This window comes from Tenacibaculum sp. SM2510, from assembly GCF_057002845.1.
Genome location: NZ_CP192703.1, coordinates 1163874 through 1625246 on the forward strand (window position 1 = coordinate 1163874; position 461373 = coordinate 1625246).

Annotated in this window: 431 protein-coding genes, 9 tRNA genes and 3 pseudogenes (2 of these 443 running past the window's edge); 232 read left to right on the forward strand and 211 right to left on the reverse strand. The window is 31.3% G+C overall.

Going from position 1 to position 461373, the window contains the following annotated elements:
* The 9 genes from ACQ629_RS05145 to ACQ629_RS05185 form a co-directional block, all read right to left on the reverse strand.
* Positions 1-2914, reverse strand: partial view of a Calx-beta domain-containing protein gene (locus tag ACQ629_RS05145; RefSeq protein ID WP_483706876.1) — the 5' end (the start) only. The gene continues 27038 nt to the left of window position 1, outside the view; 2914 of the gene's 29952 nt are visible here — the first part of the coding sequence; the start codon lies at positions 2912-2914; its stop codon lies off the left edge, out of view.
* Between the two features lie 585 nt (positions 2915-3499).
* Positions 3500-3772, reverse strand: a complete 273-nt coding sequence (locus tag ACQ629_RS05150; RefSeq protein WP_483706877.1) for a hypothetical protein — start codon at positions 3770-3772, stop codon at positions 3500-3502.
* 1 nt (position 3773) lies between these two features.
* Positions 3774-4049 (reverse strand): ATP-dependent Clp protease adaptor ClpS, encoded by a 276-nt coding sequence (locus ACQ629_RS05155; RefSeq protein ID WP_483706878.1) that lies wholly within the window; start codon positions 4047-4049, stop codon positions 3774-3776.
* A 5-nt stretch (positions 4050-4054) separates the two neighbouring features.
* Positions 4055-4888 (reverse strand): 50S ribosomal protein L11 methyltransferase, encoded by an 834-nt coding sequence (gene prmA / locus ACQ629_RS05160; protein ID WP_483706879.1) that lies wholly within the window; start codon positions 4886-4888, stop codon positions 4055-4057.
* On the reverse strand, positions 4888-5646 hold the full coding sequence (gene tpiA, locus ACQ629_RS05165; RefSeq protein WP_483706880.1) for a triose-phosphate isomerase: 759 nt from the start codon (positions 5644-5646) through the stop codon (positions 4888-4890). Before tpiA ends, prmA begins: the two co-directional genes overlap by 1 nt.
* 25 nt (positions 5647-5671) lie before the next feature.
* On the reverse strand, positions 5672-6163 hold the full coding sequence (locus tag ACQ629_RS05170) for a TlpA family protein disulfide reductase (RefSeq protein WP_483706881.1): 492 nt from the start codon (positions 6161-6163) through the stop codon (positions 5672-5674).
* A 40-nt stretch (positions 6164-6203) separates the two neighbouring features.
* Positions 6204-6695 (reverse strand): TlpA family protein disulfide reductase, encoded by a 492-nt coding sequence (locus ACQ629_RS05175; protein ID WP_483706882.1) that lies wholly within the window; start codon positions 6693-6695, stop codon positions 6204-6206.
* A gap of 2 nt (positions 6696-6697) precedes the next feature.
* The gene (locus ACQ629_RS05180; protein ID WP_483706883.1) at positions 6698-7180 is read right to left on the reverse strand and encodes a TlpA family protein disulfide reductase; all 483 of its coding nucleotides are present in this window, start codon (positions 7178-7180) and stop codon (positions 6698-6700) included.
* 6 nt (positions 7181-7186) lie between these two features.
* Positions 7187-8263, reverse strand: a complete 1077-nt coding sequence (locus ACQ629_RS05185) for an ABC transporter permease (protein WP_483706884.1) — start codon at positions 8261-8263, stop codon at positions 7187-7189.
* A 63-nt stretch (positions 8264-8326) separates the two neighbouring features.
* Here ACQ629_RS05185 and pyrF point away from each other — a divergent pair, with 63 nt between their 5' ends.
* Together pyrF and ACQ629_RS05195 are read left to right on the forward strand one after the other, a co-directional pair.
* Positions 8327-9139, forward strand: a complete 813-nt coding sequence (pyrF, locus tag ACQ629_RS05190) for an orotidine-5'-phosphate decarboxylase (protein ID WP_483706885.1) — start codon at positions 8327-8329, stop codon at positions 9137-9139.
* Positions 9140-9143: 4 nt separating this feature from the next.
* A complete protein-coding gene (locus ACQ629_RS05195) occupies positions 9144-9935 on the forward strand; it encodes an ABC transporter substrate-binding protein (protein WP_483706886.1) in 792 nt (263 codons plus the stop codon).
* On the opposite strand, the gene ACQ629_RS05200 is transcribed toward ACQ629_RS05195, so the two are convergent.
* From ACQ629_RS05200 to hutH, 6 genes are all read right to left on the reverse strand, one after another.
* Positions 9918-10115, reverse strand: a complete 198-nt coding sequence (locus ACQ629_RS05200; RefSeq protein WP_483706887.1) for a Lacal_2735 family protein — start codon at positions 10113-10115, stop codon at positions 9918-9920. The two genes, ACQ629_RS05195 and ACQ629_RS05200, sit on opposite strands and share 18 nt — an antisense overlap.
* 161 nt (positions 10116-10276) lie before the next feature.
* Positions 10277-10978, reverse strand: a complete 702-nt coding sequence (locus ACQ629_RS05205) for a DUF4197 domain-containing protein (RefSeq protein ID WP_483706888.1) — start codon at positions 10976-10978, stop codon at positions 10277-10279.
* 41 nt (positions 10979-11019) lie between these two features.
* Entirely contained in the window at positions 11020-11184 is a 165-nt protein-coding gene (locus ACQ629_RS05210) for a DUF5522 domain-containing protein (RefSeq protein WP_483706889.1), read from the reverse strand.
* A gap of 87 nt (positions 11185-11271) precedes the next feature.
* Positions 11272-11802: a DUF4136 domain-containing protein gene (locus ACQ629_RS05215; protein WP_483706890.1), complete on the reverse strand. Its 531-nt coding sequence runs from the start codon at positions 11800-11802 to the stop codon at positions 11272-11274.
* 11 nt (positions 11803-11813) lie between these two features.
* Positions 11814-13808, reverse strand: a complete 1995-nt coding sequence (locus tag ACQ629_RS05220) for a urocanate hydratase (RefSeq protein ID WP_483707166.1) — start codon at positions 13806-13808, stop codon at positions 11814-11816.
* Between the two features lie 13 nt (positions 13809-13821).
* Positions 13822-15309, reverse strand: coding sequence for a histidine ammonia-lyase (gene hutH, locus ACQ629_RS05225; RefSeq protein WP_483706891.1), 1488 nt, complete (start codon positions 15307-15309; stop codon positions 13822-13824).
* A 79-nt stretch (positions 15310-15388) separates the two neighbouring features.
* Between hutH and ACQ629_RS05230 the strand changes: the two genes are divergently transcribed.
* The 3 genes from ACQ629_RS05230 (at position 15389) to ACQ629_RS05240 (ending at position 20985) form a co-directional block, all read left to right on the forward strand.
* On the forward strand, positions 15389-16273 hold the full coding sequence (locus ACQ629_RS05230; RefSeq protein ID WP_483706892.1) for a LysR family transcriptional regulator: 885 nt from the start codon (positions 15389-15391) through the stop codon (positions 16271-16273).
* A gap of 446 nt (positions 16274-16719) precedes the next feature.
* Positions 16720-20151 (forward strand): methylmalonyl-CoA mutase family protein, encoded by a 3432-nt coding sequence (locus ACQ629_RS05235; RefSeq protein WP_483706893.1) that lies wholly within the window; start codon positions 16720-16722, stop codon positions 20149-20151.
* Between the two features lie 198 nt (positions 20152-20349).
* Positions 20350-20985, forward strand: a complete 636-nt coding sequence (locus ACQ629_RS05240) for a peroxiredoxin-like family protein (RefSeq protein WP_483706894.1) — start codon at positions 20350-20352, stop codon at positions 20983-20985.
* A 79-nt stretch (positions 20986-21064) separates the two neighbouring features.
* Here ACQ629_RS05240 and ACQ629_RS05245 read toward each other — a convergent pair whose 3' ends face one another.
* The 4 genes from ACQ629_RS05245 to ACQ629_RS05260 form a co-directional block, all read right to left on the reverse strand.
* The gene (locus tag ACQ629_RS05245) at positions 21065-21436 is read right to left on the reverse strand and encodes a hypothetical protein (RefSeq protein WP_483706895.1); all 372 of its coding nucleotides are present in this window, start codon (positions 21434-21436) and stop codon (positions 21065-21067) included.
* A gap of 2 nt (positions 21437-21438) precedes the next feature.
* The gene (locus ACQ629_RS05250; RefSeq protein ID WP_483706896.1) at positions 21439-21783 is read right to left on the reverse strand and encodes a hypothetical protein; all 345 of its coding nucleotides are present in this window, start codon (positions 21781-21783) and stop codon (positions 21439-21441) included.
* A complete protein-coding gene (locus ACQ629_RS05255; protein WP_483706897.1) occupies positions 21780-22106 on the reverse strand; it encodes a hypothetical protein in 327 nt (108 codons plus the stop codon). Before ACQ629_RS05255 ends, ACQ629_RS05250 begins: the two co-directional genes overlap by 4 nt.
* Positions 22107-22189: 83 nt before the next feature.
* Positions 22190-22696 carry a GbsR/MarR family transcriptional regulator gene (locus tag ACQ629_RS05260; protein WP_483706898.1) on the reverse strand — a complete coding sequence of 169 codons (507 nt, stop codon included), beginning with the start codon at positions 22694-22696 and terminating at the stop codon, positions 22190-22192.
* 120 nt (positions 22697-22816) lie between these two features.
* Between ACQ629_RS05260 and ACQ629_RS05265 the strand changes: the two genes are divergently transcribed.
* The gene (locus tag ACQ629_RS05265; protein WP_483706899.1) at positions 22817-23299 is read left to right on the forward strand and encodes an RNA polymerase sigma factor; all 483 of its coding nucleotides are present in this window, start codon (positions 22817-22819) and stop codon (positions 23297-23299) included.
* Positions 23283-23906 (forward strand): hypothetical protein, encoded by a 624-nt coding sequence (locus ACQ629_RS05270; RefSeq protein WP_483706900.1) that lies wholly within the window; start codon positions 23283-23285, stop codon positions 23904-23906. Before ACQ629_RS05265 ends, ACQ629_RS05270 begins: the two co-directional genes overlap by 17 nt.
* A 180-nt stretch (positions 23907-24086) precedes the next feature.
* Here the strand turns inward: ACQ629_RS05270 and recQ are convergent, their stop codons facing one another.
* The 3 genes from recQ to ACQ629_RS05285 form a co-directional block, all read right to left on the reverse strand.
* Positions 24087-26198: a DNA helicase RecQ gene (gene recQ, locus ACQ629_RS05275; protein ID WP_483707168.1), complete on the reverse strand. Its 2112-nt coding sequence runs from the start codon at positions 26196-26198 to the stop codon at positions 24087-24089.
* 81 nt (positions 26199-26279) lie between these two features.
* Positions 26280-26513 carry a CDGSH iron-sulfur domain-containing protein gene (locus ACQ629_RS05280; RefSeq protein WP_483706901.1) on the reverse strand — a complete coding sequence of 78 codons (234 nt, stop codon included), beginning with the start codon at positions 26511-26513 and terminating at the stop codon, positions 26280-26282.
* Positions 26514-26621: 108 nt separating this feature from the next.
* Positions 26622-29792, reverse strand: a complete 3171-nt coding sequence (locus ACQ629_RS05285) for a S41 family peptidase (RefSeq protein ID WP_483706902.1) — start codon at positions 29790-29792, stop codon at positions 26622-26624.
* A gap of 118 nt (positions 29793-29910) precedes the next feature.
* Here ACQ629_RS05285 and ACQ629_RS05290 point away from each other — a divergent pair, with 118 nt between their 5' ends.
* The gene (locus ACQ629_RS05290) at positions 29911-30531 is read left to right on the forward strand and encodes a TonB-dependent receptor plug domain-containing protein (RefSeq protein ID WP_483706903.1); all 621 of its coding nucleotides are present in this window, start codon (positions 29911-29913) and stop codon (positions 30529-30531) included.
* Between the two features lie 212 nt (positions 30532-30743).
* Positions 30744-31172, forward strand: a complete 429-nt coding sequence (locus tag ACQ629_RS05295) for an FKBP-type peptidyl-prolyl cis-trans isomerase (protein WP_483706904.1) — start codon at positions 30744-30746, stop codon at positions 31170-31172.
* 83 nt (positions 31173-31255) lie between these two features.
* On the opposite strand, the gene trpA is transcribed toward ACQ629_RS05295, so the two are convergent.
* The 7 genes from trpA to ACQ629_RS05330 all read right to left on the reverse strand — a co-directional run bounded on the left by trpA (position 31256) and on the right by ACQ629_RS05330 (position 38011).
* Positions 31256-32020 carry a tryptophan synthase subunit alpha gene (trpA, locus tag ACQ629_RS05300; RefSeq protein ID WP_483706905.1) on the reverse strand — a complete coding sequence of 255 codons (765 nt, stop codon included), beginning with the start codon at positions 32018-32020 and terminating at the stop codon, positions 31256-31258.
* A gap of 92 nt (positions 32021-32112) precedes the next feature.
* On the reverse strand, positions 32113-33297 hold the full coding sequence (gene trpB / locus ACQ629_RS05305) for a tryptophan synthase subunit beta (RefSeq protein WP_483706906.1): 1185 nt from the start codon (positions 33295-33297) through the stop codon (positions 32113-32115).
* Between the two features lie 54 nt (positions 33298-33351).
* The gene (locus tag ACQ629_RS05310) at positions 33352-33990 is read right to left on the reverse strand and encodes a phosphoribosylanthranilate isomerase (protein ID WP_483706907.1); all 639 of its coding nucleotides are present in this window, start codon (positions 33988-33990) and stop codon (positions 33352-33354) included.
* A 23-nt stretch (positions 33991-34013) separates the two neighbouring features.
* Positions 34014-34802 (reverse strand): indole-3-glycerol phosphate synthase TrpC, encoded by a 789-nt coding sequence (trpC, locus tag ACQ629_RS05315; protein WP_275689007.1) that lies wholly within the window; start codon positions 34800-34802, stop codon positions 34014-34016.
* Positions 34803-34871: 69 nt separating this feature from the next.
* The gene (trpD, locus tag ACQ629_RS05320) at positions 34872-35861 is read right to left on the reverse strand and encodes an anthranilate phosphoribosyltransferase (protein WP_483706908.1); all 990 of its coding nucleotides are present in this window, start codon (positions 35859-35861) and stop codon (positions 34872-34874) included.
* Positions 35862-35952: 91 nt separating this feature from the next.
* A complete protein-coding gene (locus tag ACQ629_RS05325) occupies positions 35953-36531 on the reverse strand; it encodes an anthranilate synthase component II (RefSeq protein WP_483706909.1) in 579 nt (192 codons plus the stop codon).
* Between the two features lie 88 nt (positions 36532-36619).
* Positions 36620-38011 (reverse strand): anthranilate synthase component I family protein, encoded by a 1392-nt coding sequence (locus ACQ629_RS05330; RefSeq protein WP_483706910.1) that lies wholly within the window; start codon positions 38009-38011, stop codon positions 36620-36622.
* Positions 38012-38483: 472 nt separating this feature from the next.
* Here ACQ629_RS05330 and asnB point away from each other — a divergent pair, with 472 nt between their 5' ends.
* The 6 genes from asnB to mdh all read left to right on the forward strand — a co-directional run bounded on the left by asnB (position 38484) and on the right by mdh (position 49056).
* Positions 38484-40148 carry an asparagine synthase B gene (gene asnB, locus ACQ629_RS05335; RefSeq protein ID WP_483706911.1) on the forward strand — a complete coding sequence of 555 codons (1665 nt, stop codon included), beginning with the start codon at positions 38484-38486 and terminating at the stop codon, positions 40146-40148.
* 130 nt (positions 40149-40278) lie between these two features.
* Positions 40279-43731: a pyruvate carboxylase gene (locus tag ACQ629_RS05340; RefSeq protein WP_483706912.1), complete on the forward strand. Its 3453-nt coding sequence runs from the start codon at positions 40279-40281 to the stop codon at positions 43729-43731.
* Positions 43732-43920: 189 nt separating this feature from the next.
* Entirely contained in the window at positions 43921-44682 is a 762-nt protein-coding gene (locus ACQ629_RS05345) for a hypothetical protein (RefSeq protein WP_483706913.1), read from the forward strand.
* A 276-nt stretch (positions 44683-44958) separates the two neighbouring features.
* On the forward strand, positions 44959-46896 hold the full coding sequence (gene gyrB / locus ACQ629_RS05350; protein ID WP_483706914.1) for a DNA topoisomerase (ATP-hydrolyzing) subunit B: 1938 nt from the start codon (positions 44959-44961) through the stop codon (positions 46894-46896).
* An 82-nt stretch (positions 46897-46978) separates the two neighbouring features.
* Entirely contained in the window at positions 46979-48004 is a 1026-nt protein-coding gene (locus ACQ629_RS05355; protein WP_483706915.1) for a DUF6588 family protein, read from the forward strand.
* A 125-nt stretch (positions 48005-48129) separates the two neighbouring features.
* Positions 48130-49056 carry a malate dehydrogenase gene (gene mdh, locus ACQ629_RS05360; RefSeq protein ID WP_483706916.1) on the forward strand — a complete coding sequence of 309 codons (927 nt, stop codon included), beginning with the start codon at positions 48130-48132 and terminating at the stop codon, positions 49054-49056.
* Positions 49057-49261: 205 nt separating this feature from the next.
* Here mdh and ACQ629_RS05365 read toward each other — a convergent pair whose 3' ends face one another.
* On the reverse strand, positions 49262-49951 hold the full coding sequence (locus ACQ629_RS05365; RefSeq protein WP_483706917.1) for a cell division ATP-binding protein FtsE: 690 nt from the start codon (positions 49949-49951) through the stop codon (positions 49262-49264).
* Positions 49952-50076: 125 nt separating this feature from the next.
* Here ACQ629_RS05365 and ACQ629_RS05370 point away from each other — a divergent pair, with 125 nt between their 5' ends.
* The 8 genes from ACQ629_RS05370 (at position 50077) to ACQ629_RS05405 (ending at position 60148) form a co-directional block, all read left to right on the forward strand.
* Entirely contained in the window at positions 50077-53097 is a 3021-nt protein-coding gene (locus tag ACQ629_RS05370; protein WP_483706918.1) for a tetratricopeptide repeat protein, read from the forward strand.
* Between the two features lie 38 nt (positions 53098-53135).
* A complete protein-coding gene (locus ACQ629_RS05375; RefSeq protein WP_483706919.1) occupies positions 53136-54917 on the forward strand; it encodes a hypothetical protein in 1782 nt (593 codons plus the stop codon).
* A 152-nt stretch (positions 54918-55069) separates the two neighbouring features.
* Positions 55070-56506 (forward strand): M20/M25/M40 family metallo-hydrolase, encoded by a 1437-nt coding sequence (locus ACQ629_RS05380; RefSeq protein ID WP_483706920.1) that lies wholly within the window; start codon positions 55070-55072, stop codon positions 56504-56506.
* 3 nt (positions 56507-56509) lie between these two features.
* Positions 56510-56872 (forward strand): DoxX family membrane protein, encoded by a 363-nt coding sequence (locus tag ACQ629_RS05385; protein WP_483706921.1) that lies wholly within the window; start codon positions 56510-56512, stop codon positions 56870-56872.
* Positions 56869-58482 (forward strand): amidohydrolase, encoded by a 1614-nt coding sequence (locus ACQ629_RS05390; protein ID WP_483706922.1) that lies wholly within the window; start codon positions 56869-56871, stop codon positions 58480-58482. Before ACQ629_RS05385 ends, ACQ629_RS05390 begins: the two co-directional genes overlap by 4 nt.
* A 27-nt stretch (positions 58483-58509) precedes the next feature.
* Positions 58510-58959: an FKBP-type peptidyl-prolyl cis-trans isomerase gene (locus tag ACQ629_RS05395; protein WP_483706923.1), complete on the forward strand. Its 450-nt coding sequence runs from the start codon at positions 58510-58512 to the stop codon at positions 58957-58959.
* A gap of 44 nt (positions 58960-59003) precedes the next feature.
* The gene (locus tag ACQ629_RS05400) at positions 59004-59345 is read left to right on the forward strand and encodes a DUF3703 domain-containing protein (protein ID WP_483706924.1); all 342 of its coding nucleotides are present in this window, start codon (positions 59004-59006) and stop codon (positions 59343-59345) included.
* A 254-nt stretch (positions 59346-59599) separates the two neighbouring features.
* Positions 59600-60148, forward strand: a complete 549-nt coding sequence (locus tag ACQ629_RS05405; RefSeq protein ID WP_483706925.1) for a sigma-70 family RNA polymerase sigma factor — start codon at positions 59600-59602, stop codon at positions 60146-60148.
* A gap of 37 nt (positions 60149-60185) precedes the next feature.
* Here ACQ629_RS05405 and ACQ629_RS05410 read toward each other — a convergent pair whose 3' ends face one another.
* Positions 60186-60866, reverse strand: coding sequence for a hypothetical protein (locus ACQ629_RS05410; protein ID WP_483706926.1), 681 nt, complete (start codon positions 60864-60866; stop codon positions 60186-60188).
* A 136-nt stretch (positions 60867-61002) separates the two neighbouring features.
* Between ACQ629_RS05410 and ACQ629_RS05415 the strand changes: the two genes are divergently transcribed.
* From ACQ629_RS05415 to ACQ629_RS05435, 5 genes are all read left to right on the forward strand, one after another.
* Positions 61003-62223: a sulfite oxidase gene (locus ACQ629_RS05415; RefSeq protein ID WP_483706927.1), complete on the forward strand. Its 1221-nt coding sequence runs from the start codon at positions 61003-61005 to the stop codon at positions 62221-62223.
* Positions 62223-62696, forward strand: coding sequence for a monoheme cytochrome C (locus ACQ629_RS05420; RefSeq protein ID WP_483706928.1), 474 nt, complete (start codon positions 62223-62225; stop codon positions 62694-62696). The genes ACQ629_RS05415 and ACQ629_RS05420 overlap by 1 nt, the downstream gene beginning before the upstream one ends.
* A 23-nt stretch (positions 62697-62719) precedes the next feature.
* Complete coding sequence (locus ACQ629_RS05425; protein ID WP_483706929.1) at positions 62720-63595, forward strand: sterol desaturase family protein; 876 nt, start codon at positions 62720-62722, stop codon at positions 63593-63595.
* A gap of 256 nt (positions 63596-63851) precedes the next feature.
* Complete coding sequence (locus ACQ629_RS05430; RefSeq protein ID WP_483706930.1) at positions 63852-64286, forward strand: GNAT family N-acetyltransferase; 435 nt, start codon at positions 63852-63854, stop codon at positions 64284-64286.
* Between the two features lie 160 nt (positions 64287-64446).
* On the forward strand, positions 64447-64902 hold the full coding sequence (locus ACQ629_RS05435) for a DUF4231 domain-containing protein (protein ID WP_483706931.1): 456 nt from the start codon (positions 64447-64449) through the stop codon (positions 64900-64902).
* Positions 64903-64927: 25 nt separating this feature from the next.
* On the opposite strand, the gene ACQ629_RS05440 is transcribed toward ACQ629_RS05435, so the two are convergent.
* Complete coding sequence (locus ACQ629_RS05440; RefSeq protein WP_483706932.1) at positions 64928-66895, reverse strand: YgiQ family radical SAM protein; 1968 nt, start codon at positions 66893-66895, stop codon at positions 64928-64930.
* A 119-nt stretch (positions 66896-67014) separates the two neighbouring features.
* Here ACQ629_RS05440 and ACQ629_RS05445 point away from each other — a divergent pair, with 119 nt between their 5' ends.
* The 7 genes from ACQ629_RS05445 to ACQ629_RS05475 all read left to right on the forward strand — a co-directional run bounded on the left by ACQ629_RS05445 (position 67015) and on the right by ACQ629_RS05475 (position 77626).
* Positions 67015-68874, forward strand: coding sequence for a M61 family metallopeptidase (locus ACQ629_RS05445; protein ID WP_483706933.1), 1860 nt, complete (start codon positions 67015-67017; stop codon positions 68872-68874).
* A 142-nt stretch (positions 68875-69016) separates the two neighbouring features.
* On the forward strand, positions 69017-71521 hold the full coding sequence (locus ACQ629_RS05450) for a zinc-dependent metalloprotease (RefSeq protein WP_483706934.1): 2505 nt from the start codon (positions 69017-69019) through the stop codon (positions 71519-71521).
* A 117-nt stretch (positions 71522-71638) separates the two neighbouring features.
* Positions 71639-73564 (forward strand): CocE/NonD family hydrolase, encoded by a 1926-nt coding sequence (locus tag ACQ629_RS05455; RefSeq protein ID WP_483706935.1) that lies wholly within the window; start codon positions 71639-71641, stop codon positions 73562-73564.
* A gap of 2 nt (positions 73565-73566) precedes the next feature.
* Positions 73567-75015 carry a flavin-containing monooxygenase gene (locus ACQ629_RS05460; protein WP_483706936.1) on the forward strand — a complete coding sequence of 483 codons (1449 nt, stop codon included), beginning with the start codon at positions 73567-73569 and terminating at the stop codon, positions 75013-75015.
* Positions 75016-75770: 755 nt separating this feature from the next.
* Positions 75771-76178: a DoxX family protein gene (locus ACQ629_RS05465; RefSeq protein WP_483706937.1), complete on the forward strand. Its 408-nt coding sequence runs from the start codon at positions 75771-75773 to the stop codon at positions 76176-76178.
* Positions 76178-76600 (forward strand): DsrE family protein, encoded by a 423-nt coding sequence (locus ACQ629_RS05470; protein ID WP_483706938.1) that lies wholly within the window; start codon positions 76178-76180, stop codon positions 76598-76600. The genes ACQ629_RS05465 and ACQ629_RS05470 overlap by 1 nt, the downstream gene beginning before the upstream one ends.
* A gap of 9 nt (positions 76601-76609) precedes the next feature.
* The gene (locus ACQ629_RS05475) at positions 76610-77626 is read left to right on the forward strand and encodes a TQO small subunit DoxD (protein WP_483706939.1); all 1017 of its coding nucleotides are present in this window, start codon (positions 76610-76612) and stop codon (positions 77624-77626) included.
* A gap of 142 nt (positions 77627-77768) precedes the next feature.
* Here ACQ629_RS05475 and aat read toward each other — a convergent pair whose 3' ends face one another.
* A complete protein-coding gene (gene aat / locus ACQ629_RS05480; RefSeq protein WP_483706940.1) occupies positions 77769-78392 on the reverse strand; it encodes a leucyl/phenylalanyl-tRNA--protein transferase in 624 nt (207 codons plus the stop codon).
* 136 nt (positions 78393-78528) lie between these two features.
* Between aat and ACQ629_RS05485 the strand changes: the two genes are divergently transcribed.
* From ACQ629_RS05485 to ACQ629_RS05495, 3 genes are all read left to right on the forward strand, one after another.
* The gene (locus ACQ629_RS05485; protein ID WP_483706941.1) at positions 78529-80085 is read left to right on the forward strand and encodes an NAD(P)/FAD-dependent oxidoreductase; all 1557 of its coding nucleotides are present in this window, start codon (positions 78529-78531) and stop codon (positions 80083-80085) included.
* A 78-nt stretch (positions 80086-80163) separates the two neighbouring features.
* Positions 80164-80793: a YqaA family protein gene (locus ACQ629_RS05490; protein ID WP_483706942.1), complete on the forward strand. Its 630-nt coding sequence runs from the start codon at positions 80164-80166 to the stop codon at positions 80791-80793.
* A 22-nt stretch (positions 80794-80815) separates the two neighbouring features.
* Positions 80816-81055 (forward strand): DUF1456 family protein, encoded by a 240-nt coding sequence (locus tag ACQ629_RS05495; RefSeq protein ID WP_483706943.1) that lies wholly within the window; start codon positions 80816-80818, stop codon positions 81053-81055.
* A 226-nt stretch (positions 81056-81281) separates the two neighbouring features.
* Here ACQ629_RS05495 and ACQ629_RS05500 read toward each other — a convergent pair whose 3' ends face one another.
* On the reverse strand, positions 81282-81647 hold the full coding sequence (locus ACQ629_RS05500) for a DUF3127 domain-containing protein (RefSeq protein ID WP_275688448.1): 366 nt from the start codon (positions 81645-81647) through the stop codon (positions 81282-81284).
* 8 nt (positions 81648-81655) lie between these two features.
* Positions 81656-82516, reverse strand: coding sequence for a flavin reductase family protein (locus ACQ629_RS05505; protein ID WP_483706944.1), 861 nt, complete (start codon positions 82514-82516; stop codon positions 81656-81658).
* Positions 82517-82590: 74 nt separating this feature from the next.
* On the opposite strand from ACQ629_RS05505, the gene ACQ629_RS05510 reads away from it, so the two are divergent.
* Positions 82591-83739, forward strand: a complete 1149-nt coding sequence (locus ACQ629_RS05510; protein ID WP_483706945.1) for a sensor histidine kinase — start codon at positions 82591-82593, stop codon at positions 83737-83739.
* Between the two features lie 86 nt (positions 83740-83825).
* Here the strand turns inward: ACQ629_RS05510 and ACQ629_RS05515 are convergent, their stop codons facing one another.
* The 3 genes from ACQ629_RS05515 to greA form a co-directional block, all read right to left on the reverse strand.
* The gene (locus ACQ629_RS05515) at positions 83826-84023 is read right to left on the reverse strand and encodes a hypothetical protein (RefSeq protein ID WP_483706946.1); all 198 of its coding nucleotides are present in this window, start codon (positions 84021-84023) and stop codon (positions 83826-83828) included.
* A 1-nt stretch (position 84024) separates the two neighbouring features.
* Entirely contained in the window at positions 84025-84417 is a 393-nt protein-coding gene (locus ACQ629_RS05520; protein WP_483706947.1) for an HIT family protein, read from the reverse strand.
* A gap of 140 nt (positions 84418-84557) precedes the next feature.
* Positions 84558-85031 carry a transcription elongation factor GreA gene (greA, locus tag ACQ629_RS05525; RefSeq protein ID WP_483706948.1) on the reverse strand — a complete coding sequence of 158 codons (474 nt, stop codon included), beginning with the start codon at positions 85029-85031 and terminating at the stop codon, positions 84558-84560.
* A 109-nt stretch (positions 85032-85140) separates the two neighbouring features.
* Between greA and ACQ629_RS05530 the strand changes: the two genes are divergently transcribed.
* From ACQ629_RS05530 to ACQ629_RS05555, 6 genes are all read left to right on the forward strand, one after another.
* Complete coding sequence (locus tag ACQ629_RS05530; RefSeq protein WP_483706949.1) at positions 85141-85551, forward strand: Rieske 2Fe-2S domain-containing protein; 411 nt, start codon at positions 85141-85143, stop codon at positions 85549-85551.
* Positions 85552-85616: 65 nt separating this feature from the next.
* Entirely contained in the window at positions 85617-86774 is a 1158-nt protein-coding gene (locus tag ACQ629_RS05535; protein ID WP_483706950.1) for a 5-(carboxyamino)imidazole ribonucleotide synthase, read from the forward strand.
* A gap of 170 nt (positions 86775-86944) precedes the next feature.
* Positions 86945-87424 carry a 5-(carboxyamino)imidazole ribonucleotide mutase gene (gene purE / locus ACQ629_RS05540; RefSeq protein WP_483706951.1) on the forward strand — a complete coding sequence of 160 codons (480 nt, stop codon included), beginning with the start codon at positions 86945-86947 and terminating at the stop codon, positions 87422-87424.
* 77 nt (positions 87425-87501) lie between these two features.
* On the forward strand, positions 87502-89529 hold the full coding sequence (locus ACQ629_RS05545) for a M3 family metallopeptidase (RefSeq protein WP_483706952.1): 2028 nt from the start codon (positions 87502-87504) through the stop codon (positions 89527-89529).
* 56 nt (positions 89530-89585) lie between these two features.
* Positions 89586-90800, forward strand: coding sequence for a carboxypeptidase-like regulatory domain-containing protein (locus ACQ629_RS05550; RefSeq protein ID WP_483706953.1), 1215 nt, complete (start codon positions 89586-89588; stop codon positions 90798-90800).
* Between the two features lie 338 nt (positions 90801-91138).
* Positions 91139-92158 carry a M12 family metallopeptidase gene (locus ACQ629_RS05555; protein WP_483706954.1) on the forward strand — a complete coding sequence of 340 codons (1020 nt, stop codon included), beginning with the start codon at positions 91139-91141 and terminating at the stop codon, positions 92156-92158.
* Positions 92159-92317: 159 nt separating this feature from the next.
* Here the strand turns inward: ACQ629_RS05555 and ACQ629_RS05560 are convergent, their stop codons facing one another.
* A complete protein-coding gene (locus tag ACQ629_RS05560) occupies positions 92318-93553 on the reverse strand; it encodes a glycosyltransferase (RefSeq protein ID WP_483706955.1) in 1236 nt (411 codons plus the stop codon).
* A 175-nt stretch (positions 93554-93728) separates the two neighbouring features.
* Between ACQ629_RS05560 and lpdA the strand changes: the two genes are divergently transcribed.
* Positions 93729-95129, forward strand: a complete 1401-nt coding sequence (lpdA, locus tag ACQ629_RS05565) for a dihydrolipoyl dehydrogenase (RefSeq protein WP_483706956.1) — start codon at positions 93729-93731, stop codon at positions 95127-95129.
* Between the two features lie 347 nt (positions 95130-95476).
* On the opposite strand, the gene ACQ629_RS05570 is transcribed toward lpdA, so the two are convergent.
* The 7 genes from ACQ629_RS05570 to ACQ629_RS05600 all read right to left on the reverse strand — a co-directional run bounded on the left by ACQ629_RS05570 (position 95477) and on the right by ACQ629_RS05600 (position 103087).
* Positions 95477-97597 carry a peptidylprolyl isomerase gene (locus ACQ629_RS05570; protein ID WP_483706957.1) on the reverse strand — a complete coding sequence of 707 codons (2121 nt, stop codon included), beginning with the start codon at positions 97595-97597 and terminating at the stop codon, positions 95477-95479.
* A 111-nt stretch (positions 97598-97708) separates the two neighbouring features.
* Positions 97709-99001, reverse strand: a complete 1293-nt coding sequence (locus tag ACQ629_RS05575) for a hemolysin family protein (protein WP_483706958.1) — start codon at positions 98999-99001, stop codon at positions 97709-97711.
* Positions 99001-99198, reverse strand: a complete 198-nt coding sequence (locus tag ACQ629_RS05580) for a hypothetical protein (RefSeq protein WP_483706959.1) — start codon at positions 99196-99198, stop codon at positions 99001-99003. Before ACQ629_RS05580 ends, ACQ629_RS05575 begins: the two co-directional genes overlap by 1 nt.
* Entirely contained in the window at positions 99198-99770 is a 573-nt protein-coding gene (gene lptC / locus ACQ629_RS05585; RefSeq protein ID WP_483706960.1) for an LPS export ABC transporter periplasmic protein LptC, read from the reverse strand. The genes ACQ629_RS05580 and lptC overlap by 1 nt, the downstream gene beginning before the upstream one ends.
* A 9-nt stretch (positions 99771-99779) precedes the next feature.
* On the reverse strand, positions 99780-101090 hold the full coding sequence (locus ACQ629_RS05590; protein WP_483706961.1) for a hypothetical protein: 1311 nt from the start codon (positions 101088-101090) through the stop codon (positions 99780-99782).
* A gap of 16 nt (positions 101091-101106) precedes the next feature.
* Entirely contained in the window at positions 101107-102363 is a 1257-nt protein-coding gene (gene bamG / locus ACQ629_RS05595; protein ID WP_483706962.1) for a BamG family beta-barrel-assembly machinery protein, read from the reverse strand.
* Complete coding sequence (locus ACQ629_RS05600; RefSeq protein ID WP_483706963.1) at positions 102356-103087, reverse strand: type III pantothenate kinase; 732 nt, start codon at positions 103085-103087, stop codon at positions 102356-102358. The genes bamG and ACQ629_RS05600 overlap by 8 nt, the downstream gene beginning before the upstream one ends.
* 108 nt (positions 103088-103195) lie before the next feature.
* On the opposite strand from ACQ629_RS05600, the gene ACQ629_RS05605 reads away from it, so the two are divergent.
* Positions 103196-103268 (forward strand) — tRNA-Phe (locus ACQ629_RS05605).
* A 58-nt stretch (positions 103269-103326) separates the two neighbouring features.
* Positions 103327-103399 (forward strand) — tRNA-Phe (locus ACQ629_RS05610).
* Positions 103400-103481: 82 nt separating this feature from the next.
* Here the strand turns inward: ACQ629_RS05610 and ACQ629_RS05615 are convergent.
* Entirely contained in the window at positions 103482-104459 is a 978-nt protein-coding gene (locus tag ACQ629_RS05615) for an endonuclease/exonuclease/phosphatase family protein (RefSeq protein WP_483706964.1), read from the reverse strand.
* A gap of 98 nt (positions 104460-104557) precedes the next feature.
* Between ACQ629_RS05615 and ACQ629_RS05620 the strand changes: the two genes are divergently transcribed.
* Complete coding sequence (locus tag ACQ629_RS05620) at positions 104558-105001, forward strand: hypothetical protein (RefSeq protein WP_483706965.1); 444 nt, start codon at positions 104558-104560, stop codon at positions 104999-105001.
* Between the two features lie 89 nt (positions 105002-105090).
* Here the strand turns inward: ACQ629_RS05620 and ACQ629_RS05625 are convergent, their stop codons facing one another.
* The 3 genes from ACQ629_RS05625 to ACQ629_RS05635 are packed head-to-tail and all read right to left on the reverse strand — an operon-like array spanning position 105091 to position 108533.
* Positions 105091-105606, reverse strand: coding sequence for a gamma carbonic anhydrase family protein (locus ACQ629_RS05625; RefSeq protein ID WP_483706966.1), 516 nt, complete (start codon positions 105604-105606; stop codon positions 105091-105093).
* Positions 105607-105612: 6 nt separating this feature from the next.
* Positions 105613-106344, reverse strand: a complete 732-nt coding sequence (locus tag ACQ629_RS05630) for a LytR/AlgR family response regulator transcription factor (protein WP_483706967.1) — start codon at positions 106342-106344, stop codon at positions 105613-105615.
* A 2-nt stretch (positions 106345-106346) separates the two neighbouring features.
* Positions 106347-108533, reverse strand: coding sequence for a tetratricopeptide repeat-containing sensor histidine kinase (locus tag ACQ629_RS05635; RefSeq protein WP_483706968.1), 2187 nt, complete (start codon positions 108531-108533; stop codon positions 106347-106349).
* 259 nt (positions 108534-108792) lie between these two features.
* On the opposite strand from ACQ629_RS05635, the gene ACQ629_RS05640 reads away from it, so the two are divergent.
* Positions 108793-109917, forward strand: coding sequence for a vWA domain-containing protein (locus ACQ629_RS05640; protein WP_483706969.1), 1125 nt, complete (start codon positions 108793-108795; stop codon positions 109915-109917).
* 78 nt (positions 109918-109995) lie between these two features.
* Here ACQ629_RS05640 and ACQ629_RS05645 read toward each other — a convergent pair whose 3' ends face one another.
* The 3 genes from ACQ629_RS05645 to ACQ629_RS05655 all read right to left on the reverse strand — a co-directional run bounded on the left by ACQ629_RS05645 (position 109996) and on the right by ACQ629_RS05655 (position 113920).
* Positions 109996-110790, reverse strand: coding sequence for a glucosaminidase domain-containing protein (locus ACQ629_RS05645; protein ID WP_483706970.1), 795 nt, complete (start codon positions 110788-110790; stop codon positions 109996-109998).
* Complete coding sequence (locus tag ACQ629_RS05650) at positions 110790-111746, reverse strand: 1-aminocyclopropane-1-carboxylate deaminase/D-cysteine desulfhydrase (protein ID WP_483706971.1); 957 nt, start codon at positions 111744-111746, stop codon at positions 110790-110792. Before ACQ629_RS05650 ends, ACQ629_RS05645 begins: the two co-directional genes overlap by 1 nt.
* A gap of 257 nt (positions 111747-112003) precedes the next feature.
* The gene (locus tag ACQ629_RS05655) at positions 112004-113920 is read right to left on the reverse strand and encodes an ABC-F family ATP-binding cassette domain-containing protein (protein WP_483706972.1); all 1917 of its coding nucleotides are present in this window, start codon (positions 113918-113920) and stop codon (positions 112004-112006) included.
* Positions 113921-113961: 41 nt separating this feature from the next.
* Between ACQ629_RS05655 and ACQ629_RS05660 the strand changes: the two genes are divergently transcribed.
* On the forward strand, positions 113962-114357 hold the full coding sequence (locus ACQ629_RS05660) for a DUF983 domain-containing protein (protein WP_483706973.1): 396 nt from the start codon (positions 113962-113964) through the stop codon (positions 114355-114357).
* Here the strand turns inward: ACQ629_RS05660 and ACQ629_RS05665 are convergent, their stop codons facing one another.
* The 7 genes from ACQ629_RS05665 to topA form a co-directional block, all read right to left on the reverse strand.
* Positions 114358-115407, reverse strand: a complete 1050-nt coding sequence (locus ACQ629_RS05665) for an NAD(P)/FAD-dependent oxidoreductase (protein WP_483706974.1) — start codon at positions 115405-115407, stop codon at positions 114358-114360.
* Between the two features lie 75 nt (positions 115408-115482).
* Positions 115483-116346, reverse strand: coding sequence for a type IX secretion system ring subunit PorN/GldN (porN, locus tag ACQ629_RS05670; RefSeq protein WP_483706975.1), 864 nt, complete (start codon positions 116344-116346; stop codon positions 115483-115485).
* A gap of 18 nt (positions 116347-116364) precedes the next feature.
* Positions 116365-117897 (reverse strand): type IX secretion system motor protein PorM/GldM, encoded by a 1533-nt coding sequence (gene porM, locus ACQ629_RS05675; RefSeq protein ID WP_483706976.1) that lies wholly within the window; start codon positions 117895-117897, stop codon positions 116365-116367.
* Positions 117898-117942: 45 nt separating this feature from the next.
* Positions 117943-118593: a type IX secretion system motor protein PorL/GldL gene (gene porL / locus ACQ629_RS05680; RefSeq protein ID WP_483706977.1), complete on the reverse strand. Its 651-nt coding sequence runs from the start codon at positions 118591-118593 to the stop codon at positions 117943-117945.
* A gap of 50 nt (positions 118594-118643) precedes the next feature.
* A complete protein-coding gene (gene porK, locus ACQ629_RS05685; RefSeq protein WP_483706978.1) occupies positions 118644-120023 on the reverse strand; it encodes a T9SS ring complex lipoprotein PorK/GldK in 1380 nt (459 codons plus the stop codon).
* A gap of 98 nt (positions 120024-120121) precedes the next feature.
* Positions 120122-121282 carry a formimidoylglutamase gene (locus tag ACQ629_RS05690; RefSeq protein ID WP_483706979.1) on the reverse strand — a complete coding sequence of 387 codons (1161 nt, stop codon included), beginning with the start codon at positions 121280-121282 and terminating at the stop codon, positions 120122-120124.
* A 57-nt stretch (positions 121283-121339) separates the two neighbouring features.
* Positions 121340-123838: a type I DNA topoisomerase gene (gene topA, locus ACQ629_RS05695; RefSeq protein ID WP_483706980.1), complete on the reverse strand. Its 2499-nt coding sequence runs from the start codon at positions 123836-123838 to the stop codon at positions 121340-121342.
* Between the two features lie 198 nt (positions 123839-124036).
* Between topA and miaB the strand changes: the two genes are divergently transcribed.
* From miaB to ACQ629_RS05740, 9 genes are all read left to right on the forward strand, one after another.
* On the forward strand, positions 124037-125491 hold the full coding sequence (gene miaB / locus ACQ629_RS05700) for a tRNA (N6-isopentenyl adenosine(37)-C2)-methylthiotransferase MiaB (protein WP_483707170.1): 1455 nt from the start codon (positions 124037-124039) through the stop codon (positions 125489-125491).
* 75 nt (positions 125492-125566) lie between these two features.
* Entirely contained in the window at positions 125567-126796 is a 1230-nt protein-coding gene (locus tag ACQ629_RS05705) for a sigma 54-interacting transcriptional regulator (protein WP_483706981.1), read from the forward strand.
* A 46-nt stretch (positions 126797-126842) separates the two neighbouring features.
* Positions 126843-127349 (forward strand): LptE family protein, encoded by a 507-nt coding sequence (locus ACQ629_RS05710; RefSeq protein ID WP_483706982.1) that lies wholly within the window; start codon positions 126843-126845, stop codon positions 127347-127349.
* The gene (locus tag ACQ629_RS05715; RefSeq protein ID WP_483706983.1) at positions 127350-128084 is read left to right on the forward strand and encodes a hypothetical protein; all 735 of its coding nucleotides are present in this window, start codon (positions 127350-127352) and stop codon (positions 128082-128084) included.
* Positions 128084-128428: a preprotein translocase subunit SecG gene (gene secG, locus ACQ629_RS05720; RefSeq protein WP_483706984.1), complete on the forward strand. Its 345-nt coding sequence runs from the start codon at positions 128084-128086 to the stop codon at positions 128426-128428. Before ACQ629_RS05715 ends, secG begins: the two co-directional genes overlap by 1 nt.
* Before the next feature lie 164 nt (positions 128429-128592).
* Positions 128593-128868, forward strand: coding sequence for a co-chaperone GroES (locus ACQ629_RS05725; RefSeq protein WP_483706985.1), 276 nt, complete (start codon positions 128593-128595; stop codon positions 128866-128868).
* 44 nt (positions 128869-128912) lie between these two features.
* Positions 128913-130541 carry a chaperonin GroEL gene (groL, locus tag ACQ629_RS05730; RefSeq protein WP_483706986.1) on the forward strand — a complete coding sequence of 543 codons (1629 nt, stop codon included), beginning with the start codon at positions 128913-128915 and terminating at the stop codon, positions 130539-130541.
* 196 nt (positions 130542-130737) lie between these two features.
* Positions 130738-131160 carry a hypothetical protein gene (locus ACQ629_RS05735; protein WP_483706987.1) on the forward strand — a complete coding sequence of 141 codons (423 nt, stop codon included), beginning with the start codon at positions 130738-130740 and terminating at the stop codon, positions 131158-131160.
* Between the two features lie 123 nt (positions 131161-131283).
* Complete coding sequence (locus tag ACQ629_RS05740) at positions 131284-133665, forward strand: hypothetical protein (protein ID WP_483706988.1); 2382 nt, start codon at positions 131284-131286, stop codon at positions 133663-133665.
* A 26-nt stretch (positions 133666-133691) separates the two neighbouring features.
* Here the strand turns inward: ACQ629_RS05740 and ACQ629_RS05745 are convergent, their stop codons facing one another.
* The 12 genes from ACQ629_RS05745 to ruvC form a co-directional block, all read right to left on the reverse strand.
* Positions 133692-134669 carry a polyprenyl synthetase family protein gene (locus ACQ629_RS05745; protein WP_483706989.1) on the reverse strand — a complete coding sequence of 326 codons (978 nt, stop codon included), beginning with the start codon at positions 134667-134669 and terminating at the stop codon, positions 133692-133694.
* 2 nt (positions 134670-134671) lie between these two features.
* On the reverse strand, positions 134672-135883 hold the full coding sequence (locus ACQ629_RS05750; protein WP_483706990.1) for an NAD(P)/FAD-dependent oxidoreductase: 1212 nt from the start codon (positions 135881-135883) through the stop codon (positions 134672-134674).
* A gap of 6 nt (positions 135884-135889) precedes the next feature.
* Positions 135890-136930, reverse strand: coding sequence for a dual-specificity RNA methyltransferase RlmN (rlmN, locus tag ACQ629_RS05755; RefSeq protein WP_483706991.1), 1041 nt, complete (start codon positions 136928-136930; stop codon positions 135890-135892).
* A gap of 70 nt (positions 136931-137000) precedes the next feature.
* Positions 137001-138050 (reverse strand): tRNA preQ1(34) S-adenosylmethionine ribosyltransferase-isomerase QueA, encoded by a 1050-nt coding sequence (gene queA, locus ACQ629_RS05760; RefSeq protein WP_483706992.1) that lies wholly within the window; start codon positions 138048-138050, stop codon positions 137001-137003.
* A gap of 66 nt (positions 138051-138116) precedes the next feature.
* Positions 138117-139349, reverse strand: a complete 1233-nt coding sequence (locus tag ACQ629_RS05765; protein WP_483706993.1) for a 3-phosphoshikimate 1-carboxyvinyltransferase — start codon at positions 139347-139349, stop codon at positions 138117-138119.
* Between the two features lie 5 nt (positions 139350-139354).
* On the reverse strand, positions 139355-139603 hold the full coding sequence (locus ACQ629_RS05770; protein WP_483706994.1) for a hypothetical protein: 249 nt from the start codon (positions 139601-139603) through the stop codon (positions 139355-139357).
* Positions 139604-139930, reverse strand: a complete 327-nt coding sequence (locus ACQ629_RS05775) for a nucleotide pyrophosphohydrolase (RefSeq protein WP_218771382.1) — start codon at positions 139928-139930, stop codon at positions 139604-139606.
* A 45-nt stretch (positions 139931-139975) separates the two neighbouring features.
* Positions 139976-140353 carry a VOC family protein gene (locus tag ACQ629_RS05780; RefSeq protein WP_483706995.1) on the reverse strand — a complete coding sequence of 126 codons (378 nt, stop codon included), beginning with the start codon at positions 140351-140353 and terminating at the stop codon, positions 139976-139978.
* Entirely contained in the window at positions 140350-141561 is a 1212-nt protein-coding gene (locus ACQ629_RS05785; protein ID WP_483706996.1) for an MDR family MFS transporter, read from the reverse strand. The genes ACQ629_RS05780 and ACQ629_RS05785 overlap by 4 nt, the downstream gene beginning before the upstream one ends.
* Before the next feature lie 513 nt (positions 141562-142074).
* Positions 142075-142836, reverse strand: coding sequence for a cyclase family protein (locus ACQ629_RS05790; RefSeq protein WP_483706997.1), 762 nt, complete (start codon positions 142834-142836; stop codon positions 142075-142077).
* Between the two features lie 7 nt (positions 142837-142843).
* Positions 142844-144022, reverse strand: a complete 1179-nt coding sequence (hemW, locus tag ACQ629_RS05795; RefSeq protein WP_483706998.1) for a radical SAM family heme chaperone HemW — start codon at positions 144020-144022, stop codon at positions 142844-142846.
* Between the two features lie 6 nt (positions 144023-144028).
* On the reverse strand, positions 144029-144583 hold the full coding sequence (gene ruvC, locus ACQ629_RS05800; RefSeq protein ID WP_483706999.1) for a crossover junction endodeoxyribonuclease RuvC: 555 nt from the start codon (positions 144581-144583) through the stop codon (positions 144029-144031).
* Positions 144584-144846: 263 nt separating this feature from the next.
* Between ruvC and ACQ629_RS05805 the strand changes: the two genes are divergently transcribed.
* From ACQ629_RS05805 to ACQ629_RS05830, 6 genes are all read left to right on the forward strand, one after another.
* The gene (locus ACQ629_RS05805) at positions 144847-145317 is read left to right on the forward strand and encodes a hypothetical protein (RefSeq protein WP_483707000.1); all 471 of its coding nucleotides are present in this window, start codon (positions 144847-144849) and stop codon (positions 145315-145317) included.
* A gap of 533 nt (positions 145318-145850) precedes the next feature.
* The gene (locus ACQ629_RS05810; protein ID WP_483707001.1) at positions 145851-147170 is read left to right on the forward strand and encodes an ATP-binding protein; all 1320 of its coding nucleotides are present in this window, start codon (positions 145851-145853) and stop codon (positions 147168-147170) included.
* Positions 147163-147909 (forward strand): LytR/AlgR family response regulator transcription factor, encoded by a 747-nt coding sequence (locus tag ACQ629_RS05815; protein ID WP_483707002.1) that lies wholly within the window; start codon positions 147163-147165, stop codon positions 147907-147909. The genes ACQ629_RS05810 and ACQ629_RS05815 overlap by 8 nt, the downstream gene beginning before the upstream one ends.
* A gap of 704 nt (positions 147910-148613) precedes the next feature.
* Entirely contained in the window at positions 148614-148904 is a 291-nt protein-coding gene (locus tag ACQ629_RS05820) for a hypothetical protein (protein WP_483707003.1), read from the forward strand.
* A gap of 257 nt (positions 148905-149161) precedes the next feature.
* On the forward strand, positions 149162-149506 hold the full coding sequence (locus ACQ629_RS05825; RefSeq protein WP_483707004.1) for a DUF1842 domain-containing protein: 345 nt from the start codon (positions 149162-149164) through the stop codon (positions 149504-149506).
* Positions 149507-149588: 82 nt separating this feature from the next.
* The gene (locus ACQ629_RS05830) at positions 149589-150917 is read left to right on the forward strand and encodes a beta-1,3-glucanase family protein (protein ID WP_483707005.1); all 1329 of its coding nucleotides are present in this window, start codon (positions 149589-149591) and stop codon (positions 150915-150917) included.
* 96 nt (positions 150918-151013) lie between these two features.
* On the opposite strand, the gene ade is transcribed toward ACQ629_RS05830, so the two are convergent.
* The 3 genes from ade to ACQ629_RS05845 all read right to left on the reverse strand — a co-directional run bounded on the left by ade (position 151014) and on the right by ACQ629_RS05845 (position 154791).
* Positions 151014-152636, reverse strand: a complete 1623-nt coding sequence (ade, locus tag ACQ629_RS05835; protein WP_483707006.1) for an adenine deaminase — start codon at positions 152634-152636, stop codon at positions 151014-151016.
* A 76-nt stretch (positions 152637-152712) separates the two neighbouring features.
* Complete coding sequence (gene pckA, locus ACQ629_RS05840) at positions 152713-154323, reverse strand: phosphoenolpyruvate carboxykinase (ATP) (protein WP_483707007.1); 1611 nt, start codon at positions 154321-154323, stop codon at positions 152713-152715.
* 90 nt (positions 154324-154413) lie between these two features.
* The gene (locus ACQ629_RS05845) at positions 154414-154791 is read right to left on the reverse strand and encodes a DUF423 domain-containing protein (RefSeq protein ID WP_483707008.1); all 378 of its coding nucleotides are present in this window, start codon (positions 154789-154791) and stop codon (positions 154414-154416) included.
* A gap of 80 nt (positions 154792-154871) precedes the next feature.
* On the opposite strand from ACQ629_RS05845, the gene ACQ629_RS05850 reads away from it, so the two are divergent.
* The 3 genes from ACQ629_RS05850 (at position 154872) to ACQ629_RS05860 (ending at position 158308) form a co-directional block, all read left to right on the forward strand.
* Complete coding sequence (locus ACQ629_RS05850) at positions 154872-156242, forward strand: saccharopine dehydrogenase family protein (RefSeq protein WP_483707009.1); 1371 nt, start codon at positions 154872-154874, stop codon at positions 156240-156242.
* 254 nt (positions 156243-156496) lie between these two features.
* Positions 156497-157348: an alpha/beta fold hydrolase gene (locus ACQ629_RS05855; RefSeq protein WP_483707010.1), complete on the forward strand. Its 852-nt coding sequence runs from the start codon at positions 156497-156499 to the stop codon at positions 157346-157348.
* Positions 157349-157546: 198 nt separating this feature from the next.
* Positions 157547-158308, forward strand: coding sequence for an SH3 domain-containing protein (locus ACQ629_RS05860; protein WP_483707011.1), 762 nt, complete (start codon positions 157547-157549; stop codon positions 158306-158308).
* Between the two features lie 459 nt (positions 158309-158767).
* Here ACQ629_RS05860 and ACQ629_RS05865 read toward each other — a convergent pair whose 3' ends face one another.
* The 4 genes from ACQ629_RS05865 to ACQ629_RS05880 all read right to left on the reverse strand — a co-directional run bounded on the left by ACQ629_RS05865 (position 158768) and on the right by ACQ629_RS05880 (position 160948).
* A complete protein-coding gene (locus ACQ629_RS05865; protein ID WP_483707012.1) occupies positions 158768-159487 on the reverse strand; it encodes a tRNA1(Val) (adenine(37)-N6)-methyltransferase in 720 nt (239 codons plus the stop codon).
* The gene (locus ACQ629_RS05870) at positions 159488-159619 is read right to left on the reverse strand and encodes a hypothetical protein (protein ID WP_483707013.1); all 132 of its coding nucleotides are present in this window, start codon (positions 159617-159619) and stop codon (positions 159488-159490) included.
* Positions 159620-159780: 161 nt separating this feature from the next.
* Positions 159781-160440: a tRNA (5-methylaminomethyl-2-thiouridine)(34)-methyltransferase MnmC2 gene (gene mnmC2, locus ACQ629_RS05875; RefSeq protein WP_483707172.1), complete on the reverse strand. Its 660-nt coding sequence runs from the start codon at positions 160438-160440 to the stop codon at positions 159781-159783.
* A 10-nt stretch (positions 160441-160450) separates the two neighbouring features.
* Positions 160451-160948, reverse strand: a complete 498-nt coding sequence (locus ACQ629_RS05880) for a DUF4920 domain-containing protein (protein ID WP_483707014.1) — start codon at positions 160946-160948, stop codon at positions 160451-160453.
* A gap of 119 nt (positions 160949-161067) precedes the next feature.
* On the opposite strand from ACQ629_RS05880, the gene ACQ629_RS05885 reads away from it, so the two are divergent.
* Together ACQ629_RS05885 and ACQ629_RS05890 are read left to right on the forward strand one after the other, a co-directional pair.
* Entirely contained in the window at positions 161068-162117 is a 1050-nt protein-coding gene (locus ACQ629_RS05885; RefSeq protein WP_483707015.1) for a branched-chain amino acid aminotransferase, read from the forward strand.
* 47 nt (positions 162118-162164) lie between these two features.
* A complete protein-coding gene (locus ACQ629_RS05890; RefSeq protein ID WP_483707016.1) occupies positions 162165-163208 on the forward strand; it encodes a TlpA family protein disulfide reductase in 1044 nt (347 codons plus the stop codon).
* Between the two features lie 58 nt (positions 163209-163266).
* On the opposite strand, the gene ACQ629_RS05895 is transcribed toward ACQ629_RS05890, so the two are convergent.
* Positions 163267-163650, reverse strand: coding sequence for a pyrophosphohydrolase domain-containing protein (locus ACQ629_RS05895; protein WP_483707017.1), 384 nt, complete (start codon positions 163648-163650; stop codon positions 163267-163269).
* 103 nt (positions 163651-163753) lie between these two features.
* Here ACQ629_RS05895 and ACQ629_RS05900 point away from each other — a divergent pair, with 103 nt between their 5' ends.
* Positions 163754-163969, forward strand: coding sequence for a hypothetical protein (locus tag ACQ629_RS05900; RefSeq protein ID WP_255554355.1), 216 nt, complete (start codon positions 163754-163756; stop codon positions 163967-163969).
* On the opposite strand, the gene ACQ629_RS05905 is transcribed toward ACQ629_RS05900, so the two are convergent.
* The 3 genes from ACQ629_RS05905 to ACQ629_RS05915 form a co-directional block, all read right to left on the reverse strand.
* Positions 163966-164886, reverse strand: coding sequence for an ion channel (locus ACQ629_RS05905; RefSeq protein WP_483707018.1), 921 nt, complete (start codon positions 164884-164886; stop codon positions 163966-163968). The genes ACQ629_RS05900 and ACQ629_RS05905 overlap by 4 nt on opposite strands.
* 81 nt (positions 164887-164967) lie before the next feature.
* Positions 164968-167013 (reverse strand): dipeptidyl-peptidase 3 family protein, encoded by a 2046-nt coding sequence (locus ACQ629_RS05910; RefSeq protein WP_483707019.1) that lies wholly within the window; start codon positions 167011-167013, stop codon positions 164968-164970.
* A 46-nt stretch (positions 167014-167059) separates the two neighbouring features.
* Positions 167060-167620 (reverse strand): DNA-3-methyladenine glycosylase I, encoded by a 561-nt coding sequence (locus ACQ629_RS05915; protein WP_483707020.1) that lies wholly within the window; start codon positions 167618-167620, stop codon positions 167060-167062.
* A 99-nt stretch (positions 167621-167719) separates the two neighbouring features.
* On the opposite strand from ACQ629_RS05915, the gene ACQ629_RS05920 reads away from it, so the two are divergent.
* Both ACQ629_RS05920 and sppA read left to right on the forward strand, forming a co-directional pair.
* The gene (locus ACQ629_RS05920; protein WP_483707021.1) at positions 167720-168127 is read left to right on the forward strand and encodes a DUF6146 family protein; all 408 of its coding nucleotides are present in this window, start codon (positions 167720-167722) and stop codon (positions 168125-168127) included.
* 53 nt (positions 168128-168180) lie between these two features.
* Complete coding sequence (sppA, locus tag ACQ629_RS05925; protein WP_483707022.1) at positions 168181-169926, forward strand: signal peptide peptidase SppA; 1746 nt, start codon at positions 168181-168183, stop codon at positions 169924-169926.
* A 60-nt stretch (positions 169927-169986) separates the two neighbouring features.
* Here the strand turns inward: sppA and metK are convergent, their stop codons facing one another.
* Positions 169987-171243 carry a methionine adenosyltransferase gene (metK, locus tag ACQ629_RS05930; RefSeq protein WP_483707023.1) on the reverse strand — a complete coding sequence of 419 codons (1257 nt, stop codon included), beginning with the start codon at positions 171241-171243 and terminating at the stop codon, positions 169987-169989.
* Between the two features lie 312 nt (positions 171244-171555).
* Here metK and trxA point away from each other — a divergent pair, with 312 nt between their 5' ends.
* From trxA to ACQ629_RS05975, 9 genes are all read left to right on the forward strand, one after another.
* Positions 171556-171873, forward strand: coding sequence for a thioredoxin (trxA, locus tag ACQ629_RS05935; RefSeq protein WP_218771404.1), 318 nt, complete (start codon positions 171556-171558; stop codon positions 171871-171873).
* A gap of 70 nt (positions 171874-171943) precedes the next feature.
* Positions 171944-172867: a DUF58 domain-containing protein gene (locus ACQ629_RS05940; RefSeq protein WP_483707024.1), complete on the forward strand. Its 924-nt coding sequence runs from the start codon at positions 171944-171946 to the stop codon at positions 172865-172867.
* Positions 172868-172925: 58 nt separating this feature from the next.
* Positions 172926-172999 (forward strand) — tRNA-Asp (locus ACQ629_RS05945).
* Positions 173000-173043: 44 nt separating this feature from the next.
* Positions 173044-173117: transfer RNA gene (locus ACQ629_RS05950), tRNA-Asp, on the forward strand.
* Between the two features lie 194 nt (positions 173118-173311).
* Positions 173312-176116 (forward strand): M16 family metallopeptidase, encoded by a 2805-nt coding sequence (locus tag ACQ629_RS05955; protein WP_483707025.1) that lies wholly within the window; start codon positions 173312-173314, stop codon positions 176114-176116.
* A 344-nt stretch (positions 176117-176460) separates the two neighbouring features.
* On the forward strand, positions 176461-177288 hold the full coding sequence (locus tag ACQ629_RS05960; RefSeq protein ID WP_483707026.1) for a prephenate dehydratase: 828 nt from the start codon (positions 176461-176463) through the stop codon (positions 177286-177288).
* Positions 177285-178427, forward strand: coding sequence for a pyridoxal phosphate-dependent aminotransferase (locus ACQ629_RS05965; RefSeq protein WP_483707027.1), 1143 nt, complete (start codon positions 177285-177287; stop codon positions 178425-178427). The genes ACQ629_RS05960 and ACQ629_RS05965 overlap by 4 nt, the downstream gene beginning before the upstream one ends.
* A gap of 68 nt (positions 178428-178495) precedes the next feature.
* Positions 178496-179344, forward strand: coding sequence for a prephenate dehydrogenase (locus ACQ629_RS05970; RefSeq protein WP_483707028.1), 849 nt, complete (start codon positions 178496-178498; stop codon positions 179342-179344).
* A 102-nt stretch (positions 179345-179446) separates the two neighbouring features.
* Positions 179447-180529 carry a chorismate mutase gene (locus ACQ629_RS05975; RefSeq protein WP_483707029.1) on the forward strand — a complete coding sequence of 361 codons (1083 nt, stop codon included), beginning with the start codon at positions 179447-179449 and terminating at the stop codon, positions 180527-180529.
* Between the two features lie 38 nt (positions 180530-180567).
* Here the strand turns inward: ACQ629_RS05975 and ACQ629_RS05980 are convergent, their stop codons facing one another.
* Complete coding sequence (locus tag ACQ629_RS05980; protein WP_483707030.1) at positions 180568-181218, reverse strand: hypothetical protein; 651 nt, start codon at positions 181216-181218, stop codon at positions 180568-180570.
* 70 nt (positions 181219-181288) lie between these two features.
* Here ACQ629_RS05980 and rsgA point away from each other — a divergent pair, with 70 nt between their 5' ends.
* From rsgA to ACQ629_RS06005, 5 genes are all read left to right on the forward strand, one after another.
* Positions 181289-182254 carry a ribosome small subunit-dependent GTPase A gene (gene rsgA, locus ACQ629_RS05985; protein ID WP_483707031.1) on the forward strand — a complete coding sequence of 322 codons (966 nt, stop codon included), beginning with the start codon at positions 181289-181291 and terminating at the stop codon, positions 182252-182254.
* Complete coding sequence (gene dtd / locus ACQ629_RS05990) at positions 182255-182707, forward strand: D-aminoacyl-tRNA deacylase (RefSeq protein ID WP_483707032.1); 453 nt, start codon at positions 182255-182257, stop codon at positions 182705-182707.
* An 11-nt stretch (positions 182708-182718) separates the two neighbouring features.
* On the forward strand, positions 182719-183363 hold the full coding sequence (locus tag ACQ629_RS05995) for a TatD family hydrolase (protein ID WP_483707033.1): 645 nt from the start codon (positions 182719-182721) through the stop codon (positions 183361-183363).
* Positions 183360-184076 (forward strand): tRNA threonylcarbamoyladenosine dehydratase, encoded by a 717-nt coding sequence (locus tag ACQ629_RS06000; RefSeq protein ID WP_483707034.1) that lies wholly within the window; start codon positions 183360-183362, stop codon positions 184074-184076. Before ACQ629_RS05995 ends, ACQ629_RS06000 begins: the two co-directional genes overlap by 4 nt.
* Positions 184077-184143: 67 nt before the next feature.
* A complete protein-coding gene (locus tag ACQ629_RS06005; RefSeq protein WP_483707035.1) occupies positions 184144-184788 on the forward strand; it encodes a YceI family protein in 645 nt (214 codons plus the stop codon).
* A gap of 48 nt (positions 184789-184836) precedes the next feature.
* Here the strand turns inward: ACQ629_RS06005 and lipB are convergent, their stop codons facing one another.
* A complete protein-coding gene (gene lipB / locus ACQ629_RS06010; RefSeq protein ID WP_483707036.1) occupies positions 184837-185541 on the reverse strand; it encodes a lipoyl(octanoyl) transferase LipB in 705 nt (234 codons plus the stop codon).
* Between the two features lie 84 nt (positions 185542-185625).
* Between lipB and ACQ629_RS06015 the strand changes: the two genes are divergently transcribed.
* Positions 185626-190374 (forward strand): GEVED domain-containing protein, encoded by a 4749-nt coding sequence (locus ACQ629_RS06015; protein WP_483707037.1) that lies wholly within the window; start codon positions 185626-185628, stop codon positions 190372-190374.
* Positions 190375-190434: 60 nt separating this feature from the next.
* On the opposite strand, the gene ACQ629_RS06020 is transcribed toward ACQ629_RS06015, so the two are convergent.
* The 4 genes from ACQ629_RS06020 to ACQ629_RS06035 all read right to left on the reverse strand — a co-directional run bounded on the left by ACQ629_RS06020 (position 190435) and on the right by ACQ629_RS06035 (position 195314).
* On the reverse strand, positions 190435-193203 hold the full coding sequence (locus tag ACQ629_RS06020) for a TonB-dependent receptor (RefSeq protein ID WP_483707038.1): 2769 nt from the start codon (positions 193201-193203) through the stop codon (positions 190435-190437).
* A 20-nt stretch (positions 193204-193223) separates the two neighbouring features.
* Positions 193224-194063: a GLPGLI family protein gene (locus tag ACQ629_RS06025; RefSeq protein WP_483707039.1), complete on the reverse strand. Its 840-nt coding sequence runs from the start codon at positions 194061-194063 to the stop codon at positions 193224-193226.
* Between the two features lie 72 nt (positions 194064-194135).
* Complete coding sequence (locus tag ACQ629_RS06030; RefSeq protein ID WP_483707040.1) at positions 194136-194966, reverse strand: GLPGLI family protein; 831 nt, start codon at positions 194964-194966, stop codon at positions 194136-194138.
* 3 nt (positions 194967-194969) lie between these two features.
* Positions 194970-195314, reverse strand: coding sequence for a hypothetical protein (locus ACQ629_RS06035; protein ID WP_483707041.1), 345 nt, complete (start codon positions 195312-195314; stop codon positions 194970-194972).
* 122 nt (positions 195315-195436) lie between these two features.
* On the opposite strand from ACQ629_RS06035, the gene ACQ629_RS06040 reads away from it, so the two are divergent.
* Genes ACQ629_RS06040 through ACQ629_RS06050 form a run of 3 tightly spaced genes read left to right on the forward strand, consistent with a single transcriptional unit; the run spans position 195437 to position 198388 of the window.
* Complete coding sequence (locus ACQ629_RS06040) at positions 195437-197044, forward strand: sensor histidine kinase (RefSeq protein WP_483707042.1); 1608 nt, start codon at positions 195437-195439, stop codon at positions 197042-197044.
* Positions 197037-197717, forward strand: coding sequence for a response regulator transcription factor (locus tag ACQ629_RS06045; protein WP_483707043.1), 681 nt, complete (start codon positions 197037-197039; stop codon positions 197715-197717). The genes ACQ629_RS06040 and ACQ629_RS06045 overlap by 8 nt, the downstream gene beginning before the upstream one ends.
* Before the next feature lie 56 nt (positions 197718-197773).
* On the forward strand, positions 197774-198388 hold the full coding sequence (locus ACQ629_RS06050) for a deoxynucleoside kinase (protein ID WP_483707044.1): 615 nt from the start codon (positions 197774-197776) through the stop codon (positions 198386-198388).
* Here ACQ629_RS06050 and ACQ629_RS06055 read toward each other — a convergent pair.
* A complete protein-coding gene (locus tag ACQ629_RS06055) occupies positions 198380-199114 on the reverse strand; it encodes a TrmH family RNA methyltransferase (RefSeq protein ID WP_483707045.1) in 735 nt (244 codons plus the stop codon). The genes ACQ629_RS06050 and ACQ629_RS06055 overlap by 9 nt on opposite strands.
* Before the next feature lie 73 nt (positions 199115-199187).
* On the opposite strand from ACQ629_RS06055, the gene tamL reads away from it, so the two are divergent.
* From tamL to accD, 3 genes are all read left to right on the forward strand, one after another.
* Positions 199188-201638 (forward strand): translocation and assembly module lipoprotein TamL, encoded by a 2451-nt coding sequence (gene tamL / locus ACQ629_RS06060; RefSeq protein WP_483707046.1) that lies wholly within the window; start codon positions 199188-199190, stop codon positions 201636-201638.
* Positions 201639-201730: 92 nt separating this feature from the next.
* Positions 201731-202798 carry a class II fructose-bisphosphate aldolase gene (gene fbaA, locus ACQ629_RS06065; protein ID WP_483707047.1) on the forward strand — a complete coding sequence of 356 codons (1068 nt, stop codon included), beginning with the start codon at positions 201731-201733 and terminating at the stop codon, positions 202796-202798.
* Between the two features lie 160 nt (positions 202799-202958).
* Complete coding sequence (accD, locus tag ACQ629_RS06070; RefSeq protein WP_483707048.1) at positions 202959-203816, forward strand: acetyl-CoA carboxylase, carboxyltransferase subunit beta; 858 nt, start codon at positions 202959-202961, stop codon at positions 203814-203816.
* A gap of 48 nt (positions 203817-203864) precedes the next feature.
* On the opposite strand, the gene ACQ629_RS06075 is transcribed toward accD, so the two are convergent.
* Entirely contained in the window at positions 203865-204698 is an 834-nt protein-coding gene (locus ACQ629_RS06075; RefSeq protein WP_483707049.1) for a hypothetical protein, read from the reverse strand.
* Positions 204699-204890: 192 nt separating this feature from the next.
* Here ACQ629_RS06075 and rpsO point away from each other — a divergent pair, with 192 nt between their 5' ends.
* The 3 genes from rpsO (at position 204891) to folK (ending at position 209004) form a co-directional block, all read left to right on the forward strand.
* Positions 204891-205160, forward strand: a complete 270-nt coding sequence (gene rpsO / locus ACQ629_RS06080) for a 30S ribosomal protein S15 (RefSeq protein ID WP_058884321.1) — start codon at positions 204891-204893, stop codon at positions 205158-205160.
* Between the two features lie 185 nt (positions 205161-205345).
* Positions 205346-207586 carry a polyribonucleotide nucleotidyltransferase gene (locus ACQ629_RS06085; RefSeq protein WP_483707050.1) on the forward strand — a complete coding sequence of 747 codons (2241 nt, stop codon included), beginning with the start codon at positions 205346-205348 and terminating at the stop codon, positions 207584-207586.
* Positions 207587-207873: 287 nt separating this feature from the next.
* On the forward strand, positions 207874-209004 hold the full coding sequence (gene folK / locus ACQ629_RS06090; protein WP_483707051.1) for a 2-amino-4-hydroxy-6-hydroxymethyldihydropteridine diphosphokinase: 1131 nt from the start codon (positions 207874-207876) through the stop codon (positions 209002-209004).
* Positions 209005-209033: 29 nt separating this feature from the next.
* On the opposite strand, the gene gldC is transcribed toward folK, so the two are convergent.
* Both gldC and gldB read right to left on the reverse strand, forming a co-directional pair.
* On the reverse strand, positions 209034-209369 hold the full coding sequence (gene gldC, locus ACQ629_RS06095) for a gliding motility protein GldC (protein ID WP_483707052.1): 336 nt from the start codon (positions 209367-209369) through the stop codon (positions 209034-209036).
* Positions 209369-210331 (reverse strand): gliding motility lipoprotein GldB, encoded by a 963-nt coding sequence (gene gldB / locus ACQ629_RS06100; protein WP_483707053.1) that lies wholly within the window; start codon positions 210329-210331, stop codon positions 209369-209371. The genes gldC and gldB overlap by 1 nt, the downstream gene beginning before the upstream one ends.
* A gap of 95 nt (positions 210332-210426) precedes the next feature.
* Between gldB and nadE the strand changes: the two genes are divergently transcribed.
* Positions 210427-211215 carry an NAD(+) synthase gene (gene nadE / locus ACQ629_RS06105; RefSeq protein WP_483707054.1) on the forward strand — a complete coding sequence of 263 codons (789 nt, stop codon included), beginning with the start codon at positions 210427-210429 and terminating at the stop codon, positions 211213-211215.
* A 266-nt stretch (positions 211216-211481) separates the two neighbouring features.
* On the opposite strand, the gene dnaG is transcribed toward nadE, so the two are convergent.
* On the reverse strand, positions 211482-213476 hold the full coding sequence (dnaG, locus tag ACQ629_RS06110; protein WP_483707055.1) for a DNA primase: 1995 nt from the start codon (positions 213474-213476) through the stop codon (positions 211482-211484).
* Between the two features lie 121 nt (positions 213477-213597).
* Here dnaG and ACQ629_RS06115 point away from each other — a divergent pair, with 121 nt between their 5' ends.
* Positions 213598-214935 carry a leucine-rich repeat domain-containing protein gene (locus tag ACQ629_RS06115; RefSeq protein ID WP_483707056.1) on the forward strand — a complete coding sequence of 446 codons (1338 nt, stop codon included), beginning with the start codon at positions 213598-213600 and terminating at the stop codon, positions 214933-214935.
* A gap of 133 nt (positions 214936-215068) precedes the next feature.
* Here ACQ629_RS06115 and clpX read toward each other — a convergent pair whose 3' ends face one another.
* The 4 genes from clpX to ACQ629_RS06135 form a co-directional block, all read right to left on the reverse strand.
* Positions 215069-216307 carry an ATP-dependent Clp protease ATP-binding subunit ClpX gene (clpX, locus tag ACQ629_RS06120; RefSeq protein WP_483707057.1) on the reverse strand — a complete coding sequence of 413 codons (1239 nt, stop codon included), beginning with the start codon at positions 216305-216307 and terminating at the stop codon, positions 215069-215071.
* A gap of 91 nt (positions 216308-216398) precedes the next feature.
* Positions 216399-217058 carry an ATP-dependent Clp endopeptidase proteolytic subunit ClpP gene (gene clpP / locus ACQ629_RS06125; protein WP_483707058.1) on the reverse strand — a complete coding sequence of 220 codons (660 nt, stop codon included), beginning with the start codon at positions 217056-217058 and terminating at the stop codon, positions 216399-216401.
* 190 nt (positions 217059-217248) lie between these two features.
* Entirely contained in the window at positions 217249-218571 is a 1323-nt protein-coding gene (tig, locus tag ACQ629_RS06130; RefSeq protein WP_483707059.1) for a trigger factor, read from the reverse strand.
* Positions 218572-218655: 84 nt separating this feature from the next.
* Positions 218656-219003 (reverse strand): phage holin family protein, encoded by a 348-nt coding sequence (locus tag ACQ629_RS06135; protein WP_483707060.1) that lies wholly within the window; start codon positions 219001-219003, stop codon positions 218656-218658.
* A gap of 219 nt (positions 219004-219222) precedes the next feature.
* On the opposite strand from ACQ629_RS06135, the gene ACQ629_RS06140 reads away from it, so the two are divergent.
* Positions 219223-220011 carry a PhzF family phenazine biosynthesis protein gene (locus ACQ629_RS06140; RefSeq protein WP_483707061.1) on the forward strand — a complete coding sequence of 263 codons (789 nt, stop codon included), beginning with the start codon at positions 219223-219225 and terminating at the stop codon, positions 220009-220011.
* Positions 220012-220122: 111 nt separating this feature from the next.
* Here the strand turns inward: ACQ629_RS06140 and ACQ629_RS06145 are convergent, their stop codons facing one another.
* Both ACQ629_RS06145 and ACQ629_RS06150 read right to left on the reverse strand, forming a co-directional pair.
* Positions 220123-220899 (reverse strand): alpha/beta fold hydrolase, encoded by a 777-nt coding sequence (locus ACQ629_RS06145; protein WP_483707062.1) that lies wholly within the window; start codon positions 220897-220899, stop codon positions 220123-220125.
* Positions 220900-221025: 126 nt separating this feature from the next.
* Entirely contained in the window at positions 221026-221739 is a 714-nt protein-coding gene (locus ACQ629_RS06150; RefSeq protein WP_483707063.1) for a pyridoxine 5'-phosphate synthase, read from the reverse strand.
* A gap of 58 nt (positions 221740-221797) precedes the next feature.
* Between ACQ629_RS06150 and ACQ629_RS06155 the strand changes: the two genes are divergently transcribed.
* The 8 genes from ACQ629_RS06155 to murI all read left to right on the forward strand — a co-directional run bounded on the left by ACQ629_RS06155 (position 221798) and on the right by murI (position 229738).
* Positions 221798-222457, forward strand: a complete 660-nt coding sequence (locus ACQ629_RS06155; protein WP_483707064.1) for a CBS domain-containing protein — start codon at positions 221798-221800, stop codon at positions 222455-222457.
* A gap of 33 nt (positions 222458-222490) precedes the next feature.
* Positions 222491-223387: an NAD kinase gene (locus ACQ629_RS06160; RefSeq protein ID WP_483707065.1), complete on the forward strand. Its 897-nt coding sequence runs from the start codon at positions 222491-222493 to the stop codon at positions 223385-223387.
* 106 nt (positions 223388-223493) lie between these two features.
* On the forward strand, positions 223494-224174 hold the full coding sequence (gene porG, locus ACQ629_RS06165) for a type IX secretion system protein PorG (protein ID WP_483707066.1): 681 nt from the start codon (positions 223494-223496) through the stop codon (positions 224172-224174).
* A gap of 2 nt (positions 224175-224176) precedes the next feature.
* Positions 224177-224929, forward strand: a complete 753-nt coding sequence (locus tag ACQ629_RS06170) for an isoprenyl transferase (RefSeq protein ID WP_483707067.1) — start codon at positions 224177-224179, stop codon at positions 224927-224929.
* On the forward strand, positions 224922-227474 hold the full coding sequence (bamA, locus tag ACQ629_RS06175; protein WP_483707068.1) for an outer membrane protein assembly factor BamA: 2553 nt from the start codon (positions 224922-224924) through the stop codon (positions 227472-227474). The genes ACQ629_RS06170 and bamA overlap by 8 nt, the downstream gene beginning before the upstream one ends.
* A gap of 60 nt (positions 227475-227534) precedes the next feature.
* Complete coding sequence (locus tag ACQ629_RS06180) at positions 227535-228329, forward strand: OmpH/Skp family outer membrane protein (RefSeq protein WP_483707069.1); 795 nt, start codon at positions 227535-227537, stop codon at positions 228327-228329.
* A 38-nt stretch (positions 228330-228367) separates the two neighbouring features.
* Positions 228368-228877 (forward strand): OmpH/Skp family outer membrane protein, encoded by a 510-nt coding sequence (locus tag ACQ629_RS06185; protein WP_483707070.1) that lies wholly within the window; start codon positions 228368-228370, stop codon positions 228875-228877.
* Between the two features lie 66 nt (positions 228878-228943).
* Positions 228944-229738, forward strand: a complete 795-nt coding sequence (gene murI / locus ACQ629_RS06190; RefSeq protein WP_483707071.1) for a glutamate racemase — start codon at positions 228944-228946, stop codon at positions 229736-229738.
* Here murI and ACQ629_RS06195 read toward each other — a convergent pair.
* Positions 229735-230700: a PorP/SprF family type IX secretion system membrane protein gene (locus ACQ629_RS06195; protein ID WP_483707072.1), complete on the reverse strand. Its 966-nt coding sequence runs from the start codon at positions 230698-230700 to the stop codon at positions 229735-229737. The genes murI and ACQ629_RS06195 overlap by 4 nt on opposite strands.
* Before the next feature lie 409 nt (positions 230701-231109).
* Between ACQ629_RS06195 and ACQ629_RS06200 the strand changes: the two genes are divergently transcribed.
* Positions 231110-231379: a DUF3781 domain-containing protein gene (locus ACQ629_RS06200; RefSeq protein ID WP_483707073.1), complete on the forward strand. Its 270-nt coding sequence runs from the start codon at positions 231110-231112 to the stop codon at positions 231377-231379.
* A 65-nt stretch (positions 231380-231444) separates the two neighbouring features.
* On the opposite strand, the gene ACQ629_RS06205 is transcribed toward ACQ629_RS06200, so the two are convergent.
* From ACQ629_RS06205 to ACQ629_RS06215, 3 genes are all read right to left on the reverse strand, one after another.
* A complete protein-coding gene (locus ACQ629_RS06205; RefSeq protein WP_483707074.1) occupies positions 231445-233415 on the reverse strand; it encodes a protein-disulfide reductase DsbD family protein in 1971 nt (656 codons plus the stop codon).
* 22 nt (positions 233416-233437) lie between these two features.
* A complete protein-coding gene (locus ACQ629_RS06210) occupies positions 233438-233884 on the reverse strand; it encodes a protein-disulfide reductase DsbD domain-containing protein (RefSeq protein WP_483707075.1) in 447 nt (148 codons plus the stop codon).
* 140 nt (positions 233885-234024) lie between these two features.
* Positions 234025-234097: transfer RNA gene (locus tag ACQ629_RS06215), tRNA-Met, on the reverse strand.
* A gap of 169 nt (positions 234098-234266) precedes the next feature.
* Here ACQ629_RS06215 and ACQ629_RS06220 point away from each other — a divergent pair.
* The 8 genes and pseudogenes from ACQ629_RS06220 (at position 234267) to ACQ629_RS06255 (ending at position 238229) form a co-directional block, all read left to right on the forward strand.
* On the forward strand, positions 234267-234431 hold the full coding sequence (locus ACQ629_RS06220) for a Lacal_2735 family protein (protein WP_275315752.1): 165 nt from the start codon (positions 234267-234269) through the stop codon (positions 234429-234431).
* 9 nt (positions 234432-234440) lie between these two features.
* Positions 234441-234842 (forward strand): DUF2452 domain-containing protein, encoded by a 402-nt coding sequence (locus ACQ629_RS06225; protein WP_483707076.1) that lies wholly within the window; start codon positions 234441-234443, stop codon positions 234840-234842.
* A 7-nt stretch (positions 234843-234849) separates the two neighbouring features.
* On the forward strand, positions 234850-235140 hold the full coding sequence (locus ACQ629_RS06230; RefSeq protein WP_275315753.1) for a TIGR03643 family protein: 291 nt from the start codon (positions 234850-234852) through the stop codon (positions 235138-235140).
* A 4-nt stretch (positions 235141-235144) separates the two neighbouring features.
* Complete coding sequence (locus tag ACQ629_RS06235) at positions 235145-236605, forward strand: cryptochrome/deoxyribodipyrimidine photo-lyase family protein (protein WP_483707077.1); 1461 nt, start codon at positions 235145-235147, stop codon at positions 236603-236605.
* 16 nt (positions 236606-236621) lie between these two features.
* The gene (locus ACQ629_RS06240; protein WP_483707078.1) at positions 236622-236750 is read left to right on the forward strand and encodes a DUF2256 domain-containing protein; all 129 of its coding nucleotides are present in this window, start codon (positions 236622-236624) and stop codon (positions 236748-236750) included.
* Positions 236747-236914 carry a cryptochrome/photolyase family protein gene (locus ACQ629_RS06245; protein ID WP_483707079.1) on the forward strand — a complete coding sequence of 56 codons (168 nt, stop codon included), beginning with the start codon at positions 236747-236749 and terminating at the stop codon, positions 236912-236914. The genes ACQ629_RS06240 and ACQ629_RS06245 overlap by 4 nt, the downstream gene beginning before the upstream one ends.
* 37 nt (positions 236915-236951) lie before the next feature.
* A pseudogene (locus ACQ629_RS06250) lies at positions 236952-237347 on the forward strand (cryptochrome/photolyase family protein); the annotation flags it as partial.
* 129 nt (positions 237348-237476) lie between these two features.
* Entirely contained in the window at positions 237477-238229 is a 753-nt protein-coding gene (locus ACQ629_RS06255; protein ID WP_483707080.1) for an FAD-binding domain-containing protein, read from the forward strand.
* 37 nt (positions 238230-238266) lie between these two features.
* Here the strand turns inward: ACQ629_RS06255 and ACQ629_RS06260 are convergent.
* Positions 238267-238339 (reverse strand) — tRNA-Met (locus ACQ629_RS06260).
* Between the two features lie 138 nt (positions 238340-238477).
* On the opposite strand from ACQ629_RS06260, the gene era reads away from it, so the two are divergent.
* The 4 genes from era (at position 238478) to ACQ629_RS06280 (ending at position 246217) form a co-directional block, all read left to right on the forward strand.
* Positions 238478-239359, forward strand: a complete 882-nt coding sequence (gene era / locus ACQ629_RS06265) for a GTPase Era (protein WP_483707081.1) — start codon at positions 238478-238480, stop codon at positions 239357-239359.
* Positions 239360-239521: 162 nt separating this feature from the next.
* On the forward strand, positions 239522-240826 hold the full coding sequence (gene der, locus ACQ629_RS06270) for a ribosome biogenesis GTPase Der (protein ID WP_483707082.1): 1305 nt from the start codon (positions 239522-239524) through the stop codon (positions 240824-240826).
* 84 nt (positions 240827-240910) lie between these two features.
* Positions 240911-243682 (forward strand): outer membrane beta-barrel protein, encoded by a 2772-nt coding sequence (locus ACQ629_RS06275; protein WP_483707083.1) that lies wholly within the window; start codon positions 240911-240913, stop codon positions 243680-243682.
* A gap of 141 nt (positions 243683-243823) precedes the next feature.
* A complete protein-coding gene (locus ACQ629_RS06280; RefSeq protein WP_483707084.1) occupies positions 243824-246217 on the forward strand; it encodes a GAF domain-containing protein in 2394 nt (797 codons plus the stop codon).
* Between the two features lie 21 nt (positions 246218-246238).
* Here the strand turns inward: ACQ629_RS06280 and ACQ629_RS06285 are convergent, their stop codons facing one another.
* Positions 246239-247447 carry a Pycsar system effector family protein gene (locus ACQ629_RS06285; protein WP_483707085.1) on the reverse strand — a complete coding sequence of 403 codons (1209 nt, stop codon included), beginning with the start codon at positions 247445-247447 and terminating at the stop codon, positions 246239-246241.
* A gap of 172 nt (positions 247448-247619) precedes the next feature.
* Between ACQ629_RS06285 and msrB the strand changes: the two genes are divergently transcribed.
* The 10 genes from msrB to ACQ629_RS06335 all read left to right on the forward strand — a co-directional run bounded on the left by msrB (position 247620) and on the right by ACQ629_RS06335 (position 258265).
* A complete protein-coding gene (gene msrB / locus ACQ629_RS06290; RefSeq protein ID WP_483707086.1) occupies positions 247620-248066 on the forward strand; it encodes a peptide-methionine (R)-S-oxide reductase MsrB in 447 nt (148 codons plus the stop codon).
* A gap of 29 nt (positions 248067-248095) precedes the next feature.
* A complete protein-coding gene (msrA, locus tag ACQ629_RS06295; RefSeq protein WP_483707087.1) occupies positions 248096-248635 on the forward strand; it encodes a peptide-methionine (S)-S-oxide reductase MsrA in 540 nt (179 codons plus the stop codon).
* Position 248636: 1 nt separating this feature from the next.
* Positions 248637-248879, forward strand: coding sequence for a glutaredoxin family protein (locus ACQ629_RS06300; RefSeq protein WP_483707088.1), 243 nt, complete (start codon positions 248637-248639; stop codon positions 248877-248879).
* Positions 248858-249373, forward strand: a complete 516-nt coding sequence (locus ACQ629_RS06305) for a peptide-methionine (S)-S-oxide reductase (protein ID WP_483707089.1) — start codon at positions 248858-248860, stop codon at positions 249371-249373. The genes ACQ629_RS06300 and ACQ629_RS06305 overlap by 22 nt, the downstream gene beginning before the upstream one ends.
* A 2-nt stretch (positions 249374-249375) precedes the next feature.
* Positions 249376-250599: a bifunctional alpha/beta hydrolase/OsmC family protein gene (locus ACQ629_RS06310; RefSeq protein WP_483707090.1), complete on the forward strand. Its 1224-nt coding sequence runs from the start codon at positions 249376-249378 to the stop codon at positions 250597-250599.
* A 295-nt stretch (positions 250600-250894) separates the two neighbouring features.
* Positions 250895-252460: a protein adenylyltransferase SelO gene (locus ACQ629_RS06315; protein ID WP_483707091.1), complete on the forward strand. Its 1566-nt coding sequence runs from the start codon at positions 250895-250897 to the stop codon at positions 252458-252460.
* 38 nt (positions 252461-252498) lie between these two features.
* Positions 252499-253518 carry an XdhC family protein gene (locus ACQ629_RS06320; protein ID WP_483707092.1) on the forward strand — a complete coding sequence of 340 codons (1020 nt, stop codon included), beginning with the start codon at positions 252499-252501 and terminating at the stop codon, positions 253516-253518.
* 99 nt (positions 253519-253617) lie between these two features.
* A complete protein-coding gene (locus ACQ629_RS06325; protein ID WP_483707093.1) occupies positions 253618-254199 on the forward strand; it encodes a nucleotidyltransferase family protein in 582 nt (193 codons plus the stop codon).
* 27 nt (positions 254200-254226) lie between these two features.
* A complete protein-coding gene (locus ACQ629_RS06330) occupies positions 254227-257883 on the forward strand; it encodes a metallophosphoesterase (protein ID WP_483707094.1) in 3657 nt (1218 codons plus the stop codon).
* Positions 257884-257896: 13 nt separating this feature from the next.
* Positions 257897-258265: a DUF423 domain-containing protein gene (locus ACQ629_RS06335; RefSeq protein ID WP_483707095.1), complete on the forward strand. Its 369-nt coding sequence runs from the start codon at positions 257897-257899 to the stop codon at positions 258263-258265.
* Here the strand turns inward: ACQ629_RS06335 and ACQ629_RS06340 are convergent.
* From ACQ629_RS06340 to ACQ629_RS06365, 6 genes are read right to left on the reverse strand one after another with little or no spacing between them, the layout of a single operon-like run.
* Entirely contained in the window at positions 258258-259109 is an 852-nt protein-coding gene (locus ACQ629_RS06340; protein WP_483707096.1) for a hypothetical protein, read from the reverse strand. The genes ACQ629_RS06335 and ACQ629_RS06340 overlap by 8 nt on opposite strands.
* A 10-nt stretch (positions 259110-259119) precedes the next feature.
* A complete protein-coding gene (locus ACQ629_RS06345; RefSeq protein ID WP_483707097.1) occupies positions 259120-259920 on the reverse strand; it encodes a TPM domain-containing protein in 801 nt (266 codons plus the stop codon).
* A 6-nt stretch (positions 259921-259926) separates the two neighbouring features.
* On the reverse strand, positions 259927-260367 hold the full coding sequence (locus ACQ629_RS06350) for a TPM domain-containing protein (RefSeq protein ID WP_483707098.1): 441 nt from the start codon (positions 260365-260367) through the stop codon (positions 259927-259929).
* Between the two features lie 2 nt (positions 260368-260369).
* Positions 260370-260978 (reverse strand): LemA family protein, encoded by a 609-nt coding sequence (locus ACQ629_RS06355; protein ID WP_483707099.1) that lies wholly within the window; start codon positions 260976-260978, stop codon positions 260370-260372.
* 14 nt (positions 260979-260992) lie between these two features.
* Positions 260993-261322, reverse strand: a complete 330-nt coding sequence (locus tag ACQ629_RS06360) for a MerR family transcriptional regulator (RefSeq protein ID WP_483707100.1) — start codon at positions 261320-261322, stop codon at positions 260993-260995.
* An 18-nt stretch (positions 261323-261340) separates the two neighbouring features.
* Positions 261341-262309: a M23 family metallopeptidase gene (locus ACQ629_RS06365; RefSeq protein WP_483707101.1), complete on the reverse strand. Its 969-nt coding sequence runs from the start codon at positions 262307-262309 to the stop codon at positions 261341-261343.
* A 152-nt stretch (positions 262310-262461) separates the two neighbouring features.
* On the opposite strand from ACQ629_RS06365, the gene alaS reads away from it, so the two are divergent.
* On the forward strand, positions 262462-265089 hold the full coding sequence (alaS, locus tag ACQ629_RS06370; RefSeq protein WP_483707102.1) for an alanine--tRNA ligase: 2628 nt from the start codon (positions 262462-262464) through the stop codon (positions 265087-265089).
* 55 nt (positions 265090-265144) lie between these two features.
* Here alaS and ACQ629_RS06375 read toward each other — a convergent pair whose 3' ends face one another.
* From ACQ629_RS06375 to ACQ629_RS06445, 15 genes are all read right to left on the reverse strand, one after another.
* Entirely contained in the window at positions 265145-266431 is a 1287-nt protein-coding gene (locus tag ACQ629_RS06375; RefSeq protein ID WP_483707103.1) for a cryptochrome/photolyase family protein, read from the reverse strand.
* Positions 266421-266906, reverse strand: coding sequence for an SRPBCC family protein (locus ACQ629_RS06380; protein ID WP_483707104.1), 486 nt, complete (start codon positions 266904-266906; stop codon positions 266421-266423). Before ACQ629_RS06380 ends, ACQ629_RS06375 begins: the two co-directional genes overlap by 11 nt.
* Entirely contained in the window at positions 266907-267422 is a 516-nt protein-coding gene (locus ACQ629_RS06385; protein ID WP_483707105.1) for a glutathione peroxidase, read from the reverse strand.
* Positions 267423-267449: 27 nt separating this feature from the next.
* On the reverse strand, positions 267450-267980 hold the full coding sequence (locus ACQ629_RS06390; RefSeq protein WP_483707106.1) for a CIA30 family protein: 531 nt from the start codon (positions 267978-267980) through the stop codon (positions 267450-267452).
* A gap of 2 nt (positions 267981-267982) precedes the next feature.
* Positions 267983-268660, reverse strand: coding sequence for an SDR family NAD(P)-dependent oxidoreductase (locus tag ACQ629_RS06395; protein ID WP_483707107.1), 678 nt, complete (start codon positions 268658-268660; stop codon positions 267983-267985).
* 48 nt (positions 268661-268708) lie between these two features.
* A complete protein-coding gene (locus ACQ629_RS06400) occupies positions 268709-270127 on the reverse strand; it encodes an SDR family oxidoreductase (protein WP_483707108.1) in 1419 nt (472 codons plus the stop codon).
* Entirely contained in the window at positions 270128-270739 is a 612-nt protein-coding gene (locus ACQ629_RS06405) for a flavin reductase family protein (protein ID WP_483707109.1), read from the reverse strand. It abuts the gene before it with no gap.
* Positions 270739-272049: an ABC1 kinase family protein gene (locus ACQ629_RS06410; RefSeq protein ID WP_483707110.1), complete on the reverse strand. Its 1311-nt coding sequence runs from the start codon at positions 272047-272049 to the stop codon at positions 270739-270741. Before ACQ629_RS06410 ends, ACQ629_RS06405 begins: the two co-directional genes overlap by 1 nt.
* Positions 272046-272699, reverse strand: coding sequence for a TetR family transcriptional regulator C-terminal domain-containing protein (locus ACQ629_RS06415; RefSeq protein ID WP_483707111.1), 654 nt, complete (start codon positions 272697-272699; stop codon positions 272046-272048). The genes ACQ629_RS06410 and ACQ629_RS06415 overlap by 4 nt, the downstream gene beginning before the upstream one ends.
* Positions 272700-272703: 4 nt before the next feature.
* Complete coding sequence (locus ACQ629_RS06420) at positions 272704-273177, reverse strand: TspO/MBR family protein (protein WP_483707112.1); 474 nt, start codon at positions 273175-273177, stop codon at positions 272704-272706.
* On the reverse strand, positions 273164-273865 hold the full coding sequence (locus ACQ629_RS06425) for a lycopene cyclase domain-containing protein (protein ID WP_483707113.1): 702 nt from the start codon (positions 273863-273865) through the stop codon (positions 273164-273166). Before ACQ629_RS06425 ends, ACQ629_RS06420 begins: the two co-directional genes overlap by 14 nt.
* The gene (locus ACQ629_RS06430; protein ID WP_483707114.1) at positions 273862-274308 is read right to left on the reverse strand and encodes a sterol desaturase family protein; all 447 of its coding nucleotides are present in this window, start codon (positions 274306-274308) and stop codon (positions 273862-273864) included. The genes ACQ629_RS06425 and ACQ629_RS06430 overlap by 4 nt, the downstream gene beginning before the upstream one ends.
* The gene (locus ACQ629_RS06435) at positions 274308-275150 is read right to left on the reverse strand and encodes a phytoene/squalene synthase family protein (protein ID WP_483707115.1); all 843 of its coding nucleotides are present in this window, start codon (positions 275148-275150) and stop codon (positions 274308-274310) included. Before ACQ629_RS06435 ends, ACQ629_RS06430 begins: the two co-directional genes overlap by 1 nt.
* Position 275151: 1 nt before the next feature.
* A complete protein-coding gene (locus tag ACQ629_RS06440; protein ID WP_483707116.1) occupies positions 275152-276615 on the reverse strand; it encodes a phytoene desaturase family protein in 1464 nt (487 codons plus the stop codon).
* A gap of 132 nt (positions 276616-276747) precedes the next feature.
* A complete protein-coding gene (locus tag ACQ629_RS06445) occupies positions 276748-277641 on the reverse strand; it encodes a MerR family transcriptional regulator (protein WP_483707117.1) in 894 nt (297 codons plus the stop codon).
* Positions 277642-277753: 112 nt separating this feature from the next.
* Here ACQ629_RS06445 and ACQ629_RS06450 point away from each other — a divergent pair, with 112 nt between their 5' ends.
* Positions 277754-278710, forward strand: coding sequence for a GSCFA domain-containing protein (locus ACQ629_RS06450; RefSeq protein ID WP_483707118.1), 957 nt, complete (start codon positions 277754-277756; stop codon positions 278708-278710).
* 9 nt (positions 278711-278719) lie between these two features.
* On the opposite strand, the gene ACQ629_RS06455 is transcribed toward ACQ629_RS06450, so the two are convergent.
* Together ACQ629_RS06455 and ACQ629_RS06460 are read right to left on the reverse strand one after the other, a co-directional pair.
* Entirely contained in the window at positions 278720-279001 is a 282-nt protein-coding gene (locus ACQ629_RS06455; RefSeq protein WP_483707119.1) for a rhodanese-like domain-containing protein, read from the reverse strand.
* A 47-nt stretch (positions 279002-279048) separates the two neighbouring features.
* Positions 279049-280791 (reverse strand): aromatic amino acid hydroxylase, encoded by a 1743-nt coding sequence (locus ACQ629_RS06460; RefSeq protein ID WP_483707120.1) that lies wholly within the window; start codon positions 280789-280791, stop codon positions 279049-279051.
* Positions 280792-280901: 110 nt separating this feature from the next.
* Between ACQ629_RS06460 and ACQ629_RS06465 the strand changes: the two genes are divergently transcribed.
* Entirely contained in the window at positions 280902-281675 is a 774-nt protein-coding gene (locus ACQ629_RS06465; protein WP_483707121.1) for a M48 family metalloprotease, read from the forward strand.
* A gap of 156 nt (positions 281676-281831) precedes the next feature.
* Positions 281832-282086 (forward strand): hypothetical protein, encoded by a 255-nt coding sequence (locus tag ACQ629_RS06470; RefSeq protein ID WP_483707123.1) that lies wholly within the window; start codon positions 281832-281834, stop codon positions 282084-282086.
* 68 nt (positions 282087-282154) lie between these two features.
* Here ACQ629_RS06470 and ACQ629_RS06475 read toward each other — a convergent pair whose 3' ends face one another.
* Entirely contained in the window at positions 282155-282661 is a 507-nt protein-coding gene (locus tag ACQ629_RS06475; RefSeq protein WP_483707125.1) for a hypothetical protein, read from the reverse strand.
* Positions 282662-282801: 140 nt separating this feature from the next.
* Between ACQ629_RS06475 and gpmI the strand changes: the two genes are divergently transcribed.
* The 5 genes from gpmI to ACQ629_RS06500 are packed head-to-tail and all read left to right on the forward strand — an operon-like array spanning position 282802 to position 286676.
* Positions 282802-284319 carry a 2,3-bisphosphoglycerate-independent phosphoglycerate mutase gene (gpmI, locus tag ACQ629_RS06480; RefSeq protein ID WP_483707127.1) on the forward strand — a complete coding sequence of 506 codons (1518 nt, stop codon included), beginning with the start codon at positions 282802-282804 and terminating at the stop codon, positions 284317-284319.
* 10 nt (positions 284320-284329) lie between these two features.
* The gene (locus tag ACQ629_RS06485; protein ID WP_483707129.1) at positions 284330-284860 is read left to right on the forward strand and encodes a thioredoxin family protein; all 531 of its coding nucleotides are present in this window, start codon (positions 284330-284332) and stop codon (positions 284858-284860) included.
* 30 nt (positions 284861-284890) lie between these two features.
* On the forward strand, positions 284891-285694 hold the full coding sequence (map, locus tag ACQ629_RS06490; protein ID WP_483707131.1) for a type I methionyl aminopeptidase: 804 nt from the start codon (positions 284891-284893) through the stop codon (positions 285692-285694).
* A 13-nt stretch (positions 285695-285707) separates the two neighbouring features.
* Entirely contained in the window at positions 285708-285905 is a 198-nt protein-coding gene (locus ACQ629_RS06495; RefSeq protein ID WP_483707133.1) for a gliding motility protein GldL, read from the forward strand.
* Positions 285906-286676 carry a class I SAM-dependent methyltransferase gene (locus ACQ629_RS06500; protein ID WP_483707135.1) on the forward strand — a complete coding sequence of 257 codons (771 nt, stop codon included), beginning with the start codon at positions 285906-285908 and terminating at the stop codon, positions 286674-286676. It abuts the gene before it with no gap.
* Here the strand turns inward: ACQ629_RS06500 and ACQ629_RS06505 are convergent.
* On the reverse strand, positions 286673-287650 hold the full coding sequence (locus ACQ629_RS06505) for an FAD:protein FMN transferase (RefSeq protein ID WP_483707137.1): 978 nt from the start codon (positions 287648-287650) through the stop codon (positions 286673-286675). The two genes, ACQ629_RS06500 and ACQ629_RS06505, sit on opposite strands and share 4 nt — an antisense overlap.
* Positions 287651-287782: 132 nt before the next feature.
* Between ACQ629_RS06505 and ACQ629_RS06510 the strand changes: the two genes are divergently transcribed.
* The 12 genes from ACQ629_RS06510 to ACQ629_RS06565 all read left to right on the forward strand — a co-directional run bounded on the left by ACQ629_RS06510 (position 287783) and on the right by ACQ629_RS06565 (position 301187).
* Positions 287783-288631: an OmpA/MotB family protein gene (locus ACQ629_RS06510; RefSeq protein WP_483707139.1), complete on the forward strand. Its 849-nt coding sequence runs from the start codon at positions 287783-287785 to the stop codon at positions 288629-288631.
* A gap of 196 nt (positions 288632-288827) precedes the next feature.
* Positions 288828-290690, forward strand: a complete 1863-nt coding sequence (locus ACQ629_RS06515) for an LTA synthase family protein (protein ID WP_483703332.1) — start codon at positions 288828-288830, stop codon at positions 290688-290690.
* A gap of 100 nt (positions 290691-290790) precedes the next feature.
* Positions 290791-291246, forward strand: coding sequence for a 50S ribosomal protein L13 (gene rplM / locus ACQ629_RS06520; RefSeq protein WP_028888421.1), 456 nt, complete (start codon positions 290791-290793; stop codon positions 291244-291246).
* On the forward strand, positions 291246-291632 hold the full coding sequence (rpsI, locus tag ACQ629_RS06525) for a 30S ribosomal protein S9 (RefSeq protein WP_028888420.1): 387 nt from the start codon (positions 291246-291248) through the stop codon (positions 291630-291632). Before rplM ends, rpsI begins: the two co-directional genes overlap by 1 nt.
* A 154-nt stretch (positions 291633-291786) precedes the next feature.
* Positions 291787-292596: a 30S ribosomal protein S2 gene (gene rpsB / locus ACQ629_RS06530; protein WP_483703335.1), complete on the forward strand. Its 810-nt coding sequence runs from the start codon at positions 291787-291789 to the stop codon at positions 292594-292596.
* Positions 292597-292676: 80 nt separating this feature from the next.
* Positions 292677-293645, forward strand: coding sequence for a translation elongation factor Ts (tsf, locus tag ACQ629_RS06535; RefSeq protein ID WP_483703337.1), 969 nt, complete (start codon positions 292677-292679; stop codon positions 293643-293645).
* A 114-nt stretch (positions 293646-293759) separates the two neighbouring features.
* Positions 293760-294470: a UMP kinase gene (gene pyrH / locus ACQ629_RS06540; protein WP_483703339.1), complete on the forward strand. Its 711-nt coding sequence runs from the start codon at positions 293760-293762 to the stop codon at positions 294468-294470.
* A 47-nt stretch (positions 294471-294517) separates the two neighbouring features.
* On the forward strand, positions 294518-295072 hold the full coding sequence (gene frr, locus ACQ629_RS06545) for a ribosome recycling factor (RefSeq protein ID WP_483703341.1): 555 nt from the start codon (positions 294518-294520) through the stop codon (positions 295070-295072).
* A 96-nt stretch (positions 295073-295168) separates the two neighbouring features.
* Positions 295169-297532 (forward strand): efflux RND transporter permease subunit, encoded by a 2364-nt coding sequence (locus ACQ629_RS06550; protein ID WP_483703343.1) that lies wholly within the window; start codon positions 295169-295171, stop codon positions 297530-297532.
* A gap of 78 nt (positions 297533-297610) precedes the next feature.
* Positions 297611-299044: an asparagine--tRNA ligase gene (asnS, locus tag ACQ629_RS06555; RefSeq protein ID WP_483703345.1), complete on the forward strand. Its 1434-nt coding sequence runs from the start codon at positions 297611-297613 to the stop codon at positions 299042-299044.
* Positions 299045-299127: 83 nt separating this feature from the next.
* Positions 299128-300588 (forward strand): RNA polymerase factor sigma-54, encoded by a 1461-nt coding sequence (gene rpoN / locus ACQ629_RS06560; RefSeq protein WP_483703347.1) that lies wholly within the window; start codon positions 299128-299130, stop codon positions 300586-300588.
* Positions 300588-301187 carry a hypothetical protein gene (locus ACQ629_RS06565; RefSeq protein WP_483703349.1) on the forward strand — a complete coding sequence of 200 codons (600 nt, stop codon included), beginning with the start codon at positions 300588-300590 and terminating at the stop codon, positions 301185-301187. Before rpoN ends, ACQ629_RS06565 begins: the two co-directional genes overlap by 1 nt.
* Here ACQ629_RS06565 and ACQ629_RS06570 read toward each other — a convergent pair.
* From ACQ629_RS06570 to ACQ629_RS06595, 6 genes are all read right to left on the reverse strand, one after another.
* On the reverse strand, positions 301182-301850 hold the full coding sequence (locus tag ACQ629_RS06570; RefSeq protein WP_483703351.1) for a porin family protein: 669 nt from the start codon (positions 301848-301850) through the stop codon (positions 301182-301184). The genes ACQ629_RS06565 and ACQ629_RS06570 overlap by 6 nt on opposite strands.
* A 90-nt stretch (positions 301851-301940) precedes the next feature.
* Positions 301941-302411: an ExbD/TolR family protein gene (locus tag ACQ629_RS06575; protein WP_218771526.1), complete on the reverse strand. Its 471-nt coding sequence runs from the start codon at positions 302409-302411 to the stop codon at positions 301941-301943.
* Between the two features lie 18 nt (positions 302412-302429).
* Positions 302430-303056 carry an ExbD/TolR family protein gene (locus tag ACQ629_RS06580; RefSeq protein ID WP_483703353.1) on the reverse strand — a complete coding sequence of 209 codons (627 nt, stop codon included), beginning with the start codon at positions 303054-303056 and terminating at the stop codon, positions 302430-302432.
* Between the two features lie 6 nt (positions 303057-303062).
* Positions 303063-303500 (reverse strand): hypothetical protein, encoded by a 438-nt coding sequence (locus tag ACQ629_RS06585; protein WP_483703355.1) that lies wholly within the window; start codon positions 303498-303500, stop codon positions 303063-303065.
* A gap of 8 nt (positions 303501-303508) precedes the next feature.
* Entirely contained in the window at positions 303509-304222 is a 714-nt protein-coding gene (locus tag ACQ629_RS06590; RefSeq protein WP_218771529.1) for a MotA/TolQ/ExbB proton channel family protein, read from the reverse strand.
* A gap of 251 nt (positions 304223-304473) precedes the next feature.
* Positions 304474-305505 (reverse strand): asparaginase, encoded by a 1032-nt coding sequence (locus ACQ629_RS06595; RefSeq protein WP_483703357.1) that lies wholly within the window; start codon positions 305503-305505, stop codon positions 304474-304476.
* Between the two features lie 96 nt (positions 305506-305601).
* Between ACQ629_RS06595 and ACQ629_RS06600 the strand changes: the two genes are divergently transcribed.
* Complete coding sequence (locus ACQ629_RS06600) at positions 305602-306300, forward strand: zinc metallopeptidase (protein ID WP_483703359.1); 699 nt, start codon at positions 305602-305604, stop codon at positions 306298-306300.
* Positions 306301-306394: 94 nt separating this feature from the next.
* Here ACQ629_RS06600 and lepA read toward each other — a convergent pair whose 3' ends face one another.
* Positions 306395-308191, reverse strand: a complete 1797-nt coding sequence (lepA, locus tag ACQ629_RS06605) for a translation elongation factor 4 (RefSeq protein WP_483703361.1) — start codon at positions 308189-308191, stop codon at positions 306395-306397.
* 102 nt (positions 308192-308293) lie between these two features.
* Here lepA and dusB point away from each other — a divergent pair, with 102 nt between their 5' ends.
* Positions 308294-309295, forward strand: coding sequence for a tRNA dihydrouridine synthase DusB (gene dusB, locus ACQ629_RS06610; protein WP_483703363.1), 1002 nt, complete (start codon positions 308294-308296; stop codon positions 309293-309295).
* A gap of 2 nt (positions 309296-309297) precedes the next feature.
* On the opposite strand, the gene ACQ629_RS06615 is transcribed toward dusB, so the two are convergent.
* From ACQ629_RS06615 to ACQ629_RS06635, 5 genes are all read right to left on the reverse strand, one after another.
* The gene (locus ACQ629_RS06615) at positions 309298-310500 is read right to left on the reverse strand and encodes an ABC transporter permease (RefSeq protein WP_483703365.1); all 1203 of its coding nucleotides are present in this window, start codon (positions 310498-310500) and stop codon (positions 309298-309300) included.
* 38 nt (positions 310501-310538) lie between these two features.
* Positions 310539-310934 carry a 30S ribosome-binding factor RbfA gene (gene rbfA / locus ACQ629_RS06620; RefSeq protein WP_483703367.1) on the reverse strand — a complete coding sequence of 132 codons (396 nt, stop codon included), beginning with the start codon at positions 310932-310934 and terminating at the stop codon, positions 310539-310541.
* Between the two features lie 21 nt (positions 310935-310955).
* Entirely contained in the window at positions 310956-311600 is a 645-nt protein-coding gene (locus ACQ629_RS06625) for a response regulator transcription factor (RefSeq protein ID WP_483703369.1), read from the reverse strand.
* A gap of 49 nt (positions 311601-311649) precedes the next feature.
* Entirely contained in the window at positions 311650-312399 is a 750-nt protein-coding gene (locus ACQ629_RS06630) for a sensor histidine kinase (protein WP_483703371.1), read from the reverse strand.
* A 605-nt stretch (positions 312400-313004) separates the two neighbouring features.
* Complete coding sequence (locus tag ACQ629_RS06635) at positions 313005-313676, reverse strand: hypothetical protein (protein WP_483703373.1); 672 nt, start codon at positions 313674-313676, stop codon at positions 313005-313007.
* A 525-nt stretch (positions 313677-314201) separates the two neighbouring features.
* On the opposite strand from ACQ629_RS06635, the gene ACQ629_RS06640 reads away from it, so the two are divergent.
* From ACQ629_RS06640 to ACQ629_RS06680, 9 genes are all read left to right on the forward strand, one after another.
* Positions 314202-314822: a DUF2589 domain-containing protein gene (locus ACQ629_RS06640; RefSeq protein ID WP_483703375.1), complete on the forward strand. Its 621-nt coding sequence runs from the start codon at positions 314202-314204 to the stop codon at positions 314820-314822.
* A gap of 114 nt (positions 314823-314936) precedes the next feature.
* Positions 314937-315608, forward strand: a complete 672-nt coding sequence (locus ACQ629_RS06645) for a hypothetical protein (protein WP_483703377.1) — start codon at positions 314937-314939, stop codon at positions 315606-315608.
* Positions 315609-315610: 2 nt separating this feature from the next.
* Positions 315611-316156 (forward strand): hypothetical protein, encoded by a 546-nt coding sequence (locus tag ACQ629_RS06650; protein WP_483703379.1) that lies wholly within the window; start codon positions 315611-315613, stop codon positions 316154-316156.
* Positions 316157-316185: 29 nt separating this feature from the next.
* Positions 316186-316587, forward strand: coding sequence for a methylmalonyl-CoA epimerase (gene mce, locus ACQ629_RS06655; protein WP_483703381.1), 402 nt, complete (start codon positions 316186-316188; stop codon positions 316585-316587).
* Positions 316588-316649: 62 nt separating this feature from the next.
* Entirely contained in the window at positions 316650-317528 is an 879-nt protein-coding gene (locus tag ACQ629_RS06660; protein ID WP_483703383.1) for a cell division protein FtsX, read from the forward strand.
* Positions 317529-317534: 6 nt separating this feature from the next.
* Positions 317535-317777 carry a DUF3098 domain-containing protein gene (locus ACQ629_RS06665; RefSeq protein WP_275315846.1) on the forward strand — a complete coding sequence of 81 codons (243 nt, stop codon included), beginning with the start codon at positions 317535-317537 and terminating at the stop codon, positions 317775-317777.
* Positions 317778-317779: 2 nt separating this feature from the next.
* Positions 317780-318574, forward strand: a complete 795-nt coding sequence (locus tag ACQ629_RS06670) for an undecaprenyl-diphosphate phosphatase (protein WP_483703385.1) — start codon at positions 317780-317782, stop codon at positions 318572-318574.
* A 1-nt stretch (position 318575) separates the two neighbouring features.
* Positions 318576-319271 (forward strand): tRNA pseudouridine(55) synthase TruB, encoded by a 696-nt coding sequence (truB, locus tag ACQ629_RS06675; RefSeq protein ID WP_483703387.1) that lies wholly within the window; start codon positions 318576-318578, stop codon positions 319269-319271.
* A 32-nt stretch (positions 319272-319303) separates the two neighbouring features.
* Positions 319304-319837, forward strand: coding sequence for a hypothetical protein (locus tag ACQ629_RS06680; RefSeq protein ID WP_483703389.1), 534 nt, complete (start codon positions 319304-319306; stop codon positions 319835-319837).
* On the opposite strand, the gene ACQ629_RS06685 is transcribed toward ACQ629_RS06680, so the two are convergent.
* From ACQ629_RS06685 to ACQ629_RS06695, 3 genes are all read right to left on the reverse strand, one after another.
* Complete coding sequence (locus tag ACQ629_RS06685; RefSeq protein WP_483703391.1) at positions 319808-320311, reverse strand: ABC transporter ATPase; 504 nt, start codon at positions 320309-320311, stop codon at positions 319808-319810. The two genes, ACQ629_RS06680 and ACQ629_RS06685, sit on opposite strands and share 30 nt — an antisense overlap.
* 90 nt (positions 320312-320401) lie before the next feature.
* Positions 320402-320992: a thioredoxin family protein gene (locus tag ACQ629_RS06690; protein WP_483703393.1), complete on the reverse strand. Its 591-nt coding sequence runs from the start codon at positions 320990-320992 to the stop codon at positions 320402-320404.
* Positions 320993-321093: 101 nt separating this feature from the next.
* Complete coding sequence (locus ACQ629_RS06695; protein ID WP_483703395.1) at positions 321094-322062, reverse strand: NAD-dependent epimerase/dehydratase family protein; 969 nt, start codon at positions 322060-322062, stop codon at positions 321094-321096.
* A 181-nt stretch (positions 322063-322243) separates the two neighbouring features.
* Between ACQ629_RS06695 and ACQ629_RS06700 the strand changes: the two genes are divergently transcribed.
* Entirely contained in the window at positions 322244-322768 is a 525-nt protein-coding gene (locus tag ACQ629_RS06700; protein ID WP_483703397.1) for a hypothetical protein, read from the forward strand.
* Here the strand turns inward: ACQ629_RS06700 and ACQ629_RS06705 are convergent.
* The 5 genes from ACQ629_RS06705 to ACQ629_RS06725 all read right to left on the reverse strand — a co-directional run bounded on the left by ACQ629_RS06705 (position 322761) and on the right by ACQ629_RS06725 (position 329896).
* Positions 322761-323225 (reverse strand): regulatory protein RecX, encoded by a 465-nt coding sequence (locus tag ACQ629_RS06705; protein ID WP_483703399.1) that lies wholly within the window; start codon positions 323223-323225, stop codon positions 322761-322763. The two genes, ACQ629_RS06700 and ACQ629_RS06705, sit on opposite strands and share 8 nt — an antisense overlap.
* 76 nt (positions 323226-323301) lie before the next feature.
* Positions 323302-326763 carry an efflux RND transporter permease subunit gene (locus ACQ629_RS06710; RefSeq protein WP_483703401.1) on the reverse strand — a complete coding sequence of 1154 codons (3462 nt, stop codon included), beginning with the start codon at positions 326761-326763 and terminating at the stop codon, positions 323302-323304.
* 21 nt (positions 326764-326784) lie between these two features.
* Positions 326785-327951: an efflux RND transporter periplasmic adaptor subunit gene (locus ACQ629_RS06715; protein ID WP_483703403.1), complete on the reverse strand. Its 1167-nt coding sequence runs from the start codon at positions 327949-327951 to the stop codon at positions 326785-326787.
* Between the two features lie 11 nt (positions 327952-327962).
* Positions 327963-329282: a TolC family protein gene (locus tag ACQ629_RS06720; protein WP_483703405.1), complete on the reverse strand. Its 1320-nt coding sequence runs from the start codon at positions 329280-329282 to the stop codon at positions 327963-327965.
* Positions 329283-329287: 5 nt separating this feature from the next.
* Positions 329288-329896, reverse strand: a complete 609-nt coding sequence (locus ACQ629_RS06725) for a TetR/AcrR family transcriptional regulator (protein ID WP_483703407.1) — start codon at positions 329894-329896, stop codon at positions 329288-329290.
* A 126-nt stretch (positions 329897-330022) separates the two neighbouring features.
* On the opposite strand from ACQ629_RS06725, the gene ACQ629_RS06730 reads away from it, so the two are divergent.
* The 3 genes and pseudogenes from ACQ629_RS06730 (at position 330023) to ACQ629_RS06740 (ending at position 331704) form a co-directional block, all read left to right on the forward strand.
* On the forward strand, positions 330023-330994 hold the full coding sequence (locus ACQ629_RS06730) for a polyprenyl synthetase family protein (RefSeq protein WP_483703409.1): 972 nt from the start codon (positions 330023-330025) through the stop codon (positions 330992-330994).
* Positions 330995-331046: 52 nt separating this feature from the next.
* Positions 331047-331120: transfer RNA gene (locus ACQ629_RS06735), tRNA-Ile, on the forward strand.
* A gap of 305 nt (positions 331121-331425) precedes the next feature.
* Positions 331426-331704, forward strand: a pseudogene (locus ACQ629_RS06740) (DUF3871 family protein).
* Between the two features lie 36 nt (positions 331705-331740).
* On the opposite strand, the gene ACQ629_RS06745 reads toward ACQ629_RS06740, so the two are convergent.
* The 7 genes from ACQ629_RS06745 to ACQ629_RS06775 all read right to left on the reverse strand — a co-directional run bounded on the left by ACQ629_RS06745 (position 331741) and on the right by ACQ629_RS06775 (position 341936).
* Positions 331741-333393: a S8 family serine peptidase gene (locus ACQ629_RS06745; RefSeq protein WP_483703411.1), complete on the reverse strand. Its 1653-nt coding sequence runs from the start codon at positions 333391-333393 to the stop codon at positions 331741-331743.
* Positions 333394-333486: 93 nt separating this feature from the next.
* Positions 333487-335139 (reverse strand): S8 family serine peptidase, encoded by a 1653-nt coding sequence (locus ACQ629_RS06750; RefSeq protein WP_483703413.1) that lies wholly within the window; start codon positions 335137-335139, stop codon positions 333487-333489.
* 93 nt (positions 335140-335232) lie between these two features.
* The gene (locus ACQ629_RS06755; RefSeq protein ID WP_483703415.1) at positions 335233-336828 is read right to left on the reverse strand and encodes a S8 family serine peptidase; all 1596 of its coding nucleotides are present in this window, start codon (positions 336826-336828) and stop codon (positions 335233-335235) included.
* Between the two features lie 133 nt (positions 336829-336961).
* Positions 336962-337126: a hypothetical protein gene (locus ACQ629_RS06760; protein ID WP_483703417.1), complete on the reverse strand. Its 165-nt coding sequence runs from the start codon at positions 337124-337126 to the stop codon at positions 336962-336964.
* Positions 337127-337218: 92 nt separating this feature from the next.
* A complete protein-coding gene (locus tag ACQ629_RS06765) occupies positions 337219-338895 on the reverse strand; it encodes a helix-turn-helix domain-containing protein (RefSeq protein ID WP_483703419.1) in 1677 nt (558 codons plus the stop codon).
* Positions 338882-339718, reverse strand: coding sequence for a thiopeptide-type bacteriocin biosynthesis protein (locus tag ACQ629_RS06770; protein ID WP_483703421.1), 837 nt, complete (start codon positions 339716-339718; stop codon positions 338882-338884). The genes ACQ629_RS06765 and ACQ629_RS06770 overlap by 14 nt, the downstream gene beginning before the upstream one ends.
* Positions 339708-341936, reverse strand: coding sequence for a lantibiotic dehydratase family protein (locus ACQ629_RS06775; RefSeq protein ID WP_483703423.1), 2229 nt, complete (start codon positions 341934-341936; stop codon positions 339708-339710). Before ACQ629_RS06775 ends, ACQ629_RS06770 begins: the two co-directional genes overlap by 11 nt.
* Before the next feature lie 335 nt (positions 341937-342271).
* Here ACQ629_RS06775 and ACQ629_RS06780 point away from each other — a divergent pair, with 335 nt between their 5' ends.
* The 8 genes from ACQ629_RS06780 to ACQ629_RS06815 all read left to right on the forward strand — a co-directional run bounded on the left by ACQ629_RS06780 (position 342272) and on the right by ACQ629_RS06815 (position 348503).
* Complete coding sequence (locus tag ACQ629_RS06780; protein WP_483703425.1) at positions 342272-343432, forward strand: HlyD family secretion protein; 1161 nt, start codon at positions 342272-342274, stop codon at positions 343430-343432.
* A gap of 182 nt (positions 343433-343614) precedes the next feature.
* Positions 343615-343923 carry an HTH domain-containing protein gene (locus tag ACQ629_RS06785; protein WP_483703427.1) on the forward strand — a complete coding sequence of 103 codons (309 nt, stop codon included), beginning with the start codon at positions 343615-343617 and terminating at the stop codon, positions 343921-343923.
* Between the two features lie 45 nt (positions 343924-343968).
* Positions 343969-344106 (forward strand): hypothetical protein, encoded by a 138-nt coding sequence (locus tag ACQ629_RS06790; RefSeq protein ID WP_483703429.1) that lies wholly within the window; start codon positions 343969-343971, stop codon positions 344104-344106.
* Between the two features lie 170 nt (positions 344107-344276).
* Positions 344277-344477 carry a hypothetical protein gene (locus tag ACQ629_RS06795; protein ID WP_483703431.1) on the forward strand — a complete coding sequence of 67 codons (201 nt, stop codon included), beginning with the start codon at positions 344277-344279 and terminating at the stop codon, positions 344475-344477.
* A 16-nt stretch (positions 344478-344493) separates the two neighbouring features.
* The gene (locus tag ACQ629_RS06800) at positions 344494-344682 is read left to right on the forward strand and encodes a hypothetical protein (protein WP_483703433.1); all 189 of its coding nucleotides are present in this window, start codon (positions 344494-344496) and stop codon (positions 344680-344682) included.
* Positions 344683-345426: 744 nt separating this feature from the next.
* On the forward strand, positions 345427-345624 hold the full coding sequence (locus ACQ629_RS06805) for a hypothetical protein (RefSeq protein WP_483703435.1): 198 nt from the start codon (positions 345427-345429) through the stop codon (positions 345622-345624).
* A gap of 361 nt (positions 345625-345985) precedes the next feature.
* Complete coding sequence (locus ACQ629_RS06810; protein WP_483703438.1) at positions 345986-348148, forward strand: peptidase domain-containing ABC transporter; 2163 nt, start codon at positions 345986-345988, stop codon at positions 348146-348148.
* 190 nt (positions 348149-348338) lie between these two features.
* The gene (locus ACQ629_RS06815; protein WP_483707174.1) at positions 348339-348503 is read left to right on the forward strand and encodes a cysteine peptidase family C39 domain-containing protein; all 165 of its coding nucleotides are present in this window, start codon (positions 348339-348341) and stop codon (positions 348501-348503) included.
* 568 nt (positions 348504-349071) lie between these two features.
* On the opposite strand, the gene ACQ629_RS06820 is transcribed toward ACQ629_RS06815, so the two are convergent.
* A complete protein-coding gene (locus ACQ629_RS06820; protein ID WP_483703440.1) occupies positions 349072-350736 on the reverse strand; it encodes a S8 family serine peptidase in 1665 nt (554 codons plus the stop codon).
* Positions 350737-350882: 146 nt separating this feature from the next.
* Positions 350883-351470: a riboflavin synthase gene (locus ACQ629_RS06825; RefSeq protein WP_483703442.1), complete on the reverse strand. Its 588-nt coding sequence runs from the start codon at positions 351468-351470 to the stop codon at positions 350883-350885.
* A gap of 63 nt (positions 351471-351533) precedes the next feature.
* Between ACQ629_RS06825 and pdxA the strand changes: the two genes are divergently transcribed.
* From pdxA to accC, 6 genes are all read left to right on the forward strand, one after another.
* Complete coding sequence (pdxA, locus tag ACQ629_RS06830; RefSeq protein ID WP_483703444.1) at positions 351534-352568, forward strand: 4-hydroxythreonine-4-phosphate dehydrogenase PdxA; 1035 nt, start codon at positions 351534-351536, stop codon at positions 352566-352568.
* A 72-nt stretch (positions 352569-352640) separates the two neighbouring features.
* Positions 352641-353177 (forward strand): YceD family protein, encoded by a 537-nt coding sequence (locus ACQ629_RS06835; protein ID WP_483703446.1) that lies wholly within the window; start codon positions 352641-352643, stop codon positions 353175-353177.
* 8 nt (positions 353178-353185) lie between these two features.
* A complete protein-coding gene (rpmF, locus tag ACQ629_RS06840) occupies positions 353186-353380 on the forward strand; it encodes a 50S ribosomal protein L32 (RefSeq protein WP_218771557.1) in 195 nt (64 codons plus the stop codon).
* Between the two features lie 151 nt (positions 353381-353531).
* On the forward strand, positions 353532-354527 hold the full coding sequence (locus tag ACQ629_RS06845; RefSeq protein ID WP_483703448.1) for a beta-ketoacyl-ACP synthase III: 996 nt from the start codon (positions 353532-353534) through the stop codon (positions 354525-354527).
* Between the two features lie 26 nt (positions 354528-354553).
* The gene (gene accB, locus ACQ629_RS06850) at positions 354554-355036 is read left to right on the forward strand and encodes an acetyl-CoA carboxylase biotin carboxyl carrier protein (protein ID WP_483703450.1); all 483 of its coding nucleotides are present in this window, start codon (positions 354554-354556) and stop codon (positions 355034-355036) included.
* Positions 355037-355101: 65 nt separating this feature from the next.
* A complete protein-coding gene (gene accC, locus ACQ629_RS06855; protein WP_483703452.1) occupies positions 355102-356439 on the forward strand; it encodes an acetyl-CoA carboxylase biotin carboxylase subunit in 1338 nt (445 codons plus the stop codon).
* Positions 356440-356521: 82 nt separating this feature from the next.
* Here accC and ACQ629_RS06860 read toward each other — a convergent pair whose 3' ends face one another.
* On the reverse strand, positions 356522-357514 hold the full coding sequence (locus ACQ629_RS06860) for a stealth family protein (RefSeq protein ID WP_483703454.1): 993 nt from the start codon (positions 357512-357514) through the stop codon (positions 356522-356524).
* Positions 357515-357792: 278 nt separating this feature from the next.
* On the opposite strand from ACQ629_RS06860, the gene ACQ629_RS06865 reads away from it, so the two are divergent.
* Entirely contained in the window at positions 357793-358353 is a 561-nt protein-coding gene (locus ACQ629_RS06865) for a YeeE/YedE family protein (RefSeq protein WP_483703456.1), read from the forward strand.
* Position 358354: 1 nt separating this feature from the next.
* Complete coding sequence (locus ACQ629_RS06870; RefSeq protein ID WP_483703458.1) at positions 358355-358768, forward strand: DUF6691 family protein; 414 nt, start codon at positions 358355-358357, stop codon at positions 358766-358768.
* On the opposite strand, the gene ACQ629_RS06875 is transcribed toward ACQ629_RS06870, so the two are convergent.
* The 4 genes from ACQ629_RS06875 to ACQ629_RS06890 all read right to left on the reverse strand — a co-directional run bounded on the left by ACQ629_RS06875 (position 358765) and on the right by ACQ629_RS06890 (position 361437).
* Positions 358765-359367 carry a DUF4230 domain-containing protein gene (locus tag ACQ629_RS06875; RefSeq protein WP_483703460.1) on the reverse strand — a complete coding sequence of 201 codons (603 nt, stop codon included), beginning with the start codon at positions 359365-359367 and terminating at the stop codon, positions 358765-358767. The genes ACQ629_RS06870 and ACQ629_RS06875 overlap by 4 nt on opposite strands.
* A 64-nt stretch (positions 359368-359431) precedes the next feature.
* The gene (locus ACQ629_RS06880; protein WP_483703462.1) at positions 359432-360013 is read right to left on the reverse strand and encodes a lipoprotein signal peptidase; all 582 of its coding nucleotides are present in this window, start codon (positions 360011-360013) and stop codon (positions 359432-359434) included.
* A 51-nt stretch (positions 360014-360064) separates the two neighbouring features.
* Positions 360065-360778, reverse strand: a complete 714-nt coding sequence (locus ACQ629_RS06885; RefSeq protein WP_483703464.1) for a LytR/AlgR family response regulator transcription factor — start codon at positions 360776-360778, stop codon at positions 360065-360067.
* A complete protein-coding gene (locus tag ACQ629_RS06890) occupies positions 360778-361437 on the reverse strand; it encodes a sensor histidine kinase (protein WP_483703466.1) in 660 nt (219 codons plus the stop codon). Before ACQ629_RS06890 ends, ACQ629_RS06885 begins: the two co-directional genes overlap by 1 nt.
* Positions 361438-361971: 534 nt before the next feature.
* On the opposite strand from ACQ629_RS06890, the gene ACQ629_RS06895 reads away from it, so the two are divergent.
* Genes ACQ629_RS06895 through ACQ629_RS06905 form a run of 3 tightly spaced genes read left to right on the forward strand, consistent with a single transcriptional unit; the run spans position 361972 to position 365749 of the window.
* Positions 361972-363294 carry a serine hydrolase domain-containing protein gene (locus ACQ629_RS06895; protein ID WP_483703468.1) on the forward strand — a complete coding sequence of 441 codons (1323 nt, stop codon included), beginning with the start codon at positions 361972-361974 and terminating at the stop codon, positions 363292-363294.
* Between the two features lie 4 nt (positions 363295-363298).
* The gene (locus tag ACQ629_RS06900; RefSeq protein ID WP_483703470.1) at positions 363299-364162 is read left to right on the forward strand and encodes an ABC transporter ATP-binding protein; all 864 of its coding nucleotides are present in this window, start codon (positions 363299-363301) and stop codon (positions 364160-364162) included.
* A 36-nt stretch (positions 364163-364198) separates the two neighbouring features.
* On the forward strand, positions 364199-365749 hold the full coding sequence (locus ACQ629_RS06905) for a hypothetical protein (protein ID WP_483703472.1): 1551 nt from the start codon (positions 364199-364201) through the stop codon (positions 365747-365749).
* Here the strand turns inward: ACQ629_RS06905 and ACQ629_RS06910 are convergent.
* The 4 genes from ACQ629_RS06910 to ACQ629_RS06925 form a co-directional block, all read right to left on the reverse strand.
* Positions 365744-366328 (reverse strand): hypothetical protein, encoded by a 585-nt coding sequence (locus ACQ629_RS06910; protein WP_483703474.1) that lies wholly within the window; start codon positions 366326-366328, stop codon positions 365744-365746. The two genes, ACQ629_RS06905 and ACQ629_RS06910, sit on opposite strands and share 6 nt — an antisense overlap.
* Before the next feature lie 118 nt (positions 366329-366446).
* Entirely contained in the window at positions 366447-366824 is a 378-nt protein-coding gene (locus ACQ629_RS06915) for a TraR/DksA family transcriptional regulator (protein WP_483703476.1), read from the reverse strand.
* 4 nt (positions 366825-366828) lie between these two features.
* Positions 366829-370227 (reverse strand): isoleucine--tRNA ligase, encoded by a 3399-nt coding sequence (gene ileS, locus ACQ629_RS06920; protein WP_483703478.1) that lies wholly within the window; start codon positions 370225-370227, stop codon positions 366829-366831.
* Between the two features lie 111 nt (positions 370228-370338).
* Positions 370339-371097: a TerB family tellurite resistance protein gene (locus ACQ629_RS06925; protein ID WP_483703480.1), complete on the reverse strand. Its 759-nt coding sequence runs from the start codon at positions 371095-371097 to the stop codon at positions 370339-370341.
* A 117-nt stretch (positions 371098-371214) separates the two neighbouring features.
* On the opposite strand from ACQ629_RS06925, the gene ACQ629_RS06930 reads away from it, so the two are divergent.
* The gene (locus ACQ629_RS06930; protein ID WP_483703482.1) at positions 371215-371628 is read left to right on the forward strand and encodes a BrxA/BrxB family bacilliredoxin; all 414 of its coding nucleotides are present in this window, start codon (positions 371215-371217) and stop codon (positions 371626-371628) included.
* A gap of 53 nt (positions 371629-371681) precedes the next feature.
* Here the strand turns inward: ACQ629_RS06930 and ACQ629_RS06935 are convergent, their stop codons facing one another.
* Positions 371682-372119: a LexA family protein gene (locus ACQ629_RS06935; RefSeq protein WP_483703484.1), complete on the reverse strand. Its 438-nt coding sequence runs from the start codon at positions 372117-372119 to the stop codon at positions 371682-371684.
* Between the two features lie 4 nt (positions 372120-372123).
* Positions 372124-373380 carry a Y-family DNA polymerase gene (locus ACQ629_RS06940; protein ID WP_483703486.1) on the reverse strand — a complete coding sequence of 419 codons (1257 nt, stop codon included), beginning with the start codon at positions 373378-373380 and terminating at the stop codon, positions 372124-372126.
* A gap of 60 nt (positions 373381-373440) precedes the next feature.
* On the opposite strand from ACQ629_RS06940, the gene ACQ629_RS06945 reads away from it, so the two are divergent.
* Genes ACQ629_RS06945 through ACQ629_RS06960 form a run of 4 tightly spaced genes read left to right on the forward strand, consistent with a single transcriptional unit; the run spans position 373441 to position 376533 of the window.
* The gene (locus ACQ629_RS06945; protein ID WP_483703488.1) at positions 373441-373902 is read left to right on the forward strand and encodes an Lrp/AsnC ligand binding domain-containing protein; all 462 of its coding nucleotides are present in this window, start codon (positions 373441-373443) and stop codon (positions 373900-373902) included.
* A gap of 9 nt (positions 373903-373911) precedes the next feature.
* A complete protein-coding gene (locus ACQ629_RS06950) occupies positions 373912-374493 on the forward strand; it encodes a HupE/UreJ family protein (protein WP_218771578.1) in 582 nt (193 codons plus the stop codon).
* A 59-nt stretch (positions 374494-374552) separates the two neighbouring features.
* Positions 374553-374981: a deoxycytidylate deaminase gene (locus tag ACQ629_RS06955; RefSeq protein ID WP_483703490.1), complete on the forward strand. Its 429-nt coding sequence runs from the start codon at positions 374553-374555 to the stop codon at positions 374979-374981.
* Positions 374968-376533, forward strand: a complete 1566-nt coding sequence (locus ACQ629_RS06960; protein ID WP_483703492.1) for a S41 family peptidase — start codon at positions 374968-374970, stop codon at positions 376531-376533. Before ACQ629_RS06955 ends, ACQ629_RS06960 begins: the two co-directional genes overlap by 14 nt.
* On the opposite strand, the gene ACQ629_RS06965 is transcribed toward ACQ629_RS06960, so the two are convergent.
* The 12 genes from ACQ629_RS06965 to thiL form a co-directional block, all read right to left on the reverse strand.
* On the reverse strand, positions 376530-377087 hold the full coding sequence (locus ACQ629_RS06965) for an MOSC domain-containing protein (protein WP_483703494.1): 558 nt from the start codon (positions 377085-377087) through the stop codon (positions 376530-376532). The two genes, ACQ629_RS06960 and ACQ629_RS06965, sit on opposite strands and share 4 nt — an antisense overlap.
* 457 nt (positions 377088-377544) lie before the next feature.
* Positions 377545-378288, reverse strand: coding sequence for a LytR/AlgR family response regulator transcription factor (locus ACQ629_RS06970; RefSeq protein WP_483703496.1), 744 nt, complete (start codon positions 378286-378288; stop codon positions 377545-377547).
* Between the two features lie 721 nt (positions 378289-379009).
* On the reverse strand, positions 379010-380413 hold the full coding sequence (locus tag ACQ629_RS06975; protein WP_483703498.1) for a tetratricopeptide repeat-containing sensor histidine kinase: 1404 nt from the start codon (positions 380411-380413) through the stop codon (positions 379010-379012).
* A 310-nt stretch (positions 380414-380723) separates the two neighbouring features.
* Positions 380724-381212 (reverse strand): hypothetical protein, encoded by a 489-nt coding sequence (locus ACQ629_RS06980; protein WP_483703500.1) that lies wholly within the window; start codon positions 381210-381212, stop codon positions 380724-380726.
* A gap of 656 nt (positions 381213-381868) precedes the next feature.
* Positions 381869-383362 carry a GH3 auxin-responsive promoter family protein gene (locus tag ACQ629_RS06985; protein WP_483703502.1) on the reverse strand — a complete coding sequence of 498 codons (1494 nt, stop codon included), beginning with the start codon at positions 383360-383362 and terminating at the stop codon, positions 381869-381871.
* A 79-nt stretch (positions 383363-383441) separates the two neighbouring features.
* A complete protein-coding gene (locus ACQ629_RS06990) occupies positions 383442-384305 on the reverse strand; it encodes a M23 family metallopeptidase (protein ID WP_483703504.1) in 864 nt (287 codons plus the stop codon).
* 98 nt (positions 384306-384403) lie between these two features.
* Positions 384404-384988, reverse strand: coding sequence for a nicotinate (nicotinamide) nucleotide adenylyltransferase (gene nadD / locus ACQ629_RS06995; protein WP_483703506.1), 585 nt, complete (start codon positions 384986-384988; stop codon positions 384404-384406).
* A gap of 36 nt (positions 384989-385024) precedes the next feature.
* Positions 385025-385609 carry a guanylate kinase gene (gmk, locus tag ACQ629_RS07000; RefSeq protein ID WP_483703508.1) on the reverse strand — a complete coding sequence of 195 codons (585 nt, stop codon included), beginning with the start codon at positions 385607-385609 and terminating at the stop codon, positions 385025-385027.
* Between the two features lies 1 nt (position 385610).
* Positions 385611-386477, reverse strand: coding sequence for a YicC/YloC family endoribonuclease (locus tag ACQ629_RS07005; RefSeq protein WP_483703510.1), 867 nt, complete (start codon positions 386475-386477; stop codon positions 385611-385613).
* A 33-nt stretch (positions 386478-386510) separates the two neighbouring features.
* Complete coding sequence (locus tag ACQ629_RS07010) at positions 386511-387407, reverse strand: DMT family transporter (RefSeq protein ID WP_483703512.1); 897 nt, start codon at positions 387405-387407, stop codon at positions 386511-386513.
* Between the two features lie 163 nt (positions 387408-387570).
* The gene (lysM, locus tag ACQ629_RS07015; protein ID WP_483703514.1) at positions 387571-388041 is read right to left on the reverse strand and encodes a peptidoglycan-binding protein LysM; all 471 of its coding nucleotides are present in this window, start codon (positions 388039-388041) and stop codon (positions 387571-387573) included.
* A 183-nt stretch (positions 388042-388224) separates the two neighbouring features.
* Positions 388225-389271, reverse strand: coding sequence for a thiamine-phosphate kinase (gene thiL, locus ACQ629_RS07020; protein WP_483703516.1), 1047 nt, complete (start codon positions 389269-389271; stop codon positions 388225-388227).
* A 128-nt stretch (positions 389272-389399) separates the two neighbouring features.
* Between thiL and ACQ629_RS07025 the strand changes: the two are divergent.
* The 11 genes and pseudogenes from ACQ629_RS07025 to ACQ629_RS07075 form a co-directional block, all read left to right on the forward strand.
* A pseudogene (locus tag ACQ629_RS07025) lies at positions 389400-389639 on the forward strand (thrombospondin type 3 repeat-containing protein); the annotation flags it as partial.
* Positions 389616-391040: a choice-of-anchor B family protein gene (locus ACQ629_RS07030; protein WP_483707176.1), complete on the forward strand. Its 1425-nt coding sequence runs from the start codon at positions 389616-389618 to the stop codon at positions 391038-391040. The pseudogene ACQ629_RS07025 and the gene ACQ629_RS07030, both read left to right, overlap by 24 nt.
* Positions 391041-392357, forward strand: coding sequence for a hypothetical protein (locus ACQ629_RS07035; RefSeq protein ID WP_483703518.1), 1317 nt, complete (start codon positions 391041-391043; stop codon positions 392355-392357).
* A gap of 2 nt (positions 392358-392359) precedes the next feature.
* Positions 392360-393118 carry an MbnP family protein gene (locus ACQ629_RS07040; RefSeq protein ID WP_483703520.1) on the forward strand — a complete coding sequence of 253 codons (759 nt, stop codon included), beginning with the start codon at positions 392360-392362 and terminating at the stop codon, positions 393116-393118.
* A 6-nt stretch (positions 393119-393124) separates the two neighbouring features.
* Positions 393125-394186: a cytochrome-c peroxidase gene (locus ACQ629_RS07045; protein WP_483703522.1), complete on the forward strand. Its 1062-nt coding sequence runs from the start codon at positions 393125-393127 to the stop codon at positions 394184-394186.
* A 106-nt stretch (positions 394187-394292) separates the two neighbouring features.
* Positions 394293-394622 carry a HesB/IscA family protein gene (locus ACQ629_RS07050; RefSeq protein WP_483703524.1) on the forward strand — a complete coding sequence of 110 codons (330 nt, stop codon included), beginning with the start codon at positions 394293-394295 and terminating at the stop codon, positions 394620-394622.
* Between the two features lie 15 nt (positions 394623-394637).
* Positions 394638-396086: a Fe-S cluster assembly protein SufB gene (gene sufB / locus ACQ629_RS07055; protein WP_483703526.1), complete on the forward strand. Its 1449-nt coding sequence runs from the start codon at positions 394638-394640 to the stop codon at positions 396084-396086.
* Between the two features lie 16 nt (positions 396087-396102).
* The gene (locus ACQ629_RS07060) at positions 396103-396954 is read left to right on the forward strand and encodes an N-acyl homoserine lactonase family protein (RefSeq protein WP_483703528.1); all 852 of its coding nucleotides are present in this window, start codon (positions 396103-396105) and stop codon (positions 396952-396954) included.
* A gap of 6 nt (positions 396955-396960) precedes the next feature.
* Entirely contained in the window at positions 396961-397713 is a 753-nt protein-coding gene (gene sufC / locus ACQ629_RS07065) for a Fe-S cluster assembly ATPase SufC (RefSeq protein WP_483703530.1), read from the forward strand.
* A gap of 5 nt (positions 397714-397718) precedes the next feature.
* Positions 397719-399032, forward strand: a complete 1314-nt coding sequence (sufD, locus tag ACQ629_RS07070; protein WP_483703532.1) for a Fe-S cluster assembly protein SufD — start codon at positions 397719-397721, stop codon at positions 399030-399032.
* Between the two features lie 133 nt (positions 399033-399165).
* Entirely contained in the window at positions 399166-399876 is a 711-nt protein-coding gene (locus ACQ629_RS07075; RefSeq protein WP_483703534.1) for a DUF547 domain-containing protein, read from the forward strand.
* A gap of 416 nt (positions 399877-400292) precedes the next feature.
* Here the strand turns inward: ACQ629_RS07075 and odhB are convergent, their stop codons facing one another.
* Positions 400293-401507, reverse strand: a complete 1215-nt coding sequence (odhB, locus tag ACQ629_RS07080; protein WP_483703536.1) for a 2-oxoglutarate dehydrogenase complex dihydrolipoyllysine-residue succinyltransferase — start codon at positions 401505-401507, stop codon at positions 400293-400295.
* 157 nt (positions 401508-401664) lie between these two features.
* Positions 401665-404391, reverse strand: a complete 2727-nt coding sequence (locus ACQ629_RS07085) for a 2-oxoglutarate dehydrogenase E1 component (RefSeq protein ID WP_483703538.1) — start codon at positions 404389-404391, stop codon at positions 401665-401667.
* A gap of 271 nt (positions 404392-404662) precedes the next feature.
* Between ACQ629_RS07085 and ACQ629_RS07090 the strand changes: the two genes are divergently transcribed.
* The 6 genes from ACQ629_RS07090 (at position 404663) to bioA (ending at position 408551) form a co-directional block, all read left to right on the forward strand.
* Positions 404663-404736, forward strand: a tRNA-Asn gene (locus ACQ629_RS07090).
* Between the two features lie 68 nt (positions 404737-404804).
* A tRNA-Asn gene (locus ACQ629_RS07095) sits at positions 404805-404878 on the forward strand.
* A gap of 45 nt (positions 404879-404923) precedes the next feature.
* A complete protein-coding gene (locus ACQ629_RS07100) occupies positions 404924-406066 on the forward strand; it encodes an aminotransferase class I/II-fold pyridoxal phosphate-dependent enzyme (protein ID WP_483703540.1) in 1143 nt (380 codons plus the stop codon).
* Positions 406067-406074: 8 nt separating this feature from the next.
* Complete coding sequence (locus ACQ629_RS07105) at positions 406075-406452, forward strand: putative signal transducing protein (RefSeq protein ID WP_483703542.1); 378 nt, start codon at positions 406075-406077, stop codon at positions 406450-406452.
* Positions 406453-407070, forward strand: coding sequence for a dethiobiotin synthase (gene bioD / locus ACQ629_RS07110; protein ID WP_483703544.1), 618 nt, complete (start codon positions 406453-406455; stop codon positions 407068-407070).
* 215 nt (positions 407071-407285) lie between these two features.
* Entirely contained in the window at positions 407286-408551 is a 1266-nt protein-coding gene (bioA, locus tag ACQ629_RS07115; protein WP_483703546.1) for an adenosylmethionine--8-amino-7-oxononanoate transaminase, read from the forward strand.
* Here bioA and ACQ629_RS07120 read toward each other — a convergent pair.
* Positions 408537-409004: a cytochrome c oxidase assembly factor Coa1 family protein gene (locus ACQ629_RS07120; protein ID WP_483703548.1), complete on the reverse strand. Its 468-nt coding sequence runs from the start codon at positions 409002-409004 to the stop codon at positions 408537-408539. The genes bioA and ACQ629_RS07120 overlap by 15 nt on opposite strands.
* Positions 409005-409070: 66 nt before the next feature.
* Here ACQ629_RS07120 and ACQ629_RS07125 point away from each other — a divergent pair, with 66 nt between their 5' ends.
* From ACQ629_RS07125 to bioB, 4 genes are all read left to right on the forward strand, one after another.
* Positions 409071-410213 carry a beta-ketoacyl synthase N-terminal-like domain-containing protein gene (locus ACQ629_RS07125; RefSeq protein WP_483703550.1) on the forward strand — a complete coding sequence of 381 codons (1143 nt, stop codon included), beginning with the start codon at positions 409071-409073 and terminating at the stop codon, positions 410211-410213.
* A 57-nt stretch (positions 410214-410270) separates the two neighbouring features.
* Positions 410271-410843, forward strand: coding sequence for a hypothetical protein (locus tag ACQ629_RS07130; RefSeq protein ID WP_483703552.1), 573 nt, complete (start codon positions 410271-410273; stop codon positions 410841-410843).
* A 9-nt stretch (positions 410844-410852) separates the two neighbouring features.
* On the forward strand, positions 410853-412271 hold the full coding sequence (locus ACQ629_RS07135) for a flotillin family protein (RefSeq protein ID WP_483703554.1): 1419 nt from the start codon (positions 410853-410855) through the stop codon (positions 412269-412271).
* A 557-nt stretch (positions 412272-412828) separates the two neighbouring features.
* Entirely contained in the window at positions 412829-413929 is a 1101-nt protein-coding gene (gene bioB / locus ACQ629_RS07140; RefSeq protein ID WP_483703556.1) for a biotin synthase BioB, read from the forward strand.
* A 55-nt stretch (positions 413930-413984) separates the two neighbouring features.
* On the opposite strand, the gene ACQ629_RS07145 is transcribed toward bioB, so the two are convergent.
* Genes ACQ629_RS07145 through panB form a run of 6 tightly spaced genes read right to left on the reverse strand, consistent with a single transcriptional unit; the run spans position 413985 to position 417305 of the window.
* Complete coding sequence (locus ACQ629_RS07145) at positions 413985-414296, reverse strand: hypothetical protein (protein ID WP_483703558.1); 312 nt, start codon at positions 414294-414296, stop codon at positions 413985-413987.
* Positions 414297-414313: 17 nt separating this feature from the next.
* Complete coding sequence (locus ACQ629_RS07150) at positions 414314-414595, reverse strand: TM2 domain-containing protein (protein WP_483703560.1); 282 nt, start codon at positions 414593-414595, stop codon at positions 414314-414316.
* 34 nt (positions 414596-414629) lie between these two features.
* The gene (locus ACQ629_RS07155) at positions 414630-415019 is read right to left on the reverse strand and encodes a VOC family protein (protein WP_483703562.1); all 390 of its coding nucleotides are present in this window, start codon (positions 415017-415019) and stop codon (positions 414630-414632) included.
* The gene (locus ACQ629_RS07160; protein ID WP_483703564.1) at positions 415019-415477 is read right to left on the reverse strand and encodes a DUF1801 domain-containing protein; all 459 of its coding nucleotides are present in this window, start codon (positions 415475-415477) and stop codon (positions 415019-415021) included. The genes ACQ629_RS07155 and ACQ629_RS07160 overlap by 1 nt, the downstream gene beginning before the upstream one ends.
* Positions 415478-415502: 25 nt before the next feature.
* The gene (locus ACQ629_RS07165) at positions 415503-416441 is read right to left on the reverse strand and encodes a 2-hydroxyacid dehydrogenase (protein ID WP_483703566.1); all 939 of its coding nucleotides are present in this window, start codon (positions 416439-416441) and stop codon (positions 415503-415505) included.
* Between the two features lie 45 nt (positions 416442-416486).
* Positions 416487-417305: a 3-methyl-2-oxobutanoate hydroxymethyltransferase gene (gene panB / locus ACQ629_RS07170; RefSeq protein WP_483703568.1), complete on the reverse strand. Its 819-nt coding sequence runs from the start codon at positions 417303-417305 to the stop codon at positions 416487-416489.
* A 171-nt stretch (positions 417306-417476) separates the two neighbouring features.
* Here panB and ACQ629_RS07175 point away from each other — a divergent pair, with 171 nt between their 5' ends.
* The 5 genes from ACQ629_RS07175 (at position 417477) to ACQ629_RS07195 (ending at position 420454) form a co-directional block, all read left to right on the forward strand.
* The gene (locus ACQ629_RS07175) at positions 417477-417950 is read left to right on the forward strand and encodes a nuclear transport factor 2 family protein (protein ID WP_483703570.1); all 474 of its coding nucleotides are present in this window, start codon (positions 417477-417479) and stop codon (positions 417948-417950) included.
* Position 417951: 1 nt separating this feature from the next.
* Complete coding sequence (locus ACQ629_RS07180; RefSeq protein ID WP_483703572.1) at positions 417952-418875, forward strand: TolB family protein; 924 nt, start codon at positions 417952-417954, stop codon at positions 418873-418875.
* A gap of 15 nt (positions 418876-418890) precedes the next feature.
* A complete protein-coding gene (locus ACQ629_RS07185; RefSeq protein WP_483703574.1) occupies positions 418891-419463 on the forward strand; it encodes a sigma-70 family RNA polymerase sigma factor in 573 nt (190 codons plus the stop codon).
* Between the two features lie 6 nt (positions 419464-419469).
* On the forward strand, positions 419470-419730 hold the full coding sequence (locus ACQ629_RS07190; RefSeq protein WP_483703576.1) for a hypothetical protein: 261 nt from the start codon (positions 419470-419472) through the stop codon (positions 419728-419730).
* Between the two features lie 82 nt (positions 419731-419812).
* Positions 419813-420454: an O-methyltransferase gene (locus ACQ629_RS07195; protein WP_483703578.1), complete on the forward strand. Its 642-nt coding sequence runs from the start codon at positions 419813-419815 to the stop codon at positions 420452-420454.
* Between the two features lie 6 nt (positions 420455-420460).
* On the opposite strand, the gene ACQ629_RS07200 is transcribed toward ACQ629_RS07195, so the two are convergent.
* The 11 genes from ACQ629_RS07200 to ACQ629_RS07250 form a co-directional block, all read right to left on the reverse strand.
* Positions 420461-420739 carry a Sec-independent protein translocase subunit TatA/TatB gene (locus ACQ629_RS07200; protein ID WP_483703580.1) on the reverse strand — a complete coding sequence of 93 codons (279 nt, stop codon included), beginning with the start codon at positions 420737-420739 and terminating at the stop codon, positions 420461-420463.
* 94 nt (positions 420740-420833) lie between these two features.
* Positions 420834-421127 (reverse strand): FoF1 ATP synthase subunit delta/epsilon, encoded by a 294-nt coding sequence (locus ACQ629_RS07205; RefSeq protein WP_483703582.1) that lies wholly within the window; start codon positions 421125-421127, stop codon positions 420834-420836.
* 39 nt (positions 421128-421166) lie between these two features.
* Entirely contained in the window at positions 421167-422678 is a 1512-nt protein-coding gene (atpD, locus tag ACQ629_RS07210) for a F0F1 ATP synthase subunit beta (RefSeq protein WP_483703584.1), read from the reverse strand.
* Between the two features lie 180 nt (positions 422679-422858).
* The gene (locus tag ACQ629_RS07215; RefSeq protein ID WP_483703586.1) at positions 422859-424217 is read right to left on the reverse strand and encodes an OmpA family protein; all 1359 of its coding nucleotides are present in this window, start codon (positions 424215-424217) and stop codon (positions 422859-422861) included.
* 119 nt (positions 424218-424336) lie between these two features.
* On the reverse strand, positions 424337-425530 hold the full coding sequence (gene kbl / locus ACQ629_RS07220; RefSeq protein ID WP_483703588.1) for a glycine C-acetyltransferase: 1194 nt from the start codon (positions 425528-425530) through the stop codon (positions 424337-424339).
* 65 nt (positions 425531-425595) lie between these two features.
* On the reverse strand, positions 425596-428721 hold the full coding sequence (locus ACQ629_RS07225; RefSeq protein ID WP_483703590.1) for a UvrD-helicase domain-containing protein: 3126 nt from the start codon (positions 428719-428721) through the stop codon (positions 425596-425598).
* 69 nt (positions 428722-428790) lie between these two features.
* Entirely contained in the window at positions 428791-429951 is a 1161-nt protein-coding gene (locus tag ACQ629_RS07230; protein WP_483703592.1) for a metal ABC transporter permease, read from the reverse strand.
* Positions 429944-431068, reverse strand: a complete 1125-nt coding sequence (locus tag ACQ629_RS07235; RefSeq protein WP_483703594.1) for a metal ABC transporter permease — start codon at positions 431066-431068, stop codon at positions 429944-429946. Before ACQ629_RS07235 ends, ACQ629_RS07230 begins: the two co-directional genes overlap by 8 nt.
* Positions 431068-431805 (reverse strand): metal ABC transporter ATP-binding protein, encoded by a 738-nt coding sequence (locus tag ACQ629_RS07240; RefSeq protein ID WP_483703596.1) that lies wholly within the window; start codon positions 431803-431805, stop codon positions 431068-431070. The genes ACQ629_RS07235 and ACQ629_RS07240 overlap by 1 nt, the downstream gene beginning before the upstream one ends.
* A gap of 1 nt (position 431806) precedes the next feature.
* Positions 431807-432718: a metal ABC transporter solute-binding protein, Zn/Mn family gene (locus ACQ629_RS07245; RefSeq protein ID WP_483703598.1), complete on the reverse strand. Its 912-nt coding sequence runs from the start codon at positions 432716-432718 to the stop codon at positions 431807-431809.
* Between the two features lies 1 nt (position 432719).
* Positions 432720-433376, reverse strand: a complete 657-nt coding sequence (locus ACQ629_RS07250) for a metal-dependent transcriptional regulator (protein WP_483703600.1) — start codon at positions 433374-433376, stop codon at positions 432720-432722.
* Positions 433377-433485: 109 nt separating this feature from the next.
* Between ACQ629_RS07250 and ACQ629_RS07255 the strand changes: the two genes are divergently transcribed.
* The 3 genes from ACQ629_RS07255 (at position 433486) to ACQ629_RS07265 (ending at position 440076) form a co-directional block, all read left to right on the forward strand.
* Positions 433486-435813, forward strand: coding sequence for a TonB-dependent receptor (locus ACQ629_RS07255; protein ID WP_483703602.1), 2328 nt, complete (start codon positions 433486-433488; stop codon positions 435811-435813).
* 208 nt (positions 435814-436021) lie between these two features.
* On the forward strand, positions 436022-438838 hold the full coding sequence (locus ACQ629_RS07260; RefSeq protein ID WP_483703604.1) for a TonB-dependent receptor: 2817 nt from the start codon (positions 436022-436024) through the stop codon (positions 438836-438838).
* Positions 438839-438873: 35 nt separating this feature from the next.
* On the forward strand, positions 438874-440076 hold the full coding sequence (locus tag ACQ629_RS07265; protein WP_483703606.1) for a multidrug transporter: 1203 nt from the start codon (positions 438874-438876) through the stop codon (positions 440074-440076).
* A gap of 53 nt (positions 440077-440129) precedes the next feature.
* On the opposite strand, the gene ACQ629_RS07270 is transcribed toward ACQ629_RS07265, so the two are convergent.
* From ACQ629_RS07270 to ACQ629_RS07290, 5 genes are all read right to left on the reverse strand, one after another.
* Positions 440130-440477: a hypothetical protein gene (locus tag ACQ629_RS07270; RefSeq protein ID WP_483703608.1), complete on the reverse strand. Its 348-nt coding sequence runs from the start codon at positions 440475-440477 to the stop codon at positions 440130-440132.
* Between the two features lie 153 nt (positions 440478-440630).
* The gene (infB, locus tag ACQ629_RS07275; RefSeq protein ID WP_483703610.1) at positions 440631-443486 is read right to left on the reverse strand and encodes a translation initiation factor IF-2; all 2856 of its coding nucleotides are present in this window, start codon (positions 443484-443486) and stop codon (positions 440631-440633) included.
* A 128-nt stretch (positions 443487-443614) separates the two neighbouring features.
* Positions 443615-444871, reverse strand: coding sequence for a transcription termination factor NusA (gene nusA / locus ACQ629_RS07280; protein ID WP_483703612.1), 1257 nt, complete (start codon positions 444869-444871; stop codon positions 443615-443617).
* Between the two features lie 12 nt (positions 444872-444883).
* Positions 444884-445345, reverse strand: a complete 462-nt coding sequence (gene rimP / locus ACQ629_RS07285) for a ribosome assembly cofactor RimP (RefSeq protein WP_483703614.1) — start codon at positions 445343-445345, stop codon at positions 444884-444886.
* Positions 445346-445689: 344 nt separating this feature from the next.
* Complete coding sequence (locus tag ACQ629_RS07290; RefSeq protein WP_483703616.1) at positions 445690-446538, reverse strand: hypothetical protein; 849 nt, start codon at positions 446536-446538, stop codon at positions 445690-445692.
* A gap of 100 nt (positions 446539-446638) precedes the next feature.
* Between ACQ629_RS07290 and ACQ629_RS07295 the strand changes: the two genes are divergently transcribed.
* From ACQ629_RS07295 to mscL, 3 genes are read left to right on the forward strand one after another with little or no spacing between them, the layout of a single operon-like run.
* Entirely contained in the window at positions 446639-447250 is a 612-nt protein-coding gene (locus tag ACQ629_RS07295) for a thymidine kinase (protein ID WP_483703618.1), read from the forward strand.
* The gene (alr, locus tag ACQ629_RS07300) at positions 447243-448343 is read left to right on the forward strand and encodes an alanine racemase (protein WP_483703620.1); all 1101 of its coding nucleotides are present in this window, start codon (positions 447243-447245) and stop codon (positions 448341-448343) included. The genes ACQ629_RS07295 and alr overlap by 8 nt, the downstream gene beginning before the upstream one ends.
* Before the next feature lie 51 nt (positions 448344-448394).
* The gene (mscL, locus tag ACQ629_RS07305) at positions 448395-448799 is read left to right on the forward strand and encodes a large-conductance mechanosensitive channel protein MscL (protein WP_483703622.1); all 405 of its coding nucleotides are present in this window, start codon (positions 448395-448397) and stop codon (positions 448797-448799) included.
* Positions 448800-448863: 64 nt separating this feature from the next.
* Here the strand turns inward: mscL and ACQ629_RS07310 are convergent, their stop codons facing one another.
* Positions 448864-449454 carry a carboxymuconolactone decarboxylase family protein gene (locus ACQ629_RS07310; protein WP_483703624.1) on the reverse strand — a complete coding sequence of 197 codons (591 nt, stop codon included), beginning with the start codon at positions 449452-449454 and terminating at the stop codon, positions 448864-448866.
* Between the two features lie 108 nt (positions 449455-449562).
* Between ACQ629_RS07310 and ACQ629_RS07315 the strand changes: the two genes are divergently transcribed.
* The 3 genes from ACQ629_RS07315 to ACQ629_RS07325 all read left to right on the forward strand — a co-directional run bounded on the left by ACQ629_RS07315 (position 449563) and on the right by ACQ629_RS07325 (position 452159).
* Positions 449563-449988, forward strand: coding sequence for an OsmC family protein (locus ACQ629_RS07315; protein WP_483703626.1), 426 nt, complete (start codon positions 449563-449565; stop codon positions 449986-449988).
* A gap of 84 nt (positions 449989-450072) precedes the next feature.
* On the forward strand, positions 450073-451758 hold the full coding sequence (gene recJ, locus ACQ629_RS07320) for a single-stranded-DNA-specific exonuclease RecJ (RefSeq protein ID WP_483703628.1): 1686 nt from the start codon (positions 450073-450075) through the stop codon (positions 451756-451758).
* Between the two features lie 56 nt (positions 451759-451814).
* Positions 451815-452159 (forward strand): hypothetical protein, encoded by a 345-nt coding sequence (locus ACQ629_RS07325; RefSeq protein WP_483703630.1) that lies wholly within the window; start codon positions 451815-451817, stop codon positions 452157-452159.
* A 9-nt stretch (positions 452160-452168) separates the two neighbouring features.
* On the opposite strand, the gene ACQ629_RS07330 is transcribed toward ACQ629_RS07325, so the two are convergent.
* Entirely contained in the window at positions 452169-453215 is a 1047-nt protein-coding gene (locus tag ACQ629_RS07330; protein ID WP_483703632.1) for an endonuclease/exonuclease/phosphatase family protein, read from the reverse strand.
* A 153-nt stretch (positions 453216-453368) separates the two neighbouring features.
* Between ACQ629_RS07330 and ACQ629_RS07335 the strand changes: the two genes are divergently transcribed.
* The 5 genes from ACQ629_RS07335 to ACQ629_RS07355 form a co-directional block, all read left to right on the forward strand.
* A complete protein-coding gene (locus ACQ629_RS07335; RefSeq protein WP_483703634.1) occupies positions 453369-456152 on the forward strand; it encodes a carboxypeptidase-like regulatory domain-containing protein in 2784 nt (927 codons plus the stop codon).
* A gap of 19 nt (positions 456153-456171) precedes the next feature.
* Positions 456172-458127, forward strand: a complete 1956-nt coding sequence (locus ACQ629_RS07340) for a DUF5689 domain-containing protein (protein WP_483703636.1) — start codon at positions 456172-456174, stop codon at positions 458125-458127.
* A 73-nt stretch (positions 458128-458200) separates the two neighbouring features.
* Positions 458201-459085, forward strand: a complete 885-nt coding sequence (locus ACQ629_RS07345; RefSeq protein WP_483703638.1) for a metallophosphoesterase — start codon at positions 458201-458203, stop codon at positions 459083-459085.
* Between the two features lie 234 nt (positions 459086-459319).
* Positions 459320-460528, forward strand: a complete 1209-nt coding sequence (locus tag ACQ629_RS07350; protein WP_483703640.1) for a porin — start codon at positions 459320-459322, stop codon at positions 460526-460528.
* A gap of 73 nt (positions 460529-460601) precedes the next feature.
* Positions 460602-461373, forward strand: the start of a protein-coding gene (locus tag ACQ629_RS07355; protein ID WP_483703642.1) for an anion permease. 1478 nt of this gene lie beyond the right edge of the window; the window shows 772 of its 2250 coding nt (coding positions 1-772); it begins with the start codon at positions 460602-460604; the stop codon falls past the right edge of the window.

The window sequence follows — 461373 nt, forward strand, 5'->3', positions numbered from 1 at the left end:
CTGCATCTCCATCAGAGGTTAAGTTAAGCGTTTGTGTAGTACAAACTTCTGTACCTCCACTTATGGTTCCTGCATTTACTGTGGGGTTAACAGTGGTTACGTTCGCTGTATTCCCCTGCCCTTGATCTGCACCAATATCGGCTGTACCTCCAGAGTTCACTAAATTAGGAACACCATTAGCATCAACTCCTCCGCTGATTGCTCCTGCTGACAAATCTGATACATTTACATCTTCATCTCCTTCTACAGCATCAAAACAACCATCGTTGTCTGAATCGGTATCTAAATAATCTGGTATGCTGTCTCCATCTGTATCAACACAAGTGGAATAAATTGTAGCTAAACCACTAATACTATCTGGCCCTGAAGCATCAGGGTTTATAACATTAAAGCTATTTGTACCTGCTAAAAATGAAATGGTATTAAAAGCCCCACCTCCTCTTATTTGCATTAACTCTAAAGATGTTGAAGTTGTTGATCTGGTACCCCTAACGATTACGGCTCCTGCAGAATTAATTTCTACCTGTAATCTTGGCAAACTATTTGAATTTGCCGTCCAAGGTGTTCCCATCAAAGAATTGTCTGAGGCAAATTCCATAATTACCTCTCCAGCATTTATAAAATTTTCTAATTGTAGTATATTATTGGCATTTAAGCCTCCTCCATTTACTTCTATCGCTACAGAGTTGTCTATGTAATCAAAATCAAAAATAGCAAAAGAAACATCTGTTTCACTAAAACTAGTAGTGCTTCCTCCGTCTCCACCAGATATAAGATACCTGTTTGTTGTACAAGCTCCTTCTGAGGTATCTAAAATACCATCGTTATCATCATCTAAATCTTGGCTATCTACCACACCGTCTCCATCAGAATCTACGGCAGTACCGTTTATCGTGATTATTAAATTAGCATCATCGGTGCTTGTACCATCAGATAAAATGTAGTAAAAATTTTCGGTAAGGGTACTTCCTAATGGTAAATTGTAAACTGTTGAGTTACCAGTATCTACCGCATAAGAATAACTTCCGTCTGAGTTTACGGTTATTGTACCGTATAACCCTGCATAAGAAACACCAACGTTAGCTGGTGATGAGCTAACTACATCTAAACCTAACTCGGTTATAGAAATAGTTGAAGCGCCCTCCCAAAAAATATCTGAGATTCCACCGATTTGAGCCTCTGGATCAAGGTTAGTAACATCAGGCCCGTAATTGTAACTTATTCTCAATTGGTTTATTGCCCCCGTAAACACCACATTTATATTTCCTGTAGCTTCAGTTGTTGGCGCAGAACCTGTACCGTAAAAGGTTGGAGCTCCTGTATCTACTACTCCTGCAGTTGTTACATAACTAAAATCTACAGGTGTACCTGCTAAACTTCCTTCTACCGTAAATTGATCTTGCCACGTATCTCCTTGAGAATAATCGGTATCAACCAGTAAAAATCCTAAATTAAAAACAGCTTGGTCAAAATCAATAACCACCTCTGATTTTGCTCCAGCTACAGGAGTCGAAGGAGCATCAATTTGATATAGTAAATATCCTGTGTGCCCTCCGTTGGTATTAGCTGTTAATACTGCTTGGTTAATTGCTGAAGGACCTAAGCTAGCATCTGTATTATTCGTGAAATTTAATGTAACCCCATCAACAACTCTTGTTGTTCCTGCTATTAACGCTTGATTAGCATACTCATTTTCCCAAACTAGTGTAGACAACCCTCTATCAATAGCATCTGCTCCTAATGGTCCTGCATCGGTTATAATATTACCTATTGCTGTGTTGCTAACATTTACTGTTACACTATCTTCATTATCTAATGCATTTGGTGCATCTGTAACCCCTACAATATTAATAGTTAAAATACCTGTATCTTGAATAGCAGCGTTATCTGTTATTGTGTATGAAAAAATATCTTGTAATATTTCAAGGTCATTAAGCCCTGTTACTGTTGGATCTGTTTCATCTACATCGTAGGTATAGGTACCATCTGCTTGCATTGTAATAGAACCAAATAGCGTTTTATAAGGCACACCTATAGCTGATGTATATAAGTTTACATCTAAAACCTGGTGAGGAAAGTTACCTGGGTCTATTTCATCATCATTTGTTGTAATGTCACCCGAAATTGTACCTGTACTACCTGCTGAGATGGTATTGGCATCATCTGCTACATAGTTTGCTTCAGTATCTAAACGAGAACCAATATACGTACGTGCTACCGCTGATTGAATATCTGCCTCATCAGTTACAGTAACATTATAAATGGTATATCCTTTTGTAAATGGATCATCGAAAGTACCAAAGCTAAAATCGTTTAAAACCAATTGCATCACACCTACTGGCATGATTACAGGGGTATTCGTAGCAACTCCATCTACCGCAATAATATCAAACGTTGTGAGCCCTGTTTGCGTAATTCTAATAAGAGTTACTCCGTATAAAAAATAATGTGTTTGATTTGTTCCTGCACTACCATAGGTAAAAGTTACAGGCGTTCCACCATTAGTGTTACCATCTGCACTATTTATATAAGTAAATTCAGTAGGATCGATTACCCCAGTAACCGTTATTTGCGCCGACTTAATAAAACCTGTATCGGATGTAACCGAAGCCGTGTGGACATTATATTCAGTTGCTGTTGCTGGCTGACCTACTGAAACCGAATTAATACCTGCTGTACCTGTATTTAAATCTACCACCGGCGCAGCAAACATTGCTGAAGAAATGCTTACCGAGGTTGTGCTTATTGTATTTTTTTCTAAGTAACCTTTCCACCAACTAGGACTAATAAACTCAGTAGAGTTAATAGTTTTAATAGGGTTAGTAGGGTTACCATAAGAAAAGATGGTAACGAATAAAAAAATAAGTAATATAGATGCTACATTCCGAGGACTTAAATGGTATTTTTTTTTCATAAAAAGCACTTTAAAATTATTCCCAGCATTTTATTGCTGTATTATATATATACGATAAAACCAAACATTTGGTTTTAATAAAAAATCGTTTTCTAATTATTTATTTTGTCGCTAAAAAGGTTATAAACCTACAAACCCTCTCTTAAACAAACCCAATACAAACAAAAATACTAAAAAAAAATAAAAACTTTATGTTTTTATTAACATTTCACAAACAACTTTAATCCCATACCTCTAAGCAGTAATTAATAACGGATAACTAAAAAAAACCATAACTAACTAGCCTTGAATAAACTAATAGCAAATATAACGTAAAACAACAGGTAAATACATTTAAAAACTTACTGCGCCTAATTTTTATTAACAAAACAACTAAACTTAATCTAAAAAAATGATAGAAAGCTTCTCTTTTCAGGTTTGTTCTAAAAAGAACCACAAGGGCTTGTGCTCTTACTAAGAGAAGCTATAATGAGGTATTTACTTTAAGGGGTATTTGGTGGTTACCAACAATAGTTATGACACTCTTTTTTTTAAATAGTCACAACAAAAACAAAAAAAACCTCAAAAAAGTTTTTTTGAGGTTTTTTAATCTAAATATTTTCTTAAAATTATACGATGCTCTGGCAATGCTTTATCATAGTCATTAATTAACAACTCTACTATTTCAGGTGGTTTTAAACCAACTTCGTGTTTTGATTTATACTTTGAAACATATAAGTTATAGGTTTCTTTATTTTTTTCGAATATTAAAAAATGTTGTTCGTTTAATATTGAAAAACATATGTCATTTCCTGAAAAAGCTTCTGATTTGTCTTTTACAAAATCAGAGAACTCATAATATCTAAAAACATTTTCCATACTAAACGATCTCTGCTGATAAACCTAATTGTAACAATTTAGAACACATAGCCTCTAACTCTTTATAACCCCCTGTTTTTACAGCGCATTTTCCTTTATAATGAACCAAAAACGAACATTGTTCTGCTTGCTCTAAAGTATGCTCACAAACATCTACTAAGCTATCAATTACATGATCGAAAGTATTTACATCATCATTATGCAAAATAATTTCATGCTTTTTTGTTTCTTCAATTAAGACATCTAGCTCTTCTTGTATTTTTTCTATTGTACTCATCTACGCTATTTTTGATACTGCAAAGCTACCCAATTATTTCTGTTAATTGTTTTATTTAATGTTAAACCGTGCTTTGACACCTCAGCATCTATAATAGAAATATCTTCTTTATAGAATCCACTTAACAATAAAACTCCGTTTTCGTTTAAGCAACTTGTATATATTTTCATATCGCTTAACAAAATATTACGATTAATATTTGCAATGATAACGTCATACTTTTTATTCATTAAAAGAGAAGAATCACCTTCATAAACGGTAATATTTTCACAGCCGTTTCTTTGAACGTTTTCTAACGAATTTTCGTAACACCAAGCATCAATATCTATAGCATCAATTGGGTTAGCTCCTTTCATTTCGGCAAAAATTGCTAAAATTCCGGTTCCGCACCCCATATCTAACACCTTTTTATTAGTTACATTTAAATTAATTAAATGTTGCACCATCATATGTGTTGTTTCATGATGCCCTGTACCAAAACTCATTTTTGGTTCTATAATAATGTCGTACTTTAAGTTTGGGTTTTCATGAAATGGCGCTCTAATACTTACCAAATCATCAACCTGAATTTGATTAAAGTTCTTTTCCCACTCGGCATTCCAATTTGTTTGTGCGATTTCATTGTGTTTAAAATCGATTGAAAATACATCAGATTTTAAAATAAAAATATCTTCTAATATATTTTCTTTCCAATCGTTTTTTTGAATGTATGCTGTAACACCTGTTTCATTTTCTACAAAACTTTCAAAACCAACTTCACCTAATTCGGCGATTAAAATTTCTGTTCCTGGTTCTTTAGGTGTTATATCAAAAATATACTCTATATAAATATTATCCATTAAATTGATTTAATTATCGCTATAAAATCATCAGCTTTTAAGGCTGCTCCGCCGATTAAGCCGCCGTCAACATCTGTTTTCGAAAAAATTTCTTTTGCATTTGCTGGCTTTACACTTCCACCATATAAAATTGAAATATTTTCAGCTACTTCACTCCCATATTCTTTTGCCATAATTTCTCTAACAAAAGCATGCATTTCTTGTGCTTGCTCTGGCGATGCTGTTTCACCAGTACCAATTGCCCAAACTGGTTCGTAAGCTAATATAACTTTAGAAAAATCACTTTTATTTAAATGAAATAATCCTTTTTTTAATTGATTTTCAACAACTTTAAAATGATTTTCTGATTTTCGATCTTCTAAAACCTCTCCAAAACAAAAAATTATTTCTAAATTATTTTCTAATGCTGCGGTTACTTTTTGAGCAAGAACCTCATTTGTTTCTCCGAAATATTCTCTACGCTCTGAATGACCAAGAATAACAAGGTTTAATCCTAAAGAAGTTAGCATATCGGCAGAAACCTCGCCTGTAAAAGCACCACTTTGAGATTGGTGCATATTTTGAGCTGCTACTTCAATTTCAGATTTTTTAGTTCTTTTAATTGCTGTATTTAAATTCACAAAACTAGGTGCAATAATTACTCTTACATCTTCTCTTAATTGTTTTTTTGTGCCCTTTTTTATCTGCTTGATTAACGTTTTAGTGTCATCAATATTTTTGTTCATCTTCCAATTACCTGCAACTATCTTTTTTCTCAAAATCACTTTATAATTTATATTCTTATTACTGTTTTAATGCAGCTTCTATTCTCGGATCATTAGACTCTGCTACATGCGCTAAAGATGTAATACCTAATTCATTAACTACCATATAAGTTGGTACATCTTTTATACCCAGCCCTTTTGCAAAGCCACCTTTAAGAGATGTTGGCAAGAAATAATGATCTCCTTCTATATTAAAAAATCGTTCTTTCCCTTTTTTCCACTGCTCAATTGTTTTATCTATTGATAAAAATACAAAGACAACCTCAGGATTTTCTGCTTTCAACTTTTTTATTGCTGGTATTCCTAGAATGCATTCTGCACACCACGAAGCACAAAGTTCGAACATTATTTTCTTCCCTTTATGTTTCGCTAAAATTTCTTTAAACGTTATTGATTCTTCATCTAATGTTAAAAATTTTTCATTTAAAACACCTTCAGGGAAGGCCGCTGGCCTCTTGCTGTTACAAGATACTAGTAAAACAAAAACGAAGAGGTAAATAATTTTTTTCATGGTTTTTATATTTTAATGAAATATAGCTGCTAAAAATACGTTATTTTTTTAATTCATTAACAATTATATTGTCCGTTACTTTGGTTTTATTAAAAACAACTATTTTACCTTCTTCATTAATCAATAAATAACGAGGAATCCAACTTAAGCCTAAAAACTTTGCGAAACTACCTTCCCAACCAGACTTCATAAAGTAATGTTGGCCTTTTAACTTTAGTCTTTTAACCCCCTCTTTCCATGAATCTAAATCTCTATCTAACGAAAGGTATAAATATACAACGTCGCTATTTTTTTCTTGCTGCTTTTTAACATCCGGTAAGTTTTCAAGGCAATCCTTACACCAAGAAGCCCAAACATCAATCACTATTTTTTTACCTTTATTTTTGGCTAAAATTTCTTTGAACTTTACTTCTTCGTTATTTATAGACGTAAAAACGTCGTTTAATGCTTGTTCAGAAAACTCGGTAGGGTTTTCAACAGAACAGCCTACTAACAGCATTGTTATAAAAACTAATACGATACTTTTTTTCATACTTATTTAATCTTATTTTTAATTTTATTAGACACACTTGACGATTTAAAAAGTTTAATTTCTCCTTTTTCATCAATAATCATAAACCTAGGAATTGTTTTTAGTTTTAAAAATGCTCCTAACTTTCCTTTTCCTTTCTTAGGGATGTAATAATGTTGGCCTTTTACTTTAATATTATCAAGTCCTCTTTTCCAGTCGAAATAAGAATGGTCTACTGACAAAAAAACATATTTAATTGACGGATTCTCCTCTTGTAATGCGGCAACATCTTTAAAACTATCTTGACTTACAGGGCAATACGTAGCAAAAACTTGTACAAACTGTTTCGTTCCTTTATTTTTTGCTAAGACCTCTCGTAATGTGATAGAATCTCTTTTTGTTGTTACCAATTTCTCATCTAATGCTTCTTTATTAAAAGATGTTGGCTGAAAAGCTGCACAACTATTTAACGTTAAAAGAATTATCAATACTAAAAATATTTTCATTTTAATTTAATTTAATTTAATTCGCGGGTCTAACCAACTGTAAATAACATCAACCAATATATTTATCAATATAAATAATGTTGCAACGACTAACACACTTCCCATTATTACAGGTAAATCTAACGTGTTAAGCGAGTTTACTATCTCTTTTCCTAAACCGTTCCAATTAAAAATATACTCCACAAAGACAGCTCCTGCTAACATCGATGCAAACCAACCCGAAATTGCTGTTACAACCGGATTTAAAGAGTTTTTTAATGCGTGTTTACGAATTACCTGATACATGGTTAATCCTTTTGCTTTGGCCGTTCTTATATAATCTTGATTCATCGTTTCTAACAACGAATTACGCATTAATTGTATTACTACTGCTAACGGTCGAATACCTAATACAATTGCAGGCAACAACAAGTTTTTCCATTGAATACGCATTCCTTCTCCGAAATCATCAACTTCATACAAACTACCGGTCATCTCTAAACCAGTATATTCATGCAAAACAAATCCGAAAAACCAAGCAAATAAAATTGCGGAGAAGAAAGAAGGCACACTCATACCTAAAGTACTAATTATCGCTATAATTCTGTCGAAAAAAGTATCTTTATACAAGGCTGATAAAATCCCTAAAACAATGCCTAAAAGCAACGCTATTACAATTGCAAAAATTGCCAAAACAGCGGTATTAGGTAAGGTTTCTGAAATTACTTCAGATACATTCTTTCCGTTTTTTTGAAATGATTGCCGCAAATATGGATATTTAACTACCAAAGTTAAGTCCCCTATTGAAAACAGTTTTTGAGCAGTATATTTTTCTTCGGATAAAAAAGTATAATCATCAACACTTTTACTATGTAACGACAGCGGTGAAACATCATTTAAGTAATATAAATACTGTGTAAATATAGGTTTATCGAAACCATACTTTTGCCGTATATTCTCAAGCTGCTCAGTATCTTCTCGCTGGTCTAACATCATTCTTGCCGGATCGCCTGGCAACACATTAAATAAAAAGAAAATTACCGTAACAACCCCAAATAAGGTTAAGAATCCGTAGAAAATTTTATTAATTACATATTGAAACATATATAACAAAGATAAAAGAAAGTGTTAAAAAAGTGTACTTTTGCGTAACTTTTACAACAACACATGACTACACAACAATTAGTTAACGAAATTAAAAGAAAAAAATCGTTTTTATGCATCGGTTTAGATGTCGATTTAACTAAAATACCGCAACATTTATTACAAGAAGAAGATCCTATTTTTGCCTTTAACAAAGCAATTATTGATGCTACTCACCATTTATGTGTTGCCTACAAACCCAATACTGCTTTTTATGAAGCTTACGGAATAAAAGGTTGGAAATCTCTTGAAAAAACAATAAAATACTTAAACGAAAAGCATCCTGAAATTTTCACCATTGCAGATGCTAAACGTGGTGATATCGGTAATACCTCAACGAGGTATGCAAAAGCTTTTTTTGAAGATTTAGCGTTCGATTCAGTTACCGTGGCACCATATATGGGAAAAGATTCTGTAGAGCCTTTTTTAGCTTTTAAAGATAAACACACCATTATGCTGGCGTTAACATCTAACCAAGGTGCATTCGATTTTCAAACACTAAGTGTTAATAATAATGAATTATATAAAGAAGTTTTAAAGGTATCAAAAAACTGGGAAAACTCAGGGAATTTAATGTATGTTGTGGGTGCTACCAAAGCCGAATACTTTAAAGAAATTAGAAAAATTGTTCCTGATAGTTTTTTACTAGTTCCTGGTGTTGGCGCACAAGGCGGAAATCTACAAGATGTTTGTAAATATGGAATGAACGAAAATGTAGGTTTACTTATTAATTCTTCTCGCGGAATTATTTACGCATCTAACAACGAAAATTTTGCTAGTGAAGCTGCTAAAAAAGCAGAAGAATTACAGTTACAAATGAGTGCTATTTTAAATTAAAAATATGGAGTTCAAAGACCAAATAAATAGAGTTTTTGAATTACCAAAAACTCCTAAAAGAATAATCTCCTTAGTTCCTAGTCAAACAGAATTATTGGTTGATTTAGGCTTAGAAGAATTTATCGTTGGTGTTACAAAATTCTGCATCCATCCAACTTATCTGAGAAAAAACAAAACAATTGTTGGTGGTACAAAAACCATTAATATTGATAAAATTAAGGCTTTAAACCCTGACATTATTCTTTGTAATAAAGAAGAGAACACTAAAGAAATCGTTGAAGCTTGCGAGAAGATTGCACCAACACATGTTTCTGATATTTTTACTCTTGATGATTCAAAAGAACTAATACTTCAATATGGAGAAATTCTTTCTTGTAAAAAACAAGCAAATAAAATAGCAGAAGAGCTAGATAAAAAACTAAATGAATTTAAGCTATTTATAAAAACTAAAACTGAGAAAAAAGTTGCTTATTTTATTTGGAAAGAACCCTGGATGGTTGCAGGAAACAATACTTTTATCAACCACCTTTTAGAGTTAAATAAGTTTCATAATATTTACACCAATAAAGAGCGTTATCCAGAAATAGATTTACAAAGTATTATTGAAAATAGCGAACCAGATTTAATATTACTTTCATCAGAACCATATCCTTTTAAAGAAAAACACATTAAAGAGCTAAAAAGACATTGTAATAATGCTAAAGTAATTTTAGTTGATGGCGAAATGTTCTCGTGGTACGGCAGTAGGCTACTAAAGTCTTTTGATTATTTTAAAGAGTTACACAAAATAACTTGATGCATCTTTATCTAAATACTTAACTCTATTTAACTTTTCTAGCACTTGCATTGCTTTAAAAGCCGAACGATCACTTTTGCACTCATCTTCATACTTATAATCATTCGCTCTTTCAACCAGTTTACGATATCTTTCTTCTAGGTGCTTTCTATATGTTTGTAGTTGATTAATTCTTGACATTTTAATTTTAGTTATGCGAGTTATAAATATACATAAATATTTGAATTACAACTACATAAAAAAAAATCTACTTTAAAAAAAAGGGTTTTTCCTATTCTAACAAAAAAAGTCTCACAAATTTGTGAGACTTTTTTTGTTTAATTATTTAGACAAATATCTTATTAATCTTGCAATGCAAATACCTGGCGTAATAAAGCTGTATTACGCAAACCTGCTTTCTCTCGAATTCCTTTTTCTTCGACTGCGATCATCGTAAAAACCCCTTTTAAAGCTTGCCCTGTAACATAATCTGTTAAATCTGGATTTACTCTTTTTACAAAAGGAATACTATTGTATTTATTAATCAAGTTCGACCAAATTTTATCGGCTCCTACTTTTGCAAAAGAATTTTTAATAACCGGATTAAATTGATTGTATAAAGCTGTATTTGTTTTCCCTTTTAAATAAGAAGTCGCTGCATTTTTATCACCCAATAAGATGTTTTTAGCATCGTTAAAACTTATTTCTTTAACTGCGTTTACAAAAATTGGCGTTGCTGTTTTAACAGCATCTTCTGCAGTTCTGTTAATTGCTTTTAACCCTTCATCTGCTAAATTACTTAAACCTATCTTACGTAATCCTTTATCTACCGCTTGTAATTCTTTTGGTAAAATAATTTTCACTAGTTTATTTCTATAAAAACCATCTTTCGCTGTTAATTTAGAAACCTGATTTTTTATTCCATTATCTAATGCCTGGCGCAAACCATTTCCTATTTGCTGCTGTGATAAAACGCCTCCTTGTGGTAACTGATTTACTACTTTCTGTAATTCTGCGCATCCTGTAAGTAAAACAACAAATGCTATTGCTATGATTTTTTTCATGTTTAGTTAATTTATATTTTTAGAAATTAGTAATTGTTCTACTATTTAAAGCTGTCTGTTTTTTTATCATAACCATAAGGGCAGTGTTTACAGCCACTTTTGCAACAATAACCACGTCTTACGTGATACGCTTCTTTAAAAACCCTATATCCGTCTTCATTAATATAATACTCTTCAGGAGTTGCTCTTAAAATCTCATTTATCATAGTACAAATATCAAAAAAAGATACATTAAATCAGCATTTATTAACTGTTGATTTAATGTATCTCTTTATTTTTTATGGAAGAATTATTTATTCTCTTCCTTTTTCTGGCGGATATTTAGCCATTATTTCATTCACAAATTCTTTAACGCGAGCTTCTCTTTTTTCAACACTACTCATTCTTAACGCTCCAGTTCCTACTCCTTGCCAAACCAATTCTTTCTTTTTCGCATCTAACAAATCAACAAACAAAGTTCCTTCTGTATGCTGAGAAACGCTCATTCGATTCATCCCATAATAATATGGATAATAAAATCCGCCATACATATTATCATTTATATTGATTTTTTCACGCGACTTTGTAAACAGACTTACCAAAACATCTGGTGTGGCAGATTTTGTCATTCCTTTTGCCATTAATTCTGATTCAACAGCACGCATAATTCGTTTTTTATCTAAATCTGAAATAGCTGCTTTATCGATGCCTTTTTTATAGAAAGCAAACGTTTTGTATTGATTAAAATCAACTTTTGTATCATAATCTGTTGTTACTTTAACAGAGCTACATGATGTGATAATTAAAACGATGATTGGCAAAAAAAGTAATTTTATAATTTTCATTTTCTTAGGATTTACATATTTTCAAACAATGCATCATCCACTAAATTAGGAAGGGTAACTTGCAAGTCTTTTTCTGATTTCATTGCTCTTTTAATTGCAAAAACAGCCTCTTCATTTCTTGCCCAACTTCTTCTTGCTATTCCGTTATTAACATCCCAGAAAAGCATTGATTTTAAGCGTCTTGATGCACTCTTAGATCCATCAAGAAGCATGCCAAATCCACCATTAATAACTTCTCCCCAGCCAACGCCACCACCATTATGAATAGAAACCCAGGTAGCACCTCTAAAGCTATCGCCAATTACGTTTTGTATTGCCATGTCTGCCGTGTAGCGAGAGCCATCGTAAATATTAGACGTTTCACGATACGGTGAATCGGTACCAGATACATCGTGATGATCACGACCCAACACTACATTTCCTATTTTACCTTTCTTAATAGCTTTATTAAAAGCTTCAGCAATTTTCGTTCGCCCTTCTGCATCAGCATATAAAATACGTGCTTGCGAGCCCACTACTAATTTATTTTCTTGAGCTCCTTTTATCCACTGAATATTATCAGTCATTTGTTGTTGAATTTCTTCTGGAGAATTCTTCTTTAATTTTTCTAAAACCTTACAAGCAATCGCATCTGTTGTAGCTAAATCTTCTGGGTTTCCTGAAGCACACACCCAACGAAATGGTCCGAAACCATAATCAAAACACATAGGTCCCATAATATCTTGTACATAACTGGGGTACTTGAATTCTCTACCAATTGTAGGATTATCTGACATGACATCGGCTCCTGCCCTGCTTGCTTCTAATAAAAATGCATTTCCGTAATCGAAGAAATAGGTTCCTTTTAAAGTATGCTTATTAATTGCTTTTGCATGACGACGCAATGTTGACTGTACTTTCTCTTTAAACAATTCTGGCTCGTTAGCCATCATTTCATTAGCATCTTCAAAAGAAATATCTACAGGGTAATAACCACCAGCCCAAGGATTGTGCAATGATGTTTGGTCTGAACCTAAATCGACATGAATATTTACTTCATCGAATTTCTCCCAAACATCAACAATATTACCTAAATAAGCAATTGATACTGTTTCTTGACTTTCTTTCGCTGATTTTACTCTAGCAACCAATGCATCTAAATTCGTTATTTTTTCATCAATCCATCCTTGTGCTAAACGGATTTCTGTAATCTTCGGATTCACTTCAGCACACACCGTTATACAACCTGCAATACTTCCAGCTTTTGGTTGTGCTCCACTCATTCCGCCTAAACCTGCTGTTAAAAACAAGTTTCCTTTTGGTGTTTTATTGATTTTCCTAAATGCATTTAATACTGTAATCGTAGTTCCATGTACAATTCCCTGCGGCCCGATATACATATAACTACCCGCCGTCATTTGGCCGTATTGAGTAACGCCTAACGCATTGAATTTTTCTAAATCATCTGGTTTCGAGTAATTCGGAATCATCATTCCGTTAGTAACCACCACTCTTGGTGCATCTTTATGCGAAGGAAATAAACCCATCGGATGCCCAGAATACATCGTTAATGTTTGGCTATCTGTCATTTTAGACAAATATTGCATCGTTAATAAATATTGTGCCCAGTTAGAAAACACAGCGCCGTTTCCTCCATATGTAATCAGTTCATGTGGATGTTGTGCTACTGCATAATCTAAATTATTTTGAATCATTAACATGATTGCTTTTGCCTGCGTACATTTACCTGGATATTCGTTAATATCTCTTGCGTGCATTTTATACGTAGGACGAAAACGGTACATATAAATTCTACCATACTCTTTTAATTCTTCAGCAAACTCAGGTACTAAAACTTCGTGGTGTTTTTTATCAAAATATCGTAAGGCATTTCTTAATGCTAACTTTTTTTCTTCAGCCGTTAAAATATCTTTACGTTTTGGCGCTCTGTTTATTGAAGAATCATAAACTGGCATTTCTGGTAACTCGCTTGGAATACCTTGTTTTATTTGTTTTTTAAATGACATCATAATTTCTTTTTTAACGAACTGTAAACTCTCTATTTTTAACCATACTTATTAATGCATTTATATCATCTTTAAGTACACGGTCTTCTTCTAATTTAGCTACTTTATTTCTAATAATTTTAAAATTCTCTTCTATTATAGGAGAAAATGTATTGGGTCTTCTAAAATCCATCGCCTGTGCTGCATACATAAATTCAATAGCTAAAATTTTATCTATATTCCCCAATATTTGATTGAATTTTCGCCCAGAAATACTTCCCATAGAAACATGATCTTCTTGTCCTAATGAAGTTGGAACACTATCTGCCGAAGGCGGAAAACATAATGATTTATTTTCTGTAACTAAAGCGGCGGTAGTGTATTGCGGAATCATAAACCCCGAATTTAAACCACCTGCTTCTGTTAATAATCTTGGTAAACCGTGCTTTCCTTCTAATAATAAATAACAACGTCTGTCTGCAATATTCCCTAACTCTGATGCAGCTATTGATGTGTAATCTAACGCCATTGCTAAAGGCTGCCCGTGAAAGTTACCTCCGGATATTGCTTCTGTTTCACTTAACACAATAGGGTTGTCGGTCACGGAATTCATTTCTATTTCGGCTAATTCAAACAAATGCACATACGCATTTCTAGATGCTCCATGTACTTGCGGCATGCAACGTATTGAATACGGATCTTGCACTCTTGGAAAACTATCATCAGCTGCGTTTTCAGAATCTTTCAGCAACATACGCATGCGTTCTGCTACTTTTAAGTTTCCTTTAAACGGACGAATTAAATGCAGTTCTTCTTTAAATGGTGACACATTTCCTGAATACCCTTCTAAGGTCATTGCTCCAGTAACATCTGCTAAATCTAATACATACTCCATTTTATTCAACCCTAAAATAGCATGTGCTAAAATAAATTGCGTCCCGTTTATTAAGCCTAAACCTTCTTTAGCCATTAAAGTTAATGGTTCTAAATTATATTTTTTTAAGATTTCCTTTGCAGAAATTACTTCTCCTTTTTGCCAAAATTCTCCCTCTCCTAATAACGGTAAAAAAAGATGAGACAATGGTGCTAAATCTCCTGAAGCACCCACTGATCCTTGCTCTGGAACTACCGGTAATAAATCATTTTCTATAAAATAAATAATACGTTCAATTAACTCTAAACGGACTCCTGAAAAACCTTGACAAAGTGCATGCACTTTACAAATCATCATAATTTTAGATAATTTTTTATCAATAGGATCCCCAACTCCAACAGCATGAGTAATTAACAAGTTTTCTTGTAACTTACTTGTTTCCGCAGGTGAAATTTGCACATCACATAAAGGGCCAAAACCAGTGTTTATTCCGTAAGTAGCAACATCTGAATTTGCCATCACCTCTACCTTCCTTCTACATTCATTAACCTTCTTTTCTGCATCGCTCGTAATCACTGCTTTTAAAGTGCCTTCTGCAATTGCAATTACTATATTTACAGTTAATTTATCTACTCCGTATTTAAACATCGGCTTTTGTTTTATTTTTAACAAAGTTATTTTTATTTTTGATAACCAACAAGACTTATAAAGTTATCAATTAATAACCATGAGTAATCAAATAGAATTACGTCATTTACGCTATTTTTTAGCAGTTGCTGAAGATTTACACTTTAGAAAAGCTGCTGAACGGCTTTTTATTTCTCAACCAGGTTTGAGCAGGCAGATAAAGCAAATGGAAGAAGATTTAGAAATTCAGTTATTTGTTCGTCATAATAGAAAGGTAGCATTAACCGAAGCAGGAATATATCTTAAAACCGAACTTACTCAGAGCTTAAAAAACCTCAACCATGCTTTTGAGAATGCTAAACTTTTGCAAGACGGAAAAGATGGTCATTTAAACTTTGGTTATGTTGGTTCTGCAATGCAAAATATTATTCCCAATTTATTGGTTGAGTTTAAAAAAGAATATCCAAATGTTCAGTTCGGATTAAAAGAAATGGATAATAAAAAACAGATAGACAGTTTACTTTCTAATGATATTGATGTAGGTTTTGTAAGGCTAGATCGTGTACCTAGAGGACTTGCGATAAAACCTATTTTAAAAGAATCGTTTTGTTTAGTTTTACCTAAAAATCATCCTGTAAATGAAAATAATTTTAAAGGACTACATCAACTAAAAAATGAATCTTTTATTCTTTTTGATCCTTCTTACAGTCCGTCTTATTTTGAAAAGGTTATGCAAATTTTCGATGATAGTAATTTTACACCCATTGTTACGCACAATACAATTCATGCTGCATCTATTTACAAACTAGTAGAAAATAATTTTGGCTTATCAATTGTTCCTAAATCATTACAACACGGGTATGATATGAGTGTAAAATTTATTGAGCTTAAAAACATACCGCAACGCACCACTTTATCAGTGGTTTGGGATAAGAATAATAGAAATCCGATTTTAAAATCACTTCTAAATAATATTACTTCATAAATAGTTACGATATAAATGAGTATTTTTACCTATAAATTTCTCATAATCACTTATGATTCTCGTTTCTAAACGCATGGTTCCTAAAGGGTTTGTTGGGGTAACCCTATATCCTTTTATCTTTTTAAAAAGAAAAGATTTAAAGTACAACGCCGAACTTGTAAATCACGAAAAAATACATTTAGAGCAACAACGAGAGCTTTTTATCATCTTCTTTTTTATATTTTATTTTATAGAATGGTTTATTAAATTCTTAAAATATAAAAACAAATTTAAAGCCTATAAAAATTTAAGTTTTGAACGCGAAGCTTATTTAAACGAAAATAATTTATACTACATCGAGAAAAGAAAGTTCTGGGCTTTTCTTAACTATTTATAATCGATAAACAATTCTTATATCTTTTAAGAAATTCGTAAATTGCACAACCAATTTTTTATAAAATTTACGAATGGAACAAATAACACCCTATAAACCTATACATAAAGTACGAATTGTAACTGCTGCTGCCCTATTTGATGGGCATGATGCTGCCATAAATATTATGCGAAGAATTATTCAGTCTACAGGCGTAGAAGTAATTCATCTTGGGCATGATAGAAGTGTTGAAGAAGTAGTTAATTGTGCGATTCAAGAAGATGCAAATGCTATTGCAATTACATCTTACCAAGGTGGGCACAACGAGTATTTTAAATACATGTATGATTTATTAAAAGAAAAAGGTGCTAACCACATCAGAATTTTTGGTGGTGGTGGTGGTGTAATTCTTCCAGATGAGATTAAAGAATTGATGGATTATGGAATTACACGTATTTATTCTCCAGATGATGGTCGTGAACTTGGTTTACAAGGAATGATTAACGATTTAGTAAAAACTTCTGATTTTGCAATTGGTGATGTTTTAATCGATGAAATTAATCATTTAGCAGCTAAAGAAATAGGAAGTATTGCGCGTATTATTTCTTCGGCAGAAAACTTCCCTGAAGTAGCCAAAGAAACTTTAGCGGCAATTCACGAAAAAAATAAAGATTCTAAAACGCCGGTTTTAGGGATTACTGGAACTGGTGGATCAGGAAAATCGAGTTTAGTAGACGAATTAGTACGTCGATTTTTAGTCGATTTCCCAGAAAAAACAGTTGGATTAATTTCTGTTGACCCATCAAAAAGAAAAACAGGAGGAGCTTTATTAGGAGACCGTATTCGTATGAATGCCATTAATAATGATCGTGTTTATATGCGCTCGTTAGCAACACGTCAATCTAATTTAGCATTATCTAAATATGTAAACGAAGCAGTACAGGTTTTAAAAGCTGCTGAGTTTGATTTAATTATTTTAGAAACTTCGGGTATCGGACAATCAGATACCGAAATTATAGAGCATTCAGATACTTCATTATATGTAATGACACCTGAATTTGGGGCAGCAACACAGTTGGAGAAAATCGACATGCTTGATTTTGCTGATTTAGTGGCTATCAATAAATTTGATAAACGTGGTGCTTTAGATGCCATACGTGATGTGAAGAAACAATACATGCGTAATAACCATTTGTGGGATGTTCACATGGATGATATGCCGGTTTTCGGAACCATCGCTTCTCAGTTTAATGACCCAGGAATGAATACGTTGTACAAACGTATTATGGATAAGGTTGTTGAAAAAACAGGTGTTGACTTAAAATCGAAGATGGAAATTACCAAAGAAATGTCTGAAAAGATATTTGTAATTCCGCCAAGCAGAGTTCGTTATTTATCTGAAATATCAGAAAGCAATAGAGCTTATGATAAAAAAGTGGATAGTCAGGTTATCGTTGCTCAGAAATTATACGGTATTTATCAAACTATCGAATCTATTACAAATTCGAATGTTGCCATTTCTAAAATTGGATTAGATTCTGATGCGATTCTGAAACAAGTTCAGAATGACGAGCAAGATTTTATTAAACTACTTTTAGCTCAATTCGACAAAGTAAAATTAAATCTCGATCCTCATAACTGGGAGATTATTTTAAACTGGGCTGATAAAGTAAAAAAATATAAAGACCCTGTTTATAGCTTTAAAGTAAGAGATAAAATTATAAATATAGATACACACAGTGAAACTTTATCACATACACAAGTTCCGAAAGTAGCCTTACCAAAATACCAAGCTTGGGGAGATTTATTACGTTGGAATTTACAAGAAAATGTTCCGGGAGAATTTCCTTATACCGCAGGATTGTATCCGTTTAAAAGAACAGGTGAAGATCCAACAAGAATGTTTGCGGGTGAAGGTGGTCCAGAACGTACTAACAGACGTTTTCACTACGTAAGTTTAGGAATGCCTGCAAAGCGTTTATCAACCGCTTTCGATTCGGTTACTTTATACGGTAATGACCCAGGAGTAAGACCTGATATTTATGGTAAAATTGGTAACGCAGGAGTTTCTATATGTTGTTTAGATGATGCTAAAAAATTATTTTCTGGTTTCGAATTAACACATGCTTTAACATCGGTAAGTTTAACAATTAATGGTCCTGCACCAATGTTGTTAGGTTTTTTTATGAATGCTGCTATCGATCAGAATTGTGAGAAATACATCAAAGAAAATAAGCTAGAAAAATTAGTTGAAGCGAAGTTCAAGGAAATTTACGATTCGAAAGATTTAGAAAGACCTGTTTATCAAGGTAAATTACCTGAAGGAAATGATGGTTTAGGATTGATGCTTTTAGGTTTAACAGGTGATATGATTTTACCTGCGGATGTATATGCAGAAATTAAAAAAACAACCTTAGCACAAGTTCGTGGTACGGTACAGGCTGATATTTTAAAAGAAGATCAGGCACAAAATACCTGTATTTTTTCTACAGAATTCGCCTTGCGTTTAATGGGTGATGTACAAGAATATTTTATTAAAGAACAAGTTCGTAATTTTTATTCGGTTTCAATTTCTGGGTATCATATTGCCGAAGCTGGTGCCAACCCAATTACACAGTTAGCGTTGACATTATCTAACGGATTTACGTATGTTGAATATTACTTGTCTCGTGGTATGGACATCAACAAATTCGGACCAAATTTATCGTTCTTTTTCTCTAACGGAATCGATGCGGAATATTCAGTTATTGGTCGTGTAGCTCGTAAAATTTGGGCAAAAGCATTGAAACATAAATACGGTGCCAACTCAAGAGCACAAATGTTAAAATATCATATTCAAACTTCTGGTCGTTCTTTACATGCACAGGAAATTGATTTTAACGATATCCGTACAACATTACAAGCTTTATATGCTATTAACGATAACTGTAATTCATTACACACCAATGCATACGATGAAGCAATTACAACACCTACTGAAGAATCGGTACGTAGAGCAATGGCTATTCAATTAATTATCAACAAAGAATTAGGTTTAACTAAAAATGAAAACCCTATTCAAGGAGCTTTTATTATTGAAGAGTTAACCGATTTAGTTGAAGAAGCGGTATTGTTAGAGTTTGATAGAATTACCGAACGAGGTGGTGTTTTAGGTGCGATGGAAACGATGTATCAGCGTTCTAAAATACAAGAAGAAAGCTTGTATTACGAGACTTTAAAACACACAGGAGAATTCCCAATTATTGGTGTAAATACCTTCTTGAGCTCTAAAGGTTCTCCAACAGTACAACCTGCAGAAGTTATCCGTGCAACGGAAGAAGAAAAGCAATATCAAATAAAAACAAAAAGCATTTTAAACAAAGCGAACGACGGAAAAGTGCAAGAACAACTGGCAATTTTACAGGAAGCTGCGGTTCAGAATGAAAACTTATTTGATAAGTTAATGGAAGCTACCAAGTTTTGTTCTTTAGGGCAAATTACAGAAGCTTTATTTAAAGTTGGTGGACAGTATAGAAGAAACATGTAAATAGAGAACCAATTTTTATAAAAAATTGAATGAATCATTTATCCCAAACTTGATTTGGGATCTTGCAAACAATGTTTGCAAATAAGTTAAAAACCTCATATTAATTTATGAGGTTTTTTTATTGATTTTTTATATTCTTTTCCTCCTATAGTTCGTAATGTTTTGGATAAAAAACAGACCAACTTAAAAAATAGATATATGACCCTTACAAATCAATTAAAAGAGCATGCTGATAATAGTGCGAAAAACATACCAGAAGAAGCTAAAAATATAATGCAAGCTGGTATTAAAAAACTAGAAGATACCGATATTATAAAAAATGCAACAAAGAAAGGTGATCATTTTCCTGATTTTTCTTTACCGAATGCAAAGGGAGAATTAACATCTCTTAACGAACTTCTTGAAAAAGGACAAGTGGTACTTACTTTTTATAGAGGTGGTTGGTGTCCTTATTGTAATCTTGCTTTAAAAGCATTACAAGATATAGTGCCTCAAATTAAAGAGAAAAATGCAACATTAGTTGCCATTACACCTGAAACACCAGATAATACACTTACTATTAAAGAAAAAAACGAATTAGATTTCGAAATTTTAACAAGTAAGGATAACGAACTAGCACGATCTTTAGGTTTAACTTATAAGTTACCAGAAGAGTTAGCTACTTTGTATAAGAAATTCGGAATAGATTTATTAGAAAGCCAAGGAAATGAATCGAATGAGTTACCTATTGCTGCGACCTATATTATTGGAACCGACAAAAAAATAACCTATAGTTTTATTACAGAAGATTATAAATTAAGAGCAGAGCCTTTAGATATCATTGCTGCATTATAATTTAATGATTTAAAATAAAAAATCAGCTCAAGTACTTGAGCTGATTTTTTTTTGTTAAAAGAATCTATTTTAATTATTATTAATTTTCAATTTCTAAAGCAGCTTGTTTACTTGCTTTTCTTCCTTTTAAAAAGAAGAGGATAAAAAATATCATTACAACTCCTAAGTAAATAGAGAATCCTCCTATTTTAGCACTTAACGTTTCTACTAAATCTTTATAACTAGATAAGCTATATATTTCTAAAATACGTAGCGCAAAACCAACATTCAACAAATAAAAGCCAATTTTAAAAAGTTTATTTGTAGCCATTGCAATCTCTACCTTTTGATGAAAAATATCTAGCATAAATATTTTACTGTTTTTAAAAAGATGATATGATACAAACGTTGTTAATCCTATTGCTATTGGTAAATAAATAATGTAGGCGATTAATTCTAATGAAGTGTTCATAGTTATTGATTTTTAAAGTGTTTGTGAATTAAATAAACTGTATAAATATTGATAAAATGGAGTGAGGAAATTATAAGAATCATATAACTCAACCTCTTTGTTATTTCTAGTATTACTTCTTCTAAACTATTTATATGATTTATTGTATTTAAACTCCAAACGATTAAACCAATGTTTAATAAATAATAAGCTATTCTTAAAAGATTATTTATACCGTTTCCAAAATTGATTCTATCAGGAAAATAATTTAGAATATATACTTGTCCGTTTTTATAACAAGCTTCTCCTACCCAAAGAACAATTGTACTTGATAGTAATAGGTATATTATGTATGTGAATTGACTCATATTTCTTTTTTTATCATTTCTAAAATATAAGTCCAATGAATTGATAAGACTACAGGTATGGCACATAATATGTAATAAATAACATGCTTATTACTTATATCCTGTTCCCCAACAAAAAAACAAGCGCCAAAATAAAGTACAACCGCTATGCCATAAATCAATATTAATTTTCGTTCAAACTTGTTAATACTACCCAAATAAAACAAGGTGAATAAAAATGAAAACACTTGAAAAACTCCTATCACAAAGCCTAAAATAGCCGCTAAAGAGAGAAAATCGTTTTCTAAAATTGATAAAATTAAGAGTATTAAAAACGGAATCATTAAAATTCTATTAATCCAGGTCATTATTGAGATATTTATTTTCATAGTTTCAGAAATATTTGAAAGTTTTATTTTAAATTTTTTTACTTCTTTATCATTTTGGTAAAGTTTGATAATAACCAATGCTCATCAGCTTTAATTGTTTTATCAAGAATAGTATTAACTGTATTTGTTACGGTAGCTAAATCTTTCATCACTTTTTTAAACTCCATCGCTTCTTCAGAGTTATCATTTACATCGTTTTGTAACTCATCTAAAACTTTTAAAACTGGTTCAATCTCTCTTTTCTTTCGTTCTTTGGTAACTTGCTTAAATAATTCCCAAATATCTTTATCAGCAACAAAAAACTCTTTGCGTTCTCCTATTACAAACTCTTTGCTTACAATTCCCCAATCAATTAATGCTCTTACATTCATGTTTACGTTTCCTCTAGATATTTTTAGAGTTTCCATAATATCATCTGCAGACATTGGTATAGTTGACACTAACAACAACGCGTGTACTTGCGCCATTGTTTTATTAATTCCCCAGCTTGTAGCTAAACTTCCCCAAGTATGAATGTATTTTAATTTTGCGTCATCTAAATTCATATGGCAAATATATAACTAATTATTAAACTTTCAGTAATTATTGAAAATAAAATATTTAAATTTTATCCTTTATCTTGTAATACTTTTAATCAAGCGAATACTAATTAATAAAACACAATTTTGAGTAACGATTTTTACACAACATCTATTGTACCTCATAAAGGTATTATAATTAAAATATGTAGAGCTTATACGGATTCTCAAGAGGATTTTGAAGATTTTTATCAAGAAGCCTGTTTACAAATTTGGAAAAGCAGAGATGCTTTTCAAGAAAAATCTAAATGGAGTACTTGGATTTATAGAATTACCCTAAACATTTGCTTAACGCTTTCTAAAAAGAACAAACGCAAGCACAATACTATTGAAATCCTTCATGAAGAATCAGAGAAAAATACTGCTTTTCAAAACGAAAATTTAAACTTGTTGTACGATGCTATTAAAAAATTATCCGAAGTCGACAGAGCGGTAATTTTACTGCATTTAGAAGAAAATCCGCATAAAGAAATTGCTGAAATTATTGGAACGAGCCCAAATAACATTGCCGTTCGTATTAACAGAATTAAAAAACAATTAAAAATAATATTAAATGGAAAAATCAATTGAAAAAATATGGAGTGAGGCCTTCATTAAAGAAGAAGCTTTAATTGCACCAAAAATAAATAATTTATACAATCAGAAATCAAAATCGATCATCTCTAAAATCAAAAGAACTTACGAAATTGATAACAAAGGATTAATTCCTATGGCCATAATAGTTGCTGTAGGTATGGCAATATTTTCAGAAGCTATTATAGGGTTTTACGGTGCTTTCTTAATTGTATGTCTCTATTTTTTTAATAACAATTTATTAAAAAAATTTAAAACTATTGATGTTACATCTGACAACCTAACTTATTTAAAAAAATACAAAAGCATTATAAATACAATAATGAAAGCTACTAAAAAACTATTTGTATTTGCCATACCTTTAGCTGTTTTATCGATTTTCGCACTTGCTTTTAGGATTAAAGAAAATAGTTTTTTATCTAAATTTATATCTTCAGATACTTCTTTTTTAAAAATTTCAGGAGTCGGATTGCTGGTTGCTGTTGTCGTTTCAATTATTGGAAGAATCATTTATAGCGTTTCTACAAAAATATTATATGCTAGTCTTATCTCTAAATTAGATGCAGTTATTATAGAAATGGAAGACTTAACAAAGGAGGTATAATAAATGACTTTTTTATACATAAATTTTAACCTTTATTTCTTCGATCGAGGTTATTAAAATCTATATGAGAAAATGAATTTGTATCGAGAAATAGTTAGAAATTTCTCGATACAAATTTGATTATATAAGAATTACTAGAACTAACATTCTATATTTCCATAAACCTTGAATTAATAACACCTATCTTTTCTTCTGTAAAATAGTCAAACCAACACGTATTTGTTCGTACGGAACCTTCTCTCCTAAAAACTCGAAATAAGGCTTTAAAGTTAGTTCGTTTTTTAATACTTTTTTAGCATTTGCTATTAGCTTAATAGTTGCCGCATCAATAAATTCATCTAAACTAACATCTTTACCATCTAAATATAATTTAGATAAATGCGAAAATATTGTTTGTGCTTTTAAATTCCGCTTATCTGCTATTTCATCTATGGAAAAACCTTCTTTGTATAAATTATAGGTTTCAAGCGTTGTATCTTTTTTACCTTTCTTTTTCTCTTTTACAAAAGTTTTAATCTCTTCCATAAATTCGCCACCATATACTTCTAATTTACGTTGTCCTACTCCACTAATCGCTAAAAAAGCAGTATCCGTTTGTGGACGCTCATTTTCTAACTCACGTAAAGTAGCATCACTAAAAACTAAATATGCTGCTATATTTTCTTCCTGTGCAATTCTGTATCGTAATTTACGTAAACGTTCAAATAACGTATCTTTTACAGCTGATTTCGATCTTTTTTCTCCTTTTGATTTTGAACCTTTTTCTGTTTTTTTGAATTCAACAGGAGTTGTTAATTTAATTTTTTCATTATCAAAAAGTACTTTTTTAGAGAAATCTGTTAAATGTAACGTGTTATTTAAGTGAAACGCTATCTGGCAATATCCTTGGTTTATTAATTGAACAATATAATGTTGCCAGTGTTGCCAAGAAATATCGTTTCCTATTCCGTAGGTTTTTAAGTTTTGGTAATTTTTATCTAAAACCGCAGCATTTTTTGCTCCTCTCAAGACATCAATCACCGTACCCATGGCTTCTTTTTCTTGCAATCTATAAATAGCAGAAAGTGCTTTTTGCGCTATAATTGTTCCATCGAAAAACTGTACAGGATTTTTACAAACATCACAATTACCGCAATCTTTTTCAATCAGTTCTCCAAAATAACTCAGTAAAATTTTTCGCCTGCAAACAGTTGCTTCAGCAAACTGTTTCATACGATCTAACTTTGCCTCTTGTACTTCTTGATTACTGCTATTCGCTATAAACTGACGTAGCTGAATTACATCGGCATAACTATGAAATAATAAAGCCTGAGCTGGTAAACCATCACGTCCTGAACGCCCGATTTCCTGATAATATCCTTCGATATTTTTAGGCATATTATAATGAATAACCCAACGCACATTCGACTTATCGATTCCCATACCAAATGCAACGGTAGCGCAAATAATTTGAACTTCATCTTTAATAAAATCTTCCTGATTCTTAGCGCGTTCCTCAAAATTTAATCCCGCATGATATGCTTTCGCATTTATATTTTGTTGCTTTAATTTACTCGCTAATTGCTCCGTAGCTTTTCTACTTAAACAATACACAATACCAGCTTCATTCGGTTTTTTATTGATAAATTTAATAATCTGTTGAACTCTATCGTTTGCAGGACGAACCTCTAAACTGATGTTTTCTCTGTTAAAAGAACTTACATATTTAGTGGCATGTGGAACTGCTAATTGTTCTAAAATATCTTCTTGTGTAGCTTTATCCGCAGTTGCGGTTAACGCCACAATAGGAACATTTGGTAATGTTTTTTTTAAGAATGATAATTGTTTATACGACGGCCTAAAATCATGACCCCAAGCAGAAATACAATGTGCTTCATCAATTGCAATACAACTAACGTAATTTGAATTTAATATGTTTTGAAGTAATGACAAACTTTCTGGAGCCACATACAACAGCTTTACAGTTTTATTTACCACTGCATCAAAAACTTGTTGTTGTTCTTCGGGTGATTGACTACTGTTATAATAAGTGGCTGCGATACCATTAGCTTTTAAACTATCAACCTGATCTTTCATCAAGGCTATTAACGGAGAAATAACTACGGTTATACCTTCAAAAAATAATGCTGGTAATTGAAAACATATCGATTTTCCTCCACCAGTTGGCATAATAACCAAAGTATCTTTCTTATTTAAAACATTTTTGATAATTGCTTGTTGCTGTAACCGAAAGCTATCGTAACCAAAATTTGCTTTTAATTTTACAAGTAAGTCTTTTTCTGTAAGCTGCATCATATTGCAAAAATAATCATAAAAAAAACGAAGATTTCACATCTTCGTTTTTTAATATTAGAAATAAATAATTTTATTTAATTACTTATGAGAACCATCGCAAAATGGTTCATTCTTAGTTTCTTTACAAGCACACAAATACTTCGTTTCAGTGGCCTCAGCAGTAAAAAAACTCGGACTCATCCCTTTTCCTTTATGTTTTCCGTCACATAATGGTTGATTTTCTGACAATCCGCAAGTACACCATGCGTACTTTTTCCCTGCTTCTAACTGAACAGGTACTGGTCCATTTCCAGCTCTTTTTGGTAATTCCATATCTATATTATATTCTTATTTAAATATAGTTCATTTAACCTTAAAAAGTACATTTAAAAATTTCGTTTCACCTAATTTTTCTTAAGTCTTAATAAGGAGGAGTGTTATTTATCTAATATCTTTCAATAAAACCTCAACAGCTTTTTGCAACTGAGCATCTTCTCCTCTTTCTTTCCAACCCGGAGTATTTTTCACTAAATAATCAGGAACAGCAGGTGCTTCATTTTCCATGTTTTTTCCTGATTTTTTAACAAACCAAGCTCTAAAAGGCATGCGAATAGCTCCGTTTTGCAATCTTGCTGATCCTGTAGAAACTACGGCTCCGAATGTCGGTTGTCCTACTAATTTACCTAAACCTAAATTTTTAAATGCATGTGAAAAAATTTCAGCATTTGAGTAACTATTTTCATTACACAAAGCAACCACTGGTTTTGTATTTACCGACAAAATTGCACGCTCATTAAAAGGGTAATTCCCTTTAAACTTCTTATTATTCTTTAAACTTTCAGCAGCGCCTCTTGGCACCGTATACGCATGTTGATCTACATTTAAAACAGCCATTAATCGGTCGGTTGTCCAACCACCACCGTTATAACGTACATCAATTACAATTCCTTTTTTTCCGTATCCACTTGCTTTTAATTCACGTTCAAAACGCTCGAAACTTGGCATATTCATTCCCTGAATATGAATGTATCCTAATTGTCCGTTTGAATATGTATCAACTAATTTTTTACGAGACGTTATCCAAGCTTCATATTGCTGACTTCTAATAGAGCGTTGCGGTCTTAACACAACATCTTTTCCGTTCTTTAAACTTAACAGCACCTCATTTCCTTGTGTGTTTTTCAATAGCTGATAAAAGTTAGTGTTTTTAGCTATTTCATAACCATTTACAGCAGTGATAACATCGCCTACCTTTAAGGTACTTTTCGATTTGTCTGCAACCGTATTTTGTAAAATATAATTTACTCTTACGCCACCTTTCGTATTTGAAACATCTAAACCTAGTAAACCTACTTTGTCGTTTATGGTTTTAGGAGTTGTACCTCTATACCCCATATGACTCGCATTTAACTGCCCCAACAATAAATTATACATATACGTATAATCTTGATGCGTTGTTGCTGACAAAACCCAAGGCCTGTATCTTTTTACCAAACTATTCCAATCATAACCATGAAATTCTGGGTCGTAAAAGCCAGCTGTTAACACCCTAATCCCCTCTTCAAAAACTTGCTCGTATTCTTTCTTCCTGTTTATTGTGTAGGTTGCAGAATGTGGTAATTTTGTTACTTTATCTGATTTAGTATCTAATTGATTTAAACTTCCTCTTGAAGTAAAATAAACTTTCCCTTTATTTTCTGATATTCCTCTTGCACCGCTTACACTTTTAATAGCTTTTGGTTTACTTCCGTCCCACTTTACTTTATAAGTGCTTCTTTTTTTGCTTGCAGGATCTGTTGCTGAAAAATAAATAAATTTACTGTCGGCACTAAACATTGGGCTGTATTCATTATCCTGTAAAGAAGTTACTTGTACTAAACGATCGTAAATTTTATCTTGATCTATTTTAACAACAACTGTTTCTTCTTTCTTTTTCTTATCCTTTTTATCAGATTTGTCTTCCTTTTTTTCTTTTTCTTCTGGATAATAAGCTCCTTCTTCATGGTCTATTTTCGATTTTTCCCAATCTGATTTTTCTAACCAAACCATCCAAACATCATAATTAATTCCGCTTCTGTTCGATAAAAATGCTAATTTTTTTCCATCTGCACTCCAAACCGGATTTGTATCACTTCGTGGATGCATTGATACGTTCATTTTTTTAGATTTATCAGCAATCGACTGAATGAAAATTTCGCTATCAAAATTTAAATCTTCCTGAGAATACGCAATATACTTACTATCCGGACTCCAAGAAACATCTTCGGTAGCAGCCCAAGAGTTTGAGTATTCTTTCGATTCAACAATTTTACCACCTTTTAAATCGGCAATCATTAAAATTCCACGACCAACTTGATAGGCTATTTTTTTTCCGTCAGGAGATACTAACGACCCCATTACATCTTCCTTATGATTCGTTAATTTTGTCACCTTTGTTTTTAAACTACGGTGTAAACCAACCAATGTATCTGTAGAAACTGCACTATATAATTGATAAACACCATCTCTATCCGAAGAAAAAATAACTGTTTTATCATTTACCCATTGCGGATTACGATCTCTAAACAAATGCTTACTTACATTATTAGAGCGCTTCTTTTCTTTATTGTTTTCTTTTACAAAGATTTCACCGTTAATTTCAAGTGCAATACTTTTTCCGTTAGGTGAAACTGCGTAACTACTAATTCCGTTGGTAACTGTTTTTGTTATTTCTTCCTCGAAACGATTATCTGAAGAAAGATTTAAAGTTATTTTTTGTGCCGAACCATTTTCAACCTTAAATAAATTTACGCCACTTACGTAAATAAATGCTCCGTTATTGCTTACTGAAAATTCTCTAACTCCATCTTGTTTTTCTGATGTCAACTGAGTTGCGCTTCCATTCGCTGTTCCGTTTGATGAAACTGACTGTTTATATACATTATAACGTCCGCTTTTTGCACCTATGTAATATAAGTTTCCAGCTGCATCCCATTTAGGAGAATGGTCGTTTTTATTACTTGTTGTAATTTGATTGTATTTTTTAGTATCTGTGTTATAAATCCAAATATCTCTTTGTGCCGAACCCGAATAATCTTCACGCGCAATACGACAAGCTCCTTTGGTAAACGCTATTAATTTTCCGTTAGGAGAAACTGACGCTAACTCACCATAAGCTGTTATTAAACGCTGTGGTGTTCCGCCATTTTCATTTACAGTATACATTTGCTTATCCCATTCTGGACCGCGATAAACTCTACCTGTTGTAAATACAACTGCACCTTCTGAAGTCCAATCTGTAGGGATATTAGCCGTTGGGTAATACGTTAATTGTTTTGGTACACCTCCGTTAAGAGAAGTTGTAAATACGTTGTCATTTCCTTTTCTGTTTGATGAAAATGCAATTTCGGTATCATCAGTATTCCACACCGGATTACTCTCATATCCTTTATGAATTGTTAACCTTTTTGATTCCTTACTGTTCAGGTTATATACCCAAATATCTCCATGATAACTAAAGGCCATTTTTGAACCATCATTACTAATAGCAGGTTTTCGAATTAAAGAATTTTGAGAAATTGCAACACCAAAACTAAATAGCATTGCGAGTAGAAATAGATTTTTTTTAGACATCCGATTAATTTTATGCAAACGAAATTAAAGTATTCGTAATCTTATTAGAAAATTTTAAGACTTTTTAACAGTTTTTAAAAAAAGAAAATTAATCCATATCTTTATAAAAAAAACAATCATGAAAATCATCAATCTCCTTTTAATTTTAACACTATCTTTATCTAACACAGTGTTCTCTCAACAAGAAAAAAATGTATTTATTGTCGTTAAAGACGACAACAATAACCCTATTCCAAACGCTGTCGTTCTCTTTGATGATATAAAACAAACTTCTAAAACTGACTCTAAGGGAATATTTAAAGGCTCAACAAAAAAGAGTATTAAAAAAATGACTGCGTTTTCTCCTCTTCATGGAATCAACACTATAAATTACAATGGAAAAAAATACAATCGAATTATAATAAAAAGCCAACCCGCTAATGTTACAATTCAAAAACCATCAAATGTAATCGCCCAAAACTCAATGTCTTCATTTCAATACAAAGACATTTATGATTATATAAATGGGCAAGTTCCTGGTGTAAACGTAATTAATAAAACAATTACGATTAGAGGATCTAACTCTATTAATGGATCTACAGTGCCTTTATTTGTTGTAAACAAGATGCAAGTAGCACAAGAGATTTTCGCAAATATCTCACCTGCTGACATAAAACGTATAAAAGTATTGAAAGGAACTGACACAGCTCTTTACGGTGTTAGAGGCGCAAATGGGGTTATTGAAGTTACAACTAATTAATCACCCTAAAAACAACACCTACAACGTTTAGTGCGGCAAATAATAACATGGTGTTTCGCTCTTTTTTAGAGATAATATATTTTATAACTAAAAAAACATTCTATTTTTCAGTTTTGGCTTGGTTTTGGTGGGGTACTAGCATAGGATATTAAAATACTCACTACATAAGAATTATGTAAAAGGAGTGTTTTTTTAAATTAAACAATCATAGTATGAGTCAAGTAAAAGAAAACAACACAGTTAAAGTAAATTACACAGGTAAATTACCTGACGGACAAATTTTTGATAGCTCTGAAGGAAAAGAACCTATAGAATTTACTTTAGGAGAAGGAAGATTAATACCTGGTTTTGAAAAAGGTTTAATTGATATGAAATTAAACGAAAAGAAAACCATTACAATCGCTAAAGAAGAAGCGTACGGTGAGGTTAACGACAGCTTAATTCAGGAAGTAAATAAAACTGAACTTCCACAAGATATGGCTCCTAAAGTTGGTATGGGACTTGTTTCTAAATCTCCTGACGGACAAGAATTCAATTTAGTTATTACAGAGGTTAAAGAAGAGAGTGTTATTATTGATGGGAATCACCCTTTAGCTGGTAAAGAGCTTATTTTTGATCTTGAGGTTGTTGCAATTAACTAACAACAAAAGATTAACTATTTTTTTAAATTATCTAATAGCCTTTTTTAAAAAAAAAAAGGCTATTAGTATTTATAAGAAAATCATTATTTAATTGATTTTATAAACTTATTAACCCCTGCAATTCCGTTTGTATCTAGTTCTTTAACAAAGGCCGAACCAATAATTGCTCCATTCATATATTTACAAGCTGTTGTAAATGTTTTCTTATCAGAAATACCAAAACCAACAATTAATTTACTTTGTAATTTCATGGCATTAATTCGATTAAAATAATCGATTTGTTGTGATGAAATCTCACCTTTTGCTCCAGTAATTGAAGCTGATGCTACTACGTAAATAAAAGCTTCTGTTAACGAATCAATTTTACGAATTCTTTCTTCCGATGTATTTGGCGTAATTAAAAACACGTTTGTTATTCCGTATTTCTTAAACAATTCCTTATAATGATTTTCATATTCAATCATTGGTAAATCCGGAAGAATAACGGTATCAATTCCGCACTCTTTTACTTTTTTACAAAATTTATCTTCACCATATTTTATAACCTGATTTAAATATCCCATTAAAACTAACGGTGTTTTATTTGTATCTTTTACTGCTAATAACTGCTCAAAAACTATATCAAGGTTCATCCCATTACTTAATGCAGCTGCACTACTATTTTGTATCGTCGGACCATCTGCTAAAGGATCTGAATAAGGCAAACCTACTTCTATAAAATCTACACCACTATTACTTAAATCAGCAACAATCTTTGCTGTGTCGTTTAACTTCGGAAAACCTGCCGTAAAGAAAATAGATAATAAATTTTGACTTTGATTTTGAAAAATTTTTTTTATTGAATTCATGTTTATACTTCATTCTGTCATTGCGAACGTAGTGAAGTAATCTCCTGAAAAAATTACTTCGTTATCCTTACTCGTAACGACGGTTTTAAAATTTAATCTTCTAAATGCTTAATGTAGGTTTCTAAATCCTTATCTCCTCTTCCCGATAAATTAATAACTACAACTTGGCCTTTTTTCAAATCCATTTTTGGTAAAACAGCCAAAGCATGTGCAGTTTCTAAAGCAGGAATAATACCTTCTATTTTTGTCAATTCATAAGCTGCATCCAACGCTTCTTTATCGGTTGCATTCATAAATTTTGCTCGTTTTGACTCATGTAAGTAAGCATGTAAAGGACCAACTCCTGGATAATCTAATCCTGCTGAAATTGAATAAGGCTCCACAATTTGACCATATTCATCTTGCATTAAAATAGTTTTACTTCCGTGAATTACACCTACTTCTCCTAACTGAGAAGTTGCAGCACTTTCACCAGAATTAACACCCAAACCAGCAGCTTCAACGGCAATCAACTCAACTTCTTTATCATCTAAATAATGATAAAAAGCTCCAGCAGCATTACTACCTCCACCTACACAAGCGATTATTGTATCCGGATTTTCTTTACCTGTATATTCTTTTAATTGCACTTTCATTTCTTCTGAAATAACTGCTTGTAATCGTGCAACCATATCTGGATAAGGGTGTGGACCAACCACAGAACCTATTAAATAATAAGTTTCTGGGTGTTGAATCCAATAACGAATTGCTTCGTTAGTTGCGTCTTTTAATGTTTTACTTCCGCTTGTTGCAGGAATAACTTTTGCGCCCAACATTTTCATGCGCGCTACATTTGGCGCTTGTCGTTTTATATCGGTTTCTCCCATAAAAACAACACATTCTAAATTCATCAATGCACAAACTGTCGCCGTTGCTACTCCGTGTTGCCCCGCACCTGTTTCTGCAATTATTTTAGTTTTCCCTAAATGTTTGGCTACTAAAATCTGACCAATCGTATTGTTTACTTTATGAGCTCCTGTATGATTTAAATCTTCTCGTTTTAAATAAATGGTTGCGCCATATTTTTCTGATAAACGTTTTGCCAAATACAACGGACTTGGGCGACCAACATAATGCTGTAACAAATCTTTATACTCTTCTTGAAAAGCATCTGAACCTAATATTTTTAAATAATTATCTTCTAATTCCTTAACGTTAGGATATAGTAATTCAGGAATAAATGCACCTCCGAACTGTCCGTAATATCCTTCTTTAGTTGGTTTAAATTCTGATTCCATTTCTTTATTTTTTTAACTTTCATCAACCTAAAAAAGGTTCTGTTCGACGATTTATTATAATTTTAAAGTTTCTTTAAACTTCTTTATATCTTTTACTGATTTTAAACCAACTGACTCTTCAAACTTACTATTTACATCTAAAGCATAAATAGGCAAACCTGTTGCTTGCAATTTTTTAATTTCTGATGCTTGTTCCAGTCCAATTCCACCACTTAAAAAGAATGGTTTTTCAAAAGGATATTTCTCTAAAACCTGCCAATTAAAAGCAACTCCATTTCCTCCTCGTTCTTTTCCTTTTGTATCAAACAAAAAGTAATCAACCATTTTTAAATATGGAGTTAAAACATTAAAATCAAACGCATCTTTAATTCCAAAAACTTTCACCAACTCGGGCATTTTGTATTTTGCCTTTTGATGTTTTTCTGCAATACTTTCTTTAAAAATGGATGTTAGTTTTTGTAAATATTCTGGTGATTCATCGCCATGAAGCTGCACCATATTTAAAGCATACTCTTCTACTAATGAAACTACTATTTCGGGAATTTCATTTACAAAAACACCTGCTTTTTTTATTTCTTTCGGTAAATCAGGAATGATGCCTTCAAAATTTCTTTTTGATTTCTCATAGAAAATAAAACCCAAATAATCAGGTTGCAATGCTGCAACCTTTTGGATATTTTCTATGTACTTCATTCCACAGACTTTCAGTTTCATATTTATCGTATTTGATCAATAAATTCTTTACAAGCTAATCCCGGATTATCGGTTTTCATAAAAGTTTCACCAATTAAAAAACCTTGAAAACCATGCTCTTTTAATCCAGTAATAATTCTTGGATCAGAAATTCCGCTTTCAGAAACCTTAATTGCTGTATCTGGTATTTGACTTGCTAGTTTTATAGAATGTTCTAAATCCACCTCGAAAGTTTTTAAATTACGATTATTAATTCCGATAATCTTATTATCTAAATCGTTAATTTTATCTAACTCTTCTTGCGTATGAACTTCATACAAAACCTCTAAGCCTATGTCGTTTGCTAACTGACCGTAATTTTTAAGTTCTTGCTTGGTTAAACAAGCTGCTATTAATAAAATAACATCAGCACCGATTGCTTTAGCTTCAACAATTTGAAATCCGTCTACAATAAAATCTTTTCTTAAAATTGGTCTTAACTGGTTTACGGTTCTAGCCTCTAATAAATCAGCCATGGTTCCTCCAAAAAAAGAAGTATCTGTTAAAATTGATTGCGCTGCTACATTTGCGTCTAAATAACCTTCCGTGACTTCTAAGATAGTAGCTTTATCGTTAATGATTCCTTTTGAAGGAGATTGACGTTTAAATTCAGCTATTATACCTGTTGAACCAACTTTTAATAGTTCTTTTTTTAATGAAAAAGGGGCGTTTTTAAAATTCGGACTTTCCACCAATTTACTTACAGGAACTTCTGCTTTAATCTTGGCTATTTCTGTTTTTTTAAATGCTATTATTTTATCGAGTATTGTCATTTCTATTTTAAATTTGTCTGTTCGAGCGCAGTCGAGATCTAAAACCTCTCGACTGCGCTCGAGCAGACATTATATATTTACTAGTTTATTTAATGTTTGATGCGCTTTTAAACCTAACAAAGAATTTTCAGCTTCTTCGTAAGCATCTTGAAAACTCTTCTTGTCATCAACAATTTTTAAGGCAAATGCTGCGTTTGTTAATACCACACTATTTTGTGCTTCGGTACCATTTCCTTCAATTATATTTTTGAATATTTTTGCGGCATCAGCAACAGATTCTCCTCCAAAGATAGCTGATTGTTCAATTCTTTTTTGACCTAAATCTTCTGGATTAATTAATTGTTCTCCATTTTTGGTAAACAATTTAAATCCGCTTGTTAAAGATATTTCATCATAACCATCTAAGGCGTGAACAATTCCATAATTTGTATCTTCTTCTTGTAAAATATAATTATACAAACGGGCTACTTCTAAATTAAAAGTTCCTAATAATTGATTTTTAGGTGAGCTCGGATTCACTAACGGACCTAAAATGTTAAAAAACGTTTTTAACGCTAATGCTTTTCTAGTTACGCTTACCGCTTTCATTGCTGGATGAAATTTTGGTGCGTGTAAAAAACAAATATTAGCTTGCTCTAATTGCGATTTTAAAACAGCTTCATCATTGGTAAATTCGTATCCGAAACTTTCTAACATATCTGACGAACCAGATTGAGATGACACCGAGTAATTACCGTGTTTTGCTACTTTTTGTCCGGTTCCAGCAACAATAAAAGACGTTAATGTAGAAATATTAAAAGTATCTTTTCCGTCGCCACCTGTACCAACAATATCAATGGTATTATACTCAGAAAAATCTACTTTTATAGCTAATTCTATCAACGCATTTCTAAAACCCGAAAGCTCGTCAACCGAAATAGGCCGCATCATAAAAACGGTCATAAAAGAAGCCAAATGCGCTTCGTTGAATTTGCCCGAAGCAATATCAATCAAAACCTGCTTTGCTTGTGATTTTGTTAATCTTTTATGTTGATATAAATCGTTTAATATTTGTTTCATAATTTAATCTTGTCATTGCGAAGCAAATGATAATTTGCTGTGGCAACCTGTTTATCTATTAAGAGATTACTTCGTTGTACTCGTAATGACGTTACTTTTTAATATTATCTAAAAAATTTCTAACAATCTGCTCACCAACTTCTGTTAATATTGATTCTGGATGAAATTGTACTGCCGACATATTAAATACGCTGTGTTCAATTGCTTGAATTCCGCCATCTTCGTCTACAGCTGTAATGTTAATTTCTGTTGGAAAATTTTCATTTGAAGCAATCCAAGAATGATATCTTGCCGCTTGAAATTTTTGTGGAACTCCTTTAAAAATAACAGCCTCTTTATTCACAATTTCCATTTCTGTGGCAACGCCATGAAAAACTTCTCCCATATTTTCTATACTTCCTCCAAAAACTTCTGTAATTGCTTGTAAACCTAAGCAAACACCAAAAATAGGTTTTTTACCTGCATATTGTTTTATAACCTCTTTTAAAATACCTGCTTCATCAGGAATTCCGGGTCCTGGTGATAAAATAATGGCATCGTATCTATCTATTTCTTCAACAGAGATTTCATCGTTTCGATACACGTCAGGTAAATTACCTGTAATATCTTGTATCATGTGTACCAAATTATAGGTAAACGAATCGTAATTATCTAGTATTAATATTTTCATTTTTTATTTTTTTTGCGTTAAGGATTGAAACGGCATCCTTTTTATTTTTTTCAATAAAAAGATATAGTGGAAAGCCTGTTAAAACGCCCTAAATATTTTCTGCTAAAGTCAACGCTTTTTTTAATGCTGCTAATTTATTATTTACTTCTTGCAATTCTTTTTCTTCGTCGGAATGAATTACAATTCCTGCGCCTGCTTGATAATACAACACGTTATTTTTACTAACGAAAGAGCGAATTGCGATGGCAAGATTTACCGAACCATCTAAACCGATGATTCCGACTGCCCCACCATAAAATCCGCGAGATTGATTTTCGTAAGTATCAATTAACTGCATGGCTTTGTATTTTGGTGCTCCGCTTAAAGTTCCGGCAGGAAAAGTATCTCCTACAATTTCTATCGGGTTTCCTGTAATACTTCCTTTTACGGTAGATACTAAATGAATTACGTGGCTAAAATATTGCACTTCTTTAAACACTTCAACTTTTACATTGTCGGCATGTTTACTTAAATCATTTCTTGCCAAATCTACCAACATTACATGCTCGGCAGTTTCTTTTTTGTCTTCGGATAATTGCTTGCCTAGTTTTATGTCTTCTGCCATATCTCCGGTACGCCTAAAAGTTCCGGCAATTGGATTTATAATAGCTTTTCCTTCGTTTATTTTAATTTGAGCTTCAGGCGAAGAGCCCATTAATTTAAAAGAACCGTAATCGAAATAAAATAAATATGGCGACGGATTTATAGAACGTAATGCTCGATACACATTAAATTCATCTCCTTTAAATTTTTGTTGAAACTGGCGTGATAATACAAGTTGAAAAACATCGCCACGCTTACAGTGTGCTTTTGCTTTTACTACGTATTCTTTAAAATCATCATTGGTACAATTTGACGTTTCTTCTCCGCTAATTTCAAATTTTTGCGTATTAAAAGCCTGCGCTTCAATTATAGTTTCAATTTCTGAAATTCTCGATTCTGTTCCTTCCTCAATATTCTCTATCAGCGTCATTTCATCATTAAAATGATTGATTGCTATAATGAATCGGTAAAAACTGTATTGCATTACAGGTATTTTAGACGGCGCATCTTTTACATTTAACTGTATGTTTTCGAAATACTGAACGCTATCATACGTTGAATATCCGTATAAACCGTTAAATGACTTTAGTGCTGCAGGACAATCTAAAGCGATCGATTTTGAAAAACCATCAAACAAGCTGTAAAAGTTCTTATCAATTTTACTTTCTGATATTGTTTTTCCTTGTTTGGAAACAGTAAAATTATGATCCTCAACCTTCATCGTAACCACAGGTTCAATAGCAATAAAAGAAAAACTTTCTTCTTTACTATGGTAATCTGAACTCTCTAATAATAAAGTGTTCGCATATTTATCTCTAAACCGTAAATACAAACCTACAGGAGTGATAGTATCAGAAATTTTATTTTTTGTTATTGTGTTAAATTTTATTTTTCCCATATTAACTTGTCAGGTCGAGCGCAGTCGAGACCAATTTAATCTCTTTTCTTGTCTATAACCTCGACTGCGCTCGAGGAGACATTAATTTTATTGTTTAAAAAAACAAAAAAGGCTTATCGTGAGATAAGCCTTTCCTTTATAATATATACATATAGGTATCTTCTCACTTAACTATTAAGAGAGTTCCACCACCATATGTTGTTTTGTTTCATCATTATATGACAAATGTATAAAGTGTTTTTGGTTTAGCAAAATTTATTTCACTTTTTTAATGAAGTTGTTTTAAAGCATTATCGTTCTACATAAAAAAACAACATATTAATTACACATAACACCTGTTAACGTAATTAATATTTAAAACTTAAAGCATAAACTTAATTATTGTTTTTAAAAATAAACAATATGTCGTGATTTGCAATATAAATAAGAACTAAAAATTTCAATTTAATTGAGATAATAAAAATATAAAGTTATGTGTGGAATTGTATGTGCGTTTGATTTAAAAGAATCTTCAGAAGTTTTAAGGCCTCAGTTATTAGAAATGTCTAAAAAAATTAGACACCGTGGACCAGATTGGAGCGGAATTTATAGTGATGCTAAAGTAATCATGACGCACGAGCGTTTGGCAATTGTTGATCCTGCCTCTGGACAACAACCATTGTTTAGTGCTGATAAAAAATTAATTTTAGCAGCAAACGGAGAAATTTATAACCACAGAGAGCTTCGTGAAAAACTTGATGGATCGTATAAATTTCAAACAGCTTCTGATTGTGAAGTAATTTTAGCACTGTATAAAGAAAAAGGTGTTGATTTTATTGATGATTTAAACGGAATTTTCGGTTTCGCATTATACGATGTTGAAAAGGATGAATATTTTATTGCTCGTGATCACATAGGGATTATCCCTTTATATATTGGCTGGGATCAAAACGGAACATTTTATGTAGCTTCAGAACTAAAAGCTCTAGAAGGTATTTGTGCTAAAATTGAATTATTTCCCCCTGGACATTATATGTCTAGTAAAGACGGAAAGTTTGTGCAATGGTACAAAAGAGACTGGTCAGATTACGACGCTGTAAAAGAAAACGAAACAAGTATTACAGAGGTTAAAGAAGCATTAGAAGCGGCTGTGCACAGACAATTAATGAGCGACGTGCCTTATGGTGTATTGCTTTCAGGCGGATTAGATTCTTCAGTGATTTCTGCAATCGCAAAAAAATATTCGCAAAAAAGAATAGAATCTGACGATACCACTGAAGCTTGGTATCCGCAATTACATTCTTTCTCTGTTGGCTTAGAAGGTTCACCAGATTTAGCTGCTGCTCAGAAAGTAGCTGATCATATAGGCACCATTCATCATGAAATAAAATTTACTATTCAAGAAGGTTTAGATGCTATTAAAGATGTTATATACAACATAGAAACATATGACATAACAACAATTCGTTCATCAACACCAATGTATTTAATGGCAAGAGTTATTAAATCGATGGGTGTTAAAATGGTCTTATCTGGAGAAGGAGCTGATGAGATTTTTGGCGGCTATTTATATTTTCATAAAGCACCAAATGCAAAAGAATTCCACGAAGAAACGGTTCGTAAATTAGATAAATTACATATGTACGATTGCTTACGAGCTAATAAAAGTTTAATGGCTTGGGGAATTGAAGGTCGTGTTCCGTTTTTAGATAAAGAGTTTATAGATGTTGCTATGCGCATCAACCCGAAAGACAAAATGATTAACGGAGAGCGCATGGAAAAATGGGTTATTAGAAAAGCATTTGAAGATATGTTGCCAGAAAGTGTTGCTTGGAGACAAAAAGAACAATTTTCTGACGGTGTAGGTTATGATTGGATTGACACCTTAAAGGAAGTAGTTGACAAAGAAGTTACAGATGAACAATTGGCTAATGCAAAATTTAGGTTTCCTATACAAACGCCACAAAACAAAGAGGAGTTTTATTACAGAACAATCTTCGAAAAACATTTTCCTAGTGATACTGCCGCATTAAGTGTTCCGCAAGAGCCAAGTGTTGCGTGTAGTACAAAAATTGCATTAGAATGGGACGAAGCTTTCAAGAACATGAACGAACCATCTGGTAGAGCAATTATGAATGTGCATGACGCTGCTTATTAAAATATTTTCTTAACTGATTGTTAACAAACTATGATATTATAATTAAAAAAATAATTGACAATCCCATTAGCATTTATTACATTTATAGCGAATGTTCGCTAACTATTTTCTAAACATATCATAATTAAGAATGAAAATTAAAAAAGTACTTGTCGCAAATAGAGGAGAAATTGCTATCAGAATTTTTAGAGCCTGTACAGAAATCAATGTTAAAACAGTAGGTGTTTACACTTTTGAAGATAGGTATTCACTGCACAGATACAAGGCTGATGAATCTTATCAAATAGGAGAAAATGATGCGCCGCTAAAACCGTATTTAAATATTGATGAAATTATTAGAGTTGCATTAGAAAGTGGTGCCGATGCAGTGCATCCTGGTTATGGTTTTTTATCTGAAAATGCGAATCTTGCTCAAGAATGCGAAAACAATGGATTAATTTTTATTGGCCCCAAAGTATCTGTATTAAAATCTTTAGGAGATAAAATTACAGCAAAAGAGGTTGCTATTGCAAATAACATTCCTGTTATAAAAAGTAACGAAAAGCCTTTAATAAATATTGATATTGCTTTAAGTGAAGCTGAAATAATTGGATATCCGATTATGTTAAAAGCTGCTTCTGGTGGTGGTGGAAGAGGAATGCGTGTTATTAGAAAAGCCGATGAACTAAAAAGAGCTTTTAACGAAAGCAAGCGTGAAGCGTTAAATGCATTTGGAGATGACACCGTTTTTTTGGAGAAATTTGTAGAAAATCCGAAACACATAGAAATTCAAATTGTTGCCGATAATTTCGGAAACACAGTACACCTTTTTGAGCGCGATTGCTCTGTACAACGTCGCTATCAAAAAGTAATTGAATTTGCACCATCGTTCGACCTAAAACAAGAAATAAAAGATGCTCTTTACAAGTATGCTATTGACATTTGTAAAGCGGTAGACTATAATAATATTGGAACGGTTGAATTTTTAGTTGATGATGATGCTTCTATCTATTTTATTGAGGTAAACCCTCGTATTCAAGTAGAACATACCGTTACCGAAGTTGTAACTAATATCGATTTAGTAAAAACACAATTATTTATTGCTGGCGGCTATAAACTAGCAGATCAACAAATAAAAATACCAAATCAAGAAGCTGTAAAAGTAAATGGTTTTGCACTACAATGTAGAATTACAACTGAAGATCCGCAGAATGATTTTAAACCAGATTACGGAGAAATCACCACTTACAGAAGTGCTTCTGGTTTCGGAATTCGTTTAGATGCTGGTAGTGTTTATCAAGGCGCAGTTATTTCACCTTTTTTCGATTCGATGCTGGTAAAAGTTACCGCTAATAGTAGAACTTTAGATGGTGCCTGCAGAAAAGTTCGTAGAGCTTTAGCCGAATTCAGAATTAGAGGCGTAAAAACAAACATGCCTTTTCTTGACAACATTTTAAAACATGAAACCTTTAGAAAAGGAGAGGTTACTGTTAATTTCATTAAGCAAAACCCTGATTTATTTATTTTTAAAGCACCTAGGAATAGAGCTACAAAATTAGTTACTTACTTAGGAGATGTTATTGTAAACGGGAATCCGGATGTTAAAAAATTAGACCCAACAAAAACATTCGTAAAACCTATCATTCCTAAGTTTGATGTAAATGCTAGTTTCCCTAAAGGAACAAAAGATTTATTAACAGAGCTAGGTCCAGAAAAATTTGCTCAATGGTTAAAAAATGAAAAGAAAGTTCATTTTACAGATACCACGATGCGAGATGCACATCAAAGTTTATTAGCTACCAGAATGCGAACTTTTGACATGTTAAAAGTAGCAGAAGGGTACGCAAAAAACAATCCTGACATTTTTAGTATGGAAGTTTGGGGAGGCGCAACTTTTGATGTTTGCATGCGTTTTTTACAAGAAAATCCATGGGAGCGCCTACAGTTATTACGTAAATCGATGCCAAATGTATTACTTCAAATGCTAATTAGAGGTTCTAACGGAGTTGGATACACAGCGTATTCCGATAATTTAATTGAAAAATTTGTTGAGCAATCTTGGGAGAATGGCGTTGATATTTTTAGAATTTTCGATTCTTTAAATTGGATGAAATCTATTGCGCCATGTATCGAACATGTTCGTAATAAAACGAATGGTTTAGCTGAAGGATCAATATGTTATACTGGTGATATTTTAAATCCGAAGAATACAAAATACAATCTTAAATATTATACCACTTTAGCTAAAGACATTGAAAATGCCGGTGCTCATATTTTAGCAATTAAAGATATGGCTGGTTTATTGAAACCATACGCAGCTTTCGAGTTGATTTCAGCGTTAAAGCAAGAAATAAATATTCCTATTCATTTACACACACACGACACTTCATCTATTCAATCAGCCACGTATTTAAAAGCTATTGAAGCAGGAGTTGATGTGGTAGATGTCGCCCTTGGCGGATTATCAGGATTAACATCACAACCCAATTTTAATTCGGTTGTAGAAATGATGAGGTTTAATGATAGAGAAAGCAATTTAAATATTGATTCTTTAAACGAATACTCTAACTACTGGGAAACAGTAAGAGAATATTACTACCCATTTGAATCTGGCTTAAAATCAGGATCGGGTGAAGTTTTTAAACATGAAATTCCGGGTGGTCAGTATTCAAATTTAAAACCGCAAGCACAAGCATTAGGACTAGAAGATCGTTTTCATGAAATTACCAAAATGTATGGCGACGTAAATCACCTTTTTGGAGATATCGTAAAAGTTACGCCGAGCTCTAAAGTAGTTGGAGATATGGCACAGTATTTAGTAAGTAATAACTTAACTATTCAGGATGTTTTGGAACGAGGTGATACAATTTCTTTTCCGCAATCTGTAGTAAGTTTCTTTAAAGGAGATTTAGGACAACCTGTTGGTGGATTTCCTAAAGATCTTCAGAAGTTAATTTTAAAAGATCAAAAACCATATACAGACAGACCAAATGCGCATCTTGAACCTTTAGATATCGATAAAGAATATGTAGCTTTTAAAAAAATATTTGAAAATGATTTAAGCCGACCTATTGATATTACGGATTTCTTGTCTTATAAATTATATCCGAAAGTATTTACAGACGCTTATAATAAACACTTAAAATATGACAGTTTATTAAACCTACCGACCAAGAATTTCTTTTACGGGATGGAAAGAGGCGAAGAAATTGTTGTTGAATTAGACAAAGGAAAAACATTACTTATTACTTTAGACTCTGTTGGGAGACCCAACGAAGACGGAATGGTTACGGTTTATTTTAAAGTGAATGGTCAAGCAAGAGCTGTGCAAATAAAAGACGAATCTATAAAAATTAACAAAGTAGCACATATTAAAGCTGATAAAAATGAGCCAAAAGAAATCGGTGCACCACTACAAGGAATGCTATCAACAGTACTTGTTAAAAAAGGCGAAAAAGTAGTTAAAAATCAACCACTTTTTATTATCGAAGCCATGAAAATGGAAACAACTATTACTGCTACAGAAGATACCACTATAAAACAAATCGTTTTAAAATCTGGAATAATGGTTAACTCTGAAGATTTAGTAATTAAACTATCATGATAGTTTAATTACAACAAAGTAAAAACCTCGCTTTTGCGAGGTTTTTTCACCTTACAAATACGTAATATACCTTTATTTAAAAGCCAAATAACCCTTTATAAATATATGAAAATCAAATATTTATTTTTTTTATAATTATTACTTACATATATTTATACTTATTTTCACAAAACTAACCCCCCTAAGAAAATGAGTGCCCAAATATTTAAAAAGAAAATTTTACTTATATTATTATCCATAGCAACATTATTATCCTGTTTATATGCTTTTAATAAAAATTACGATTACAAAGTCGCAAATTCTAAGCTTAAAAAATCTATTAAAGAAAAAAAAGAGCTAGAAAAAGAACTAGAAAAAACAACAGCTAACTATAAAAAACTAAGCGTAAAAAACAAAAAACTATCTAAGAGAGTAATTTCAGAAATAAATAAAATTATCAACTTAAAAGATTCAGTAGATGAATTAGATAACGACCTAAGAAAGGATAAAGAAGCTCTTGCTAAAAAAACATACCTTACTAAAAAACTTTCAAATAAAATTAATGCTTTAGCCACCAAAGTTGATAAAGCTAAGTTATTAAAATTGAATATTGTTGAGGTGCTTACAATGAGAAAAAGAAATAACGGAAGCTTCACAAAAACGACTAACAAAAATAAAGTAGATGCTTTTAAAATTAGTTTTCATGTTTTAAAAAACGAGATAGCTAGTTCCGGAAAAAAACGAGTTTCTATAAAAGTTTTAGACCCAAAAAATAATATCGTTAACATTAAAGGCTTCGGTGAACCAGCCTACAAATATAGCAGTAAGTTAGTTGTAGATTACAAAAATGCTCCATTAGATGTTGTTTCACTTATAGAAGTGGATAGAAAAAATATAGAATCAGGTATGCACAAAATAATTGTTTCTATTGAAGGGCTTTCTGTTGTTAAAAAAAATATTTATTTACGTTAAAACGTAATTTTCATAAAAACTACAATTCAAAAACCTCGCTTTTGCGAGGTTTTTGAATTGTAGTTTTTAATACCATGCATTAAAAACAATAAAACCAACATTAAAGCCCTTTTTAGCTAATTTAAGCTTCTTTTTTATTTTTACATAAATTAACAAAAAATCACCTTCAACCGTTTAAACCTTTTATTTCTTATTTAATAAACGTAAATTTGTTAGGTTAAACATTCTGTTTTTAAGACTGTTTACTACAATTAAAATTTAATTAATTCACTTATCATGAGCGAAGAGAAAAAAAATAATTATGATGCTTCTAGCATTCAGGCATTAGAAGGGATGGAGCATGTAAGAATGCGTCCTTCAATGTATATTGGAGATGTTGGTATTAGAGGTTTACATCATTTAGTATATGAAGTTGTCGATAACTCTATTGATGAAGCAATGGGAGGTTATTGTGATACAATTGATGTTACAATTAATGAAGACAACTCTATTACAACGAAAGATAACGGTCGTGGAATTCCTGTTGGAATTCACAAAAAAGAAGGCGTTTCTGCATTACAAGTTGTAATGACAAAAATTGGCGCTGGTGGTAAATTCGATAAAGATTCTTATAAGGTTTCTGGTGGATTGCATGGTGTTGGTGTAAGTTGTGTAAACGCACTTTCAGACCTTTTAACAGCTACAGTTCATAAAGAAGGTAAAGTTTGGCAACAAGAATACTCTAAAGGAAAAGCTTTATACCCTGTTAAAACGATAGGAGAAACTGATTTTACGGGTACAATAGTTACCTTTTTACCAGACAAATCAATCTTTAAGCAAACGACTGAGTTTAATTACGATACATTGGCAACTCGTATGCGCGAGCTATCTTTCTTAAACAAAGGAATTACAATTACCTTAACTGATAAAAGAAGAACAGATGATGAAGGTAATTTCCCTGTAGAAACTTTTCATAGTGATGAAGGTTTACCTGAATTTATTAAGTATTTAGATTCTACTCGTGAGCAGTTAACTGCCAAGATTATTTCTATGGAAGGTGAAAAAAATGGTATCCCTGTAGAGGTTGCCATGGTTTATAACACTTCATATTCAGAAAACTTACATTCTTACGTAAATAATATTAATACACACGAAGGAGGAACTCATTTATCTGGTTTTAGAAGAGGCTTAACGCATACTTTAAAAAAGTATGCTGACGAATCTGGACTGCTTAAAAATGTAAAATTCGAAATTGCTGGTGATGATTTCCGTGAAGGATTAACAGCTATTGTTTCTGTAAAAGTAGCAGAGCCACAATTTGAAGGTCAAACAAAAACAAAATTAGGAAACAGAGAGGTATCTTCTGCAGTATCTCAGGCTGTTTCAGAAATGTTAACGGATTACTTAGAGGAAAATCCTAATGATGCAAAAATCATTGTTCAGAAAGTAATTTTAGCAGCCAACGCACGTCATGCAGCACGTAAAGCACGTGAAATGGTGCAGCGTAAAACCGTAATGAGTATTGGTGGTTTACCTGGTAAATTATCAGATTGTTCTGAAACTGATCCAGCACAATGTGAAATTTTCTTAGTTGAGGGAGATTCGGCAGGCGGAACAGCAAAACAAGGTAGAGATCGTAATTTTCAAGCAATTCTTCCATTACGTGGAAAGATTTTAAATGTTGAAAAAGCGATGCAACATAAAGTTTTTGAAAACGAAGAAATCAAAAACATGTTTACAGCTTTAGGAGTTTCTATCGGTACAGAAGAAGACCCAAGAGCTTTAAACTTATCTAAAATCCGTTATCATAAAGTAGTTATTATGTGTGATGCCGATGTAGATGGTTCGCATATTGCTACCTTAATATTAACATTCTTTTTTAGATATATGAAAGAAATGGTAGAGCAAGGTTATATTTATATTGCAACACCACCTTTATATTTAGTAAAAAAAGGACAGAAAAGAGAATACGCTTGGGATGACAACCAGCGTGATGTTATTGCTAAAAACATGGGAGGCTCTGTAAACATACAACGTTATAAAGGTCTTGGAGAGATGAATGCAGACCAATTATGGGATACAACCATGAATCCAGAATTTAGAACTTTACGTAAAGTAGTTATTGATAGCCCAACAGAAGCAGATAGAGTTTTCTCTATGCTTATGGGAGATGAAGTTCCGCCTCGTAGAGATTTTATTGAGCGCAATGCTAAATATGCAAATATCGATGTATAGTAAACTACTATAAACTAAAAAGCTCAATCTTAAAAGATTGAGCTTTTTTCTTACATTTGTCTAAAATAAACAACTTAGTAAAATGAAAAAAACAATTTTATCTATAGTAACTCTTTTCACTTTAGTTTTTGGTGCAAAAGCGCAAGAGTTAGAAACAATTCTTTTAGCAAAAGAAGACGCTTCTAAATTAACGAATGCTTATTTGAACCCAGCTATGAAAGGGTTAATTTACAGCATGAATAATGGCTGGTATCATACAGCTAAAGTCCATAAGAAATTTGGTTTTGATATAACAATTGCTGCAAGTGGCTCTTTTGTTCCTTCAAAGGATGAGGTATTTAATTTAACAAAATTAGGTTTATCAGATAATATTGATCTTAATGGCAATACAATTTCTCCTACAATAGCTGCAGATAATAATATTAACACACCTACTTTAACTTTTAACGGTAGATCAAACGACATGGATGTATCTGTTGACTTTACAATGCCAGAAGGTGAAGATGTAAATATAACTCCTACTCCTTCTATTCAGGTAGGATTAGGACTTCCTTTTAAATTAGAAGCAATGGTTCGTTATGTGCCAGAAGTTGGCTCTGACGATGTAAAAGGAGATTTGTTTGGTATTGGATTGAAAAAAGAAATTACAGGTTGGTTTGGCCCTTTAGATAAGTTACCCTTACACGTTTCTTTATTGGCAGCATATACAAACATGAATGTAGACTATACGATAGGTGATGTAGATGGCAACATAGAGGTTCGAAACGGTATTACTCAATTTAAATTAAACTCGTATACCATTCAAGCAATTGCTTCAATTAACTTTCCTATTATTAATTTTTATGGAGGTGTTGGTTATAATGGCGGAAACACTCAGTTAGATTTAAAAGGTGATAGTTTTGTTGCAAATTACCAATCTTCTAGTAACCCATTGATTAATGTTAGAGAAGACTTAGGTAAAAACCCATTATCTTTAAGTACTACAACCGGTAGCTTTAACGCAACTATAGGAACTCGCTTAAGCTTAGGTTTCTTTAAAATATTTGGAAGCTATACAATGCAAGAATATAATTCTGTAAATGCAGGTATCGCTTTTAGCTTTAGGTAAATTAAAAAAAATATACATATACAAAACCCCATTGAAATTTCAATGGGGTTTTCTTTTTATATCCATAGTCAAATCGTTATTTTTGTGCAACTTAAATTAATCATCACAATTAAATATATAAAAAAATGAAAGTAACAGTTGTAGGAGCAGGTGCTGTAGGTGCAAGTTGCGCAGAGTACATTGCTATTAAAAATTTCGCATCAGAAGTTGTATTAGTAGATATTAAAGAAGGTTTTGCTGAAGGTAAAGCAATGGATTTAATGCAAACAGCTTCTTTAAATGGTTTTGATACAAAAATAACAGGTACAACAGGAGATTATAGCAAAACAGCTGATTCTGACGTTTGTGTAATTACTTCTGGTATTGCTCGTAAACCTGGTATGTCTCGTGACGAATTACTAGGTATCAATTCTGGTATTGTAAAGTCTGTAGCAGCTAGCTTAGTAGCGCAATCTCCTAACACGATTATCATTGTGGTTTCTAACCCAATGGACACAATGACTTATTTAGTACATAAAGCTACCGAATTGCCTAAAAACAGAATTATAGGTATGGGTGGTGCTTTAGATTCTGCCCGTTTTAAATATCGTTTAGCAGAAGCTTTAGGAGCTCCTATATCTGATGTAGACGGAATGGTTATTGGAGGTCACTCTGATAAAGGAATGGTCCCCTTAACGCGTTTAGCTACTCGTAACTCTGTTCCTGTTTCTGAATTTTTATCAGAAGAAAGGTTAGAGCAAGTTATGCAAGATACTAAAGTTGGTGGAGCTACATTAACTGGTTTATTAGGTACTTCTGCTTGGTATGCGCCAGGTGCTGCTGTTTCAGGTATGGTACAAGCTATTGCTTGTGATACTAAAAAAATATTCCCTTGTTCTACTTTATTAGAAGGTGAATATGGTTTATCTGATTTATGTATCGGAGTTCCTGTGGTTTTAGGTAAAAATGGAATTGAAAGTATCGTTGAGATTAATTTATCAGATGCTGAAAAAGCGCACTTAGCTGCATCAGCTGAAGCTGTTAAAAATAACAATGCTGCTTTAAATTTGTAAGATAATTTTAAGCACTTTATTATAAAAACCCTGAGTATTTTAATTGCTCAGGGTTTTATTTATAAAAAAATATTATAACTGTGTAAGTTTTTTAAAAAGATTACGACTTAAGCTACGAGGAAGCATTTAGTAGTGTTTCTTTTTCATAGTTTTTCATAGCAATTTTCCCACTTCATTCGTGAAGTGGGTTTATTTTTTAAAAAAACTAAACTGTTTGCTGCTGCTGCTGTACTTCAAATAACTCTCCTCCTTCACACTTAACTGTTTTCTGTTTAAATTTAACAATTAACTGATAATCGTGCGTAGCCATTAGTATTGTTTTTCCGCTTTTATGAATCTCATTTAATAAATTCATTACTTCAAGCGATGTTTTAGGGTCTAAATTACCTGTTGGTTCATCTGCTAAAATTAACTCAGGGTCATTTAACAAAGCTCTTGCAATTGCAACTCGTTGTTGTTCTCCACCAGAAAGTTCGAATGTTTTTTTGTAGTATTTTTCTTTCATTCCTACTTTATCTAAAACCTCGTAGATTTTATCTTTCATTTCGGTTTTATCTTTCCATCCAGTAGCTTTTAAAACAAATTCTAAGTTTTCAAAAACGTTTCTATCATTTAAAAGTTTAAAATCCTGAAAAACAATTCCTAATTTTCTTCTTAAAAAAGGAATTTCATTCTCTTTCATTTTCTTTAAATCGAAACCTACAATTTCACCCAAACCTCTTTGTAAACGCAAATCGCCATACAGGGTTTTTAACAAGCTACTTTTTCCGCTTCCTGTCTTTCCTATCAAGTAATAAAAATCCCCTTTATTTAATCTGAAGTTAATTTTTGATAATACTAAGTTGTCTTGCTGATAAATATCAGCATTTTCAAGATGTAAAACAGGTCTTTCCATATATCGATTCGTTTTTACAAATCTAAAATTTTATTACTTAATTCTATAACATTTCTTATTTTTGATGTATTGTTTACCAACAAAAACAAAAAAGGTACGTTATACCTTTTAGATAACTAAAATATATGAGATTTATTTGTTATAAAAAAAGCTGTTATTTATTGTTTTTAATCGCTTTTTCAACAACTACAATAGCACAAGAGTCTGCTATTAATTCAGAGATTACATCTGATTACCACAAAGCTATAAAACTATACAACAACAAAGCGTACGCTGCTGCACAAGAACTGTTTAGTGATGTTTCTAAAAGTGCTAGTCAACATGAAAATCGAAAAGCTGATGCCGATTATTATGATGCAATGTGTGCTATAAAACTAATACAAGATGATGCTGACAATAAAGTGTTAGAGTTTGTAAAAAACTACCCTTATAATAACAAAAAGGAGAAAGCTTTTATAAATGTAGGTAACTATTATTTTGCAAATAGAAAAGCTGCGCACGCATTAAAATGGTATCAAAAGGTAAATGACAAATTATTAAGTCAACCTGAAAGAGATCAGTTAAACTATAAGATGGGATATGCTTTATTGGTATCTAATTATTTAAAAGATGCTAAATCTCGTTTTCAAACATTACTTGGAAATCCTATTTATGGTAACGATGCACGTTATTACTTTGGATATATTGCTTACAAACAAGAAAACTTTGGTGAGGCCGAAGATAATTTAAGTCAGTTAGCAAACGATGCCACTTACCAAGCAAAAGCAAATTACTATATTTTAGATATTAGTTTTAAAGCTGGGCGTTTTGATAAATCTGTAAAAATTGGAGAAAACCTTTTAAAAGAATCAAAAGATGAAAAAGAGATTTCTCAGGTTTCTAAAATAATTGGGGAGAGTTATTTTAATCTTAAAAAATACGATCAGGCAATTCCATATTTAACAGCGTATGAAGGTAAAAATGGTAAGTGGACTAATACCGATTATTATTATTTAGGTTACGCTTATTATCAGCAAAAAAACTACGAAGAGGCTATTGGTAATTTTAATAAAATTATTGGCGGTAACAATAAAGTTGCTCAGAATGCTTATTATCATTTAGGTGAATGTTATTTAGAATTACAAAAAAAACCAGCAGCTTTAAACGCATTTAAAAATGCAAGCGAAATGGAATTTGATCTTAAAATAACGGAAAGTGCTTCATTAAGTTATGCCAAATTGAGTTACGAACAAGGAAATCCGTACGAGAGTGTTCCTGTTGTTTTAAAAGGATTTTTAGCAAAATACCCAAACTCACCAAATGCACCTGAAATAAACGAATTACTAATCACCTCTTATTTGCATCAACAAGACTACCAGGGTGCTTTAGATTATTTAAGTAATGTAAAGTCTTTAGAAAACGACAACATTGCAAATGAAGTATCATTGTACAGAGGTATTCAGTTATTTAATGAAAATAAATTAGCAGATGCTAAACCTTATTTTCACAAGGCAACTCTTTCTGAAAACGACACAATTAATAATAAAGGGAATTTTTGGTTCGCTGAAACAGCATACTTATTAGGTAATTATGACAAAGCCTTAACCAGCTTTTTATTAATTACCAACAAAGATTTAGAGGACACAAAAAAACTAGATTATAATATTGCCTACACCTATTTTAAACAAAAAAAATATGAAAATGCTGCCAAATATTTTCAGAAATTTTTAGATATCAAAATAGATAATAATGATTTAAATGACGATGCTTCAAGTAGACTAGGAGATTCTTTTTATGCTTCTAAAAACTACTTAAAAGCAATTAACGCTTATAAAAAAGTAATTAACGAAGGCGGTGTAGGTGCAGATTACGCACAATACCAAACAGCCATGAGTTATGGATTTATGGGGCAAAATGACACGAAAATTAAAAGCTTACAAACCCTTATTAACGATTACGTAGGCTCTCAATTACAAGACGATGCTTTGTTTCAGTTAGCAACAACATATACTGCAACAAACAACACAGTAAAGGCTCAGAAAACTTACAATCGTTTATTATCTGAGCATTCTAATAGTAACTATATTCCTAATGTTCTTTTACGTCAAGGACTGTTGTACTATAACGGTAATCAAAATAAAAAAGCTTTAGAAAAGTATAAAGAAGTTGTTGCGAAACATCCTAACTCTAAAGAAGCTAAACAAGCTGTTACCAATGTTAAAAACGTATATATTGATATTGGTAAAGTTGATGAATATGCGGTTTGGGTTAAAAACGTAAAATTTATAAATGTTACAGGTGCAGAGCTAGACAATGCTACTTATCAATCTGCAGAAAACAAATTTTTAGAAAACGATACAGCAAGGGCAATAGAAGGATTCAATAAATATCTTTTAACTTTCCCTAACGGATTACATGCTTTAAAATCTCATTTCTACTTAGCGCAATCGTATAATAACAACAAGCAGTTTAAAAACGCAGTGCCACACTACACCTATGTTGTAGATCAAAATAAAAGCGAATTTTCTGAAGAATCATTAACCAAACTTGCTAATATATATTTAGAAGAAGAAAACTGGGATAAAGGAATACAACTTTTAAAGCAATTAGAAACCATTGCTAATTATCCGCAGAACATAACCTTTGCGCAAAGTAATTTAATGAAAGGGTATTATAACAAAAAAGAATACTCAAACGCAATTACCTATGCAGAGAAAGTTTTAGCAACCGACAAAATAGATACAAACATAGCTGAAGATGCAAAAATAATCTTTGCGCGCTCTGCTTTTAAAACGAATGATTTTTTAACAGCTGAAGAGTTTTTTAATGAAGTTAGCAAAAAAGCTACTGGCGAACTAAAAGCTGAAAGCTTGTATTACAATGCGTTCTTTTTAAATGAAAATAAAGATTATGAAGCATCTAATAAAGCAGTGCAAAATTTAATAGCCAATTACTCTTCATACAAATACTGGGGAGTTAAAAGTTACATTGTAATGGCTAAAAATTATTACGCTTTAAAAGATGCCTACCAAGCAACTTACATCTTAGAAAACATTATTAAGAATTTTACGCAGTACAAAGATGTTACAGAAGAAGCTACAAACGAGCTTCGTTCTATAAAAAATAAAGAAGCAAAAACAAACGAATCGGTAACTACCCAAAACTAAATTTGTTAAACACAAAAAAAAGTTCAATGATTATATCAATGAAGAAGCACTTAGGTTTATTTGTGTTGTTTGCAATATCAATTGCAAATGCACAAGAAAAGAAAACCACTGAAAAAGCGAAAGACACTATTATAAAAACTGAGGTAGTTAATGTAGTTACCTCATATGTACCTAAAATTACTGATGCTTTTAAAATAAAGCAAAAACCAATTATAAAACACACAAAAGAAACACAGAAAAAAGAATTAAAATACACCATATTTTCAGTTCCTGTTGCCTCTACCTTTATCCCCAAAAGTGGCGTAATGAAAAAGGTAGACTTAGGAAAAAGAGAGCATTTATTCCCTAATTACTTATCCGTTGGTTTCGGAAATAAAATAGCTCCTTTTTTAGAAGCTTACGTAAGAAGAAACGAAAGTTACGATAGTGAGTTCGGAGCCCATTTAAAATTTATTCTCTCTGCTGATCCTGTTGAAAAAACAGTTCTTAGCAGTACATATTACGACATGGGTTTAAACTTGTTTTATGCACAACAAGAACGTTATTCAAATTGGAGAGCAGGCATAAGTGCAGAACGAAACAAGCATAATTGGTATGGTTTGCCTACAAACATACCTTTTACTAACGCTACTATTAGTAATATTGAAGAAGAACAAGCATATACTTTTTTTAAAGTTTTTGGAACCATTAAATTCGATGATTCTTATCTTGACGAAACAAATGGTAGTATTTCATTTTTTACAGATGCATTAAGTAGTAATGAGTTTTTAATTGATGGAAATGCTAAATTCAAATTTCCTCTAAATACTTTTCACCGTCAGTTAAATGATTTATATATAAACACAACATTAAGCTATTTAGGTACTAAATTTGAAAAAAACTACGAAACTCAAGTCGAGTTAAAACATAGTTTTGCCACTGCAGGTATTCACCCAACATATAATTTTAAAGTACAAGACTTAGCTATAAAAATAGGAGCAAAAACGTATGTTTCTTTAGACTTAGAGAACAACGAAACTAATTTCTTTGCGTATCCTGATCTAGAAATATCATATCCTATTGTAAACGATTTTGCAAGCGTTTTTATTGGTGCTTCAGGAGATTTAGAAACAAACACTTACAAATCATTATCAACAAAAAATCCGTACATCTCTCCTACTCAAAACCTACAGCAAACCAATAAGAAATATGATGTCTTTGCCGGAATAAGAGGTAAGTTAGATTTTCAGTTTAGCTATAATTTTAAAGCAAGTTATGCCGATATTGAAAACAATGCTTTTTTTGCTTTAAACCAATCAAAATCTAACGGAAATAATATTGCAGGAACAGATGCTTTTTCTTTCTTCGGATATGATTACGGAAACTCATTTAACACCACATACGACGATATTAAACGAGTATCTTTCTTTGGTGAAGTTGCTTTCGACGGAATTAAAAACTTAAGTGTAGGCTTAAACGGTCAATTCAATAAATTTACAGTAACAAACGAATTAGAAGCTTGGAATGCTCCAAAAATAAAAGGAGAGCTATTCGGAACTTATAAAACAGCGAAATGGTATGCAGGTGCTAACTTCTTTTTTGTCGGCCAACGAAAAGGAAAACTATACGATGTTTTACCTTTGCAAACTTTTTCAACCATAAACCTAGATGGTTATTTTGACATTAATTTTAATGGTGGATACCATTTTGACGACTCGTTTTCTGTCTTTTTAAACCTTAATAATGTACTCAATAACAGCTATCAAAGATTTAATAATTTTAATGTACAAGGTTTCCAAGCAATGGGAGGTTTAACTTGGAAATTTGATTCACTTTTCTAAGAAAAACAATCTAAATATAATTAAGCCTAACTATTTACAAAGAATAGTTAGGCTTAACTTAAAGTAAACAACTACAAATCAAAATCTTTACGATCACTTTACGATTAAAAATATAAAACTTACATTTATGGCACTTTAAAACAGTGTCATAAATGAAAAAAATATCTCTTTTATTAATTTCAGGGTTGTTTGTAATTTCTTGTAAAACAGAAAAAAAAGAAACCCCTTTAACTTCTAATGTTTTTTCTGCTGAAGAAAAAATAGATTCAACTCAAATAAAAAACTTATTCAACGCCGCCTTAATCGAAGGGAAATCGCACGAATGGTTACGAGACTTAACTACAAATGTAGGTAGCCGTTTATCTGGTTCTGAAGGAGCAGTAAAGTCTGTTATTTGGAGCGAAAAATTAATGAAAGAAGTTGGTTTAGACTCTGTTTGGTTGCAACCAGTTATGGTACCACATTGGGTTCGTGGAGAAAAAGAAGTTGCAAATTATAGCTTTAACGGGGCAGAAGTTAATGTTCCTGTTTGTGCGATAGGGGGTTCTATTGCAACACCAAATAGCGGAATTACAGCAGAAGTTATTGAAGTAAAAAGTTTAGAAGAAGCTGAAAAATTAGGAGATAAAGCCAAGGGTAAAATAGTTTTCTTTAATGGTGCTTTTGATAATACTTTAATTCACACTTTTAAAGCTTACGGCGGATGTGTTGGTCAGCGTTTTGGAGGAGCAGCAGCAGTTGGTAAATTCGGCGCAAAAGCAGTTATCGTTCGTTCTATGACAAACGGAATAGATGATTATCCTCATACCGGATCAATGGGTTATGGAGACATTCCTAAATCAGAATATATTCCTTCGGCTGCAATTAGCTCAAGAGCTGCCGAAAACTTAAGCAAGCATTTAAAAGAAAACCCAACACTTAAGTTTTACTTAAAACAAAGCTGTGAAACACTGCCAGACGCTCCTTCACACAATGTTGTTGGTGAAATTAAAGGAAGTGAAAATCCTGATAAAATTATGGTTATTGGTGGGCATTTAGATTCTTGGGATTTAGGTGATGGCGCTCATGACGACGGAACAGGAATTGTACAATCGTTAGAAGTAGCTTACTTATTAAAAAAGAACAACATCAAACCTAAAAACACTATTCGTATTGTATTTTTCATGAATGAAGAAAACGGTTTGCGTGGTGCTACAGAATATGCGCGTTTAGCAAAACTGAACAACGAAAATCATATTGGTGCTTTAGAATCTGATTCTGGAGGTCATACACCTAGAGGTTTCTCTATCGATGCCAATGACAAGAACCTTCAATTATTACAAAGCTGGAAAAGATTATTAGCTCCTTACGGATTACATGATATTACAGCAGGCGGAAGTGGCGCTGATATTGGTCCTTTAAAAGATGAGCACGTTACCTTGGTTGGATACCGACCAGATTCTCAACGTTATTTTGATTATCACCATGCTGCTAGCGATACTTTCGATAAAGTTAATAAACGTGAGCTGGAGTTAGGAAGTGCATCAATGGCAAGTATTGTATATTTAATGGACAAGTATTTATATAATAACGAAACCATAAAACCATAACGGATGACAATTTTAGTATTAATTCTTCGTATAATTTTTGGTTTATTCTTTGCTTACATAGGTTTTATGCATTTTTTAAAACCACGTTTTTTTAATGGTTTTATTCCCAAACCACTTCCTAAACTAGCTGTAAACTATGTTGCAGGTTTTATCGAAGTTACAATCGGAATAGGTCTTTTATTTAATGCTACTGCTAAAAATGCTGCCATCGGTTTTTTTGTGCTAATGGTCGTTTTTTTACCATTACATATATGGGATTTATTTAAAGAAAAACCTGCTATAGGATCTAAAAAAATTGCCATTATACGCTTACCTATACAATTTTTACTTTTATATATCGCTTATTTAATATATTCAAATTCATGAAAAAATCATTATTAATCATTGCCATTTCAATCGCTATTACCTCTTGTAAACAACAAGAAAAAGTAGACACGATTGTTATTAATTCAAACACATATACAGTTAATTCTAATTTCGATAAGGCTGAAAGTTTTGCGATTAAAGACGGTAAATTTATCGCTATAGGAACTAATAAAGAGATACAAGATAAATACACCTCATCAAAAACTATCGATGCTGAAAATAAAGCTATATATCCTGGTTTTATTGATGGACATTGTCATTTTTACAGATTAGGTTTACAGCAGCAAAAAGTAAACTTAGTAGGTACAAAAAGTTACAATGAAGTATTACAGAAGTTGGTTGAATTTCAAAAAGAAAAAAACACCACTTTTATAACCGGTCGTGGTTGGGATCAAAATGATTGGGAAACAAAAGAATTTCCTACAAAAGAAAAACTAGATGCTTTATTCCCTGATATTCCTGTGGCAGTTCGTAGAATTGACGGTCATGCAATGTTGGTAAACCAAGCAGCAATCGATTTAGCAAGTATTACAATTGATACTAAAATTGATGGAGGTGAATTCTTTAAGAAAGATGGAAAACTTACAGGTGTCTTAATTGACAATGCAATGAATTTCATTGAAGTGCCAAAACCGAATAAACAAGAACAAATTCAGGCTTTAAAAGACGCTGAAAAAATTTGTTTCGACTTAGGATTAACAACCGTTGATGATGCCGGTTTAGATAGACAAGTAATTGAATTGATTGATAGTTTACAACAAACAGGTGATTTAAAAATGCGTATTTACGCAATGATTTCTAACAACAAAGAAAACTTAGATTACTACCTGAATAAAGGCGTTGTAAAAACTGATAAATTACATGTTCGTTCGGTAAAAGTATATGCAGACGGAGCTTTAGGTTCTCGTGGTGGTGCTTTAAAAGAGGAATATTCTGATAAAAAAGGACATTTTGGTGCTTTAGTGAACTCGTATGATGACCTTCAGCGTTTAGCAAAAAGAATTGCTAGTTCTGAATATCAAATGAACACGCATGCCATTGGTGATTCTGCCAATTATGTAATGCTTAAAGCTTATAATAAATTCTTAAAAAACAAAGACAATCGTCGTTGGAGAATTGAGCACGCTCAGATTGTTGATTTAAAAGATTTTCATTTATTTAAAAATATCATTCCGTCTATTCAACCAACACACGCAACAAGCGATATGTATTGGGCAGAAGAACGTGTAGGTTCTGAAAGAATTAAAGGTTCTTATGCCTATAACGATTTATTAAAACAACATGGCATGGTTGCTTTAGGAACCGATTTCCCTATAGAAAACGTAAGTCCGTTGCATACCTATTACGCTGCAACTATCAGAAAAGATTTAAAAGGATATCCAGAGAAAGGATATCAAATGAACAATGCTTTATCTAGAGAAAATGCCTTGAAAGGAATGACTATTTGGAATGCTTATGCTAATTTTGAAGAAACCGAAAAAGGAAGTATTGAAGTAGGTAAACTTGCCGACTTCATCATCTTAGAAAATGATATTATAACTGTTAACGGCGACAAAATACCAAACACAAAAGTTTTAGAAACTTTTGTAAATGGAGAAAAAGTAAATTAATTTTCATCAAATTATAAAAACTCTTTTATGAAATCTTATTTTTATACAGCATTAATCACCCTATTATTTATATCGTGTAGTGAAGATTCTATAAACTACGATGCTAAAAATGAGGCTGATATTGTTGAATACATAGCAAATAACAATTTAGATGCTAAAAAAAGCAATTCTGGCTTATATTATGTTGTAAGTAATGAAGGCTCGGGCACAAGGCCTGTAAGCAACTCTAATGTAACCGTTGCGTACAAAGGTTATTACTTAAATGGTAAAACATTTGACCAAAGTGATAGTGCTGGTATTTCTTTTAACTTACAACAAGTTATTAAAGGATGGACAGAAGGAATCACTTATTTTAAAGAAGGCGGAAGCGGTGTTTTACTAGTTCCTTCTAAACTAGGATATGGTTCTTCTACAACAAAAGGAATTCCTGGTGGATCTGTTTTAATATTCGATATCGAACTTTTAAAGGTAAATTAAAACGCATCTTTTTATATAAAAATTAGTCATCTTATTAAAAAATCATGACTAAATTACAACGTAAACAAGAATATTACAATCAATTAATACTCGCTAAAAAGACACTTAGAAGCAATCGCTTTAAAGTGTCTTTTTATCATTTAGAAAATACTCATATTTTAGGTCAAAAACATTTATATAGACATACGCTATCACATTACTGGATGTTTATTTACGGAATTAAGACAATAAACAGTAAAGAAATAGCAGGTCAGTTCACTAGACTTTTAGCCGCTATTTTATTTACAAATACTTGGGTTCCTAAAGGAAATACAGGTGGTTCAAATATTTCACCAATAAAATCAATACCTATTAGAAAAGAGCTGCAAAAATATTTTCCTAAATAACTGCATCTTTTCTAATATTTAAAAGTCTATTATATGAATTTAAAGATTAAATATCATGAAATATAAAAACGAATGTACGTGTAATTGTGATGGTTGTAAAACAGGTAATTGCTCTAATTGTACCTGTGAAAATTGCTCTTGCAAAAACTGTAACTGTTAATAACATATTTGTTAACTTTTGTTATTACAAAGCTGAAGTGTTTTCTATTTAAAATACCTTCAGCTTTGTAATAACATTTTTGTAAATTTATAGAATGACAACAAATCAAGTTTACATAAAATATGCTGATGACGTTAAATACTTTATCTTAAGCAAGGTAAAAGATGCAACGGTTACTGAAGATATTTTACAAGACACTTTTATTAAAATACACACCAAACTTCATACGCTAAAAGATATAACTAAACTAAAGCCGTGGATATTTACCATTGCTAGAAACTCTATAATGGACTATTTTAAGAGTATGAATAAGACTTTTGAATTGGCTAATTCCGAAACAGAAACAAGCATAGAAACAACCACACATACCGAAAAAGATTGTTTACGTGGTATCATAGAACGTTTACCGAAAACATATAGAGATCCTTTATTTTTATCAGATATAAAAGGATTAAAACAGCAAAAAGTAGCAGATACTTTAAAGCAAAGTTTACCTACAACTAAATCGCAAATTCAACGTGCTCGTAAGCTAATAGCACAAGGCTTTATGGATTGCTGTGGGTTTGTTTTAAATGAAAACGGTAAATTAGTAGGAGAAATACAAGATAAAAATGACTGTAACGTTTGTAAAGAAATAATTTAGAGAAAAAGCAACCCTCTCCTCTAAATTATTTAAAAACTTAAGATTTTGATTCAGGTAAATGAATACCTTGCTTTAGCAATGTAAGTCCCATCATAACTAACCAAATTACTTTAATGTGAAATATAGGTTTGTAAATTTCGTAATTATCTGCAATAGCTAAAATAAGCCCTACTGTTACAACACCTAACACTATTGTAAACCAACCTAACCAAGTACTTGTTAATCTCCATTTAACAAAAGCATACCCTAACAACACGAATCCAACACCAGAAAATATACGTCCAAAACGTATAAAACACGTAACGTATTGATTGGTTGACAAAATACTATCCATAAATACAGCTATTTCTGCAACTGATTTACCCGCTGTTTGTCCAACACCCCAAGCACCAAAATTGTAATAAAACGCATTTGCAATTGCTAGGGTAAAAGTACCTACGATAAGCATTCCTATTCCTGGAAGTACCACTACACGATAAGGTCTACCCGTAATCATTGACATTAATGCAAACATAGAAATACCCATAGTAACCCAGCCAAAAATATGAATACGATACATCCATATCCAATACCAAACACTCTCTCCTATTTTAGGAAAATCTGAAGCAACTATATATTCACCAATGTGGTGAGATGATAATAACCAACTAAACCACAATAGCACTGCTGCTAAAATAAATGCCCAACCTGTAAAACCAGTTTCAAAATCTTTTTTCATTATCCTCATAATTATGTTGTTTATTTTAATAATTACGCAATATATAATTGATTTATTTATTTTCATGTAATAATTGTTACACAAGAACACCGTCGATTAATGTACATTGCACACCTACTACTATAATTTTATTGTCATGAAAAGAAGGTCGTTTATAAAAAAAACAGTATTAGCTTCATTTGCTACAACTTTAGGAGCAGAACTTGTTTTTGGTTCTAAAATGGTAGATGGCTATATTCCTCTGGCCTTACAAGATTCAGATCCTTTTAAAATCTTTAGCAAGAACAAGGGCATGATAGTGCTGAATGACAAACCTTGGAATATTGAAGCACAGGCTCATTTATTAGATGATAAGGTTACACCAAATTCTTCTATGTTTATTAGAAATAACGGTAAGACACCTGAAGATATTAATCCTAAAACTTGGACACTTACTATTGATGGAGAATCTGTTAAAAGTAAAAAAACATATACTCTTGATGATTTAAAATCAAAGTTTAAACATCACACCTATCAATTAACCTTAGAATGTGGTGGTAACGGACGAAACGAATTTGCCCCACCAGCAAAAGGAAATCAATGGACAATTGGTGCTGTACATTGCGCATCTTGGACTGGTGTACGTTTGCGAGATGTTTTAGAAGATGCAGGCATTAAAAGTAATGCCGTATATATTGGATACCATTCTGCTGACGCTCATTTAAGTGGTGACCCGTCAAAAGAACCAATCTCTAGAGGCTGTCCAATATCTAAAGCGCAACAAGATGAAACTATTTTAGCTTTTCAAATGAATAACAAAGAAATTCCATTAATCCATGGATATCCATTACGTTTAGTTGCTGGTGGTTGGCCAGCGTCAGTTTCTGGCAAATGGGTTAATAGAATTAGTATTCGAAATAAGGTTCATGATGGTACAAAAATGACTGGAACTGCTTATCGTATACCTTGCAACCCGGTTGCTCCAGGTGAGAAAGTAAAAGATAAAGATATGTGTATTATAGAATCGATGCCTGTAAAATCATTAATTACCTATCCAAAAACTGGCGCAACCATTAACGAAGGAAAAAGTTTAGATATTAGAGGGCATGCTTGGGCTGGAGAACTAGAGGTTAATAAAATGGAATACTCAATAGATTTTGGATCAACATGGACGACCTGCTCTGTTGAAAAACCAATAAACCGTCTTGCTTGGCAACATTTTTCGGCTTCAATAAATTTTCCGAAAATAGGTTACTATGAAGTTTGGGCAAGAGCAACAGATACTAATGGTATTGCACAGCCAATGCTTGTACCAGGCTGGAATCCTAAAGGGTATTTAAATAATGCGTGCCACAGAATAGCAATAAAAGTTATTTAATGATTGATAATAAAGAGTTTCAAGAAAAAATAAAAAAAGCGGAGAATACTGCCTATTTAGCGATGTTTTTCACTTCTATAGCCTCTATTTTACTTCTTTTTGCAATATACGATCCTACATTTTCGATTTTCGAAAATAAAAAAGCAAATCTTGTTTATAGTGCTATTGATGAAGATGAAGACAGAATTGAAAAGGGCATTCATGTAAGAACTGGCTTAATAGACGCAGAAGGCTTAATGACAGTTGTTAACAATTGTACGAATTGTCATTCGGCAAAATTAGTTATCCAAAATAAAATGAATGCTGAAAGCTGGAATGCTGCAATTAAATGGATGCAAAAAACTCAAAACCTATGGGATTTAGGTGAAAATCAAGAAATTATTGTAAATTATTTAGTGACTAATTATCCTGTAACAGTAAAAGGTAGACGAATGGTTTTAAAAGATATTGATTGGTATATCTTAAAAAATTAGTATAATTATAAAAGATTAAAAAAATGAAAAAATATTTAGATGCGTTTATAAACGCTTTTAACGGAACGGTAGATTGGACCTGGAAATCGATAATTTTTGAAGTACCTTGGTATACCAACTATTTTTGGGGCCTTATTGCGATTTCTCTTTTTGTTTGGGGCTTAGAAATTGCCTTCCCTTGGAGAAAACAACAAGCTATATTTAGACGTGATTTTTGGTTAGATGCATTTTATATGTTTTTTAATTTTTTTATCTTTTCTATTGTAATTAGTGGGGTTTATGAAATTTTAGGCTTATTATTCGGTGAATTTAACATCACTGCAAAAAGCTTAGCTCTTTTTGATGTATCTCAATGGAATCCTTGGTTACAACTACTTACATTTTTTATTATCCTTGACTTTGTACAATGGTTTACACATGTCTTATTGCATAAATATAGTTTCCTGTGGAGGTTTCATAAAGTACATCACAGTGTAAAAGAAATGGGGTTTGCTGCACATTTAAGGTACCATTGGATGGAAAACATTTTTTACAAACCTCTCAAAACTTTTGGAGTAATGATTATTGGTGGTTTTGAACCTGAACAAGCTTATATAGTTCACTTTATAACCATTGCAATAGGTCACTTTAATCATGCTAATATTAAAATTACCTGGGGTATATTTAAATACATCTTAAACAACCCGGTTATGCATTTATACCATCATGCTTATGTCGTTCCTAAAGGAAGAAACGGTATGAATTATGGAATTAGCCTAAGCCTTTGGGATTATGTTTTTAAAACAAATTATATTCCTGAAGATAGCGGAACCGTAGAAATTGGTTTTAAAGGAGATGATAAGTTTCCTACCAACTTTATAGATCAAAATCTATATGGCTTTAAAAAAGGGCAACAATAAAAAACACCTTCAATTTAATTTAATAAAATAAACGTTTAGTCTATTCGAAAGAATCTTCTAAACGTTTATTACTTTATTTATATAGCTGTTTTTTGTTGTAAATTTAGTTTCCAACCTATTTATATTAATGCTTAAACTATAAAGCCCACTAATTATTATAAGAGGGTTCAGTAATTTCAATCCGATTAGTAATTAGCAAACATTTAATACCGTTTTGTAAACACCCACCTCTAAAATTCAAAAAACATTTAAACCAGTGAAAACAGTTACTCCCATAATTAAACAAATTACTGTTTCTGAAGTATTACCTATTCGACACAAAGTTATGTGGCCTAACAAACCGATAAATTATGTTTCGTTAGCAAATGATATAAATGGAAAACATTTCGGATTGTTTGTGAACGGTAAAATAACATCAATTATTTCTTTATTTGTATTAAATGATGAAGCTCAATTCAGAAAATTTGCAACATTAACAGAATATCAAGGGTTTGGTTACGGGACTATACTATTAAATGAAATTATAAAATTGATGAAGAAAGAAGGTGTTAAAAAATTATGGTGCAACGCTAGGGTTGAGAAATCAAAATTTTATGAAAAATTCAATTTAAAAGCAACAAACAAAAAATTTAAAAAAGGCGGAGTTGAATATGTTGTTATGGAGCTTATGTTTACAAATAGCTTTTCTTAACTTTATAAATATTCTCTTTAAAGTTAATCAAAAGAGAATTGTTTCATTTATTTTTTAGTTTAAACTAAAAGCACAAAAACAGTTAAATTTTAATGTTTATTTACTTTGTGAAAGTTTGTTTTTTATAATATGTTTGAAAAAAAGAAAACTTTAACAAATTATGAGTAATAGCAAGTCCAAATTAGATATTTTAAGTAATGAAATATCGATAATGATTCAAAACACCACTAATAGAAGTGATCATAATAAAAAAAAATCGTTTAGAATTTATATTGGCATTGCTACTTCTTCCGCTTTAATTACCTTTTTAGTGGCTATCGCTAATGATGTTCCTAAAGACTTAAGTACTCCTGTGAAATTTATGACACTCTTTTTTAGCGCATTAACAACAATTTTAGCTTCTTGGGACGGGTTTTACAACCACAAACAACTTTGGGTTAATTATAGTGAAACTAGAGACCTTTTAAAAGAATTACAGTTAAAGATAAAACTAGCTTCCGAAGAAGATAAAAAAAAATCACTATTCATCACATATATACATCAAGAATACCAATCTATTGTTAATAAAAGTAATTTCAAATGGAAAGAACTAAGGTTAGATGACAGAATGAGTTAAGTATTCTACCATCTAATCTCTATATCTAATGTTTTCTTTTCTTAGAACCACTCTTACCCTTAGGCGCTCTGTAATTTTTACTTTTACGCTGATTGAAAGGAACAGCGTCATCAAAAGTGTTTTTTGTTTCTTTTGCTGATTTATTTTTCTTCCAAGAATTATTTTCAGGCAATAAAACTTTTAATAAATCTTGTCTTCCTACTTTGTTAAGTGTGTTACGAATCCAATCTTTATTCTCTTTCTTATACCAGAAGAAAAACTTGTGCTGATCTTCTTTCTCCTTAGCTGTTTTAGGTGTTTTCGTTGGTTTTAAAGTATATGGGTGAAAACCACTATAATAAATTACCGTTGCAACCGTCATTGGCGTTGGCGTAAAACCTTGCACCTGCTCTAACTGAAAGCCCATCTCTTTTGTTTCGGCAGCTAAATTTGCCATGTCCTCTTTTTCACAAGCAGGATGATTCGATATAAAGTAAGGTATTAGCTGTAATTTTAATTTTTTCTTTATATTAATACGATCAAAACGTTCTTTAAACATGTGAAAATATTTAAATGACGGTTTACGCATCAATTTTAAAACAGGATCAGAAGTATGCTCTGGTGCTACTTTTAATCGTCCAGAAATATGATTGGTCATTACCTCTTCGGTGTAGGCATCTAACTCTTTCGGATCTGCGTTTTTATTAAATTCAGGAACTAACATATCATGTCGAATTCCACTTCCAATAAATGATTTTTTTATCTTCGGATGCTTATCAACTGCCTGATATAATTCTGTTAATGGCTTGTGAGATGTATCTAAATTACTACATATCACTGGCGATATACAAGAAGGCGCAACACATTTATCACAGATAGATTGTATTTTACCTTTCATCTTATACATATTTGCAGATGGCCCACCAATATCGGATAAATATCCTTTAAAGTCATCCATTTCTGCAACCTTGTCAACTTCTCTTAAAACAGATTCTTGACTACGACTTGCTATAAATTTTCCTTGGTGTGCAGAAATAGTACAAAAACTACATCCTCCAAAACATCCACGGTGAATGTTAATAGAAAATTTTATCATTTCAAAAGCCGGAATTGGCCCTCGCTTATTATATTTTGGGTGTGGCAAACGTGTAAAAGGTAAATCGAAAGAACCATCTATTTCCTTTTCAGTCATTGTAGGATAAGGTGGATTTATCATCAACTTCTTATCTCCTACTTTCTGAAAAATACGACGTGCCTTTAATTTATTAGACTCCTGCTCTATCACTTTAAAATTAGAAGCAAATGTTTTTTTATCTTTTAAACAAGCCTCATGAGAATTAATCTCTATGTCTTCCCAGTTTTTATTCTTCGGAACATCTTCTCCTTTATCAACAAAAACAGCTGTTTGTTTAATTGTTTTTAAGCTAGAAAAAGGCACTCCTTTTTGCAAAAGTTCTACAACTTCACGCAAAGGTTGTTCACCCATTCCGTAAACCAACATATCTGCTTTAGAAGTTTCTAAAATAGTTGGCAATAACTTATCAGACCAATAATCGTAATGTGTTACTCTTCGTAAAGAAGCCTCAATACCACCAATTAAAATTGGAGTATCAGGAAATTTATCTTTTAATATTCTCGAGTATACTGATGTTGCATAATCAGGCCTAAACCCTTTATCTCCGTTTGGTGTATACGCATCTTTATCCCTACGACGTTTACTTGCCGTATAATTGCTCACCATCGGATCCATACATCCGCCTGTTACTCCAAAAAACAATCTTGGTTTACCTAACTTCTCAAAATCCTGTAAATTATCGTTTACACTAGGCTGTGGTACAATTGCAACTCGCAATCCGTAACTTTCTAGTATACGTCCAATTACTGCAGGACCAAATGATGGATGATCTACATATGCATCTCCACTGAAAAGAATTACATCTAATTCTTCCCATCCTCTTAACTTAACCTCCTTATTTGTAGTCGGTAACCAATCTGAAACTCGTCTTACTCCCATGCGTTGCAAAGGTACAACGTTTTAGTTGAAATTACCTACCTTAAAAAGGTGTTAAATAAGTAACAAAAAACGTAACACATCGTCTATTTATGATACTTATAAATATAATAAAACTAATCATGAAAAAAATACTATTCGCAATCGCTTCTTTAGCCTTGTTAGCAAGCTGTTCTACTTACAAAACAGTTCAAAACAACAAGCAAACAATAAAAATTGGCATCAATCTAAACACTGTTATTAATGACAAGGTAATGGTTGAAGTAAATCCGCAAAAAATAAAGAAAGAAACGATAATTTATAATATCCCCGCAATTGTACCAGGAACGTATTTAATGAGTAATTACGGGAAATTTGTTTCAGACTTCAAAGCTTTTGATTACAACGGAAAAGAATTAGCAGTTAAAAGATTAAATGAAAATTCTTGGCAAATTAATAATGCTAAGAATATGGATAAGCTTTCTTATTGGATTGATGACACTTTTGATTCTGAAAAAGAACATAAAATTTATGTAATGGCGGGTACCAATATTGAAGAAGGAAAAAACTTCTTATTAAACCTACCTGGTTTTATTGGATACTTTAATGATAAAAAAGAATTTCCTTATGAAATTACTATAACACATCCAACAGACTTATATGAAACCTCTTCTTTAATTAATAAGAACACTACAAAAACTGACAACAGTAAAGATGTGTTTTTAGCGCCGAGATATGATGAGATTTCTGACAATCCTATTATGTATGCGCCTTTAAATAATGTGAGTTTTACGGTAAACGGTATTGCTGTTAATTTAGCAATCTACTCTCCAAATAACAAGCATAAAGCAGCTGATTTAAAGAAAGCTTTAAAAACAATGATGACTGCGCAAACAAACTTTTTAAAAGGTTTTGAAACTACAAGCGAATACAATGTATTGGTCTATTTATTTGACCCCGAAGTGTACAAGTTTCAAGGTTATGGTGCTTTAGAACATAGATCTTCTACAACAGTTGTGTATCCTGAAACAATGAGCAAAAAAGAATTTGCAGAAAATATGATTAACGGAACTGTTTCTCATGAGTTTTTTCATATCGTTTCTCCACTTTCTGTACATTCAGAAGAAATTCACTCGTTTGATTTTAACAAGGCAAACATGTCTGAACATTTATGGATGTACGAAGGTATGACAGAATATTTTGCGAATCTTTTTCAGGTAAATCAAGGTTTAATTTCTGACAAAGAATTTATCTCAGGTATAGAAAATAAAATTGCTTCGTCAATGCGATTTGATGACGCAATGTCTTTTACAGAAATGAGTAAAAACATTTTAGAGCCTAAATATGCTAAAAATTACAGCAACGTATATCTTAAAGGTGCTTTAATTAGTATGTGTTTAGACATTATTTTAAGAGAAGAAAGTAAAGGTACTTACGGTGTAAGAAACATGATGTTTGATTTATCTAAAAAGTACGGGAAAAATAAAGCTTTTAAAGATGAAAACATTATTGCTGAAATTACAGAAATGACATACCCTTCGGTTGGTGAATTCTTTAAAACCCATGTACAAGGAAATACACCAATTGATTACACTAAATATTTTAACAAAGTAGGTGTGACAAATGAAACAAAAACTGAAAATTCGGCTTATTTTCTTGATGCTAAAAGACAGCCTTTTATTTCTGTAAATAGTGATAAAAAAATATTCTTTACAGCAAAAACTAATTCAGCTTTAACAGCTTTAGGCATTAAAGCTAATGACATTTTAGAATCTGTAAACGGAGAAAAAATTTCCTTAGAAAACATTCGTCCTGTACTAGGAAAAACAATGCAATGGAAAGTTGGAGATAAAATAACGATGAAAGTTACTAGAAACGGAAAAACAGTAGCTGTCTCTGGAGATTACACTCAACCAACTACTGAAACAACATCCTTAGTACTTGAAGAATTGCCTGCAACAAATGCAAAAGTAATTTTAAGAAATGCATGGTTAAAAAATTAAGATTACCTTTCACAAAATAAAAAAAGACAACCAATTTGGTTGTCTTTTTTTATGGCTTCTTTTTTTTGCTTTAACATTTAATTAAGAATAACACTAATTTGATTTAGTTAATTTCGAATTTCATAATTCAACCAAAAACATAATGACTCAAAAACTACTTTCAAAAATATTGATTGTAATCTTTTTCTTAAGTTTCACTGTAAATTCTGAAGCACAAAGAAAAAAGAAGAAGAAAAACAACAAAAAAACAACAGATGTAAAAGCTAAAAGTAAGCCAGATAAAAATGCTATTAAACCTTACGGTAAAGTAGTTACAAAAAAACATAAAACAGATACAGGTTTATTTAAAGTACACTCAAAAGACAATAATTATTTATTTGAAATTCCAGACTCTCTTTTAAACAGAGAAATGTTAATGGTTACCAGAATTGCTAAAACCGCAAGCGGAATTGGCTTCGGGGGTGGTAAACAAAATACACAAGTTTTACGTTGGGAGAAGAAACAAAAGAAAATATTATTGCGTGTAGTTTCTCACAATGTTGTAGCCGATTCTATTTTACCAATTCACGAAGCGGTTACAAATTCTAATTTCGAACCTATTTTATATGCTTTCCCTATAAAAGCATTTAGCAAAGATTCTACTGCCACTGTTATTGACGCAACTCCTTTATTTGCTACAGATGTTAAAGCAATCGGATTTCCTCAATTCAGAAGAAAAGCTTATAAAATCTCTAAAATGGATAAAAATCGTTCGTACATCGAGCGCATGAGTAGTTATCCTAAAAACATTGAAGTACGCCACGTAAAAACATATGTTGCTGGTAAAGCGCCATCAAACTCAAGTGTTGGTGCGGTTTCTTTAGAGTTAAGTAATTCTATGATTTTATTACCAAAAACACCCATGAAGCGTCGTTATTTTGACGAAAGAGTTGGTTGGTTTACAAGCTCACAAACAGATTATGGTTTAGATACTCAAAAAAGTAAATCTGTTACTTATTTAGACAGATGGAGATTAGAGGTTAAAGATGAGGATTTAGCAAAGTTTAAAAGAGGTGAACTTGTAGAGCCTAAAAAACAAATCGTTTATTATATTGATAGAGCTACACCTAAAAAATGGAGCAAATATATAAAAGAAGGTATTGAAGATTGGCAAGTTGCTTTTGAAGCTGCTGGTTTTAAAAATGCAATTATCGCTAAAGATGCACCTACTAAAGAAGAAGACCCTGAATGGAGTCCTGAAGATGTTCGTTATTCTGTAGTTCGTTATTTAGCTTCTCCTATTCCGAATGCAAACGGACCTCATGTTAGTGATCCTCGTTCTGGAGAAATTTTAGAATCTGATATCAACTGGTACCATAATGTTATGACATTATTACATAACTGGTATTTTATTCAAACTGCGGCAATCAATCCTGAAGCTAGAAAAAACAAGTTTAAAGATGAAATTATGGGGCGTTTAATACGTTTTGTTTCTTCTCACGAAGTTGGGCATACTTTAGGGTTGCCTCACAACATGGGTAGTTCTGTAGCATACCCTGTAGATTCTTTACGTTCTGCTAGTTTTACTAAAAAATATGGAACGGCTCCTTCTATTATGGATTATGCTCGTTTTAATTACGTTGCACAGCCAGAAGATAAAGGGGTGGCTTTAATGCCTAATATTGGACCATACGATAAATATGCAATGAACTGGGGATACCGCCCTATTTTAAACACAGCTGCTAAGGATGAAAAAACGATTTTAAATAAATGGATTACTGATAAAAAAGGAGATCCTATTTATAGATTCGGACATCAGCAAGTAAGAAATACTATCGACCCTAGCTCTCAAACCGAAGATTTAGGTGATGATGCCATGAAAGCAAGTGCTTACGGTATTAAAAACCTACAACGTATTTTACCTAGATTAGAAGAGTGGACAACCGAAAACGGTGAAGACTATCAAGAGTTAAAAACAATGTATGGTCAATTAGTTGGTCAGTTTAACAGATATATGGGACATGTAAGTTCTAATATTGGTGGAGTTTATGAAAACTTTAAAACTGCCGATCAAGAAGGTGCTGTTTATACGCACGCTTCTAAAGAGCATCAAAAAAGAGCTTTAACTTTTGTAAATAACGAACTGTTTAAAACACCTACTTGGTTAATCGATCAAAACATCATTTCTAAAACACAGTATTCTGGTTCTGTAGATGCTATTAGAAGTTTACAAGTACGTACTTTAAATAAAATTTTAAAAACAGGTCGTTTAACTCGTTTAATTGAAAATGAAATTTTAAACGGTAACAAAGCTTATACGATTGTTAATATGATGAGTGATCTTAGAAAAGGTGTTTGGTCTGAATTATACAGCAACAACGCAATTGATGGTTACAGAAGAAATTTACAAAGAGCACATTTAGATCGTTTAGACTTTTTATTAAACAATGCTAAAAATCAAAATGGTGTAAGAAGAAACGGTGGATACTTTAAACAAACCGCTGTAAATATTAGTCAGTCTGATATTAAGGCAGTTGTTAGAGGTGAATTAAAAAGAATCCAAAGAGATATTAAAAGAAGTATTCCTAACGCTCGTAACACAATTACGCGTTATCATTTACAAGATGCATCAGACAGAATTAAAGCTATTTTAAATCCGAATAAATAGCACCTATTGCACCCCGAATTCTTTTAAAAACATCAGTAATGTACATTACTGATGTTTTTTTTATTCTTAAAAAAAGAATCCCTATTTTTATAACTATTTATTAATCAACAAAACCGCATGAAACACTTTATAAAACTTACTTTTTTATTGCTTCTTACATTAAGCTGTACTAAAAAAGATTTAAAACAAACAACTGCTCAAGCTCCTAAAGACACTTACGTAGCTGATAATTTCACAAAAAAAGAAGTAACCATTAGCATGCGAGATGGTGTTAAATTACACACTATTATTTACACCCCTAAAGACACAAGTAAAACCTATCCGATTTTAATGCAAAGAACACCTTACAGTTCTAGGCCTTATGGAGACGGTAAATTTAAAACCAAAATTGGTCCGAATACTAATTTAATGAAAGAGGGAAACATTGTGGTATATCAAGATGTTCGTGGTCGTTGGATGAGTGAAGGCGTGTACGATAACATGCGTGCTTATATTCCGAATAAAACACCAAAACAAGCTGATGAAACTACCGATACTTATGATACAATTGATTGGTTAATTAAAAACACACCGCATAATAACGGTAAAGTTGGTACATGGGGAATTTCATATCCTGGGCATTACGCTACAGTTTCTACTATCGATGCGCACCCGGCTTTAAAAGCAGCCTCACCACAAGCTTGTATTGGCGATTTCTTTTTCGATGACTTTCACCATAACGGTGCTTTTTTATTAAGTTATTTCAGAGCTGTATCGTTATTCGGAACTTACAAAGATCAACCAACGGATTCTGCTTGGTATTCTTTTCCTAAAATGGACACGCAAGATCAATATCAGTTTTTCTTAGATAAAGGCCCTTTAAAAAATTTAAACGAATATTTTCAATATGATAAGTTAGATGTATCTACATCTGAAAACAAAGACAAAATCGATGATTTTTTCTGGAAAGAAATTGTAGAACATCCAAATTATGATGAAACTTGGCAAAGCAAAGGAATTATTCAACATTTAGATAAAGTTCCGTCTACTGTAGCAACCATGATTGTTGGTGGTTTATTTGATGCTGAAGATTTATACGGACCTTTAGAAACTTATAAAAACATAGAAAAAAATCAACCTAACAATTACAATACTTTAGTTTTCGGTCCTTGGGATCATGGCGGATGGGCAAGAAATAAAGTAGCCAATAAAGTTGGAAACTATTATTTTGGAGATTCAATTTCGTTAAAGTTTCAAAAGAACATCGAAACTAAATTCTTTAATCATTTCTTAAAAGGTGACGGTTCTAAAAATAGCGGATTACCTGAAGCATACGTTTTTGATAGCGGTAAAAAAGAATGGAAATCATACGATGTTTGGCCTCCAAAAGAAGCAAAAAAGCAATCGTTTTTCTTATCAAAAAATCAAGAATTAACAGCATCAAAGAAAGACAATTCTAAAGTTGATTTTATCAGTGATATTAAAAGACCAGTTCCATATTCTGAAGATATTAAAACCGTATTCACACCAAGAAAATACATGACCGACGATCAGCGTTTTGCTGCTCGTAGACCAGATGTTTTAGTTTATGAAACTGATGTTTTAACAGATGATTTTACGTTAGCTGGTGATATTTTAGCTAAATTAAAAGTAGCAACAACAGGTTCTGCTGCCGATTGGATTGTTAAAGTTATTGATGTGCATCCTGCGGATTTAAAAAATGACAACAAGGAAATGCAATCGCATTTAAAATTAAGCAATTACCATATGATGGTTCGTAGCGAGGTTTTACGTGGTCGTTTTAGAAATAGTTTTTCGAATCCAGAACCGTTTACACCTAACAAAAAAACGGCTGTAAATATTAAATTACAAGACGTATTTCACACCTTTAAAAAAGGACATAAATTACAAATACAAGTACAAAGTACCTGGTTTCCTTTAATTGATTTAAATCCGCAAACCTATGTAGATAACATTTACAAAGCAAATGAAAAGGATTTTAAAACACAAACACATTCAGTTTTTTCAGATTCTAGTATTGAATTTACGGTATTAAAAAACTAATGATGGCCACAAATCATACCGACGTATTAATTATTGGTGCCGGATTATCGGGTATTGGCGCTGCGTGTCATCTATCAAGAAAAAACCCTAACAAGAGTTATAAAATTCTTGAAATGAGAGCCGAATTAGGCGGTACTTGGTCGTTATTTAAATACCCAGGAATTCGCTCTGATTCGGATATGTATACCTTCGGATATTCTTTTAAAACATGGGACGCCTCTAAATCATTTGCCGATGCGCCCTCTATTTTAGAATATCTGAACGAGGCTACTGACGAATATAAAGTACGTGGTAAAATATGTTATAACGAAAAAGTAATTTCCGTAAATTTTGATACTAAAAAAGCAATTTGGACGGTAATTACTCAACATCAAAAAAGTAAGGAAGAACATACTTATACTGCTAATTTTTTATTTTCATGCAGTGGTTATTATAGCTATAAAAGTGGTTACACGCCCGATTTTGAAGGTGTAACTAATTTTAAAGGTACGATTGTTCACCCGCAGCAATGGCCTGAAAATTTAGATTATACCAACAAAAAAGCAATTGTTATTGGTAGCGGAGCAACAGCTGTAACCTTAGTGCCCGAAATGGCTAAAAAAACAGCGCATGTTACTATGGTACAACGCTCGCCAACCTATATTGGTGCGCTACCTAATAAAGACAAAGTTGCTGGTTTTCTAAAAAAAGCACTGCCTAAAAAAACGGCACATAAAGTAATTCGTTTTAAAAAAATTCTCTTTTCGATTGCTTTTTACAACACCTCTAAAAAGTTTCCGAATTTTATGAGAAACTTTATCATTAAAGGGGCAAAAAAGCAGCTAAAAGGTTTTCCTGTCGAGCCACATTTTACACCAAACTACAATCCGTGGGACCAACGTTTTTGTGTGGCGCCTGATGGCGATTTATTTAAAGCCATAAGAGAGAGAAAAGCATCTATAGAAACCGATCATATTGATTGTTTTACCGAACACGGATTGCGTTTAAAATCAGGAAAAGAACTTGAAGCTGATATTATTATTACCGCTACAGGTTTGCAGCTAGTTGCTTTTGGTGATGCTAAAATTAGTGTTGACAATGTTCCTTTTAATCCTTCGGATAAATTAACGTACAAAGGTTTAATGTTAAATGACTTACCTAACTTCATCTTTTTTGCGGGTTACACCAACGCTTCTTGGACTTTAAAAAGCGATTTAACAAGCGAATATGCAAGCCGACTTATTAATTTAATGAATAAAAAAGGACACAAAATTGTGGTACCTAAAGTTAGTGATATGAATATGGAAACCGTACCACTTATTAATTTAAACTCGGGTTATATTCATCGCTCTACAGCAAATCTACCAAAACAAGGAAGTAAATTTCCTTGGAAATTATATCAAAATTGGATTTACGATTATTTCACATTACGTGTAAAATCAGTTAAAGATGATACTCTAAAGTTCAATTAATAGCTATTTTTAAATTGACTTAAATATTTTTTTTCTAAACCTCGTAATTAAAATTACGAGGTTTATTTTATACAATTATGTCTACATGAACTTGTTTCAGGTTCGCATCACAACAACATAATATTGGATGAGATTCTGAAATAAATTCAGAATGACGTGTTGTTATTTAGTTTGATTGTTGTAGTAAAAACAACTAAATTATATAACGTATAATATTCTGCGTTAAAACGGTAGATATTTAAACCATTAACTTTTATTAAGAAAAAAATAACATTTTATCGGAAAAATTGCATCTATATTTGCAAAAGTGAAAGAAATTTGTAAAATAAAAAAAGTTAATTCTATCATATCCATTTTTGGACTTGTGTTGTTGCTATTACTTTCACCTTGTAAGGTTCGGAATTTTATTCAAGCCGAATTAGGAATACCTCAAACAAAAGTTTTAAACAAAAGTTTATCAGGAATTTCTCAATCAAATTGCCAGAGTTTTGAAATTACCAAAACTGATCAACCGATCTCTGAAACAGCTTTTCAACAACCTGCTTTTTTAATTCCGGAAACTTCTCGTTTTGATTTTACAATCTACTTATTTAAACATTCTTTCAACCTCAGTACATCACAAAGCAAACAAGTTACTGATGTTCCGTTCTACATTCTATATCAGAGCCTAAAAGTTTATTTGTAATTGATTTTCTTATCAAGAAAAACATAAAGCAGCTACACCGCTGCATTTTATCAATTACAAATAATAAAAAATGAAATTTCAAGAAAAAACACTTGAAGTTAGCTACAAGTCTGTAGTTATACTTCGTATTATGCTTAGCTTAATTTTTATAATAGCAAGTACTAGTCACTTTTTTAATACCGAAAAAACCGTAAGCAGAATAGAAAACTCCTCAATGAGTTTTATTGGAAATATTCTAGGACCTCCAGAAATAGCTGTTATTCTTTCAGGTATTGTAATGCTAACTGCAGGTATTTCATTACTTCTTGGTTTTAAAACTCGAATAGTTGCAATAGTATTAATAGCAGTTTTGGTTCCTATTACATTAACAGTTCAAGTTGGACAAATGACAACTTTAGGGCCACTTTTTAAGAATGTAGCCATACTTGGTGGGCTTCTTTTTTTCAGTATTAATTCAACCTTAAAAATTCAGAAATAATGAAAAATTTAATCCTATATATAACAACAATATTCCTTTTGGCATTTGGAACTCCTCGGTTACAAGCACAGGGTATTAGCCCTAAAATGAACAATTATTTAGTTCTTTCAAAAAACATAAAACAACTCAAACCTGTTTTGCTAACTGCCAATGAACTGGCAAAAGAAGACGGAAAAAAACATGGCGCTTTTTATGTTATCATCTGTGGTAAAACAGTGAATGATATTTCTGACAATTCAGATTTTAATAAATTTTTAAAAAAGGCAAAAGCCCAAAATGTAAAAGTTTTTGTTTGTGGTATTTCACTTTCAAAGTTTAATATAGATCCAGAAACACTACCAAGCAATCTAGAAATAACCCCTAATGGTATATTGTTCGGTTTTCAATTATTGAAACAAGGGTTTATTACATTAACTATATAAAGTTTAAATATGAAAAATATTAGCATAAAAAACGATGCTGGGCTATTGACCCTAGCACTAAGATTAGTAGTAGGTTGGACCTATTTCTCAGCCTTTTGGAGAAGAACTGCTTTAGCTGATAAACTAGACCCAGAAGTAGCAGGTTACATTGGCGAAAAATTTAACGCCTTTTTACCTAACGCATTAGGCATAAAACCAATTATTCTATACTTGGTAGAAAATCCAGATGTACTTTGGATAAATATGGTAATTTTCACTATTGTAGAAGGAATTGTAGGCTTGTTTATTATGTTCGGCTTATTTACCCGGATAATGAGTATTGGTGTCTTTGGGTTAGCAATGGGAATCCTTTTAGGTTCTGGTTGGATCGGAACTACCTGTCTTGACGAATGGCAAATAGGAGTGCTAGGAATCGCTACCGGTTTTGTTTTATTTTTAACAGGAAGCGGAAAATATTCATTAGATAATTATTTAATGAAAAATAATTTCGCTGTCACCAAAAAGAAATGGTTTACTTGGTTTGGATCAGGTATATTACCGATAAAAGAGAGTGTTTTTTCAAAAGTTGTTTTAATAGGCTCTCTGTTTATTTTAGGAATGACTTTAATGACAAACCAGGTATTTCACGGTGGTATATGGGGAACTCTCCATAATAAATCTGTAAAACCAAAACTGGAAATTACAAAAGGAAAAATTGAAAACACGACACTTTCATTTGATGTATTTAGAACAGAGGGAGTTGATGTTTATGGCTCTTGGGTTATTGGAATTGAGTTATTTAATGAAAAAAATAAGACAGTTGTTAAATATACACAAGAAGACCTAATTGAATTAAATAACAAAAATATTTATAACTACTATGTTGCTAAAATAAGACCAGGAAAGCATAGCTTAATTGTTCCATTAGGAGCAAAAGCAAAGTTAAACTTAGATAATGAAATTTTATTAGATTTGCTTAAAGGAACTTATACTCTTAAAATTACAGACATCAGTGGTGCAGTTTGGAAACATAAGATTGAAAAATAACAAAAGCTAACAATACATAAAAGTAATAGCGGTTCAAGTACAAACTCGAACCGCTTTTTTGTTCAATTAAATGTATTTTCAACCTAAAAACAAGTGCCTTTTAATAGATTACTACTCTTATACCAACAGATACATAAACTACTTACAATAGCTTCAAAAAATCATTTCTATCAATTTCACGAGCGCCTAAACTTTCTAGGTGTTCGTTATGTACTTGGCAATCTATGAGTTTGTATCCGCCATTTTTGGCTAAGTGAATAAAAGCTACTTTACTCATATTACTTGCTTTGCTAAACATACTTTCGCCACAAAAAACACCGTTTCCGGTATCAACTCCGTATAAACCAGCAACTAGTTTATCATCAATCCAAACTTCAATAGATTTTGCGATTCCTTTTTCATGCAAATTAATATAAGCATCTTCCATATCGTCGGTAATCCAAGTTCCTAACTGATCATTTCTATCAATATGGCGACAATTAAAAATCACTTCTTTAAAAGCTTTATTTTCGGTAATTGTAAAACCTTCTTTTCGCAATACTTGGCGCATCGATTTAGAAACTTTTACTTCTTGCGGAAACAACACCATACGTTCTGGTGGCGAATACCAAACAATTGGTTCACCTTCATTAAACCATGGGAAAATTCCGTTTTTATAGGCATGTATTAACCGTTTGGCAGATAAATCTCCACCAAATGCCAAAACACCATCTTTATTTGCGAATTCGTAAGACGGAAATACTATTTCTTCAGGTAACCAAATCATATAAAAACTGTAATAAACACTGCAAATATAATGCAGTTCTCACCATAACTAATGACAAAACAACCCTATTGATTTCATTTTTATAATTCTTGCAGAAATAAAAACGTATCAATTCAATTTTGCATAATTTTGCAACATGGTAAAAGAACTTCAACTACGCGTTAATTTAATAGAAGAAAAGAAAGAAGATATCTTAAAAAAGAAAGCTTCTAGAAAATTAGACATCGCTATTACTAACATAACTACGGTAAAAGTATTACGTAAATCTATCGATGCGCGTAAAAAAGACGTGGTTTTTAATTATAAAGTAGCGGTTTATATTAACGAACCTTTACCTGATACTCCAGATTATATTTTTGATTATCAAGATGTATCTAACGCAAAAGAAGTTCATATTATAGGTTTCGGACCTGCAGGAATGTATGCCGCATTGCGTTGTATTGAATTGGGTTACAAACCAATTGTTTTAGAACGCGGAAAAAATGTACAAGATCGTCGTAGAGATTTACGTGCCATTAATCAAGAACATTTTGTAAACGAAGATTCTAATTACTGTTTTGGTGAAGGTGGTGCCGGAACGTATTCTGACGGAAAACTATATACCCGTAGTTTAAAACGTGGTGATGTTCGTAAAATATTCGAAAATTTGGTACACCATGGTGCTGCTGAAGATATTTTAATTGATGCGCATCCGCATATCGGAACTAACAAATTGCCTAAAATTATTCAGAATATTCGTGAGAATATTATAAAATATGGTGGTGAAGTTCATTTTGATACGCGCGTTACCGATTTTGTTATTAAAAACAGTAAACTACAAGCCATACAATTGCAAAACGGAAATGAAATGACTGTTAACTCCGTAATTTTAGCAACCGGTCATTCTGCGAGAGATATATACGAATTGCTTGACAGAAAAGATATTTTATTAAAAGCAAAATCATTTGCAATGGGGGTTCGTGTAGAGCATCCACAAGAAATTATAGATCAAATTCAATACAACTGCTCAGGTGAAAGAGATGAGTTATTACCTGCTGCTGCATATAGTTTAGTACATCAGGTAAATGAAAGAGGTGTGTATTCTTTTTGTATGTGTCCTGGCGGATTTATAGTGCCAGCTGCAACTGCAAACGGAGAAGTTGTTGTAAACGGAATGTCGCCTTCTCGTAGAAATAACAAATTTGCCAATTCAGGAATTGTTGTTGAAATTAATATCGACAAAGACTTGTACAAATATGAAAAATTCGGAGCCCTTAAAGGTTTAGAATATCAGAAAGATTTAGAAAAATTAGCTTTTAACGCTGGTGGAAAAAGTCAGGTTGCCCCTGCACAACGTTTAACCGATTTTGTAGAAGGCAAATTATCATCTAGCTTAAATGAGACTTCATATCAACCAGGATTAAATTCAGCACCAATGCATTCTTTATTACCTAAGTTTATTGGTAGTAGATTGCGTAAAGGTTTTGATGCTTTTGGAAGAAAAATGCACGGTTATTATACTGCTGAAGCAAATATTATTGGGGTAGAATCTCGTACCTCATCACCCGTAAACATCCCTAGAAAAGAAAGTTTAGAGCACCCGCAAATTGAAGGCTTATTTCCTTGTGGTGAAGGTGGTGGTTATGCAGGCGGAATTATATCTGCAGCAATGGATGGTGAGCGCTGTGCTGAAGCTGCAACTGCTAACTTATAATTAACAATATTTCTTTGATTTATTTCTAATTACCTTGTATTTTTGCATTCTCTAAAAGATGCTTAGAGCAGCAAGTAAATGAAAGTTAAGAAAAGAAGAAATAAAAAGAATGTAAAACCGCACGTAGAACGTTTACACAACTACTACCAGCGTACTGGTTTTTACATGTTTATTTGGGAAAGTTTAAAAAAAGCTTTTTGGCCAATAGTCGGAGCCGTTTTAGGAATATTCTTATTTAATAAATACGTTTATAATATTAACGACGGTTTACAAACGGTTACCGAAACTTTTTCTAGACTTGGCGTTTTAACTACTTTTTTCATTTCTGAAACAATACTAGGTTTAATTCCGCCAGAGATTTTTATCGCTTGGTCTAAAAAAACAGCAGATCCTGTTTTAAACTTATCACTATTAGCAACACTATCTTATTTTGGTGGATTAACTGCTTATTTTATAGGTAGAGCTTCCTTAAAAATTACTTCTGTAAAACTTTACTTAGAAGTTAAAATGGCTAAGAACCTTAAAAACACTAGTAAATGGGGTGGTTTTTTAATTTTAGTAGGTGCTTTATTACCGCTACCTTTTGCTATTAGTTGTTTAACAGCTGGTATGATTAAATATCCGTTTAGAAACGTAGTGCTATTTGGGCTATTTCGTTTTTTACGTTTTACCATTTACGCTTGGGCTATTTTTAAAATGGTTAATTAAAATAAAAATATATATTATTACTATGGGATTATCTAACAACGATATTTTTAAAAAATTAAGAGTAGCTCACAAATTTCGTGATACTGATATTATTGAAATCTGTGCTTTGGTTGACTTTAAAGTTTCTAAAGGTGAGTTAGGTGCTTTTTTTAGAAATGAAGAACATCCTAAATATATGGAATGTGGCGATCAAATTCTTAGAAATTTCTTAAACGGATTAGTAATTCATTTAAGAGGTCCAATGCCTAAAAAGGAAAAATAAAACTTACATAATATACAATATATAAAAACCTTCTGATAATAGATCAGAAGGTTTTTATTTTTCCTTTAAATAAATTTTTCAGTAAATAACTGAATAATGATGATTCAAATATACATTAAACTATTAGGTTAAAAAACGGGATATCCGCATTTAAAAGTGTGTTTTTACGTAAAATGTAAAAAGAGAGCTTATAGCTCTCTTTTTTGTATGTATAATCCTTTTTATATTAAAAAGGTAAATCGTCTGGTTCGTTAGCAGATAAATCTGGTGCTGGTTGAAACTGATCTACAGGAGGTGTATTTTGAGAAGAAGCTTGTGCTAAATTCTCAATTCTCCATCCTTGAATAGAGTTAAAGTATTTTGCAACTCCTTCTGGATTAATCCACTCCCTACCTCTTAAGTTAATAGATACTTTTACATCTTGACCAACAGCATAACTATTTAAAACATCACATTTATCCTGTACAAACTCAATCATAATCATTTGTGGATATTGCTCATCTGTAGTCACAACTAATTCACGTTTTCTAAATCCGCTAGCTCCAAATGTTTGTGTTTCGTTAATTAATTTAATCTTTCCTATAACTTCCATATTCTTATCTATTTAATTAAAAGCACTTTCCAAGCACTTTCTACATCATTACTCTTTAAGTATTCTTGTGCAAATGTATGTTTTTTTTCAGTTGAAAGCGAAACATATTTTGGGTGTTCTTTCGCAAAGTTATTAACAGTTTCCTCATTTGGTAACTGCTCTACATTACCTAACATACCTAAATTATTACCTGTTAAAACAGTACTATTTCTAATTTCAGTCGGAATTTGATCTACACCAATCCCTAAAGTTGAAATTGGTTTTGCTATTTCAAAAAAACCATCTCTTGCTCTAGAGTAGTAGCTTCCTCCTGCCCTAGCAACTAAATCTATTTTATGTTGATCTATGCTTCCGTCTTCTGCTAAAACATTTTCGTTAATATGTAATTTAACCACTTCGCAAACAATTAAATTTCCTGCACCACCTTCGGTTCCCGTATAAATAATATCGGTTACTTTACATTCAAATTGTACTGGCGATTCTGCAACTCTAAAAGGCTTTACTTCATCAGAAGGTAACATAGTAAACCCTGCTTTTTCAAATTCATTTACGCCCTTCGGATACATGGTGCTGCTTAACGACATTTGTTGCACAATATCATAATTCACCACATTAATAACCACTTCTCTAGTTTCTTCAGCATTATCTAACGTGTGCTTTGTTTTATTACCTCTTACACTTCGTGCTGGAGAGAAAATTAACATTGGTGGATTGGCTCCAAAAACATTAAAAAAACTAAACGGTGATAAATTCGGATTTCCTTCTTCATCAATAGTACTTGCAAAAGCAATAGGTCTTGGTGCTATAGCGCCTAATAAATAACTATGTAATTTACCTACAGGTAATTCTTTAGGGTCGAGTGATAACATATTTTATTTTTTAATGTAAAGATACTACCGTTTTACATATTAAGTTATTGTATAGAAAAGTTTATATTTGACTAATGACATTTATTAAGAATACTTATTGGATAAAACGAATTACTATTTTTATATCTATAATAATAGTCTCGTTTATTTTATGGAATACTTATGTTTTTTTTCAAAAATTTAAAGAAGAAGAAAGGGGTAAAATAGAAATATTTGCTGCAGCCTTTAAAGAGCTTGCTTCTAATCCCGATTTAAACGAAAACACCAACTTAATTAACAAGGTTTATGAAACTATAGAGAATATTCCTACAATTCTTGTAAATAAAGATGGAACTATTGATTTATACAGAAACTTAAACACTGTTAAATCTAAAAAACCTAAATATCTTCAGGAACAATTAGCCCTGATGAAAGATCAGAACGAGCCTATTATTATTGAGTATTTCGGAATTACACAATACCTTTATTATCGAAACTCTGATTTATTATACAAGCTTAAATATTACCCACTAGCATTACTACTAATTCTAGGTCTCTTTTTAACCATTGTTTATATGGTGTATAAATCGAGTAAAGTTGCTGAACAAAATAAACTTTGGACCGGTATGGCCAAGGAAACGGCACATCAAATTGGCACACCGTTATCTTCTTTATTAGGTTGGATTGCTATTTTAAGGTCTGAAGATGTAAACGAAGAATATATTGTTGAAATCGAAAAAGATGTTGATCGTTTAAGCACCATTGCCAATCGGTTTTCTAAAATTGGCTCCTTACCTAAATTAAAAAAATACAATATTGTTTCTGAAACACAAACAGCCTTTAATTACTTAAAATCTAGAAGTTCTAAGCAAATTAATTTTTCTTTTTCTTCGGATAAAGAAACACTTTCTACATTGTTAAATATTGAGTTATATGGCTGGGTAATCGAAAATTTAATTAAAAATGCGATTGATGCTATGCAAGGAAAAGGTAGCATTTCACTTGAAATTAAAGAAACCGCTAAGTTTGTTAAAATTGTAGTTACCGATTCTGGTAAAGGAATTGTTAAATCGCAATTTAAACAAATATTTAAACCTGGTTTTACTACAAAAAAACGTGGTTGGGGATTAGGTTTATCGCTCTCTAAACGCATTATTGAAGATTACCATAGCGGAAAAATAATCGTTAAAAAATCTGAAATAAATAAAGGAACAACTTTCGAAATTATGTTATATAAAGTTTAATCTTTTATTTCATTGCAAGGCATGAAGCAATCTTTTTATTAATAAACTATTATTTATACAGAAAAATATATTGAAGCTAATAAAGTTTAATCTTCTTTCTCCAATCTACTTTTCATTGACAACCCAAAAAAGAAACTCCCTAAAAGTACCCAAAAAACAAAACCAATTAACACACTTTTTAATGTTGTTTTTTCGCCATCAAAATAAGGCCAAACAAATGTCATTGTTATAAACATAGACATTCCCCTGCCTAATCCTACTTTGTGCCATTTTTGTAATTTCATATTAACTGAAATTATTAGAAATATTTTTTGCTATGATAACAAATTCTTCATTTGTTAATTTTTCTTTTTCTATAAATTGAATATCAGCCATTGCACTTAAAGGAATTAAATGCACATGTACGTGCGGTACTTCTAAACCGATTACGCTCATTCCAACACGCTTGCAAGGAATTGTTTTTTCAATCGCTTTTGCTACACGGTAAGAAAAAGACATCAACCCGTTATATTCTTCTTTCGACAAATCGAAAATCTTGTTTTCTTCTCTTTTAGGAACCACCAAAGTGTGCCCTTTTACATTCGGATTCACATCTAAAAAAGCGATAAAATTTTCGTCTTCTGCAATTTTATATGAAGGAATTTCTCCTAAGATTATTTTGGTAAAAATACTTGCCATAACTTCTGTTTTAATGTTTCCTCGAACACAGCCGAGATGTTAAAATTAGATCTCGACTACGCTCAATCTAACAATAGAAAGTAAAAATAAAAAAAGCGCTGCTAATGCAACGCTTTTATCTATAAATATTTTAAAAGAAATTATCTAGAAATCTCCATAATTTCAAATTTCATAATTCCGTTAGGCACCTGAATTTCGGCTATATCACCTACTTTATTACCTAACAATCCTTTTCCGATAGGAGAATTTACTGATAGTTTTCCGTTTCTAATATCTGTTTCAGAATCTGCAACCAAAGTATAGGTAAACTCCATACCATTCGTTGTATTTTTTAATTTCACTACTGAATGAATTAAAACCTTAGAAGTATCTAATTGACTCTCATCAAGAATACGTGCACTTGCAACTACATTTTTAAGTTGTGCAATTTTAGTTTCTAATAGCGATTGCTCTTCTTTTGCTGCATGGTATTCTGCATTTTCACTTAAATCTCCTTTATCTATAGCGTCACCAATTTCCTGAGAAACTCTTGGTCTTTCAGTATGCTCTAAATGTGATAACTCGTCTTTTAATTTCTTTAATCCTTCGGCACTATAATATGATACTTCACTCATAATTTCTAAACTTTAAAAATCTCACACCGATTAGGAATGAGATTGTATTACAAATGTACAAAATATTTGTAAATTCGTTGCGTTACCTACATAACTCTATTTTAAAATAATGAAAAAAATACTTTACCTATTTATTGTATCAATTACCTTGGGTTGTAGTGATAATGTACCTGTTAATAATTGTTTTAGAGGAATAGATATGAATGCTATTATCGATTTAACACTACCAGAATTTCAGGGTTTATTAGTACCTAGTGGTAGTTCTCAAAACACAATTCAAGGCCGTAATATTTTCCTTTTTAGAACAGGCAATAATGGTTATAAAGCTTTCGACCAGCAATGCCCTGAAGCTACTTGTAACTCTTTAATGACTTTTAACGGCGTACAAATTACATGCCCTTGCGACGATAAACAATATAATTATTTAGCCGATGGTGCACCGATTGATAACAAAGGCTGCTCTGCCCTAATGTATCTTGTTACTAAAATTAGCGGTTCACAATTAAGAATATCTCGTTAATTGTATTTATACTATACTTTAGATTCTTATTTTTGCGATAACAACAACACACTAAAATATTTATCTTGAAAAATTATTTTTCTTCTGACTTTAAATTGGGCGTTCTCGGTGGCGGACAATTAGGTAGGATGTTACTTACCGAAACTCAAAAATTTGATATTTACACCTTAATTTTAGATGAAAATCCGGAGGCTCCTTGCGCACAAATATGCAATGAGTTTCATCAAGGAGATTTATTTGATTTTGATACCGTTTACAACTTCGGTAAAAAAGTAGATTTATTAACTATCGAAATAGAAAATGTAAATATTGATGCTCTCGACAAACTAGAAGCCGAAGGTTTAACTATTTACCCGAAGCCTGCTAACTTGAGAATAATTCAAAATAAAGCGCGCCAGAAATTATTTTACAAAGACCATCAAATTCCTACTGCCGATTTTTCTCATTATGCTTTTCTAGAAGAATTAAAACACTCTTATGAAAACAATATTATCGAGTTTCCTTTTGTATGGAAATCTGCACAATTTGGTTATGATGGTACCGGTGTAAAAGTAGTTCGCACTTACGAAGATTTACAATCATTGCCCGAAGGAGAATGTATTGCTGAAAAACTAATTCCTTTTAAAAATGAATTGGCCGTTATCGTTGCTAGAAACTCCAATGGATCAGTAAGAACATACCCTGTCGTTGAAATGGAATTTCACCCAGAAGCGAATCAGGTTGAATATGTAATTTGTCCTGCAAGAATAGATTCTAAAGTAGCAGAAAAAGCGAGAGAAATAGCGTTAAAAGTAGCTAGCACTTTCGACTTCGTCGGATTATTAGCTGTTGAAATGTTTCAAACCAATGATGATAAAATCATAGTAAACGAAGTAGCGCCAAGAACACATAACTCTGGGCACTATTCAATTGAAGCTAGTTATACAAATCAATTCGAACAACATGTGCGAAGTATTTTAAACCTTCCTTTAGGTGATACCGAAAGTAAAGTTGCTGGAATTATGGTAAACCTAGTTGGCGAAGAAGGTTACACAGGAGATGTAGTTTACGAAAACATGACCGAAATCTTAAAAATAGACGGAGTTACACCACATATTTACGGAAAAAAAACAACCAAGCCTTTTCGAAAAATGGGCCATGTAACTATTGTCAATAAAGACATTAATGAGGCGCGAAAAATAGCGCAAAAAGTAAAAGAAACAATTAGAGTAATTAGTAAATAACACGTCATTACGAGTGTAAACGAAGTAATAATACAATAACAGATTCCTTCGTCATAGAACCCTCGCAATGACAAAAAACATAAAAACATCAAGCTGAAGTTATTTCAGCTTCTCACCCAAATTAATGAGATTCTGAAACAAGTTTAGAGTCTCATTTTAAAACATAAATTATGGTAGGAATTATAATGGGAAGCGATTCAGATCTTCCAATCATGCAAGAAGCAATCGATATCTTAGAAGGTTTTGATATTCAAATTGAAGTAGATATTGTTTCTGCTCATAGAACACCAGAAAAATTAGTTGACTACGCTAAAAACGCACATACTCGCGGTATAAAAGTAATTATTGCCGGCGCTGGTGGCGCTGCTCATTTACCAGGAATGGTAGCAAGCATGAGTCCGTTACCAATAATAGGAGTTCCTGTAAAAAGTAGAAACTCTATTGATGGGTGGGATTCTGTTTTATCAATTTTACAAATGCCAGGCGGCGTTCCGGTAGCAACTGTTGCTTTAGATGGTGCTAAAAATGCAGGTATTTTAGCGGCTCAAATTATTGGCGCTTCTGATAAATGCGTTTTAGATAAAATTATCACATACAAAGAAGGCTTAAAATTAAAAGTTGAGCAAGCTTCAGAGAGAGTAAGAAAATAATCATTTGTCTCCTCGAGCGCAATCGAGAGACTCTATTTAAGTCTCGACTGCGCTCGACCTGACACAAACATTAAAAAATGAATCCACTTTTACACCATTTTAATACGCCTCCTTTTTCTAAAATTGCAAATGCAGACTATAAACCTGCCATTGAAGAAGGAATAAAAATAGCCAAAGCAGAAATTGATGCAATTGTAAATAATACTGAAGCTCCTACTTTTGATAATACCACAGTAGCTTTAGATTTTACAGGCGAAAAGCTGAATAAAATCACCTCTATTTTCTTCAACTTAAACTCTGCAGAAACTAATGATGAAATTCAAAAAATAGCACAAGAAATTTCTCCTTGGCTAAGTGAATTCAGAAATGACATCACATTAAATGAAGCGTTGTTTAAGAGAGTGAAAACTGTTTTTGATACGAAAAAAAACTTAGATTTATCTCCTGAACAACAAACGTTGTTAGACAAACAATATAAAAGTTTTGCTAGAAACGGAGCTAATTTAAACGAGACTGATAAAACTGAATTACGTACCATTGACGCTGAATTATCTAAATTATCATTAAATTTTGGAGAAAATGTATTGGCAGAAACCAATGCTTTTGAAATGCATTTAACGGATGAAAATGATTTATCTGGTTTACCAGAAAGTGTAAAAGAAGCAGCTAAAGAAATAGCAACTTCAAAAGAGAAAGGTGGTTGGGTTTTCACTTTAGATTACCCAAGTTATATTCCGTTTATGACCTATGCTGACAATAGAGAGCTACGTAAAAAATTAGCAATTGCTGCAGGTAAAAAAGGATTTCAACAAAACGAATTCAATAACGAAGAAACGGTTTTAAACATTGTAAAACTTCGTCATAAAAGAGCCAATTTATTAGGTTATAAAACACACGCTCATTTTGTTTTAGAAGAACGAATGGCAGAAACACCTGAGAAAGTTTTATCTTTTTCTAACGATTTATTAGCGAAAGCAAAACCTGCCGCAAAACGTGAATTTGATAATTTAGCTGCTTACGCTAAAAAATTGGACGGTATAACGCAACTTCAAAAATGGGACGGCGCTTATTACGCAGAAAAATTAAAGAAAGAATTGTTTTCTTTAGATCAAGAATTGCTAAAACCTTATTTTAAATTAGAAAATGTAATTGACGGTGTTTTTGAAATTGCAAATAGGTTATTCGATTTACAGTTTGAAGAAATCAACTCGATTGATAAATACCACGAAGATGTAAAAACATACAATGTAACTGATACAAAAGGGAATTTCGTATCACATTTTTATGCAGATTTTCATCCGAGGCCAGGAAAAAGAAATGGTGCATGGATGACTTCTTATAAATCACAACAAATTAAAAACGCTGTTAATGAGCGTCCGCAAATTTCTATCGTTTGTAATTTTACCAAACCTACCGAAACAAAGCCTTCTTTATTAACTTTTAATGAGGTTACTACGTTGTTTCATGAATTTGGTCACGCTTTACATGGCATGTTAGCAAACACAACTTATAATAGCTTATCAGGAACCTCGGTTTCTTGGGATTTTGTAGAATTGCCTAGTCAGGTTTTAGAAAATTGGTGTTACGAAAAAGAAGCTTTAGAGTTATTTGCCAAACATTATGAAACTGGCGAAACGATTCCGATGGAATATGTTAAAAAGATAAAAGAATCTGCTAGTTTTCATGAAGGTATGCAAACCTTGCGTCAGTTAAGTTTCGGTTTATTAGATATGCAATGGCACGCAGGCAAGTCGCCTGAGACAATTATTTCGGTAAAAGAATTTGAATCAAAAGCTTTTGCTGACACGCAATTATATCCTGATGTTGATGAGAATTGTATGAGCACGGCATTTTCTCATATTTTTCAAGGCGGATATTCTGCTGGATATTATTCTTATAAATGGGCAGAAGTTTTAGATGCCGATGCTTTTGAGTATTTCTTAGAAGAAGGAATTTTTAACAAAGAAGTCGCCGATAAATTTAAAAACAATGTACTTTCTAAAGGTGGAACCGAAAAACCAATGCAGTTATATAAACGCTTTAGAGGAAAAGAACCAAAACCAGATGCTTTGCTAAAACGTGCTGGGTTATTAACCAATAATTAACTTTTCTTCAATACAATAACTTAAAAGAAGTCTTATTTTTATGGAAATTATTTTTCATGAAGATAAGACTTCTTATTTTTTCTTTATTTCTGCATCTTTCTGTTTGCTCTCAAACACTTATTGAAGGCAAAGTAACCTCTAATAAAGGCGAAGTTTTAGACGGAGCCGCTGTGTATCTTAACAACACAACAATAGGAACAATTACTAATGATAAAGGAAATTTTCACTTAAAAATTAAAGACAGTAACTACACTTTAATCATTTCTTTTTTAGGTTATAAAACCAAACAGTTAACGATAAATAAAGCTACTAAAATTAATTTTTTAGAGGTAGAATTAATTCCTGAATCGAGTGTTTTAGACGAAGTTGTATTAAAAAAAATAAAATACGATGCTGATTGGAAATATAACTTAACTCGTTTTAAACAAGCTTTCTTTGGAAGATCAAAATTAGCGGAAGAATGTGAACTACTGAATCCGAAGTCCTTATATTTTGAATACAATTACAAAACAAATAAATTAAATGCATTTACCAAAGAGCCTTTACAAATTAAACATAAAGGCTTAGGCTATTTAATTACTTACGATTTAGCTAATTTTGAATTACAAAATAATCAATTATTTTTCAGTGGATATGCACGTTATGAAAACTTACGCTCTTCAATTAGAAAAAAATGGAGAAAAAATAGACAAATTGCTTTCAATGGTTCTCTAATGCATTTTTTAAGGAGTTTAATTGCTAAGCAGCTAAAGGAGAATGGATTTGTGGTTAACAAATTTAAACGAGTTTTAAACCCTGAAAGACCTTCAGATGAAAAAATTAAATTTGCAAGAGAATTGGTGAAGCTATATGAAAACAGAATAGATTATTCAAAAGATATAACGAATCCAAAAAATTCTTTAGACAGCGCTTTGGTTGTTATAAAAAAGAGCAGAAAACCAAAATACAGAGATTATTTATACAAAAAAAATCCATCGTACGGTGAAATAATTTCTAAGAAAGATAAAAACTATTATTTAGATTTTAAAGATTATTTAATGGTGATTTACACAAAAGAACCTGAAGAAGAAAACTACTTAAAAGGAATGTTCGGTAAGCGTAAAAAAGCATCGGGAGTGCAAACCTCTAATGTTGTTTTACTAAACGGAAAAGACGTTATAGATAACTCAGGAATATTAATGAGTCCGGATGCTTTATTTAATGAAGGTTATTGGAGTTTTGAGTCTTTTGCCAATATGTTACCTTTAGATTATATGCCATATACAAACTAACCCCTATTCTTCTCTTCAATCCACTTGTTCATGTATTTTGTAGCTTTTAAGGTTTGATGTTACAATAAACTTCCCAGAAAATCTTATTGACTTTCCTTTTTAAAATAGGCGTTTAAAACATATATAACTTTATATTTCATTCTTTTAAAGTTACCTCTTTTGTTTTTTTGACTTTAACAATTTTTATTCAAAAAAACCGTTTAACATCTGAAAACATGTTAAATAAATTATTGTTGAAAAATTACTTTCTACAACATACTTTTAATTAAGTTTAATAATTTGTTACACATTATATTCAAAAAAATAATTAGTAACCTAAATTAATTTAAACCTTTTTTATGAAAACCCTTCAAATTTATTTAATCGCATTTATTGCTTCACTTATGTTCTTTTATTCATGTCAAGAAGAAACAACAGGTAATATAGATGAAACAATTCCAAACAGCTCTAAAGTAGTTAACCCTGAAGAGGCTTATCCAGGATTGAGTGGTGACGTTCAATCTTTATACTATGGAAGCCAAAATGTTAAAGTTCAAAAAATTGAAAACACTTATGTTTTAGATGGAGACATTCTTTTTTCTATTGATGAATTAAAAGAATCTCCATCCCAAATTGGAGAACCTTTTTTTAACGAAACATCTAGTAGATCGGTAGGTAGAACTGGTGGAAGATGGCCTAATAATACCGTTTATTATTCTGTAGAATCTTCTTTAGCTAGTAAAAACCGTGTAACTAATGCGATTGCTCACTGGGAAAGAAATACTGCTTTACGATTTGTGCAAAGAACAAATCAATCTGATTATATTTATTTCAGAACTGGCAGTGGGTGTTCATCTTCTGTTGGTAGAGTTGGAGGTCGTCAATCTATTAACTTAGCCCCTGGTTGCTCTACAGGTAATACTATACATGAGATAGGACATGCTGTGGGACTTTGGCATGAACAAAGTAGAAGAGATAGAGATGATTACATAACAATTAATACTCAAAATATTACACAACGTGCAAGAGGTAATTTCTTAACTTACGCACAACAAGGTCGTGACGGTGATGAATATACTTCTACATTAGATTTAGGTTCAATAATGATGTATGGATCGTTTTTCTTTTCTGAAAATGGTCAACCAACTATTGTAAGAAATAATGGTACTACGTTTAATGTTCAAAGAGATGGTCTTTCTGCAAGTGATATTTCTGGAATTAACCAAATGTATCCTGCTTCAACAGGTGGGAATATTTGTGATGGTGTTCAAGCATATGTGCAAGGAAGAAGCTACTCCGTAGGTTCTCGTGTAACCTACCAAGGTTATTTATATGAAAGAAAAACAACATCATGGGACAGGATTGGACAGTGTAACTAATAAAAGATTAATTAATATAAAAAATAGATATTACCTTAACTGGTAATATCTATTTTTTTCTAAAAGTATTTTAAGCTTACTTAAAAAATACAAGTAAATCAATAAATTTAAATTTATGTCTAAAATTAGTGAAGTTATTACCTAGCTAATCTATACAGGCTAAATACTATTCTTCTCTTCAATCCACTTGCTCATGTATTTTGTAGCCTGTAAGGTTTGATGTTGTAATAAACTTCCAAGAAAATTATTTTGACGGTGTTCAATTATATTTTCTTGGATTTTTTTTATGCGCTCAACAAAAGGCTTCTCAATTTTTTCTTTATCATAAATAGCGTTGACAATTTCTATTCCGCTTAACTGAAACTCTTCCCATAATTTCTCATCAGAATATAATGCAACCGCTTTGTTAGAAAACACCTCAAAATCATCCTCAATAAAACCATTCCAATCAAAACCATCATGCATTCCCTCTGTTCCGATATTTGTTGTTACACTTGGCGTTCCGCATAGCATCGCTTCGGTAAGTTTTCCTTTTATTCCGGCACCAAAACGGATAGGCGCTAAAACAACTCTAGCGTTTCTCACAACTTGCATGGCATCTTCAGCAAAGCCTTTTACGATAAAACCTTCTTTTTTATTATGCAACTGATTTATTTGTTGGGTTGCATACGCTCCGTAAATATGGATTTCTGCTTTTGGCAATTCTTTACGAATTAACTCCCAAATATAATTTTTAAGCTGTAAAACAGCATCTACATTTGGTGCATGAAAAAAATTCCCTATAAATACAAAATGTTCTCGTTCCTCAAAAGGCTTCCAACCATTAACAACTTTTTTATCAATCTTATCTAATAAAAAAGGTAAATGATACAATAGATTTTCATCAATTTTAAACACATCTTTTAAAAGCTTCATTTCATACGTAGAAATAATCAAACTTAAATCACATCGTAAAATAGAAGCGATTTCTCGTTTCGCATCCGTAGATTTTAATAAAGCATCCGTAGAAAAAATTTCTTCTTTTTTTAATTGTTGATGACGGGTTTTACGCAAAAAATGCAAATCTTCCGTATCAAGAATTCTTAAAGCGTTCGGACAGTTTTCTGCCACACGCCACCCGAATTGTTCCTCCATCATAAAACGATCAAACAGCACGATAGACGGGTTTAATTCAGATATAAAATCGTCAAAAGAAGTATTATTCAATTCAATCGATCTTTCATCTACTCCCAATTCAGTTAAATGAATTGCTTTTTCACTTTTTTGTGCTGGCGAAGCAAATGTTATTTTATAATTATTCTTTAAAAACAATTCAATTAATTGCAACATTCTACTTCCTGCGGCAGAAGAATTTGGTTCTACCCAAACATACCCGATAATTAATAGTTGTTTCATAATGGTTTCAAAGTTAAAATAATTTATGATACTTATTGATAAAAAGTAATCGAAAACATACTTCAGCAAATCAACTTTTATGTGTAATTTTGCAGTTATTATTCTGAAAAACAAAATATAAACTGATAAAACGTTAATTTTTATCAGATATACATAAACAATAAAAACACGACTTATGAAATACGATTTAATCGTTATTGGTTCTGGTCCAGGTGGATATATTGCTGCCATTAGAGCCGCTCAATTAGGATCTAAAGTAGCTATCATCGAAAAATATTCAACTTTAGGTGGTACCTGTTTAAACGTAGGATGTATTCCTTCTAAAGCTTTATTAGATTCTTCTCATCATTATTACGATGCTGTGCATCATTTTGAAGAGCACGGAATTACTGTTGAAAAGCCTTCTTTCGATTTCGGAAAAATGGTAGACCGTAAAGCTAATGTTGTCGAAACTACTACAGGAGGAATTAAATATTTAATGGACAAGAATGATATTACTGTTCATGAAGGTTTAGGTTCTTTTGAAGATGCAACACATGTAAAGGTTACTAAAAACGACGGAACTTCTGAAGTAATAGAAGGTAAAAACATTATTATTGCTACAGGTTCTAAACCATCTACATTGCCTTTTATCTCTTTAGATAAAGAGCGCGTTATAACATCAACCGAAGCTTTAAAACTTAAAGAAGTACCAAAACACTTATTAGTAATAGGTGGTGGAGTAATTGGCTTAGAGTTAGGTTCTGTTTACAAGCGTTTAGGTGCTGATGTAACGGTAATTGAATATGCTCCGAAAATTACACCTACTATGGATGCTGATATTTCTAAAGAACTTCAAAAAGTTTTAAAGAAACAAGGTATGAAGTTTAACACAAGTCACGGTGTTACTTCGGTAGAAAGAAACGGAGACGAAGTTGTTGTAAAAGCAACCAATAAAAAAGGCGAAGAAGTTACTTTTAACGGAGACTATTGTTTAGTTGCGGTTGGTCGTAAAGCTTTTACAAAAGGATTAGCATTAGAGAAAGCAGGCGTTAAGCTTACTGATAAAGGAATGGTTGATGTAAATGAGCATTTACAAACTAGTGTTTCTAATATTTTTGCTATTGGTGATGTTGTTCGTGGAGCAATGTTAGCACACAAAGCTGAAGAAGAAGGTGTTGTTGTTGCTGAATTTTTAGCAGGACAAAAACCACATATCGATTATAACTTAATTCCTGGTATTGTGTATACATGGCCAGAAGTTGCCGCTGTTGGTAAAACAGAACAAGAGTTAAAAGATGCTGGTGTTGCTTACAAAGCTGGTAAATTTTCTATGCGTGCTTTAGGAAGATCTAGAGCTAGTGGCGATACTGACGGATTTGTAAAAGTATTGGCTGATAAAAATACGGATGAAGTATTAGGAGTTCATATGGTTGGTGCACGTGTTGCCGATTTAATTATGGAAGCTGCCGTAGCTATGGAATTTAGAGCTTCTGCTGAAGATCTAGCAAGAATATGTCATGGGCACCCAACATATTCAGAAGCTGTTAAAGAAGCTGCAAAAGCTGCTTGGGACGGAAAACCATTAAACGCTTAATACAAGGCTTTAAAATATATTTTTAAAAAAGCAATCTCGTTTGAGATTGCTTTTTTTTTGGTTTATTATCATTATTATTGACAATAAATAAATTGTTACAAACTATAAAACTTGAGTTATGAAAACTAAAAAAATAAATTATTGGTATGTTTTAATCGCTTTTATAGCCATTATGTTAATAACTAGCTATGTTTTTGACCTTGGAGAAGCTTTGGGTAAAGCGATGGCTAATTAAGGCTTATTAGCTAAGAATAGCTTCTAAAATAGATTGGCTATACCTTTAGAATAAGGCACAAAAAAAATCCGAACTCAATGAGTTCGGATTTTTTATATTTTAACTTTTCTGATTACTGAATTCCGTAAAAAGAACTCATGTTATCTTCAATATTAGACGCTTTCTTAATTGCTTCATACATTTGAAAAGATTTGTTTTTTCTTTCGTTTACTATACGCTTTCTGTAAGAATCGTAGTTTGGTAAAGCTGTTGGTAATGTTTTTGATGTTACCTCAAAAGCAAATACTCCTTTATCTCCTGCTACGTTTTTAATCACAGTATTTTCTTTAGCGTTTAACATTGCTCCTACTACTTTAGGCTCAAACCCTACACCAGAAATAGTTGGTGATTGTAAGTTTACATCTGCAGCATTTTTAACGGTTACATCTACAGATTTAGCTATTTCTGCTAAGGTAGCTCCGCTAATTTTAGCTTCAATTAATTTTGCTTTTCTTTGGTTTGTTAAAATAGGACGAACTCTTGAAATTGCTTTTTCAACTGGCATTAAACCTTTTTCAGTTTTACCTGTTAAAACAGCAACTATATAACCTCCTTCAACATCAAAACGCTTAGAACTTCCTTCGTTTACTTCTGTATCAAAAGACCATGTAATAATTTGTCTTTCATTACCAATTCCTGACACAACTTCGTCTAAAGGTTTTAAACCAACTGCAGGCTGAGATACTAAGTTTTTTTCTTTTATAACTTCATCAAAGTTTTTACCGTTTGATAAATCTAAAGAAAAAGTTTCAGCATTTTGAAACACTGTATTTTCTGTAGCTTCTGATGCTTCAATCTTACGTCCAAAAGTTGCTAATTTCACAACTGTTTGAAAGTTCTTCTGACCATCAACTTTCATTACGTGAAAACCAAATTGAGATTTTACAACGCCCATATCTCCTTTTTTACCTTCAAAAGCAAAGTCTCTAAAAGCTGGCACCATTCTGTTATAACCAAACCAATCGTAAAAACCTTCTTTTTCAGCAGAACCTTTATCTGAAGAAAACTCTTTAGCTAAAGCTCCAAATTTAGATTTGTTAGCTTTTAAAACAGTTAACAAACTATCGGCAGTAGTCTTAGCTTGTTCTTCTGTTTGCGTTACAGTTGCATCTGCACTTGCAGAACCAACAAAAGGAATTAAGATATGACTTGCCTGAGCTGAATCTGGTAATTGAACAACGGTTGTTATTTTAGATAATTTAAAGTGGTTTGCGTCTTTATATGGTCCGAAAACATCTCCTTCTTTACCATTAAAAATCTCTTCAGCAATTACTTGTGGCACCTGAACCTTAAACTTGTAATTGTTATCTAATGCGATATCTGAATCATTCTCTGACAAGAACTCTGCATAGTTAGTTGTGTTTTTTAATCCTTTAACAGCAATGTTAGCGCTAGTAACAGAATCCTCTATTAACTTTGCAACTTCTGTTTTAACAGCTTCTTCATCTTCTGTTGTTGGTTTGATATCAAACTTTACATATTTAATATCTCTAGATGCTGTTACTTGAAATTGCTGCTCGTGCTTACTAATATAATTTTTAACATCACTTTGTTTTAAATCAACTAAATCATCAGCAATTGTAGTATAAGGAACATAAACATATTTACCAGAAACCTTTGTGTTTTCTGTTAAATATTGTGCTTCTCCTTCTTTTAAAGATGCTCCTAAACCTGCAGACACCAAATTATCGTAAGCCGCTTTTTCAAGTTCATTTTTTAATGAGAACATATAGTTTTGCCAATTATTCCAATCGGCTCCGTTTTCATCTTTAATTGTTGCTAAAAACTCTTTAAGTTTATTTTTATCTAAAAGACCTGCACTTTGAAATCTTGGGTCGTTTTGAATAAACGGAGTTTCATATAGCTTATTCATTATATCAGCATCACCAACAGTAATTCCTGCTTCTTCTAACTGAGTTTTGTATATTTTTTGTCTGATAATGTTATTCCAAACAGTTTTTGCTGCTTGCATTTCAGAAACGCTATTACCCGTTTGTGCTTTATAAGCATCTAAAGCTTCTGCAAATTCTTGGCGTGAAACAGCCTCACCGTTTACCTCACCAATCTCATTTACTTTACTTGCATTAAAAAAATCTGATATTGTAGAAGGGTCTAATACAAAAGCAAAAAGTGCTAAACCAATTACAAGAATTAAGAACATTGAACGTTCTCTAATTTTCGATAAAATTGCCATACGTTATTTATTTTATTTACAGTGAGCGAAAATACAATTTCATAGTAAACAAAGCAATGTTTTTTTGAGCTGTTTTTTTTTGAATAGGATTCTATATAAAACTATTCACCTCTAATCTTCTATATCGATAACTTTTAAGTATAGATCATCAATCTTAGTAGCGCTTACTTTTAGTATTTTAATGTAGTACTTATCTATATGCAAAATTTCATCTTTTTCAGGTATCGTTTCGGTATGATCAATAATAAAACCACCCAACGTTTCGTAAGCTTCTTCTTTAGGTATATTTAAATCGTATTCTTCATTTAAATAATCAACTTCTAATCGTGCAGAAAATTTAAATTCTTTTTCACTAATTTTTTCCTCTAATAATTCTTGACTATCATGCTCATCTTCTATCTCGCCAAATAATTCTTCTACAACATCTTCTACTGTTATTATTCCTGATGTACCGCCATATTCGTCAACCACTATTGCGATACTTTTTCTTTTCTTTATCAAGCTATTTAAAACATCGTTAATAACCATCGATTCTGGCACAAATTCTACCGGCAACAATATTGACTTAATAGAAATAGGGTTTTTAAATAATTCAAAAGCACTTACATAGCCTAAAATATCATCAAAGGATTTTTTATATACCAAAATCTTAGATAAACCTGTTGTTATAAACATATCTTTTAGATTCTCGACAGATTCGTGTATATCAATCGCCATGATTTCTGTTCGAGGCACCATAATTTCTCGAGCTTTTACCTTGTGAAACCCTAATGCGTTTTGAAAAATCTGAATTTCTAAATCAATCTTATCTTCATCGTTTCCTCCATCTAATTGCTCAGAAATATAATTTCCTAATTCTTCTTTACTAAATTCTTTTTTAGCTTCATCTTCTCTTATTCTAAAAAAGACAAATAAGAAAAAATCTGAAATCTTGGTGATAACCCAAGTTATACCGTAAAACAATAAATAAAAAACATACGCAGGCACCACAAAAAGCTTAAGCATTTCATTTGCATAAATTCTAAATATAGTTTTAGGTAAAAACTCTGCAGTTACTAATATAATAAGTGTAGATATTATTGTTTGTGTTAAAAGGTTTAAATCGTCTAACAAATAGTTTATAAATGTAACGTTTGTTGGCAGTGCTGTTTGAAACCAATTCATTAACAGCTGCCCCATAAAGTAACTATATATTACCAATGCTACATTATTACCAACCAACATCGTTGTTATAAACTTTGATGATTTACGGGTAAGTATCGTTAATATTTTAGGTAAAAAACCTTCTCTTTTTTTTTCTAGTTCAATATGTAATTTATTGGCAGAAACAAAAGCTATTTCCATACCTGAAAAAAAGGCTGAAAATAGTATAGAACTAAGAATTATAATGATTTCAAATTCCATTAACGTTGCTGATTTCTCTTTTCAACTTTTCTTCTAAAATGACGTTTAAAAAAGAAAATTAAGGTAATAAAGATACCAAATCCAAAACGAATAAAAGCATCTTGTTTGCTTGAACTCCATTGAAAAGCTCCTTCAATAAAAAACAATGCCCCAATAACTAGGTAACCGTACTGTAAATACTTCCAAATTGTATTCATTATAACTCGTTTTTATTAGTTTCTATATCTCCTGTAATGTCTTTAGCAATCCATTTGGTTAAGTCTTCTTTCGACTCAAAACCAAAACCATTAATAACTGCAGTTGGACTTGTTAATCTAAAGCCATCTTCTGTAAAAAAATAGTGTTCTTTTTGATCCCAAAACAACTGATTGGTTTCTAACTTTCTGTTTCCAGAATGGTTTAAGATAACCACATTTCCTTTAATTTCTGATACACCTGTTTTACTATATGATAACGCATAATTACCTGTGATTGTAGTAGAATCTTTTCCTGTTTTATCAATAGTAACAATTTTTATTCCTTTAGGAAATTCGCTATATGGATGTTCTTTTCTATTAGAAAAATCGTAAAAAAGAGATGCTTTTGTTTTTGAGGTAATTTTCCCAGAATCTTTTTTAATATGATAAATGTTTTTAGCCTTTCCCACGGGCATGTTTTTATCTGCTAAAAAATCTCGCACTTCTTGTTTTGAGTTCACACAAGAAAAAAGCATTGCCACCAAAAAAATGGAAGCAATGCTTTTATATATATTTATTGAATATGATTTCATTAAACGCTATTATGGAATACGAACTGTTTCACCAATCCAACATCCAATTTTATGACTAGCTCCTGAAGCAATACCTTTTTGAAATATTAATTTCTTTGATGGTACATTTTTCATGTAACTAGAAATATATCTATTCGCTCCACATCCTGGATCTACTCTCTTAGCTTTTAATGCTTTATTTAAAGCTGCTACGTAAACCATTCTCTTTTCAAACTCATCACTACCACAAGAGTTTGCACTCTTTTGATATAAACTTGCAATAAATAAGTAAGCTTTACCCATGTTAGGGTTATACCTTAATGCTTCGTAAGCTAAAGCTCTTGCTCTACTACCACTAGCACCTTGCGCTTCTCTTAATTTATACTTCGCCTTTACAAAAGGATCTGTTTCTAGATCAAAAGCTTTCTTTTTCATTTCAGCTGCCCCGCTTCTATCACCATTCTTAGCTAAAACTCCTGCTAAGAAATTGTAAGCATCAGAAGATTGTGTTATTTCAGCATATGCATTTGCTAGCTTTTCAAATAAAGGATCAGTTTGACAACCTTTATTATACATTCTAGAAACTGCTCTTTTTAACCAAACACCGTCTGATTTTTTTCCTTCAAAGTCTCTAGTGTAAATAGGAATTAATCGCTCGCAAGTCGCTATTTTAGAAATCATAGCATCTAAACCTCCTTCAACCTGACCTAAAGAACCAGAGTTAATCGTATAAGCTCTTAAATTTCTTTTTTCTCTTGCACTAATTGTTCCTAAAGAATCCTTTTCTTGTAGTTTAGCTACTTTCTTATTATAATCCTCTAATTTTTCTTCTACAGATTCCATTACGTCATCATATGTATCAAATACTTTCTGAGGATCGGTATCTTTATTTATTTCTGCTATAGTTTCAAAATATCTAAAAATATTTTTCACTCCCATATCTTTAGGAGAAATATCATATGCTTTTTTTAAAATTTCAAAAACCTCTGCATCAGTAGCCAACTTATTTTCTATTAAATAACTTGCATAATCACTATGTAATTTTGCAACTCCTTTTGTAGGAAAGTTTACTAATCTTGTTTCATAAACTTTTTTAGCCAATACAGGATCTTTTAATTTATCTGCAACCTTCTCTCCGTACTTGTAGATATTAACTGATAACTTAGGACAATTTATTAATAAATAGTCTAAATTTTCTTTAGCAGCAGCATACTTTCCTGTACTTGCATCTCCTTTAAAAAGATTATACTTTATATTACATTCTTGACTCGCTTGTGCTTTAACACCATTTACGGCTACGAACAAAAATAATCCTGTTAGTAAATACGTAATTTTTTCCATCTTGTATCAGTTTTTATTAATCTATTTGTCTTTTATTAAACCAGTTAAGACTATTTAATGATAAACTTAATCTAACATTAAAATACTCTTCTTTTACCAAACTACTATTTGAGGTTCCTTTTTGCCCATATTCAAATCCAATATTTACATTAGATAATTGTCTTGGCAATGGCAATCCTAATCCAACATTTATGCCAAAGTCGTTAACTGAAGTAAAATTATTATTAGTGGCAACTAACAACCCTGTGTCTTCAAAACGCAATCCTGCCCTATAAGTAACTCTATCCCAGTAATTTGATATTGAATTTATCTTTGGAATATAATAACCTCCTATTGACAACTTACTAGAATCATCATATTTATAACCTCCTCCGTCTGAGATTAATGAACTATTACTACTTAACGCGCTCTGAAATTGTTGATTAACACCTACGTACCATTTATTTTCTTTTCCTAACCCAAAACCAAAAACTGTTTTTAGAGGAATATTTATATCTCCGTTCACTGTTCTATTAAAAAGCTCGTCTCGTTGAATATCTTGCCCTGAAAATGAATACATTCTTTCATTTCCATTTGCTGATAAATCGCTTTTTAAAGTAATCGAAGCTCCTGTAAAAAGATTTAGCTTGTTTTTTAATTCTTTCTTGTATTGAGCTCCTAATTTAAATTGTCCCCCTCTAATATTTACAGACTCTTCATGTTTTGTTCCTAAAGCAACATCTGCCCGTTGATTTATAATGCTATTATCTAAATTACCAAAAATAAACCCTGCTTCTAAACCTAATGAAAGCCCTTCAATAACATACATACCAAAACTAGCGTATATTTTATTTGTACCTCCTTCACCTCTAAATAAAGTAAGCTCTTCATCATTATCATTATTTAATAGTGAATATCCTACTGATGAAAATGGTTGTAATCCAACTGAAACACCTGCTTTTTTACCTAATGGAAAACCTAAAGAGATATAACGCAAATTTGTTGATTTACCAGACTGCGACGTGTTTTCTTCTTTTATTGTTAGAAAGCTCATGTTTCCTCCGATTCCATAGGTTGCAGCTCTTAAATCTGCATTTGAAGCCGGATTTATAAAATTTAAATGATGCGTATCTTTTAAAGCAACTCCGATACCTCCCATAGATGCTTGTTCTACTGTAACTGCTTCAAAATTCTCTCCAATTCCGAAATAAGAATAAGGCGATGCACTGTTTCTTTGTGCTGCTATTGTTATTGTGCTAAGCACAAATATTGCTAATATAAATCTCTTAATCATTCTTTAAATTATATGTCAAAACAGTATGTAATCCTTCCAAAACAAAATTTGGATGGGCAAATATGCCACTTTTTAATTGTTTAGCCAAGAAATATGTGTCTCCTCCTGTTAAAACAATTGTTAAATCTATATACTTTTTTTTATATTGATTAATAACTCCTTCAATTTCATTAATTACACCATTTACTACTCCTGAGTGTATTGACGTATTTGTATTTGTTCCTATAAAATTAGAAACTTCACTCAACGCTAACAATGGTAATTTAGCCGTATAATCATGTAAAGCTTTATACCTCATTGCAATACCTAAAGAAATTGCACCCCCTAAGTATTCACTTTTGTTATTAATAAAATCGAAAGTAATACAAGTTCCAGCATCAATAATTAAAACATTTTTTTGTGGATATTTTTCGGTAGCTGCTGCTGCTAATGCTATTCTATCTACACCTAAGGTTTTTGGTGTTTCGTAATTATTTTTAAAAGGAACCTTAATTTCGGAGTTTAAAAAAATTGGACTTAACAAATCTGTGATTTCTTTTTGTGCTTTTTCTGAAATATTAGAGACTGAAGAAACAATAGTCTTTGAGATAGAAAAATTATTTGAAATTTTTTTTAATTCAAAGACTATTTCTGACTTCTCGAAAACAAAAAACTCTTTAATTGTATTCAACTCAAAAACAGCTGCTTTAACTCTTGTATTACCGATATCTATAATTAAATTCATCCTTCTATTTCTTGAATTTCAAATTTACGATACATTTTTTTAAAACAAATGCTTTGTATAATTAAAAAACGATTGTATATTTGCATCCGCTTAACGAAAGTAGCAACTGGTGCCTTAGCTCAGTTGGTAGAGCAAAGGACTGAAAATCCTTGTGTCCCTGGTTCGATTCCTGGAGGCACCACAATAATTTTCTCAAGACAATTGCGAATTTTATTTTGTTACTTAAATAAGCATTCAACGGTGCCTTAGCTCAGTTGGTAGAGCAAAGGACTGAAAATCCTTGTGTCCCTGGTTCGATTCCTGGAGGCACCACCGAAAAAACCCGAACAATTGTTCGGGTTTTTTGTTTTTAATACACAAAAAAACTCATTATTTAATAATGAGTTTTTAAGTTTTATTTTAATCTGAACTTCATCTCTACAGGTAAATGATCTGAAGCTTCTCCAAAATCATTCAATACTTTTCCGCTTATATATTCAATAGAATTTTCGGTGTAAAAAATATAATCTATCCGTTCGAAAGGATTTTTGGTATTAAATGTATTTGAAGGATTATTAACATTAAAAGCTGCGTTACCTACTCCATTTATTTTAAATATCTTTTGAACTGCCGCTTGCTCATCTCTTGCCCTTGAATTAAAATCTCCTAATAATATTGTGGGATAGTTATTTTTATACTTATTAAAGAGACTTAAAACAGACTCAAACTGGCGAACTCGTGTTGGCTTATCAAACGCTTCTAAATGAATATTTATAACGACTACCTCCCTCCCTTCTAACATTACTTTTACAACTTGTGCCAATCTTTCTAAATACAAAGCATCTCTATAGAAAGGATTATCTAGCACACGCTCTAAAACAATACGCTCATAGTCTTTTAATTTATACTTACTGATTATAGATTGTCCTGAAATTACCTTTCCGAAATGCATACTTGGTGGCCAATAAGGAAAAGGTACATAATGCTCATCCCAATTTATACCTCGCGCAACATAATTATACCCAAGTTTTGCAACCTCCTCTTCCTGGTTCACTTTATACGACCTAGCAGCATTGTAATCTACCTCTTGTAACGCAATAATATCTGGGGTTATTATCTTTAACTCTTTTTGAATTTTCTTTAAATTTGCATCAAAAAGTTCTTTAGGTTTAGCAACTGCTCTATTATTTGTCATTCCGCTTAAATACCCTATATTGTACGTTATAATACTATAGACCGAGTCATTATTAATTGTATTATTGTATTTATGTGTGATATTTTTTGCATATTGATTTTCATCAAGTGTTGGAGACGATGCCCAAAAGAAAAACAATATTAACACTCCCATAATGAATAACAAAAACCTTGAAAAAATTCTAAAAATTGATTTCATAAAAATAAAAATGTTAAAATTACTTTCAAATTTAAACTTTTCTACCTCGCGATGGTCTAACAGTTATAAATAATTACAAAAAATTAAAACTTAATCTCATGAAAAAATTACTCTCAATCTTGATTTTAACAGTTGGATTTACTGTTAGTACGCATGCACAAAAAAGAAATAAAACTGAAGGTCAAAAATTAACAATTGAACAAAAAACTGATCTGGAAATTAAAAAAATGACTTTAAGGCTTGATTTAACTCCAGCTCAACAAGACCAAGTACGACCATTAATAAAAGAGCAAGTTGTAAAAAAGCAGCAAATGAAAGCCAAAAGAAAGGCGCTAAGAAAAAGTGGTAATAAGCCAACTTCTAATGAAGTTTATCTCGTAAAAGCGCAAGTATTAGACAATCAAATTGCTAATAAAGCTGAAATGAAACGTATTTTAAACAAACAACAATATGAGCGTTTTGAAAAAATGAGTGCAAGGAAAATCAAACGATTTGTAGATCTTACAAAAACGAATAAAAAAGTTAATTATGAAGATAATTAGGTTAACTTGAAAACTGAAATTCGTTATCCCCTAAAAAAAGGAGGTAATTTGTATATACAAATTACCTCCTTTTTTTAGTAAAACACATATTATTCTTTAAACCAACTTGAATATTTTACATAATTATTAGCAATTCTATCAATTTCTCCTGAAATTAATTCTTTAGAAACGTCTTTAATTTTCTTGGCTGGCACACCAGCATAAACACTTCCGCTCTTTACAATCGTGTTTTTAGAAACCACTGCACCTGCCGCTATTATCGAATTCGACTCTACAATGCAATCATCCATAATTATGCTTCCCATACCTATTAAAACATTGTCGTGAATTGTACAACCGTGTACAATTGCATTATGCCCAACAGAAACGTTATTACCAATTGTTGTAGGTGATTTTTGATAGGTTGCATGGATTATTGCACCATCTTGAATATTTACTTTGTTACCTATTTTTATATAATGCACATCGCCTCTAATTACAGCGTTAAACCAAACACTGCACTCTTTTCCCATTTGCACATCGCCTACAATTGTGGCGTTTTCTGCTATGTAACAATCTTCAGGTATTTGAGGTGCTTTACCGTTTACTGCTTTTATAATTTTCATTCTTTTTTATTTAAAATATGATAATAAATTTGCTTTTTTTGATGCGGATACCATTACTTCTTTTCCGTTAGATAAAAGTACGCTTCCACCTTTACCTTTTTTATATTTTACAATTTCGTTTACGTTTACCAAATACGATTTATGTATGCGGGCAAAACCACTTTCTTTTAAAAGATCATCAAAGTGCTTTAAGGTTTTACTAACTACTTTCTTCGTGTTTTCGAAATAGATTTCGGTGTAATTATCGTCTGCCTTGCAAAACAAAATATCTGTAACTGAAATAACTTCAAAACCATCTTGTTGCGGAATCGTTATTTTATTTAAATTAGCAATGCTTTTAGTCGTTAAAACAGTGTTTTCTAACGTTTGTTCTTTTGTTTTAATCTCTTCAACTAAGTTTACCGCTTTAATCAACTCATCTATAGAAATAGGTTTTAATAAATAATACGTTGCTTGATTGTTTAAAGCTTCTATTGCATAATGATCGTAGGCGGTTACAAAAATAGTTTCGAAGGTTTGATTTTCTATTTTTTCTAACAAATCAAATCCGTTCCCGTAAGGCATTTCTACATCTAAAAACACCAAATCTAACTCGTGTTCTTCGATTAATGTTTGTCCGTCTTTTATATTATCTGCTTCTCCTAATAGTTGAACATTTGGGCAATATTTTGATATATAATTTCGTAAAATATCTCTACCAATAGCTTCATCTTCAATAATGATTGCTTTTAACTTCATCTTTAATTTTTCTTTAAAATCAGTTCGACTTTTGTTCCACTTCCATCTTCAAAAACATCCGAAACTGTAACATCAATTTTATCTTTATACATACTATTTAAAATAGCAATTCTGTTTTCGATAGTACTAATTCCTTTCGATTTTTGCTTTAACTGATGCTTGGTTTTCATTTCCATCGATTTTTTGCGCCCTACTCCATCATCTTGCACTGTTATTAAAATCGTATTCGCTGTTTGCTGACGCATAAAAATTTCTAGGCTCCCTTTTTCTTTTTTATAACGGAGTCCGTGCCAAATAGCATTTTCGATATAAGGCTGTAGTAACATTGGCGGAATAGAAAAATTTTCTTTTTTGATTTTCTCATCAACAAACATTACATAATCAAACTTGTCTTTAAATCGATTATGTTCTAATTTCACATACAATTCTAACAGTTCTATTTCTTTTACTAACGGAATAAAATCTTCATCAGAATTTTCTAAAACAGAACGCATTAATACTGAGAATTCTGACAAATAACGATTCGCACTTCGCTCATCATTTACAGCTATAAAATTATTTACAGAGTTTAACGCATTGAATATAAAATGCGGATTCATTTGTGAACGCATCGATTTTAATGCCAATAAATTATTTGCTGATTTTTGTTGTTTATTGGTTCGAAACATAAAATACGCCAACAAACTCATTAAAAAGAAGCCTCCAATTAATGAATAAATAATCAGTTTTTGTTGTTTATTACTTTCCTGTATTAATTGCTGATCTTTATACGCCAAGCTAATTTTACTAGCACTTAATTGCTTATCTTTTTCTAGACTACGGATTCGGTTTTGATTGTTTGCTATTTTTTTTCCGAACCTTTTTACTTGTTGAATTTCTTGTTCTTTTTTAGAATATAATGTATCAACCAGCTTCACATAATCTTGGTAACTCTCTAACGCCTTGGTATAATCTCCCACAGTTGCATACACTTCCGACAGCTTACGCGTTGCATCTTTTTCTATAATTAAATCTTCTTTACTATTGGCGTCTTTTATACTTTTCTTTAAGAAAGGAATAGCTTCACTATAAGATTCTTTTTGAATATAGGCGTTTCCTATTTTGTAATTTATTTTTTGAGAAGTAATAGAATCTACCAACGATTCTTTTTCTTCAGTTTCTATAACAATATCATCTGCGGCAACTAAACTTTGTTTTCGCAATTGAATTTCATCATCATACCTACGAGATTCATTATAAAAATCAGCTACTTTTTGTTGTTCTTTTAAAGCTCTTTTTTTATTTTCTTTGGATGCCAATTTTAAAGAATTCTGAAAATAACCATCTGCTTTCTTTGTTTTTCCCTGAGCAGCAAAAACTTCTGCCAACTTCGAGTTTAAATCTGTTATTTTAGGTGTTACATAATTATCCTTCGCAATTTTTAAAGCTTTGGTATAATTAATAGTAGCTTTAGAATAATTTTTCTTTGCCATAAACACATCACCCAAACCTTCATAGCCTTTTAACTTTTCGTAATTGGTTAGTCCGCCTTCTAAACTTTCTTGATAACTCTTTTCACTATCATCATATTTATTAACTAAAAACTGTGTTTTAGCGAGTAACAAACGAACACTCACGTTGTTATCTTCCCTTAAAGACACGCTATAATTTTCAACTGCTAAATCATACTGTTTCCAGTAAAAATAAACATCACCTAACTCTTTATATGTAATTGCTTTTCGGCTTTTAGAGGATGAATTTAAAAGCATTCTTTCAATAGCTGCTAAACTTTTATCAATGTCAATCTTCTTATAAAAATTTACCGAATCTAAATACTTCGGATATACATCTACTTTTTTTCGATCATAAGAACTTAGTTTTGATTTTCTCTTCTGAATAAAATCTTCAACCAATACCTTAACATCTTCATTATCTATAATTGTATAATAAATAGTTTTGAAACCGGCATGTGACACTTCTAATTCACTTCCTTTTTTAGCCTCTACAACATACCTGTCTTTTGTGTTTGAAAACTTAAAAATACGTCCGTTTACCGTAACTCTAGCGTCTTTAATTTGCTGACGCGTATCTTTATCAACAACCTGAACTTTTACTGTAAACTGCTTTTCTCTTTCTTTATGTTCTTGAGAAAAAACGGAAGACAAAGTAAGTAATAACCCAATAAATACTGCTTTAAAAAATTTATTCATCTTTTATATATTACTGTAAACATACACACAAAAAATGAGTTCAAAAAATGAGATGTCTTAAATATTAACCTCACTAAACACTAAAAAGTTGCTTTCACTCATTTTTTTAACCACTTCACTCATTCATTTTGCCTATATACTCATTCACTGTTTTATAAAAAGAAAGTTGACTGTAGATTTGACAGTATAAAACAACAAGTTAATATTTTTTATACATGTTGTTTTTGAAATTAAATAAAACAATTTAAAACATAAAATTATGAAAAATTACATCTTAAAAACAATCTTCCTTTTTACTTTTTTAATATCAATAGCGAGTTATGCTACTAATCCTAAGAAAGACATCAAAAAACAAACAACCAAAGTAGCTTTGTTACTAGACACAAGTAGTAGTATGGACGGACTTATAAATCAAGCAAAAGCACAATTATGGGAAATCATAAACGAATTATCGCATGCTAAATGTGAAGGAATAACTCCTAAATTAGAAATCGCTTTATATGAATACGGTAACAGCAAACTTTCATCTAGCGAAGGTTACATTCGTCAGATTTTACAGTTCACTAGTGATTTAGATGACATCTCGGAACATTTATTTTCTTTAACTACAAATGGTGGTAGCGAGTTTTGCGGGCAAGTAATTCAGACTTCATTAAATGAATTAGAATGGGGGAATAATAAACGTGATTTAAAAATGATTTTTATTGCCGGGAACGAACCTTTTACACAAGGAAAATTAAATTATAAAGATGCAATTACCAACGCCAAAGAAAATGATATTACTGTAAATACTATTTTTTGTGGTGATTACAACCAAGGTGTTTCAGGCATGTGGCAAGACGGAGCGATTTATGGTGGTGGAGATTATATGACTATTAATCATACAAAGAATATTGTACACATTGTAACGCCATACGATAACGATATTATTATTTTAAATAAGCGATTAAACAAAACGTATATCCATTATGGTAGTGCTGGGTATTCTAAATACACAAATCAGGCTAAACAAGATGCTAATGCCGAAACTTTAGATGAAGTTGTTGTTGTAAAACGTGCTGTTAGTAAAAGTTCTAAATTATATAATAATGCTGAATGGGATTTGGTTGATGCTTCTGAAGAAAAAGAAATGGACTATAGCAAACTAAAGAAAAAGCAATTACCAAAAAATCTACAAACAAAATCATCAAAAGAAATAAAAAAATATGTCGATAGCAAACGTAAAGAACGTAATGAAATCCAAGAAAAAATTCAGCAATTAGATAAAAAAAGAAAACAATATGTTGCTAAAAAGCAACGAGAAAACAATACTAAAAACGAATTGGAAAGTGTAATGATTAAAGCCATAAAAAAACAAGCTAAAAAGAAAAAATATTCTTGGTAGAACCTAACATAATAAAAAAAGCATCACTCTTAGCGCTTTGCTAAGAGTGATGCTTTTTTATCATAAAAGACAAGCCTTTTATTTTACCAATAAATTTTGCCCAATACTAATTTCATTAGTATTTAATTCATTTATTTTTTTCAACTCACTTACAGACAAATCATATCTTCTTGATATCGAATACAAAGTATCTCCTTTTTCTACCTTATGGTAATCGTTCTCTATTGTCGTTTTGGTTATGGTAGTATTCTTAAGTTTTATTCTGTCGTATTTTGTTAAATTATATTTTTTTATAATCGATATTAATTTTTGTGGATAACGCTTATCTGTCGCATAGCCCGCTCTTCTTAATCCGTAAGCCCAACCTTTATAGTTTCTGTGACCCAATTTAAATAAACTAGCGTAACGGCTTCTTGTAATTAAAAACTGCGAATGATCTTCGTATGATGTTTGTGGGTATTTGTATTTTCTAAAACATTCTCCTTTTTCATCATCATCGTGAGTAACACTTTTTCCTTGCCAACCTCTATGGCATTTTATACCAAAATGATTGTTAGATCTAATTGCCAAAGCACTTCTTCCACTACCCGATTCTAAAACTCCTTGCGCTAAAGTAATACTGGCAGGGATATTATATTCATACATTTTCTTAACTGCAATTGGCGCAAATTTTTCAATATATGCTACAGTATGATTTGAATTTGTTTTTAATGGTTTTTTTATTTGTTCTAACTGAGGCATTACAGGATCTACTTCTTCTCTTTCTTGTAATACAACTTTTTTGCGATTTTTAGTAACCACATTTTTGTTAGCACCACAACTCATTAAAAAAAGAGTGCCTATTGCTATATATAAAACTGATTTTATTTTCATTAAATTTTTATTAATGCTTGATTTTTATTTTTTAACTTTTGATTAAATCCATCAATTCCCTGTAAACCTCCTGTATGAATTGCTAGAATTTTACTGTTTTCTGGAAACTCATTATTTTTAATCATTTCTATAATTCCGAACAGCATTTTGCTGGTATAAATAGGGTCTAACGGAATGGTTGTTTGTTCCTTAAACTCGTTTATAAAACGAATTAAATCTGTATTATATTTTCCGTAACCTCCAAAATGATACTCGGTTTGTAAACTCCAATTATCTTTATTTATTGCCAGTTCTTCAATTTCTTTCTGCAAGAAATCACCTTTTAAAGCAGGGAAACCAATTACTTTTTGATGTTTTTTTGCTGCATTTATCAATCCTGAAATTGTTCCTCCAGTTCCTATTGCAGCACAAATATAATCGAAATTCTTATCTTCTTCTGTTAAGATCTCTTCGCATCCTTTAATTGCCAACTCATTGGTTCCGCCTTCAGGAATTAAATAAAAGTCTCCAAACTCATTTTTTAACCCATTTATAAACTCTTCGGATGTTTTATCTCGATATGCCTCTCTTGAAACAAACTTAAAATGCATCCCGTTTTCATAAGCCTCTTTTAAGGTAGAATTTCCTGCCAACGTTTTTTCGAGATTCTCGCCCAACTCATCTCCACGAATTACACCGATAGTTTTAAAACCAGCTAAATTTCCCGCAACTGCCGTTGCTACAATATGATTAGAAAATGCACCTCCGAAAGTTAAAATGACTTCTTTTTGCTGATTTTTTGCTTCTGAAATGTTGTATTTTAATTTACGAAACTTATTTCCTGAAACAAACGGGTGAATTTTATCTTCTCGCTTTATAAACAACGCCACTTTTTTCTCTTCTAAAACAGGAAGAAATATTTGTTGGTTTTCAGTTTTAAAAACCTGATTAAAAAAGGAGTGATAATTAGTACTCAAAACAGTAAATTTATTTTGGTAAAAATAGTAGAATTCTTAATTAATTAACCACTATTCTAAACTTGATTTTCCAACAAAAAAACACGAACTTAGTTAATAATATCTCTAAACCCTTTTCAAAAACTAGTTGCTTTAGCTGTATACAAAAGAAGTTCTTTATAGAGAAATTTAAGCTCTATAATAATTTTAAATAATAACAGCGGTTTTGTTTAAAAACAAAACCGCTGTTATTATTAGAATAAAAAATGGATAAACTGCTAAAAATCAGAAACCTGTTCTTCTATTTTTTCCCAATCAGCCATTAATTTTTCTAAACTTGCTTTTTTAGCTTTATATTTTTCAAAGAAATTAGGACGAGCAGAAACTTCATCATAATTACTTGCTAATTCTAAATCTATTTTTTCAATATCTTTTTCTAAATCAGCAATATCTTTTTCGGTCTTAGAAAGTTTGTTCTTCAATTTTTTCAACTCTTTTTCTTGCTCTCTAGATAACTCTTGTGCTTCTTTTTTAGCTGTTGGTTTTTCAACTTTAACAACTGTTCTTTTTTCAGCTTCTCTAAGGTTTTCCATCTTATGCTGATCTAAGAAATAATCAATATCTCCTAAATACTCTTTAATAACCTTGTCTTTAAATCCGTAAACTGTTGATGTTAATCCTTGTAAGAAATCCCTGTCGTGAGAAACTACAATTAAAGTTCCGTCAAAGTTTTTTAAAGCTGTTTTTAATACTGTTTTAGAGGCAATATCTAAGTGGTTTGTTGGCTCATCCATTATTAACACGTTAAACGGTGATAATAACAATTTACATAAAGCTAAACGGTTACGCTCTCCTCCCGATAGTACTTTTGCCTTTTTATCTACAGCATCTCCACCGAATAAAAACGACCCTAACATATCTCTAACGCGCATTCTGTTACCATCTGAAGCAGCATCTTCCATTATTTCTAAAACAGTTTTCTCTGGAGGTAATTCTTCTGATTGGTTTTGTGCAAAATATCCTATTTCTACATTATGCCCTAATTTTAGGTTTCCTGTAAACGGAATTTCACCAACCATCATTTTTGCTAAAGTAGATTTCCCTTGTCCGTTTTGACCAACAAAAGCAATTTTACTGTTACGCTCAATCATTAAATCAACATCTTCTAAAACATGCTTATCTCCGTAACTTTTACTTAAACCATCAGCTTCAACAATAATTTTACCTGGTTCTTTAGAGATATTAAAACGCACATTCATTGCCGCATTATCATCTCCATCAACCTCAATAAGTTCTACTTTATCTAGCTGCTTCATTAACGATTGCGCCATCGAAGCTTTACTTGCTTTTGCCTTAAACTTATTTATTAAATGTTGCTTTTGCTTAATTTCTTTCTCTTGATTTTTCTGCGCTTGTAATTGCTTTTCTTTAATTTCGGCTCTTAAAACTAAAAACTCAGAGTATGGTTTTTTATAATCATAAATCTGACCTAAAGAAATTTCGATCGTACGATTGGTTACATTATCTAAAAACATTTTATCATGCGAAACCAATACAATGGCTCCAGAATATGATTTTAAAAAATTTTCTAACCATATTATAGATTCGATATCTAAGTGGTTTGTTGGCTCATCTAACAGTAAAATATCATTGTTTTGTAATAATAATTTTGCCAATTCGATACGCATTCTCCATCCACCAGAAAAGGTGTTGGTTAATTTATCAAAATCTTCTCGCTGAAAACCTAAACCTTGTAAAATTTTCTCGGTATCTCCTTGGTAATTATACCCTCCTAAAAGCTCATATCGCTCTGTAAGATCCGTTAAATCGATAATTAACTGACTATACTCTTCACTTTCATAATCGGTTCTTGTAGCTAGCTGATTGTTAATATCGTCTAACTTTAACTCGATTTCTTTTATTTCTTCAAACGCTTGATATGCTTCTTCTAAAATAGTTCTTCCTTCTACAAAATCAATATCCTGACGTAAAAACCCCATTCGAATATCTTTATCAAAAGCCATCGTACCACCACTGGTTTCAATGTCTTTAGAAAGTACTTTTAAAAGTGTAGATTTCCCGGCTCCATTCTTACCAATCAATCCAATTCTATCACCTTTATTTAATTTAAAAGTAATTCCTGAAAACAAATCAGTTCCCATAAAAGAGACTGATAAATTGTGTACGTTTAACATATTATTTGCGTAAATTTGAAAAGCGCAAAGCTACTTAAATTATGATTAGTAAAGGAACAAAGTTATACAGTGTTTTAAAAGGTAAGTGCCCTCGTTGTCACGAAGGTGAATTCTTTAAGCATAACATTACAATTAACCCAAAAAAAGTAACGCAGTTACATGATAATTGCCCTAGTTGCAACTTAAAATATATGATGGAACCTTCTTTTTTCTTTGGTGCCATGTATGTAAACTACGGCTTATCGGTTGCTTTGTTTGTAGGTGTTTTTATTATTTCTAAAATAATTTTTGGCTTAACAATACTCCAAAGCTTTATTTCTATCATTGTGGTTTCTTTATTATTGATACCTATTACGTTGCGTTTATCTAGAATTATTTGGATAAATATTTTTATTGGATATAATAAAGACGCGAAAGAACTGCAGACTGAAAGATAATTAATTTACAAATCTTTTTATATCTGTATCTTTATCTAATTCCTCACCGTTTTCTAAGTGATTAAATAGGTTCTTAGCAATTGTTGGTCCAATCATAACACCACGTGTTCCCAAACCATTTAAAACAGCCAATTGCTTGTGTTTTGGATGAACACCAATCATTGGTCTTCTATCGCTTACAGTTGGCCTAATACCTGCTGTATGATCTTTTACCGTATATGGTACCGTAATTATTTTCTTTAATTTCTCCTCTAACTCTTGTTTAGCTTCCGCTGTTGGATCACAGGTTTTATCTGTCCAATTAAACGTAGCGCCTACTTTATAATTATCATTACCTATTGGCATTACAAAAAAACCTGATTTTAATAAAAAATCTATTTTTAAAGTCGGCGCATGAATTACGATCGATTCCCCTTTTACCTCGTTTAACGGTAAATAATTAAAAAATGGATTCTTTTTTATTCCGAACCCTTCACAAAAAACAATTTTCTTTGCTTTTATATGCTGATACTGAACGTATTCTTTTGATGTATCTAATTGATCATATTCAAAAGACATGTCTATCAATCTATTAAAATTCATCATATAATTCCTATATGACTTTACAAGTAAAGCAGTATCTATTCTTCCTGTTCCTGTAAGTTCTCCAAAACCAAAATCGCCAACAACACCTTCAATCTTTTCTTTACTAATTTTAGGATTCATATAATGTAATAAAGTTGGTTTATCTAAAGCTGAAAACCAATTATTACCATCACCAACACTTGTAAATGCTTTTTTAATAGAAAACTTGTGATCTAATTTTACACCTAACTTATCTTCTAAGGTTTTATAAAAAGGTAGTGCCGTTTTTATTTGTTCATGCCCATTCCATGCAGCATTAAAACGCTTTAAAATAACAGGATTATACACACCGCCTGCAACCAAAGAAGATGTTTGCGAGCTGTTTTCAAAAATTACAAACGATTTGTTTGCTCTCTGTAACTCTTCCGCAAAAGCGATTCCTGCCAATCCTAAACCTACAATAATATAATCTACATCAATATTCATGCTCCAAAAATACTATTTATTACAACAAAAAAGAGCTTGCATAGCAAGCTCTTTTTAAATTTTATAAGTATGAAATTAATAGTTCCACATATCCATTTCACGATCACGAATACTTTCTTTAACTCTATCAGCTTCTAATAATTGAAATAAAGAATTACCTCTAACATAATCTTTAATAGACCTGTCTCCGTAAATATTCTCTTCTTTCATTATTGTAGAAGTAAATCTTCTAGCGTTTAACAAGTTATCATATGATAATGGGTGGGCTGAGTTTTTAGGATTAAATACTTTTGATGCATGTAGTGTTTCTCTTGCATCAGGAAAAAATACCCAAAACAATTCATACACACTTTCACTATCATCAATTTCTTCAACACCTAAAACCTGCACATCTGGTCCCATAGGTGCTAATGCTAGCATACGGTACTTTAACTCTCCTCCACGTTTATCGAAATACCAAAGACCTTTAATTAAGTATCCTTTAATATCTGCAGATTGTACAGAATAAGGATCCATATTTCCGTAACCATCGTCACGTTCATTATAGGTTAATTGTTTAATCTCTTGCATTCCTACTTTAGTTGTAAAATAAGAATCGCTATACACTTCTTTAATTTCACCGTTTTTAATACCTCTTAATAAGGTGTCAAACAATGAACGTCTTGTTAAACCCGCATTAGTAGTATCAATTGGATAATAGTAAGGTAGATTAATTTTTTGATTTAAATCAACATACTCCCACACCACTTTAGACCATAACACGTCTCTATCGCTAATATAGCCATAAGGAAGTGGTTTATCGTCTTCTGAAGCAATTTGGGCTTCAGATTTAAATCCAATCTCATCAACCTTTTTAGAATTTAAGAGGTTAGCTTGTGCACTCACAAAACTTGTTGTTGCAAGGGCAAATAAAACCATATAAAAACGCTTCCAATTCATACTTTAATTTTTTACTTATTAATTAGTAATCTCAATATTTACAGGTAATACTTTCTTAATCTTGTAGTTAGAACCTGAAACTGATGCTTTAATATCGTAAATAGTAATTACATCATTTCTTCTAGCTTTAGCAAGTGCCTGTTTTGCTCTGGCTGTTAAAATTCTTCCATTTACAGGAACTGTTACCTGACCAGGAACTTTAATTTTAAAGCTAGATACATTTAATTTTAAATCGAATAAGAAATCTGGTAATCCTGCAGCAACGCTAATTCTATTAACACTTGCTTTAGGCATTTTTACAGTACCATATTGACCTCTTACCATACCTACTGCTGGTGGTATGTCTTTAATTCTGTATTTTTTTGGAGTACTAATTTTTCCTCCTCCTGGTAATGTTGCAGAAACTCTAATAGTTACTTCACTCCCTTTACCTGGGTTCATTACATATTTATCACCTTTAATTCTTCTTAAACCTGGCGCTGATGCAGAAACTTTATTTCCTGAAACTCCCGGTACAGATATTGTTAATGGGTTAGATAAACCACGGTATACAACATTCATTTTATCAGCAGAAACAACTGCTTCATTTGGCTTAGGAATTACTGAATAACCTCCTAAAATAGGAATAGTTACTAAAGAATCGTTTTCCATAAACTGAAACTCTCCTTTTAATTCCTTATCACCTACAGAACCTGCTGGTCCATCTAAGATAACTTGACCTGCTTGAATTTTATCTTTTGGCCATTCTACATCGTTAATTATAACCTTTTCAGCTGTTAAGTTAGGGTCATTTTTACCTAAAATAATTTTTCCTGATAATTTTTCACCAGGATAATATGCGTTTTTATCAAAAACAACCATGGCGTCATAGTTTGTCATTGATACTGCGCTTTCTAACTCTCCTTGTAATAATGCCGTTAAAGCATCCGCTTCAGTAGTTTTAATATCTGCCTGAATTTGCGTTAACTTCGTTAAGGATGCTATTAAAGGAAAACCTTCATAGTTGTATTTTAACCAGTTTAAAGTAAGACCATCTTTATTTTTTACATCATCTGTATTAAAACGAGCTTCAACAACACTAGATAATTCAGACTCTCCTAAAACATCTAAAGATTGCTCTCTAAATTGACTTACTTTATCTACGAATTCTTTTCCTTTAGGAGTTATTTTTCCGCTTGCGAAAAAATACTGATCTAAAAAACCAGATTTATCCATAGACTCATAAGCTTTCTTATCTTCTATCTCACTCATCATCTGAGTTTTCAAATCTGCTATATATGTAAAAAAATCGTCTGCCATACCTCTAAGGGTATCCGTCTTTTGTTTAGCTTCACCATATTGCTTTGCTTGTTCAGCTGCTTTAAGTGCTAAAAGATCATACGACGCTTTATTTTTATCGGTTGCTCTAATATTAGATTCCGATAATTTCTCATTCATTAATCCAAATGCTGATAAAACCTCTTTACTCATATTCATCGCTAACATAGAAATAAATACAAGGTACATTAAGTTTACCATCCTTTGCCTTGGTGACTGTTTTCCTCCTGCCATCTTTAATTAGTTTGTTTAGTTAATAAAATTAGTTAAACTAATTAATTATTTAGTTGACATTGCCGTTAACATTCCTCCATATACTCCATTTAAAGAAGATAAGTTGGTTGCTAATGATTGCATTTGTTCTTGTAAACGTTGAGAGTTCTCCACTAAAGCAGTGTTTAAGTCAGCTTGTTTACCTGCATTTTCTACTTGTGTAGCATACAATCCGTTTAAAGATTCTAATTTTGCAGCTGCCATAGACATTTGCTCGTTGTATTGATTTGTAGAAGATACTGTTTTAGAAGTAGCTGTTAATCCTTCTGCAGCTCCTTGAAAACTTTTAATACTATCACCTAAACTAGAGATTAAAGTTGCATCTAATTTTGCTTCTTTTAAAATACCATCTAATTTTTGAGACAACATGCTTTGTGCGTCTTCTGGCCCAGCTTCTTTACCTTTTTTACCTAAAGATTGCCCATCTGATAATTCTGGGTATACTTTTGTCCAATCTAACTCATCTTCAATTGGTTCAAATGCAGAAATTGCGAAAATAATTGCTTCAACAACTAATCCTAACGTTAACATTACCCCACCTGTTAAAGGTCCGATTTTGAAGTGCATGATTTTAAATAAAGCTCCTAATATTACTACAGAGGCTCCTAAACCATAAGCCATATTAAAAATTTTCTTAGTTGATTTTGATTGTGCCATAATTTTTGTTTTTTTTGTTTGGGGATTAATTATATTTATTCTTGATTTGTTTACTTACTCTTATTTGTTCCTAAATAATCTTGTACTGTTCTAAAACCTATGTAACTTCTAGCAGTATCGGCATATTCCCAGTCACGTGAACTTACTTCTAAAAAGTATGCTACATCTTTCCAAGAACCTCCTCTAATTATTTTTCTTCTATTTTCTTTAATTTCTACATTAGGGTTCATTGTTGACCCCATGTAGTATGACATTTGATTGTATGCCGTATTCGTCCATTCTGCAACATTACCAGCCATATTATACAATCCATACTCATTAGGATTAAAAGAAACAGCTTCTACAGTATATAAAGCACCATCTGCAGCATAATCTCCACGAACTGGTTTAAAATTAGCTAAGAAACAACCTCTATCACTTGTTGTACTTGGTCCACCCCAAGGGTATTTACCATAGTTTAAACCGCCACGAGCAGCATATTCCCATTCTGCTTCAGTAGGCAATCTAAATGAAGGTACTAATCCTAATTTCTTTCTAGATCTTTGGAAGTTATTTTTTGTTTGGGTTCTCCAATGACAAAACGCTTTTGCTTGATTCCATGTTACACCAACTACAGGGTAGTTTTCATAAGCTTTGTGTGCAAAATATTCTTGATGCATCGGATCGTTATAAGAGTAATTAAAATCTTTAATCCACACAGTTGTATCAGGGTATACATTAATAACTTCATCTTTCATAAAGTCTTTTCTGTTTTTACCTGTCTTTGCAGCTTGTTCATTATCGAACCAGTAATACCTATAATTTAGTAGCTTTGTGTTAAATGTTCTTATCCCATTTAAAGCTTCGTCTTTTTTAAGATATAAAGAATCCATTACTTCAACATAATCTGTATCTGGGTATTCTTGCTGCTCCCAAATAAGTTCTTCTTGCCAATTTAGTGGCTTTAACGAATCTAAACCTTCACCTAATTCGTAATAATTCTCACGCATATACTTTGCATATGGAGATTCATTTATTGTATCTGCAGAAGCAAATGCGTATAATTGAATACCTACAGCGTTTTTACCAGCGGTAGTAGGATCTACATCTCCTCCTGATGCAAATTCAGCCTGATATGCTAATTTTGTTCGTGTTATAGAATCTCTTACCCAAAACACAAATTGTTTGTATTCGCTATTCGTTATCTCAGACTCATCCATATAAAATGGTTGAACTGTAACTGTTTTAGTTGGTGCATTCATAGCTCCTAATGGATCTTCATCTTGCTTACCCATCGTAAAAGAACCTCCTGGTATCTTAGCCATACCGAAAGGTTTTTCTGCAAACCATTTTCTTTTTGACTTCTCACCCACTAACTCTCCTCTATCACCACTTGAACCACAAGCGTAAATCAAAGATCCTAACAATGCAAATACTACTATTTTTTTCATATTATTTCTTTCTTATAAAAGAGGTCGTAAACCTATTATTTTTTTCATTAAAAAACAATTACGTGTTATATTATTTTAAAAACAAATAAAACTAGGTTTTAAACAAGCTTTTGCTGTGCTTTAAACCATCTATCAGGCATTTTTCTTTTTAATGCCTGCTCGTAATCTTTATAGTTACATGGTATTAACGCATGTCTTTTATGTTTATTATTCGAAATTAAATTTATTTCCATCCACCAACGTCCACTTTTATCACTTTTATAAAAGTTTATAGGATCGTCGTCATTTAAAAGTACGGTAAATTTTTGATAATTTTCTTTTGTTACAAACGGATAATCTTTTGCCCTAGCATTTACTCCTTCAATAAAATACCAAATCATTTGAGCAATTAAACTTGCTGTTTGATTATTTGCATCTAACTTACTATTATATTCATAAATACCAAAAGAACTTACTTTGTCGCTAATTCCTGCATATCTTGCGATTGCACAAATATCTTCTCCGTAAAAACCGTTTGGCGACGCATTACTATTTGCTGGTGCTTCGCTTTGTCGAACACAACCAATATCAATACTAACAATATCGGCATCTCTCATTATAGGCTCCACTAAAGTTACATCTTTTACTTCACCTAACCTAAAAGCATCAAAATATAATTTATCTAATAATTCAATTTCTTCTTGTGAATTAAAATAAGTTTGATATCCTATATTACTATAATTAAACAAATTATTTGGTTGCTCCATAATCACTTTACTTAAAAATGATTTAGAAGACAATTCTTCATCTATAGAACCAATATCAAATCGACTATCTACAGATACCAAGTTAACTGTTTGTTCTAAAGAATCATAACCTCTATAATTTGCATATGTTATATCTTGACTACCACCAATTAATACAGGAATTATGTTTTTCTTTAATAAATAATTAATAGAAGATGCTACTGCAAAACAAGTGTCTTTTGGAGTGCTTCCTTGTTCTATATTTCCTAAATCGGCTATTTGAGTATACCAATTACCAGGAAATAATTCATATAATTTCTCTCGAACATAGTGCAATTCTTCTCCGCATCCCACATTATCATCTGCTCCTCTACCGTCTTTAACTCCTATGATGGCTATGTTTATTTCTGATAAGTCAGGAAAACCCTTTTCTAAAGAATGAACCTCAATCTGACGCCCTAAAGAAGTTGTAGGTTGCAACATTAAATGTGCTACTACGGTATCTTTAATAGGTGTAAAAAAATTAAAAATCATTTTTTTTGGGGATTAGGGAACATGCAATATACTAAACTCTTTTTCTTAATAAGCACTTTATTTCTTTTTCGCCGCTTTCTTTTTAACTACTTTCTTCTTAACAGCTTTCTTTTTAGGGGTTTTAGCCTCTATTAACTTCACTGCTTCTTCTTTCTTCATCTTCTCTATCTCTGTAGTTTTAGGTAACTCAACTTTAATTTTACCTTTAATCACGTTAAAACGACCCCAACGTGCTTTTTCTACTCGAATACCAACATCTTCCCAGTTATGAAGAACTTTATCTATTTCCTTTTGCTTTTTAACCTCAATCAACTCAATAATATCTTCATCTGAAAGGTTATCGAAATCGTATTTTTTACTTACGTTGATAAAAATTGAGTTCCATTTTAAGAAAGGACCAAAACGACCTACTCCTTTTTGAACCGGCATATCTTCGTAGTGATAAATTGGCGCATCTGCTTTTTGTTTTGCAACAATTAATTCTTCTGCTCTAGGCAGATCTACTTCCATCGGATTTTCGCCTTTTTCTAAAGATACGAACATTGTTCCGAATTTAATATAAGGCCCAAAACGCCCGTTAGAAACAATTACTTCTTCATCCTGAAAAGAGCCTAAGTTTTTCGGAAGCAAAAACAATTCTAACGCCTCCTCCATCGTTATTGTACCAAGGTTTTGATCTTTATTTAAGCTAGCAAATTGCTTTTCTTCATCTTCGGGCGCACCAATTTGTGCTATCGGACCAAACTTACCTAAACGCACTAAAACTGTTTTTCCAGATTCTGGATGTTTTCCTAAAATACGCTCTCCGCTTTCTCTTTCTGCATTTTCTTTAACATCTTCCACATTTTCATGAAACTTAGTGTAGAAACCTTTTATCATTTCTATCCAATCTTCATCTCCTTCAGAAATATCATCAAAAGAATTTTCAACCCTTGCTGTAAATCCAAAATCTAAAATATTTGAAAAATTAGCTACCAAGAAATCGTTTACAATATTCCCTATATCTGTAGGAATTAATTTATTTTTATTTGAACCTGTTTTTTCCGTCAACATTTCACTTGCTACAGTTCCGCTTGACAAAATCATTTGTTCATAATTTCTTTCTACTCCTTCATTTTCTCCTTTTTCTACATAACCTCTTCGCTGTACAGTAGAAATTGTTGGTGCATACGTAGATGGTCTACCAATACCTAATTCTTCTAATTGCTTTACCAAAGATGCTTCTGTAAAACGGTAAGGCGGACTTGTAAAACGCTGTGTTGCATTTATAAATGTATACTCTAAGCTTTCACCAGTTTTTAAATTCGGTAGCATTCCAGCCTGCTCTTCTTCTTCGTTATCTGTTCCTTCTAAATACACTTTTAAGAAACCATCAAACTTTATCATCTCACCGTTTGCAGTGAATATTTTTTCATTTTCTGAGTTCTCAATTTTAACGTTGGTACGCTCTAATTGTGCATCGCTCATTTGAGAAGCCAACGTTCTTTTCCATATTAAATCATACAATCTTGTTTGATCGTATTCACTATCTATAGCATGTTTTTTCATCTCTGTAGGACGAATTGCTTCATGGGCTTCCTGAGCACCTTTTGCCTTCGACTTAAAAACACGTTGTTTACTATATTCTTTTCCGTAATAATTACTAATTTCTTCTTCGGCTGCATTTCTTGCATCTACAGATAAGTTTACACTATCTGTTCTCATATAAGTAATTAAACCGGCTTCATATAAACGTTGCGCTACTTGCATTGTTTTCGCAACAGGAAAACCTAATTTCCTAGAAGCTTCTTGCTGCAGTGTTGATGTTGTAAATGGTGCTGCTGGAGATTTTTTTGCTGGTTTTTTAGTTAAGTCAGCTATAGAAAAATCGGCAGCTGAACAAGATTTCAAGAACTCTTCTGCTGATTTTTTTGAATTAAAATTCTTCGGAATCGTTGCTTTAAACGTTTTCCCTTGGGTATTAGAAAACTGAGCGACTACTTTATAATGTGTTTCTGATTTAAAATCAAGAATACTTCGTTCTCTTTCTACAATTAAACGAACGGCTACAGATTGAACTCTACCTGCAGACAAACCTCCTTTTACCTTACGCCATAAAACAGGTGATAATTCATACCCAACAAGTCTATCTAAAACTCTACGCGCTTGTTGTGCGTTTACCATATTATAATCGATATCTCTTGGATTTTCGACCGCTTTTAAAATGGCGTTTTTTGTTATCTCATGAAAAACAATACGCTTTGTATTCTTATCATCTAATTTTAATTGTTCTTTTAAATGCCACGCAATTGCTTCACCTTCTCGATCCTCATCACTCGCTAACCAAACAGTTTCTGCTTTTTTCGCTAAAGCTTTTAACTTCTTAACAACGGGTTTCTTATCATCAGAAACAATGTACTTCGGACTAAAATCGCCATCAACATCTATCCCTAACTCCTTAGAAGGTAAATCTGCGATATGACCATAGCTAGATTCTACTTGAAAATCTTTACCTAAAAACTTTTCAATTGTTTTTGCCTTTGCAGGTGACTCAACTATAACTAAATTCTTTGCCATATCTCTTTTCAATTTTCTCTTTTCACATCACATATATAATGATGCTTGGAATTTGCAAAAGTAGAATGTTTTTTTTAAAAAAAAACTTTTTGTTGCATTTAAGGTTTAAAATCGACTATAAATTAACAATAAATTTCTGCCAATTTGTCATAATTTTTATATTTTGGTCGTATCTTTGCCTTCATTTTTAATATGAATATGGAGCACACTGAGAAGGTTATAGATGAAAAAGTACAAGGGCAGGCTCTTGTTACTGAAACAAAAAAAGAGAACACTAAAAAATTATTTATAGAGAGTTACGGTTGTCAAATGAACATGAACGACAGCGAAATTGTAGCTTCTATTTTAGCGGAACAAGGTTTTAATACCACACAAGTTCTAGAAGAAGCCGATTTAGTTTTAGTAAATACGTGCTCTATTAGAGAAAAAGCCGAAACTACAATTCGTAAACGTTTACAAAAATACAACGCTGTTAAAAAAGTAAACCCTAACATGAAAGTGGGGGTTTTAGGTTGTATGGCCGAACGTTTAAAAGAAAAGTTTTTAGAAGAAGAAAAAATTGTTGATTTGGTTGTAGGACCAGATGCATATAGAGATTTACCAAATTTATTAGAAGAAATTGATGCTGGTAGAGATGCCATAAACGTTATTTTATCTAAAGAAGAAACTTATGGTGATGTTGCTCCTGTTCGTTTAAACTCTAACGGAGTTTCTGCATTTGTATCTATTACTCGTGGTTGCGATAACATGTGTACTTTCTGTGTGGTTCCGTTTACACGTGGTCGCGAAAGAAGTAGAGACCCTAAAAGTGTTTTAGAGGAAATTAAATCGATGCATGACCAAAATTTTAAAGAAATTACGCTACTTGGTCAAAATGTAGATAGTTATTTATGGTATGGTGGTGGATTGAAAAAAGATTTCAATAAAGCTTCTGAAATGGTGCAAGCTACGGCAGTAGATTTTGCTCAATTATTAGATATGTGTGCTACTGAATTTCCTAAAATGAGATTCCGTTTTGCAACTTCTAATCCGCAAGACATGAGTTTAGATGTAATTCATACCATGGCAAAACACAAAAATATTTGCAAATACCTTCACTTACCTGTACAAAGCGGAAGTAATGCCATGTTAAAAGCAATGAATCGTCAACATACAAGAGAAGAATACAAAGAGTTAGTTGATAACATTTTTAAAATAGTGCCAGAAATGTCTTTATCACAAGACATGATTGTGGGGTTTTGTGGCGAAACAGAACAGGATCATCAAGATACGTTGGACTTAATGAGATATGTAAAATATGATTTCGGTTTTATGTTTGCTTACTCTGAAAGACCAGGAACATTGGCTGCTAAGAAAATGCCCGATGATGTACCATTTGCTACAAAGAAAAGACGTTTACAAGAAATTATCGATTTACAGCAAGAACACGCTTTATATAGAACACAACAACATTTAGGTAAAACTGAAGAGTTTTTAATTGAAGGGACTTCTAAAAAGAATCCGAATGAATGGAAGGCTAGAAACACCCAGAATACCGTATGTGTTTTCCCTAAAGAAAATTATAAGCTAGGTGAGTTCGTAATGATAAAAATAGAGGATTGCACTTCGGCAACCTTAAAAGGAACTGTTATTGGCTATTCAGATAATAATTAATTTTTAGAAAAGAGAAGCAAGAGAAAAGATCAACTCTTTTCTCCCTATTCTTTTTTCTCTATTCTAAAGAAAAATATGGAAAACCTACAAGCAATAAAACAACGTTTTGGTATTATCGGTAACGATACGCAATTAAACCGCGCTATAGAAAAATCTATTCGTGTGGCTCCTACTGATATTTCAGTTTTAGTTACCGGAGAAAGTGGTGTAGGTAAAGAAAATATTCCGAAAATAATTCATCAATTATCACACAGAAAACACGCTAAATATATTGCAGTTAACTGTGGTGCAATTCCTGAAGGAACGATTGATAGTGAACTTTTCGGGCACGAAAAAGGAGCTTTTACAGGAGCTACCGCTGCTCGTAAAGGATATTTTGAAGTTACCGATGGAGGAACCATTTTTTTAGATGAAGTAGGTGAATTACCGTTAACAACACAAGTACGTTTATTACGTGTTTTAGAAAATGGTGAATTTATAAAAGTAGGATCATCACAAGTACAAAAAACCGATGTTCGTATCGTTGCAGCTACCAATGTAAACATGCAACAAGCTATTTCGAAAGAAAAATTTAGAGAAGATTTATATTACCGTTTAAGTACTATTGAAATTGATTTACCTGCTTTACGCGACCGTAATGAAGATATTCACTTGCTTTTTAGAAAATTTGCTTCAGATTTTGCTCAAAAATACCGAATGCCAACAATTCGCTTAGATGATAATGCTACAAAAGTATTATTAAACTATCGCTTCCCTGGTAACATTCGTCAGTTAAGAAACTTAGCCGAACAAATTTCTGTCGTAGAAGAAAGTCGCTTAATTACTGCCGAAAAATTAGTACAATATCTTCCGAAAAACAGAGGTAATTTCCCTGCAGTAATAGGGAAACAATCTAGCAATTCTGATTTCGCAAATGAACGAGACATTATGTATAAAATCTTGTTTGATATGCGTAATGACATCAATGATTTAAAAAAACTCACCTTAGATTTAATGCAAAATGGTGATGCAGAACAAGTGAAAGAAGAAAATCATGGCTTAATAGAGCGTATTTACCAAGAAACAGAAAAACCAGAAGACCATAACTTCGAAGTTGTTAAAATTCCACAATCATCGTCTACTCAAAATAATTACGAGTATGCTGAAACAATTGAAGAAGACGAAAACTTATCATTACAAGAAAAAGAAATTGAAATGATCCGAAAATCGTTAGAAAAAAACAGTAATAAACGTAAGTTAGCAGCAAAAGAATTAGGAATTTCAGAACGAACTTTATACCGAAAAATAAAACAATACGATTTATAAAATATTCGTTAAGATTATAATCCTTGAATTGTTTACTTTTGATTTTATGAAAAAACTTTTTTACAATATTGTTTTTATTACCGCTTCTATTGTATTGATAAGTTGTGGCGCTTATTCATTTACCGGAGGAAATACAGGGAATGCTAAAACCATTCAGGTTGATTTCTTTCCGAATCAGGCCCCTTTAATAGAACCAACCTTAAGTCAAGAATTCACACAAAATTTACGTGATTTATTTACACGTCAAACAAATTTAACATTAGTAAATTCTAATGGAGATTTACATTTTTCTGGTGAAATAACCGATTATCGAATTACACCAATGAGTGCTACCGCGAACCAAACAGCAGCACAAAACCGTTTAACAATTTCAGTAAATGTTATTTATGAAAACAAGTTAGAAGAAAAAGATAATTTCGAAAAACGCTTTTCTTTTTACTATGATTACGGTGCTACACAACAATTATCTGGCGGCGTATTAGACACTGCTTTAAAAGAAATTTTAGAAAGAATAACCCAAGATATTTTCAATGCTTCTGTTGCTAAATGGTAAATGTTGGATAAAAGAAAATACATACACGTTTTAGAGAAACCAGAAGTTATTTCACAAGAAATCAATTCAGAGCTTAAAAATATTATTCAACAATATCCTTATTTTCAATCAGCAAGAGCTTTATATTTAAAAATTTTAAAAAATAAAGATAGCTTTAAGTATAATAATGAATTAAAAATAACTGCAGCATACACAACAGATCGTAATGTTTTGTTTGACTTTATTACTGCTAACTCCTTTAAAGAAATTTCGAATCTAAAAGAAAAGAAAGTCAGTTTAAAAGAATTGCTTCTTCCTAGTAAAAAAGAAATTCAGAATATTAAAGAAGACTTAGCGATAGGAAAACCTTTAGCATTTACTAAAAACGAATCATTTTCTTTTAATCAGTGGTTACAATTATCATCTAAAAATGTAATCCCAAGAGATGGCTCTACAGAAATAAAAAAAGAAATTGCCGCTGAAAACTTAGTGAAAAACGCAATTATCGATCGTTTTATAGAAAAGTCCCCAAAAATTTCTCGGCCAAATAAAACAAATCTACCTGAGATTAAAGTTGCAGAAAACAAGCAAAATTCTCAGTTAGCAACCGAAACCTTAGCAAAGGTTTATCTTGAACAAAAAAAATATGAAAGTGCAATACAAGCTTATAAAATATTAAGTTTGAAATATCCAGAAAAAAGTGGTTTCTTTGCAGACCAAATTAAGAGAATACAAATTTTACAAAAAAATAAATAATGACTACGTATACTTTACTTTTAGTGTTAATATTGATTGTTGCAATAGCATTAATCTTAATCGTAATGGTTCAAAACCCTAAAGGTGGCGGATTATCTTCTTCTTTTGGAGGTGGTGGTGCTCAGAACATTGGTGGAGTACAAAACACCAATAGTTTTTTAGATAGAACTACTTGGACTTTAGCAATTACAATGTTTGCTTTAATTTTAATCGCAAACTTCGCTATTCCTAGAGGAAATTCAGCAGATGCTCCTCAATTAGATAGTACTTTAAAAAATGTAGAAACTACAGCTCCTGTTGCTGCTCCTACAACAAACGATACTACAAAAGATAGTGTAAACTAATCTTAATAACATATAATATAAAATGCCAACGTAATGACACGTTGGCATTTTTTTTGCGCATATTTTTCATTGATTTAGAAAAAGTGGCATATAATTTTTAATGGCATAATTTCTGACTATTTTTAACCAATAATAACAACTACTTAATCATAACTTATATAAAAATGGGATTAAATATTAAACCTTTAGCAGACAGAGTTCTTGTAGAACCAGCTGCAGCAGAAACCAAGACAGCATCAGGACTTATTATTCCTGATAACGCCAAGGAAAAACCACAAAAAGGTACTGTTGTTGCCATAGGAAACGGAACCAAAGATGAGCCTTTAACTGTAAAAGTTGGTGATACTGTTTTATACGGAAAGTATGCTGGTACAGAATTAAAACATGAAGGAAGTGATTATTTAATTATGAGAGAAAGCGACATTTTCGCTATCATATAATTTATTCACTCACCTAATAATTAATAAAAAAAATAGATCATAAAATGGCAAAAGATATAAAATTTGATGTTGACGCTCGTGACGGTTTAAAACGTGGAGTAGATGCATTAGCAAATGCAGTAAAAGTAACCTTAGGTCCTAAAGGACGTAATGTAATTATTTCTAAATCTTTCGGTGCGCCACATGTAACTAAAGATGGTGTTACTGTTGCAAAAGAAATTGAGTTAGAAGACCCTTTAGAGAACATGGGAGCTCAAATGGTAAAAGAAGTAGCTTCTAAAACTAACGATTTAGCTGGTGATGGAACTACAACTGCAACTGTATTAGCACAAGCAATCGTAAAGGAAGGTTTAAAAAATGTTGCCGCTGGTGCAAACCCGATGGATTTGAAGCGTGGTATTGATAAAGCTGTTGCTGCAATTACTGAAGACTTAGCTAAACAAGCTCAAGAAGTTGGTAACTCATCAGAAAAAATACAACAAGTAGCTTCTATCTCTGCTAACAACGATAAAGTTATTGGTGATTTAATCGCTACCGCTTTTGGTAAAGTTGGTAAAGAAGGAGTGATTACTGTTGAAGAAGCAAAAGGAATGGAAACTTATGTTGACGTTGTAGAAGGAATGCAGTTCGACCGTGGATATTTATCTCCGTACTTCGTAACTGATGCTGATAAAATGGTAGCTACTTTAGAGAATCCTTATATTTTATTATTCGATAAAAAGATTTCTAACTTACAAGAAATTTTACCAATATTAGAGCCTGTTTCTCAATCTGGAAGACCTTTATTAATTATTGCTGAAGATGTAGACGGACAAGCATTGGCTACTTTAGTAGTTAATAAATTACGTGGTGGTTTAAAAATTGCTGCTGTAAAAGCTCCTGGATTTGGTGATCGTAGAAAAGCAATGTTAGAAGATATTTCTATCTTAACTGGCGGAACTGTTATTTCTGAAGAAAGAGGTTTTTCTTTAGAAAATGCAACTTTAGATTTATTAGGAACTGCTGAAACAGTAACTATCGATAAAGACAATACTACTATTGTTAACGGTGCTGGTAATGAAGAGCTAATTAAAGGTCGTGTAAACCAAATTAAAGCGCAAATTGAAACTACTACTTCTGATTACGATCGTGAGAAATTACAAGAGCGTTTAGCGAAGTTAGCTGGCGGTGTTGCTGTTTTATATGTTGGTGCTGCTTCTGAAGTAGAAATGAAAGAAAAGAAAGATCGTGTAGATGACGCTTTACATGCAACTCGTGCTGCTGTAGAAGAAGGTATTGTTGCCGGTGGTGGTGTTGCCTTAGTGCGTGCTAAAAAAGTACTAGAATCATTAGTTACTGAAAACTTAGACGAAACTACAGGTGTACAAATCGTTAACAAAGCTATTGAAGCGCCTTTAAGAACAATTGTTGAAAACGCTGGTGGCGAAGGTTCTGTTGTAATTAATAAAGTGCTAGAAGGTAAAAAAGATTTTGGTTACGATGCTAAAGCCGAAGTATATGTTGATATGCTAGAAGCCGGAATTATCGACCCTAAAAAAGTTACTCGTGTAGCGTTAGAAAATGCAGCTTCTGTTGCTGGTATGATTTTAACGACCGAATGTGCTTTAATCGATATTAAAGAAGACGCTCCTGCAATGCCTCCAATGGGTGGCGGGATGCCAGGAATGATGTAGTCGAGAAGCTCGATACTTAAATATTTAAAAAACCTCTAAACGTTAACGTTTAGAGGTTTTTTTCATAAACACAATAATCTAATCGTCAGCTAACTAAATAAAGTAATTATCAAAAATGATGTAAAAAAAAGATAAAACTAACTTTACGGCACAATGCTTGTTAAATATTTACTAAATATTCAAAAAAAATGTTAATATGAAAACAAAAAATTACTTCGCTATTATTTTTTCTTTATGCACACTTGCAATTACTGCTCAAGAAAAAAACACTAAAAAAAAGGAATCAATTAATACTATTGTGCAAAAAAAAAATGTTAAATCTCAACAATTTGTTTTAGATTACTTGAAAACACATCCTAAAATTCGTGCTATTACTCTAAAAAATATTCTATACTCAAACACAAGCAGAACCCTAAATCAAGAATCTACATTAACAGATAATACAATAGATAAAAAACGCACTCATTTAAATACTGAGCCAGAAATAATAATCTTTCTTAATAATGAAATAGTTTTAAATAAACTAGACAAGTTAGAAAAAACAAAGATGAATACAGTACAGAATATCATCATCTCTAACTTAGGCTTTGATCAAAAGATTTATATAGAGCAAATATAATTTAGAATAAAACTCAAAAACCCCTATTAAAAATTGTTTTTTAATAGGGGTTATCTATATATCCGAATTAATAAAAAATAAATAAAAACCATCGGTAACTCAAATGCTATAAAAAGAAAAACTATGAAAAAAATCACATTACTAATACTACTATTAAGTTCGTTTAACATTCTTAGTCAGGATATTCATAAAATTGATTCAGCTTATGTAAGCTACTTTGAAAACACGAGAGAAACACCTTATTTACACTTAAATAAAACCTCTTTTTTAAAAGGTGAAGAAATATGGTTTCAAGCCTATGTAATAGAACAAAACTCTAAAAAATTACACAAAACAACTTCAAATCTGTATGTTTCAATATTTAATGATCAAAAAAAAATAAAAGATCAGTTTCTAATTCATATTAAAAACGGAATAGGAAAAGGTAGTATTACTTTAGATTCAACATTTACAGAAGGAAATTACTATATAAAGGCATCTACTAATTGGATGAAAAACTTCAAGGAAAGTAATTCATATAATCAAAAAATTAAAATTATTTCATCCTTTAAAAAAGATAAAAAAATAATTACCGAAAAAGAGTATTACGAATTTAAAATATTCCCTGAAGGCGGGCATGTTCTTGAAAATACTATTAATAATCTTGGTATATTAATTAAAGATAAAAATGGTAATGGTATAAAAATTAAGAGCGGAAACATTAAGAATAAGTCAAAAAAAATAATTACTACTTTTAAAACAAATTCATTTGGTTTAGGTAATGTTAATTTCTTTTTTAAGAAAAATGAAAGTTATGAATTTGAAGCTATGCTTGAAAACGGAATAATTATAAAAGCTGCACCTCCAGAATCTAAAAAAAATGGTTTAAACTTAAGAGTTGTTAACTCTAATCCTAAATTTTTATCAATTAACTTAAAAACAAATAAAAATAGCGTTCCTAAACTTATTCAGTCTGATGTTACTGTTTTTATTCACAACACAAATAAATACAAGAAATTCAAGATAAAAATTAATGAAAAAAGTCATAAATATGCTTTACTTATTAATAAAAACGAATTACCATTTGGTCTTAATACAATAACTGTATTTAACAACAACAAACCTATACTAGAAAGATTAATTTTTATTAATAATGAATCTTTATTTTCTAAAATAGAAACAAAAAATACCACTATTAATTCAGACTCTTTAGAGATAAATTTAAAAAACACTACAAATGAAACAACCCATTTAAGCACATCTTTTTTACCATTAACTACAAAAGCTTACGCCCCACAAAACAGTATTGTTTCTAGTACATTTTTTAAACCTTTTATTAAAGGTGACATTCAAAATTATAAATATTACTTAACTAATATTAATCAAAAAAAACTTAGAGACCTCGATTTACTCTTAATCACACAAGGGTGGGCAAAATATAACTGGAATGATATTTTTAATAAAACGCCCAAAACTAAATTTAATTTCGAAAACGGAATTAACATTACTTTAAAATCAAATACAAAAAGTAACAACCCCGTTTTAATGTATTCTCCAGAAAACAAAATTGTAAGAGAAATTAAATCTCTTAAAACACCTTATGTTTTAAAAAACACTTTTATTAAAAAGAATAGCGTTATCAAATTCGGTATAAAAAATCATGACAATATTTTTGAAACTACTCCTATTTTATCTTACTCTAAAAACTCTTTAAAAGAGTCTTTAAATTACAACTATAAGACCGAAAACTCTGAATTGGACTATTCTTCATTTAAATACCTATCTAATGATTTTGAATTCTTAAACGAAGTTATGGTTAAGGCTAATAAAAGAAAAACAGAGAGTAATGTTTATCTAGCTACAACCTTATTTAACAGTTTTAAAATGAAAGATATTATGATTGGATCGGGAGAAACGGTAATGGATTTCATCACTTACAAAACTGGAAAAAGGCTAAATAACATTAATGACATAGCGGGAACTCTCACTACTAAAACAGAGGAAAACATCAGCAAAGGGCAAATAGTAGAAAAGAGCTCAAGAACTAGACACTTAGAAGCTCGTGCCAAAGAAAGAGCAAACGCAATGCCTGGAAGCTTATTAGATTTAGCAGTAATAATAAATGGTAATAACAGGAGTCATGATCCTTCAATACTTGAAGGGATGCTTTTAGAGGATGTAGAAGAAATTTCATTTGGTAACAGCTCTCCTAGTGCTGCTACCGAAGTACATATTAAAACACTTACTCCTTTGCAGCTTAAAACTAAGAAAACAAAAATGAGTACCGTAAAATTACCTTATGGTTTTAGTAATGACAAAGTATATTACAATCCAAAATACCCTTCTTATTCTAACAAAACATATCAGCATTTTGGCGCTGTATATTGGAAATCAAACATAAAAATACCTGCTAATTCTAGTATCAGTTTTAAGATACCTAAAAATCAACAAAAGAAAATAAAAATGTTTATCGAAGGAATGTCTGAAAAAGGAAAAGTAATCTCTGAAGAAATAATATTAAAATAATTTTACACTATGTAGAACGTAGGATTTTAAATCTTACGTTCTACAACATAATCAATCATTTGTTGTAATGAGCTTTTATATGCTGATTCTGGAAAGTTATTTAATATGGCTAACGCCTTGTTTTTATAACTATGCATTTTAGTTGTTGCATACTCTAAGCCGCCATTTGTATTTACAAAAGCAATTACTTCTTTAACACGTTTTTTATTCGTGTTATGCTTTTTTACAGAGTTGATCAACCAAGATTTCTCTTTTTTAGAACAGTTATTTAAGGTATAAATTAACGGTAATGTCATTTTCTGCTCTTTAATATCAATTCCTGTAGGTTTCCCTATCTCGTCTTCGGTATAATCAAATAAATCATCTTTAATTTGAAAAGCAATTCCGATATACTCTCCAAACTTTCTCATTTGCTGAACAGTTTCATTATTTGCTCCTACTGATGCGGCACCAATACCACAACAAGCTGCAATTAAAGTTGCTGTTTTCTGTCGGATAATTTCAAAATAAATTTCTTCGGTAATATCTAGTTTTCGTGCTTTCTCTATCTGTAGTAATTCACCTTCACTCATTTCACGCACTGCGATAGAAATCAGTTTAAGAATATCAAAATCTTCATTATCAATAGACAATAACAATCCTTTTGACAATAAAAAATCTCCTACTAAAACGGCAATTTTATTTTTCCAAAGAGCATTGACTGAAAAGAAACCACGGCGACGATTACTATCATCCACCACATCATCATGTACTAAAGTTGCAGTATGAATTAATTCAACTACTGAAGCTCCTCGGTATGTTCGCTCATCAAAACCACCATCAGAAACCATTTTCGCTACTAAAAAAACAAACATCGGTCGCATTTGTTTTCCTTTTCTACGAACGATATAATACGTGATTCTATTTAATAAGGGAACTTTTGATAACATCGAATCTTTGAACTTAGTCTCAAAGAGTTCCATTTCGTTTTTAATAGGAAGTTTAATTTGCTCTACTAGTTTCACTTTTATTTTTTATTAGAAAATTGCTTTTTCACTCTACTCCATAAAAACGAAAAAATACGTTTAAAAAGGTTTACAAACTTAAATTCAAAAACCATATTTATTAGTTGATCGATATCTATTAAACTATGATACTTTTTTATTTTCGCATCTAATTTAGCATCTGGATATTTATTATAGACTGTTTCTGCTATAAAAGAACATAATCTCCAAGTGAAAAGATATTTTTTACGCCACTTTTTTCTGTAATTAGCAAAAGTATTTCTCTCTTTATTTATATAATTTTCTACATGAATTGTTACATCCTCTGCACTTCTTAAAGCATATCTAATTCCCTCTCCTCCTAAAGGATTAATTGATGAGATTGAATCTCCAATAGCTACAACTCTATTTTTATAAAAAACTTCTGAGATATTTCTAGTACTGCGAACTACTCCACCGTGAACATCTATTAATTTATAATCAGAAGCCTTCATATAATCAGAAATAATTCTTTCCGTAATTTGTTTTAGAGATTCAGAATGTTTTTCACTCTCTTTAGAAAGCATTTTTGCTGTACCAACTTTTAAAACGTTTTTATCCATCGGGAAAACCCACGAATACCCTTTATGACACCATTTATCTCCTAAAAAAAAGAACAAATCATCTTTAAATTTATTATATACCTGATCATTAACTTTAATCATATATTCAACACCTGCGGCCAAATCCATTGCTGGCTGTTCTTCTATACTATTATAGATAACTTTTCTTCCTGGACCAGTAGCGTCAACCAATAGTTTAGCTTTAATAGCTATTTTTTTATTTTCTTTTTTTGAATAAAAATGAGCTGAAATACCTTTATCTGTAACTTGTTTTGAAACATAAGAGTACCCCATTAAAACATCTCCACCATTTTTTATGCAGTCATCTGCCAAAAATTGTCTAAGCTTAGCAAAATCTAATACGACTCCTTTGTTTTCATCAGCTGTCCAACGTGCAAATTCATTAGAACTTTGTATTGTGAAATTTTTCCAGTACCGACCAATAATACTCTCAGGAAGATTAAACTCTTTAAAACCCTGCATAGACATCCCTGCACTTGAAAAATTATTATCGTAAAAGGATGCAAAACGTTCAACTAATAATACATTTAAACCTTTTTTAGCTAAATTCCTAGCACATTGACCACCTGCTGGCCCTGCTCCAATTACAACTACATCGCATTCATCTTTCATCTATTCTTAAGACTTATTTGCCAATTGCCCGCAAGCTGCATCGATATCTTTACCTCTAGAACGACGAACATTTACCGTTATATCATTCATTTCTAAATTCGATATATAATTGTTTATTGCTTCCGGGCTCGCTTGTTGAAATTCAACATCACCAATAGGATTATATTCTATTAAATTTACTTTACAAGGAACGTATTTACAAAATTGAATTAAGGCATTAATATCTTCTTTTTTATCATTAATTCCTCCCCACACTACATATTCGTAGGTAATCATTCTTTGGGTTTTCTCATACCAGTATTCTAACGCTTCTTTTAAATCTTTTAAAGGAAAAGTAGCATTAAATGGCATGATAGACGTACGAACTTCATCAATAGCAGAATGCAATGAAACAGCTAAGTTAAACTTAACCTCATCATCTGCCATTTTCTTAATTATTTTAGGCACGCCTGATGTAGAAACCGTAATACGTTTAGGAGACATCCCTAAACCTTCTGGAGAGGTGATTTTATCGATAGATTTAATTACGTTATTATAATTCATCAATGGCTCTCCCATTCCCATAAAAACAACATTAGATAACTTTTTGTTGTAATACAGCAAACTTTCTTTATTGATGGCTGCAACCTGATCATAAATCTCATCTGGATTTAAGTTTCGCATTCTTTTTAAACGCGATGTTGCACAAAAACGACAATCTAAACTACAACCAACCTGACTAGAAACGCAAGCAGTTGTTCGTGTTTTTGTAGGTATTAAAACAGACTCTACCACTAACCCATCGTGTAAACGAACAGCATTTTTTACAGTACCATCTTTACTACGCTGCATATTATCAACCTTAATATGGTTAATTACAAAGTTTTCATCTAGCATTTTACGAGTATCTTTCGATAAACTCGTCATGTCATCAAACGAATGTGCCGATTTACTCCACAACCATTCATATATTTGATTACCTCGAAATGCCTTATCTCCGTTCGCTACAAAAAAATCACGTAATTGTTCTTTTGTTAATGCGCGTATGTCTTTTTTCTTAACTTCCATCGGGTGCAAAAATACATAAAACCTCACAAGTAATCTTGTGAGGTTTTATAATTCGTTTAAATCTATATTATTATAAAATCAACATCGCGTCTCCGTACGAGTGAAATTTATATTTCTCTTTAATTGCTTCTTGATATGCTTCCATCATAAAATCATGTCCTGCGAAAGCAGAAACAGTCATCATTAATGTTGATTTTGGTGTGTGAAAATTTGTAATCATACAATTTGCAACACTAAATTCAAACGGAGGAAAGATAAATTTATTTGTCCAACCTTCAAATTCTTTTAATTTGCGTTTAGAAGTAATTGCCGATTCTGTTGCTCTCATTACAGTTGTACCAACAGCACATACTCTTTTCTTTTTAGCTAAGGCATCGTTTACCATATCTGCAGTGGCTTGCGTTACATTAATCTTTTCAGAATCCATTTTATGCTTCGATAAATCTTCTACCTCAACCGGATTAAAAGTTCCTAAACCTACATGCAACGTAGTTTCTGCAAACTCAATTCCTTTAATTTCTAAACGCTTCATTAAATGTTTAGAAAAATGCAAACCTGCTGCTGGTGCTGCTACAGCTCCTTCATGTTTTGCATAAATTGTTTGGTAACGGTCTTCATCTGTTGCCTCTACTTCACGCTTTATATATTTAGGTAATGGTGTTTCACCTAACTTTACTAACTTTTCTCTAAACTCTTCGTAAGGCCCGTCGTATAAGAAACGCAATGTTCTACCACGAGATGTTGTATTATCAATAACCTCAGCTACTAAACTTTCATCATCACCAAAAAATAATTTGTTTCCGATTCTAATCTTTCTTGCCGGATCTACTAATACATCCCAAAGACGATTTTCAGCATTCAACTCACGTAATAAAAACACCTCAATACGCGCTCCAGTTTTTTCTTTATTCCCGTACATACGAGCAGGAAAAACCTTTGTATTGTTTAACATCATTACATCTCCTTCATCAAAATAATTGATTAAATCTTTAAATAATTTATGTTCAATTTTTTGAGTATCTCTGTGCAACACCATTAAACGTGCTTCATCTCTATGTTCTGAAGGATATTCTGCTAATAATTCTTCTGGTAATTCAAAACTAAAATTTGATAATTTCATTTATTTTTTTTTCTTACGTGGGCAAATATACGATTTGGACATAGGCCTTGTCAAGTGATTCCCCTTTTATTTTCCTTTAATCGTTTCTATACCTACTTGTTGCATGTCTTTCCAAAAATTACGATACGATTTTGTCACCACTTCGGCATCTAAAATAACAATTGGTACTTTTAATGCTAACGGCGCAAATGTCATTGCCATTCTATGATCGTTATAGGTAGCAATACTTATATTTTTATTGATGCTATTTGCAACCTTTAAATGCAAACTTTGATTAGTTATACTAATATTTGCCCCCAACTTAGTTAACTCTTCTTTTAAAGCCTCTAACCGATCGGTTTCTTTTATTTTTAAGGTATGAAGCCCTGATAAATCACAAGCAATTCCTAACCCAAAACAAGTTACTGCAATTGTTTGAGCAATATCTGGTGCATTTTTTAAATCTTCGTTTAAAATAGCGGTATCATGAACTGCTTCTTTCGTTAAAACAATAGTATTTTCTTTAAACGTTGTTACAACTCCAAAATGATTATAAATCCTTGCCAAGCAACTATCTCCTTGTAAACTATCTTTTTTATAGGCTGATAATTTCACTGACGCTCCTATTTCACTCAACGCTATTAACGAGTAAAAATAAGAAGCAGAACTCCAATCTGACTCTACTACAATATCCTGAGTAGAAATTTCAGTTTGACTTTTAATAGTAATTACATTACCCTCAAAATTTGCCGAAACACCTATTTGACGTAACAAAGTTAATGTCATTTTTATATACGGAATAGAAGTAATATCACCTTTTAATTCAATTATTAATCCGTTTTTTAAACTTGGTGCAATTAACATTAAAGCAGAAATATATTGACTACTTACATTGCCATCAATAGTAACTTTAGCTGTCAATAATTCTTTCCCTTTAATTTTTATTGGCGGATATCCGTCTTTTTGTACATATTCAATATCCGCACCTAAATCGCGGAGTGCATTGACTAAAATTTTAATCGGTCTATTATGCATTCTGTCTGATCCTTGCAATACTTTTATAGCACCTTCTTTACTCGCAAAAAAAGCACTTAAAAAACGCATTGCTGTACCTGCATGACCAATATCTGTAATTTCTTTTTCTGATGATAATGCTTCTTGTAAATGATGCGTATCATCAGAGTCTGATAAATTCTGAATGGTAATATCCGTATATAATTGTTGTAAAATTAATAACCTGTTAGATTCACTTTTCGAACCCGAAATAGTTACTTCAGCATTAATTTTAGAACCTTTTTTTGTTGCTAGTTGTAAGTTCATAAAGATTACTTTGTTCTTTTATTTACCACATAGATAGCATACAAAATACTAACAGTTACTTTAGTTAGCCAAAAACGTTTCCATTTTCCTTCTGAAAAATTAATAGTATTTACAGTTTCAAAATCTGCAGAAAATAAAGCACCTCCACTATTTACTAGTAATGAGAATATTGCGACAACTACTAAAAAAGGAACACCTACTTTAAGTACATTAACCCAAAAAGATCCTTTTTGTATATTTTTAATAAGACTCATTTATTTTAATTTTTCGTTGTTGTGATGACGATCGTGATCGCGTTTTGTTTTTATATCTAATTTTTTATCAAAAGCTTCCTGAAGATTTATTCCTGTTTGATTTGCCAAACACAATACTACAAACATTACATCTGCTAACTCTTCACCTAGATCTTTATTTTTATCGCTCTCTTTTTCACTTTGCTCTCCGTAACGGCGTGCAATAATTCTTGCTACCTCCCCTACCTCTTCTGTTAATTGGGCCATGTTTGTTAACTCGTTAAAATAACGAACTCCATGATTTTTAATCCAATTGTCAACTTCTTTTTGAGCGTCTTGTATATTCATTTTTACTTCAGAATTTAAAATTCAAATATAAATATTTCTTTTGGGCTAATTAATTCGCCAAGGTGGATTTTTTCTATTCTTTCCTGCTTTAAACAAGATAATCTTATTTCCATCCGGATCTAACAAATGAGCTTCTCTCCACAACCATGTTTCATCTTTAGGCAATTGTGTAAAAACGATTCCTTTTTCTTGGAGGTTATTAACTAACTCATCTAAATTTTCATCTTCAAAATATACATTTACGCCATTCCCTTTTGACAAATTATCTACTTTGTGAATAGAAAAAGTAGCATCTCCATCAGGAACTTGAAAACGAACATAATTAGGCATTGCATCTACAATAAGAAGCAATCCTAATTTTTTATAAAAACTAGTTGCTTTTTCTACATTTAAAGACGGAATTGTAATTTGATTTAAATTCATCTTTCTAACTTTTCTTTTTTAACAACGCGACTTAACATCCATAAGAAAAACAATCCTATTACCGACATAAAAGTAATAATCCACCATGTTTTATCAAACCCCAAAGCAGCTACCAATTGCATTCCTGAATTATGCCCGAAAATATGTGCTAACGAAAAAGCAATACTATAATATGCCATGTATTCTCCTTGATTTCCTTTTTTTGCACGCTCCATTACAAAAGCATTCGAAAACGGAAAAGCAATCATTTCGCCAATAGTCATAAACAACATTCCTATTACTAAAACACCAACCCAACCTGTTAAATTTAGCACTAAAAAACTTATTCCGGTTAAAAACAATCCCACAAACATTAAGCGTTCTTTTGAATATTTACTTTCTTCTAACCATTTAATTAGCGGCATTTCTAATAAGAAAATTAAAAAACCATTCATTCCCATTAATAGCCCTATTTCTAATTCTGATAAATAATGTGTGTCTTTATAATACAATGGCATTGTTGAAAAATATTGCAAAAACACAAACCCGAAGATAAACATCGCTACAAAAAACACCCAAAAAGCCTTATCTGAAAATACAGAAACTGGCTTTTCAACTTTTACCTCATCTAAAACTTTCGCTTTTTTAGGGTTCAGCACTTTTACAAGCAATAATGTTGCTAAAATACACGTAATACCATCAACCCAAAATAGTCCGCCATAACTTAATGTTGTTATAATAATTCCCCCAACTGCTGGTCCTGCTGAAAAACCTAAGTTAATCGCCAAACGGATTAAGGTTACCGAACGCGTTTTATTTTCGGGCTTACTATAAGCACTTAAAGCCACAAACATTGCGGGTCTAAAAGTGTCTGCCACTAGCATTACTAAAAAGATACCAATACAAAAACCGTAAAAAGTAGTTACAAACTGTAACGCTATAAACAATAAACCAGTTAAAAATAAACTTGTTTTCATTACTTTATACGAACCAATTTTATCTGTTAATTTCCCTCCCAACCAAGATCCAAATACCGATCCTGCACCGAAACAACTCATAATCCAACCCACATCTTTTAAACTAAAATCTAAATCTTTGGTTAAATACAATGATAAAAACGGAATTACCATTGTACCTGCTCTGTTTATTAAGGTAATTAAAGCAAGCCACCAAACTTCGGTAGAGAGCCCTTTAAACGTCTCTAAATAATTAAAATATAGTTTTTTCATAATGTTTGGTTTAGTAGTTATTGATGCTCTTAAAAATAAAAAGTCCGACTTCTCAGTCGGACTTTTTATAATTGATATATTTTATATTTAAATAATCATAATACATAAATAGCCCGATATCTGTCGTACCTTACGACCGATTTAGATTGCTTATATGTATTAAAAATTGTCATTTTATCTTATTTTAAGCTGTAAACTTAAGAAAAAAACAGATATAACTACATAAAATTCAGTTTTTATACTCATTATAAATAAATTAAGTAAAAAATAAATTGCTTTATTTCTAATTAACTAATTAAAAAGTATACTTAAAAGATACATTTAATCTGGTTATCGACAAAAAAAGGTCTTTCATCTAAAATAAAAATTTTCTTTACGTTGTTTGAATATCTTTGAAGTGTAAATGAAACATAAAGTAAATCTCGCTGAACAGATAGAGGTCACTAAAAAGAAACATTTACTGCATATATTAAAAAAATTGCAACTATTCAAAGTTATTTTTATATAAAAAAATCACTTAAATTGTTTTTCAACCTCATACAAAATAGGTTTGCTTGGCGTTGCATCGTTTTCGAAAGGAGCAATCATTAAATTTAAAAAATAAGCTCCGTCTTTTATTGAATTTTTTACGTAAATAAACTCTGTAATAGTTGCATCAAAACGAATTTTATTAGCAGTATTCCAAAAAGCGTTGTGGGCTAATAACTTTCCTTCATCTTTTTCTTTATCTACAGAAGGTAAATCTATTAATAAATGCTTTATCCCTATTTCTTTTAAATAAATAGCGGCAGCTTCTAATAAGTAAGGCGGATTTGTATTTGAATAACGGGTGCTTGTTTTTTTATCTGAATTTGGTAATGTTCTAATAACAACTGCTTCGCTTTCTTTTCCTTTTAAAGCCTTTTCTAATTGTTCTTTGGTTATAACAAAATCTCCATTTTTTATCTCCTTCGGTATTATTGTTACAACCTCTGCTAAGAAGAAAAATGTTTTTACGTTTTTATTTACAGAGTGTACTTGTTTTGTAATATGCCCAACACACTCGGTATGTGTTATATGCGCATGCGGATTAAAAGAAATATTGTTGAAATTAACATCTGCTCCTTTAGAAACGCTACCTATCCAATCACCTTCTTTTACTGCCTTAATTTCAGGTTCATCAACATACCATGCATTGATATTTTCTTTTAAAACATCTATTGAAATAGAAATATCTAATGGTTTTGATAAATCTATTTTATGTTTTTCTGAATTGTATGTTATCTCTGCTATCATGTTTTTATTATTTAATTATAAATAATTCTGAAGCCAAACCATCTGCCAAGAACTTTCCTTTTGGGGTTGTTTTTAATACCCTGTCGTCATAACGAGGAGATAACGACGAAGTAATATGATTAAAACCTACAGATTGCTTCGTTTCTCTCGCAATGACAAGCAAACCTTCATCTATAAACTTTTTTGACGAGATTAGTAATTGCTCTTTAAAATCTTCATCAATCTTATTTAATGATACGCCCCAAACAGTTCGTAAGCCTGTCATTAAATATTCGTTAAACTGATCTTCTTTGGATAATTCTTCTACTTCATTCGGAAGATTACCTTGCTGAAGTTCCTTTATATATTTTGCATTGTTGGCTATATTCCAACTACGATGCGTTTTACTAAACGAATGTGCCGACGGACCAATACCAATGTATTTTTTACCCAACCAATAACTAGTATTGTGTTTAGAAAAATAAGCAGGCTTCCCAAAATTTGATATCTCATAATGTATGAATCCGTTTTTGGCAGTTTCTGCTACTAAAATATCAAAATGTTCTTTTGCTACTGTTTCATCAGGTGCGGGATATTTTCCTTGACTAATAAAACTAGCCATTGCTGTTTTTGGCTCAACTGTTAATGCGTAGCTTGAGATATGATTCACGCTAAAATTGAACGCTATTTGCAAGTTCTCTTTCCATCGTTCGTTACTCATATTAGGAACGCCGTAAATTAAATCTACAGTAATATTATCAAAATGGCGGGTCGCCATAGACAAACATTCTTTTGCTTCTTTAGCGTTATGTGCGCGATTCATGCTTTTTAAATCCTCCTCAAAAAAAGATTGCACGCCAATACTTAACCTGTTGATAGGCGAATTTGCTAATTCTAAAATTTTAGCCTCAGATAAATCATCAGGATTGGCTTCTAAAGTAATCTCTGGGTTTTCAATTACTTTATAATTCTGATGAATAGCATCTAACAACGTTTCTATTTCTTCTTTCGATAGTAAAGACGGAGTTCCGCCTCCAAAATAAATAGTTTCTATGGTTTCGTTTACTAATTCTTCTTTTCTGACTTCAAGCTCTTTCACCATACACAAAACCAAGTCCTCTTTCTTTTTTAAAGATGTTGAGAAATGGAAATCGCAATAAAAACATGCTTGCTTACAAAACGGTATGTGTATATAGATTCCTGCCAAATTAAATTACTTTTTAACTCGTTTTTCATTCTGTTTCACAAAACTTGCCCAACCTGTATAGTTTTTACCACCAACAACTCTTCCTGAGTTGTAATGATGGCAAACCGCTGCGGCTAAACCATCGGTTGCATCTAAATTTTTAGGCAAGGTTTTTAAATTTAATAAAGACTTTAGCATTAGTGCTACTTGTTCTTTACTTGATTTTCCATTACCTGTTATTGCCATTTTTATTTTTAAAGGCGCATACTCTGTTACTGGTATTTCACGTGATAATGCTGCTGCCATAGCAACACCTTGCGCACGACCTAACTTTAACATCGATTGTACATTCTTTCCAAAAAACGGTGCCTCTAAAGCAACCTCATCTGGGTGATAGGTATCTATCAACTCAATAGTACGTTCAAAAATTAATTTTAGTTTTATATAATGGTCGTCGTATTTTTTTAAAATCAATTCATTCATTTGAACGAATTCCATTTTTTTTCCTACCACTTTTATAATTCCGAATCCCATGATAGAAGTTCCGGGGTCAATACCTAATATGATTTTTTCTGTCTTCAAATTTTATTGTACTTTGTACAAATACAAAACTAATCAATTAAATCTTTTATGAGTGTATTTGGTTTATTATAGGTTTAGTTATTTATCATTTCTTTTTTTTAAAGCTTACCTTGTAATTAGTTCCTCGTATTTTATTTCTTAAAAAAATAATCTTATTCCTATAATCCCCCACCTTATGCTTTTTTTTCTGGTGTTTTAATATTTTATTGTTTATTTGAAAAGAAACAATAAAATATTATTAACCAATTTAAAACTATATATCTATGTCACAAAGAATCTCAATCCCTTGTAAATTTACCAAATCAACAGGTACTTATCCAAAAAGTGGTTTTACTTTTGGTATTGATGCTAATAAAAAACAAATATTAGTAGCAAACCCATTGAGTGCTACAATGAACCCAATCAATGGAAACCCCAATAAAATGCCTTATAATCTAACAATTATTATTGGTATTGATGCCGGTTATAATGGAAGTCCTGGTTTATATTATGATGCTTCTGATTCGTCTTTTATTGTGGAATTTAATTATAAACATACAGCAATTCCTAATACCCTTTATCAATGGACTATCACTGTTGAAAATGGAGATGGAAGAATTATAACAGGTCCCAATAAACCTAAAGCGTATCTTACAGACACTAACCAAAACTCTTATAATACAATGGTAGAAGGAAAAGGTACAGAAACTTCTAAAGGAACAGAGGTCAGTTTTGATGAGCCTCCAATGAAATAAAAAAATTGTTTAATTTAATGCTCTAGTAAAACAGAGCATTTTTTTATCTTAGTACATTAATTCTATTATTGATGTATCTTAAAACCATATTTCCTCTCTACGTATTTCTGCTATTCTTCAATAACTTTATTTTTTCACAAGATAAACATGATATATATTCAGACATATTAGAATACTCCAATAAAATTAACACGGAACCAAATTTTAAAAAAATAGCTTTCTTTTTTTCTAAAAAAAATTGGGATTCAACATTAGTATATACGCAAAAACAGCTATCTAAAAATAAGTTAAATAAGCATTCAACAGATTTAATTTATTATCTACGAGGAGTAAGTTTATTTAAAAAAAAGATTTTTACTGAAGCAAAAAATCAACTGATCAAAATCTCCCCAGATTTTGAATTTCATAATATTAAAGAATTTTATTTAGGCTATACTTATGTCTCTTTGTCCAAACATAAACTAGCCATTAAACATTTCTTCCCTCTTTCTTTGAAAAAGAATGATGAGTTAAAATATTTCAAGAAAGAATCGATGTACAAAAATCTATCATCTTGCTATTCTATAATTAACCAATTTGACAAAGCTGAATTTTATTTTGAAAAACTCAATCAAAATTCAAAAGATACTTTAAAATTAATTGATGCTTATAATAATAGAGCTAACTTATATTACAACAATCCTGAAAGATATAATCTTGCTATTTTATATTTTAAAAAAGCTTACAACCTCGCTTCACAAATTAGTTACAACTCATATAACGTATCTCAATCTAATATTAACTATAGTAAAGTCGATTTTCTTAAAAGAAAAAGAAAAGCTACCAAAAACATGGCTGTAGTAGAAGAAAACAATAACAATTACAAGTCTGCTCTTTTATATAGAAATGAATATGAGAGGTATCATGATACTATAAATGATCAAAATTTAATTTATGAAGTGGCAAAAAAAGAAAAAGAATTTGCTGTAAAACAAAAACAAAACGAGGTAGATATTTTACAGGTAAAAAATGAACTACAAGCAACGCAACGTACTATTTTTTTATATGCTGCTATTGGCTTATTAATTCTCTTAGGTATTAGCTTTTATTTTTACAGAGAAAAAGTAAAACGAAATAAAATAATTGCGCACCAAAAAGAAAATTTAGATGTTTTAAACGCTACAAAAGATAAATTATTTTCTATTGTTAGTCACGATTTACGCTCTTCAGTAAATGCATTAAAAACAAGTAATATTGTTTTATTAGATAACTTGGCCTCAAAAAACATTGATGCACTTGGTAATCTATTGAAAAAAAATAGCGCTATTGTTAACGGAGCTTATGGTTTGTTAGATAATTTGCTGCACTGGGCATTGTCGCAAACCAAACAAGGCTATTTTGAAATAACGGATACTCGCTTGTTTTTTATGGTTGAGCAAATGGCCTATAACTACAAACCTTTAATGCTTGAAAAAAACATTCAGTTTGAAAATAAAGTATTAAAAAAGGATCTTGTTTTAGCTGATCAAGAGTCATTAAAATTGGTAATCAGAAACTTACTTGACAACGCCATAAAGTTTTCTAATACAGATGGAATAATAAAAGTATATTCAAGAAATGAACAAAAAGATTATTGCGATTTAATTGTTGAAGATACTGGTATGGGTATGAGTAATAACACCCGAATAACGCTTTTAGAAGACACGTTGCTTTTATCTAAAAAAGAACACGAGACTGTTATTGGAACCGGATTAGGATTGCAATTATGTAAAACAATGGTTAAAAAAAATAATGGTAAATTCTCTATAGAAAGTGAATTAGGCATAGGCACAAAAATGATTGTATCTTTACCTAAAAAACAACTCAATGGATAATGTTAATGTATTTATTATAGAAGACACACCTGCAGAAAGTGATCGTTTAATTAAAGTGCTAGAAGCCAATAATTATAACGTTACAGGTGTTGCCCGAAATTTTAAAGAAGCATTAACTAAATTTTATCAAGTAAAGGTTGATATTGTTATTATAGATATATTTTTAAATGGTGTAGCTGACGGTATTTCTTTTGCAGAAACAATTAGCATCATTCCTGAAGCGAGTAAACCATTTGTTTTTTTAACAAGCTCAACAGATCGTGAAATTTTTAAAAGAGCAAAACTAACGCAACCTTTTAGTTATTTAATGAAACCCTTTAATGAACTAGAAGTATTATACGCCATAGAAATGGCAGTAGAAAAATTCTATGCACAAACAGATGTTTTTTTAGATGATGAAGAAGATACTATTATAAGTGATGAATATTTATTTATAAAAAAAGGTAAGTCTTTAAAAAAAGTACGTATTTCTGACATTATTTATATTGATGTAGAAGAAAAATATTGCAATATTATTACAGAAAAAGAAAAGTTTGTGATCCTTATTTCATTAACAAAAATTCTAACGCTTTTAGACAATTCTATATTTAACAGAACACATAGAAACTTTATTGTTAACATAGAGAAGATTATTGAAATAATACCTGCTGATAATCTAATACTCTTACAAGGAGATCATAAAGCTACACTTAGCGAAAAATATAAAGGTTTTATAAAAAAAGTACGCACCTTAAAATAAAAAAACGTCATTACAAGGAACGAAGTAATCTCACCTCAACAAAAAAAGAGCCTTAATAAACAGATTGCGTCAATACATTATGTTTATTTCACAATGACCAAAAAAATGTCATTACGAGGTACGAAGTAATCCCCCTCAACAAAAAAAGAGCCTCAATAGACAGATTGCGGCAATACATTGCATTTCTTTCGCAATGACCAAAAAAATGTCATTACGAGGTACGAAGTAATCTCTCCTCAACAAAAAAAGAGCCTCAATAAACAGATTCCTTCAATACATTGTATTTATTTCGCTATAACTAAAAAAAACGTCATTACGAGGCACGAAGTAATCTCTACTCAACAAAACAAGAGCCTTAATAAACAGATTTCTGTAAGAACTTCTTTCTTTACAAGAACAGTTATAAAATCTCATGCCCTTTTTTTTCTTTCTTATAGAAAAGAAACTCCTCTTCGTTCCATTTTTTTTAATTCTCACCTATTCCTGAAGTAATTTTATATCAGAAATAAGACGCTAGCATATATTATTTTATTGTTTTTAAATAATTGTAATTGTAGAAACCCAGCCGTGTTTTCGGTAAATACTATAACTACACTTTACTATTTAACAACTAATCAAACTTATATTTAATGGAGCAGTAACCATTTTAAAAACGTGGCGGAATCCGAAAAGCCTTATGAGTAGGAAAACTAAAAACTATAAAAATGAGCACTTTAACACAACAACAAGTAATACCACAAGTAAACGAAACTAATAATTCTATTAATAACGATAGACCATGGGGACAGTTTGGATGTATAGGAACTGCCTATGGTAAAGTTGTAGCTAACTTTCATCCTAGTAGCGATAAAAACAAATATTATACTGTAGTCGTTCCTTCTAATTTAGAAAAATTTGTTTTAATAGCCTTAGAGAATAAATTAACAGTTTTAGCTTCCTTTGATGGAGGTATTAAATCATATGCTAGTATTTCGGACCTAGCTATCTATAATTAATCTAATAATTCATATAACCTCCGTTTTAAATTTAAAACTGAGGTTATTTTATTTCCAACGAAATAAACTTAAACTTATTTTCGTCAATTAACCCTAATAAGCCATTAGCTTGTGTAATCTGGTCATAAGGAAATAATTCTATCTCTTTTAGCGTAGCAAAAAAACTGCAGCAGTAGTTTAATTATCAATCTTAAAAACAAAATATTATTTCAACAACAATAAACACCTCAGTAGAAACAGTATATTTTAAAGGCACAATGGGCTTTGTACCGAATCTTTTAGCAACGATCGTTAATTTTCCTTTATTAGTACAACCAGAAAATCATACCGTAAGTGGAACTACTACAATTAATGTAGGTGCTGATAAGAAAACATATATAGGTAAAGTAACTGGTACTGTTTACTCAACTGGTTATGGTGATATCGCCCGAGTACTAAGCTTAAACGGAAGTATTCCTTCTGACAACAAATTAACTCCATTACAATTTCCTTTCGAAGCAAACATGGCTTTAAAAGCTGATTGGAATGGTGAAGGTGGATTCACTTTCCAAGGACAGCACCAAGAAAAAGTACCTGTTACTGCAAACACTTTTAACTTATAATACAAATTACAATGAAAACTCTGTGATAGTTTACTTACATGGAGTTTTTTCATTATTTACTAACCAAACTCTACTACAAATTATGAGCACATTAAACGTAAGATTTAACAAAGGAAACGATGTTACCCAAAAAGACATTTATATTGGTTTTGTTTCAGGGAGCACCAACAATAAATTTAACATTAGTTATAAAGCTGGAGATTTAGAACCTTTAGAAATTGATATCAAACCGTTAAACACAGTTGCAGGCCTTGGAAATTGGTATACTTATGAAGAGCTAAAGAAAGGTATTCAAATACAAAATTTTAGTGGTCGTATTTATATATCATACGGAAAAACTTGGACAGTTTTAGATAGTGGTTATGAACCTGCTCAAAACATTACAGATCCTAACTTTTTTCTTCGTTACGATAAAATGGAACTTACTTTTAATGGTGCTGCTACTGATGTTGCAGATTTAACAAGCATAGATTATTGGAGTATTCCTATGAAATTAGAAACTTCACTTAACGGAACAACTCCCGTACAAACAGATTACGGATTAAAACAAGGTGTTACTACAACTCATGTATATAATTCTTTAAGTGCTTTAACAAAAACACCTAAATCTGGTTTACCAAACGCAAAACCTGCTTTGGTTCCTGGAAGTTTTAAACAGCACTCAAATCAACCAGGATCTGGATTTGCAAGAATTATAGGACCATCTTCGTACCCTCCTATAAATGGAGTACCTATAACACCTTATCATCTTTTTGATTCTTACCTAACATACCTGAGTGACAACTTTGGAAAAGCGCCTAAATCTGGTGCTATTTCTATAAATGGATTAGGAAAAGGTGTAATTGCAAATATCGCTGGTCATTTTAACGGTGTAGGACCAAATGTTCCTTCTTCTGGTCCACAGAGTGCTCAAAAATATGATTTAAAAGCAATAATAGATGATAACTTAGATATTACATTAAACGGAACTATTGGAGATAATGAAACTACAATGTTTTACAAAAAAGATGACTTAACTAATCCTAATGGAATTTATGGAGCTAATGCTATGTTTTCTTTAAATGGAGCTACTAAACAAAGTCCTGCTAACGATGTTTACGGTTGGATTACTGGAGATTTATTAGCTGGTTTTAATATTGGTGCTATTGGCTCTACTACTTCTATTGATGGAGCACAAGCTGGAGCTATGAAAAGTAGTGATTGGTTTTCTAAAATCCCAAACACTTCATTATTTGGAAACTTACAAAGCAACAATGCTTATTATAATGAGTATGCTGAAACTTTACAAAAGCTATCTGACGCCTACAATTTCGCATATTCAGATCGTTTCTCTGCTGTACAAGTATCATTAAATCCTGCTAAAACAAACACGCTTGAGGTTTCATTTTTTAATGTTGAAATTTCATTATAAAACAACACGAACTACAACTTACATAAAAAACAAAAAAGCCTGTTTAATTAATAATTAAACAGGCTTTTTTATAAACTTTTATTCTAATGATTTTTATTACTTTACTTCTAAAGAAGCAAACTGAAAAGTATCTCCATTAAACAAGCCTTTATCTGATAATTTTAACGCTGGTATTACTAACAATGCCATAAAAGATAAACTCATATATGGTGCTCGTAATTTACTTCCCATTTGTTTTGCCATTGCATCTAATTCTGCATACGCTTTCCCTATTTCTTCAGCAGGTTTATCAGACATGATTCCTGCTACAGGCAATGAAACTATTTTTTCTTCGGATGCTGAAACTGCACAAACTCCGCCTTTATTAGCTATCAATAAATTTACGGCTTTGCAAATAGCTTCATCAGAAACTCCGACTGCTATAATATTGTGAGAATCGTGCCCTACCGAACTAGCGATTGCTCCTTCTTTTAATCCGAAGTTTTTTATAAATGCTATTGATGGCTCAGCATTTTTATAACGATTCACAACCGTCATTTTTAACACATCAGTTTCTGTGTTAGAAACTAAATTCCCGTCTTTTATCAAAGCATCCGCCTTAACTTCATTCGTTACCAATTCACCATCTAATGCTTCAATAACTCTAATTTTTGTAGCAGTAGATTTAAACTCAAAATCAACTACTTTCTTTTTATCTGTATTAAAATTATTCAGCACTTCAAAAGGAACTGACTTTACAAACGATTTTCCGCTTTCAGCAACCAACTCTCCGTTAATATACGTTTGTAAAACATTAAAACTCTTTAAATCTTTAACTACGATAAAATCTGCATCATCTCCTTGTTCTAACAAACCAACATCTAAATTATAGTGTTTTACAGGATTTACACAAGCCGCCTGCAATACTTTAAAAACATCAATTCCTTTTGCTACCGCACGCTCACATAACTCATTTAAATGTCCTAATAATAAATCATCTGGATGCTTATCATCTGAACAAAACATCATGTTTTCGAAATGCTCAGGCAATAAATCAATCAATGCTTCGAAATTTTTCGCAGCACTTCCTTCACGAATAATTACTTTCATTCCTTTTTGAAGCTTCTCTAAAGCCTCATCATAAGTAAAGCATTCGTGGTCGGTAGAAATTCCTGCCGATATATACTTTGTAACATCATCACCTCTTAAACCTGGCGCATGACCATCGATAGGCTTGTTATTTTTTTTTGCGTATTGAATCTTTTTTAAAACCTCTTCATCATCAAACAAAACCCCAGGATAATTCATCATTTCTGCTAAATACTTGATATCAGGATTTTCTAGCATCAATTTAATATCTTCAGAATCGATAATTGCTCCTGCACTTTCAAAAGAAGTTGCAGGCACACAACTTGGTGCTCCAAAATTAAATTTCAACGGAACTTTTTTTCCGTTTTCAATCATAAAATCGACTCCCTTTACCCCTAAAACATTTGCTATTTCATGCGGATCAGAAACAGTTGCAACCGTACCATGAACAACTGCTATTTTAGCAAATTCTGACGGCACTAACATTGAACTTTCAATATGAATATGTGCATCTACAAAACCCGGAATAATATAATTCTCTACAGCGTGATTTATCTCTCTTACTGCTGTTATTTTTCCGTTTTCAACCTCAACTTCTCCTTTGTAGATTCGTTTGTTTTGTATGTCTACTATATTTCCTTGTACAATCATGTTATTGGATTTAAAGTTACAAAAATAGGTAGTATTTGCGCATAAAAAAAGCATCCTTTCGGATGCTTTTAATTATTTATTTTTTAACATTTGGTGGTCCACCTGCTAAAATTTCAGCGTTTGCATTTTCTTCAAACTTCTTAAAGTTTTCTCTAAATGAATCTGCTAATTTGTGTGCTGTTTTATAATACTCTTCATCATTATCCCAAGCTTTTCTTTGGCTTAACATTTCAGAAGGTACTCCTGGACATTGTCTTGGTTGTGCTAAACCAAATACTGAATGTGTGTGGTAATTTTCTTCGTTTACATCTCCTAAAGCTCCGCTTAATGCTGCATTAATCATAGCACGCGTGTACTTTAATTTCATTCTGTGACCAATACCGTAAGGACCTGCTGTCCATCCAGTATTTACCAACCAAACGTTTACGTCTGACGCTTTCATTTTTTCGCTTAACATTTCTGCATAGCGAGTTGGATGTAATGGCATAAATGGTGCACCGAAACAAGCTGAAAAACTTGGTAATGGCTCTGTAACACCTGCTTCTGTACCTGCTACTTTAGCAGTATAACCAGAAATAAAGTGATATGCTGCTTGACCTGGCGTTAACCTAGATATTGGAGGCAATACTCCGAAAGCATCTGCAGTTAAGAAAAATATATTTTTGGGATTTTTTCCTGTTGATGGCGTTTGAATATTTTCGATATGATGTATCGGGTAACTTACACGTGTATTTTGTGTAATTGATGTATCGTGAAAATCTACATTTCCTTCAGCGTCCATTACAACGTTTTCTAAGATTGCTCCTCTTTTAATCGCTGCGTGAATTTCTGGCTCTTTATCTTTAGATAAGTCGATTACTTTTGCGTAACAACCACCTTCAAAATTAAAAACAGTGTTTTCAGAAGTCCAACCATGTTCATCATCACCAATTAAACTACGATTTGGATCTGTAGACAAAGTTGTTTTCCCTGTACCTGATAATCCAAAGAAAATAGCCGTATCTCCTTTTTCACCAACGTTTGCAGAACAGTGCATTGGTAACGTGTTCTTAAAGACTGGTAAGATAAAGTTTAATGCAGAGAAAATTCCTTTTTTGATTTCACCAGTATAACCAGTTCCTCCTATTAAAGCAATCTTTCTCTCGAAGTTTAAAATAGCAAAGTTATGCTGACGAGTTCCGTCAACTGCTGGATCTGCCATAAAACCAGGAGCATTAATTACAGTCCATTCTGGTGAAAAATGTTTTAATTCTTCTTCAGTTGGGCGTAAAAACATGTTGTGAGCAAACATGTTACTCCAAGGATATTCGTTTACAACTCTAATATTTAACTTATAATCTTCATCTGCACATGCATAACTATCACGTACAAAGACCTCTTTAGCTGACAGATAATTAGTTACTTTGTCGTAAAGTTTATCAAATTTTGCAGAATCGAAAGGTATGTTTATATCTCCCCACCAAACTTCATCTTTTGTAATATCGTCTTTAACGATAAAACGATCCATTGGTGAACGACCTGTAAACTCTCCTGTTTCAACAGCTAATGCGCCAAAACTTGTGTTTACACCTTGTTCTTTTTCTATAGTAATATCTTGTAATTCGTCTGAAGTTAATTGATAACGAATCCTAGCATCCTTAATTCCTAAGTTATCTAATGATATCGTTTTCTTATCAATATTTGTCATCTTAAATTAATTTAGTTGTGTTTAATTTCTCACAAAAATAGAACTTTTTGATTAAAATCATTAATCATTGAAAAGTTTTATCAACTATTATTATTTAATAACTTTTTTAAAAAACTGAAAAACCATCAAAGACCAACCTATAATTAGCAGGAGTCCTCCTAGCGGGGTTACAAACCAAATTGATTTTGCAGGTACATTTAATAAGTGTATTGCGTAAATTGATCCTGAAAAAAATAATATCCCACTAATTATAAATAAACTAATGACGTTTTTCTGTTTTAATGTAAACTCTTTAAACGTATTTATAAACAGTAATAATAAAACATGTAAAAACTGATACCTAACTGCTGTTTCAAAGCTTTGTATGGCCTCTACACTTAATCTTGATTTTAAAGCATGTGCGCCAAAAGCTCCTAAAATTACTGCGATGACACCTAGCACGGATGCTATTGTTAAATTTTTATACATTTACATTGTTTTTGTTTAAAATTAAACTTTTTTAGCGATATTGTGCTTTTAAATTTTAAGACAACAAAAGTACATTATAAATGAGGAAAATATTAATTATTGGCGCTGGTAGATCTTGTTCATCTCTTATAAAATATTTATTAGATAAATCTACACAAGAAAACCTACACATAACTATTGGTGATGTTTCTATAGAAAATGCTAAAAAACAAATTAACAACCATAAAAACGCGACAGCTGTTGTACTAGATGTTTTTAATGCAACACAACGTGTTGACGCCATTAAAAATGCCGATATCGTTATTTCTATGCTTCCTGCTCGTTTTCATATCGAAGTAGCAAAAGATTGTGTTACACACAACAAGCATATGGTTACAGCTTCGTATGTTTCAGATGAGATGAAAGCTTTAGACACCGAAGTAAAAGCAAAAGGATTAGTGTTTATGAACGAGATTGGCTTAGATCCTGGGATTGATCATATGAGCGCAATGCAAATAATTGATAAAATTCATGATAAAGGCGCAGAAATGTTACTTTTTGAATCTTTTACTGGCGGATTAGTAGCTCCTGAAAGCGATACTAATTTATGGAACTATAAGTTTACATGGAACCCAAGAAACGTTGTATTAGCAGGGCAAGGAGGCGCTGCTATGTTTATTCAAGAAAACACCTATAAATACATACCTTATCACAAACTTTTTAGAAGAACTGAATTTTTAAATATTGATGGATATGGTAAGTTTGAAGGCTATGCAAATCGAGATTCTTTAAAATACAGAAGTATTTATAATTTAGAAAACGTGCCAACAATGTATAGAGGTACCATTAGAAAAGTTGGTTTTTCTAGAGCTTGGAATGTATTTGTTCAGTTAGGTATGACAGATGATTCTTACACTATTGAAGATTCTAAAAATTTAAGCTACCGCGATTTTACTAATTTATTTTTAGCGTATTCTCCTACAGATTCTGTTGAACTAAAATTCCGTTCTTATCTAAAAATAGATCAAGATGATGTTATGTGGGATAAATTTTTAGAGTTAGATATTTTTAATCCAGCTAAAAAAATAAGCCTTACAAATGCAACTCCAGCTCAGATATTACAAGAAATATTATCAGAAAAGTGGACGCTTGAAGCTGATGATAAAGACATGATTGTAATGCATCATAAATTTGGTTATGAACTTAATAAAGAAAAACATCAAATAGAAAGCAGTATGGTTATTAAAGGTGATGACCAAACCTATACTGCTATGGCAAAAACCGTTGGTTTACCAGTAGCTATGGCCACTTTACGTATTTTAAATGGTGATATTACAACTCCTGGTGTTCAGCTACCTATTACGAAAGAAGTATATGCCCCTATTTTAAAAGAATTAGAAGAATACGGAATAACCTTTGTAGAGAAAAAAGTACCATATTTAGGCTATAACCCAGAAACTATAAAGGGATAAATTTAACTTGATTTTATATTTATTTTCTAATAACTTATGATATAATAAATCTCTATTTCAAAACAAAAAAACAATTATATTCAAAAAAGACATCAACAATATTGATGTCTTTTTTTTATGCAAAAACATTTTTATTAAAGAATAAATATAATTTGATTTTTAACCATTTTAAAGTTAATTTCGCCCATTTACCACCGCTAATCAAAACAACATCAAACTATTAACATCATTTAATTAAAATTTAAAAATCAACAATGCAAAAATCATCATTTTTTTTAATCCCTTTATTTCTTTTAATTTTTCAATCTAAAACAACTACCGCACAAGACAACTTTAAAACTCCTTATGGTAATAATAAAGCCGTTGGTAAATATGTTAAAATAAACGGCGCAAAAATTTATTATGAACAATACGGAAAAGGAGAACCGTTATTAATAATACATAGTTGTGGTACCGATATTAAGGCGATGGAATATCAGATTGATTACTTTAAAGACAAGTACAGGGTAATTGCTGCTGATAGTAGAGGTCAAGGGAAATCTGAATTGAAAACTAAGTCTTTAACGTATCTTAAAATGGCAAAAGATTTAGAAGGTCTTGCCAAACATTTAAACTTAACCTCAATAAACATTCTTGGTTGGAGTGATGGTGGAATTATTGGTTTAAAAATGGGGATTAGAAACAAAGTGAAGATTAACAAAATCGTTACCATGGGTCCGAATTTAAGATTCGACAAAACAGCTATTAATGAGTGGGCAATTCAGCAAGTTAAAGACATGCATGCTGAAACATTAAAAATGATTAAGAAAGGTGACACTTCTAAAGATTGGAAAAAAGAATTACAGTTAGATGAATTACTTTTAAATCAGCCTGATATAAGTCATGCTGAATTACAAAAAATAAATGCACCTGTGTTAATTACAATTGGTGATAGAGATATTATTAAAAACCAACATGCTGTTGAAATTTTTAATAACATCAAAAAAGCTCAATTATGTATTGTTCCTGGTGCTAATCACGGAATTCCTCGTAATAGCGCAAAGAATTTTAACGAAATGGCAGAGAAATTTTTAACAAACGATTTTGATTACAGCGTTAAAAACTAACTATAAAAGCTACATTATAAAAAACAAAAAAAACCTCAACAACACAAGTAACACGTTGAAAAACAAGAAACTACAATAGGCTTTTAGTTGTTTTTATTAAGAAAAAACACCTTGTTTTAGCCACAACCCAAAGATAATAAAAGACTGTATTTAAAGATGGCATAGTACTTGAATAAGTATATTAAAATACTAAAAAAAATGAAAAATTTATACCTCTTTTTATTTTGCTCTGCCATTATTTTTAAAGCAAATGCTATCACTAGCTACAAAAAAAACGACAAACTTTTTATTATAAGTCCATCCGGATTAAACCTGAGGAGTACACCGTTATCAAACTCTATAATTATTGCAAAATTAAAATTAGGAGACGCTGTAATTACCTTAAATAACAAAACAATAGAAAACTATCAAAACAACTCAATAACTATAGTAGATTCCTATAAATATGGTAAAGTAAACCTACAGGGTAGTTGGGTTAAAGTTAGAATTAATAACCTTGAAGGCTATATATTTGATGCTTTTACCTCTTTTATAAAACCTGCTAAATTTAATGGAGAAAGATACGGCTTAAAACAACTCTTTAATAAAACTCTTTTTATTAAAGAACACACTTTAAAGCTTAAAAACTTTGAAAATAAAAAAAAGGAAATTACTAGAACTTATTTATACAGTTATGGTATCTCGTTAACAGAAAATGAAGAAACAGGAGTAGCCTTTGTTTCTCCATCTTACGAAGAAACATACACGGTTAACCAAAAAATTACACTTCCTAAATCGTCAATAGAAGAAGTTTTTCTATTGATTCAAAACTCTACACAACCCTATGAATACTTTGATATAAAGCAAACCAATAAATACACCCTTGAAATTAGCAATGGGTATAACATTAGCTACAAAATTGAAAATTTCAACGGTAAAATTTATGTTTTATTTCACTCCGATCAAGGACTTCTGTGCTAAATAAAAAAATACTTTTTTAAGTGAAATTTTAAGCTCTAACAACTCAATACCAAAGAGACGCACAAGACTATTTTAAAACAATAAGAAAAACACACAATTACTTTTGCGAAAAAGGCATCTCATTTGTGCTACAACCCTAAAAAAATTAAAAACTTGGTAGTATTCCTATTTCTTATTATACCTATTTCTAGCCTTTTTCTTTTATTTTTAAAAGATGTAAAAAAGCTAAGAGGAAGAATTATAAATTTTTTTATAATAACTAACAACGTATTGTTCCTCGCTCCTATACCTTATCTATTATATCATATAAGTACTGTAATTGGATATTTAGCAGGGGCTATATATTCTTACCTATTTCCTCTTTGCTTAATTATTCAGGTTATTCTCTTAGTGCTTAAGCTAGTTTTTAGATTAAAGAAAAAAACTAGTAATAAAAATATCGTAAAAACTTAATACTGTTTACATTTTTAAGTAAAAATATTTTGTAAGATTAATATAGGCATCAGTATACTGGTGCCTTTCTTTTTCTATAACTAAGCCCTCTTTTACTATCTCTTTTTTCACAAAAGAAAACGACAATAAACTTCTTTTAATTTCAGATATCTCATTGCCTTTTACATGACAAACCTTATTTAAAAACAGGTTATTAATATTTGCTAACTTTACAAAGTCATTCTCTTCTTTAAAAGGAATAACAACAGAGAATACACCTTGTTTTGATAAAATTTTTGAAACCCCGATTATTAATTCTTCAAAAGATAATGACGAAGTAAAACGCGCTTTATTACGAGCCTCATTTTCGGTTTGAAAATCATCAGTATAAAATGGTGGGTTAGAAACAATAACATCATATTGCTCTTCCTCTTCTGCCATTTCTTCTGCAAACTGATTAAAAGAAGCATTGTAACAAAACAAACGATCTCCCCAATCTGACTGCTCAAAATTCTCTACAGTTTGCTCATAAGCATCACCATCAATCTCTACAGCATCAATAGTCATTGCATCACTTCGTTGTGCTAACATTAGTGAAATAACACCTGTACCCGAACCGATATCTAAAAGAGCATCAGGGTATTCTCCTAAAGAACACCAAGCTCCTAATAAAACGGCATCTGTACCTATTTTCATGGCTGTTTTATCTTGATGCACTGTAAATTCTTTAAATTTAAATGGTTTCATTTAGAAAAATCTTCCGATTATTTTATCTGCATTAAAAAACAAGTACAACACAACAACCAAAACTAGCATTAAATACAAACCTTTTTTTGGTTTTGTTTCCTTATTATTACCAAAACGTCTTTTAAATTTCATTCTTAGTATATTTTTTAAAATTTGATAATTTCTAATTAATTCATCGATCGAATAAATAGAGATTACTTTTGGTATTCCAAGAAGTTCTCTACACCGTTTTAAACAAAATTACTCGAATTTACACCTCTCGAAAATCATCTTTTAATTGTATTCTTAACAAATTAAATTACTCGTTTTGTTGCTCGCAGCATTTCTCTTTTACCAGGAGGTCCGGGCAAACGTTCTACAATAAAGCCAACTGCCTGCATTGCTCTTCGCACACTTCCTTTTGCTGAATAAGTAACTAGAACTCCGTTTTCTTTTAAAGCCTCAAACATACGTTTAAAGATATCTTCTGTCCACAAATCTGGTTGATGTTCTGCTCCGAATGCATCAAAATACACTAAATCAAACGCTTCTTTATCTTCAATGTCCTTAAAAAACTGCTGACGCTTTGTTAAAAAAAAGTCTGTCGTAAGTTCGTGTTTGTCTTCCCAAGATAACGAATGCATTTTATCGAAAACTGCTTGTTTACTTGTTGCTTTTAACTCAGCTACATAATTCAACTTTGCAACCTCTTCGCTTACTACTGGGTAAGCTTCTACACCAACATAATTAACTGTTTTATCACTTTCTAAAAAAGTAATAAAACAGTTTAAACCTGTACCAAAACCAATTTCTAAAATAGAAATTTCTGATTTATTTTGTAGGGCTAATCCGTTTTTTATAAAAACATGATATGCTTCTTGTATTGCACCATGCTTAGAATGGTAATGTTCGTTCCAGTCTGGCAAATGGATCGTTGTAGAACCATCAGACGTGATTATAATTTCTCGTTTAATAATAAAATTTTTATTTCATTAACACTCCGTGCGCTAAGAAAGCATATTCTTTTTTAGGCGCTGTAATTTTTGCTATTTCTTCTTTTGTTTTACCAGCATCTTCTGCATAATGGCGTAATTCTTCAACGGGTATTTCTTTTACAAATGCTTTTCCTTCAACAATAACTTCACTTCCTTGACTATCTAAAGGCATAAAAAAACCATAATCTTTAAACTTTACCATTGTTTTCTTATCCGCTGCAGGCAAAACCATCCAACATCCTTTTTTAGTACAAACTTCCCCTATTTTAGATGCAAATTTTACGTTTATTGTGTCTCCTTTTTTTAAGGCATCAAACTTTGCTGACATTTGTGCTTCTGAAAGCGCGTTTGTACTTTCTATTTTTTCACCAAACGAAGCAAATTCAGTTTTAGCGGTTTCATTTTCTTTTACTTCTTGTTTCTTTTCTACTTTACAAGCTTGTAACAAGAAACTTAAAAACAGGCAATACGCTAGTATTCTTTTCATTATCAAAAGATTAAAATTATTTTACAGCAAATATAATTATAATAAGTGAAGTGGTTACTTTTAACAAATCTTTATGTTCTTGTTTTAGTATCTTTGCAGCACTGCAAAAACAGGATTTTATGAACATAGATATTCAGCAAATAGCACAATCAAAAATAGCTTCAGTAGATTTTAACAACTTAACTTTTGGTCGCACATTTTCAGACCACATGTTTGTTTGTGACTTTTCTGATGGAGAATGGAAAAACCCAACAATAAAGCCTTACGGCCCAATGTTGTTTGAACCATCGGCTAGAGTATTTCATTATGGACAAGCTGTTTTTGAAGGTATGAAAGCTTTTAAAGATGATAATGATGATGTCTTTTTATTTAGACCTGAAGATAATTATAATAGAATAAATGCATCTGCAAACCGTTTAGCAATGCCATCTGTACCTAAAGAGGTGTTTTTAGAAGGATTAAATACTCTTTTAAAATTAGATAAAGAGTGGATAAAAAAAGGGTTAGGAAATTCTCTTTATATACGTCCGTTCATTATCGCTACCGAAGGTGCTATCGCAGCTTCACCTGCCGAGGAGTATAAATTTATAATCATATGCTCGCCTGCACAATCATACTATGCGGGGGAGGTTAGAGTATTATTTGCTGAAGAGTATAGTCGTTCTGCAAATGGTGGTGTTGGTTTTGCAAAAGCTGCTGGTAATTATGCCGCGCAGTTTTACCCAACACAATTAGCTAACAAAGAAGGTTTTCAACAAATAATTTGGACAGATGCTGATACTCACGAGTACTTAGAAGAAGCTGGTACCATGAATATCTTTTTTAGAGTTGGTGACAAATTAATTACAACACCTACTAATGACCGTATTTTAGACGGAATTACTCGTAAATCTATCATACAGCTTGCAGAAGACAATAATATTGAGGTTGAAGTTCGTAGAGTATCTGTAGCTGAAATTAAAGAAGCTGCTAGGTTAGGTGAATTAAAAGAAATTTTTGGTTCAGGAACTGCAGCTGTTATAAATCCTATTAAAGGGTTTAAACACCAAGAAGATGTTTTTGAATTACCTGAAATTAACGATTCTTACGCCACTCTTTTTAAAGAAAAATTAGTGAGCATACAATATAATAAGGCTGAAGACAAGCACAACTGGAGAGTTAAGATTTAAGTGTCGTCAAAAAAAACTATCTTAGTCTCTCATAATCAAAATCATACATGAACAGTGTTAAAAATATAATATTAACCTTACTATCTATAGCTATAGGCTTTTCTTTGTCTTTTTTTGTTTTAAATACCTATTTAAATACTACTGAAAATGCAGACAAACAAGAGGTTGTTACCGAAACAATAGAAGAACTTAAAAAAGAAGCTGCTGTAGAAGAAGAGACTGAAGATGAAGATAATGACGAAGATGATGAAGATGATGATGAAGATGAAGATGAAGATGAAGATGAAGTAATTATAGATACTGAAACTGAAAACAAAGATGAGGCAGCTATAGATACCGAAATTGAAGATGAAGTTCTAGAAACAGAAAGCGCTACAGAAGATGAAAGCACTCCTTTAGAAACTATAAACAATAATGATATTCAAGAAAGTTTTGATAATTGGAATAGCTACAATAAGAAAAACATCGATTTAATGTCCACCTTTAATCCTCTTGATAATAAAGGAGCTATTATAGGGAAAGGCATGTTTTTAACCTTATTAAGAACGGGAGGTTATATTGCTGTTAAATCTGAAAAAGAAGGGGAAATTCAATATCAATTAACAAATATTGAAGGAACTGATCAAGAAAAAATAAAAAAATCAATTGTAAGTAAAGCTACAATTGCATATCAATATTTTAAAATGGAAGGAAAAAAACTTCCTAGTTATGATTTTGTTGATTTAGAAGGTAAATCTCATAATAAAGCAGACACTAAAGGAAAAATTGTCGTTTTAAAATGCTGGTTTATAACCTGTAGAGTTTGCGTTGAAGAATTTCCTCTACTAAACAATTTGGTGGATAAATATAAAGACGATAATATTGAGTTTGTTAGTTTAGCTTTTGATGAAAAAGCTAAACTAGTTGAATTCTTAAAAGCTAAACCTTTTAAATATGTTACGGTTCCTAATCAGAAAAAATACATGTCTAAAAAGCTAAAAGTAAAACAATACCCTACCCATTTAATTGTAGATACTAACGGTGTTATTATTAAAATGGTTAATAATGTAAAAACCTTAACATCAGAGTTAGAACGTATTTTAGGTAAATAACAAATTACTAAATAGCATAAATAAAAAAGCTCCTCATTAAAAATGAGGAGCTTTTTTGTTACTCTAAAATCTCTTTTATATTTGGTTTAAAGTAATTTGGCCCCTTTAAAACCTTACCATCTTCACGATAAATAGGATTACCATCTTCACCCAACTTACTCATATTACTTCGTTGAATTTCATTAAAAACCTCTTCTATTTTATCTTGCATTCCGTGTTCTATAATCGTTCCGCATAAAATATATAGCATATCTCCCAAAGCATCAGCAACCTCAACTAAATCATTATTTTTAGCAGCTTCTAAATACTCTTCATTCTCTTCTTTCATTAACTCAAATCGCAACTGTTTTCTATCATATGTTATAGCAACTGTTGGTTTATTTTGAATATTTAATTTAAACGCTGAGTGAAATTCATGCACTGCTTTTATTTTGTTCTTCATTATATTTAACTTTAGTTTTTTTATATTTTAATTACGCTCGAATAACTAGTTTAATTTTCTCCATTATAAAATCATTCTTTAACTTTGCTAAAAATATAATTTTATGTTTAATCTTATCGCTGCAAAAATGTTTACTCCTGGCAGAATTGTTTTTGCTAGTATATTTGTTATCGCTTTTATCATTTTAATGATTTACAGCTACAAAAAAGATGCAAAAAACAATAAAAAATATTACAAAAACGCAGCTATTTATGTAGCCATAGGAATATTGAGTTTAATCGTTCTTTTATTTCTTGCTAAATTTTTAATTAAAGGTTAATCCATTTTTTGCACCTCACTTAATTTATCGTGATTTAAAATCGTATAACCTTCCTCATCAAAATAAGAGGAAGAGGCATATTTCATATCTATTTCTAAATTAGAAAAATTATAAGAAGTTGCTTGATACACTTTTTGCCCAAAAGATTCTTCGTAATATTTAAGCAAAATATATACTTGCCCATCCATTTTTTTTATTTGTTCTTTTGTGTATTTAGATAACGGACTTTCTTTACCTATTTCATGTACAACCGTCCAAATAGTTGGTAAATACATTATACTATCTCTTTCTAATTTTAATTGATAGAATTCTCGTTTATAAACTCCAGCTTTGTTTTCTTCATTTAAAACCAAAGTAACTTTAATTTCTGGCTCAATCATTACCGTTTTTCGGTTATTCATTAATCGAAACATTAATGCTTTGTGCTCTTTAAAATCTCTCAACACTAAACTATCACTAAACCGGATAGCTGCTTTTGGTTTAGAAAATCGACCATACAACATCCCTGTAATAAAAGAAAAAGATAACAACCCGAGCATTGCTTCAAAAGAAGCTACGATATTAGAAGCTATACCATGCGGAGCAATTCCCCCATAACCAACAGTTGTTAATGTTTGTGCACTAAAAAAGAATCCATTTAAAAAATCATACAAAAAAAACTCATTGGGTTGTGTAATTTCTTCAATACCTATTAAAGTATATACGAGGCCAAAAAAAATGTTTAAAAAAGTGTATCCTAAAAAAACCAAAAAGAAAAATTTACCCCAAGACATTTCAACAAAATAGGTATATAAATCATCTATATTAACGTTTTTGTTTACATGAATTACATTAGAACTTCCGTCTTTATTAATAAGACCTCTACTGTTTTCTTGAGAGTTATATCCTAACCCTGGGTCTTTAATTTTTCTTGCCATTGTATTATTTTACTTTGCAAAAATACAAAAACCGACTCTTTTTAAAGAGCCGGTTTTTTATGATTCAATTAAACTAATTACTTAGTTTTTCACTGATAAAAAATTATAGTTTTTAGCGTAAAAATTCATTTGCTCTTCAAAAGTTGAAGGCTGCGTAATTTTTACATCTGTAATATTCCCTTCAGCATCTATTTCAGTTACTAAAACAGGGTTTACAAATCCGCTATAAGGCGCAGCTGTAAATTGCTTATTACGATCTAAAACTTCTTTATGAATTGCCTGATCTACTTTAACACCGTAACCTTCAACTAATGCTTTAGCAGCTTCAAAATCTCCTTCAGATTTAATTCTTTGCGTTTCTTTTAGTAAACGTCCAAAAATTTCACGAAGCTTCATATAATCATTTACAACAAAATAAGTTTTACCATCTTTGGTAACTTTCTCTATTACATTATCTTTTTGTCCTTGCTCAAATGACCAAGCAGAAACCCATTGACGATTTACCATGTGATCTTCTTCAATATCATCACCTAATTTAATACGAATTAACTGTGCCATTAATCCGTTTCTGATATAACCGTCATAAGCTGCTTTACCCACTTTTCTCCAATCACTTACCAAGCCTAATTCTTGTAATTTAGGATCCATTAAATAAAACAAACCAACTAAATCTGCTCTACCTTCTTCCATCGTAGATGCATAGTTTTTTAATGTTTCTTTTGGTTGCCCTACTCCTTCGTTTATTTGACCTGAAGCATGACCAATTACTTCGTGTAAAGCAGTGTGTAATTTATCTGCTAGTTTACCATATTCAAGCTCTAACTTTACTTCCTCTTCACTAAACGCAAACTCTTTTAATCTACCAGAACCACCTGCATTGTTATAAGCGCCAATTATATTTCCTAATGAAACTGATTTCGAACCGTGCTCTTGACGAATCCAATTATTATTTGGTAAGTTAACTCCAATTGGCGTACTTGGTGACGCATCACCTGCTTCTCCTGCAACATTTACAGTTTTATAAGAAACTCCTACTACATTTTTCTTTTTATGATTTTCATCTAAAGGAGAATTATCTTCAAACCATTGTGCATTATCAGATAAAACTTTCATCTTTTTAGACATATCAAAATCTTTTATTTGCACAATGGTTTCATAAGAACCTCTATATCCTTTAGGATCATTATAAACTTCGATAAAACCGTTTATCCAGTCTATATTTCCTTCAGTTGAAGTAGCCCAAGAAATACAATATTTATCCCAAACATCTAAACTCCCTGTTTTGTAGTACTCTATTAACAACCCTAAAGTTTCTCCTTGCTTTTCATTTTCTGCAACACCTTGAGCCTTCTCTAACCAATACACAATCTTATCGATCGCAACTCCATACATTCCACCCGATTTCCAAACTTTCTCTACCAATTTTCCGTTTTCACGAACTAGCTTAGAATTTAGTCCAGCTTCTACAGGATGCCCTTTAGGTCCTTTATAAGCCGTTTTATAAAAAGTTTCAACATCTTTACTTGTAATATCTGGTCCGTAAAAATTAATTGCTGACGCTAAAACATTATCAACTCCAGCTTTTTTATTTACCTTTTTAGCATCTTTTTCATTAAAAATCACCTCTAAAGCTTCTGCTGATAAAGTCACCTTCGTTTCTTTTAATAAACCAACTAAATAGTCTTTAGAAAAAGTAGGCTTTATTTTATCGTTAGAATAATGATGATGAATTCCGTTTGAAAACCAAACACGCTTTAAATAAGTAGTGAACTTTTTAAAATCTTCTGAGTTTTTATCTCCTTTATAATTAGTATTTACTTGCTCTAAAGTAGTTCTAATCTCTAGATTGTGACGATAATTTTGATCCCACATTATATCACGACCCGATAAACCAGCTTGCGTTAAATAATATACTAACTTTTTTTCTTTTAGTGTTAATTCCTCAAACCCCGGAATTTGGTATCTTAAAACTTTTATATCGGCAAACTGCTCAACCTCATGGTTAAACTTTGCTTCCGTTTTTACTCCTTCTTTTGCCTCTTCTTTTGTTTCTTTTTTATTTTCCACGCCACAAGAAACCAATAAGCTAACTGCAGCTGCAGTATACAGCATTTGTTTTAATTTCATTTTTATAGTTTTAAATTGATTTTTTCAGTTGATAAATGTACAAATTTTAAATTTCTTTATACCTAAAACAATCGGTTGTATGATCGTTAACCATACCTGTAGCTTGCATATAAGCATACATAACCGTAGAACCTACAAACTTAAATCCACGTTTTTTTAAATCTTTTGATATTTTATCTGACAGTTGTGTCGTTGCAGGAACATCTTCTCTTTTATCAAAGGTGTTTTTGATTGATTTACCATCAACAAACCCCCAAATATATTTCGAAAAAGAACCAAATTCTTTTTGAACTTCCATAAAAAATTGCGCGTTAGAAATTGCAGATTTAATTTTTAATTTATTTCTTATAATTCCGCTATCCAATAGCAACTCATTATACTTATCTTCATTATAAGCTGCAATTTTTTTATACTCAAAATCATCAAATGCTTCTCTAAAGTTTTCTCTTTTCTTTAAAATTGTAATCCAACTTAAACCTGCCTGAAAAGTTTCTAAAATCAAAAATTCAAACAAGGCTTTATCATCATAAACAGGAACACCCCATTCTTTATCGTGATACTCAATATATAGCGGATCGTTACTCACCCAAAAACATCTTTTCTTCATTTCATTCTCTTTAAAGTTGAAAATTACTGTTAAACAAACTAAAAATCAATGAAAAACGAAATAATTTTCGCAACTTTATAGGTATCCAATCTACAGATTATGAAAACTTTAAAATATTTTTCGACAGTAATCATCTTAATAATTTCCTTTTATGCTTGTGGTACTTCGCCTATAAAAAGTAAAACTATTGTAAAAGAAGAACCTGTTGTTATTAAAAACGACAGCTTAGAATATGAAATTACCATTATTGATATTGGTTTTACTACTTATTTAAACACCATTGCAAGACCACCTGGATTTCATTCTCAATTTTATTTAGAAAACAAAAACCGTGTGTTTGTTTCTATATGGAATTCTAGAGTTAATAACGCTGTTAACTTCAATACTAACATCTACGAAAATAGAATTGACTACGACTTAAATGTTAATTACGGCTACGACGTAAACTACAAACTTTTTAATTATTTTGAATTTGCACAACGTAAATACCGAATGACTTTACGCTAAAAAATGAATGATCTTGTAAAAATGTATATTTGCCAAAAAATTAACAGCACAATATGAAGTTTTTACGAAATTTACTAGCATCAATTCTTGGTTTTTTTATTGCCATCTTTTTAATCTTTGCCTTTTTTATTGCCATTGCCTCTATTGTTGGCTCTAGTGAAGAAATCGTCGTAAAATCGAATTCTGTTTTAGAATTAGATTTGTCTGCAACAGTAAAAGATTATGCACCGAAAGACGACAACCCAATAGCCGAAATTTTAGAGTTAACAGATGAAAAACTAGCTTTAAATAATATAATAAACGCTATTGAAAACGCAAAAACAGATAGTAATATTAAAGGAATCAGCATTAAAACAGCATTAGTAAACGCAGGTGTAGCGCAAACGCAAGCCATCAGAAATAAAATTGAAGAATTTAAAGAGAGTGGTAAATTTGTGTATGCCTATAACGATGTATATTCTCAAAAAAACTATTATTTAAGTTCGGTTGCCGATAGTTTATTTTTAAACCCTGTTGGCGCTATTGATTTTAAAGGTTTGTCTACCGAGGTTTTATATTATAAAGATTTTGAAGATAAATACGGAATTAAAATGGAAGTGATTCGTCACGGAAAATACAAAAGTGCGGTTGAGCCCTATTTAACAAATAAGATGAGTGATGCTAATCGCGAACAAACCACTTCGCTTTTAAAATCTATCTGGTCAGAAATTACAGACGATATTAGTAAAAGCAGAAATATAACTACCGAACAATTAAATTTAATTGCCGATAATGCCAATGGTAGAAATGCAATAATGGCTAAAGATCATAAATTAATTGATGCAATTATTTATGAAGATGAATACGAAGAAAAATTAGCCTTAAATGCTGATAAAAAAATAAATACAATCTCTTTAGCTGATTATATTAAATCTGGAAAAGGAAGAATTTCTTCTACTGCAAAAAACAAAATTGCTGTAATTTATGCACAAGGAGAAATAATGTATGCTGAAGGAAATGAAAATATTATTGGTCAAGGAATTATAAACAAAGCTTTGCGCAAGGCTAGAAAAGACAAAAATGTAAAAGCAATTGTTTTACGTGTTAATTCACCAGGAGGTAGCGCTTTAGCTTCTGAATTAATTTGGCGCGAGTTAGAGTTAACTAAAAAAGAAAAACCTTTAGTAGTTTCTATGGGTAACGTAGCCGCTTCTGGTGGTTATTACATTGCTTGTAATGCTGATAAAATACTAGCAGAACCTACTACAATTACTGGATCTATAGGTGTATTTGGAGCAATTCCGAATTTTAATAAATTTGCAGATAATATTGGTATTAATGCCGAGCAAGTATCTACAAACAGCAACCCTAACTATAGTGTTTTTGAACCTATGGATAAAAAATTCTATGACGTAACTAAAGAAGGTGTCGAATACATTTATACTACTTTTGTAAATCGCGTTGCAACTGGTCGTAATATGACTTTCGAACAGGTAAACGAAATTGCTCAAGGTAGAGTTTGGACAGGTAAAGAAGCGCTTGAAAATGGTTTAGTTGATAAATTAGGAAACCTAAATGATGCGATTACAATTGCAGCTGAGCTAGCCAAAATTGAAACATATAAAGTTCGTAATTATCCTAATTATAAAAAAGACTTAAAGGAAGCTTTTAATTTTTATCCTTTTGCAAAAGTATCTAAAGAAGAAATTTTAAGAGAAACGTTAGGTGATGAAAATTACCAACTATACAACAACATTAATCAGATGAAAAAGTTAAAAGGAATTCAAGCAAGAATGCCTTATATTCTTCAAATAAAATAAGCTCAATAAAAAAGCCTTGACAATGTCAAGGCTTTTTTATTATAAGTAATTTCTAAAGTTTTATAAACCGAAACTCTCTTTTACTTTCGCTACATAATCTAGCTTTTCCCAAGTAAATGTTTCAATTTCTCGCTCAACAGTTTCTCCCATTGGGTTAGAAAATGTTACCGTTTTCTTTTCTGATTTTCTTCCCATGTGCCCGTAAGCAGCCGTTTCAGAATAAATAGGTGATCTTAACTTTAAACGCTGCTCGATAAAGTATGGACGCATATCAAAAATAGTTTCTACTATTTTACTAATCTCTCCATCTGTTTTATCAATCGTTGCAGTGCCATATGTTTCTACATTAATACTTGTTGGCTTAGCAACACCAATAGCATAAGAAACTTGCACTAAAACTTCTTTACATAAGCCTGCAGCAACTAAATTCTTTGCAATATGACGTGTTGCATAGGCTCCAGAACGATCTACTTTAGAAGGGTCTTTTCCTGAAAATGCTCCACCACCATGTGCTCCTTTTCCACCATAAGTATCTACAATAATTTTACGTCCTGTTAAACCAGTATCTCCATGAGGGCCTCCGATTACAAAAACTCCTGTTGGATTAATGTGGTACGTAATACTATCAGTAAATAATTTTTGAATATTAGCTGGTAATTTTGCAACAACTCTTGGAATTAAGATTGACACAATATCAGACTTGATTTTAGCTAACATTACATCATCATTTTCATCAAAATCATCATGTTGTGTAGAAATAACAATCGCGTCAATTCTTTGCGGCACATTATCATCAGAATATTCAATCGTTACTTGAGATTTAGCATCTGGTCGTAAATAGGTAATATCGCTATTCTCTCTACGTAACTCCGCTAGCTCAATTAACAAACGATGAGATAATTCTAATGCCAATGGCATATAGTTTTCAGTTTCATCGGTGGCATAACCAAACATCATTCCCTGGTCTCCTGCCCCTTGATCTTCTGGATTTGCTCTTACAACACCTTGGTTAATATCTGGTGATTGCTCATGAATTGCAGAAAAAACTCCACAAGAACTACCATCAAACATATACTCACTTTTTGTATATCCGATTTTATTGATTACATCTCTTGCAATTTGTTGAACATCTAAATATGTTTTAGACTTCACTTCTCCTGCCAAGACAACTTGACCTGTAGTAACTAATGTTTCACAAGCGACTTTCGATGTTGGATCAAAAGCTAAAAAATTATCAATTAAAGCATCAGAAATCTGATCCGCTATTTTATCCGGATGTCCCTCAGAAACACTTTCTGAAGTAAATAAATATGACATAAAATTCTTTTTTAAAAATTAAATAAAAGAAAAACTTGGATTGCTTGGTCGCTTAAAGGAGTAGATAATTACTGCTTTAGCATTTTATTTATGAACTTGTGTTCAAAGAGGTTGCAATCAGTCAAATTTTTCCTCAAAATTATATTGCAAAGTTATACATTATTTCACACACTGAAAAAGAAAAGGTAAGTAAATAGAAACTATTGATGCTGTGATAATAAAAAGTAATTTTCGTAAAATTGTTTTGGTGATTTTTTTGATTACTTTTGTAATGTAGAAAATAAGACATTAACTTAATTAAAACATAACAAAATGGCATTAGAAATTACAGATGCAAACTTCGAGGAAGTAGTATTAAAATCAGACAAACCAGTATTAGTTGATTTTTGGGCAGCTTGGTGTGGACCTTGCAGAATGGTTGGGCCAATTGTAGATGAAATTCATACCGAATACGACGGTAAAGCAGTTGTTGGAAAGGTTGATGTTGACAACAATCAAGAATTTGCAGCTAAATATGGTGTAAGAAACATCCCTACTGTATTAATCTTTAAAAATGGTGAAGTTGTAGACAAACAAGTTGGTGCAGCTCCTAAAAAAGCATATACCGATAAAATTGATGCTGCTATATAAATAGTACATTTATAATATATTATTAAAAAAGGTTTGGCTAACGCTAAACCTTTTTTTATTTTCGAGGTATATGATTGATTTAAACAATACTTCATCAGAAATAAAAAACTTAGAGCTACTTGCCAAACAAGTTGTTGAAGGTTTTATTACCGGAATGCATAAAAGTCCGTTTCACGGCTTTTCTGTAGAGTTCTCCGAACACAAACTATATAATAAAGGTGAAAGTACTCGCCATATAGATTGGAAGTTATTTGCAAAAACTGAAAAACTATACATTAAGAAGTATGAGGAGGAAACTAATTTACGCTGTCATTTAATTATAGACAATTCCGCCTCTATGCACTACCCTATAGTTAAAAACCAATCAATACATAGTTTAAATAAAATTGGTTTTTCTGCAGTTGCAGCTGCATCATTAATAGAAATTTTAAAAAAACAAAGAGATGCCGTAGGTTTAAGTATTTATTCTGACACTTATGAATACTATGCTCCTGAAAAAGGAAGCGAACGCCATCGTAAGATGTTATTAAATAAATTAGAAAGCTTACTTACCTCTAAATCTAAAGCAACAACAGAAACATATCAATATCTACACGAGATTGCAGAAAACATTCGCAGACGTTCTTTAATTTTTCTTTTTTCGGATATGTTTCAAACATCAAAAGACGAAGAAGAACTTTTCGATGCCTTAAAACACTTAAAATTTAATAAACACGAAGTCATATTGTTTCATACTTATGATAAAAAAACAGAGTTTTTATTTGATTTCGACAATAAGCCTAAAAAATTTATTGATGTAGAAACTGGAGATGAAATAAATTTACACGCAGAAAATGTTCAACAAAATTACACTGAACTAAGTTCTAAATTCTTCAATAATCTAAAAAACAAATGCTTACAATACAAAATAGATTATATACCTGTTGACATAAATGAAGGCTATAATAAAGTACTAACCGCTTACCTTATCAGTAGACAAAAAAAATATAATTAATCTCTTTTTTATTTAAAAAAAGGTCTTATATTTGCAACCGCTTAGAGCAATTAGCAACGGTCTGGTAGTTCAGCTGGTTAGAATACCTGCCTGTCACGCAGGGGGTCGCGGGTTCGAGTCCCGTCCAGACCGCAAAATTATCTAAGCAATAATTATAATACAATGCTACAAGCAACGGTCTGGTAGTTCAGCTGGTTAGAATACCTGCCTGTCACGCAGGGGGTCGCGGGTTCGAGTCCCGTCCAGACCGCAAAAAGCTTCTCATTTTTATGAGGAGCTTTTTTTAGTTTACATAAAACTCAACTTCATTCATTCCCATTTCAATTAAACTAACTATTTAGTTAATAGCTTTAATCATTTTTTTATATTAGCGCGTTGTTAGTATTTTGATGTCTACTAATAACAATATAAAAAAGCACATCAATAACAATAAAAAAATAAAAAATGAAGAAGATTTTATTATTGGCACTATGCATTGCCTTCAATTACAATGCCATAGCCCAGAGCATCAATTTAGAAACACCTTTACCTGAAGAGCAGAGTATTAAAAAAGGTGTTTTAGAAAACGGACTAACCTATTACATTCACAAAACTACCGTTACTAAAAATGTTGCTAGTTATTACATCATACAAAATGTAGGTTCTGTTTTAGAAAAAGATAATCAACAAGGATTAGCTCACTTCTTAGAGCACATGGCTTTTAACGGAACTAAAGACTTCCCCGGAAAAGGTATCTTAGACAAAATGCAAGAACACGGACTTGTATTTGGTAGAGATATTAATGCCTACACCTCTTTTGATGAAACTGTTTATAACGTAAATAATATACCTACAACACCAGAATTGATAGATACTGGTTTGTCTATATTACACAACTGGTCTAACTATTTATCTTTAACTGAAAAAGAAATTGACTCAGAAAGAGGTGTTGTTAAGGAAGAGTGGAGAACTCGCCAAAACGGTGGTATGCGTGTATTACAGCAAACTATTGGCACAATGTTTAACAACTCTATCTATTCAGAACGTTTACCTATTGGTAAAATGGATGTTATAGAAGGTTTTAAATATAAAGCTTTACGCGATTTTTATCACGACTGGTACAGAACAGATTTACAAGCTATTGCTATTATTGGTGATGTAAATGTTGATGAAATTGAAGCTAAAATTAAAAAAATATTTTCAACTATACCTGCCGTAAAAAACCCTATCAAACGTACTGAGGTTCGTATTTCAGATAATGAAGAGCTTATTTATGATATGGCAATGGACAAAGAAGTTACTTCTTCAAGTATTTCTTTTGGTATCCGTCATAACAAGTCTTTAAAGAATGAAACTATTGCCGATTTAAAAGAAAGTCTTTTAAATGGTATGGCGACATCAATTATTTCTACAAGATTAAACGAAATCAACCAAAAGCCAGATTCACCTCTTTTATTTGCATCTGTTCGTTATGGTAGTCTTTCAAGATTAAACAATGAGTTTAGCGCTCGTATTGTACCAAAACCAAACATGCAACATAAAGCATTTGAATTGGTAATTTCTGAAATTAACAGAGCTGTTAAATTCGGATTTACAAAAGCAGAAATAAATAGAATTATTGCTCAATATACAAGTTCTTACGAAAACCAAATCGCAGGTTTCGGAAACAGAAGTCATGGTCAGATAGTAAGAGGTATTCAAACTAATTACTTAGAAAACTCTCATATTACAGATATCAAAAAAGAATTTGATATTGCTAAAGTAATTTTTGGCCAATTAACTCAAAAAGAATTGTTAGCTCAAATTCAAAAATTATATCTTAAAAATAACAGATCAATTGTTGTTACAGGAGTTAAAGGAAACAAGAATATAACAAAAGAAGAAGCTCTTAAAATTATCACTACTGTTGAGAATGATAAAACATTAAAAGGATACGCAGAAGAAACGAATGTAAAACCTTTAATGTCTGGTGTTAATTTAGTTACTGGCTCTATTACTTCTGAAGAAGAGGATAAAGAAATTGGTTCAACTATATTTACATTAAGTAACGGAATTCAGGTTCACTACAAATTTGTTGATAAAAACAAGAATGACGTGAATTTAAGTGCTGTTAGTTATGGTGGTCAATCTTTACTAGATAAAGAAGACTTACCTTCAACAGTATTATTAGGTAACGTTATTCAAATGTCTGGTTTAGGTGAGTTTTCAGCTATTGATTTACCAAAAGTACTTGCTGGTAAAAAAGCAAGCTCTAGAACAAGTGTTGGTAACACATCTGAAAGTGTATCAGGATCTTCTTCTACAAAAGATGTTGAAACAATGATGCAATTAGTAAACTTACGTTTTACAAAACCTCGTTTTGATGAAACTTCTTACAATGTATTAATGCAACAAGTTGATGCTTTTTTAATTAGAAAGAGCGAACAACTTCAATCTAAAATGCAAGATAGTGTAACAACTATTTTATACGGAAAGAACCATCCTACTGAACGTTTATTTGATAAAAAATTAATGTCTGAAATGTCTTTTGATAAAATGAAGACTATTTATAATAGTAGATTTGGAAATGCAGGAGATTTTAAATTCTTTATAGTAGGTGATGTAAGCAAGGAAACAATTAAACCTTTATTAGAGAAATATATTGCTAGCATACCAACAACTGATGAAAGAGAAGAATGGAAAGACAATTCTGTAGATTGGATTAACAACAAAATTGATAAGGATGTATTTTTAGAAATGAAAGACCCTAAAACTTCTGTTCGTGTAGTGATTAAAAACGACATGAAGTATTCTTTAAAAAACTCAATTTTAATGAGAGCTATGGGAGATGTGTTGCAATTACGTTACACAGAATCTTTAAGAGAAGAAGAAGGAGGAACTTATGGAGCTAGAACTAGAGGTTCTATTTCTAGAAGACCAACTCAAGAAGCTACAATATCTGTAAATTTTGATTGTAATCCTGACTTAGCTGAAAAGTTAATCGCGATTGTTCATAAAGAAATTAAAGCACTAGAAAGTGGTGATATTAAACAAGCTGACCTAGATAAAACACTTGCTAACTTCTTAAAAGCCAGAGAAGAAAGCAAAAACTATAATAGATTTGAAATGAGTTTATTAAAAAACGCTGTGTTAGAAGGATATAATATGAATGATCCTAAGAACTATGAAGACATTGTAAAGTCGATAACTATTAAAGACTTAAAAAACATCACAAAGAAGTTATTGAAAGATAGCAAATCTTACGAAATTGTTTTTAAACCTAAAAAGTAAAAAATAATTATTTTAGAAAGAGCACCTCATAATTGAGGTGTTTTTTTGTACCTATATTTTTCGACTAGTATCTCTAAAAATCAACTTACACTTGCAGAAAAACACCATCTCGTACTCATATTTATTAGCATAAATACTTTTTAACTTAAACATTTGTTTTTCTCATTTTAATCTTTAGATTTGTTTCGTACAAGAAATACAAAAATGATGTTACAAAATATTTGGCAAGGTTTCTATTTTTACTTTTATTTTTTTAATAAGAGCTGAGACTTTATACCATATTTTTAACTAACAAATATAAATTATAAAGCCTCGATACATCGAGGCTTTTTTTTTGATCAAAAATGAAACAAACAATCGCTATTCAAGGAGCAGAAGGATCTAACCATCATAAAGTTGCTCGCAATTTTTACGGTACAACAATTCAATTAAAAGAATGTATGTCTTTTGATGTTTTGGTAGATAGCTTATTAAACAAAACAGCTACTATTGGTATTATGGCGTTAGAAAATACGATTGCTGGCTCTATAATACCAAACTATGCTTTAATTGATAAAAACAACTTACACATAATAGGGGAAGAATATTTAAATATTCATCATCATTTAATGGCACTTCCTAATCAACAAATTGAAGACATTAAAGAAGTTTGTTCACATCCAATGGCATTATTACAATGCAAAGAATTCTTTAAAAAATATCCACATATAAAATTAGTAGAAGATGTAGATACTGCTGAAGTTGCTAAAAGAATTTCAATAAATAAATTAAAAGGAATTGCAGCTATTGCCCCAAAAATTGCTGCTGATATTTTTGATTTACATATTATCGAAGATGAAATTCAGACTATAAAAAACAACGCTACACGATTTGTAATTATACAAACAACAGCTCCTAATAACGGAATTGCCCAAATAAACAAAGCATCTCTAAAATTTCAATTAGATCACAAAAGAGGAAGTTTAGCAGCCATTTTAAACGTATTGAGCGATTGCAAAATGAATTTAACAAAAATACAATCGCTGCCGGTAATAGAATCACCATGGAAATATTCATTCTTTGTTGATGTTACTTTTAATGATTATAAAGACTACCAAAAAGCAATCGCTATTATAAAAATTATGGCATTAGAAACAAAAGTATTAGGAACCTACAAAAACGGAAGAAAATGATTCAGCCAGCAAAAAGATTAAAAACCGTTCAGGAATACTATTTTTCTAAAAAACTAAGAGAAGTTAGAGAATTAGCTGCTACCGGAAAACCAATTATAAATATCGGAATTGGAAGTCCGGATTTACAACCACCAACTAAAGTTATAACTGCAATTCAACAAAGCTTTAACCATGCCGTTGCTCATAAATACCAAAGTTACCAAGGCTTACCTGAGTTAAGAAATGCGATTAGCAGATTCTACCAACAGCAATTTAAAGTTGCTTTGAATCCCGAAAACGAAATACTTCCTTTAATGGGAAGCAAAGAAGGTGTGATGCATATTTCTATGGCTTTTTTAAATGAAGGCGATAAAGTTTTAATTCCGAATCCAGGATACCCAACTTATACTTCTGTCACAAAGTTAGTAGGTGCCGAACCTATTTTTTACAATTTAAATAATGAGAATGATTGGCAACCTAATTTTAAAGAATTAGAAGAATTAGATTTAGCTAATGTAAAAATTATGTGGGTAAACTACCCACATATGCCAACAGGAGTAAACGCAACTATAGAAACTTTTAAAAAACTAATTGCATTCGGAAAAAAACATCAAATTTTAATTGTGAATGACAATCCGTATAGTTTTATTTTAAATGATAAGCCTCTTAGCATTTTACAAATTGATGGCGCTAAAGAAACAGCTTTAGAATTAAATTCTTTAAGTAAAACCTTTAACATGGCTGGTTGGCGAGTAGGTATGGTTTTAGGGAATGCTAACTTTATTAATCAGGTTTTAAAGGTAAAAAGCAATATGGATTCTGGTATGTTTTACGGAATTCAAAAAGGAGCTATCGAAGCCTTGCAGTTATCTGATGATTGGTTTTCAGAACAAAATAAAATTTATGAAGAACGCAGAGATTTAGTATTTCAACTAGCAGATAAATTAAACTGTACTTATAACAAAAACTCAACAGGATTATTTGTTTGGGCAAAAATCCCTGAAGGAAAAAAATCCGAAGGAATTGCTGATGAAATTTTATATCAAAAAGATATTTTTATCGCTCCCGGAACCGTTTTTGGTTCTCAAGGAGAAGGCTACATACGATTTTCATTATGTGTATCAAAAGAAATAATTAAAGAAGCTATCAATAGAATCTAGCTATCAACGATACGCTACCGACAATTTCAATGTCATTTCGAGCGGAGTTGAAAATAAAAAAATAAAAAATGAACGTATTTGTAATCGGTGTTGGTTTAATTGGCGGAAGCATGGTTTTAGATATTCAAAGAGAATATCCCGAAGCTGTTATTTACGGAATTGATGCTAACGAAAATAATTTAAACAAGGCTAAAGATATTGGTGTAATTCATCATAAAGCAACATTTAGCGATTTAAAAAAAGCAGCTATTGTAATTATTTCTGTTCCGGTTGATGTTCAGTTAGAAATACTTCCTAAAATATTAGATTCAATTTCTGATACTTGCTTGGTTATAGATGTCGGCTCTACAAAAACTCAAGTATGCGAAGTTGTTAAAAATCATCCGAAGAGAAGAAACTTTTTAGCAACCCACCCTATTGCCGGAACAGAATTTTCAGGACCAACTGCTGCTCATGAAAATTTGTTTCAACAAAAAACAAATATCATTTGTGAGGTAGAAAAAACAGCTTTTAAACTGCAAGAAATTGCTTTAGAAATATTTTCGAGACTAGGAATGCGTATTCGATATATGGATGCAAAATCACACGACAAACACATTGCTTATGTATCGCATTTATCACACATCAGTGCTTTTATGCTAGGAAAAACTGTGATAGAGAAAGAAAAAAACGAGCGTGATATTTTTGATATGGCAGGCTCTGGCTTTGCCTCTACCGTTCGTTTAGCAAAAAGTTCGCCCGCCATGTGGACACCTATTTTTAAACAAAATAAAGAGAATGTAATTGAAACATTAGATGAATACATTAACAATTTACAGCAATTTAAAAAATTGATGTTACAAGACGATTTTACTGAAATTTATAATGAAATGAAAAGTACAAATCACATAAAAAAAATATTAAACGGTATAAAATAAAAGACCAAAATAGTTGTAATTTCGAGCTTTCTTTTGAGTCTAATATATTTTGATTCAAAAAACAAAGTTTGCTTAAAAAAGCAGCACAAATAATTAATTAGAATGGAGAATACAAAAGAGTTAAGAACCTGGTTAAACGACATGAAACTTGCACACCCATTGGTAATCGCAGGACCTTGTAGTGCAGAAACTGAAGAACAAGTTTTAAAAATTGCTCACGAATTAAAAGATTCTGATGTAAATTATTTTCGTGCTGGAATTTGGAAACCAAGAACTAGGCCCGGAAACTTTGAAGGTGTAGGTGCATTAGGCTTAAAATGGTTGCAAAAAGTAAAGGCAGAAACAGGTATGAAAACCTGTACTGAAGTTGCAAACGCTGCGCATGTAAAATTGGCTTTAGAGCACGATATCGATTTATTATGGATCGGAGCAAGATCTACCGTTTCTCCTTTTATCATGCAAGAAATTGCGGATGCTTTACAAGGAACCGATAAGATTGTTTTGGTTAAAAACCCTGTAAATCCAGATTTAGCTTTATGGTTAGGTGGAATTGAAAGATTATATACTGCCGGAATTAAAAATTTAGGTGCAATTCACAGAGGATTTTCTACTTATGAGAAATCAAAATACAGAAATATTCCTGAATGGCAATTAGCTATAGAATTTCAAAACAAATTTCCTGATTTACCATTAATTTGCGATCCTTCACACATTACAGGTAACAGAGAAATGATTTTTGATGTTTCGCAAACTGCCTTAGATTTAAATTTTGATGGCTTAATGATTGAAACACATTTCGATCCTGAAAATGCTTGGTCTGACGCTGCTCAGCAAGTAACGCCTGCTAAATTAAAGGATATTATGGAAGATTTAAAAATCCGTAAAGAAACCGAAACTGATTCTACTTACAGAGAATCTTTAAATAATTTAAGAGCTCAAATAAATGTTGTCGATGATCAACTTATCGAAATGATGAGTAAAAGAATGAAAGTTGCTGATAAAATCGGACTTTTAAAGAAAGAGAAAAATGTAGCCGTTTTACAATCTAGACGTTGGAATGAAATTTTAGGAAAAATGATTTTAGAAGGTGAAACAAGAGGTTTAAGTGAAGAGTTTGTTTTAAAAATGTTTAAGGCTATTCACCAAGAATCTATCAATCATCAAGAAAAAATTATTAAAGGATAAAAAAAAGGGAGACTTAATTAAGTCTCCCTTTTTTTATCTTATTTCTTTTTAGTATATGATAGTCTTCTTGATGCTTTTCTCATTAACTTATTAATTAAATCCTCTGGACTACTACCAATACTTCCTCTTACTTTTTTATTGTAATTCCACAATAATAATCCATCTACCGCATTATGGACACTCATATTTATAGTTGCACTATTTGTTGTTCCCCAAAAACCTACTAATAAACCTAAAGCCACAGAAGCTCCCTCTGACATTGGCTTACTTGTCTTATAATCTCCTGAAATAATTGCATCAACATCTAAAATTTTCGCTAATTCTTCAGGTGTATATTCATTTAAGTTTTCTTGAGTAATGTTTTGTTTTCTTAATAACGCTGTAGTTTTCTTCGGGTCTTGAACCTCAATTGTTTTTAAATCTCCTCTTTTTTTTCTTTTTAAAAACCACGAATACATAGCTATCTGTATACTCTTTCCTTCGTTTCTTTCTAGTCGCTTAAGATCTTCCGTAGTCATATTTTTCATTTGTTTTTTTCTTAAACTAACTATCGTTTCAAATGGAATTACCGCAATTTTCTTATGATTTTCTGCAATTTTATCAAACTCGGGATTCTCGTACAAACTTGTTTGTCCTATTGACACTATTGAAATAGTAATAAATAATAAAAATAGTACTTTTTTTTTCATGATATTTTTTTTTAAAAAATTAAGAGACGAATATACATTTTAATTTAGAAATTTCTCATCTTTGTTTTATATGACAGGAACGGTATATAAATCTACAGGAAGTTGGTATTTGGTAAAGAGTGAACAGGTTTTATACAAATGCCGTATTAAAGGTAAATTTCGCTTAAAAGACATTAAAAGCACGAATCCTATTGCTGTTGGCGACAAGGTAGATTTTGATCTTGAAACCAAAAACAATGAGGAAACAGGTGTAATTACCAATATTCACGAACGTGATAATTTTATTGTTCGTAAATCTGTAAACCTATCGAAACAAACACATATTATTGCTTCTAATATCGATCAGGTTTTTTTATTAATTACCATTAATAACCCACCTACTTTTACCACTTTTATCGATCGTTTTTTGGTTTCAACAAGAGCTTATCGAATCGATACTATTTTAGTTTTTAATAAAATAGATTCTTACGAAATAGAAGAACGTGGAGAAATTTTATACTTAAAAGATATTTACGAAACTATCGGTTATAAATGTATAGAAGTATCCGCTAAAGAAAATACAAACGTTGATCTTATTAAAAAAATAATGCTCGAAAAAACATCTATGTTTGTTGGGCATTCAGGAGTAGGAAAAACAACTTTAGTAAATACTATTGATGCTTCTTTAAATTTAAAAACCAAAGAAATTTCTGATCAACATAATCAAGGAAAACACACCACTACATTTGCTGAAATGTTCGATTTAAATCTCGAAAACTCACAAGATGCAAGAATTATTGATACTCCGGGTATTAAAGGTTTTGGTGTTGTTGATATTGATAAAGAAGAATTAGGTGATTATTTTCCAGAATTTTTTGCATTAAAGCAAGATTGTAAATTCAATAATTGTATTCACGTAAACGAGCCAAAATGTGCTGTAAAAGATGCTTTAGAAGAAGATACTGTTTCATGGTCTCGCTATAAAAGTTATTTGCAAATTTTAGAAGGAGAAGAAGAGCATTATCGTACTGATATTTGGGAAAAAGATCAAGAATAAATGAAAGCAGTTATTCAAAGAGTATCTAAAGCAGGTGTAACTATTGAAGGTAAAAAAGTTGCTGATATTAAAAGCGGATTACTTATTCTTTTAGGTATTACGAATGATGATGCGAAAGAAGATATTGATTGGTTGTCTAAAAAAATAAACAATCTTCGTGTTTTTAATGATGCTAATGGCGTTATGAATAAATCGTTAATCGACAGCTTAGGTGATGCTATTATTGTAAGTCAGTTTACTTTACATGCTTCCACTAAAAAAGGCAATCGCCCAAGTTATATGAAAGCTGCAAAACCAGAAATTGCAATCCCTTTATATAAAGAGTTCATTCATCAGTTTGAACAAGATTTAGGTAAAAAAGTACAAACAGGTGAGTTTGGTGCCGATATGAAAGTTGAATTATTAAACGACGGTCCTGTTACTATTATTATCGATACTAAAGACAAGGTATAAAAACGTTGATTATGAAATTTATCAACGTACATACGCATCATAAATCTAACGACAATTCAACGATATCAATTTTAAATTGCGAGCCTAACTCAATAGATTTTAATGTGCCTTTTTCTATCGGAATTCATCCATGGAATATTATCAAGGAAAAAATTGATTCCGAGATTCATTTTATCGAACAACAATTACAACTTAAAAATTGTTTTGCTATTGGTGAATGTGGTTTAGATAAGTTATGTAAAGCGGATTATGAACTTCAATTAACGGTTTTTAGAAAACAGATTCATTTATCAGAAAAATATCAAAAACCATTAATCATACATTGTGTAAAATCATTTGAAGAGTTATTTCATTTAAAAAAAACACTAAAACCTCAACAAAAATGGATTATCCATGGTTTTAACAAAAACTGTCAAGTAGCTTTATCTCTTATAAAAAATGGTTGTTTTTTATCCTTCGGAAAAGCATTAATTACTGCTACTAAATTGCAAAAAACTTTTAAAGAGATTTCTTTAGATGCTATTTTTTTAGAAACTGATTCCGATGAAATAGATATTAGTACTATTTACCAAAAAGCAGCTTCAATAAAAGAGCTAAAAGTTGAAGAATTAACAAGAAAAATACATCAAAATTTTAATACGATATTTATAAAATGAGTTGGTTAGAGAGAACAGAATTATTAGTTCAAAAAGAAGGAATTGAAAAGCTTCATAATGCAAATATTTTAATTGTTGGTTTGGGTGGTGTTGGTTCTTTTGCTGCCGAATTTATAGCAAGAGCTGGTGTTGGTAAAATGACAATTGTAGATGGTGATGCTTTTGATGAAACAAATATAAACAGACAACTACCCGCTTTAAAAAGCACCATTGGCAAATCGAAAACAGCTGTAATAGCAGATAGAATTAAAGACATAAACCCTGAAATTGAACTAAAGGTTTTGGAAGAGTTTTTATCACCCGATAGAGCTTTTGAAATAGTCAGCAAGGAATACGATTACGTTTTAGATTGTATTGATAGCATTACACCTAAAATTAATTTAATTGTTGCGGCTAGAAGAAAAAAGGTAAAGTTAATTAGCGCCATGGGTGCTGGCGGAAAATTAGATGCTAGTAAAGTTGTTGTTAAAGACATTAGCAAAACTAAAAACTGTAAAATGGCACGCGCACTTAAAAAGAGGTTAAAAGAACTAAATGTTAACAAAGGTGTAATGGCTGTTTATTCTGAAGAAGTTCAGATACCCGAAAGTCTACAACTTACAAATGGTACAAATTTCAAAAAATCGTTTTACGGAACCATTAGTTATATGCCTGCTGCTTTTGGATTGCAAGCAAGTGCTTTTGTTATAAATAAAATCTTAACAAAAAAATAATTTCCACGGAAACTATTTTTTAATTACATTTGTTCTAAATAAAATCAATAATTAAAAATAAATCATAATGAAAAAATCAATTTTAGCCATTGCTCTTATAGCAATTACTGCTGTTTCTTGTAAATCAGAAAAAAATAAAGTAACTGCTAACGAAGAAGTTAAAGATGTAAAAAAAGTAGAAAATGTAATTAGTTCTTATAAAGCAAATATTGATGAATCTACTGTTACTTGGAAAGGTAACAAGCCAACAGGTTCTCATAACGGTGTTGTTAGTATAGCAAATGGATTATTTGATATTGAGAACGGTGTTCTTAAATCAGGTGAATTTGTAATTGATATGAACTCTATTTCTTGTTCTGATTTAGAAGCTGGAAAAGGGAAAGAAGATTTAGAAAATCACTTAAAGAAAGGTGATTTCTTTGATGTTGAAAAATTTCCTACTGCAAAATTCGTAATTGCTAGTTCTGAAATGAAAGATGGTAAATTACAAGTAACTGGTAACTTAACTCTTAGAGGAACAACTAAAAGCATTACGATTCCTGCTACAGTAACTGAAAATGAAGGAGTTGCTACATTTAAAAGTGATATTTTTAGTATTGATAGAACTGATTTTGGTGTTACTTATAAGTCTAAGAAAATTGATGCTGCTTTAAAAGATAAATTCATTAACGATTTAATGGAAATTTCTTTTGATATTAAAGCTAAGAAATAAGCTTAAATCTATAAATAAAAAAGGGGTTGACAATGTCAACCCCTTTTTTTATGGTTTAATATATTCTTCTACTTCAAAGAGTATTTTAAAATGTTTTAGTATTTTTTCTTTTACTTCTTCTTCAGATATTTTTTCACCAAGTTCCACTTCCATCGAAGTAACAGCTTTCCCTCTAATTCCACACGGAATAATATTATCGAAATAACCTAAATTTACATTTACATTTAAAGCAAAACCATGCATGGTAACCCATCTACTAGCACGAATTCCCATAGCACAAATTTTTCTAGCAAATGGTGTCCCAACTCCAAGCCAAACTCCAGTTTCGCCATCACTACGCTCACCTTTTAAGCCATATTCTGCTATCGTTAATATAATCGACTCCTCTAATAAACGTAAATACTTATGTATATCTGTAAAAAAATTTTCTAAATCAAGAATAGGATATCCAACTATTTGTCCGGGACCATGATACGTTATATCTCCTCCCCTATTAATTTTATAAAAAGTAGCATTTTTTGCTTTTAGTCCTTCTTCGTTCAATAATAAGTTACTCATATCACCAGATTTACCCAATGTATAAACATGAGGATGCTCTACGAACAAAAAATGATTTGGTGTTACAACCTCTTCAGTAGTATTCCTTTTTTTTCTTTTTAAAGAAACAGTTTCATCTAATAACTGAGTTTGGTAATTCCATGTTTCTTTATAATCTTTTCGACCTAAATCACTGACTATTATTTTTTTATTCATAAATTCGTGTTCTAAAACAAGCCCCCAAAGGTAGGGAAAATTAGCTTTAAGTTGTTATACTCTATACCGATTAACTAGATAATTATGATTAAAAAGAACACCCTCTTAGTAGTATTAATTTTTACTTTTTTCGCAAGTAATTCATTCTCTCAGAATTTTTGGAATAATACAGCTCAAAAAAACAACTCTTTTCAAAAAGATGAAATTCTTGCCAGAGATAACAATCCCGAAAAATACGCTTTAGCCTCTTTAAATTTAGATGGTTTTAAAAATTATTTGGTTAATTTAAAATCAAAAAACAATAAAAATATAATTACACTTCCTAATTCTGTAGGAGAATTAAAAAGGTTTTCTATTAAAGAAATCTCATATTTAGCACCTAAATTAGCTTCGAAATTCCCGATGATTAAATCGTATTCTGCTCAAGGAATCGATGATCCTACTGCTATCGCTAAAATTAGTATTGGTACCAATGGTTTTCATGCTTTAATTCATTCAGGAAAAGAAAGTACCCTATATATAGATCCGTTTACAAAAGACAAGAAACAATATCTTGTTTATAAGCGAGAAGATTTAATTGCTAACAAGAATGATTTTTCATGTAAAATTAAAACATCAGCTAATAAGATAGTAGCATCAACAAACTTAAAAAGAAATGCGAACGACGGAAAACTAAGAACTTTTAGAATTGCTATTGCCACCACGGGTGAATACTCTCAATTTCATTTAAACAGAGAAGGAGTTTCCAACTCAGCAACTGATGCTGTAAAAAAAGCAACTGTTTTATCTGCAATGAATACAACTATAACTAGGGTAAACGCAGTTTACGAAAAAGATTTAGCTGTTAGAATGATTATCGTAAATGACAATGATAAAATAATATTTTTAGATGCAAATACTGACGATTTAAGCAATGATGATGCCAACAGTTTAATTAATGAAAGCCAACAAAAATGTGATGCCATAATTGGTAATGCTAATTACGATATTGGTCATACTTTTAGTACTGGTGGTGGTGGATTAGCTCAATTAGGATCTGTATGTGTTACAGGTTCTAAGGCTAGTGGTATTACGGGTAGTAGCCAACCAATTAATGATGCTTTTGATATTGATTATGTGGCACATGAATTAGGGCATCAATTTGGAGCTAATCATACGCAAAATAATGATTGTAACAGAAACCTATCAACTTCTGTTGAACCAGGGAGTGGTTCTACAATTATGGGATACGCAGGTATTTGTACGCCTAATGTTACAGGCAATAGTCATGATAATTTCCATGCAGTAAGTATCGCCCAAATGTGGGCACATATTCAAGGAAATGGAAATTGTGCTTCCGTTTCTGAAACAAATAACGATGCACCCGTAATAAATGCAGGTAATAATGTAAGTATTCCTAAATCAACTCCTTTCGTATTAAAAGCAATAGCTACGGATGCTCAGGGAATCGCTAGCTTAACATATAACTGGGAACAAACAGATAATGAAATTGCAACAATGCCTCCTGTTTCAACTAGTACAGAAGGCCCTTCATTTAGATCTTTACCTTCTAGCACATCACCTAACAGGTATTTACCAACTTTAACTAGCGTTATTAATGCTAGCGCAGATCAGTGGGAGGTTTTACCATCTGTTGCTAGAGAGTTAAATTTTGCCCTTACTGTAAGAGATAATAATACGGATGGAGGTAGCTCTGCAAGAGATGATATTAAAGTTACTGTAACAGATGCAGAAGCTTTCGTTGTTAATACACCTAATACCAACGTAACTTGGGATACAGGATCTACACAAACAATAACATGGAATCAAGGAACCACTAATTTAGCTCCTATTAATTGTACTAAAGTTAATATTAAACTATCTATTGATGGAGGAGTAACTTTTCCTATTTTTTTAAAAACTAATACCGATAATGATGGTACTGAAGCAATTACAATACCCGATAACGCAACAACTAATGCACGTATACTTGTAGAGGCTACTGATAATATTTTTTACAATGTAAATGCTACTAATTTTACAATTAACTCTACAGTTCCTACATTTTTAGTTACAAATCAAACTGAGAAACAGGTAGTTTGTAATACTGGAGGAAACTTAGTTAGTTATACTTTAAATTTTGATTTTGTTAATGGATTTTCTGAAACAGTAAACTTATCAGCTACCGACCTGCCCATAGGTGCTACAGCTAGTTTTTCTCCTACTACTATTAGTGCTGACGGAAGTGTTGTTATGACAATAAACAACTTAAACGGAACCACCCAACAAGATTATACAATAGTTGTAAATGCCGAATCTACTTCTGTTTCTCAAACAGCGAATGCTGCTTTAAAGATAATTGGAACAGATTTCTCTACTATATCTTTATCAACACCTACAAATACGGCTACAGAAATAAGTGTGAATCCAAATTTTGAATGGGTAGCTGATACTAATGCAACTTCATATAATATTGAGGTTGCTACAGATGCTAGTTTTACAGCAACGGTAATTAACGAAACAATAACAACCAATACATACATTCCTACAACACCTTTAAGTGGAGTTACAAAATATTATTGGCGTGTAAAACCTATAAACAATTGTGGTGAAGGTGCTTACTCTTCTATAAGTGAGTTTACAACAGAAATTCCTTCTTATTGCACTTCTACTTTTACAGATGAAGCTGGTGGGCAAGAACATATAACAAACGTTACCTTTAATAGTATTAATAATGATTCAGGAAATGATACTGTAGATGGCTATGAAGACTTTACCGCTATATCTACGAGCATTAAGAGAACGCTAGAGCAGCAAGTTAGTGTAACCTTTAATACAGCTGGTTATCAAGATCATTGTTATGTTTTTATCGATTGGAATCAAGATTACAAGTTTGATAATGCAACAGAAAGATATGACTTAGGCAATAAGACCGAAGACATTGCTACTGCGACATTAAACATATTGGTTCCTGAAGACGCCGTGTTAGGAGAAACTCGTATGAGGGTTAGCATAGAGTATTATACAAGTATATCACCTAATGGCGAAGGTGCTTGTGACTCTGATCATACAAGCGAATGGGGTGAAACCGAAGATTATACTATTATCATTGAAGAAAAACCGCAACCAGATTTTACGTTAACCAATACAACCGGTAATTTATCTATTTGTAACCAAGCTATAAATGAGCAAATTTTTGCTATTGATTATAAAACATTGTTTGGTTTTAACGAAGATGTTAGTTTATCTGTTACTGGAATTCCAACAAGTGCTACAAGCTCATTTAGTCCGACATCTATAAATACTAGCGGCTCTGTAGAATTAATTATTTCTAATTTAAATAACGCAATTATTGGTGATTATACCATGACGGTAACCGCAACAGCTGCTTCCGTTACAAAATCTATCAATATAGTTTTTAATGTAAATAATACTATTTGTAAATCCGAAGGAAATACAGCATCTCAAATAAGTATAACCAATGTTACTTTTGGTGAAATTGATAATACTTCAACAAAAACAGCAGGGTATTCTGATTTTAAATCAATAGCTACAGAAGTTATAATAGGAAACACTTATAATTTAGCTGTTAATGCAAATTCTGATGGTAATAATACTACAAAAACATTTGCTTGGATAGATTGGAATCAAAACTGTTTATTTGATACTGGTGAACAATATGACTTAGGAAATGTAACCAATGCTAACGGCGCTACTAGTAATAGTGGTTTAGCAATTGCTATTCCTGAAGATGCTTTAGTTGGTACCACAATTCTAAGAGTTACTACAAAATCGGCAAACGATGGCAACCCTAGTTCTTGTCAATTAGGTTTTAATGGTGAAGTTGAAGATTATACAATTACAATTACACCAGATTTTACCATAGAAAATACTACTGGTGGTGGTTCTGTATGTAGAAAAGCAACCAATGAATTTGTTTATACGATAGATTATAAAACTTTTAATAACTTTAATGAAACGGTAATTTTAACAACATCAGGTCTTCCAGCAAATGCAAACGTATCACTTAATTACACAACTATTAATTCTAACAATACAGTTACAATAACTGTTACTAACTTAAATAATGTTGATACTGGTGATTACACCTTTAAATTAACAGGTATCTCATCAATAACTAAATCGATTGATATTGTATTAAGTGTAAGTGATGATCTTTGTAAATCATCTGGGAATACAGCTTCTCAAATAAGCATTACCAATGTTACTTTTGGTGAAATTGATAATACCTCAACAAAAACAACTGGGTATTCTAATTTTAAATCAATAACTACAGGTGTAGTAAGGGGAGAAAGCTATGATATAAACACAACTATTAATTCAGATGGAAATAGTGATGTAAAAACATATGCTTGGATTGATTGGAATCAGAACTGTTTATTTGATACTAATGAAGCTTACGATGTAACATCTAACAGAGAAGCAATAACGGTTCCTGACGATGCCTTAATTGGTACAACTACCTTAAGAATTTCAGCAAAATTAAATGAATTTGCAAGATCTTGTGAATTAGATTTTAATGGTGAGGTTGAAGATTATACTATAAACGTTGAAGAAAGCTTCGCTACAGACAAAAGCTTATTTACCGATTTAAACTTATACCCTGTACCTTCTGAAGGAACAATAACTATTGATTTTAAAGTAAAATCTAAAGAATTAACCGTTGTTAGATTATTCGATTTTGCAGGTAATTTATTAGACACCCAAAGTTTCTCTACGATTTCAAGTAAATTCAATAAAGAAATTCAATTTCCTAAAATAAGTACTGGTATGTATTTACTACAAGTTCAAAATGACGGGAAGCTTATAACAAGAAAAATAATAATTAAGTAATTATTACTACATATAAAAAAAGCGAGCTATTAGCTCGCTTTTTTTATAATAATCTTACTACTATAAATTATACTTTACGGTAAACATCGCTATTCTTGGTTGAATTACATAAGTAGAGTTACTTACAAAAATATCGTTACTACTGTTTTGATTTAATCCAGTTGAGTCTAATAAATTGGTAGCACTTAGCTTGTATTCCCATTTACTATCTTTTTTCTGATAGGTTAAATCAGCTCTTAAAAATCCGTATTCATCAATAGTTCTTCCTTCATTAATTACTTTATTAAAAGTATATTTAGATGTAAAGATAAATTCTTTTAAAAAGAAGATATCTAAATTCGCGTAAGGACTGTGCGTGGTAAACGAATTTTTAATCCCTCCAATATCAGAGTTATTTATTGATACGTTATAACCTACATCAAAATTTGGTGCATTTTTAAAGTTTGTACTAAACCTTGACGTGTATGATTGTGTAAATGTTTTTGTTAATCGGTTTGCAGCTACACTCGTTTGACGGTTGGTAATTAAACTGTTCGACTTAGCATGTGATACATTACCACCTAAACGTACTTTAAACTTTCTAAAACTTTTTTGAAAATTTGCTCTAGCCGAAATTGTTTCATCAGGAAAAGCAGAGTTAACAGATGTTCTAACACTATTCACATCAATAAACTGTGTGTTACTTTTTATTACATCTATACGTTTGCTATAATTTACAGAACCAAAAATATTGGTATAATTAAACATATTAAAACTAAAATAATTCAAACTTACATTGTGATATAAAGAATTTTCTAATTCTCTATTTCCCGAATACAAACTATTGTAGTTATTAAATACATAACCTTCTGCTAACTGATTTACATCTGTAAAGCTAGTTTGCATATTATATCTTAATCGTAATGTTTCAGATTTTTTTAAGCTAATTTTTATCGAAGCATCAGGTAAAATTTTTGTGAAACTATTTTTTACTTCAGAACCTAACTGCGTGTTTTTAGAAATGTAATTATGCGCTGTAAAACCTTGATCAAAAGTAAAAATACCTGTTATAAATTTATAATGTAAACCGGCATAAATATCACTAAACGTAAAATCTACATCATTTTGACTAGTAATTTGACTAATCGTACTTTTATTACCTCCTAAAATCTCGAAAATATCTGAATTAAATTGCTGCTTACTTTGTGTGGTACCTAAAGTGATATTTAAATTACTTTTAGAATTTATAACATAGAAGTAATCTAATTTAGCATCAAATTTATTAGTTTTAATTCTTTTATTTTGACCTAAGTTAAACGGGTTTGCATTTACATCTGCTCCTATTAAATTTGCAAAAGATAACTTCTCTAATTCGGCATTATAAAAAGGATCTTCATCTTGCCATAAATGTAGCGCTTCAAAAGCAAATATATTTTTTTCGTTTAGCGTATAATAATATTTTAAATTTTGATTGATAGAAAACGGACTCTGTTCTGAAATTTGATTAATCGGCACTATTTCATCATCAGCATTTAAATACGTTCTAGATGACAAAGTGTTTTGTAGTTGTTTTTGCTTAGATATTTTAGCAAAAATATCATAATCGAATTGATTATCGCTGTTAGGTTTATAGCTTGAGCTTATTTTAAACAATCCTAAATCACTTGTTTGATTAGTGGTGTTTTCTGTTTGTTCTGTATCAATATACTTAATAGATGACGGATCGTTTTCGTTATAAGCTGGCACATTATTTCTGTCTACTCCTGCGTTAGAATACACACGGCTTGTTGCTTCTTCCATATCCGTTTCATTGCCTGAATAAATTGCAAATCCGCTTAAATCCCATGTTTTCTTTGGTGAATAGCTAAAGTTTACTGCACCAAATTCAGATTCAATTTCTTTTGCTCTATTATTCTTCATCGTTAAAAACGAAATATCACTAGAACCTACATTAAAATTTGTTCCGTTATTTTCGCTTAAACCTCTAAAACCACCAGTAAACTTAAAATAATCTCTCATCGTAAATGGCACTTCTCCTATGTCATTTACATCAGTTATAATATTTACACTATATTTTGGATTGTAATAAAATAATTTAGGTGTCGCAATGTATCTGTTGTCGGTCATTCCTACTCCCAAACCGGCTGTTACTTCTCCAAACCAAAAGTTTTTCTTACCTTCTTTTAATTTAATATTGATTACGATGTTGTCTTCATTATCGGTTACACTGCGCATTTGTCCAACTTCACTGTGATTTTTTAAAACCTCAATTTTATCAATTGCGTCAGCAGGAATATTTTTAGTTGCTATTTTTGTATCACCATCAAAGAAATCTTTTCCTTCAACCATAATTTTCTTAACAGCTTTACCTTCTACCTCAATTTCACCGTCTTCATTTACTTCAACTCCAGGAAGATTTTCTAAAACATCTCCCAGCTTTTTTTCTGTTCCGTTTTTAAAGCTATCGGCATTATAAACAATCGTATCTCCTTTAATTGTAACAGGCATTTTATAAGTAACATTTACTTCATCTAAACTATCATCTTTACCTAAACTGATATCTTTAACAATATCAACATCTTCAGTTTTTACAAGTACATCTGTTGTTTTAAAACCAATGTAGCTTACTTTTATACTATAGCTTGTGTTTTTTTTAAGATTTAATTTATAGTTTCCATTGGCATCAGTAAAACCATAAGAATCTAATTTTTTAGTAACCGTATTAATCGCAATTGCATTTGCCATTTCTAAAGGGCTACCAATACTATCTTTAACAACTCCTTTAAGTGTTATTTGGGCATTAGCTATCCATGTAGTCAATAAAATGCCTATTAGTAATATTTTTTTCATGTGTATATTATTTTGTTTTTTTAGAATCGACCTCCTCTTCCGCCGCCGCTTCTTCCACCTCTAAAACGATCTCTCATTTCTTCCATCTTCTCCTTCATCATTTTAGTATATTCTTCTCTAGTAACTTGCTTTCCTTTTTCGGGTTTTTCAATTTCTATTTTTTCAGACGGATTCATTGTTATTTCTGAGCATAAAATAGTTGTTCTACCTTCATTAATTTCTAAAATTAAACCAGGTAAACCCCAATAATTTCCAGGGCCGTTACTAACAGGTATTTGTGGTGTATACCAAGCTGTAACCAATGTTTGTTTTGGTGATTCTTTTTCAATTTTTGTTGAATCTTTTTTAGCTTCGTCTCTTCTAGGTCTTCGCATACTTCTCCAATCAAAAGCATCATTTTCTTTCACTAAAGTTGCTTTATAACATGTATAATTACCTATTTGTCTTGTTTCACTTCCTAATTCCCAGTTTGGTTTTTCGGCAGCTTCAGAAATTAAAAACTTTTTACCAAAAAACTCTGTCGATTCTAACAAAGCTCCATCTTTTATGTTCTTATATTTTGTTCCTCCACCTGAAAAACCACCGAATCTAGAACCTCTTCCGCCTGTTGTTGGTGCAGCTAATTTTTCTTCTTCTTTATAAATTGATTCTTCTCTTGTAAAGCTTAAAACAAATGTTTTTTCCAACATACTTTTCATACGTTGCATAATTTGTTTTTTTCGTTCTTCAGACATTTGTCTTCCTCCAAAATCACTATTCATTGTTGTTTTAGATTGATACACTGCCTTACCCTGAAAATTAGCCTGTGAAAAAATCGTAATAGAAATACACAGAAAAAAAATGGTTGTAAATTGTTTCATTTTTGCTTTTTAATTTTATAACTCTTAATTGTAATTAAGTGTTAGACTTCACAAAGCTGAAAAGGTTTAATTTTAACCTTGTATTTCTATACTAAATGAATTACCATCTTTACTTTTACGCTTACTTTTAAAACGCTCCATCATTTCTTTAGAATGCTTATCCATTATTTTATCAAATTTCTTCTGAGTAACTTTTTTACCTTTTGATGGTTCTTTAATCTGAACTTTATCTGACGGATTCATAACAATCTCTGTACAAACTATTGTTTGTTTGCCATCTTGAATTTCTAAAATTAAACCTGGCAATCCCCAAAAACTACCAGGACCGTTACTTACAGGCACTTGCAGCGTGTACCAAGCTACTGTCTCTATGATTACCTTTTCTTTTTTCTCCTCTTTCTCTCCGTCTGTCATAGAAAAAGAAGTTCTTGTTTCCTCTCTTTTTCTTGTTGCTTTATAACAAGTATAATTACCAATGTTTTTTGTTTCGCTTGTCATTTCCCAATCAAGTTCACTTAACTTATCTTTAATAAGAAACCGCTTTCCGCTAATTTCAGTTTTATTTACAAATCGTTTACCAGCAACATTTTTATACAAAACATCGGTTCCTCCACCATTTCCCATAATTTTGATACTTACTCCGTTTTGAGCCTGTGGAGTAGATAATTCTTCATTTTGCTTATAAGTAGATTCTGATTTGGTAAAATTTAACGTATATGTTTTTTGAAATTGTTTTAACAACTGTGCTTGTAATTGTTTTTGAAGATCTGAATTGCCTCCTTTTTTATCTTTCATTTTAAAATCTACTTTTCTATGCGTTTTATAGGTTGCTTTTCCTTGAAAGCCTTGTGCATAAATTGAGGCACTTAAAAACAGTGTCATTATTGCTATTGCTTTTTTCATTTTTTATAAATTTTCTATTATTTTAATTGTTTTTTCCACTACATTAATTGTTTCGCTTAAATCAGATAATTCTCCTTCTACCTGAAAACTATGTTTATATTTTAAATTAGAATTCTTTTTATTATTCTTAACCTTAAAATCTAAAACTACTTTTTCTTTCTTATTAGTATTTTCATTAAAAATCTCTTTAACATCATTCCAATTAATACTTTTTAACTCTTTAACAGAATCAACTGAAAATATTAATGTTGTTACATTACTTTCTTTTATCTCTGCTGTTGTATTATCCTCTTGAGAGTATATAATGCTAGACAGACTAATTAATAATATGGTAATAATTTTTTTCATGTTAGTTGTTTTTTAAATTCTATACTACAAATATGAATAGATCAATACTTACTTTAAGTTAACCAATGTTAACGAGTGTTAAGCTGTTATTGTAATTACAGCTAACTACTTATCTTTGAAACATGGAAAACAAAAAACATCGTTGGATTTTATATTTTATTGTTATAACGATACTGACTACTGTTAGTGTACAGTTATATTGGAACTATAAAAACTATGAACAAAACAAGCAGCGTGTTTTAAATGAAATTCAGATAAGTTTAGATAATTCGATTGAAGCCTACTACATAAACCTTTCTAAGAAAAATCATTTTGCAATTGTAGAACCTGAAAATCTTACTCCCTCAGATAAATTAAAGAAGGATAAAATTTGGAAAAACATATTTAAAACATCAGGAATAAAAAAAAGTAAAAAAATAAATCATTTAAAAGATAGCCTTTCTTTTAAAGTAACTTCAATTGAAATAAATAGTGATGACACTGATTTTAAAAAAATGGATTCTTCTTTTATAGAATCTATCTTTCATAAAGATGAAATCAATCTTAATTCAAAAGAAAAAAACACTAATAAAATTTCTACGAATGTTTTTTTACATTCTGATAAAGGAATAAAAACGGTAAAGCATAAAAATAAGAATGCTGAAAAAATTCAGCTCTTTTTGGGTAAAAAAGCTACAGACAGTTTAAAGTTAATAAAAGGATTACAAACCATTTTTATTGCGATACAAAACGACAGTATAAATTATAAGAGTATTGATTCAATTCTATCAAAAGAACTTATTAATAAAGGAATAAACACTAAATATTATTTTAATCACTTAAAAAAAGATACTCTTTTTTACAGCAACAAAACCAACGAGACAAAATCGTTCTTTAAAACAGAAGCAAAATCTACCTATTTAAAAACTGATGAAAAATTTAACCTCTATTATAAAAATCCGACATACGAGGCTTTAAAAAGAAGTTCTACAGGCATCATTTTGTCTTTACTATTATCTCTTGCAGTAATTTCTAGTTTATTCTATTTATTAAAAGTTATCAATCAGCAAAAAGAACTGGCAGAAATTAAAAATGATTTAATTAGCAACATTACGCACGAATTTAAAACACCTATTACTACAATCTCTACTGCTATTGAAGCTATTGATGATTTTAATATGATTAACGATAAAGAGAAAACTAAAAAATATCTTTCTATTTCTTCGATTCAACTTAAAAAATTGCATCAAATGGTTGAAAAACTTTTAGAAACGGCTACTTTAGATAGTGAGAATTTAATGCTGCAAAAAGAATCGATAAATATTATTGATTTAGTAGAAAAAATAGCTCAAAAGCATCAGCAAATATTGATTGATAAAAACATTTATTTTTCAACAAATACAACTACTTTAATAACAAAATTAGATGCTTTTCATTTTGAAAATGCTGTTTCTAATCTTATCGACAACGCCATAAAATATGGCGGAGATACTATACAAATAAAGATAGCATTTATACTAAACAATATCGAAATTTCGGTTACTGACAACGGAAAAGGGATTGAGAAAAATCAACAAGAAAAAATATTTGAAAAATTTTATCGAGTTCCGAAAGGAAACACGCACGACGTAAAAGGTTTTGGAATTGGTTTATATTACTCTAAAAAAATCATAGAAAAACACAACGGCTTCCTTTCTTTAACTTCAAACACAAAAGAAACTACTTTTAAAATTACGTTGCCAAATGAGTAAAAAAATAAAATTATTATTAGCCGAAGATGAACCTAGTTTAGGGCAAATTATAAAAGAAAGTTTAGAAACGAGAGATTTTGAAGTTTTTCATGCCCTAGATGGTGAAGAAGCTTTTATTTTTTATAAAAAAGAGCAACCAGATGTGTTGGTTTTAGATGTTATGATGCCTAAAAAAGACGGCTTTACTTTAGCCAAAGAAATCCGTTTAGAGAACAAACATATTCCCATAATTTTTTTAACAGCAAAATCGCAAACGAAAGATGTTCTAGAAGGTTTTGAACATGGCGGCAATGATTATTTAAAAAAACCTTTCTCTATGGAAGAGCTTATTGTTCGCGTTCATTCTTTATTAAATAGAACTCAGTTAAAAACAACTTCTGATAAATTAATAATTGGTAATTTCATTTTTAATCACCACAAACAAACTTTGTTTTTTAATTCAGAACCTGAATTGCTAACACATAGAGAGTCTGAATTGCTATTTCATCTCTTTCAAAAGAAAAATGAAATATTAGATCGCTCATTTATTTTAAAAAAATTATGGGGTAATGATGATTTTTTTAACGCTCGCAGTATGGATGTATTTATTTCTAAATTACGTAAGAAATTAAAACGCGACGAAAATATTCAAATTGTAAATGTGCGAGGCTACGGATATAAATTGATGTGCTAAAACCTTTTGAAATCCCTTTTTTTATGTAATTTTACCATCTTGAAATATTTAAAAATATGCATGTAGCAATTGCCGGGAATATAGGCGCAGGTAAAACAACATTAACACAATTACTAGCAAAACATTATAATTGGGACCCACATTTCGAATCGGTAGATGAAAATCCTTATTTAGATGATTTTTATGCTGAGATGGAACGTTGGTCTTTTAATCTGCAAGTTTTCTTTTTAAACAGCCGTTTTCGTCAAGTTTTAGAATTAAGGCAGTCTGGAAAAAAAATTATTCAAGACAGAACAATTTACGAAGATGCTCACATTTTTGCACCTAACTTGCATGCAATGGGTTTAATGACAAACCGTGACTATAGCAACTATTCTTCATTATTCGAATTAATGGAAAATTTGGTAACTCCGCCAGATTTATTAATTTATTTACGTGCCGATATCTCTACACTTGTAGGGCAAATTCACAAACGTGGTAGAGAGTACGAAAACTCAATTAGTATCGATTATTTAAGCCGATTAAACGAACGTTACGAAGCTTGGGTTAGTAAATACACCAAGGGGAAATTATTAATTATAGATGTTGACAATTTAGATTTTGTTAAAAACCAAGAAGATTTAGGTTTTATTATCGATCGAATTGATTCTCAAATTAACGGATTATTCTAAACCCCTTTTAAACTCACTTAATAAAATAGCAGTTGCAGTAGCAACATTTAAACTCTCCGTTTGCTGAATTTCACCAAACCTAGGGATGGTTAATTTGTGCTTTACAATTGCTGATATTTCAGCAGAAATTCCGTTTGCTTCATTTCCCATTACTAAAACAGCTTTTTCTGGCAATGATGCTTTGTACACGTTACTTCCGTCCATATCTGCCGTATAAATTGGTAATTGGGTGCTAGATAAGAAATCAGGTAAATCAACATAAGAAACATTCACTCTCGTTAAAGAACCCATCGTAGACTGCACAACTTTTTGATTATAACAATCCACCGTGTTTTTAGAGCACACAAGTTCTGAAACTCCAAACCAATCACATAAACGGATAATAGTTCCTAAATTACCAGGATCGTTTACTTCATCTAAAGCAACTATTAAACTTGTTTCTTTAGTTTCTTTATCTTCTGGTATTTTAAACAATCCTAAAACCTTATTCGGATTTTTTAAAGTGCTAATTTTTTTTAATTCATTATCTGATATAACAGTACGCGCTATTTCATTGCCAACAACGAAAGATTCATCTACCGTAAAAATATGTGATGCTTCTAAAGAAGAGTTTAATAATTCTTTTACAACCTTTATTCCTTCAGCAACAAATAATTTATGCTTTTGGCGATACTTTTTTTGCTGTAAACTTGTTATTAACTTCAGGTTGCTTTTAGATAAACTCATTAAATCTTTTTTAACACATTATAACCACTAAAAAATAGTATTTTTGATCTTTAAAATACGAGGCGTAAAGTTAATGAAAAAACTTTCTTTCTTCTTTTTATTAGTAGTCTTATTCAGTTCGTGCAATACGATAAAGTATGTAAAAGAAAATGAGTTATTACTAACAAAAAACACTATTTATGTTGATAGTGTAAAAAACTCAAACGAAAACATTACTGAATTACTTACACAACGACCTAACGCGAAAGCTTTAGGCATCCCCTTATCCTTATATTTTTATAATTTAGGGAATCCTGAAGGGCCAAAAACACCTACTCAGTGGGGTAAACAAAAGCCAAAAACATATTCTTTTTTAAAAAGTGGTTTTTCCGAAAAGCAAAGTATTTCTGTAGCAAAAAGTTTTATTGGTTTTAATAACTGGTTTTTAAATAGTGGTGAAGCTCCTGTTGTTATTGATGATAAAAAAACAAGAAAAACAGCAGCTAATTTAAATGCTTATTTTCAAACCGAAGGCTATTTCCGCTCATATGTTTCTTCTCAAAAAGATTCTGTAAGTACAAAAAAAGGAACTATATCTTATAATGTATCAAGAGGTAAACCTTCTTTTTTAGACACTATTAATACAAAAATATCCTCTCCGGTTCTTGGTACTATATATAAAGGTTTAAAAGAAAAAAGTTTTCTTAAATCAGGAGACCAATACAAGGACGGTAATTTTATTAAAGAAGCAAATCGATTAGTTAATTTATTTAGGAATAAGGGAGTGTATCATTTTAACGAGAATTATATTTCTTTTGAAATAGATACGCTAAAAAACTACCAAAAGGCTAGTGTAGATATTAATATTTCTGATAGAATTGTTCCGTTTAAAATTCAAAAAATAAAAAAAATAAACGTTTATACCGACTACACTTATAATAAAAGAAATTCTATTCATAAAGACTCTATTTTATACAAAGGCATTAATTATTATGCTCACAAAAAATTAAAATACAATCCGAAGTTCTTATCACAATCGTTATTTATTAAGCCTAACACTGTTTATAATGACGCATCTAGAAACTTAACGCGTACACATTTAAGAGGATTAAAAAACTTTAAAGCTACTTCTATTCGTTATAATGAAATAAACGACCATGAATTAGAAGCAGATGTATTTTTAACTCCAATTGAAAAATATACTTTAGGTTTAGATACTGAGCTTTCTCGTTCTAATATTAGAAATTTTGATGTTTCTTTAAAGTTTTCAATAACAAACAGAAACACTTTTAAAGGTGCTGAGATTTTTAAACTATCAACTTTCGGATCGTATTTTAATTCTAATAACGGACCTGGTTGGGAAGTTGGTGCTGATCTTTCTTTAGAAGTGCCTCGTTTTATGGCTCCTTTTGGTTTAAACAAACTTGTGCCTAAAAAAATGTTTCCTAGAACAAAATTTTTTGTAGGAGGTGGTGTGCAAAAAAATATAGGTCTTGATAATCAAAATATTTCTGTAGGTATTGATTATAAGTGGAATTACAATAAACAGAAAACTATTCAGTTAGAATTCTTTAATACTCAATATATCCGAAATTTAAATGTTGATAATTACTTTAACATATATGCTTCAGAATATTCTAAATTAAAAAATGTAGATGACGCAACAGCTGCATACACGCTACCTGCTAACAGACCTAGTAATTCTGCTGCTATTCTACAATTTATTAGAAACGTTGCTCAAGACAATTCTTTTGCGACTGCAAATCCTGCAGAATATCAAAACAACCTTAATATTTTTAATCGCTATAATATAATTACTTCTGATTTCTTAATTCCAGAAATAGCCTATAGTTACACATACAATAATCAGGAAAATGTTAAAGATGCAAGCTTTTCTTTTCTAAAACTTAGAATTACGAACTCTGGAAATATTATGGGTTTATTATCTAACCAAACAAACAGTAGAGAGCAAAAAACAGTCTTTAAAATCCCTATCGCTCAATATTTCAAAACAGATGTAGAATATAAAAAATACTGGAACCTTGGTAACAATACTGTTTTAGCACATCGTACTTTTTTAGGAGCAATTATAACCTATGACAAATCAAACATTCCTTTTTCTCGTAGCTATTTTGCAGGAGGCTCAAATGATATTAGAGCTTGGAGAACCTACGATTTAGGGCCGGGAACCAGAAAACCAGGATTAGAATATAACATTGGTAGTTTAAAATTTTTATCGAGTTTTGAATATCGATTTAATGTATTAGGATCTTTAAAAGGAGCTTTATTTGTTGATGCAGGAAATATTTGGGACATTACCAATTCTCAATTCACAGATGATAGTGCAAAGTTTAAAAACCTAAAATCACTAACCAGCATGGCCGTAGGTTCTGGTTTCGGACTTCGCTATGACTTTAAGTTTTTAATAGCACGATTAGATTTAGGTTTTAAGGTACACGAACCATATTTAAACAATAACAGGTGGCTTGAAAATTTTGATTTCTCTAGTTCTGTATTAAATATAGGGATTAATTACCCTTTTTAATTTCTATTATTAATTCACTTACTGTTATTTCTTATTAATACGTTGAAAATTTCTTATTTTTGATGCGCTAAACACAACTAAAAACAAATAAAATGGCTCATACTATTAAGGCTGGTGTTGCTACCGGTAAAGAAGTTCAAGCAATATTTCAATTAGCTAAAGATAAAAAATTCGCATTACCCGCTGTAAATGTTGTAGGTTCTAACACTGTAAATACTGTTTTAGAAACAGCAAAAGAATTAAACGCACCCGTAATTATTCAATTTTCTAACGGTGGGGCTCAATTTAATGCAGGTAAAGGTTTATCTAATGAAAATGAAAAAGCTGCTATTGCTGGGGCTGTTGCTGGAGCAAAACACATACACTTATTAGCTGAAGCTTACGGAATACCTGTTATATTACATACAGATCATGCCGCTAAAAAATTATTACCTTGGATTGATGGATTATTAGATGCTAGTGAGCAATTTTATAAGGAAACAGGAAAATCTCTTTACAGTTCTCATATGATCGATTTATCTGAAGAACCAATCGAAGAAAATATTGAAATTTGTAAAAGCTACTTAGCTCGTATGAGTAAAATAGGTATGACTTTAGAAATTGAATTAGGAATAACCGGTGGTGAAGAAGATGGTGTTGACAACTCTGATGTTGATGTTTCTAAACTATACACACAACCTAAAGAAGTTGCCTATGCTTATGAAGAATTAATGACAATAAGTGATCAATTTACAATTGCCGCTGCTTTTGGTAATGTTCACGGAGTTTACAAACCAGGTAATGTAAAATTAACGCCGAAAATATTGAAAAATTCTCAAGAATATATTTCAAAAAAATACGATGTTCCTCATAATACAATCGATTTTGTTTTTCACGGCGGATCAGGTTCTACCTTAGAAGAAATAAGAGAAGCAATTGGTTACGGAGTTATTAAAATGAATATTGATACTGATTTACAGTATGCTTTTACTGAAGGTATACGTGATTATGTTTTAGATAAAAAAGAGTATTTAGCTACTCAAATTGGTAATCCAGATGGAGCAGACAAACCTAATAAAAAATATTACGACCCTCGTAAATGGCTAAGACAAGGTGAATTAACCTTTAAAAAGCGCCTTAAAAAAGCTTTCGAAGATTTAAATAATGTAAACACGTTATAGTATTCATAACCTCTAAAAAACAAGCACTTAGAACCTTCTGAGTGCTTTTTTTTTATTTATAAAAAGTAAAGTTCACAAAAATCATTTACATTTGTCGCCAGCTCTTTTCTTAAAATATAAAGAGTTAATCAAAAACAAACAACAAAATATAAACTAAACTATGGCTTGGTTTAAACGTACAGACAAAGGGATTCAAACCCCAACCGAAGAAAAAAGAGACACGCCGAAAGGCTTGTGGTATAAAACACCTAGTGGTAAAGTAATTGATACTGATGAACTAAAGAAAAACCTATATGTAAGTCCAGAAGATGGATACCATGTTCGTATTGGAAGTCATGAGTATTTCGAGCTTTTTTTTGATGACAATAATTTTGTTGAATTAAATGCAACTTTAACATCAAAAGATCCATTAAAATTTGAAGATACCAAAAAATACCCTGAGCGCTTAAAAGCAGCACAGAAAAAAACAGGTTTAAAAGATGCTGTTCGTACAGCTGTTGGTAAATCTAACGGGAAAAATATCGTTATTGCTTCTATGGATTTTGCTTTTATTGGTGGATCTATGGGAAGTGTTGTGGGAGAAAAAATTGCAAGATCTATTGACTATGCTATTAAAAACGAACTTCCTTTTTTAATGATTTCAAAATCTGGGGGTGCACGTATGATGGAAGCATCATTATCTTTAATGCAATTGGTAAAAACATCAGCAAAACTAGCACAATTGGCAGATGCTAAAATTCCGTATATTTCATTATGTACAGATCCTACGACTGGAGGAACGACTGCTTCGTTTGCAATGTTAGGAGATATTAATATTGCTGAACCTAATGCTTTAATTGCCTTTGCTGGCCCACGTGTTGTAAAAGACACAACAGGTAAAGAATTGCCTGAAGGTTTTCAACGTTCTGAATTTGTTTTAGAACATGGTTTCTTAGATGGAATTTACGAACGTAAAAACTTAAAAAAACAAGTAAACTTATATATAGACTTGATACAAAATCAACCTGTAAGATTATAAAAAAAAGCCAGCTAAAAAGTTGGCTTTTTTTATTCTAACTGTAAAAAATTAAAACCTTTGTAAGCGTACCTCTACAGAGGTTCCATTTTCATTAGTAAGTTTTGCTATGTTATCGCAACTACCATCACCAAAATTTAAAATGTAAATAGCTCCGTTTTTCGTTATTTCTGTCTTACCACTTACAATATACCTACAACTAAATTCCCTTCTTAAACTCTCAATAATATTACCTGTAAACACAGTACCATAAAGATTTGTATACTCCCAACTTCCAGATATAGCATACACATCATCTCCGCGATCTCTTGTATCACCACCAATAATCATTTCCCTTACCCGCGTTCCGCTTTTAGATATTGATGCTCCGTTTTTAAAAGTAATCTTAACATTTGAATTATGTGTTGCCTCACGATTTCCATTAGCATTTTCACGAATTCTAACAATCGATTTTTCTCCTTCAATAGCATGTCCCTCAACTTTAAAATCTTCAAAAGTAATTGTTTTAAAATACCCATTGGTAACCTTAACATATTCTATAATTATTTTACCTGAAAACTCCCTTCCCAAATAACCAATACAACTTTCTCCAAAATCTAATGTTATCGTTTTACTTTTCGAATTCTCTACAACTGTTCTTATGACACAATCAGACACGCTACTTTTATTTTCATCAGCTGATTTCCCTAATAAGTTGTAATCATAATCATCCTCTTCTAATATATTATCAACTTCGAACGTTAGGTCGTCAGTTAAAATAACATTTTGAGCCTCTACTGAAGTCAACTCATTATTTGTTAAAGACTCTTCATTATCCGAACACGCGGTAAATAACAAAGCACTAACCAAAGAAAACATTCCGATTTTTAAGATTGTAATTTTCATAATTTAAATATTTATTTAAAATAAGTTAATTTAACACTATGACTAGAATATTTTAAAAAGGTTTAATTTCACATTAAAAAACAGTACTAAATCTACTCATTTTAGGTATTAATGTATTAAAAAATTAATTGTACATTTGCAACTTCAATGCAAAAGCATTGTGTACATAAAAATCATTTAAATAATATTGGAATGTATTTAACAAAAGAAGTAAAAGAAGGATTGTTCGAAAAGCACGGTAAAGGTAAAGCTGATACTGGTACTTCGGAAGGACAAATTGCATTGTTCACATTTAGAATCAACCACTTAACTGAACACTTAAAGAAAAATCGTAAAGATTTTAACACAGAGCGTTCTTTAGTAAAGATGGTAGGTAAGCGTAGAAGTTTACTTGATTACTTAAAGAAAACAGAAATCAACAGATATCGTGCGATTATCGTAGAATTAGGAATTAGAAAATAATTCTCACAAAAAAGAGGCTCTATAAACGTGCCTCTTTTTTATTTTAAAGAAAGTTCATTTCTATCTAACTAATAGAAATTTATATAAAAAACTCAAGATTTTTAACAACAATTTTGAATTTCCATTGCAACAACAAACAATAACAACACAACAACAAACAATTTAAAAATTTAGAATTAAAATTTATGATTCCAAAAGTATTTAGAGAGGTCATTGACCTTGGAGATGGAAGAACCATCTCATTAGAAACGGGTAAGTTAGCGAAACAAGCTCATGGTTCAGTTGTTGTGCAAATGGGAAAAGCAATGTTGTTATGTACTGTAGTATCTAGCTACAAAGCAGGAACAGTTGACTTTTTACCTTTAACGGTAGATTATAGAGAAAAATTTGCTGCTGCAGGGCGTTACCCTGGAGGATTCTTTAAAAGAGAAGCAAGACCAAGTGATGGTGAAGTATTAACAATGCGTCTTGTAGACCGTGTTTTACGTCCATTATTCCCTAAAGATTACCATTCAGAAGTGCAGGTAATGATCCAATTAATGTCTCATGATGAAGATGTTATGCCAGATGCATTAGCAGGTTTAGCAGCATCAGCAGCTATTCAATTATCAGATTTCCCTTTCGAATGCCCTATTTCTGAAGCACGTGTTGCTAGAGTAAATGGAGAATTTGTAATCAACCCAAACAGAGCACAATTAGCAGAATCTGACATCGATATGATGATTGGAGCTTCTGCAGATTCTGTAATGATGGTTGAAGGTGAAATGGATGAGATTTCTGAAGAAGAAATGGCAGATGCAATTAAATTTGCTCATGAATCTATTAAGATTCAGTGTGCTGCTCAAGTTCGTTTAGCGGAAGCTTTCGGTAAGAAAGAAACAAGAGAATACGAAGGAGAAAGAGAAGATGAAGAAGTTGCTGCAAAAATAAATGACCTTGCCTACGATAAATGTTATGCTATCGCTAAGAAAGGAACATCTAAAGCAGAACGTACTACTGCTTTTTCTGAAGTAAAAGAAGAAGTAAAAGCTTCATTTACCGAAGAAGAATTAGCAGATTATGCTGAGTTAGTTGGAAAATATTTTAACAAGACTCAAAAAGCTGCTGTTCGTGAATTAACTTTAGCTGAAGGATTGCGTTTAGACGGTCGTAAGACAGATGAAATTAGACCTATTTGGTGTGAAGTAGATTACTTACCTTCTACACACGGTTCATCAATTTTTACTCGTGGAGAAACACAAGCATTAGCAACCGTTACTTTAGGAACATCAAGAGATGCAAATAAAATAGATATGCCATCTTACGAAGGTGAAGAGAATTTCTATTTACATTATAACTTCCCTCCTTTTTGTACAGGTGAAGCAAGACCATTAAGAGGAACATCTCGTAGAGAAGTTGGTCATGGTAACTTAGCGCAACGTGGATTAAAAGGAATGATTCCAGACGATTGTCCTTATACAGTAAGAGTTGTATCTGAAGTTTTAGAATCTAACGGTTCTTCTTCTATGGCTACAGTTTGTGCTGGTACAATGGCATTAATGGACGCAGGTGTTAAAATGACAAGACCCGTTTCTGGTATTGCTATGGGATTAATTTCTGATGGAGATCGTTACGCAGTTTTATCTGATATTTTAGGTGATGAAGATCACTTAGGTGATATGGACTTTAAAGTAACTGGTACTTCTGAAGGAATTACTGCTTGCCAAATGGATATTAAAGTAAAAGGTTTAGGTTACGAAATTTTAGTGAATGCACTAAAACAAGCTCGTGATGGTCGTTTACATATTTTAGAGAAATTAACTGACACAATTGCTTCAGCAAACGAAGAAGTTAAAGAGCACGCTCCTAAAATGATTAACAGACGTATTCCTAATGATATGATTGGTGCATTTATTGGACCAGGAGGTAAACATATTCAAGAATTACAGAAAGAAACAGGGACTACAATTGTAATCACTGAAGACGCTGTAACTGAGGAAGGAATTATTGAAATCTTAGGAACTGACCCTGCAGGAATAGAACAAGTTATTACTCGTATAGAGTCTATGCTTTTCAAGCCAACAGTTGGTAGCGCTTACGAAGTTAAAGTAATTAAAATGTTAGATTTTGGTGCTGTTGTAGAATATGCAGAAGCTCCAGGAAACGAAGTTTTATTACACGTTAGTGAATTAGCTTGGGAACGTACAGAAAATGTTACTGATGTAGTAAACATGGGTGATGTTTTTGATGTAAAGTACTTTGGTCAAGATCCTAGAACTCGTAAAGAAAAAGTTTCTCGTAAAGCATTGTTACCAAAGCCTGAAGGTTATGTAGCAAGACCACCTAGAGATGATAAACGTTCTGGAGGTCGTGATAACAGAAGCAGAGATACTCGTGCTCCAAGGCGTGATGATAGAAAGCCTAGAGAAGAGAAAAAAGAAGATTAAATAATCTTTCCTATAAAATTAAAAAGGCAACCATACGGTTGCCTTTTTTGTTACCTTATTAATAAAAAAACATCAGAATTATAAGCATAAAAAAGGCTGCTAAAATTAGCAGCCTTAAAAGAGTTTTGTTTTGATCATTCCCCAATAATCGTAATAAAAAAACAGCACTCTATAAAGAATTCCAACTATAAAACAAGACTATTGTATTTTACCCTACTTTTTTAAAATAAAAAAATCATATTTTTTACTTATGTTGTTCTAGTTTTATTTTTCTTTGCAGTCTACACATGAAAATACAACGAATAACATATTTATCAATAGGAACCAATAAAGGTAATAAGCTCGAAAACATTCAGAATGCAATTAATATAATTGCTGATAAAGTTGGTGCTGTCCTTAAAATTGCTTCTGTATATAAAACACCTTCATTAGGTTTTGATGGCGCTGATTTTTACAATACATGTATTAAAGTTTCTACTTATTTGCCTCCCGAAAGTTTAATTAAAAACCTACTTGCAATAGAGAACGAGTTAGGAAGAGCCAGAGAAAATACAAGTGGTTATGTCGACAGAATTATTGATATCGACATTATTTTATTTGAAGACGAAATTATTTTCTCTAAAAATCTTATTGTACCGCATCCGCGGATGTTAGATCGAAAATTTGTATTGGTTCCTTTAGTTGAAATTGCTAGAAACACCATTCATCCGATAGAAAAAAAGCATTTATATATTTGTTTAGAAAACTGTTTAGATAATTCAGAAATCACACTTATTAAAGAGCAATTAAAAAGACCAACTCCTATTACCGAAAAATATAATTACATTGCTATAGAAGGAAATATTGGGGCAGGAAAAACATCATTAGCCAATATGATGTCTGACGAGTTTAATGCTAAAGTTGTGTTAGAACGTTTCGCAGACAATCCGTTTTTGCCAAAATTTTATGAAGATAATGAGCGCTACGCTTTTCCGTTAGAAATGAGTTTTTTAGCCGACAGGTATCAGCAATTAACAGATGATTTAGCGCAATTCGATTTATTTAAAAACTTTATTGTTTCTGATTACTATATTTTTAAATCTTTAATTTTTGCCCAAGTTACCTTGCAAAAAGACGAGTATAAATTATACCGTAAAATGTTCGACTTAATGTACAAAGAAATCACTAAACCCGATTTGTATGTGTACTTATATCAAAACACAGAACGTTTATTAGAGAACATAAAAAAGCGGGGGAGAGATTACGAACAAAATATAGAAGCTAGTTATTTACAAAAAATACACGATGGTTATAGCAACTTTATAAAAACAGCACCCAATTTAAATATTTTAATTATTGATGTTTCTGATATAGATTTTGTAAACAATACTGAAGATTATAATATTATCATTAATAAAATAAAAAACCATACCGCATAAAAAAAGCAGCTTAAAAGCTGCTTTTTTTATTATTTTTTCAATTCTAATTTCTCGGCAAAGTAATCACAAAAATCTCGCATGGTTGCACCCATTTTAGCATCATCTGTAGCCCTTTCAAATGAGGCTGCCATAGATACTAATGTTTGATGATAAAATTGCTTCATCTCATCAACAGGCATGTCTTTTGTCCAAAGATCCATACGTAAAGTATCTTTTTTCTTATGATCCCAAACCGATAACATAATTGCCTTAGAAGGCTCGTTATCAATTCCGCCATCTTCAGCATTCCATGTAATTTCTTCAGGAACTTTATTCTCGTCTAACCCTACCTTAAATGTTATTTTAGAAGTGTGCTCTATCGCCATTATTTCTTTGGTTTATATTTTGAATTCTTGAAGATTTCCTCTTCGTTTTTTTGTAATAATTCCTGCAAAGATACGTCATTCTTTTGCATGTACGAACGCACAATTTGCCAACCAATAAACTCCCCTATTCTACCTGGGGATTGATTGTCTTGCTCCATATAAAACTTAGAAAAAGGTGCAATATCTATAAAACGTTTATCTAATTCTTTATTGGTGCTATACAACATATCTTTTTCAATAAAATATTTCCAAATATGTTCATCATTACTTTTTGCCCAATCATATTTAACTTGAGAATATCCTATTTTTTGTTGATCAGAAACCATCGGTAAATAGGTATCTAGCAAATACATTCTTTTTCCTTTTTGAATTATCTTATCAATAAAACTTCTTTGTTTCCCCGAAAACACTTGTGCATTTATTATTGCTTTTGCTACATCTACAATAATATGTTCTTTATCATTATGCTGCTTTACATAAACCGGATAATCATTATAAAATCGATGCTTTTCTCCAAGGTAGGCATCTAAAGATATTAGCAATAAACTATCTGCATATACAATTCGATTATCATAATCGATATTTGTAAGCATTGTAATTACTCTCGGGCTTTTAAACTTCGGATTGTAATATTTTAAATGCTTAAAAAGTGATGTTAACTCAGCTCTTAAGGTATCTATGTTTTTATAAACTTTTTGAGTTTCGTTAAACAACTCTCTTTCATCCTCGCTATTTATTTTATTTACCCAAACACTGTCGTGTTGCGGTGGAAACAACAATGGATATTTATTTTTTGTTTCACTTAAATTACTTGGATTCGTTGTATAAAAATCAACATCAAATCGATCTATATTTACAACAACATCAATGTTAGAAACATCAACTTTAAAATTAATAGCTGCCTCTTTTTTACAAGACATTAAACCAGAAACTAAAACACAAAGTGCTAAAAATTTTCTCATGAACTTTAGTATATTTACATTCAACATTACAACGTCGAAATTACTAAAATAGTTTATATCCTTTTTATATAAACCCTTATAAAATCTATCTGATTATGAATACACCTAAAGTTTCAGAACATATTGTACAATGGCTAAAAGAATACGCAACAAATTCTGGCGTTAACGGATTTATAGTTGGTATTTCTGGTGGTATAGATAGTGCTGTAACTTCAACCCTGTGTGCCAAAACTGGTTTACCTACTTTATGTGTTGAATTGCCTATTCATCAAGCGGAAAGTCAAGTAAACAGAGCAAATGAACATATTAAACAGTTAAAAGAACGTTTTAGCAATGTTACGGAAGCAGAAGTAAATTTAACAAGCACTTTTGAAGGTTTTAAAACCGTGGTTCCTGAAGTAGAAAAATCAGCGAAAACCGATTTAGCCCTAGCAAATACACGTGCGCGTTTACGCATGACTACTTTGTATTATTTTGCAGGTTTACACGGATTATTAGTAGCGGGAACAGGTAATAAAATAGAAGATTTTGGCGTAGGGTTTTATACCAAGTATGGTGATGGAGGTGTTGATTTAAGTCCTATTGCAGATTTAGTTAAATCGGAAGTTTTTGCTTTAGCCGCGCATTTAGAAGTACCACAATCAATTCAAAAAGCACAACCTACAGATGGTTTATTCGGCGATAGCAGAACAGACGAAGATCAAATAGGTGCGTCGTATGATGAATTAGAATGGGCTATGCAAATGCAAAACGAAGGTAAAAATAATGCTGATTTTTCTGATAGAAAACTAGAAGTGTTTAAAATATACACTCGTCTTAATCGAATTAATCAGCACAAAATGGTACCTATTCCTGTTTGCGAAATACCTAGTAATTTAAAGTAAATTAACCAAAATCATTTGACGTTTAATTTTTTGATAGGCATGTTTTTTATGTCCGTTCGAAATTTTAAACGGTAACAATATAAGCAATCTAAGTAGTTCAAAAAATTGTAATATTTTTTTCATAACTTTTTTATTTCTTTTTCTTTTTCAAGACCAAAGTTACAAAAAAAGAAATGAAATCATAAAGTTTTGTTAAATCCAAAAAAGAAACATACTAAACCACGCGGTTAAGTTTCTCAAATAATCGTTTTTTTTTAAAATAGAACTTAAACAACCCTACCTAATTTGTAAGCTAATTTATTTCTCAACTCATTATAATCATTAATAAGCTCTAAATCAATACTACTAATATCCTTCATAAGATCTTCAATTTTTAATTTAATTAAAAGATCTCTTAATCTAAGAACAATATCCATAACAGCCTTTGGCAGTACTTTAATAGTTTTTGTTACATATATTTCCTTACGATCCCAATCACTTAAAGAATATTGCTCAGAATCCATTAAAATATTGGTTACTAAACTTGATATTTCTTGATTTTCATGCATTATCAATAAATCAACAGATATTTTTTCTTCTTGATTTAACTGATGTACTAATTGGTAATATGTTAATTTAAAAATTTCGTTAGCAAATTCAATTTCATCTTCTTGTAAATTTAAATATAACTCATTAGAAACTGTATTTTGATACTCTTCTTTTTCCATGACAGGGCGACCTTTTTCATCTACTCCGTCTACCCAATTTACAAAATCGATTACCTCATTTCCGTACAGCAACAATATTCTTATAATTTCTTTTTCTAAAATATTCAGTTGATTAATTTTCTGGCGACCTTTTCCTCCACCTTTTACAAGACCTAACGAAGCTGTTTCTTGTTTTGATGAATATTCCGCTTGCGGCTGATTTGAACTATTACCTTGACTACGTTTATTTGAATTAGCCAATCCTTTACTTATCAACTGTGCTAATTCGCTAAACAAAACACGTTCAGAGATATCCATAATACGCGCACATTCTTGCACATATACTTCTCTTTGAATACCATCAGGAATTTTAGAAATACTGGTAACAATATCACGAATTAATCCTGCTTTTTTTACAGGATCGTTCGCTGCGTCTTTCATCAATAAAGACACTTTAAACTCAATAAAATCTTGCGATTTTTCTTCTAAAAACTCTTTTAACTCTGCCGTAGAGTGTGCTTTTGCAAAACTATCAGGATCCTCACCTTCAGGAAAAGAAACTACTTTTACATTCATTCCTTGTTCTAAAATCAAATCGATACCACGAATAGAAGCTCTAATTCCGGCCGCATCACCATCAAATAAAACAGTAATATTTTTAGTTAGTCGATTTACTAATCGAATTTGATCAGAAGTAAGCGCAGTTCCTGAAGAAGCAACCACGTTTTCTACACCTGATTGATAAAAAGAAATAACATCGGTGTACCCTTCTACTAAATAACAATTATCTTGTTTTGCTATTTCTTTCTTTGCATGATAAATTCCGTATAAAATTTTACTTTTATGGTATATCTCACTTTCTGGAGAATTTAAATATTTGGCTGCTTTTTTATCGTTAGTAAGTATCCTACCTCCAAAACCTAAAATACGCCCAGACATACTGTGTATCGGGAACATTACACGGCCTTTAAAACGATCGAATTTTTTGATTTGTGGCCCGCCTTCTTTTACAATTGTTAAACCTGTAGATTTTAAGTACTTTAAATCATAGCCCTTTGCTAATGCAGCTTCAGTGAAATTAGTCCATTCATCTTTACAATATCCTAAATCGAATTTTTCGATAATATCCTCTCTAAAACCTCTTTCTTTAAAGTAAGACAATCCGATTGCACGCCCCTTTTGGCTGTTCATTAATACATCGTGAAAATAATCTTTAGCAAATTTAGATGCCAAAAACATACTTTCTCTTTCGTTCAGCTGCTCTTTTTGCTCGTCAGACTGTTCGGTTTCTTCAATTTCAATATTGTATTTTTTCGCCAACCATTTAATGGCTTCAGGATAGGTATAATGCTCGTGCTCCATCAAGAAAGAAACCGCATTCCCTCCTTTTCCGGTACTAAAATCTTTCCATATTTGTTTTACTGGCGATACCATAAACGACGGAGTTCTCTCATCTGTAAACGGACTTAAACCTTTAAAACTACTTCCTGATTTTTTTAATTGTACAAACTCGCCTATAACCTCTTCTACTTGGGCGGCTTCAAAAACTTTTTCTATCGTTTGTTGGGTTATCATATGATGTAAAATACAGCTAACAAATATACTAGTTTTAGAGACGTTATATTAAAAATAAATCTCTTGCCTTTTTACTTGCCAAAATCATATAAATATATAATTTTGTCACAAATTACCAATCATGAAAACATATATATCATTCATATTTATAATATTACTAACTTTAAACGTTTCTTCCCAGGAAACTATTACCATTCCTGATATCGGTTTAGAAGAATGTTTAATCGATTTAGGAATAGACTCGAACGGTTTAAACGGGAGTATTTTAGTTAGTGACGCAAGGTATGTCGTTAATTTAAATATAAATGACCCTATAACAAATAAACTTTTACCAAACGTACACTCTAAAGTTAAAGACTTAACCGGTCTTGAAAGCTTTCCTAATTTAAAACGTATAGATTGCTTTGGTAATAATATTACAAAAATAGATTTATCTAAAAGTACTTCTATCACGTTCTTAAATTGTAGTGAAAACAAAATAGAACGTTTAGATCTTCGTAATAATACGGAATTAGTTTATGTGAGTTGTGATAATAACGAGCTAAAGGAACTTATTCTTGGTGATAACACTAATCTTGAAAATTTATACTGTAGTTTTAATCGTTTAACTAATTTAGATGTTAAAGGCTGTACAAAACTAGAAAGTCTAGATACTACTAGTAACGAAATTGATGCTATTCTTGTAAATGACAATCAACTAAATAACATTCCTCAAGGATGGTATAAAGACGATACTGCTGCATATACAAATAATGCTAATTTTACAGAGACCGCTACTGTAAAAGCTCCTAAGCAAGAAAATAAGCAGATAACACAACCTGTTGCTAAAAAAACACAACCTGCACAGAAAACTACGTCTAAAGAAACTGCCTCTAATTATTATGAAAAATTTCAACTTTCTGTAGTTACTGAGTATGACAAGTTAGTTTTAGCAGCCGCACACTTACAAAGTAAAAAGAATGAGTTACAACAGAAATACAATTTGAATCCGACACAACTTACTGAATGGATCAATAAATATTCGAGCTTACTTACTACTAATAACAACGTGGTTAAAAGTACAGATGTTGGTTTACCTCAAAAACACTCTGCTGCTTATTACTCTAAATTTAAAAAATCGGCTGTAGAAGAATATGAAAAAGCAATTCTAACACCTTCTTACTTACAAAGTAAAAAAGAAGAAGTACAAAAGAAGTACAATTTAAATGCTGAAGAGTTTACACAATGGATTAATTTACTTGGTGACGCTGCTCTTAAACCTAAAACTGCGCAACCACAAGAAACTGCTAAAAGTTATTACGAGAAGTTTCAGAAATCAATTGCTAAAGAATACGAATACGCTGTTTTAAACGCTACTCACATACAAAGCAAGAAAGCTGAAGTACAACAAAAATATAGTTTAACTACTGAACAACTTAATCAATGGATTAAAAAACACAGTAAGGTTGTAACACACTAAAATACTTTTACAAAATAAAAGAGACCACATTTATTAAAATGTGGTCTCTTTTTAGTTCTATTTTATCAATAATTACTTAAACCTGCTTGGGCTAGTATATTCTTAGCTAGAAAAGATGTTATTCTGAGATAAATTATGAAACAGCTCTTAATTTCTTTAAAGCAGATTTTGTTACTTTAGACTCTGCATATTCTTTTGTTACCTTTAATTCTTTTTCATCAGAACTTGGCATATCAAACATTGCATCCGTTAAAATAGCTTCACATAACGAACGTAATCCACGAGCACCTAGCTTATACTCTATTGCCTTATCTACAATGTATTGTAAGGCTTCTTCTGTTAAGGTAAACTCAACATCATCCATCGCAAATAACTTCGTGTATTGTTTTACGATAGAGTTTTTAGGTTCTGTTAAAATGGCGCGTAATGTTTCTGCATCTAACGGATTCATGTAACTTAATACAGGTAAACGACCGATAATTTCTGGAATTAATCCAAATGATTTTAAATCAGAAGGGATGATATATTGTAACAAGTTACTTTCATCAACCTTATCCTCATCAATTGAAGCGCTATAACCTACAGCTTGCATATTTAAACGCTTACTAATAATTCTATCAATTCCTGAAAAAGCACCACCTGCAATAAATAATATCTCCTTGGTATCTACTTCAATAAATTTTTGATCTGGATGTTTTCTTCCACCTTTAGGAGCAACATTTACTACAGACCCTTCTAATAATTTTAATAAAGCTTGTTGAACACCTTCTCCCGAAACATCTCTAGTAATTGAAGGATTATCACCTTTACGAGCTATTTTGTCTATCTCATCGATAAAAACGATACCTCGCTGTGCTTTTTCTACATCGTAGTCTGCAGCTTGTAACAAGCGACTTAAAATACTTTCAACATCTTCACCTACATATCCTGCCTGTGTTAAAACGGTAGCATCTACAATAGAGAATGGTACGTTTAACATTCTAGCAATTGTACGAGCTATTAATGTTTTACCTGTACCGGTTTCTCCTACTAAAACAATATTCGATTTCTCTATTTCAACCTCATCTTCATCGTCTTTAGTTTGCAATAATCGCTTATAGTGATTATACACAGCTACCGACATTCCTCTTTTTGTTTGGTCTTGCCCGATTATGTACTGATCTAAAAAAGCTTTAATTTCTTTTGGCTTTTTTAATGTTAAATCTTTCGATAAACCATCTGTTTTAGCTTCAGTTACTTCTTCTTCAACAATACCGTGAGCTTGCTCTATACATTTATCGCAAATATGAGCATCCATACCAGCGATTAATAAATCGGTTTCTGGCTTTTTACGCCCACAAAAGGAACATTGTAAGTTTTCTTCTTTCGACATTATCTTTACTTTATAGTCATTACGAAGAGAAGAGACGAAGTAATATTTTGATAAAAAAATTACTCCATTTCATTCGCAATGACGTTGTTTTTTATTTTCTTTTTAAAATTTCATCTACCATTCCGTAAGCTTTTGCTTCGTCGGCTTTCATCCAATAATCTCTATCAGAATCTTCTTGTACTTTTTCGAAAGTTTGCCCTGAATGATCTGCAATGATATCATACAATTCAGTTTTTAACTTCCCGATTTCTTTTACGGTAATTTCCATATCAGAAGCCTGTCCTTGAGCACCTCCCATTGGTTGGTGAATCATAATACGAGAATGTGGTAACGCAGATCGTTTTCCTTTAGCTCCCGCACACATTAAAACAGCTCCCATAGATGCTGCCATACCTGTACATATTGTTGCTACATCTGGCTTTATAAATTGCATTGTATCATAAATACCTAAACCTGCATAAACACCTCCTCCTGGAGAGTTAATGTAGATTGAAATATCTTTACTCGCATCTACACTTTCTAAGAATAATAATTGTGCTTGAATTACATTGGCTACTTGGTCGTTAACTCCTGTACCTAAAAAGATAATTCTGTCCATCATTAAACGAGAAAAAACATCCATTTGGGTAATGTTCATCTGACGTTCTTCCATAATATATGGCGTTAAACTACTTGTTATTTTACCTAAATATGTACTGTTTATTCCGTGGTGCTTTGTTGCGTATTTTTCGAATTCTTTTCCGTAATCCATTTTAAAAATGTTTTTTGGGTTATATGGTGTAAATATAAGAACTATTTCGTTAGTATATTGCTACCGTTTATGGCTAAAAAAACCTGAATTTACATTCAGGTTTCTTGTCTATTTTGTCCTTACGAAGTATAAATTAATTGAACCAATTTAGTTTTTAATAAACAGATTGCTTCGTTCCTCGCAATGACATTTATTTGTATACTTCTTTGATGAAATCTTCGTAAGAAAGTTCTTTAGAATCAAAACTCATATTCTCTTTATAAAAAGCTAATAATTTTTGACTAATTAATTGAGATTGTAATTTCTGAGCTTCTTCTTGGTTTTGTAATACTCTACCAGCGATATCGTCTAACTCTTTTTCTTCTGGATTCATGTTACCAAACTGTGCCATTTGCGAACGGATAAATCCTTTTGCATAATCCACTAATTCTTTATAATCAATCTTAATATCGTTATCCTTCATAACCTTTCCTTCGATTAATTGGTAACGTAAACCTTTTTCAGATTTATTATATTCAGCTACAGCTTCATCAGCAGTTAATTGCTTTTCACCTGCAGTTTGCAACCACTTTTGTAAAAATTCTGTTGGTAACTCAAATTTTGTATTGTCAACTAAGTTTTCAGTAATTGCATTTAATAATTGCTGATCTGCTTGTTGTTGAAATTGCTTTTCTGCGTCTTCTTTAATTTTATCTTTTAAATCAGATACTGTACTTACACTTCCGTCTGCAAATAATTTATCAAATAACTCTTTATCTAATTCTGCAGCTTCTGTTTTTGTAACTTCTTCAATTGTAAAAGTAACAGCAACGTCTAAATCATGAACCGCTTCGTGAGCAACACCTAAAGCCTCCTGCAACTTGTGCTCGTCTTCAAATAAACTCTTTGTGTTTAATTCTAAAACATCACCAACTTTAGCACCTACAAACTTCTTTAAGTTTGTTTTACCTTTAATATCTTTTACAGAAATTGTTGATTTCTTATTAATCTCTTCAGCTTCGTTTACAAATGTACCTGTAATGTTAGCTCCTTCTGTAGCTGCATCTATAGGTGAAATTTTACCGTAACGAGTTTGAATATTTTCAATTTCTTTTGTTAATAACTCATCAGTTGCGATAATGTTATATTTCGTAACCTTGTTTTTAGGCTTTAAGTTTACATCAAACTCAGGAGCTAATCCTAATTCAAATTCAAAAGAAAACTTTTCAGCATCCCAATTAAAATTATCTTCTATTCTTGGTAATGGATTCCCTAAAATATCTAATTTTTCTTCTGCTAAATATTTATTTAACGATTGCTGTAAAAGCTTGTTTACTTCATCAATCATTATTGATTTTCCGTATTGCTTCTTAACCATTCCCATTGGTACTTGACCTTTTCTAAATCCTGGAATGTTTGCTTTTTTACGGTAATCTTCTAATTGTTTTGTTACTGTAGCTTGGTAATCTTCAGCAACTATATCAACTTTTATAACTGCGTTTAACGCATCTACGTTTTCTTTTGTAATATTCATCTTAAAATATGTTTCTTTAAAATCGGGTGCAAAATTAGTTTATTTTTACCTTTTCTGCAAAAGGTTTAACTCTTTCGTTTTCAGCTATTTTTTATCATCATTTAACAACGAAAATAAGAACGACCTGAAAACTGACAACAAAACACTAAATAAAAGTGCTGTAAAAAATCCGCTTACTGCAAACCCCGTAACTAAGCTACTTGCTAATAAAATAATTACAGCATTAATTACAAATAAAAACAACCCAAGCGTTACAATAGTTGCTGGTAATGTAAAAAACACTAATAACGGACGTACAAACATATTTAATAACGAAATTACTACAGCTACAATTATTGCTGTTATATAACTTGTTACAACCACACCTGGTAATACACTTGCTAATATGATAACTGCCAACGCAGTTAGCAATAATTTTAAAAATAGTTTCATTACTTTTATGTTTTACTGATAAAAAGCGATAATCGTACCAAAACCAAAAACCTGCAGTTTTGTCAGTACATAAGAGTATTCACAAAAACTGAGCAATGACTATAGAAAACTTAAGTTGATTATTAACACGTTTTCTAGTAACTTCGCTAACTATTGATATTTCGAATTAAAACTCGGAATATCTTTAAAGTTGTCATTAATTTACAAGAACGAACAAGAATGAAACTTGAACTCTATCAAATAGATGCATTTACGGATAAAATATTTGGCGGAAACCCCGCCTGTGTTGTTCCTTTAAAAGATTGGTTACCTGATAGCACATTGCTGCAAATCACTAAAGAAAATGCTGTTGCTGAAACTGCCTTTTTTGTAGACAACGGTGATAAAATACATTTGCGATGGTTTACTCCAGAAATTGAAATGGACTTATGTGGACATGCAACACTTGCGGCTGCTCATTGTCTAAAGTCAATTTTAAACTACCCTAAAGACAAAATAATATTTGAAACATTAAGTGGAGATTTGATTGTTTCTATAAAGAATAATTTATATAGTTTGGACCTCCCTTCAAGAATGCCCATTGTTTCAGAATTACCTGAAATAATTAAAAAATCATTAAATATACAACCGAAAGAAGTTTATAAGTCAAGAGATTATTTATTAGTTTACGAAACAGAGCAAGAAGTTGAAAACATCAAAATTGACAGACAAATATTTGACCAAATAAATCTTGATCCTGGCGGAGTAATTATTACAGCAAAAGGAGAAAACTGTGATTTTATATCGAGATTTTTTACGCCTCAAGCGTCGATTTTAGAAGACCCTGTAACAGGTTCAGCTCACTGCTCATTAATTCCGTTTTGGTCATTAAAACTTGGAAAAAATGAATTAAATGCAATACAAATTTCCGATAGAATTGGAAAATTACAATGCCAAAATAAAAAAGACAGGGTAATAATAAGCGGAAAAGCGAAAACATATTCAATTGGAAATCTATGGATAGAATAAAAAACACCGCAAACAATGGCTATAGATAATACGGGTTTTGGTACTTAATCGAAAATCAACTACTTTTAATCCCCCTACTAACCATAACCGATACGTTGTAGATAATTAAAATTACTTTAAAAAACCAATAAGCACTGTATAAAAATCAGTCGGATTTTCAGCATGCAACCAATGCCCTGCGTTGGCTATCTTTTTTATGGTAGAATTCGGGAAATGCGCACTGATAATTGGCTCTTCATTTACCGAAATATAACCTGAATTTTCACCTTTCAAAAACAAAGTTTCACCTTCAAAAACAGTAAACGAAGGCAAAGCTTCACCTACTTCGTTATTATTTTCAGTCAACGATTTCAAATTAAAACGAAACCCGTATTGCTCTTTCGTTTTTCTATACACGCTTTTTAATAAAAATTGTCGCACACCTACTTCCGGAATTAATCCAGCTAATTTCTCATCTATTAAGCTTCGTGAATCTTGAATTTTAAAATCAACCGAATTCAAAGCCTCTAAAATATCATGATGATGTGGCGGATACATTCTTGGTGAAATATCAGCAACTACCAATTTACCAACCAAATCAACATATTGGGTAGCGAATAACATTACTGTTTTTCCACCCATAGAATGCCCTAATAAATCTACCTTTTCTAAATTATGATGTTGTATATAATTATACAAATCGGCAACCATTACTTCGTAATTAAATTCATCAGAATGAAAACTACGACCATGATTTCGTTGATCTATCAAATGCACTTCAAATCCGTCTTCCCCTAATTTATTGGCATGACTTTTCCAATTATCACCCATACCAAAATATCCGTGTAAAATTAACAACGGTTTTCCTTCACCTATTATTCTAGAATGCAAAATCTGGTTATTATTCATTTATTTTGGAGTTTATCAGGCCGATCATAGTTGAGACCCAAATCAACCTCTCTTTTGAGCTACACCCACTACTTACAACAAAATATACTTTGCTTTAGTAATGCTCGAGGAGATATTAAAAAATTATTATTGTAATCTATGTAAATACATATTCACCACATTTTCTAAACCTAAATATAACGATTCAGAGATAAGTGCATGCCCTATAGAAACCTCTGCTAAATGAGGAATACTCTCTTTAAAAAATTTAATATTTTCTAAACTTAAATCATGCCCTGCATTAATACCTAAACCTAATTCGTGTGCTAAAATTGCAGCATCTGCATATGATTTTACTGCATTTTTATTACCCAAATCATACTGAGTTGCAAATTCTTCGGTATATAATTCAATACGATCCGCACCTGTTTTGGCTGCAGCTTCAATCAACTTTAAATCAGTATCTATAAAAATTGAAGTTCTAATTCCGTTATTTTTAAACTCTGAAATTACTTCTTGTAAATACGATTGATTCGCTACAGTATCCCAACCAGCATTCGACGTTAAAGTATCTACACTATCTGGCACCAACGTTACTTGTGTTGGCTTTATTTCCAACACCATTTTCATGAATTGATCAATCGGATTTCCTTCAATATTATATTCGGTAGTTACAATCGATTTTAAATCATACGCATCTTGATAACGAATATGACGTTCATCTGGTCTTGGGTGAATTGTAATTCCTTGTGCACCAAAATCCTGAATATCGGTTGCTACCTTTAATAAATCTGGTGTATTTCCACCTCTAGAATTACGTAACGTAGCAACTTTATTAATATTTACACTTAACTTTGTCATCTCATAAAATTAGGCTACAAAGATAATCATTAAAACATTTTAAACTATATTCGTAGTAATGAATGTGAACGAGTTTATACTTAAAGAAATTAAAGCACTTACTTTAAAAAGCACTGTAAAAAGCGCTTTAAAAGTATGTAAGGATTTACCTATAACTCATATTCCTATTGTTGAAAACGGAAAACTAGTTGGTTGCTTACCCGAAAGTGATGTTCATACGATCGAAAACAAAGAACTACCACTTAGTGAATACGCTTATTTGCTTGATCATTTTTACTCGAACGAAAAGGCAACGCTTTTAGACTTAATTGTGTTATTTGCAGATAATGATTGTAATTTAATTCCTGTTTTAAATAAAGAGATGAATTATGTTGGTTATTATGAATTAAGTGACATTTTAGATGCTTTTGCCGATAGCCCTTTTTTACACAACGAAAGTGAAACCTTAATTATCGAGAAGAACAAGAATGATACTTCTATGGGAGAAATTGCTCAGATAGTAGAAACTAACGGCGCCAAATTACTAGGCCTTTATACCTCTTCTGAAAATCAAGACAACATTCAGGTTACCTTAAAAATTATTACTGAGGAAATAAACGAAATCATTCAAACTTTTCGCAGATATGACTACCATGTTATCACAAAACATGAAGATGATTTTTACTTAGAAGAATTAAAAGACAGGGCTTCTTATTTAAAAAAATACCTAGAGATGTAGTTTACATTTCTTTACCTTAAAAAAATATTACAAGTGAAAAAAGTAGCTATTTACGGTCAAGCTTACACAATTACTGCTGAAAAGGAAATTAAAATATTAGTATCAGCTTTAGAGAAGAATAAAATTGTTGTTTTTTTTGAAAAAGAGTTTTACAGCCTATTAGTTAAAAACGATTCTTTAACTAAGAAGTATCCTACATATGCTCATTTTAATGATTTATCGAACTCTTTCGACATAATGTTTACCATAGGTGGAGACGGAACTTTTTTAAGAGCAGTTACTTACATCCGTCATTTAGACATTCCTGTTTTAGGCATAAATACTGGGCGGTTAGGTTTTTTAGCAACCGTTCAGAAAAATCAAATTGACGAAGCTATTGATCTTTTATTAAAGAAAAGTTATACAACACAAGCTAGGTCTTTACTACAAATAGAAACATCTCCACAAGCAGAAGAATTTAAAGAATTAGATTTTGCTTTAAACGAAATAACCATAGCTCGTAGAAACACCACATCAATGATTGGTGTAAAAACCTATTTAAATAAAGAGTATTTAACAAATTACTGGGCAGACGGTTTAATTATATCTACTCCAACAGGTTCTACTGGCTATTCTTTAAGCTGTAACGGTCCTGTTATTTTGCCAGACTCTAAAAGCTTTGTAATTACCCCTATTGCACCCCATAATTTAAATGCGAGACCAATGGTGATACCTGACGATACACTAATTGATTTAGAAGTTAGTGCTCGTGAAAAAGATTACCTAATCTCATTAGACTCTCGAATCACTACAGTTTCTGAAGGCACAAAAATTAAAATACAAAAAGCATCTTTCTCTATAAAAAGCATTTTACTTAACAACCAATCGCATTTAAAAACGCTACGAGGTAAACTTTTATGGGGAGAAGACACCCGAAACGAATCTTTATAATTGTGCTTTATTACAATAAATCACTTAAAAAAAAGTTAATCAAAAAGACAGATTATTAACTTTTTAAAGCAAATTCATTTCCCTATATTTGCACGCTATTTTTATTATGAGGAAAACTTTTCTATTCATATTATTTGCTTTTGCAGCAATCACAATACAATCACAAACTCACGAAGTAGGTATATTCGTAGGGGGAACAAATTATGTTGGAGATATAGGACGAAGCAATTATATATACCCTAATGAACTTGGTGGTGGTTTGATTTACAAATACAATTTAAACCCAAGAATCGCATTAAGAGGAACCTATACATACATACCTATTAGTGCCGATGATAAAGATTCTGAGAATTTATTTCGCCAAAACAGAGGCAATTTATTCTCAAACAACATACATGAGTTTGCTGCTGGTATAGAGTTTAATTTTTTCGATTATAATATTAGTAATTATAAAACAACCTTTACTCCTTATATACTCGCTGAAATTGCTGCATTTAACTACACAAGTCCGGTAGAAAGAACTTCCCCAACTACTATTCGTTTAAAAAATAAATTTTCCTATTCTTTACCTTTAGGAATAGGTATTAAAGGACGCTTAGATGACCACTTAGCTATTGCCTTAGAAACAGGCATTAGATTTACTTTAGTAGATGATATAGATTTTACTACAGATAAAATTAACAACTTTAATTTTGGAGGCACAGGTAACGACTGGTACATGTTTACTGGTATTTCTATTGTTTATAGTTTTGGAAGACCGCCTTGCTACAAAGGCTTAGCAGAATAAATATGAAAGACAAATTACACAGTATTAACTTACAAAAAGTACCAAATCATATTGCTATTATTATGGATGGTAACGGTCGTTGGGCAAAAGGTAAAGGAATGCAACGTGTTTTTGGCCACCGAAATGCACTTACAGCAATAAGAGAAACAGCTGATGCCGCATCTGAAATAGGAGTGAAATATGTTACTCTTTATGCTTTTTCTACAGAGAACTGGAACAGACCTAAGCTAGAAGTAGATGCGCTAATGAGCTTACTTGTTAGTACGTTAAAAAAAGAGCTACCAGAGTTTCAACGCAAAAATGTAAAAATAAATGCTATTGGTAATATAGATAGCCTGCCTAAAAGTGCACAAAAAGTACTTGCAAAGGTTATTAGTGAAACTGAAAACAATACTAAAATCACCTTAACCTTTGCTTTAAGTTATGGTTCTAGAGAAGAAATTGTTAACACAATCAAAAACATATCTAAAAAAGTTGTTAATAACGAGCTAGATATTGAAAAAATAGATGAAAAAATTATAAATAACCATTTATATACATTTAATTTGCCCGACGTTGATTTAATGATACGTACTAGTGGTGAACAACGAATCAGTAATTTTTTACTTTGGCAAATAGCATATGCCGAATTACATTTTACCGAAATCTTATGGCCAGATTATAGAAGAGGAGATCTTTTTGACGCTGTAATAGATTATCAAAACAGAGAAAGAAGGTTTGGAAAAACAAGTGAACAGATTGAGACCAATGAATAAATATTCTTATTTAGTAGTATTTTTAATCGCCTTTTTATCGGCGAATACACAAGCACAAAACACAAGCACTAAAGACAGCACCACTACTGGTAATGCTATTTCTTATAAAAAAGGAGAGCAATACATACTTGGTGGAATTACTGTTACTGGTTTACAAAAGTTTAGTGAGCAAACCATAAGAGTTTACACTGGTTTAGTTGATGGTCAAGAAATAAAACTACCAGGAGATAAACTTACCAGCGCTATTAAAAAACTTTATGAAAGCAAGCAGTTTAGTGAAGTTGACGTTTACCTTTCTAAAAAAGATGGTGAAACTGTTTATCTTTTATTTGATGTTACTGAGCTGCCTCAATTAACAAATATTTCAATTGCTGGCGTTAGCAAATCTAAAGCAAAGGAACTTAAAAAAGATACCGAACTTAAAAAAGGAACTATGGTTACCGATAATTTAATCGTGACCACTAGAAATTATATAAAAAAGAAATATACCGATAAAGGATTTTTAAAGACCAAAGTATCTTTAAATACAAAAAAAGACACATCTGACATAAACACTGTTAGTATGGATATTTTTATTGATAAAGGAAATCGTATAAAAATTAAAGAAATTAATTTTATCGGTAACAAGGCAATGTCAAACAACACCTTACGCGCGATAATGAAAAATACAAAGCGTAAAATTTTTGGCCGTTTCTGGAAATCATCAAAATATATATTAGATGATTACAAAGAAGATTTAGAAAGTATTCTTGAAAAATATAGTGAAAAAGGATATCGTGATGCACGTATTTTATCAGATAAACTTACTTGGAATGATGACAACACAATTAACCTTTACATTACTTTAGAAGAAGGACGTCAGTATCGTTTTAATGAAATTAAATTTATTGGAAATAAGCAATACTCAGATAAATTTTTACAAAACCTACTACGTATTGATAAAGGTGATGTATATAATGGTAAAGTTTTAAAAGAGCGAATTTCTGGTGACGGTACTCCAAACTCACAAGACATTCAGACTCTTTATCATAATAATGGTTATTTATTTTCACAAATAAACGCTATAGAAACTAAAGTAGATAATGATTCTATTACAGTAGAAGTTCGTATTCGTGAAGATGAACAAGCTACTATTAAAAAAGTTACCGTTACAGGTAATGAAAAAACAAATGACCATGTTATTTACAGGGAATTACGTGTAAAACCAGGAGATTTATTTAGTCGCCAAAACATCATTAGATCTATTCGTGAAATTGGTCAGTTAGGTTTTTTCGATGCCAATGTAACCCCTGATGTAAAACCAAACTACCAAGATAAAACCGCTGACATTGATTTTTCTGTAGTAGAAAAAGGAGGAAGTCAGATTGAGCTACAAGGTGGTTATGGAGGTGGATCATTTATAGGAACTTTAGGATTGTCTTTTAATAATTTTTCTTTTAGAAATATCTTTAACAAAGAAGCTTACAAGCCTTTACCAATGGGTGATGGTCAGAAATTATCATTGCGTTTACAAGCAAGTAGAACCTATAACACCTATAGTTTTTCATTTACAGAACCATGGTTAGGTGGTAAAAAACCACAATCATTATCTTTTTCTGTTTATTTATCAAATCAATATCGATATGATTTTACAACAAACAGCGTAGATAAAAACCAAAGTTTAAGTATTATTGGAGCTTCTATCGGTTTAGGTAGACGTTTAAGCTGGCCTGATGATTATTTTTCTTTATCACAAAACATAAGTTTCCAAAGAATCGATTTACAAAACTATGGTTACAGAGTAGGTTCATCTAATGATGTTATTAGTGACGGAAATTTAAACAATTTAGCATATAGTATTGCTTTTAGTCGTAATTCTACAGGGCCTAGTTTAATATTCCCTAGTTATGGATCTGAATTTACTATTAAAGCAAAAGCAACCTTTCCATACTCGTTAGTTAATGGAAAAGATTATACAGAAGATGAAAATCCTACAAATGATGAAAGACAAGCTTATTTATCTGATAAATACAGATGGCTTGAGTACTATAAACTTTCTGCAAAAGGAAAATGGTATACATCACTATCTTCAAATAACAAATTAGTGTTAATGTCTAATTTCGAGATGGGTTACTTAGGTAGCTATAACAGTGAATTAGGTTTAACGCCTGTAGAGAGATACTTTGTTGGTGGTGATGGTATTGCCCAAGGACAACTAGATGGTAGAGAAACGGTAGGTCTTAGAGGATATGAAAATAACAGAATATCATCGACTGACGGTGGAGCTATATATAACAAATTTCAGATGGAATTACGTTATTCTATAACGGATAAACCTTCTGCATCAATATATACTTTAGGGTTTTTAGAAGCTGGTAATTCTTACAACAATTTTAGTGAATTTAATCCGTTTCAACTAAAGCGTTCAGCAGGATTGGGTATACGTATATTTATGCCAGCATTTGGTTTATTAGGTATTGATTTCGCACATGGATTTGACCCTTTACCTGGCTTAACTGAAAAATCTGGATGGCAAACACATTTTATTATCGGGAGACAGTTCTAAAAACTTACATTTCTAATAAACGTTTTTTGGCACGGTTTTTTCTAAATACATTATAATAACATGAAAAAAAGTATTTTATCAATCGTTCTTTTACTTATTACAACTATTGCTGTTGGGCAAAAAAGTCAGCGTATTGCCTATATCGACATGGAATATATTCTTCAAAATATACCCGAATATTTGGAGGCACAAAATTCTTTAGATGCGAAAGTTGAAAAATGGAAAAAAAAATTAGATAAAGAAGCGAGAGCTATAGAAGTTTTAAAAACAGATTTAACAAACGAAAAAGCTATCTTAACAAAAGATTTGATTGAAGAACGTGAAGAAGACATTACTATTAAACAAGAATCTTTACGCAGGTTAGAATCGTTATACTTTGGCCCAAAGGGAGATATGTATAATTTAAGAAAGCAATTAATAAAACCTATTCAAGATCAAGTTTACAATGCCGTTCAATCAATTGCCTCTAGAAAAAAATATGATTTTGTTTTTGATAAATCTAGTGAGCTTGTTATGTTATATTCAAACAAAAAACACGATATTAGCGAACTTATTGTTAAAATAATAAACATTGATCAGAAAAAACAAGCGAAGAGAGATAAAATAGCTGAGAAAAAAGAACTACTTAAAAACGAAAGTTTGAGTGATTCTCAAAAAGATAAAATCGCTAAAAAAGAAGCGCTTAGAAAGAAAAGGCAAAATGATAAGCTTGCTAAGCTAAAGAAAATTCAAAAGAACAGACAGTCTAAATTAGACGAAAGAGCCAAAGCAAGAAAGTTATTAAAGCAAAAGAGAGAAGCTTTAAGAAAGGCTCAAGATGAAGCAAGAAAAGAGGCTGAATCCAAAAATAAATAAACCAAGAATAAAGAACATAAATTAAATTAAAAACAAAGATGAAACATTTTAAGACGTTAGTATTAGTTGCAATTTTCACAATTGGATTAAGTAGTGTGGCAAATGCACAAAAAACTGCACATATAAACACTGATAAGTTATTATCTGAAATGCCTGCGACTAAATCTATGAAGGCTGAGTTAGAAAAATTAAACAAAACTTACCGTGATGATATTGAGGCTATGTATAAAACTGTACAAGCTAAAATGAAGAAGTACGAAGCAGAAGGTAAAAGCCAAACACAAGAAGTAAATCAAAAGAGAGGTTTAGAAATTCAACAAGACTCACAAAGAATCAAACAAGCTGAACAAGCTGCTGGTCAGGAAATGCAAAAAAAATACCAAGAAAAAACACTTCCTATCTTAAAGAAAGCTGAGCAAGCAATTAAAGATGTTGCTGCTGCTAAAGGAATAATTTATGTATTTGATTCTGCACCAGGTAAAGGATTAATCGTTTATGATAAAGGTGAAGATATTTACGGTGCTGTTAAAGCTAAATTAGGTTTCTAATTAAAACTTAAAATATATTACAAAAAATCCTGCTGAATTCAGCAGGATTTTTATTTTTGTTATATTATGAAAAAAGATAATCAACAACCTATTGGTATTTTTGATTCTGGAATAGGTGGTACTTCTATCTGGAAAGAAATTCACGAACTATTACCAAATGAGAGTACCATATACTTGTCTGACAGTAAAAATGCTCCTTATGGTCAAAAATCAAAGAAAGAAATTTTAGACTTATCTATTAAGAATACAGAATTTTTAATAGATAACGGTTGTAAACTTATAGTTGTAGCATGTAATACCGCTACAACAAACGCCATAGACTATTTAAGGGATAATTATAGCATACCTATTATAGGTATAGAGCCAGCTATTAAGTCTGCCTCTATTCAAACTAAAACTGGAATTATCGGTATTTTGGCTACTAAAGGAACTCTTAATAGCCGTTTATTTGAAGAAACATCAGCAACTATTAATCAAAATATTACCATTATAGAACAAGTTGGCACTGGCTTAGTTGAACTTATTGAAAAAGGTGATATACACTCAACAGCGATGACAGGTTTATTACATAAACATTTAAAACCAATGCTTATCTCTAAATGTGATTGTATTGTTTTAGGCTGTACACATTACCCGTATTTAATACCTCAAATAAGACAAATAATAGGGGATAATATAAAAATTATAGATTCAGGTGAAGCTGTTGCAAAACAAACAAAGAACATCTTAATCAGAGAAGGTCTTATGTCTAATTCAAATGCTAATATTAAAAACGTTTTTTATATAAATAAAGATAAAACCGTTTTAGATTTTATTTTAGAGGATTATAAAAAAGCGACTGTGGCCAATTTAGATTTTTAAAAACTTCCATTTATATTAGGACAAGCTGATCCTCTACGCTTTCTACATAGCACATTTATTCCAAAAGATAATTGATGAAATCCACCGTTAGAAAAAACCACGTCTCCACTTTGCTGTGTGTATGTATATGAAAACATTAAGTTATTATAATTTACCCCAACTATTGGAGTAATATAATGAGCATCACCAAACAAACTACTATCTATACTTCTGCGATAAGACAATGCCGCCCACAACTGAGCTGTTTCTAATTTCTTATAAACTTTAAAATTTACGTCAGCAATCTTTTCACCTGTTTGTTCTTTATACTGTAACATCACAGATGGCTCGAATTGTAATTTATTTTCATCTCCGAAAAAATAACCCAACCCTACAATATAATTTCTTAAGTTAAGAGATTCAAAATCTGGATTTAAATCGTTTTTTGCTGATAGCATAATATTTTTTACAGTAAAATACGATGAAAAACCTTTATGGTGATAAGAAAGTCCAAAATCTGCGTTGAAATAAAAATCACTCTGCACTATTTGGCTAACAGTAGGGTCATTAACAAACCTTGTTTGATCTACCTCATTTTGAACTACAGACATTGATAAACCAAATGATAGCTGTTTAAATAAATTATCATTTCCTAAGTTTAAATGATACGCATAAGTAGCTTGTAAACCTTTTTGAGAGTGATACCCATTTTTATCATTAAAAAGAATAAACCCGTAAGCTGCATTTGAGTTTTCATTGAATTTAGCATGAAAACTTGCTGTTTGTAAGGAAGGAGCTTCTTTAACTCCAATCCATTGCTGGCGTGCTGTTAAGCGCAATTTACCGCAATCTCCAATACCTGCTGCGGTTGGATGCAATAAGTAAACATTATCAGATAAATAATCTGCATATATAGGTAATGTTTCCTGTCCGTATGTTTTAGATAAATAAATTAAAAAAAACAGGACTATAATCTTTTTCATAACATTTTAATTACTAATAGCCTTCAAATATAAAACAAGTGAGATAATAAATACCCTCAATAAAATAATTAGGTGTATTTTTTAATTATTATCGACTATAAAAACCCTGGTTAAAACCATATACATCTGTTAACTATAACTTTACGTAACTACTGATTTTTCTATAAATTTTAACGATTAATTTATAATAATTAACGAAACTAATTTTACTTTTGTATTAGAAAAAGAAATTGAAAAGTGCCAGTTTCGTTTTATTAATTTTAAGAAATTTGAAGGGTTTTTTCTAATAAATTAAACAAACTGGTGCCTCAATTTATATACTAGGCATAAAAAAACATTCTACAAAAAAGCCTAATTAATACGCTTGTATTATTTACATAATTTTGATTGTTATACTCCCTAAGCTAAAATGGTTATAAATAAACAAGATATTTTAGAAAAACATTGCTACACCGAACTAGTTTATCAACGAATTAATAAAAAACTAGCAGTTTCATTTTCAAAAAAGGAAATACAAAATTTGATTTATGAATTAATAAAAGAAACTGATTTAAAGTCTTTTGAAAAAATTGGCAAGAATTTTTACATTTCGAATAATACTAATAATATAAAAATAACAGTAAATGCTAATACTTATAGAATCATAACCGTTGATAAAATTTATAACAATAAACTCTAATCATATAATTTCAAATAAAAACCACTTTAGAATTCTCTAAAGTGGTTTTTATTTGAAATCTATTCTTAAAAATTAGCGATACCCTTTTCTAACCAATTATAATATTCATCAACATTTGGCGTGTAAGACACAGGTGGTATTAAATTAGTTTCATCGTGCGCCATTAAAACATAAAATGGTTGCGAATTTGCTTTGTATTTTAATGTTTGTAATTCACTCCATTTTTGACCGATATATTTTAATTTTTTACCAGGATTTAATTTAGAATCAACAATATCATCTTCTTTTAAAGCTCTTTTATCATCAACATATAAAGATATTAAAACAACTTTATTTTTCAAAACATTAAGTACTTTAGGCTTTACCCAAACGTTCTGTTCCATCTTACGGCAATTAACACAAGCATGACCAGTAAAATCTATCATTACAGGTTTACCTATTTTTTTAGCATAAGCCAATCCTTTATCATAATCATGAAAAGAAATAATATCGTGAGGAGGCATTAAATGTGCTCCTTCTGGTAAATTACTATGAGTATCAGATTCATTATTAGAAACAGTAATTGCACTTTGTTTTGTATACCCTACTCCGTATGGCGATTCGCTATAATGTTGTGGTGGCGGAAAAGCACTAATTAAGTTTAAAGGTGCCCCCCATAAACCAGGCAACATATAAATAGTAAACGCTCCTACAACCAAACCTAAAGATAATCTTCCTACAGAAATATGTTTTTGTGGACTATCGTGTGGCAATTGTATTTTACCAAGTAAATACAGGGTTAAAGCTCCGAATATAGCAATCCATATAGCAATAAACACTTCTCTTTCTAGCAAGTGTAATTGCATTACTAAATCGGCATTCGATAAAAATTTAAACGCTAAAGCTAATTCTAAGAATCCTAATACCACTTTCACAGTATTTAACCATCCACCTGATTTTGGCAATGAATTTAACCAACCAGGAAAAGCAGCAAATAATGCAAATGGTAATGCAATTGCTAATGAGAAACCTAGCATGCCTATAATTGGTGCTAATCCTCCTTTTGATGCTGCCTCAACCAATAATGTACCAACAATTGGCCCTGTACAAGAAAAAGAAACAATTGCTAAAGCTAACGCCATAAAAAATATACCTATTAAACCTCCTCTATCCGCTTGAGAATCTACTTTTGTAGCCCAAGAACTAGGCAAAGTAATTTCAAAAGCACCTAAGAATGATACTGCGAAAATTACTAAAATCAAGAAAAAAGAAATATTAAACCATACATTAGTTGACAGAGCATTTAAAGCATCGGCTCCGAAAACTCCGGTTACAACAGTGCCCAGCAAAACATAAATTGCGATAATTGATATTCCGTAAATAATTGCATTTTTTATTCCTTTAGCTTTGCTTTTACTTTGTTTGGTAAAAAAGCTTACCGTCATAGGAATCATCGGAAAAACACAAGGTGTTAACAATGCTGCAAAACCAGATAAAAAAGCAATAAAGAAAATACTTAGCAGTCCTTTTTTACTTTCTTCAGAATCATCATCAGATTTAGTTTTGTTAGCAATCACGTTACTCTTAGAAACGCTCTTTGTCAAATCAAAAACTAAATCAATTTCTTTTGGAGGCAAACACTTTTCGTCTGTACAGGCAATAAATTCAACAAATGCAATTACCTCTTTAACTTTTAAGTCTACTAATTCTACTTCTTGTTCAAAAACAGCTTTGTAAGCGAATGACTTAATATTCATTCCTTCTTCACTAAAAAGCTTTGTGAATTTAACTTTTCCTTTAGGCTCTTTTGTGTTTCCTACTAATTTTAAACTACCACCGTTATCATCATAAGTAAAAGTGGTTGGTATGGGCCCTCCTTTTGGTACTTCTTGAGAATAAAGACTCCAGTTTTCCTTTATAGTCGCTTCTGTTATTAATTTAAATTTTGAATCTGATATTTTTTCTACTTTAGTTGTCCACTTTATAGGATTAAATATCTGACCCGTAACTGTTATGTTTATTAATAAACTAAACAGTAGTATAATTATTCTTTTCATCTAAACGTTATTGATGTTTTATTTAATTAATTGCAAAATACAAATCTTCTTCTTTAGGCGGTAAGCAATTTTCATCAGAACAAACCATGTACTCTACTGTACCTTTGATTATAAACTTCTCTTCACTTTTTAATCTTATGCGTTGTTTAAAGGTTGCCTTTTTGCTAAAGTATTTTATACGCATATCAAACATTTCATCATCTACAACATGCCCTTCCCCTTCTTTTGTATTTCCTTTTTTTAAATACCTCTTATCACCTAAAAATGAGAACAATGTAGGTATAGGACCTCCTTTTGGTATTTCCTGTGAGTATATATGCCATTCATCATCTAGGGTTGCTGTGGCTATTAACTCTATTTCTTGACTTGATATTTTTTTTACTGATGTTGTCCACTTTACAGGGTTATGAATTTGCCCATAAGAAACAAAACTGATTACAAATAGTAAGATTGATACTAATTTCTTCATTATTATACAATTAAAACGATTGTTCTATTTTTTGTAAAAATAACATCTTTCTTTATTAAATTAGGTTGTATTTAAAAAGTTTAACTTTTAAATATGCAAACAAAAAAAAAGAGTAACCATAAATGATTACTCTTTTGTAGTAGCGGGAACTGGACTCGAACCAGTGACCTTCGGGTTATGAGCCCGACGAGCTACCTACTGCTCTATCCCGCGATTTCGGATGCAAATGTACTACTTTTAATTACATTAAAACAAAAAAACATTAATTTTTTTGTCAAAAAAAACATGCATTATTTATTCTGTTTAACAAATATATGTATTTATTAAACGTTTTGTATCTTTACATAAAAATCACCTCTTATTCTTACAAAAAACTATGTGTATGTTTGGATTGTTTAAAAAAAAATCATCAAAAGAAAAATTACAAGATCAATATAAACAACTTTTAAAAGAAGCCTACGGTTTATCTACGGTTAACAGAAAAATGAGTGATCAAAAGACTATGGAAGCTGAAGAAATAATGAAACAAATAGAAAAACTGAATTAACCTTTTTTTATGACGCAAGATAAAAAACCTGACAATGTAGTTTTTAATACAGAAACTCAAAAATACGACGCAGCTCTTAAACCATATGCAACATCAGTTGGAGCACCGGTAATTACAACTACAGATACAATTGCTTGGAAAAACAGAAGCATTAATAAAATAAATCATAAAGTAGCAGCCAAATATATGGAGCTTAAAGATGAATATAAAGAAATGATGCAACAGTTTGAGTATAATAACTTAATATTTGCTGCAAAATTTTCTTTTGAACCTATTATCGGTCAAATCTATCATTTGTACAAAAGAAATGAAAATGAAAATTTTTTATCAATCATATCTCCTAATGAATGTAACTTTAATCCTTTAGGGAGTTTTTATTTGACTGTAGATCAAATTTGGGAAAAAATTTAATTTTAGTATGGCATTACACAATCATAAATTTACGGAAAGAGAATTAAATAGAATTATAGAAATGGCTTGGGAAGACAGAACTCCTTTTGAGGCTATTTTATTTCAGTTTGAATTACCCGAAAAAGAAGTTATTAAATTAATGAGAGGTAATTTAAAAGAATCTAGCTTTAAGCGATGGCGAAAACGTGTAAATAGTGGCGTAAGTCAAAAACATTTAAAAAAACGTAATTCGGACATAACTAGGTTTAAATGCTCTCGTCAGAAAGCTATTTCTGGGAATAAAATAAGCAAGAGATAAAAATTTGAATAAACAGACTATAAATATTGTTTGGCTAAAGCGTGATATACGTTCTTTAGATCACGAGCCTTTATTTAATGCTGAAAAATCAGATATTCCATATATAATTATCTACTTATTTGAGCCTGAAATTATTGAGTATCCAGATACTAGCATACGACATCTTAGCTTTATATACCACTCTATAAAAGTACTTAACACCACTTTAAAAAAACACAATAAAAGTGTGCATTTATTTTATGAAAATAGCTTAACTATTTTCACTTACTTAAACACTAATTTTAATATAAATAAATTATTTAGCTATCAAGAAAGTGGTACTCAAATAACCTGGGAACGAGATAAAAAAATAGCTATTTTTTGCGAAAAAAATTCAATTTTTTGGAAACAATATCAGCGTGATGGTATTTTAAGAGGTATTAATAATAGGAAAAATTGGAATAATGAATGGCATAAAACAATGCATCAACCCATTATTAACAATGAGTATTCTAATAAAACAAGCATTAACATAACGCATCCTTTTAAAATACCTAAGGATTTAAAAGCAAAATTAGAAAATTACCCTTCACACCACCAACCTGCTGGGGAACAAAATGCATGGCATTACTTAAAATCATTTACATTAAAAAGAGGTTTTAACTACCATAAACACATATCAAAACCCACTGAAAGCAGAATGGCGTGTAGCCGACTCTCTCCTTATTTAGCCTGGGGAAACATCAGTATTAAACAAGTTTTTAAATTTGTAGGTACACATCCTAACGGAACTACCAATGATAGAGCTTTTAGTGGAATGTTAACGCGTTTACATTGGCATTGTCATTTTATTCAAAAATTTGAGGTTGAATCTAGTTATGAGACTCTTTGTATAAATAAAGGTTATGAATTATTAGAACATAAAAAAAACATCGCCTTCATTAAAGCATGGAAAACAGGAACTACTGGTTATCCTTTAATTGATGCTTGCATGAGAGCTTTAGAGGAAACTGGATGGATTAATTTTAGAATGCGAGCAATGCTTGTGTCGTTTTTAACTCTAAATCTCGATCAAGATTGGAGAGAGGGAACTTATCATTTAGCTAGGTATTTTTTAGACTATGAACCAGGTATTCATTATCCTCAATTTCAAATGCAAGCAGGCACAACAGGTATCAACACAGTTAGATTATACAACCCTGTAAAGAACTCTTATGAACATGATCCGCAAGGTGTATTTATAAAAAAATGGATTCCAGAACTATCAAATGTTCCTACAGCCAATATTCACGAACCATGGAAAATGACGTATATAGAGCAGGTTTTTTGTGAAACTTTTATTGGTGAAGACTATCCGTTGCCAATTGTAAACCTACAAGAAAGCGCCCGTACTGCTAGAGATAAAATATGGGCACACAAAAAACATCCTACTGTACAAAAAGAAAAAAACAGAATTCTTAACACCCACGTTAACAAAAAAAAGTAAAATTTTAATTTCTAAAATGAAAAAACAACACCTTCCTAAAAAAACATGCCTCGTTTGTAAGCTACCTTTTTCTTGGCGTAAGAAATGGGAAAAAAACTGGGAAGATGTAAAATACTGCAGTCAACGCTGCCGAAAAAACAAATGAAACAAGCAAACCTTATATTTCCTCATCAATTATTTGAAAAATCACCACTTTTCAATACAGAAGCTTCTACCTATTTAATTGAAGAGTTTTTATTTTTCAAACAATATAATTTTCATAAACAAAAAATAGCTTTTCATAGAGCAACAATGAAAAAAATACGCTAATTTTCTTAAAGAAGATAAAAGCATAGAGGTTAACTATATTGAAGCTGTAAATAAAAATTCAGACATAAGAACTTTAATTCCTTTTTTAAAAGAACAAGGAATAGCACACGTAAACTATATAGATACTACTGACGATTGGCTTCAAAAAAGAATAGAGAAAAGTTGTTTAGAAAATGATATCTCAATCAAAAAATATAATTCTCCTCTTTTCCTAAACACTAAAAAAGAGATTTCTTCCCTTATTACTAAGGATAATAAAAAATATCATCAAACACCTTTTTATATAGCTCAACGAAAAGCACGTAAAATTCTTATAGATTCAGATAACAAACCCATCGGAGGAAAATGGACATTTGATACTGAAAATAGAAAAAAATATCCTGCTAAAAAAACACCTCCAATAATACATTTTCCAGATGTAGACTCTTATTATATAGAGGCTAAAAAATATGTAGCTAAACATTTTTCAAACAACCTAGGTAGTCTTACCGAATATTCTTTATATCCTACAAATTACAAAACTACAAAGCAATGGTTGCTCCAATTTTTCGAACATCGTTTTATGGATTTTGGCACTTATGAAGATGCTATTGTAGCAGAAAACTCAATACTAAACCACAGTGTATTAACTCCTATGTTAAACGTAGGTTTAATAACACCCAAACAAATTATTGATGCTTGCTTACTATACGCTATAGAAAATAAAATACCTATTAACTCAACAGAAGGTTTTGTTCGACAAATTATTGGTTGGCGAGAATTTATAAGGGGTGTTTATGAAGCCAGAGGAAGCGACGAAAGAACTACTAATTTTTGGAAATTTAAAAAGAAAATACCCGCTTCTTTTTACAATGGTACTACAGGTATTTTACCAATTGATAAAACTATAAAAAAATTATTACAAACAGGATATTGTCATCACATTGAAAGGTTGATGATTTTAGGGAATTTTATGATGTTGTGTGAATTTGATCCAAACGAAGTTTACAAATGGTTTATGGAGCTGTTTATTGATGCTTATGATTGGGTAATGGTTACAAATGTTTATGGTATGAGCCAATATGCAGATGGAGGTTTAATGGCTACAAAGCCATATATAAGCGGCAGTAATTATATACTAAAAATGAGTAATTATAAAAAAGGTGAGTGGCAAAAAACTTGGGATGGGCTTTTTTGGCGATTTATGCATACACATCGTGATTTCTTTTTATCAAATCCTCGATTAGGAATGCTAGTTCATATGTTTGATAAAATGCCTGAGGAAAAACGACAAAACCATCTTACTGAAGCAAACAACTACCTATTAAGAGCATAAAAAAACACCTTACTTAAAAAAGTAAGGTGTTTTATAGTAGCGGGAACTGGACTCGAACCAGTGACCTTCGGGTTATGAGCCCGACGAGCTACCTACTGCTCTATCCCGCGATTTCGAGTGCAAATATACCGCTATTTATTCTTTCTATCCTAACAAAACACCTTTTTAAAACAAATTTTTTCTTAACACCTACAATAACAGCCTTATAAAAAAATCTTTTTTTAATTGAAACAGCTTATCTTTGCAGCATGACACATAAAGCAGGATTTGTAAACATCATCGGAAACCCAAATGTTGGGAAATCAACTTTAATGAATGCATTGGTTGGTGAAAAATTATCAATCATTACCTCTAAAGCCCAAACCACAAGACACCGTATTTTAGGTATTGTAAACGACGATAACCATCAAGTAGTTTTTTCTGACACTCCAGGTATTATTCAACCTGCTTATGAACTACAACATTCTATGATGGATTTTGTAAAAGCTGCTTTTGATGATGCCGATATATTAATTTACATGGTTGAAGTGGGCGAAAAAGAATTAAAAAATGAAGCTTTCTTTAATAAGATAATTCACAGTGATATTCCTGTCATATTATTATTAAATAAAATTGATAAATCATCACAAGAAGAGGTTGAAGAAAAAATTGAATATTGGAAAAATAAAGTGCCAAATGCCTTTGTATATGTAATTTCTGCCTTAGAAAAATTCAATATCGACTCTGTTTTTACTAAAATTAAAGAGTTATTACCAGAAGCACCTGCTTTTTATCCGAAAGATCAATTGACAGACAAACCTGAACGTTTTTTTGTGAACGAAAAAATACGTGAAAAAATTCTAACACACTACAAGAAGGAAATTCCGTATTCTATAGAAGTAGAAACTGAAGAATTTGTTGAAGAAGAAGACATCATAAAAATTCGTGCTATCATTATGGTAGAGCGTGATACTCAGAAAGGAATTATAATTGGTCACAAAGGAGCTGCGCTTAAACGTGTTGGAACAGAATCTCGCAAAGACTTAGAGGTGTTTTTTGATAAAAAAGTATTTTTAGAACTTTATGTGAAAGTGAATAAAAACTGGAGATCTAACGACCGTCAGTTAAAACGATTCGGGTACAAGGATTAAATAATTTTTACAACTAACTAACTTTTTTTTAAAATACAAAGTATACACTTACTTATTTATTATTTTAAATAAGTAAGTAACAATGCTGTAAAAACAGCATACTATTTAAAATTCGGCTTAATTTCATAACGTAAGTTGTATCTTTGCACAAATTTTTGCAAAATGAGTAGTATTGTAGCCATTGTTGGAAGGCCTAATGTAGGTAAATCCACTTTATTTAACCGTTTAGTACAACGTCGTGAAGCTATTGTAGATTCTGTAAGTGGAGTTACAAGAGATAGACACTACGGAAAGTCTGAATGGAACGGAAAGGAATTTTCTGTAATTGATACTGGTGGATATGTTGTCGGGTCGGATGATATTTTTGAAGAAGAAATACGCAAACAAGTACAGCTAGCTATTGAAGAAGCTGACATTATTGTGTTTGTTGTTGATGTTGAGCAAGGAATTACTCCTATGGATGATGCTGTTGCAAAAATGTTACGACAAGTTAAGAAGCCACTTATTATGGCTGTAAATAAAGTAGATAATGCAATGCGTGACGCAGATGCTGTTGAATTCTACAACCTTGGATTAGGTGATTATTATACCATATCATCTATAAACGGTAGTGGAACAGGTGAATTGTTAGATGCTGTTGCCAAAGAGATTCCTAAAGAAGAAGAAGTTGAAGAAAACGAACTTCCTCGCTTTGCTATTGTTGGTCGTCCTAATGCAGGAAAGTCATCTTTTATCAATGCTTTAATCGGTGAGGACAGAAATATCGTTACCAATATAGCTGGTACAACAAGAGATTCTATCGACACAAAATACAATCGTTTTGGTTTTGAATTTAACTTAGTAGATACTGCTGGGATTAGAAAAAAATCAAAAGTAAAAGAAGATTTAGAATTTTATTCTGTAATGCGAGCTGTTCGTGCTATTGAACATTGTGATGTAGCTATTTTAGTTATTGATGCAACTCGTGACTTTGAAGGGCAAGACGAAAAAATATTTTGGTTAGCAGAGAAGAACAAAAAAGGTGTTGTTATACTTGTCAATAAATGGGATTTAATTGAGAAAGAAACAAATACCATGCGTGATTTTGAAGCTAAAATAAGACAGACAATTGCTCCTTTTAGTGATGTGCCTATTATATTTACTTCAGTATTAACAAAGCAACGTATTTTTAAGGCAATCGAATCTGCTGTTGAAGTTTTTGAAAACAGAAAACGTCGTATTCAAACAAGTAAATTGAATGAAACGATGTTAGAGATTTTAGCGCAAAATCCACCTCCTGCAATTAAAGGAAAGTACGTAAAAATTAAATACTGTATGCAGTTACCTACGTATACGCCACAATTTGCTTTTTTCGCAAATTTACCTCAGTATATTAGAGAGCCGTACAAACGTTATTTAGAAAACCAACTTCGTCAACATTATAATTTTAACGGAGTGCCTATCATTATCTATTTTAGACAAAAATAAAATAGGTTTAACATAAATTAACTATTTTAAAAGTAGTTTTTTCATTTCCTTTGCCTGTTAATAAATTAACTTGCTATAAAGATGATGAAAAAACTACTTTTATTTTTTACCCTACTACTTGCTACAAATATACTAGCACAATCTTATCAATTTAAAATAACCGGTAAGATAAATTCTAAGAAAGAGAATACTCCTATTGAAGCTGCTACAATCCATTTAGAAAAAGCAAAAGACAGCACTGTTATTTCTTACACAATCTCAAATGATAAAGGAGGTTTTTCTTTAGAAGGTAAAGCGTATCACAAAAACTTAAAATTATTTGTATCATATGTAGGTATGAATAGCTTTAGTAAAGTTATTTCTTTAGATAAAAAATTGAATTTTGAATTAGGAACCATCAATTTAGAAGAAGAAAGCAGCTTACTTAATGAAATCGTTGTTACCTCTAGAGCACCTATCACAATAAAAAAAGACACCTTAGAGTTTAATGTAAAATCTTTTAAAACAAAAAAAGATGCTAATGTTGAAGATTTACTAAAAAAACTACCTGGTGTTGAGGTTGATGAAGAAGGTAAAATTACCGTTAACGGAAAAGAAGTGAATAAAATTTTAGTAAACGGAAAACCTTTTTTCGGTAACGACCCTAGTATTACTACAAAAAACTTAACAAAAGAGATTATTGAAAAAGTTCAGATTACAGATACAAAATCAAAATCTGAAGCTTTTTCTGGTGAAAAAGGTGACGCTAATAACAAAACCATTAACCTAACTATAAAGAAAGAAAATAACAAAGGCTGGTTTGGTAGAGTATCTGGTGGTGCAGGAACCGACAAACGATATGAAGGAGCAACAATGGTAAATCGCTTTGACAACAATCAACGTTTTAGTGTTTTAGCAAGTACAAACAATATAAATTCACCAGGATTTAGTTTTGGGGAGATTCAAAAAATGTTTGGTGGCGGAAACAACTGGATTGGTGGTAATGGTAGTTTCAGTATTAACGGTAGACGTTTTGGTGGAGGTAGCGGAATTGTAAAATCTAAAACTGCAGGAGCAACATATGCTGATCAATACGGAAAAGAAGTTGACGTAAATGCCAATTATTTTTATTCTGGTAGTTCTTCTAATGACGCTTCTAAGAGCAATAAAGAATATACGCTTCCTGATAGAAAATATTTTTCTAACGCCAGCTCTACATCAAATGACGAAAACCATAATCATAGTGTTAGTACTGAATTCGATATCGAAATAGATTCAACTTTTTTAATTAACATAAGTCCTTCATTTGTTTTCAATAAAAGAGAAGGTAATAACAGCAGAGAAGAAGAATCTTTAAGTGAAAATAATGTTCTTACCAACAATTACACTAGTAATTCATTTGCTAAATCTAGTGCCAATAATTTTAAAAACACTATTGATATTACCAAAAAACTAGGTTCAAAAGGTGCTTTTATTAAGGCTTCTATTACAAATCAAGTAGATGAATCTAATACAGATGAAATAAACAAATCAACTATTGAGGTTTTTGGAAGCAACCCTAGTTCAGAAACTAGAGATCAAGAAAGTACAATATCAGATAATTTAGTTGGTTTCAATACCATGGTAACATATCGTTTTCCTTTAGTCGCAAAAAAGTTCTTTTTAGACGCTAAATACAGTTATCAAAGTGATGAAAGAGAAAATAAGCAAGATACCTATGATTTTAATAATTCTTCGCAACAGTATACCGATTTTAACGAAAGCTTAAGTTCTGACTTTACCTATAACGACATTGCAAAAACACCTTCTTTTGAGTTGATTTATAAGACTAAAAAATGGCGTTTTAATTTCGAAACTGGTTTTGTAAACAGAACCTTAGAAAACAACGACAAACTACGTACTAACCTAAGCTTAAATAAAAAATTTAACAATATCGCTTTAGATGCTGGTTTTAGATACCGATTTGACTCTAAGGCTTCTATCTATTTAGATTACCGGTTATCAAATAGAGTGCCTAGCATTAATCAAATTCAACCTTTTGAAAACGTAAGTAATCCATCAAATATAATTACGGGTAACCCAGAATTAAAACCAACGCAAAACCACAGAGCTTATATTAATTTTAACAAGTTTAATTGGCAAGCTGGTACAGGTATTTATTTATATGTAAGTGGTAGTATGTTTAAAAATCAAATTATCTCTAACACGTCTATTTCTGATGAGTTTATTAAAAATTCAACTTACGAAAATACGGATGGCGGTTATGATCTTTGGGGAGGTGGTAGTTATAGTAAAAAAGTGAAATTAGATTCTATTACTACATTAAAACTTAGAGCTGGGTCTAATATTAGCGTTTATAAAAACTTTAATATTGTAAACAATATTAAAGAAGGTGCACAGACCACCTCTTTAAGACCTAATATTGGGCTTACTTTAGACTGGAACAAACTTATTTCTATTGAAACGCGTTATGACGTTTCTTTTTCAAAAACTAAATACGATATAAATACTGTTCAAAATCAAGATTTTGTAAGACAAACGTTAACAATAAGAACAAAAACAAATTTCCCTAAAAAATTAGAATGGCGAAATGATGTTAAATACACTTACAATCCTAACGTTGTTGGTTTTAATAAATCTGCATGGTTCTGGAATGCAACATTAGCGTATTCTGTATTAAAAGATCAAGGAACAATAAGCTTAAAAGGGTATGATTTATTAAATCAGAATACAAATGCACAGCGTAGAGCCACATCTAATTACATTGAAGATTCAGAAAGCACTATATTAGAAAGATATTTTATGTTAGGCTTTAGTTGGAAATTTAATAGCCTAGGTAAAAAAGGAAAAGTACGAGATTACAACATGCATTTTTAATCAACACAATACATCATAAAAAAGTTCTTATTAAAAATAAGAACTTTTTTTATACGCTTTATTTAATGAAAGCCATACGAACCAAAACCGACTAACTCATTACAAATTTGTAAATTTGCAATAGTTTAAGAAAATAATTTCATGAAAGTTAGAGCATTAGAAGAGTTTAAAAACATCGATTTACCTTTACAGCTAAACATTAGTTTTGAAAAAATCTATATGATGCTTAAGGAATACGCTACCCATAACTTTAAAGATCACCCTTTTAATGCATCTGCTAATTTAATTATAAAGGAAGTTGAAAAATACCCAGAACTTATCTCTGGTTTTTCCGACATTTCATTATTAAAAAAACACGAAGCTATTATTGATGTTTTATTAGAGTCTTTATTTCCCGAAATATTAACTTTAAATGAAATTAAAGCAGCCACTATCCCGTTCTCTTTTACTAGTTTTAAATTCACAAAACGTCTAGAAAACATACTTAAAAATGCAGGTGAAGATTACCAGTTAAAAGTTAGAGATTTTGAAGATGATCAGATGTACATTATGGCTTGTACATTTATTTTAAATACTGTATATCAATATCCAATAGATTTAAAACGTCCCTTTTTCTTTGACATTCCTGATAAAAAAAACGAGTTAATAAAACATTACAGAGTTGCCTTTAATGGTGATTTCATGGACATTACTCCTTCTAGCATTGCTCCGAAAATCACTCAAAACGACATTAAAACACTCTTAGACAACTATAACAACATTAATGTTTGGAAAGAAAAATTCCCTCCTGGAAGTTACATTTTTAAAGGCTTTGGTCTTATGAATTTATTTGATGTAACTGCCGATGAAAACATCTCGTCAATAAGAACAAATCTACTACAAAAGGACGATGGTAATATTGTTGAAAAACTTCGTAAGGATTTAAGTGAGTTTTACAGTATTAAAGACCTAAAGGTTGGTTTTTCTGTATTCGACACCTCCGATTTATCTTTACAATCAGCACGTATTAAAAAATCTGAAAGTATTATTTTATTAGATAAAGAAAAAAAGATTTCATGCGACACCTTTTTTTGTAGCACTATTATTTCTAAAATTTTCAACTCGCAAGAAATAGTTGTAATCTCTGATATCGAGAATTATGGAGAAGCTACAGAAAATAACCTTTTTTCTAAAAGACTAAAAGATGAGAATATTGGAAGTATTATACTAATACCAATTAAAGCTAGCGAAAACAATGATTTAGCGCTTTTAGAAATTGCCTCTCCAAGACCTTATGAATTAAACTCCGTTAACCAACAAAAACTAACAGATATAATTCCTGTTTTTAAAGCAGCGATAGATCGTTCGTCTGAAGAATATCTGAATATTTTAGAAGCTACAATACAAAAGCATTATACTTCTTTACACCCAACTGTAAAATGGAAGTTTTATGAAGCTGCGGAGCAATACCAATATGATCTTTATTCTAAAAAAGAAAATGTAAAAATTGAACAAATCGTATTTAAAGACATATACCCTTTATATGGTCAGTCAGACATAAAAGGATCATCTCTTTCAAGAAACGAAGCCATTAAAGAAGATTTAATAACACAACTTACATTAGCTATATCTGTCCTTAAAAAAGCATGTGAATCAGAAAAATTACCAATATACAACGAGTTAATGTTTCGTTTAAATGAATACATAACCGATGTTCTTAAAGGTTTAAAATCTGGAGATGAAGTTGGTATACTAGATTTTATGAAACGTGAAATCTACCCTGTTTTTAAACATATTAAAGAAATCAATAGCAATTTAACTACGATTGTAAACACCTATATAAACCGTTTAGACACTAATTTACAGGTGGTTTATGAAAAACGAAAAGCCTACGAGCAAAGTGTAACGCTATTAAATGATAAACTAACTAAATTCATCGATTTAAAACAAGAGAACGCACAAGCTATGTTTCCTCATTATTTTGAACGTTATAAAACAGATGGTGTAGAGTATAATATGTATATCGGGCAATCTTTAACCAAAGAAAAAAAATTCGATGAGCTTTATCTTTACAATCTTCGTTTATGGCAATTACAAGTAATGTGTGAGATGGAAAACGTTGCGAATACAGCTCGTAAATCTATGCAACACGACTTACAGGTAGCTTCTTTAATATTGGTTCATAGCAATCCATTATCTATAAAATTTAGAATGGATGAAAAACAATTTGATGTTGATGGTGCTTACAATATTAGGTATGAAATTATAAAAAAACGAATTGACAAAGCACACATTAAAAAAACTAAAGAACGCTTAACCATTCCTGGTAAAATAGCAATCGTATACTCACAGGATAAAGATGCTATAGAGTATATGAAATACATTAGTTTTTTACAATCTAAAAAAATACTTGGTAAAGTAGAAACGCTAGAGTTAGAAGATTTACAAGGTGTATCAGGACTTAAAGCCTTACGTGTTCAGGTTATTTATCAAGAAAATTTTAATAGCGAAAAAACAATATCTATTGATGAATTGATGCAAGAATTTAAACAATAAATTTTCTATTTCCTTAATCTCTTATAACAAACCAACACTAGTATCTTGTATTTTAAAAGCTACTGCAAAAGCAATTACACTTACAATTATACCAATCATAAAAACAGTATAAGTTATTCTTAACAGCTTATACTTTCTGTTTAAAACAAGTCCTAAAAAATATAAATCTTTAGTAAGAGAACCGTATAGGTAATCACGATCTTTCATCATCTCTTCCATCCCCCACTCAAAATCTTGCAAATTCATTTGATGAAAATTTCCGAAGAATAATAAATTCACTTTTTTATTAGCTACATCCTCCTTTGTAAACTTACCTTCTGTTACATTAGGTCGGGTTGCCATTATTGATAAAATAATAGAAGCAACAGTAAATGTTATAAAAATTAACGAAGGAATGATTAAATAATGATTTGAGGTATTATCTAATTTCGGTATTAGATTTGACAACGCCATAGAAATAATAATTGCATTTACTGATAATAAAATATTTGCCTTAGTATCTGCAATATCACTTAAAGTTATATGGTTTCTTAAAGCCACACGAAACATCGTTTCTATACCTCGCTCTGGCAACGCCACTTTATTTTTTTTAAAATCTAATGCAGCCTTTTTTTGTTTTAATTTTTTATTTTCTTGGCTTGATTTTTTTTGTTTCTTTAATAATTGTGCTAAATTTTTACTTTTTCCTTTACCCCAATTCTTGGCTGCAAAAACAGTATAAAACTTATGGTTTGTTAAAAAACAGGTATTCTCTGCATTCCATTTCGAATCAGAAACCACATAATCTTTAGTTAGCTCCCATTCTTTTCTTAACAAAGAAGTGTAATCGCTAAAATTCTTACTTCCTAAATGGGCACAATCTGCATCACAAATTATTTTTTCTAGTTGAGATTCGGGTATCACACCCATTTTTGTTGCCAAAATTATTTTAGAAATTTCAGCAATTTCAATATCAGAAACTTTTTGTTTCTTTAAAAATTCTTTAGCAATTGTTACACTTTCTTCTTCGTGGTTTTCAATAGATTTTATGTAGCCAACATCATGAAACCATGCTGCCAACAATAAATTATTAGCTGATTTTTCTTCAATTTCTAAACCTTTTATTATTTCTTTTGTCTTCTCTACTACATGTTGTGTATGAGATACACTATGATATACAAATGATGGATTTAATTCTTCATTTAAGAGATTAATAACAAAATTTTCTGCTTCTTTTAATAAATTTTCCATCAAAAAGGTTTTTGCTAAATTAAAGATAATTTTTAACTATTATTAAGTGTAAGTTTGAAGTCTTAAAACCGACTATAAATTTGTTAAGTTCCATTAACATATAGTACATAGTCAGTTTATAAATTGATTATGTACTATATTTTTTGTCTAAATTTAAATAAAAAGAACTGATATGTTAAACTGGAAAAAAATTATTCATTTTGCTATGAGCGGAAATCCAACTCCAACAAAAAGAATTGAAAAAACTGAAATTGAATGGAAAGAATTATTAACTCCAGAACAATTTAGAGTTACCCGATTAAAAGGAACCGAACGCCCTTTTTCAGGGGAATTATGTACTACTTATGATAAAGGTCTATACAATTGCATTTGTTGCAATACGCCTTTATTTGACTCTACTATTAAATACGACTCAAGTTCTGGTTGGCCTAGTTTTACGCAACCTATTACCGAGAATGCCATTAAATATCATAAAGATAGCACCCTAGGAATGGTTCGAGTAGAAGTTTTATGCAATACTTGCGATGCACATTTAGGACATGTTTTTCCTGACGGACCAGAACCAAGTGGATTAAGATACTGTGTTAACTCTGAATCTATGCAAATAGGTGAAAAATAATTACGCTACTTAATAAAAAAGAAGAGAAAATGACAATTAAAAATATGCAAACTACCACTTTAGGTGGTGGATGTTTTTGGTGTACCGAAGCTGTTTTTCAAAAAGTAAAAGGAGTTGAAAAAGTAGTATCGGGTTATGCTGGCGGAAATGTTCCTGGTCACCCAACCTATCGTGAGGTTTGTTCGGGTTTAACAGGCCATGCAGAAGTTATACAGATTACTTTTGATCCTACTATTATTTCTTACGAAGATATTTTAGTTATTTTTATGACAACACACGACCCTACAACCTTAAACCAACAAGGAGCAGATCGTGGAACAGAATATCGATCTGTAATTTTTTATCATAACGATTCACAAAAAGTAATGGCTACTGAAGTTTTAAAACAAATACAGCAATATTACGAGAATACAATCGTTACAGAACTAAGTGCTTATACCAATTTTTATGAAGCTACTCAAGAGCATCAAAATTATTATCTAGAGAACACAAAACAAGGGTATTGTAGTTTTGTAATTGAACCAAAGCTGGCAAGATTACGTAAGCTACATGCTGATAAACTAAAGTAATATGCTTATTAAGTTATATGGTGCAGAAAGATGCCATAAAACGCAATATTATAAAACATTTTTTAAAACGCGTAATATAAGTTACGCGTTTTTTGATGTTGAGTTAAATGAAATTTTTGCAGAAGAATTAAAAAATCTGTACGAAAGCAGAAAGCTTAATTTTCCAACAATTACAATTGATAAGAAAAGACTTCGGAATCCGACAGATAAAGAGTTAAATAAATGGATAGAAAAACTAAAATAGCATTTGGCGGTGGTTGCCATTGGTGCACAGAAGCAGTATTTCAATCGTTAATTGGCGTTGAAAAAGTGGCACAAGGTTTTGTTGCTTCTACTAATGAAAACAACACCTTTTCAGAAGCTGTTATTGTCACTTTTAATTCTAATGAAATTACAGTAAAAACATTAGTAGAAATTCATTTACATACTCACAAAAGTACTTCGCAACATTCGATGCGAAAAAAATATCGTTCTGCTATTTATGTATTTCCTGAAAATAAAAAAAAGGAAATTCAGCTAATAATTAATAATTTACAAGCTAATTTTCAACAGAAAATCATTACACAAATATTAGAATTTAAAGAATTTAAATCGTCAGAAAATCAGTTTAAAAATTATTATTATTCTAATCCAGAAAAACCGTTTTGTGAAACATTTATCAATCCAAAACTACAATTTTTACGAACTCATTTTTCTAAACGAGTAAATACAAAAAAACTAAACATTACAATTGCCTAATTATGAAAAACACAAAACTAAATATCATCAATAAAAAAGGGCATAAATTACAAGCTTATTTAGAATTACCTGCGAATCAAAAACCTAATTACTATGTAATTTTTGCACATTGTTTTACGTGTAACAGTACTTTAGGTGCTGTTAAAAATATTAGTCGCTCTTTAACGCAACATGGTTTTGGCGTTTTACGTTTCGATTTTACAGGTTTAGGTCGTAGCGAAGGTGAGTTTTCTGAAAGTCATTTTTCTGCAAATGTTGATGATCTTATATCTGTAAATGATTATATGACCGAACATTATGACGCTCCATGTTTATTAGTTGGTCATTCATTAGGCGGTGCAGCCGTAATCGTAGCTGCTTCAAAATTAAACAACATTAAAGCAGTTGCAACTATTGGTGCTCCTTCTAGCGTGAGTCATGTTAAACATTTATTTTCTCATGGAATTGAAAATATAAAAACAGCTGGTGATGTTGAAGTAAACATTGGTGGAAGACCTTTTAAAATCAATCAAGAATTTGTGTCTGATTTTGATAAAACCAATCTACCGGAAATAACAAAAAACTTAAGAAAACCTATCTTAATCTTACACTCTCCTATCGATACTATTGTTAGCGTTAACAATGCGCAAGAATTGTATTTAAGTGCCCATCATCCTAAAAGTTTTATAAGCTTAGATGATGCCGATCATTTACTATCAAACTCAAAAGACAGTATTTATGCTGGTAACTTAATTGGTACTTGGTCTGAACATTATTTTCCTAAACAGGAGAATAAAATGTTAGAAACTAACGGAGAACAATTAGTTGGACATTTAAATTTAATTGATGATAATTTCACGACAAATATTCAATCTAAAAATCACACATTAATTGCTGATGAGCCGGCTTCAGTTGGAGGTGATAATTTTGGTCCGTCTCCTTACGAATATTTAAATGCAGCTCTAATAGCTTGTACCGCTATGACGTTAAAAATGTATGCAGAACGTAAAAAATGGGATTTACAAGAAGTTTTTGTTTACGTAACACATTCACGAAAACACAGTGATGATTTAGGTATTGAAACCGAAAAACCAACTTATTTAGATCATATTAGTAAAAAATTGAAGTTTGTTGGTAATTTAGACGAAAAGCAGAAAAAACGTTTAAAAGAAATAGCTTCTAAATGTCCAGTTCATAAAACCCTGGCAAGTGAAGTTATTTTCGATACAAGTATTATCGAACATTAAATAAATGCAACCATGAGTATTATTTGAGATATTAAAACTACCTGAAGTCAAAATCTAAAGGAAATGAAGCCTTAAAAGCTCCTCAAAGAATTTATATTAACTATTAGAAAAAAGCAGAATGAGAATTTTTTTCTAAAATTAAAACCTATAATATTACTCTAGCACATAATATTTATAACAATTTCATAAACGAAGTTGCTAAAAACTAGCTAAAACTAAGTTAAAAGAAGATGCTTTAGTATCTGAAACTTGTAAAATTTCACATTAATAATTTTCATCCAATTATCTTTGCCTAATGAAACTAAATATTCAAGACACTTTTAACAACGAATTACCTGCTGATAAAATTATAGGAAGTGAACGCAGACAAGTTTTAGACGCTTGCTTTTCGTACGTTCAACCTAAAAAAACAGCAGATCCTAAATTACTACACGTTTCTGATGAAATGTTAAAAGCAATTGGATTGACCAAAGAAGATACAAAATCTGATGATTTCCTAAAGGTTTTTACAGGAAATAAAGTTCTCGAAAACACACATCCTTTTGCAATGTGTTATGGCGGGCATCAATTCGGAAATTGGGCAGGACAGTTGGGTGATGGTCGTGCTATTAATTTAACCGAAATTGTACACAATAAGCAACGTTGGGCCATTCAATTAAAAGGCGCTGGTGAAACGCCGTATTCTCGAACTGCAGATGGCTTAGCCGTTTTACGCTCTTCTATTAGAGAGTATTTATGTAGTGAAGCAATGTTTCATTTAGGTGTGCCAACAACCCGTGCTTTATCGTTAAGTTTATCTGGCGACCAAGTTTTACGAGATGTTTTATATGACGGGAATCCTGCCTATGAAAAAGGAGCAATTGTTGCCCGCTTAGCACCTAATTTTATCCGTTTTGGTAACTTTGAAATTTTATCTGCAAGGCAAAACCATCCTACTTTAAAAAAATTGGCTGATTATACTATCAAACATTTTTATCCTGAAATTACATCCGAAGGAAAACAAAAATATCTCGATTTTTTAACAGCAATAAGAAATAAAACCATCGATATGATTGTGCATTGGCAACGCGTTGGTTTTGTACACGGAGTGATGAATACCGATAACATGTCGATTCTCGGATTAACAATCGATTTTGGACCTTACGGATGGCTAGAAGGCTATGATTTTGGTTGGACACCCAATACAACAGATAATCAACACAAGCGATATCGCTACGGAAATCAGTCGCAAATCGGACTATGGAATTTGTTTAAACTCGCAAACGCTTTGTATCCTCTTATTGAAGAAGCAGCTCCTTTGCAAGATATTTTAGATGTATATTCTGATATTTATAGTCAGAAGCAACATGAAATGATGAAACCTAAATTGGGTTTATTTTCTGAGGATGAAAACGACAAAGAGTTAATTGGCAGGTTAGAAGAAACCTTACAATTAACAGAAACTGATATGACTATTTTCTTTAGAAATCTATCAACTATTACTACAGAAGATGATTTCGAAAGCGCTATTAAAAAAATTGAAATTGCGTTTTATACAATTGATGAAGTAAAAGATGAAATTAAAAATCATTGGGCCGATTGGTGTAATCGCTATTTAAAAAGAATACAACAAGAAACTTTTTCTGACCAAGAAAGAAAAGAAAAAATGGATTTAGTAAATCCGAAATATGTACTTAGAAATTACATGGCTCAATTAGCAATTGACGCAGCTGATAAAGGTGATTATAATTTAATTGATGAATTATATCAATTATTAAAAAATCCTTATTCAGAGCAACCTAAGTATGAAAAATGGTTTGCAAAACGACCGGAATGGGCACGTAACAAAGTTGGTTGTTCTACTTTAAGTTGTAGTTCTTAAAAAATTGTACTTTTAAAGAGAGAAACAAACCCGGTTAAATGACCTACGAATTAAAAGAAATCATACAACAAGTTGTTTTAAATCAACAAAACGGTATACAAAACGTATTGGCAACTGTTGTTGACTTAGACGGGTCTTCGTACAGAAAACCAGGAGTTAGAATGTTATTATCTGACGACGGAAAAATGATTGGAGCCGTTAGTGGTGGCTGTGTAGAAAAAGAAGTACAACGAAGAGCGCAATCGGTTTTTAGAGATCAAAAATCAAAAGTTATAACCTACGATGGGCGTTATCGATTAGGATGCGAAGGTGTTTTATATATTTTATTAGAACCTATTAAAATTTCAACCGAATTTATTCGTTCTTTTTCTGATAGTTTGTCCAATAGAAAATCATTTAAAATTCAATCCTTTTACAAAAAGGAAGATGAATTTTTTGGGGATTTTGGCTCTATAATTCAGTTTGATACTAACTGTAAATTTACTTTTTATAAAGGTTTTAAATCAACTGAAAAAAATAAATCACTCGTTTTTGAACAAACACTAAAACCTTTATTTCGTTTATTGATTATTGGCGGAGAACACGATGCTGTAAAATTATGCTCACAAGCAACGCAACTAGGTTGGGAGGTAGATGTCGTTACATCTATTAACGACCCAAAAGAATTAGTAGATTTTCCAACAGCAAAATCGGTAGTAGCACAAACACCTGAAATTATTGATTTAGATGATATCAATGAACACACAGCAATTGTAATAATGAATCATAATTTTACCTATGACTTACGTTGGCTCGTAAAATTACAAGAACAAAACCCTGTTTATATCGGGATTTTAGGAGCTGCAAAACGACGTGAAAAACTACTTAATGAACTGTTTGATTTAGCCCCTGAAATAAATGATACTTTTTTAGACAAAATATACACTCCTGCAGGTTTGCATATTGGCGCTGAAACTCCGGAAGAAATTGCTTTATCTATTTTGGCTGAAATCTTATCTGTAGTTCGCAAAAAGGAAGTGTTTTCTTTAAAAAAAATTACAGGAAAAATTCATACCTAATTTCAAAATACGTCATTGCGAATGTAATGAAGCAATCTCTCACTAAACAAAACAGATTACTTCGTCATTCTTTCTCGTAATGACTAATTATAAAAATAAATGCAAAAAATAGCAACATTAATACTTGCTGCAGGAAGTTCTTCTCGAATGGGAACCGCAAAACAATTACTTCCATATAAAAAAACCACGCTGTTAGGTTGGACCATCCAACAAGTAAAAAAAACAAAAGCAAATTCAACTTTTTGTGTTTTAGGGGCAAATGCAACAATAATTAAAGAGCAAATTGATCAATATAAAATTGAAACCATTTTTAACGCAAATTTTAAAAACGGATTAAGTACAAGCATTGTAGCTGGAGTAAACCACATAATTGCTAAAAACTTCGATTCCGTTTTAATTACACTAGCCGATCAACCAAATATAAACACAGAATATTTAGACCAACTAATAATTGCATCTAAAGAAAATCCGAAGAAAATAATAGTTTCTAACTATGAAACAAAAACCGGTGTACCTGCAATTTTTCCTAAAAATTATTTTAATCAATTGCTAAATTTAAAAGGAGATAAAGGCGCTTCGCTTTTTTTAAACAATAATATATATGAAACTATAAAAATGCTTCCTTTTAACTTAATTGACATTGATACGAAGGAAGATTATCAAAAACTAATCAATAAATAGTATTTTTACAGTTCAATTAATCACTTTATGAATTTTAGATATTTTCTATATTTTGTCTCTCTTTTTTTAGTAATAGGCTGTGCTACATTTAAAGCTCAATATGCCACTAAAGAAGAGAGTAAAGAAACAAAATCTAACAAGAAAATTGTACACTCTTTTTATTTAATTGGTGATGCAGGAAACTCTGATTTAGGTTCTGTATCACCTGCTTTGGCATATTTAGATAAACATATTAGTAGCGCAACCGAAAATGCTACACTCCTTTTTTTAGGAGATAATGTTTACGAAACGGGTATTCCTTCTAAAAAAAACAAGCAATATCCTTTAGCAAAGCACAGAATTGAAGCGCAAACTTCTATTGCTAAAAAATTTGCTGGTAAATCTATTTTTATTCCTGGTAATCATGATTGGTATAATGGATTGAACGGTTTAAAAAGAGAAGAGAAATTAGTTGAAAAAGCATTGGGTAAAAACTCTTTTTTACCAGAAAATGGTTGCCCTTTAAAAAAAGTAAACATTTCTAAAGATGTTGTTTTAATTATTGTTGATACTCATTGGTACGTTACCGACTGGGACAATCACCCTAAAATAAACGACAATTGCGAAATTAAAACAAGAGTAAAATTCTTTGAAGAATTTAAAGGATTAATAAAGAAAGCAAGAGGTAAAACAACCATTATCGCGATGCATCACCCAATGTTTACTAACGGTTCTCATGGTGGTTATTATTCTCTTAAAAGTCATATGAGCCCGCTTCCTGTTTTAGGTACTTTAAAAAATGTTTTAAGAAAAACAACAGGAATAACTAATACCGACTTACAAAACAAAAAATACAACGAGTTAAAAAAACACATTGTAACACTAGCACAAGAAAACGATAAAACCATTTTTGTATCTGGCCATGAGCATAGTTTGCAATACATTATTGAAGATAATATTCCGCAAATAATAAGTGGTTCGGGTTCTAAAACTACAGCTACTAAATTAACGGGCGGTGCAAAATTCACTTATGGAAGTCAAGGTTTTGCTAAATTAGATGTTTATAAAGACGGTTCTTCTAATGTGCGCTTTTATTCGGTGAATGATGATAAAGTTGTTTATGAAACGGAGGTATTATCAGCAGATAGAAAGAAAAATTTTACAACATATCCTGCTCTTAGAATAACAGAAAAATCAGCAGCTATTTATACCGGTAAAGAAATTACTAAAAGTAGTTTCTATAAATATTTTTGGGGAGAACGTTATCGTAAATATTTTGGTACAAAAGTAACAGCGCCAACCGTAAAATTAGATACCTTATTTGGAGGGTTAACACCTGTAAGAAAAGGAGGTGGAAACCAATCTAAATCGTTGCGTTTACGTGATAAAGAAGGAAGAGAGTATGTAATGCGTGCCTTGCGAAAAAATGCCGTGCAATACTTACAAGCTGTTGCTTTTAAAGATCAATATATACAGGGGCAATTTGATGAAACTTATACCGAAGGTTTATTGTTAGATGCTTTTACAGGTTCGCATCCATACGCACCATTTGTTATCGGAACTTTATCTGATGCTGTGGGAATTTATCATACAAATCCTGTTTTATATTATGTTCCAAAACAGAACACTTTAGGCTCTTTTAATACTGAATTTGGCGACGAATTATATATGATAGAAGAACGTGCTGCTTCTGGCCATGGAGACAAAGCTAGTTTTGGTTTTTCTAATGAAATAATAAGTACAGACGATTTACTAAAAAAACTAGCTAAAAACGAAAAGCACAAGTTAGATGAAGCTTCTTATATTAGAGCCCGTTTATTTGATATGTTAATTGGTGATTGGGACAGACATGAAGACCAATGGCGTTGGGCTGTGTTTAAAGATGGTAAACACACCATTTATCGCCCTGTGCCTAGAGATAGAGATCAGGCTTTTTCAATTATGGGAGACGGCGCTTTATTAAATTTAGCAACACAAATGATTCCTGCATTGCGTTTAATGCAAGCCTACGAAGAAGATATCAAAAGCCCTAAATGGTTTAATTTAGAGCCATATCCTTTAGATATGTTTTTAATAAATCAATCTGACAAAAGCACTTGGGATGCGCAAGTAAAACATATTACTTCTAATATTACAGATAAAGTTATAGATAAAGCTTTTACTAATTTTCCGTATGAAGTAAAGGGTGAAACTATAAACACCATCAAAAGAAAATTACAAGGAAGAAGAAAAAATTTACAAAAAATATCCGACACTTATTATGGGGACATCAATAAGTTTCAAGTAATTAAAGGTACTCAAAAAGACGATTTATTTGAAATAGAAAGACTACTTAACGGTCAAACAAAAATTACAGCATACAGAATAAAAAAGGGCGAAAAAGGAGCCATTTTTCATCAAAAAACATACAACTTTTCACAAACGAAAGAAATTTGGGTATATGGCTTAGATGATGATGACGTATTTGTTGTAAAAGGTACCGGTAAGAATTTAATTAAACTTCGAATTATTGGTGGGCAAAACAACGATACCTATAATATTACCAATGGTAAAAAAGTAAAAATATACGATCATAAAACAAAGGAAAATACTTTTGTTACCAATAAAGGCTCATTAAAATTGACCGACGATTACGAAACAAATGTTTACGATTATAAGAAGTTAAAAAACAATGCAAATGTCTTTACTCCTTACTTAGGTTTTAATCCAGATGATGGTCTTAAAATAGGCGTTTCTAACACGTATACCACCTTTGGTTTTGAAAGAAATCCGTTTACATCACAGCACGAAATATCTGCTGCTTACTATTTTGCTACAAAGGGGTTTGAATTAAATTACTCTAGTGAGTTTGCTACTATTATTGGTCGTTGGAACTTAGGTTTTAATGCCATGTATACAAGTCCTAACTATGCTGTAAATTTCTTTGATTTTGGTAACAATTCAATAAATTTAGAAGCTGATGGTATTGAAAACAGAGATTACAACCGAGTAAAAATCAGAAAAATCATAGCAGGGTCCTCTATTTATTGGGTAGGAGATCTTGGTGCTAAAATAACATTAGGCTTAAATTATCAATCTTTTAAGGTCGACCAAACTCCTAATCGTTTTATTTCAATGCAACCAATAAATTTTAATAGTCAAAATTTCTTGAATACAGAAGCTAGTTACTCTTTCGAAAACACAGACAATCCTGCTTTTACAACTTTGGGAATGAAAACAGATTTACAGGTTGGTTACACTTCTAATTTAGAAAACAACAACAATTTCGGGTACGTTGTTCCTTCTGTTTCTTTTGACTATAAATTAGTTTCTAGCGGGCAAATAGTATTTGCCACTCAGTTTAAAGGCCATGTTACTTTTGGCAATGAATATGAATTTTATCAGGGTGCAAATTTAGGTGGTAATAATGGATTAAGAGGTTACAGAAATGAGCGTTTTATAGGTAAAAATGCATTTTCCCAAAGTTCTGACATTCGCTTAAACTTAAGGAAATTAAAAACAGGTTTATTACCGTTACACATTGGTGTTTATGGTGGTTTTGATTATGGTAAAGTGTGGCTTGAAAATATAGATTCTAAAAACTGGCATACTTCTATTGGTGGTGGAATTTTCTTTAATGCTGCTAATATGATGACAGGAAATCTTTCTGCCTTTAATAGTGATGATGGTTTAAGGATCGCATTTGCAATGGGATTCAACTTTTAATATAAATATAATAATGACACAACAAATAGTATTAATATCTGGCGCCTTATTTGGCGGATTAGCTGTAATTTTAGGTGCCTTTGGCGCACATGCTTTGAAGAAGATTTTATCCGAAGAACAATTAAAATCGTTTGAAACAGGCGTGAAATATCAAATGTATCACGCAATTGTTTTATTATTTATAGGAAGTTCCTTTTCAAGCCCAAATCAACTTATGGCTTGGTCTTTCATAATCGGAACTATCCTCTTTTCTTTTAGTATTTACGGGTTGGTTTTGTCGGATGCAAAAGGTAAAAAAATGAAGTTTCTAGGACCAATAACACCTTTAGGTGGCTTATTATTGGTTGTAGGGTGGATTATGTTATTACTCGAGTTTATTTAATTTTAAACTCGTATAATTTGCCGCCTAACGTCTTTGTTCTTTCATCGGCGATATAAAGTGTTGTTTCGTCTTTAAAGCTGATACTTTCTTTCTGAGAGACATGTTCTAATGCAAATTCTTTTACATCTCCTAAGAAAAAATCATCATCTTTAAAATTCGTAAATACAAAAACCGATTGATGATTTAGCAAGGCTACTTTCTTTCCGTTAAGAGAAATGGCCGCAGCCGTTATCGAACATTCTAAATCTACACACGTTTCGAATGTTGAAATGCGCTTTGCCTCATGACTTCCTTTTATTGCGGGAATTTTATACAAACTCGTTTTACCATACATGCCTTTCACCCTACTTTTTGTAAAAACGTATAAGAATCCATTTTTATACAATAAACTTTCAGCATCAAAAAAACGATCTTTCTTTTTAGGTGGAAACTTATTTTGATCTGGATAAGAGAATTTAATTTTTATTACATCTACAGCATCTTTAGTAACTAGATCTTGATGATTAATCTTGAGTATTCTTAAATTCTTTCGTTTGTTGTTGTTGTTTCCAAAATCGGCGATATATAAATTCCCTTTTTCATCGGATGTTATATCTTCCCAATCGTTATTCTTAGCATTAACAACAACCTCTCTTACAATATATCCGTTAGTATTAACTCCGTAAATAACAGGCTTATTTCCGCTATCATTTAGCATCCATAATAATTCAGAACTTATTACCTTTTCTATTCCTGAAACCTCCTCTAAAGAATTTGGTAAATCTGCAAGTACTTTTAGCTGGCCAAAATTTTGACAACTAGCTATTAATAAAAAAGATATTAAAACTAAGCTTCTTTGTATCATAACAATTGTTTTACCAACTACCACCAGCACCACCACCGCTAAATCCGCCGCCGCCAAAACCTCCTCCAAAGCCTCCGCCACCAAAACCACCACCTGAAGAACCACCAAAACCGCCACCGCCAAAACCTCCACGACCAGCGCTACTTAAAATGATAGTTTCTAAAATACCTCTTGAGGTTGAATCTCTATAATTTCGTTTTCCTCCATTTCCTTTATTTCCTCTAGAAATAACGATAAAAAAGATGACTCCAATTACAATGAAGATAATGAAACTAAAATCTTTATCTTTTTTAGTTTTTGTGCGAGTTCCTTTGTACTCACCATTTAAAACTTTAAAAATTGCGTTCGATCCGTCATCTAAACCGGCATAAAAATCGCCTCTTTTAAATTGCGGAATAATATAGTTTCTAGTTATTTCACCTACAATTCCGGCTGTTAGTTTATGTTCTACTCCATATCCGGGAGAAATCCATATTTTTCGATCGTTTTTTGCCAAAAGGATAAAAACACCGTTATCTTCTTTTGCTTGACCAATCCCCCATTTGTGTGCCCATCTCGGAGTTAAGATTCCGATACTTTCACCATTTGTAGAATCGATAATTCCTACCACGATTTGAGTAGAAGTAGTATCTGAATATTTAATTAATTTATTTTCTAAGGTTGCTTTTTGAGCCTCAGAAAGTAAACCAACATAATCATAAACACTTGTTTGTTCTTTTGGTTTATCCGGAATTTTATATCCCTGAGAAAATGTTGTTTGAACAAACAACAATCCGATTACAAAAAATAAAATGTGTGTAGTTTTCTTCAAGTTTATTTATCCTTTAGATATTTCATTAGACAATTCATCTTCATCATCATTTTGCCAAGGAAAATGAGCTTTTAACTCCTCTCCTGCTTTTAAAACACCTTCAACAATTCCTTTTTTGAAATCGCCTTGTTTAAAATGATTTTGCATGGTGTTTTTTGTAGTATCCCAAAAATTAGTTGGCACCACTTTATTAATACCTTCATCTCCATAAATTACAAATTTATGATCTTCAACAGCTACGTAAATTAAAACAGCGTTCTGTTGTTTTGTTTCATCCATTTTTAAAGAATGAAATACTTCTAAAGCACGATTAAAAGCATCATCTTTATTAGATGATGCTTCTATATGTACTCTAATTTCGCCAGAAGTATTTAGTTCTGCTATTTTAATAGCTGAAACAATTTCTTGCTCTTCTTCTTTGGTAAGAAAATCTTCTACTTTAGACATTTTTATTTTTTTGTGCCAAAATCGAAATTAACATCCGGAGCTTTTTCTGCACCAGCTTCCGCTTCAAAATAAGGCTTACCTTCAAAACCAAACCATCCTGCTAAGATTGAATTAGGAAACACTTTTACGTGATTATTATATGGCTTAATAGCTTCGTTAAAACGAGTTCTAACCGTTAATATTTGATTCTCTGTACTTGCTAATTCATCTTGCAATTTTAAGAAATTCTGATTTGCTTTTAAATCAGGATAACGCTCTACAGAAACTAATAATTTTGATAACGCACCGCTTAAACCAGCTTGTGCTTTTTGAAATTGAGCCATATTTTCAGGCGTTAAATCTCCAGCATTAATAGTTGTAGAGGTAGCTTTAGCTCTTGCGTTGATTACTTCGGTAAGTGTTGATTTTTCGAAATCAGCAGCTCCCTGTACTGTTTTTACTAAATTACCAATTAAATCACTTCTTCTTTGATATGCAGTTTCTACATTACCCCAAGATTCAGCTATATTTTCATTTAACCTTACTGCTGTATTATTAAATCCTACAACCCACTTAAATACAACGAATACTAATACTCCAATAATAACTAAAGGCACTAACCATTTTTTCATAATAATTGATTTTTCTATAATTGATTTTTGATTTTTTGTAATTCTGCTTTTACTCTTTCTAACCTACTAATAACTTCATGATTATTAATAACATCTTCCGGGTTTTTTTTAAGCTTTTGTTTTGCGCCCTCTAAAGTAAAACCTCTTTCTTTTACTAAATTGAATATCAACTTAAAATTTTCAATATCCTCTTTTGTAAACAATCGATTTCCTTTAGCGTTTTTTTTAGGCTTAATAACCTCAAATTCTTGTTCCCAAAAACGGATTAGTGAAACATTTACGTTAAAAGCTTTAGATACTTCTCCTATTTTATAATATCTTTTATCGGGTAGTTCTACATACATTTTCTTAACAAGCTGTAATTAATCGTATGATTGCCCTTTTTGTTGTGAGGCTTTTTGCATTGCAATAAATTCTTCTGGAGTTAAATCTCCGTAGTAAAAATAAATAGGATTTACAGGTCTGCCATCCTTATGAATTTCATAATGTAAGTGTGATGCCATAGAGCGACCTGTATTTCCTACATACCCTATTATATCTCCACGTTTTACTTCCTGCTTCCTTTTTGCTATAATTTTACTCATGTGTGCATAAATAGTTTTATATCCATATCCATGATCTATATATACGACTTTACCAAAAGTTGAACTTCTATGAGCTTTCGCAATAACACCATTACCAGAAGCAAAAACTGGAGTGCCTTTTGGTGCTGTAAAATCCATCCCATTGTGCATTCTTCTTGTTTTAAGTATTGGATGCATACGCATACCGTAACCTGATGCCATGCGCTTTAAATCTTGATTCTTTACAGGTTGAATAGCAGGAATAGATGCTAACATTTTTTCCTTTTCTTTTGCCAAACTAACAATTTCATCTAATGATTTTGATTGCACAACCATCTGCTTAGATAATATTTCTATCTCTCTTGTCGCATTAGTAATCATTGCACTGTTTTTAAAACCTTCTAAATGTTTATACCTGTTTACACCCCCAAAACCTGCTTTACGCTGCTCTTCTGGTATAGCACTTGCTTCAAAATAAGCTCTATAGATATTATCATCTCTTTCCTGTAACTCAGATAATCTCTCAGACAACACAACTAGTTCTTTAGACATTAGTTCTGTATGCAACTTAAAATTTTCTATTTCTCTTTTTTGAGCTCTTTCATTTGGTGACATTAAAAATTGACTAAACCCAATAAAACCAAAAAACGCAACCAATAAAGCACTAACAATTCCTAAAAAGGACTTCTTGTATTTCTCACTTTTTTTCGACTCTATTTTTCGGTACGATAATGTTTCAGGATCGTAATAATATTTTACTTTCGCCATAATACTAAATATACTATTTTTGTGCACGTTAAGCAAACAAAAACTCTTAAGAACTTTTGTTTGAGAACACACAAATTTACAAAATGTTTTAAAACTACTTTTATTAAGTTGTTTTTTAATGATTATTTAACAAAATTTCGAGCGCTAACCCTATGAAATCTCAAGAAATAAGATCAAATTTTTTAGAATTTTACAAATCTAAAAACCATAAAATCGTTCCATCTGCACCAATGGTGTTAAAAAACGACCCTACTTTAATGTTTGTTAACGCAGGTATGGTTCCTTTTAAAGAGTTTTTCTTGGGTCAAAAAAAAATAGTAAATACTAGAGTTGCAGACTCACAAAAGTGTTTACGTGTTTCAGGAAAACATAACGATTTAGAAGAAGTAGGTAAAGACACCTATCATCATACGTTATTTGAAATGCTAGGAAACTGGAGTTTTGGAGATTACTTTAAAAAAGAAGCAATAGCCTGGGCTTGGGAACTGCTTACCGAAGTATATAAAATAGATAAAGATATTTTATATGTTACTATTTTTGAAGGTGATCAGGAAGAAGGCTTAAAAAAAGATACCGAAGCCTATGATATTTGGAAACAATACATTGCTGAAGACAGAATTTTATTAGGAAATAAAAAAGATAATTTTTGGGAAATGGGAGCGCAAGGACCTTGTGGACCTTGTTCTGAAATTCATATAGATATCCGCTCTGCGGAAGAAAAAGCAAAAGTATCTGGTGCAACATTGGTGAATTTAGATCACCCACATGTGGTAGAAGTTTGGAACTTAGTTTTTATGCAATACAACCGTAAAGCAAACGGAAGTTTAGAAAACCTACCTGCAACGCATATTGATACTGGTATGGGCTTTGAACGTTTATGTATGGCGCTTCAAGGAGTACAATCTAATTACGACACGGATGTTTTTACGCCAATTATTAGAGAAATAGAAACTATTACAGGTGTAAAATATGAAGATCCTAAAGTAGCTGGAGACGAAACAGACATTGCAATTCGTGTTATTGCAGATCACGTAAGAGCTGTAGCTTTTTCTATTGCAGATGGTCAATTACCTAGCAATACAGGTGCTGGTTATGTGATTAGAAGAATCTTAAGAAGAGCTATTCGTTACGGGTTTACCTTTTTAAATCAAAAAGAACCATTTATCTATAAATTAGTAGAAACTTTAAGTGCACAAATGGGAGATGCTTTTCCTGAAATAAAAGCACAAGAACAATTAGCTCACAATGTAATTAAAGAAGAAGAACATTCTTTCTTAAAAACATTAGAGCAAGGTTTATTGTTATTAAACACAATAACAACCAATGCTGCTGGCAAGGTAATTTCGGGTAGAAAAGTATTTGAATTAAAAGATACTTATGGTTTTCCTGAAGATTTAACTGCTTTAATTTTATCTGAAAACGGATTAGAATATAACAAAGAAGAATATAACAAAGCATTAAAAGAACAGCAAAACAGAGGAAGAGAAGCAACTGCAATTGAAACCGATGATTGGAATGTTTTAATTGAAGATGATGAAGAAGAATTTGTTGGTTATGATACTTTAGCTGCTGATGTTAAGTTAACACGTTACAGAAAAATAGCGACTAAAAAAGATGGTGAGCAATACCAATTGGTATTTAATATGACACCTTTTTATCCTGAAGGAGGAGGGCAAGTTGGTGATGTAGGGTATATTGAAACTTCTAACGGAGATGTAATTTATGTCTTAAAAACTAAAAAAGAAAACAATCTAATTATTCATTACACTAAAAATTTACCTGAAAATTTATCAGAAAAATTTAAAGCTGTTGTCAATGAAGAAACTAGAAATTTATCGGCAAGTAACCATACTGCAACACACCTATTACACCAAGCATTACGCACTATTTTAGGAACACATGTAGAGCAAAAAGGATCGTTGGTTAGTTCAAAACACTTACGTTTTGACTTTTCTCACTTTTCTAAAGTAGATGCAGATAAATTACAAGAAATAGAAGATTTTGTAAATGCACGTATTCGCGAAAACCTTTCTTTAGTTGAAAAAAGGAATATACCAATGCAACAAGCTATCGACGAAGGTGCTATTGCTTTATTTGGTGAAAAGTATGGAGATTCTGTAAGAGCTATTAAATTTGGTCGATCTATGGAATTATGTGGTGGAACGCACGTACAGCAAACAGGTGATATTTGGCACTTTAAAATAAAGTCTGAAGGCGCAGTTGCATCAGGAATTAGAAGAATCGAAGCGATTACAAATGCTGCCGTTGGTGATTATTTTGAAGGTGTTGACCGTAACCTATCGACTGTAAAGCAATTATTAAAAAACCCGAAAGATGTTGTAAAATCTGTAACTAGTTTACAGGATGAAAACACGGCTTTAAAAAAGCAGATAGAACAATTATTAAAAGATAAAGCTCAAAATTTATCTGGCGAATTAAGAAATCAATTACAAGAAATAAATGGTGTTCAGTTTTTAGCAACTAAAGTAGATTTAGATGCAAACGGAATTAAAAATTTAGCTTTTGCTTTAGGTAAAGAGTTTGATAACTTGTTCTTATTTTTTGCTACTTCTGAAAAAGCAGACAAAGCGATGTTAACTTGTTATATTTCTAAAGAACTAGCTGTAGAACGTGGTTATGATGCAGGAAAAGTAGTGCGAGAACTAGGAAAACTAATTCACGGTGGTGGTGGTGGACAAAATTTCTTTGCTACTGCAGGAGGTAAAAACCCTGGTGGAATTCCGAAAGCTTTAGAAAAGGCAAAAGATTATATTGCGTAATATATAAATTACACTATCATAAAAGGCTCAAAGAAATTAATCTTTGAGCCTTTTTTTAGCTTAATGCTTTTTTATAGGTTGAAATAGCTCTTTCTCTTGCTAATTTATGCTCAACCATTGGTTTTGGATATGTTAATTCCTCAAAATCTTCAATCCATTTTCTAATATACTCTAAATCTTTATCAAACTTTTTTAACTGAGATTCGGGATTAAAAACTCTAAAATACGGTGCAGCATCACAACCGGTTCCTGCAGCCCATTGCCAGTTTCCGTTATTCGCCGACAATTCATAATCTAGTAATTTCTCCGCAAAATATGCTTCACCCCAACGCCAATCTATTAATAAATGCTTGCACAAAAAACCAGCGGTAACCATTCTTACACGATTATGCATATAACCAGTTTTATTTAATTGTCGCATACCAGCATCAACCATTGGGTAGCCTGTTTCTCCTTTGCACCACTTCTTAAATTCCTCTTCATTATTTCTCCACGGAATGGCATCATATTTTTGCTTAAAGTTATTAGTAACAACTTTAGGAAAATGAAACAGCACTTGCATAAAAAACTCTCGCCAGATTAACTCGTTTAAAAACGTTGCGTTTGTTTTTAAGGCAAAAAGAACCATCTTACGAACACTCACCGACCCGAAACGAAAATAAGGCGACAAATACGATGTTTTATCCTGAAAAGGAAAATCTCGTATCTCATCATAATTCGATAAGCTCGATAAATTATACGATTTTACTTTTATCAAACTCTCTTCAAAACCTATTGCTTTTAACGTTGGAAAATCTGCTGTAAAATGATGAAAGTTAGAAAAATCAATAACAAACTCATTCGTATCAATTTCGGTATCAAACTTTTGTAGCCATTTATTTTTATAAGGAGTATAAACCGTATATGGTAAGCCGTCGTTTTTTACAACCTCATCTTTCTCAAAAATAACTTGATCCTTATAACTGTAAAAACCAACGTTATTTGACGTTAAGAAAGCTTCAATTTCCTGATCTCTTTTTATAGCATACGGCTCGTAATCTTTATTTGTATAAACCGCTTTAATATTATATTCAACTATTAAACTTTCCCAAATTTTAAGAGGACTCCCTTTTTTAATTAATAGTGATGAACCTTCTTTTTTTAATTCTGTATCTAACTGATGTAACGTTTGATAAATAAAAGAAACTCTTGCGTCGTCTTTTGGTAAATTATCAATTATTTCTTCATCAAAAATAAAGACAGGAAGTATTTTACCTCCTGATTTTAATGCGTTATGCAATGCTACGTTATCCTCTAAACGCAAGTCTCTACGAAACCAAAAAATAGCAATTTTATTTTCCATTAAAAGCTTTATCTAAAATTACATACCTGTATTCAAAAATAGTTTGCAATTGCTTTTTTATAAACAATACTTGCGCTAAATGTCCTAAAAACCCAAATGGAATTTTATACGATATTTTATCTTTCATTAACGTATTTCCGTTCTCTAATTCTTCAAACCAATGTTCATGATGCCACATAGCATAAGGACCAAAACGCTGTTCATCTACAAAAAAATCTTGCTCTTTAACCTGAGTTATTTCGGTTACCCAATTTGTTTTTATAAACGGAACCGGAGACACTTTATAGGTAATTATCTGACCTTGATATGCCTTTTTATCGACTTTAGAGGTAATATTAAAACCCATTTTCGGAGGCGTTATTTTAGCTAAATTTTCTGGTGAAGAAAAATAATCCCAAGCCTTATCTAAAGACATTTTTAGTTCTTGCTCCGTTTCTAACGTATAAATTCCTGAATGTTTTTTAAAATTTATCATTTATAAAAGCTTCGTGATTTTAGAACTCATCGGTTTTGTTGTAGAGTAAAAAACATCTACTAACCTACCCTCTTCATCTACTAAGTATTTTTGAAAATTCCATTTTACTGAAGAATTCATTTTACCATTTTTTTCTTTATCTGTTAACCAGCTATATAAAGAATGTTGGTTATCTCCTTTTACATCTAATTTTTCTGTCATCGGAAATTCAACACCGAAATTTAGTGTACAAAAAGATTTGATTTCTGATTCTGCACCTGGTTCTTGACTACCAAATTGATTACATGGCAAACCTATAACTACTAATTTATCACCGTGCTTAGTATACAGTTCTTGTAAACCATCATACTGATTTGTGAATCCGCATTTAGAAGCTACGTTAACAAATAATATTTTCTTGCCTTTATATTGATTCAGGTCTAGTCTTTTACCATCTATTCCTTCTATTTTAATATCGTATAAAGATTCTTTAGGTGTTACTGTTTGTGCGTTTCCTAAAAAGCTAAATAATGCCATAAGTAAAGTTATTTTTAATGTTCTCATTTATTGAAGTGTTATGTTGTGTATCTTTAATTTAAATTCCTCATTTTTTTTATTCCCTATAAGAATTGCAATTTCTTTTATTTCTTTTGATGAGAAATTTTCAATATCTAATTTATTTCCTCTAAACGACGCGTAAAAAGCATTTAAAGGTAATTCTATTTTTTCTGTTTTTATTGCTGTTTGAAAAGACTGTATGTACCAAAAACGTTGCTCTTTTTCTGATTTAATTCTGAATTGATATTTTTTACCATCTCCTTTTAATTTAATCACAAGCTTAGCTGTATTTTCCAACAATGTTATATCTACAGGTAAACGTGTCATCGCAAAACCACCATTATTATCGGTAGAAACCTTTCCTGAGAAAACACCTTCACCCTGATCATTAATAACCATTTTAGAAGAAGATAATCCGCCCATCACATTATCATTAGTAATACTCCAATTACTTATATTTTCTTTTTTACTAAAATCAAACACCATAATTTCTGTTATACAAAAGGCAATTAACAAGAAGTTAATTAACATTTTCATGATTATAATTTTAAGGATACAATTCCTGCGTCAATAGGAAAAACTTGTCCTGAAATTGAAGATGCCACATCTGATAATAAATATGCTGCAAGACTAGCAACTTCAGTTGGTTCTAATATTTTTTGAAGCGGATGACGTTGCTTCATTCCTTCTCGTTGTTTGTCGTTTCTCAATAACCTCTCTGCTAACGTTGTATCTGTAACTGTTGGCGCAATGCAATTGAATCTTATTTTTGTAGCGAATTCTGCGGCTAAAGACTTAACAACTCCTTCTACTGCCGATTTACTTGCCGAAACACTAGCGTGAAAAGGCATTCCCATTTTAGTTGCCACAGTACTGAATAACACAACACTACCGTTATTATTTTTTAACGGATTGATATATTTTTGAATAATTTTCACTGCAGCTACTACGTTAATTTCAAAATCTTCACGAAAATCATCTAATTTTAAACGTCCTATAGGTTTTAAATTAATGCTTCCAGGACAGTAAACTAATCCGTTAATAGTTTCTAAATCTGGCAACTCATCCTTTAAAATATCTAAAGAATAATGTGTGATGTTTTCGTGAGCTTCAATTTCATTTCTACTTATATTGATAATTTTATGGGTATCTTTTAATACATCAACCAAAGCTTTTCCAATTCCTTTACTTCCTCCTACTACTAAAATTGTTTTCATCTATTTTACTTTAGTTTACAATTTAATTTTCACAACCTAGTTTTTTAACTACTTCTTAACTAGCGCATTTATCATCCCTTTAAAAACAAAAGCATGAAATGGTAAAACCGAATACCAATACAAACGCCCTAAAACACCTTTAGGTCGAAATACAGCTCGTTGATAAAGAATTCCTTTTACGATCTTAAACTCTAACCAAGCTTCGCCTGGCAGCTTCATTTCGGCAAACAGCAATAATCGTTTTTCTTTTTTATCTGCTAATAATACACGCCAAAAATCTAAGGGATCACCAGCTTCTAAAGAAGTTTTATGCGTTCTTCCTCTGCGCAAGCCTACTCCTCCAAAAATTTTATCTACATAACCTCGTATTTTCCACAAACGATTAAAACTATACCATCCATTCTTACCGCCAATAGACCAAATTTTATTGATTGTAAAAGTTTCATCTGTAACTTCTATAGAGCGTATATCTTTAAAACAACCATATTGCGGAATTTGAATATGAGCGGATAATTGATCTTGGAAATTTCCACTACTTATAGCATCTTTCCAGCTTGAAATAACAGCATTTTGTTCTATCCTTTGAAAAGCTAAATCAACAGATTCTTTGTAGGAAATAGGTTGTATATTTAAAAGCTCGTTTATATTACTTGCCTTAGCGATAACCTCTACCTTCATACTATCAACTAAAGCCTGAGCTAAGTTAAATGATGTGGAAGTTACAAAATACAACCAGTAAGATGATAATTTTGGTGTTAGAAAAGGGAGCGTAAAAATATATCTTTTAAAACCTCTTACCTCTGCAAATTGCAAAAGCATTTGCTTGTAAGTAAGTACTTCTGTTCCACAAATATCAAAAGATTTATTATATAATTTTTCATTAGCTACAGCTCTTTCTAAGAAAGTTAATACGTCGCGAATGGCAATTGGTTGCGATTTTGTATTTAACCATTTTGGCGTAACCATTAGCGGTAGTTTTTCTACAATATCTCTAATAATTTCAAAAGAAGCGCTACCACTACCTACAATAATACCTGCTCTAAAGGTGGTTAAAGCATATTTTTCTGAGTGTAAGTTTTGTTCAACTTGAAAACGAGAGGCTAAATGTTTAGACAAAGAGCTATCGTTTACAATACCACTTAAATAAACTACCTGTTTGCAACTCGTTTGTTCTACTAAACTTTTAAAGTTTTTAGCACAAGTTTGTTCTAAATCTTCAAAATCAATTGCATTTGTTGCCATTGAATGTATTAAATAATATGCTACATCAATATCAGATGGCAATACTACTTTTTTAGTATCTAAAAAATCTACTTTTAAAAATTCAATATTTTCATTGTTTTCTATTTCATCAGGAATTCGATTTAAGTCACGTACACAACAGACTAACTGATGCCCTGAATCTAGCAATTTCAATACCAATCGCTTTGCAATGTACCCTGTAGTTCCTGTTATTAGAATTTTCATTTATTTTGGTCTTTGATATGATAATCGTTTCTGTTTGCCCGTTATCACATAGGTATCTAAACCATTTATTGCTGCAATTTTAGCTTCAGCTAAGTTTAAAAATCCATCTTCAGAAAGCATTTCATCTTTAAAATACAAATCGGTTACTTCACCCAAAACCAAAATAGTTCCGTTTGCTTTTATATGATATTCTTCTAAAAACTTCAATCCTATTTTCAACGGAGATTCTGTAATATAAGGTGCGTAAAAATTATCTTTATACTCTTCGGATAAATCAGTTTTATCAAATTCTGATATTCCTGGTGCATATTTAGCAGAGGTATGATGCGCGTCTTCTATGATGCTTTCACTAACTGAATTTATAGTGTAAAATCCTGTTTTTTTTATATTATCATAGGTATTTCTTGCAACCGTAGTTGGACGCAACACAAAACCTAATATTGCAGGACTAGAGCCATAATGAACTACAGAACTAAAAATAGCAACATTTGATATTCCGTCTTCTGATTTTGTTGCTATTAAATTAGCAGATTTATAACCAGAAATACTGTTCATTAAATTTATTTTATACAGATGATCCATCTCATCTATTGCCGCTCTAGATAAATGCATTATATATTTTTATAATTATTAATTTTAATATTTGTAGCTTTTAAGTCATGCATTAAGTTATACAGCCCAAAGAAAGTTCTGTTAATGTAAATAAAGTGTTTTGACCCTCTATTTCCATTCATCTTTTTAAGTTCGGTACTTTTAGAATATTTTTGACCTAATTCCGCTATTTTCCCGAAGAAATTTTCATCCGAAAAATCAAATTCTTCTTGCTGAAATGGCTGTGTAAATAACGATAGCATTTCATAAAATAATTCTTTAAAAAAGGCTATCTCTTCTTGATCGTCTTCTTTTTTTAGAATTTCCAATTCATATAATTTACTTTCAAAGAAAGCCGGATTGTCAATATTTTCTCTAACTGCTAACTCAAAGTAAGGCACATAAAAACTTTCAGGAACTTCTTTCATACATCCAAAATCAATAACTATTAAGTTATTTTCTGGTGAGACTAAGAAATTTCCTGGATGCGGATCTGCATGTACTTTTTTTAATACGTGTAATTGATACATATAAAAATCCCACAACGCTTGCCCTAATTTATTTGACGTCTCTTGATTTAATTGCTTTTTAGTAAACTCAGATAGGTGAATTCCTTCCATCCAATCCATCGTTAAAATTCTATCAGAAGAATACTCTTCGTAATATTTAGGAAATTTTAAATTCGGAATATGACTACATGCATTTGCAATCTCATTACTTTGTTTAAGCTCTAAAATGTAATTAGTTTCTTCTAATAATTTACTTTCAACTTCTTTAAAATACTCATCAGATCCTTCGCCTTTTATATTAAACATTTTCATTGCAATAGGCTTAACCATTGCTAAATCTGTAGAAATACTGTTTGCAACACCTGGATATTGAATTTTAACTGCCAATGTTTTATTGTTGGCTGTAGCTTTATGAACCTGACCAATACTTGCTGCATTTACAGACTCTACCGTAAATGTATCAAAAACTTCATCTGGTGTTTTTTTAAAATATTTTAAAAATGTTTTAACAACTAATGGCCCTGAAAGTGGCGGAACTGAAAATTGTGATAACGAAAATTTTTCTACATAAGCATTTGGCAACAAACTCTTTTCCATACTTAGCATTTGTGCAACTTTTAATGCCGATCCTTTTAACTCCTTTAATCCGTCGTAAATATCTGTAGCATTGTCTTCATTTAGCTGCTCTCTTGCTTCCTCTTCTGTTTTTGTTATTTTATTACCGTAATATTTAGCATAATTAACACCAACCTTAAGCCCTGTAGTTACAAGCTTTGTTGCTCTTTCTATTTTTGATGTAGGTATTTTATTTAATGTTTTCATATTGATGTACCTTTTTCTTTCCACAAAAACTTCGCTAAATCAATTACACTTTTTACTGGTGCAATTTGCTGAATATCAAAACTTGCTTTGATAGATTTTTCTATAAAAACATCTGTTTTTTCGAAATTTGACGACTCATCATCTATCCAAAATTTCATCACCATTAATAGTTGTATCCAGTAGCTTTCTGAAATTGTTTTATCTTGAATTTTATTGATTTTATCATTTTTAAAATCAATTTTTTCTAAACTAATTCCGTTTACAAAATGTATAAATTCGGTATGTAATTTTTTTAGAACTGATAACTTAGAGAAATCTGATTTTATATCTTTAAACTGCATTAAAACATAAGACCTGTTTGCCGTTAACAACTCGAAAAAAGTAAAATAAAAACTTAGTAATTTATCTTTTGATGAATAGTCTTTATAAGCTTCTGTTTTATGTAGTAAGTGGATAGTTTCTTTTGCGAAAATTGCAAAAATTGACTTCTCTAAACTCTCGAAAGTTGAATAATGCTTATAAAAATCTGACTCTTCGAAATTATTTTCATGTGCAAATGAGTATACAGAAGTTGGTTTACCAGAAATTAAAACCGAATTCATGTACCATTCTGCTATTTTCTCTTGGGTAATATTCTTTTTTTTTGCCATAATTTTAATTATAAAATACGATGTATGCGTTTAAACTTGTTGCAATCGTCATCCATATTAAATACGGAAGTATTAGTAACGTGAACACTCTTAATTTCTTTAAATGCTCGAAAGTAAAGTACCCAATTAGCAGCCATAATAATGTAATAGAAACTAATCCGACAACTGTTAATTGTTGGTTGAAAAAAAAGTAATTCCAACTTACATTTAAAATCAACTGAGCTATAAATAGTAGGAGTAATTTTTTATCTAAAAATTTATACTCGTAACTTAACTTGGTCATATAAAATGAAAACAATAACATTATTGTTGTCCAAGCAGCTCCAAAAACCCAACCAGGAGGCGTCCAAGGTGCTTTATTTAAAGAAATGTACCACTCCTTTTGAGGGCCATTTTCCATCAAAGAAGCTCCTATGCCTAGCGCTAAAAAATTTACTATTAGAAATAGTAAAAACCGTATGTATTTATTTTTTTTCAAACTTTTTATTTTTTAAATAATTGAATATCAATTGTGCTGAAAACAACATGGTAAATGCATAAAAAATATCTTCAAAAGGAATTGTAAATAATCTAAATCCTAGGTTTTCATCATTATTATACCAAACAACTGGTTCATCAATAAAACTTCCTGTTAATATTCCGTTTACGATTAAAAACGGAATTAAGATGACTAAAAAACTAGGTAAGTATTCTTGTAATGTTTTTAGATGATATTTTAATACGTAAAAAAGTAATACTAAAAAGAGTATAAAATTTATCGTTGTATATAGTTTTCCGAAGTTAAAAATCAATAAAATTCCTGTGATAAGAATCAATAAAAAACTGATAATAATTACCGCTGCTTTTGATAATTTAAATTTTGGAACCAAATGTTTTAAGACTTCATGCGTAAACAAACAAGCGTATGGAATACAAAAGAAAAATAGCCATTCTTCAATAGGCATTCTAAAAATTTCTATTGATAAATGATAGGTTGAGTTAAACCCCCATACACCAAATTTTGTAAACAATCCGTCCCAAATTAAAAAAGGAATTGCAACCAATGATATACTTATAAAAGCTTCTTTAAAGTATTGAATAAAATGAAATTTTTTTTCAATTATACTATACAATAGTGGAACGCTTAAACTGCCTAATGTTAATATAAGATATAGATATTGACTCATTGTCTTTTCTTAAAATATTTAAAGGGCACAAACAGCATTCCAAAACATTCTCCGTCTGGTTTACCTAAATGTTTATGATGAATTTTATGCGCCTTTCTTAATCCTTTTAAATATTGATTATTGGTATTCTTAAACCAACTAAATCTTCTGTGTATTAAAACGTCATGTACTAAAAAATAAGCGACTCCGTAAAACAAAATTCCTAAACCTATAAAGAACAAATAATTCAACTCTGGTCTAATTCCGAAATAAAATAATAAGATACTTGGTGTTGCAAAAACAACAAAAAAAGCATCATTTTTTTCGAACACATTTGGATAGCCAGGTTGATGATGATCTTCATGTAAAAACCAACCAAAACCGTGCATTATATATTTATGAGTACACCATGTAACACCTTCCATCGTTACAAAGGTTAAAATAGTTATAACTGTAAATAACATTATATCATTTTTAATTTATACTTAACGTAACTTCTCGCTAACAAGTTTATTTTCATCGGATTAGAAATTCTAATTCGAGTATCCATAATCTTAGATGACGGAGTAGCTTTTAACTTGTTTAATAATTTTTTATAATATCTGTAAGCCATATAAACTCCAAATTTAGCATCAACAGGTAATTTTAAAATTCCGTTTGTAAGCGCATATTCAAAATCAGCTTCAATATCTTTAATAATTGCATCTTTTGATGCTTCATCTAACTTCTTAAGATCTACATTCGGAAAGTATGAACGATTTAACAGCTCAAAATCATCTTTTAAATCACGTAAAAAATTTACTTTTTGAAATGCAGAACCCAAGCGCATTGCCGCAGCTTTAAGCTCGTCATACTTTTGATCATCTCCGTTAACAAAAACCTTTAAACACATTAAACCAACAACATCTGCAGACCCATATATATAGGCATCATACTCTTCTTGAGTTTTATACTCGGTTTTAAACAAATCAGCTTTCATACTTTTTAAAAAAGCTTGCACCATATCGTCCGAAATACCATAAGTATTTACCGTATATACAAATGAGTTTAAAATAGGATTTAAACTGATACCTTCTTTTTTAGCTGCATAATATTCATTCTCAAAACGCGCTAACAAATCTTCTTTATTATAATCATGAAAAGAATCAACAATTTCATCAGCAAAACGAACGAAACCATAAATATTATAAATTGCTCCTCTAATTTTTGGTGCTAACATTTTTGTTGCTAACGAAAAAGATGTACTATATTTTTGAGTTACTAACTTACTACACGAATAAGAAACTTCATCAAATAATTGTTTCATTTTAGTGGTTTTTTAAAATTAAATCTGATGCTATTTTACCAGATATTAGTGCTGGCGGAACTCCTGGTCCTGGCACTGTTAATTGACCCGTAAAAAATAAATTCTTAACTTTTTTACTTTTTATTTTTGGTCTTAAAAAAGCTGTTTGTGTTAAAATATTTGCCAACCCGTATGCATTACCCTTGTACGAGTTGTAATCTTTCACAAAATCATTTACACAAAAACTTTCTTTAAATAATATATTTTCTTTAACCGATTGACCGGTTAACTTTTCTAATCTTTCAAGAATAAGATTAAAATATTTTTCTCTTATTTCTGGTGTATCTTCTAAACCAGGAGCAAGCGGAATTAAAAAAGTTGCTGCTTCTTTATTTGTTGGTGCAAAAGAGTCGTCCGTTATTGAAGGAAAACTTGCATAAAACAATGGTTTTTTAGGCCAACTAGGTGTATCGTAAATCGTTTTTGCGTGTAAATCAAAATCCGTATCAAAAAATAATGTATGATGACAAACATTTGCTAGTTTCTTATCAAAACCTACATAAAAAAGTAATGATGATGGTGCAAAGACCTTCTTATCCCAATATTTCTCTGAATATTGTCTGTACTTTTTTGGCAATAACGTTTCTGTATGATGATAATCTGCACCACTTAAAACGATATCTGATGAAACAAACTCTCCGTTAACTACTAACCCAGTAGCTTCGCCTACATCGTTTACAGTAAGTTCCTCTACATTTGCTTCAGTTTTAAAACTAACGCCTAAGTCGGTTGCTAAAGTGATCATCGCTTCAATTACTTTATACATTCCACCCTTTGGATGCCAAGTACCTAAACCAAAATCTGCATAGTTCATAAAATTATAAAAAGCAGGAGTGTTACTAGGTTTTGCGCCTAAAAACAATACCGGGAATTCTAAAATCTGAATTAACTTTTTACTTTTTATCTTCTTTCTTACCTGTGTTCTTATTGTTGAGAAAAACTGAGTAATCTTACCTATGGTAACTGGCGTAACCAATTCTAAAGGAGAAACACCTGGCTTGTATACCAAATCATTTATGGAAACATCGTAATTATATTCTGCTGATTTTAAAAAGCTCTTTAAATGCTTTGAACTTCCTTTTTCTTCTTTTTCAAAGACCTCATAAATTTCTTCTAAACTCCCAGGAATGGTAATTGAATCTAAGGCATCGAAATATACTTGATAAGCCGGAGTCAACCTCTCTAACTCATAATAATCTGAAGGTTTTTTGCCAAAATCCGCAAAAAATTTTTCGAATACATCTGGCATCCAATACCAAGTCGGGCCGATATCAAAAGTAAAACCGTCTTTAATTAATTGCCTAGCTCTACCACCTACTGTTGCGTTCTTTTCTAAAACAACAACTTCATAACCAGCTTTCGCCAAATAACATGATGCTGCCAAAGAAGAAAAACCTGAACCTATTATTGATATTTTTTTTTTCAATTTTATTTTTTAAAAAGATTATTAGCCTCGTTGTTAAATATATAACAATTAAAACATGAAGCAAAAAAAAGTAATTATTCAAATTTACAATTTTTTGTTTAATAAAAGATAAAAAAGATTAAACATTTTAATTTATAATGTTTTTATCAATTCGATAACAGAAGAATAAACGGTAATATTAGCGTTAAAATCGAGATTTTTTATTTTTTCAGTTTTAGCTCCTACAGCTATTAACTGATGTTTTGTACCAGTTAAAACATTTTCTATGTCACGAAAATAATCTACAATTTTATCATCATATGGCTGAATAGTTAGCGACGTAATAAATCGTACTTCGGTGTCGCTTTCAAAAAAATAATTTAAATTACTTAAAGGTAAACTCTGTCCTAAATAAATAGTCATGTTTCCTCTTAAAACTAATTCGTAATTTAAATACATTAATCCTAACTCATGTATTTCATTTTCAGGTAAAAAAAGCACGTAGGTAATATTAGTATTTGTAGTAGTGTACTCTAACCTTTCTGTGCTAATTTGAATTTTTTGAGAAATTAAATTAGATATAAAATGTTCATGAGCAGGTAATAAAGTATCTGTTTGCCACAATAAGCCTATGTGATTTAAAAAAGGTACAAAAACATCTTTAAAAATTTCTCTGAACGTTTTTTTATTTAGTAATTTATTATAGGTATTATTAAACAAAACCTTATCGAACTGAAACATTGCCAACTTAAAAGAGTTGATTGCCTCATCATTTACAGCCTCTTTAAAAGCCAACTCTCTTGCCTTAACAATTATAGTATCGTTAGACATTTGAGCTATTTTAGATATTTTATTATTGTTGTTATATAATAAAACAACATTTAATAACTTCTGAAGGTTCTCTGAAGAGTAATACCTAATATTGGTATCTGTTCTTTCTGGCGTTAATAAATCATATCTTTTTTCCCAAATACGAATTGTATGTGCTTTCACTCCTGAAATATTTTCAAGATCTTTAATTGTAAAAGATTTTTTAATATTGTTCAATTTATGCTGTGTTTTATTAAACAAATATATGTTTTTTTAAACATATAAAAAGATTAATAATTATTTATAAGGGTTTTATCTTTATTTTTGAATAGCAATTTATATTTCTTCTATGATTTTTCAAACTAAAATTCCTTTAAAAAAACAGCAATTTCATAAAGTTGATTACAACTCTAAACTTTTACTGTTAGGTTCTTGTTTTTCTGAAAATATAGGTAATAAATTAACTTACTACAAGTTTCAAGCAACCACGAATCCGTTTGGAATTTTATTTCACCCAAAGGCTATCGAAACCTTAATAACCAACGCTATTAATGAAAAAGAATATACTACCAAAGATGTTGTTTTTAACAATGAACAGTGGCATTCTTTTAACGCTCATTCTAGTTTAAGCTCTTCGGATAAAAACGAGCTAATACATAATTTAAACACCGCAAATACCTTAACACTACAGCAATTAAAAAGCGCTACTCATATTATAATCACCTTAGGAACTTCTTGGGTGTATCGCTATATTGAAACCGACACTATAGTTGCGAATTGTCATAAAATTCCGCAGAAAAAATTTTTAAAAGAAATCTTAACTGTTGATGAAGTAACTGAAAGTATCGATGCTATTACTAAATTAATCACATCTATAAACAAAAATGTTACGGTTACTTTTACGGTTTCACCTGTTAGACATTTAAAAGACGGGGTTATAGAAAACCAGCGTAGTAAATCTCATTTACTAGCAGCAATTCACCAACTTATTGACTCCGCTCAAAGCGACAGAATTAATTATTTTCCTTCTTATGAAATAATGATGGACGAGCTTCGTGATTATCGTTTTTATACTGAAGACATGATTCATCCCAGCAAAATTGCAATAGATTATATATGGGAAAGATATACTGAAGTTTGGTTTTCTGAACAAACCAAAGAAACAATGAATAAAGTAGAAACCGTTCAGAAAGGCATAACACATCGCTCTTTTAATCCGACTTCTGAGGCGCATTTAAAATTCTTAAACAACCTTCAACAAAAAAAGGAAACACTTCTTAAAGCATTTCCTTTTATGAAATTTTAATATTTAATCTTATTTAACCAAATACTGATCTACATTTTGCCAAGGCCCACCGTTAATTACATCTATTCCGTGGCTTGTTAAAAACTGCATTGCTTGCCCACTTCTTCCACCACTCTTACAAACGGCAATTACTGGTTTATTCCAAGATTTTATTTCTTCTACATTTAAAGGCACTACTGTTAAAACAATATGTTTTGCTACATCAGAATGTCCTTCGTTCCATTCAGCTAAAGTACGCACATCTAAAACCACCGCATCTTTATCTAAATATTCTTGTATTTCGTTTGTCATGTTTTTCTTTCTAAATAAATTAAATAATCCCATTCGCTTTGTTAATATTAAGAGAGCAAATGTAATCCGTTTTCAATTAAAGTACTGTAACTCTTGTTACTTTTCAATTCTTCTAAATGATTTTTTAATGTTGTTTTCACTTTAAAATCGTTACTTAATGCTAATTCATACAACTCTAAAGATAATAACCAATCATCTTTAAAATCATTTTGTAACTTCTTGAAAATTGTTGAAATATCCCTTTCTAAAACAACATCTTTGTTTCTCATTTCTTTAACCTCATCATATAATTTATATAATTCTTTTTGAGAAGGAGTATATTCGATTTTAGTTGTTTTTGTTTCAGAAACCTTACCCATATCACCAAAAGAACTTACATCGGCTGGCCCCGAATAAGCCGAAACTAATTCCTTACCAATTGCCATATCATAAACGCCCCATTCTGGCTGAAATAATACTTGATCTTTATAAGTTACCGTACAATCTTTAAAAGATATAATTAAAATTTTACCTCTTAAATCACGAGTTCCTGTAATTATTTTCCCCTCTACAACAACACCGCTTTCAAACTCTAACCTAATTGTTTCTCCTTCGTAAATTCCGTAAGCTTTTAAATCACGTGGACTCATATCTTCAATAGGTAAATTGATCCCTTTTAATTTACCTACCGGGCTTCCAAAACCTTCTGCATGATACGTAATTCCATGACCTATCAATTCTTTATCTCTACTTGCTAAGGCTGTTTGCCCTGTAGTTTGTATGTAAGCTACATTTTCTTTTGCATCACTTATTACATTCGTAAAAACTCCAGAAACTTGTACCCCTGTACTTAATTCTATTGTTCCTAAATTATTAGAATCAATTAATTTTTTAACTCCTTTTAAACCACCTGTTCTAAGTGCCATAGAGTTAGCAAACTCATTTAACACCATGCTTAAATAAGCAAAATCTGGAGTTACAAATAACTGTGGTTGTGGTTTTGTTATATCGAAACTTACGCTTGCTGCCTCTATAGAATAAGGTACTTTTTTAACCTCATCTTTCATGCACCACATGCTTTCTCCTATAGATGATAATAAGCCTGCTCCGTATATTTTAGGATCATCGAGTTTACCGATTAAACCATATTCAACTGTCCACCAATGTAAATTTCTTATTTGTGCCATTTCAGATAATTCACCCATATTATCCTGCAACCATTCTACTTTTGCTTGTGCTTCGTTTATTTCTTTTTCAGTTGAATTAGGATTCTCCTTTAAAATAGACAACAACCTAATAGCTTCATACATTTCATAATCTTTAGATGATGAAATTGCCTTAGACCCTATTTCTCCGAAACGACGTAAATATTCAGAATATTCTGGATTTGCAATAATTGGTGCATGCCCTGCTGCTTCGTGAATAATATCTGGTGCAGGTGTATATTCTATATGATTTATGGTTCGCATATCAGAAGCAATCACTAAAACATTATAAGCCTGAAACTCCATAAATGCATTTGGAGGAATAAAACCATCAACAGAAACCGCAGCCCAACCAATATCTTTTAAAATACGGTTCATTCCTGCCATATAAGGAATATCTTCAATAGAGACACCTGTTTTATCTAGACCCTCTAAATAAGAAACATGTGCTACTTTACCTAAATAATCAACATTCATACGCATTACATATCGCCAAACCGCTTGGTTTTGGGCTGTATATTCATGATACGGTTGTTTTACTACAAATTTATGTAAGTGTTTCGGTAACTTTTTAGTTACTTCATTTAACTCAAAATGAGATTCCATATTGTTGTTTGTTTTGCTTGGTAAATTTAAGTTTTTTATAGTTCACAAAAAATCGATATCCGTTAAATTATATATTTTGTATTTTTACTTTTATCACAAATGTAAAAACTATGAAAACTCGCGGAAGTTTAAAAATTAGACTTTTAATTGGTACTGCTATTGCACTATTCGCTTTAGTAAAATATTGTTCTAGCGCAGAAACAAATGCTTACACTGGTAAAAAACAACATATTTCTATTTCTAAAAAACAGGAAATTGCTATTGGTTTAAGTAGTGCTCCACAAATGGCGCAACAACATGGCGGTTTGTATCCTAGTAAAAAACATCAGGACCTAGTAGATAATATTGGCAGGAAATTATTAAAAAATAGTATTGCAAGTAAAACTGGATATCCTTTTGATTTTCACTTATTAAAAGATGAAAAAACCATCAATGCCTTTGCTTTACCTGGCGGACAAGTATTTATCACTTTTGCATTGTTTTCTAAATTAAAAAACGAAGATCAACTAGCTGGTGTTTTAGGGCATGAGATTGGCCATGTTATTGGTCGTCATTCTGCTGCTCATATGGCAAAACAAGATTTAACTCAAGGATTACTTTCTGGTGCTTCTGTTGGTTTTGACCCTAGCACTACCGAAGGAATGGCTGCCATAGCAAATGTTGTTAACATGAAATATGGTAGAGATGATGAGCTTGAAAGCGATGATTTAGGTGTGAAGTTAATGATAGATGCTGGCTATAATCCTGAAAGTTTAATTGGCGTGATGGAAATTTTAAAAAAAGCTGCAGGACCGAATAGAACTCCAGAATTTCAAAGCACACACCCAGATCCTGAAAACAGAGTCGAAAAAATTAAAGAAGCAATTCGTAAGTACCGTAAATAACTACAAACGTCATTACGAACAAAGTGAAGTAATCTTAAGCTTATTTAATTACTGTTTACAGATTGCTTCGTGCCTCGCAATGACAGGTTAGAGAATAACTCTGTAACATTTATACTAAAAAAGCTACTTAATTAGTATAATCCTAAATTAATAGCTATGGGTTTTGGAGGTGCAGCTTCTAGTATGGTTACTAGTATAAAAAACAATGAAAGAAACAGAAAAAATACTTTTGAAAAACTAGAAGGATTTCAAAAAGAAGATAACGATCAATTACATTTTAATAATACCGCAACTATAAAGGAGTTACAAGAGATAAGAAAGCAGCTTAAAAAAGAAAACCTAATTAATATAATTAAAAAAGGACTTTTATTATTAGCTGTAATTCTTTTATTTAGTTACTTATTATTGTAACCAATAAAAAAACTGAATCCAAATTAATGGACTCAGTTTATACATATATTTAAAAAGATTTGCTTTTATTATTTTCCTTGAACAATATTATAATTAATACCTACACCTACTGATGCTGGTGAAAAATTATCAACTGATAACCCTTGATAATATGCAAAGATATTCCAAGAATCATTATGGTATCCTATCTCTGGTCTATAATAAAAACCACCTGTTTCATTTCCTTCTGTTAAAAAACCGTATCCTAAATCTGCTCCTAAAAAGAAATTTTCAGTTGGGTAATATCTAAATAAACCCGCTAATGGAATAATTCCGAAATCCGAATACTCAATTAAACCTTCTGTTTCACCAAAATAGTTTGTATACCCTGTAGAAATACCTACTGCAAAACTTTCAGCATTTAAAATTTGATATTTTAAATCAAATCCCAATGCAAAAGAAGAAGTTTCTGATACATCTCCTACTGGCACACCACCGTGTAAACCTATTTTTAACCAATTTGTTCCTTCCCCTACTTGTGCATTTGCTATTGAAAAACTCGTTATCGCTAGTACTAATAAAATTACTTTCTTCATGTTCTTTGTTTTTAATTACACTGCAAAACTACGTTAGGTTTATACTTTAGGTTATCTCTTTTAAAAAAAATCTTAACTCAAATGAATTTTACTTTTAACAATAATTATGTGTATTGCTATCAAAAAAGTAAATTTGTAATATGAACAAGAAAGTAATTTTAATGATACTAGATGGTTGGGGCATTACACAAGACCCAAAAGTATCTGCTATATACAACGCTAAAACACCTTTTATAAATTCATTATACGACAAGTTTCCGCATGCCGAATTACGAACAGACGGAGAACATGTAGGTTTACCCGAAGGACAAATGGGAAATTCGGAGGTTGGTCACATGAATTTAGGAGCTGGTAGAATTGTATATCAAAACCTTGCAAAAATTAACAAAGCTGTTAAAGAAAATACGTTAGCACAAGAAACGGAATTACTAAACGCTTTTGCTTACGCTAAAAAGCACCATAAAAATGTACATTTTTTAGGCTTGGTTTCTAATGGCGGAATTCATTCACACATCAATCATTTAAAAGGCTTGCTAACAGCAGCAAGTGAACATGAATTAGAAAACGTGTTTCTTCATGCTTTTACTGATGGACGAGATTGTGATCCGAAATCGGGAAAATTCTTCATCAATGATATTCAAGAGCACATGCAAAAAACTACTGGAGAACTTGCTTCTGTTACTGGTCGTTATTATGCTATGGATCGTGACAATCGTTGGGAAAGAGTTCAATTAGCTTACGATGCTTTGGTAAATGGCAAAGGAAGTTTTTCTTCGGATGCTATAGAAAGTATTCAACAAAGTTATGATGAAAAAATTACTGATGAATTCATCAAGCCAATTATTATGGTTGATGAAAATAAGCAACCGAAAACAACAATTAAAGATGATGATGTTGTTATTTTCTTTAATTTTAGAACAGATAGAGGTCGTGAATTGACAGAAGCTTTAAATCAAAAAGATTTCCCAGAGTTTCAAATGAAAAAACTGCCTTTGTATTTTGTTACCATGACAAACTATTCAGAAGCTTTTAAAAACATCAAAGTAATTTACAATAGTAATAATATTGAAAACACTTTAGGAGAAGTTTTAGCATCCGCAGGAAAAAGTCAAATTAGGATTGCTGAAACGGAGAAATATCCACACGTAACATTTTTCTTTTCTGGCGGAAGAGAAGAAGAGTTTAAAGGCGAAAAGCGCCTATTATGTCCATCACCAAAAGTTGCTACGTATGATTTACAACCCGAAATGAGCGCCTATGAAATTCGCGATGCCATTGTACCTGAATTACAAAAAGGAGCTGTAGATTTTGTTTGTTTAAATTTTGCAAATGGTGATATGGTTGGTCATACTGGTGTTTTTGATGCGGCTGTAAAAGCTTGTGAAACTGTAGATAACTGTGTGAAAGATGTAATTACAACAGCTTTAAATAATGAGTACACAACTATTTTAATTGCTGATCATGGTAATTGCGAAACGATGATGAATCCTGACGGAACGCCACATACAGCGCACACTACAAATCCGGTTCCTATGATTTTAATCGATAAAGAAATTAAATCAATAAAAAATGGTGTATTAGGTGATATTGCTCCAACTATTTTACGACTGATGAATGTAGTGCAACCTAAAGAAATGACACAAAAACCACTTATTTAAAATATCAATGATGAAAAAAATTACATACACATTAATTACTTTATTTATTATTTCATGTGCTTCTGTATCTAAAAACCCTGCCACGAAAGACAAAGATGGTAATTTAGTTGGAGTTGCTACAAAAAAGGATTTTCAGCAAGAGCCTTATGGATCTGAATGGTTTAATGACTTTTATGGTTATTATGAAACAGACAAAAACACTATCACTAAATTAAAACCACACTTAAAAGATATTACCATTAAAGGATTTATGGGAACTTGGTGTGGCGATAGCCAAAGAGAAATTCCTAATTTTTATAAATTATTAGATCAATCAGAATTTAATTATAAAAACTTAGAATTAATAACTGTTGATCGCACAAAAAAGGCAAACGGATTAGAAAAAGGATTCAATGTACTTAGAGTACCAACTTTTATCTTTTATAAAGGCGGAAAAGAAATTGGCCGTTTTGTAGAACATCCTTTAGATGGTAGCTCGATTGAAGAAGATATTTTAAAAATAGTTTCTGGCAAGCCATACACACATCCATATCAAAAATAACCGTAAATTTGCGCCTCAATATTTTTTAAGATGATCATAGCAAAAACTAGAGAAGAAATAGAATTAATGCGCGAAAGTGCTTTAGTAGTATCAAAAACATTAGGAATGCTTGCTAAAGAAGTAAAACCTGGAGTTTCTACTTTATACCTTGATAAACTTGCTGAAGATTTTATTCGTGAGCAAGGAGCTATTCCTGGTTTTTTAGGCTTGTATGATTTTCCGAACACACTTTGTATGAGTCCGAACTCGCAAATTGTACACGGAATGCCAAACAAAGAACCACTTAAAGAAGGAGATATTATCTCTATTGATTGTGGCGCTATTAAAAATGGTTTTTACGGAGATCACGCGTACACATTTGCTGTAGGTGAAATTGCTGCTGAAACTCAAAAATTATTAGACGTAACTAAAGAAAGTTTATACGTTGGTATTCGTGAGCTTAAAGTAGGTAATCGCGTTGGTGATGTTGGTTTTGCAATTCAGAATTTTACTGAAAAACATGGCTACGGAGTAGTTCGTGAATTAGTTGGTCATGGTTTAGGGCGTGTAATGCACGAAGATCCAGAAATGCCAAATTACGGTCGTAGAGGTCGTGGTAAAAAGTTTATTGAAGGTATGGTTGTTGCCATCGAACCAATGACAAACATGGGAACTCATAAAATATTACAACACGATGATGGTTGGACAATTACTACTTTAGACGGTAAACCATCTGCGCATTTCGAGCACGATGTAGCTATTGTTAATGGTAAACCTGAACTACTATCAACCTTTAAATATATTTACGATGCTTTAGGTATTGACAGTAATGAAGAGGATGAATTTAGAGCGTAAAAACTAAATAATAATGAAATTAAAGTATATTATTTTTGTTTTTGTTGTAGGAATTATACTAATAACACTTGGAGCTTTATTTAAAATACTTCACTTAATGTTAGCAGTAGAATTACTTACAGTTGGAACAATTTTACAAATAATTGCTTTCATTTTATTTATCATAAAATTATTCACCAACAAAAAATTTAAAGACACTTTAAATCAATAATTGAAAGTTTTTAAATCCATATTAAACACCATTCCAAGGCCTTTATTAATTAAAGCTAGCTATTGGGTTCGCCCAGTGATTGCTTGGTGGTTAAAAGGCGATAAATTTACGGATCCTATTGATGGTAAATCGTTTCGTAAACTTTTACCTTATGGTTATGGAGTGCAACGAGAAAATGCGCTTTCTCCTTCTACATTATCCTTAGAAAGACACCGTTTATTATGGTTGTATTTACAAAATGAAACTAATTTTTTTTCTTCGGATAAAAAATTAAAAGTATTACATATTGCGCCTGAACAATGTTTTTTAGACATTTTTAGAAAGCAGAAAAACTTAGACTATATTACTTCTGATTTAGAATCGCCAATTGCTGATGTAAAGGCTGATATTTGCGATTTACCTTTTAAAGACAATGAATTTGATGTGGTGTTTTGCAATCATGTTTTAGAACATATTACGGATGACACGAAAGCAATGCAAGAATTATATCGTGTATTAAATAACGGCGGATTCGGAATTTTTCAGATTCCGCAAGATTTATCAAGAGAAACTACTTTTGAAGACGATACTATTACCGATCGTAAAGAACGCGCAAGAATATTTGGTCAATACGATCATGTTCGTGTGTATGGTCGTGATTATTTTAACAAGCTTCGCTCTATAGGTTTTAAAGTTCATGAAGTTGATTTTACAAAAAAAATCGCTCCAGAAAAACTAGAACGATTTGCATTAATGAAAGGCGAAATATTGCCTGTGTGTTTTAAAGGTTAATTTGTAAACTCCTCTATATTACCATCCTTGTTAACAAATAATAATGTTGTTTTTATATGCGGATATTTCACTAAAAACTGTTTCGTTTTATCTAATCCCATCGCCATAAAAGCAGTAGCATACGCATCAACATCAGCACAATCTAAAGTTCCGTAAACAGTAGCACTTAACAAATTACTTTCGGTAGCAAAACCTGTTTTAGGGTTTATGGTATGTACATATTTTTGTCCGTTAGCTCCAACTCTAAATTTTCTATAATTACCAGAACTTGCCATCGATTGATTACTCAACTCAATAAATCTAGATACACTTCTTGTCCCGTCATCATTAGGATCATCAATTGCTACTTTCCAACTTTTATTTCGAATATTTATTCCTCGTGCGCGAATTTCACCGCCAATTTCTACGAGATAATTCTGAACGTTTTTACTCTCTAAAAACCGCCCAACAACATCTATTCCGTATCCTTTTGCTATCGAATTAAAATCTAAACAAGCTCCTTTAAATTTATTCTGAATGACTCTTCCTTTTAAAGTTACTTTATCTAAACCTACTTGCTTCATTAACTCTTTTACCTGCAAAGTATCTAAATCCCTTTTCTCTCTCTTATACCCAAAACCCCAAGCGTTTACTAAATTACAAACAGTAGGATCAAAATACCCATTAGTTTCTTTATAAATTCTCTTTGATTTTTGAAAAACTTCTAAAAACATATCATCTACAACCACTGTAGTATCTCCTTTGTTTATTTTAGAAATATCAGAAGTAGGAATATAAGTTGACAGTGATTTATTTACCAAATAAAATAAGCTATCTATCGATTTTTGATAATCTACTCTGCTTAAATAAGTAATATGATATGTCGTTCCAAAAACAAAACCTTCTAATTTAATTTCTTTAATCTTTTCTTCCTGTTTACAAGACGTTATTAAAACTATTGTTACAAAAAGAAATAAAAATATTTTTTTAATCATCTTTTAAATTTATTGACAAAAATAAATTATTATAGCATCATAAAAGATTGTTAATTTCATTTTTTGTGCCTTCCTTTTTATAAATTTGCTTTACTATTACAATTTAGTAATCTATTTAAAACACTATAAAAAATGAAAAAAATATTTTTATTTCTTACAACCGCATTTTTAATAACATCTTGTGCCTCTACTAAAGAGTTAGAAGCCTTAAAGACAAAACACGAAAAAGCTAAAGAAGAATTAGTAGCCGTAAAAGCAAACTTAACGAAGTGTTTAGTAGAAAAAGAAAGCTGTGAAGACAAAGTTTCTTCACTAAAATCATCTGTTGGTGATTTAAAAGCTGATAAACAAAACACGCTTCAACAAGTAGAAAACTTAACTGTTTTAACTAAAGGAGCTAATGACAATATCAAAGAAACATTAACTCAATTAAGTAAAAAAGACAAGTATATTAACCGAATTAGAGCTGCGGCTTCTAAAAAAGACTCATTAAACTTAGTTGTTGCTTTTCATTTAAAGAAAGAATTACAACAAGGTATTGAAGATGAAGACATTCAGGTTAATGTTGAAAAAACAGTTGTTTTTATCTCTATTTCTGATAAATTATTATTTAAAAGCGGAAGCTATACAATTTCAGACAAAGCTTCTAAAGTTTTAGAGAAAGTAGCTACTGTTGTAAACGGGCAGCCAGAAATGGACGTAATGATTGAAGGTCATACAGATAACACTCCTGTAGCAAAGGGATCTAGTATAAAAGACAACTGGGGCTTAAGTGTTTTACGTGCAACATCTATTGTTCGTGAACTACAAAACAAATACAGTGTGGCTCCTAGCAGATTAATTGCTGCTGGTAGAGGTAGTTATTTACCATTAACAACCAACGATACTCCTACTAACAAAGCAAAAAACAGAAGAACTAAAATTATTATTCTTCCTCGTTTAAACCAATTCTTTGAATTATTAGAACAAAAAACTGAGTAATTACAAATGCTCATAATATTTAAAAGACTACTCTAACGGGTAGTCTTTTTTTATTCAAAAAAAGTAACGTTCTTTGTTCTCTAGAATCAAATTTACCATGCTAAATATAATTTTACCGAAAAGATTTCAACTATTAAAGACATTTAGTTTAACTATTTTATTTTTTGCCTTTATAGTAAGATTTTCTTTATATATTTTGGCTTTTAAACACATTGACTTTTCGATACTAAAATTACTGAAAATATTTTTTATCGGTTTCTTTTTCGATTTAGGTAATATTTTGTACCTACTTGCTATATACGCTATTTATTTACTAATAATACCATCAAGATTTCACGGAAGTCTATTAGATCGCATAATAACTAAATTCTATTACGGACTTTTCTTATTTGTTTTCATTTTTTCTTTTTTAGCAGAAATTCCGTTTTGGGAAGAATACCAAAGGCGTTATAATTTCATTGCTGTTGATTACCTTTTATATACGTATGAGGTTATTGAAAACATTCATCAATCATTTCCTATTCCATTAATCCTTGGTATTATCATTTTAATATTAATCTTTAGTATTCGTTATGCATCAAAAAGAAATGCCTACAAGAATACCTTTAGTAACTCAGACACCTTTAAGTCTAAACTGTTACCTACTTTCATTATAGTAATTAGTTTAGTTTTTTTCCATAATTATATTACGAATGATAAGGCAGAAATTTTTACAAATATTAATGAGAATGAGCTTACCAAGTCTGGCATGTATTCGTTCTTCGCTGCTTACGAGAATAATGAATTGGATTATAACGAGTTTTACGCAACAATATCGAAAGAGAGAACGTACGAATTACTTTCCAAAAACATAAAAGCATCTAACGATAGCTTATTATTAGAGAATAACATATACCGCTATACAAGAAACGATAGTACTGAATTAAAGCCTAATGTAATTTTTATTGGACTAGAAAGTATAAACGCTCGTTTTATGCAAAGTTTTACAAGTACAAAAAACTGGACTCCAACACTAGATTCTCTAGCTAAAAATTCAGTTTTTTTCACAAACTTATACGCTACAGGCACAAGAACCATAAGAGGTATAGAAGCTATTAGCTTAGCTATTCCGCCAACACCCGGCAGAAGTATTGTAAAGCGTAAAAACAACGATAACCTTGCTACTATTGGTGAAATTTTTAAACAAAAAGGATATAGTAGAACTTTCTTTTATGGAGGTGATGGTCATTTTGACAATATGACTAATTATTTCAGCTATAACGGATTTGATATTGTTGATAGAAGAAAATCACATCGTTTAAAAGAAGAATTACCTACCAAAAGAACACGTATTGAAGATGATGAAATGACTTTCGAAAATGCCTGGGCAGTCTGTGATCAAGATCTTTTTAATAAAGCATTAAAAGTTACTGATGAAAAAGCAAAAAGTAATAAACCTTTTTTCAGTTTTATCATGACAAGCTCAAATCACAAACCATATACATATCCTGATAATGTTGTTGATGTTCCTTCAGGGAAAAGCGTAGAGGGGTCGATTAAATATCTCGATAAAAGTTTAAATGAATTTTTAACAAAAGCTAAAACAAAGTCTTGGTATAAAAATACAGTATTTGTAATTATGTCTGATCATTGTGGTTTTAGCGCCGGTAGAACTGAAATTAATGTAAGAAATCACCACATCCCTGCTTTTATTACAAATTTAAAAAATCAAACTCCAATTAAAATAGACAAATTAAGCTCTCAAATAGATATATTTCCAACCTTATTCGGCTATTTAAATTGGTCTTACAACACAAATCTATTCGGCACAGACATCAATAAAATGGAACCAGAAGATGAGCGTGCTTTTATAGGAAACCATCGAAAAGTAGGTTTATTAAAAAAAGGCAAATTATTGTTGTTAGAAACTAATAAAAAAAATACTTCATACCGTTGGGATAAAGAAAAAAATGAAATTAATCCGACAAAAACAGATTCTTTATTTTTAAACGAAACAATCTCTTATTATCAAGCTGCTTTCGACCTATTTAAAAACGGAAAATTAAAAGTAAAAAATTAAACTAACACGCTATTTGTCAATCAAATAATTAACCGTACATTTGCATTCCTTTTTTAAGGATAAATTAATATATTAATAAACAAAAACTAATCGTGTAATTATGAACACATTAAGTTACAAAACGGTATCAGCAAACAAAAACACTGTTAATAAAGAGTGGGTTTTAGTTGATGCGGACGGGCAAACGTTGGGTCGTCTAGCTTCTAAAATAGCAATGCTAATTAGAGGTAAGTACAAACCAAATTATACTCCTCACGTAGATTGTGGAGACAACGTGGTTGTTATCAACGCAGAAAAAATTGTTTTAACTGGTAAAAAGTGGACTGATAAGTCTTACATCCGTCACACAGGATATCCAGGTGGACAAAGATCATTAACTGCTACAGAAATGTTCGAAAAAGATCCTACAAGATTAATCGAAAAAGCAGTAAAAGGAATGTTACCTAAAAACAAATTAGGTAGTGCATTATACAAAAACTTGTATGCTTATGCAGGTACTGAGCACCAACAAACGGCTCAAAACCCAAAAGCTATTAACCTTAACGATCTTAAATAATGGAAACTGTACACAAAATAGGTAGAAGAAAAACAGCAGTTGCTCGTATTTATCTTTCAGAAGGTAAAGGAAACATTACTGTAAATAAAAAAGAGTACAAAAACTACTTTACAACAGGAACTTTACAATACAAGATCCAACAACCTTTAATGTTAACTGAGAACTTAGAGTCTTATGACATTAAAGTGAATGTATACGGTGGTGGTATTACAGGTCAAGCAGAAGCAATTCGTTTAGCAATTACTAGAGCATTAGTAGCTATTAACGAAGAGCACAGAGCTGTATTAAAACCAGAAGGTTTATTAACTCGTGACCCTAGAATGGTTGAACGTAAGAAATTCGGTCAGAAGAAAGCACGTAAGAAATTCCAGTTCTCTAAGCGTTAATATTTTTATTGCTTTGCAAAAAGCGATGAAGATTTATTTTCGAAAGAGACTGTTATTTATAAATTTATTTTTAACAGTTTAGTATCTAAATATTTCAGACTTATTATAACTACTGGAATATTGTGAAAACAGAACGTAAACACATTTTATTAAAATGGCAAATATTCAAGAATTATTAGAAAGTGGAGTGCACTTCGGTCACTTAACTAGAAAATGGAACCCAAACATGGCTCCGTACATATATACAGAACGTAATGGTGTTCACATCATCGATTTGTATAAAACATCTGCTAAGATTGATGAAGCTGCATTAGCTTTACAAAAAATAGCAAGCTCTGGTCGTAAAATCTTATTCGTTGCAACAAAAAAGCAAGCGAAAGATATCGTAGCAGAAAGAGCAGCAAACATTAACATGCCTTTTATTACTGAGCGTTGGCCAGGTGGTATGTTAACTAACTTTGTTACTATTCGTAAAGCTGTTAAAAAAATGGCTACTATTGATAGAATGAAGCAAGATGGTTCTTTTGATGCATTATCGAAAAGAGAAAAATTACAAATTAACCGTCAGAGAGCTAAATTAGAAAAGAATTTAGGTTCTATTTCTGATATGACTCGTTTACCTGCTGCTGTTTTTGTAATTGATGTAAAGAAAGAGCACATTGCGGTTGCTGAAGCACAAAAATTAAACATTCCAATCTTTGCATTAGTTGATACAAACTCTGATCCAAGACCAGTTGATTTTGTAATTCCTGCAAACGATGATGCTTCAAAATCTATTGACAAAGTATTATCTTATATTACTGATGCTATCAATGAAGGCTTAACTGAAAGAAAAGCTGACAAAGAGAAAACAAAAGTAGAAAAAGCGCCTGCTAAAGCAGAAGCTACTGCTGCTGTTGAAGCTCCAGTTAAAGAAGAAAAAGTATCTACTGAAGCAGCACCTGCTAAGGAAGAAACTAAATAATTTCAATTTAAAGGTTTCATTAAATTGAAACCTTTAAATTTTTTACAACAAAATATTTACAACTAAAAAATACAACAGAAATGTCAGTAAAAATTAGCGCTGCAGACGTAAAAAAATTAAGAGAAACTACCGGAGCTGGTATGATGGATTGTAAAAATGCATTAGTAGAAGCTGAAGGGAACTTTGATAAAGCAATTGATGTTTTACGTAAAAAAGGACAAAAAATAGCTGCTAAAAGAGCAGATAGAGAGTCTACTGAAGGTGTTGCTATTACTAAAATTAGTGATGATAATACTTACGGTGTTGCTATTGTATTAGCATGTGAAACAGATTTCGTATCTAAAAATGATTCTTTTAAAGATTTAGCTTCTCAATTTGTTGATATTGCTTTTAAAACTAAAAGTAAAGAAGAATTTTTAGCCGCTGATTTTGGTGGAGTAACTGTTGCTGAAAAGTTAATCGAACAAACAGGAGTTATCGGTGAAAAAATCGATATTACTTCTTTCGAAAGACTTGAAGCACCATACGTAGGAGCTTATACTCATATCGGTAAAATTGCTGCTATGGTTGGTTTATCTAAATCTATAGACAATGCTGATACTTTAACGAAAGACTTAGCAATGCAAGCTGCATCTATGGGTGCTGTTTCTTTATCTTACAAAGGTTTTGACCCTGCTTATGTAGAGTCTGAAACTGAAGCAAGAATTGCTGCGATCGTAAAAGACAATGAAGAATTAGTTCGTTTAGGTAAAACTTTAAAGAATGTTCCTCAGTATGTATCTAGATTACAATTAACTGATGCTGCTATAGCTAAAGCTGAAGAAGCTGCTAAAGAGCAATTAAAATCAGAAGGTAAACCAGAGAAAATTTGGGACAAAATTTTACCAGGAAAAATGGAAAGATTTGTTTCTGACAATACAACTTTAGATCAAGAACAATGTTTATTAGATCAAAAGTTTATTAAAGACGAAAAGAAAACTGTTGCAGAATATGTTTCTTCTTTTGGTGATGTAGAAGTTAAAAACTTCGTAAGAATCACTTTAGGATAATTCTTGCCAATATCTTTATAATTAAAACCATCCAAAAATTTGGATGGTTTTTTTATTTTATCAAAATTCAAACTCGAAAAAAAAACGTAGTTTTGCATAACTTTCAACAAAACTATGCAATACAAGAGAATCCTTTTAAAATTAAGTGGCGAATCATTAATGGGCGACCGTCAATACGGTATCGATCCTAAGAGACTTAAAGAGTACGCACAAGAAATTAAGCAAGTACTAGAAAAAAATGTTGAAATTGCCATAGTTATTGGTGGTGGGAATATTTTTAGAGGTGTAGCGGGTGCCAGTCAAGGTATGGATCGCGTACAAGGTGACCACATGGGTATGTTGGCGACTTGTATTAATGGTTTAGCTTTACAAAGTGCTTTAGAAGATGAAGGAATTCACACTCGTCTACAAACAGCTATCGAAATTAAAGAAATAGCTGAACCTTATATTAAACGTCGCGCAAATCGTCATTTAGAAAAGGGACGAGTTGTTATTTTTGGTGGTGGAACAGGAAATCCTTATTTTACAACTGATACCGCTGCTGTATTAAGAGCAATTGAAGTAAATGCAGATGCTATCTTAAAAGGAACAAGAGTAGATGGTATTTACAGTGCAGATCCTGAAAAGGATGAAAATGCTGTAAAATATGATAAAATAACTTTTAAAGATGTTATTAAAAAAGACTTAAAAGTAATGGATATGACCGCTTTTACTTTGAGTGAAGAAAATAAATTACCTATTATTGTTTTTGATATGAATAAAAAAGGAAACTTATTAAAGTTAGTTTCTGGAGAGAAAATTGGAACAATAGTTAATAACGAATAAATTAAAGGGAACCTCTTGTTTTTTATAGAGGCAATAAAACGAACAAAATGAACGAAGAGATAGATTTTATTTTAGATTCGGCCAAAGAGGCAATGAATAATGCAATAGAGCATCTAGTAAAAGAATTACGTACAATTAGAGCTGGTAAAGCATCACCAGCGATGTTAGCAAATGTACAAGTAGATTATTATGGCGCTGCTACCCCATTAGGGCAGGTTGCTAATGTAAGTACTGCTGATGCGAGAACAATTACAGTTCAGCCTTGGGAAAAAAATATGTTACAGGAAATAGAAAAAGCTATTATGCTTGCTAACTTAGGTTTTAACCCTATGAATAACGGTGATAATATTATTATTAACGTACCGGCATTAACAGAAGAGCGTCGTAAAGATTTAGCTAAACAAGCGAAGGCGGAATCTGAACATGCAAAAGTAGGAATTCGTAATGCTCGTAAAGATGCTAACAACGATATTAAAAAAACTGATATTTCTGATGATTCAAAAAAAGATGCAGAAGCTGAAGTTCAAAAAATAACGGACCTTTACATTAAAGATATTGATGCAAAAGTATCCGTAAAAGAAAAAGAGATAATGACCGTTTAATTATTTCTAACAAATAGTAAAAAGAGTGTCTTTATGACACTCTTTTTTTTTTCGTTTAATTGGTTCAATTAACATAACTTTGCAAAAAATATTTGAATGACTTTTTGGACTAAAATCGCTGGATTTATATTACGAAACCGATATCTGGTTTTAATTGCTATTGCTATTATTACAGGGCTTTTAGTTACTCAAATGAAATACATGCGCTTCTCGTACACAGAAGCCAATTTACTTCCTAAAGATCATGAAGCAAACATACAATACGATCAGTTTTTAGATATTTTTGGAGAAGAAGGTAACTTAGTTATCTTAGGGGTAAAAGATTCTACAATTTTTACTCCAAGCAAATTTAATGCTTGGAATAAACTTGTAAAAGATCTAGATAGCGTAAAAGAAGTGGATTTTACACTTTCTATTGCGGATGTTAAACAGTTAAAAGCCGATAGAAAACAACGAAAATTTGTTCTTGAACCACTTTTTGACAAAGCACCTACCACAAACGAAGAAGTAAATAGAATAAAGAAACAATTATTTGAAAAACTTCCTTTTTACGATAACTTATTATACAATGAACAAGGCACGTTACAAACTGCTATTTATATAAATAAAGACATTGTAAACAAACCTGCCAGAAGAGATTTTATTGTTGAAATTTTAATTCCTACTGTTGAAAAATTTGAGAAAGAGCATCAAATAGATGTTCGCTTATCTGGTATGCCATATATCCGAACCATAAATTCTCAGAATATAATTGATGAAATGCAGCTCTTTGTACTAGGAGCTTTAGGTATTACAGCTATTATCTTCTTTTTCTTTTTTCGTTCTTTTAGAGCAACGTTTATTACACTATTAGTTGTTGGTATTGGTGTTATTTGGGCTTTCGGTTTTATTGGTTTATTTAGATATGAAATTACTGTATTATCAGCTTTAATTCCGCCATTAATTATTGTAATTGGTGTGCCAAACGCTGTTTTTCTTATCAATAAATATCAACAGGAAATAAAAAAACACGGTAACCAAGCAAAGTCATTACAACGTGTAATTTCTAAAATTGGTAACGCTACATTAATGACAAATATTACAACAGCATCTGGTTTTGCAACCTTCGTTTTTGTAAAAAGTCAACTATTAAGAGAATTCGGAATTTTAGCTTCAGTAAACATCATTAGTATTTTTATTTTGGCACTTTTAATAGTTCCGATTATATACAGCTTCATGCCTCGCCCAGAAAAAAAACATTTAAATCACTTAGAAAAAAAGTGGATGGGAAATGTAGTTGCCTGGATGGAACGTATGGTGAAAAAACAACGAATTACTATATATATTACAACAGTTATTGTAATTATATTAAGTATGATTGGCTTATTTCAAATTCGCGTTTCTGGTAGTTTAATTGAAGACATGCCTAAAGGAATGCAGTTTTATAAAGACATTAAGTTTTTTGAAACTGAGTTTGGCGGAATTATGCCGTTAGAAATTCTGATTGATACTAAAAAAGAAAAAGGTGTGATGAAACTTTCTACCTTAAAAAAGATGGAAAAGTTAAATGAAACCATTGAAACCTTTCCAGAGCTATCAAAACCTATTTCTATTACCAACTTAGTTAAATATTCTAAGCAAGCATACTATAAAGGAAATCCGAAATATTATCAATTACCAACGAGTCAGGAAAAAGCATATATTTTTGCTTACACCAAAAACTCCGACAGTAATTCGGGAATGCTGAAAAACTTTGTAGATAGTACAGGGCGTTATGCGCGGATTACAACTTTCATGAAAGATGTTGGTACCGATAAGATGGATATTATTCAGGATCGCTTAAATGCTGTTATCAAAAAGCAATTTCCTGAAGAAAAATTTACAGTTTCTATGACGGGAAAAGCACTTGTTTTCTTAAAAGGAACAAATTATTTAATTAAGAACTTAGTAATTTCATTATCGCTTGCCATATTATTGATTTCAATTTTTATGGCCTGGATGTTCCGTTCTTACAAAATGATTTTTATATCCTTAATACCCAATATGCTTCCGTTGTTAATTACGGCTGGTTTAATGGGTTTCTTTAGCATCCCTATAAAACCATCTACAATTTTAGTTTTTAGTATTGCTTTTGGTATTTCGGTAGATGATACAATTCACTTTTTAGCAAAATACCGACAAGAGTTACTCGCAAATAAATGGAAAGTAAAACCAGCTGTTTACTCTGCATTACAAGAAACCGGGGTAAGTATGTTTTATACGTCAATCGTTTTATTCTTTGGCTTCTTAGTTTTTACACTTTCAAGTTTCGGAGGCACAATTGCTTTGGGTGGTTTAGTTTCAGTTACGTTACTATTAGCAATGGTATCTAACTTGTTATTATTACCTTCTCTCCTATTATCTTTCGAAAAGAAAATAGCGAATAAAAGAGTTTTAAAAGAAACTAACTTTAAAATTTTACCGCCAAAAGAAGACAACTAAAAGTTTCTCTGCATTTTAAATATCTAGATTGCTCAATTCTTTGTAATAAAGTATCTTTGCTTCTCAATTTTTTAGAAGATGAAAAGAAGTAGCGTTAAAGAATTATTACATTCTGATAAATTTTTACAAGAAGTACATGTAAAAGGATGGGTTAGAACCTTTAGAAGCAATCGTTTTATTGCTTTAAATGATGGCTCTACCATTAATAATATTCAATGTGTTGTAGATTTTGAAAATACAGGTGAAGAACTTTTAAAAAGAATTACAACAAGTGCTGCTGTAAGTATTACAGGTACTTTAGTTGAAAGTGAAGGTAAAGGACAAAGTGTAGAGGTTAAGGTTACTAAATTAGAAATATTAGGAGATTCTAATCCTGATGAATATCCTATTCAGCCTAAAAAACACAGTTTAGAGTTTTTAAGAGAGAACGCACACTTACGTATTAGAACAAATACGTTTAGTGCAGTTATGAGAGTTCGTTCTGCTTTATCTTTTGGAGTTCACAAATACTTTCAAGAAAACGGATTTAACTACGTTAACACACCAATAATTACAGGATCGGATGCTGAAGGTGCAGGAGAAATGTTTCATGTATCAAATTTCGAAACAAACAGAGCTCCATTAAACGAAGAGGGGAATGTAGATTATACCAAAGATTTTTTCGGTAAAGAAACCAACTTAACTGTTTCTGGTCAGTTAGAAGCTGAAACCTATGCTATGGCATTAGGGAAAGTATACACTTTCGGGCCTACTTTTAGAGCCGAAAACTCTAACACAACGCGTCATTTAGCCGAATTTTGGATGATTGAACCTGAGGTTGCATTTAATGATTTAGATGCAAATATGGATTTATCAGAAGATTTCATTAAATCGGTTTTAGGTTATGTTTTAGAAAACTGTAAAGACGATTTAGCATTTTTAGACAATCGTTTAACGCAAGAAGAAAAATCAAAACCACAAGCTGAACGTAGCGACATGGGATTAATTGAAAAATTAAACTTTGTTGCAGAAAATAACTTTAAAAGAGTAAGTTATACGGAGGCTTTTGATATTTTACGTAACTGTAAGCCAAATAAAAAGAAGAAATTTCAGTTTCCTATTACAGAATGGGGAGTAGACTTACAATCAGAACACGAACGTTATTTAGTTGAAAAACACTTTAAATGTCCGGTGATTTTATTTGATTACCCAGCAACGATTAAAGCTTTTTACATGCGTTTAAACGACGATGGCAAAACTGTACGCGCAATGGATGTTTTATTTCCAGGAATCGGAGAAATGGTTGGTGGATCACAAAGAGAAGAGCGTTTAGATGTATTGAAATCTAAAATGGCTGATTTAAATATAGACGAAGAAGAATTATGGTGGTATTTAGATACTCGTAAATTCGGAACAGCAGTGCATTCTGGTTTCGGTTTAGGTTTTGAACGTTTGGTTTTATTCACAACTGGTATGAGTAATATACGCGATGTTATTCCTTTTCCTAGAACACCGCAAAACGCAGAATTTTAAAGAAATCATAAAATTATATACTACAATCGTCATTCCTCAAAGAATGACGATTTCTTTTTAACCTATTTCATATATTTGTAAGTATGTTAAAACAAGGTTTACATTATAAGTTACTTCAAAAATTATCTCCACAACAAATTCAGTTGATGAAGTTAATTCAATTACCTACGCAAGCTTTTGAAGAACGTTTAAAGCAAGAAATAGAAGAAAATCCGGCTTTAGATACTGGTAAAGAAGAGCCTGAAAATTTTGAAGATACTTTAACTAATGCTGATGATTATGATGAAGGAAATGAGAAAATAGATACTGACGATATAAATATTGATGAGTATTTAAGTGATGATGAATACCCGAGTTACAAAACGCAAGCAAACAATTATTCGGCAGATGATGAAGACAAACAAGTTCCTTATGCTGCAGGAACCAGTTTTCATCAATCACTAGAGAGTCAATTAAACACCTTCAGAATTAACGAAGAAGAACGCGCTATTGCTGAATTTTTAGTTGGCAGCATTGATGACAGTGGATACATACGTAGAGAAATTATCGACTTAGTTGATGATTTAGCTTTCACTCAGAATGTTTTCACTACTGAAGAAAAAGTAGCAAGTGTTTTACTAAATGTTGTTCAAAGACTAGACCCTGTTGGTGTGGGGGCTCGTGATTTAAAAGAGTGTTTAATCATACAATTAAAATCAAAGCCAGAAAAAGAAACAAGGGCTTTAGCTATTGATATTCTTGAAAATGCATTTGATCACTTTGTAAAAAAACATTATAAAAAACTTTTAGAGAAATTTACTATTGACGAAGAGCAACTGAAAGAAATAATCACCGAAATTGGTCGATTAAATCCAAAACCTGGTAGTTCTTATGCAGGTAATAACAAAATAGCAGAACAGATTGTTCCTGATTTTTCAATTCAAATTGTTGATGGTGTTTTAGATCTTACATTAAATTCTAGAAACGCACCAGAATTGCATGTTTCTCGTGAGTATAATAATATGCTTAAGGGCTATAGTGATGCTAAAACAAAAAGTAAAAGCCAAAAGGATGCGGTAATGTTTATAAAGCAAAAATTAGATTCTGCAAAATGGTTTATTGACGCTATAAAACAACGCCAGCAAACATTATTGGTTACTATGAATGCTATTATGCAACGTCAAGAAGCTTATTTTTTAACGGGTGATGAACGTAAGTTAAAGCCTATGATCTTAAAAGATATTGCTGATGAAATACATATGGATGTTTCTACAGTTTCTAGGGTAGCTAACAGTAAATATGTTTCTACTCCTTACGGAACTAAGCTAATAAAAGTATTTTTCTCTGAATCTATGAAAAACGACCAAGGAGAGGATGTATCAACCCGAGAGATCAAAAAAATTCTTGAGACTGTCATTCAGGATGAAGACAAGCGCAAGCCACTCACCGATGATAAATTATCTAAGATTTTAAAAGAAAAAGGCTATCCCATTGCAAGGAGAACCGTTGCTAAATATCGTGAACAATTAGATATTTCTGTTGCACGTTTACGTAAAGAAATATAATGCGTTGGCATAAATTTATATCTACCATTTTACACCCTATTGTAATACCTACAATTGGTATATTACTATATTTCATCTTAACCCCTGTTAATTTAAGCCGACAGCAGCAATACACCATGTTAGCTGTTGTTTTTATTGCCACATATGCAATACCTATACTTTTATTAGTTTTATTAAAAGCAATTGGTTCTATAAAATCATATCAAGTACATAGTATTGAAGAACGTAAAATTCCGCTGTTCTTTATGATGACCCTCTTGTTCTTTTTGGGAAAATTCTTTTCTGAAATAACTATTATTAAAGATCTAAGTTATTTATTTTTTGGTGTCGTATTCGGGCTCGGTTTTATTTACACTTTATTTATTGCAAAGATAAAAACAAGTTTGCATTTACTTTCCATGGGTGCTGCCACAGGTTATTTTCTATTATTTCAACAAATACATAATGTATATATTATTCCGTTGATTATAGTTTTTATTTTACTTTCAGGGATTCTCGCAAGCTCTAGGCTTCAATTAAAAGCTCACACTTACAAAGAAGTGTATCTCGGGTTTATTATTGGCTTAGCGAGTCCTTTTTTTGCTTACTATTTATTATAATAAATAAAAACTTAATCCAAAACGAATAATGTTTGTATTAATTTTCTTCCCATTTAAAGTGGCATTTTTAAATATAGGCATTAAGCCATAATACACATGAAAATTAAACGTACCGTATCCTGCCGAAAGTATTAATCCTGTTTGAAACTTATTATATTCTGCTAAATTTGATATATCAATTTTCGCTCCACCATCATCATACGCAAAATTATTACTAATATTATAACTCAGCTTAACACCAGTGTAAAAACGCCAAAAAGAATAGGTATTTACAGTTGATGATCTCCATCGAAATTGAATAGGCATTTCAAGATTATGCAATTTTAGTTTATTATTTGTAATACTATTATCAAACTGAAAGCTACTAGGTTTACCTTCCACAACTTTTAATCCATGATTATAAGCATCAAACCCATAGCCTAAACCTATACCAAATGCTACTTTACCGCTTTTTGCAAGAGGAATATCCTTTATATAACCGGCTGAAAAACCAAATGAAAATCCGCTTTTTGATACTTCTTCTGGTTGCTTATCTAATATATTGTAAGAAACATTTATATACAACTGATCTTCCCAATAAGAATCTCCTACTTGTAAAGAATCTTTTTGAGCGTATATATTTATTGATAAAAAAACTAAAAAGAAAATTAATATATTTCTCATACCCCTTAACTCTTGTTAAATATAGTTTATTTATATAAAAAAAGAGCAATCGTACGATTGCTCTTTTTTTTATTTATTCGAAAAAAGTTATTACTTTTTAATAGCACTTCCTTTGTGTGTAGATAAACTTAATTTAAGAGCATTTACGTCTCTTAATTTCTCACGAATATCAGCTAATGTACCAACACTCGATTCTTTATCCATTTTTAAAGAAGTTGTCATAAAAGGAACTTCAGCTTCTGACACATTTCCTCTCTCTAAGAAAATAAAAGAAGGTACATCATCTGGTGTAGCAATCTTATCGTTTAACTGAATTCTGTTATAACCAGTACCATATTTACTATCTTTTGCTTTACCAACATAAATAGTACTTACTAAACTTTTACGTTCTAATTTCTTTACTTCTGTAGCACTAGGTAAACGCGGTGCTTCGATCGCTAAATCGTTTTCACGCATTACTGTTGTTACCATGAAGAAGAATAATAACATAAAAACAATATCAGGTAGTGAAGATGTATTCACTGCTGGCATCTCTTTTTTCTTCTTATTAAATTTAGACATACTTAAATTGTTTTTATACTATTGAACATTAGTTGGATCAGTATCTGATATAATCTGAGGATAACTACTCTTAACATCTTCTACTTTTTTTCTTAATGCATCATCTTTTCTTGCACTAGCGATAAAAGCTTTTTCTAATTCCGTAAAGCTCATACCGTATTTTTCTTGGCAGAATCTATTACGTAATTCATCATATGCTTTTAACAATTCATTTTGAACAGATACATATGTACCAAACTCCGTACCTCTATCACTTTCAACAGAGATAATTGCTTTGTTTGGGTGATCTGATGATTCAGGATCTTTCGCTCCTTTACAATAGTTACAAGATGCTCCTGCTTCTTTTCCTGGCATTGGGTTACCAATACCACCACCGTTATCTATAAATTTAATAGCTGCATCTTTTAAGTCTACTAACTCCATTCCTTCACCTTCTACAAGCAACTGATTGTTTCTGTTAATACTAACTTGAAAAATGTTTTTTTCTTTTACAATTGGTGGTTTAACATCTGTTTTTTCAGCTAACTTTTTAGGTATACCTGAATCAACATCCATAGTTGTTGTTACTAGGAAAAAGATAAGTAGCAAGAATGCAATATCTGCCATCGAACCTGCATTAATTTCTGGGTTTTCTCTTCTTGCCATAATAACTTACGATTTAACGATTCCTTTTAATAAATCAACTACGAAAAATGCTCCTGCAATAGCTCCTAAAATCATGGTGAAACTGATTCCAGTTCCTACCCATTTAGAAGTACTTCCTACTCCAACTAACTCTCCTCCGTCAGCACCCATTACTTGTCCGTTTGAAGACAACATATAAGACACTGCAAAAAGTACGCCTAAAGCTAAAACACCAAATATGGTTTTCTTTAGAGCAGCTGGATTTTTAAACATTCCTAATAATGAAATTACTACAGCAACAATTACTATCACAATTAGTAAATAATATGAATAACTTACTAAAGGAGAAACAGCATTATTAAGTGCTTCCAAATTTTCTGGATCTATTCTTACAACGTTTACGAATAACCCAATACCTACTAATGATATTAAAGCTACTAGTAATGTTAATATTTTATTATTCATATAATTGATTATTTTTTATACTTAGCTAATAAGTCGATTAAAGAAATAGAAGCATCTTCCATGTTGTTTACAATACTATCGATTTTTGAAACGATATAGTTGTAAAAAATTTGTAAGATAATTGCCGCTACAAGACCAAATACAGTTGTTAAAAGTGCTATTTTAATACCCCCTGCTACTACTGCTGGTGAAATATCATTTGCTACAGCGATCTTATCAAAAGCTTCAATCATACCAATTACAGTACCCATAAAACCTAACATCGGCGCTAATGCAATAAATAAAGATAACCAAGAAACATTTTTCTCTAATAATCCCATTTGTACACCACCATAACCTACTACAGCTTTTTCGGCAGCCTCTAAACCTTCGTCCGCTCTTTCTAAACCTTGGTAAAAAATAGATGCAACAGGTCCTTTTGTATTTCTACAAACTTCTTTAGCAGCTTCAATACCACCTGAACTTAAAGCATCATCAACACTTGCTACTAATTTCTTAGTATTCGTTGTTGCCATGTTTAAATAGATAATTCTTTCGATTGCAATAGCTAAACCTAAAATTAAAGCTACTAATACGATACCCATAAACTGAGGATCTCCTTCAATAAAACGTTGTTTTAACTCTTGGTGAAAAGTTTTTTCTGCTTCTTGAGCATGAGTTGACTGAATAGCCCCTAAAAACATAAATCCTGCAACAGTTAGGAAATTTACTACTTTTTTCATTTTGTTATAATTAATTTTAAATAGTTAACGGGTTAAAAATACAATTTTACTAAGAAACTCTTAATTTTTTATCAATAAGTTATCCTTAACTTGTACTTATTACTCTTTTTTATTTTTCAGACTGCCAAGTAACAAAAAATTGTTGGGACATTAAAAAAAAAACTAAGGATTTTACTTATTGATACTCTTTTTATCCTTTCTAATGCTATTTCAAGCACTTATGATTGCAAATTTAATAAAAAAAACACAGTTTAATTAATTTCTCCTCTTAATGATGTTTCAAAATAGTATTTAAACTGTTCTTTCGACAACTTTTCTCCCAATAAATACATCATTTTTGCAACAGCTGTCTCCGTTGTTATATCTTTTCCATCTATAATTCCGATACGTTTTAGATCAGAACTTGTTTCATAATGTCCTAAAATTACACTTCCTCCTGCACATTGAGTTACGTTTACTATATAAATGTTTTTTGCAACAGCTTTTTCTAATAAACTAATAAACCATTTTTCTGTAGGCGCGTTTCCTGCTCCGTATGTTTCTAAGATTACCCCTTTTAAGTTTGGTATACTTATAAAACTCTCTACTACAGAAGCTGTTATACCTGGAAATAATTTCAAAATAGCAACGTTATTATCTAAATTTTTTCTAAAAACAAGTTTCTCTTCTTGTTTTATTGACCGAAATAATACAGGGTAATTAAAATTTAAATGAACTCCACTTTCAGCCAAAGGCGGGTAATTCATCGATGCAAAAGCTTCAAATTGTTCTGCGTTTATTTTAGTTGTTCTATTGGCTCTGTATAGTTTATATTCAAAATACAAACCTACTTCTTGTATTACTGGCTTTCCGTTTTCGTATGTTGATGCTACCTGTATCGAAGTAATTAGATTTTCTTTTGCATCGGTTCGTAAATCTCCTATTGGTAATTGAGAACCTGTAAAGATTACCGGCTTATGTAAATTCTCTATCATGAAACTAATTGCTGATGATGTATAAGACATCGTATCAGAGCCAGTTAAAACCACAAAACCGTCAAACTTATCATAGTTATCAGAAATTATTTCTGCAATATCAATATAATAGTTCACATTCATATTTGATGAATCAATTGGCTCATCAAAAGAAATAGTAGAAATATCACAATGTAATTGTTGCAGTTCTGGAATTTTACTAGATATCTGACTAAAATCGAACGCTTTTAACGCTCCGGTTTTATAATCTTTAACCATACCAATGGTTCCTCCTGTATATACTATTAAAATTTTAGGCTTATTTGACATTATGACACTTTTATTATAGGTAATTTAATAATGGAATAATTTATGTTGTAAATTTATCAAACAAAATTGACACAAAATTTTAAAACCAAATAAATTATGATAGGATTTTATATTCTAATAGGTATTATCTCTTTATTCAGCTGGATAGTAAGTAATACACTTAAAAGAAAGTTTAAAAAATACTCGCAAGTTCACTTACGAAATGGAATGAGCGGAGCAGAAATAGCTCAAAAAATGCTAGATGATCATGGTATTAACGACGTAAAAGTTATTTCTACACCAGGTATGTTAACAGATCATTACAATCCGCAAAACAAAACGGTTAATTTAAGTGAAGGTGTTTATAACCAACGTAACGCATCGGCTGCAGCTGTATCTGCTCATGAGGTTGGCCATGCTGTACAACATGCAAAAGCATATCAATGGTTAACGATGCGATCTAAATTAGTACCTATTGTTAGTATTTCTTCTCGTTTTTCACAATGGATGATTATTGGAGGACTTATTTTAGGTGCGGGTGCTGGTCTGCCAGGAATTGGACAAATGGTTGCTATTGGCGGACTTGTTTTTATGGCAATGGGTACGCTGTTTAGTTTTATTACGCTTCCTGTAGAATATGACGCAAGTAACAGAGCCTTAGCTTGGTTAGAAAACAAACATATTGTAACTCGTGAAGAATTAGCGGGCTCTAAAGATGCCTTAAAATGGGCCGCAAGAACTTACTTAGTTGCTGCATTAGGTTCTTTAGCAATGCTTTTATATTGGGCGTTACGTATTTTAGGAAGTAGAGATTAGGTATCTTAGATACTTTTACATTTGCTTCTAAATAAAAAAAATGCTCTTGGAAAACCGAGAGCATTTTTTTATTTATCTATTTTAGCGTTAAAGCTTAATCATTCAACTTTAAAACTGCCATAAATGCTTCTTGTGGAATTTCCACATTACCAACTTGACGCATTCTTTTCTTACCTTTCTTTTGCTTTTCTAACAACTTACGTTTACGTGAAATATCTCCACCATAACATTTTGCTGTCACATCTTTACGTAAAGCTTTGGTGGTTTCTCTTGCTATAATTTTTGCTCCAATTGCTGCTTGAATAGGAATGTCAAATTGTTGCCTTGGTATTAATTCCTTTAATTTTTCAACAATCTTCTTACCAATTGTATAGGCATTATCTGCGTGTAACAATGCTGAAAGTGCATCAACTGGGTCTCCGTTTAATAAAATATCTACACGAACTAATTTAGAGGTTCGCATTCCTATCGGAGAATAATCAAAAGAAGCATATCCTTTTGAAACTGTTTTTAATCGATCATAAAAATCGAAAACAATTTCTGCCAATGGCATATCAAAAGTTAATTCAACTCTTTCTGTAGTTAAATAGGTTTGATTTACTATTTCCCCTCTTTTTTCAATACAAAGCGACATTACTTGTCCTACAAAATCAGATTTTGTTATGATTGATGCTTTTATAAAAGGCTCTTCTACTTTCTCTAATCTAGACGGATCTGGTAAATCTGTTGGGTTATTCAACAAAACAATTTCCGTAGGGTTTTTCTTGGTATATGCGTGATAAGAAACGTTTGGTACTGTAGTAATTACAGTCATGTTAAATTCACGTTCTAAACGTTCTTGAATAATTTCCATGTGTAACATTCCTAAGAACCCACATCGAAAACCAAAACCTAACGCTGCCGAACTTTCTGGCTGAAACACTAAAGAAGCATCATTTAACTGCAATTTTTCCATCGAATTACGTAATTCTTCGTAATCTTCAGTATCAACAGGATAAATACCTGCAAAAACCATTGGTTTTACATCTTCAAATCCATCAATAAGACTCTCAGTCGGATTTTCAAAATCAGTTATTGTATCACCTACTTTTACTTCTTTTGCAACTTTAATTCCTGTAATTAAATATCCTACATCTCCTGTTTTTACCTCTTGCTTTACTACTTGCTCTAATTTTAAAGTACCAACCTCATCCGCTTTATATTCGGTTCCTGTTGACATAAATTGAATACGCTGATTCTTTTTAATTGAACCATCAATTACTCTAAAATAAGTTTCAATTCCTCTGTATGAATTATAAACCGAATCGAAAATTAATGCTTTTAATGGTGCATCAGGATTTCCTTGTGGTGGTGGAACCTTTGCTATAATTGCTGCTAAAATGTTCTCAACTCCAAAACCTGTTTTTCCACTAGCGTGGATAACATCTTCGGGATTACAACCTAATAAATCTACAATATCATCTGTAACCTCTTCTGGATTTGCAGATGGTAAATCAACTTTATTTAAAACCGGAATAATTTCCAGGTCGTTATCTAAAGCTAAATATAAATTAGAAATTGTTTGTGCCTGAATACTTTGCGCTGCATCAACGATTAACAAAGCTCCTTCACAAGCTGCTATTGAACGAGATACTTCGTAAGAAAAATCTACGTGCCCAGGTGTATCAATTAAATTTAAAATATAATCTTCACCCTCAAACGTATAATCCATTTGAATTGCGTGCGACTTAATGGTAATACCACGTTCACGCTCTAAATCCATACTATCTAATAACTGCGATTTTTTTTCTCTCTCAGTTACCGCTCCTGTAAAATCTAGTAATCTATCGGCAAGCGTACTTTTACCGTGATCAATATGTGCAATAATGCAAAAATTTCTAATTTTCTTCATTCGTCGTATTTCTAGCCTCTTATGACTGACAAAGATACTTTATTGAAAAACGTTGTACAATTAAAAATTTATTCAATAAAAAATAAAAAGTAACTTTGCATCATGGTAAAAATTGGTAATATAGAACTTCCGGATTTTCCGCTATTATTAGCCCCGATGGAAGATGTGAGTGATCCGCCGTTTAGAGCATTGTGTAAAGAGAACGGTGCTGATGTTGTTTACACTGAATTTATTTCTTCGGAAGGACTGATTCGCGACGCTGCAAAAAGCGTAATGAAGTTAGATATTTACGAAAAAGAACGCCCTGTTGGAATACAAATATTTGGTGCCAATTTAGAATCGATGTTAAGAACGGTAGAGATTGTAGAAAAATCGAATCCTGATATTATTGATATTAACTTCGGATGCCCTGTTAAAAAAGTAGTTTCTAAAGGTGCGGGTGCAGGAATTTTAAAAGACATCGACTTAATGGTTTCACTTACTGAAGCCATGGTAAAACACACCAATTTACCTGTTACCGTAAAAACACGTTTAGGCTGGGATCATGATTCTATTAAGATTGTAGAGGTTGCCGAGCGTTTGCAAGATGTTGGCTGTGCTGCAATTTCTATTCATGGTCGTACTCGTGCACAAATGTATAAAGGTGATGCAGATTGGTCATTAATTTCTGAAGTTAAAAATAACCAAAGAATGCACATTCCTGTGTTTGGAAATGGAGATGTTACTTCGCCAGAAAAAGCTATGGAAATGCGCGATAAATATGGCTTAGATGGTTGTATGATTGGTAGAGCTGCTATTGGTTACCCTTGGTTTTTTAATGAAGTTAAACATTATTTTAAAACAGGTGAATATTTAGCAAAACCAACCATTGCGCAACGAGTACAAACCGCTCGTAGACATTTACAAATGGCTATTGATTGGAAAGGCCCTATTTTAGGAGTTTTTGAAACCAGAAGGCATTATACGAATTACTTTAAAGGAATACCACATTTTAAAGAATACCGTATGAAAATGGTAACTTCTGATGACGCAAAAGATGTTTTTGCGGCTTTTGATGAAGTGGAAGCTAAATTTGGCAATGTGATTATTCCGGAGATAGGATAAGTTTATTTCTCTATAAAATCTTTAGAAATTCTTGAACTTGCTACCTTAGATGCTATAAAGCCCAGTATTGAAATTGTAAAAATTACAACCAATAGATTCATCCATCTAAATTCAACTGGGTAAGCTAAACTCTCTGTAATCATAAATAGCTCGTAACGTTGCTGTATTAACACTAATAAAACACCAATAGCAATACCTACAATCATACCAACAATCGTTAATAAGAACCCTTGTAATACAAATATTTTTTTTATATCATCAATACTTGCTCCTAAATTAAATAATGTTTTAAGGTTTTTTCTTTTATCAATAATCATCATAATTATTGATCCGATTACATTAAATAAAGCTATTGCAAGTATTAAAGTGAAAATTAAGTACGAAATAAATCGCTCGGTGTTTATTACTTTATAATACAAGGCATTTAATTGTGCTCTTGTTTTGACGCTAAAAGCAGCACCTAAATCATCTTGTAGTTTTTCTTGAAAATCATCTAAATTAACAGCTGGTTTTAATTTGAGTTCTATGCCTGAAATCTGATTTTCACCATAATTTAACAACTCTTGTGCAGAAGATAGCTCTGTAAAAACGTATTTATTCTGAAACTCTTCTGAACCCGAATAAGCACCAATAACCTGTGTAGAAATTGAACGAAAAGCGTTATTCACATTTACAAATCCCTTACCTGGCTTTGGCACCATAATCTGTAAAGGCTGTCCGAAATTTGCAACATTAAGCGAGAGCTTATATGAAATTCCGTAACCTATAACTGCAGTGTTTTTAAACTCAGGATCTACCCAGGTACCCAGCGCTAACAAAGTATCTACTGGAATTATAGCTTTGTAGTTTTCATCAACACCTTTTATAAAAGCAACCTGGTTTTTATCTTTATATTGTAAAAAAACACGTTCCTCAATTGTTTTTGAAATTGCCTTTACTTGAGTGTTCTGAATTAATTTTTGATGAATGTCATCAGAATACTTAAAAGACTTTCCTTTTACGACTGTTATTTTTATGTCAGGATCTGAAACTTTAAGCAAAGAATCGCTAAAGGTTCTTAAACCAGAATAACCTGATAAAATAACAAACAAAGCTAAAGCCCCCACAACAACACCAAAAACAGCAATAAATGTAATTATATTTATGGCATTGGTACTTGTTTTAGAAAATAAGTATCTTTTAGCTATGTATAAAGAGAATTTCAATTTTAATAAATCTTAATTATTATTTTAAATAAAATTTATTAACGTTTTTGACGACGTGGCAAAACATCTGGGTTTTTAATAGGGTCTACATCGTCTCCTTTTAGAGATCTATCAATATCTTCAATGTAATCTAAACTATCATCACCAAAAAATAATAATTCTGGCATTCTTCTTAATTGATGTCTTGTTCTTTTCGCCATTTCATGACGAATTAAAGGTGTGTTAGATTTTACACCATCAACGATTTCATCTCTTTTATCAGAAGGAAAGACGCTTAAATATACTTTTGCGACTCCTAAATCGGCAGTAACCGAAACTTTAGATACAGATATTATCACCCCCTTCATTCCATCTTGTGCAGCACGTTGTAAAACATCTACCAAATCTTCTTGCAATACTCCTGCAATTTTTCGTTGTCTATTAGTTTCTTCCATGCTGCAAATTTAAGGATAAAATTACGGAGTGTAAATTTTATTTTTCACGGCATATATTACCAATCCAACTCTGTTTCTAACATTTAGTTTTGTAAACAGGCTATCTCGATAACCATCAATAGTTTTAGGACTTAAAAACATTTTCTCGGCAATCTCTTTGTATGTTAACTCTGAACAAGCTAATTTCATAAACTTCATTTCGTTATCTTTAAAATGAACGTTGTTTTTTTCATTTTTCCCTGAGACCGAGTCTAACAATAATGTGGTAACATTTCTGGTATGGTAAAAGCCATTATCCATCATTTCTAACAATGCTCTTTCTAACACTTCTTTTTGAGTATCCTTAAGTAAATATCCTACTGCACCTGCCTTTAACATTTTTAAAATTGTATTATTAGCATCTTCAACTGACAATGCCATTACATGCACCTTAGGGTGATGTTCCACAATCCATTCTGTAGTTTCAATACCATTCATTATTGGCATATTTACATCCATTAGTACAATATCTGGTATATTTCTTGCCGATTCAGAAAATTTACTAGCAACTTCTTTACCGTTTTTACAGGTATATAATACTTTAAATTTATCAAAAGTATTTACCATTCCCTCAATAGCTTGCGACAATAATGTGTGGTCATCTACAACAACAACTGAATACTTCATAATTACATAAATTTGGTTACTACTATTCTAAACGGGGAACTTAAGTTTTTTAAATATAATAATTTATTATTAAACTTGTTCCTTTTTCAGGTTCTGACTTAAACTTAGCTTCTGCATTAATTAATTTTGCCCTGGATTTAATATTTTGCAAACCAATGCCTTTAATACAATTTTCTTTTACTTTAAACCCAGTTCCATTATCTTTTGCTATAATCTGAATAGCATTTTCTTCATAATACAAGAACACATCTAGTTTTGAAGCTTTTGAATGTTTTATGGTATTAGAGAAAAACTCTTGTAACATTCTAAAAATTATAATCCCATGTTTTTGGTCTATTTCTATTTCTTTTCCTGTAATCGTTAAATTCGATTCAATATAATTTAAGCGATTAAAACGCTCAATTTCTAATTTTAAAGCTTCTTTTAATTTTATATTATTAATAAAATCTGGATTTATAGATTTCGATAAAGCTCTTATTTCTGTTAAACTTTTAGTGATAATTTCGGTAATTCCATGCATATTATCTGGTGCTGCATGCTGTAACTGTATTTTAGCCAAAGTTAAGAGTTGCCCAATATTATCGTGCAACTCCCAACTAATATTACGTAGAGTTTCTTCTCTTATTTCTATTTGCGTTTCTGCAATTTCTCTTTCAAAACGTTTTTTAATTTCATCTCTTTCTAATAACAACTTGTTCTTACGTCGCTGAAACACCGTAAATAAAATCACTAAAAAAATAACAATTACTACAATTATTAAAGTTGTTATAATTAATATTTCTCTTCCTTCTTGCTGCATAGTAAACCGTATATAATAAATAGATTCATCATAATAATTAATATATTTAGAACAAAAAACAAACCCCTATTCTTCATGTGTTTTAACAAAGTAAAAAAAGGGATTGACGGTAAATAAAATACCAAAAAACCAACAGATATCCAAAAGGGCAAAACCCTCTTATAGTTAATTATCCTATCAGACATTAATAATTCTTTTAAGTAGATAAAGGTATATATTACAGTATTCAAAGACCCAAAAATTATCATATAATGAAAAAACTCTTTATTCTGAAAAGCAAAAAACCAAAACAGCGTATATAGAACTGTTAATGTTTTAGTTATAATTAAAGACAGCTCATTCTTAATTATCTTAATGTAAAATAAAAACACCAAGTTAAACAGAATCCCTGCATAAAAATAATGCAAATTAAAATCCCCTATAAATCTGTTTAATTTAAAAACACCTATAATTTCTGTCACTGCAGAAAGAAACAATATAGCTAATAATGGCAACATATAATCTTTAAAAAAAAGATTATATTTAACCAAAGCAATAATAAATGTTATTATTTGAATAAAAACAGCACTATAAAGGAGATAATTCATATTTTTATTTGCTACATTTTAATAAGGAGGAGTTATTGTTCCAAAATTACCTGCTCCACTATCGCTTTCAATTATTACATCATCATCTCCACCTCTCAAAGTAGCCTCTTGATTTTCCCCGGTTTTCAAACGATAATTATAATCTTTTCTTTTCCCTTCTTTATAATCTCCTTCGGTATCGTAAATCCAATTATAACCTTGCTTCTCTAACATTTCTTTAAACGTTACTAACTTTCCTTGCTTGGCACTTTGTACAGGGTCATATAAAACATCCACTCCTTTAATAGTTGTAGATGGCATATAAATTAAACTACTATATTCTTTTCCATTTTTTTCATGCTTTTTTGCACTACATATAAATGATATTCCTGTCATTTTTATATTCACTTTTTTACTCAAGTTTTCAACATGTCCTAAATATTTTTTAAACTGAATAAAATCAAAGGTTGTAACGCGAGAATCTTCATATCCTAAAACTTTTTCTATTGGTTCTATTCTTGTGGCGTCATAACATTTTAGCATTTCAATAATTTCTGAATAGCTAAGCATTTCTTTTGTTCTTCCCTCGTCTTTGTAACAAAAAATTCCTTTTTCGTTTGCATTCTCTAAACACTCTTCTTCTGTATATTCTTTACAAAATACGTTTCTAAACACCTCAATTAATCGCTGAAATATGTTCTTTTTCTTCATAATAAGTTTGGTTTTAATTTTAACCAAATATACACTCTTGTTTTTTTTAAAAACAAATAATTTTTACAAACACCTAAGCAAATCAAGCTTTCACATAAAATAATCAGGAAAAACACCCTATGCCTTAAAGCTAATAACCTGCTCCTTTTTTAAGTTTTATACTGTTGTTTTTGAAAGATTAAAAAGACTAGTAGAATGCTTTATTCATCGTCTATATTTTATAATAAAAGAAACTACTCTTTTTATCTAAATATTATAGCAAATCAAAAATACATTTTTTTAATTTTTGTTACTGAAATACATATTAATATTTACATAGTGCTTTTTGAAAAAATAATTAACCACCTCTTTTAGCTAAGGTAAACACCTTAAATAACAAAGAGGTTATTCTTTTATTTTTACAGCTATTTTACTTATATAAAAACTAATATTTTTATTGAGTTTTGTAGTAGTTATTTCGAAATACTACAAAGGCGAAAACCGAAAAGCCTAAAAATAAACAGAGTAGGTGAAAAATTAAATATTATGCCAAATTTAGTTCCAGAATTAAATAGTTTAGATTTTAACGTGTATATCGGTGGTCCATTACAAGCTGCTATTCAAGCACAAACTGCAGCATCAATGGCTACGGTAAACTTTATTAAAGAAGTTGGTTTTGAAAATGATAACGATCCTAACACTGTTGATCAACTACGTTATGTAGATTTTAAATATAAAAAATCAGTGCCTAATCCGCATTTAGGTAAAACCGCTCAACAGTTAACAGATGATGGCTTACCTCCTTCTACAAACACTACTAGCAACTTTTTAGATAATGAAGTAGAAATTAAGGTGCCATTTTTAACAATGTTAACGATTCCATCAATCCGAATTGATGAAATTAACATTGACTTTAACGCTAGATTAAGCTCAACAGAAACTAGAAATGTTTCTTCTGAATTTGCTGCGAGTGCAGAGTTAGGTATTAACTATAAAATAGTAAACTTTAAAGCTTCAGCTTCTTACAAACGAAATACTTCGCAAGGAGTAAAAGTTGACAAAACCTATAACCTAGGTGTGAAAGTTAGGGCTGTAAACGACGAATTACCTGAAGGTTTGAGCAGAATCTTAGATATGCTTGAAGACAGTATTGCTGCTGTTGCTTAACAATAACAAATCAAAGTGGCTATCTTAAAAATGGTCATTATGAATGAAATTAAAATTTCTCGTAATGACGTTAAATATGATTTTTAAGATAGTCTCTTTTTAAAAACTTATATTATGGTAAACCTAAATGAATATCTTGGCGGAATAGCTACTAGCATTTCCGAAGCTAGATTAATGTCGGATTTAAAATCTTTAGAAATTGCAGAAAAATTTGCAAAGCATGATTTATTAAAGCATTTTTCAATACCACGTTTTAAAGCTCAAAAAATTGAATTGACAATTCCTTTTGCGATTGGAGAATTAGAAAACAATTATGAAAAAGAATACCAACCAATAGATAATATCGAGTTTAATTCGCAAGCATACTCTATTTTAAAAGACGCTTCAAAAACAACTTCTTTTGACAGGAAAACATCAGTAAACATCAGATCATTTATTGCAAAGGAAACTGATGAACTTGAAAAAAACATAAAATCTACAAATGAACAAACGGTAGCATTAAATCAATTTTCTGAGAGAATTGCTGAAAATTTCATGGCTGTTTCAAAAGAAAAACTTGACTATACCACTTTAGTCAAAAAATTAAGCTCTGAATTAAAGCCTTCAATAAAAAATAAAAAACTGATAACTCGAAACACTAAAGTTATTGTTGAGGCTCATAAATTAAATGAAATTAAGCCTGAAAATATTGTTCAGATAAAAATGACTTTAAATGAAGAAAGTATGGAATGGTACACCTCTGAAAATGAAAATGGAGATAAAGAAACGAAATTATTACCTGAATAATCATGAGAAAATCTATAACAAAAATAACTACTGATATAAAAAAACAACTTTCGGGTATACATGCTTTGGTAAATCAAATAGAAAAGAAGAGTACCCAGAGTACAAAAAATATTGGTGATTGGTTATTGGCTACAGAAAAACTATTACAGGATTTAAACCTACCTGAATCATCAAAATTTGCGGTAAAAAGAGGAGAATTAACTTCGTTTATTCCTAGTGATAGTGGTAATAAAAAGAAAGAACAGATACATCTTGCCGCTACAATTTTAACACAAGCGCAACATGATTTATGGGAAACATTCTCTGTTTATTCAAATAAATTAGAAAATGCCTCAACTTTAATTAATCAATTGTTAGGCGTTATATACCAAACTAAAGAATTTAAATATGACACCAATGAAGATTTTACTCTTTTTTTAAATAGAATTTGGAATTTTTGCTCTAATCATGAACAATTAAAAGGTCTTAGTGCACAAATATTATCGTTAATTAACAGATCTGATGTTATAATTATCATGGCTGAAAAAATAGAGTTAGAAAATTTATAATATTAATCAATATTTTTTATTTTTATCCTATGAATAAAATAGAACATATTGGTATTGCCGTTAAAGATTTAAAAAAATCAAATGAATTATTTGCAGCTCTTTTTGGTGAGCCGCACTATAAAGTTGAAGAGGTAGCTAGTGAAGGTGTAAAAACTTCTTTTTTTAAATCTGGCCCTAATAAAATAGAATTATTAGAGGCTACAAAAGCAGATAGTCCGATTGCTAAGTTTATAGAAAAAAAAGGTGAAGGAATACATCATATTGCTTTCGCTGTTAGTGATATATACGCAGAAATAAAAAGGCTAAAATCAGAAGGTTTTACTGTACTGAACGAAACCCCTAAAAAAGGGGCAGATAATAAATTGGTAGCTTTCTTACACCCTAAAACTACAAATGGTGTTTTAATTGAGTTATGTCAAGAAATCGAGTAATGCATTCATTTAAAATTTCCTAAATATTTGTATCTTGCAAAGTCTAAAACGCCTATTAAACAATGACAACCTCTTTTGATTCTTTTCAAAAACGCCGCTTACAATCATCATATGTTTCTGTAGTCGTTAGTATTGCACTAGTATTGTTTATGATGGGAATTTTAGGTTTGATTTTACTAAAATCTACCAAAGTAGCGAATCACTTTAAAGAAAAAGTAGTGATGACATTGTTTTTAAAAGATAATGTAACCGATCAGCAGTTAAAAAAGTTTAAGGAAACATTGAAAAAAGAAAGTTTTACAAATAAAGTGGTTTATATTACTAAAGCTGAAGCCGCTAAAACCTATAAAAAAGATTTAGGGGAAGATTTTTTAAAATTCTTAGGCGATAACCCGCTTAAAAATGCAATTGACATTTATTTAAATGCGACTTATGTAACTCCTGAAAAAATGGATGACATTAAAAAATCTTTTGATAAAAATAAATTTATTGCAGAAGTAAACTACGACAAGCCGCTAGTTAAATTACTAACAAAAAACATTCAAAAAATCAGCTTTTGGCTGTTAGTTTTAAGCGGATTCTTTGGTTTAGTTGCCATTATTTTAATCAACAGCTCTATTCGATTATCTATTTACTCAAAAAGATTTAATATTAAAACCATGCAAATGGTAGGAGCTACTAAAAGCTTTATTCGCAAACCTTTTATTTGGCAAAGTATAAAACTAGGTGTTTTGGGCGCTTTTATTTCTTTAATTGGCTTGGCTATTGTAATTTATTACACCAATAAATACATACCTTCTTTAGAGTTATTAACCGATTATATTTCTTTAGCCTATGTAGCTGGTGGTGTTTTATTCACAGCCTTTTTTATTACATGGATAAGCACCTTTTTTGCCACACAACGTTTTTTAAATTTGCAAACGAACGACTTGTATTACTAAAACTATATGAAAAAAGAAAACACTCCGAAACAAGAATTTTTATTCGGCAAACGAAATTACATCATTATGCTAATAGGCCTAGCTGTTATTGCTTTAGGTTTTATTTTGATGGCAGGTGGCGGTAGTGATGACCCAAATGTATTTAATAAAGAAATTTATAACTGGCGCAGAATCCGTTTAGCGCCAACTTTAGTTCTTATTGGTTTAGGCATCGAAATCTATGCTATTTTTGCCAATCCTAAAAAATAAGCATGAATTTATTAGAAGCTATCATTCTCGGTATTATTCAAGGTCTTACCGAGTTTTTACCCGTTTCATCAAGTGGGCATTTAGAACTAGCTAAAGTTATTTTAGGTGATACATCTGTACCTGAAGAAAGCTTAACATTTACTGTTGTACTGCACTTTGCAACGGCGTTAAGTACTTTAGTTGTTTTTAGAAAAGAAGTTGCTGAAATCTTTAAAGGATTGTTCCAATTTAAGTGGAATAAAGAAATGAAATTTTCATTAAAAATTATTATTTCTATGATTCCTGCAGTAATTATCGGATTATTATTTGAAGAACAATTAGAGTCTTTTTTTGGCGGAAAAATACTATTTGTAGGTATTATGTTATTAGTTACAGCTGTGTTATTGTTATTTGCTGATAAAGCTCAAAACACCAACAAAGAAGTATCTTTTAATAGCTCACTAATTATAGGTATTTCTCAAGCTATTGCAATGCTGCCTGGTATTTCTCGTTCAGGAGCAACTATTTCCACGTCTGTTTTACTTGGTATTGACCGCAGTAAAGCAGCTCGATTTTCATTTTTAATGGTAGTGCCACTTATCTTTGGTAAAATAGCAAAAGACCTACTTAGCGGAGATATTAATTTTCAATCTTCTGAAATCGCTCCAATATCAGCAGGATTTATTGCTGCTTTTTTAGCAGGTTTAGTTGCTTGTAATTGGATGATTGCACTCGTTAAAAAAAGCAAATTATCATACTTTTCTATTTACTGTGCGATTGTAGGATTAATCGCTATTGGATACTCTTTATTAAACTAATATGAAAACGGAAGAAGATTACAAAAACGGACAAGTTTTATTGATTGATAAACCACTAGAATGGACTTCTTTTCAGGTGGTAAATAAACTACGCTGGCATATTCGCCAACGTTTTAACATCAAAAAAATAAAAGTTGGGCATGCAGGTACTTTAGATCCATTAGCAACTGGTTTATTAATTATTTGTACAGGTAAAAAAACCAAAATAATTGACACCTACCAAGGGCAGATAAAAGAATATACCGGTACTATTACTTTAGGAGGAACAACACCTAGTTATGATTTAGAAACCGAGATAAATGAAATTTTTGCTACAGATCATATTACTGATGAATTAATTCATGAAACAACCAAGCAGTTTACAGGAGTAATTCAACAAAAACCGCCTATTTTCTCTGCTATTAAAAAAGAAGGAAAGCGTTTATACGAGTTAGCAAGAAAAGGTGAAACCACCGAAATAAAATCGAGAGAGGTTACAATTCCAGTTTTTGAAATAACAAATATTAACGCCAATAATCTTGACTTTAGAGTTGTTTGTAGCAAAGGAACTTACATTCGTTCGTTAGCATACGATTTTGGAGTTGCTTTAAATTCAGGAGCTCATTTATCAGCACTAAGAAGAACTAAAATTGGTGATTTCCCTGTTGAAAATGCAGTAAGCGTAGATGCCTTTATAAAGTCTTTAGAAGTGGAATAGTTTTTGATTTAAAGATTGAAAAAAATCCCGCTATGAAAAAATTATTGTTTTTCAGCTTACTTATTATAGTTAGCCTAACTTTAAATGCGCAAAAAAGTAGCCATCCCTTTTTTACAGGATCTTTAAGTACAACATTTGGCGTGAATCAGAAATACAAACTTAGTGAGGAAGGAAATGGCCCTTTTATAACGCCCAAATCCATCTTACTAAGAACAGGTTTTGGTTATCAATTCAACCAGCGTTGGGCATCGAGCATTAATATTGGTTATGATCACCATTTTTCTTACTCAATAAATTCTATTCCTACGTATGCTAGCTTGCGTTATAACTTTGTCAAAAAAAGCAGCAGCGCTTATTTTATAGAAAGTAGTTACGGTAAAATGTTTCGCTTATCTGATAAGTTTTCTAACGGAAATTATTATAAAATCGGCTTAGGGTTAATGTCTTTAAGTAGTAATAGATGGAACGGATTGATCCGTTTAGATTATCACAAAAAGAGGATAGCACAATTTAATGGTAGCGAACTAAATAGTATTTCACTTGGTATTGGTTTTACTTTTCTTTAAAAATCGATTATACCAGCTTTCTAAAATTGGTACTTCCCAATGATTTTCTAATTCTTGTTTTGTTTGAATTAAATTATCAAAAACAATTGTTTTTTCTGTTACGGCTTTGTTTTTAATCAACTTTTTAAAGTCTTTAAGCTCTTTGTATTGTGTATACTCACCTTGCTTAAAACACACATTCATTCTATCTAATAATTCAACTTCGTATTGTTGTTGCAATTGCAATATAAAACCAACTTGTGTATCAATATCAGTATTAGATAACTCGGCATTTTCTTCCGCATAAAAAATAATAAAACGATTATATTTAACGTTAAATGAAGCTTTAAAATCTTCATCATCTGCTTTCCAATTTTCAACAAAAGTTTTTAACTGCTCGTTTAATCCGTCTATTTCCTGCGGATAAAATTTTCTGTTACATGGATAAATCCAAACTTTTGCATCTTCTGATAAAGTATTAAAATCTACTAACATAATTATTCTTTCTAAACCACAAATATACAGAAAACAAAACCTCCTTCTTGAGAATCAAAAAGGAGATTTATTATTTATAAAAGCCGGTTGTTATTTTAAAAATGAAACAAGGTTTTCTTGAACATTTTCCCCTTTATTTTTATTATACCAAACCTGTAAGTCCTTTTTAAAGTCAACATCTAAACTACCATGTTTCGCTTTATAATCTGCTACCATCTTAGTAGCAATAACTGGTCTTGGGCCCCAAGTATCAATTACCTCATTATTTTTGTTTAAAGCTATTAATTTAGGTATCGATCTACCGCCGTTGGTTAAAAACTCATCCATCAACTCAAGATTCTCATCTCTTAAAACAACTTTTAATTGAATGTTAACATTTTCTTCGGCTATTTTATTAATAACAGGTAAGTTTTGAGCAGCATCGCCACACCAACCTTCTGTTAAAACCAACCAAGTTTGAGGCTCTTTTACTTCCTTAAGTTTAGCTGTGGTAGCTTCTGAAATTTTTATAGTTTTATCTAAACGCTTCATTCGCTTATCGTTTAACAAACTATAATTTAATAAATCGTCAGACTGGTTTGGCCCTGTTGATTTACCTTCTTCTAATAAGTTTTTTACTAAAACTCTATATTCTAAATATGAAATGGCTTTTTCTAAACTATTTTCTATAATTTTTTTCATCTTACTTATCTATATAATATATTTTTTTCTGTTTTAAGGATTCTAGCCTAGGTTAGAATCCTTAAAACAGCGATAGTATAGACGTGCTTAACTTTAAAAACTTACACTTCTTCTAGCTTTTGCTTTTCTAGTGCCTTTAAATTCGTAACAATATCATTTGTCATAGAAGCTAAATCAAATTCATGACGCCATCCCCAATCTTTTCTTGCGTAAGAATCGTCTATAATTTGAGGCCAGCTATCAGCAATCGCTTGTCTAAAATCTGGCTTGTAACTAATTTCAAACTCAGGAATGTATTTTTTAATTTCAGCGGCAATTTCATTGGGCGTAAAGCTAATTGCTGCTAAATTATAAGATGTTCTTGTTTTAATTTTTTCTGCGTCAGCTTGCATAATTTGAATTGTTGCATTAATCGCATCATCCATATACATCATTGGCAAACGTGTGTTTTCTGATAAAAAGCATTCATAAGTTCCGTTTTTTATAGCATCAAAATAAATATCAACCGCATAATCTGTTGTTCCTCCTCCAGGCAGTGTTTTCCAACTAATAATACCAGGATAACGGATACTACGAACATCTACTCCATATTTTTCATGGTAATAATTACACCAATGTTCACCGGCCACTTTACTTATTCCGTAAACTGTTGACGGCTCCATAATTGTTTGCTGAGGCGTATTTATTTTTGGTGATGTAGGACCAAATGAAGCCATTGAACTTGGCCAATATACTTTTTGAATATGTTTCTCTCTTGCCAACTCTAAAACAGCTAGTAAAGATGTCATATTTAAATCCCATCCTTTTAACGGGTATTTCTCTGCTGTTGCAGATAGCATTGCTGCCATTAAATATACTTGCGTTACTTTATATTTTTCAACGACTTCAAAAATTCGTTCTTTGCTAGTAGCATCAATAATTTCGAAAGGCCCAGAGCTCATCATTTCTTGGTTTCCTTCTCTAATATCAGAAGCGATCACATGGTCTCTTCCATAAAGAGAACGCAGCTTTTGAGTTAGTTCTGTTCCGATTTGCCCGCAAGCACCTAAAATTAATATAGTATCATTCATTCTTAAAAGTTCAAAAATATAGGATTGCAAAGTTATTAAATTTCATAATTCGTAAAAAATATTTCTACTTTTTTAATTATCAACAAAATAACAACATAAACTGCTGATTACAAACTTATAATTTTGTTCTTATTCATAAACCAAGTAAAATATGTACTTTTATCACTTCAATTTTTTAGCAATGAGATACTTTTTATTTATTTTCTTTTCTTTTTTATTAATCTCTTTTTCTTGCCAGAAAAAAGAAGTTAAAAAAAATGATCCTGTTAAAAAATACGCAATGGATGCTGTTATTAAGCATTCTGAATATTCACGTTTAGACGATGCTTCTACGAAAGAAATAAAGGTATGGAAAGAGTATTTTATAACTGCTGACTTCTTGCAAAAACTAGAAAACACAAATCCTACAGAATCTTTAAACAATGCTATTGAGTTAAAAAAGCTAACAAAACTATTAAAGGATAGTTTAAATGTAAAAACACTTAAAACTCCTGCTTTTAAAGCGCGCATGAATGTTTTTGAAAATGAGGTTTTAAGATTGGCAGATATGACTTACATTCCGTCAATTACAGCCAGCGAAATAAATACACAAGTAGCAAAAGTATTATCGCTTTATGGCAGTATGAATACAAAAATAAATACTGTTTACGCTAAACAACGATTTGACAAAGCTATAAAACTAGATAGCTTATTTAATTTTAAATAGTTTTTAACGCCTCATATACTAGATTACTTTCAAAACCTCTATACAATAAGTAATCTGCTATCTTCTTGTTTCTTTTAAACATATTGGTTTCTGTTACTAGACCATTTTTTTTATCTAAAAGGGCGTATAAAGTAGTGATATAATCCTCTTCGTTGATTTCTTTTAATGCGGATTTTATATTGTATGCTGATATATTTCTGAATTTTAACTCCCTAATGATTCGTTGTTTCCCCCATTTTTTAATTCTGAATTTTCCTCTTGCATAACTTTTAGAAAACCGCTCTTCATTTAAAAAATTATCTTTCATCAGGCTTAAAAGAATTATTTCTATGGCTTCAGGAATTATACTGTACTCTTTTAATTTACTTTCTACCTCTTTATGACAACGGTCTTGGTAGGCACAATAATGCTCCATTTTTCGTTTAACCTCATCAACAGTAAAAACTTTTTTATCCATAGTTCAAAAATAAAAAAAGAGTTGAAAGCATCTACACTTTCAACTCTTTTTAATTAACATAAATTTAAAAAACATATTATACGTTTCTCTTCATCCACATTTTAAACTGTGTTATTAAAAAGAATAAAATTGGTACAGCTATTAACGTTAAGAAGGTAGCTATTAATAAACCGTAAATTACAGTCCATGCTAATGGTCCCCAGAAGATAACGTTGTCTCCACCCATGTATACTTTAGGATCAAAATCTGCAAACAAGGTAAAGAAGTTAATATTAAACCCTATTGCTAACGGAATTAACCCCAAAATAGTTGTGATTGCCGTTAATAATACCGGACGTAAACGCGCTTTCCCTGCTCTTACAATTGCCTCAAATAAATCTGCCGTTTCTAAATAAGCTTCTTCATCTAAACCTAAATCATTTTTCTTTCTATCAATTAATAACTGTGCATAATCTAATAATACCACTCCGTTATTTACTACTATACCTGCTAAAGAAATAATTCCCATCATGGTCATCATAATAACAAATGCCGAGCCTGTAATTACCATTCCACCAAATACACCGATAAGACTTAGCAGTATCGAGATCATGATGATGGTTGGTTTTGAAATAGAATTAAATTGGAAAATTAATATAAAGAAAATTAAACCTAAACCTGTTAATAATGCTCCCATTAAAAAGGCCATTTGTTTATTTTGTTCTTCAATTTGCCCTGTATAATCTATTTTAATGTTTTTTGGCATTCCCTCAAACGATTTCATTTCATTTTGAACTTGATTTACAATTGCGCCAGCATCTGTAAAACCAGGTGATAGCTGAGAATAAACAGTAACCACTCGCTTTAAATCTTTGTGCTTAATAGCGCTAAAACCCGAGTTATTACTATGTGCTGCCACTGCAGAAATTGGAATTTCTTTTAAATTACCTGTATTATCTCTAAAAGTAATTTTTTGATTAAAAATAGCACTTGTATTATATCTGTTTGCCTTATTAAAACGCACATATATATCATAATCTTCACCATCTTCTTTAAAAATACCTGCCTTAGAACCGAAAATAGAATTACGAATTTGCTGCCCCACTTGTGATGCATTTACACCTAACTCTCCAGCTTTTTTTCGATCTACAATAACTTGCATTCCCGGTTTATCTTTATTTACATCTATCTTAATTTCATCTACTCCAGGAATATTTTTAGAATTGATAAAATCTCGCATCCTTTCAGCAATAACAATCAACTCGCTATAATCATTTCCTTCAATTTCGATATTTATTGGCGCACCTGCTGGCGGACCATTAGCATCTTTTTCTACAGAAATTAAAACACCAGGATAAATACCCACTAATGCTTCTTGTACTTTTTGACGTAACAATTCACTATCTTCTCCTCTACGATATTTATATTCTCGCATAGAAGCTGTTATCTTACCTTTATGTGGCAATTCCCCACCAGAACCGGCATCAACCGCAGGGTTTCCTGCTCCTTCTCCTACTTGTGACACATTACTTTCTACTAAAAAGTTATAATCGCCATCTGTGAATTGCGAATCATTTAAAACAACAGCAACCTTTTTTTCTATTTGCTTGGTAATTGTATTTGTTTTTTCAATATCTGTTCCTTGCGGATATTCTATATAAACAATAATTTGATTTGGCTTATTGTTTGGAAAAAACTCAACTTTAGTACGTTGCGAAGCTAATGAAGCTCCGAAAGCAATAAAAGAGATAATAAGCAATGCAAAAGTTCCTCCTATTAGCCAATATGGTGCTGATTTAGATAAAGCTCTACGCAACTGACGTTCATACCAATTTTCTAAACGCGGTAAAACCTTTGTTTGAAACGAGTTTGCCCATTTACGTAGAAAAAACCTATATGCCCAAAGCATTATTGCTGTAAAAAACATTAATGTTCCTAACCCTCTATATGTACCTCCCACTAAGAATACCAAAATTCCGATCACAGCCATAATCACCGTCATTGTAATTATTTTCTTTAGCGGCATGTCTTCATCTTCAGTACTCATAAAGTTAGATACTAAAACTGAGTTAAAAAAGATAGCTACCACTAATGACGAACTCAATACAATAGCTAAAGTAATTGGCAAAAGCTTCATAAACTCTCCCATTACTCCTGGCCATAAACCTAACGGAATAAAAGCTGCTACTGTTGTTGCTGTAGAGATAATAATGGGGAAGGCAATTTCTCCAATACCTTTTTTAGCTGCCTCTGTCCTACTCATCCCTTCTTCATCCATCAAACGGTATACGTTTTCTACTACTACAATACCATTATCTACCAACATCCCTAATCCCATAATTAACCCAAAAAGAATCATGGTATTTAATGTATAGCCTAACATGTTTAAAATCATAAGCGACATAAACATAGACATTGGAATTGCAAAACCTACGAAAATGGCATTTTTAAATCCTAAGAAGAACATTAAAACCATTACCACCAAAATAACTCCAAAAAGAATGTTATTCACTAAATCATCAACTGCAGCAATAGTTACCGAAGATTGATCATTTGCAATAGTTACTTCCAAATCTGGTGGAAACACATTGTCTTTGGCATCTTGTACCATTTTTTGAATCTGCTCTGCAGCAGCAACCATGTTAGAACCAGCACGCTTTTTAACGTCTAGCATAATAACTTGCTCTCCGTACTGCCTTGCATACGTTGTAACGTCTTTTTCTTTAAAAAATACCTCAGCAACATCTTTTAAGTAGATAGAGCTTCCTTTTTCTGACTTTACAACAAAGTTTTCTAAATCTGAAGGCTTATCTATTTCTCCTAAAATACGAATCGTACGGCGCTGCCCACTTGTAATTAAATTACCTGCAGACATTGTTGAGTTACCTCCGTTAATTGTATTTATTATATCACTAAAACTAACTTTAGCGGCTTGCATTTTATAAATATCTACAGCAACTTCAACTTCTTTGTCTTGTACACCACGAATATCTACTTGTTTAATTTCTTGTAATCCTTCAATTTCATCCTGAAGATACTCCCCAAACTCTTTTAATTTCCCTACAGTATAATCACCAGAAATATTAATATTAAGTATGGGCATTTCTTCACTCATACTTAAAGCAAAAACATTAGGCTCTACTTTTGCACCGTTAAAGGTTGGCCAATCTTCACTTGAGGTTTCCGAATCAATTTCATCTTTAACTTTTTGTTTAGCATCTTTTACCTCAATATTTTCATCAAACTCAACAATAACCATTGAGTAATCTTCTTGCGATGTTGATGTTATCTCTACAACATTACTTACCGTTTTTAATTTTTCTTCTAACGGATCTGTAATCAACTTTTCAATATCTTCCGCTGTATTACCAAAAAACGGCGTGCTTATATATATTTTTGTTTCTTTAATTTCCGGGAAACTTTCACGAGGCATTTCAAAAAAAGCAGAAACTCCTAAGTAAAAAATAACAGCCATAACCACATACATTGTAGTTTTGTTGTTAATTGCCCAAGAGGATAAACCAAATTCCTTATCCACCTGTTTGTTTTTTTTAGACATATTTATAATTTTATTGGTGAATTAGTTTAAAACTTGTACTTCTTGACCGTTCTGAACACTACGAGCACCCTCCATAATAATCTGATCTCCTGGCTTAACTCCTTCTAAAACCTCAACAACATCTCCTTGTGTTTTACCTGTAACAATAATTACTTGTTTCGCTGTACCTCTTTTATCTTTTAGGTTTGTAACAACATAAACATATTGCTCTCCTTTTGCATTTTCTGAAATAATACTTTGCGGAACTAACAACGCTTCATTATTTGTATAATCGTTAATTTTTAACTTCGCAGTTAAGTTTGGTTTTATACTACCCTCTTTATTATTTACAGCAATTTCAACTTTAAAAGTACGGTTTGCAGGATTTATAAAATTACCAGCTTGACGTACCGTTGAATTGATTTTTTTACCTAAAACAGGAAACTCGATATTAACGCTTTTTCCTTTTTTAATAGATGTTATATACGTTTCAGGCACCGCTGTTTCTATATACATGTTGGAAAGGTTTACAATTCTAAAAATCTCTGCTCCCATTCCCGGTGCAACAACAACCCCTTGCTCTTTTATTACATCATCTATAACACCAGAGAAAGGGGCTCTTATTACCGATTTACCCAATTGTTTTTTTAATTGACTTACAGCGTTTTTCTGCGCTTCGTATTTAGTTTTTGCTTGTAAAAATTGTATTTCAGAACCTATTTTTTGATCCCATAATCGCTTTTGACGCTGGTAAGTGGTTTCAGCTAATTCAGTTTCCACTTCTATTTGAGCAAGTTGATTTGACAATCCTCCATCATCAATTTTAGCTAATATCTGTCCTTCTTTTACGTATTGTCCTTCTTTTACATAAATCTTAGTTAATTGCCCTGCCATTTCAGGATATATTAAAACGTTTTGTTTTGTTTTAACATCACCTTGTAACTCTAAATAGTGATTAAATACTGTTTGTTTTGCTGATAAAACAGTTATTAAAGGCACTTTTTTAGTTTTATCTAGCGTAGCTATTTTAGCATCTAACGTTTTAATATTTTCTGATAGCGTTTGCACTTCAGTATTTAATTCCGTTTTTTTAGCGCGTATTTTCTCTAAATCATTAGAAGCGATTACATCTTCTACAGATTGTTTTTTATTACCTCCGCAAGAAACTAAAAATAGTGTTATCGCAAGAATTGAATATATATTTTTCATTATTTATTACTTTATTTAATTGGTATGTTTAATGCATTTTCTAATGTTGCTTTGCTTGCAATAATATTTAGCATCGATTGTATATAATTATTTTGTTGAGTATACAATTGATTTTGTGCTTGCAACAAATCAAAACTTGTAGTAATTCCTTCGTTAAATTTTATTTGCTGTTTCTTTTCAATTCTTTCAGATAAATTAAGATTTCTTTTTGCTGTTTGATACGTATCAATACTTAATTGATAATCACTTTTAGCATTCTCAGCCTGTAATTTTAGCTTTAATTTTATTTCTTCTAAACGAATATCTGCCGTTTCTAAAGCTATCTTAGCCTGTTTGGTTTTAGACCTTCTTTTAAAACTACTAAAAATCGGAACATTTAAACTTACTCCAAAAACTGAAGTAGGAATCCAACTCTGTGAAGCCTTAAAAAATGTAAACGAATCTGAGTTTGCTACCTGACTATAGTTAACAAAAGCACTTAAACTTGGTAAAGCTTTACTTTGTTCAAGACGCATTAACAAACGTTTACTTTCTCTATCGTTTTGAGCAATCTTAAAATCTATATGACTTTTTAAATTGAAATCGTGAGAAACTAAACTTAAATCAGTATTAGAAAGCACTAGAGTATCTAAATCATCAGTTAAAATTAGCTTCGTATTTATATCATTACCTAAGGTGATATTCAACATTTTATAAGCAATAATTTTTAATCGATTCGAAGATCTAATATTATTATCAATATTTCCTTTAGTAATTTCAAACTGCTCAACTTGTTCCTCTTCTGCCAAACCATTATCAAAAGCAAGTTTTGTTTCTCTTAAAAGGCCATCGTTTACTTTTTTATTTCTCAATAATATTTCAATGCTCTTTTCTGTAACTAAAACATTACCATAAGCATTAATTACAGCTTCTCTTGTACCTAATTCTGTTTTTTGTTTCGCTTGTTTAGAGATTTGCAAATATGTTTTTGCAGATTGCAAACCTACAAGATATGAACCATCAAAAAGTAATTGTCTTAAAGTTGCTGTACCCGTTATAGATTGTTTTGCTCCAAAATCGACTATTCCATCTTGATTGAAATCAATCCCTGGGAATTGTTGCTTTAAATTATTAATATAATCTACTTTTGCATCTATTTGCGGTAAACCTATTGTAGTTGTTTCCCATTTTTTTTGCTTAGCTGCATCAATATTTTTGTTAGCAACTCTATTATCATAACTATTTTTTAAAGCATAATCAATGGCTTCTTGCATTGATATATTAAGTTCTTCTTGTGCAAACAGAAAGCCCGTACAAAAGAATATAAATACACTATATATGTATTTTCTCATTGTTATTAATTTTGATTTATTATTTTTAATTGTTTTTCTAACTCTTCTAATCCATTACTTGTTGCAATTGCTCTTATATGGTATTCTAAAATTTGATATTCAACTTTCATTAATTCTTGCATTTCACTACCATACATTTCAGTATCGAAAACTCCAAATATTAAAGTGGAATAAAAATTAAATATCAAGTCGATATTTAAACCCTCTCTATAAAAACCTTGCTCAATTCCTTTTTTAATATTATCAACATTACACTCTTTAAACATACACACCTCACGCTCCATTAAGCTTGTGTATGTTTCTGGATAATATTTTTTCAGCTGAAACATTGGTGAAGTCTTTGCGTTTTTAAACATTTCTTTAAAAATTGCTTTTACCGCAAATTCCTCTTCAATTGCATTATAACCACACTCTTTAATCTTAATTATTGTTTCATTAATAGTAGCATGAACCGCTTCTGTACTAGCATCAACCAAAGCTGTTTTATTTGAAAAATACTTATATAACGTTTTCTTAGAAACCCCAAGTTCTTTAGCTATATCATCCATAGTAATACTTTTAAACCCTAGGCTTAAAAACATTTCTCCTGCTTTATTTATAATTTTATCTCTCATAATTCGACCGCAAAGATACTGCAGGAAACTTTAGAAACAAAAAAAGTTTCCTAAGTTTTAATTATTTTTTACACTCACTTGATAATAAAATTATTCTTTATCTTATTTTTACAAAAAAATTAAGATTTGGACATATTACAATATCAGTCAGACTTTTTATCTTACCTAGAATCTAAAAAAATTATACGAGAGCCTAAAAACCTCTACGAACCTATAGATTATATTCTTCAAATAGGTGGCAAAAGAATTAGACCTATATTAACTCTTATTGCTTCAGATATTTTTTCAGGAGATTATAAAAAAGCGATGCCTGCTGCTTTAGCAGTTGAAGTGTTTCATAACTTCACATTAGTACATGATGATATTATGGATGATGCTCCTTTAAGAAGAGGTCATAAAACTGTTCATGAAAAGTGGGATATTAATAGAGGTATTTTGTCTGGTGATGCAATGCTTATACTTGCCTACCAGCATTTTGAAAACTACAACCCGGTTGTTTTTCAAAAACTAGCACAATTATTTAGCAAAACTGCTCTTGAGGTTTGTGACGGACAACAATTAGATGTTGATTTTGAAACAAGAAATGATGTTACTATCGAAGAATACATTAAAATGATTACCTTAAAAACATCTGTTTTAGTTGCTGCTGCTTTAAAAATGGGAGCCATTGTAGCCGAGGTTAACGATGACCAAGCGCAACATTTATATAATTACGGATTAAATTTAGGTATTGCTTTTCAACTACAAGATGATTATTTAGATACCTACGGAAATCCAGATACTTTTGGGAAACAAGTTGGTGGTGACATCATAGAAAATAAGAAAACCTTTCTTTACTTAAAGGCTTTAGAAGTTGCAAATGACGATGACAAAGAGAAATTAAGTATTCTTTACAACGAAAAACAAGAAAATATTTCAACAAAAATAAGCACTGTTTCTGCCATATTTTCTAAAAACAACATTCCTAAATATACACATGAACTTATTGAGTACTACACCAATAAGTCTTTCGAGAGTTTAGCACATCTAAACATTTCCGATCAGGCTAAAGAAGGGCTACGTTTGTTCGGTGAAAATTTAATGAGTAGAAAAGTGTAAAAAAAGTTTTTTTATTTAAAAAAGTTACTATTTTTGCAGTCCTAATTTAACCGGTCTTATAGCTCAGTTGGTTAGAGCACCTGACTCATAATCAGGTGGTCCCAGGTTCGAGTCCTGGTGGGACCACGTTTAAATTCAACCACTTACAGAAATGTAAGTGGTTTTTTTATGCTTTCAAGTTAAACATCTTAGGGCTACTCACCCGTACCTAAACCAAATTAACAACTGATAATCAACAACTAAAACCAACTTTTTACTTCCATCTAGATCTATTGTTTCTGAACAAAAGAAACGCTTAAGATTGATAAAGTAATACAGGTTTTCGAAACAAATACAATTTAAAAAGAGGATTCCTTAGAGCGTTTACTATGTTTTAAAACAAAATTTAATGGCAATTAAATCTTCAACAAATTGTTTAACTTATTGGCCGAATAAGATTGTATCATTATTTACCTAAACAAGAAAACCTTAAAATCTCAGTATTATTAATTTATGACCGCCGAATTTACACAGCAACTAAAGGCTATTATTTAGACGACAACCTCTGCAAGGGTGATAATGGAGACATTGCTTAGGCACAGAGACAAACCGCTCACAGGAGCTGCTATATAGATTCTTTTCTATCAAGGCGTGTGAGTATCCTTGACTTTACAAATGGATTGGCAAATGTTATCAATGATGATTCTAAGTATCATTGGTTTTTAAGTTGAGCATTGCCCAGCTTCTTTAATTAGAGTTAGGCTTTTTTATTTTCTAGAAATACTATCTGCCATAATTAAGGCATTATAAGCGTTTAAAACCTTACCTGATTTAGATAACTGATTAAAAGGAGTTGTTTTGTTTTTATCTTCTTTGGTTGGTGTAGCCACTTCAAAAGTATATTTTAAACCAGAATCCATTAAAATATGTTTTACTTGAGAAGCAGTTAAATTTGGGTAATAAGAATAAATTAAACCAGCAACACCCGAAGTTATTGCAGATGCTAATGAAGTACCACTATCAAATTTATATTTATTATTTGGAAGTGTAGTATATATATCTTCTCCAGGAGCAAATAAATCTACATCTATATTTCCGTAATTAGTATTGGTATAAAGAAATTTCTTATTAAGTCTGTTAGAAACCCCACCTATTAACAAAAAATTATCGGACACTTCTTCGCCGTTATCTATATTATCATTTGTGTAATAATCATTTTTAATGTTTAAGTTATATCTTGAATTCCCTGATGAAGAGACTATTAAAACATTATGTTTTTCTGCATATTTAAAAGCATCATAGACCCATTCAGGATGAAGTGAAAATTCTTTACCAAAACTCATATTTATAACTTTAGCTCCATTATCAACCGCGTATCTTATAGCTAAAGCAATATCCTTATCGTGTTCATCTCCAAAAGGAGAAATACAAACAGGCATTATTTTAATGTTTTTATTTTTTATACTTAAAATAGACCCTGCAACCTCAGTTCCGTGTTCAAATAAATTAATGTTTTTATTTACAAGATTATTTCCGTAATCTATATCTTTAATATCATTTGGGTTATCTCCGGTTATTCCTCTCTCGTTATATTTTATATTTAATAACTTGTTGATTCTTGCATCAGCATTAAGGCTGTAGTTATCTATATATTCCTGAGTAAATCCATATTTAATAAAATTGGATCTAATTAATATTGCTTCTTGTAATTCTTTATTATTTGGATAAATGTTTTTTAAAGTATCTAAATCTTTAATATCATATTCTTCATTTATAAAGAAAACAGAAAGTTCTTTTTTTACATTTAACATACTTTTTTGCAGCATTTTTGCGTACTCTATATCTTCCTTAGCATATCTTAATCTTCTCGTGTGTTTATTTACTGCTCTTAAATATGTTTTGTACAAAACTACATTTTTGGTATCAACATCTACTCCTTTTCTATTTTTAAAAAGATAACTATATTTTTTTAAAACCCTTGTATATTCATAACTAGTAAAACTATTATTTTTCCCTTCTTTATTCCCTAAGAAATTCCAGCCACTAACATCATCAATATACCCATTATAATCATCATCTAATCCATTATTAAGAATTTCCTTTTTATTTTCCCAAACTTTACTTTTGAAATCTTTATGGTAAATATCTATTTCAGAATCTAAAACAGCTATAATTACCTCTGAACCTTCTTTTTTATTATTTAAAACACTATCATAAACTCTTTGTAAACTTATTCCTGGGATTGAATCTGTAATTATATCTTTAAGATACCAATGCTTTTTTTCATTTTGTGAAAGAGATGCTTTTTTTTGAAATAAATTAATATCATTAGAAGACAAGTTTATTTTGGAATTACTTCTTTTGTGATCACATTTTACAAATAAAATGATAATAATAAGTAAAATAAATTTTTTAAACATACTCAGGTATTAAAAGTTTAAAAAGATGAATTAGTAAGTTACTAACTCATATAAATAATTTTCACTGTTCTATTGTTATGTGAATAATAAATTTTATTTTCTAGAAATACTATCAGCCATAATTAAGGCATTATAAGCGTTTAAAACCTTACCTGATTTAGATAACTGATTAAAAGGAGTCGTTTTATTTTTATCTTCTTTTGTAGGTGTAGAAACTTCAAAAGTATATTCCAGACCAGAATCCATTAAAATATGTTTTACTTGAGAAGCGCTTAGGTTTGGGTAGTAGGAATATATTAAACCTGCAACCCCAGAGGTTATTGCAGATGCAGAAGATGTGCCCCCTGAGTTATTTATGTGACTATTATTGGGGTAAGTAGTGTATATTTTATAGCCAGGGGCAAAAAGATCTACATCAATCGCTCCATAATTTGAGGTTTTTCTTTTTATTTTTTTGGTTAAATGATATGAGGTAGCACCGACAAGTACAAAATTATTTGAAATTTCTGGGAGGTTGTCAATATTATCATTCGGAAAATAATTGTTATTAATATCAAGGTTATAAGAAAAATTTCCAGCTGAAGAAACAATAAGCACGTTGTTTTTTTCTGCATATTTTATAGCATTAAAAACCCATTCTTTATGCATAGAAAACTCCTTGCCAATACTCATGTTAATAATTTTAGCTCCATTATCTACAGCGTATCTAATAGCTAAAGCAATATCTTTATCATGTTCATTACCATATGAAGAAACAGCCAAAGGCATTATTTTAAATTCATTTTTAAAGGAAATGTTAGAAATAATACCAGCCATTTTTGTGCCATGATCTAGAAGTTTAACATTATTATTTAAAATATTATTTCCATATTTTAAATCTGTTATATCATCTGGATTATCTCCTTGAATTAACCTGTCATTAAAATCCATACCTAATAATTTATTTATTCTTTCATTAGCAAGATACTTTTGATTTATAACATATTCGTCATCAATGTTATTCTTAATACAATCAATTAATATTAGAAAATAAATTTCTTTAATTTGATTTGATTTAGAATTTTTGATACTATCTAAAGCTTTTATAGTATATGGTTTGTTTTTTAAAAATTTAGATATCTTTTTTTTAGCAGTAAAGTAATATTCATGTAATTTATCATAATTTTCCTTTTGAGCTAAATCATATTTTAACCGTTTTTCGTAGCTCTTTTTTGCATTTAAATACAATTTATAAGACTTAAAATCAAACGAATTAAGATCTTCTTTTCTTTTGTCTTTAAATTTTGGACTTAGTTTTTTTAGTATGCGAGTATATTCAAAATTCACAAAATTACTATTTTCACCTACAGAATTCCCTAAAAAATTCCATCCATTAATATCATCAATATATCCATTAGCATCGTCATCAATACCATTATTTGGTATCTCTTTTTTATTTACCCAAATATTATTAATTAAATCTTTGTGATTAATATCTACTTCGTTATCAATTACAGCAATAATAGTTTGGTGGCTTTTTTTCTTATTTAATATATCATTATATGAGTGATATAAACTTATTCCAGGAATAGAGTCTAATAAGATATCCCTAAAATGCCAGTTTTTTTTATCTTCTTCAGAAAGCGTTATTTTTTTTTGATATTTATCAATATCATTAGGAGATATATTTATTTTGGAATAACTTCTTTTGTGATCACATTTTACAAATAAAAAGATAATAATAAGTGAAATAAATTTTTTAAACATACTCAGGTATTAAAAGTTTAAAAAGATGAATTAGTAAGTTACTAACTCATCTAAATAATTTTCACTGTTCTATTGTTATGTGAATAATAAATTTTAGTTTCTTGAAATACTATCTGCCATAATTAAGGCATTATAAGCGTTTAAAACCTTACCTGATTTAGATAACTGATTAAAAGGAGTTGTTTTATTTTTATCTTCTTTGGTTGGTGTAGAAACTTCAAAAGTATATTCCAAACCAGAATCCATTAAAATATGTTTTACTTGAGAAGCGCTTAGGTTTGGGTAGTAGGAATATATTAAACCTGCAACCCCAGAGGTTATTGCAGCCGCTAAAGATGTACCGCTATCAAATTTATATTTATTATTTGGAAGTGTTGTGTAAATTTTTTCACCAGGAGCAAATAAATCAACATCAATATTTCCATAATTAGAAAAATATGAGAATATTTTTCTATTTAATTTGTATGAACTCGAACCAACTAACATAAAATTATTTGACAGTTCAGTTTTTTTATCATCACTATCATTTGGATAATAATTATTGTTATTTAAATTCAATCCAGAATTGCCAGCCGAAGATATAATTAAAACATCTTTCTCCTCTGCATATTTTATAGCATCAAAAACCCATTCTTTATGCAATGACAACTCCTTTCCAAAACTCATATTAATAACTTTTGCACCATTATCAACAGCATATTTTATTGCTAAAGCTACATCTTTATCATTTTCAGTCCCATTAGATGAAATTGCTAAAGGCATTATTTTAATAAAGTCAGAAACTCCTTTAATTCCTATCTTATTTTCTCGTTTTGCAGCAATTAACCCTGAAATTAATGTTCCGTGATATAATTTATCAATATTCCTATTAACGTATGGATTTCCATATTTTGTAAAAGTTATATCAGATGGCTTTTCATCTATGTTCTTCCTATCAAAATACTCTAAACTATAAATCGTATTTATTTTATTTTCAGCACTCTTTTTATAATTATCAATCCATTCTTCAGTTAAACTATACTTAATAAAATCTGAAATGAAATAAGCATGTTTTGCAAGTTGTTGATCTATTTTTTTATACTTCTTGTAAACACTATCTAATTCTTTTGTTGTGTAATTTTCTTTCGGGAATAAATCCCTCATAGCTTTTCTAGCCTTTGGGTAGCCATAAAAAAGAAAATCTCCATACTCTAAATCAGATTTAGCCATGTTTAACTTTCTATTGTAATCATTTTTTGCTTTTGTGTATAAATCAAATTCTTTTTGCTTTTCAAAAGGAATATCTTCCTTTTGTTTATTTTTAAAATCATCATTGTAAAATTGAAGTATTCTTATCGACTCAATACTTGAATATATGATATTTTGCCCCTTTAGATTTCCTATAAAGTTCCAACCATTAATGTCATCAATATATCCATTTTGGTCATCATCAATTTTATTGTTAGGGATTTCATCATTATTTATCCAAATGGTATTCTGTAATTCTTCATGATTAATATCTATTTCAGTATCAATAATAGCAACAATGACTTCTTTCTCTTTTTTATTAGTTAATAAACTATCATAGGCTCTTTGTAAACTAATTCCAGGGATTGTATCAATTTTAATATCCTTTAAATGCCAGTCTTTTAACTCTAATTCTGACAAAGGCATTATCTTTTCTATATCAGTAGAAGTATTTATATTCAAATAATTGTGATTTTTATTTTTACACCCTAAAAATAAAAAGACAATAATAAAAAGAGAATTTATTTTCATAATTTACAGATAAAATAGGGAGCACTAAAGTTTATAAAAACAAAAGTACCCTCTATTAATAGAATTAATTTAATTTTGTAATTGTGCCTGGTCTTTCTAATATTATAGTGTCAGTTTGAGTCTCATTTCCATTGGTTTCATTTTCAGTTCCGTTACCTCCAAAAATTTTCTCTGGACTAATTAGTTTAGCTACTGTAAATTTTTCTAAATTCAACTTTGTTTTCTTCATTACTAATGTTTTATATTGGACTGTAAATAAACTAATAATTTTAAGACTATTCATTGTGATTTTAGTCTATATTTATGAATTTAGATAAATAGTTAATCTATTTTGTTTAATTCCTTAATAAAATAAGAAGGCTTAATCCCTTTAATTTTATAAAAAGCTTTGGAAAAAGATTCAGAGTTATTAAAACCAACTTCTTCTGATATTGCTTTTATTGTATATTTTCTTATTGTTTTATCTTTTTTAAGTTTTTCAACAATATAATTTATTCTTAAATGATTTATATAATTTGAAAAAGAATTATTTCTATGATGATTAATTATTTTAGACAGATAATTAGTGTTAGTTTTTAAGTCTTTAGCTAAGGAGTTCAAGGTAATGTTGTTAGAGGTGAACTTTTTATTATCTTCAAATAAAACTAATCCATTTAACACATCCTTAATTATGTTATTTGGAATGTTAATTAATTTTTCTTTAGTAGATCTAGATCTAGATGTAGACATAGGTCTTATAATTTCTTCAAACTTTTTTTTATATATTTTCTTTTTTTTATTTTGATAAAAAACTAGAATGAATAAAATAAAAGATGTCAGACAAATAAATATTAAATAATATTTATTTGTACTTGAGTTGGCCTTCAAAGAATTAATAATTTTATTTTTTTCTTGTAATAAAACTGGTGTATCATATTTTTTCACAAGACTTAAACCTACACTATTGTAATTATCATAAATAACTTTATCCAATGTTATTAATTTTTTTACAAATTCTAATTCTTTGTTTAATTCTTTCTTCTCTCTGTAATAATCTATTATATACTCATAACTACTCCTAAGATCAGGATGTAAATCATTAGTTATTTGAAAAACACTATCTACTTTTTTAAAATATTCTATGTAATTCGGTTTTTTTAGTTTGTGATTTGATAGTCCTAAGTAATGATTTCCGTATGCTATATTAGCGAAATCATTTCTTGACTTAATAATAACCAATGCCTTTTTGATACTATCAATTGAGTTTACATATTTTTTTTTATTGTATTCTATTACACCCGTCATCAGTCTAAAATAATTTTCAAAAACAATATTTTTAATATTTTTACTCTTTTTAAAACCAATCTTACTATAGTAATAAGAAGAATCAATTTGATTATTCTTGAGATGAGCATTTGCTATTGCAAATAAAATCTGACAATAATAATTAGGTTGAGAAACATCATGTTTTTTTTCTAAACTATATTTTAAAACCTCTTTAGATAATTTTAGACCAGCTATTTTATCGCCATATCTAGTTTTTAAAAGGCTTAGCTTATGTTTTATATCATACTTTATTGGTAAGTTTTTATCACTATAATTATTTGCAATCAAATAATAATCAAGTGATTTATTAAAGTTTCTTTTCAAATAATAAAAATCTCCTTTATTCAAATAAGCTATTAAGGGGTAAAAACTATTCTCTTTAATGTTTTTTGTGTAATAAATGATGCTATCATTTAAACTTAATATAGTTTCGCCTTTACTTAAAATTGATAAAAAATAGAATCCATCAGCAATTTTTGTTTTATTATTTATTTTTTTTGCCTTTTTAAGATATGCTTTTGCATATTCAAGTGCTTTTATTGTATCTTTATGATAGTCATAATAGGAAGTGGATAACTCATCAAAGTTCTTATTAGAAAGCATCTCAATCTTGCTCTGCCCAAAAGAAAAAAAACTATTCAAAAGAATAATAAAAGTAAATAACTTTAAGAAAATAAGCTTATAGTTTACCATATCGTGCAAATATAGAGTTGTTTTTTCTATGTAAAAAATCGTAAATCATCATTTCATACATTCGTTGCTTAGAAGAAAAGCCTCTGTTAATTGTCATGTGTATTAAACTAGCTAATAAACTTTCAATAGAAATATTTAATTCATTTAACTTTTCTAATTGTAGAATTTCAGTGATAATTTGTTTAGTTTTTACATCTTTTTCAATTGTAGTACTTTCAAGCAGTAGCGATTCAAATTTTCTGTATTTATCACTTAATTCTTTTTTCATTCTTTTGTCTGCTTTAAATTCTTCTTTAAAACTTGTTTGTAAGCTGTCTAAAAAAGAAAGCAAAGCTGTATCATTTAAGCGAAATGATTTTATAATAGTTTCTACTCTTTTAAAAATACCCAAAAAATGAGCTGCTTCATCCGTACTATTCTTTAGTATTAAAATAATTTGCTTACTATCATTGTAAAAAAAAGACTCTGAAGCTTCTATACTATTTATCCCATAACGTTCTAATTCCCTTTGATAAGTATCAATTTGAACATTCCAAAGTTCTTTTGACAAAACATAAGGTTTTAAAGATTCTTTAATTGTAATTATTATTGCTCCTGTTTTTTGTAAATCAGTAATATAAAAACGGATTCTTAAATGTGGCTCTGGGTCAGAATATCTTATAAAAAACCATTTTTCAATCAAGTTATTTTCTAATAATTGATTTGTTAGCGGCGTTATGACATTCAATAACAAGTTATCAGCTGTAGACGCCCCACAATACAATTTATAATACAGCCATTTATCTCCCACAATAAATGTTTTTTGAATAGCTTTAGTGTTCATTCTGCCCCTTTTTTAGTTTTTGATCATTATAAAATGAAACAACAAACTGATTACAATAAGAATTCCCTTGTTCATCTGTAATAAATTCATCTCTTGAAAACAAAAACTCTTCCAATACAAACTGTTTTCTGTTTTTAATAGTATGCAACAACATTTTTAGGGACGTTTCATTTGTTAAACAAATCAACAATTTATTATCACCTTCTACCAATTCAACTAAATTTGGAAGCATTAACTTTTCTTGCCATTTTTTAATTTCTGAAAGTAGCTTCTTTTCTTTAAAGAATGTTTTAAATTCTTTTGCATTGATTTTCCAACATGCTTTTGAGAATATAAGATTTTCAAAAACTACCCTTGGTAAAAAAGAATTATTTTTCAATATAGAGTTCCAACTAAAACCAATACTTGAACGTTTGTTTTGGTATTGTAATTCACATAAAAATTGATAAATAGGTAACGAATTTGCACTATAATTATGTGCGTTTCCTAAACGCGGTAAAATTTCTTTATTCAATTTTTTAGAACGTAAAACGATTTGATTGTTTTTTACAGAAACCAAAATATCTTCAATCGGGATTTGATTTTCAATTGCTACACTTGATTTTCCTAAATACGGAATTTCATACTTTCTAAAAGATGGTCTTTGCAAAATGTTCCCTGTTCTTGCTTCTGGTAAATGCACAATTTCTGCTAAAATTTTATCCGAATTTATTGTTTCTTCTGTAGCAATAATATTTTTAACATATTCTAATAAATCTTTATCCCCGTGAGAAAATCTACCTAATAAATTAACAGCACTTGCCCCACCAACACCTTTTATAAAAATATGCTCTTCTCCTTGATTTTTATAAACTTCTACCATTGAAGAAAAAGTATCTGGTAAATCGTCCCAATTAAGGGATAAATCTTTAAAATCTTGATTTGTTATATTAATTTGAAACTTATTGTTTTTAGTAGCTTCCACTAACTTCTGTTGTAAAATAGTATCCGTATCTGTCCATATAACACGTTCGTATCTTTTTTTAGTATTTGGAGTGAACAAATTAGCCAGCAAATCATTATTATCATCTCTTTTATTACCATAGCCAACACCAGTTTCGGTATCTAACACTAAACTTAGCGGAACTTCAGATTGCTCAAAACGTTTTAAAAATTTTCTTTTAAAGGTCTCTAAATTTCCACTGGCAGATGGTATTGTCATATTATTAAACAATACCAATGCTTTTTTTAGTTGCTTTTGAAGGTCTTTATTTAAAGTATTCTTACTGAAAACACTAAAACTGTCTGTCTGAAATAAATACCTTGCATTTAATTCTGGGACTATATTTTTTGCATCACTAATAACATCTTGGTAATTGGTACTATTATTAATACAAACAGTATCTAACTTAAGTAAATTATGTTGCAATTTTTTTAATTGATTAAAAATTACAAATGCATCAGGTATTTTTTCAATACATTCTAATAAGGAAGTAAAATAATCTTTCCCTGTAACACTAATTTCTAATTCAGAAACTAAAATTTGGTTATCAATTAATTGATGTATGAATTCTTTTGCTTCTTTAAGGGTAATCTCATCATCAATCAATAATATTGCTAATTCATAAATAGTTGTTCCTTTTTTAGCTTGAAATAATATTTTTTCTAAATATTTTGAAAACCCAATTCCCTCTAAAGAATAACTCCTTTTTTTATTTTCTATATTATATTCAACATATCTATAATGATTTCCTATTCTATAAAGACTTGTGTTAGGATAAAAAAGCACCTTTTCTTTAATACTATTATTTTTTAATACTTCCTGAAGTAATTCACTTAAAAAAGTAGTGTCAAAACGAGTTATTCGTTTACTTATGTTAGAACGTTTTAAATTTGTTTCAGAGTTAAACTTACCTACTGTACAAGAAGCAAATAAACCAAACGGGGTACATCGAGTAGAAATACGAGTAAAATATTTTAAAATAGTATATTTTAATTTCTCTATTTTATGCACTTCTTTTAAATCACCCTCCTCCCATTTATTAATTTGAATAATTAATTCTGGAGAGGCTAAAAACAAAGCTTCTTTAAAAGATGTACTTTCTAATATTTTCTTAAAATCAGTTTCATCAAGAATTGTTTTTTTTAATAAATTTTGATGTTGAAAAAAAGAAAATAGCGGTATCCTAATACAGAAATTATCAAATATTTTATAATTGTCTTTAGACTTTATTGACAAAATGAAGGGTTTTAAGAAAGGTAAAGATACATAAAACATTAAAATCGAAAACCGAAACTAACCCCATGTACTTCATGTGATTATCGATAATTATCATTATCGGTATTTATAAATATCGACTCTGTATTTGTGAATTCAGGGTTGCTCTGTTTGCATTCAGCTGTTTTCTTCCGTTGCTTTGCAGCAGAATTTATCGCTAGGGAGAATTCTATGAAAATAAGAATACTCGTTGTGTTTTTAAATTAAATACACAACGGGTATTATAATTAAATTTTTAAAATGATAATTGCTTACTTATTGTTAATAATCTATATATTAAAATTGATATAAAAAACATGGCTAAACAAATATTCCCGAAAGAGATTATAGAAAACAGTGTTGAAGTACATCAATTTAAACATTCTAATAGAAGTAAAATTATATATAGTTTTATTTTGCTTGCTTTAATTGTCGCTTTTGTTTGTCTCCCTTTTATTAAAACTACAATTTACAATACTTCGCAAGGATTAATTCGAGCCGATAAAGAAAGAATAACCATAAATAGTAGCGCTAGTGGTAAAGTTGTGCTTCATCAGCTTAAAAATAACTTACAAGTGCATAAGGGTGATACATTGTTAGTAGTTAATAATGTTGCGATTAATCAGAAAATTGAAAATACTGCTAATCAATTAAAGGAAACTAAAACGTTTATTGATGATTTAAAATTATTAACAACAAATAGAATTGTTAGCAACAAACTCATTTCTTTAAAATACGAGCAAGAGGTTGGTTTTTACAAACAAAAACTAAATGAATTAAATACTCGATTCAGAAAAATTAAAGAAGATTATAAGCGAAACAAAAGCTTATTTAAAAAAGGAGTTATAGCTAAGGTATCACTCAATGATAGTAAGTTAAATTACGATTTAGCATTAAATGCTATTTCTCAATACAAAAAACAACAATTTAGTACTTGGCAGAATCAATTAGTTAACGATCAAAATCAATTAAAAGATTTAGAAAACAGTATTACTCAGTTAAAAGAAAGTAACAGCTTATCAATAATAAAATCTCCTATTAAAGGTGCGTTATTAAATGTAAGAGGAATTGAAAAAGGAAGTTTTATTGCTAACGGAATTCAATTAGCAGAAATATCACCCAAAACCGATTTAATTGTAGAGTGTTATATAGATCCCAACAATATAGGTTTATTAAAAGAGGATGACGATGTTAATTTTCAGGTAAGTGCCTTTAATTATAATCAATGGGGTTTAGCTACCGGTAAAATCACAGAAATTGGTAACGATGTGCAAATGGTTAATAATACACCAAAATTTAAAGTTTTATGTTCCTTAAACCAAGAATTTTTACAACTAAAAAACGGATTTAAAGGACACTTAAAAAAAGGAATGCTAGTAAATACTCGTTTTAAACTTACTGAGCGTACTTTATTTGATTTACTCTACGATAAAATGGACGATTGGTTAAACCCTACAAGTCAAATAGCAAAAACCTAATAACACGTCATTGCGAGGAGCGAAGCAATCCCCCTTATTCAAGAATTTTAAACAACACATCATTGCAAGGAATTAAGCAATCTCATTATTTAAGAATTCCAATTGCTACTAATAAATAAAACGTCATTGCGAGGCACGAAGCAATCTCTTCATCAGGTAATGATAAACCATAATAAAAAACTATGAAAAACTTAAAAACTTTAGAGCGCTTACAGCAATTACATGGTTTAATAACCAATGAAAATACAGGTACGCCAAAAGAATTGGCTAACTTATTGCAAATAAGCCAACGCTCGGTGCATTTATTAATAGAACAGTTAAAAGACTATAATGCTAATATTTGTTATAGTAGAAGTAGAAAAACATATCATTATTGTGAAGATTTCGATTTACAAGTATCTATCTCTGTAAATGTATTAACAAATAATGAAGTAACACAAATATTTGGGGGTAGTTATTATTCACAAACAAAATTACACATTGCAAGTTAGTTGCAGTGAGTGCGTGTATGTTTGCAGTATCAAAAAATAAGATGCATGGAAAAGTTAAAAAACATTAAAACCCAACCTTTAAGTGAATTAGAAAAAACTTCATTTAATGGAGGAGGGTCAACGATACCTTGGTGGTTAAGACCATTAGAAGATTGGTTATTAGGGAATCCGAACGATGAATAAAGAAATTTGGAGATAATTACTCCTGAAAATTAATATACTCATTTAGTAATAAACACTAAGAGTATATTTAAGTTATCAGAAAGTTACTAGGTGCACATTGTAATGTTTTGATGTGAGTTATAAATAATTTATAACAAAAAATAAATTAATAATATAAAAAACGTGATTTTATGAAAAATTTACAAAATTTTAGAGTCCAAGAATTAAGTTTTAAAGAAGCTGAAGAAATTAATGGCGGATTAATTATTGGGTTGTTTAAGTATTATGAAGTTGCAGTAGATGTTTTAGCAACGACATTAAAAGTTGTTGGTGGAATTCTCGCAGGAGGATCTGATGGAGTTGATGCAGGATTACAGTCAGGAAATAATTAATAAAAAATAGAAAAAAATGAAAGATTTAACAAATAGAGAGTTAATTGAAATAAATGGAGGGAACACTGTTCCTGTTGTGAGTAGTGATTCAGCTGTACAAACAGGTTATGAAATTGGTTACCGTGTCGGTAGAGCAGTAGGAACTACTCTTAGGCAAATGGGAGATATGCTTGAAGCTGTAAATCCTTTTAATTGGTTTTCATAATCTATAAATTTAAAGAGACTAAAAACGTTTTTAGTCTCTTTAAAAAATATTTTTAGTATTTTTGAGGTTAATTTATCTTAAAAAAAAATTTAAGATAAAGTATTTTTACGTAAACCTAGATTTATATTACACTTTATATGTGTTTTTTATAGAGTTCACTTGTCTATTAAAATAATTTATTAGTTATGCTTAAAATAAATGATATAAATTTCATAAATATACCTGTTGTAATTGGGAGTATTTTGGCTATGATAATCTCTTGGTCAAAAAACAAGTCTATTTTAATGGCACTTATTCACTGTTTTTTTGGATGGTTATATGTAATTTATTACTACTTAGGTAAGGATGAAGAGGAATAATAATACTCTTTTAAATCTCTTGCGTGCAATAAAATTGTATTAAACATAACCACATTTGCTGTTCTAAAATTAAATAGAATGGCAAAAATTACTATAAAAAAACACGATATTACCCGTCTCTGAGCAGCCTGTTTAGCATCAATACCTATACATTATAATTTACAATTCCTTGTTATTTCCGTGCGGCAATATATAGATATTAAAAAAATAAACTAATTTATGTATATTTGTAAAGTAAAAACTTTATAAATATGAACTCCATAGAAATTGTACACAATTATGATGCTGTGCTTGACCAATTAATAAAAGATATAAAAAAGAGTGATTTTAAAGTAGCCTATTTCTTAAAATTATTAAATTTAAAAGATAGTTTTTTTATAAAAAGATGCGTGAAAAACGATTTACGAACGAGGAGGTAAAATTACTTATGCAACATTTATACCCAGAAGAATACCAGGCTTATAAAGATGTGTTGATTAGTGAATTGCTAGAGAAATCTAAAGCGCAATTAAAAGCAGGTTTAGGAGTGAATTTTGAAGAGGTATTGAAAGAAAGTAAACAAAAATATGGAGGCTTTTTATAATATTATTATTTCTCCACTGACAAAAAAACTACTTTCAAAATATAGAATATTTAAACACTTTTTGTGCAATAAAAGAAGTGAACAATTTTATAAAAAAACAGAAGACGTAACTACTATTTAAAAACAGCACCTAGAACATTCCAAAAAACGTATTTAAACGTTGGCATTCATCAAATAGAGATAGTAAAAAAGATTACGTTTTATTACCAAATTAATGAAAAAAATGTAGAATTACTGCTTTTTTTTAACAATCATCAAAACCCGAATGCTTTACGAAAAGCATTAATTTAGTATTCTCCTTTCCTTCCCCGCAAAACAATTGCAGTAAACTTCTTTTTCTTTGCCATATCAAATCTAAAAAATGGCAAAAATTACTATAAAACAACACGACATTACCGATTGCGGAGCAGCATGTTTAGCATCTATATCAGCACACTACGACTTACAACTCCCTATCGCACGCATACGCCAATATGCAGGTACTGATAAAAAAGGTACCAATGTATTGGGTTTAATAGAGGCTGCTGAGAAATTAGGTTTTGAAGCTAAAGGTGTACGTGGTGAGTTAGATAGTTTGTTTAAAATACCCAAACCCACCATTGCACATATAGTTGTTAAAGAGCAATTACAGCATTATGTAGTTATTTACGAAGTAACCAAAGAATACATAAAAATTATGGATCCAGGGGATGGGAAAATCCATAAAAAAACACATGAAGAATTCCTAAAAGAATGGACAGGTGTTTTAGTATTGCTGTTACCAAAAGAAGAGTTTACTACGGGTAATGAGAAGGTTTCGGTTTTAAAACGTTTTTGGTTTTTATTAAAACCACATAAATTTGTGTTACTGCAAGCTTTAATAGGTGCTGTTGTTTATACTCTTTTAGGTTTTTCTACTTCTATTTATATACAAAAAATTACTGATCATGTATTAATTGGAGGTAATACCAAGCTATTAAACCTACTAAGCATTATAATGCTTGCACTACTAGTGTTACGAATTGTAATAGGGGTTTTTAAAGATGTATTTCTTATTAAAAGTGGACAACAAATAGATGCTCGTTTAATTTTAGGCTATTACAAACATTTATTAAAGTTACCGCAGCAGTTTTTTGACACCATGCGGGTAGGAGAAATTATTTCTCGTATTAACGATGCTGTTAAAATAAGAACTTTTATTAACGAGGTTTCTTTAAGTTTAACCGTTAATATTCTTATTTTATTCTTCTCTTTTGGTATTATGTTTATGTACTATTGGAAGCTAGCATTAATAATGTTGTTGGTTATTCCTTTGTACTTAGTAATTTATTTAATTATAAATAAGCTAAACAAGAAAACAGAACGTAAAATAATGGAGAGTTCTGCTGATTTAGAAAGTCAATTAGTAGAATCCCTAAACTCTGTCGGTACTATTAAACGTTTTGGTTTAGAAAGTTTTGCAAACATTAAAACAGAAACACGTTTTATAGGTTTGCTTAATGTTGGTTATAAATCTGCTTTAAACTCAATTTTCTCAGGAACTTCTACTACGTTTATTGCGCAATTGTTTACTATTATTTTATTATGGTCTGGTTCTTATTTTGTGATTGAAAGGCAAATTACTGCGGGAGAGTTAATGTCGTTCTATGCTATTATTGGGTATTTTATGAATCCAGTAGCAAGTTTAATTGGAGCTAATAAACAAATACAAAATGCGTTAATTGCTGCTGACCGTTTATTTGAAATTATGGATTTAGAGCGAGAAGAAGGTGACAACAAAATTGTATTAAGAAAAGATAAAATTGAGGATATCGAATTTAAAAACGTAGCTTTTAGATATGGTACAAGAGTACAGGTGTTTACTGATTTTAATTTAAAAATTAAAAAAGGAAATATTACTGCTATTGTTGGTGAAAGTGGTTCAGGTAAATCAACATTAATCTCTTTATTGCAAAACCTTTACCCTTTACAAAAAGGACAAGTTACTATTGGCGATTTAGATTTAAAATATATACAACATGAGAGCTTACGTGAATTAGTAAGTGTTGTTCCTCAAAAGATAGATTTATTTGCAGGAAATGTAATTGATAATATTGCTGTAGGAGATTTTGCACCTAATATGGAATTGATAATAGATATTTGTAAATCAATAGGTATTTTAGAGTTTATAGAAAGTTTACCTAACGGATTTAATACTTATTTAGGTGAAAATGGCGCAACACTTTCTGGAGGACAAAAACAACGAATTGCAATTGCAAGAGCTTTATACAAACAACCCGAAGTATTGGTTTTAGATGAAGCGACTTCTTCATTAGATTCTACTTCAGAAAACTATATTCAGAAAGCAGTAGAAAGGTTACGTAAACAAAATAAAACAATTATAGTTATCGCTCATAGGTTAAGTACAGTGATTAACGCTGATGACATTGTAGTTTTAGAAAAAGGGAAAGTATTAGAACAAGGAAATCATAAAAAATTATACACAAAACAAGGGAAATATTATAGTTTATGGCAACAACAAATGCCTAAAATTGAATTATTATAAAAAACTTCAATTTGCTGTTATAATTTATTGAAAACATTATTTGTAAAAAAGTTTCCTTTTTTACAAATAATCAGACAAGAAAGATTGCGATCCGACATGCTTAAAAACCCTTGCTAAACATTTTGGTAAAGTCTTTTTTTTACAATAATTAAGAAAACTTACAGAAACCAATAGAGCGAGAAGTAGTTTACTGAGCTTAAGTGAAGCTTCGGAACAACTTGGCACTAGAAGTTTAGCTATTAAATTTTCTTTAGAAAAATTATTAGCAGCTCGATTACAATACGCTTTACACGAGAACAAAAACCACAATGTGGTGTTGTGTAAAACTAAAAAAGAAGTCTTTTTGTATTTCTGACCCTGTACACGGATTATTAAAACACAAGCCCAGTGTTTTTTAAAACATTGGGCTTGTAATAACGCTTAAGAAACTACTGAAGAAGGTGTTGCCTTATTAGTAGAACCTACAACAAGTTTTATAATACTGAATTTTATATAGAGAGAAAATTATTAAGATTTTCTATTAAAATACTTTTTAAAGTATAAAAAATTAATAATATGTTTATTACAGCTTCTTTTTCCTTTTTAAACTCAAAATATTATTGATGTTGGTATTAATAATCAAGGTATTTATTTTAGATATTTCATTCTTGTTTCTCTATTAGCCTTGTTTTCAGGAAAAACAGTTATTAAAATAGTGACAGGTTGGATATTATTACATTTAAGTACATAAATATATCTTTAATCTCTGATTTCTATATCAAACTAATGAATTTACCTCTTGTCTTTTTTGGTACCAGAATGGCTGCTGATATTTTACAACGAATTTTAACAATTTAATCGTTAAATGTATTGTTCTTCAGGATTAACTTGACCGAATTTAGTTTCGTGCTTGCTTATTATAATTGACAAATATTTGGTTTTTTTTATAGTTTTTTAGAAATACTATCTGCCATAATTAAAGCATTGTAGGCATTTAAAACCCTACCTGATTTAGATAACTGATTAAAAGGAGTTGTTTTATTTTTATTTTCCTTTGTAGGTGTAGAAACTTCAAAAGTATATTCCAGACCAGAATCCATTAAAATATGTTTTACTTGAGAAGCAGTTAAATTTGGGTAATAAGAATAAATTAAACCAGCAACACCTGAAGTTATAGCTGCAGCACTAGATGTTCCTCCGTAAGAGACATCAAACTCATTTTCAGGGAATGTTGTGTAAATATTTTCTCCAGGGGCAAATAAATCTACCTCTGTCTTTCCGTAGTTACTAAATGAGGACTTTAATTTGTTATTTAAATAAATACCTGATGACCCAATTTTTAAAAAATTATTTGAAACTTCTTTATTGTTAAAGTAGCCGTGATCATTAGGGAACCAATCGATCTTATTATCATCTATATTTTGATTATCATTTGCTGCACCGTTTATCAATAAAACATTTTCATCTTCAGCATATTTTACAGCATCTAAAACCCAATTAGGATGTAAGCTAAACTCTTTTGCAAAACTCATATTAATTACTTTAGCACCATTATCTACAGCGTATCTAATAGCTAAAGCAATATCCTTATCATGTTCATCTCCATATGCCGAAATTGCTAAAGACATTATTTCTATTTCATTTTCTTGAGCAATATTGACAATTATTCCTGCCATTTTTGTACCATGATCAAGTAGCTTTATGTTTACATTGAAATTGGACGTTCCATATTCTATATCTTTTAAATCCTTAGAGTTATCACCTTGAATCTTTCTATCATTATAATCTAAGTTTAACAACTTATTTACCCTTTCTTCTGCCTTTAATTTATAATCAAAGACATATTCATCTGAATAACCATATTTAATAAAATTTGATTTCCTTTTAATCATTTTTTGTAAAACTTTATCCTTATGGTACTTCTTCCTTAGACTATCTAGGTCATTTATCGTATAATTTTTGTTCCTAAAATATTTTGATAATTCTTTTTCAGCTTCACTTTTACCTTTAAAAACCATATTAATATAATCTAGTTCTTCTTTTGCATAGTTCACTCTTTTTTCATACTTCTTTTTTGCTCTCTTATACGTAATAAAATTTAAAGAATCTTTTGAATTGATTTCTGTATTTTTTTTATTTTCAAAAAAGGGATTAAATTTTCTTACTATTCTAGTATATTCATAATTAACAAATTCATTACTTTCTCCTTTACTATTATTTAAAAAATTCCATCCATTCACATCGTCGACATATCCATTTTCATCATCATCAATTCCATTATTATCTACCTCTCTTTTGTTTACCCATAAATGACTCACCAACCCCTTATGCTTAACCTCAATAGCCATATCAATTATAGCAACTCTAACAATTTCACCTTTCTTATTAAACAGTAATGAATCATACGCTCTTTTTAAACTGATTCCTGATAAAGTATCAATTTCTATATCTTTAAAATGCCAATTCTGTTGTTGTTCTTTTGAAAGAGGAGAACTCTTTTTGAATTTTTTAAATTCAATTGATGATATTTTAATTTTAGAATATTTCTTATTAGAATCACAGTTTATAAATAGAATTATTGTAAAAAAAAGAAAAAGTTTCTTATTCATATCTAGGGTTTTAAAGTTAAAAAAAGGAGTTAAAAGTATGTTACCTCGTGATACATTACAAACTTACAGTCAAGTAAACTAGGTTGGAGTACTTGTAACCATTCAGTTAAAATAAGAAAACCACTTACAGAAATGTAAGTGGTTTTTTATTTTAACTGAGTTAACCTTGCCACATATTTACCAATCACATCAAATTCTAAATTAATCTTACTACCTACTTTAAAGTTTTTAAAAGTAGTATGCGCTATGGTATAAGGTATAATAGCTACACTAAACTCATCCTTCTTGGAATTCACAACAGTTAAACTTACTCCATTTACAGTAATAGATCCCTTTTCAATAGTAACGTTATCACCATCAAAATCATAAGAAAAAGTAAAAACGGTACTTCCGCCTTCATCTTTAATACTTTTACAAACTCCCGTTCTATCAACATGCCCTTGTACAATATGACCATCTAAACGAGCACCTAATTTCATAGCTCTTTCTAAATTCACCTCGTCACCTTCTTTTAAATTACCAATATTAGTTTTATCAAGCGTTTCTTTAATCGCCGTAACAATATATTCATCGTTAACAATACCTACGACTGTTAAACAAACACCATTATGAGCCACACTTTGGTCTATCTTTAACTCATTTGTAATACTACTTAAAACCGTAATGTGTAAATTCTCTTTATCTTGCTCTAATCTCTTAACAATTCCAAGAGTTTCAATTATTCCCGTAAACATTCTCCTAAATTTTAGTTACTTTTGTTAACATCAAAAATACAACTTTTACGTACGAAAGTAACTATGGATACTACAAACAAAATTATTGTTGGAATTTCAGTTGGAGATATAAACGGAATTGGGATTGAAATTATTTTAAAGACTTTTGAAGATAAACGTATGCTTGAGTTTTGTACTCCAGTTTTATTTGCTTCAACAAGATTGATTTCTTACCATAAGAAAAACCTGAAATTAAGCACTAATATTCATGGTATTAATTCGATTGATAAAATATCACATGATAAAATCAACTTAATGAATTCATGGACTGATGAAGTTAAGATTGAAATAGGAAAAACTACTGAAACCGGTGGTAAATTCGCTTATAAATCACTTGAAGCAGCAACAAACGCATTAAAAAGCAATCATATTGATGTTTTACTTACCGCACCAATAAGCAAAGAAAATATTCAATCTGAAGACTTTAATTTCCCTGGACATACAGAGTATCTAGAAGAAAACCTGGATGGTAAGAGTTTAATGGTTTTAATGACTGATGAATTACGAATCGGTTTAATTACAGGCCATATTCCTATTTCTGAAGTAGCAGCAACAATTACTCCTGAGCTAATTAAGGAGAAAGTTGAAATTATGCACACTTCTTTAAAGCAAGATTTTAGCATTAACAAGCCGAAAATTGCCATATTAGGGTTAAATCCTCACTGTGGTGATAACGGAATTATAGGGAAAGAAGATGATGCAATTACACGCCCAGTAATTACAGAAATAAAAGAATCTGGAAAATTAGTTTTTGGTCCTTATGCCGCTGACGGTTTTTTTGGTTCTGAAACATACAAGCAGTTCGATGGTGTTTTAGCAATGTATCACGATCAAGGTCTTGCGCCTTTTAAAGCATTATCTTTCGGCAACGGTGTAAACTTTACAGCTGGCCTAAACAAAGTAAGAACCTCTCCTGATCACGGAACAGGTTTCGATATCGCCGGTAAAAACAAAGCAAACCCTTCGTCATTCAAAGAGGCTTTATTCACCTCATTACAAATATTTAAGAACCGAAAACAGTATATAGAACTAACAAAAAACGCTTTAAAAGTTAAATAGTATTTTTTTTAATGTAAAATATAAAAATATAAACATTTTTTATATCTTTGCACGCTCAAATTGATCTTACAGATGAAAGACATAAAAGAATTCGATATACCTTTTGTAGGTTTAAAAGAAGGAAGTCATTTATTTCAATATCAAATTGGAAAAAAGTTCTTTGAAGCATTTCAGTTTGATGAATTTAACGACGCAAACCTAACCGCGGATATTAATTTTGTAAAAAAAAGCACATTATTTGAGCTTAGTTTTACAATAAAAGGCACTGTAAACGTACCTTGTGATAGTACCGGAGAACTATTCGATTTAGAAATTGATGGTGTTTTAGATTTAATAGTTAAATTTGGACCTGAATATAACGACGAACATGATGAAATTTTAATACTTCCGCATGAAGTATATGAAATGAACGTTGCTCAATATATATACGAGTTAATTGTATTGTCAGTTCCTAGTAAAAGAATTCACCCAGACGTTTTAAACGGCACGATGAAATCTGATGCTTTGGATAGATTAAATGAATTAAGAATAAACGAAGATAAAATTGCTGAACAAACATCAGCAGACCCTAGATGGGATAAATTAAAGGATTTACTAACAGATAAATAAAACATAAAATGGCACATCCAAAGAGAAAAATATCGAAAACTAGAAGAGATAAAAGAAGAACTCACTATAAAGCTTCTGTACCTCAAATAGCTGTTGATCCTACAACTGGAGAAGCTCATTTATACCACAGAGCTCACTGGCATGAAGGAAAGTTATACTACAGAGGTCAAGTAGTATTAGAAAATGCAGTTGCTGAGGCATAAATACTAGTTTTCACAACACAAAAAAACCTTCTTTTTGAGGGTTTTTTTGTGTTTTTTTGTTAAAAAATTACTTTTTTGAGCTTTTTTCTTTAAAAAGGTCAACTAATTTTCATTACTTTTGACAACTAGTTTTATTACAAAACAAACAATTATGACTAAAATAACTGCAGCAATTTCCGCAGTAGGAAAATTTGTTCCTGAGTATATTTTAACCAATAAGGAGCTCGCAACAATGGTAGATACTAATGATGAATGGATCACTAGTAGAACCGGTATAAAGGAAAGGAGAATCTTGAAAGGAGAAGGTAAAGGAACTTCTTATATGGCTATTAAAGCTGCTGAAGATTTACTTAAAAAATCTAATATCGACCCTAAAGATATTGATTTGGTAATTGTTGCTACTGCAACTCCAGATATGCTCGTTGCATCTACCGCTGCATATACTGCTTCTCAAATTGGAGCCATCAATGCTTTTTCATACGATTTACAAGCTGCGTGTTCTAGTTTTTTATTCGGAATGTCTACAGCTGCTAAATATATAGAAAGTGGTCGTTATAAAAAGGTATTGCTAATAGGTGCTGATAAAATGTCTTCAATTATTGATTATACAGACAGAGCAACATGTATCATTTTTGGTGATGGGGCTGGCGCTGTATTATTTGAACCAAATACTGACGGACTAGGTTTACAAGATGAATATTTAAGAAGTGATGGAATTGGTAGAGATTTCTTAAAAATTGAAGCTGGAGGCTCTCTTTTACCTGCTTCTGAAGAAACACTTAAAAATGGACAACACTTTGTACATCAAGAAGGAAAAACCGTATTTAAATACGCTGTTTCTAACATGGCTGATGTTTCTGAAAAAATGCTTTCTCGAAATAATCTTTCCAAAGATGATATCGATTGGTTAGTTCCGCACCAAGCGAACAACAGAATTATTGAAGCTACTGCAAATAGAGTTGGATTAGAATCTGAAAAAGTAATGGTAAACATTCATAAGTATGGAAACACTACTTCTGCCACGTTACCTTTATTAATTGCGGATTATGAAAAGGAACTAAAAAAAGGAAATAATTTAATTTTTGCTGCATTTGGTGGAGGCTTCACATGGGGAGCCATCTATTTAAAATGGGCATACAATTCATAAACAACCAAACAACTAAAATTAGGAATATGGATATTAAAGAAATTCAAAGTCTTATAAAATTTGTAGCGAAATCAGGTGCAAGTGAAGTAAAGTTAGAAATGGAAGATCTTAAAATCACCATTAAAACTGGAAGCGAAACTCCTGAAACTACAATTATTCAGACAGCTGCACCAATGGGCGCAACTCCTCAAATGATGGCGCAAGCTCCTGTTGCAACAACTCAGGCAGCTCCTTCAAATGACAATTCAAGTGCTGATGAAGATTCTAAATACATTACAATCAAGTCTCCAATAATCGGAACTTTCTACAGAAAACCTTCTCCAGATAAACCTAACTTTGCAGAAGTTGGTACCGAAGTAAAAGTAGGTGATACTGTTTGTGTTATTGAAGCAATGAAATTATTTAACGAAATTGAATCTGAAATTTCAGGAAAAATCGTTAAAGTATTAGTAGATGATTCTTCTCCGGTAGAATTTGATCAACCTTTATTTTTAGTAGATCCATCTTAAGTAACATATAACTCCAAATATAAGTATATACTTACTTATTTGGAGTTTTAAAATTTTTAGAACGTATGTTTAAAAAGATATTAATTGCCAATAGAGGTGAAATTGCGCTACGCGTAATTAGAACCTGTAAAGAAATGGGAATAAAAACTGTAGCTGTTTACTCTAAAGCAGATACTGAAAGTTTACACGTAAGATTTGCTGATGAAGCGGTTTGTATTGGACCAGCAGCGAGTAGTGAATCTTATTTAAAAATGGATCGTATTATTGCTGCTGCAGAAATTACAAATGCAGATGCAATTCACCCAGGTTATGGATTCTTATCAGAGAATGCTAAATTCTCTAAACTATGTCAAGAACACGACATAAAATTTATTGGAGCTTCGCCTGATATGATTGACCGTATGGGAGATAAAGCAAATGCTAAATCTACTATGATCTCTGCCGGTGTACCTTGTGTACCTGGTAGCGAAGGTGTTATAGAAACCTTTGAAGACTGTGAAAAAACAGCTTTAGAAACTGGGTATCCAGTTATGCTAAAAGCATCTGCAGGTGGTGGTGGAAAAGGTATGCGTGCTGTATGGAAAGCAGAAGACTTAAAAGACGCGTGGGATTCTGCTCGTCAAGAATCTAAAGCTGCCTTTGGTAATGATGATATGTATATGGAGAAGCTAATTGAAGAGCCTCGCCATATCGAAATTCAAATTATTGGAGATTCTTACGGTAAAGCATGTCATTTATCAGAAAGAGATTGTTCAGTTCAACGTCGTCACCAAAAATTAACAGAAGAAACGCCTTCTCCGTTTATGACGGATGAATTACGTACTAGAATGGGAGATGCTGCTGTAAAAGCTGCTGAATTTATTAAGTATGAAGGAGCAGGAACTGTTGAGTTTTTAGTAGATAAACACCGTAATTTCTTCTTTATGGAGATGAATACGCGTATTCAGGTAGAACACCCTATTACTGAAGAAGTAGTGGATTACGATTTAATTCGTGAACAAATTTTAGTAGCAGCAGGTGTACCTATTTCAGGTAAAAATTATTTACCTCAATTACACTCTATTGAATGTAGAATTAACGCTGAGGATCCTTATAACGGATTTAGGCCTTCACCTGGTAAAATTACATCTTACCATGCACCAGGAGGTCACGGAGTTCGTATTGACACGCATGTTTATGCTGGATATATGATTCCGCCAAATTACGATTCAATGATTTCAAAATTAATTGTTACTGCACAAACACGTGAAGAAGCTATTAACAAAATGAAACGTGCATTAGATGAATATATTATTGAAGGAATTAAAACAACAATTCCTTTCCATAGACAATTAATGGATCATCCTGATTATGTTTCTGGTAATTATACCACGAAATTCATGGAAGATTTTGAAATGAAATAATATTGAATTAAAAAAACCTAATATGCTTTAAAACATATTAGGTTTTTTATTTCTTTCCTACAAAATAATCCTGTTTTGCAAACTACTTTTCAAAACTTGATTTCTCTGGTAGTATGCTATCAAATGCATCGCTTATATCTTGCATTACTTTATTATAGTTTCTAATATGTATATTATCATTTAAACAAACGAGCTTATAAGATTGTTCTCTTACCGCCTTAATAGCCTTTTTAGATTTAATTAATAATGGAAACATTTTGGTGTCTTGATATGTATTATAAGGCACAAAATTAGAACTACAAATTTGCCAAGTTTTAAACAATTCTGGAGTATAATCATCATTACTTCTAAACCTATGCTTAGACATTTCGGTAAGCTCTTCATTACAATGCTCCCATACATCTACAAACGTAGATTTTAAAAAAGGTTGTGCATTATGAGGTGTACGAAGTGTAATAAACTCATTATAATACTTTAATAGCTTTGTTAACCTTCCTCTCTTACCGTAAGACGGATCATACCATTTAACATGATCTCTTTTAAAAACTTCCTTCTTATCAAAATGCTTATTAATAAGACGAATATTATTTTTAAGCATTTTTTCAAATTGAGAAATACCTGTATTCTTTCTAAAAGTAGCTATATCTTTAGGTAATCCATTTTCAAAAAATCTACTCTCAGAAACATTGTTTATAATAAAAAAATCATCATTAAAATACACAAATCGTTCAGATAAACCTGGTATTTTATGCATGTAAATCTCTATTAAGTTAGAGTTAAAAACGGGTAAAAATTCGTTTGGAATATAATCAGCGTGATTTACCAAATTTATTTTTGGGTGATTCTCATCGAGCCAATCAGGTTTTTGCCCACTTGTAACAAAATGGATTTTTCGAACCCAGGGAGCAAATTTTTCAATACCCCTAAACCAATATTTTAAAAACCCATGATCTCGAAAACGAGCTTCTGAAAGTTCATTTACAGAGTTATCTATTTTGTTAGAATACTTTGAAAACTCTTTAATCCATTTCGGATCATCCATATCAACCCAAGTGACCACAAAATCTATCCCCATCTCTTTTTATATAAATTAAACGAATCTGTACAAGTTTCAAAAGTAAGTTATTTTCAATATAAATATATGCATATTACCCAAGAATTATAGGCAATCTATTAATTTCATACCACATGAATATTTTTAAAAATGAAAAAAAACAGAAAGTCAAGATTCAAAAAGCAACTGTAATGACTAAATTTGAATAGTATTACAAACAATGAAGAATTTTCTAGTATTTTTGCCTCTTTAAAAATCAACAATGATTTAAGTACTTGATTCTATAAAAATAAATTATAATGGATATCATATTACAACCTTGGCCTTGGTATATATCTGGCCCGCTGATTGCCTTTGTACTATTCTTGTTTTTTTACTACGGAAAAAACTTTGGTGTATCTACAAACTTAGAGACTATGTGTACTATTGCAGGTGCCGGTAAAGTTTCTGATTATTTTAAAAAAGATTGGAAAGAACGCGATTGGGCGCTTGTATTCTTAGCTGGATTAATCATTGGCGGATTTATAACCATTAATTATTTATCAGCAACAAACACTATTGATCTAAATCCTAAAACCGTGCAAGATCTCGCCGATTTAGGTTTTGTAAATGCGGGGAATTCCTTCGTGCCAAATGAAATTTTCAGTCTAGAGAACATGCTTACTCTTAAAGGGTTTACTATTTTATTAATAGCAGGGATTTTTATTGGCTTCGGAACCAGATATGCTGGCGGATGTACTTCTGGCCATGCAATTACAGGTTTAAGCAGCTTACAACTACCATCCCTAATTGCAGTAATTGGTTTTTTTATAGGTGGTTTAGTAATGACTTGGTTAATGTTTCCTTTAATTTTCGGATAAGATGAAAAATGTAAAATTTTTAGTATTAGGTATTTTCTTCGGAATTATCATGACAAAATCTGAAGCTATTTCGTGGTATAGAATATACGAAATGTTTAAATTTCAATCGTTTCATATGTACGGAATTATAGGGTCGGCAGTAGCTATTTCTATGGTACTAATGTATTTCTTTAAAAGCGGAAAAATTAAAGATTACTTAGGGAATCAAATAAATATTAAAGAAAAGAAAAAAGGCTTTATAAGAACACTTGTTGGTGGAACCATTTTCGGATTAGGATGGGCTCTTGCAGGCGCATGTCCTGCTCCTATTTTTGTTTTAATTGGTCATGGCATACTACCTATAATCGTTGTTTTATTAGGGGCGATGTTAGGCGCTTTTATTTACGGATTACTAAGTGAAAAATTACCTAATTAATCTTGTAATAAAATAGTATCTAATAAGTTTGAATTTGTATTGTCTACAACTTTCCAATTGTAAATTTTAGAGAGTTGGTATATTTTAGACAATTCTTCAAATAAGCGTTTTTTAGCGTCTTTTTGAAGATCAGAAACAGTGATAGTCGCTTTTATCTTTTCGATTGCTCTACCATTAAGCATATTTAGTTCTGATCTCGAAAAAGTATTGAATTGGCTTTGTTGTAAATCGAAATATTTAATATCTGGCGAAATTAAAACTTCTTCTTTAGGAATTTTATTGATAATTATTTGTTTTCCAATACTGTCTATCTGTATTTCTAATTTAGATAAATCATAACCAACCTCAACTTTTGCACTAACTGATAGTATTGCTTTTTTCTCAAAAGAAAGGTAATTGTATAAATATTTTTTGGTATCAGAAAAGCTATACATTTCAGAAAAACTCCCTTTTGAAACTACTAATTTTCGCAGGTTTTGTATGCCACTTAAAACTACTTTAATTTCTTCTTCTTGATGTTTTTCTTCTTTCTTTTCATACCACAGCTTGGCAATCAAAAAACCCAATAAAAAAATAGCAATATATTTAAGGAAACGCATAATTTTCTTTTTTTTTATAAATATAGAAAAAGTATGCTAAACGAAAGATTTGTGCTATTTTAATTTAAGAAGTTGTTTCTTCTTTCGGAAAAGCTTCTTTGTTAAATATAAATAACAACACAACGCCAATTGTTATCCAAGAATCGGCACCGTTAAAGATTGCATTAAAGAATGTAAAGCTTTCTCCTTCATACATCGGAAAATATAGCATATCTACAACTTTACCATAAAATAATTCGCCATAAGGTTTGTCTGAAAACAATGTTGCTACATTATGATATGAACTATCAAAAATTACTCCGTAAAAAACTGAATCGATAATATTACCTATTGCGCCGGCTAAAACCAAACCAATAGCTATAACAACACCTGTATGCGCTTGTCTTTTTATAGTTTGCCATAGCCAGTATATGATACCAGAAACTGCGACAACTCTAAACAATGTTAAAAATAATTTACCTGCTCTACCCCCAAACTCAAAACCCCAAGCCATACCATTATTTTCAGTAAAATGGATTTTGAACCAATCACCAAAAACAACCACCTCTTCTCCTAATTGAAAATGTGTTTTAACATATATTTTACTAATCTGATCAATTAAAATTGCCAAAACTACGGTAAGTATTGCGATATTTTTTTTAGACATTTCTAGATTTTAATAGCAGCAAAAATAAGAAAACTATTGTTATTTTCTTCCTTACTCAATTCCTTTCTCGATTCTTACCAAAAGTTCTTTACGATATGATTTACCTATCACAATTTTTATGTCTTTTTGAAGTAAAACTTGATTGCCTTCTATAAACTTTAAATGCTTAAAATTAATTGCGAATGATTTATGTATCCTTACAAAGTTAGACGGTAATTTCTTTAAGAAATCAGAGAGTGTCTGTGCTGTTAAAATCATTTCATCTGTAAATATTTTTATATAATTACCATATGCTTCTATATGTGAAATATCTTTAAAGTTTATTTTGATAATTTTCTTATCACTTTTTACAAAAACTGACGAACTTTCCACCTCTTTTAAAGGAACAACAATAGTGTTATTTACAGAGGCTGTTTTCTGAACTTTTAACACCGCTTGCAAAAAGCGCTCAAATGAAAATGGTTTTAATAAATAATCTGTTACAGAAAGCTCAAAACCCTCTAAAGCATATTCAGGATAGGCTGTTGTAATAATCACTGCTGGTTTTACTTGCAATGTTTTTAGTAAACTTATTCCTGAAAGTTTAGGCATATTAATATCTAAGAATACTAAATCGACAGGTTTTTCTTGCAATATGTCAATCACCTCAAAAGCATTTTTACAGGAAGCAATGAGTTCTAAATTAGGTAATTCGTTAAGATATTTTTCTAATATTTGACGCGCTATAGGCTCGTCATCAGCAATTATGCATTGTAATGGGTTCATTATAATTCTAAAATTAGTTCAACTAAAAAATAAGCTCCTTTATTTTCTATTTGTAATTCGTATTTATCAAAATACAATAAACTTAAGCGTTTCTTTACATTTATCAAACCAATACCACTTTTTCCTTTTTCTATATTTTCTTCCATCAACCTCCAAGTATCTAGCGTATTTTTACATGTAAATTTTAACACCTCTTCTTCAACAATAATATCAATAATTACCTTATTCTTTTCATTTTCAGCATCCCCTAAATGTTTAAATGCATTTTCAACAAATACAATTAAAAGCATCGGTGCTATCCTTTTAGAATCATGATTTCCAGAAACGTTTAATGTAATTGATATTTGTTCCTCTAATCGAATTTTTTCTAACGAGATATAATTTTCTAAATATTCAACTTCTTTATTTAAAGGTACAAATGCTTCTTTTGTTTGATACAAACTATAGCGTAGTAAATCGGATAATTTTAACATTAAACTTGGTAATTTATCTGATTTTATAACAGATAAGCCGTACAAGTTATTTAATGTATTAAATAAAAAATGTGGATTTAATTGCGCCTTCAACAACTTTAATTCGGCTTCTTTTTCTTGTTGCCTGCGTGTAAAACTGTCTCTAGCTATTTTAATTGCGGTGGCAAATGTTAATGCCAAAATCATAATTCCGAAAAAATTGACAAATTTGCTAAACTCTAATGTTTGCTCCGCTACAATCTTTATGATGAATACTGAAATTATCGTAAAAAACAACGTGTTTGTTATAAATAAGGCTAAAAAATAAAAAAACTTTTTTCTTAAAAAAGGAAGAATAAATAAGTTGCTTATATAAACTGCGGGTGCTATTAGAAAAATCGCAAATAATGACGTTAATATTCTCGATTCTCCTTGAATAGTAGTTAATAGAATTAAAAAAAGGAAAAACCAAATAAAAAGGTTTTGTACAATTTTGTTATCTATCCAGTTATCAAATTTTGACATTTCAGTTGTTTAAAATCCGTTCCAAAAATAGCATTTTGTCAATCAATTTCTTCTTTTTAATGATGAAAGGTACTTATCTCTATTTGAATATATGCTTTTTACTGATAATATAACTTTTCTACCCTCATCATTTTAAAGAGGTAGTTTGTCATTCTTTATTTTATATGTTAAATGATTAAAAGAGTTTTGTAGCATCAGTATAAAAACCTAATAATTATGAAACTCATCTTTAAACTTACCATTGCAATTTTAGTCTCTATTCAAACACTTAGTTTTAGCCAAGAAAGTAATTTACTATCTATTGCCAAAGAAATTAATCCGCTATTAAAAGACCCGCATAAAGGCATTGCTATTCTTGTTAAAAAGGAAAACCAAATTTATACAGCAAGTTTGGGTAAATTTAATTTAACTAAAAATAGCGTATTCAATATTGCTAGCGCAACCAAAACGTTTACCGCAATATTAATTTTACAAGAACTAGAAAAAGGAAACCTTCAACTAACCGATAGTATTGGAAAATTTTTAACTCCTATAAAGAATGTCCCTCAATCGTTAACTATAGAAACCTTATTGACACATGAAAGTGGCTTAGATGAAATTGCAGGGGGAAATATAGAGGGCATTTTTTACGCAAAAAATGATTCTATTTATAATAACCAGCTACTACATCAGGTAGAAGCTTACGATAAAGAAATGTTCGGAAAATATGACTATTGCAATACCAACTACTTTATCTTAGGTAAGATTTTAGAAAAAATTACCGATAAAAGTTATTTCGATTTATTAAACGAACGTATTATCAATCCTCTTCAATTAAAAAACACCTATCCTTATGTGTCTAAAAGCATTCTTAATTTAGCGACCCCTTTCCATAAAAATAAAGATGTAACAACCTATTTAGATTATCGCTTTTTTACCAACATAGTTAATGCTGCAGGAAGTATTGCTTCTACGCTAATAGATATGGAAAAGTTTTACACTTCACTATTTGAATCCGAAATTTTATTAAAAAAAGAGACTGTAAAAATGATGATGCAATCTGGCAATAAAACCTATGGCTTTGGTTTATTTAAGTCAACATACGATGGTCAAAGCTATTATGGACACGGCGGAAACAATATTGGATATGCTTTTAGAAATGGCTACAACCACGAAACTAAAAACATGTATTTAATGTTTACTAATTCACATAGAATGCCTTCTGAAAAATTACTACAAAATAATTTAATAGCCTTTTTACACAACAAGAAAACAGCCTCTCTTGCTACAGTAAACATAGCCTTTTTTAAAAAATACACAGGAACCTATTTACTTAAAGAGGCAAACCTAAAATTAAAGATTGTTCAAGAAGAAAACAAATTATTTCTGGTAGTCGACTCTCAAGGAATTAAAAGTGCTCTTATGCAGAAAAGTGAAATCACATTATATGATACTGCTGTTGGTGCTACATTAACCGTTATTGAAGGAAACAATAACAGTTTAACGTTTAATCAAAATGGTTTTGAAACAATCATTGAAAGGGTACATACAAAAAAATAAAATTATGCATTTAGAAATTCAAAACGTATCAAAGAGATACAGTCGAAATAAATACGGTCTAAAAAATTTCTCAATTACTATTGAAAAAGGCATTCTTGGCTTACTCGGGCCTAATGGCGCTGGAAAATCTACCTTATTAAAAATGATAGCAACAGTTAGTAAACCAAGCAGCGGAATTATACGTTTAAACAAAAAGAATATCGTAAAAGATGCTAATCATATGCGCAAACAATTGGGCTTCTTACCACAAGATTTTGGCGTGTATCCGAATCTAAACGCTCATGAGTTTTTAGCGTATATAGCAGCAATGAAGGGTATTGGAGGTAAAGGCTTAAAACCAAAAATCACCCAATTACTAGAGGGTTTGAACTTAATTGACGCTGCCAATAAACCAATTGGTAGTTACTCTGGAGGAATGAAACAGCGCGTTGGTATTGCGCAAGCTTTATTAAATAATCCTAAAATACTTATTTTCGATGAGCCTACAGTTGGTTTAGATCCAGAAGAACGTGTTCGGTTTAGAAACCTTATTTCTGATTTAGCAAACGATTGTATCGTAATTCTCTCTTCTCATATTGTTTCAGACATTGATACCATTGCAGATACTGTGGCTATACTAAAAAATGGCGCGCTAATTTCTCATGAAAAACCAGAGAATATTATAAAAGAAATTTATAATAAAGTATACGAGACCACTATTGAAAAAGAACAGCTAACTATTTTTAAAACGCAACAAATAGTAGTAAGTACCAATAGAAAAGAGGGGAAGTTACAGGTTCGATATATCAGCGATTCTCCTTTAGAAAACTCACAAAAAAAACAAGCGACCTTAGAAGATGCGTATTTGTATATCACTAAAAACACTTAAGATTTAAGCTGCATCCAACTAACAACATTATAAACTATGAATTCTTTCTTTAACATAATAAAGCACGATTATTTACAGCGGACTCGAAGCTATGCATTTCTAATTACATTATGCGCTAGTTTGGCTATTGCCTATACTTTTGTACCAGCACCAAATGCTAGTTACTCCACTATACAAGTTTCTAATTATGTTGGATACTATAATTCCGCTTGGTTTGGCTATGTGACTGCTGTTATGTCAAGCATCTTTTTATCACTCATTGGTTTTTATTTAGTCAATTCTGGCATAAAATCTGATATTGATACTAAAGTAGGTCAAATAGTAGCTGCTACTAAAACCACTAATCTTACATATTTAATTTCTAAAGCTTTTAGCAATTTTTTAGTTTTGTTAACAATCGTTAGTGCTATATTTTCTATGAGTATCCTTCTTTTTTTTCTATATAATGACGGATTTCCTTTTGAGTTTCTTCAGTTTTTAAAACCATATAGTATAATTACTATTCCGGCTATATTTACGATTGCCGTTTTAGCTATTGTCTTTGAAGTTTTATTCAGTCGATATTCTGTCATTCAAAACATAGGCTTTTTCGTTCTCTTTTCCTTTTTAATAACATACAATCCAAAAAATGAATCTCAGTTTTCATTAGATATTTTTGGAAGTAAAATTGTAATGCACCAATTAGAAGAAACAGTTAAAATAATTACTGGATCTGAAGAAAAACATAATTTAACGATTGGTTATGTTTCAGGGAATGTAAAAAAATTACAAAAATTTCATTTTGAGGGTGTTAATTTTTCATCCTCATTTATTATCAGTCGTTTTATATGGATGTTATTGGGTATTATGGGTCTTTTTATAGTCTCCTTTTTTTTTCATCGTTTTAGTTTCAGAGAAAAGGATAGCGCAAAAAAAAGAATAGTAAAAAATCAGAAACGAGCTATTTATAACGATGTTAATTTATATCGCTTACCTGCACTTAAAACAAGCTACAGTATCTTTCCTTTACTAAAAGCTGAACTACAATTACTAATTAGACAAAATACAAAATGGTTATGGCTTATTAATTTTTTAGGAATGTTGTTACTAGCAGTACTTCCTGTAAATATTGCGCATCAACTAGGACTTCCTATTTTATGGTTTTTTCAAGTAAACAGACTCTCTAATCTTACAACAAAAGAAGTAGACAATAACGTTCATTTTTCGGTATATACCTCCTACAAACCGTTATCTCGTTTATTACTTTCTCAAATACTGTCTGGTATTATTTTAATGCTGTTTTTAGCCGTTCCTTTGCTTATTCGTTTAATTATAAAACTTCATATAGCCGCGGCTTCATCAATTCTCTTAGGAACCGTTTTTATTGTACTATTAGCTAGTCTATTAGGAGTACTAACCAAAGAAAAGAAACTCTTTGAGGTTTTATTCTTTATGATAAGCTATGCCAATATTAATAAAATTCCTTTTACTGATTATTTTGGAAGCCTTGCTCATTCTTCTTTTTACAACCTACAATTAGTCTTCGTATCTAGTATACTATGCATTATGAGTTTTTACCTTAGAAAACACCAATTAAAAAAACTATAACCCTTCTATAGCAACATTTGCATTAATAGAGTTAACTATAAAATTATAGGATAAATTCTTCTTCTTTTTAAAGAAAGGAGAAGAATTTACTTCTCCGTTAATAGTTATAACGCCATTATTCGTTTTAACATTTGCACTACTGTTCTTTTTTAATTGAGCATAAACATTGCCTATAAATAATTTAATCGAAGTATTTCCTTTTACTTCGTTTAGCTTCACATTTCCTGTATCAATGTAAATTTTTAAATCCCCATTGTAACTTTTAGAAGTGACATCAATCGATTTCCCGAAGATATTTACGATTTTTTTATTTGGAATTTTAATTATGGCCGAAGCTCTTTGTAGGCGTTTCGTAATATATTTTCTAAAAACGGGCTCCTTAAATACATTAAAATTAAGTTTAAAATTTATTTTTAAAACACCGCTTTGTTCTTCTAGAAAAACAGTATGTGTATTGGGATTTTCATCTAACAGTATAACTTCTATTTGATTGCTTAACGAATTCTCTATAATTACATCATCTAATCCATCTGTAATTATTTCTATCTCTTTTGATTGAAAAGTGCTTTTTTTAATCAACCTTTCTTGGCTAAAAAAAGTTAAACTTGTAAATATAAAAACAACTACACAAGCTTCTTTAAAACAAAAGAAACCTCTATAAAGAGGTTTCTTATTGTTATTGTAATTATACAAAACGTTATTGTTTACGTTTCGCCTCGATACTTAATGTAGCGTGAGGAACCAATTTTAAACGTTCTTTCTGAATCAATTTATTAGTAACTCTACAAACTCCATATGTTTTATTTTCAATACGAACTAGTGCGTTTTTTAAATCACGGATAAATTTTTCTTGACGAATAGCTAACTGCATATTTGCTTCTTTTGCCATCGTATCTGAACCTTCATCAAACGATTTAAACGTTGGTGAAGTATCATCGGTACCGTTATCTGAACCATTTCTGTATGAAGATTGTAATAATTTCAAATCTTCTTCTGAATGTTGTATTTTCTTTAAAATAATAGCTTTAAACTCCTGTAAATCACTATCCGAATATCTTATTTTAACCTCGTCCATAATGTTATGCTTTTTCTATTAACATTTTACTTTTTATGGTATCAAATTCAATTTCTATACCATCTTTTAAGTCATCAACAAACAATAGCTCATTTGTTAATGTTTCTGCTTTTATGTAATTTTCATTTGCAGTTACAGATTCTTGTAAATCGGCAGTATTTAAAATAGTTAATTTTATTTTATCTGTTACTTCTAAACCGGTTTCTTTACGTGCATTCTGAATTCTATTTATCAACTCTCTAGCAACACCTTCTTTACGTAAATCTTCGCTTATTGTAACATCTAAAGCAACGGTTAACCCTTCTGCATTTGCCACTAACCAACCTTCAATATCTTTCGATGAAATCTCTACATCTGCGGTTTCTAAATTAATCATTTTATCATTAATCTCGACAGAAATATTTCCTTCTTTTTCTATTTTGATAATATCTTCTTGCGTAAATTTCTGTATCTCATTAGCTATCAACTTCATATCTTTACCAAACTTTGGCCCTAAAGCTTTAAAATTTGGCTTTATTTGTTTTACTAAAATACCAGAAGCATCGCCCAACAACTCTATCTCTTTAACATTCACCTCTGATTTTATCAAATCAGCAACTGCTAAAATTTCTTCTCTTTGAGTTTCGTCTAAAACCGGAATCATGATTTTTTGTAATGGCTGACGTACTTTTATCTTCTCTTTAGCTCTTAACGATAAAACTAATGAAGATATTGTTTGCGCGTTTTCCATTTTACGCTCTAAGGACTTATCAATTAAATTAGCATCGTATTTTGGGAATTCTGCTAAGTGTACACTTTCAAATCCTTCACCGTTTGTTGTGCTTATTAAGTCTTTATATAACTTATCCATAAAAAATGGCGCTACTGGCGATGCTAATTTAGCTACCGTAAGCATACAAGTATATAAAGTTTGATAAGCTGATATTTTATCTTGCGCATATTCTCCTTTCCAAAAACGTCTCCTACATAAACGAACATACCAGTTACTTAAATGGTCTTGCACAAAATCAGAGATTGCTCTCGTTGCTTTTGTGGGCTCATATTCTGCATAGAATGTATCTACTTTTTGAACTAAAGTGTTTAATTCTGATAAAACCCAACGATCAATTTCTGGTCTTTCATTTAAAGGCACCTCAGCTTCGCTATAATTGAAATTATCTAAGTTTGCGTACAAACTAAAGAATGAATACGTGTTGTAAAGTGTTCCGAAAAACTTTCTACTTACTTCAGTAATTCCATCTAAATCGAATTTTAAATTATCCCAAGGGTTTGCGTTCGATATCATATACCAGCGCGTAGCATCTGGCCCATATTTATCTAACGTTGTAAACGGATCTACTCCATTTCCTAAACGCTTCGACATTTTTTGTCCGTTTTTATCTAACACCAATCCGTTAGAAACAACGTTTTTATAGGCTTTATCATCAAAAACCATCGTAGCAATAGCATGCAACGTATAAAACCAACCACGAGTTTGATCTACACCTTCGGCGATAAAATCGGCTGTTTTCCAACCTTCTTCTACTAATTTTTTATTTTCGAACGGATAATGCCATTGTGCATATGGCATAGCACCAGAATCAAACCAAACATCAATTAAATCTGCTTCACGCTTCATCGGCTCTCCTGATGCGGATACCAATGTAATTTTATCAACTACATTTTTATGTAAATCAACCGTATCGTAATTTTCGTCAGACATATCTCCTGATACGAAATCAGAAAAAATATCTTCAGCCATCACACCTGCTTTTACAGCCAATGCCATTTCTTGTTTTAACTCAGCTACAGAACCCATTATTTTGGTTTCCTTACCATCTTCGGTTCTCCAAACTGGCAATGGAATTCCCCAAAAACGAGAACGTGATAAGTTCCAATCATTGGCGTTTTTTAACCAATTACCAAAACGACCTGTACCTGTTGATTCAGGTTTCCAATTAATTTCTTCGTTTAAAGAGTGCATACGCTCTTTAACGTCTGTTACTTTAATAAACCAAGAATCTAACGGATAATATAAAATAGGCTTATCAGTTCTCCAACAATGCGGATAACTGTGTACGTATTTCTCTACCTTAAAGGCTTTATTCTCTTCTTTTAATTTAATAGCTATTTCTACATCTACCGACCGCTCAGGAGCTTCGCCATCAGCATAATATTCATTCTTTACATATTTCCCTGCAAATTCACCCATTTCTTTGGTGAATTTACCTTGTAAATCTACTAAAGGAACTAGGTTATCATTTTCATCTTTTACCAACATTGGTGGTATACCTGCATCTTTACAAACCAACGCATCATCTGCTCCGAAAGTTGGTGCTGTGTGTACAATTCCTGTTCCGTCTTCCGTGGTAACAAAATCTCCAGGAATTACTCTAAAAGCTTCTTCTGCGTTTTCGTATGGTAATGCGTACGGTAATAATTGCTCGTATTTAATACCTACTAAATCGGCACCTTTACATTCGGCAACTATATAATATGGTATTTGTTTATCATCTGCTTTATAAGAAGCTAAATCAGCTTCATTTTCAACCGCTTTAAACTTTTTTCCTGCAAACTGTTTCCCTACTAAAGCCTTCCCTAAAAGAACTTGTGTAGCTTCGAACGTATATTGATTGAATGTTTTTACTAAAACATACTCAATTTTTGGCCCTACTGTTAAAGCTGTATTACTTGGTAACGTCCAAGGAGTTGTTGTCCATGCTAAAATATGAACATCACTTCCGTTTTGTAAAACACTTGGTAAGGTTTCGCTAATTGCTTTAAATTGGGCAACTACCGTTGTATCTGTAACATCTTGATATGCACCTGGCTGATTTACTTCGTGAGAACTTAAACCTGTGCCTGCTTTTGGTGAATATGGCTGAATGGTATAGCCTTTATACATCAAATCTTTGTTATAGATTTGTTTTAACAACCACCAAACAGTTTCCATATATTTTGGTTTATAAGTAACATACGGATCTTCCATATCTACCCAATATCCCATTTTTTCGGTAAGTGTATTCCAAATATCAGTATACTTCATTACTGCTTTTTTACAAGCAATATTGTATTCTTCTATCGTAATTTTCGTTCCGATATCTTCTTTGGTTATTCCTAATTCTTTTTCTACCCCTAACTCAACAGGTAAACCATGCGTATCCCAACCTGCTTTACGCTTTACTTGAAATCCTTTTAAGGTTTTATAACGGCAAAAAATATCTTTAATCGTACGTCCCATTGCGTGGTGAATACCCGGTAAACCATTTGCTGAAGGCGGTCCTTCAAAAAAGATAAACGGTTTGTTATCATCACGGGTAGTTATACTTTTTTCAAAAATGTTGTTTTCTTTCCAATAATTAAGGATTTCATCAGCAACATTTGGCAAGTTAAGCCCTTTGTATTCAGTAAACTTCGTACTCATTTTGTAATTGTATTAATTGAATTGGCGAAATTACGTATTTTCTTGTAATTGTAGTAGTTGACACTTAAAAAAAGCCTTTAAATAAGGGCTTTTTAATTTAGCTCTACTCTTTTAAGAAATACCTCTTTCGTTTTTAATTTGTTCGTAGGCTGCCTGAATTTTTTGAAATTTTTCATTTGCCCCTTCTTTATGCTCTTCTCCTAGTCCTTCTAACTTATCTGGATGGTATTTTTTAGCCATTTTTCTATAAGCCTTTTTCAACTCATCATTAGTTGCCTCTTTAGTTATTTCTAAAATCTTGTAAGCTCCATCTGTTTCATCATAAAACATTGCTTTTATTGATGAATAATCATGCTCATTAATATATAAATAACCTCCTATTTTTCTTATTTCTTCTTCTTCGGATGCCGTTACTTGTCCGTCTGCTTTAGCAATTCCGAATAAAAAATGCAGTAATTGTAAACGAGAAGAATGCGACATGTGTTGACGGATTTGCATACACACCTGACGTGTTGATATCTGCTTTTTTATAATCCCGCTAAACAATTTAAATGCATGATTTGCACGTTCTTTTCCGTACATTTTTACGAAATGCATGCGAACATAATCTAACTCTCGCTTATCTATTTTACCATCCGCTTTAATAACAACAGATGCTAAAATTAGCAACGTAATTTCAAAATCGCCAGACGTAGCTCTTCCTCTTTGTTGTGGTTGAGACTGTCTTTGATATTCTTGCTGCTCTTGCATAAAATCTTCAACAGATACTCCATCTATAAAACTACCTACAGCAAATCCTATAATGGCTCCTATCGGACCACCCATTGTAAATCCCGCTCCGGCTCCAAGCCACTTTGCAAATTTTCCCATTCTTAAATTTTAAAGCTGTAAATATACTATTAACTACTTACAAAAAAGCTGATTTGTTTAGGCTTGACTCTTGCTCTTAAATAAAGTATCTTTGCCTAAATTATTTAATAAAAAATTATGTACCCAGAAGAATTAGTAAAACCGATGCGTGACCAATTAATCGATGCTGGTTTTGACGCTTTATATACTGCCGAAGATGTTGATACAGCTTTAGCAAAAAAAGGAACAACTTTAGTAATGGTAAACTCTGTTTGTGGTTGTGCAGCAGGTACTGCAAGACCAGGAGCGATTGCTTCTTTAGGAGCTGATAAAACTCCTACAAACTTAACAACTGTTTTTGCAGGTGTAGAAAAAGAATCTACCACTAGAGCAAGAGAACTTATGGTTCCTTTTCCTCCGTCATCTCCTGCAATTGCCTTATTTAAAGATGGTAACTTAGTACACATGTTAGAGCGTCACCATATTGAAGGACATTCAGCACAAGCTATTGCTCAGAACTTAGCAGGTGCTTATGATGAATTTTGTGAATAATAATTCGCACTAGAGTCAATAAAAAAATCCAGCAAATTTGCTGGATTTTTTTATTATACCTTTTTTATTACACTGGTAACAATGCCCCAAATAACAAAATTATTTTCTGCTGTTATTTTAATTATCGGGTAATTCGGATTTTCAGGCTGCAACCAAACTTCGTCTTTTTCTACTCTTAATCGTTTTACAGTAAACTCACCATCTAAAAAACAAACGGCTATTTTGTTATTTTCTGGCGCTATACTTCTATCAATTACCAATAAATCATTATCATCTAATCCGGCACCAATCATAGATTGACCACTAACTTTTGCAAAAAAGGTCGCTTCTTTATTTCGTATCAACTCTTCATCTAACGAAATACGCGTTTCCCTAAAATCATCCGCAGGTGAAGGAAACCCTGCAGAAATACCGATATCCTTAAAAATTGTACCGACTGTTTTACCCATTTCTTTAGGTGAAAAAAAAGTTAATGTTTCTGATGTGCTCATAATTTTATTTTACCCTAATAATATCATTAATATTTGTGGTGTACTTTGGCGATAATCGCTCCTGACGCATTTTCCAGGTTCGTTGTAAATCTTGATTTGCTAATTTAACCTTATCTGACTTAAAAGTCTGATTTATTTTATCAATAGCTTGCATTAGTGGTTTATGTTTCGGATTTTCTGTTGCGAACATATTTATTTGATAGTTATCCGATGGCACTAATCCTGTTACAATAACTCCTGCTCGCTTATATTTTACGCCTTTTTTAAAAATAGTTTTTACGGCCTCTACAGCACTTTTGCTTATTGTTAAAGTTGAATCTGTTGGATATGAAAAAACAACCGTTCTACTTGCACGATGCTGTTCGCTATCTTTTTTATGGCGATCGCTGTGCAACACAACCATAACCATATGACAACTTGAATTTTGCTTTCGTAATTTCTCGGCGCAACTAGCTGCAAAGGTTGAAATTCTTTCTTTTATATTATCAATATCAGAAAAAGTATATTCGAAACTTCGTGTAGTAGCAATTGCTTTTTTGGTTACAGGCTCGTCTAACAATATTTTAGCTTCACCCTCTAAATCTTTTTTTAACTTCCAAACCGTAATAGATAAATTTTTACGCACCCAATTATCATCTAATTGTGTAAAATCATAGGCTTTTACACAACCTTTTGATTGTAGCTTTTTTGATAAACGGCTTCCTATTCCCCAAACGTTTTCTATCGATGTCCACTTTAATGCTTTTATTCTTTTTTCATCAGAATCTATTACATATACTCCTTTTGTTTCCTTCGGATATTTACGCGCAATCTTATTCGCTATTTTAGTTAATGCTTTGGTTGGTGCAATACCTACACAAGTCGGAATTCCCGTCCATTGTAAAACTCTACTTCTAATTTGCGTTCCGTATTCTTGGAGGTTATAATTTTCGAAGCCTTTAAATTGCAAAAAAGCTTCATCGATAGAATACACTTCGATATCTGGAGAAAACTGTTCGAGTGTTTTCATAACCCGCGCACTCATATCTCCGTATAACGGGTAATTAGAAGACAATACGGTAATATTATTATTCTTACAAAACTGATTCCATTTAAAAATTGGTGCACCAAACGGAAGTTGCAATTTTTTAGCTTCGTCGCTCATAGAAATTACACAACCATCGTTATTGCTTAAAATAGCAACAGGTTTCCCTTCTAAATTCGGATTAAAAACTCGTTCGCAAGAGGCATAAAAATTATTACAATCTACAAGTGCATACATGTTTGTAAAGGTAATTAATATTCAAAAAAAAATCTAACCAACTTTTCTTATTTTTGCTGTATGATTAAGAAATTAAAGATTGACGGAATTGATAAAATCATTATCAAACGATTGGTTGCAGATGCTCGTACACCTATTTTAAGTATTGCCCGTGAGGTAGGAATTTCAGGAGCTGCTATTCATCAACGTTTACGAAAACTAGAAGCCTCTGATTTAATCGACGGTTTTAAAATGGTGCTAAACCCTAAAGCTTTAGGTTATAACACTACAGCTTTTGTAGGTGTTTTTTTAGATTCATCTAGCATGTATTCATCAGCAATAAAGCGCTTAAAAGAAATCCCTGAAATTGTTGAAAGCCACTATACAACTGGTAACTATGCTGTTTTCATTAAAATACTATGTAAAAACAACGAAGATTTAATGCATTTGTTAAATAAAGATATTCAGAACATAAAAGGGGTTTCAAGAACAGAAACTTTTATATCTTTAGACCAACAAATAGATCGACAAATAAAAATTTAAAAACCCCGAATGAACGAATTTATTTTCTACTTTAAAATGGGCTTATTTCATGTACTTGATATTAGAGCCTATGACCATATTTTATTTTTAATAGTACTTGCAGTTGTATACTTATTTAAACAGTGGACAAAAGTATTATGGCTTATAACATTATTTACCATTGGACATTCTATAACTTTAGCTTTATCGGCTTACGGAATTTTAAATGTGAATAGCAATTTGGTGGAGTTTTTAATTCCGTTAACCATTTTTATTACCGGTTTAATGAACGTATTAACCGCTAAAAAAGCATCTGTAGGAAAAGAAAATCAGAATTTATTTTTTGCGCTTTTCTTCGGATTGATTCACGGCCTTGGTTTCTCGAATTACTTTAAAATAATGATCGGTAAAACTTCTGACAAACTTGTCCCTTTATTAGAGTTCGCAATTGGTGTAGAAGCTGCACAGATTATTATCGTTTTAATCATTTTATTGATAGGTACTTTAGCTCAATCTATATTTGGAGTAAATCGTCGCGATTGGATTTTAATTATTTCATCAATCGTAATTGGTTTTGCTTTTCAAATGATGGTAAACCGCGTTTTTTGGTAAAAAATTAACGACACACCTTTTTTAATCTACCTATATTAGCACTTCACACAACTTTAACCTTGAGTAAAAAACAATTAAAATACGACAAAGCCTATTTAAAAATGGCGCAAGAATGGGGTAAATTATCGCATTGTAAACGTAAACAGGTAGGTGCCATTATTGTTAAAGATCGTATGATAATTTCTGACGGATACAACGGTACGCCATCAGGGTTTGAAAATTATTGTGAAGACGAAGAAGGCTACACAAAATGGTATGTTTTACATGCCGAAGCAAATGCCATTTTAAAAGTTGCTGCCTCTACACAGTCGTGTAAAGGAGCTACTTTATACATTTCGCTTTCTCCTTGCCAACAATGTAGCAAATTAATACACCAAGCAGGTATAAAACGTGTTGTATATGCTGAAGCTTACAAAGATTCTTCTGGAGTCGATTTTCTAGAAAAAGCAGGTGTTGAATTAACCAATTTACCTTATGAACAAGAATAACCTCCCTATATATTTTTCAATTGCCGTAGTTTTCGGTATTCTTATCGGAACTTTTTTTAGCAACGGAAGCTCAACTAATTTTATTGGCAAAAGCTCATCCAACGAAAAAAAGATAAAACGACTCATTGATTATATTCAAAGTGATTATGTTGATAATGTAAATACTGATGAGTTATTAGACGGAGCAATTACCGAAATGCTAGGCAAGTTAGACCCGCATTCGGTATATATTCCAAAAGAAAATCTACAACTAATTACCGAAAACATGCAAGGTAATTTTGTAGGAATTGGCGTGCAATTTCGTGTAATTGGTGATACTATTACCGTTATTTCACCAATTAAAGGAGGACCAAGTATTAAAGAAGGTGTTAAAGCTGGTGACAGAATTTTAATGGCAAATAAAGATACTTTGTATGGTAAAAACCTACAAACTCCTCAAATAATGAAAGCCCTAAAAGGGAAACCAAATACAAAGGTAAACGTTCAGATTTACAGAAAAACAACTGATAGTATTTTTAATGTAACCATAAACAGAGGCAAAGTAAATATTAAAAGTGTTGATATTGCCTACATGCTAAACGACAGTGTTGGTTACATAAAGTTAAACCGTTTTGCACGTAATTCTTACCGAGAATTTAAAACATCTTTAGATGCTCTTAAAGAAACCGGAATGACCGATTTAGTACTTGATCTTCGTGGAAATGGAGGTGGATTTATTGATATTGCTAATAGCATTGTTGATGAGTTTTTAGAAGATGATAAGTTAATTGTTTTTACAAAAAATAATAAAGGAGATATTAATGAATCTTTTGCAACCAATAAAGGTGATTTTGAAAAAGGTGGTTTATATATTTTAATTGATGAAAATTCTGCTTCTGCATCAGAGATTGTTGCGGGTGCTTTACAAGATAACGATAAAGGTATTATTATTGGACGTCGTTCTTTTGGTAAAGGATTAGTGCAACAAGAAATGGATTTAGGTGATGGTTCTGCTGTTCGTTTAACAACGGCTCGCTATTACACTCCTACTGGTAGATCTATTCAGAAACCATACACAAAAGAAGCGCCTTCTTCTATTTATGCAAACGATTTAGAAAACAGGTATTCTAACGGTGAGTTATTTAACAGAGATAGTATAAAAACTATTGATAGCTTAAAATTTACAACTCCGAAAGGTAAAATAGTATTTGGCGGAGGTGGAATAATTCCCGATCATTTTGTAGCTGTTGATACTTCTACTTATGTTCCTACCATATTTTTTAGACCTTTAAATAATTTCGCATTTACCTACGTAGATACAAATCGTAAAAAGCTAGAAAACACAACTGTTAGCGATTTTATTGATAATTTTGATGCAAATAATGAAGTGTCTACGGAATTTTTAGCAAAGCTTAAAAGTTATAAGCTTTCTAAAAAAACAAAAAATCAACTAAAAAGAAACTTAAAAACATTAATTGCTCGCGAACTTTTTAACGATGAAGGTTTATACAAAGTAAACGAGATAGATGATAAAATGCTTCAAAAAGTATTTGAATTAGAGAAGGAGAATTAAACTTCTTTTTCTACTCTTTTATTTTGATAAACGGCTGTAATTGTTAAGTTTTCAGGGCAAGATTTTATTAACGTAAATTCATCGCCTGTTTTTACAAAACCGGATTGTAGTATTTTAAAATAAAGCCCTGGCAAGTTTTGTTTCCAAAATTGTTTTACCATTTTCATATCATTAAACCGAACGCCTAATTTTAAACAAGGCAAACGTGGTTTTGTTACCTCTAAAATAGTTTCACCAACCTTAAAAGTATCTCCTACATGAAGTTTCGATTCATCTAAATCATCAATCGTTAAGTTTTCACCAAACATTCCTAATTGCCAATCTAAATTTGGGTGTATTGTTTTCCAATACTCATAATGCTTTAAAGAATATGCGTATACTGCCTGATCAATTCCTCCATGATTTTCTCTATCACACACAGTATCCCCAACAACATCTTCCACATCTAAAAAAATAGGTACTGTTACTGGGTATTTAAAAATACCCGTACTAATTATTTCTCCTTTCCAGTTAACATCCTTTCGATCGCCGATATTTGTAGCTACAATTTTCATTTAATGTCATTTTTATTTAAAATACTTTTCTCCTCTAAAACACTTATACCCTTTTATCACACGTTACACCCCTATTTTAAACCACTAAGGAATTGTATTTCAACAAAATAACAATAACTCATTATATTTACATCAGTTAAGATATAATAAGGGGATTATTTTAACTGGCTAATTAAGAATACACGTGGGGGTAACATTCTTAATAAAAACGTTCAAAAAAAGGAGATTTAAGATATAATCTATAAATGGGATTATATTTATATCTCTTTTTTTATTTAATCATTTTTTTTTAAATAAAAACACTTAAACACATTCTCTATACATCTATATTTGAATCGCATTAATTTAAAGACTCATTTTATAAAAAAACTGAATAGGAGTATACTTATGAAATAGTTAAAAGTGGTAATTAACATAACTGATTTCGGGGGGAATACATTGTGTTTTTTACTGCTTTTTATCTAAAAATAGTATTATTTTTAATAAACTGATTTTTGAAACGTTCACTAAATAATATTTTGTGATTATTTTGTAAAATTAATAAATTATCCTCAAAATAAATCTCTTGAATCTTAGCCTTGTTAACCACATAATTTCTATGAGTTTGAGTAAAGTTAGTATCGCCAAGTAATTCTCTAATTTTTGTTAGTGATAATTTTATTAAGTACTCATCTTCATCACAAACCAATTTGCAATACTTTTCTTTAACCTCAATATAAATAATGGCTGTCACATCTACTTTCTTTATACTTCGTTTCTTTTTCACGAATAAAAAAGACGGACTTACAATTGCATTTTTTTCACTTAAACTAATACTACTTGATTGCTCATGAAACTTCTCTAATGCTACCTCTAAAGAATACAACAGCTCTAGCTTATTAAATGGTTTTAATAAATAAGTATATGGCTTAGTAAGTTTAGCTTCATCAAACACTAATTTACTTTGCATACTTGTTAAAAATAAGAAAGGAGCTTCTATACCTTCCTTATTCAAACGATGTGCTAACGAAATACCTTCAGGTTTCCCTTCTATCATAATATCAAGAAGAATAATATCAAAAAACCTATTTTTTATTTCTTTTTCAGCTTCAAAAGCATTTTTAACACGAATAACCTCATAGTTATTATCTTCTAGAAAATCAATAATCTCTGTTGCTTCATCATCTAAGTCCTCTAAAAGAAGTAATCGTAAGTTATTCATTAAATTAAATATTTATACTGTTAGTTTTTACGAAGATACTTATTTGATAATAAATTTTTACTAAAAAAAACTTCGTTCCACTCACAATAACTAGCGACAAGTCATTACGAGGAAGAATGACGAAGTAATCTTAATATTCAGAACTCACGAAATATAGATTGCTTCGTTGCCTCTCGCAATGACGAATAGTTATCACTAGGAATGACAAACAGCAAGTCATTACGAGGAAGAATGACGAAGTAATCTTAACATTCGGAACTCACGAAATATAGATTGCTTCGTTGCCTCTCGCAATGACGAATAGTTATCACTAGGAATGACAAACAGCAAGTCATTACGAGGAAGAATGACGAAGTAATCTTAACATTCGGAACTAAAAAGCAACAGATTGCTTCATGCCTCGCAATGACGGAAAGTCATCCCGAGCAACAATAAACCACACGTCATTACGAGAAAGAATGACTAAGTAATCTTAACTTTAAGAACTCGTAAACAAACAGATTGCTTCGTGCCTCGCAATGACGGAAAGTCATCCCGAGAAACAATAAATCACACGTCATTACGAGAAAGAATGACGAAGTAATCTTAATATTCAAAACTCACGAAATACAGATTGCTTCGTACCTCGCAATGACGGATGATTTATCTTCAATGAAGAGATAATTAAAAAAAGGTGTAAAAAAATACGAGTGGTTTTTACACCACTCGTATTATAATAAAATTAAACTAAAGGCAACAATATAACCGCTGTGGTACTTACTCCTTCTTCGCTTTTAAAAAATAATGTTCCGTTGTTTTTCTTAATTAGTGTTTGACATAATAACAAACCTAATCCGATTCCTTTAGAACGATCTATCTTATCGATAGATAAATCTTTTAACGCATTAATTTTTTGAAGTTTTTCTTCAGACATTCCAATACCTGAGTCTTTAATTTCAATACGCGCATGCGCTTCTGAATGTATTTCTGTTTTTACAGAAATGCTTCCAGAACCATCCATATATTTTACTGAATTATCTATTAAGTTTCTAATTACTATTTTTAACGATTCTTTGTCTGTTAAAATAAGAACACCACTTTCTAAATTACTAGAAATTGAAATATCTTTTGCTTCTGCTAAATCTTCATAATCATATAAAACATGTTCAATAATAGGTTGTAAAACATGTTCTTCTTGAGAGAAATTTAGCATATTACTTTGTTCTAACGACCAATGCAATACATTATTTAATAAGTGACTCGTACTTTCGGTAACTGCAATAGCCGATCTTGTAGCTTCTTTAATTGCAGGTAAATCATTGTTCGCAATATGCTTTGCTAATTTTTGGTGTTGCCTCTTTATCATATTTATAGGCGAACGTAAATCGTGCGACACTACCGAAAATAAATAATCTTTTGTTTTGTTCGCTAGATTTAAAGCTTCTTTTTGTTCCGTAATGAGCCTATTTTTACTTTGTAGTTTTTTATAAAAAAAAGCCAAACCTCCTAAAAACACTAACAGCCCAGAAGCACCAAAAAGCAGTCCTTTTTGGACTACTTTTTGACGCTTTATTTGCTCATCTTGCACTACTATTTCTTGTTGTTTTTGCGCAACTGCTATTTTTTTATCTTTCTCTGTAAGTTCCCATATACGATCTCTATTTGTAATAGAATCTTTCCATTTAACAAACTCTCTATAATAACCAACGCTTTCTTTGTATCGTTTTCTATTGCGCTCTACAACTGCCATATTTTGTGTTGTAAGTTGTTTTAACTCAAAATCAGAAAATACTTTAGCTAAACCATAGGCTTCTTTAAATAAAGGAATTGCTTCGTTATCTAAATATTGATTATAATATACATTCGCTAAGTCCATTTTTGCTCTAATGATAGAAGCTGTATCATTAGGTTTTATAAAAGAAAGCTCTTTATTAAAGAAAATTTTAGTTTTTTTAAACTCTTTTTTATGTAAGTGACATAGAGCTAAATTATGATACATCGCCCTTATTTGACTATTACTTGCTGTTGTGTCTTTAGATATCCATTCCTCAATATTCTCTATTGATTTATCATATTCTTTTAAGTTTACATAAACATTACCTAATAAGTATATTTTATTTAATTCATAATATTTATCATTAGACATCAAAGACAAGCTTGATAGTGATTTTTTATAAAGCCTTTTATAGTAAGCACTATAAGCAAGGATGTAGTTCAAAAAATCTTTTTCCTTTGTTTTTTTGGTTAATAACAATGCTTTATTTGAATATGTATAACAAGAATCATACTGTTTATTCTTATAAAAATTAAATGCCTTACAAATAATTTTATTTTTATCACAAAATTCAACACTTTTTTCAAAAAGAAAATTAGCCTCATTGTTTTTTTTCTCTTGTGAAGAAATTAATGAGGCTATGCTCAAAAATATAACTACAATGTTTTTTTTAAACATAAAACTATAATGTTGGAGGCGGTGCTGTTACTGGAGCAGTTACAGTTCCTCTATCAGTTTCAGGATCTTCATCTTCATCTCTAACCCAAATAACATCCGCAGATGCCCCTTGTTCTACTTTGTATGTAAATTGAACATAATACAAATCAAAATTACCTGCTACTTCATCACAATTAAATTCTACACGAAATTCTCTTCCTTGTACAGTATCGAATCCTCCTTGTTTGTTTAAAACCTTTACTGGGTTAATACCATAATAATTTAAATAAATTTCATTTCCTTGTAACTGTAAACCACTAGTGTTTTCTACAGGGTTTAATGTATTGTCTGGTAAGTATGCTAAAACAGTTACCGTATAAGGTGTATCATTACTATCTTCTGCTCCTGATATATTTACTAAAGGTCCAGTTGGCTTACTCGCCGCTGGAATATTAGACACAAATTTTTCAAATTTCTTTAATGTTAATGTTACTCCGTTAGTTGTTGTACTCATTTTATTATTGTTTGGTTAGGGTTTAAATCTACAACAAAAAATGATTTTTCTGAAAGTCTTATGTTAGAAAAAATTATATTCCCTAATAAAAAAGTGTGAAGCGAGTATTCGTCTGTTGGAATTGTTAAAAACACAACCACTATTGGGAGTATTGTTGAAATTAAAATATATTTTAATTGAAAACACCCAAACGAAGTTTGTGATGATATAAACTCTTTATAGTATTGGAACTAACGATAAATAGATTGCTTCGTGCCTCGCAATGACAAATTACAACGTCATTACGAGGAAGAATGACGAAGTAATCTCTTTGCAGAGCAGAAATAACCTTAGGCAGATTGCTTCGTGCCTCTCAATGACAAATAACACGTCATTACGAGGAAGAATGACGAAGTAATCTCTTAATAGCATTAGAACTAGCCTTGGGTAGATTGCTTCGTGCCTCGTAATAAAAATATATTCGTCATTACGAGGAAGAATAACGAAGTAATCTCTTAATAGCATTAGAACTAACTTTAAGCAGATTGCTTCATTTCGTTGCACTGCATTCGCAATGACTAATTAGAAAGTCATTAGGAGGAACAACGACGAAGTAATCTATTAGTCATATTAGAACTAACCATGAGCAGATTACTTTACTTTGTTCGCAATGACGTTTACACTAAAAAGTCTTTTAATACATCTGCAATTTTACGATTGTCTGATAATTGTGGTATTTTATTTTGTCCGCCAAACTTTCCTATCGATTTCATATACTCATGAAATCCTCCTTTTTTCACTCTTCTTATAATTAGTGGTTGTAAGATTTTACCTGTAATTAAATCGAAATAATATACATTTTGGCTTTGCATAGAAGCATCAATCTTAGCCGCTAATTCTTCTATATTATCTGGTTCATTTTCAAACTCTATAAACCATTCATGATATGGCAATCCGCTTTCAGGATTTACTTGTGGAGCTACTGTAAACTCACTTATATTTACATTAGTTCCTACAATGGCATCATTTAATGCTTTTTCTACTTCTTTACCTATAACATGTTCACCAAAGGCAGATATAAAATGTTTTATACGACCTGTTACTTTTATTCTGTAGGGTTTTAACGAGGTAAACTCAACAGTATCACCAATATTATAGCCCCAAAGTCCTGCAGAAGTGTTTAAAATAATTGCATAATTAACACCTAATTCTACATCCTTTAAAGAAATACGTGTTGGATTTTCATCAAAAAACTCAATTGCCGGTATAAACTCATAAAAAATACCAGAGTTTAATTGTAGTAACATTCCTTTTTCGGTTTGTGAATCTTGATAAGCGATAAATCCTTCTGATGCCGGATAGAGTTCTATATAATCGATCTTTTTTCCGATTAAAGTTTCAAATTTATTTTTATAAGGCTCAAAATTTACACCTCCATACACGAAGAAATTAAAATTCGGAAACAACTCTGAAATCGTTTTTCCTGTTTTATCAATTAGTTTCTCAAAATACATCTGTACCCAAGACGGAATTCCGCTAATTACAGACATGTCTTCATTTATTGTTTCTTCAACAACTTTATCAACCTTAGTATCCCAATCTTCTATACAGTTAGTTTCCCAACTTGGTAAGCGATTTTTTAATAAGTAGTTCGGTACATAATGTGCTGCAATTCCGCTTAAGCGACCCAACTTTATACCGTTCATATCTTCTAAAACCGGACTTCCCTGTAAGAAAATCATCTTTCCGTTTACAAAACTAGCATCATTTTTTTCAGCTGCATAAAACAACAAAGCGTTTCGTGCTGCCGTAATATGAGTTGGCATTGATTCTTTTGTTATCGGAATATATTTTGCTCCAGAAGTAGTACCAGAAGTCTTTGCAAAATACAACGGTTTTCCTTTCCATAATATATTTTCCTCTCCGGCAACCATTCTATCTACATAAGTACGCAATCCTTCATAATCATTTATTGGTATGCGTTTTTTAAAATCCTCATAATTATTGATAGAAATAAAATCGTGATCTTGACCAAAGGCTGTCTTACAACCTTCTGTTACCAAATACTGAAAAACCTTCTCTTGCGTTTCATGAGGTTTATTTGCCCATTTATAAACTTGTTTTCGTACTTGTTTTGCAAAAGGAATTGCTAGGATAGATTTGATACTCATCTTAATTTTTTAATATTTTAGGTTCAATAAATTCAATTATCTACATTAAAAATAATCGTTTAACCTCATCTATTTTTTATTACTGAAAATCTACGTAATCTGTTGGATCAACTGGAAAACCGTTGTTCCATAATTCGAAATGTAAATGCGGACCTGTCGTTAACTCACCTGTAGAACCAACACTTGCAATAGCTTCCCCAGATTCTACAATATCGCCTTGTTGCTTTAACAAAGTTCCGTTATGCTTATAAACAGATATAAATTTATTGGTGTGCTGTATGGTTATTACATATCCTGTTTCGGCAGTCCATTCCGCCAAAATTACTGTTCCGTCTGCAATAGCCTTTACAGGAATACCTGTTTGTGCAACAATATCGATGGCATAATGTTTATCATCCATATTAAATCCTTGTGAAACGCTACCTGTTAATGGAGAGAAAAACACAACTTTAGCTCTTCCTACTCCTCCTTCCAACAAAGGAAATCGGTCTTTACCTTCAACTTTTGCTCTAAATAAAGAATCTTGCTTTGTAGCCTCTAACTTACTTTCATCAATTACAATATTTTGGGCTTCGGTTTTTAAAGAATCTATTTTTTCAGGAGCTATCTCACCTGTTAAAACAGGTCTTAATGCCTGGGTATAACGCTCTATAATTGCCAGTCTGGTTTTTAAAGAATCTGCTTCATAGATCAATCTGGTTGCTTTCTTCTTTAATGTTGTAGATGAATAACCTGGTATATATTCTCGTAAACTTGTAAAGGCTATTAACAAGGATGTTAAAACAATAAGTAATACAGAAAATAAACTTCCAAAAACAAATACATTTAATCGCGATAATTTTAATGAAAATTTTTCTTGAAAAGTGTTTTCATTTAAAATTACCAATCGGTATTTATCAGTAAGTTTTTGCTTAAGCTTTCGCTTTTTTTGAATTTTAGCCACTTTAATACTAATTTGAGATTCAAATATACAACGAAAAAATTTTGAAACTATTTTTTATATAAATTACAACGTATAACATATACTACAAAATAAAAATATTACTTTTTATAGAAGTTCATATCATCGATATATTGCCAAACATTTGCAGATAATAACGGTTGAATGTTTTTTTGATTTTTAACTCCGTTACGAATCATGGTAGATGATATTTGTACAATTGGCGCAGTTACCCTCTTAATTTTGGTGTTTTCTTTGAATTGGTTTTCAACAATCCCTTCTGAAATTCGCGGGTATACGTAAATATTATAATCTTCTAAAATAGCTTCAAAATTTCGCCATTTATGAAAACTTTTCAGATTGTCTTCACCCATAATTAAATTAAAGTGATGATCTGGGTGTTTTTCTGAAATGTGCGCTAGGGTGTTTATGGTATAATTAGGTTGTGGTAAGTTAAACTCAATATCAGATGGTTTAATCTTCGGATATTCTTTCGTTGCTAAATACACCATTTCTAAACGGTGATGATTATCTAACAAAGAGCTTTTCTTTTTAAACGGATTGTGAGGTGTAACAACCATCCATATTTCATCTAAATCTGAATTTTCAACCATGTGATTTGCAATAATCAAATGCCCTATATGAACAGGATTAAAAGTTCCGAAATACAATCCGATATTTTTCATGCCTTTTTTAAAAAAAGTTTTTTATTGAAAAGCTACTTAACTTAAACCTAAAAAATCACTTACTAAATCTTCAGCTTCTTCTAAAGCAACTTCTAATTCGTAATTTTTTATAATTTTATCAAACTGAGGCGCTGTTGCCAGTTCTACTGATGCTTTAGCAATGCGCATGTTAATTTTATCTTCACTTTCAGTACTTCTTTTCTTTAAGCGAATTTTAAGTTCATCAACACTAGGTGGTTTTACAAAAACAGCTAATGTTTCTTCTGGAAATTTGTGCTTTATACGTAAACCGCCAACTACATCAATATCGAAAATAACGTGCTTATTTAAAGCCCAAATACGTTCTACTTCTGTTTTTAAAGTTCCGTAGAAGTTATCGCGATATACTTCTTCCCACTCTAAAAACTCATCTGCTTTTATTTTGTCTTTAAAATCTCTTGTAGATATAAAATAGTAATCTTTTCCATCAACTTCAAAACCTCTTGCTTCTCTTGATGTTGCTGATATAGAAAATTCTAAATTAAATTTTTCTTGCTTTAGTAAATGGCGAACAATTGTTGTTTTACCTGATCCTGAAGGGGCTGAAAACACAAATAATTTTCCTTTAAAATCTTTAGACATTTTATAAAACGTTTAAAATTTGTTCTTTTATTTTTTCTAACTCGTCTTTCATTTGGATCACTATTTTTTGCATCACGGCAAAGTTAGCTTTAGACCCCATGGTGTTTACTTCTCTACCAATTTCCTGAACGATAAAACCTAATTTTTTTCCGTTAGAATCGGCAGTATCTAATTGTTCTAAAAAATATACTAAATGATTTCCTAAACGAACTTTTTCTTCGTTAATATCTAGCTTTTCTAAGTAATAAATAAGCTCTTGCTCGAAACGATTTTCATCAATTTCAACCTTTAATTCTGTTAAAGCTTTTTGCAAACGTTCTTTTACGTTTTCTATTCTTTCTCCGTCTAACTTTTTAACTTCCTCTAAAGCTGTATCAATATTTGCTATTCTTAACTTAAAATCGTCTTCTAAAGACTTAGCTTCATCTGTTCTGTAAGCTATAATTTCTTTTAAAGCTTCGTCAATATGAGTATCAATCTGAGTCCATTCATTTTCATCTAACTCCTCACGCTCAGTTTTTAAAGCATCTGGCATTTTTATTGCCATTTTTAAGAGTTCTACATCTTGTATAGAAGCAATTTTCATTGTATTTCTTAACTGGGCTACATAATTTTCAACAACTGCTTTATTTACTTTAGTTGATGTTACTTCTGCTGTTGTTTCGACATAGATAGAAAAATCTATTTTACCTCTTACCAAGTTACTAGCTAATTTCTTACGAACCGCTAATTCTTTTTCTTTATAATAAGATGGCATTCTTGTATTTAAGTCTAAATTCTTACTGTTAAGAGACTTAATTTCAATGGTTACTTTTTTAGAAGGTAAATGTAATACGGATTTTCCATAACCCGTCATAGACTGTATCATATTGTCAATTTAAAAGAAAGGGCAAAGATACATTTATTTATTTTTAACTGCTACTCGTTTGGTTACCAAAAAGACACCTAAAAAGATAAGAAGAGTGGCTGCTATTTTTACCAAATTTAAACTATCACTACCTACAATTAAAGCATAAATTGAGGCAATAACTGGTTGTAAATAAATAAAAACACTTACCGTTGTTGGCTTTAATTTTGACAATGCAAATAAATTAAAAAGATACGTTATACAAGTTGTAAATAACACAACAAACCCAACTTTTAAATAAATTGACATTGGCATTAAGTGCCATTGAACTTCAGTTAACTCTGAAAAACCAAAAGGAATTACAAACAGTAAACCGAATAAGTATAACCATTTTACAAACACTATTGGATTGTATTTTTCTATTAACTTTTTTGCTTTTACTAAATACATTCCATAAGAAGCTGCATTAACAAACACCAAAAAATTACCCAACATCATATTTTTAGCATCTACATTGGGTGAACTACCGTAAGCTATTAAGACTACGGCTCCTATTAACCCAATAACTACTCCTGCTATCTTTCTTAAAATTAATTTTTCTTTTAAAAGGATACTTGCAAATATTAAAACCAAAATAGGCGATGTTACCATCATTACAGAGGCACTAATTGGCGTAGTATAACTAAGGCCTTTAAAAAAAGTAAGCATATTAAACCCGACTCCAAAAAAAGCCGCAATCATAATATTCTTATAATCTGATTTCTCAATTGGTTTTGCCTTCACAAAAACACCCAATAACCAAAAAATCATAGCCGCAGCTCCTACACGAATTAAGATAAAACCAGACGGTTTTATATATAGCGGCATTACTTCTTTTGCTACTGTAAATGTAACACCATAAATAAGTGTAGCTATTGACGTTGCTATTAATGCTAGCGTTCTTTGATTCATTTTTTATCTCATATAATAAGAAAGCAAAGATGAAAAATATTCTACTTCTTTTTTGGTTATTTTTTAGTTAAGTAAAAATATTGAACTAGTTATAATAAAATGTTGAATTTTCATAAAAAAAGCACTGCGTTTGCAGTGCTTTTTAAATTAATATTTCAGGAAATTAATCTACCAAAGGCGGTATTCTTAATACTTGTCCTGGATAAATCTTATCTGGATGTGATAACATTGGCTTATTTGCTTCAAAAATTACAGGATACCTCATTGCATCACCATAAAATTCTTTTGCTATTTTACCTAAAGTATCACCACTTACAACTGTATGAAACTTTGCCATTGCTGCAACATCAATCTCTTCAACCTCGGCAACAGTCATATTATCTTCTACAGATGCAATGCCGTTTGTATTACCAACAACTAAAACCACTTTCTCTTTTGTAGCTAAATCTGAAGCTTCTCCAGAAACAACTGCTGTATCACCGTCAATATCTATTGATAAATTTTCTACAGAAAATTCTAATTTATTTACTGCATCTATAAGTTTAGCCGATTTTTCAGTAGCTTCCTCTTCTGTTGTTTTTCCGATACCAAATACTTTGGCACCAGCATTTTTAATAAATGAAAAAATTCCCATTATTTTTTTGATTTTTTTTAAATTAATAATTCACTTTATATTTACTAATATACACTTTTTATGCCATTTTTAATTATTATGACAATGATTTTCAAAATCAGAAGTTAACTCCAAACCTAATAGACAACAAAAAAGCCACACTTTAAAAGTATGGCTTTTCTTAATTATTATAATGTGTGAAATTTATTCTTCAAATGAATTCCACCCTTGCGCTTTTAATGCAATTTCTTGATCTGCTCTAGTTACCAAATTCACACCTTGATTTTCTTCAACCATATGACCGATAATTGATAAATTAGGATTTGCCTTTATTTTATCAAAGTCAGCAAGTGGCACTGTAAATAACAGCTCATAATCTTCTCCTCCACTTAAAGCTATCATGGTACTATCCATATTAAACTCTTCTGAGGTAGAAATAACTTGCGGATCTAACGGTAATTTTTCCTCATAAATTTTACAACCTAATTTACTTTGCGAACAAATATGCATCACTTCAGACGACAATCCATCAGAAATATCAATCATTGCTGTTGGCTTTACATCTAATTCTTTTAACAATTCAGAAATATCTTTACGCGCTTCGGGTTTTAATTGACGCTCAATTAAATACGTATACTTATCTAAATCTGGTTGATTTTGTGGATCTACCTGAAACACTTGTTTTTCTCTTTCTAAAACTTGCAACCCTAAGTACGCAGCACCTAAATCACCAGATACAACTATTAAATCAGTCGCTTTCGCTCCGTTTCTATAAACAATATCCTCTTTTTTTGCCGATCCTATTGCCGTAACAGAAATTAACATTCCTTTAGTTGAAGAGGTTGTATCTCCTCCAATTAAATCTACTTTATAGGTGTCGCAAGCTAATTGCACACCTGCGTACAACTCCTCTAATGCTTCTAGTGGAAAACGATTAGAAACAGCTATTGATACTGTAATTTGTTCTGCAACACCATTCATAGCATATACATCCGATAAATTTACCATTACAGCTTTGTAACCCAAATGTTTTAAAGGCATATAGCTTAAATCGAAATGCACACCTTCTATTAACAAATCAGTCGTTATTAATAGCTCTTTATCTGACGAACTTATAACTGCTGCATCATCACCAATTCCTTTTTGAGTTGATGAATTGTATATTTTAAAATGTTCCGTTAAATGGTTTATTAATCCGAACTCTCCTAGTTCGGCTAATGATGTTCTTTCTTGGTTTTTATCTTCTAACATTTTGCAAAGGTACTAAACATAGTTTTTAAACAAAACCAAACAATTTTTAAATTAAAATGGGGTTTAACTATTTATAACTGTTTTATAAATAGTTATTCTTTAACTTTATCCTTTTAAAACAAATAATTATGATCAATAAGATTACATCTGTTCTTTTACTCTCTTTATTACTATTTTCTTGTACTTCAAGCGAAAACATTAATAATGATAGAGATGGTGACAAGGTAGTTAACTCTGCAGACAATTGCCCAGATATATCAAACGAAGACCAATTAGATACAGATGGTGACGGAATAGGTGATGTTTGTGATGATGATGATGATAATGACGGAATAAAAGACGACATGGATAATTGCCCATTAATATCTAATTCTGACCAAAAAGACACAGATGGCAATGGGAAAGGTGATGTTTGCGATAATGATAATGACGAGGATGGAATAATTAACTCAATCGATAATTGCCCAAATACCGCTAACTCAGATCAACTTGATACAGATGGTGACGGAATAGGTGATGTTTGTGACGATGATGATGATAATGACGGAATAAAAGACGACATGGATAACTGCCCTTTACTTAAAAACCCTGACCAAAAAGATACTGATAACGACGGAATAGGTGACGTATGCGACGACACTCCTTTGGAAAACAAAATACCTTGCGTGTCTGGTATGGCAGGAATATATCCTTGTAATAACTACGATTTACTTTTAAACATTCCTCTAAGTACTTTCGGTGCCACAGAAGGAAATGATTCTTGGGGATGGACAGATCCTACAACCAATAACGAATATGCAATAATGGGTGTAGAAAACGGAACTGTTTTTATTGATATAACAGACACTAACAACCCTGTATATTTAGGTAAATTACCTACAGCAACAGTTAATAGTTCTTGGCATGATATAAAAGTATACAAAGACCATGCTTTTATTGTAAGTGAAGCAAACAACCACGGAATGCAAGTTTTTGACTTAACAAAACTAAGAAATGTTTCAAACCCTCCTGCTAATTTCTCTGCAGACACACATTTTACCGAATTTGGTAGTGCACACAACATCGTTATCAATGAAGATTCTGGCTACGCCTATCCTGTAGGAACAAGTAAAACAGGCACTTATAAAGGAGGTCCTTTATTTATCAATATACAAGACCCTAAAAACCCTAAAAGCGAAGGTGGATGGGGAACTGATAATTACAGTCACGATGCACAAGTAATAAACTACAACGGTCCGGATGCTAGATATATTGGTAGAGAAATTTTAATAGGAAGTAACGAAAATGAAGTTGTACTTGTTGACATCAGCGATAAAGCAAACCCTGTAAATATTTCTAGAATATCATACGCAAATGTTGGTTATACACATCAAGGTTGGTTTACTGAAGATACAAAATATTTTATTTTAGGTGATGAATTAGATGAACAACGTTTTGGAAACAAAACAAGAAATATTATTTTCGATTTTACCGATTTAGAAAATCCTAAAGAACATTTTACTTATCTAGGCCCAACTGCTGCAATAGATCATAACGGATATGTAAAAGGGAATACTTTTTATCTAGCTAATTATACCGCAGGTGTACGTTTTATCGATATTTCTAGTATAGAAAGTAAAAGCATAACAGAAACTGGTTACTTCGATACTTACCCAAGTAATAACGGCGCTAATTTTAATGGTGTTTGGAATGTGTATCCTTATTTTAGTAGTGGTAAAATAGTAATAAGCGATATTAACAAAGGTTTATTCATTGTAAAAAAACAGTAAATGTTTAAAAAAACTCTCTTCTTATCACTCTTAATAATGCATGGTTGTAGTAATGACACCAACATACCATTACCTGCAAAAACAGTACAAGTTGATTTTGTTAAAACTTATGGTGGTGCAAAAAATGAAAACGGAAGAAGTGTTGTTGAAACTTCGGATGGTGGTTATATTGTTTTAGGCTTCACACAAAGTATTGATGGTGATATCGTCACAACAAAAACGACTGTTCAATATGATTATTGGCTTTTAAAATTCAATCAAAATGATGAATTGCAATGGCAAAAAACATACGGAGGTTCAAACGACGAGAAAGCTTATAAAATTATTCAAACTAATGACAATGGCTTTGCCGTCATTGGCTACAGTAAAAGTATCGATGGAGATTTAAACTCTAATCAAGGATTTGAAGATATTTGGATTTTAAAGCTAGATACAACAGGAAATATTCTTTGGAAAACAAGCACAGGGTTTTCAGGTACAGATCAAGGTTTTAGCTTAATTCAAACCTCAGACAATGGCTATTTTATTGCAAGTATATTAGACGTAACAGCATCCGGAGGTTTAGGTAACGCAAAAACAGCATCAAGACATGCAGGTGGCGATTATTGGGGAATAAAGCTAACTACTAACGGTACAATTGAATGGCGAAAATATTTTGGTGGCACAAATACGGATACTTGTTATGATGTAACAGAAACTACTGATGGTTATTTAATGATTGGTTCTTCTGATAGCGCTGATGTTGATATTACAAATAACAAGGGCGGTTACGATTTTTGGGTCGTAAAAACTGATAAAACAGGCACCTTACTTTGGGAGAAATCATTTGGCGGTGATGAAATTGACGAAGCCAGAGCAATTACAACAACCGATGATGGTAATTTTATAATTATTGGAGACACTCGTAGCGCTAACAAAGATGTGACACAAAATAATGGAGGAGCAGATTTATGGGCTATAAAAATAACTTCGGATGGTGAATTAATTTGGCAAAAAAATTACGGTGGTGCTAGCTTTGATGTTGGCCGTTCTATTCGTAAAACCATCGATGGTGGCTTTCTTATTTCAGGAAGCTCAAGAAGTGGTGATAACGGATTTACCAACAAAGGGCAAAATGATGCTTTAATTCTTAAAATTGATGCAAACGGAAATCAGCAATGGCAAAAAACTATTGGTGGCACCGAAATAGATTTTTGTTACGATGCAATAGAGCTTACTAACGGAAATATTATCGCTGTAGGCGAAAGCAGTAGCAACAATCAAGATATAGTAACAAACAAAGGTTTTTCTGACTTATTAATCATCAAATTAAAATAAAAATGAAACAATATATAGTCCTTTTCTTAAGCATATTTTTTTTCTCTTGCAGTTCAGACAGTGACGAATTAATTAAAGAAGTTAATGTTAAAATAAATTTTACTCAAAATTGGGATGGTGCCTCTTTTGAAAAATCAGATTTAAGCAACACAGAACTCACCAATAAATTAGGAACTAAACTTACTATTGATAAATTACGTTATTTAGTATCAAAAATCACCTTAACAGATGCTGCTGATGGAATTACTGTTTTTGAAGGGTATAAATTAATTGATTTAAGCGATGAAGAAAGTTTAGTATTTAGTCCGTCATTAAAAATAACTGAAGGAAATTATAGCTTAGCCATAACTTTTGGTTTTAATAACGATGATAATACTGACGGGGCGTATGCCGATTTAAATACAGCTTCTTGGAATGTTCCGATGATGTTAGGTGGCGGTTATCATTTTATGCAATTAGATGGAAAATATAAAGATGATGTTCCTAATGAAAACCCTTATAACTTTCATGTAATTAGAGCTTACAACACAACAACATCAACACCCGAAGATACTTCTTTCGTTGTAAATTTAGGAAGCGTAAATATTAAAAGTGATGCTAACATAGAGGTTAAAATGAATATTGCAGAATGGTTTAAAAACCCTAATAATTGGGATTTAAACGAAAAAAACACCAACTTAATGATGGATTTTGATGCTCAAAAGCAAATGTCTGCAAACGGTAAAAGCGGAGTTTTTAGCTTAGGGACAATCTCTCAATAAACATATATGATAAAAAAAAGTATATCCATTTTATTACTACTTCTTTTAATGAGTTGCTCATCAAAAGAAGAAAATGATGTATATACTGCTATACCAGTAAATTTAGAGATTCCCGAATTATTTCGACAAAAAATAATTGCAGCTATAATTCCTACAAACAATCCGTTAACTGAAGAAGGAATTGCTTTAGGTAAAAAATTATTTTTCGATAAAATATTATCACAAAATAATACACAATCATGTGCAACTTGCCATAATCCTACAAAAGCCTTTACAGATAATACTCAATTTAGCGAAGGTGTAGATGGATTACTTGGCAAGAGAAACTCGATGCCTTTATTCAACTTAGCTTGGAATTTCGATGAACGTTTTACTTGGAGCGGAAAAGAACTTAGTTTAGAGCGACAAGCGTTAGAGCCTGTTCGAAATCCGATAGAAATGCATAGCAAATGGACAAATGTTGCTGAACGCATTAAAAACCATCCAGAATACCCAACATTATTTCAACAAGCTTTCGGAAATACAAAAATAGACTCTATTTTAATTACCAAAGCAATCGCTCAATTCGAAAGAACACTAATTTCCGGAAATTCTAAATTCGATCAATTTTTACTCGGAAAAACAACATTAACTCCGCAAGAACAAAACGGATTTGATGTTTTTATGGATGAAACTCGTGGCGATTGTTTTCATTGTCACGGAAGTAATAACAATCCGTTATGGACCGATAATAAATTTCACAACAACGGTTTAGATGCTGTTTTATCTGACTTAGGTTTAGGCGCTGTAACTGGCGACCCAAATGACAATGGTAAATTTAAATCTCCCTCTCTTCGTAATTTAAAATTTACTTCACCTTACATGCACGACGGTCGTTTTGCCACTTTAGATGACGTTATTAGTCATTATTCAACAGGGTTAAAATCATCTCCGACGATTGATCCTTTAATGAAAAAAGTAAACGAAGGTGGCGTACACCTTTCTGAAAACGATAAATCTGACTTAAAAGCATTTTTACTTTCGCTATCTGATAATGATTTTGTTAATAATTTAGATTTTCAAGAGTAATCAGAAAATCTAATAAATCTATCAAAAAACACAATGACGAGTTGTGTACTTAACTGATACTTATATTGTATATTTGCAACCTATTTAGAGTTAATCCACTTAAACAATGATAAAAGTTTCAGATACAGCAAAAAAGAAAGTTATCGAGTTAATGACTGATGACGGATTTGATGCTATAGCAGATTTTGTACGTGTGGGAGTAAAAAGCGGAGGTTGTTCAGGATTATCATACGACCTAACCTTTGATAAAAGCACACAAGAAAACGATAAGGTTTTCGAAGAGAACAATGTAAAAATTGTTGTAGATAAAAAAAGTTTTTTATACCTCGTAGGAACTACTTTAGAGTATTCTGGTGGGTTAAACGGAAAAGGGTTTGTTTTTAACAATCCGAATGCAAACCGCACATGTGGTTGCGGAGAAAGTTTTTCTTTATAAAATTACAACTCAATTATGAGCAAGTATACCGAAGACGATTTAAGAGAAGAGTTAAAAACCAAAGAATATGAATATGGTTTTTATACTGATATAGAAAGTGAAACCTTTCCTAAAGGGTTAAATGAAGATGTAGTTCGTGCAATTTCTAAGAAGAAGAACGAGCCAGAATGGATGACCGAATGGCGTTTAGAAGCATTTAGAGTTTGGCTAACAATGGAAGAACCTGAATGGGCAAATGTTCATTATGAAAAACCAAAATTTCAAGACATCGCTTACTATTCTGCACCGAAAGAAAAACCAAAATTAAATAGTTTAGATGAAGTTGACCCAGAATTACTGGATACTTTTAAACGTTTAGGTATTTCTTTAGATGAGCAGAAAAAGCTAGCCAATGTTGCTGTTGATATTGTAATGGACTCTGTTTCTGTTGCAACTACTTTTAAAGAAACGTTAGGTAAAAAAGGTATTATTTTTATGCCTATTTCTGAAGCTATTCAAGAGCACCCAGAATTAGTAAGAAAACATTTAGGAACTGTAGTTCCTACTACTGATAATTTTTATGCAGCATTAAATTCAGCAGTTTTTTCTGATGGATCTTTCTGCTACATTCCAAAAGGCGTTCGTTGTCCGATGGAATTATCAACCTACTTCAGAATTAACGAAGGAGGAACCGGTCAGTTTGAAAGAACTTTAGTTGTTGCTGACAAAGGAAGTTATGTTTCTTATTTAGAAGGTTGTACTGCACCAAGTAGAGATGAAAATCAATTACATGCCGCAGTTGTTGAATTAATTGCGTTAGATGATTCAGAAATTAAATACTCAACAGTACAGAACTGGTACCCTGGAAACAAAGAAGGTAAAGGTGGTGTTTACAATTTCGTAACTAAAAGAGCTATTTGCGAAACCAACGCGAAAGTTTCTTGGACACAAGTTGAAACAGGTTCTGCAGTTACCTGGAAATACCCAAGTTGTATTTTAAAAGGAAACAACTCTGTTGGAGAGTTTTACTCGATTGCTGTAACTAATAATTATCAGCAAGCAGATACCGGAACGAAAATGATTCACTTAGGTAAAAATACCAAGTCGACTATTATTTCAAAAGGAATTTCTGCAGGTAAATCACAAAATTCATACAGAGGATTGGTTCATATAGGACCACGTGCAGAAAACGCTCGTAACTTCTCTCAGTGTGATTCTTTACTAATGGGTAATGAATGTGGCGCACACACGTTTCCATACATCGAAACTAAAAATAAATCAGCACAAATAGAACACGAAGCTACAACGAGTAAAATTGGTGAAGACCAATTATTTTACTGTAACCAACGTGGTATTGATACTGAAAAAGCAATTGCGTTAATCGTTAACGGATTTAGCAAAGAAGTATTAAATAAATTACCAATGGAATTTGCTGTAGAAGCACAAAAACTATTGGAAATTAGTTTAGAAGGAAGTGTTGGATAATTTAAATCATAAAGTAATGAAAAAAATATTTTTACTTGCACTTATCGCAATCACTATTATTAGTTGTAAAAACACTGATAAAAAAGAGAATGTTGATAAAATGACTACTGAAGAAGTTGCTGTAAAACTATATGTTTTAAATGGTGGGTCGATATTGGTTAACAAATTAGAAGTTTTTTCTCAAGACACTACTTATACAGGACAAACAAAACAATTTGCTGATGCTTACTATGTGATCTCACACCCGAAAGGAAACTTAATGTGGGATGCTGGTTTACCAGAAAACTTGGTATTACCACAACCTGTAACTCCGGGTGACGGAACCTACACAGTACAAAGGGCAGATTCATTAGCGAATCAATTAGCAACAATTGGTTTTAAGATTGAAGATTTTAAATATTTTGCATTGTCTCATTCTCATTTTGATCATACTGGGCATGCAAACTATATGAAAGATGCAACTTGGCTGGTACAAGAAAACGAATATAATTCGGTTGCTGGAGATTCTTTAAAACAGAAAAATCCTGCGGTAGCAGCATTAAAAAATGTTAAAAAATTAAATGGCGATTACGATGTTTTTGGTGACAGTACTGTTGTTATAAAATATATGCCAGGTCATACAGTTGGCCATCAAGCTTTATATGTAAAAGTATCAGGTATTGAAAAACCTGTTTTATTAACGGGTGACTTATATCATTTTGAAGAGAACAGAGCCAGTAAAGGTATTCCTTCATTCAACTATAATGTTGAGCAAACTTTAGAAAGCATGCAAAAATTTGAAGCTTTCGCTAAAGAAAAAAATGCTGAGGTGATCATTCAACATTCACCAAAAGCTTTCAAGAAATTACAAAATCTATTAAAAAAGTAACTAGTAATGTTAAAAATAGAAAACTTACACGCTAACATAGAAGATAAATCAATTTTAAAAGGATTGAATTTAGAGGTTAAAGCAGGTGAAATTCACGCAATAATGGGTCCTAACGGTGCTGGTAAAAGTACGTTAGCTAACGTTATTGCAGGAAAAGAAGAGTACGAAGTTACAGATGGCTCAATAGAGCTAAACGGTGAAGACATTAGCGAACTATCTCCTGATGAAAGAGCGCATAATGGTGTGTTTTTATCTTTCCAATATCCAGTAGAAATTCCTGGTGTTTCGGTAACTAATTTTATTAAAACAGCTATTAACGAAAATCGTAAAGCTAAAGGTTTAGAAGACATGCCAGCAAAAGACATGTTAAAAATGATTCGTGAGAAATCTGAATTATTAGAAATAGACCGTAAATTCTTATCACGTTCTTTAAACCAAGGTTTTTCTGGAGGGGAAAAGAAACGTAACGAGATTTTTCAAATGGCAATGTTAGAGCCTAAATTAGCTATTTTAGATGAAACAGATTCTGGTTTAGATATCGATGCGTTGCGTATTGTAGCTAACGGTGTAAATAAATTAAAATCTAAAGACAACGCTGTTATTGTAATTACACACTACCAACGTTTATTAGATTATATTGTTCCTGACTTTGTACATGTATTATACGATGGTAAAATCGTAAAATCGGGTGATGCTTCTTTAGCTTTAGAGTTAGAGGCAAAAGGATATGATTGGATTAAGGAAGAAGTTAATTCTTAAGAGAAATGGAGTTAAAAGATAAATTAACCACGTCATACGTCGCTTTTGAAAATGGTGTGGATATCAATTCGGATATACACGATATTAGAACAAAAGCGCTACAGAACTTTGAAGAATTAGGTTTTCCTACTAAGAAATTAGAAGCTTGGAAATACACGTCTTTAAATGCTGTATTGAAACAAGACTATAGTATTTTTCCTAGTTCAGAAAACGCTGTAGAATTGGCAGATGTTAAGAAATATTTCATTCACGATATAGATACTTATAAAATTGTATTTATCGATGGAAAATATAGTTCTTTCTTGTCTGAAACTACACATGATAAGATTGATGTTTGTTTAATGTCATCTGCATTAACAAAACCAAAATACAAAGCTGTTATAGAAAACTACTTCAATAAAATTGCTAAGCAAGATAATTTAACATCGTTAAATACTGCTTTTGCAAATGAAGGTGCTTATATTAACATTCCTAAAAATGTAGAAGTAGATAAACCTATTCAGGTTATCTATTTTACTACAGGTTCTGAGGAAGCTACTATGACGCAGCCTCGTAATTTAATTGTTGCTGAACAAAATGCACATGTTCAAATTATAGAACGTCATCAGAGTTTAACTTCTAATTCTGTTTTAACAAATGCCGTAACAGAAGTGTATGCTGCAAAAGATGCAACGGTAGATATTTATAAGATTCAGAATGATGATGAAAATGCTTCTTTAGTAGATAATTCTTACATAGAGCAAAAATCAAATAGTATTGTTTCGGTACATACTTTTTCTTTCGGAGGAAACATTACACGTAACAACTTAAACTTTTATCAAAGAGGCGAGCATATCGATTCTATTTTAAAAGGAATTACTATTACCGAAGGAAAACAACATGTAGATCACCATACATTGGTACATCATATTGAACCAAACTGTGAGTCTCATCAAGATTACAAAGGTATTTATGGTGACCGCTCTACAGCTGTTTTTAACGGAAAAGTAGTTGTTGAAAAAGAAGCTCAGAAAACAAATGCATATCAGCAAAACAATAACATTTTAATAAGCGATAAAGCAACTATCAACGCAAAACCTCAGTTAGAGATTTTTGCTGATGATGTAAAATGTTCTCACGGTTGTACTATTGGTCAATTAGATGAAGATGCTTTATTTTACATGCAACAACGTGGAATTCCAAAAAAAGAAGCAAAAGCATTATTAATGTATGCCTTTGCAAACACAGTTCTTGAAAGTGTAAAAATACCAGAAGTAAAAAAACGAATTAATAAATTAATTGCAAATAAATTGGGTGTAAACATAGGTTTTGATTTATAAAACCCTTATATTCACATATGTAAAACAAAGGCCGTTCAATATTGAATGGTCTTTGTTTTTAAAAAACATTTATTTCTTGTAATGATTAAAGAAATACTTCGTCAAAAGGAGAGAACTATTAAAACTATAGAAAATGAAAAAAACAATTACACTACTAGTCCTACTATTTATTAGTATTCAATCCTATTCACAAACCGATGTATTTAATGCACTTTTAAAAACATATGTTGATACTGAAGGAAATATAGATTATAAAGGTTTAAGAAAAAACCGTGCTTTATTAGATATTTACTTAAATCATTTAGAGAATGTTATTCCTGGTAAAAACTGGTCACAAAATAAAGCAAAGGCCTTTTGGATGAATGCATACAATGCATATACTATTAAATTAGTATTAGACAGCTACCCTTTAAAAAAGATTACTGATATAAAAAGAAAAGGTAGAAACGCTTGGAAAATCCCTTTTGCGGTAGTTGGTAAAGAAACCTACTCTTTAGATTATATTGAGCACAAAATACTACGTAGATGGCACAATGACCCTAGAGTGCACGTTGGTATAAATGCTGCTTCTAAATCAGGCCCTAGTTTTCCTAACTATGCTTTCACTGCTAAAAATCTAAACAGTAAATTAGAGTTACTAATGAAGAATTTTATAAATGATGCTTCTAAAAATAAAATAACGATCACTAAAGTTGAAGTTTCTAAAATGTTCGAATGGTATAAAGGTGATTTTACAGAAAAAAATTCTTTAATAGAATATATAAATAAATATTCTACTATTAAAGCAAATGACAATGCTGAAATTATCTATTTAGAATATGACTGGAATTTAAATGGCTTATAAGAGTTCCTAAATTCTCTATCTTCTAATTGCCCCCCTTTCCCCATTTTCTTTTATAAGAGTAAGATGTCGTTTCCTTTCACCTTAGTCTCCTATATAATCAGTAGAAACGAGTGAAATATTAGCTTTGCGACACGTTCGTTTTATTTATAGACTATTTTGTCATTTGTTATGTTTTAGTTAGTAGACGTATTAATTTTCAATTTTTTATAAAATAGAAAATTTCATGAAACCCATAATAAGCATACCCCTAATTGAAACGACATTATTTTTAACTTTTTCGATTCAATTTGTGACGAATAAACAAGTTTGTCTCGAGAAGAAGTGAAAAAATATAGTGGAAATCAGCAAATAGCTACAAATTAAAAATCCCATGCTTTCGCACAGGATTTTTTATATCTATATAGTAACATTGTTACCTACATTTCTAATGCTTTCTTAATGTTATTACCCATTAATAATTCTTCTGGGTTTTCTAAAGCTTCTTTAACAGCAACTAAGAATCCTACAGACTCACGACCGTCAATAACTCTGTGGTCATAAGATAAAGCCACATACATAATTGGCTGAATTACCACTTCTCCATTTACAGCCATTGGTCTGTTTACAATATTGTGCATTCCTAAGATTCCACTTTGTGGTGGATTTAAGATTGGTGTAGATAACATTGATCCAAATACACCTCCATTGGTAATTGTAAATGTTCCTCCTGTCATTTCATCAACAGTAATTTGTCCGTCACGAGCACGTAAAGCCAAACGCTTAACTTCACTTTCAACACCTCTAAAAGATAAGTCTTCAGCGTTTCTAATTACAGGAACCATTAATCCTTTAGGACCAGAAACTGCAATAGAAATATCTTGAAAATGATTTTTTATTTGATAATCTCCATCAATCATAGAGTTTACATCAGGATACATTTCTAAAGCCCTAACAACCGCTAAAGTAAAGAAAGACATAAAACCTAACCCAACTCCATGTTTTGCTTTAAAATCTTCTTTATACTGTTTACGTAAATCGAAAATTGGCTGCATGTTCACCTCGTTAAAAGTGGTTAACATTGCAGTTTCACTTTTTACAGCTACTAAACGTTGCGCTACTTTACGACGCAACATCGACATTTTTTTACGCTCTGTACCACGAGAACCATTTGTTGGTTGCGTTCCCATAGAAGGCACAGCATTTACTGCGTCATCTTTTGTTACACGACCATCTTTTCCTGTTCCTTTTACTGAAGCTGCATCAACTCCTTTTTCTGCTAAAACTTTCTTAGCTGCAGGTGAAGCAGTACCAGTTGCATAAGTTGCAGCTTTGGTTTCTTCTTTTTTAGGTACCTCCGTTTTTGGAGCTTCTTCTTTTTTTGCTTCAGTAGATGATCCTCCTGCTGGTTTTTCAGCGCTCATGTCTATAAGACAAACAACCGCCCCAACCTCAACAGCATCACCTTCTTCTGCTTTTAAAGTAATAATTCCGCTTTCTTCCGCAGGCAATTCTAACGTTGCTTTGTCAGAATCTACTTCGGCAATAGGTTGATCTTTTTCAACGTAATCACCATCTTCAACTAACCAAGTTGCTATTTCTACTTCTGTAATTGATTCTCCCGGAGAAGGAACTTTCATTTCTAAAACACTCATGTTTCTTAATTTTTATTCGGAAATATTTTATTTTTTGGGCGTTCGAGCGGGCTTTTCACTATGTCTTTTCTTTGTTTAACCTTTTGCCTTCACTCAAGGTGACAAAGAAAAGGATGTCGTTTCAATCCCTAACGCATATACTTTTTAGTCATTGATATTAATCAAAAACCATATCTAATACTTTTTGGTGACGTCTTTTAAAACGTGTACTTGAACCTGCAGCTGGTGCCGAATGGTAATCTCTCGACGCACATTCTAACTTTGCTAATTCAAAACGCTCTAACATATAACCCCAAGAACCCATATTTTTAGGTTCTTCTTGTGCCCAAACATAACGTTCTACATTTGGATACCTATCCATCACTTCTTTTATTTGCTCGTTGTGTAATGGAAACAATTGCTCTATTCTTACTAAAGCAACATCTTCTCTCTCTAATTGTTCACGCTCTGCTAATAAATCATAGTAGAATTTACCTGAACAAAATACCATTTTTTTCACTTTAGCTGTATCAACAGTATCGTCAATTACCTCTTTAAAAGCACCGTTACCTAGATCTTCAATAGTATTAACTGCTTTTGGTAAACGCAGCAAACTTTTAGGTGTAAAAATAACCAATGGTTTTCTAAAATCACGTTTCATCTGACGACGTAATATGTGATATATATTTGCTGGTGTAGAACAGTTTGCAATCGTCCAATTATCTATTGCAGATGATTGTAAAAAACGCTCAATTCTACCTGATGAATGCTCTGGTCCTTGCCCTTCGTATCCGTGAGGTAATAACATTACCAATCCATTTTGCAATTTCCATTTATCTTCTGCTGAAGAGATATATTGATCAAACACAATTTGCGCACCGTTTGCAAAATCTCCAAACTGAGCTTCCCAAATAGTTAATGTATTTGGAGCTGCCATTGCATAACCATAATCGAAACCTAAAACACCGTATTCAGATAAATGAGAATTATAAATTGTCATTTCTCCTTTATTCTTCGGATTTGTGTTTAATAAATTTACACGCTCTAAAGTTTCTTCATCTCGCATAATTGCATGACGGTGAGAGAATGTTCCTCTTTCTACATCTTCACCAGAGATACGAATATTAAATCCTTCTTCAAGTAAAGTACCGTAAGCTAAATTTTCTGCCGTTCCCCAGTCTAAAGTATTATCTTCAAAGACCATTTTTTCACGACCTTTTAAAATACGTTCAGCTTTACGAACAAACTTATGTCCTTTTGGCGTATTAGAAATTACTTTAGCAATCCCTTTTAATGCTTCAACCGAATAAGTAGTATCGATCGGCTTTAACATATCTTGTAATTGCTTACGAACAAATCCTTCCCACACCGCTGGCATGAACTCTTGAATTTTAGAAGTCGTTTTCTTTTTAGACTCTGTAAACTCAGCTTCTAAGTGAGATTTAAAATCGTCTGTTATTTGCTGTATATAATCAGCAGAAATACTTCCTTCTTTAACTAATTTTTCAGCATAAATTTCTTTTGCATTTTTATGCTTAGAAATTGCTTTATATAATTTTGGCTGTGTAAAACGAGGCTCATCACCTTCGTTATGACCATATTTACGATATCCTAATAAATCAATATAAATGTCTTTTTTGAATTTCATTCGATATTCAACAGCAATTTCCATTGCATGACAAACCGCTTCTGCATCATCTGCATTTACATGTAATACTGGTGATAGCGTTACTTTTGCGATATCTGTACAGTATGTACTAGAACGAGCATCTAAATAATTAGTTGTAAAACCAACTTGATTGTTTACTACAATATGAATTGTACCACCTGTTTTATAACCATTTAAGGTCATCATTTGCGCAATCTCATATACGATTCCCTGACCTGCGATTGCAGCATCACCGTGCACTAAAATTGGTAAAATCTTACTATTATCCCCTTTATAATCTAAATCTATTTTAGCGCGAACAATACCTTCTGCTACTGCACCAACAGTTTCTAAATGCGATGGATTTGGAACCAAATTCATCTTCATTTTTTGTCCGCCTTTATAAGCCTTACTTAAGGTTAACCCAAGGTGGTATTTTACATCTCCACCAATATCTTGGTCTTCAAAATCTTTACCTTCGAACTCGCTAAATAAATCACGCACAGGTTTCTTAAAGATATTTACTAACGTATTTAAACGACCACGGTGAGCCATTCCTAAAACACACTCTTCAACACCATATTTCTCTGCTGCATCACGAAGCGCAACACTTACCCCTGGTATTAATGTTTCTCCTCCTTCTACTGAAAATCGTTTTTGACCTACGTATTTCGTTTGTAAAAAACTCTCGAATACTGAAGCTTGATTTAGTTTTGTTAGAATATACTTTTTAGACTCAACACTATAGTTAGATTGATTATCGTTTTTATTTAAACGACCTTGCCACCACTTTAATTCTTCTGGGTTGCGTAAGTACATGTATTCAACACCAATACTATCACAAAAAATAGCTTTTAAGTGTTTAATAATCTCCGCTAATGTTTTTGCTCCAATACCTAAAACGCCTCCTGCGTCAAATACGGTAGATAAATCTGATTGGTTTAATCCAAAATTCTCAACATCTAATGTCGGAGAATATTTTCTACGTTCACGTACAGGATTTGTCTCTGTAAAAAGATGCCCTCTTGTTCGGTAACCGTTTATTAAATCAATTACTAAAAATTCTTTATGTACTTTTTCAGGTATCTCTACAGAAATTTCTTCATCAGTCAACGAATAATTCTCGTTTGCTAAATCGTATCCTTGAAAAAAACTTCTCCAACTTGGTTCTACTGCATCTGGGTTTTTTTGATACTGTTCGTATAAATCTCCTATAAAACTTGTATGTGCTGCGTTCAAGAACGAAAACTTGTCCATATATATTTACTATGCTTTTCTATCAATAAGAATAATGATGACAAAAATACAACTTTTACTAAAAATAAGACTTTTTTTTACGCTTATTTTGAACCTAACAATTATACCCGAAAGGCAAACAAGCATACTTACAAGCTCATCCACAACCAAAACAAACAACTGATTATCAGTTACAAAAAAATTTTATTTCATTTTTTATTAAAAAAAATTTGTAGATATAAAAAAAGCCCTTAAATTTGCACTCGCATTTTAAAGCAAGTCCGCTTTAAATTCCTCCTTAGCTCAGTTGGTTAGAGCATCTGACTGTTAATCAGAGGGTCTTAGGTTCGAGTCCTAAAGGAGGAGCAAAATAAACAAAGGCAACGTAGCAGCCGATAATTGCTACAACACATATATTTGTTCTACATGAACATTCCTCCTTAGCTCAGTTGGTTAGAGCATCTGACTGTTAATCAGAGGGTCTTAGGTTCGAGTCCTAAAGGAGGAGCAATAAAAGACTTACATTCGTGTAAGTCTTTTGTATTTTCACACTATGTTGTTTCCTAAAAAACTTATTCTAAAAATAGCATCACGCAAAGAGAGCACCTCTCTGAGATCACTTGGTAAGGAGTCTAATTTAATTGATTTCTCTTCAAATGATTACTTAGGCTATGCTAAGTCTGACTTTATTTTCGATAAAACGCACCAATTTTTAATTGATAAAAATATAAAGCAAAATGGAGCAACGGGTTCTCGTTTACTTTCTGGAAATCACAAATTATATATTAGCGTTGAAAAAAAAATAGCTGAATTTCATAATACCGAAGCTGCTTTAATTTTCAATTCTGGTTATGATGCCAATATTGGTTTTTTTTCGTCTGTACCTCAACGTGGCGATATTATTTTATATGATGAATTTATTCATGCTTCTATTCGCGATGGAGTGCAGTTATCAAATGCAAAAGCATATAAATTCAAGCATAATGATATAGAAAACCTAGAGAATAGAATCTTGTCTGTTCGAGCGGAGTCGAGAACTCAAGAATCAGAAATTTATGTTGTTACCGAATCGGTTTTTTCTATGGATGGTGACTCGCCTGATTTAATTACTTTAGTTGAAACCTGTAAAAAACACAAGGTTTATTTAATTGTTGATGAAGCACATGCTGTTGGTGTATTTAACAAAGGACTTGTTGAAAAATTGAATTTAGAAAATGATGTTTTTGCTAGAATTACAACTTTCGGAAAAGCATTAGGTTGCCACGGAGCGGTAGTTTTAGGCAGTAATGAGTTAAAACAATACTTAATTAATTTTGCTAGAAGCTTTATTTATACCACCGGATTATCCCCACATTCATTGGCAACCGTACATTGTGTTTACGATGACCTTGGGAGTTCTAACGGAATAGAGAACTCAAAAATATTACATCAAAATATTCAGCATTTTATATCAGAAACAAAACGACTTAATTTAAAGTTTATAAATAGTGACTCTGCAATTCATTGCTGCGTAATTCCTAGTAATGAAAAAGTAAAATCAGCTGCAAAAAACCTTAAAGAAAAAGGATTCGATGTAAAACCAATTTTATCTCCCACAGTAACAAAAGGAGAAGAAAGATTACGTTTTTGTTTGCATGCTTATAATTCTAGGAAAGAAATTACCAATATTTTAGAACATCTTGCTATTTTTGTTTAAAAAATACTATGCGAGATAACTACACTATTTTAACTGTTTTTGAATATTCTACTGAAGCTCATCTTGTTAAATCTAAATTAGACTCAGATAACATCAGAACTTTATTGATGGATGAAAAAACGATTGATTCTGACCCCTTAATAAGTCAAGCAATAGGCGGTGTAAAACTACTAGTACATAATGATGATTTAGAAAAAGCAATAACAATATACAATGAAATTAGAGTATATGAAAAAGATAAAAACGGAAACACTATTCACTGTGCAAACTGCAATTCTTCTAAAATACTAGTTGCTCCACCACAACGAAAAAGCTTTTTCTATATGTTGTTTCCTTTTTTTGAAAGCAGAAAATTAATTTGTAATGATTGTAAAACAATCTTTTAAATGAAAAAATATTTTATCACAGGAATTTCTACTGAAGTAGGAAAAACTATAGCATCAGCTATTATAACTGAGGCACTAGAAGCTGATTATTGGAAACCAATACAAGCAGGTGAATTAGACAATTCTGATTCACACAAAATAAAGCAACTAATTTCTAATTCAGGAACTATAATTCATCCAAACTCATATGCCTTAAACACGCCTATGAGTCCGCATGCAGCTGCAGAAATAGACGGAATTACAGTTGAATTATCGAAAATTACCGAACCAAAAACCAAAAACAACTTAGTTATTGAAGGTGCTGGCGGACTATTAGTTCCGTTAAATAATTCAGATACTATTTTAGACATTATCAAACCCGATTATAAAGTAATTGTTGTTTCTCGTCATTATTTAGGCAGTATTAATCACACTTTACTAACAGTGAACCTATTAAAAGAAAAAAGCTTTGATGTTGCTATTATTTTCTCTGGAAATGAACATAAAACAACAGAAGAAATCATCAAAAAAATGACGAACGCTTCTATAATCGGGCGCATAGATGAGGAACCTTATTTTGATAAAAATGTAGTTAGAGAATACGCCGAGCTTTTTAAAGAAAAACTATTGAATTTATAAACGCCGTACTGAACTTGTTTCTTGGTTGAATAGCGAAGCAAAGTTATATTTAAAACTAGTTAACTTGATGCGATGCTGAAATATGTAATAAAAATATAAACACCAACGTCACCCTGAACTTGTTTCAGGGTCACATGATAAAAAGAAACGTAATTACAGAATATACTTGCTAATTTGATGTTGAACCTATTATCAGTATAACGAAAAAATAAAAAATGACACTTCAAGAAAGAGATAAGAAACATTTGTGGCATCCGTTAAAACAACACCAAACACATCCTGATAGTTTAGGAATTGTAAAAGCCAAAGGATGTATTTTAACTGATGAAAATGGCAATGAATATATCGATGCCATTTCATCCTGGTATACCTGTATGTTTGGGCATTGTAATGATTTTATCACGAATCGTGTTTACCAACAAATGCAAACATTAGATCAAATAATGTTTAGTGATTTTACACACGAACCTGCTGTGAAATTATCCGAAGAATTGATTAAAATTCTTCCAGAAAATCAAAACCGAATTTTCTTTAACGATAACGGATCAACAGCGGTAGAAGCTGCCATAAAAATGGCTTTGCAATACTATTTTAATAAAGGCGAAAAACGAACTACTTTCATTGCTTTTGAAGATGGTTTTCATGGTGATACTTTCGGTGCGATGTCGGTTTCTGGCTTATCAGCTTACAACGGTCCGTTTGAAGATTTTTTAATGGATATTGAGCGTATTCCTGTTCCGAATGGAAAAAATAATCAAGAAATTTTAAATCAGTTAGAAGAAATCGTTGCTAAAAATAATATTGCTGGCTTTATTTACGAACCTTTAGTGCAAGGTGCTGCCGGAATGAAAATTCATGAAGCAGAAGATTTAAACGAGATTTTAAATTTCTGCAAAGAAAATAATATTTTAATGATTGCTGATGAAGTGATGACTGGATTCGGAAAAACAGGAAATCATTTTGCTTCGGATGAAATTGCTACAAAACCAGATATTATTTGTTTAAGTAAAGCATTAACTGCAGGTTTAGTACCGATGGCAATTACCTCTTGTACTGAAGAAATTTATAGTACTTTTTTAAGTAATGATATTGCAAAAGGTTTTTTTCATTGTCATACCTATTCTGCAAATCCTATTGCTTGTAGCGCTGCTTTAGCTAGTATCGAATTACTACAAACCACAGAGATTCAAGAAAGCATTCAAACTATTATAGCTTCTCACAAAACGTTTGAAGAACGCATTAAAAAGCATCCTAAAGTAACCACTACACGTACTAAAGGTGTAATTTTAGCAATCGATTTAAAAACCAATGCGAATCGTTACGGTACTTTACGAGATCAATTATTAAAACACTTTATGAATGACGGCGTGTTTTTACGTCCGTTAGGAAACACTATTTATATTCAACCACCTTATGTAATTACAAAAGAGCAGTTACAAAAAGTATACACCACTATCGAAAAGGTTTTAGATATCTTCTAAAACCTTTTCTTTAACTAATAAATTTATTTCTTCTTGTGTTTCTTTAATACGCACATATAAATCTTCATAAATCCATTCGCCATTAGTTCTTATTCCGCGAATAATTAATGTTCCTTTTCCGTTTGGTCCCGAAATCGGAATTGAGAAATCAACATCTCCTTCATCATTGTTTATTGATATATTTCCTGACGGAATTCCGTATTTTTCAATTGGCTCCCCTAAAAAACGAAGTACTTCTTTATTTTTAGAAGCTTGTTCTATAGCATACTCTACAGGCGTAGCATTTGTAATCATTTCTGATATACCAAAAAACGCAGCGCCAATACCAAAAACGAACAATAAAATAAGTCCGATACATCCACAGCCACAACCACCCACAGGCACTACCCAGCCCCAATTTCTACCAAACCAACTTTTTTGTTCTTGCACTTCCATTTGTTCTCTTTTTTTCACAATATAAATATTTATTTATTTCGTAATGCTTCATTTTACCTTTATTTTTGTAAAAACTTTAATACGTTGAAAGAACCAATTTCTATTACCTCGTTTGCTTCAATTTCTGCTTTAGGTAGTAATCCAGAGCAAATTTGGGAAAACTATTTAAATACAAAACATTTCTTAACGCTAAGAAAAAATGTTTGGACAGGTAGCTTGAATCAACAAGATAAACTTGCTATTGCAGCAATAAGAAATTCAGATAATAAGTATAAAAATTTAGACGATTCGGTTATATATACTTTGTATGTAGCAAGAAAGGCTATTGAAAAAACGAATTGGAATTCTGAAGATAACTTCGGAATTAATATTGGCTCGTCAAGAGGAGCAACTTCTTTATTTGAAAAATATCACAAAGAATTTTTAGAAACTGGTAAATCATCAACCTTAAGTTCACCAACCACTACATTAGGAAATATTTCTTCTTGGATTGCCCATGATTTACAAAGTAACGGACCAGAAATTTCACATTCTATAACCTGCTCTACAGGATTACATTCTTTGTTAAACGGCTTTGCATGGTTGCAATCAGGGATGTCAGAAAAATTTATGATTGGTGCTAGCGAAGCTTCTTTAACCGATTTTACGATTGCCCAAATGCAAGCGTTAAAAGTGTACTCGAAAGAAACCGATGAATATCCGTGTAAAGCTTTCGATTTAGAAAAGAAACGAAACACGATGGTTTTAGGCGAGGCTGCTGCCATTTTTTGTTTAGAAAAAGGAGTTCAAGAAAATGCAATTGCGCTTATTAAAGGTGTAGGTTATGCTACAGAGGTTTTAAAACACAATACTTCGGTTACTGCAAATGCTGATTGTTTTCAGAAATCTATGAAAATGGCTCTAGGCACAATTTCTCCTGATGAAGTTGATGTTATTGTAATGCATGCACCAGGAACCATTAAAGGAGATTCATCAGAAATTAACGCCATTCAAAAAGTTTTTTGTAACAAAACACCTTTCTTAACTACTAATAAGTGGAAAGTAGGGCATACTTTCGGTACTTCTGGCTTACTTAGTTTAGAATTAGCTATACTAATCTTACAGCATCAAAAAGCAATTGAAGTTCCGTTTGCTAAAAAGCAAAACCATCCTAAAAAAATAACCAACATATTAGTAAATGCCGTTGGTTTTGGAGGGAATGCCGTTTCTGTTTTATTAACGAAATAATAGTGCTTCTTTCAGTCTATTTATTTACTTTTAGTAACTTATTAAAATAATTGCTTTATGATGGAATGGTTTAATGAATTAACTTCTTTTCAAAAAATGTATTGGGTTGTTACAATTGCTTCAACCATAATATTTTTATTTGTTCTTATAAGTACTTTTGTGGGTGCTGACGCTGATGACGTAGGCGATGTTGATGCCGAAATAGATGCAGATACTGGTGCAGGATTTCAGTTTTTTACTTTTAAAAATATGGTTGCTTTTTTTACCATTTTTGGATGGAGCGGAATTGCAAGTATGGATGCTGGAAACTCAAAAAGTGTTACCCTATTTATTTCTATTTTCTGTGGTTTATTAATGATGACAGCGATGGCTGCGTTATTTTACTACATCAGTAAATTAACTTCTAGCGGAACTTTAAAAATGAAAAATGCGCTAAACGCAATTGGTGAAGTGTATTTAACCGTAGGAGCCAACAAATCTAAAATAGGAAAAGTACATGTTAAAGTACAAAACTCGTTAAGAGAATTAGAAGCACTAACAAATTACGACACCGATCTAACACAGGGAACCGTGATAAAAGTAATTGAAGTAACACCAAACGGATTATTAATTATTGAACCTCAAAAATAAAAATTGACTATGCTAAAACTAACACTATTACAAATTGATGGGTTTGCAGGACCTATCGGAATCATTATTGCGATTCTATTTATTTTCATCTTATTTATCACTTTAATTAAACGCTATAAAAGATGTCCTTCGGATAGAATTTTAGTAGTTTATGGTAAAGTTGGTGGTGGCCAATCAGCAAAATGTATTCATGGTGGAGCCGCATTTATTTTTCCGGTAATTCAAGATTATCAGTTTTTAGATTTAACACCAATTTCTATTGAAGTAAATTTAGTAAACGCCCTTTCTAAACAAAACATTCGTGTAAACGTACCAAGTAGGTTTACAATTGGAGTTTCTACAGAGCCAGGAATTATGCAAAATGCTGCAGAAAGATTGTTAGGTTTAGATCAAGATAGTATTCAAGATTTAGCGCAAGAAATTATTTTTGGTCAGTTACGTTTAGTTGTTGCTTCTATGGATATAGAAGAAATTAACAATGATAGAGATAAGTTTTTAACCAATATTTCTCAGAGTGTAGAAACAGAATTAAAGAAAGTAGGATTAAAATTGATCAACGTAAATATTACCGATATTGTTGATGAATCTGGTTATATTGAAGCTTTAGGTAAAGAAGCCGCTGCACATGCAATTAACGCCGCTCGTAAATCGGTTGCCGAAAAAACAAGAGATGGTTCTATTGGTGAAGCAAATGCAGTACAAGACGAAAGAAGTCAGGTAGCTGCTGCAAATGCAAAAGCCGTAGAAGGGGAAAATACTGCAAAAATTGCTGTTGCTAATTCTGATTCTTTACGTAGACAACGTGAAGCAGAAGCAGAACGTACCGCAATTGCATCAGAAAAAGTACAAACAGCAAACGCCTTAAAAGAATCGTATGCTGCAGAGCAAGAAGCTGAAGTTGCCAGAGCAGATAGAGAGCGTTCTTCTCAATTAGCAGATATTATTGTTCCTGCAGAAATTGATAAAAGAAAAGTAGAAATTGATGCAGAAGCAACAGCAGAAAATATTAGAAGAATTGCAAAAGGTGAAGCCGATGCAATTTTATTTAAAGCACAAGCAGAAGCACAAGGTTTATATGAAGTTTTAACAAAGCAAGCCGCTGGTTTAGATCAAATTGTAAAAGCAGCTGGTAATAGCTCTAAAGATGCGGTTTTACTTTTAATTGCTGATAAATTACCAGAACTGGTTAAAACACAGGCAGAAGCTATTAAAAATATTAAGATCGATAAAATTACTGTTTGGGAAAACGGTGGAGGGAAAGATGGAAAAACATCAACTTCTAACTTTATTTCGGGTATGTACAAAGCAGTACCACCTTTACAAGAAATGTTTAACATGGCCGGAATGGAGTTGCCTGAGTATTTAAAAGGTAAAGACCTACCGTCTAAAAACATAGAAGAAGCTAAAGAGGATAATTCACCCTCTTAAACTTTAAAATAATAAGTATAAAATTCCGCTTTCATAGCGGAATTTTTGTTTCTGATAATTCTTGATTATAAATTTTTAATGAATATTCGTTTTGATTCAGAACTAGATACAAGTTAATTATTCTGAATTTATTTCAGAATCACATCTTTACAACAAACAGTATTAACTCATGGTGAGAACCTGAAACGAGTTCAGGTTGACGGAAGTAATTTATAGTAAAAGCAATTAAGTGACATCTATTATATAGCTGTTCTAGCGGAGTCGAGAACTCGTTAAGCTTAAAATAATCTCGACTCCGCTCGACCTGACAATAAAGAATGGAAATTGAACATCAAAATATAGAAGTTACGCTCTATCTTAGCAAGCAAGCTTAGCCCTGATATAGCGGTTTGTTTGAGCTCTTTTTTACTGTCTGTTCGAGTAAATTTTGAAGGATGAAAAAATTGTATCGAGAACAGCCGAAAAAAAAGCGAGTAGCGAAAGCAGGAAATAGCTTCTAAAAACAATAGAAAGCCAATTAGTTTTTTTATTTTTGACAACACAAACAACTTGAATTCATGAGTGAAGTAAGACATAACTGGACCAAAGAAGAAATTCTTGAAATATATAACAAACCTTTAATGGAGCTTTTATACGAAGCTGCAACAATTCATAGAAAAAGTCACGACCCTAATGTAGTGCAGGTTTCTACATTATTATCTATAAAAACTGGTGGCTGTTCTGAAGATTGTGGATACTGTCCGCAAGCGGCACGTTACCACACCAATGTTGACGGAAACGATTTAATGTCGGTTCAACAAGTAAAAGCACAGGCTTTAAGAGCAAAATCGGGCGGAAGTTCTCGTGTATGTATGGGAGCTGCTTGGCGTAATGTAAAAGACGGACCAGAATTTGACCAAGTTTTAGACATGGTAAGAACCATTAACAAGCTCGATATGGAGGTTTGCTGTACTTTAGGTATGGTTACCGAAAATCAGGCACAACGTTTGGCTGAAGCAGGTTTATATGCCTATAATCACAATTTAGATTCATCGGAAGAATATTATAAGGAAGTAATTTCTACACGTGGTTACCAAGATCGTTTAGATACGATTAGTAATGTTCGTAAAACAAATGTAACTGTTTGTTCGGGTGGAATTATTGGAATGGGAGAAAACGCAGCAGACAGAGCAGGAATGTTAGTTGCTTTATCTACTTTAGATCCTCAACCAGAATCTACACCTATTAACGCACTAGTTGCTGTTGAAGGAACGCCGTTAGAAGATGAAAAGCCTGTAGCAATTTGGGACATGGTGCGTATGGTAGCTACTACACGTATTGTTTTACCAGAAACGCAAGTACGTTTATCGGCAGGAAGAACTCAAATGAGTAGAGAAGGACAGGCAATGTGTTTCTTTGCAGGAGCAAATTCTATTTTTGCAGGTGATAAGTTACTTACAACTCCGAACCCTGATGTAAATGAAGACATGAAAATGTTTGAAATGTTAGGAATGAATCCTCAAAAACCATTTACTAAAAAGGTACAACCACAATCGGTTGAAGCAAAAGATTCTAAATTTGAAACTTTAGGTGAAAAACCGAAATGGACAAGGCCTGACCATAAAATTGATCGTAATGAAGAAAAAAAGCAAGAAGCTTTAGCCTTTAGAAAACAATAAAATTAATTACATATTAAAAAAAGCCCTCTAAAAATATTTTTAGAGGGCTTTTATTTTATTTTCCAAATAAACGTTGGAAGAAGCTTTTGGTTTTTGTTGTGACTTCTTTTAATTCTTCTTGAGCATCTTCAGCAAAATCTGCAATGTGTTCACTTGCTTCACTTATAAACTCAGAAGTCTTTTCTTTTATATTTTCGATTGACTCATCAGATAAAACTTCGCTAACTTTAGTCTTAACATCTTCAACAGCGTCTAAAATACGCTCGCCAGTTTCACCAGCTAGTTCTGAAGCTTTTTCTGTTACGGTATCCATAACATCTTTTGCTTTATCTAAACCTTCTTTTAACTTTTTATCACTTTCTTCCATTGAAAAGTTCTTTTAGGTTAAAACCAACCTTTTTGGTTTACTTGGTATGTCTGTACAAACTCTTCATCAGATTTTGTTAAATAGATAATTCCTTCTATTAAACCAATAATTCCGAAGACTGCTCCTGCAATACCACAAGTAAGAATTGTACCCAGTAACATTATTAAGCCTTCTTTTGTATACCCTAAAACAAATTTATGAATTCCAAGGGCACCTATAATAATACCAAATATACCTGCTAAAATTCGTTTACTTTCTTGGTTTGGAACAGCGCTTCCATTTTCATCAATTACATTCATTTTTTTTGTTTTTAATAATTAGTTGATGCCGAATTTATAAAAAAGCTTCGTCTTTTGGCTCCCATAATTCAATTTTATTTCCATCTAAATCTATAATCCACCCAAACTTACCGTAATCATACTCTTCCACCTTGCCTAAAACCTGCACTCCTTTTGTTTTTAGCTCTTCTAATAACTCTACTAAGTTTTCTACTCGATAGTTAAACATAAAGTCTTTCTCTGACGGCTGAAAATGTTTGGTATCTTTTGTGAACGGACTCCATTGTGTAGATGCTTTTTTTCCTTCGTTATCCTTCCACCAAAAAGTACAACCCCAGTCATCCGTATTAAAACCTAAATTATTTTTATACCAATCTTTGGTTTCTGATACATTTTCGGTTTTAAAAAACACACCGCCAATTCCTAAAACTTTACCTTTTTTCATTATTTCTTTTTTATAGTTGATTCATAAATAGCAATCCATTCTTTAACTGTCATTTTTACGCACAATTCTTTGATTAAGTCAAACGGAATCTCCTCTATTTTTTTAAACCGAATACAACTTTTACCCATATCTAATTTACGTTTACAATGCTTCGGATATTCAGTAACAAACCAATCATATAATTCTATTTTAGCATAAATTCCGCTATGATATAAATTGATTGAATTTTTCTGGGATGCAATATTTATAAACGGAAGAGGCAAGTTTGTATCACAATGATAACCATCTGGATATATAGTATGTGGTACATAATAGCCTATCATATTATAACTCATGCCTTCTTCAAAGCCTTTCGGAAGATTATTTTTTATAGTATTACGCAGTTTTTCTAGAACTGCTTGTCGCTCTTCCGGAACTTGCGCAATATATTCTTCAGGTGAATTGGCTTCGTATTTCATGATAACTGATTTTATAAGCTACAAGTTAACAAAATTTTGCTCTTATTTTATCTACTATTGTTTGTGCTAATTTCTCTTTACTTTCAACTGTCCAACCTGCAACATGCGGAGAAAGCAATACATTATCCGCATTTATTAAATATTTAAATGCTGATGGCATCTCTTGATTTACAAATAAATTCTCAAAAGATTTTTTCTCGTATTCTAATACATCTAAGCCTGCTCCTAATATTTTACCAGATTTTAAAGCATCAACCAAATCGGTAGTAACAACCGATTTACCTCTTGCTGTATTTAGTAACCAAAAAGGTTTAGAAAAAGCATTGATAAAATCTGCATTTATCATATTCTTAGTTAATTCGGTTTGTGGAGTATGCAAACTTAACACGTCCGATTTCTCTTGTAATTCTTCTAATGAAACTTGCTTACAATTTTCATCACAAACATTTGGCTTAATGTCGTAGCAAATTACATTTACATCAAAACCACGAAGTTTTTTTGCAAAAGACTTCCCCATATTACCGTAGCCAATTAAGCCGACCGTTTTTCCGTCGAGTTCAATTCCGCGATTTTCTTCACGCAACCATTTTCCGTTTCTAACTTCCTTGTCTGCTTTATTCAATTTATTAAAAAGCGATAACAACATTCCCAAAGCATGTTCACCAACGGCATTCCTGTTTCCTTCAGGGGCCGAAATTAAATACACGCCTTTTTTCTCAGCATAGTCACAATCTATATTTTCTAAACCAGCACCTACTCTACCAATAAACTTAAGATTGATTGCTTTGTCTAAAAAAGTAGCATCAATAGAAAATCTACTTCGGATGATAATTCCGTCGTATTGATAAATCTTAGCTTCTATTTCTGACTTTGATGATTTATAATCTTCTTTATTTATAAAACCTAAATCATTCAATTGATTTAAAAGTAATGAATGGTTTGAATCTAGGTGAAGTATTTTCATTTTTTATATGATAAAAAAAGCCTTCTTTTCAGAAGACTTTTCAATTTAATATTGTTCTTTTTCGCTAGGGAAATCTTGCGATTTCACATCGGCTATATAATTTTGAAAAGCGCCCGTCATTTCAGAATACAAATCTAAATACCTACGTAAAAAACGAGGGTTAAATTCATGTGTCATTCCAATCATATCATGGGTAACTAATACTTGTCCGTCTACCCCAGCACCCGCACCAATACCAATAACGGGTATTGTAAGCGCATCTGCTACTTTTTTAGCTAAACCTGCTGGCACTTTTTCTAAAACAAGAGCAAAGCACCCAATTCTTTCTAACATTAAAGCATCTTGCATTAACTGGTCTGCTTCTTCCTCTTCTTTTGCTCTTACTGTATAGGTTCCGAATTTATAGATAGATTGAGGTGTTAATCCTAAATGTCCCATTACCGGAATACCTGCATTTAAAATGCGCTTAATAGAGTCTTTTACCTCTTTACCTCCTTCTAATTTTATTGAATGTCCTCCAGATTCTTTCATAATCCTAATTGCAGAACGCAATGCTTCTTTAGGGTCTGATTGGTAACTACCAAAAGGTAAATCAACTACAACTAAACAACGATCTATACCTCTTACAACCGAACTTGCATGATAAATCATTTGATCTAAAGTGATAGGCAAAGTAGTTTCATGACCCGCCATTACATTTGATGCTGAATCACCAACCAAAATCACGTCAATTCCCGCTCCGTCTACAATTTTTGCCATCGTATAATCATAAGCAGTAAGCATAGAGATTTTTTCTCCGTTTGCTTTCATATCTACTAAAGACTTCGTTGTTACTCTTTTATATTGTTTTTTAGCTACTGACATTGTTTTTAAGTTTTCTTGATTGTAAAAATACGCAATTATTCGCTTGAATTATCTCTAAAATGTAAGTTCGCAATACATTAGTTAATATTTATAAGAGTCGTTAATCTTGTGTTAATTATAATTTATGAGAGCTCTTTTTTAATAGTTTTACTTTTTAAAAGCCAAACGACTATGCCTAAAATAATTACATTTCTTATTCTTTTTATTCTTACGACCGTTGTTAACGCACAAAATAATACAGAGAAAATGGCTGTAAAAAAGACTATTGAAAGTTTTTTTGACGGACTTCATAAAGGCGATAGTACCTTGGTGAGTTCAACCTTACATTCAACAATTAAAATACAAACTACTTTTACGGATAAAAAGGGAAATAAAAAATTAGTAACCGATAGTAAAGAAAAACTCCTAACAGGAATTACTAATAAAAAAAGTGAACATACTTATTTAGAAAAAATTATTTCTTGGCAAATTAATATTGATGGAAATTTAGCTTCCGTTTGGACTCCCTATGAATTTTATTTAAATAAAAAAATTAGTCATTGTGGCGCAAATTCTTTTCAACTATTTAATGATAATGGAAGCTGGAAAATAATTTACTTAGTAGATATGAGACGTAAAAATAATTGTAAATCTTTAAAGAAATAAAATGAAAAAAATATTAATTATCTTACTATTACTTGTTCAAAATATCAATGCTCAAGAAGCTAAAATGCTCTTACCTGAATTATTTTATGGATTACCTAATGTTAGGGATTTTTCCATGAATAATAATGGTGATGAATTCTATTTTACTGTAGAAAGCTATACCAAAGAATATTCATTTATTGCCTTTTCAAAAAAAATAAATAATCTTTGGACTAAACCTAAAACAGTTTCTTTTTCTGGTCAGCATAAAGATTTAGAACCTTTTTTATCTCCAAATGGATTAAAATTATTTTTTGCTTCTAACAGAAAAAACAATGCTTCTGAAGCAATAAAAAAAGATATTGATATTTGGTATGTTACAAGAAACACATTGGCTGATGAGTGGTCTAAACCCATAAACGTTGGGCCAATAATTAACACTTTAGCTGATGAATTTTATCCTTCGGTTACAAATAGTGGCGATCTTTTTTTTACTGCTTCTTATGAGAATTCAAAAGGAAAAGAAGATATATATGTAAGTAGGTTTGTTAATAATAAATATACCAAACCTGTTTCGTTAAGTAATAATGTAAATTCAGAAAAATATGAATTTAATGCTTTTGTTTCTCCAGATGAAAGCTTTATCATATTTACATCGTATGGGAGGAAAGATGATTTGGGTAGAGGAGATTTATATATCAGTAAAAAAGATAATAATAACAATTGGTTACCTGCAAAAAATTTAGGCAAGGAAATTAATAGTAAAAAATTAGATTATTGTCCGTTTGTTGACACAACCACGAACACGCTATATTTTACTACCAATAAAAGTATTATTCCTAAAAGCTTTAAAACAAGAAAAACATTGAGAGAGACTATTAATTTTATTAATAGTAATCCTAATGGATTAAGTAGAATATACAAGACTTCATTAAATAAAAATTAACTTATATTTGGGGTAATGAACCAAACAAACAAATCCAACACTTTATCTCCAAATAACTGGGTAGATGCTTATGCTGATTATTTATTTAATTATGCTGTAGCACGTGTAAATGATTCGAATATTGCTAAAGATTTAGTTCAAGAAACTTTTTTTGCCGGACTTAAGTCTGCTAAAAATTTTCAAGGAAAATCAACAGAAAGAACATGGTTGGTTTCAATATTAAAAAGAAAAGTAATAGATCATTATCGAAAAATAAACTCTAACAAAGGTAAGGCCGAAGTTAGGATGAATTTTCATGAAAATGGCGAGAATGAAGGAGATTGGATTGAAGAACGTGTACCACAGTCTTGGGATAATGAGATTGATAAAGGTATTGAAAATGCAGAATTGAAATCTCAATTAGATAGCTGTATCGATAATTTACCTGAAAAATACGCTATGGTTTTTAGAATGAAAACCATTCAAGAGTTTGAGACCGACGAAATTTGTAAGGAATTAAATATCACTCCGTCGAACCTATGGGTAATCATCCACAGAGCAAGAACACAGTTAAGAAGTTGTATGGAAAAAAATTGGTTTAACAAGTAAAAGGTAATGTTTAAAAAATTTAAATTAACATGTAATGAAGCAACCACAATTTGTGATAAAGCACAATATGGAGAAGCTTCATTTTATGAAAAAACACAACTTAATTGGCATTTAATAATCTGTAAAATATGTGCGACGTATACTAAACAAAATAGTAGAATGTCTGATATTTTTAGAATGAAAGCCGCTAATTGTAAAAGCGAAACAAAATGTTTATCTAACCAAGATAAAGACATCCTAAAAGAACAATTACGTAAATTTAATTAATGTGCTTGTTTTTTAAGATTGAAACGGAATTTATTTTATAATGAGTTCCGTTTTTTTATACCTTTGAGTCAAAAATAAAACCATGCATTTTCTTCCTGAAAAAATTGATACTTATGTTGTTAATCACTCACAACAAGAGCCAAAAATATTGCAAGAATTAACTAAGGAAACTTGGCAAAAAGTATTAAATCCAAGAATGTTAAGCGGGGCTTTTCAAGGAAGAGTTTTATCGATGATTTCAAAATTAATTAATCCAAAATCTATTTTAGAAATCGGTACTTATACGGGTTACTCTGCACTGTGTTTAGCTGAAGGCTTAACTAAAGACGGAAATCTTTATACTATTGATAAGAATGAAGAATTAGAAGAATTACAAAGTACTTATTTTCAAAAATCAAATTATAAAAATCAGATTCAGCAATACATAGGAAATGCTATTGATATTATTCCGACAATAGACACTAAATTCGATTTAGTTTTTATAGATGCTGATAAATCAAATTATCTAAATTATTTCGATTTAATTATTGAAAAAATGAATAGTGGTGGTGTTATTCTATCTGACAATGTACTTTGGAGTGGAAAAGTAGTAGAAGAACTAAATCCGAAAGATATCGACACCAAAGTTCTCTTAGAATACAATAGAAAACTAAACGAAGATAATCGCTTAGAAACTGTTTTATTACCTATTAGAGACGGATTAACGATAAGTAGAGTTAAGTGATTTTTACTACCTACGTTTTATAGGCCCAGTAAAATCATCTATATTATCTTTAACCTCATTTACCTCTTTGTTTATGTCTTTTACAAAGTCGGTATCTATACCCTGATTTTTGGCACTATTGTTTATTTCTTTTTTAATATCATTTGTAGCGTCTTTAACCTGACGTATACCTTTCCCTAGTCCTCTAGCTATTTCAGGGATTTTATCTGCTCCGAATAACATAACGACTAATAACAAGATTACAAAAATCTCTGGGCCTCCTATAAATAAAAATACTGTATTCATTAGTACAAAGATAATTAAAATCAATAGTTAAATTCTTTATAAAATAAAAAAAGCCAAACTTTATGTTTGGCTTTTTTTTATGATGTTTAAGTAATTAATCTGCAAGAATAATTACTTTATTATCTTTCATCTCTAAAGTTCCAGATTTGATAGCTAAAGTTAACACTTTATCATCTTCTGGTAAACTTAATATGCTGCCATGTAAATCATCAAAAACTAAGTGATTTTGTGTATGCACATGTACTTTTACGGTTCCTTGATTTAAAATAGACACAACTGGTGCGTGATTATTTAACATCTGAAATTCACCGTTAATACCTGGTACAGTAACAGAATCTACTTCTGATGAGAACAAGATAGCTTCTGGAGTTACAATTTCTAAAAACATAATTTCAATAGAATTAATTATTGTTAATTGTTATTTAAACTATGCTTCAGCTAACATTTTCTCACCAGCATCAATTGCTTCTTGAATTGATCCTTTTAAGTTAAACGCTGCTTCAGGATACTTATCTAATTCACCATCCATAATCATGTTAAATCCTTTGATAGTATCTTTAATATCAACTAAACATCCTGGTATACCTGTAAACTGTTCAGCTACGTGGAAAGGCTGAGATAAGAAACGTTGTACACGACGTGCTCTGTGAACTACTAATTTATCTTCTTCAGACAATTCTTCCATACCTAAAATTGCAATAATATCTTGCAATTCTTTATATCGTTGTAAAATTTCTTTTACGTTTGTTGCTGTATCATAGTGCTCAGCTCCTAAAACTTCAGCAGATAAAATTCTTGAAGTAGAATCTAATGGGTCTACTGCAGGATAAATACCTAATTCTGCAATTTTACGAGATAATACTGTAGTTGCATCTAAATGGGCAAACGTTGTTGCTGGTGCTGGATCTGTTAAATCATCTGCAGGTACATAAACTGCTTGTACAGATGTAATAGAACCTTTCTTAGTAGAAGTAATACGTTCTTGCATTGCTCCCATTTCTGTAGCTAATGTTGGTTGGTATCCTACTGCTGATGGCATACGACCTAATAATGCCGATACTTCAGAACCTGCTTGTGTAAAACGGAAGATGTTATCTACGAAGAAAAGAACATCTTTTCCTTGTGCTTCTCCTGCTCCATCACGGAAATATTCAGCAATTGTTAAACCAGATAATGCAACACGTGCTCTTGCTCCAGGTGGCTCGTTCATTTGTCCGAATACGAAAGTAGCTTTAGAGTCTCTCATTCCTGGTTTATCTACTTTAGATAAATCCCATCCTCCTTCTTCCATAGAGTGCATAAAATCATCACCATACTTGATAATTCCTGATTCTAACATCTCTCTAAGTAAATCGTTTCCTTCACGAGTTCTTTCACCTACACCAGCAAATACAGATAAACCTCCGTGTCCTTTTGCGATGTTGTTAATTAACTCTTGAATTAAAACTGTTTTACCTACTCCTGCTCCTCCAAATAATCCAATTTTACCTCCTTTTGCATACGGCTCAATTAAATCAATTACTTTAATACCTGTAAACAACACTTCTGTTGATACTGATAAGTCTTCAAATTTTGGTGCTTGACGGTGAATTGATAATCCTGCATCACCGGTTTTAGGTAAATTACCTAATCCGTCAATAGCATCACCAGTTACGTTAAATAAACGACCATAAATATCGCTTCCTATTGGCATTTGAATTGGGCTTCCTGTAGCGATTACTTCTGTACCTCTACTTAAACCATCTGTCGCATCCATTGAAATAGTACGAACTGTATCTTCACCTATATGTTGTTGAACCTCTAATACTAAAATTGAACCATCAGCTTTTTTAATTTCTAATGAATCGTAAATTTTTGGTAATTCAGCATTTTCTGTATTAAACTCAACATCGATAACTGGACCAATAATTTGAGAAACTTTACCTGTTATTGTAGACATTACTATATGTAATTAAAGTTATTTAATTTGCTATGTGAGCTTTAGCTCATTTTTCAAAGTGCAAAGGTAATTTTTTTAGCGGAATTTAAAAAGTCTTTCATGCTATTTTTACTAAAAATATTACACAAAAAAAAGCCTCACAGATGTGAGGCTTTTCATAAAACTTAGGTTTTAATTAAATTACTTTGTTAATTTAATTTCAACACGTCTGTTTTGAGCTCTTCCAGCTCTAGTTTTGTTATCAGCAATAGGATAGTCTTCACCAAATCCAGCAGAAACTAATCTTGACTTAGCAATACCAGCTTTAACTACTAAATAATCTAAAACAGCCTTAGCTCTTCTTTCAGATAATTTTTTGTTATTAGCAGCTCTACCTTGGCTATCTGTGTGACCTTGAATACTAAATTTAGCTTTAGAATATTCTTTCATGATCGCAGCAATTAAATCTAATTTACCAGAAACTCCAGCTCTAAAAGTTGTTTTCCCTGAGTTAAAATAGATAGCTCTTGCGAAATCATTTAATTTCTTTTCAGCTGCCTTAGTAATTACTACTTCAGGACATCCGTTGTTAGAAACAACACCTGCAACTTTAGGACATTTATCGTCTTTATCTAAAACGCTATCACCATCAGTATCTGGCCAAGGACAACCTGCATTATCAGCAGGACCTGCTACAGCAGGACACTTATCTTTAGCATCTACAACACCATCTCCGTCAGTATCAGGACACCCGTTATTAGCTTTAGTTCCTTTTTCAGTAGGACAAGCATCATCTTTATCAGCAATACCATCACCATCAGTATCAGGACATCCGTTTAAAGCAGCTAAACCAGCTACCTCAGGACATGCATCATCAGCATCTTTGATTCCGTCATTATCAGTATCAGGACATCCGTTAAATTCTTTTAATCCTGCAACCTCTGGACAAGCATCGTCTTTATCGAAAACACCATCACCATCAGTATCAGTACCACCAAATTTAAACACTAAACCAACTGAATGTTGGAAGTGATCTTGTACTTTATCACTAAATTCTTTTTTACCACCAGTTTGAAAGTTTAAACCTAAGTTATCGTTAAACCAAGTATTGAAACCAAAACCAGCATTTAACATCCCTTCACCTTGATCAGCTAAAGAAGTATAACCTCCCCCTAAATATACATAAGGATCAAACCAAGAAGTTTGACCTACTAAGTTATTTAAGTCGTACTTTACGTTTGCATCGATAGCCCAGTAAAGTTCATCTGAATCATTTTTAGTTCTTACTGTTTCAATCTTATTTAAAGACCCAGCTAACTGTAAAGTAAAACCATCGTTTAAATACTTTCCTACAGCAATTCTAGAGATTGACGGAAGCACATTCCAGTCACCAGTACCGATATAATCTTTTGCATAATCTGAAAATTCAGTTGGAATTCTAACGTCTACAGCGTTAACTCCAAACCCAACCGCCCATGGGTTGTCTGAATCTTGTGCGTTTATCGTTCCTAAAGTAGCGAACGTAAACAAAGCTATCACAGCTAATTTGATTTGTTTCATTATAAAAAATTTAAATTAAAAGTTCGTTTATATATTAAGCAAATGTAAGTTGTTAAAACTTATTTACAAAAGCAAATCTACAAAAACTTACAATAAATGCAAGTTTTCATCTAAGATATTTAAATCACTTTCAGCTCTTTCCCTACTTTTACAAAAGCTTTAATCGCTTTATCTAAATGTTCTTTTTCATGCGCAGCTGACAATTGCACGCGTATTCTTGCCTTTTCTTTAGGAACAACAGGAAAGAAAAAACCTATCACATAAATCCCTTCTTCTAATAACTTATTTGCCATATTCTGAGAAAGTTTCGCATCATATAGCATAACTGGCACTATAGCCGCATCAGCACCTACTAAATCGAAACCAGCCTTTTCCATTTCTGTTCTAAAGTAATTTGTATTCCACTCTAGTTTATCTCTTAAAGAAGTATCGTTAGAAATTAAATCAAAAACTTTTAATGCACCTCCTACTAAAGATGGCGCTAATGAGTTTGAGAATAAATACGGACGAGAACGCTGACGTAATATTTCTATAATTTCTTTTTTTCCTGTTGTGTAACCTCCCATAGCACCACCAAGTGCTTTTCCTAAGGTACCAGTTACAATATCAACACGATCCATTACATTCTTAAGCTCAACAGTACCACGACCAGTTTTACCGATAAAACCTGTAGCATGACATTCATCAACCATTACCATTGCATCGTATTTATCAGCTAAATCACAAATTTCATCAAGCTTTGCTACAATTCCATCCATAGAGAAAACCCCATCAGTAACAATAATCTTAAAACGGTGTTCTTGTTTATTCGCTTCAATTAACTGTGCTTCTAAAGAACTCATATCATTATTATCATAACGATAACGAGCTGCTTTACACAAACGAACTCCGTCTATAATAGAAGCATGGTTTAAACTATCTGAAATAATAGCATCTTCTTTTGTTAATAACGGCTCAAAAACGCCACCATTTGCATCAAAGGCAGCAGCGTATAATATCGTATCTTCAGTTGTATAGAATTCTGCAATTTTTGCTTCTAGTTGTTTGTGAATATCTTGTGTTCCACAGATAAAACGAACAGACGACATTCCGAAACCATGCGTATCCATAGTATCTTTTGCTGCTTGAATTACTTCGGGGTTATTTGACAATCCTAAATAATTATTCGCACAAAAATTAATTACCTCTTCGCCGGTTGCTATTTTTATAGCCGCATCTTGAGATGATGTAATAATACGTTCTGACTTGTACAATCCGGCCTCTTTAATTTCTTGAATTTCTTGCTGTAATTGTTCTTTTATTTTTCCGTACATAATTTATATTTTAGTTACACCTACAATCGATGTGGTATTTATATTTAAAGGGTCAAAGTTAATTGTTAAACTTCTTCAACCAAAATTTCTTCATTAATATATATGAGTAGTTTTTTATCTACCTTAAAATTCATTGATTTTAATACACGTTCGTATCGTAATAATTGTTGGTGATAACTCTTGGATGGTTTCCCTGTCTTATAATCGATAATAGTTACTGCTTTATTCGTACCAAGCACCAATCGATCGGGAATTAAAATCTGATTATCAACATCAACAATTTCACGCTCATTATATATAGTTACTTCTTGTGAATAATAATGCCGCAATTCAGAATGACTTACAATTTTATTAATATCCGTTTTAATCGTTTTTGCTTGTTCTTTATCTATTACACCTTGTTGCTCGTATTGATTCACTATTTTCTCTACATCGCGCTGGGTTGTAATTTTCGCCATCATTTCGTGAATCAAGTTTCCAAACTCAATTGCTTTTCCTTGTTCGGTGTTCCATAATTTAGAAGCACTTGCTAACATATGAATATTGTGTTCTTGCCAAGGCGTAGATATAAATTCTTCTTGAACCTCTGCTAAAGAAGCGATTTGTTTACGTTTACTTATTCGCGTTATATCTCCAAAAGAATATGCTAATTGATCATTATTCCACAGATTTTTTTCCTTTAAATAATTGATGAATATTCCCGAATAAAAATTAACATTCTCTTCTCCTTTAGCCGTAATTTTATATTCGGTAATTACATGCAACTGTTCTACCGAACGCGTTAAAGCTACATACAAAAGATTAAAATTATCTAATTCTAGTTCCTCTCTTTGTTGGTTATATATTTCTAAACTTCGATCGTTTATAGCTTTTAAATCTTTATTAAACGGCACTAATAATTCCTTAAAATTTTCAAAATCGGCAGGTAAATCATCCAACCAAATTTTCGGATTTATTTGTCGATAAATTTCTAAATCGTACGGAAAAATAACCACCGGGAATTCTAGTCCTTTCGATTTATGAATCGTCATTACCTGAACAGCGTTTCCACTTTCGGGAGCCACAATGCTTAAATTTGCTTTTTTATCTTCCCAAAAATCTAAAAACTCCTGAATACTCGTTCCTTTTCTCTGTTGTTCTAAAACCACATCTAAAAAGAATTGCACATAGGCATCTGAAGAGTTTATCAATTTAAAACTTCGGATGATTTCTTCTACTTTTTCATAAAACGGTAATTGATGAAAATCAGCTAATTCGAAAGATACTTGGTAGCCTAATAACTCTTTAAAAATTGCATCATTTGGCTGATGAATCATTGCTGATATAAAAGCATTTTTTTTCGTTTTCAACTCTAAATGTTCATGTAAAAAATATAACACTTCTAGTAATGCTTCTTTATCATTTGGGTGTTGAATTACTTGTAAAACATTAGCAATAAAATTTACTTTCGAGCTATTTTGCAACAACAATGTTTCTGAAGAAATAATGTTAATTCCGTTTTCAGATAAATAATTTGCCACTGCAATTCCGTCTTTTTTCTTACGAACTAATACACAAATTTCATTCAAAGAAAACTCAGTCTCTAAACTTTTAATTGTTTCTAATATTTTCTTCGGGTATTTTAAAACCTCATCTTCTTTTTCTTCTTCCTTATCTAAAAAAGACAACGAAACGTATCCGCCTTTTTTTGCCGTTGTTAACTGCTGATTTCCTTCAATAAATAATTGCTTATAATTTTCATTTTGAAGAAAGTTTGACGTGTGCTGAAAAAATTGATTGTTAAAATCAATTACCTCCGTGTAACTTCTATAATTAGTCTCTAATGTTTTTATTTCTTTCGGAACATGAAAGGGATTCTCAATATCCGAGCCTAAAGAAATAAACTGCTCTGCTTTACCGCCACGCCAACGATAAATAGCTTGTTTACCATCACCAACCAACAACAAATTACTTTTTTCTTGCGCTAATGCATTGTCGATTAACGGAATTATATTTTGCCATTGTAAGACCGATGTATCTTGCATTTCATCAATAAAATAATGCATAAACCGTTGCCCAATTCTTTCATAAATAAACGGCGCTGGTTGATCTTTAATATTGTCAGAAATTAATTGATTAAACTCGGCATTTAATCGGATATTATTTTCTTCTTTTATATCTGTTAACTCTAAATTAATATGATTTAAAACTGCTAACGGAATGATACTTTTTAATGCCAATTTGTTCATTAAAAATTGCTGATACAATTCTTCTGATTGACTGTATAAGTTCAACAATTCTGGCAAAACACTTTCAATAGCATTTTTTATGTCGTCTGATTTTGATTTTGCATAAAAATTATTTTCTTCGATACGTTCGCGAAGCTTTGAATCTTCGAAAAACTTTGCTTTCTCTGGATTTTGAGACAACGCCAAAAAATGATTCGGCAACATCGAGCGATAAAAATCTTTATGATTTATTTGTGCCGTTTCTATAATCGCTATTCCCTGAGACCCAATTGCTGAAAATTGAGTTTTTATCTCTTTTTGATGTTTAGATAGTTTACTTTTTAAACTCGTAAAATCTGCTAGTTTTTTATCTGCGAGCTTTCTAAAATGTTTGGTATCATCTTCATTTAATAAAATTCTAGAAAACTCATTTAACTCAAGAGAAATATCCCACGATTTATCATCATCTGCTTTATCAAGTGAAAAATCAATTAATAATTTCGTTAAATCTTTATCAGTTCCAATTTTAGAAATTAATACATCAACAGCTTCATTTAATAAAGAAACAGCATCCATTTCAACCTCAAAATTTAGCGACAATCCTAAATCGTACGCAAAACTTTTAATTATTTTATGTGTAAAACTATCAATCGTAGTAATTGAAAAAGCGGAGTAGTTTTGTAAAACAGCATCTAATATTTTCTTACTTCTGTCTTTAACGGTTTGTTTATCAATTGTAATTTCATTGATAATAATTTGAAACAAATCATTTTCTTTTCCTTCAGAAAATTCTTGTAAATTTTCTAATACACGCTCTTTCATTTCACCAGCAGCTTTATTGGTAAATGTAATTGCCAATATTTTCTGAAAGGTGAAAATATCATCAGAACTCAATAAAACTTTTAGATATTCTTTTACAAGCGTAAACGTTTTTCCGCTACCAGCAGAAGCATTGTACACTTCAAAATTAGAAGAATTTTGCACAGGTTATTTTTTTATGCAAAGTAACCTATTTAAAGAAAATAAGAAAGCAGAGAGCAGAAATATTGTTGTTTATCCTCTAAACAAAAAGAAATCTTTTTTCATTGATTCAATCTTAGAATCGTCGTTAGTTATAATATAATCTATTGCCTTTTCGGTAAAGATTTTTCCTTTTTTGGTAAGTGATATAATTTGATTTCCTATAACAATCATATTATTTTTCTCTGCTAAATCAACAATTGATTTAGCTTTTATTTTATGCCAATTTATATGTTCATTTAAATGATTAATATGTCTTTCTCTTTTTTCAGTATGATTATTTAAGTGCAACAAAAAAGTAAGTAATTGCACTTCTTTTTGTTGTTGCCTGTTTCGGTAAATTACTGAAATTAACCCTCTGTTGGGTGCTAATAAATACACAAAAAAGAACACTAAACCAAGCATACTAATCATAGATCCAGATATTGAAGCATCTAACCAATGCGCTACCCAATAACCCGAAATGGCCGAAAACACACCAAATAACCCAGAAAAAACTAACATTTTCTTTAAATCATTCGTTAATAAATAAGCGGTGGCCGCTGGTGCAATCATTAAGGCTACAACTAATATTGCTCCGACTGCATCAAAAGCTCCAACTGTTGTTATCGATGCCACACTCATTAATCCGTAGTGAATTACAATTGGCGAAAAACCTAAGGCTGTTGCCAAACCAGCGTCGAACGTACTTATTTTTAGTTCTTTAAAAAAAGCAATTAAAAGGCTTAAGGTAATTACTAATATTGTTCCTATAATCCATAATGATTTCGGTCCAATATCTGTTCCGTTGATTAACAATCTATCAAACGGGGCGAAAGCCAATTCACCCAATAAAACAGCGTCTACATCTAAATGAACATCGTTTGCATTTTTGGCTATCAAAAGCACACCAATACTAAACAATGCCGGAAATACTAAACCAATTGCCGTATCTTCTTTTACTAATTTGGTTTTTTGAATATACTCAACCAATACCACAGTTAAAATTCCTGATAATGCTCCCATTAAAATTAATAAAGGAGAATTTAAATCGTGCGTAATAAAAAAACCAATTACCAAACCTGGTAAAATAGAATGACTAATTGCATCACTAATTAATGCCATTTTTCGTAACACTAAAAACACACCAGGTATTGCACAAGCCACTGCTACTAAACTTGCTATTAATTGTATTTCTATCTGAGCACTACTCATTTTCTATATGTTGATTATACAAATTACCTGCAAACTGATATCCTTCTTCCGTCATCGACCACATTTTACCTTGCACTTTTATATATTTTTTTTCTTCTAATTCTTTTAAAGTACCTCTTGTATATCCTTGAAAGTTATTTAAAATCCTTACCGCATGCGGATGCGATTTATCTTCATGTGTTTTCACCAAATCAAACATAAAAGACAAGGTTTTATGTAACTGTAAATCGCGTCTGTTCTTTAAAAAACGAATTTGACGAAAAAGTAACCCTCTTGAAGGTGAAAAAACAAATGAAAACACTACAAATACTGCGGCAACTAACACAATTACAGGCCCTGTTGATAAATTAGATTGACTTGCGCTAATTCCCGTACCCACAACACCGGCAAGCGAACCAAAAACAGCTGCTAAAACCACCATGGTACTTAAGCTGTTTGTCCATTGACGTGCTGCTGCTGCTGGCGCCAACAACATGGCACTCATTAAAACAACACCTACTGTTTGCAATCCTAAAACAATCGCTAATACGATGAAACAAGTTATTAAAGCATCTATAAATTTTATATTAAAACCTAAGGTTTTTGCATAATCAGCATCAAATAATAAGAGTTTAAATTCTTTCCAAAAAAGCAATAATACCGCTAAACAAATAGCTGTAACGATTGCCATAAACCAAACATCTTTAATTAGCAATGTTGCTGCTTGACCAAATAAAAATTTATCTAAACCTGATTGATTTGCGTTTGGTAGTTTCTGTATAAAAGTTAAAAGTAACATTCCGAATCCGAAGAAAACAGAAAGAATTAGCCCTAAAGCAGTATCTGTTTTTAAATGCGTGTTTTTTACAATTCCGCGTATCCAAAAAGCTCCGATTAATCCACTTATCAATGCTCCTAACAATAAAACATTAGTATCTTTTGTACCTGTAATCAAAAACGCAATGGCAATACCCGGAAGTGATGCATGTGAAATTGCATCTCCTAATAAACTTTGTTTTCTTAGCACCGCAAAACTACCCAACATACCACAAATAGCACCTAAAATAGCGGTTCCGATAGTGATTGTTCGAAGTGTATAATCTGAAAAAACGAGTTTAAAATATTCTTGTAAATCCATTACTGCTGCACACTTACTTTATAATTAATTCCGTAAGTTTTCGTTAGGTTATCATCATTGAAAATTTCTTTCACAGGGCCTGTTGCTATCTTTTTTACGTTTAAAAAAGTTACCCAGTCGAAATATTCAGGAACAGTTTGTAAATCGTGATGTACTACAACTACTGTTTTTCCTGCTTTTCGCAATTCTTTTAAAATATTAATAATGGTAACCTCGGTAGTCGCGTCAACTCCCTGAAAAGGTTCATCCATAAAATAAATAGATGCATCTTGTGCCAAGGCTCTCGCTAAGAAAACACGCTGTTGTTGGCCTCCTGAAAGCTGAGAGATTTGCCTACTTTTAAAAGCTAACATCCCCACTTTTTCTAGTGCTTCTAATGCTGTTTTTTTTTGTGCTTTTCCTGGTCGTTTTATCCAACCTAAACTACCATAAGTTCCCATCATAACAACATCTAAAGCTGTCGTAGGAAAATCCCAATCTACACTTCCTTTTTGCGGAACATAAGCAACTAATTTTCGTTGTTTATCATAGGGTTTTCCATAAATAGAAACACTTCCTGCTATCGGATTTATAATTCCTAAAATAGATTTTATTAAGGTAGATTTACCTGCACCGTTTGGCCCAACAATAGCCATTAAAACTCCTTCAGGAATTGCTAAATCAATATCCCAAAGTACCGGTTTATAGTTATAAGCAACCGTTAAATCATCAACTGTTACTGCGTATTTTGCTTCCATATTATTTTAATGCGTTAACAATCGTATTAACGTTTGCTTTATACATACCTATATAAGTTCCTTCTTCTGTTCCTGCACTTCCTAATGCATCAGAATATAGCGTTCCGCCAATTACAACCTCTTGCCCTTTAGATTTTACTGCTTCTTGTAAAGCTTCAATAGTTCGTTTTGGAACAGAACTTTCTACAAAAATTGCTTTTACCTTATTTTCTATAATAAATTTCGTTATTTTTTGAACATCCTGAACACCTGCTTCTGTTGCGGTAGACAAGCCTTGTAAACCAACAACATTAAATTGATGCTGTCTTCCGAAATAATTAAAAGCATCGTGTGCAGTTACCAAAATTCTTTTTTCTATTGGCAATTCGTTTATTTTGCCTTCAACCTCTTTGTTTAAAGCTACTAGTTTCTCTAAATATTCTTTCGCATTTTGCTGATAAAAAGGAGCATTTTTAGCATCTATTTCTGCTAATTTTTCTGCTACGTACGATGTTATCTTGCTCCAATTATTAAGATCAAACCAAATATGAGGATCGTAATTTGAAGCGAACAACTCTGAACTTATCAAGTTAGTTTTATTAATTACGTCAGAAACAACAATCGTTTTTTTATTTTGATGTTGCATTTTCTCAAAAACCTCTTCTAATTTCCCTTCTAAATGTAATCCGTTATAGACAACAATATCGGCGTTAAATAATTTTGAAACATCCCCTTCACTAGCTTTATACAAATGCGGATCTACTCCTGCACCCATTAAACCTTTAACCTCTAATTTATCGCCTCCAATATTCTTTATTAAATCGGTAATCATCGTAGTGGTTGTAACTACTTTTAATTTACCATTTTCGTTTTTTGTTTTTTCACCACAACTTACTGCTAATAAGATTACAAATAATAATGCTATTCTTTTCATCTTAATTTTTTTGTATATATATATTGTTTGCTACTTTGTTTGAAATCGTCATTTCTTTCTCGTTGATTTTTACTAAAAAAGAATCATCAAAAGGTTCTTTGTCTAACACTTCTATATTGAGTCCTAATCCGATTTCTTGCTTATCTAAAAAACGTAAAAACTCAGAAGAAGTATCGTTAACACCTACACAAACTCCTTTTTCGTTTTTTTGTAAGGTAGCTAGCAAGCTTTTTTTTATTTGTGGTAAATTCCCTTCCTTATCGGGAATTGGATCTCCATGCGGATCTCTTTTAGGATGTCCTAAAAAAGCATCTAACTCGTCTATTAGTTTTGGCGATTTTATATGCTCTAATTGCTCTGCTACTTCATGCACTTCATCCCAAGAAAAATTAAGTTTTTCTACCAAAAAAACCTCCCACAAACGGTGTTTACGAATAATGCTAGCCGCAGTTTTTTTTCCGAACTCAGTTAAAGTAACCCCTTGATATTTTTTATAAACAACTACTTTTTTTTCAGATAATTTTTTAATCATATCTGTTACCGAAGAAGCCTTTGTTTTTAATCGCTTAGCAATAGCATTTGTACTGATTCCTTTATCAGATATTGCTGCTAGGTGATAAATGGTTTTTATATAATTTTCTTCTGATTGACTAAACATTGTATTTTTTTGACTTTACAAATATATAAATTTTCATTTATATAAAATAATTTTTAGTCTTATCTAAAAATTATTTTACCTTTGTGAAAAAATAATAAATAAAGTACCCATGAAAAATGCTGTTTTTTTAATTATTCTATTTGTAACTACCTTTGTAAAAGCGCAAATAATTACAGGAAAAACAACCAATACAAAAGGAGAAACAGTTCCTTTTGTAAACATTCTTGTAAAAGGAACAAACATTGGAACAACTACAGATGAGAATGGAAATTACACAGTAGAAACTTCGAAAAATAAATTTATTTTAATTGCTTCCTCTATTGGATTTTTATCAGAAAGAAAAAACATCAACTTAAAATCAACTGAAGAGAAAAAAGTAGATTTTATTTTAACTGAAACTGCTGAAATTTTAGATCAAATTACCGTAACAGGAACAAGAACAGATAGGCGAAGTACTAAAAACCCTATAATTGTAAACGTAATTAACAGTGAAACTTTAGCGGATGTACAGGCGTGTAATTTATCTGAAGGTTTAAAATTTCAGACTGGACTGCGTGTAGAAACCGATTGCCAAACTTGTAATTACACACAGTTACGTATGAACGGATTGGCGGGTGGTTATTCTCAAATATTAATAAATGGGCGACCAATTTTTAGTCCGCTAACCGGTTTATATGGTTTAGAGCAAATACCTACCAATATGATAGATCGTATTGAGGTTGTTCGCGGTGGAGGTTCGGCACTATACGGATCGAGCGCTATTGGAGGAACCGTTAATGTGATTACCAATGTTCCTAAAAAAAACGATTATAGTATTCAATATACTTATCAAAATTTTAAAGGCGCTTCAGATCATATCATTGCGGGTAATGCAACTGTTGTTAACGAAAATAAAAATGCTGGGATTTCTTTTTTTATCAACAATAGAACTCGTGAGATTTACGATCATAATGGAGATAACTTCTCTGAACTACCTCAATTAAAGAATAACTCATTTGGTACTAATTTATTTTTTTTACCAACAGAAAATCAGAAGTTAGAAATTAACTTTAGTAAAATGAATGAATACCGTTATGGTGGCGAAATGATTAAAAACGCGCCGCATTTTGCGTTACAATCCGAAGAAAGAACACACGATGTGTATATTGGTAATATTGATTATCAAATTAATTTTAATGAAGATAAAAGCTCATTAATTACCTATTTTGCTTCTCAATATACAGGCAGAGATCATTACACAGGTATTCGTCCAGAAATTGAAACTCCTGAAGATACAGCGCATTTGGCAAATCCACCTTACGGGAATTCTGAAACGACTACGTTTCAAGGAGGAATTCAATTTAATCATAAACTAGAAGATTTCTTACAAGGAAATAATGTATTAACTATTGGTGGTGAATTTGTGCAAGATGATGTGTATGACGAAATTGATGCTTATAAATATGTTGTTGATCAGATTACTAAAAACTACGGATTTTTTTTTCAGAGTGATTGGGAAATAAACGAAAAGTGGAATTTACTTGCTGGTGTTCGTTATGATCATCATAAATTAGATGCTTTAAAAAGAGACGGAACCAAAAAATTAATAACCAATAATGTGGCGAGTCCACGCGTTTCTTTACTTTTTAAACCTTTTGAAAAAGCACAAGTAAGAGCAACTTGGGGAACCGGTTTTAGAGCACCACAAGCTTTTGATACCGATTTACATATTGCTTTTGCAGGTGGCGGAATATCGAGAGTACAACTTGCTGATGATTTAAAAAGAGAACGCTCTAATAGTTATACCGTTTCTTTTAATTACGATCAACCAACAGAACACTATATATACGGCTTTACAGTTGAAAGTTTTTATACCAACTTAAATGATGCTTTCTTTTTAGAATCTATAGGGGAAGATGAATTTGGTGAAGTTTTTGAAAAAAGAAATGGTGATGGAGCTATTGTAAAAGGAATTACTTTAGAAACAAGATTAAACTACGACGGAATTTTTCAGTTTGACGCTGGTTTTACGTATCAATCGAGTAAATACAATACTGCTATTAATAATTCTGATGCTTTAAATCTGAAGAAAGAATTTTTACGCACTCCAACTACTTACGGATATGCAACAGCAACATATACTCCAAATCAGAAATTTAAAACGGCTTTAAATGTAGTGTATACTGGTAAAATGGATGTGCTTCATTTAGCTTCTAATTTAAATTTAACGAATGACGAATATTTTAAATCTCCTAATTTCTTTAATGTAGGAGTCAAAACAAGTTATAATTTTGAATTAGAAAAGTTAGATAGTAATATCGAATTTTTTGTAGGTATTAAGAACGTTTTTGATGCTTATCAAACAAATTTCGATGTAGGCAAGGAACGTGATAGTAACTTTATTTACGGTCCTGCAAACCCAAGAACTTACACTTTAGGCTTTAAAATATATAAATAACCTAGTAATACATACAATATACTGAAACCGGGAAGCTTATGTAAGCTTTTCGGTTTTTTCGTAATCTACAGTTAATATTCTCATAACAAAACAAGCCTTCATTAACATTTAAGAAACATTCTAATAAAACAAGCATAATTTGCGTGTAACATTAGCTTTACAATATAACGTCAGATTTGCATTGTATTTAAAACGTAAGTTAATTAGAATGAAAAATTTAATATTAATAACTCTTTTAGGCCTTTGCAGTTTTGCTTATTCACAAGACAAAGGAACAGTTAATGGTCTTGTTACAGATAAAGAGATCAACAACGAAGCATTGCCATTTGCTAATGTTTTTATTAAAGGAACAACTATTGGAGGAACTACCGATTTTGATGGTAAGTATACACTCAATGTTCCTACAGGAAACCAAATAGTAGTTTTTAGTTTTGTTGGATATCAAACCATAGAAAAACAAATTATTGTTACAGCCAATCAAACAATAACCCTTAACCAACAATTAGGGGCAAACGAAGGTGTTGCTTTAGATGAAATTGAAATTAAAGGTAGCACAAGTAAAGATAAAGCCAGCGCTTTATTACTTGAACAAAAAAAGGCCGTTGTTATTAAAGAAAGTATTGGTGCCGAAGAGCTATCATCAAAAGGAATATCTGATGCGGCAGGAGCAGTATCTAAAATTTCTGGAGTCTCTAAGCAAGAAGGTTCAAGCAATGTATATGTTCGTGGTTTAGGAGATCGTTATTTAAATACCACAATGAATGGCTTATCATTGCCATCAAACAACATTGCTAAGAAAAACATCGATTTAAATTTATTTCCTTCGGATATTATCCAAAACGTATCTATCAGTAAAGCTTATTCTTCTACTTTTTATGGAGATTTTGCTGCAGGTAACATCGATGTTTCATCTAAAGAATATAAAGGTAACGGATTTGTAGAAGTAAATCTTAGTTCTGGTGTAAACTCTAGGGCAATGGGCGAAGATTTTAAAAAGAGCGAAGGAACTGGTGATTTTGGGTACTACAATAGGTTTAAAAGTAATCCGTATGCAGTTGTACTTTCTCATGGCGTAGATCCTATAAATGCTAGTAGCCCTGTTAACAATTCTATTGGTATTAATACTGGTAAATCTTTTAATTTTAATGACGGATCTAGGTTAAGCCTTTTCGGAACAGCTTCTTTTAGTAGAGATTTTGAATATAGAGAAGGTCCTATTGTTGATTTTTCTAATGTATTTAAAAAGAAATATCCGAACGCAAAAGAATACTCTTACTCAACTTCTACAACAGCAATGTTAAGTGCTTTGTATAAAATTAATAGCGAACATAAACTAAAATTCACTTCTCTTTTCTTAAACAATTCTGGTGATGAAGTTGGTTACTATGGTTATAAAGGTTTAGGTGAAAACAGAGATGCTTTAAGAAATACTGATGAAGGTTTTTATCAAATGAATGTGCAGTATAATCAAGATCTTGTTTTTGTAAATCAAGTAACTGGTGATCATAAATTTGAAGATGATAAACTAAAGTTAACTTGGGGTATTGGTTATAATAATGTTTTCGCTCATGAGCCAGACAGAAAAAGAATTAGTTTAGAAAACTTTCAATATTCTTTAGACAACGATCCTAGTACTAATCCTGTTTTTTACACGAATAACTCTTTTGATAACCAACGTTATTTTCAAAAAATTATTGATGAAGAATTAAACAGTAGAGTAAACTTAACTTATAAAACTTCAGAAAACTTAGCATTAAACTTTGGGTATAACGGAAGGATTAAAGAAAGAAGTTTTGAAAATATTAGATATGGTTACGACATCTTAAACAAACAATTTGAAGTAACAGATGTTAATAATCTTAATGCTATTTTTAACATAAACAATGCTCAGATATTTAAAGATCAAACGGGTAAAATATTTAAACTAGATGCTTTCAGAAACATTCCTGGGTATGAAAATGGTAACATTGCTAGTTTACCTGGTTTAAACGAAAACACTTATGACGGTCAATTAAAAATACACGCAGGTTATGTTTCTGCTGAAATAAGCGCAGGAGAAAAATGGGTAATTGTACCGGGCATAAGACTTGAATCTTTTAATCAAAATATTAATTATAATGTTATTAATATTAATCCGAATGATCCTGGCTACAGAAGTGCTTCTGAAACGTTTTTCTTACCAAGTTTAAACCTTAAATACGCCGTAAACGAAGATCAAAACTTACGATTTAACTTTAGTCAAACTGTATCTGTTCCTGAATTTAAAGAAGTAGCTCCTTTTATTTACGAAGGTATTGGACAAAGAGTTGGTGGTAATCCAGATTTATTAGACAATCCATCATTTTCTAAAGTATTTAACATCGATTTAAAATACGAATGGTTTATTTCTAGAGATGAAATATTATCAATCGCGGCATTCGGTAAACAAATTAACAACCCTGTAAACCTTGTAATAGCAAATAGTGCGGCAGGTAACCAACGTTATTTTAGAACAGGAGATAAAGCTACTGTTTTGGGTATAGAGCTAGAAGTACGTAAAAACTTAATAAAAAATGAAGATGATGAAACAGTAATTTCTACTGGTTTTAATTTCACATATATGCACACTAAACAAGATTTAAAACAAAATATTTCAGGAGTTTCTCGTTACAGCACAACCTTTAATAGAGATAGTGATGAGCTTCAAGGTGCATCTCCTTTCTTAATAAACGCAAATATTAATTATAGTCCGATAAGTTTTAAAAACTACAAGCCAATTACTTCAATTGTTTTCTCTTATTTTTCAGATAGAATTGATGCTTTAGGAGCTGGTGCATTAGGAAACATTATCGAAAAAGGAGTACCAACTTTAGATTTTGTTTGGAAGAATAAAATTGGTGAAAAATGGGAAGTAAACTTAAAAGCTAAAAACTTATTAGATCCATCAATAAAAAGAGTTAGAGAAAACACCTCCATAGGAGATGTTGTTTTATCCGAATATAAAAGAGGAACGAATATAGGCTTAGGTCTTAAATACAAATTTTAACAACTAAATAAAAACACTTATTAAACTTTAAAAAAATGAAAAACAATTTTTTATTAGGATTAGCAATTGCAACTACATTATTAACATCATGTGGTGAGGATGGTACTGCTGACATCGTTATAAACGACAACAGCGTAACAAATAACAACAATAACGGAAGTGGTACAAACCCTACAACCGGTGAAAATGTTGAATTAAGAGGAAACTACACAAATGATTTAACTTTGGACGCTTCTAAAAACTATACGATAACAGGACCAACAATTTTTGAGGATGGTACAACATTAACAATACCAGCTGGTACAGTTATAAAAGCAGCCGCTACAGGTGCTGATGTATATTTAGCTATTGCACAAGGAGCTAAAATAATGGCCGAAGGTACTTCTAGCCAACCAATAATTTTTACATCAAGTGCTAATACTCCAAATGCTGGTGATTGGGGTGGTTTAATTTTATTAGGAAGAGCTCCTATAAACTCTGTAGTTGGTGGTACTGCTACTTCTACTTCAGAGATTGCAAGTTTACCTTATGGTGGAAATATTTCTGATGATAACTCTGGAAAATTAAGCTATGTAAGAGTAGAATATTCTGGTGGTAAAGCTGATGGATCATCAGAAAACAACGGATTTTCTTTTTACGGAGTTGGTAATGCAACTACAGTAGAATATATTCAAATGTTTGAAGGAAAAGATGATGGAGTTGAGTTCTTTGGTGGTACTGTAAACGTAAGTAATGTTTCTGTAGTAAATGCAGAAGATGATTCAATCGACTGGACAGAGGGATATTCAGGAACCATTACAAATGCTTATGTAAAACATGGAACTGATCATGATAAAGGATTTGAATGTGATGGTTACAATACAGATATAGGAAACTTATCTAGTACTAACTTCTTTTCTAAGCCTACTGTTACAAATGTAACTATTGAAGGTTTAGGTTCTGGAACAGCAAATGAAGCTATCCGTTTAAGAGCTGGTACACAAGGTATATTTAACAATGTTTTATTAATCGGTTTTGCTGAAGGTTTTGATCTTGATGGTGATGATACCGATAATCCAACAGGAAAAGGGGTTACAGACGGTAATTTAAAAGCTACTGATGTAAAGTTTGAAGATGTTACTGTTAAAGTAAAAAATGATACAGGTGTTGCTTTTACTCCTACTGATTTTTTAACTGAAAATACAGCTGCTACAGGCACAAATTATGCTACATGGGGTGCAGGTTGGACTAGAAATTAATCTCTATTACTTCATAAAAAAAACCGAGCAATTACTCGGTTTTTTTTATGCGCTCATTTTTTAATCAAACTGTATAATAAATCTTCTAATTTTTTTAATTCTTTAGGCGGGTTACCGGCATCAAAACTTGATGATACATATTCCTTACCTTTTAGTACTATAGTAATTTTACCTATTAAAGCCATATCAGTAGCACTGTTATTGGTTGGTGCTTTTAAATCGGCTATTTCAGTTAACTTTATTAAACTTATCAACTCATTTAAACTAATTAATTGTTCCTTAGAAAGCTCATATACACCTTCTTTTTTGGGTAATTTATATGACACCTCTTTAGTATCAACATTAATTAGTGTCATACTTCCTCTGGTTCGAGCTTCATACTTAATACTATCAAAATTCATATCTATATTCTGTGACGCACAACCTATTGTTAATAAGACAAAAACTGGTATTATTATTTTTAAATATTTCATTTAAATAAAATTTAGCTATTTGTAAATATAAAAAAAGACACCTTAATAAGGTGTCTTTTTAAATTCTATGTATAATTTAATTTACTTCAACTTCTTCTTAACTGCTATTTCAGTATAAGCTTCAATTACATCTCCTTCAGCAATATCATTGTATCCTTTTATTTGAACACCACAATCATATCCTTTGGTTACTTCTTTAACATCATCTTTGAAACGTTTTAATGCAGTTAATACACCATCATGAACAACTATTCCGTCTCTAATAATACGTATTTTAGAATCTCTTGTAATTTTACCACTAATTACCATACAACCTGCAATGTTACCAACTTTAGAAATTTTATAAACTTCTCTAATTTCAATATTTCCAAGAATTTCTTCTTTCATATCAGGAGATAACATTCCTTCCATGGCATCTTTAAGATCGTTAATAGCATCATAAATAATAGAATATGTTCTAATATCTACTTCTTCTCTATCTGCTACGACACGTGCATTTCCTTGTGGACGTACATTAAACCCTACAATAATGGCATCAGATGCTGTTGCTAATAATACGTCAGATTCTGTAATTGCTCCAACTCCTTTATGTAAAATATTTACTTGAATTTCTTCAGTAGATAATTTTTGGAATGAATCTGTTAAGGCTTCTACCGAACCATCTACATCTCCTTTTAAGATAATGTTTAATTCTTTGAAATCTCCTAACGCAATACGACGACCAATTTCTGCTAATGTTAATGTTTTTTGAGTTCTTACAGATTGCTCTCTTTGTAATTGAGAACGTTTTGCTGCAATTTGTTTTGCTTCACGCTCATCTTCAAATACATTAAACTTATCACCTGCTTGTGGTGCACCGTCTAATCCTAATATTGATACAGGTGTAGATGGTCCGGCAACTAAAACTTTGTTTCCTTTATCATCAAACATAGCTCTTACTTTACCACTATGCTTACCTGCTAAAATATAATCTCCAATTTTTAATGAACCTGTTTGTACTAAAATTGTAGATACATATCCTCTACCTTTATCTAGTAATGCTTCAACAACTGCTCCTGTTGCAGTTCTATCTGGATTTGCTTTTAATTCTAAAATTTCTGCTTCAAGTAATACTTTTTCTAATAACTCAGGAATTCCTTCCCCAGTTTTAGCTGAAATATCTTGCGACTGAATGCTACCTCCCCATTCTTCAATTAACAAATTCATCTGAGATAATTGTGTCTTAACATTATCTGGGTTAGCGTTCGGCTTATCAATCTTATTAATAGCAAATATAATTGGTACTCCTGCTGCTTGCGCATGTGATATTGCTTCTTTTGTTTGAGGCATTACATCATCATCAGCTGCAACTACAATAATTACTAAATCTGTTACCTGAGCACCACGTGCACGCATTGCTGTAAAGGCCTCGTGACCTGGTGTATCTAAAAAGGCTATTTGTTGATCTCCTACTGGTACAGAGTATGCCCCAATGTGCTGAGTAATACCTCCTGATTCACCTTCAATCACATTCGCCTTACGGATGTAATCTAATAATGATGTTTTACCATGATCTACGTGACCCATTACCGTAATAATTGGTGCACGAGTTATTAAATCTTCAGGCTTGTCTATAACTTCTTCAATAGATTCTTCTACTTCAGCTCCAACAAATTCTACTTTATGATTAAACTCTTCAGCAACAATAACTAATGTTTCAGCATCTAAACGCTGATTCATTGTTACCATCATTCCTAGCATCATACATGAAGAAATAATGTTTGTTACAGGAACGTCCATCATCGTAGCAACTTCACTTACAGTAACAAATTCCGTTACTTTTAAGATCTTGTTGTCTAATGCTTGAGCTTCTAATTCTGCTTCAGTATGCTCTCTGTGTGCATCCCTTTTATTTCTACGGTATTTAGCTCCTTTACCTTTTTTAGATTTACCTTGAAGTCTTTCTAAAGTTTCACGTACTTGTTTTTGTACTTCTGCTTCTGTAGGCTCTTCTTTTTTAACTACTGGCGATCTTTGACCTGGTCTTCCTCTTCCTCCTGGACGACCAACACCACCTCTTCCTGTTGGACGACCAACACCACCTCTTGCGGCAGGTCTTGCTGTAGTTCCTGGTTTTGCAGTTCCCGGCTTACTAATCCTTTTACGCTTCTTTTTATCAGCGTCTGATTTAGCATCTGGTTTTTTCTTTTTAGGTCTTTCAAATTGCTTTAAGTCAATTTTTTGACCTGTAATTCTAGGACCGTCAAGTTTTTTATACTGAGTTTTAAGTTTCTCTGCGTTTTCTGGAGTAACCTCAACAGGTTTCTCTTCTTTCACTTCTTCCACTTTTTTCTCTGCTACTTTTTCAATTGGTTTTTCTTCAACCTTTTTAGGAGCTTCCTTTACTATTTTAAACTTTGCTTTTACTGGCGCTTGTTTTTCAACCTTCGCAGCAGGCACTGTTTTCTTTTCAACCACTTTTTCAGTTGATTTCTCAACCTTTTTAGTTTCTTGAACAGGAGTTTCTTCTTTAGGTGTTTCTACTACCTTTTTAGGAGCTTCTTTTGTAGGTATTGGTTTATCTTCAACTGCTTTACCAGTTTTAACATCTATTTTACCTACAGTTTTAAGCTCTAATTTTTTAGCCTTAGCCTTTAAAACTTCTTGCTTTTTAGCTTCGTCTTCTACCTTCTTCTTCTCTTGCACTTCTTCTACTTGTAGACGAATAGCTTCCTTTTCTTTACGCTTTTCTTCGCTTACTTCTTTAGAGGCTACTTTCTTAGATTTATCTGTTTGAAAACCATCAAATAATATTTGATATTCTTTATCAGAAATTTTAGTAGTAGGACGAGCTTCTATTTCATGACCACTTTTAGCTAAGTGTTCTACAGCTCTATCTAAAGAAATGTTTAATTCTCTTAATACTTTATTGAGTCTTAATTTGTTGCCTTCAGCCATAAATTATTTTATACTTTATATTCAAAAAACACACTTTATACTTTCGTATAGTTACGTTCTTTTTCTTTTAATGCCAGATTTTGTATTGATTATCATCAATTTTGCAGGAGACTGACTTCCTTTGTTTTTTATTCTTCGAATTCTTCTCTTAAAACTCGCTGAACATCTAATATTGTTTCTTCTTCTAAATCGGTTCTTTGCACTAACATTGAAACGTCTTTCTCAAGAACACTCTTTGCGGTGTCTAAACCTATTTTTTTGAATTCTGCAATTACCCAAGCTTCAATTTCATCAGAAAACTCTGTTAACTCAACATCTTCTTCTTCTAAACCTTCACGTTGTACATCTATTTCGTAACCTGTTAACTCACTTGCTAAACGAATATTTACTCCTGATCGCCCAATTGCTTTAGATACTTCTTCTGGCTTTAATAAAACGCTTACACGTCCTTTCTTACCGTTTTTCTCTTCTTCGTAAGGCTTAATATCAACCGATGTTACTTTTGCAGGGCTCAATGCTCTTGCTATAAATAACGCTTCGTTTTTAGTGTAATTGATTACATCGATGTTTTCGTTTCCTAATTCACGAACAATACCATGAATACGAGATCCTTTTACACCAACACAAGCTCCTACAGGATCTATTCTATCATCATAAGAATCTACCGCTACTTTTGCCTTGTCACCAGGTATTCTTGCAACACCTTCAATGGTAATTAATCCGTCAAAAACTTCCGGAATTTCTTGCTCAAATAATTTCACTAAGAAAGCTGGTGAAGTTCTTGATAAAATAATAGCAGGTTTGTTACCTCTTAATTCTACTGTTTTTATAACTCCACGAACAGAATCTCCTTTTCTGAAGAAATCTGAACGAATTTGCTCACTTTTAGGTAAAACGATTTCGTTTCCTTCATCGTCTAACAAAATTACTGCATTATGTCGAATATGGTGCACTTCTGCACTATAAATTTCACCTTCTAACTCTTTAAACTGCTTAAAGATATTTGTACTATCGTGCTCGTGTATTTTAGAAATTAAGTTTTGGCGTAATGCTAAAATAGCACGTCTTCCTAAATCTATTAATTTTACTTCTTCTGATACATCTTCACCGATTTCAAAATCTGGCTCAATTCTTCTTGCTTCTGCAAGCTCTATTTCTTCATTATCATCTTCCGAAAAACCATCTGCAACTACTACACGGTTTCTCCAAATTTCTAAATCCCCTTTATCTGGGTTAATAATTATATCAAAGTTTTCATCAGATCCAAACCTACGCTTTAATGCTGCACGAAATACTTCTTCTAAGATAGACATTAGTGTTACCCTGTCTATACTTTTATTATCTTTAAACTCTGAAAATGATTCAATTAACGCAATATTTTCCATTTCATTCTCTTATTAAAATATGATCTTCACTTTTGCTTCTTTAATCTCGTCATACGATAAAACCATTGTTTTCTCTACCGTATGCTTTCCTTTACCTATTGGCTTAGGCTCTCTCGCTTTCCAAAACAATATAATATTATCATCGGTTGCTTCGGTTAACGTTCCTTCAAACTCTTCAGTTACTGTTTTAACTTTTAGAATTCTATTAATATTCTTTTTATATTGACGCTTCACTGTAAGCGCATGTGCAATATCTGGTGTTGTTACCTCTAAAGAAAAATCTTCTTCTTCTCTATCTAAATTATGCTCTATTTTTCTACTAATACGCATACATTCATTTAAAGGCACTCCTAAATCACCATCAACAATCACTTTTATTTTACTATTCGCCAAAAACTGCAAATCGATTAAATATAACGATTCGTTCTCTTGCAAAGCTTCTTGTAATAATTCTTTTACTTTTTCTTGATTCATCCTGAGGTATAAAAAGAGGGGACTCTCGTCCCCTTCCATCCATCTAATTAATAAATTTGCTGCAAAGATAGTAAGTTATTCATTAACACGCAAATATCTTTCCGCTTCAAAATGTTTTCACTTCTTTAATAACTATCTGCTTCTAAATCTTTTTATTATGAAAAAAAAATGTTTTTTATTTCTAAATTTTCTTGCAATGATTTGGCTTATCAAATAACTTCATCAGATTTTTTTAATAAAAACCTAGCAAAACTAGAGTTTACATTTTCTATAGTACTAGCAACCCGCAACCCTTGTTCTTTTTTATAAAAATGAGTATGTATAACTATTAACTCTGAATTTATTTAAACAAACCTTCTTTCAATAATTTCAAATAAGCGAGCTTCATATTCTTCTTTATTAGACCAGTCATAATCTGGTTTAATCATTTTGCTAATAAACTTCTTAGCTTCTTTCTGTGTTTTAAACGTATTTAACTGAGAGACAACTCTATTAAAATCACTTTGATTTCCGTCAAACAAGTGTTTCACAAAAACAATTCTATCATTTAAATCTATTTGAATAGCACTTTTTAAATGATCATTTAGTGATTTTTTCGAATCAACTTTCTCAAATAAATCAGCCATAACATCAACAGAAATTGTTCCCTCTAACTCATCTTCAAGCGTAATTTTTTTCACCTCTTGAATCTCCTCTATATCATCATCAAGAACCTCCTCTTCCGTAAATAATAAACTTTCAATTTCATCAAAAGGCTGTTCGGAAATAGCTGCTACTTCTTCAAGATTTATTACTTCTTCTTTACCCTCTACAGCAACTTTCGCAATAGTTTCATACTTAATTACTTCACTAATCTCTTTTACCTCTTCTATAATTTCATCTACTACTTTAGCCACAACTTCAGCTTCTTCCTCTAATTGATGTATAACTTTATTTTTCCCCTTTAAAGAATCTTCAGTATTACTTTCTTTGCTTTTCTTTTCTTCTGCCAATAAAACATCCTCTAATAATTCTTCTTTTGTTTTTAAAGGATTATGAGTGTTGTTTATATATTCTTCTACATATGCCAAAACCGAAAGTTTTTCATAAACCTCATGTGCCTTCTGTTTTAACTCAAACACATCATCCTTATTTTTCATTCGTAAAATGCTGTGTGCTAAACTGGTTAAATCTGATGCTAGTTTTTTGTGCATAAGTTGTTCTTTGATTTTAATTTTTGCTGTTTAATTTTAATAAATTTGTTGCTTACTCGAAAGTAACACAAAAATCAATAATAGCGCTTAAAATTACAAAATGTTTCTTGAAAATACAGTAAATCACACAGAACAATTTGGTTGGATTGAGGTAATTTGCGGCTCAATGTTTTCGGGTAAAACCGAAGAATTAATCCGCAGACTTAAACGTGCGCAATTTGCAAAGCAACGCGTAGAAATTTTTAAACCATCAGTAGATACTCGTTACGACGATGAAGAAGTTGTATCTCATAATGCCACCAGAATTAGATCAACACCAGTTCCGTCCTCTTCAAATATTAGAATATTAGCGAATAATGTTGATGTTGTTGGTATTGACGAAGCACAATTTTTTGACGATGAAATCGTTGCTGTTTGTAACGATTTAGCCAACAGAGGTGTTCGTGTTATTGTTGCTGGTTTAGATATGGATTTTAAAGGAAATCCTTTCGGACCAATGCCTGCACTAATGGCAACTGCCGAATATGTAACAAAAGTACATGCTGTTTGTACTCACACTGGTAACTTAGCACATTATAGTTATAGAAAAGCTTTAAGTGATGATTTGGTTTTACTTGGTGAAACCCAAGAATATGAACCATTAAGTAGAGCTGCTTATTACAAAGCAATGCAAGCGCAAAACAAAAAGAAAGAAAACCTATCGGATGAATAATCATGTTACTGTTTTAGAAATTGATGTAGAGGCGGTACATCATAATCTTGCTTATTTTAAGCAAAAATTAAATCCTAAAACTAAGGTTTTAGCGGTCGTAAAAGCTTTTGGTTATGGCAGTGAGGCTACAGAAATAGCAAAAACGCTTCAAGATAAAGTAGATTATTTTGCGGTTGCTTATTCAAACGAAGGAATTATTTTACGCGATGCTGGCATTAAAACACCTATTTTAGTTTTACATCCGCAAATTCAGAATTTAGAGGATATTGTAAAATATCGACTAGAACCAAACTTGTATAACTTTAAAATACTGGAGGCTTTTTTACAATTGGCGGATAAAAAGCCACTAATGAATTATCCTATTCACATTAAATTCAACACAGGTTTAAATAGGTTAGGATTCTGGCACACCGATACTCCGGTGCTTATTTCTCAATTAAAAAATTCTAACAACATAAAAGTTGAATCTATTTTTTCTCATTTAGCGGCAAGTGAAGATGCTAATGAACAAGATTTTACAGTTGGACAAATAAACAACTTTGCTTATATCGTAAAAGAAATTTATCAGCATTTAGGCTACAAGCCTATGATTCATATTTTAAATACTTCTGGCGTTGTTAATTACCCACAAGCTCAGTTTGATATGGTGCGTTTAGGTATTGGTTTGTATGGTTTTGGAAACAACGAACATGAAACTTCTCAATTAAAAAACACACACTCCTTAAAGTCGATTATATCACAAATACATATAGTTCAGCCTGGCGAAACTGTAGGTTACAGCAGGGCTTTTGTTGCTAGCAAACTAACTCGTAGCGCAACTATTCCTATCGGACATGCAGATGGTATTTCGCGAAAACTAGGAAATAAAGAAGGTTTTGTATTTATCAACAACCAACCAGCTCCTATTATTGGGAATGTTTGCATGGATATGATTATGGTTGATGTTACAAAGATTGAATGTAAAGAAGGTGACGAAGTTATTATTTTTAATCACCAAAAACACATTCAATATATTGCTCATAAATGCGAAACCATTACATATGAAATACTTACAGCAATATCTCAACGTGTAAAAAGATTGGTTAAAAGCTAATTTTTATTTATTTTTCAACTCAATTAACTATTAAAACTTAAAAATATGGGAATGATTAAAGAATTTAAAGAGTTTGCAATGAAAGGTAACTTAATCGACATTGCTGTTGGTTTTGTTATGGGTGCTGCCTTTAAACAAGTAGTAACTTCTTTTACTGGCGGTATTGTATCTCCTCTAATTGGCTTACTATTTAAAGCAGATTTTAAAGAATTAAAATATATAGCAAAAGAAGGAATTGCTGACCAAGCCGGAAAAATAACTGGTGAAGTAGCTATTTTATATGGTGAGTTTCTAACCAACGTTATTGATTTTATTATTGTTGCTTTTGTAATGTTTATGGTTGTAAAAGCTATAAACGCTATGAAGAAAAAAGAAACACCAGCTCCTGAAGCTCCAAAAGGACCAAGCCAAGAGGATCTTTTAGGTGAAATTAGAGATTTATTAAAAAATAAATAACAAGTAATCACAAATAAAAGAGCCGGTGAAATTAAATTTCACCGGCTCTTTATTGTTTTACATTTTAAACATGCTTTCCTTTTTCCCAACCATGTTTTCCTAAATATTGATCTCCGCTTTCTACCGCACCCTCTTCAATTGAAGTTCCCATAGAGTCATTCCATCTATTTAAATATCCAAAGAGAGAAATAACACCTAACATTTCTACAATCTCACCTTCATCCCAATATTTATACAATTCGGTTTTTAACTTTTCATCTACCATATTTGGTACCATTGAAGCTGCTAAAGAAAAATCTAACGCAGCACGTTCTGCTTCAGAAAAAGCAGCGTGTGTTTTATATTCCCAAATATTATCTAACTGCTCTTGTTCTGCTCCATAACGTTCCGCTGCTCTAATAGCATGCGCTTGGCAATACCTACAACCTGTAGCGTTACTAGAAACCCAAGCAATCATCCTTTTTAAAGCTGATGTTACCTTGCCTTCATTTGCCATAACTGCTTTATTTAAGTTGATAAAAGCTTTTGAAATAGCAGGACGTCTTTGCATTGTTAAAACCGAATTCGGACAAAACCCAAGTGTTTCGTTAAAAAATTCGGCTAATTCTTTTGTTTCTTTATCATGATCGGCAGATAATGGTGTTACTAATGGCATATGTTTTATTTTTTGATGATTTTTTACTGTAGTTTTGTAAAAGAGCGCAACATCTCGTTGCTTCTTTTTTAAATTTGCTTACGCAATAAACAAAAAAATAATCAAATTATGGCATCACATACAGTTACAACAGTTTGGAAAGAAAACATGCAATTCGAAACTGATAATCCAAGCGGACATAAAGTTTTAATTGATACTTCTGAAGAAAACGGAGGAAACAATTCTGGTTTAGGACCAAAGGCAATGATGTTATCGTCTTTAGCAGGTTGCTCTGGTTTAGATGTGATTTCTTTATTAAATAAAATGAGAACTTCTGTGGCCGATTTTAAAATGGAAGTTACTGGCGAATTAACAGAAGAACATCCTAAATATTATAATAAAGTTTCGGTTGATTATCATTTTTACGGAACAGGTTTAGATGAAGAAAAAATTAATAAAGCAGTAAAATTATCAGTAGATAAATATTGTGGAGTTATGGAAATGTTTAGAAAATTTGCAGCAATAAAAACTACTAATCATTTTCATAAGCAATAAACATTCGTATTAATTTATAATCAAATACTTACAATAAACACTTGAGGATTAATTCACGTAATCTTTTCGTTTTAAATTAAAAATATGCGTTGGACTTTAAAACAAGAACCCGATTCTAAAAGAGTAAATCAATTAGCTAAAGAATTATCTGTCGATAAAACTTTGGCTAAAATTCTTGTGCAACGTAATATTGATACTTTCGAAAAAGCAAAACAGTTTTTCCGTCCTTCTTTAAACGATTTACACGATCCGTTTTTAATGAAGGATATGCATATTGCTGTAAAACGTATTGAAACAGCAATTGCCAATAACGAGAATATTTTAGTTTTTGGCGATTATGATGTTGACGGAACCACTGCCGTTTCTTTAATGTCGTCTTACTTAAAAACAATTCACCCAAATATTGCCACTTATATTCCCGATAGATATGCCGAAGGTTATGGTGTTTCTTATATGGGAATTGACTTTGCAGAAGACAATGGTTTTTCTTTAATTATTGCTTTAGATTGCGGTATAAAAGCCATCGATAAGGTTGCGTACGCATCTCAAAAAAACATCGATTTTATTATTTGTGATCACCATAAACCAGGAGCAGAAGTACCGAAAGCTATTGCTATTTTAAATCCGAAGCAAATAGATTGTTCGTACCCATATGATGAATTATGTGGTTGCGGAGTTGGTTTTAAATTGATTCAAGCATTGGCTTCAAAAAGAAATCAAACTATTGATGATTTAGTGGGTTATTTAGATTTGGTAGCCACCGCAATTGCCGCAGATATTGTTCCGATGACTGGCGAAAACAGAACGCTAGCTTATTGGGGTTTACAGGTAATTAATTCGCAGCCAAGAAACGGAATTAAAGCAATTATTCATCAATTAGACAAAAAGGTATTAACTATTACCGATGTTGTTTTTGTTATCGCTCCACGGATAAATGCTGCGGGTAGAATGAAACACGGTAATCATGCTGTTGAATTGTTAACTGAAATGGATTTTGAGGCTGCTGTTGATTTTGCTGCATCCATAGAAAAATACAATTCAGACAGAAAAGAACTCGATAAAAAAATTACGCAAGAAGCCTTACTTCAAATTGAAGAAAACGAAGAAACTGAAAAATTTACTTCTGTTGTTTTTGATGAAAGTTGGCATAAAGGTGTTATCGGAATTGTAGCTTCTCGTTTAATAGAGACCTATTACAGACCAACCTTAGTTTTTACTAAAAGTGGCGATAAATTAGCTGCTTCTGCACGCTCGGTAAAAGGGTTTGATGTGTATAATGCGCTAGAACAATGTGCTGAATTTATTGAACAATTTGGTGGCCATAAATATGCTGCGGGCTTAACTTTACTGCCTGAACAATATGAAGGTTTTAAAAATAAATTTGAAGAAGTAGTTGCAGCAACTATCGATAAAGATTTATTGATTCCTGAAATTAGTATCGATGCTGAATTAGATTTATCTGAAATTTCTCCAAAATTTTATAGAATATTACAGCAAATGGCACCTTTTGGTCCGTTAAATATGAAACCTACTTTTTCAACCTCATCCGTAAGAGATAATGGTTACGGAAAACAAGTTGGCATAGATAAAACGCACTTAAAACTAAATATTATTTACGGTTCAGATAAAAGAACATACAATGCTATTGGTTTTAATTTAGGTAAAAAATTATCTTCTGTTCAAAATGAATTCGATATTGTGTATGCGCTAGATGAGAATACTTGGAATGGTAATACTTCGATTCAATTATTATTAAAAGATTTAAAATAATTTATTTAGAATTATTCTAAATAAATTATATATTTGTTTCCATAATACGATTGAATATGGAAAATATCATTAAAATATACGATAATAAAATTGGTGTTTCTTTTTGCTGGAAAGACACAAGTACTAGTTTAATTCAAATAATATTTAGTGATACTGGTTTTCATTTAACGGAAAATGAAATTGAAAATTTTTTAGAAAAAATAATTGATTCAAAAAGTCAAAAAAATTGTCCTACCTGTACCGAAGGAGAAAATTGTAAATCTATTTTATTACAAACCCCATCAGACAAAGTAAGTATGGCTGTTTCTATGGTAGAATTAGCTCAAATAGATGACTTACTTAAAGGAACACTGTTTCAAATGCGCATGAACAACTATTTAGATGATTTATCTAAAAATTAATATTATTTTTTAATTTAATTTTTCTTTTATCAAATACATATAAACAGGGTAATGATCGCTGTAACCACCAGTATATTTTCCGTAAGAAAAACTACGAAAAGGGTATCCTTTATAGCGTCCTTTTTTTTCGGTTAAAAACTGTTTATTAAAAATTGCTGCTTTAAACATTTTAAAAGAAGAATACTCTTTTTTTCCTTTATCTAATAACGATGAAGTTATTACGATTTGGTCAAATAAATTAATATTATCTCGATACATTAAAGTATTAAATCCGCGACGAAACATGTTTTCATACGGGTTGTAAAGATCATCTTTTGTAACATTACTCTTTTTCGCCTTTGTTTTTAAAACTGTTTTAAAGCTCGAATTTATAGGGTCATCATTAAAATCGCCAAGAATTAATATCTTCGGATTCGGATCATTTTCTTTAATGCTTTTAATAATCTGAGTTACTTTATAAGCTGCTTTTTCTCGTAATGGTCTACTTTTTTTCTCACCGCCTCTTCGCGATGGCCAATGATTTACGATTACATGAATTAATTCATCATCTAAATAACCAGAAACCCATAATATATCGCGCGTATACACCTTTTTATTTTCCTTATAAATATTCGGATTAAAGACTTCGAAGTGAATTGGTTTAAAATATTTTTTTTGATACAATAAAGCAACATCAATACCTCTTTTATCAGGAGAATCGAAATGGATAATCCCGTAATCTTTGTTTTTTAATTTATCCGTATGAATTAAATCTTCTAATACTTTTTTATTCTCAACTTCAGCAACACCTATAATAGCTGGACTCGTTTTTGTTTTTTCTGAACCAAGTTGCGAAATAACATCTGATAATTTTTCTAATTTATCTTTATATACTTCTTCCCTATTTTCTTTAATTTCCATCATAGGGCTGGCCTCATCATTCTTCTCAATATCATCAACCGTATCAAAAAGATTCTCTAGATTATAAAAACCAATCGTTCTTATTTTATATGTTTTTTGTGCATAAGAAGATGCTGTAATGAGTACAATAAATATAAGAACTGCTACTTTTTTCATTTTACAATATTTGTCTGTAAAAGTAAAACAAATTCTATACCTAAAAATGTTATCCGTAGAAAAAAAACCAAAGTATTCATTTAAAATAAAAACACTAACTTTATATAAAAAGCTAACATAAAGATAGTTAACACATCTTTAAATTAAAAATCTATGAAAAATTTCACAATAACGATGTTGTTGTTGCTTTCTAATGCACTTGCCATAAATGCTCAAAACACTGTAAAAGGAACCGTAATTAATAGTAACTCAGAAGAACCACTAAAAAACGTTTTAGTGAGGGTAAAAGGAATTAATCCTTATAGTTCAACCAATGCTACTGGTACTTTTTTACTAAATAACCTAACCAAAGGAAAACAAATTATAACAATCTCTTTAAAAGGATTTGAAACTCAAAATTTTCCTATTACACTATCTGGAACCGATTTAGATTTAGGCACTATATTAATGTATGAAGCTATTTCTGAATATCAAGATTTAAGTATTATAACACTTACTGATGATGAGTTAAATGATGAATCTAACAGCGCTGATAATATTTCTGGATTACTACAATCATCGAAAGATACCTATTTACGCGCTGCTGCTTTTGAGTGGAGTTCCTCCTTTTATCGAATTAAAGGACTAGATTCTGATAACGGAAAAATACTAATTAACGGAATTGAAATGAACAAGCTCTACAACGGTCGTCCACAATGGAGTAATTGGGGTGGCTTAAATGATGCTTTAAGAAATCAGGAGTTTAGTAATGGCTTAGCTCCCTCTAATTTTACTTTCGGAGGCGTTTTAGGGTCTACAAACATGAATACGCGTGCTTCAGAATATAGAAAAGGGGCAAGAGTTTCATATGCTTCATCTAACAGAAGTTACTCTCACCGTTTAATGGCGATGTATGCGACTGGACTCATAAAAAACGGATGGTCGTTCACAGGTTCTGTAAGTAAAAGATATGCCGATGAAGGTTTTACAGAAGGGTCTTCTTATAATGCATTCTCGATATTTCTCTCTATAGAAAAACAACTTAACGAAAAACATAGCTTAAATATTACGGCTATTAAAGCCGAAAACAACAGAGGGAAATCTGCCGCTAATACGCAAGAGGTTTATGATATTAAAGGGATTAAATACAATCCTTATTGGGGATATCAAAATAGAAAAATCAGAAATTCTCGTATAAAAAGAGTTGACGAACCCATAATTATGTTAAATCATTATTGGAATTTAAGTGATAAAATCACATTAAACACAGGTATTGCTTATCAGTTTGGTGAAATAGGTAATAGTAGAATTGATTTTAATGGTGGTAGTGATCCTAGCCCTACTTATTATAGAAAATTGCCTAATTTTTTTCTAAACGACTCCTATGGTCCAGATTATGGAAATGCGTATAAAGCCTTAACCAATTTTCAAAACGACGGACAATTAAATTGGCTTGATTTATATATAGCCAATGAAAATAGGGATGACAATGGTTTGTTCGTTTTATATGAAGATCGCAATGATGATAAACAAATAAGTATGAACACTATTTTAAATTCTCAGTTAACCGAAAACATTACTTTAAGTGGTAATTTAGAATATAAAACATTGGCTTCAGAAAATTTTGCTAGTGTAATAGATTTATTAGGCGCTACTGGTTATTTAGATATTAATAAGTTTGGTAATCCGCTTGAAGATGATTTTCAAAACGATTTATTAAATCCTAATAGCATCGCAAAAAAAGGAGATCGATTTAAATATAATTACAAGCTAACATCGAGTGTTTACAGTGGCTTTGCACAATTATTATTTAAGTACAATAAAATAGATTACCATATTAGTGCTTCTGTAAATAACACCACACACCAAAGAGAAGGTTTCTATAAAAACGGAATTTTCCCTGGTGATGATTCTAATTCTGAAATACCTAATTCTTTTGGGAAATCTAAAAAATTATCCTTTTTTGGTTATGGTATTAAAGGAGGACTTACCTATAAAGTTACCGGTCGGCATTTAATCGATTTTAATGCAGGCTACATTAACAAAGCGCCTTTTATTCGTAATTCTTTTGCCAACTCAAGGTCTAATAACTTAACAGTTGCTGATGTAAGTACATTATTGAATGAAAAAATGATGTCTTTTGATGCTAGCTATATTTTAAGAACACCTTTTGTAATGGCGAAATTATCAGGGTATTTCACAAAAATAAAAGACGCTACAGATATTGCATTTTATTTTACTGGTGCAGACAATCTTTTTATCCAAGAAATTGTAACAGGAATCGCTAAAAAGCACTTTGGTGCAGAATTAGGTATCGAAGCACAAGTATTATCAACCTTTAAATTAAAAGCTGCGGCTAACATCGGACAATATACTTATGATAATAATCCGAATATATCCTTGGCTTCAGAAATTAGTACCGAATCTAAAAATGCTGGTTTTGATGAAAGAGGAATAAAAAATTACGGCACAGCAAATCTTAAAAGTTATAAAATAGCTTCAGGACCACAAACAGCCTATTCTTTTGGTTTTGAATATCGAGATCCTGATTATTGGTTTGTAAGTGTAACTGGTAATTATTTAGACAATGCTTATGTTGATCCTTCTCCTATAAAAAGAACAACTTCTTTTATTTCTGATGATGGCCAGCTTTTCCCAAATTTCGATCCCGATGTAGCAAGACAATTATTAACACAAGAAAAATTTGATGGTTATTTTACCTTAAATGCTATTGGCGGTAAAACCTGGCGGATTGGTAAAAATAAATACATAGGCTTCTTTGCAAGTGCTAGTAATTTACTTAATAAAGAATATAAAACAGGAGGCTACGAACAAGGAAGAACTGCTAATTACGCATTAGAAAGTGAAGATAAAGCAAACGGAACTCCAAATTTTGGCAGTAAATATTGGTACGGTAGAGGCGCTACCTATTTCTTAAATGTGAATTATAGATTCTAAAAAAATATTGAAAATGAAAATGAAAAATAAATTTAAAATCGGAGCAATACTTTTTATCCTCTTGTCTTTTTCTGCTTGTGTAGAGGATGGTGATTTTACAATTCCTACTTTAGGAGACGATAAAGAATATGCAACTATAAAACCGTTAACAGAAATTGCTGATTTATACCAAGGCAGCTTAGTTGATTTTGAAGAAGATATTACAACCTTCGGATATGTGGTTTCTAATGACAAAGAAGGTAACTTTTATAAAAGTATTATTATTCAGGACTCGCCAGAAAATCCATCTATAGGATTTGAGGTTTTAATAGATGATTTTAACTTAAATGCAAGATATACTGTAGGTCGAAAAATTTTCATCAAATTAAAAGGCTTGTTTTTAAACAGAAAGAACGGAGCTTATCAAATCGGCGCTGAAAACACTTTTCGAAATGGCGTTACGCAAATCGGGCCAAACGATTATGTTTATTTTATTGATAGGTCTTCTGAAATTGCAGCTATAACTCCAACCGAATTAAAAACAACTGAATTAACAGACGCACATATTAATACCTTAATAAAAATTAATAAGCTACAATCAGAAACGCAAGGATTAACCTATGCAAATTCTTCTAATACCGATCCTGTAGATAGAATTTTTACTAGCTGTGACTCTTTCGAAACAATAACATTAACAACAAGTGGTTTTGTTGATTTTAAAGCGTTACCTATTCCTGATAAAAAAGGAAGTATTACTGCTATTTTAAATAAATTCGAAAATGATTATCAACTATTTATTAGAGGTCCAAATGATATTGATTTAACAGAAGAATATGGCTGTTATCAAAATCCAACAGAAACATCTTTAGCTGATATTAAAGCGTTGTTTACTGGAAGTGAAACTACGATTACTCAAAATTCAAAAATAAAAGTAATTGTTACTTCCGATCTATCTAAAGGAAACATTTCTAATCAAAATGCTTTTGTTCAGGACAATTCGGCCGGCATATCGTTAAACTTTAGCAATGTACATAATTTAAACTTAGGGGATGAAATAGAAATTGCTATAGGCGGATTAAAGCTAAATGAAAACAACGGATTACTACAATTAAACTTAGCTGCTTCAAATATAGTAAGCACAACAACTGGCACATTACCTACGCCTGAAATAATTAGTTTTTCTGAAGCATTGTCTGGAGATTACGAAAGTAAATTAGTACAAATTGAAGATGTTCAATTTAAAGATATTACAAAAGTATATGTTGGTACAAATACATTAACTTCTGATTGCCTTGATGAACTAAAAATGCTTTCCGTTATAACAGAAGCTACATTTGCTAATAATCAAGTAAGTGATAAAAAAGGAACAATTACAGGTATTATGACTCAGGCAAACGGAGTTTATATATACATTAGAGATGAAACCGATGTAAACTTTACTGAAACCTATGCTTGTACTCCTACTAGTGGCGGTGGTAACGATTTATTTTTCTCTGAATATGCAGAAGGTTCTAGCAATAATAAATATATAGAAATATACAACGGCACTGGTGTATCGGTAGATTTATCAACTTATAAAATAGAATTGTATGGTAACGGTTCTGTTACAGCTACTAGAAATTTAGATTTAAGTACACTAACAAATACAACTTTAGCTAACAACGAGGTGTTGCTTATATATAATGCTAGCGCAAATGATGTTATTAAAAATGAAGGCGATTTTGCATCGGGTGTTATTTTTTTTAATGGCGATGATGCTATTGCGCTATTAAAAAATGATGTGGTAATAGATGTTATTGGTAAAATAGGTGAGGATCCTGGAACTGGCTGGGAAGTTGCAGGTACTACAGAAGCAACTAAAGATCATACCTTAATTAGAAAATCAGCCATTATAAAAGGAAATACTGATTGGGCAGTGAGCGCAGGAACAAACATCTCTAATTCTGAATGGGAAGTAAAAGACAAAGATGATTTTTCATCCGTAGGAAATCGATAAATTATTTCTTTATGAAGAGCCGAGTTTTATAAGCTCAGTTTTTTTACGCATATTTATCATATAAACAGCATATATGTCGTCAAACAGCAGAATTACTAGAGCTTTTAATCAAGCTAAAAAACTACCTTTAAATCAGGATTCTAAATATATCTTATTTTCCGATTGCCATAGAGGAGACAATAGTTTTGCTGATGATTTTTCTCACAACCGTAAGGTGTTTCATTATGCTTTGTCGCAGTATTTACAAAAAGACTTTACTTATATCGAATTAGGTGATGGAGATGAATTATGGGAAAACAAATTTGTAAATATTTTTAATGCAAATAAAGATATATACTTACTTTTAAAACAATTTCACGATAAAAACAGGTTGCATTTAATATGGGGAAATCACGATATGGATTATCGAAACCCAAAAAAAGCAAACAAAAACTTAAACTACTATTATGATGTTACCGACGGTAAAGAAAAAGAATTGATGATAAATATTTCTTTGTCTGAAGCAATTAAATTAGAACAAGAAAATGGGAAATCGATTTTTCTTCTACACGGTCATCAAGCAGATTGGTTTAATTATACTTTTTGGAAATTAAGCAGGTTCCTAGTAAGAATATTATGGCGACCATTACAACTAATCGGTATTAACGATCCAACAAGTCCTGCTAAGAATTTCAAAGAACTTATAAAAGTTGAAAGTCGTCTCGAAAAATGGATAAAGGAAAATAATAATCAAATGATGGTTACAGGCCACACACATCGCCCAAGGTTTCCTTCTGAAAACGAATTACCACATTTTAACGATGGTAGCTGTGTGCATCCTCGCTGTATTACAGGTCTTGAAATACAAAATAATAAAATTACTCTTATTAAGTGGCATGTTGTTACAAACGAAAACGGCACCATGCAAATTACAAGAACTTTATTAGAAGGACCAAAGCCAATCCATTTATATATTTAAGTTTAAATAACAGTTTATTAAAATGCCCTTAATATTAAAATAAACCTCAATGAATACATTTGGTATATCTTATTATAAGAAATAAAGCCATTAGATAAATATTAGTTTTTGTCAACTATTTTATTAGGCAAACTGCCTTTGGCCAAGGCAGTTTTTTTATTTAATATCCCATTAACAATAAATTAACATTAGTGTTAGTTATTTGCACCGACAAAAACTAATAAACAACAACTAATGAATCTTAAAACAGCACTTACAATTGTAAGTATGTCTGTGTTATCGTACACGTATGCACAACAAACCAATGCTCCGAAATTCGGAAAAGGATTATTTAATCTAATAGGTCAAGATAGTACTTGGGCAATGAATATTAGTGCAAGAATGCAATTTTTAGGAACTCATCAATGGGATTCTAATAGTGAAGGACTTTCTAACCCTGCAACTTCATTCTTAGTAAGAAGAGCACGTTTAAAATTTAACGGATTTGCATACTCTCCGAAATTAAAATATAAATTAGAGCTCGGTTTAACAAATAGAGATATTGGTGGTGCTTCAGAGTTTACAAATAACGCTCCTAGATATATTTTAGATGCCGTTATAAAATGGAATTTTCACGAAAACTTTGAGTTATGGGTTGGACAAACTAAGCTACCTGGAAACAGAGAGCGAGTAATTTCTTCAGGTAACCTTCAAATGGTAGATAGATCTTTATTAAATAGTAGATTTAATATTGATAGAGATATGGGGTTACAATTAAGACACCATTTTAATATATCTGATAAGTTTGTAATTAAAGAAGCTTTATCAATTGCTCAAGGTGAAGGAAGAAATGTAACTACAGGTAATCTTGGTGGACACGAATATACAGCACGCATAGAATTTTTACCTTTTGGTAACTTTACAAGTAAAGGTGATTATAAAGGAAGTGACTTAAAAAAGGAGCAAATGCCTAAATTAGCAATTGGTACTAGTTACGATTTTAACAACAATGCTGTTAAAAATAGAAGTAATCAAGGTTCTTACATGAGAAACGATGACGGGGCTGGGTTTTATCAAACAAATATTACAACTCTTTTTATTGATGCAATGTTTAAGTATAAAGGATTCTCTTTTATGGGAGAATACGCATACAGAAATGCTAAAGACCCTATTGCAAAAAATTCTGATGGTACTTTAACAGGAGATGTTGTACAAGTTGGTAGTGGATTAAACTTACAAACTGGTTATTTATTAGGAAAAAACTGGGAACTATCTGGGCGTTACACTAACATTAAATTAAATGAAAACATTACAGGTAAGGGACTCGAGAATCAATACACTTTAGGTTTATCAAAATATATTGTAGGTCATAAACTAAAAGTACAAACCGATGTAAGTTACTTAGACTTAGATGGTGGCACCAATGAATTAATGTATCGCTTACAAGTTGATATTCACTTTTAAAAAAAATAACGTAAACCTAACATGAACACTAAAATAGTGTTTGTAGATTTGCAAAAAATTAAAAAACAAAAAAATGGGAGATCCATATATTTTAATGCTTGTTGCTTTAGCTATTTTAGCTGTTGTAGATTTAGTTGTAGGAGTTAGTAATGATGCTGTAAATTTCTTAAATTCAGCTATTGGTTCTAAAGCAATTAAGGTTAGAAACATTATGATTATTGCGAGTGTAGGTGTGTTCTTTGGAGCCATTACCTCAAGTGGAATGATGGAGGTAGCACGTAAGGGTATTTTTAACCCAAATATGTTTATGTTTCAAGACATAATGTTCATATTTATGGCGGTGATGATTACTGATATTTTATTACTAGATATCTTTAATTCATTAGGTATGCCTACCTCAACAACAGTATCAATTGTATTTGAACTATTAGGAGCTGCTGTTTGTATTTCTTTAATTAAAATTTCTTCAAGTGATACGCAATCAATTTCAGATATTTGGAATTATATAAATCATAAAAAAGCAATTCAAATTATAAACGGAATACTACTCTCTGTATTAGTTGCGTTCTCTGTTGGAGCACTTGTTCAATTTGTTTCTAGATTAATATATTCTTTCAATTTTGAAAAAAGAGCAAGTTATATAAATGCTTTATTTGGTGGTTTTGCAATTACAGCAATTACTTATTTCATTATTATAAAAGGAATGAAGGGAACTCCTTTTTATAAAGATATTAAGCACTTAATTGAAGGAAATACCTTATTAATTATTGCAGGTAGTTTTGTTGCTTGGAGTTTAATTTCTCAAGCATTGATTAGTGTATTTAAGATAAATATTTTAAAATTAA

What these genes read in the sequence shown, in the direction of transcription:
- ACQ629_RS06000 (WP_483707034.1), top strand. Translation starts at nt 183,360, where the DNA reads ATGAGTTGGTTAGAGAGAACAGAATTATTAGTTCAAAAAGAAGGAATT.
- ACQ629_RS07290 (WP_483703616.1), bottom strand. Translation starts at nt 446,538, where the DNA reads ATGCACAAAAAACTAGCATCAGATTTAACCAGTTTAGCACACAGCATT.
- nadE (WP_483707054.1), top strand. Translation starts at nt 210,427, where the DNA reads ATGAATACACCTAAAGTTTCAGAACATATTGTACAATGGCTAAAAGAA.
- rpsI (WP_028888420.1), top strand. Translation starts at nt 291,246, where the DNA reads ATGGAAACTGTACACAAAATAGGTAGAAGAAAAACAGCAGTTGCTCGT.
- ACQ629_RS07135 (WP_483703554.1), top strand. Translation starts at nt 410,853, where the DNA reads ATGCTAAAACTAACACTATTACAAATTGATGGGTTTGCAGGACCTATC.
- ACQ629_RS06425 (WP_483707113.1), bottom strand. Translation starts at nt 273,865, where the DNA reads ATGAGTCAATATCTATATCTTATATTAACATTAGGCAGTTTAAGCGTT.
- ACQ629_RS06435 (WP_483707115.1), bottom strand. Translation starts at nt 275,150, where the DNA reads ATGAAACAATTATTTGATGAAGTTTCTTATTCGTGTAGTAAGTTAGTA.
- rpsO (WP_058884321.1), top strand. Translation starts at nt 204,891, where the DNA reads ATGTATTTAACAAAAGAAGTAAAAGAAGGATTGTTCGAAAAGCACGGT.
- ACQ629_RS05995 (WP_483707033.1), top strand. Translation starts at nt 182,719, where the DNA reads ATGAAATTTATCAACGTACATACGCATCATAAATCTAACGACAATTCA.
- kbl (WP_483703588.1), bottom strand. Translation starts at nt 425,530, where the DNA reads ATGTACGGAAAAATAAAAGAACAATTACAGCAAGAAATTCAAGAAATT.
- porL (WP_483706977.1), bottom strand. Translation starts at nt 118,593, where the DNA reads ATGGCACAATCAAAATCAACTAAGAAAATTTTTAATATGGCTTATGGT.
- ACQ629_RS05445 (WP_483706933.1), top strand. Translation starts at nt 67,015, where the DNA reads ATGAAAAAAATACTATTCGCAATCGCTTCTTTAGCCTTGTTAGCAAGC.
- ACQ629_RS06300 (WP_483707088.1), top strand. Translation starts at nt 248,637, where the DNA reads ATGCTTATTAAGTTATATGGTGCAGAAAGATGCCATAAAACGCAATAT.
- ACQ629_RS06895 (WP_483703468.1), top strand. Translation starts at nt 361,972, where the DNA reads ATGAAACTCATCTTTAAACTTACCATTGCAATTTTAGTCTCTATTCAA.
- porM (WP_483706976.1), bottom strand. Translation starts at nt 117,897, where the DNA reads ATGGCAGGAGGAAAACAGTCACCAAGGCAAAGGATGGTAAACTTAATG.
- mscL (WP_483703622.1), top strand. Translation starts at nt 448,395, where the DNA reads ATGATTAAAGAATTTAAAGAGTTTGCAATGAAAGGTAACTTAATCGAC.
- ACQ629_RS06860 (WP_483703454.1), bottom strand. Translation starts at nt 357,514, where the DNA reads ATGGGGATAGATTTTGTGGTCACTTGGGTTGATATGGATGATCCGAAA.
- frr (WP_483703341.1), top strand. Translation starts at nt 294,518, where the DNA reads ATGAACGAAGAGATAGATTTTATTTTAGATTCGGCCAAAGAGGCAATG.
- ACQ629_RS05210 (WP_483706889.1), bottom strand. Translation starts at nt 11,184, where the DNA reads ATGATAAATGAGATTTTAAGAGCAACTCCTGAAGAGTATTATATTAAT.
- ACQ629_RS07010 (WP_483703512.1), bottom strand. Translation starts at nt 387,407, where the DNA reads ATGAATCAAAGAACGCTAGCATTAATAGCAACGTCAATAGCTACACTT.
- ACQ629_RS06585 (WP_483703355.1), bottom strand. Translation starts at nt 303,500, where the DNA reads ATGAATAATAAAATATTAACATTACTAGTAGCTTTAATATCATTAGTA.
- ACQ629_RS07105 (WP_483703542.1), top strand. Translation starts at nt 406,075, where the DNA reads ATGCGAGATAACTACACTATTTTAACTGTTTTTGAATATTCTACTGAA.
- ACQ629_RS05865 (WP_483707012.1), bottom strand. Translation starts at nt 159,487, where the DNA reads ATGAAACCATTTAAATTTAAAGAATTTACAGTGCATCAAGATAAAACA.
- ACQ629_RS06195 (WP_483707072.1), bottom strand. Translation starts at nt 230,700, where the DNA reads ATGAAAAAGATTATAGTCCTGTTTTTTTTAATTTATTTATCTAAAACA.
- ACQ629_RS06580 (WP_483703353.1), bottom strand. Translation starts at nt 303,056, where the DNA reads ATGGCAAGAAGAGAAAACCCAGAAATTAATGCAGGTTCGATGGCAGAT.
- ACQ629_RS06630 (WP_483703371.1), bottom strand. Translation starts at nt 312,399, where the DNA reads ATGCAGCAAGAAGGAAGAGAAATATTAATTATAACAACTTTAATAATT.
- purE (WP_483706951.1), top strand. Translation starts at nt 86,945, where the DNA reads ATGGTAGGAATTATAATGGGAAGCGATTCAGATCTTCCAATCATGCAA.
- ACQ629_RS06380 (WP_483707104.1), bottom strand. Translation starts at nt 266,906, where the DNA reads ATGATAAATTTTAAAAAACATTCAGGAATTTATACGTTAGAAACGGAG.
- ACQ629_RS06280 (WP_483707084.1), top strand. Translation starts at nt 243,824, where the DNA reads ATGAAAGTTAGAGCATTAGAAGAGTTTAAAAACATCGATTTACCTTTA.
- ACQ629_RS06055 (WP_483707045.1), bottom strand. Translation starts at nt 199,114, where the DNA reads ATGAGTTTATCTAAAAGCAACCTGAAGTTAATAACAAGTTTACAGCAA.
- ACQ629_RS05290 (WP_483706903.1), top strand. Translation starts at nt 29,911, where the DNA reads ATGAAAATCATCAATCTCCTTTTAATTTTAACACTATCTTTATCTAAC.
- ACQ629_RS05205 (WP_483706888.1), bottom strand. Translation starts at nt 10,978, where the DNA reads ATGAAAAAAATCATAGCAATAGCATTTGTTGTTTTACTTACAGGATGC.
- ACQ629_RS07005 (WP_483703510.1), bottom strand. Translation starts at nt 386,477, where the DNA reads ATGATACAGTCTATGACGGGTTATGGAAAATCCGTATTACATTTACCT.
- ACQ629_RS06880 (WP_483703462.1), bottom strand. Translation starts at nt 360,013, where the DNA reads ATGTCTAAAAAAAATATCGCAATACTTACCGTAGTTTTGGCAATTTTA.
- gmk (WP_483703508.1), bottom strand. Translation starts at nt 385,609, where the DNA reads ATGTCTAAAGATTTTAAAGGAAAATTATTTGTGTTTTCAGCCCCTTCA.
- ACQ629_RS06975 (WP_483703498.1), bottom strand. Translation starts at nt 380,413, where the DNA reads ATGTCTAATGATAAATATTATGAATTAAATAAAATATACTTATTAGGT.
- queA (WP_483706992.1), bottom strand. Translation starts at nt 138,050, where the DNA reads ATGAAATTATCAAATTTTAGTTTTGAATTACCAGAAGAATTATTAGCA.
- rlmN (WP_483706991.1), bottom strand. Translation starts at nt 136,930, where the DNA reads ATGGAAGTTAAGAAAAAAGACATACGCGCATTAACAAAAGAACAATTA.
- ACQ629_RS05240 (WP_483706894.1), top strand. Translation starts at nt 20,350, where the DNA reads ATGACCCTTACAAATCAATTAAAAGAGCATGCTGATAATAGTGCGAAA.
- ACQ629_RS05270 (WP_483706900.1), top strand. Translation starts at nt 23,283, where the DNA reads ATGGAAAAATCAATTGAAAAAATATGGAGTGAGGCCTTCATTAAAGAA.
- ACQ629_RS07190 (WP_483703576.1), top strand. Translation starts at nt 419,470, where the DNA reads ATGTTTAAAAAATTTAAATTAACATGTAATGAAGCAACCACAATTTGT.
- bamA (WP_483707068.1), top strand. Translation starts at nt 224,922, where the DNA reads ATGAATAAATATTCTTATTTAGTAGTATTTTTAATCGCCTTTTTATCG.
- ACQ629_RS06695 (WP_483703395.1), bottom strand. Translation starts at nt 322,062, where the DNA reads ATGAATGATACTATATTAATTTTAGGTGCTTGCGGGCAAATCGGAACA.
- ACQ629_RS06085 (WP_483707050.1), top strand. Translation starts at nt 205,346, where the DNA reads ATGATTCCAAAAGTATTTAGAGAGGTCATTGACCTTGGAGATGGAAGA.
- ACQ629_RS07195 (WP_483703578.1), top strand. Translation starts at nt 419,813, where the DNA reads ATGCATTTTCTTCCTGAAAAAATTGATACTTATGTTGTTAATCACTCA.
- rplM (WP_028888421.1), top strand. Translation starts at nt 290,791, where the DNA reads ATGAACACATTAAGTTACAAAACGGTATCAGCAAACAAAAACACTGTT.
- ACQ629_RS05395 (WP_483706923.1), top strand. Translation starts at nt 58,510, where the DNA reads ATGAAATCTTATTTTTATACAGCATTAATCACCCTATTATTTATATCG.
- ACQ629_RS06710 (WP_483703401.1), bottom strand. Translation starts at nt 326,763, where the DNA reads ATGTCTAAAAAAAACAAACAGGTGGATAAGGAATTTGGTTTATCCTCT.
- ACQ629_RS05850 (WP_483707009.1), top strand. Translation starts at nt 154,872, where the DNA reads ATGAGGAAAATATTAATTATTGGCGCTGGTAGATCTTGTTCATCTCTT.
- truB (WP_483703387.1), top strand. Translation starts at nt 318,576, where the DNA reads ATGAAAACGGAAGAAGATTACAAAAACGGACAAGTTTTATTGATTGAT.
- lysM (WP_483703514.1), bottom strand. Translation starts at nt 388,041, where the DNA reads ATGGGAATTTTTTCATTTATTAAAAATGCTGGTGCCAAAGTATTTGGT.
- lipB (WP_483707036.1), bottom strand. Translation starts at nt 185,541, where the DNA reads ATGAATAAAAAAATAATAGTCAGTGATTTAGGTCGAAAAGATTATAAA.
- ACQ629_RS05635 (WP_483706968.1), bottom strand. Translation starts at nt 108,533, where the DNA reads ATGAATAAATTTTTTAAAGCAGTATTTATTGGGTTATTACTTACTTTG.
- ACQ629_RS05780 (WP_483706995.1), bottom strand. Translation starts at nt 140,353, where the DNA reads ATGAATTTAAATCAAATTACAATTCCGTCTTTAAATGTAGAAAAAGCA.
- ACQ629_RS05965 (WP_483707027.1), top strand. Translation starts at nt 177,285, where the DNA reads ATGATTCAGCCAGCAAAAAGATTAAAAACCGTTCAGGAATACTATTTT.
- msrA (WP_483707087.1), top strand. Translation starts at nt 248,096, where the DNA reads ATGACAATTAAAAATATGCAAACTACCACTTTAGGTGGTGGATGTTTT.
- ACQ629_RS05355 (WP_483706915.1), top strand. Translation starts at nt 46,979, where the DNA reads ATGAAAAAAACAATTTTATCTATAGTAACTCTTTTCACTTTAGTTTTT.
- ACQ629_RS05380 (WP_483706920.1), top strand. Translation starts at nt 55,070, where the DNA reads ATGAAAAAAATATCTCTTTTATTAATTTCAGGGTTGTTTGTAATTTCT.
- ACQ629_RS05170 (WP_483706881.1), bottom strand. Translation starts at nt 6,163, where the DNA reads ATGAAAAAAATTATTTACCTCTTCGTTTTTGTTTTACTAGTATCTTGT.
- ACQ629_RS06900 (WP_483703470.1), top strand. Translation starts at nt 363,299, where the DNA reads ATGCATTTAGAAATTCAAAACGTATCAAAGAGATACAGTCGAAATAAA.
- ACQ629_RS06590 (WP_218771529.1), bottom strand. Translation starts at nt 304,222, where the DNA reads ATGAAAAAAGTAGTAAATTTCCTAACTGTTGCAGGATTTATGTTTTTA.
- ACQ629_RS05460 (WP_483706936.1), top strand. Translation starts at nt 73,567, where the DNA reads ATGGCCACAAATCATACCGACGTATTAATTATTGGTGCCGGATTATCG.
- ACQ629_RS06685 (WP_483703391.1), bottom strand. Translation starts at nt 320,311, where the DNA reads ATGTTAGTAGATTTTAATACTTTATCAGAAGATGCAAAAGTTTGGATT.
- ACQ629_RS06485 (WP_483707129.1), top strand. Translation starts at nt 284,330, where the DNA reads ATGAAAAAAATTACATACACATTAATTACTTTATTTATTATTTCATGT.
- ACQ629_RS06980 (WP_483703500.1), bottom strand. Translation starts at nt 381,212, where the DNA reads ATGAGTACAACAACTAACGGAGTAACATTAACATTAAAGAAATTTGAA.
- ACQ629_RS06680 (WP_483703389.1), top strand. Translation starts at nt 319,304, where the DNA reads ATGAAAAAATTATTGTTTTTCAGCTTACTTATTATAGTTAGCCTAACT.
- ACQ629_RS05235 (WP_483706893.1), top strand. Translation starts at nt 16,720, where the DNA reads ATGGAACAAATAACACCCTATAAACCTATACATAAAGTACGAATTGTA.
- ACQ629_RS05185 (WP_483706884.1), bottom strand. Translation starts at nt 8,263, where the DNA reads ATGTTTCAATATGTAATTAATAAAATTTTCTACGGATTCTTAACCTTA.
- infB (WP_483703610.1), bottom strand. Translation starts at nt 443,486, where the DNA reads ATGGCTGAAGGCAACAAATTAAGACTCAATAAAGTATTAAGAGAATTA.
- ACQ629_RS05520 (WP_483706947.1), bottom strand. Translation starts at nt 84,417, where the DNA reads ATGGCAAGTATTTTTACCAAAATAATCTTAGGAGAAATTCCTTCATAT.
- ACQ629_RS05770 (WP_483706994.1), bottom strand. Translation starts at nt 139,603, where the DNA reads ATGAGTCTTATTAAAAATATACAAAAAGGATCTTTTTGGGTTAATGTA.
- ACQ629_RS05600 (WP_483706963.1), bottom strand. Translation starts at nt 103,087, where the DNA reads ATGAATTTAATTATAGATATCGGTAATACAAGAGTTAAAGCAGCTGTT.
- ACQ629_RS07040 (WP_483703520.1), top strand. Translation starts at nt 392,360, where the DNA reads ATGAAACAATATATAGTCCTTTTCTTAAGCATATTTTTTTTCTCTTGC.
- ACQ629_RS06015 (WP_483707037.1), top strand. Translation starts at nt 185,626, where the DNA reads ATGATTAAAAAGAACACCCTCTTAGTAGTATTAATTTTTACTTTTTTC.
- ACQ629_RS06455 (WP_483707119.1), bottom strand. Translation starts at nt 279,001, where the DNA reads ATGACAAACGAAATACAAGAATATTTAGATAAAGATGCGGTGGTTTTA.
- ACQ629_RS06325 (WP_483707093.1), top strand. Translation starts at nt 253,618, where the DNA reads ATGCAAAAAATAGCAACATTAATACTTGCTGCAGGAAGTTCTTCTCGA.
- ACQ629_RS06795 (WP_483703431.1), top strand. Translation starts at nt 344,277, where the DNA reads ATGAAAAATTTACAAAATTTTAGAGTCCAAGAATTAAGTTTTAAAGAA.
- porN (WP_483706975.1), bottom strand. Translation starts at nt 116,346, where the DNA reads ATGAATTGGAAGCGTTTTTATATGGTTTTATTTGCCCTTGCAACAACA.
- ACQ629_RS05640 (WP_483706969.1), top strand. Translation starts at nt 108,793, where the DNA reads ATGAAAAATTACATCTTAAAAACAATCTTCCTTTTTACTTTTTTAATA.
- ACQ629_RS06935 (WP_483703484.1), bottom strand. Translation starts at nt 372,119, where the DNA reads ATGAGCACATCAGAAACATTAACTTTTTTTTCACCTAAAGAAATGGGT.
- ACQ629_RS05955 (WP_483707025.1), top strand. Translation starts at nt 173,312, where the DNA reads ATGAAGAAGATTTTATTATTGGCACTATGCATTGCCTTCAATTACAAT.
- ACQ629_RS06275 (WP_483707083.1), top strand. Translation starts at nt 240,911, where the DNA reads ATGAAAAAACTACTTTTATTTTTTACCCTACTACTTGCTACAAATATA.
- ACQ629_RS06230 (WP_275315753.1), top strand. Translation starts at nt 234,850, where the DNA reads ATGGCATTACACAATCATAAATTTACGGAAAGAGAATTAAATAGAATT.
- ACQ629_RS07230 (WP_483703592.1), bottom strand. Translation starts at nt 429,951, where the DNA reads ATGAGTAGTGCTCAGATAGAAATACAATTAATAGCAAGTTTAGTAGCA.
- ACQ629_RS05555 (WP_483706954.1), top strand. Translation starts at nt 91,139, where the DNA reads ATGAAAACCCTTCAAATTTATTTAATCGCATTTATTGCTTCACTTATG.
- ACQ629_RS05620 (WP_483706965.1), top strand. Translation starts at nt 104,558, where the DNA reads ATGAAAAAATTACTCTCAATCTTGATTTTAACAGTTGGATTTACTGTT.
- ACQ629_RS06145 (WP_483707062.1), bottom strand. Translation starts at nt 220,899, where the DNA reads ATGAATAATAACCAGATTTTGCATTCTAGAATAATAGGTGAAGGAAAA.
- ACQ629_RS06835 (WP_483703446.1), top strand. Translation starts at nt 352,641, where the DNA reads ATGAAAGACATAAAAGAATTCGATATACCTTTTGTAGGTTTAAAAGAA.
- ACQ629_RS05590 (WP_483706961.1), bottom strand. Translation starts at nt 101,090, where the DNA reads ATGGAAAAAATTACGTATTTACTAACAGGATTATTTTTGTTCGTAGCC.
- mce (WP_483703381.1), top strand. Translation starts at nt 316,186, where the DNA reads ATGAATAAAATAGAACATATTGGTATTGCCGTTAAAGATTTAAAAAAA.
- ACQ629_RS05910 (WP_483707019.1), bottom strand. Translation starts at nt 167,013, where the DNA reads ATGAAATTAAAACAAATGCTGTATACTGCAGCTGCAGTTAGCTTATTG.
- gldC (WP_483707052.1), bottom strand. Translation starts at nt 209,369, where the DNA reads ATGGCGATAGAGCACACTTCTAAAATAACATTTAAGGTAGGGTTAGAC.
- ACQ629_RS06800 (WP_483703433.1), top strand. Translation starts at nt 344,494, where the DNA reads ATGAAAGATTTAACAAATAGAGAGTTAATTGAAATAAATGGAGGGAAC.
- tsf (WP_483703337.1), top strand. Translation starts at nt 292,677, where the DNA reads ATGTCAGTAAAAATTAGCGCTGCAGACGTAAAAAAATTAAGAGAAACT.
- ACQ629_RS06725 (WP_483703407.1), bottom strand. Translation starts at nt 329,896, where the DNA reads ATGAGAGATAAAATTATAAATAAAGCAGGAGAAATGTTTTTAAGCCTA.
- ACQ629_RS05920 (WP_483707021.1), top strand. Translation starts at nt 167,720, where the DNA reads ATGAAAACTTTAAAATATTTTTCGACAGTAATCATCTTAATAATTTCC.
- ACQ629_RS07045 (WP_483703522.1), top strand. Translation starts at nt 393,125, where the DNA reads ATGATAAAAAAAAGTATATCCATTTTATTACTACTTCTTTTAATGAGT.
- ACQ629_RS05560 (WP_483706955.1), bottom strand. Translation starts at nt 93,553, where the DNA reads ATGAAACAACTATTAATTATCGGGTATGTTTGGGTAGAACCAAATTCT.
- ACQ629_RS07160 (WP_483703564.1), bottom strand. Translation starts at nt 415,477, where the DNA reads ATGAAATACGAAGCCAATTCACCTGAAGAATATATTGCGCAAGTTCCG.
- tig (WP_483707059.1), bottom strand. Translation starts at nt 218,571, where the DNA reads ATGAATATTACAAAAGAAAACGTAGATGCGTTAAACGCAGTTATAAAA.
- ACQ629_RS06355 (WP_483707099.1), bottom strand. Translation starts at nt 260,978, where the DNA reads ATGAAAAAATGGTTAGTGCCTTTAGTTATTATTGGAGTATTAGTATTC.
- ACQ629_RS06400 (WP_483707108.1), bottom strand. Translation starts at nt 270,127, where the DNA reads ATGAAAATTCTAATAACAGGAACTACAGGGTACATTGCAAAGCGATTG.
- ACQ629_RS06810 (WP_483703438.1), top strand. Translation starts at nt 345,986, where the DNA reads ATGGCAAAAATTACTATAAAACAACACGACATTACCGATTGCGGAGCA.
- ACQ629_RS06210 (WP_483707075.1), bottom strand. Translation starts at nt 233,884, where the DNA reads ATGAAGAAATTAGTATCAATCTTACTATTTGTAATCAGTTTTGTTTCT.
- dnaG (WP_483707055.1), bottom strand. Translation starts at nt 213,476, where the DNA reads ATGATAACCCAACAAACGATAGAAAAAGTTTTTGAAGCCGCCCAAGTA.
- ACQ629_RS05450 (WP_483706934.1), top strand. Translation starts at nt 69,017, where the DNA reads ATGACTCAAAAACTACTTTCAAAAATATTGATTGTAATCTTTTTCTTA.
- ACQ629_RS05370 (WP_483706918.1), top strand. Translation starts at nt 50,077, where the DNA reads ATGAGATTTATTTGTTATAAAAAAAGCTGTTATTTATTGTTTTTAATC.
- ACQ629_RS05705 (WP_483706981.1), top strand. Translation starts at nt 125,567, where the DNA reads ATGGAAAACCTACAAGCAATAAAACAACGTTTTGGTATTATCGGTAAC.
- odhB (WP_483703536.1), bottom strand. Translation starts at nt 401,507, where the DNA reads ATGAGTGTTTTAGAAATGAAAGTTCCTTCTCCGGGAGAATCAATTACA.
- ACQ629_RS06045 (WP_483707043.1), top strand. Translation starts at nt 197,037, where the DNA reads ATGAGTAAAAAAATAAAATTATTATTAGCCGAAGATGAACCTAGTTTA.
- ACQ629_RS06220 (WP_275315752.1), top strand. Translation starts at nt 234,267, where the DNA reads ATGTTTGGATTGTTTAAAAAAAAATCATCAAAAGAAAAATTACAAGAT.
- ACQ629_RS05665 (WP_483706974.1), bottom strand. Translation starts at nt 115,407, where the DNA reads ATGAATATTGATGTAGATTATATTATTGTAGGTTTAGGATTGGCAGGA.
- ACQ629_RS06135 (WP_483707060.1), bottom strand. Translation starts at nt 219,003, where the DNA reads ATGAAACTATTTTTAAAATTATTGCTAACTGCGTTGGCAGTTATCATA.
- ACQ629_RS05345 (WP_483706913.1), top strand. Translation starts at nt 43,921, where the DNA reads ATGAGTGCCCAAATATTTAAAAAGAAAATTTTACTTATATTATTATCC.
- ACQ629_RS06845 (WP_483703448.1), top strand. Translation starts at nt 353,532, where the DNA reads ATGACTAAAATAACTGCAGCAATTTCCGCAGTAGGAAAATTTGTTCCT.
- ACQ629_RS06965 (WP_483703494.1), bottom strand. Translation starts at nt 377,087, where the DNA reads ATGAAAATTGTAGCTACAAATATCGGCGATCGAAAGGATGTTAACTGG.
- ACQ629_RS05960 (WP_483707026.1), top strand. Translation starts at nt 176,461, where the DNA reads ATGAAACAAACAATCGCTATTCAAGGAGCAGAAGGATCTAACCATCAT.
- ACQ629_RS06945 (WP_483703488.1), top strand. Translation starts at nt 373,441, where the DNA reads ATGATTAAGAAATTAAAGATTGACGGAATTGATAAAATCATTATCAAA.
- ACQ629_RS05530 (WP_483706949.1), top strand. Translation starts at nt 85,141, where the DNA reads ATGAAAAAAATACTTTACCTATTTATTGTATCAATTACCTTGGGTTGT.
- ACQ629_RS05805 (WP_483707000.1), top strand. Translation starts at nt 144,847, where the DNA reads ATGTCACAAAGAATCTCAATCCCTTGTAAATTTACCAAATCAACAGGT.
- ACQ629_RS07260 (WP_483703604.1), top strand. Translation starts at nt 436,022, where the DNA reads ATGAAAAATTTAATATTAATAACTCTTTTAGGCCTTTGCAGTTTTGCT.
- ACQ629_RS06390 (WP_483707106.1), bottom strand. Translation starts at nt 267,980, where the DNA reads ATGAAAATGTTAATTAACTTCTTGTTAATTGCCTTTTGTATAACAGAA.
- greA (WP_483706948.1), bottom strand. Translation starts at nt 85,031, where the DNA reads ATGAGTGAAGTATCATATTATAGTGCCGAAGGATTAAAGAAATTAAAA.
- ileS (WP_483703478.1), bottom strand. Translation starts at nt 370,227, where the DNA reads ATGAGTACGAAGTTTACTGAATACAAAGGGCTTAACTTGCCAAATGTT.
- era (WP_483707081.1), top strand. Translation starts at nt 238,478, where the DNA reads ATGACACATAAAGCAGGATTTGTAAACATCATCGGAAACCCAAATGTT.
- ACQ629_RS07130 (WP_483703552.1), top strand. Translation starts at nt 410,271, where the DNA reads ATGATGGAATGGTTTAATGAATTAACTTCTTTTCAAAAAATGTATTGG.
- ACQ629_RS06310 (WP_483707090.1), top strand. Translation starts at nt 249,376, where the DNA reads ATGAAAAACACAAAACTAAATATCATCAATAAAAAAGGGCATAAATTA.
- lptC (WP_483706960.1), bottom strand. Translation starts at nt 99,770, where the DNA reads ATGAAATCATATTCAATAAATATATATAAAAGCATTGCTTCCATTTTT.
- ACQ629_RS05895 (WP_483707017.1), bottom strand. Translation starts at nt 163,650, where the DNA reads ATGAAGAACAAAATAAAAGCAGTGCATGAATTTCACTCAGCGTTTAAA.
- ACQ629_RS05900 (WP_255554355.1), top strand. Translation starts at nt 163,754, where the DNA reads ATGTTTAATCTTATCGCTGCAAAAATGTTTACTCCTGGCAGAATTGTT.
- ACQ629_RS06185 (WP_483707070.1), top strand. Translation starts at nt 228,368, where the DNA reads ATGAAACATTTTAAGACGTTAGTATTAGTTGCAATTTTCACAATTGGA.
- metK (WP_483707023.1), bottom strand. Translation starts at nt 171,243, where the DNA reads ATGTCATATTTATTTACTTCAGAAAGTGTTTCTGAGGGACATCCGGAT.
- ACQ629_RS07240 (WP_483703596.1), bottom strand. Translation starts at nt 431,805, where the DNA reads ATGGAAGCAAAATACGCAGTAACAGTTGATGATTTAACGGTTGCTTAT.
- ACQ629_RS05765 (WP_483706993.1), bottom strand. Translation starts at nt 139,349, where the DNA reads ATGAACTTACAACTAGCAACAAAAAAAGGTTCTAAAATTAATGCTGAA.
- ACQ629_RS07340 (WP_483703636.1), top strand. Translation starts at nt 456,172, where the DNA reads ATGAAAAATAAATTTAAAATCGGAGCAATACTTTTTATCCTCTTGTCT.
- ACQ629_RS05855 (WP_483707010.1), top strand. Translation starts at nt 156,497, where the DNA reads ATGCAAAAATCATCATTTTTTTTAATCCCTTTATTTCTTTTAATTTTT.
- ACQ629_RS06385 (WP_483707105.1), bottom strand. Translation starts at nt 267,422, where the DNA reads ATGGCATTATTTAGCTTTTTAGGAAACGCACAAACAGTAACACCTAAA.
- mdh (WP_483706916.1), top strand. Translation starts at nt 48,130, where the DNA reads ATGAAAGTAACAGTTGTAGGAGCAGGTGCTGTAGGTGCAAGTTGCGCA.
- ACQ629_RS05215 (WP_483706890.1), bottom strand. Translation starts at nt 11,802, where the DNA reads ATGAAAATTATAAAATTACTTTTTTTGCCAATCATCGTTTTAATTATC.
- ACQ629_RS05440 (WP_483706932.1), bottom strand. Translation starts at nt 66,895, where the DNA reads ATGGGAGTAAGACGAGTTTCAGATTGGTTACCGACTACAAATAAGGAG.
- aat (WP_483706940.1), bottom strand. Translation starts at nt 78,392, where the DNA reads ATGATTTGGTTACCTGAAGAAATAGTATTTCCGTCTTACGAATTCGCA.
- ACQ629_RS06765 (WP_483703419.1), bottom strand. Translation starts at nt 338,895, where the DNA reads ATGGTAAACTATAAGCTTATTTTCTTAAAGTTATTTACTTTTATTATT.
- ACQ629_RS05725 (WP_483706985.1), top strand. Translation starts at nt 128,593, where the DNA reads ATGGGATTAAATATTAAACCTTTAGCAGACAGAGTTCTTGTAGAACCA.
- ACQ629_RS07330 (WP_483703632.1), bottom strand. Translation starts at nt 453,215, where the DNA reads ATGAAAAAAGTAGCAGTTCTTATATTTATTGTACTCATTACAGCATCT.
- ACQ629_RS05970 (WP_483707028.1), top strand. Translation starts at nt 178,496, where the DNA reads ATGAACGTATTTGTAATCGGTGTTGGTTTAATTGGCGGAAGCATGGTT.
- ACQ629_RS06360 (WP_483707100.1), bottom strand. Translation starts at nt 261,322, where the DNA reads ATGTATGTAGAACTACCCGATAAAAGATATTATAAAATAGGAGAAGTA.
- ACQ629_RS05295 (WP_483706904.1), top strand. Translation starts at nt 30,744, where the DNA reads ATGAGTCAAGTAAAAGAAAACAACACAGTTAAAGTAAATTACACAGGT.
- ACQ629_RS07255 (WP_483703602.1), top strand. Translation starts at nt 433,486, where the DNA reads ATGAAAAATGCTGTTTTTTTAATTATTCTATTTGTAACTACCTTTGTA.
- ACQ629_RS05435 (WP_483706931.1), top strand. Translation starts at nt 64,447, where the DNA reads ATGAGTAATAGCAAGTCCAAATTAGATATTTTAAGTAATGAAATATCG.
- ACQ629_RS07345 (WP_483703638.1), top strand. Translation starts at nt 458,201, where the DNA reads ATGTCGTCAAACAGCAGAATTACTAGAGCTTTTAATCAAGCTAAAAAA.
- ACQ629_RS05980 (WP_483707030.1), bottom strand. Translation starts at nt 181,218, where the DNA reads ATGAAAAAAAAAGTACTATTTTTATTATTTATTACTATTTCAATAGTG.
- ACQ629_RS05410 (WP_483706926.1), bottom strand. Translation starts at nt 60,866, where the DNA reads ATGAAAAAAGATTTTGAAACTGGTTTTACAGGTTGGGCATTTATTTTA.
- ACQ629_RS06870 (WP_483703458.1), top strand. Translation starts at nt 358,355, where the DNA reads ATGAAAAATGTAAAATTTTTAGTATTAGGTATTTTCTTCGGAATTATC.
- ACQ629_RS05330 (WP_483706910.1), bottom strand. Translation starts at nt 38,011, where the DNA reads ATGGGAAAAATAAAATTTAACACAATAACAAAAAATAAAATTTCTGAT.
- ACQ629_RS06960 (WP_483703492.1), top strand. Translation starts at nt 374,968, where the DNA reads ATGAACAAGAATAACCTCCCTATATATTTTTCAATTGCCGTAGTTTTC.
- trpB (WP_483706906.1), bottom strand. Translation starts at nt 33,297, where the DNA reads ATGGAATCAGAATTTAAACCAACTAAAGAAGGATATTACGGACAGTTC.
- ACQ629_RS07350 (WP_483703640.1), top strand. Translation starts at nt 459,320, where the DNA reads ATGAATCTTAAAACAGCACTTACAATTGTAAGTATGTCTGTGTTATCG.
- ACQ629_RS05905 (WP_483707018.1), bottom strand. Translation starts at nt 164,886, where the DNA reads ATGGCAAGAAAAATTAAAGACCCAGGGTTAGGATATAACTCTCAAGAA.
- nadD (WP_483703506.1), bottom strand. Translation starts at nt 384,988, where the DNA reads ATGAAAAATATCGGATTGTATTTCGGAACTTTTAATCCTGTTCATATA.
- pyrH (WP_483703339.1), top strand. Translation starts at nt 293,760, where the DNA reads ATGCAATACAAGAGAATCCTTTTAAAATTAAGTGGCGAATCATTAATG.
- ACQ629_RS06640 (WP_483703375.1), top strand. Translation starts at nt 314,202, where the DNA reads ATGCCAAATTTAGTTCCAGAATTAAATAGTTTAGATTTTAACGTGTAT.
- ACQ629_RS07265 (WP_483703606.1), top strand. Translation starts at nt 438,874, where the DNA reads ATGAAAAACAATTTTTTATTAGGATTAGCAATTGCAACTACATTATTA.
- ACQ629_RS06950 (WP_218771578.1), top strand. Translation starts at nt 373,912, where the DNA reads ATGAACGAATTTATTTTCTACTTTAAAATGGGCTTATTTCATGTACTT.
- ACQ629_RS06330 (WP_483707094.1), top strand. Translation starts at nt 254,227, where the DNA reads ATGAATTTTAGATATTTTCTATATTTTGTCTCTCTTTTTTTAGTAATA.
- ACQ629_RS05220 (WP_483707166.1), bottom strand. Translation starts at nt 13,808, where the DNA reads ATGTCATTTAAAAAACAAATAAAACAAGGTATTCCAAGCGAGTTACCA.
- sufC (WP_483703530.1), top strand. Translation starts at nt 396,961, where the DNA reads ATGTTAAAAATAGAAAACTTACACGCTAACATAGAAGATAAATCAATT.
- ACQ629_RS07100 (WP_483703540.1), top strand. Translation starts at nt 404,924, where the DNA reads ATGTTGTTTCCTAAAAAACTTATTCTAAAAATAGCATCACGCAAAGAG.
- ACQ629_RS05880 (WP_483707014.1), bottom strand. Translation starts at nt 160,948, where the DNA reads ATGAAAAGAATACTAGCGTATTGCCTGTTTTTAAGTTTCTTGTTACAA.
- ACQ629_RS05425 (WP_483706929.1), top strand. Translation starts at nt 62,720, where the DNA reads ATGAAAAAATATTTAGATGCGTTTATAAACGCTTTTAACGGAACGGTA.
- porK (WP_483706978.1), bottom strand. Translation starts at nt 120,023, where the DNA reads ATGAAAAAAATAGTAGTATTTGCATTGTTAGGATCTTTGATTTACGCT.
- ACQ629_RS06245 (WP_483707079.1), top strand. Translation starts at nt 236,747, where the DNA reads ATGAAACAAGCAAACCTTATATTTCCTCATCAATTATTTGAAAAATCA.
- ACQ629_RS06415 (WP_483707111.1), bottom strand. Translation starts at nt 272,699, where the DNA reads ATGGCAAAAAAAAAGAATATTACCCAAGAGAAAATAGCAGAATGGTAC.
- ACQ629_RS06790 (WP_483703429.1), top strand. Translation starts at nt 343,969, where the DNA reads ATGGAAAAGTTAAAAAACATTAAAACCCAACCTTTAAGTGAATTAGAA.
- ACQ629_RS05915 (WP_483707020.1), bottom strand. Translation starts at nt 167,620, where the DNA reads ATGAAGAAAAGATGTTTTTGGGTGAGTAACGATCCGCTATATATTGAG.
- ACQ629_RS07325 (WP_483703630.1), top strand. Translation starts at nt 451,815, where the DNA reads ATGGAAAATATCATTAAAATATACGATAATAAAATTGGTGTTTCTTTT.
- ACQ629_RS06140 (WP_483707061.1), top strand. Translation starts at nt 219,223, where the DNA reads ATGAAACTTGAACTCTATCAAATAGATGCATTTACGGATAAAATATTT.
- ACQ629_RS05570 (WP_483706957.1), bottom strand. Translation starts at nt 97,597, where the DNA reads ATGGCAATTTTATCGAAAATTAGAGAACGTTCAATGTTCTTAATTCTT.
- ACQ629_RS06890 (WP_483703466.1), bottom strand. Translation starts at nt 361,437, where the DNA reads ATGATTTTGGCATTAACATTTGCCACCGCAATTAAAATAGCTAGAGAC.
- fbaA (WP_483707047.1), top strand. Translation starts at nt 201,731, where the DNA reads ATGGCTCATACTATTAAGGCTGGTGTTGCTACCGGTAAAGAAGTTCAA.
- ACQ629_RS06665 (WP_275315846.1), top strand. Translation starts at nt 317,535, where the DNA reads ATGAAAAAAGAAAACACTCCGAAACAAGAATTTTTATTCGGCAAACGA.
- topA (WP_483706980.1), bottom strand. Translation starts at nt 123,838, where the DNA reads ATGGCAAAGAATTTAGTTATAGTTGAGTCACCTGCAAAGGCAAAAACA.
- ACQ629_RS06040 (WP_483707042.1), top strand. Translation starts at nt 195,437, where the DNA reads ATGGAAAACAAAAAACATCGTTGGATTTTATATTTTATTGTTATAACG.
- ACQ629_RS06115 (WP_483707056.1), top strand. Translation starts at nt 213,598, where the DNA reads ATGAAAACATATATATCATTCATATTTATAATATTACTAACTTTAAAC.
- ACQ629_RS06715 (WP_483703403.1), bottom strand. Translation starts at nt 327,951, where the DNA reads ATGAAAAATATATATTCAATTCTTGCGATAACACTATTTTTAGTTTCT.
- rsgA (WP_483707031.1), top strand. Translation starts at nt 181,289, where the DNA reads ATGACAGGAACGGTATATAAATCTACAGGAAGTTGGTATTTGGTAAAG.
- ACQ629_RS06780 (WP_483703425.1), top strand. Translation starts at nt 342,272, where the DNA reads ATGGCTAAACAAATATTCCCGAAAGAGATTATAGAAAACAGTGTTGAA.
- ACQ629_RS07145 (WP_483703558.1), bottom strand. Translation starts at nt 414,296, where the DNA reads ATGGAAGAAAGTGATAAAAAGTTAAAAGAAGGTTTAGATAAAGCAAAA.
- ACQ629_RS06885 (WP_483703464.1), bottom strand. Translation starts at nt 360,778, where the DNA reads ATGAACCCATTACAATGCATAATTGCTGATGACGAGCCTATAGCGCGT.
- ACQ629_RS06625 (WP_483703369.1), bottom strand. Translation starts at nt 311,600, where the DNA reads ATGAAGTATTCAGTTGTTGTTGTAGATGACCACACATTATTGTCGCAA.
- secG (WP_483706984.1), top strand. Translation starts at nt 128,084, where the DNA reads ATGACTACGTATACTTTACTTTTAGTGTTAATATTGATTGTTGCAATA.
- ACQ629_RS06805 (WP_483703435.1), top strand. Translation starts at nt 345,427, where the DNA reads ATGCGTGAAAAACGATTTACGAACGAGGAGGTAAAATTACTTATGCAA.
- thiL (WP_483703516.1), bottom strand. Translation starts at nt 389,271, where the DNA reads ATGTTAGAAGATAAAAACCAAGAAAGAACATCATTAGCCGAACTAGGA.
- ACQ629_RS05285 (WP_483706902.1), bottom strand. Translation starts at nt 29,792, where the DNA reads ATGTCTAAAAAAAATCTATTTCTACTCGCAATGCTATTTAGTTTTGGT.
- sppA (WP_483707022.1), top strand. Translation starts at nt 168,181, where the DNA reads ATGAAGTTTTTACGAAATTTACTAGCATCAATTCTTGGTTTTTTTATT.
- ACQ629_RS07035 (WP_483703518.1), top strand. Translation starts at nt 391,041, where the DNA reads ATGTTTAAAAAAACTCTCTTCTTATCACTCTTAATAATGCATGGTTGT.
- ACQ629_RS05775 (WP_218771382.1), bottom strand. Translation starts at nt 139,930, where the DNA reads ATGAATATACAAGACGCTCAAAAAGAAGTTGACAATTGGATTAAAAAT.
- ACQ629_RS06180 (WP_483707069.1), top strand. Translation starts at nt 227,535, where the DNA reads ATGAAAAAAAGTATTTTATCAATCGTTCTTTTACTTATTACAACTATT.
- ACQ629_RS05885 (WP_483707015.1), top strand. Translation starts at nt 161,068, where the DNA reads ATGAACATAGATATTCAGCAAATAGCACAATCAAAAATAGCTTCAGTA.
- ACQ629_RS05820 (WP_483707003.1), top strand. Translation starts at nt 148,614, where the DNA reads ATGAGCACTTTAACACAACAACAAGTAATACCACAAGTAAACGAAACT.
- ACQ629_RS06770 (WP_483703421.1), bottom strand. Translation starts at nt 339,718, where the DNA reads ATGAACACTAAAGCTATTCAAAAAACATTTATTGTGGGAGATAAATGG.
- ACQ629_RS05260 (WP_483706898.1), bottom strand. Translation starts at nt 22,696, where the DNA reads ATGAATTTAGATGACGCAAAATTAAAATACATTCATACTTGGGGAAGT.
- alr (WP_483703620.1), top strand. Translation starts at nt 447,243, where the DNA reads ATGAATAATCATGTTACTGTTTTAGAAATTGATGTAGAGGCGGTACAT.
- ACQ629_RS07075 (WP_483703534.1), top strand. Translation starts at nt 399,166, where the DNA reads ATGAAAAAAACAATTACACTACTAGTCCTACTATTTATTAGTATTCAA.
- ACQ629_RS05890 (WP_483707016.1), top strand. Translation starts at nt 162,165, where the DNA reads ATGAACAGTGTTAAAAATATAATATTAACCTTACTATCTATAGCTATA.
- ACQ629_RS07245 (WP_483703598.1), bottom strand. Translation starts at nt 432,718, where the DNA reads ATGAAAAGAATAGCATTATTATTTGTAATCTTATTAGCAGTAAGTTGT.
- ACQ629_RS06595 (WP_483703357.1), bottom strand. Translation starts at nt 305,505, where the DNA reads ATGTCAAATAAGCCTAAAATTTTAATAGTATATACAGGAGGAACCATT.
- groL (WP_483706986.1), top strand. Translation starts at nt 128,913, where the DNA reads ATGGCAAAAGATATAAAATTTGATGTTGACGCTCGTGACGGTTTAAAA.
- ACQ629_RS06170 (WP_483707067.1), top strand. Translation starts at nt 224,177, where the DNA reads ATGAAAGACAAATTACACAGTATTAACTTACAAAAAGTACCAAATCAT.
- miaB (WP_483707170.1), top strand. Translation starts at nt 124,037, where the DNA reads ATGGAGCACACTGAGAAGGTTATAGATGAAAAAGTACAAGGGCAGGCT.
- ACQ629_RS06565 (WP_483703349.1), top strand. Translation starts at nt 300,588, where the DNA reads ATGCGTTGGCATAAATTTATATCTACCATTTTACACCCTATTGTAATA.
- ACQ629_RS07175 (WP_483703570.1), top strand. Translation starts at nt 417,477, where the DNA reads ATGCCTAAAATAATTACATTTCTTATTCTTTTTATTCTTACGACCGTT.
- ACQ629_RS05580 (WP_483706959.1), bottom strand. Translation starts at nt 99,198, where the DNA reads ATGAATACAATTTGGAAGTATTTACAGTACGGTTACCTAGTTATTGGG.
- ACQ629_RS07315 (WP_483703626.1), top strand. Translation starts at nt 449,563, where the DNA reads ATGGCATCACATACAGTTACAACAGTTTGGAAAGAAAACATGCAATTC.
- ACQ629_RS05390 (WP_483706922.1), top strand. Translation starts at nt 56,869, where the DNA reads ATGAAAAAATCATTATTAATCATTGCCATTTCAATCGCTATTACCTCT.
- ACQ629_RS06645 (WP_483703377.1), top strand. Translation starts at nt 314,937, where the DNA reads ATGGTAAACCTAAATGAATATCTTGGCGGAATAGCTACTAGCATTTCC.
- ACQ629_RS06785 (WP_483703427.1), top strand. Translation starts at nt 343,615, where the DNA reads ATGAAAAACTTAAAAACTTTAGAGCGCTTACAGCAATTACATGGTTTA.
- ACQ629_RS06155 (WP_483707064.1), top strand. Translation starts at nt 221,798, where the DNA reads ATGAATGTGAACGAGTTTATACTTAAAGAAATTAAAGCACTTACTTTA.
- ACQ629_RS05340 (WP_483706912.1), top strand. Translation starts at nt 40,279, where the DNA reads ATGAAAATTAAAAAAGTACTTGTCGCAAATAGAGGAGAAATTGCTATC.
- ACQ629_RS05400 (WP_483706924.1), top strand. Translation starts at nt 59,004, where the DNA reads ATGACTAAATTACAACGTAAACAAGAATATTACAATCAATTAATACTC.
- ACQ629_RS06005 (WP_483707035.1), top strand. Translation starts at nt 184,144, where the DNA reads ATGAAAAAATCAATTTTAGCCATTGCTCTTATAGCAATTACTGCTGTT.
- ACQ629_RS05515 (WP_483706946.1), bottom strand. Translation starts at nt 84,023, where the DNA reads ATGAAATTACAAAAATGGCACAAAGTAGGATTAGGCAGGGGAATGTCT.
- ACQ629_RS06465 (WP_483707121.1), top strand. Translation starts at nt 280,902, where the DNA reads ATGAAAACTCGCGGAAGTTTAAAAATTAGACTTTTAATTGGTACTGCT.
- ACQ629_RS06510 (WP_483707139.1), top strand. Translation starts at nt 287,783, where the DNA reads ATGAAAAAAATATTTTTATTTCTTACAACCGCATTTTTAATAACATCT.
- atpD (WP_483703584.1), bottom strand. Translation starts at nt 422,678, where the DNA reads ATGTCTACAATAACAGGTAAAGTTTCTCAAATTATTGGTCCAGTTATC.
- ACQ629_RS06505 (WP_483707137.1), bottom strand. Translation starts at nt 287,650, where the DNA reads ATGATTAAAAAAATATTTTTATTTCTTTTTGTAACAATAGTTTTAATA.
- ACQ629_RS07205 (WP_483703582.1), bottom strand. Translation starts at nt 421,127, where the DNA reads ATGTTTTTAGAAATTGTAACTCCAGAAGCTATCTTGTTCTCATCAGAA.
- msrB (WP_483707086.1), top strand. Translation starts at nt 247,620, where the DNA reads ATGTTAAACTGGAAAAAAATTATTCATTTTGCTATGAGCGGAAATCCA.
- ACQ629_RS06915 (WP_483703476.1), bottom strand. Translation starts at nt 366,824, where the DNA reads ATGGACGAGGTTAAAATAAGATATTCGGATAGTGATTTACAGGAGTTT.
- ACQ629_RS05710 (WP_483706982.1), top strand. Translation starts at nt 126,843, where the DNA reads ATGAAAAAACTTTTTTACAATATTGTTTTTATTACCGCTTCTATTGTA.
- ACQ629_RS05660 (WP_483706973.1), top strand. Translation starts at nt 113,962, where the DNA reads ATGATTAGTAAAGGAACAAAGTTATACAGTGTTTTAAAAGGTAAGTGC.
- dusB (WP_483703363.1), top strand. Translation starts at nt 308,294, where the DNA reads ATGGTAAAAATTGGTAATATAGAACTTCCGGATTTTCCGCTATTATTA.
- ACQ629_RS05975 (WP_483707029.1), top strand. Translation starts at nt 179,447, where the DNA reads ATGGAGAATACAAAAGAGTTAAGAACCTGGTTAAACGACATGAAACTT.
- ACQ629_RS06750 (WP_483703413.1), bottom strand. Translation starts at nt 335,139, where the DNA reads ATGTTTAAAAAATTTATTTCACTTATTATTATCTTTTTATTTGTAAAA.
- ACQ629_RS05575 (WP_483706958.1), bottom strand. Translation starts at nt 99,001, where the DNA reads ATGGAATTTGAAATCATTATAATTCTTAGTTCTATACTATTTTCAGCC.
- clpX (WP_483707057.1), bottom strand. Translation starts at nt 216,307, where the DNA reads ATGTCGAAAGAAGAAAACTTACAATGTTCCTTTTGTGGGCGTAAAAAG.
- ACQ629_RS06820 (WP_483703440.1), bottom strand. Translation starts at nt 350,736, where the DNA reads ATGAATAAGAAACTTTTTCTTTTTTTTACAATAATTCTATTTATAAAC.
- ACQ629_RS05420 (WP_483706928.1), top strand. Translation starts at nt 62,223, where the DNA reads ATGATTGATAATAAAGAGTTTCAAGAAAAAATAAAAAAAGCGGAGAAT.
- ACQ629_RS06985 (WP_483703502.1), bottom strand. Translation starts at nt 383,362, where the DNA reads ATGAGTATCAAATCTATCCTAGCAATTCCTTTTGCAAAACAAGTACGA.
- asnB (WP_483706911.1), top strand. Translation starts at nt 38,484, where the DNA reads ATGTGTGGAATTGTATGTGCGTTTGATTTAAAAGAATCTTCAGAAGTT.
- ACQ629_RS06905 (WP_483703472.1), top strand. Translation starts at nt 364,199, where the DNA reads ATGAATTCTTTCTTTAACATAATAAAGCACGATTATTTACAGCGGACT.
- ACQ629_RS05465 (WP_483706937.1), top strand. Translation starts at nt 75,771, where the DNA reads ATGAAATTTCAAGAAAAAACACTTGAAGTTAGCTACAAGTCTGTAGTT.
- ACQ629_RS06395 (WP_483707107.1), bottom strand. Translation starts at nt 268,660, where the DNA reads ATGAAAACAATTTTAGTAGTAGGAGGAAGTAAAGGAATTGGAAAAGCT.
- ACQ629_RS05690 (WP_483706979.1), bottom strand. Translation starts at nt 121,282, where the DNA reads ATGATTTTTAATTTTTTTACACCTATTAAAGATACCGTAGTAGCACAT.
- ACQ629_RS06875 (WP_483703460.1), bottom strand. Translation starts at nt 359,367, where the DNA reads ATGCGTTTCCTTAAATATATTGCTATTTTTTTATTGGGTTTTTTGATT.
- ACQ629_RS05230 (WP_483706892.1), top strand. Translation starts at nt 15,389, where the DNA reads ATGAGTAATCAAATAGAATTACGTCATTTACGCTATTTTTTAGCAGTT.
- ACQ629_RS06760 (WP_483703417.1), bottom strand. Translation starts at nt 337,126, where the DNA reads ATGAAGAAAACAAAGTTGAATTTAGAAAAATTTACAGTAGCTAAACTA.
- alaS (WP_483707102.1), top strand. Translation starts at nt 262,462, where the DNA reads ATGAAATCTCAAGAAATAAGATCAAATTTTTTAGAATTTTACAAATCT.
- folK (WP_483707051.1), top strand. Translation starts at nt 207,874, where the DNA reads ATGAAAATACAACGAATAACATATTTATCAATAGGAACCAATAAAGGT.
- ACQ629_RS06410 (WP_483707110.1), bottom strand. Translation starts at nt 272,049, where the DNA reads ATGAAAACATTAAATAAAATACCTACATCAAAAATAGAAAGAGCAACA.
- ACQ629_RS06700 (WP_483703397.1), top strand. Translation starts at nt 322,244, where the DNA reads ATGAGATACTTTTTATTTATTTTCTTTTCTTTTTTATTAATCTCTTTT.
- ACQ629_RS06335 (WP_483707095.1), top strand. Translation starts at nt 257,897, where the DNA reads ATGACACAACAAATAGTATTAATATCTGGCGCCTTATTTGGCGGATTA.
- asnS (WP_483703345.1), top strand. Translation starts at nt 297,611, where the DNA reads ATGAAAAGAAGTAGCGTTAAAGAATTATTACATTCTGATAAATTTTTA.
- murI (WP_483707071.1), top strand. Translation starts at nt 228,944, where the DNA reads ATGAAAAAAGATAATCAACAACCTATTGGTATTTTTGATTCTGGAATA.
- ACQ629_RS07050 (WP_483703524.1), top strand. Translation starts at nt 394,293, where the DNA reads ATGATAAAAGTTTCAGATACAGCAAAAAAGAAAGTTATCGAGTTAATG.
- ACQ629_RS05785 (WP_483706996.1), bottom strand. Translation starts at nt 141,561, where the DNA reads ATGAAAAAACTATATTTTAATTATTTAGAGACGTTTAAAGGGCTCTCT.
- rpoN (WP_483703347.1), top strand. Translation starts at nt 299,128, where the DNA reads ATGTTAAAACAAGGTTTACATTATAAGTTACTTCAAAAATTATCTCCA.
- ACQ629_RS07155 (WP_483703562.1), bottom strand. Translation starts at nt 415,019, where the DNA reads ATGAAAAAAGGTAAAGTTTTAGGAATTGGCGGTGTGTTTTTTAAAACC.
- ACQ629_RS05740 (WP_483706988.1), top strand. Translation starts at nt 131,284, where the DNA reads ATGAAAAAAATCACATTACTAATACTACTATTAAGTTCGTTTAACATT.
- ACQ629_RS07185 (WP_483703574.1), top strand. Translation starts at nt 418,891, where the DNA reads ATGAACCAAACAAACAAATCCAACACTTTATCTCCAAATAACTGGGTA.
- gpmI (WP_483707127.1), top strand. Translation starts at nt 282,802, where the DNA reads ATGAACAAGAAAGTAATTTTAATGATACTAGATGGTTGGGGCATTACA.
- panB (WP_483703568.1), bottom strand. Translation starts at nt 417,305, where the DNA reads ATGTCAGTAGCTAAAAAACAATATAAAAGAGTAACAACGAAGTCTTTA.
- ACQ629_RS06865 (WP_483703456.1), top strand. Translation starts at nt 357,793, where the DNA reads ATGGATATCATATTACAACCTTGGCCTTGGTATATATCTGGCCCGCTG.
- ACQ629_RS06745 (WP_483703411.1), bottom strand. Translation starts at nt 333,393, where the DNA reads ATGTTTAAAAAATTTATTTTACTTATTATTATCATTTTATTTGTAAAA.
- ACQ629_RS05490 (WP_483706942.1), top strand. Translation starts at nt 80,164, where the DNA reads ATGAAAGTTAAGAAAAGAAGAAATAAAAAGAATGTAAAACCGCACGTA.
- ACQ629_RS06375 (WP_483707103.1), bottom strand. Translation starts at nt 266,431, where the DNA reads ATGGAAAATAAAATTGCTATTTTTTGGTTTCGTAGAGACTTGCGTTTA.
- ACQ629_RS06705 (WP_483703399.1), bottom strand. Translation starts at nt 323,225, where the DNA reads ATGGATAAAAAAGTTTTTACTGTTGATGAGGTTAAACGAAAAATGGAG.
- ACQ629_RS06020 (WP_483707038.1), bottom strand. Translation starts at nt 193,203, where the DNA reads ATGAAAAAAATATTACTAATAGGCATTTTATTGACTACATGGATAGCT.
- pyrF (WP_483706885.1), top strand. Translation starts at nt 8,327, where the DNA reads ATGACTACACAACAATTAGTTAACGAAATTAAAAGAAAAAAATCGTTT.
- ACQ629_RS05365 (WP_483706917.1), bottom strand. Translation starts at nt 49,951, where the DNA reads ATGGAAAGACCTGTTTTACATCTTGAAAATGCTGATATTTATCAGCAA.
- sufB (WP_483703526.1), top strand. Translation starts at nt 394,638, where the DNA reads ATGAGCAAGTATACCGAAGACGATTTAAGAGAAGAGTTAAAAACCAAA.
- ACQ629_RS05175 (WP_483706882.1), bottom strand. Translation starts at nt 6,695, where the DNA reads ATGAAAAAAAGTATCGTATTAGTTTTTATAACAATGCTGTTAGTAGGC.
- sufD (WP_483703532.1), top strand. Translation starts at nt 397,719, where the DNA reads ATGGAGTTAAAAGATAAATTAACCACGTCATACGTCGCTTTTGAAAAT.
- ACQ629_RS05940 (WP_483707024.1), top strand. Translation starts at nt 171,944, where the DNA reads ATGATTGATTTAAACAATACTTCATCAGAAATAAAAAACTTAGAGCTA.
- ACQ629_RS05645 (WP_483706970.1), bottom strand. Translation starts at nt 110,790, where the DNA reads ATGAAAATAAAATCAGTTTTATATATAGCAATAGGCACTCTTTTTTTA.
- ACQ629_RS05200 (WP_483706887.1), bottom strand. Translation starts at nt 10,115, where the DNA reads ATGTCAAGAATTAATCAACTACAAACATATAGAAAGCACCTAGAAGAA.
- rbfA (WP_483703367.1), bottom strand. Translation starts at nt 310,934, where the DNA reads ATGGAAGAAACTAATAGACAACGAAAAATTGCAGGAGTATTGCAAGAA.
- ACQ629_RS05860 (WP_483707011.1), top strand. Translation starts at nt 157,547, where the DNA reads ATGAAAAATTTATACCTCTTTTTATTTTGCTCTGCCATTATTTTTAAA.
- lepA (WP_483703361.1), bottom strand. Translation starts at nt 308,191, where the DNA reads ATGAAGAAAATTAGAAATTTTTGCATTATTGCACATATTGATCACGGT.
- ACQ629_RS05505 (WP_483706944.1), bottom strand. Translation starts at nt 82,516, where the DNA reads ATGTTATCACTCGACCCTAAAGAATTACCTGTAGGTAAATTACATAGT.
- ACQ629_RS05735 (WP_483706987.1), top strand. Translation starts at nt 130,738, where the DNA reads ATGAAAACAAAAAATTACTTCGCTATTATTTTTTCTTTATGCACACTT.
- map (WP_483707131.1), top strand. Translation starts at nt 284,891, where the DNA reads ATGATCATAGCAAAAACTAGAGAAGAAATAGAATTAATGCGCGAAAGT.
- ACQ629_RS06315 (WP_483707091.1), top strand. Translation starts at nt 250,895, where the DNA reads ATGAAACTAAATATTCAAGACACTTTTAACAACGAATTACCTGCTGAT.
- recJ (WP_483703628.1), top strand. Translation starts at nt 450,073, where the DNA reads ATGCGTTGGACTTTAAAACAAGAACCCGATTCTAAAAGAGTAAATCAA.
- ACQ629_RS05255 (WP_483706897.1), bottom strand. Translation starts at nt 22,106, where the DNA reads ATGATTCCGTTTTTAATACTCTTAATTTTATCAATTTTAGAAAACGAT.
- ACQ629_RS07200 (WP_483703580.1), bottom strand. Translation starts at nt 420,739, where the DNA reads ATGAATACAGTATTTTTATTTATAGGAGGCCCAGAGATTTTTGTAATC.
- ACQ629_RS07270 (WP_483703608.1), bottom strand. Translation starts at nt 440,477, where the DNA reads ATGAATTTTGATAGTATTAAGTATGAAGCTCGAACCAGAGGAAGTATG.
- ACQ629_RS05500 (WP_275688448.1), bottom strand. Translation starts at nt 81,647, where the DNA reads ATGGAAGTTATAGGAAAGATTAAATTAATTAACGAAACACAAACATTT.
- ACQ629_RS06660 (WP_483703383.1), top strand. Translation starts at nt 316,650, where the DNA reads ATGACAACCTCTTTTGATTCTTTTCAAAAACGCCGCTTACAATCATCA.
- ACQ629_RS06940 (WP_483703486.1), bottom strand. Translation starts at nt 373,380, where the DNA reads ATGTATGCACTTGTAGATTGTAATAATTTTTATGCCTCTTGCGAACGA.
- ACQ629_RS07150 (WP_483703560.1), bottom strand. Translation starts at nt 414,595, where the DNA reads ATGAATGTAATTGATGAAAATGGAAGCGCTGTTCCAAACCAAGAAAGT.
- hutH (WP_483706891.1), bottom strand. Translation starts at nt 15,309, where the DNA reads ATGTTTAAATACGGAGTAGATAAATTAACTGTAAATATAGTAATTGCA.
- ACQ629_RS06970 (WP_483703496.1), bottom strand. Translation starts at nt 378,288, where the DNA reads ATGAATAACTTACGATTACTTCTTTTAGAGGACTTAGATGATGAAGCA.
- ACQ629_RS06150 (WP_483707063.1), bottom strand. Translation starts at nt 221,739, where the DNA reads ATGACAAAGTTAAGTGTAAATATTAATAAAGTTGCTACGTTACGTAAT.
- ade (WP_483707006.1), bottom strand. Translation starts at nt 152,636, where the DNA reads ATGATTGTACAAGGAAATATAGTAGACATACAAAACAAACGAATCTAC.
- ACQ629_RS06600 (WP_483703359.1), top strand. Translation starts at nt 305,602, where the DNA reads ATGATAGGATTTTATATTCTAATAGGTATTATCTCTTTATTCAGCTGG.
- ACQ629_RS05715 (WP_483706983.1), top strand. Translation starts at nt 127,350, where the DNA reads ATGTTGGATAAAAGAAAATACATACACGTTTTAGAGAAACCAGAAGTT.
- ACQ629_RS07085 (WP_483703538.1), bottom strand. Translation starts at nt 404,391, where the DNA reads ATGGACAAGTTTTCGTTCTTGAACGCAGCACATACAAGTTTTATAGGA.
- ACQ629_RS06430 (WP_483707114.1), bottom strand. Translation starts at nt 274,308, where the DNA reads ATGTTATTTACAGTTATAACTATTTTAACCTTTGTAACGATGGAAGGT.
- ACQ629_RS06495 (WP_483707133.1), top strand. Translation starts at nt 285,708, where the DNA reads ATGAAATTAAAGTATATTATTTTTGTTTTTGTTGTAGGAATTATACTA.
- trpD (WP_483706908.1), bottom strand. Translation starts at nt 35,861, where the DNA reads ATGAAACAAATATTAAACGATTTATATCAACATAAAAGATTAACAAAA.
- ACQ629_RS06720 (WP_483703405.1), bottom strand. Translation starts at nt 329,282, where the DNA reads ATGAGAAAATACATATATAGTGTATTTATATTCTTTTGTACGGGCTTT.
- ACQ629_RS06050 (WP_483707044.1), top strand. Translation starts at nt 197,774, where the DNA reads ATGCATGTAGCAATTGCCGGGAATATAGGCGCAGGTAAAACAACATTA.
- ACQ629_RS07180 (WP_483703572.1), top strand. Translation starts at nt 417,952, where the DNA reads ATGAAAAAAATATTAATTATCTTACTATTACTTGTTCAAAATATCAAT.
- ACQ629_RS06450 (WP_483707118.1), top strand. Translation starts at nt 277,754, where the DNA reads ATGATTTTTCAAACTAAAATTCCTTTAAAAAAACAGCAATTTCATAAA.
- dtd (WP_483707032.1), top strand. Translation starts at nt 182,255, where the DNA reads ATGAAAGCAGTTATTCAAAGAGTATCTAAAGCAGGTGTAACTATTGAA.
- ACQ629_RS06930 (WP_483703482.1), top strand. Translation starts at nt 371,215, where the DNA reads ATGTACCCAGAAGAATTAGTAAAACCGATGCGTGACCAATTAATCGAT.
- prmA (WP_483706879.1), bottom strand. Translation starts at nt 4,888, where the DNA reads ATGGATAATATTTATATAGAGTATATTTTTGATATAACACCTAAAGAA.
- ACQ629_RS06225 (WP_483707076.1), top strand. Translation starts at nt 234,441, where the DNA reads ATGACGCAAGATAAAAAACCTGACAATGTAGTTTTTAATACAGAAACT.
- ACQ629_RS05630 (WP_483706967.1), bottom strand. Translation starts at nt 106,344, where the DNA reads ATGAAGTTAAAAGCAATCATTATTGAAGATGAAGCTATTGGTAGAGAT.
- ACQ629_RS06575 (WP_218771526.1), bottom strand. Translation starts at nt 302,411, where the DNA reads ATGTCTAAATTTAATAAGAAGAAAAAAGAGATGCCAGCAGTGAATACA.
- ACQ629_RS05510 (WP_483706945.1), top strand. Translation starts at nt 82,591, where the DNA reads ATGACATTTATTAAGAATACTTATTGGATAAAACGAATTACTATTTTT.
- bioD (WP_483703544.1), top strand. Translation starts at nt 406,453, where the DNA reads ATGAAAAAATATTTTATCACAGGAATTTCTACTGAAGTAGGAAAAACT.
- der (WP_483707082.1), top strand. Translation starts at nt 239,522, where the DNA reads ATGAGTAGTATTGTAGCCATTGTTGGAAGGCCTAATGTAGGTAAATCC.
- ACQ629_RS05475 (WP_483706939.1), top strand. Translation starts at nt 76,610, where the DNA reads ATGAAAAATATTAGCATAAAAAACGATGCTGGGCTATTGACCCTAGCA.
- ACQ629_RS05325 (WP_483706909.1), bottom strand. Translation starts at nt 36,531, where the DNA reads ATGAAAATATTAATACTAGATAATTACGATTCGTTTACCTATAATTTG.
- nusA (WP_483703612.1), bottom strand. Translation starts at nt 444,871, where the DNA reads ATGGAAAATATTGCGTTAATTGAATCATTTTCAGAGTTTAAAGATAAT.
- ACQ629_RS06035 (WP_483707041.1), bottom strand. Translation starts at nt 195,314, where the DNA reads ATGAAAAAAATTATTACCATATTATTAATTAGTCTGTCTAGCATTATA.
- ACQ629_RS05870 (WP_483707013.1), bottom strand. Translation starts at nt 159,619, where the DNA reads ATGAAATTTAAAAGACGTTTTGGTAATAATAAGGAAACAAAACCAAAA.
- ACQ629_RS05550 (WP_483706953.1), top strand. Translation starts at nt 89,586, where the DNA reads ATGAAGATAAGACTTCTTATTTTTTCTTTATTTCTGCATCTTTCTGTT.
- bioA (WP_483703546.1), top strand. Translation starts at nt 407,286, where the DNA reads ATGACACTTCAAGAAAGAGATAAGAAACATTTGTGGCATCCGTTAAAA.
- ACQ629_RS05310 (WP_483706907.1), bottom strand. Translation starts at nt 33,990, where the DNA reads ATGAAGTACATAGAAAATATCCAAAAGGTTGCAGCATTGCAACCTGAT.
- ACQ629_RS05470 (WP_483706938.1), top strand. Translation starts at nt 76,178, where the DNA reads ATGAAAAATTTAATCCTATATATAACAACAATATTCCTTTTGGCATTT.
- ACQ629_RS05405 (WP_483706925.1), top strand. Translation starts at nt 59,600, where the DNA reads ATGACAACAAATCAAGTTTACATAAAATATGCTGATGACGTTAAATAC.
- rpsB (WP_483703335.1), top strand. Translation starts at nt 291,787, where the DNA reads ATGGCAAATATTCAAGAATTATTAGAAAGTGGAGTGCACTTCGGTCAC.
- ACQ629_RS05415 (WP_483706927.1), top strand. Translation starts at nt 61,003, where the DNA reads ATGAAAAGAAGGTCGTTTATAAAAAAAACAGTATTAGCTTCATTTGCT.
- ACQ629_RS05280 (WP_483706901.1), bottom strand. Translation starts at nt 26,513, where the DNA reads ATGGAATTACCAAAAAGAGCTGGAAATGGACCAGTACCTGTTCAGTTA.
- bioB (WP_483703556.1), top strand. Translation starts at nt 412,829, where the DNA reads ATGAGTGAAGTAAGACATAACTGGACCAAAGAAGAAATTCTTGAAATA.
- ACQ629_RS06025 (WP_483707039.1), bottom strand. Translation starts at nt 194,063, where the DNA reads ATGAAACAATTTACAACCATTTTTTTTCTGTGTATTTCTATTACGATT.
- porG (WP_483707066.1), top strand. Translation starts at nt 223,494, where the DNA reads ATGAGGAAAACTTTTCTATTCATATTATTTGCTTTTGCAGCAATCACA.
- rimP (WP_483703614.1), bottom strand. Translation starts at nt 445,345, where the DNA reads ATGAATCAAGAAAAAGTAAAAGAATTATTACAAGAAGCTTTGCAAGAG.
- ACQ629_RS05385 (WP_483706921.1), top strand. Translation starts at nt 56,510, where the DNA reads ATGACAATTTTAGTATTAATTCTTCGTATAATTTTTGGTTTATTCTTT.
- ACQ629_RS07310 (WP_483703624.1), bottom strand. Translation starts at nt 449,454, where the DNA reads ATGCCATTAGTAACACCATTATCTGCCGATCATGATAAAGAAACAAAA.
- accC (WP_483703452.1), top strand. Translation starts at nt 355,102, where the DNA reads ATGTTTAAAAAGATATTAATTGCCAATAGAGGTGAAATTGCGCTACGC.
- trpC (WP_275689007.1), bottom strand. Translation starts at nt 34,802, where the DNA reads ATGACAATACTCGATAAAATAATAGCATTTAAAAAAACAGAAATAGCC.
- ACQ629_RS06470 (WP_483707123.1), top strand. Translation starts at nt 281,832, where the DNA reads ATGGGTTTTGGAGGTGCAGCTTCTAGTATGGTTACTAGTATAAAAAAC.
- ACQ629_RS06205 (WP_483707074.1), bottom strand. Translation starts at nt 233,415, where the DNA reads ATGAAAAGAATAATTATACTACTGTTTAGTTTATTAATAAACATAACA.
- ACQ629_RS06405 (WP_483707109.1), bottom strand. Translation starts at nt 270,739, where the DNA reads ATGCATTTATCTAGAGCGGCAATAGATGAGATGGATCATCTGTATAAA.
- ACQ629_RS06030 (WP_483707040.1), bottom strand. Translation starts at nt 194,966, where the DNA reads ATGAAAAAAGCAATAGCAATAATGACACTGTTTTTAAGTGCCTCAATT.
- ACQ629_RS05195 (WP_483706886.1), top strand. Translation starts at nt 9,144, where the DNA reads ATGGAGTTCAAAGACCAAATAAATAGAGTTTTTGAATTACCAAAAACT.
- ACQ629_RS05250 (WP_483706896.1), bottom strand. Translation starts at nt 21,783, where the DNA reads ATGAGTCAATTCACATACATAATATACCTATTACTATCAAGTACAATT.
- ACQ629_RS06350 (WP_483707098.1), bottom strand. Translation starts at nt 260,367, where the DNA reads ATGTCTAAAGTAGAAGATTTTCTTACCAAAGAAGAAGAGCAAGAAATT.
- ACQ629_RS05615 (WP_483706964.1), bottom strand. Translation starts at nt 104,459, where the DNA reads ATGAAATCAATTTTTAGAATTTTTTCAAGGTTTTTGTTATTCATTATG.
- ACQ629_RS05150 (WP_483706877.1), bottom strand. Translation starts at nt 3,772, where the DNA reads ATGGAAAATGTTTTTAGATATTATGAGTTCTCTGATTTTGTAAAAGAC.
- clpP (WP_483707058.1), bottom strand. Translation starts at nt 217,058, where the DNA reads ATGGATTACGGAAAAGAATTCGAAAAATACGCAACAAAGCACCACGGA.
- ACQ629_RS06320 (WP_483707092.1), top strand. Translation starts at nt 252,499, where the DNA reads ATGACCTACGAATTAAAAGAAATCATACAACAAGTTGTTTTAAATCAA.
- ACQ629_RS06475 (WP_483707125.1), bottom strand. Translation starts at nt 282,661, where the DNA reads ATGAAGAAAGTAATTTTATTAGTACTAGCGATAACGAGTTTTTCAATA.
- ACQ629_RS07295 (WP_483703618.1), top strand. Translation starts at nt 446,639, where the DNA reads ATGTTTCTTGAAAATACAGTAAATCACACAGAACAATTTGGTTGGATT.
- ACQ629_RS07335 (WP_483703634.1), top strand. Translation starts at nt 453,369, where the DNA reads ATGAAAAATTTCACAATAACGATGTTGTTGTTGCTTTCTAATGCACTT.
- ACQ629_RS06570 (WP_483703351.1), bottom strand. Translation starts at nt 301,850, where the DNA reads ATGAGAAATATATTAATTTTCTTTTTAGTTTTTTTATCAATAAATATA.
- pdxA (WP_483703444.1), top strand. Translation starts at nt 351,534, where the DNA reads ATGGATACTACAAACAAAATTATTGTTGGAATTTCAGTTGGAGATATA.
- ACQ629_RS06240 (WP_483707078.1), top strand. Translation starts at nt 236,622, where the DNA reads ATGAAAAAACAACACCTTCCTAAAAAAACATGCCTCGTTTGTAAGCTA.
- ACQ629_RS05830 (WP_483707005.1), top strand. Translation starts at nt 149,589, where the DNA reads ATGAGCACATTAAACGTAAGATTTAACAAAGGAAACGATGTTACCCAA.
- ACQ629_RS06365 (WP_483707101.1), bottom strand. Translation starts at nt 262,309, where the DNA reads ATGGCGAAAGTAAAATATTATTACGATCCTGAAACATTATCGTACCGA.
- ACQ629_RS07165 (WP_483703566.1), bottom strand. Translation starts at nt 416,441, where the DNA reads ATGAAAATACTTCACCTAGATTCAAACCATTCATTACTTTTAAATCAA.
- ACQ629_RS05825 (WP_483707004.1), top strand. Translation starts at nt 149,162, where the DNA reads ATGGGCTTTGTACCGAATCTTTTAGCAACGATCGTTAATTTTCCTTTA.
- ACQ629_RS06670 (WP_483703385.1), top strand. Translation starts at nt 317,780, where the DNA reads ATGAATTTATTAGAAGCTATCATTCTCGGTATTATTCAAGGTCTTACC.
- ACQ629_RS06075 (WP_483707049.1), bottom strand. Translation starts at nt 204,698, where the DNA reads ATGAAAATTACAATCTTAAAAATCGGAATGTTTTCTTTGGTTAGTGCT.
- ACQ629_RS05245 (WP_483706895.1), bottom strand. Translation starts at nt 21,436, where the DNA reads ATGAACACTTCATTAGAATTAATCGCCTACATTATTTATTTACCAATA.
- ACQ629_RS05750 (WP_483706990.1), bottom strand. Translation starts at nt 135,883, where the DNA reads ATGAAAGATGAATGCGATGTAGTTGTAATTGGAGCAGGGCCAGCAGGT.
- ACQ629_RS05625 (WP_483706966.1), bottom strand. Translation starts at nt 105,606, where the DNA reads ATGAAAATTATAAAAGCAGTAAACGGTAAAGCACCTCAAATACCTGAA.
- ACQ629_RS06825 (WP_483703442.1), bottom strand. Translation starts at nt 351,470, where the DNA reads ATGTTTACGGGAATAATTGAAACTCTTGGAATTGTTAAGAGATTAGAG.
- ACQ629_RS06690 (WP_483703393.1), bottom strand. Translation starts at nt 320,992, where the DNA reads ATGAAAAAAATTATAGAAAATAGTTTAGAAAAAGCCATTTCATATTTA.
- ACQ629_RS05810 (WP_483707001.1), top strand. Translation starts at nt 145,851, where the DNA reads ATGTACAAAAATCTATCATCTTGCTATTCTATAATTAACCAATTTGAC.
- ACQ629_RS06550 (WP_483703343.1), top strand. Translation starts at nt 295,169, where the DNA reads ATGACTTTTTGGACTAAAATCGCTGGATTTATATTACGAAACCGATAT.
- ACQ629_RS06635 (WP_483703373.1), bottom strand. Translation starts at nt 313,676, where the DNA reads ATGAAGAAAAAGAACATATTTCAGCGATTAATTGAGGTGTTTAGAAAC.
- ACQ629_RS05155 (WP_483706878.1), bottom strand. Translation starts at nt 4,049, where the DNA reads ATGAGTACAATAGAAAAAATACAAGAAGAGCTAGATGTCTTAATTGAA.
- ACQ629_RS05180 (WP_483706883.1), bottom strand. Translation starts at nt 7,180, where the DNA reads ATGAAAATATTTTTAGTATTGATAATTCTTTTAACGTTAAATAGTTGT.
- ACQ629_RS05545 (WP_483706952.1), top strand. Translation starts at nt 87,502, where the DNA reads ATGAATCCACTTTTACACCATTTTAATACGCCTCCTTTTTCTAAAATT.
- ACQ629_RS05790 (WP_483706997.1), bottom strand. Translation starts at nt 142,836, where the DNA reads ATGATAGCAGAGATAACATACAATTCAGAAAAACATAAAATAGATTTA.
- ACQ629_RS06925 (WP_483703480.1), bottom strand. Translation starts at nt 371,097, where the DNA reads ATGGGAAAATTTGCAAAGTGGCTTGGAGCCGGAGCGGGATTTACAATG.
- gldB (WP_483707053.1), bottom strand. Translation starts at nt 210,331, where the DNA reads ATGAGAAAATTTTTAGCACTTTGTGTTTTAGTTTCTGGTTTAATGTCT.
- ACQ629_RS06200 (WP_483707073.1), top strand. Translation starts at nt 231,110, where the DNA reads ATGGTTATAAATAAACAAGATATTTTAGAAAAACATTGCTACACCGAA.
- accB (WP_483703450.1), top strand. Translation starts at nt 354,554, where the DNA reads ATGGATATTAAAGAAATTCAAAGTCTTATAAAATTTGTAGCGAAATCA.
- ACQ629_RS06650 (WP_483703379.1), top strand. Translation starts at nt 315,611, where the DNA reads ATGAGAAAATCTATAACAAAAATAACTACTGATATAAAAAAACAACTT.
- ACQ629_RS07060 (WP_483703528.1), top strand. Translation starts at nt 396,103, where the DNA reads ATGAAAAAAATATTTTTACTTGCACTTATCGCAATCACTATTATTAGT.
- ACQ629_RS07215 (WP_483703586.1), bottom strand. Translation starts at nt 424,217, where the DNA reads ATGAAACAAATCAAATTAGCTGTGATAGCTTTGTTTACGTTCGCTACT.
- ACQ629_RS07235 (WP_483703594.1), bottom strand. Translation starts at nt 431,068, where the DNA reads ATGGATTTACAAGAATATTTTAAACTCGTTTTTTCAGATTATACACTT.
- ACQ629_RS05485 (WP_483706941.1), top strand. Translation starts at nt 78,529, where the DNA reads ATGGTAAAAGAACTTCAACTACGCGTTAATTTAATAGAAGAAAAGAAA.
- bamG (WP_483706962.1), bottom strand. Translation starts at nt 102,363, where the DNA reads ATGATTAAGAGATTTATATTAGCAATATTTGTGCTTAGCACAATAACA.
- ACQ629_RS06285 (WP_483707085.1), bottom strand. Translation starts at nt 247,447, where the DNA reads ATGGAAAATTTATTAAAAGAAGCAGAAAATTTTGTTATTAATCTCTTA.
- ACQ629_RS07250 (WP_483703600.1), bottom strand. Translation starts at nt 433,376, where the DNA reads ATGTTTAGTCAATCAGAAGAAAATTATATAAAAACCATTTATCACCTA.
- tamL (WP_483707046.1), top strand. Translation starts at nt 199,188, where the DNA reads ATGAAAAAACTTTCTTTCTTCTTTTTATTAGTAGTCTTATTCAGTTCG.
- rpmF (WP_218771557.1), top strand. Translation starts at nt 353,186, where the DNA reads ATGGCACATCCAAAGAGAAAAATATCGAAAACTAGAAGAGATAAAAGA.
- trxA (WP_218771404.1), top strand. Translation starts at nt 171,556, where the DNA reads ATGGCATTAGAAATTACAGATGCAAACTTCGAGGAAGTAGTATTAAAA.
- ACQ629_RS07030 (WP_483707176.1), top strand. Translation starts at nt 389,616, where the DNA reads ATGGATAATTGCCCATTAATATCTAATTCTGACCAAAAAGACACAGAT.
- ACQ629_RS05495 (WP_483706943.1), top strand. Translation starts at nt 80,816, where the DNA reads ATGGGATTATCTAACAACGATATTTTTAAAAAATTAAGAGTAGCTCAC.
- gyrB (WP_483706914.1), top strand. Translation starts at nt 44,959, where the DNA reads ATGAGCGAAGAGAAAAAAAATAATTATGATGCTTCTAGCATTCAGGCA.
- lpdA (WP_483706956.1), top strand. Translation starts at nt 93,729, where the DNA reads ATGAAATACGATTTAATCGTTATTGGTTCTGGTCCAGGTGGATATATT.
- ACQ629_RS06340 (WP_483707096.1), bottom strand. Translation starts at nt 259,109, where the DNA reads ATGATACAAAGAAGCTTAGTTTTAATATCTTTTTTATTAATAGCTAGT.
- trpA (WP_483706905.1), bottom strand. Translation starts at nt 32,020, where the DNA reads ATGAATTCAATAAAAAAAATTTTTCAAAATCAAAGTCAAAATTTATTA.
- ACQ629_RS06460 (WP_483707120.1), bottom strand. Translation starts at nt 280,791, where the DNA reads ATGGAATCTCATTTTGAGTTAAATGAAGTAACTAAAAAGTTACCGAAA.
- ACQ629_RS05655 (WP_483706972.1), bottom strand. Translation starts at nt 113,920, where the DNA reads ATGTTAAACGTACACAATTTATCAGTCTCTTTTATGGGAACTGATTTG.
- ACQ629_RS05455 (WP_483706935.1), top strand. Translation starts at nt 71,639, where the DNA reads ATGAAACACTTTATAAAACTTACTTTTTTATTGCTTCTTACATTAAGC.
- ACQ629_RS05815 (WP_483707002.1), top strand. Translation starts at nt 147,163, where the DNA reads ATGGATAATGTTAATGTATTTATTATAGAAGACACACCTGCAGAAAGT.
- ACQ629_RS05845 (WP_483707008.1), bottom strand. Translation starts at nt 154,791, where the DNA reads ATGTATAAAAATTTAACAATAGCATCCGTGCTAGGTGTCATCGCAGTA.
- accD (WP_483707048.1), top strand. Translation starts at nt 202,959, where the DNA reads ATGGCTTGGTTTAAACGTACAGACAAAGGGATTCAAACCCCAACCGAA.
- ACQ629_RS06305 (WP_483707089.1), top strand. Translation starts at nt 248,858, where the DNA reads ATGGATAGAAAAACTAAAATAGCATTTGGCGGTGGTTGCCATTGGTGC.
- ACQ629_RS06255 (WP_483707080.1), top strand. Translation starts at nt 237,477, where the DNA reads ATGGATTTTGGCACTTATGAAGATGCTATTGTAGCAGAAAACTCAATA.
- ACQ629_RS05375 (WP_483706919.1), top strand. Translation starts at nt 53,136, where the DNA reads ATGAAGAAGCACTTAGGTTTATTTGTGTTGTTTGCAATATCAATTGCA.
- pckA (WP_483707007.1), bottom strand. Translation starts at nt 154,323, where the DNA reads ATGACAAATATTGATAAGAAAACGATATCATTAGATAACTTAGGAATT.
- recQ (WP_483707168.1), bottom strand. Translation starts at nt 26,198, where the DNA reads ATGCAGCTTACAGAAAAAGACTTACTTGTAAAATTAAAAGCAAATTTT.